Genomic DNA, 461,373 nt, shown 5'->3' with positions numbered 1-461,373 from the left:
TATTGCCGTAATGCCCGGAATAATTGGATTAAGCACGCGTAGCGTGGGTTGCTTAACCAGGGTTTCGCTCGCACTAATTCAATTGTAAATACATAAACGATACCTCCAAGTCAATTGTATTTGTCGTCGTCCATTACATAAAATTTTCGCCAGAGGGCCCGTCAGCACGGGCTATAAACCAACTAAGTTTTTCTTGAATGACAGACATCTAGGATCTAAGGTGCATAATCGACATAATTTATAGAGAATTAAAAAAGTGGTTTTCAGACAAAATCAGTTCATTTTAAACGCCGACTAAATGTACACGGCAACTACATGTTGGCGTAGGCCGTTCAGCAATGCAAGCAGCCACGACTAGACTTATTTTTCGGAACGAATCTTTCCCGACCCGCCTCACTTCCATATCCGAATTTCCCCTGTTAATCCGGCTAAATACGGATGGATGTTTTGCCTTCGAACTTCCACCGACACCTTCCGCTCGTTGCAAGCCTATCCATTATCTCCAGATTTTGAATTTACTCAATCTTCGTCATGCAACGATAACTAGCTGGTCAAAAAAATCTTTACTTTGAACATATAAAAATAATCATTCTTCGCTAAACATTTGTTCAATTACATCTTCGACAAATAAAAATACTGCTCATTTCTAATTTTGCTTCGTCCTTTTTCAGCAACTTGAAGATAAAAATTTTTTACTGCAATAAAAATTACACGCGGTCGCCTATTGACAGCAGATATGGCCTGTCGTAGCTATCAGCAGCCAGCCAATTATGCGTAAATTTTATTCAGTAGCTCATGGTTTAACGAAAACTTTCAACTACTGATTTACAGTGTAACGTGAAAGACTGCATACTTTGCCCAGAGAGCTTACCAAAGGAGAAGAGAAGTGAGTCGTAAAAAGGAAAAGCACAAGAAGAACAAAACCCTTTCAGCAAAACCTTCCTTGACTGTCGTGCCTTCGCGAGATGGTGTAGACTTGAGAGCCACTCAACATTCTCCGGTCGCTCCCAAAGGAAGCAATGCCACATCCTATGCTGGCGTAGGCCGCACAGGAATGCAAGCTGCCACTAACCTCAGGCCGATCGCCGAGGTTGCCGATAAACCTGAACCCTCGGGCTTCCCGAAACTCATCCAGGCGCTGGAGTTATTCCGAGACCAGCAAAATCAACCCTGCGCGGTTCTGAAAAACGATCCAAAGCTCGATGTGTTTTACATCGGAACAAAGCCATTTAAGCAACTTCTCGAAGGCCTGTTCTATGACGAATACGGAAAGCTTCCCACAAAAGCGGTGCTGTCCGATGGGGTTCGGTTATGTGAGCTTCTGTCTTCAAGGGAAATGACTAAGCGAACCGTCTGGAAGCGGTTTGCTCATTACAATGGCGAAATTTGCATTGACACATGCGATGGGCATGGCTCAGTTATTGTAGTGACCGGAGATGGATACTCGATCAGGCAGGCCTGTGAGATGGGTGTGTACTTCTCTCGGAACGAGAATAGCTGCCCATTGCCAACGCCTATCACCGGCGGCGACTACCTCTCCATGTTTGATGCGATGAATCTTAAGCACAAGCATGATCTCATCTTGGTAGCCACATGGCCCATTGTCGCGGCTATTCAAGGGATTCCTAAGCCTCCCTTGATGCTTTATGGTCCAGCTGGCAGCACCAAATCAACCATGGCGTTGATGCTGAAGAACCTCATTGCTCCCGATGCTCAGGAAGGACTGAAGATCAAAAACAATGACGCTGAAATGGCACAGATCATTGATAAGCACGACATGCCGTTTTTTGACAACGTTACTTCGGTGCCACAAACGATCGCTGATTTATTTTGCATGGCAGTCACTGGGGGAAATTTTATAAAGCGAAAGCTTTTTACTGACAGCGACGAGGTTATATTCAACCTCCAGAAGCCTATGATAACGACTTCACTCGACATCTGGACAAATGCCGCCGATCTTCTTGATCGTTGTCTTTTTGTGGAACTTGCCCCAGTAGGTAAGGCGTCGCGGAGAGACAGAACATCGATCCTTACTGAATACAACGATAAACAAGGTCTTTATCTCGATGGCTATCTCAAGGTTTTGGCAAAGACGCTCCAGTGCTATAGAACCATGCCTCTAGACAATCTGCCTCGTATGGCTGATTATTATAAATGGGCATATGCTGCGACCCTTGCCCTTGGCTTTGATGAAAACGATTTTGTCGAAGCTTATCGTCAAAGTCGACTCAAAGGGCAGTTGCATTCCTTAGATCAGGATGGTTTTGGTCGAATATTCGTGAGGTTCTTAGATTCCATCGGTCCTCAAGAGATGTCATCCACTTTGTTCCACACCAAATTTCTTGAGTTTGCCAAGAAGCAGGGCGTCTCTATGGATCATCTTCCTAAGGCAGCCAATGCCTTTTCTAAGAAGATTCGCCATATGTCGTTTGCATTGCAACCTTTCGGATGGTCTGTGGCCGTGAGAAAAGGTCGCGATGCCAACATGGTTTGTGTTAACAAGATATAAGTGTAGCAAGAGAGGGGCAGGCACGACATTATATTTTTCCTAGATAAGAATTCAAGGCTAAGTCCATAAAATGACCACGGCTACATTTGGGGGAGTGTACTTTAGTCTTGTCTTCCTCTGGCATTGAAGCCTTATGGAAACCGTCTTTCTCGATAATCCAAACCATCTGCACCCAGAGCAGCAAATCATATCTTGGTGCATAGTTCTCTTAAAAGCGAGTCAACTCTTATCTCTTTGTCGTTGTTCTCCAATTTCTTAAAGCCCTTTTCCCCCTTCGCCATTTTGTGATTCCTTGCAACCATACATATTTCTTTCTGCAGTGTTCCTTTCGGTAGCTTTTTAAACTGTTTGCAACCTTCGATTACAAATGCAGTCATTTCTATATGATTTTTATGACTTCCTGCAATCCATAACTTGTCTGCGACATCGCATGCTTCTTTATATAAAGGAATTTTTTTTGCATGATCTTTTGTCTTACTCCATGATTGAGCAAGTCTATTATATTTATCAAGATATCCCTTGTGAAAAATATCATTTCTTCCTTGGAGAAACTCTAGGCCACGACCACAGACCAAACCCATACAAAATATATTTAAATAAGGCATGCCATTTAAGTCTGCCGAGTCAAATTCGTCAGTAATTTCACATATGGCCAGATGTGCGAAAAAACTATTAATATAAATTTCATTTATTAACTTTTCTCTCTCATTCGTGGATTTGCTTGCTTCGTCAAGGAGGCGCTTTGCAGCAAATTCTCTAAAATAGCTGCACCCCTCTTTGCTTATTTTCTTTTTCATAAAATGAATAATCATGGTTATGACTCCATCTGGCTCTTCATCCTCGAAGAACTGATCAACCACCTTATTAATCATGTCTTGATCATCAGAAAAATGCTCTTTTGCTATGTCAAGAACTTTATTAAGAACACTACCGGCATACCTAAGTTCATCAGCAAGCGCATTTGCACTAAAATCTTTCGCCCAAGAAAGATCTTCCGCTATCTCTTCTGGATTACGATCAAAAAAAAGGAATGGCAACCGCCTCTCATATTTCTTGTTCATAATACCTCATTGAAATACTTGAAAATAAACCTAGGGGGCGCAGTTTGTGCAGTCCAGCCCCCCCTCTTTTAGCCTAACCACCCCACTAGTTAGCTTAAGACCCACACACCTACATTACATCGGAATTCCCAATAATTCTGGGCTGTTTTATATCATTCCCACCAAGAAAATTGTCCAGGAGGACAGAACATGCACAAGAACAAACATTCGGCCCAAGTCCCCGTTTTCACCAATGCGGACTCCATTCTCCCCGGGAAGCTCGATCAACCAGGCCACACCCAGACTGAAATCGACGAAACCGGCGGCGAGCACTCGCAAACTTCTGCTGTTGAGAATCAGGAGTCGGACACCAACAGCGGTACCAAAACCACGGGGACTGCCCCCCAAGAAGGGAGCATAATTAACGACGATACCAACTCCTCAACCGAGCCGCAAGATGCTGTTGCGACCGAAAGCACCGACGGAACTCCGACCACTGGCGTCAAAAAGGATGGAAAGGAACGTGCAGCCCGTACGGTTTCTAAAGAGCGCCGGGAGGAACTGATCCTTCTGATCCTCGCAATCGCCGCAGAGCTTCCCGAACGCGGAAGCTTTGACGCACAGAGCTTCGCCAAGACCCACAACTTGGTCTTGTCCCTTGTCAAAGATATCTTCGTGGACGCCCAAGAGGACTTCGACAAGCTCGTGAAGTACAAGGACAAGCCGGAGCCGAAGGGACTCGTCATCAGCAAAAAATCAAACCTGATGCTCAAGATCGAGGACATTGAGGAGCTGAACAAGACTCGCAAAGAGTCGGAGCGCTTCAAGATCGGTGATGGGTTTCAAATCGCTGCCCAGGGTGAACAGATTATCCTGACCCGCATCACCCGCGCTGCTTAATCGAGCCCCGACACATCCAAAGGGCATGACCTCATTCGGGGTTGTGCCCGTTTTCCTGTCAGCTTGACCACCTACACCGCCCTAGAGCGCGTCCAAGAATTTGTCCATCCATCTTCCATCCAATACGCCGGTTTGCTTCTCTGGGGAAAATATTCTGCCGCCGTGACCACCGGCCCCGGCCCGGATATCCTAGGGGCCATTCCACCCTGGCCCTGATGAAGGAGCGAGCCCATGGACACGGAAAAGTTCGACGCCCTCGCATTTCAGGACGAGATTTATCAAGAGCTAAGGCCATTAGAGGGGCTCTTTCAGGCAATGGATGCCGTCTCAACGGAAACGCACGGGGAGCTACCACGGCTCTTTGCTGAGATAGGCCTAGCCCTTACGAGAAATCTTCGCGCCAAGGTCCTGTCCATTGCCACCACAAACACAGGGAAATCTCATGAGTAAAGAGGATTTTGAACCTCACCTGATTTTCAGCTACACGCGGGAAATGGCCCTCGAAGACGGCGTGTTAATTGACGTGACCGAGGATGCCAAACAAGTCGGCTTCTCGTTGCATACCGTCGTTACCAGCAACCTCTTTAACGGATATGTGGCCCCACCCGCCGGATTGGACGCGAGCTTTGGCCAGTCTACGACTGGGCGGCTTCATGATTTGCTCGTGCTGGCTCGGATTGCTGCCGGAGGAGAACCAGATGGCGACCGAGTATCATTCAAGGTTGGTTTCCTCATGCGCCCTGGACAGCTAGAAACGGTCAAAGTGATCTTGCATATCGGTCCCGGCGACCAGGGTGAAGCCGTGCTCACGCTGATGCTGCCCGAAGATTACTGATGTCTTCGGAGCCAATCATTTACCGAGATCAGCGTCCCGGGTCCGTATTTGCCGCCGGGAAAGCTCCCAGGCCATCGTACTCGACACCATAGGAGGAATCTCGACTTTTCGGTTAACAGGATCAACCTCTTGACCATGAAACCTCTATAATATTTGAAAGATAAGTATGAATGGTTCGATGCGAATCGCACGAATTCTATACGAATTTACGATGAAATAGCTGCGATTCATCCCAAGCCATAAGTGGATAGTATTCGATTGTTTTGAATGAAATCGAAGAGCAAAGTGGTAATTCTAAAAGTCAAAACTCGGGTTTTTGAGCACCATGCCTCAGAATCCAGACGCAAAGTGGGAACAGCTAGCTTGACGTGCATGGGCCGAGATTGGGATTTGTCTCCAAAATCAAAAATAATGTGAACATATCAGCATATTACATAGAAAGTGGCCTAGATTGCACGGCTTGGGGGGTATAAACCCGCCCCCTGTCGTTTCCATGCATCAGCACGCGTCCAAATTGCCCTTTTTTCGCACCAGCCGCCTCGGATTGGCCACGGTCAGCACCGGCTGGGACCAGGATTGCAAACGAGACTCCGAGGTCGGCAACGGTCGGCATTGGTCATCACGTCGGGTCACAGACCGAGTAACTGAGTGAAAAAACCGGCCTAGCTGCCATCCCAGGCAAACGGACCAAATTTAAGTGTAAAAAATATGCCGATTTCATTTTCGCCCGGCTCGTATGGATATAATCTTGTCAGAAGGAGGACTGTCGGGCCAGAGATTTAAACCAACTTCGAATCCAAAGGAGGTTCTTCAAAAATAATATTTTTCTAAATAGTTGGATGCAAGAGATGAAAGTCAAGTTTTGAAAAAATTTAAAAGCAGGTAATGATATGAGCATTGATTCTAACTCGGGTGATGAAAATCAAAGTCAAACACAGAATATATTCGATATTTTGAATAGAAACATTCAAAATGGACCGTCAGAACAATCCAAAGAGATGGTCAGCCAAGAAAAACCGGCAATCTCTACGTATCCCATGGCAGAGTTCATTGATAGCATGCTGGAGTCGAATAAAAACAACAGCAAGACAAAGAAGTCAGAGCCTTTTGAGCAAATCAATCAAATAATGAACCAATATGAACTTTTTCGTGACTATTATAGTTCGCCTTGTGCAACACGTATTGTAAATAATGTAAAGAAAACATATTATATTGAAGATTCGTTTGAGAACGTGCTTCATGCAGATTTTATCTACAACTTCAATGAACCAGCGGCTGATTCGATGATTAAAAAAGCAATAAAGCTGATGAAGTATTATGCAAACGAGAATCCTGATCCAAGAAAGACATATAAGCGTTTCGCCTATCACGAAGGTTCCATTTATTTAGATCTTAACGACGGTAAAGGGAGTGTTGTCAAGGCAGATAAGAATGGTTGGGAAGTTTTAGTAAACCCTCCTATTGAATTTATCCGTACAGGGAACATGCAATCATTGCCGATCCCTATTCAAAATGGAAGCTATGATGATTTCTTCAAGCTTTTAAATTTCAAGCGTGAATCTGATTTGATTTTGACTAAGGCATATATTCCGTGCATTCCTAATACTGAAATTCCTCGCCCAGCTTTGTTTCTTGTCGGGATGAAGGGAAGTTCGAAGTCAACAACGGCAAGACTCATTCGCCGTTTAATTGATCCTGTCATTAATGAAGTTCTGTTTCCCAAGAATAATGAACGCGATATGAACTTGATCTTTCAGCAGCATCCGCTCCCGGTCTTTGACAATGTTCAGAGTTATGATGAACGTCAGTGTAACTTTCTTTGCATGGCTATTACAGGTGGAGGAATGGAAGAACGCAAGCTTCACACAAACGGGGAAACATTCTATACGCATTACAAGAAGCCGTTTATATCGACCAGTATCAATGTTCCAATCGTTGCAAAAGATTTGGTAGATAGATCAATCATCGTCGAACTTGAGAAGATTAATCCAGAAGATAGAAAAGATGAAGAAGAAATATTCGCTGAGTTTGCAAATAACCATGCAAGTTATCTCGGAGGTCTTCTTGGAGTTATTGTTCAGGCCCTGAAGATCAAGCCGAGCATCGCACTTGAAGCAAAACCTCGAATGGCTGACTTTGCTAGAATGGCATGCGCAGCTGGAGAATCGATGGGAGTGTCCAGTAGCGACATTCTTCATTGCTATAATAGAAATAAGTTCGTTTTTTATTCCTCAGAGTATGAAGATGATCGCCTTTTGCTGTTGCTTATCAAGTTCTTGGAAAGTGTCGGTGGATTCGAAGGCACTGTGACTGAACTTCTTGGCAAACTGAATCAATTCGTTGAATTAAATCATAAAGATGATGTCGACATTATACCAAAAAGAGCTAATGCGTTGTCTCGCAAGCTTAAAGAATATGACGAGCAATTAACTCTTGTTAGCTGGAATATGCAATTCTCTGAAAGTGCAAGAACAGCGCGGTTAATTACATTCAAGAAGATTGAAATGAACTAATATATTCAAAGTATAGGAAGGTTCGTATGCTGTTTTTATTATCTCCACTAGCAAATATTCCAAAAGGGAGGCGGTGGAGATAGGGGAGATGTGGTGGAGATATCTTCGGGGGTATCTCCACCGCTAACCCTTTAAAAAATTTGAAGAAAATAATTTGGTGGAGATAGGGGAGATATTTTCTGCTTTGTCCCTTTTCTTTAATTAATTTTTAGAAAAAATTATAATAGAAATGTGAAACTTCTTAAGGGTATGAACTCAAGAAAAGTGAACTTCAAGTTGAAGGAAGCAAGATGAATTAAATTCAACTATCAATAGAATGATAGAATTAAATATTATTTAGAACAATTCAATTGAAATAATATTGTTAAAAATAGTTAATATAAATAAAATCTAAATCATAGTTGCTTTATATTCTTCTTAGTTGGGTCTACTGCTACTTTTTAATCCATCTGGACCATAGCTATTGTCTAGAAATATTTTTTAAAAACTCCTAAAATAGGAAGATTACAAAAATATCTCCCCTATCTCCACCTCTTAAGAATTTCAAATAATTTTGGGCATTTAGAGGTGGAGATATCGCTTTTGAGATCGCCACCATATCTCCCCTATCTCCACCAAAACATGTGAAGGACGAGTCATTCTTGAGCAATAATATCTTTAACAGAATGTTTTTGGATTCAAGATCATGGTAAAGATATATTAATCTGGACAAACAGAAAACAACTTTCATTGAAAATTTGATAGAAGTTTTAGATATAGATTACAATCGAATTATTTGTAGAATAAAATGTCATGGGTGCCTTGCATTAAATCCAGTCCAGTGTCCTTGTCGTAGGACTGACGCTTAATCCCAAATTGGCGTCAAAGTCAAAAAATAAACCATACTTAGGAAGTTCGTATCCATCGACTCCATCGAATTGATATGCCTAAGATGTTCTAACTCGATATTGAGCAATCAAGTCGAGAGAAGGGATGAGACCTTTGAACTGGCCCATTGTCAAGGTGGCGCACATGCTGAGCGATGTTCGTGGCAAACAGAAGCTTATTTTAAAGTGATACTTGGGTATAATTGCTTTAGCTCATGTGTAAGCGATTAGAAATGGGACAGCTCATGATAGCTGGTTTTGAAACCAAGGGAAGTCCATGAAGTTTGCTGAAAGGTAAAAGCTTTTGGAGGAGCTATTGACTTCATGGATGGCTGCGTATCTGTAAGAGATACACCAGGAGAAGCAAGGTAATCTATATCATTTAAAATTTCAAAAATAATTTTCATCAACGAAAGTTGCTAAATCTGAAATGTCCACATACATATTTAACAAACACTTCATCTCCTGGTATCGCTGTGTGCCGGAAATCGGCCTGCACAGTGAGGAACGAGGGCTTAGGCTGGAAACATCCTATTCTACTCGGAAGGATGCCGATTATATCATGAGTAATCATGGTGACAATTGGCTTACAACATCTACAAATAATTCGATCCATGAAAAAGTCTTCAATTTGGGAGACTTTTTCTTCTAACGGCAAACTTTCCCGGTTTCCACAAGCTTTCCCCTTGTCCGATTCCCCATACTTCCCCGGGCCGGCTCTCTAGGCTCCCGTTCTAGGGCCGTTTGGGGCTTGGGGTAGGGTTTGGGCCCCGTCCAGGGCAAAAGCCCCGGAAACGGGCTCCTAGGCCCAAAGACTGTTTTCCGCCCGTTCAGATCACCACTTTTCTCAGTAAAAACAGAAAATTACTGTCATTTTCATGCATTATTACGCGCTTCATATAGATATTCTTTACAAATACCATTTTTTAGGAAAGGAGCTGTTATGGGGACTAAGAAGGAAAACAATCCGGAAGAGAAGAACCCTGAAGCAAAGCGGAAGATGGAATCCAAGTACGATCCTCGCGTTCTGCGACAATTGGTTAAGGATGGTCTTGATGCCTCCCAAATCATGGACAGGATGGGCATTAAGCATCGACAAACGTTGAAGCAGTACATCCTCAAACTCATTTCGACGGACCGTGTTCTCTACGAAGTTAAGGATCTGTATTTGAAGGATTCAAAGAGACCGAAGGTGAATCAGCAGGGCATCCTGAAGATAAACCTGAAGGTCCATGACCTCGGCGATGTTCAGGTCAATGAAGGCGATGAGTTTTCGGTGGAAATCATCGAAGGCAAGATCGTTTTGACAAAGATCACCCCATAACACTCTAACCGGAGTGCCATGTGAAGCAATTTGCATGGCATTTCTTATTGTAGCTATCTTTCAGTCATTTTCATTAACTTCGTACAGAAATATACAAGATATCCAAAGTACGTTTTTACATAATAACGTACATTCAAAGCAACATTAAGGGTAAACCGTTGGTTTTCAAGGCCAAACATTGCTGTTGCTTGGCCTTGAGCTTTGGCAGACCATTTTAAAAGTCACAAAACAATATCTTGGGATTAAAAACAGGCATTGGAGGGAATTATGAAGGTCGAGCCAATCAGAGAGCTTAAGGATGTTAAAAGTATCAAACGGATACTTTCAAACAACCCTCGTAACTTGTTACTCTTTGTGGTTGGCGTGAACTCTGGCCTTAGAACACAAGATCTGCTGTCTTTGAAAATTAAAGACGTAAAGGACTTGAAAATAGGGCAAAGTGTTACCGTCACAGAAAAGAAAACCGGGAAGACAAATATCTTGCTGTTAAACAAGGAGATCAAGGAAGCATTGGATGCGTACCTAAAAAGCGAAAACCACATGGATAATCATTACCTTTTCAAAAGCAGAAAAGGTTCGAATTATCCTCTGACAACATTTGCCGTCACAAAATATGTCAAACAATGGGCAGAGTCAATTAATCTCAAAGGTTCGTATGGTGCTCACACCTTGCGGAAAACCTGGTGCTACCATCAACGGAAGACATTTGGAGTTTCTTGGGAACTTATCGCGTTACGGTGTAACCATTCGTCTCCCTCTATAACTAGGGCATACTTAGGAATCATGCCTGAAGAAATAAATGATATCCTTAATCACAACATTTAACATAAACAGGGCCGCACGCCGGCCCTTTTCTTAATTCTGGTCATAAATCTGTGTTGCTGCCTGAGAATATTTGCCCCGTAATCTCTGATAGTCATATTTGCTCAATCAATTTTATTTTAAACAAATATTTATGGATATAGTGTTGACGAACAAAACGGCCGACTGTGGTCACGACTGAAAACGACTAAAGAGGTTTAGAGTAAAGTGAAATAAGCATAGAATCTAGTGACATTGGAAAACAACAAATCAAACAGAGCAAAGCATATGAATATTTCAATCAAAGAAAATCTAGGTAAACCACTTACGCCTGCAGAGTTAGGAAAGTTACTCGGCATCTCTGCAAGTACGGTTCGCCGACACTATCGGCGGTTCGGTGGGGTAGAAGTAGCGTCAGGGACTTATCGTTTCTTTGAAAACATCGTCATGGAGAAGATTGATGCCAACCTTAGACAAGCGTTCGAAGAATCCACGATGGAAGGGAGTAGTAACCGTTCACAGGAATCGGAAAGAACGTCGATTTCCGGACGACAGCCAGAAAAGTTACCGCGCCGCCGTTCAATGGGAGGAAGAAAAACGGAAGGAAATGATGGAGAAGCAGACCAAGGTCGACACGGTCTGTAGTGTTGCAACATGGCTCAACAACTATCTCGATTATTCAAAAGAATCACAATCTTCGAAAACATATGACGAAAAACTAGCAACATGTAAACGTTTTGCAAAGTTTATTGGCAAAGAAACCTTGGCAAGTGACATCGATACTTCCAAGGGAATGGAATTCCTTCGGGGTCAATTCAAGAAACGGACTGGATACGCTACCAACCGGGATCGAAAGAACTTATCTGCTGCATGGGGTTGGGGTCGTAAATATGTTCCAGGTTTTCCAAGAAACGAAAACCCATTCCAAGACATTGACCGTTTCCCAGAAGTTCGTTCTCCACGTTACGTACCCCCTGAGGAGGACTTCTGGAAAGTTTTCAATTTGGCCGAGGGTCAGGATAAGGTAATGCTTCTTACTTTTCTCCATCTTGGAGCTAGAAAGGGAGAAGTGTTTCGCATGAAAGTCGACGATCTCGACTTAGTAACTGGTTCTGTGAATATTTGGACTAATAAAAGAGAAAATGGGAATAAAGAATGTGATGTTTTGCCGTTAACAAATGAATTGAGGCTGGCCATAAAAGCATGGCTGGAGTCTCGACGAGCAAAGTCACCTTTTGTTTTTGTAAATACTTCTGATGCTGAGTTTGCTCTTAAATACTGGGGTGAACCTTTTAAGTATCGACAACATTTCATGGAAAAATTATGCAAGCGGGCGAAAGTTAAACCTTTCGGATTCCATGCGATACGTCACTTGACAGCAACAATCCTTTTTCGCGCTGGACAACCTTTGTCAGTTATCCAGGCAATTTTGAGACATAAGTCTCCAACAACAACGGCGAGGTACTTACATGGGTTAGGATTAGGTCAAACAAGAGAAGCATTGTCTAATGTTATGGAAGGTAGAAATTTTCAGTTAACTATTTAAAAAAAGGAAGCATGTCATGAATCAAGACTTCAGTTTTTTTGTCTATAGCGCATTACATGACTACATTTCAAACATCGCCAAGTCACTTGGCGCGTGGCCAAAGTTTAATATTTTTCGCAAGAATAATCATATAGCAATTGGATTGTCGTTTCCTGTAAATATGACTCGTTATGAAGTTAACGAGAATATGGCTTCGAAAATTATTAAAGAAGACATTCCAATGGATGTAGTGTTGAAAGTTTTTAAAGAAGCAAACTCACCTGACATCAAGAGCCTCCCTTTAGACAGCCGCACGTATTATTTCGTACGCTATCTTGATGATATTTTTCATGCTGAAGTTTGTAAATTGATTTCTCGTAGATGGTAATTAAGTCAGCAGCAATGACTATTTTATCTAATTAGACTGTTTAAGTATAAAAACTTAGGAGAAAATGTATGGGATGCTGTTATTACTTTGAAGTCGCCTCTTGTGGAAAGTTCTTTACGTGTAAAGTTACTAATCCAGCGACTGGTGCGTTTAAAGTTATTCAAACAATATCGAGTAGCGAAAGTCAAGATATTCATTCGGAAGAAAGTATTAATATAGTCCTTTCTAAACGCACAAAGGGGAAGCATCAAACTCATATAGAAGAATGTAGAAAAACTTTTCTTAAGAATTATAACTTCAGCAATTTGAAGCGTTCTCTTGTAAGAAAAATGTTTTCTGCTCTGATTACTCTGTATGAACATGGACACCATGACCCTTATCCGGTTCATTCTCTTGAATGTTTTAATAATACAATTTATCCAACTGTCTTTAAAAAACAACGTTAGAAAATCACATAAGTTCTAGAGGAAGGGTGAGGTTGCCACTTGGCAGCTTCACCCTTTTTAAATTTACTTTTACTGACCAAAACGATGCTTCTTTGTAACAAAAACATATCAATAGCAATTACTGTCTTGTTTCATTACACCTTCGCAATCAAAACCAATGGAGCACTACTGAAGTAGCTATTATATTTTTCTGTACCTTTGGAGTTAAATCTGTGTTAAATTCGAAATTACTCATAAAAATTTTTTCAAATTTAATTGACAGGCCCAAAAACCGTGTTTATGGCTTCCGTAGAGAGTGAGTGGCGCGGCGCAATTGCGAGTATAATAAACGCTAATTGGAAACACAATAGGTTTTGTCTTTCGTTAAAAGCTTGGTTGTAGTCAACAAACAACTGAATTAAGAAAGCCTTGATGGATACAAAAGGTTGTTACAAGTTTTAAAAATTACAACACTAAACAAAGCGAGAAAAAAAATGCTTACAAACACAAAAATTAATTGGACTGAAAAGACATGGAATCCCGTAACAGGGTGTACCAAGATCAGTCCTGGTTGCTTAAATTGCTATGCGGAGCGCATGGCTCATCGTTGCCACTGTATGGGACTCGCAAAATATAAAGATGGGTTTAAGTTGGCAATCCACCCGGACAAGCTCGATGAACCACTGAAGACCAAGAAGCCAACGATGATCTTTGTCAATTCCATGTCGGACTTGTTCCACAAGGATGTTCCGCTCGAGTTCATCAAGGATGTCTTCGCCGTCATGGGCCAAGCTGGACAGCATACCTTCCAGGTTTTGACAAAGCGTGCTGAACGGTTGGCTGAACTTGCTCCAACACTGACTTGGTGGCCGAATATCTGGATGGGGGTCACGGTAGAGCGCCAGGAATACCTTTACCGCCTGGATTGTCTTCGCACTGTCCCTGCGGCTGTACGGTTCACCAGCTTTGAACCGCTCCTTGGGCCACTGCACGAGATCAACCTGGACGGGATCGGATGGGTGATTGTCGGCGGCGAATCCGGCCCCGGCGCCCGGCCAATGGAACCAGCTTGGGCAACTGATATCCGTAATCAATGCTTATCCAAGAAGGTTCCTTTCTTGTTCAAGCAGTGGGGTGGCGTACGGAAGCAGAAGAACGGCAACCTTCTCGATGGTCGAGAGTGGATGGAATATCCGTTAGGTAAGTAGCAGGTAAATTCTATTCGTCATAGGAGAAAAGGGCATTCTGAAAAGGATGCCCTCAACTACAAAAACGAAACAAATCCAACAATGCAATCTAAACAATGAGTTGTTTATTTTAGTCGAAAAATACAAAAAAATACAAATAACACCCTAAGAAACAAAAAGGGATTAGCATGAAAAATTACTACGCCATATCTGAAAGCGGAGCTATCCGCAAACGTTTCACTGTCACCAATAAAAGCTCTGGAAAATTCAAGCTTATCGCCGAAGAACCGATTCTCGATACTTTCTCCGGCGAAGGATTGCCTATCAATATGTTGACGATTGTTTGCATTGATGACGCCAGCGGCAGTCCTGTTGTCAAGAAGATCGGCACGGTGAAAACAATCAAATTCACGATCGAGGATTGTGATGTCGAATGCGTTGAAAAAATGATATCGAAATTCATTCGAACATACGAGAGCAACAAGTCGTTTCAACAGGAAGCTTTTGAAATACCACAACTGTTGGAGTTGGCTTACTCGCCTCGGAAGTTCAAGAATAGAACTAGACCTTTGTCTTTTGAAGAGATGATTGTCTTGCCCGTTGATCCTCGCGACGGGAAAGAAGCGAAGTCTTAGTTAAGTATATGTACTGGTGGGGTCATCATTTGGCCTCACCAGTTTTTTTGCTAATTGTCGCCCTGGTCCCGGTCCTTGGACTTTCCCCTGCCAAACCACTTGCCCAAGATGAAGGAGCCGTATCCCGCGACTCCTGAGGCTCCTAGGGCCATTCAGGGGGTACAGGAGCCCGTTCCTACCCCGAACACGAACAGGTAGGCCAGGACAGCTCCGCCGACTAGCCAGGCAAAGAGCGCGGTGAGTTTGCTTTTCATAATGGCCTTATTCTCAATAAGCAGTACGGATTCGATTTAGTTCAACTAAAAAAAATTGGATCATTGTTACGTTGAAGCGATGAGGTCTTTAAGTTCCTGTATGGCAAGCCAAGGAAGTTGGGAGTGAATCATTCTGTGGCAATTTGAACAAACTATAGCAAGGTCTTCTATTTTTGTACTAGCTTCAGCATCTAAATATGACAAAGGCTTGATGTGATGAACCTCAGCGAAGTTTTTCCCTCTTTCTCCGTAGAATTTATGAAAGCTAAAACCACAAACTTCACACTCAAGTACTCCACAAGTATTCATGACGTATTTTTTCTTACTTTCTATCAAAGACTTACTTCGTTCTCTCTGGACATGGATCTTTGTCAAAACTTTCCCCTCTCTTGCCTCTGCAATATACTTTTGAAGGTTCTTCTGACCTATACTTCTGTCTACTCCAATGTTTTTTATAATTACATTTGCAGCTTCTCGCAACTCCATAACATTGCCATTATATTCATCCCAAACTTTTTTATCGCCAGAACCAATGCCGGTGAGTCCCTTTTTGCCAGTAGATGTGTACAAAGGATCAAGACTACGAAAATTCATCATCTTCATGTAGACACCGCTGGTGTTGCGGTAATCTTCATCCCGGCATTCAACATTTCTGCCCATTTCATTGAGTTGATTTGACAACTGTAAGACCGCAGCACTATTTTTACCAGGAGGAGAGCCTCTGTGTTTAATATACAGATCTAAGGCCAGTATCAACTCATCACGTGTCCATGGCGGATTTTGCATAACCATATCCTCTGCAAGGTCTATAAACAAAAACAAGGTGTTAAGCGTTGTCGTTGGGAAAATTCTTTACGTCTACATTCAACACTCTTTTGCCAAGCACCTTGTAAAATAGCTCCAAGTTTTCAACATACCAAAGAAAATAACTTGCCCATCGCTCCCGATCTTGCAAGCCAACATTGTTCAACCGAAAGCTAATGTAGCTTTCTACTTTTTTGGGAGTTCCAAGCCACCACAAGCTGTGACCATATTCCTGCTCAATTTGATCCTTTTGGTCTTCTAGCATGCTATATAATTGCCTAGAAATATCACCAGTAAGGCAAAGTGTAACTCCAATCCACCCTTCTTTGAGACTTACTGCAGCAGTCAGGCGGGCGTAACTTCGGCCTATAGATATGTTCATCCAGTTTTGAGGCAATGGTTTAGTAGGCTTTAAAATTTTGCAGTGATGTTTCATCTGGCTAAATAACCCAGACCAAAATTCTACATAAAAAGATTGGGTCGATGTCAACTCTGACGAAACAACTGTTTTTGCTTTTGTCACTGACTTAAGCCAATCGTTTGGCATTGATATGATATTGAATTTTGGAGCAGGCAAAGAGTCATTGATTTTCCAAAGCTCTATCTCCAGTCCAAAGAATTTGAATTTATCATCTGTTATTTGATTTAACCAATCAAGTGCGGCACGATGCTCATCTGTAAAGCTAGCAGCAACCCAGATAATTGTCGCTGCATCAAGACCAGCCGCATATGTTAGAAGCTGACCGAGATGGGTGTGATCAGTTTTTTCTAGTTGATTTTCAACCAGAACCCATTCATTTGTTGCAATGTCTTTACAAAGGATATCCGCACGGAATGGACCAACATTTTTCTCTTCAGCTTCCAATTCAAGTTGCAAGTTTATAGAGTCGCCCAATAATGATAAATTTTCTTCCTGAGCAAGCCAGGGCGTAAAATCACCAGCTTCATTTAGCCAGCCAGACCGAAGATCAACTTTTTCAAGCTTTCCAAATGTAGACATAACCATCCATATCTTATTTAAAAATTTTGAGTTGATTGAATCTGCAGGAAAATCATGCTTGGCCTTAGAAGTTTATATGCTGCCTAGCTTCTTCAGATGGGCTTTTTTATCGACTATTTTCCTTGCTTTACGAGTGAAGTAATTCCAAAATCGATGACTTTAAGCCGAAACTCAGGGACATCACGTTGCCCCTTGTCGTCTAGTTCACGAAGAACTAGATAAGCAGCCACGTCAGACGGGTGGTGTAGCCCCTTTTCTTTCAATGTTCTACAAATACGCGAGGCACTAGAACAAATGGATTCTGACACATCCTGACACTTGATTTCCAACGCTTTAACATCAGGCAAATCTAAATCTATCACTGCATTTGTCCAAAGAGGCGCTATCTCTCGAAGAGAATGTTCATCTAGAGAGCAATTTACCTTTGAAATACTACGGAAAGTCGTATTCCAAAGCGAAAGTTGCCGTGAACCAGACTTCTTCCTTTTGATCCCACGAGGAGGTTTTGCCGTTTCGTTAGTAAAACACTTTAGCATAATCCATTCCCCTGTGTGCAAAAATAAAATCTATTCAAATATTCCAACAGCATCTACAACAATTGAGGATATGCCATCTGTGACATTCAATAAACAACAAGGCCTACGGCTAAAAAAATACTGTGACCATCTAAGTTTGACATTAAACTTCCATAAAATACCCAAATTACTCTTGCAATTTCAAAAAGGTCTTCATTTTCATGTCTTGATACAATACATGATTAATTAGCCATTTTTTTAAAAAAGCAATCACCGATTCCTCAGAAATGAATCCTTCTCTATACAGAGATTGCTGAAATGCCTTAACGTCTTGTTTTAGCTTGGCATGTTCTTGGGCATGGGCATTTGCCTCAGGAAAAGAAATCTTTTTCTGATAACTTTCTTCATTGTCAAAATGATAAACAGTATAAGCACGAAGTTCCTTAAATGATTCAGTAATCATGCTGGCGTCTTTGTCGCCCTTAACATTTGAGATAAGTTTATTGCAGAGTGAAATTAACTTTTGATGCTCTTGGTCTATTATTTCTACGCCAACACTCAATGCCGGCGTCCATTCGATCTTACCCATATAGTTGCCTCGAAAAGATTAGCTAGCCACCCAGAGGCTATAGAATGATTCTTGAAATTTCATTCTAAATAATCTTCTTATCCATAGCCAATTAGCAGGTTTTATTTTAACAAAGAACACATCCTATGCATCCAAAGATGCTATAGAATGATATCTAAAAAATTCAACGTCCTCACTGTGTATGTGCCTAAGGAGATATTCGTAGCAATAAGAAAGCTGCTCAATGGCTGTGTCGCCTTTTCCATTGCCAATCTCTTGAGAGGAGCGGCTTATTATCCATAAAATATTATTATGCTGCTCGATATGGTCCTTCGCCATAAAGTAATTTGACTCTCGCATCATCTTCTCTTCTGTCTGAAAATGATGACGCGCATAGCTATAAACTCTTTCATAAAGCTGGAGAATATCTTCATTACCTGCGCTGTTCTTTGCCACCAAGACTAGATTGTCCAGAAGCGAAATCAAATTGACGTGCTGGGAATCTATTACAGAGTGGCTCAACAGCCCCTCTAATTTAATTTCGACAAAGGACATTAAAAGACAACCTCAACTTTAGAAAAGTTCAGGCCCATAACTCAAGGCTACCTGCAAGTGCCGGAAATGACGGTCTTTAATATTTACTGAAGATCGTCCAAGATAATACACACTTATAGAGCCTGTCCCGTGAATGGCTAGCCGCAAGCAAAATATCTATCAACTGAAGAAACTACGTCGATATCCGGGCCTCTGAGCCACTTTTGACCGCGACCATGGGATGGATGGTGGAAATTTTTTTCTCAAAAAAATGTTCACGGGACAGGCTCTTATAATAACCAAAAATAACTTTCAAATTAAATTTCTTGTTAACATACTGCGCCAGTATAGTACACTCCCATAAGGAGCAGCTCACCCATTACTGCTAAATAAAAAAGAAAAGGGGCATCCGGAAGGATAACCCCTTGGCATTTAAGAGTTGAGGTCTTTCACTCGACCTCGAACCCTTCATCTTCGTCATCTTCCTTGGACGCGGCTTCAACGTCTTCAAGGATCGCTTCGATCGCAGCGGCCGCTTCGTCAAGTCGTGTTCCGAAGTTGTCAAGATCTTCACTGCCTTCGTTTTCAAGGTCATCATACACTTCCCGCAGGAAGTTTGCGGCCTTCTCCAGTTTCTTCAGGTGGGCTTTTTTCATCTCGACCACTCCCACGGTGCTATAACTATCTGACCCAAATATGGTTAAAATTATGACCACAGTCAATGCCGTGGAGGAGGGCGGTTCACGGGTCGGTCAATCAAGCACACCTGACCCACCGCATCCTGTGCTCAGGCAGACTCAACTATCCAAAATCAAGAATGATTTCTCACGAGACAGCGGCCCGCGACGGAAAATTGAACGCGGACTCACGCTGCCGTTATTAATAGCGCATCCAGCCCTCTGGATTCACACGAAGATTATGAAGGACACCGGCGGGATTTTGAAAATTGTGTCCAGTCGTGAGTCCAAAAAGAAAAAAGGGTTATCCTTTCGGATAACCCTTTGATTTCTTTGGCGTCCCCAAGGGGATTTGAACCCCTGTTAGCGGCGTGAGAGGACCTTCGTTGTGCGTACTTCACCCATATTTTCAGTAGGTTAAGTCCAGTTAGATCCGGGTGAATTCGACCGATTCCGACTAGGTTTACCTACTCGCTGTGTCCGCTATTCGCCCTTCGGTGGAGTCCTACTGAGATTTCGTTACTGGCCCTTGACGTCCGGACCTTCCCAACGCCGGTCGATGAACAGGTGGTGCTTGGTTCGTCCAAAAGACCTTAGATAGTCCGTAATTCACGTAGGAGATCGTCAACTTCTCTACGTAAAACGGCCAGTGCCTCTGCGGCACCTTGAATAGAACCACTCCGGCCAATAGCATCGAGTTTCATTGCAGCCTGAAACGCTTGGCCAGTGTCGAAATTCCCAATTTCACTCTTTAATCCGTGTGCATTTTCGTGAATAGCTTGCGGGCAATTCGCAAGTAACGCATCTTGTAAATCCAAAAATCGCACCTCTGCAATTCTTGCAAAACTCTCTACTAACTCTGTCAAGAATTCACGGTCATTGTCAAAGCGAGCCAGTACACTTGCTGGATTGATAGTTAACTTAAAATCTGAAGACGTTTTAGCCGCTTCTTCTTGATTTTTTCGGGTGGGCGAAGCCCATTTTGCAAGTTTCTCTGCAAGCATGCCGGGGTCAAGCGGCTTAGATAGATAATCATTCATACCAGCATCAAGGCATCGTTCCCGATCCGACTGCATGGCATGGGCTGTTAGCGCAATTATTGGTACGGGGTTCTCGCGATGAGTATCAAGTGCTCGAATGCGACGGGTAGCCTCAATGCCATCCATGATGGGCATTTGAACGTCCATGAGAATAGCATTAAAGTTACGTTTCTCCCAAAGTGTAACTGCCTCTTGACCATTTTCGACTATGGTAAACGAGTGCCCCATTTTGTGGAGTACATGGCTGATGACCCTCTGGTTTACGGGCGAATCTTCTGCCACCATGATATCAAGGCCCTCGCCAAGCGGCACTGTTTCTATATTAGACTCCACTTGAAATTGTGTCATCTTAACAGCATGCCCGAGAGAGATTAGCACGCAATCTAGGACGTGAGATGGATCGAACGGCTTAAGCAGGAAATCCTTCACAATCGAGGGAGCGATTCCACCTTCGAGTTCGATTTGGCTGGACGATATAAGGATAAAAGCGGGGGGATGACTGCCGCAAAGTTTCTCGACTCGTTGAGCCAAGGCCAATCCGTCTATTCCCGGCATTTGCAGATCACTTAGCAAAAGACGGATAGGGTTTCCTTGGGCTTCGTGTTCTTTGAGTATGGTTAAGGCCTCAAATCCATCCTTAGCCTCTTCAACTAAAGCTTTCCATCCTGCGAGCAGCTCGCGAAGAATCGCACGATTTGTTGCGTGATCGTCTACTACCAGCACGTTTAAACCGTCGAGTACACTGCTGTCAGGAACCCAGTAGGCTCTTGGAGCTTGCTCAGCCACGGCCAAACCAATCTCGAAAAAAAACTCACTGCCCTTGCCCAGATTGCTCTCCACGGACAGCTGTCCGCCCATGAGTTCAATCAAATGTGACGAGATCGCTAGGCCAAGGCCAGTCCCGCCAAATCGACGAGTAAGTGAACTATCAACTTGTTCAAATGGTTTGAAAATAATTTCCTGTTGCTGCGGAGACATGCCGATACCTGTGTCTTTGACGCTAAAACGTATATATGCCACGCCATCGCTTTCCGATAAAAAATCAACACAAACCGCAACTTCACCACGTTCTGTAAACTTGATGGCGTTGCCAACCAAGTTGTTAATGACCTGTTGTAAGCGCGCAGGGTCTCCTCGTAAGAACACTGGCATGTGAGGCGAAACAACCAGAATTAACTCAACGCCCTTCTGCTGGCAGGCAATTGTCAAAGGCCTTAATGTCATGTTTAGAACTCGGCGCAAATCAAACTCAATAATTTCTAAAGAGAACTTTCCAGCATCAATCTTAGAAAAGTCAAGAATATCGTTAATAACGGCCATGAGAGTGTTTGCCGAGTAATGGACCGTCCTAACGAACTCAAGCTGTTTGTCACTCAGTCGTGTGCCGAGCAAAAGATTACACATTCCTATAATTCCATTCATTGGAGTGCGAATCTCGTGGCTGGTATTGGCTAGGAAGGCACTTTTCGCGCGACTGCCAGATTCAGCGGCTTCCTTTGCCTTCTGCAAGACGTCATTCATTCGCGACTGTTCATCGAGCCTGCCAGCCAGTTTCATGCGATCCGAGTTGGCCCGCACCAATTGCCATAGCCCAGCAAGCAGGGCCAACGAAAAGCCTCCCGCCACAAAGGTCATCATCCACGGCGAGACGCTTCCCAGCACATCAGAGGTTCTGGCCACGCTCACAAGGCCCAGCGGAAAATCACCCACGGTGGCCCACATTGCTAGGCAAGACTTCGCTTTCAACTTCTTCGCAATATCGTTGTTGAGCGTGACTTGTTTAAAGCTGGGCTGGGCTAGAATTGCTAGAACGGCGGCTAGTTGTCCGGGGGCAAAATCTCCTCCGAGGGATGCAACTGAAGCCCCCTTCCACACCACCCCTAAAGTGATGCGGCCAGGTCGCGCAAAAGGCTTGAACAAATGTGATAGAAGATTTTTTAAAGGGATGCGGGCCAAAATATGACCGTGTGGCTGATCCTTAACCACTACATTTTGTAATAAAATTACACTTCCCGGGTAAGCCGACGTATCCACTATCAGTTTGGTATCTGCATCAATGGAGACAAATTTCTTCCAGTAATCTTGGTTAGGTTGTGTTGCCCCCTCGGCAAGATGCTGGGCGCTCGCTATCTGTTCGCCTTCGTTGTCGACAAGTGCCACGGCATCATAAATCTGTTCTCCTCCAAGGGAGCGATCGTTAATAATCTTTTCGAAGAGTTCTGAAATTGCTAGACGGCTGGCAAGCAACCCGTACTCTACCGACATCCCCAGTGCCTTGTTCTCGAAATATGTGAGCACTTGCCTACTGTCGGCTATGTCAAGAATATCATTGTTACGTTCATAAAAAAAATAATCCAGCGTAGACGACATGTTGAGTGTAGCGTTTTCAAAGTCATCAAGAGCAGATTTCTCCCTTTTTGAGAGAGATGAATAATTAAATGCTATTAACGCGCCGAATACGAGTACAAGTAGAAGTGCTCCACCCCAAACAAGACTACTACTTTGCCCCCCTCCAGAGGGAACTTCTCTGGAGGAGGGTAGAGCAATGCTGTCGTGGAATTGAGAGTTTTTCTGATCTGTCATGGTCATTCCAAAAGTTGCTACTTTTTGAAGAACTCCGGGAAGTAAGTAAAGACGAGAGGATAATACTTGTACACAAGAGCTTCATATTTTCCTGAAGCTTTGAACTGCGCATAGAACTTATTAAATTCATCGCGGAGAAGTGGTTGATCCTTGCGGAAACCTACGGCCATTTCCTGCTTTCCCGTCAATGGGCCAATAATCTTGATTTTCCCGGGGTACTTTTGAAGGGCAATTATGGCGTCAGGGACGTCGAGCAGTGTGGCTGGGGCGTCTCCCACGATCACAGCCGGAGCGAGGTCGTTGAGGGAACCAGCAAAATCCTTAGCCGTAACGCCTGTGGGAGTTAAGTTAAAAAGCGATGGATCTAGACATGTTCCACTCTTGCAAAGAATGGTCAAGTCCTTCAGTTTGGCCCTGGTGAGTTCGATATCCTTGTTAATGTCACCAGTAGGTGTGATCGGTGTGAGGGGAGAGTCGGTACGCACCACCAACCATACCTGGGTGGGAAACGTTGGACTTGAGTAGTTGAGAATCTTCTCCCGCCACGAAAGAACTGTAAGACCATTGGCCAACAGATCACCCTTGACGGGCGCGTCTGCGATGAAGTTGACATCACCGTCCTGCAACTTAAATTTTTTGCCGATAAGACTTGGCAGGGCGGTGGGCCAGTCCTCCTGGACAAACTCGTATTTAACCCCAAGATGCTCACAGAAGGCTTTGATAATCTCGACGTCAAAACCGTCGCCTTGACCAGTGATGAAGTTTGCGTACGGGATTCCCAGGTGGCGCAGAACTCCGCTGGCTTTTATCTCTGGGAGGTCATTCGCCCAGGAGTAGGTCGAAGGAGCAACAAAACCGATCGCAACGGCTAGGATTAACGCACTAAAGAAAGTTGCCCTCATGAGTTTTTCCTTCTAGGGTTTGGGTTGGGTGCTTCACTATTGGTTTTCTGCTTGAATACGAAAGATATCAGGCAGAAGTGAAAAAAATAAATCCAAGATATTTGGGTCGAAATGTCGCTCCCGGCCCTCCAGCATAATGTCTAAGACTTGTTCGCGAGACAAGGCTGGGCGATAGATACGGTCGTTGGCCAGGGCATCGAAAACGTCCACGATGCTTACAATCCGCGCGCTTACAGGAATGGCCGTTCCAATCAATCCGCCAGGATAGCCACTACCATCCCACTTCTCATGATGTCGCAAGGCGATATCATGGGCCATACTGATAACCTCAAACTGCGAGCCAGCAAGGATACTTGCTCCTATAACAGTATGTTCCTTAATGATCTCGTATTCTTCAGACGTGAGTCGGCCGGGTTTTTTGAGAATATCGTCTGGGATTCCTACCTTGCCGATGTCATGCATTGATGCTGCGACTCGAAGATCATCAAGGCTGGTGGAGTCCCATCCTAAATGATTTCCTAACAGGGCACTCGTCAACCCAATGCGACGTACATGAGAGCCAGTTTCCTGGTCGCGAAATTCCAGGGCAGAAAGTAGACGTTCAATAAGTTCGTCTTTGGTCTTCCTTAGGAGTTGCGTTTGGCGCTGAACAACACCCTCTAGGGACCTGCTATATTCCTGATGCTCTCGTTCGAATCGGACAATTCGTTCACCAACATTTATTCTTACTTGAAGTTCTTCAAAAGAAAAAGGCTTGACAATGTAGTCGTCCACGCCTCCGTCAGTAAAGCCGTCTACTAGATCCTCAGTCTCTGATTTGCTTGTCAACAATATTATGTATGTATAATTATTGTTTTTGGCTTGACGAACCCTCTTTGCTAGCTCAATGCCATCAAGATTTGGCATCATCCAGTCAGTAATCAGCAATTCTGGAGGGTCTTCGTATGAGAAGAATTTATCAATTGCAGAAAGTCCATCGCAACACGTTTCAACTGTATGCCCATTCTTTTGTAAATACCTGCATAACCTTGCTCGCATTATGGGGTCATCATCGGCGGTTAGTATGCGCATGAATTTTCCTGTGTATTGCTTTTAAACAACTTGACTTTTTGCTTGTAACCACATTGACAAGAAAACAACGTTCCTGAAATTATTTAGGGATCAACGCTGATAGTTCGTCTCTCCTAGGGTTTTTCTTAGCCAGAGCAGTTCCGTCTTAAAAGTACAAATTCAAATAGGATTGACTTTCATGTTTTCAACTCGCACTGTTTTCTGAGAATCATCGAAATTTTGCCAAATGATTGCTTGTTTTTGTATGCATTTTTTGCTAAATCGAAACAAATCTAACTAAATACGTTTGATGTTTTGTGTGTAAACCGAAAATTAGCCAGAGTAACCGTCGATGAGCCAAAGACTTTGTTAACGGATATTGTTGATGTGCAGGAGCATTTTAAAATATTTTTGCGATTATTTGGTTGATAGTATGTAAATCGACAAAAAAATACGCTAGAGAAATATTTGGAATAAAGCTATAATCAGTAGCTTGCCGAGCAAAATAACTTGCTAGCAAAAATCGTAGTTCAGCACATACTACTTATGAACTGCGTCTTTTCAAGGAATTCAACGGCCATCTGTCTGGATAATCTGTCTCCTGTTTTGCATTGATTGACGTTACAGTTTGATTCCTTCCATGCCTTTTCGCTTTATATAAAAAGTTATCTGCTGATTTTAATAGGCTGTCGATTGTTTTTATATGTTTTGAGCAAGCTGCAACGCCACTGCTAATTGTAATATTGATTGGAATTTCGTCGTATTCAAAGATAGTTGATTCAACAATTGTTCTAAATCTTTCCACTGCTGCTGCTGCATTTTCAAGAGATGTTTCAGGCATTGATATGGCGAACTCTTCGCCGCCTAAGCGTCCAATTATATCTGAAGATCGGAATTCTGTTGTTGCTAATGTGCAAATTTTTTTCAAAACCATATCCCCTGCAGAATGTCCCCATGTATCATTTACAGTCTTAAAATTATCAATGTCAAAAATTGCCACAGAAAATTCAGTATTGTAGCGAGTTGCTGAAGATAATAACGCTCCAGAAATCTCCATAAAATGGTGCCGATTGCTAACTCCCGTCAAGCCATCCTTTGTTGCAAGCATTAAAAGATTAAATTCTAAGTTTTTTTGTTCAGATATATCAGTAATCATAATGAATGCACCCCCAGAAGAATTATCTAATCGAGATATTGGAGAGCTTGAAAACAAAACCCACAAACATTCGCCATCTTTATTTCTAATCCTACACTCTAGCCTGGGTATGGACCGTTCAGTTGCATTGATAATTGTTCTTGAAAAAAATTCTTCGCCACAAGGCAAAAAAATGCTATCAATATGCAACTCGCGAAGCTCATTTTCGCTATAGCCTGCTAACTCCTGAATTATTTTATTCGAATAAGTAATATCAAAATGCTGATTAATAGCAATGATGCCCTGGTTTGATGTTTCGACTATGAGTCGAAACTTTTCTTCACTTTCCTTTAGTTCATTTTCTGCACGCTTTCTGTCAGTAATATCTGAAACGAAACCTTCGTAGCTGTTGATATTTCCGAATTGATCTCTCACTGAGCGCATAAACAAAGATATCCATGAAATAGTTCCGTCTTTCCTTTTTCTTCGTTGCTCTAGCCCATACAGGCAACAGTTTTTAAGTTGATCTGTCGTTTGCGTTCTTTCAGATTCATTAACATAAATATCAGATTCAATAGAGCTAACGCTGTTTATTAAGTCCTCTGCGGAATCATATCCGTATATTCTTGCCAAGCTCGGGTTTGCAGCGAGATACTTTCCATTTGGTGTTGACTCAAAAATGCCTATGGGAGAATTTTCGATCAAATTTTTGTATTTATTTTTAAGCTTCTGGAGACTTGTTTCGATTTGTTTTCTTTCTGTAATGTCAACCATTACTGACAAGTAGAACTTCTGGCCTTGTGACTCTATTATTTCTCCGTAGAAAATTCCTTCATGAACATTGCCGTCCTTGTCATATATTTGTGCTTCGCTGTTTTTGATTTGTCCATCTCTTGAAAGTATTTTTAATAAATCGCAATACTTGTCATGACTTGTGAATAAATTTAATTCGTCAGAGGTCTTTCCAATAACTTCGTCTCTTTGGTATCTAGTTATCTCGACGAATGAATTGTTTATATCTATCAGTCTCATGTCTGGCATAGTTGATAAAGCCATGGGAGCCGGATTGCAATTGAATAATCGTTCGAATTTTTGCAAAGCTTCTTGTTCAACCGTTAAGTCTCGTGATATTCCAAAAACACAATCTTGTCCTTTCCATCTTCCTTTCCATATTCTTGTTTCTGCGGGTAATGAAGAACCATTCTTTTTTAACAAAGGGAGAGGGCATGTTGCTCTTTTTCCCTTAAGCATATCTCCAAAAATAGTCACTGCTTCATGTCTGACGTTTTCTGGGTGAATATCGATAACGTTCTTATTTAATATATCTTGCGGTGTAAATCCTAAAATTTCTTGCACAGAGTTGTTTACCTGGACTATTTTGCCGTCACTACTAACGACCCAGGCTATGTCGTTGATTGATTCAAAAAAACTTCTAAAACTGTCTTCGCTCTCTCCAAGAGCAATTTCTGTATTTTTTTGGTTCGTTATATCAAACACAACCCAAACAACCCCTCGTTCTATATCCATAGCATCAATGGCACTGCCCGAAATTATAACCCAAACATCTTTGCCGCATTTTCTTTTTAGCCGCCACTCTGTTGAAACAATACGTTTTTTTGCAGTAGCACTCCAGTAGCGCTCTCCAAACTTCAGAAACGACTCCCTATTTATATGTAGCATTTCCACTGAATTTCCAATTAGATCACTTTTGTCATATCCGAGCATTTCGAGTAAACCAGAATTAACATCAGTTATGACACGTTTTTTTGTGACAACAAGAATGCCAAATGCAGGCACATTAAAGATGCCGTCCTTCCAAGAAATGCTGTTAACTAAATGGCGTTGTGCTCCTAAAAAATCAAACTCAACATCGCTTAAAGAAGCAAGCTTGGATTCAAGTTCTGCTACACGTTTTCGAGCGCTATCCAATTCTTTTGCTATTTGAGTATATTCCAAGCTTAAGTCTTGCATGTGTCAGCTCATTTGCATTCACCAGGCATTAAGATAGCGCGAAAGATTGCGACGTCAATAGCGCTCTTGAATTGCCTGATAGAAGCATAAGTTCGAATTAAAGTAGTAGAACTAAACAATAATATTACGCGCCCAAACTCCATGGCGTCAAGCCAATCCACAATAAGAGCATCGGTTTCCAGCCGCTGCAGATGACCTGGGCAAGGGACACCATTGTTCCAGGCTCGGCCCCCATGAGGCTGTCAATCACAGCCAGGGCATCGTCGTAATTGGCTTCAGTCTTAATCAGGCGTTCCATTTTCCTCTTGCGGGAGCAAATGGCATAATACTCCCATTTTCAACACCCCGCTCAAACGCTCCAGAGCTTGTCTAATCGGAGGTTCGAGATGTACGCGTATCGTCAAACCCTTGTCCGGATGCGCCTTTGCGAGTCCGACAAGCAGATCGCAAAGACCGGCCTGAGGGGGCGCATAAAACTAGCCCACGTCCGTGAGACAGTCGAGTCGCACTGATGGCTCAATCCAGTTGCGGCGTCCGTGTCCGCTGACGCGGTCCTTTCTTCGTTTGTTTCTGACAGGGCCTCAACCTCCAGTGTCATCACTTTCCAAGACGATGTTCGGGACTGGGGCAAGCAGGGTGTTGCCGGCTGTACAATCCACCAAGTCCTGATTCGCAAGCATGGCTCTACCGGCGCGTATTCAAGTGTCAGGCGATTCATCGCCAAGATGATCAAAGAGGTCACTCCTGGGGCCACGGTAATGCTGGATTTTGCCCCGGACCCCTGCCACTTGTTCAAGAAACAGGATCCAAAGCTCGCTTAAGTACCTCAAGCAGGTTAGAAATCTCTAACGGCTTTGAAATATAGCCATCCATTCCTGAAGCTAAAAACTTTTCCCTATCACCAGACATAGTATAGGCTGTCATGGCTATAATTGGTATTCTAGTATGTTCTTTGCCTGCTTCTCCGTTGCGAATAGCTGTGGTTGCAGCAACCCCATCCATCACTGGCATCTGTACATCCATAAGAATTGCGTCAAAGCTCCCAACGCGCAAAGCTTCAATTGCTTGTCTTCCATTTTCCACCAAAGTAATTGTACATCCAGCTTTTTCTAGCATCCGTTGCGCGACTAATCTATTCACATTATCATCTTCTGCCAAAAGGATGTTAAAAGTCATTTTTAAATTTTGAGAGCGCGTCAGATCAGGCGAATTATCTATAGGGCAATACTCATTAAAATCAAAATTTGCAGAAAAATTTACCGTTGTGCCTTGCCCCAAGACACTGGATATTGAGATGTTCCCCCCCATTAATGTTACAAGATGCTTACATATCGAAAGCCCAAGTCCTGCACCCTGATGACGCCGAGTATATCCTTCACTGACTTGCGTAAAAGGGGTAAACAGCAAGTCAATCTTGTCATGTGGTATCCCGATGCCTGTGTCCGAAATAGAAAACATTAGACTTATACGTTTAGGATCTGATGACGGCAACAAATGACTACTGACAGCTATCTTTCCTGCGTGAGTAAATTTAAGAGCATTGCCTACTAAATTACAAAGCACTTGCTGCAAGCGAGGAGCGTCGCCAATAAGCCTTTTGGGGATGTCTTGGTCAATATGGAAATCCAATGTGATGCCAGACTCGATTGCTTGGGTTTTAAATAATTCATTAACGACATTAACGGTTTCACTTAGATCAAAAGGGACGGCCTGGATGCCAAGCTTTCCTGCTTCGACCCTTGAAAGGTCTAAAATATCGGACAGCAAGCGAGTCAATCTAATGCATGAATCAACAGCTGCAATCGAGTATTCTTTTTGCTCAACATCAAGAGAAGTGCTTTGCAACAGTTGGAGCATGCCAAGGACACCGTTTAACGGTGTCCTTATTTCATGGCTCATATTGGCCAAAAATTCACTTTTTGTCCTATTCGCCTCTTCGGCATTAAATCTCGCCAGTTCTAAGTCTAATGTTGCTTGACGTCGATCTGTTATGTCATAACAAAAACCGATGTATCCACCAAATTCACCATTAATATTTTTAAATGGGCATCCAAAATCTACAATCCAACGGTATTCACCGTCGTGACGACGCATTCTATATTCCATTTCAAAAAATTGTCTGGCAATAAATGATTTTTTATACGTATCTAAGCAATGCTGAAGATCTTCAGGATGAACACCGTCAGCCCAACCGTCACCCAATTCTTGACTAATATCTCGACCAGTAAATGAAAGCCATGTAGCATTAAACCAATCGCATTTGGCATCAAGCCCCGCACGCCAGATGAGCGCAGGCGCTCTATTTAAAATAGTTAAATAAAATTCAGCAGCTTTTGAAACTTGGGCAGCAGCAATTTTTCTTTCAGTGATATCCACTGAAACACCGTTCCAAAAAACTGTACCATCATGCAGAGTTTTTGGGGTGCAGCGGGTATGAAGCCATTTTTCGTTATCACCTTCAGATTTAACTCGGTGCTCACAGTCAAGAATACTATTACTATTAGTTGCTTCAATCAAGGCTTGGTCAAAATTGACTAAATCTGCCTCGTAAACCATACATGACATCCTACTGGCGGTTATCAATTCCGACGCCAACTCGGATCCAAGCAGGCTTGATGCACCATCACTTATAAAAGTAAACCCCGAAGTTCCAACAGGAGATGAGGCATATTGAAAAACCATCCCCGGAACACTAGAAGCAAGTTCTTTTAACAATTTAGCCTTATTTCTTTCTAATTCAAAAGCTTTTATTTTTGAAATGTCTGTAAATGTCAAAACCACCCCTTTAATCCCGGAGTCGCTTTTAAACGGAAGAACGCGTTGAAGCAGCCACTCTTCGTCATTTGCTTGAATTTCACGCTCAATCATATTGCCAGTTGACAATACGTCTCGAAGATCTTGTAGCATTTCTGCCTGACCGGAAAATTGGTATGCAATGTGGTCGACAGGCCTACCGACGTCATGGGGCAATAATTTAAATGACTTTGTTATTGCTGGATTAAATTTTCTAATGCATAGCTTGTCATCAAGGAAAAGTGTGCCGACCTCAGTACTTCGCAATAAATTGTCATGATCCTCGTTTAGTTCTCTAAGCTCTTTATTCTTTTTTTCAAACTCAGCATTTACTGTGTATAATTCTTCGTTGACGGAATGAAGCTCCTCGTTCGTGCTCTGAAGTTCTTCATTGGCAGCTAGCATTTCTTCGTTTGTAGCTTGAAGCTCTTCATTTGTTGTTTGAAGCTCTTCAATGGTTGCCTGAAGATTTTCTCTAGTGGTCTGAAGATCTCCTTCTAGTTCAGCAATACGTCTCCAAACTTCATCGGTTGGAAGGAAGGCTGTTTCAGTGCCACATTTTTCATTTTCAATCGCTGACACTGTGATAGAACTGGGAGGCAAAAAAGTTACATGGTAATGTCTCTGAGTCAATTTATCATCAGTCAAGCACTCTACAGCTAGGTCAACAAGCTCATGCCCACCCTGCATCGCAATCTTGACATGTTTGAATACGATGCGCGTATTTTCTGATGCAGCTCGGTGTAAAGCTGCACCAAGAGCTAGTTTCAAATCGCCCTCAACCATGTCAATAACGTCTCGTTCAGCCCGCCCAGCAATATTTGTCAAATACCGAGAGACATCACCAAAAAAATGTAGAACCTCGCGGCGCTCGCCAACGATCAATCCCGTTGGCATATATTTTTTGAGTAACAGGTCATAGTCACGGAGTAAGTTTCGATCCATACCAGCTGTTGACGTTACAGGGACATTCCCTCTTTTAAATTTTTCTCCTGGTGAAGAAAGCCGCAAATCTAGATTGAGCTTAACATCTCTCATCTTTTTAAAAATTTTATTTTTGGAGTCGATAACATCAAATTCTGGTGCAAGCGCACCAGGACTTTCGCTTGATCCCATGAATAAAATGCCACCCACCTTAAGAGCAAAATGAAACAAGGAAATTGCTTTTTCTTGTGCAACTGGGAGAAGGTAAATCAGCATATTTCGACAAGATACTAAATCCATTTTCGTGAAAGGCGGATCGCTTATTACGTTGTGAGGAGCAAACACAACCATTGATCGTAATTCAGGACAGACACGATAGCGCAAACCGTTTTCTTCTCGAAAAAAACGAGACTTACGTTCTGGCGACATTCCACTAAACCTATTTAGATCGTACAAACCTTGTGAGGCAAATTCTAAAGATTCACGGTGAACGTCCGTTGCAAAAATGGTGATTTTCTTTTTAAACTGCCGACGACGGGCTTCTTCATAAAGCAGGATTCCCAATGAATAGACTTCTTCACCTGTTGCGCAGCCTGCGATCCATGCTCTAATCTCTTCATTCTCACTAGCTGATTCGAATATGGAAGGAATTATTTCTCGTTCCATTTTGCTGAAAGCTTCTGGATCTCTAAAGAAACTGGTCACTCCAATAAGAAGGTCTTTATATAAATCATTCAGTTCTTCCACGTTAGTGCTTAAAAAGTCTAAGTAATCGGACAGCCTGGACATTTGACGCATAGTCATCCGACGGGAGAGGCGGCGGCCCACTGTGGTTGGCTTGTAATACGCAAAATCTATCCCATAATGCCTTTTCAACAGAGCTAACGCCATAGAACTTTCATCATCAATTGCTTGGCCATCAAGTAAAGTCTGCTGCTCAGACCGCCTAAATGCTTGTGGATCATTTAAATACTGTAAAATTACTTCAGGCATTTCTTTAGGCGACAAAATAAAATTAACCATTCCTGTGTCTATTGCACTTCGTGGCATTCCATCGAATTGAGCAGTATCAGGAGACTGAACCAAAACAAGACCTCCAGCTTCGTGAATAGCTCCTATGCCACGAGAACCATCAGATCCTGTGCCTGATAAAATTACTCCAATTGCTCTCTCTCCAGATTCTTTCGCCATAGAGCGAAAAAAAATATCGATAGGCATTTCTAAAGGGCGTGAAGGCTCCTTGTCGAAGAGAAAGAGTTTACCTTTTCTGACTGTCATTTCTTTTTTAGGCGGAATTAAGTATATACTGTCAGGAAGAAGTTCCATTCCATCTTCGACACGATGTATCGCCATCGACGTCTGCCTCGATAATATTTCATCCATTAGACTTTTAAAATCAGGAGAAAGATGCTGAATAACAACGAATGCAAGACCATTCTTAGGCGGCATTTGATTGAAAAAAAACTCAAGTGCTTCTAGCCCACCTGCAGAAGCTCCAACTCCAACAATATGTAAATTGTCAGTTATTTCATTTTTTTGCTTACGCTCAGGGGGTCCGCCAGGATGATTTATCGTGTTAGTTGCATTGTTATCGTTTAGTGTGGAATCTTTTGAAGGAGTTGGCATAAATTGATCCTGTTGGCGTTAAATCTAAACTAGCATTCTTACTATTGGTGCAACTGATCAAGGCTCAAGTCAAGGACAAACTCTTCGCCGCAGGCATCCACAAAGACGAACAAATCCAAGCCATGGTCATTTGATTAAGTCGGACTATTTATATCTATATTTTCTTATTTGTGTGGTTTGGTGTTCCTAAATCCGGCGTATAAGTAGTAAGCAATTCATATTTTCGCCAGATAAGTTCCCCCATTAAGCGGGCAATAGCCAGTTTTTTGGATTTGGACTAGTTTTTTCTTGGACACCAACTTGGCGGTATGAATCTGCCGCTCGGGAGGTGTCGTATGCAGAGAGAGGAAGGAGCGCCCAAGTGATTTTGGGCGCGTCACAAGACTCAGGCCGTACTCCGGCTGCTTCGAGGCGAGGACATTGACTTGGTGAGCCGGGAGTTGGGGGTGACGGCCGCGACGCTGTCCCAGTGGCGCGAAACCTTTCTGGAGGCCGGGGAATCGGGTTTCAAGCCACAACCGGCAAGGGAATCCGTTGAAGTCGGCCGGCTCCGTGAGAAAATCGGCGAGCAGGCCATGGAAAACGAGTTGCTTCGCGAGAGGATAGCCCGGCTGGAGCAAAACCGCCCTTTGGCCCGGAGGAGGTCGAGGAAATGAGCCAAGCCGCCTCGGCCTCCTAGGGGAAGAACTACGGGCTAGCGCTGGTCTGCCGTGTCTGGGCGCTCCCTCGTTCCACGGTATACTGGCGACGTTGGCGCGCGCTCGAGGCTGTTCCTGCCAAACGACGTGGCCCTCAAGGCGGGCATAGCGATGCGGTCCTGGTTGAGCACATCAAGGACGAGATTCGGGAAAGTCCTTTTCACGGCGAGGGGTCTCGGAAGGTCTGGGCTGGTGTCGTGAGAAAGGAATCAGGACTTCCCCGGCGCGGACGTTGCGCCTCATGCGCGAAAACGCGCTCTTGGCCTACAAGCGACCTGGCCGACCCCATGGCCCCAAGGCCCATGACGGGACGATCAAGACCCAGCGTGTGGACGAGATGTGGGGCACAGACATGGCCTCAAAGCTGACCTTCGAGGAAGGTAACGCCGCCATTTTCTCCGCTATCGATCATTGCTCACTGGAAGTGGTCGGCATCCATGCCGCCAAGCGCGGTACACGGTTTGAGGCCTTGGAGCCGATCCGGCAGGGTGTGCGCCACAGTTTCGGCGCTTTTGGTCAGGATGTGGCCCGAGTGGCTGACATTGCGGCACGACCACGGCAGCCACTTTATCGCCGAGGACTTCCAGCAGGAGATCGCCTTTCTCGGCATCAAGGACTCGGCGTCCTACGTGCGCGAGCCTCAGGGCAACTGCATTGCCGAACGCTTTGTCCGCATCCTCAAGGAAAATCTTCTTTGGGTACGCAGTTTCCGAAACGTTGAGGAACTCCGATTGGCGCTTTTGGTCTTCAAGGAAACCTACAACCGCAAGTGGCGGATCGGTCGGCACGGCTACAGATAGCCGGCTCAGGTCAGGGAAAAGCAGAAAGCCGAGGTCGCCAGGGGGCATAACTTCAGGGTGAAACTGTCCAAGAAACCCTCCCGTTCTCTACCGAGTTCCCTCTAGGAGGTTGTATCTGGCGGAGGTGATGTCACCATAAATATTTTGCAAAAAGCTCTTCGACTGTTGCTCTCTCTGGATATAACGTGGTAAAGTTCTCATAAATAGAGGAGTCAGCCATGAACATCCGCCTAGCTAGCTTAGTACTAGTGCTAATTTCTGCATCAACAACTGCGGCCTCCTTTCTTTTGTCTTATTTTGATATCAACTTATTTGTTGTTGACGCGATAGCAGCGATTGCCACTGTGTTAACAGCTTGCATTTACATTGTGTTTACTCATGCTAAAATTTACAAAATACAAAATCAAATCATTGGTAATAATTTAGCGAAAACAAATCAGGTCAATGACATGCAGCTCGAAGATCTAGACTTGATTCAAGGAACAATATTACGATTTTACGCTGAAAAAGCAGCTTTGCTGAAAAATATCGATGCGTTAAAATCAGAAATAAATACAATTGAATCTTCATGCAATGAATCTATAGGCCAAGCTCAAGAAGCTTCCCGCCTAGCAGAAGAATCTAGGATTAAAAATTTGCTATCTGCTTCATCCAAGCTCGAAACAGTTGTGCAAGACATTTTAAGTTCAGCCGGGCAAATTTCAAACCAAATGGAATCCATTTCATCTGGAGCGGAAACTCAAAAAAATCGAATGTCAGAAACTATGACTGCAATGGATGAAATGAATGTGGCTATTCGCGACATTTCGCACAGCACGTCAGATGCCTCTGTCAGCATTGACCGTACCAAGGAAAATGCTATAGAGAGCGCTCAAATTTCTTCAGGTGCTGTCATCGCTATAGCAAAAGTCAATGAGTCGACCACTACTTTAAAGGAGAACATGGGCGACTTAAGCACCCAAGCGCAGAATATTGACAACATAATGAATGTCATTAGTGACATAGCGGACCAGACAAATCTCTTGGCACTAAATGCCGCTATCGAAGCTGCCCGCGCCGGTGATGCAGGAAGAGGGTTTGCAGTCGTAGCTGACGAGGTGCGAAAACTTGCAGAGAAGACGATGCAAGCAACCAAGGAAGTTGGCGCAACCATATCTTCGATTCAAAATTCTGTTCAAATGAATATTGATCAAATGGTCAATGCTGTTAAATGTGCCGAAGAAGCCACTCAGATGGCTCAAAAGGCAGGAAACTCTGCAGAAGCAATCAAACACTACGCCGAAGAAAACACAATGAAAATCCATTCTATCGCCACTGCCTCAGAAGAACAATCTGCGACCTCTTCCCATATCAACGACGCCATTTCAGAAGTTGGTCAGGTTGCTGTACTAATATCAGACGGGATAAACGAATCTACTCAAGCAGTTTTAGTCCTTTCAGATTTAGCCAAAGAACTTTCTGTTCTTATTGCCGACTTAAAAAGTGGCATGGAAATGAACATCCTAATGCCCTGGACAAGCCAGTTGGCAACAGGGGTCAAATTTGTCGATGAGCAGCATCGTAAACTCGTTGATATGATCAACAATCTTTATAAAGCAATGCAAACAGGCCAAGGGAAAGCAGTCGTCGAGAAACTTCTAGACGATCTTGCCAACTACACGGTCTACCATTTCGATGCAGAGGAAAAAATATTCCACAAACTTCACTATTCAGAGACAGCAGGTCACATCAAAATTCACGAAGAACTCAAGTCAAAAGTCATGTCGTTCATCAATGAATACAAATCTGGATCTAAAAACATTTCAATGGATTTAATGAACTTTTTAAAGAACTGGCTTGAAAATCATATTTGCAAAACGGACAAACGCTATGTAAAAACATTCTTGGGTGCTGGGATTGAACCAACCTCCATGTAAGACTTCTCCATCATATTGAGCGAAATTGTTTTTAAATTTTCAGGAAAAACCTGTGGAGAAAAATCAAACCATTCTTCTTGTCGAAGACGACGTGATTAACAGGGTTGCACTTTGTCGCTTCCTCAGCAAGCAAGGGTATGCGGTTCATCCCGCAAAGGACGGCGACGAAGCCCTGGAGAATTATAATAAAAAAGTATTCGACTTGATAATAATGGATCTTGTTATGCCAGGGATAGATGGCGCTGAAACTGCAAAGAGAATGCGGTTTATCTTCAACAGTACGAGCAGCGATTACCCGCCAATTATTATAATCACTGCCGTTGACCATCGCGCACAAAATTTAGAAAAGATATTTAGGGCGGGCGTTGACAGAGTAGTGCAGAAACCAATTGACCATGCTCAACTCCTGAAATGCATTGATGAACTTTTGTCACAAAGTAAACATCACCAATAAACGACAAGCTCTGTCTGGCTGAGAGTTGTGAGAAGGGGCTTCCGTCCTGTGATTATCCGTTTGTGATTATACGCTCAATAAGGCGAGTCATGTCAGGACGAGTATTAAGCGGCAGAGGCTCAGGCAGGGATAGTCATTCCCTGAGTATAAATGTGCGACGGCGGGATGGGCTTGCGTTGGGCATCGGCGGTTGTCGTTAGCCATTGCTCGGAAAAGTGGAGCAGATAGCGACATTGCTCCAGGCCGTTGGCCTTGGCGGTCTCAAAAAGGGAGTGAATGGGGGCAGTCACTGCCTCAGCTCAACCAGAGTTTGTGCGGATGACCGAACGATCCCTATACTGAAATGAACTACATTGAGTATAAATACGTAAGATTATTCAAGCGACACAGAAATTTATGAAATTCTACCCTTTGAACCTTGCTAATTACAACAAGGACTAAGGACATGGCTACGGACAATCTAAAAACAAAGAGTGCCGCCCCAGAACGTCTAAGCCTCAATGAAGTTCAAGACGAAAGAGAAAAGCTTTCTGGGCACATTTGCTCTAGCTATTTTGACTTCTTTCCTCTTCCGCTCATCGTTCTAAACAGTTACCGACAAATAGTTTTCAGCAATAAATCTTTTCTAGACATCCTTGGAATCAACGACCTTGATAACTTTCTCGGGCTTCGCCCCGGTGAAGCAATGGGATGCACCTACGCCCACGTTGAAGAAGCAGGATGTGGCACCTCTACATTTTGCCGTGAATGTGGCGCTCTCCGCGCAGTATTAGAATGTATGATTAACGATTCAAAAGCTCAGCACGACTGCCAGCTTCTAGTAAGACACAATGATGAAAGCTCAGCGAAAGACCTAAGAGTTTTTGTTTCTCCGTGGAGTGTAGAAAACGAAAAATACTACGTCGTTTCAATCGTGGACATAGAGGACGAAAAGCGCAGGAAAATATTAGAACGAATTTTTTTTCACGACATTCTTAATGCGGCAGGAGGGGCAAAAGCCTTACTTGACACTTTGTTTGACGAAGTTCCTGAAGAAAGTAAGGAACTGATGAGTCTTGTTCAAGCGTCACTGTTTGGTCTAGTAGAAGAAATTAAGAAACAAAAACAGTTGCTTGCCTTGGAAAACAAAGAATATAAGCTTTCCATGATCACACTTCAGGGCATCGAGTTGGTCAATCTCGTGGCAAAAGAATATCGGACACATCCAAAGGCTTACGGTAAACAAATAGCCATTTCGCAAAATAGTAAAAACGTCCAAATCTTATCTGACTATACACTACTCATGCGTGTTATCATAAACATGGTCATTAATGCTTTAGAAGCTACTTCCGAAAATGGAAGTATCACTATCGGACTAGACGATGACGGAGATTGTGCAAAATTTTGGGTTGCTAACAGTAGGATTATGCCTGAATCAGTAAAAATGCAGATTTTTAAACGGTCATTCTCGACAAAGGGAGTGGATCGTGGGCTTGGAACCTATTCCATAAAACTGCTGACAGAAAACTATCTTAAAGGAGAAGTTGGCTTCACCTCGGAAGAACCTGACGGGACCAAGTTTTGGGTTAAGATTAACAAAGCGGTTTAGTCATTGCTATTTTGCGTCACACCTATGTATATTGTATTTATTTGTAAAATAAATCTAGTATCACATAGTTAAGTTGAACTTTTTGGAATCGCAGTGGAATTGGATTGTTTATCAGTGCGTTCAGGCATGCCGCCCATGGCCCTGGTAATTGTTAACTTGTCGGAGAAGTTGATAAGTTTATTTGAAATGGTTTTGCCTACGTGCTCATTCCCTCACTAGCCCCAGTTCTCCCATTAAGCGGGCAACAGCCAGTTCTTTGGCCTTGGCTTCGACGTCCACGGTCATCTCACGTTCCAGCCAGCACGTTGGAAAATCCTTGGGATCGACGAAATCGGCATGCGGCTTGGGATTCCCTTTGCTCCAACCATTTTTGGGCGAGGAAATATGACAGTACTGTTCGCGTTTTAAAGCTGCCCAGGTGCCAGCAGCCAGATCCGTGGCCTCAAGCTCAGTGAGGCCATCCGGATTGCACCTATGGTGATGGACGTCATAAACCAATGGAATGGAGAGCGCGTGGCACACAGGGAGCAAATCGCGCACAGTGTAGCTGATGTCGTCGTTTTCCAACGTGAGTCGGCTGCTTACTTTCTCGGGTAGATCCTTGAACACTCCGCTCAAACGTTCCAGCGCTTGCGTCTTGTTGCCGTAAACACCACCGGCATGGATGTTGATCACATCTGCTCTAACTGCCTCTGCCCAGTCGGCCTGGCAGCATAGTTCACGAATGGAATTTTCCGTCACTTCCTCTCTTGGCGAGGACAGCATGATAAACTGGTCCGGATGGAAGCTGAGTCGGATACCATTATTCTTCGAAAAGTTCTTTGTCGCTGCCAGCAGGTCATTGATTTCCTCAACCTCAGGCAATTCTTCAAGCCGGTAGCCCGTAACAGGGTGTGTCATCCGGGGAAAGAACTGGGACGAGATTCTGAAAGCGCCAATGCCCAGACGATGAACCGTCTTGACAGATTCCAGCAGACTTTTTGCGTTGTGAAGGCAAATCCCGGATACTTTTTCCAAGCGCTTTTTGACCGTCAAGTTCAACAAGGCTTTAGCTGTGGTCGTTCTAAACGATATTTTTTCTTCAACAAATAAGCAGCAAAGCCCAAATCGCATAGCTTCTCCTTTTCTCCTGAAATTGTTTCAGCATCTGGCCAGATCTAATTTTAAAATTTTGACTTACAATTGAAAAATAGAGTTGACATATTATTTATCGATGTTAGACCGTTCACATCTGACACGTATACAAACAAGGAGTTCACTATGGTCGATAAAGAGATGTGGTCGGAAGCTGTCAATCTCGCCAAGGACCAGCTTCGCCACGGCAAAATCCATTTTAGCGACCTCGAAACCGTTGCCAAGAGCATCTACGAAAAACTTGATTCGCTCCGCAGTGGCCCCGTTATCGATATAACCGCCGAGCCGATGAAACAGATTGAGGCTCCTCGCCATGAGAAGACTCGCAAGTGCGTTAAGTGCGCTCTCTGCGGTGCCGAATTCAAAACTTTGACGAAAAAGCACCTTGCCACTCACGGACTTACCCGCGAAGAGTATATGAAGAAGTTTGATGTGTCCAAAAAGGACATGTCGGTCAAGGTTGCTCGCAAGACCACCTCTGGCGAAGACAACCCCCTCAAGCAGATGCAGATGATTATGAAGGATTTCGGCATTGCCCGGGGCGAAGTGAAGAAGTTCGTCATGGACAAAGGCTTTGACGGTCTCAAGGGATTGGCTGCTGCCGCCAAAGAGAAGGGAGTCGGCATCATCGAGATGCTCGGCGGTGCCCCTGCTGCTCCCGCTAAGGAAGAGAAGAAGAAATAGTTTTCAAAGACCAATGAAGTAAGCCCCCCATTGGCCACTTGGCCAATGGGGGGCTTTTACTTTCAATTATAACAGCTTGGTCGCTGCGGGATTTTTTACATGCTCCATTGAGGAAATAAGGCTCTCACTTCTCCGCTTCCCACCAGCTTTGCAAACAGCCTGTAGTTCCGCGTCTCGTGCCGCACCCTCCCAGCCACAATGGCGGGGTGAATGCCGAGCTTCTCGGCCATGCCGTCAACGAACTCCTGGGTCGTGTTGACCGAAGGCGGGATCGCTTTCCACCCTTCGGACGGGATGAGCGACTCCATGGCCAGTGCGTCGGCATCGCGTTCCCGTGCGTCCTGGCTCCGAGCTTCCAGGTCGTCAACCACAAAGCTCCCCGGCTCAATATGCCCTAGGGTGAGGTGAGCCACCTCATGAAGCAGTGTGAACCAGAAATTGTCGATTCGGTCGTGGCGCAGGGACATGCCAATCACGGCCGTGCCGTCCGGCTCAAGCAGCGCGGCCCCATCCATGTACGTCTTGGGAAAGTGGCGCTCAACGACAAAATGGATGCCGGCCATTGCCAAATATTCCCGGGCTAGGACCGGGCCACGTGGGTCACGGCTCAGGACAACTAGGCCGCGAAGAAAATCGGAGCACAGGGCCGCCCGATCAAACTTGACCGGTAACGTCTCCTTGGCCGCGATGGATTTCAAACCACACACCCATGCCAGCATGGCGCTTTCGTCGCCTCTGGCTCCCAGGCGCATGGAACTGCGGGCGGCGTAGGCAAGCGGAGCGTCGCCAATGCCGCATTCATTGAGCCATTGACGCACCGCCGCTTCAACCTCGGCCTTGCTCGCAGGGTTAATCCAGCCCCGGGCCTTCATCTCTTTAATCGGGAATGCGGAGACGTCCAACGGCTGGGCTTGCAAAGGCATTTCCTGGGCCAGGGTGTCAAGGGGGATGCCCAGACCTGCATGAAGGGCATGGATCATGTCCAGAGACAGCCGACGTTTGCCGGCCAACACCTCGGACACGACCCCCTTGCTCCCCATGAACGGCTCAAGGTCGCGCCGGGTCAAGCCCTGCTGGTCCATGGCAAATTTGATGGCCTCAAGCGGAGTCGGCTTGGGAATGGGGTAGTGCTCTTCTTCGTAAACCTCGACAAGCTTGGCCCAATACTCAAGACGCTCGTCGTCTTCGGTTCCAGGCTCGGCCCCCATGAGGCTGTCAATCACAGCCAGAGCATCGTTGTAATCGGCTTCAGTCTTAATCAGGCGTTCCATGTTCCTCACCTCTGGTTTGAGGTGTTCCCCAGCTAAACACTGGAAACATTGTCAATGCCGTCGTACTCTTTATGGGTTCCAATAAACCGCACAAAGGCCAACTGGCTTCTAAAGTCTATTTTTACAATGAGACGGAATTTGTTCCCCGCGATATTAAACACAAATCTGTCGCCGCCAACATAATCAACTGTTCGGGAAAGTTGCCTTAATTCAGCGAGATTTTTCCATTCTCGGGAGCTAATTGCGTCATGCCAAGCGGCCAGAGGGCCAGCCGCCTGAGGATGTGTAGTCCAGAAGGTTGCTAAGGTCCGCTTCGAAACAACTCGCATTTTCTTTCCAGCCCCATCCATGACTTGATATTACCACTAGGCCAAGCCGAGTCAAGATGATTGTTCTCTTTTTGAGAACTATTTTCTGTCTCCGGTTTCAAGTCAAGCGTCGAGAAACTAACCAACTGGAAATACAGCTGAATTCTGGAGCTTATCCGGGGCATAAATCCACCCGGTCTCCCAGATGGATTGCGAACCAGCGTCATGCCCTCTCTAGTTCTTGGCAGAACATCCCGATATTATTGATAATTATGCTTTCGGCTTTGGCGGTCTCAAGGGGATTGACTGCCGCCGCCCAAGAGAAGGGCGTCGGCACCATCGAGATGCTCGGTGGCAGTGCCCCTGTTGCTCGCGCTAAGGAAGGAAGAGAGAAATAGCTTTCAAAGGCCATTGAAGAAAGCCCCTCATTGGCCATTTTTTCAATGAGGAGTTTAATTTTTATTAAGAGACAGATTCCATCTGGCAAAAACGTTTGTCTCTGTACATTGAACTGTCAGCGATGTTCATTAATGCATCCAGGGAATTAGCATTGTCCGGGTAAACAGAGACACCTACGCTGGCGCTTATATTGATGCTATGGCCATCAACCAAAAGTGTTCTCGAAAGTGATGATGAAATTTTAGCTGCAGCTGTAGCTGCATCATTTTTGTCATTTATATTTTTTACAATAGCTAAAAACTCATCTCCTCCAAGTCTTGCAACGACATCACTTTTCCGGAGAGCTTCTTTCATAATATTAGCAGCATTTATTAAAACTTTATCTCCAATCTCATGTCCGTATGTATCGTTGACCATTTTAAAGTCGTTCATATCAATAAAAGCAATGGCAAATTTTGAGCCATTGCGCTGACAGTCTTTAACAAGCATGTCGAAAATTTCTACAAGAAGCCGTCTGTTTGGCAGCCCAGTCAAGTCGTCTTTGCCGACAAGTTCTGATAATATTTTTTGATTTTCTTGAAGCTGCTCTACCAACTTGGTTTTTTCATGTTTTACAAAAAGCATTTCATAGATACTTTTCTTTGTGTGAACGCTAGTAAAAAGTATAAAAATATAGAACACACAGACACTTGTTATTGCAGGCACTGGAATAGGAGTAATTTTTAAACTGAGATAAACTATAATAAGCAAGCAAGGGCTTGTCGCTATCCACAGCATACATGTTTTTTGGCCAAGGTAGGCATTGACTGAGCCAGATATAATGCCACTTACAATAAGTATTACAGTGAATAATTCCATAGGAGAATTAAAATTTACAAATACAATTGGAACGCTCCACAGAATTCCAGTGGATGCCGCGCTTATTAAAATAAATTTTTGCCTGGTCCCAATGCTGGCGGCTCTGCATTTCTTTAGGCGATGGCATTGTGACAAAACCAGCTTAAATATACTGACAAGAAGGACAATAGATACCCAGCTTGCGACCAATGTGCTGTTGGCGTCATTGACGACATTATAATAAATCAATAATGCCAAAAGGCCTGTCGAAAAGGCCCCAAGGCTTGCCTGTGTTCTGTGGACTCAACTATTGCTGCTTGAATACTTTCAATTGTTGTTTGTGTATTTGGAGAATTGTTTTCAGGCACGGCGAAGTCCTTTGTCTATAGTGTGTATAATGATTAACACCACAAACAAACTGCTCTCGTGCATGATCAAAGAAGTGAAGGACATGCATTTTGAGTAATCAGCAAAGGCAGGTCTTTGACGTCCAGGGGTTTAGAGCAAAGATATCCCTGTCCTAGCTCGCAGCCGAGACTGCGAAGAATCTGGAGTTGCTCAGAAGTTTCTATCCCCTCTGCGACAGTTTGTAGGTGAAGACTGTTTGACAACGTGATTATTGCTCGGACAATTTCACAATCCTCCGAGCTTTCGGTCAATCTGTTTACGAAGCTCATGTCGATCTTAAGCTTGTCGAGTTTCAATTTTTGCAAAACGCTCATTGATGAATAGCCTGTTCCAAAATCGTCAACCGCAATTCCAATCCCTTTTGATTTAATTGCATCGATGATCTTCGCCGATTTGTCTGGATATTCCATGATAGAAGACTCCGTAATCTCAAGAATTAACAAGCCAGGAGGGAGTCCGCTTTTGCCAATGGCGTATTCAATGATATCAATTAAATTATCTTTTGCGAGTTGCTTGGTAGAAATATTTACCGATAAAGTTATTTCATTGTCTTTTGGGGAAGTCTTTAATAATTTGGCGAAATCGTTGCAAGCCTTTGTCAATGCAAAATTACCCAATTCGTATATAAATCCAGATTCTTCTGCTGCAGGTATAAATTCTCCAGGACTTACAATTCCACGTTGTGGATGGCTCCAGCGGAGTAGCGCTTCAAATCCATACAATTCTCCTGTGCTCAAAAAAAATATTGGTTGGTAAACAATGAAAAATTCATGAGCTTCAAGGCCACGTCGCATATCGTTTTGCAGACTAAGGTTGCGCATTGCCAGTTCATGCATTCCATTTTCAAAAACTATTATTTTTTCGCTCGGTGAATTCTTTGCATTATGTAGTGCGATGTTTGCGTTGCGGAGCAGATCTTCTGGGCTTTGCTTTTCGTTTTCACCGTATGCAATGCCATAGCTTGCTGAAATTTGTAAGATATGCGTGTTGACAACAAAATAAGTTTTTAGAACACATTGAATCCTATGTATTGCTTCAATTGTGTCGGGCTTATTTATTTCCGTTAAAAGAATTATAAATTCATCTCCGCCATATCTACACACTGTATCGGTTTTTCGAGCACAACCATGAATCCTGTTGGCGACTTCGCATAAAACTTGATCACCAGCCTCATGACCAAAGCTGTCGTTAATAGATTTGAAGTTGTTAAGATCAATAAATACTACAGCAAACTCATGGTTTGGGTTGCGACTAAGACGCTCACTCGCTTGCGAAATACGGTCCATACAAAGGACACGATTTGCTAGTCCTGTCAAAGGATCGTGTAGCGCACGGAATAAAAGCTGCTGCTCTAGTTTCTTTTGTTCTGTTATATCGATCCCTGTTCCAACAAAGTACAATTTACCCTCAATCTCTAAACTCACTGCTGTAAAATAAAATGGTATTCTTGCTCCTGTCTTTGTCTGGAGGTCTGCCTCCTCGGTGGCGCTTCCATCTTTTACTACGCGATTAATGGCGCTGGTAATCTTTTTCTGGGTTAGCTCATCTCCCTTGTACCAATCAAGCAGATGCATTTGAGCTAGTTCTTGGCCTGAGTATCCGGTAATTGTTTCATGTTGCTTATTCCAACGGATCAGCAAGCCCTCATCGTTGTATAAATATAGTAACCCTGGGACGCTTTCTAATACAGCATTTGTAAATTTTCGTTCCTCTATTAAGATGTGCTCTGCTCGCTTATGTTCGCTTATATCTTGCAAATTCACTATGACTTGCACGTCTCCATTAATAGTGGCCACGCTGGTGCAAACTTGTCCCCAGAAAACTTGTCCGTCTTTAGTTTTGCACTGCCACTCAAATGAAAGCATGTCCCCGTTGAGCGTTTGGTGGATTTTATTTACAGCTTCTTCTTGGGTATAAGGATAGATCCCAGAGCTAATTTTGCCAACGTCAAGCGCAAGTATTTCTTCACGAGCATATCTGAATACTTTGCAAGTTCTACTGTTTACATCAACAATCTTGCCGGTTTTTGCGTCATGAATAAAAATACAGTCACTTGCTGAATCAAATATAGTTCGAAAGCGTTTTTCGCTTTCGAAAAGAATTTTCTGCTGTTCTATATTTTCACGTTCGTATTTTTTTAAAAATGCATAAAGAATTATTGATACAATGCCAATGTAGAGCCATCCTTTGAAAGTACTTAATAGTGTTATTGTTGAGATGGAATTTGAAAACAATATTCCGACAGCCCTGTCCGAAAATAGAATCCATAGAGCACTGACTACTGCATAGATAGCAACAATCCTCGACGGCTTGAGGCTGAGCATGTCAGACTCCGATAGCCTAGATGGAGGTATTGAAAAACATCCATATCCCCAAGGCTCGTTTTCTGTTGATTTAGCCGTTTAGCTTTATACCAGCTTGAGTTGCTCGGGTTGTCGCGCTTTCTCTTTCTTAGGATTTCCAAAATTCTTTTGTAGCCATTCCATGGCTCCATTTGTTTCGAGCCATGCATCACGCATTGCAAAACGATAAAACCAAGCGGCGTCCGCACCCCTTATTGAGATCAGGCCAGGAGATAACTTTGGCTGTTTTATGTTCTTCGCTGCAAGGTAATGGATGCATTTTGGGCAAACTTCGATGGAGGCTTTGACCGCTTCGCTGGCGTTTTCAATATTTCCCAATCTAAACAACGCCAAAGCTCTTCCAAGTAAAATATTTAAATCAAAATCTTCAGGATAATTTCTTGAAAAAATAAAAGCTTCTTCATTATTGTTTCTAATTAATAATCCATTGATTTTGAACATTCTCATTCCGTGATTGTCATTTGGATTAAGCCTGAGATAAATATCTACAACTTTCTCAAGTCGTTTATCCTTGTCGAGCATAGAGGATACTGTGACCAGCCTCGCGAGTGAACGTAGGGCTGGACGGTTTCCCATGAATCCCCATGGCAGTGTTTCTTTGTCTTCAAGTTTGATATTGTTTACAATTGCGAACGAACGATCTAGGATTGGCAAAATCATTTTCTTTAAAAAAGACTCGTCATTGAAATAGTCGTTTGAAAACAGTGCTGTTGCAATGTCATCCAGTATTGCCAAGCTGTCAAAGGCCGCTGGGTTTTTTCCGAGAAACAGCAGCCATTCTTTTGCTATACTTGGCTCCCAAGGGTCCTCTGACGAGAACGATTTATTGTTTGTTCCAAAAGGCTTGTCGAGTGAAAAAACATTCTCCCATTTCTTTTCTAAGTTTAATATGATCTCAGGAGTTTTGATGGAATATTCGTAGTTGTTTTCAGCATGGTTGTCACCGTCAGATGATTCCACGTCAGGGTTTGATGACGCTTTCAATTCTCCGATAAGCCTCTTAGCTGTTTTTTCAAGTTCGTCTTTGCTAAGGCCCATCATTTGCAATTTGCTTGAAAATTTTTGGATTAAATGCTCTTCGTCGTCATCGTGTATATTTGATGCAATATCTTTGTCTAATTGATATTCCGGCACTGGCCTTCCAGTCACGTCTGCTATCCAGTCATGCAAGACATGAGAAGGATCGTTGCCTGACTCTATAGAAAGAGTTGCAAGGGCTTCTTTTGGGTTCGTTGCGGCATGTTTGATCAAATCGACAAGTTCAGCATAGTCAACCTGTGCTTCCTTGGGCAGATTTTTGAATTTCTTGAGCCAAAAGTTGGCCCTTTCCTGGACCTGACTCCATTTTCCTTCAACGGCAAGGAGTTGTAGCTCTAAGTGGCTCAAATCAACTGAGTCCGGGCTATCCTTCATCGCATTTTTAAATGCTTCCCAAGCCCCTGCAGTGTCTCCTTTGTCGATTCGAATGGCTGCCAGTCGTTGCCAGGCCGAAGATCTAAGTGGAGAGCGTGGTGCTGTTTCTACTATCTTTTTGAGCAAGTTATGTTTTGATCTGTATTTATCTAAATCGTCATACGCGTTGCAAAGCAAATGGAGGGCGTAGTCAAATTCTTCTCCGTGTCCTTTGATTTCGTCTTTAAAAAATGGTTGCAATAAGGAAATGGTCTTTTGTGGGAGACCGTCTTTAACATATCTGTCAGCGACTACGAGAATGGCATTTATGGGTATCGGTGAATTTAGAAGAGCTTCTTTCAGTTCTTTTGAAGGAATAACCGAAACCAGGATCGGCCAAATGATTTGAGGGTCAATCTGGGGTAGTTTGTTTATGCTGTCACCGCAACATTGTTTGTATTTTTTCCCTGACCCGCAAAAGCATTTTTCATTTCTTCCTGGTGTGGGCAAGGGCTGCGGTCGAAATTTGTTCCAGGGGAGAGGGGTGGCGTTCCAAATAATTCGTCCAAGGACTGTTGCAACTTCATTCAGCGATTGTCGCTCGTCATCAGTAAAATCAAAATCCTCTGGGAGGTAATGCTTAATGTTTTCGCTTAGCCATTTTAAATAAGCGTCTTTATCTTTTGTGCGAACAATCGCTTTGACAGCATCAAAAATAATTTTTTCGCTAAAAATGCTTTCCAGTGAATTCATATCATTTGCCACGTCGCAACCACCGTTGATTATTCTTGCAATGAGATCGTATCTGGTCGCCAATGCCACGGGTTGAAAAAGATAAGAACCTACTGAGCTTTTTCATGGCCAAGCTCTGATAGTGCATGCAATGTTTGCACTTTCTTGCCTTTGCGTGTCATTTTGATTTTATATTCTGCCCTTGAAGCTTCTGATCTATTTTCAAAAATTGCACTCAAAACAAGCCGGACAGGCCTGCGATTTCTTGTGTATCTTGCTCCACCTGGCTGCAGCCCATTATGCTCATTAATTCTACGATCCATATCACAAGTTATTCCGCAATATAGAGTGTCGTCCGAACATTCGACTATATAAACAAACCACGACACGGATTGCCTTCTATTTCGCCAGTGCTATTCTTTTGTTCAGATGAGTGTTTCTGAATAGCGTCTTATTGTTCCTGACGGCTATGCCAAGTGCTTTCTTTTGGCCAACGAGGACAACAAGTTTCCTTCCTCGAGTAATTCCAGTATATGTCAAATTTCTTTGTAGCATTATATAGTGTTGCATCATTATCGGGATAACAATTGCTGGATACTCAGATCCCTGCGATTTGTGAATCGACACGCCATAGGCAAGAACTAGTTCGTCAAGGTCTGTGTACTCATATTTCACGTCTCGCCCATCAACGACGACAATTACCTCTTGTTCTTCTGAATCAATTTTTACGATTCGCCCGATGTCACCATTAAATACTTCACGGTCGTAATCATTTTTTATTTGCATGACCTTGTCGCCCACCCGGAACGTCCGTCCTCCACGAGCGATTTCCTCCCCCCGGGGATTAAGGGATTCCTGAAGTGCGCTATTCAGGTTTGACGTCCCGACAAGGCCACGGTTCATGGGAGTTAATACCTGGATGTCGTCGATCGGGTCCAGACCAAACTTTATCGGAATCCGTTCCTTGACCAGCTGGATTATTCGCTGCAGCGCTCGTTCGGGTTCGTCCTCCTCGACAAAGTAAAAATCGTCGCCCTCCATTTTCGGCCGGAGGTCGGGCATGACACCCCTGTTGATCTTGTGGGCATTGACGATAATGGAGGATTTTTGGGCCTGCCGGAAGATCTCGTTCAGTTCCACGACAGGAATGGTTCCAGAGGCGATCACGTCCTTGAGCACGTTGCCGGCTCCAACCGAGGGCAACTGGTCAACGTCACCCACCAAAATCAGTGTGGCCGGCTTCGGTATGGCCTTGAGCAGGTGGTGCATCAGGATGAGATCGATCATGGACGCCTCATCCACAACAATCAGCTCGCAGTCGAGGGGGTGGTCCTCGTTCTTTTGGAACCCGCATTTTTGAATGGAATATTCCATTAACCGGTGCAGGGTCTTGGCTTCATGGCCGGTGGCTTCGGACATGCGCTTCGCCGCACGGCCTGTCGGTGCTGCCAGTAGGATGTGCTTGGTGATCGCGGAGAAGATTTTCAGGATGGCACGGATAATTGTCGTTTTGCCCGTCCCCGGCCCTCCGGTAATGACCAGGACCTTGCTCGTGGCTGCGGCCTTGACCGCTTCGACTTGCTTCTTCGCCAGTGCCATCGACAGCTTTTCCTGAACCCATTCCACGGCCTTTGGGGCATCAATGGTGCGGACACCCTTTGGGGCTACCATGAGGGCCTTCAGGCGAGCGGCGACCTGGTTCTCCGAAAGATGGTATTTAGCGAGATAAACGGCGTCGATGGGACCACTGTCGGCATTCAAGGTCTCGCAGACGACCTTCTTGTCCGAGGCCAACCTGGCAATCGCATCAGCAAGGACGGCCGTCTCAACCTCCAGGATCTCGTTGGCTTTCTCGATTAATGGTTCCCGGGGGTAAAAGACGTGTCCCTCGTCGGACAATTGGTGAAGGACGTAGAGGATGCCGGCCTCGGCCCGGAGCGGCGAGTTTTTATCGAAGCCAAGCTTCTGCGCGATTTTGTCTGCAGTGACGAAGCCTATGCCGAAAATATCGTGGGCCAGCCGGTAAGGATTCTCCTGAACCACGGCAATGGATTCGTTTTTATACTGCTTGTAGATTTTCGTAGCGTATCCGGAGCTGACCCCATGGGTCTGAAGAAACAGCATGACGGAGCGAATTTCTTTCTGCTCTTCCCACGCCTGACCGATCATGCCGACCCGTTTGGAGCCGATGCCCGGCACCTCAACAAGCTTCTGGATATCCGCCTCAATGACGTCCAGCGTGGCCTCCCCGAACAACTTAACGATGCGCCTGGCCATGACTGGGCCGATGCCCTTGATCAGACCCGACCCAAGGTATTTTTCGATTCCGTGGACAGAGGCGGGGGTAGTCGTTTTGTAGTAGGCGAGTTTGAACTGCTCGCCGAACTTTGGGTGGTTCGCCCACTCCCCCTTCATTTTTATGATCTCGCCAGGGGTTGGGCAAAGGATGTTACCACAAACAGTTACAAGGTCACGTCGTCCATAGACCTTCACTTTGGCAATAGTATAACCATTCTCTTCGTTGGTGTACGTTACACGTTCAATCTGGCCCTGGAGATCTACTAGTTCCATAGCAAACTACATACAGATGGACGGGCTACCCCTGTCGTTGTCCTTGTTGAAAAATTCCTGCTACTTCATTCCATTCATTGACATAGCCTGACGCTGTCCAACAGAACACGAAGGCGAATTCTCACAGTTTCATTACACAGTACCCATCAGCCGCAATTCTTGCCACTATTTCTTTGTGTCTCAAAGAAATGATGTCCGTTTCATGTGCCGGATCGCGCGAATTTCTGAGAAATTGTATTTTCCCCAATTGTTCAAGAATACCTTCTGGTACCATTGAAAGATCGTCTCGCTCCCTGGTGAATAAGTATACTTTAGGATTGCCCTTACTTTGGTGAATAGCGAAAATCATAATTACCTACTTGTTGTGCGATGATCGTTAAAGTATGGTCAGGGTTATTTATGCACTTAAAGGTTGAGCGCTAAGCGCAAGCACTCATTTCTGCCCTATATAATAAAAATAACACCCTAGCATGATTGTTCTTCTTCCATTATCGAGATTTGACGATAACATTCATTTGAAAATTTAGGATATTTATCAGCTATTGCTCTATTCGTTGCAGTTTTTAGCAATTTATAGCACAGGTGATGCCCTGAAAAGACTATACCGAATTCCTGAAACGAGCTAGACAGTCCGTTTAAGAAGCCAAGTTTTTCCTCGTAATTTGTCAATCTGTGACGAATATAATTAACAGCCATCCTGTTTGTACACACTGTTTCTTCAAAGAAGTCCTCCCACCTCGAGTCGTGTCTTCTCAAAAAACAATCTATCCTGTCATTAACCCAGTCATTCCAATTCTGAAGAGCAGCAACTTCAATACCTTCAACAGGAACCAAGCGAACATCTATGTCAATTTTTGAATAGTCGCTGACAATAGTCTTGATTTTTGATTCAAGAAATATCTTTTTAGCAGTCAACGTTTTCTCTTCATTAGTTTTTTTAGTTTTTTGAATTTTTTCCCGCCTAGCTACAGATGATTCAAGGGCCTCGCGAAATTCTCTAGACACTTCTATGGAACTAATTCTTTTGCTGTTGTATAAGCACAGCTGGTTTTTGTGTCCGACGTGATGTCTAAACTTGTCAGGATTGCCGGCAAATTTATCAATGAGAGACCTTGTCCAACCTCTCTCGAGTAAATCTTGCTTTAAAATATAATCAAAACTTTCCATAACAATCTCCTTATTTAAATTGAAATTTGTTTTGCAAACAAAAAATTAAAAGTATTATTATTTTAGGAAACGGGATCATCCGCCAAAACGTTTGCATGGCCTCGTTGCTCGCACTGGCAACTCAAGTTAGATGTCTATGATAAGATACAACTCGTACATGCCAAGTATTAAAATACAGTCAATTCCGACAAAGAGAGAAACTGTTAACGCCCGGAAATATCGCGACCTCCCAGGCGTCAACATCTATTATGCCGTTAATGATAAATCAAAGTGCCAACGTCTTGATCTCCGTGGCCGGAATTTCTTTCAAATTCTTTTTCGAACTCGATATCGTCGCAATACATCAATATGTCAGGATGTTTATTTAGTATTGCCTGATTCGACACCTTGTCTAAAATGCATACGCACTTTTGATAATCACTAAATTCGGCTCCTCTTTTCGTCAACTCGATGCGAAGCATGTCGATGTAATTACGACCATACAAATAGTTTGATTCGCGAATCTTAATGTACTCCAAGATGACCTCTAAGATCTCACCTGACGGGATTTCATGGTGCCAGCATCTATCCCCAGAGGGCTTCCGGAGGCCCGTCTTTTGCATCATTACTTTATCGTACAAATCAAGTGCGCGAGAGATTAACGTCGCTGAACCAGACTCATTCACTTTTAATTGAAAATGTTTACAGAAGTTATATGCAAATTTTGCCTGATGGCTTAAGTTGCGCACTATCCTCTGGTTAGATTTTTTTACACGAACATCTCTTGCCAAATTAAATTCTCTCATTTTTTCGATAGAATATATCTTTGTTTTGTCAAAAAATCTCCATTGCTTTTGATGTATCCCTGCGCTTACTGTTATATCAGGTTCGCCATATAACGATTGTGTCAAGCGAAGTGACCATCCTCTTTTTGCCAGATCCTCCATCGAAAAATATGCACGTTTAATATTCATGATGCCTCCTTGATTTTTACTAGGAAGACTATACATAAATTCTTGAATAATGCAATATCTATTTTGGTCAAGTAATATCTTTTCCCTTTTTAAAAAATATCTTGACTAGTACCTGCGTGGTCATTGAATATTAATGCTCCTACTTTCAATAAATTTGTACAACGATTGGCGACTAACCCCAAGAATCTTTGCAATAGATGCTTTTGGAACATTCAATTCAATAAGTTGTTTAATCTCATCGATTCTATTATCCATTTTCGATTTGCCAAGACTTCCTTTCTTACGACCAAGGACCTTGCCCTGCGCCTTGGCTCTCTCCAAACCATTTTTGTTCGTTGGCTCAAGAAGTCCCGTTCCAACTCAGCGAACATCCCTGACAGGTAGATTATGCACTTGGACGCCATGTCGGAATCGCTTCGAGTGTTGATCCCCTGTTTGATGGCAATCAGCGCCACGTCCTTTTCCTTCAGTTGCTCCACGATTCGAACCATCTCCCCGAGCGAGCGCCCTAGCCGCGACAACTCGCTAACGACTATAGTGTCCCCAGGTGCCAAGCGCTCCAACAGGTCGTCGATTCGGCGTTCCTTTGTCGACTTCCGGCTGGAGATCTCAATTTCCAGGAACTCGTCAACACGGAGACCAGCTTGGTTGGCGAACCCAAGGTGAATAATTAGACTTTAGGATTGCCCTTGCTTTGGTGAATGGCGAAGATCACTAGAATCCCCTGGAAACAGTGTTTAAGATATATTCCTAGTTTTTTGGATGACCATATTTGTATTTCGATATGCAGTCAACGCCCAGAGATCTTGCCGCCTCCAGGCGTCGATTGCATTGTTCAGTAGCTGTTCAAGAAATCCATCTAATTGCTATTTGGCAACGACGGTCTTTATTTGCACCACATTGGCTTGAGTTTGTGCTTGATGGCACCCGCAGCAGATAATACTAGTTGAAAATCGATTTAATTCGATAAATGTTTTCACTTGTATATCCATCGATTGTTTCTGATTGTTTTAGTTCCAAAGCCGCACTTTCAAGATCGGGATATTTTTCTTTCACAGTAGTGTAAAACTTATCGTACAACTTATCGACGCAAGACATGTATGTTTCGCTTGGCATCCCCAGTTCAGCAAGGCCATGTTTTATGTTTTTTAAATGTGAAAGAGCAGTGTTGATATTTGAACTATTTTTGAGCATCAGAACGGCAACCCTTTTCAGCGCGTCTTCTGAAATTGAATCAGACCAAGTCTCTCCGTCGGGGTGAAATTCATCACCAGTTTCTAAGAACATTCTGCGATCGTACTCAGTCCTTGCTCTGTCGAGCAATGTATCAAGGTCGGGCATGTCAATTAGCAAATCAAAAGATTCGCAAAAATTATTACTTCTTTTTTCATTATAAAATAATTTTCTTTCCATTGCCATTGAAACTAATTCAGAATATTTGTCAAAAAAATCTCTTGAGTCTTGGCCAATTTCACAAGAGACAACGCTTTCTTCTTCAAAAAGCTCAAGCGGTTGTTGCCCTTCGGATCGCTGCAAAACAATATCAGGTCCGCCAAAATACGCCAACATCAAAAGCCTTGACCATCCCCGTTCTTTCAAATCATCCCATGTTAAATAAACTGTGTCATAGTCCATAAAAGCCTCCTTGAATTTATTCAAGGAGCAATATAAACTATTTTATGAAAACATCAATACGCTTTGTTGAATAATGATTTATAAATTTGCATAAAAAAGTATTTGACTTGTCGAGTTTTTTTTAAAATGCTTTAAAAGCAATTCGCACAGAAAATCGCCAATCACAAGCATAAATATATCAAGACAACAATTGCTGCGAATTACTATGGTTGCGCCAGGTTTGCTGCGCATTTACCATTGTCCAGGGTTTACCATTTTTAGTCACAAAACCATCACCATTTAGATGATCAGCGACCTCTTGCCAGGTAAGACCTGACTCGCGCAGGCTGATCAATTGCTGGACTGTGGCCTTTCCATGATCACTTTCAATAAAAGCCTTCTGCCCCTCGCATTTGCCGGTCTTCGCCTTGGTCCGCTTCCTGGCTGCCCTGAGTTTGAGGACCAGCATCTGCTTTTCGTACTCGGCAATGGCTCCGAGCATTTGCCGCACAAGAACCCGCGTGGGGTCGTCATCCATCAGTCCTTTGCCTTCGACGGCCGAGATCAAGGTCACGCCCTGCTTGTGCAAATCTCGGATGATATTTTCCTGCACGGCCAACTTTCGAGCCAGACGGTCCAGGCGTTCGATCAGGACCGTCTTTACACCGTGTCCATTCTGCTCAAGGCTGACCATCATTTCGGCAAGCGCCGGCCGGTCCTCAAGGGTTCCGCTCACGCCACCGTCCATGTATATCTCAGCCACTTCCAGGCCATGCGTATTAGCATAGTCACGGATGGCCTTCTCCTGCCGTTCGGGTCCGTCTCCGTCGACCTGCGCCGCGCCGCTCACTCGAATATAGCCAAAGCACTTGATTGGAATGGTGTCGGTGTGGTTGACCATCTTTTACCCTCCTTTGTTTTCGTTCTACCCAGGATCGCACCATAGATCAATAAAAAATCCATTGATTATTTACATTCTTTAGAATGCCTAGAAAAAAATATTTCGAGGCATTTGGTACACTTATTGATCGTCGCTGCTGGTTAGCTTGGTCGGCTTGGGCGCTGTCCAGTGAAACTCGAATTCCACAGTTTCGGTTGACGACAGCAGTCAGGAGGGACCCGCCCATTGCCGCTGTCATGCGTGTCGAGGCCGGACGTTCGATTATGGTTGACACTTAGATGGCAACCGTCATGATTTGATCAGAAAAGCGCTCGTCTTTTGCCGCCACCTTTGACGCTGGCCCCAGATGCGTAAGCCGTGATCTCCTGCCAAGCTCCTTCCTCTTCGCCTGCACAAAAATGGTTGAGCAGCCAATTCCACCTTAGGGATCCGATTTGGCTCCAAGGTGAGTCCGCCTGGATACGTGGAAACGATCTAAGTTCCTCGGGTCAGCAGCGAGTGCTTCGGGTGCAAAGCAATTCAAATTTGCTGTTTGGGCAAAAGAGGAGTGCAGTTATGGCAATTTCACAGAGAGCAAGTCAAAAGAAAGTAGAAAATAAAAAGAAAAAAAGAAAAATGAAGATTTCCAAAATAAAAAAATCATATTTCGAAAAAGCTAAAAAAGAAGCATATCCTAAATTTGTATTTCAAGAATATGACAAAAAATCAGTGTCTCCGAAGTTTGTCGAAGCCGTCAAGTATGCTCTTGGTGAATTTGATTGCAGCAAAATGTCATGTGTCGATATCAGATACAGAAGAGTTCTTAAGCGTATAAAAAAATACGGAGTTGAGGCCGTAATGGATATTCCAATTCCGAGTTTAGACGACAATGACCAAGCAGATTTATTTGGAGAAACGCAGAAGCTGCTTGGCAATTGGGTTTTTACTTATTTAAATAGAAAGGGTATTTTGAAAAGCTTTCTTCCAACTAATGATTGTAGCTTTATGCTGAGCAGGGACTGGGTAATATCTTTTAGGGGTTTGCTCTCCAGATCTACTCCGAAAGGTTTGGCGTATTATTCGCCAAAGCAGCAAATTGTACAAATTGGAGACGAAGGCTGCATCGTCGCGTACTCAAATCATGCCTTGCAAAGGATGTCTGAACGATGTGTTGAAAGTCCCCTTTCCTATGACGCAAGCGGGGAATTGTTTTCTTGCCTTTACGACAAAAACAAACTCGAAGTTTGCGAGGTATTCTATAATCAAAAGTACATCCCGGCTATCGCGCTTTATAGGATGTGCACCCCAGGCTATGTGACATATCAATACGTAAACCAGGTTGCAGAGGATTGTGATTTATCTAAAGTTTATTATCGCAAAGTTGGCTATATGCCCATATGGACATACGAAGGACTCGCCCGGGGGATTACTTTTTTAACGCCAGGGATGAAAGGCACCCCTGAAGACCTGTTGATCAAAAGTAAATGTAATTCCAAAGAAGCGAAAGAATTGTATCACGGCGTAAGCAAAACTATATCTTTTGAAAATTTTATTGAATGCATGGACCTGTCAACCATTAAATGGTTTCACGAAAATGGTGTCAAGCAAATAGCGCAAGAGTTTTAGCAAAACAGGCCCTTGTCTCTCTTTGAGTGACAAGGGCCTGTTTTGAGTCGCGTTTAAAAGAATGGTTGGAAAACAGCCTGAGTTGAATATTGTCCAAACAATTTTGCAAAATCATAAGACTGACTATAGCTTGTTTTCAAATTTTTGAAGCATATCCAGAATCAAATCTTTTAACATATTTATTCTTTCCTGAGCTTGGTTGGCATCATGAAAAATAATTGATTTTACTTCGTCAATGTCTATTGCCATTCCACGAAATGCACCTACGTAAATCTTGGAATTGCTTTCAAACAAATTCACCAGCAACGAAAACCATTCGTCCTCGTTGGTGTTACCCTGGGACTGAGTAAGCAAACCTACAGTTGATCTACCAAGGTTCTTGTCATCGTAAGCAATGAACGTTCGACCGATCAATGTGAACATTTCCATCTCCCTTTAGTTAATCATCGCGTGTAGTCTATTCTTATTGCTCTTAAATAAACTCTGCTGAATCGAAGCAATAGCCACGGCTAATGCTTTTAATGTTGTGCTGTAATAATTAAATCGAAGGTCATGACTCAGTTCGACCTGGATAACTTTGAAATTCCGTCCATACCCTTTATAGCTTGGCACTCGAGGATCTCCGTTGATATGCCGGTACAGGCACTTTGTCCCAATAAATCTATTGTCCAACAAAACATTGTAAGTTCCAGAGTCACCCAAGACAACCTTTAAATACTGTGCAGTGTCTTCGTCGCACAACGCTCCCCATCTAGTGCCAAGTTCTATGTCGATCGGCACCAAGTCGGCAGAAAAATAATTCTTCATGCCGTGCAGGGAGATATACAAAAAACAGTTGTTGACTTCTTTTCCACCATTAATGGCATTTTTATGCCTAAGGATGTGGGACAAAGCTTTTCGTTGTTGGGCATGCGCTTGAACCGAGGCAGCATTACTGAAGTCAATATCACGATTGAGGTCAGCTAGGGTCCTGGGGACCAACGATTGAATCACTCCAGCACCAGTGACTTCGGCCAAGTCGTGTGAAAGTTCCAACGTCCTCTCATCGGACTCGTTCGGCTCACCGGCACAGTGAGGTGCATCAATAATCACCTGGATACGCGAATCTCCAGGCCAATACCTGACGTAGTCCATATATTTGTAGTTAACTTTCACGGCAACATTCTCGTTATTTATTGTTATTTCGACCCAACCAATCGCCAGAGTGGACAATGGAACCATGAGGGACCCCGTAAAAAAAATAGATCCAAGCGGACATGTTCATTCCATTATCTAATCGGACAGGCGTCTGTTCCCGATGGTAGCCTTGGCGCTCGCCGTCCCGATGGCCCTCCAAGGCATCCAGCGATTTGATCAACTTATTGTCCCAGACCATGATCACTTCACCTTTGATTAAAGACGTCTCTGGTTGCTTGTGGACGAATGGAATCCCTGACGAAAACATGGTGTACTTGTTTACCGTCGTCGCAGGACCGACAAATTCAAATCCTTCTCTTCCGTTAAGGAGACGTTGGTAGTTAGATTGTCCCTGGCGGAGTGTGCCGTAAACAAAGAGATTCATTGGTATCACGTGTCGCTCTCCATTGTTTTAAAACTATGGATCGTCGAATATACGTACCTAAAAATTTGTCAACTCGAAATTTACTTTCAGAAAAAAATTTTTCAGTAAAACATTTTCAGAGAAAAATGGAGGTATGTTATGATATTTGAATGCGATTTGTGTGGCAAAGATATTATTGAAAGTACTTATTTTTATTCATTAAATCTAAACTACGAGAGATTTCATGACGGTGGAATTGAAGTTGGCACGAGCAATTGCATGCTCACCCTGTGCGACCGGTGCATTGGCAAGCTGCCTGTTGCAAAACTCTTATCGTATGTCGTGCGGATGGGTGGTGAGAGCGGACATGAACGTTATGATCAAATAATTGAAGTAATTAATAGTAACGACAATAAGATAACATCAAACAACAGCTACAAGTAGCACCCATTTTGTCTTACACAAAACAAAAAACCCCCAGATCCACCAAGACCTAGGGGAGTTTTTTGTTTGTTTTGAAATCTATCTAGAGAATCACGAGATAAACCATTATATATTATTGGACGAATTCAAGGAAACAGCCTCGATTCTTCCATTGTCTTTGATGAAATCAAGAACGATACTGTTTTTAGTAGCAAGTGATTTTAAGGCCCTGTGATAAGACACGGGAACTCTTGCGTCATCTTCATGAATATTTCCGATTTTACCATTTAATTTTTTAATGTATTTGAGAATGATTTTGTAGTCTACACCAGAGTCTGAATTAAATTCTTCTTTTAAATAATTTAAAAAATTCAGCACAACACTTTCGACATCCGTCACTTTTATTTCTTCAGTGACCGTTGGTGACTTGGTGTGTGGCAACCAAGCTATCAAACCCCAGGCGTGACCATCGTCATAATCGTATTTGGCAACATTTAGCACTCCTCGTTTTCGTAAAAGGTGAAAAGCTCTACGAACTGAAACAAGATTTGAACGGGTGCGCTGTAAATTTAAATGCTCAATTACTTGGTCTACCCCGATATAATCGTCGTCATGGAATAAATGAATAATTGCTTTTTGTAATTTGCCAAGTTTATTCATTTTCAAAGTCCTTCAGATGCGGATACTCTGGAAACATTATTTTTTTATTTTTGAATGCCAGTCTGAGTTTACGTTTACGCTCTTGCCGAGAAAATCCTTGGTCTATTGGCCGAGGAGTAGGATTAGAGATAACATATTTGTTCTTAATCAAAAACAATCTTAACTTAAAAATCTTGCGAAGATTGATTAAAGCCTTCTGCGGGGTGTCGCCCAATGCATCAGCATCATGTTTTAATGATCCTGCCCTTACAATTAAATTGTACAACTTTTCACTTTTCATCTTTCCCTCAATTCTTGTGTTTTATTTAGGTTTTTTTCAAAACAACAAATTTACTTTAAAAGTTCATTTTAGAAGTTAAGACACTGATAGCCAGCAACTGTCTGGTAGCACTAAAATATTCCTTGCCGGCAGACGCTCCAAATTCGCCGTGTAAGCGCAGTTCTTGCTCCAAGGCAGGGCAAAGGTCGTCTTGGCCAGGAAAACGCAACCAGCGGCGTCCTGGGACGAAATAGCCATCGCTTGCGGATTTCTGGTCAAATCGGTCAGGTACCGGCCGACTAAACCTGTATAATGGTGTCCTCCTCGGCCCAGGATCTGCGCATCGAGGCAGCAACCGAGAATCGGACATTGCCAAAGTCGGACGACAGACTATCCTCAATTATCTCCCTGAGCGCCTCCATGCGTTTGGCGGCACCGTGCTCAGGCACCTGGATATACAGGGCGTCGAAATGATGAAACAATATATCTTCCTCGGGATGATTCAAGAAATCATTGACTTTCAGCAGTAACCTTTTGAAGGCATCAGCCCCTGACCCTTGGACAACAAAATTAACAATGGTTGAATCTTTCACATTGTCATCGACGTAAAGTACTCTTGAAAATTTTGTATACATCTTGCCGTATGTACGAGCCATATGGAGAATTCTATTTTGGAACTGAAATATTACAGGAAACATATTTCTAAAATTGTTGAAAATTTCTGCTGAACATGACCGAGTAATTATAACGTTCGTTTCATAGCATCTAGAGACCAAGGCATGTTCATTTCCGCCATTTATGGCAATATTAAACAGCACCTTTCCAAAGGATCTGTCGTTAAATCGCTCCTCATTTAATGCTCCAGAAATTGACATGGCGACTTCAGTGTAAATATCTTTTCCTGAGTTTATCAGTCCCAATGCGTATGTATCATTTGACAAGCTGGATATAATGGTTGGCTCAAAGTGTTTCATATCAAATGCCAAAATAACATGGCCTTCACTTGGTAAGAATAATAATCTAAATTTTTTATTCAGAGTTGAAAGGATTCTATATCCGCTTCTCCCTGTGGTAGTTTCAATTTGATTTATAATACTGGGGAATTTCTCGTCTTTTTGCACTAACTTTTCGATCGTCTCAAGAGTTCGTTCGTCATTTGAATTGTTGGCAGTGCTCGCAATAGCCTTCATCTGGTCAAGCTTCTCGCCGTTGACGGAAAAACCATTACTTTTAAGATATTTGTTGTTAAGCAATAATATCTCTGATTCCATCTGGTATATGTAACAAATTTTCTTTGTTTTTAATAAGTCCATTTGTTTTTGATATATGTTGTATATTGATTTGCAAGATTTGTATCCTGTACTAAAGTCAGTTTCTACATCGTATTTTGACCCTAAGCCTATTAAATCAAGACTTGTATCTGAATTATTATTGAATATAATTCTGTGTGTTAAAAATATATCGTGAACACTTCCTGCGGTATTTTTATTAAAACAATTAAAGCACTGCTTGTGGTTATTGGTGACTACAAAATCATAGCTATCGTTTGTTTTTATATTATCAATTGTATCGACATGGTATTCATGAAATTTATTCTTAGTAAGTGTGTATGTCTTGTTTTGGCTGAAATATACTAATAATATATTAAAGTCACATTCCAAGTAGTTGTTATTATGTTCTTGTCTGTAGCTCGTCAGCAAGACGTTGTTTATTATATCCAGCTTGGCCAATGCTGCATAAAAATATAAACCATTATTTTCAATTTCAACTCCTTCGATATTGTTATATTTTGAATGCAGAGATTTTATTTTATACTTGGACATGTGCTCAAATTCATTCTTGAGCTGAGTTCTGGTGTCCCGGGCCTGATTTTTATGGACAAGGTGCATGGGGAGATTAACCTCCCATTCTGTTCCATTTAAATATAAGTACAAAGTAAATAATTTTAAAGTAAACGATTTGATTTCATTTTGATCAATTGAATCAATTTGATCATTTTTAAAAGTTATTGATTTCCAATCGAAAGCTCGGTCTATTTCCATTATAGTATCTATAATGGTACTAGACTGAGCTTTTCGTTCAGTATCAATGATTTTTAATTTTTGTAAATGTACATATAAATTTGAAATGACATGATGGATACTAAGTGTGCTTCGAGAACAAGTATGAGTCCCCTCTGTCCCCTCACAATCAGGCCCGGCTTTCAAATACTGAGCTTTGTGTTGCGCAACGAGGTGTCCAATCGTGTCAAATAATAACTTACGGAATTGAGTGGCTTTTGATTCAGAATCGGTGGTTGCTACACCAGCTATATACTCCAATGTTACGTCATAGAATCCGAAGTAATCGATAAATTTTCGTAACCGATCGACAGCCGTTCCTACTGGATCTTCTCTACGCTTGAAGGATATTCTTTGGGATGGCTCAGGAAGTGACCCTGGGTAGCTATTGCCAGCCACAACCAGTTCAATCGGGTGGTCCTTGCGCACGGGGCGTACCCGGTGAATGAGTTGGAGCAGCTCACTTTCCATTGCAATATATGGCCAGCTGTCCCTGAGGCCGTCCTGGTCAACTCCTGGGAATAAAATGTGGGCATCCTGCCAAGCGGTGTTAATATTTGGATAGGGAAGACCAATTACAAAAATAGCATCAAAGTCTTTAAATTGGTTAGTCCCTTTTTGTCCGAAGAAATTGTAGAACTCAAATTGAGTGTCTGGTTTAATTTCGCTGCATATATTCAGCAGTTGTTCGCAATTGCTCTTGAAAGAAACGATAAGCACTTTGTCGCGTGTAAAATGCGACAGGCCTGTTTCAATAATCTCTGACATTTCGTTGTCATGGATGTCTGTGCTTTTCTTGATATTTTTTTCAATAAATGTTGCTCTGCAATTCCAATCGATGTCGATATTTTTTGGCTGAACTGATTTATTGCATATTTTATTGACGATCAAATCGTTGCCCGTAGCATCAAGAAAAATGTATCTGGAATTGAACAGAAGCGACTTGTTGATTTGCTTAGTATAAAATTCAACTATTCCATTGTTCTTGAAATATATGCATGAGAATACATCTTCTTCATAAAAACCAGACAGCCACCGGACGGCATTGTAGTTTACTTGAGAGACGTAAAGTTGGCTGTAATTTTTCTTTAAAATTTCAACTGTATTGTTAATTGTCTCAATAATTGAAACGCTTGTTGTGCTCAATTTTCGGCTTAGAAAATCAAGTACGTTGTCGTGATTTGTTTCATGGTAGTTTTTAACAAGCAGTATCTCGTGATATTTGCTTGTCTTTTTGTTGTATACGTCAGTCACAAGTTTTATTATTTCTCCAATTATGGCAGCGCTATGTCCTTCGACGTGAGCAGAAAGCGCTCGTAAATCTGCCTCTGAAAAGCTTTTGTTCTCACTGAGCGCTAAAGGCAAGATATTTTCATCAATTATTGTTATATCAGCATCAAATATATCTGGATCAAGCTCACGAAGCATATGGTGCGTTGTAAAATAAATGCCGGGGTACATCTGCGTGCGTTCAGTGTGATACCCGCAATTTACTTTTCCAGAACAACGCTTGCAAAGTAATGTTGATGGCGAGTATCCAAGGTTTACCATTGATTTATAATCATCTTGGCAGTTGCATGAAGCTTCTTGGGTGTGCAGTCGGTGTGTTAAGTTGTTGTTGGCTAAGTTTTGCAAGGCAACATTGAAAGCTTCGTCTGCTTGGGCTACGTTGTAAGTGCTATATATAATTTTATTCCCACGAAGAGCTTGCTCGCAAGCGTATTCCAAGGCCAGATGGGTTTTTCCAGAGCCTGGAGTAACTTTTAAAAAGACATCACTATTTGAGTTTAAGCTGTCAGTAATAGCCTGCTGCGCCTCGTCGAGAGTCATCCTTAGGGGTGTGATATTAGGATCAACGAGTGGCTGGCTCTTGTTTTCATTTTGCAGAAATAATCCCGACCATTCATTTAAAGACATTCCTCCATTAGAAATCGACGCAGGACATGTAGACCGAAAACATTTCAATCGAAAGTATGGCGGTGTTACGAATGCATTGCCATTGGAATGGCCACAGGCAGGGCATGTTTTGTCGCTGAATGTGTAAATCTTGCCAATACCTTTATCTATCTCCTTGAATGAATACCCGTGGCTATTTAAAATTTCGAAAGTTTTATCCGAAGATATCGCCTTGAATTTTTTTGATATATCAAAAAATTTTATTTTTCTATCAGCATAGTCCTTGCGTAATTCTTTGTACAATTGGATTTTGCTGCCGAACTCGCCAAGTGAAGATACGTCAGAGATAATAGTGAAAATTAATAATTCCCTGGCTGCTTCAACATAAGAATAAGGATTAAGCTCATTGCTTGTAATTGAGCAATAGTCGTAGTAGCCGAAACCATCCATGATCCCGTTGCTATCAACTAAAGTGGAATGTCTGCCGACTAATTGCTTATGGTTTTGGAAAGGGTTATCCTTGCGTGCAAGTATTTGGTATGGTGCTGTTGTGTTTTCTGATGGTTGATAGTCAATCAGACAACTATTGAGTTCTGTTTTTATAAAGCCAACAAATCCATCGTAGTCATCTTGACTTAAAAGAATGTTGGAGATTGCTCTGAATCCATATCCGCCTGTTGCAATAAATTTAAAACGGTTAAGTACTCCTAATTTTGAGAGCGCCTGTATGAAAATTTTTACTCTGAAGATGGAGTCGTTTATAAGTTCAATTTCGCCATGTGAAACTTTGTCCAAGAAAGGATCGATGTCGACAAAAGGAAAATATAATTTTTGGCCATCGCTTTCAATAAGACGTGACCAATACAAACCTATGTTGCCTTGATAGATATCGCTTAAATTACTCTCTAGAAATTTTATGTAATCTGATTTTGTTGACGTGCTATATGGAGATTTGCCTGCAAGTTCTATTTTAAATGTAATCTTAGAATTATCCATTTTGTCACTTCTATTTTATGCAGTAGATATGATGTTGTCCTTAAACTTTGAATTGTCAGGGGCATACTCAATGAACGCCCCTTTATTTCCGATCCTCGTCTATTTTATATGGTTAGGCGGAAACTGGTGCCAAACTTGGCCATCAAGGATGTTATAACCTTCCTGTTTTCTGAACCCGCCTTTTTGTTTAAAAAAGAATGGTATGTTCATTTCGATGCACTTATCTCGAATTGGACGAACCCAGTCCAAGTCCATCGGACGAGCTTTGGGACCTGATTCGCCACCGACGATAACCCAATTGATGCCTTCGAAGTTCAGGGCTGGAAGTGGACCAAGGAGTGGTTCAATGGAAACAAAACGTACAATTGCTGGAGTTGTTCGCAGGTTATCAATCCGACTTAACGCCTGCTCGTTTTCGACGGTCAAGCCCATCCATATGTTGTCGTGCCAAAACAAATAGGGGGACAATTCTTCCAGTCGATCGCCTCGTTTTGTCAACACTTGGAAAATATGTTGAGGAGCGCGTCGCATATACGTAAAAACTTCATCAATAAATTCAAGCGGAATTTCTTTGTGAAACATGTCCGACATAGAATTTACGAATATCATCTTTGGCTCTCGGTAACTCAACTTTTTATCCAACATGTCGGGATGCAGCGTCAGATCAAAACCGTTTCGATATTTTTTCAGGCCCATCAGCTTGCATCTTTTAGCCATTAATTCCGCATAGCAATTTGCGCATCCAGCACTTATCTTTGTGCATCCAGTTGTCGGGTTCCATGTACAATCAGTCCAATCAATCTTTGTTTTGTTCATTCTCAGCACCTCTCTAAATTTGTAATTATTTGCTTTTAAGGATGACCTCCAAGCTGAAAAAAGACTAGCCAAAAACCATAGGTTTGTCAATAATTAATTAAAGCCTAATCTGCTCTTGCAATTTTCTGGGATATTTAAGTTTGCCTGGAGTTGATTTTTTGAAAATCCATGCAGTCGACTTTGAATGGTCGCATTGTTATCAAATTTAATTCTATCAACTTCATATAAACATTTGGCATATAAATTATGGCTGCATGCCAACAAGGTGAAATAACCAATGCGTCGTTGACCAAACATGCATATCGCTATTTGTCGCAATCTGGCTCTGGCTGCAGGAAGGGAGGGGGGAGACGAGCAGTGGGCGTTGAGGGGGGGGGCGCTAAAATCCATTGTTTCCCACGACGGCCTATTATCTAAAGGCTGGGTGCTGAAAATCACGGGGTTAGACTTTTTGATTTACCACCTATGGTGCGATTCTTGGCTGATTCTTAATTTTTGACTCCACTTTCATCTTCAAGCTGAGTGTTGGGCGAATTCGATTATAACCTCTCGAAGAAACACAAACTTCCGGCCCTGACGGAATCCTGTCCGGCTGGCTCGCGGTGAGCGGACAGGTGAGGGATGTGACGCAGGTCGAACTGGCTATGCGGTAGGGGGAGTGGAAGAGCGTGGTGCGTGTCTGGCATTGAACATGACCGTAGGCCGATCAGCAAAAAAATGGCGGCGAAATTGGGGGGAGGGGTTCGGGTCTAATCAGCTGATGTCCCTGGCTTAAACGACACAGGGCATGCGGAAGTCTAGCCAGTCAGTGTCTTGACTGCGACCACCACTCTTAAAAGTGGGAAAATCGGGAGGCCACGACTATACGCCGTATTCATGGGAGGCAGTTTGACAAAACAAGTGGTCAACCGCCCCGTCTGGATCGTCGAAAATGGTAGCTGCACCCAAGATGAGGAAGCTGGACTAGTAGGGTTGGAAGATCACCCACAGCACAAGCTACTTACGATTAAGATATTCTTTAAAATCCTTGCCAGGTTTAAAAAATGGAAGTTTTTTGGGTTTTATCTCCACTGTAACCCCAGTTTTAGGATTTCTACCTGTATAACCATTATATTTTTTTACCGCAAATGAACCAAATCCACGGATTTCAACACGATCTTCATTATTTAAAGCTTGTCTGATAGAGTCAAAAAATAAGTTTACAAAGTCAACGGCAAATTCATAGTCGAGATTATACTTCTCGCCAACTGCTTTGATCAGCTCGCCCTTGTTCATTATTTTTCCTCCATTTCGGCAGAGTATGAGTTATTTCTCTGAGTTGCAAGCGCGCTGATGCGGCAAGTTGCTTTTTCATGGGCTGTGAATATTTTCCCAAGGAACGGAACCCTGGAACGACATTACGCCAGTTGTTAGACCAGAAAACCACTTCACTGACCCAGCTATCCCATTCAAAAGACCGTTTATTAAATAATTTTTCACTGTTTAACACTTGACAACAAAAGAAGTCACACCATATTTAGGCAGCAATTCATTCTCAACCGAGAATCAATCCATCCAGTGAGGACATAATGGAAGAGTATATTCAGAGCGCCCTTGAAATCGTGAAGGCCCAGGCTAGCGCTCGGCCGATGACGGAAGAAGAAATTATCAGCATGGTCAAGTCCGTCGCCAAAGGGATCGCTGCTGTCAGCACCGGTCAAATCGCTACCATTGATGCCGATGCTGCCGCACCCGCCATGGACCCTAAAAAGGCCATCAAGGAAGCATCCATCACCTGCCTTGAGTGCGGCAAGTCCTTCAAGGTCATCACCAAGAAGCACTTGGCCTCCCATGGCCTCACCTCCGAGGAATATAAGGCAAAATACGGCTATAAGAAGACCCAGGCCTTGGCTTGCAAGTCTTTGGCCCGGGAACGCCGCACCAAGATGAAGGACATGAAACTCTGGGAGCGGCGGACCAAGGCCAAAGCCGAATAGCAATGTCTACCCTTCGATGCCGCCCGGCCTGACGCGGCTTCCCCTCAGCCCCAGTGCGTCTCCCCGTGCTGGGGCTTTTTTTGTCTTGACGCACCCGTGTGTTACCAGACAACCATCCTCGAAAATGGAGGGTCTTGCCTACCGGGACCAAGTTCGAAGCCGAGTCGGGTCCCCGGCCACGGGACCAGCTTGGCCCACAATTCGGGTCCCGGCCACCCAGCCCCCACCATTTTCGAAGTCAGGATCGCCCCTATGGAGCCACGGCGTGCTCACGAATTGGAGCCACCCTGTGATTACCGATGGAGCCAGGGCGGGGACAGGGAGCTGGACCGAAGCTTGGCCACCAACAATTTCAACGGAGGCAGCAATGCCGCTCTATTCCATACACGGCCAGGCTTCTCTTGAGGTTCGCCACCTGGTGCTTGATTACAACGGCACCATGGCTACGGACGGGACGCTTGTGCCCGGAGTCGCCGAACGAGTGAGGGAACTTAACCTTCCACCGCATGAACTTTCGGTCCACGTGATCACCGCCGACACCATGGGCACGGCCCAGCGCCAGCTTGAGGGTTTGCCGTGTGATCTTTCCATTCTTGGCCCGGCGGAGCAGGATAAGGCCAAGCTGGACTTCATTCAGGGCCTTGGGAGTGCGCAGACAGTCGCCATCGGCAACGGGCAAAACGGTCACCTCATGCTGGCCGTAGCCGCCTTGGGCATTGCGGTCATTGGCGAGGAAGGGGCGGCAGCCCAGACCATCCTGGCGTCACGCGTGGTGTGCCGTGACATTCTCTCCGCCTTGGATCTGCTGCTTAAACCCAAGCGCCTCATCGCCACCTTGCGATGCTGATGGCCGACTGGGACATGCCGCCACATCTTGAGAGCTGTTACCCCCAGCCCGGAAACGGCGAAAATGGTAAATGACGCCAATGGACAGTCGGAGTATAATGGAATAGATGCTTTCGAGAAGTAAGTAGTAAGCGCTAAGGATGATACACGACCTCTTGTTCCCGCAATATTTCTAACAGGAGCAGCTTATGCGTCTTTCTAAATATAAAGTAAATAAATTCCGTTCTGTCAAAGAAACTGAATGGATCGAAATTGATCAACTTGCTTGTTTTGTTGGCGTTAACGAATCAGGCAAGACAAACCTGCTTTTGCCGTTATGGAAGTTTAATCCTGCTGACGACGCGACGAAAATTGATCTTTTGCTGGATTATCCTCGAGATGAATATTTTGAGGTTGAAGCTAATGGCGAGATCAGAAAAAAAGAGCCTTTTATTGAGGTGTTATTCAAACTTAATGAGACAGAGTTGAAGTCTTTTTCAAAGAAATATGAAAAGTATCTCGCTCAATCATCGGGAGAGGACGATCAAGCTGAGGCCGGCGCAGAAGTTGCCGGCAGAATAGTTTTTACTGATTATCTTCTTATCAAGAAAAATTATAATGAAGATTTCTATATCTATCTTTCAAACGACAAAGGAGAGTTGTTGTCCGAAGAGCTAGAAGATGTTGTCGGGAAAGACATTTTTAACGTGATATGTGAAGCGATGCCCCGTTTTGTTTATTACTCAGAGTATGGTAATTTAGATTCTGACCTCTACCTTCCCCGCGTAATTGACGATCTTGGTCGTATCGATGCTTTAACTGGCAAAGAACGAATGAAAGCTCGTACCTTAAAGGTTCTCTTTGGACATCTTAAGCTCGATCCAAAAGAGATTCTTGATCTAGGACGAGAAACTGTCCCTAACAATGATCCTCGACAAAAAGCGCAACCTCAAATTGAAAAAGAGTCTAGAAACAAACAAGAGCGCTTTGCCAAGGTCACATCTGCGGCTTCCCGCCTGACGGCACAGTTCAAGGCGTGGTGGACTCAGGGTGATTATATTTTTCATTTTAATGCCGACGGTGAATACTTTCGAATTCTTGTAAGTGATATTGAACGCCCCGCTCCGATTGAACTCGAATCCCGCAGCAAAGGGCTTCAGTGGTTCTTTAGCTTTTTTTTGGTTTTTCTTTCTGAAAGTGAAGAAAATCATAAGGACTGTGTTTTGCTTCTGGATGAACCGGGCCTTAGCCTACACCCAAATGCACAGACAGATTTGATCCGCTTTTTTGAACGCCTCGCAGACAAAAACCAATTGATTTATACGACGCACCTCCCTTTTCTTGTTGACCATAACAACTTAGACAAAGTGAAGGCAGTGTACACTGAGAAAGGCATGACGAAAGCGTCTAATGACATAAGTCGTGCGGATAAAGAAAAAAAAGCAATACAGCCGGTCAATGCTGCTATAGGCATAACTGCTTCACAAAGCTTGCTCGTTGGCTGTGATATTATAATTGTCGAAGGAGTTTCTGATCAATTCTATTTAACGATGATCAAAAATCATCTTGTTGCAAAGGGTAAGCTCCAACCTAAAAAAGAGATGGTATTTATCCCCGTCGGCGGAGCCAAAGCAGTGAGGCCTGTAGTTTCCATAATTCAGGGGGGACGATCCTCTTTGCCTGTTGCTCTTCTGGATTCAGACAAGACAGGGAAACAATTTCAAGAAAGTTTGAAGCAAAGTTTGTACAAAAGTGCGCAGGGGAAGGTGCTCGATTGTGACACTTTTTCCCACAAAATCGGGTCTGAAATAGAGGATTTAATTCCGCTAGGCCTGCTTGTTGACAGCTTTGACAGGATATTCAGAACAGAAGATGGCTTGCAGGAAGATGCTATCGATCCAGGAAAACCAGTTATTCCGCAGTTTGAAGATTTTGCGCGAGATAATCAACTGTCTTTAGATTTAGGGTGGAAGGTTGAATTAAGCAAGCGCATTAAACACAAGTTTGACGGCAATGTTGACGATGCCCTTGAGGAACAATGGATTAATTTATTTAAGGCTTTCGAACAGAGCTAGCTATTATGCATAGATATCATCCTCCGTACTTCCCGCTGCTACTCGACCCTATGTCAATATTTCATGATGATACGTCAAGAGTGCCTTCAGACGAAAATTGTTTTTGTCTCCTTCTATGCGTAGAGCTTTGGATGAATGAATCTTAATCCGTAAACAAAATCAGTTCACCTTGCCTCTAAAATGTAGCTTATGCTTGAAAATATTAAAGTATTCACGCATTAACCTCTCAGAATTTAGCCGTAGAGTGACCCTTGAAAATCCTCCTTTTCTCCATTTTCTTTTCCGTGCTGGTAGCGACGTCAGCCCTCGCGTCCGAAAATTTTTCGGGCAAAGTGGTCACGGTCATCGACGGCGCGACCCTGGACATCGCTAAGTCGGACGGGCAGATTGAGCGAATTCGCCTATTCGCCATCACCGTCCCACAAGCCGATGCGAAACATGCCGAGGCGGCCACGAAAAGGACCGCGTCCTGGTGTCACCAGTGGGACAACGTGGCCGAGGTGATCCCCATGGGCCGGGGCAAGGACGGGGTGGCCGTGGCCCGGATAATTGTCGGCCAAGAGGACATCGCCAACGTTTTGGCCAAAGCCTGTCTGGCTCGCGTGAACATGAAGCTATGCCGCAACCAGTTCACCCCGGAATGTGTCGGCTGGAACGCCTGGGAATTGCAGTGCAGAGACGAGAAGAAGGGGCTGTGGTCCGAGTAGAGCGACAGGAATTAGTTTTTTCAAGAGCTAACCGATGAGAAAAATAGCGATTATTTGTTTTGCCGTTGCCCTCTGGTGCTTGCCGGCCTATGCCTACGACCTGACCCTGCAGCACACTTCTGTGCAGGTTTATTTCTCACCCCGGGGCGGGGCACAGGACGCCCTGGTTGCCACCATCGGCCAAGCCAAGGATTCCATTCTCGTCCAGGCCTACAGCTTCACATCGGCCTCCATTGCCAAAGCCCTGGTGGATGCTACGAAGCGTGGCGTGAAAATCGAAGCGATTCTGGACAAGAGCCAACGATCGGAGCGCTATACGGGAGCTACCTTTCTGAAAAACGAAGGAATCCCTGTGTATATCGACGACAAACATGCCATCGCTCACAACAAGGTGATGATTCTCGATGGCTCCATTGTTGTCACGGGATCTTTCAATTTTACAAAAGCTGCAGAAGAGAAAAACGCTGAAAATTTATTGATTATTCGGGACATGGAGATGGCCAAGATCTATATGGATAACTGGGAGAAGCACAAAGAGCATTCTGAATCGTATTAGCACAACTACTTCCTTAGTAATGTGAATATTATTGAGACTGCACCTTTTGCTCCTTTGGCTATGCAGTATGCCAGGACCACGGGTGCTTATTTCGAGCATCACCTCAAATCAGCCTAAGGAAAAGCTTAATCCGCCCCTCCCAATCTCCTGCGGCACACCGTCTCGCACCCTGGATCCGCCCTCTCGAAAATGGATATTGATAATATCCCATTATTTTAGCTGGTTGAATTTTAATTAACATATTTCTCTGTCGAGGATTTACGCCAGATCGGGCGGGTGGTATTGAGATCTGCAGAGTTCAGACAACCTGAAAAGTATTATTCTCAACATCACCTTCAAGGGACTTCCGTGCCAGAACCCCGATTTAATGGCGAGATCGTTGCAGGCTCTTTAATGGTTAACGAGAGCCGTAAAATCGCCGACCTTCTTTTGCAAGGCCTTGACGAAAAGGCGTTTTACGCGGCGCTTTTAATGGACAATGTTCTCCAGAAGCGCAGCCCCGCCACCACGCGGCGACAATCAAAGCTCATCCGAAATAGATTACTCCCCCTACATGAAGATTTTTGGATTATGATTCGTGATGGCTCTCATGAACAGGCTGTGCAAACCTTGTTGGCGGCAGCTATTATGCATAGTCGTATTCTTGGAGATTTCATAAGAAACGTCGTAAATCTTCAGCTAAAGACATTTCAGAGTCAAGTGACATATCGTGAATGGGATGCATATTTTGAGGAGTGCAAGCAAATAGATCCGACTGTCGTAGAATGGTCAGATTCAACAATAAAAAAGATTCGGCAGGTTGTATTTAGAATACTTGCCGAAGCCAAAATTATTGATTCTACTCGAAACTTAAAGATTATTCATTTCTCGCTACTCCCAGAAGTTAAAAATCTTCTTGATAATGATGCATTGCGATATACACGCGAATGCCTGGAGGCCATCCAATGAGCACAACGTTTGAATCTCGTCTGAACAAAATAATTGACAGGCTTGTTTCTAAAGAACTCCTATCGAATGCCGGCCTTGGAAATGAAATTGGTTTTTATGTCTTCGATTATCCACCTGCCAACGAGTTGCAGGTCCGAGCATTTATAGAAACCATAGAGGATCAGTTGCCAAAGCGCAAATCTGGCATACGATTTCGACATATTAATCTTTTTCAGCTTCTCATAGATTATCTGCAAGAGCGAAGGCTGCTAACGAGGGCATTTCAGCTTCAACGGGAAAAAGGAGATGCTGAACTCCTAAAGGCTCTCAAGGGTCCTCTCCATGAGCAAAAGATCGCTCAGTATTTTGTGCAAGTCACCCAGCCAGAAAAACAGGAATTGGTCCTCATGTCCGGCGTCGGGAGTTCGTGGCCGATGCTGCGGACCCATACGTTGCTGAACAGCCTGCACCCCCTTATGGGGGACACGCCCCTCGTTATTTTTTACCCAGGCGAATTCGATGGTCAAGGCCTCAGGCTATTTGGGACGATGAAAGAAAGTAATTATTACCGCGCGTTCAGGCTGGTTGCCTAAATCTCACTCTCAGGAGATCAAGCTAATGCAGATCAGAAACCTCTTTTGCAAAGATCTTTTTCGTCCCATTAATGGCGTCGTCAAGGCTGATCAGCGCGATGAAGCCATTGTTTGGCAAGAGCTAGACGAATATGTGGTAACAAAGGAATTAGATCAGCATTTTAGAAAATTTTTTGAAACATACATTAATGCTATAGTCAACAAGCATGATCCCAATCTCAATAGTCGAATCGGCGTATGGGTGTCTGGCTTCTTTGGATCCGGAAAATCTCACTTCATCAAGATTCTTTCTTATCTTCTCAATAACCGTGAAGCCCATGAGTCAAAATCAAAACAGATCAAAAAAGCCGTAGAGTTCTTTGATTCAAAAATAAAAGATCCCTTGCTGCTCGCCGACATCAAAAAAATCACTGTTGGCAACACTGATGTGGTTCTCTTTAATATCGATAGCCGTGCCGACTCTAAAGACGGAAGGGGCACGCTGCTTTCGGTTTTTTGGAATGTGTTTAATGAAATTCAAGGTTTTTCAAATGTTTTCCCTCACGTTGCAGAATTAGAGCGCCATCTGACATTCCAAGGAAAATATGATTTATTCTGTAATATTTACAAAGAAGTTTCAGGTGAGAATTGGACTGAACAACGAGATGACTACCGTTTTTATCGAGATCATGTTGTAGCCGCATTCGCTAAGTGCCTGGAGCAAAGCGAAAAAGCCGCTGAAGATTGGTTTGACAAGGCCGAAGATGACCAGGGCATCACGATCCAAAATTTTGCAAAACGTGTGAAGGAATACCTGGACCGGCAAGGGAAGGACCACAGGATAATTTTTCTGGTTGATGAGGTTGGGCAGTTCATTGGAAGTGATGGGCAACTTATGCTCAATCTCCAGACCATCACTGAAGATCTCGGGCGAGTGTGCCAAGGAAGGGCTTGGGTCGTCGTTACCTCCCAGGAAGACATCGATGCCATCCTCGGTGACTTGAAATCGGCAAAGGCTAACGACTTCTCCAAGATTCAGGGACGATTTAATACGCGCCTTTCGCTTTCCAGCTCCAACACGGACGAAGTCATTCAGGCCCGTCTGCTCGAAAAGAAGCCGGAAGTCGCGGAGCAACTCGCCAATCTTTTTGAATCCAAGGGCGACATCCTGAAGAGCCAACTGAGTTTCTCATATGACAGCGCGAGCCTGAAGACCTTCAAAGACAAACAGGACTTCATCGCTAATTATCCATTTGTTCCTTACCATTTCCAACTTGTTCAAAAGATCTTTGAATCCATCAGGAAGGCAGGGGCAACAGGTCTGCATCTGAGCCGTGGTGAACGTTCCATGCTCGACGCCTTCCAGTCCGCAGCCAAAAACATTTCTGAAAAGGAAATTGGGGCACTCGTTCCATTATACCAGTTCTACCCAGCAATAGAGAGCTTTTTGGATACTGCTGTCAAGCGAACCATCGACCAAGCTCATGAGAATGACGGCCTCAAAAAACCTTTCGACATCCAACTTCTTCAAACCCTTTTTCTTATCCGCTATGTAGATATCATCAAGCCCAACGTGGATAACCTCGTTACCTTGTTTATCGATGAGGTTGACGCGGACAGACTGACCCTGAAACGGAATATCGAGGAAGCCCTCCAACGACTGGAAAAGCAGACACTTATTAGCCGCAATGGTGACTTGTATTTCTTCTTGACTAACGAGGAACGCAACGTCACCCGTGAAATCAAAAACGTTGAAATCAGCAGCAGCGAAGAAGTGAAACTCCTGGCTGAAATAATCTACGTTGAAATCCTCAAGGATCAAAAGCAACACCGCTACAAACCCAACAGACGGGATTACCCATTCAACCGCCTTTTGGATGGGCATCCTTATGGGGCAAAACTGGACCAAGAAATTGGTATTGAGGTGGTTACACCTCTTTCAGATGAGTACAGCTCATTCGATGCCCTGCGGTGTATCACGTACTCTTCGGAGCACTATGGTCGCGCTGTTATCAAACTCAAAGACAGTAAAGAGTTGGGGAGAGAAGTCCGGATATGGATTCAAACCGATAAATACATTAAACAAAAGGGGACGTCCGCTAATACTCATAGCTTTGAGAAAATTCTTGAAGATCGTCAACGTGAGAATAGAGACCGAAGAAGTCGAATTATCATGTTAATGGAGAAAATGGTCCTGGACGCAGATTTCTATGCCATGGGTCAGACCCTTAGCTTTAAGGCGGCAACACCTCGCATTGCCGCCGAAGAGACCCTCGATTACATCGTCCAAAATCTTTACAATAAATTTTGCTACGTTAAGACCCTGAGCGATGATCCAAGCAAGGAAATTCGTGCGGTTCTCCTGTCCAACGATGTGAGCCAGCTTGAGCTTGAGAAGGGCCTTACGGAAGTCAATACTGACGCGATTAGAGAAGTACGGGAGTTCATCAGCCTTTTGATTCTCAAGAACCACCCGGTGCTTCTGAGTGAGCTTGTAGAGCATTTCGGATGTAAACCCTACGGTTGGCCCGAATTTGAAATCGTGCTCCTCGTTGCTCGCCTGTTCATGGCCGGTGAAATCAACCTTCTCTCCGATGGCTCAAATCTGGAGCCAAAGGATGCTGTTGAGTCCATGCTCAAGGTGGGCAAGTGGAAGTCCGTCAAGATTATGAAGCGCAAGGTGCCTTCCAAAGAGCAAATCGAGAAAGCTCGCAAGCTCTGTCAGGATTTGTTCGGCAAGATAGGTCCGGAGACACTGGACGACCTGGAACGGACCATTCGCGGTGAGTTGGGACGCTGGCAAAAGGAATTAAACAAATACCAACAATTAGCCCTAACTGGAAGTTACCCAGGAGGAAAAGAGATCACACGAGGCTTGGCCGTAATTCAGAAGGTACTTGGCATACGAGATACCTTTGAGTTCATAAGCCGGTTTAATGAGAAGCGTAACGAGTTGCTTGACACCTGTGAAGACATTCATGAACTGCTAGACTTCTACACCAATCAGCGTCCCACTTGGGAGAAGCTGATTAAGTCTTTGGGTGAATTTGGCAAAAACCAGGCAGCATTGTACAAGGATATTAATGCAGGACCAGCTTTGAAGCAGCTGCATACCATCGCTGAAGTACCAGCGCCTTATGGGATGCTCAAGGATGTTGACGGTCTCGTCTCAACTATTTCCGCCATTAATGAAAAACTTGTGGAAGAGCGGCGAGCAAAAGCGCTCCTCGAACTTGATGCTAAAATCGTCAACGTGACCAAGGGATTGGACGCCATGAGGGCTGATGTAGACTTCCGGAACCATGTACTCCTCCCCCTGCAGAAGGTAAAATTACATGTTGCCGAGGAAACCAGCATCCCGGACATCTCCTACCAGCTTGAAGAGTTTGATCAAGCAGTGGAAGACGCTCTAGACCAGATTGAACGGATGAAATCGTCCCCCGACCCAGAAAATCCAAAAAAGCCCTCCAAGACGACAAAAGTCATCAAGCCAAGTGCCATCGCGGCGAATAGTTACCTTGAATCGCCCGAGGACGTTAATGCCTTCGTAGAGGCCCTTAGAAAGACCCTGCTTGCGGAATTGACCGGGGACGTCCGGATCAAGCTCCAGTAACGTGCCTAACGACAGCTCGAATAAAAGAGGGACTCTCATGCCCATAAATCGCAATATCTTAAAGACCTATGCTCCTCAGGCTCGTCGCGAATTTATTCAGGCCGTGACGGACAGGGCCAGTGTCCTTGGCCTCTCCGAAAAGAAAATCGAGCCAGCGGAAGTCGCGGGTGATGTTGCAATCATTGCCGGGCGTCCTTTCCCGAAGGAAGTGGCTGCAAGCCGAAAAAAATTGGAAGACAGGATTACGCTCAATGGCTTCACCCAGGTCATGGAGGAAGTCGCTTATACTTGGTTCAACCGCTTTACCGCCCTGCGGTACATGGAACTGCACGATTACCTTGGGCATGGGTATCGCGTGCTAAGTAACCCCAGTGGTTCTGACATCCCGGAAATTCTGGAGAAGGCTACCAGCGTTGACCTCCCGGGACTGGACAAGGACAAGGTGACGGAATTGCGTCTGACTGGCGATAAAGACGCTGAATTATACCAGATGCTTTTGATAAAGCAGTGCAATGCGCTCCATCGCGTCATGCCAGCGCTGTTCGAGGCGGTCAATGACGCCACGGAACTCCTGCTCCCCCAAAATCTGCTCCAGTCAAATTCGCCCATCCGCAAACTGGTCAACGATATCCCGGAGGAGAACTGGTCCGAGATTGAGATCGTGGGCTGGCTGTACCAATTTTATATCTCGGAAAAGAAAGACCAGGTCATCGGCAAGGTGGTCAAGAGCGAGGATATTCCTGCGGCCACGCAGCTTTTCACCCCCAACTGGATCGTTAAGTACATGGTCCAGAACACCTTGGGTCGTAAATGGCTCACGACTTACCCCGGCTCCTCCATTAAGGGGAAAATGGAATTTTACATCGAGCCTGCCGAACAGGAGCCAGAAGTCCAGGCCAAGCTGGATGCCATTACCCCCAAAGAGCTTAACCCAGAAGAACTGACGTTCATGGATCCAGCTTGCGGGTCTGGTCACATCCTTGCCGAAGCCTATGACTTGTTCAAGGACATTTACCAGGAGCGCGGCTACCGCACCAGGGACATCCCTCGGCTTATCCTGGAGAAGAACCTCTACGGGTTGGATATCGACGATCGCGCGGCTCAACTTGCTCGATTCACCGTCCTCATGAAAGCACGGGCTGATGACCGCCGTATTCTCGATCCCGAGAACCCCGCCAAGCTGAACATCCTGGCCATCCAAGAAAGCAAGGGGCTGGATGTTGATACTGTGGCCAGCGTGCTACTTCGCGACCGGGTCAGGGAGATCGGCAGCAAAGGGGCACAGCAGTTGACCCTGGTTCAGCCCAAGATGACCCAAGGGACCCTGAGTGAAACCGAGAAACCGGAAGTCACGAAGGACGAGTTATTCTCACTGCTGAACCTCTTTGAAAATGGCAAGACCTTTGGTTCGCTGCTGTCGGTTCATGACCGGCTTAAGCAGGCACTACCCAGGCTGGAGAAGCTGGTCGCTAAGTCATTGCAGGCTTATGATATGGAATCTCGGCGATATGCCAAAATGTTGTTGCCGCTAGTCCAACAATCAAAAGTGTTAGCCAAGCAATATAGCAATGTTATTACAAACCCCCCGTATATGGGGTCAGGCTATTTCAACGAAAAGCTTAAAAATTTTGTAAACGAAGAATACAATGGTTATTCACAAGATATTTATGGATGTTTTATTTTTAGATGCTTGTCTATGGGAGAAGAAAAAGCATACGCTGGGATGATAACAACACCAAACTGGATGTCGATGCCGACATTCTTTTATTTGCGGGAGTATATTCTTAAAAAAAATACTTTACTGTTATTGACAGACAATGGAAGAGGAGTTTGGGGGCCAGACTTTGGAAGCTGTGCCTTTATAATACAAAACACCAACACTCCAGGATATGCAGCCAGATTTAAAAAGCTATATGACAAACAGGGAGAAGTCAATTCAAACAATGTTCTTATTAATAACTTTTTTTCTAACGCATGGCAAAATACAAATTTGTCGAGTTTTTATAATATTCCTGGACTTATTCTCTCTTCTTACAAACTAAGCAAAAAATTAAGAGATAACTTTAAAAATTTTAAAACAATTAATGATATTGCGAAAGCAAAGCAAGGAATAAAGACTGGTCATAACGACACTTTTCTCCGCTATTGGCATGAAGTCTCATGCTTAATGACTAGTTGCATTGGAAAATCCGAAAACAGAACCCATAAATGGTTCCCGTGCACAAAAGGTGGCGATTATCGAAAGTGGTATGGGAATCATGAATATTTGCTTAACTGGGAGAATGACGGGAAAGAAATTAAAAACTTTTACTCACCGACGGGAAAATTACGATCCCGTCCGCAAAATATACAATACTTTTTTAAAAGCGGAATAACGTGGTCAAAAATATCTATCTCAGATATTTCCTCAAGGATTTTCCCAGAGGGATTCACGTTCGAAAGTAATGGGTCGGTCATATTTCCTGATGATGAAAGTGATATTATATCATTGCTAGGAATACTTAATTCGAATGTTGCTAAATATATTCTGTCTGCATTTGCCCCAACAGTCGATTTCGGAGAAGGATCGATTCTGAAGCTGCCTGTTTGTCTATGCGACAACTTGACAAGAACATCTATCGAGCTTGCAATAACAATTTCAAGAGACGACTGGGACTCGCGCGAAACGTCATGGGACTTTCGGGCATCCCCTCTTGTGAGGGAAAATGCTAAGCCAACCATCAGCCAATCATACTTAACAATGACATGCTCTTGTCAAAATCAAACAAACAAGTTGCTTGAAATTGAAAATAATATAGATTGTTATTTTATCAAAGGCTATGGTTTAGAAAATGAACTGGGGCATGCAAAGGCTGATCTCAATAAAATCACTCTATTTGCCAACCCGCTCCATCGATACGGCCCTGGAAAGTCAGAGATTGAATACAAGGAATTGCTAAAAGCAGACACTGTTCGTGAACTCATTTCGTACATGATCGGCTGCGCGATGGGCCGTTACTCCCTTGATGAACCGGGATTAATCTATGCTCACAGTGGCAACCAAGGCTTTGATCCCTCTCGCTACACCAGCTTCCCGGCTGACGAGGACGGCATAGTGCCCATAATGGATGACGACTGGTTCGAGGATGACGCCACAAAGCGATTCGTGGAGTTCATCAGGGTCGCCTGGCAATCCGAAACTTTAGAGGATAACCTAAAGTTCGTCGCCGACAGCCTTGACCCTAAGCATGGCGAAAAGCCTATTGACACCATCCGCCGCTTCATTAGCCAGAAATTCTTCAGGGAGCATCACCTCAAGGTTTACAAGAAGCGCCCCATATACTGGCTCTTCTCCAGTGGTAAACATAAGGCCTTCGAGTGCCTCGTCTACCTGCACCGCTATAACGAAAATACCCTGGCCCGTATGCGCTCCATGTACGTCACCCCCCTGCAGGGCAAATATAATGCCCGCATAGAGTTCCTGGATAAGGAAAAAGACAATGCCAGTTCTGCAAGTGCCGCCAAGAAGCTGCAAAAAGAGCTGGATACAATGCGCAAAAAGCAGCAGGAGCTAAGAGAATTCGACGAACTTCTCCGCTACTACGCCGATCAGCGCATCACTCTCGACCTCAACGATGGCGTGAAGGTCAATTACGGAAAGTTTGGATCTCTTTTAGCTGAAGTCAAAGCAATAACGGGCGACAGCGGCGATTAGGAGGAAAACTTTGACCATGTACACCCACCTCCATCATGATTTTGCCGCAAAGACCAGGGCCAACCTGGAATTTATTGAAAAGGCATGCATGGAAGGCATCCCAGGCACCTACAACGCAACTCAATTGATAAATTCACTGCTTGGAATGGTTGTCTTTCTAAACGAAGGAAAGCTTGTCCCTGCCATCCCTTTCAGCCAACTTTGTTCATGTGAAGAAATCCAGGTTCATCTTGATGACAATCAAGATTGTTCTAAAGCAGATAAATTCATTCAGCAATTTCGCAATGCAATTGCCCATTGTCGATTCCAAGCCTTTGGCTCCAAGGACAATATTCAAAGCTTTACTATGTATGATCAACGACCCAAAGAACCTATAGATTGGAAAATCGACATCACAACCCAAGGGATTCGCGACATTGCCTTTAGATTGGTTGCGTACGTAATTAAAAATTCTCAAAGTTGTGAAGCAGCATAAGGGGTTGTGATGGACTCAGCAAAAATTCAGGAAGCCCTTTCCAAAATTTACGATATCGAAGAGTATCGCATCGTTTTCTGGTATGATCCAGAACAGGAGTTTCTTGAGACGCTTTCGATGCTCTCCATTGAAGGCGTCACCGTGGTCAATCTCCTGGACGAGAGTTTGTTAGAACTCAAAATCCGACTGGAGACGCAAGACCGAACGGGCAAGTATCTGCTCTATTCCCCTTCCCCCGAGCCTAATCCGGAAAACGACTGGCTGCTGGACATCAGGCTTTACAGCCGACCATTCCATGCCGATAGGGCTTCCATTCTGCTCAATGAATTAGGGCTTACCAGCCAGTCCCTGCGTGCGCATCTGAACGAGCGCAAAAAATTTTTCAAAAGCCAGGACCGGCTAAATAGGCTTCGAAAACTCGTGGTGGCCGAGGATAAAGAGAGCGATCTCGACCAGAAGATGCTTGCCGTGCTGACTCGTTCTGACCAGGCCAGCACGTTCGACGTTCTCATGAACCTGTTCTCCGAAATGTGCACAGGCGTCAGTTGCGACTTCAAGTCTCCCACGTCTTCATGGGGAGACATTGAAAAATTCGGGGTGGCTCCCTTTTTTTGGGAAAAGATGGCCATGACCTTCGGCTACGTTGCCGACAGCCCAAGCCTATCTGACCTCTTGATCCGCCTTTTGGTCAGCGACTTTTCCAACACCCTGAAGGGGACTATTCCCGGCTCCTTGGCGCATTTTCAGTTTACGGACAAGTCGCTGGCCATCAATAGTTCCGTCTTTATAGCGCAATGGCGCAGCCATTTAAGCCATTTTCGGGAGTATGCCGCGATTTCACAAGAAATTGCCACGGAACTCCGCCTGGAGGAACAACTCGGGGGGTATAATGAGGAATCCTTACTGGACGTCATGACCTTCGAGGTGGTCGAGCGGCAGGTGCTTCGCGCTCTACGCAAGAAGATCAAACAGGACCAGTGGGACAAACCCGAAAGTCTTAAGCCTGTTATCCAACGCAGGCGGGATGGGTATTGGGCCACAATACAGCTCGATCAGTATACTGAAAGTGGAAATATTTATAAAACTACCTACGACGCGCTTGAAGCAGCCCTTGATCTCTTAACCCTGCGCAAAATACATGATGCAGGGTTCAGCTTTGCAAAAGCGGGAACGATGTATCAAGCATACACCTCAGAGTTATTCCGATTCGACCAGCTATACCGACTATTTCACGAATACGCCGACAGACTTGAGTTAGCTGGATGGGATGTGCTTAAGGATGTCCAGAAGATCGTAGAAGCATGTTACAGTGGATGGTTTTTGGATCAGCTTTCTATCTCCTGGGGTAGTTTTCTCGATGGGCGAGACGGACTTTTGAAAGAATGGTCCATTGAAAATATTCCCAACCAGCAAGATTTTTTTTCACTCACTGCCCAGCCAGTTCTTCAATCTCACGCCAGAAGCAAGGTTTTCGTGATTGTCAGCGATGCACTTCGGTATGAAGTAGCCGAGGAACTGACCAGAGAACTCAATTCCAAGTTCCGTTTCAAGGCTACTATCTCAACTCAGCTTGGTATCTTGCCGAGCTATACGGCACTTGGGATGGCCTCATTGCTGCCACACCGAGGATATGGATATAAAGAGCAATCCGACCAAATACTTATTGCAGGACAGCCTTGTGCTACGTTAGAACAGCGCAGTTCAATTCTTTCTAATGTGAATGGAATAGCGGTCAAGGCAGATGAATTGCTTGCCATGACCAAGGACGATGGCCGTGAATTGGTGCGTCCTTGGCGTGTGGTGTATATCTACCACAACCAAATTGATGCAACCGGTGATTCCGCTCAGACTGAGGGCAAGGCTTTCACAGCTGTTCGCAAGGCGATAGAAGAACTGTCCTCCCTGGTGCGTTTCATCGTGAACTCGCTTAATGGTGCCAATGTTTTTGTCACAGCCGACCACGGATTTATTTACCAAGACACTCCTCCATCACCCTTGGAGAAAAGCGACTTGGCTTTCAAGCCAGACGGCGTGATCAAGGCCAAGAAGCGTTATATCCTCGGGCGGGACCTTGGCGAATCCGAAAAGGCATGGCACGGTTCGACGCGGGTGACTGCGGGGACCTCCGACGACATGGAGTTCTGGATTCCAAAGGGTGTCAACCGCTTCCATTTTTCGGGTGGAGCGCGTTTTATCCATGGCGGCGCTATGCCTCAAGAAATCGTGGTCCCCGTCGTCCAGGTTAGGGAATTAGAGGGCAAAACCGCAGCAAACGAAGCTGTTAAGCAGGTCAACGTATCTCTTCTTGGTTCAAACCGAAAGATTGTCAATTCTCTCCAAAAATTCGAACTTATCCAGACCGAAAAAGTTTCCGACAGGATGACGCCAAGGACGCTTGTTGTATCATTGCGTGACGGGGAACTACTTATCAGCACTGAAGAAATGGTTACTTTTAACAGTTCCTCTGATTCAATGGAGGAGCGCAAGCGGTCTCTGACGCTCAGACTTAAAAAGGGTAGCTACGACAACAAGAGGGAATACTTTTTGGTGTTCCGGGATCCAGGAACACAGATAGAATACGAGCGCATCCCCATGACCATTGACTTGGCCTTCATGAATGATTTTTGAGGATAAAAGAAATGGATAACGAAGCTCCCAGCCTTGACTCCCTGCTCAACGAACATTTTCAAGGCAAGGTCGTTCGAAAGGACCTCACCAAGCTCCTCAAAGAAGGAGCGAATGTTCCTGTTTATGTGCTGGAGTATCTCCTTGGCATGTACTGCGCCTCGGACGACGAGGATATTATTCAGGAAGGCATCAAGAGCGTCAAAGATATCCTTGCACAAAACTATGTACGGCCTGACGAGGCTGAGAAAGTTAAATCCATTATCCGCGAGCGTGGCAGCTTCAAGGTTATTGATAAAGTTACAGTTAAGCTCAACGAAAAAAGGGATTGCTACGAGGCACTTCTTTCCAACTTGGGAACAAAGGGTGTTGAAATTTCCAGCAATACCGTCAAGGAATTCGAGAAGCTTCTCGTCGGCGGCATCTGGTGCATCATTTCGCTCAACTATTTTTATGAGGAAGGCCAAAAAGGCTCCCCATTTTCCATATCCGACCTTAAGCCCATTCAAATGCCGAATATGGATATGGAAACCATTTACGAAGGGCGAAAGCACTTCACAGAAGATCAGTGGCTAGACGTACTGCTTAGATCTACGGGCATTGAGCCGACCACGTTTGAAGAACGAGCCAAGTGGCACCTGCTTTCACGTTTGATTCCTCTTGTAGAGAACAACTACAATATATGTGAGCTTGGCCCCCGTGGCACAGGCAAAAGCCATGTTTACAAAGAGATCAGCCCGAACAGCATTCTGGTTTCTGGTGGCCAGACGACCGTGGCGAATCTCTTTTATAACATGGGGAACCACAAAGTTGGCCTAGTTGGTGTTTGGGATGTTGTGGCGTTCGATGAGGTGGCCGGTATAACCTTCAAGGACAAAGATGGCGTTCAGATCATGAAGGACTACATGGCGTCTGGGTCCTTCTCCCGAGGGCGAGACGCTATCAGCGCAAACGCTTCAATGGTTTTTGTTGGAAATATAAACCAGAGCGTCGATACCCTAGTAAAGACCAGCCACCTGTTTGCACCTTTCCCTGAAACAATGATCGACACGGCATTTTTTGATAGAATGCATTGCTATACGCCGGGCTGGGAAATTCCCAAGATGCGGCCCGAATTTTTTACGAATCAGTATGGCCTTATCGTGGACTATTTGGCGGAATATTTCCGTGAGATGCGCAAAACAACTTTTGCCGACGCCATCGACAAGTATTTTCACCTGGGCAACAACCTGAACCAGCGGGACACCATTGCGGTTCGAAAAACGGTCTCGGGCCTTCTCAAGCTTCTTTATCCGCACGGTGATTATACCAAAGAAGCCGTTGAAAAATGCCTTCGGTATGCATTGGAATGTCGCCGCCGTGTCAAGGAACAATTGAAAAAACTTGGCGGCATGGAATTTTACGATGTCCATTTTAGCTATATCGACAATGAAACTCGGGATGAAAAATTTGTCGGCATCCCTGAACAGGGTGGAAGTTCGCTGATCCCAGAAGGGCCGCCAAATCCAGGGACCTTGCATACGGTTGGCTGCGGGTCGGGACATCTTGGACTGTACCGAATTGAGCTTCAGGTGACTGCCGGCAATGGCAAGCTGTCCATCTCTGGGGTTGGATCGAGCAACCAAGCCAAGGAACCAATAAAGGTCGCCTTTGACTACTTCAAGGCGAACGCCAGCCGGGTCAGTGGGTCTTCAAAGCCGGGGGATCGCGATTACCACCTGCACATTGTTGAGCTGCACAACACAGGCCCTAACGACGCCATGACCCTGCCCAGTTTCATCGCCCTGTGCTCAGGGTTATTGGGCAAGCCGGTGCAAGGAAGCTTGGTGGTGCTTGGTGACATGAGCCTTGGCGGCAGCATCATCCGGGCCGGCGACTTGGCCGCAAGTCTCCAGGTCGCGTTCGATGCTGGAGCAAAGCGAATCTTAATACCCATGAGCAGCGTGGGCGACATCCAAACCGTTCCGGGCGAACTTTTTGCCAAGTTCCAGACAAGCTTTTATTCAGATCCTGTTGATGCAGTCTTTAAAGCCCTTGGGGTGGAATGAGACCAATGCCCAACTGATAGCAGTTTGTAGGTAAACATAACAGAAAGAAAATGCTAAGATTTTTTGTCTTGACTTTGTTTTATGCTACGCGACGAGATGAGAGTTAGATGATAGCCATCATGGTATCTACATGACTTTCGAAACTACTTCGAGCCTTGTAGAATTGAAAGTGGTACTGTATTATCCATGTATTGTCGCAAAACCAACTATAATTCCGAAAAATTTTCAATACCTTCCTGCGCTAATTCGCTTATATCTTTGATCAAATGCTTCCCTCCCCCCTTCCATTACTCGGCATATCTCTTCCCGTATGGAAGGTTCTTGAAGTCCACCCTGTGCCACGATTTGAGTTTGCCCAGACTTCACATCAAGAGCAATAACATTTTCTGCATCACCATTTACAACAATATTAGCGTTGTGAGTAGCGACTAAAACTTGCCGTCCTTGCTTTATCTCTCGTAGTTGCGTTACGATAAGGTCATAGATCAAATGATTGTCAAGATCGTCTTCCGGCTGATCAAGTACAAGTGGCTCACTGCCATATGAAAGGATAAAAGCCAGTAGGGCAGCAGTCTTTTGCCCAGGAGAACCTTGTTCTACCGGTTTGAAATCCCCACCGTCCTTAAGGCTGTACCTAACGTCCAGTGAGTCTTCGGGAAACCAGCATTGGATTCGGTCCATCTGCTCTGGGGACAATCCTTGGATATGTGCGACAAAACGTCGATCTTTGGCTGTCGGCACTATTGTTGAATCGTTCTCATGGTATGCAAACAATGAAGATTTCAGCGCCGTAATCTTTTCTTCCATGGATTTGTCAGGGTTCTGAGTAAGAGTAGCCAGTAGTCCCTCATCACCATCTACTATCCCAATATCGCGATCAAAGCCTCCATTGCTTCTGTCAATTAACTTCCGAAATTCCTCTTCGATTGTGAACTTACCTCCAAAAGGAATAACATTGATCTGCACATATGGATTTCCAGCTAGCGTGACCTTAAGAAACTTGTCGCGTAGTTTGGTTATTTTTTCACGATGCTCCTGAATTTTGACAAAGCACGCATCTGCACTTTTCTGGTGTTGAGTAATAATATCTCGCTTTTTATTGAATCCTTTCAACTTTTCTTCGATATCTTGGCGTTGTTTAACCAAAATTCCATAAGCTGAGGGATCGCCCGCACCGACGGCTGTAAGCTGGCTGAGTAGATTGGTATACTCCTGCTTGGCCGAAATAATTTTTTTCGATATTGCCAAACCGGGTCGTGTCAACACCCATGAGTCTTTTGCAGTATCAATTTGCTGTGCGATTTCGTTTATATCATTCTGAAATTTATCAAACTTGGCACGGACATTGGCAACGATGGAGAGCAATTCTTTATCGTCTGCATTTTCTAAATCAAAGTACTGTGAATCAAGTTCAGATGGCGACAGGCCTTTGGAAATATTCTTCATTTGATCGCCAAAGTCTTCCCACGAATTTTGCCAAGAATCGATCGCCTTATTTTGGTTCAGCCTGAGCTGGTAAGTCCTTAGAACACTTGCATGGCCAGCCTTTTCAAAAACATCAAGTTTGCGTTTAACGTCTTCCAGTTGGCCCTTAACGACAGATTCTTCCTGAAGTCCTGCTTGGACTTCTCGTGCCTGGGCACGAATTGAAAGATATTTGGAAACTAGCTCATCCCACTCAAGCTTCCAGTCGCGATAATTAACCTCCGGAGCGTCATCAACTACTTGCAATAACGCTTGGGGATGCTTAGCCAATTCAAAAATCTGTTTTTGGCTATAAATTCTGACAGGAAAACGCTGTGCAATGTCTCCCTCTGAAGCATTCCATCTGCCAGAAAGATCCTCTTTCTCTATTTCATACTTTCCTGTGTCGTTCGACCATACGATTCGAAAGCGACCTCCATCTTTCCAAAAACTAACTGTAATGACAGTAGAATCTGTCAAGAGGCCTTCGTCTTGGCGATTTTTCGATGTCTGGTTGTATTTGGAAAATTCATTTTCAAGGGTTTTGGGAATCTCTCCCTTCCGCTTCAGAGCTATCCGCAGGAATTCCAAAGAGGTCGATTTTCCTGTGCCGCGTCCACCGATAATCGTATTTAGCCATGGATTAAATTTACACGAATAGGATCGGCCCCTACCTACATACTTTGCGTTGTCAACAACAATACTTTCGATAGCGAGCTGCCCATGGGTATTGGGATCTCCATCGAATTGATCTGAACGCTTCAATGAAAGAGGACCGTCAATAAGTGCCAACCGCAATCCATCGTAGGATGGCTTTGACATCTTTACCCAAGTAAAATGACTTCCCGGGTAACGTTGACCTGTGAAGCCTGAATAGTGATGGGAGTCAGTTCCAAGAAGCTCAGCCCAATTTAGTTTTTTGTCGATGTAGAGCTGGGGTTTCTCAATCGTACAATCTGTAACTTCCATAGCAAATACATTCTTATTTTCAAGAATCTGCCCTAAAGTGTTGCCAGGGCATGACGTAAACAAGCCATTTGATTGATCAACATGCGCAGGTATCGCTAGGCCACCAGACTTTGCTATTTCATCGACAACTTCGACGATAGAGCATTCTGAGCAGCTATCACTTCTTCCTTTGGTGGAGCGATATTTAACAGCACCAAGCAAAGAATCTATGTCTGATGTTGTTGTGCCATTAAAAAAAATTGCCAAAACGTGGATGTTGCCATGAACGCTAATTTCAACACCAGGAAAAATGTAGAGAGGCCGATAATCTGGATGGTGCTCAGATGCCAACTCGTCAAGAGCACGTTTGAGTGGATCAATCCAGGCTCCGGAATTGTGATCCGTCACCGCAACGCAATCGATGCCACGCCGCATGTAGTTGAGCAGCCAATCTTTCTGTGAAATTAACCTATATTCAGCTTGGTTAGGGCCTTTCCCATAGTCGTTTGAAGCAGGAGTGTGATTGTGAAAGTCGAATTTCCACCATTTCGCGCTGACCCAGTCCCAAGCGGCAGACATAGTCTTTCCTCTCCCATTCATACACAGGGGTAGCCTTCATTTGTTACTATATGTAACGCCAAGTGTCGGTCATGCTATTAGTGAGCATGGCCGACACTTGGGTGTCCGCGTCATCCAGTGTTTAACCGGACCAGCGGCCTACGTTTTGATTCCATTTTTGAAATTTACGCGGAAACCTTTCCCCGGGCAAGAGAGGGGAGCCACTTCACTTAATTTTACACGTCAATTCAGGTAATTCTAGACTTAGTTTGTCTGTTAAGCAGCTTCGGCCATGCTCTCATTCAGGCGCATGTACCCGTTCTGGTAGTCATCGGGGTCAAGGACACAGCCCCACCAATTGCGCCCCATCGCCTTGGCCTGGACCACAGAGGAGCCGGATCCGGCGAAACAGTCGACGACGCAATCCCCGGGAACAGTCATGGCCCCAATCAACTCACGAAGGAGACCCGCCGGCTTCTCGGTCTGATGGAATTCATTCTTAGTGTTGGGGTACTCGAAGTGGTCGCAAATGGCATCGTACAGCACAGGTTTACCCTTGGTGGCATAAATAATTTTTTCAGTAATGGGGCGAAGACCACTGATAAGAGACCCCTGCGTGTGGTGAGACTTCTTCCACACAGCGACCCCCTGGTAGCAATAACCAGCACTCTTGATAATGTTAATGAAGTCCGCCAGCATCTTGTCGCCACTGAACACAACGATATACGAATCATCCTTCATCTTGGGATAAAGCTGCTCAAGGCTTTCTTTAAGGATACGCGTGGCATCCTCAGGATTGTCGTTGGCAATGGTCCGATTAGTCCTGTCAGAAATGGAACGAAACGTACAACCATAGGGAGGATCAGTCAGCAGGAGGGCAACAGAACCATCAGGAATTTCATGGATATGCTCAAGGCAATCACCCTCAATCCAAGAGGCCATTTCCTTGTTGTTGCCATTCATAACGGATTTGCAGTGTTTGACAATATTACGGAAATCAAGGCGTTCACGGCCGAACTGGTCAGTTTCAACGCCATGCTCAGAAAGCCAACTATGAAGTTCATTTATATTGCCAGCTTCAGGATTGTTTTCATAGAACTGCTTTAGACGATTCAGCTCCTTAAAAACAGGGTCAATGAGATGGAAACTCGTAGCCTTCGCCATAGACAACGCAATAATCTTCTCATAAGGCAAGAAGGCGTCGATCCACTCTTCGCTATTTTCCATTTCCATAACCTTCTTCACGAGACGAATACCTTTCTTGAGATCGGGGGTACCATACTTGCGGTTGACAACGATCTTGGACAAACCCAACCAAGACCGATCATTGAGATTCTTGAAATCGCACAAAACAGTAGCCTTGCTGCGAAGTTTCATCTTTTCATCGTAGACAAGTTCAGGCTCGATGTGCTTGTAGACTTTGGCCCCATCCCGGTACAGCCGGACATTCTGGGGGTGCTTACGGATCTTTTCGGCATACAGGGTGAGGTCGCTCTTGTTGCCCCGGCCACCGACACGGGACTCAAACCCAAGGGCATGGAGACCGATATCCAGGGCGGTCATCTCCTGGCACTTGTTCTCGTTGATCAGGGCCATATAAGCTTCATCGTCATCCATTTCCACCACAATACAAGGAAGTTCTTCGAGATTCTCCTGCCTAGCAGCTTCAAAACGAATGTGACCATCGATAATTTCAAAGATGTCATTGGGAATCTGGCGAACCTTGAGGGCATTTTCGGGTTTAAGGCCGTTGTTTTGCCGAATGCTATTGCGGATAAATTCAATCAAGTCCTGGTCCATGACAGCACGAGAGTAACCAGAATTAGGAACGATGTTCGCCATAGCAATGAAAGTGATGGTGTTCATGTCGTGGCTCCTTTGCTTTTGCGTTCAAGCTGGAGCCAATGCTAGGCGGGATCGAACACCCGAGGGGGATCAACGAAGGAATGGCGGCGGATCCCTTTCTCAAAGTCCACGTAAAATCAGGTTGATAGGGCCTCTGCGGTGACCTCCGTCAAACCATTCTCCATTTTCAACCCACCCGGCCCGTGATATCCCCACATGATTACACCCGTCGCCTGGAGGAATGCGCTTATGCCTGCAAATGCACAGCCCTCATCGGAAATGAACCTGGGTTTCGCGCGCTTTTCGTTTGCCAAAGACCGGTCGATGACGTCCGCCATCCTCTTTGGCCCGGACAGGGTCCCCGCACACGACGTGACCGAAGCTGAGGTAGAGGGAATTTCCCACGCCTCGACAATGGAATTACTGGCAAAATTTCCATTTGAAATTTGCTCCAAGCTCGTCACCATAATGGGAAAGGATATTGAAGCAGAGGCAATTTTAAATGGCAAAGATAACGATATTGATGGATTTTATGAGTATTGTACTCTTCAACTTCAGAAAGTTTTGTTTTTGCTCAATCCATCTGCATTTCCCGTAAGAAGTGCCGATCCCGCTGAACTTCTTTTGCTATTAAGTGAGTACATAATATTACTAAACCATCTCGCAGCCACTTTCGAGGTAAACACTGATGGTTACTTTGAAATCCCATCGCAAGAAACAATTATCGAAGAAATTAAACATATTAAAACGCCATCATTTGACATGGTTTTCTCATACGAATTTATGCGATTTGTCTGTTTCTATTATTCAATATTTATTGGAATCGAAGAAGGCGATGTTGATGGTGCGAATACTTCAAAGGCCAAAGATAAAGATGTGTTAGCTGATTTTCTCGGTCATATTTTTATTGGCAAGGATAAAAATTCATACAATATTGTGCCCGTGAGTAATCCAGATGCGCCCTATACAACCATGATAAATTTTAACAATACTGGATCAATCAATATTTTGGCGAAGTTCTCTTGCAAATCTCAGGAGGCTATAAAACATACAATTGTCCAGTCACTTATAAGCCTTGAGGAAAAAATAAAGGCAAAGTGCGCGAGGATATTATATTACTGGCACAGGTTCATTATTGAGCCACGAGAACTTCAGCCAACAGGCGTCTTGCGCCTCACTGCGTGGTGGGAATCCATTTTGTCAGACACTATTTTTTCCGAGCAACTTTGCAAATTTAACGCACTTGTAGGGCGGCTAAGCGTAATCGGTATAGAAACGCATTCGGATAGATTTCAGGAGCTTGGCCAGGAAACCATTGATATTTATAAAGAATATAATTCCATTATTGAAGGGAAACTGCCTTCCCGAATGGATAGCACAGTTCTTCCAAAAGCCGAGGAAGAGGCCGCGTTGCTTTATAACGCTATGATTGGAAAAATTCGTCCTGAATACGACTCTAGGCGTTATTCGGCTAAGAAGTTATCATCATGCAGCAAAGACAGAAGAAAGAGGATGCGTGATTTTTATCATGCCAACTCCGAGCATTTTGTAAAGATATCCCTCCAGCACATCGAAAGACTTACGCTGGAATACCTTAAGCTTGACAGGGAGTTGTATAAAGATCTCTTGTCTCAAGTGGCAAACGAATATGGGTATAGTCGGATCTCCAAGAAAACCATTGGGCGATGGATTGCTACTTACAAGAAGAAAAAGCGGGCCGCCAATTAACCATTTTCGAAGGCGCTCCTGGCCCACGAAAGGGACCCGCTGAAGCTTGCAATCGGGGCCAACGGGCCGTCGTCTCCTGGTCTAAAGTGGGGTCATTGACAACAGTGATCCCACTACAAAAACAAGGAGAGCGACATGAATGGCGCGCATAGCGATTATACTTTCGATATTGTTGATGGCTGTATCTCCCATGTTCACGGTGATAGCGACAACAGTATCAATCTTTGTAACTTTGCGTGTAAAATAATCGAAGAGCGTACCGTCTCCAATGGCATCATCTCTAAGATTGAATTCCTTATCGAAGGGTACTTTAGCGACGGCACGCTTCTCCCCACTGTCTCCGTTCCTGCCGAAAAGTTCAATTCGCTCGGGTGGGTGAGTCAGTACGGTTCCCGCGCCATTATCTATCCCGTCAAGCAGGTTAAGGACCTCCTGCCCATGGCGATTCGGATGATTAGCGGGGTCGTGCCGAAGAAAACGGTCGTGAGCCATACCGGCTGGGTTGAGTCCCCCCATGGGCACGTTTACATGACCAATGGTTCGGTGATTGGCACCGACGGGGACGAAGCTCATTTCGAAGTTGCCATCGAGGATCCCCATCTGCGTAAATTTTCCATTAATCCCGGCGAGGAAGACCACGAGCTTGAACAGTCGCTCCGGGCCTGCCTGGCGCTTGCGCAGATGAACCCGAGCCAAGCGATCCTTCCCCTTATTGGGGCGACTTTCCTGGCTCCCCTCCAGTGCTTCATTCCCCTGGACTTTTCCGTCTTCCTCCACGGCGTGACCGGTTCCTTCAAATCCCAGCTGACCATGCTCTGCCAGAGCCACTATGGCCGGCAATTTCACAACAGCTTGCCCGGCAACTGGGCCTCTACCGAAAACGCCCTGGAAATTATGACGTTTCTTGCGAAGGACGCGGTTTTTGTCATCGACGATTTCACCTACCTGCGCAACGAGCGGTCTTCCTTGGGGTACAAGGAACTCGAAAAAAAGGCGGAGCGAATTTTCCGTGGGCAGGGGAACTCCACCGGGCGGCAGCGGATGGGACGCAATGATTTGGCCCGCAGCTACCATTCCCGCGCCATGATCATGACCAGCGGCGAAACGCTGCCGAGGGGGGACAGCCTTCTCGCTCGCCTTTTTGTCGTCCAACTCAGCAAGGGGGACATTGATTCCAGCGAGCTTTCCCAGATGCAGCAGTACGCGGCGGCTGGTCTCTTTGAAAATGCCATGGCTGGTTATATTAAATGGATTTCTGTCAATTACGACCGGCTAAAAGATCATATCCCTGCTGAGCTTGAGCGGCTTCGTGACCATTTTTCTGATCTTCGTTCCGTGCATTGTCGTACGCCTGAGAATACCGCCAAGCTCTTCCTCGGTTTCGGAATGTTTGCTGATTATATTAAAGCTCAGAATATTATTTCTGAATCTGAGGCTGCCGCCATGCTGTCTCATGCTAAGGATGTCTTTCTTGAAGTTGGCCGCAACCAAAACAAGGTTTTCTTCTATGACGACACTGCGGATCTCTTCTTCGATCAACTGGCTGACGCCATGACTCAGGGTGATGGCTATTTTGACTTCATCAACCCTAATGAATTCCATTCTTTTGAATCGAAGGATTCTATCGGGTGGACCAATATCAACGGAGAGTGGCATAAGAATGGGCTTCGCTTCGGCTGGGTTGCCGGCGAAAACTTGTATCTGCTCCCGGCTATCAGCTACGACGCTGCCCACAAGCAGACCAAATCCAAGGGCTTTACCCTTGAAACCCGGGGTCGCCTTTGGAAGCGTCTTCATGAGCAGGGCCTCATTCTGAGCAGTGACCCCGACCGCATTGGCACCCGCAAGTACGTCAATGGGGTCCACCACCGGGTTGTCCATCTGGATTTCGCCGAGTGTTTCAAGGACACCTTCCGCCGCCGTGGCGAGGGCGACGACAATAGGGTGGGCAACCCTGGAAATCCGGAACGGGCGGGCCAGGAACACGGGAACAGCGTTTGTCCTTCTATTGGCGCGACCGGGACGGACGATCTTTACGCCGACCTTTAGTTTCAGATCCTCCCAACAACGACAGCCTCTGGCCGCTCATGGCGGTCCAGGGGCTGTTTTGTTTTCAGGCTCCTCCTGATCATTGGGGCTACGTGCGATGTCCCGCCACCCGGGCCATTTTCTGCGTGTACGCCACGCTCAGCGGCGTTCCCATGGCTGGGGGCATTGGCACGCTTTGCGAATAAAAACTCCCTGAGAGCCTCCCTAGGCCGAATATGGGCCATCTCGGAGCTGGGGCGCGGCTGGCCAAATCGTGCCGCCTTACCCGAATAGTGCTGTTCGCCTTTCCCTTGTTGCCCCCGACCGTGGCGGGGTGGGGCACCCCCTTTCGAGAAAGCGGGCAAATGGTCACCTCGGGGTCCCATCTTGTCCGGCGACGGGGTAGCCCACAACTGCGGACCCATTTCACGCGCTGAACGGGGCCGCCTTGGGCCGGATTTTTCGACTAGGATGTCCTCTATTGGGGGAACATCTCCCGGCAAATGGAGGAGTTATGGATGGTCTCGAGGAGAAACTTGGTCGGAAAATAAGCTACGTGGAGTTGGCAACATTTTTAGGCGTTGATCGAAAGTGGGTTTTGGAGCATGCTCATGAACTGGGTGGAGTACGCATCGGTAAACGCCTGCTGTTCTTTGAAAATATAGTTACAGAGAGCATCCGGAGGAAAGCTGATGCCGTACAAAAGAACACAGAAAGGACTGACGAAGTGGGTCGCGCAGGTGCAAGTCAACGGCGAGCGGAAGTGCTCGATCTTCACGAACAAGGCGGAAGCCATCGCCTGGGAAGTGAAGATGCGCAGCGGGAACGGACTTCCGCCCAAGAAGCAATCGCACGAGACCGGTACGGACTCTTTGCCAACCTTGGTGACGTGGGCTGAAGAATACCTGGATTTCTGCCAGAAGTTCAGCTCGAAGGTTGTTGAAGAAAAGATTGCCGTCTTCCGCCGGTTTTTCCAGTACGTTGACCCCACGATGCCTGTGGTCGAACTGAAGCCCAAAATGGTGCTCGACTACTTGCGCATCCAGGGGACTCAACGGACTGGAAACGCTGCCAACAAGGAGCGTAAAAATCTCGTCGCGGCGTGGAACTGGGGCATCAAGTACCTTGATTTCCTCGAGAAGAATCCTTGCCGCGTCGACAGGCTCCCGGCGCAGAAAAAACCGCGCTACATCCCTTCCGAGGAGGACTTCTGGAAGGTGTATGCGGTTGCGGAAGGGCAGGACAAGGTTATGCTCCTCGCCTTTTTACACTTGGCGGGGCGCAAGAACGAAATCCTGCGGCTGCGGTGGACCGACGTGGACTTCAGGAACCGCCGTGTCTGCCTGTGGACTTCCAAGCGAGCCGGGGGCGACAAGGAATACGATTGGCTTCCTATGACGGACGAGCTGTTTGAAACCCTCTTCAAGCACCGCCAGGAGGTGGCGGGAGAGTGGGTTTTTCCGAATCCCGTGACGGGCGTGCCTTTCGTTTCCCGGCAGCACTGGATGAAAGAACTGTGCGGCCTGGCTGGGGTCAAGAAGTTTGACCGGCATTCCATCCGCCATTTGTCTGCATCCATTTTGGACGCGGCAGGGGTGGAGTTGACCCTCATCCAGGCCATCCTGCGGCACAAGTCCGCGACGACCACCGCCCGCTACCTGCACCAGCTTCGTGGGGTTCGGATCGTCCTCAATGACGTCTTCTCGAAAAAGGAAAAGCCGACCAGAGCTGGAATCTCTGGTCGGCCATCCGTAAGGCTTGTACAGAACGGGTAAGCAGCTACCTACTCTGGAACCTACTTACCTACTCTCCAAGAAGGCTACAGCAGTCGTAACCCTTTGAATTCTTTGGCGTCCCCAAGGGGATTTGAACCCCTGTTAGCGGCGTGAGAGGCCGCCGTCCTAGGCCACTAGACGATGGGGACCTAATACGAGGCTGGTGGGCCGTGCTGGGCTCGAACCAGCGACTCTCTGCTTAAAAGGCAGATACTCTACCGACTGAGTTAACGGCCCACACGGGAAGAATGTCTCTATGCCCAAGGGCCGGTTCTGTCAAGCGACATCTTTCCGATTTGGGAAAAATTCGCCTTGCCGACAAAAAAGCCATGTTGCGTCAGCCCGCTTCCCAAACCGCCCCGGCCGGACTATACCTCACGTCCCATGGATATCGCCCACATCTGGCAGGCCCTTGGCTGGCCGCTCCTGCGTTTGCTCGGTTCCCTGGCCCTGGGGCTTTTTGTCGCCAACCTCATCGAGGCCCTCAACTGGACCCGGTTCCTGGCACGGCTGGCCGCGCCCATCATTCGCGTCGGCCATCTCAAGGACGTCATCGGCGCAAGCTTCTCCATGGCTTTTTTCTCTGGCGTGGCCGCCAACTCGCTTCTGGCCGAAGCGTATGGCCAGGGCAAGCTCACCGACCGCGAACTGGTCCTGGCCAACCTCTTCAACAGCCTGCCCACCTATTTCCTGCATTTGCCGCAAATGTTTTTTATTACCGTGCCCTTTATCGGCCCGCGCGCCGCCGCGACCTACGTCGGCCTGACCTTGGCCGCCGCCGTGGCCCGTTCGGCCGCCATTCTTGTCTACGGCCGGCTCGTCCTGCCGCCGCTGCCCGACGGCTGCGTGGTCTGCCATCTGACCGACGACGCCTTTTCTTGGAAAAAAGCCCTGTCCAAGGCCTGGAAACGCTTCAAGCGCCGGCTGCGCTCCATGGTGCTTTTTACCGTGCCGGTTTACGTGCTGTTTCACTATCTGGCCGTGTGGGGGGCTTTTACGGCCATGGAGCGTTTCCTGGCCGCCCATCTGGGCTTTTTGTCCTGGATGACGCCCCAAGCGGTCAGTATCGTGGTGTTTCAGATCGCGGCCGAGACCTCGGCCGGACTGGCCGCCGCCGGGGCCATGCTCGGGGCCGGCGACCTCGACCACCGGCAAGTGGTGCTGGCCCTTTTGGTCGGCAATATCCTGTCCACGCCCATGCGGGCCTTTCGCCACCAGTTTCCCTACTATGCCGGCATCTTCAAACCCAAGGTCGCGGCCCGGCTCATCGTCCACAACCAGGCCCTGCGGGCGGCAAGCCTCGTGGCCGTGCTCATCGGCTACGCCGCCCTGGGCTAGGTCCTGCCATGTCCGACATGTCCGACGCTGCCGCCGTTCGCGCCGCCGGGTTGCTTGAACGTCTTCCGGGCCTTGGCAGTCCGGTCAGCCGGTCCGGAAGGCGGCGAGTTGGGCGTTGCGCCAGATCGGCAAGCGCGACGAAGCCTTGCGCCGGGCGGCGCTTGTGACGGCGGCGAGACTTCTGGAAGAACGTTCGCAGGCCGCCTGGGCCGCCCGCGACGCCATCGCCGAACTGCAGCGGCTCTAGGCCCGCTGGCCTCCTTGCCCCCCTTCTTCAGATGGGGGGTCTGGGGGCCTCAGGCCCCCAGCCGCCGGAGGCCTCTCCTTCTCCTCTTTCTACTTCTGCTTGCGCTTATATTCCACGTAGCCGGCCCGGGGGTTGTCGCCGCCGGAGGAGAGGTAGTAAAAGACCATGGCGTCGGGGCCTTCGAGCTTGCCCAGGCGCAGGGCGTCCTTGTGGCCGACGAAGTAGAATTCCTCACCGTTCTTGTCGATGACGCCGGAGATGGTGTCCTTGCCCGTGACCTTGCCGGTCCAGCTGACCTCGCCGGAAAACACCCGGCCGTGTTGTTCCTTGATGACCAGGGTGGCGGACTGTTTGTCGCCGGTGACGAAGCCGTTTTTCGTGTCGTGCATGGCGAAGCCGGCGGTTTCCCAGGTCCCGACGAGTTGCGGGATGCCCTGGCTCTGGGCCTGGGCGGAAACGGCCGGGGCGGCCAGCAGCAAGGCAAAAAGGACGAGCAAGGCGCGGCGCATACGCATGGCGGACTCCTTTGGGGTTGGTGGAGTGGGCGCGGCCAGGGGCCACGGAACCATACTACCCAAGCGGAGCCGGAATGCAACGGGAGGGAGCGGGTTTTCGCGCCAGAAACGTCATGCCCATGGTGGCCGGCGAACTGGCGTAGCCCGAGGGGCCGAGGCAGACCACGTCGGTAAAGCCGCTTTGCCGAAGAAGAAGCGCAAACGCCGTTTGCGACACAGCCCCTCCCTTTCAGGTGAACCAGGAGGCGACCATGGCCGCATGGTCTTGGGGCGGCGGCCCCAGGCGGATCTGGTCGGACACGGCCAGCCGCCCGCCCGGGCGCAAGACCCGGAAAGCTTCAGCCAGGGCCGCTGCCTTGTCCACCACCAGATTGAACACGCCATTGGAGAGGGCCAGATCGAAAGCGGCGTCGCCGTAGGGGAGGGCTTCGGCCGATCCCAGGCAAAAGGCGACGTTGCCCAGGCCGGCGCGGGATCGGTTGGCCTCGGCCCGTCGGGCCAGGGCCGGGGAATATTCCAAGCCGGCGACGAAACCGGCTGATCCGACGAGCAGGGCGGCCAGCAGGGCATCGACTCCCGTGCCGCAGCCGAGTTCGAGGACATGTTCCCCGGGGCTGGGCGCGCCCGGGGCGAGGGGATTGCCCACACCGACGAAGCCGTCCAGGACATCGGCCGGCAGCCGGTCCGTCAAGGCCAGATCGTAGCCCAGGCCGGCCAGACCTTGGCGGCCCACGGGGTAGCGGAACTGGCCCTGGGGCGAGCGGGCCACCTGCTCGTATTTGACGAGGACGGCCTGTCGGATGCGGACGCGATCCTCGGGCGAGACGTCGGGGCAAAGGGACGGCATCATCTTTGTCTCTTTATCCTTCCGCGGCTGATCGAGGGTTCCGATACGGGGACGCGGCGTCCGGTAAACCCGCCGCCTACGGTCGTCTATTCGAGCAAAATCGGCAAGATGGGCGCGATGGATGCGGCTTGTAGGGCCGCCGGAATGAAGATTCTGGGGAGGCTGCCGTCGGACGGACAGGTGGTGGTAATGGACGGACTGCCGGCCAGAAGGCGCGTCAAGATGGCGTTGACGGAGTCGTTTGGCCGGTTCTGGCGCAGCAGCGCCCAGGCTCCGGCCACGTGGGGCGTGGCCATGGACGTGCCGTTCCAGGACTCGTAGCTCGTGTCCGAATCGCCTGTGGAGGAATAAATGCTTGAGCCGGGGGCGAAGATGGTCTGGAGCGTGGGATGCCAGTTGCTGAAAGCGCTGCGAGCATCGGTCGAGGTGGAAGCGCCCACGGCGATGGCCGAGGAGATGCAAGCCGGCGCGCCGATGGAGCTACAATAATAGTCGTTGCCTGTGGCGATGGTGGTGGGGATGTTGACGGCCCGCAATTGGTCGATGGCGGTCTTGCGTGATTCGCCCGTGTCGCAGGCGCTGGAATAGGAGCCGCCGCCGAGGCTCATGCTGGCGGCGGCGATGCTGTAGGTGTTGCGCAAGGAATAGACGTAGTTGAGGCCGTCAAGCTGGTCGCTGGGATAGGAGCCGACCCAGGGCGAGGTTGATGGATCGATGATCGAAAAGACCTGCACGGCTATGAGGTTGGCGTCCTTGGCCACGCCGGCCACGGAGCCGTCGGCTTTCTTGCCGGCGGCGATGCCGGCGCAGTGGGTGCCGTGGTCCCAACCCTGGAGGCTGCTGGAATAATGGGCGGCGCTGCCGGTCCCGTAGGCCGAGGTCGTGCCGCCGGGACAGTTGGCGGCGGCACTGAAGCAGGCCTCGACAATGGTCTTGCCGGCAAAAAATTCATGGGTGCGGCGAATGCCGGTGTCGAGGATGGCCACATGCCAGCCCTGGCCGGTGTAGCCCCGGGCCCAGGCCGTATCGGCCCCGATCTTGGGCGGCCCCCAGTTGAGGTTGGCGCTCGGCAGATCCACGGAGTCGCTTGCCGCGTCGTCGCCCTTGGCCTGGCTTTCCGGCACGGGCAGCGGCAGGGGCACGGGCGCGTCCACCTCGATGGAAGTGACCTTGGGATTATCCCGCAAGGCGGCCAGACCCTCGGGGGTCACGGACAGGGCGGCGTAGGGCAGGGCGGAATAGGTCCGATGGACGGTATAGGCCTTGGCCGGCAGGTCGGCTATGACGGCGTCGGCCCCGCGCCGCACGGCCCTGGCCAGGGCGGCGTCGGCAGCCAGGGCGGCGTTGCGGGACAGGCCGGCTTCTTCGGGCGTCACCACCTTGTGGCTGCGGGAGGCGGTGGCCAGTTCGTCATAATCGGTCACGGCGAAGCCGACGATGACCCTGGCTTGGCCATTTTCCGTCAGGCTCGCAGTGGGCAGGGCGTTCCAGGAGAGGTCCTTGCCGCCGGCCAGAGCCGAGGAGCAGACGCCAAACAGCCAAAAGACGAAGAAGGCGGCCAGAACGGCCCTGGAGTTGCGGCGCAGGGGGGGCATGGACGTATCCTCACTGGCGGGGCGGAGGTTATGCTTGGCTCGCGGTTGTTGGCGAAGGGAAGGAGCGCATCCGCGCCGTTGCCGCAAGACGTTCTTGGACCTTTGTTAAGCCAAATACTGGCCGACGAAAAGCGAAAACATATGCTGCGTTTGAGCGGGCAATGGAAAGTGAATATACCAGTTTTTTTCTGACTGTGGCCATTAAAAAGGCTTCGCTCTCAATGCGTTTTTTCTGGGTGAATGAATGTCGGTGGACAGTAGTGTGGAAAGTAAACAGACGCAACGTCCGCTGCAGGTTGGCTCAACGCCAAGAAAAAGGGGGGCTCCAGCCCCCCCCCTTGCCTTTGCTTCGATGCCGACGTCGTCGGCCTAGACGTCAAAAAGCGATTCCAGGTCGGTGCGCGTGAGGGACTTGAAGGCGTCCTGGCCGGGGATGACGGCCTCGGCCACGTCCTTTTTCTGTTCCTGGAGCTTGAGGATCTTTTCTTCCACCGTGTTCTGGCAGATGAGCTTGTAGGAGAAGACCTGGCGCAACTGGCCGATGCGGTGGGTGCGGTCCGTGGCCTGGTTTTCCACGGCCGGGTTCCACCACGGGTCGTAGTGGATGACGTAGTCGGCGCTGGTGAGGTTAAGCCCCGTGCCGCCGGCCTTGAGGGAGATGAGGAACACCTTGATGTCCTCGGTCTGGTTGAACTTGTCCACCTGATCGAAGCGGTCCTTGCTGGAACCGTCGAGGTAGCAAAACGGCATCTGGCTGATGCTCATCCAGGACCGGATGATATGGAGCATCTGCACGAACTGGGAAAAGACCAGCACCTTGTGGCCTTCCTCGATGCAGTCCGTGATGAGGTCCTTGAAGGCATCGAACTTGCCCGAGGGCAGGTTGGTGTTGACGCCGGGCAGGTCGAGCTTGAGCAGGCGCGGGTGGCAGCAGATCTGGCGCAGCTTTAACAGCGCGTCGAGAATCGACATCTGCGACTTGGCCATGCCCTTTTCATCGACGGTGGCCAACACCTGTTCCTTGAGCTTTTTGGCCAGGGCGGCGTAAAGCTCCAACTGCTCGTCAAGAAGATTGCAGTAGTAGGTGTTTTCCACCTTGGGCGGCAGATCCTTGGCCACCTCGTTTTTGGTGCGCCGCAGGATGAAGGGTTTGACCCGGCCGCGCAGGTAATCAAGGGTTTCGGCGTCGCCGTCCTTGATGGGCTTGACGATGCCGCGCTGGAAGGCGTTCTGGCCGCCGAGGAAGCCCGGCATGAGAAACTCGAACAGCGACCACAGCTCGAAGAGGTTGTTCTCGATGGGCGTGCCGGACAGGCAAAGCCGGGTCTTGCCGGCCAGACGCCGCACGGCCCGGGCGGTGATCGTATTGGGGTTCTTGATGTTCTGGGCTTCGTCGAGGATGATGGAGGCGAATTCGTATTTGAGCAGCTCGTCGAGGTCCCGGCGCAGGAGCGCGTAGGTGGTGATGACGAGGTCGGATTCGGCGATGCGCCTGAACATGTTTTCGCGCCGTGCCCCGTAGATGATGAGCTGCTTGAGGTCGGGCACGAATTTCTGGGCCTCGCGCTCCCAGTTGGGCAAAACCGAGGTCGGCACGACGATGAGGTTGGGGCCAATGGCCCCGCGCTCGACGTTGTGCTGAATGAACGACAGGGTCTGGACGGTCTTGCCCAGGCCCATTTCGTCGGCCAGGATGCCGCCGAAACCGTATTCGCGCAGGAAATTGAGGTAGGAAAGCCCCTGGACCTGATAGGGCCGCAGGGTGGCGTTTAAGCCCTTGGGTGGCCGCACCTGGACGATCTCGCGGAAGCTGTGGATCTTCTGGCGCAGGTTGTTCCAAAACGAGTCGGTGCGGGCCTCGGGCATGTCCTCCAGGAGCTTGTCCAGGACCGGGGCCTCGAACTGCTTGAACTTGGTCTGGGGCGGCTTGTCCGTGTCGTAGCCCAGGGCCCGCAGCTTGTGGGCGAGCTTTTCCAACCACGATTCGGGCAGGCTGGTGTAGGAGCCGTCCTTGAGCTGGACATACCGCTTGCCTTGGGTCCAGGCCTTCCAGATCTTCTCGATGGGCACACGCTGGTCGTCGTATTGCACCTGCAAGTCGAGGTTGAACCACTTTTCCTCTTCCTTGGACTCCACTTCGGCCACGATGACCGGGGTGGACAGGCGTACCTTGTAGCGGGTCAGGTTCTTTTCGCCAAAGACCCGATACTTCTCGATGAGTTTGGGGTAGGCGTCGAGCAAAAAGACAATGGCTTCCTCGGTTTCCAGGAACCAGTTGGCGTTGTTTCTGGCCTGGAAGCGCATTTCCGCCAGCATGGAAATAAGCGCCTGCTCCTGGTCGCAGTCCCGGGCGATGAGATACGATTTGCCGTCGTGGAGATACGAGGCGGTCATGAGATCGGGGTTGGGGCCGGGGACCGTGATCTCGCCGTGCTCGGTCTGGTAGACGTTCTGGATTTGCAGAGTAAGGAGGCTTCCTTCCTCGTCGAGGAAGATCTTCGGATCGAAGTTGGCCGGCACGAAAAACGGCTGCATTTTGACCAGGAACTCTTCCTGGCCGTACAGGTCGGTCATGGGCAGATGGGTCCACACCCGGTCGAGGAATTCCGACACGTCGGCGGTGGGGATAAAGGGCGGATTTTGCGTCATGTCCGACACGAGCTGGGGCGGCAGGCCGGTCTGGACCGGATAGAAGGCGTTTTTCCAGCACACCCAGATGGGCATCTGGCCGTAGAAATAGACCTCCTGGCCGAGGATGGAAAAGGGCGACTTGCCCGGGCTGCCAAGCAGGATGTCAAAGGACAGGCCGTCTTCCTGGAGCCTGGGGGCCAGCTGCAGGCGCATGGTCTTGGACTCGATGCGCACGGGCTGTTCGGTGTCGCGCCAGTAGAGGTAGTATTCCTTGCCGATGGCCCAGAAAAACCAGGCCAGCAGTCCGGGCGGAATTTCCACCCGGTGGCCGGCGTAGTCGAGGTGGTGCTCAAGCATCTCGGCCACGACAGGCAGGGTGGGGGACAGCTCGGACCAGTCCGGGTTCTTGATGATCTGCTCCAGGGTGATCTCGGAGTGGACCTGGGAGATGCCGGACTTGTTCTGCCTGGCCCGGAAAAAGGCCACCTGGAGCCGGCCGGGCTCGGGGTGGAAGCGGAAGATGAGGTAGTGGCGGCCGGGTTCGGGCTCGGGCTCGGTGGAAAAATAGGTGCGGAAGGTCTGCCGCCATTCTCCGCGTGCGGCGTGGGCTGCGCTGTCGGACGTCTCTCCGTCGCCGGAGGCCTCGTCCAGGGTGCGCAGGCATTTGAGCGCCGTGGCCCCGACATGGCGACACACGCCGGAGAAGGAATCCGGACAGTTGCAGAAAAAGTTGATGTTGCCTTCACGCAGGTTGACCGAAAGTTCCGAGGCGTAGACCTGGAAATCGTCACCCTGGACCTGACCTTCCACATCCCAGAAGTTGTCGTGCCGGTTGACCGTGAGCTTCTGGATGCCGCCGCCGGCCACAATGGCGTGGGCGCCGTCCAGGATGTACTCGGGGACGGTTTCGCGAACGAATTCCCCGAGCAACGCTTTGATTTTGGTTTCGTCGTTTCCGTTGGCCATGGGCCTTGGACTCCTTGGTGCGACTTGCCGCGCCGCATCTCGCGACGGCTGCTGCGCAGGCCGGCACGGGGCGGACGGGTTCGGGCCGATTACCCGATTTCAGACCGTTTTGGAACGGAAATATTGCCGACGCCCCAAGGGCCGGTCCGGGTCGTGGGGGCGCGGGAAAAAGCGCTTTTGTTTTTGGGTGGCTCCGTATATGCAGTAGGGGCACGAGGCCTTGCGCATCCGCACCAATACGGTGTTTTGGGCGGTCGTAGCAAGCAAAAAGGAGAACTATGCGTCCGGCGCACGCGGCATTTCTCGTCCTGGTCCTGGGATCGCTTCTGCTTGGCGGCTGCGACGGCCCGTCCAAGCCGGAGGAAAAAGCGGCCAAGTCGGCCGCGGCCTCGGCGACGGCACAGACGGCCGCCCCTCAGCCGCCGGCCGCGCCGGCCGGCCAGCCCGAGACCGGCGGCCGCATCGTCATGGCCACCATCGGCGAGCCGTCCAACCTCATCCCCTACCTGGCCTCGGATTCGGCCTCCCACGAGGTGGCCGATCTGCTCTACGTGTCGCCCTTGCGCTACGACAAGGACATCAAGCTCGAGTGCTTCGCCGCCGAGCGCTACGAAGTGGCCGAGGACGGCAAGCTCCTCAAGTTCTGGCTGCGCCCCGGCATCCGTTGGACCGACGGCGTGGAACTGACCGCGCAGGATGTGGAATTCACCTACAAGCTCATGATCGACCCGAAAACGCCCACGGCCTACGCCGAGGATTACAAGGTCATCTCCAGCTTCACGGTCACCGGCAAGTATTCCTTTGAGGTGCGCTACGCCGAGCCTTTTGCCCGGGCGCTGGTCACCTGGGCCGGTTCCATCCTGCCCAAGCATCTGCTGGCCGGCCAGGACATGATGACCACCAAGTACGCCCGGGAGCCCATCGGCTGCGGCCCCTATATCCTGGACAAATGGGAGCCGGGCAAGAGCCTGACCCTGCGCTACAATCCCGACTACTTCGAAGGCCGGCCCAACATTGATCAGGTGGTCTACCGCATCATCCCGGACACCTCGACCATGTTTCTGGAGCTTAAGGCCGGCAACCTGGACATGATGGGCCTGACCCCCCAGCAGTACCTCTACCAGACCACGGGGCAGGCCTGGGACGCCGACTGGCGCAAGTACAAGTACCTGTCCTTTGGCTACACCTATCTGGCCTACAACCTTAAAAGCCCGTATTTCACCGACGCCCGGGTGCGCCGTGCCCTGGCCCAGGCCGTCAACAAGGAAAGCATCATCAAGGGCGCGCTGCTGGGCCTTGGCGTGCCCACCATCGGCCCCTACAAGCCCGGGTCCTGGGTCTACGACACCACCATCACCGACTACGCCTACGACCCGGCCAAGGCCAAGGCGCTTCTGGCCGAGGCCGGCTGGACCGACCGCAACGGTGACGGCGTGCTGGAAGACGCCTCGGGGCGGCCCTTTTCCTTCACCATCCTCACCAACCAGGGCAACGAACAGCGCATCAAGGCCGCCACCATCCTGCAAAGCGAACTGGGGGCCATCGGCATAAAGGTCGGCATCCGCACCGTGGAGTGGGCCTCGTTTCTCAAGGAATTCGTGGATAAGGGGAACTTCGACGCCGTCGTGCTGGCCTGGTCCATCGCCCAGGACCCGGACAATTACAGCGTCTGGCATTCCAGCAGCGCCGTGCCCGGGGGACTCAACTTCATCGGCTACAAGAATCCCGAGGTGGACGCGCTCCTGGAGCGCGGCCGGCGCACCCTGGATCAGGCCGAGCGCAAGAAGGCCTACGACGCCTTCCAAAAGATCCTCCACGAAGACCAGCCCTACATGTTTCTCTACACGCCCTACAGCCTGCCCATCCTCACCGCCCGCATCCAGGGCGTGGTTCCGGCCCCGGCCGGCATCAGCTACAACTTCACCAAGTGGTGGATTCCCCGCGACAAGCAGACCTTTCGTCTGGAATAGTCACCTTTTCGGGCGCGGCGGCGATTTCGCCGCGCCCTCCCTCACCCGTCTGGACCGCCGCCTGTGCGCGAGGCCATAAGCACCATGATCCGCATCAACGAAATACTCGACAAGACCAGCGCCTACCTCAATGAACAAGAGCAGGCGATCATCACCAAGGCCTACGTCTTTTCCGCCGCCGCCCACGCCGGACAGGTGCGCCTTTCCGGCGAACCCTACCTGTCCCATCCCCTGGAAGCCGCCGGCATCCTGGCCGACATGCGCCTGGACGCCGCCTCCATCGCCTCGGGCCTGCTCCACGACACCGTGGAAGACACCAAGGCCACCGTGGACGAGATCGAGGAGCTTTTCGGCGAGGAAGTGGCCGACATCGTGGACGGCGTCACCAAGATCAGCCTCATCCCCTTCGAGACCAAGGAAGAGGCCCAGGCCGAAAACATCCGCAAGATGATCCTGGCCATGGCCGAGGACATCCGGGTGGTGTTGGTCAAGCTGGCCGACCGCCTGCACAACATGCGCACCCTGGAGTTCCAAAAGCCCCACAAGCAGGCGCTTATTGCCCAGGAGACCATGGACATCTACGCGCCCCTGGCCAACCGCCTGGGGTTGCACCGCATCAAGACCGAGCTGGAGGACTGGAGTTTTCGCTACCTCAAGCCCGACATCTACGCCCAGCTCGTGGAAGGCGTGGCCACCCACCACACCGTGGACGAGACCTTCATCGAACGGGTCATCGGCCACTTAAACGAGCTGCTTGGCCCCAACAACATCAAGGCCCGCATCGTGGGCCGGCGCAAGCACCTGTGGAGCGTGCACAACAAGATGCGCGTCCAGGGGCTGACCATCGACCAGGTCCACGATCTTGTCGCTTTCCGGGTCATCGTGGAGACCATCCGCGAGTGCTACCACGTGCTGGGGCTGGTCCACTCCTTGTGGAAGCCCGTGCCGGGGCGCTTCAAGGACTACATCTCCATGCCCAAGGCCAACATGTACCAGAGCCTGCACACCACGGTGGTGGGGCCTGGGGGCGAGCGCATCGAGATCCAGATCCGTACCGAGGAGATGCACCGGCTGGCCGAGGAGGGCGTGGCCGCCCACTGGAAGTACAAGGAGCGTGAGCGGGGGAAGTTCAACCCCAAGGACGTGGAGCGCTTCCAGTGGCTGCGCCAGATCATGGACTGGCAGCGCGAACTCAAGGACTCCCGGGAGTTCGTCACCAACCTGCGTTTCGACCTGTTTCAGGACGAGGTCTACGTCTTCACGCCCAAGGGCGACGTCAAGGAACTGCCCGAAGGGGCCACGGCCGTGGATCTGGCCTTCCTCATCCACACGGCCGTGGGCGAACACTGCGCCGGGGCCAAGGTCAACGGCAAGCTCGTGCCCCTGGAGACGCCGCTCAAAAACGGCGACACCGTCGAGATCATCACCGACAAGAACCGCCGGCCCAACCGTGACTGGCTCAAGTTCGTCAAGACGGCCAAGGCCCGCACCCGGGTCAAGCATTTCATCCGCACCGAGGAGCGCGAACGCTCCATCGTCCTTGGCCGGGAGATGCTCGAAAAGCAGGGCCGAAAAGATGGCGTCAACATCAACAAGGCCATAAAAGACGGCTCGTTGCTGGCCCTGGCTCACGACATGTCCCTGGTCGGCGTGGACGACATTCTTTCGGCCGTGGGCTATTCGCGCATCACACCCAAAAAGATCATCGGCCGGCTCATGCCCAAGCGCGAAGGCGAGGAGGCCGAAGCCGCCCTGGCCAAGGCCGAGGCCCACGCCGCGCCGGAAACCGGGGCCGGCCCCAAGGGCAAGCCCGGCGAGGGCGTGCGCATCCAGGGCGTGGACAACGTGCTGGTGCGTCTGGCCCAGTGCTGCAACCCGGTGCCCGGCGACGCCATCGTGGGCTACATTTCGCGCGGACGCGGCGTGGTGGTGCACACCCACGATTGCCCCAACGTGCGCAACCTGGAGTCCGAACGCCTCATGCAGGTGAACTGGGAGGGCGAAAAAGAGCAGCCCTATCCGGCCGGCCTGTCCATCCTGGCCAAGAACCAGAAGGGCGTTTTGGGCAAAATCTCCAACATTCTGGCCGACGAGGGCGTCAACATCGACTCCGGGGCCATCCATTCCAATGTGGACGGCACCACGGCCCTGGTTTTCCGCATCGAGGTGCGCGACGCCAGCCACCTCTACCGCACCATCGAACGGCTGCGAAAGCTCGATTCGGTCATCGACGTCAAGCGCCAGGCCGTCAACGACGACCTGGGCGCCTCCCTGGGCACGCCAGGACCGGGGACGGGCGAGGCGTGATCCGCCGGCTGACGCTTGTGGATTTCATGGCCCACGGCCGCACGGTCATCGACCTGCCGCCTGGGCTGACGGCGCTCACCGGCCCCAACAACTCCGGCAAGTCGGCGGTGGTGGAGGCCCTGCGCTGCCTGACCGAGAATCCGCCGCCCAGGCACTGCATCCGCCACGGCGCGGCCGAGGCCCGGGTCGAGGCGGAACTTGCCGATGGCACGGTCATCGCCTGGGTGCGCCGGCCCAAGTACGCCCTGTACGAAGTGCGCCGACCCGGAGCCGAGGAACCGGAAACCTACGCCAAGATGGGGCGTGGCGTCGTGCCCGAGGACGTGCGCAAGCTCCTTCGCCTGGGGCCGGTGGCCGTGGACGGCGGCGAGACCGTGGACGTGCATCTGGGCAACCAGCGCGAGCCGGTGTTTCTGCTCTCGGACAAATCCGGACCCAAGCTGGCCGCCTTTTTCGCTGCCGCCTCGGAAGCCGCCCACTTGATCGCCATGCAGGCCGCCCTGTCCAAACGCACCACCCAGAAGAAAGCCGAGAAAAAGCGCCTGGACAAGGCGCTTGGTGGCCACACTCAGGCTCTCGACAAACTTTCCCCTCTGCCGGCCATCGAACTGGCCCTGGACCGGGCCGCCGAGCTGGAAGCGGCCCTGGCCCAGGGGCAGGCCGAGGCCGACCGGCTGGCCGGTCTTCTGGCCGAGCGGAAGCGTCTGGCCGGGCGGGCGGCCGTCCTTGGGCAGCGCGCCCGGCGGCTGTCCCGGCTTTCGCCGCCGCCGGCCCTGGCCGCGACCATTCCTCTGGCCGAGACGGTTGCCCGGCAGCAGACCCTTGGCCGGGCCGTGGCCCGGTTCGCCGCCCGGGTGGCCGCGCTTTCGCCGCTTGGCGCGCCGCTGCCCCTGGCCCCCACGGCGGAACTGGCCGGGCTGGCCCGGGCCGTGGCCGAGGGGCGTTTGGCCCTTGGCCGGCAGACCCGCCGGGCCGCCGCCCTGGCCGGGCTGGCCGCGCCGCCCCAGACGGCCGACACGGCCGCCCTGGCCGAGTTGGCCGGTAGTCTGGCCGACAGCCTGCCGGCTTTGGCCCGGTTGATCAGCCGGCGGCGGGCGCTAAGTGCCTTGGCCGAACCGCCGTCGCCGGCGGCCACGGATGAGCTGGCCCGGCTGGCCGCTGCCGTGGCCGCGCTGCGCGGCCGGGCCGCCGCCCTGGCCCGCCGGGGCGAGACTCTGGCCCGCGTCCTGCCGCCGCCGGAAACCGCCGACGCGGCCGCGCTGTCCGGGCTGGGGCGGACCGCCGATAGCCTGCTGGCCGCACGCCAAACCCTGGCCGCCAAACAGGCCGAGCTGGCCGACCGGCAGCGGATGCTCGACACCTTTTCCGCCCGGGCCGCCGACCGGCTGGCCGCGCTTGGGGCCTGTCCCCTGTGCGGGGCGTCGCTGACGGCCGAGGCCTTTTTCGCCGGCGGCCACGTCCATGACGCGGCCGGGGACGACGGAGGCGCGTCGTGAGCCTGCCCGTGCGCCGCTGCCGGGGGCTTTTTTGCATCCCCGATCCCCATGTGGCCGCCACGCCCCCCATGCAGCGGCTGGATTCCTACATGGACGACGTTTTGGCCAAGCTCGCCGCTTGCCTGGAGCAGGCCGCCGCCAGCGAGCTTGTCCCGGTGATTCTTGGCGACCTCTTCCACTGGCCGCGCGAGAATCCCAACGTCGTCATGGTGGCGCTTATTGACCTCTTTCGCAGCCACCATCCCTACGTGCTGGTCGGCAACCACGACAAATACCAGGCCCGGTTCACGGCCGACACCTCCCTGGCCGTGCTGCGGGCGGCCGGCGTGTGCGACGTGCTGGACGAACCCGGGCTTTTCCTGCGTCTGGAGACGCCCACGGGCACGGCCGTGGTCGGGGCCTCGCCCGACGGCTCGCCCTTGCCGACGTCTGTTGCCAAGGAGCCGGACGAAACCAGCGTGTGGCTCACCCACCACAACGTCGGGTTCCCGGATTTCGAGGAAAAGCAGATCAAGATTCGGGAGATACCCGGCCTGGATTGGCTCATTAACGGCCACATCCACCGGCCCCAGCCGACGGTGGCCGCCGGGGGCACGCGCTGGGCCAATCCCGGCAACGTCACGCGGCTCAAATTTTCCCGCCGCTCCATGGCGCGCATTCCCGAGGCCGCCATCTGGCGGCCGGGCATCGACGACCTGGAAAAATGGCCCATCCCGCACCGGCCCTTTGCCGAAGTCTTCCCGGACCAGGAGCTGCCGCCCGAGGAGGCGGCCGGCCCGGCCGAGGTCCGTTCCAACTTCCTGGAGGGCCTGGCCAGGCTGGCCTGGAAGCGCACCCGGGAAGGAGCCGGACTCAAGGACTTTTTATCCGCCAACCTCAACCCCGAGCATCCCGAGACGGCCCTTGTCTGGGATCTGTACCGCGAGGTCACCGACCATGGCGACGCCTCTTGACCGCCGGGGGAGCGCCCCTGCCCCCACCCATGACGCCGACGCCCGGCTGCAAAACGAACTGGCCGGGCTCAAGGGCGAATACGAGCGCCTGCGCGACGCCAAGGTGCGCGCCGAACAGGACCTCAGTCACCTGCAAAACCAGTTGGCCGAGCTGGAAGCCAAGGCCGTGGCCGAGTACGGCACGGCCGATCCGGGGGAGCTCACGCGGCTTCTGGAAGAGAAGCGGGCGGCCAACGCCCGGCTTGTGGCCGAGTACCGCGAGCATGTGGCCGGAGTGCGGCGCGAGCTTGAGGCCGTGGAGCGGGATTTTGGCGGCAATGGCTGAGACCGGCCCGGCCGCCGAAGTGGCCGTCCTGGCCGCCGAGCGCTGGGAGCTGACGCGCCGGCTGGATCGGTTGTCCGGCCAGGCGGCGGCTATCGTCGCGGCCCATGGGCAGGCGCGGCGGGAGCTTCTTGACGTCGAAGCCTTCCTTGACCTCGCCCCAAAAGCGGCGGCGCGGCTGGAGGAACTGACGCAGGAACTTTTCGGTCAGGTGCTTGATGAGATCGAAACCGAACTCACCCATGCCGTGCGCGAGATTCTCGGCCAGAACCGCACGGTCAAGGCCCGGCGGTCGCTCAACAAGGGCAAGCTTTCCATTGAGTTCGAGATGGAGCAGGACGGCCAGGCCGAGGACATCCTGACCGGGCAGGGCGGGTCGGTTTGCAACATCCTGTCCGTGGGGCTGCGGCTGATTGCGTTGTCCCAGCTTGACCCGGACGAGCATCGGCCGTTTCTGGTGCTGGACGAACAGGATTGCTGGCTGCGGCCGGACCTTGTGCCGGGCTTTGTGCGGCTGGTGGCGGCCATTGCCGACCGCCTGGGCATTCAGGTGCTCTACATCAGCCACCATCCGGTCGATCTGTTCGCCCTGGAGGCGCGGCGGGTTTACACGTTGCGGCCCGGCCGGGAGAACGGCCCGAGCCTGGAAATCCTGACCGACCGTCCCGTCGAGGCGTCCGCCTCGGCCGATATTCCCGCCTTCGAAGCCGCCGCCACTTCCCCCGGCGGCGAATAGTCTCCCTCTCCCCATTGGGGGGGGCCTGGGGGCCTCAGGCCCCCAGCCGCCGGAGGCATCTTTTTCTTTATATCTTCGCTTATTATCCACACCGCACGCAACTGCAACTCGGGCAGGCCGGGCAGCCGCAGCCGATGCAGCTTTGGGGATTGACGGCGAGTTCCTGGCTGTAGGCGGTGAAGGCTTCGGCGGGCATGGCCCGTGAGAGAACGAACAGCGACGCGGTGAGCATCAGGGCCAGGGCGGCGCAGCAGGCGGCAAGGCGCATTGTGTACTCCATACGAAGGGACGGTGTGCGAAGACGCATCCCCTTTACGATTTTCTTCAATCGGGGGGTCCGGGGGCCTCAGGCCCCCGGCCGCCGGAGCAACGGTGTTCTGAGTCAACCGATAATCAGGGATCTACGCCGCGTGTGCGTACTGTCCCCACGGTTGCCCGGATCGCACCATTGCATTCAAAATCGTTATCAACTTTCGCATCGAAGCAACTGCGGCGACTTTATGTGGTTTGCCGGCTTCCTTGAGGCGATTGTAAAAATCACGTATGACGGGATTGTATTTTTTAGCTGACAAGACAGCCATATATAATACAGATCGAACATCACTTCGACCTCCCCATACACGACGTTTTCCTCGACGCTTTCCGCTGTCACAATTCAAAGGGGCAACCCCAACAAGAGCAGCGATCTCCCGACGATTCAACGTTCCAAGCTCAGGCAGATTGGAAAGGAGCGACCTTGATAGGACATCTCCGACTCCAGGGACGCTCCGGAGCAAATTGTCTCGCTCACGCCAAATCGGACTCGCTCGTACTACTGTGCCAAGATGCGTGTCGATCTCAGACAATCGTTCCTCAAGCCAGTCAATATTCTTCTCTATATCTGCTCTTACCGAGCCATAAGCACGAGTAAAACGATTTTTTTCCATGACAAGCATTCGAATGAGTTGGTTGCGCCTGGACATTAGCGAACTCATTTCTTGCGCTTGCTCGTCCTTCAGAGGGCGTACTTCAGGCTCCATCTGCTTGCCAAAAAGAGCAAGAATCTCAGCGTCAATCTTGTCTGTTTTAGCCAGCCGTCCTTTAGCTCGCGCAAAATCCCGAGCCTGGCGGGGATTGATGACTACAACGGGGAATTTCTTGAGACTCAATGCCGTGGCAACAGGAATTTGAAGGCCGCCAGTCGCCTCGATGATAATAAGCTTTGGACGAAATTTTGAAAATTTCCTGCAGATAGCTTTTATACCATCGGGGTCGTTAACAAATTGAAAGTCATTTCCGTCAGGAAGCGTGTGGACAGCAAGAGTTTCCTTAGAGACATCAATTCCGATGAAACAGTCAGCAGCCATGTACATTCCTCCAGTACCCAGCCTTGTGATACGGGCTCTTAGCCCAAGCAACGGTTCGGGCTTCATGGAAGAAGGGGACGACGATCATGGCTCCGGCTCGAGCTTAAAACTCAAGGCAATTTCGACCTATCGTCCCCTTGACCCCATCAAGCTAACCTCGATGGGGAAACATACAAGGCATCTTCTCTTCTATTTCAACCGTGCTTGCGGCCGAGTAGTTCGAAGCCGGTTTCGGGGTCTTTGGCGCGGGCGAGGTCGGTGCCGGTGATTTCGATGACCACGACTTCGAAGATTTTCCAGACATCGAGGCCGGGGCGTACGCAGCCGGTTTTGGTTTCGCCCTTGCGGCCCAGGGCGGCGTGCATGTGCAGACGCGGGGTGCCGTCCGGGCCGGGGAAGAGGGTGCCGACGGCGGCGGCTTCGTGGACGGCGTCGATGGCGGTGAGCATGGCGGTTGGCGGCATGGTGCGGCCGTCTTCGGGGCCGGTGACGAGGCGGCCGTTTTCCAGGCCGCCCAGGGCGGCGACGAGGGCGGCTTCGACGCCCCGGGTGCGGGCGAAATCCTCGATGGCGTCGGGCAGTCGGTCGCCGTCGCCCAGTCGCAGCACGAACACGCGGCCGAGGCGGCCTTCGGAAACGATCATGGCGGCTCCTTTAGCGGATGCGGATGGTCGCCGGGGTGGCGACGGGCTTTTGTAGCGCCGGGGCCGGCGGCGGGCAAGGGCGGGGGCGACCAATAAAAAGGGGCCGCCCCAAAAGGACGGCCCCTGCCATTTCTCTTGACGTAAACGCGGTCGTTATTCGCCGACGCGCTCGTTGATCAGCTTGCCGATGGTGCGGCCCATCTCCACGCAGACGGCGAGCTGCTCGTGGGTGGGCACGAAGAGCAGCCGCACGGGATCGACGGGCATTTCCATGCCCATCTCGCTAAGCCAGCCGGCGATGTCCTTGACCGCTTCGCCGCTCCAGCCGTAGGAGCCAAACGCTCCGCCGAGCTTGCCCTTGGGCTTGAGGCCCTTCATGTAGGTCAGCATGTCCGCCACCTTGGGCAACATGCCGTTGTTGTGGGTGGCGGAACCCACAAACACCGCCGCCGCGTCCCAGACCTCTTCCATGACGTCGGAATGGTCAAAGGCGTGGAGGTTCATGAGCTTGAACGACACGCCGTGTTCGGCCAGCCCGGTGGCGATGGCGTGGGCCATGCGCTCGGTGGAGTGCCACATGGTGTCGAAGACCAGCACGGCCTTTTTCTTCTGCTTCTGGGCGGCCAGTTCCTTGTAGCGGGAAATGACCCAGGCGACGTCTTCCGGGGTGCGGAACATCAGTCCATGGTCCGGACAGACGGCGTTGATTTTCAGGCCCATGGACTCGATGGTCTCGATGGTCTTCTGGGCGATGGGGCAAAAGGGCAGGACGATGTTGGCGAAGTAGCGGTCGAGCTGCTTTTGGAGCAGATGCTTGTCCACTTCGTCGGCGAAGCGCTCGGAGGTGGCCCAGTTCTGGCCGAAGGCGTCGGAGGAGATGAGCACGCCGTCTTCGGGGATGAACGTGGCCATGTTGTCGGGCCAGTGGAGCATCCGGGTTTCCAGGAACTGCAGGGTACGCTTGCCGAGCGAGATGGTGGAGCCGGTCTTCACCACTTCGATGGGCCAGTCGGCGCAGTCGAAGTGGGCCTTGAGCGCCCGTTCGCCCATGGGCGAGGTGAAGATCTTTTCCGGCTTGGTGCGGGCCACGAGTTCGGGCAGCTCGCCCGAGTGGTCCATTTCCACGTGGTTGACGATGAGGTAATCGACGTCCTCGGGTTTGACCAGATGGGCCAGGCGGCAGAGCATTTCGTTGCCGTGGCCGGCCTTGACCGAATCGAACAGGGCGATTTTCTCGTCCTTGACCAAAAAGGCGTTGTAGGTCGTCCCGGTGGGGGCCGTCATGTAGCCGTGGAAGTCACGGCATTCCCAATCGACGGCTCCGACCCAGTAGACGCCCTCGCAAATGGCGACAGGTCGCATGTACATCCTCGAATCGCCGCACTAAAAAAGCGGCGCAGGCGCGTTAGGCTTTGTTGAATTCGCTTTTGGGCGCGCCGCAGACCGGGCAGACCCAGTCCTCGGAGACGTCTTCGAACTTGGTGCCGGGGGCCACGCCATTGTCGGGGTCGCCGGCGGCGGGATCATACACGTAACCGCAGATGCTGCACTCGTATTTATCCATGATGTTCGTTCTCCGTCATTGAGGTTGGCCGGCTTGGCGATCCTTATTTGCCCTCAGCGCCGGGTCCGCCGTGAAGGCGCCCTTGCCTGAGCGGCAACAAGGTCATGTTTCCGGCGGCGCGACTGAAGCCTTGGGGCCAAACGCCACGGAATCGCGTCACGGATCGGCCTTGCCGACAGGACGCGTGACCGAAAATAGCGGTCACGCACGGACAAGTCTATCCTTTAGTTTACCCCAAATTGTCAAGGCCGGCCGGCCCGGAGGACAGCCTTTTGACGGCATCGTTTTTGTTTTGTGGCCGCCCCTGTCCTTGTGCCGCGTCCTGGCAAGGCGCGGAGCCGTTTGAGGGACAACCGATGAAAGGCTCTGTGTTTCCTGAAAATACGATCCTCTTGGTGGACGCGGCGCGGCCTAGCCCTCCCGGAACTGTTCCACGAGTTTGGCCAGGTGGTTGGCCATGGAGCGGACTTCGCGGATGCGCTCGCCGGCTTCGGCGATGCGGCTGGTGAGGTCCTGGGAGAGTTCGTTGATGTGGGCCACGCTGGACGAGACTTCCTCGCTGGTGGCCGACTGCTGTTCCGAGGCGGTGGCGATGTTGCGCACCATGTCGGCGATGCGCCCGGCCTGATCCACAATGCGCCCGAGCACCGCGCCGGAACCTTCGGCCATGTCGGCGGTGCGCTCCACCCGGGCCTTGGTTTCGTCCATGCCCGAGACGGCCTGCCGGGTGCTGGTCTGGATCTCGCCCACGGCGGCGGCCACTTCGGTGGTGGCGTGCATGGTCTTTTCGGCGAGCTTTCTGACCTCGTCGGCCACCACGGCAAAGCCGCGTCCGGCGTCGCCGGCCCGGGCCGCCTCGATGGCGGCATTCAAGGCCAGCAGATTGGTCTGGTCGGCGATGTCGCCAATGACCGAGAGCACCTGGCCGATGTTTTCCGCCCGGGTTTCCAGCTGGCCCAGGGAGGCGGCCAGATCGGCGGTGCGCCGGGAGACCTTGCGGGTTTCCTCCACGGTCTGCTCCACCTCGCGCCCGCCGGCCGAGGCCTCGCGGCTGGCCTCGTCCGAGGCCCGGGCCGTGTCGCCAGCGTTTTTCGCCACTTCCATGACCGTGGCGTTCATTTCCTCCATGGCCGTGGCCACGCGTTCGGTTTCCCGGGCGGTGTTGGCCACGCCGGTGGTCAGCTCCTCCATGCGGGCGCTTAAGACGTCCGAGGCGTCGGACAGCTCCCGGGCCACCGAGGTGACCTCGTCGGCTACGGTCAGGAGCTTTTCGCGCTGGGCCTTGATGTGGTCCTTGTCGCGTTCTTCCTGGGTGAGGTCGATGAGTACGCCGATGACGCCGACCACCGCGCCCGAGGCGTTTTTGAGCGGCGAAATCTCGTAGTGCAGCGGAAAAACCTGGCCGTCGGAACGGGTGAACCGGGTGAACCCGCTGGCGCACTGGCCGGTTTCGAGCACGGCGGCGCAGCCCGAGCGGCCGTCCTCGCGCATGAAGCTGTCGGTGACGGGCTTGCCGAGCATGGCCGAGGCGTCCTTGCCGAGGATGCCGGTGAGCGGCGTGTTGACGAATTCGAAACGGCGCTCCCGGTCGGCCACGAAGATGGGGATGATGACGCCGTTTAAGATGCCTCGGTTGTATTCGAGCTGGTCCTTCATGGCCCCGACCATGGCCGAGAGATTGGCGGCCAGGGCGGCGATTTCGTCCTTGCCCGGATCGGCGAAGGTGAGGTCCAGGGAGCCGGCGGCGATTTGCGAGGACAGGCCGGCGATGTGCTTGACCCGGGTGACCACGGCGAACTTCATGAAAAGGAGCAGGGCGGCCAGCAGGGAGACCAGCCCGGCCACTGAGACGCCGGCCGCCTTCCACTGGTCGCCGGCCAGCCGGGCCATTTCCGGGCTGACGTCCTGGACCACCACCATGGCCCCGAGGATGGGCTTGGACGCGCCGTGGCAGTGGTGGCAGGCCGGTTCGTTGGTGACGGAACTCACGGCCACGAAGGAAGGCTTGCCGGCCCAGGGAAGGATCTCGCCGCCGTGGTAGTCGCCGGCCAGGGCCTTTTTGACCATGGCCGCGACAGCGGCGTCCGGGGCGAGGCGGTCCATGTCCTGGCGCGCGGCGGCCGGGTCGGTGGCGTAGGTCACGTTGCCCCTAAAATCGGTGAGAAAGGCCCGGATGTCGGCGTGGGCGCTGGCGGTCTTGGCGAACTGGGCGGCGGTTTCGGCGTTCTTGCCCAGACGCATGGGTTCCTCGATGGCCATGCGCAGCATGTCGCTGGTCTTGCGGGCCGAGCGGTCGACCATGTCCACGGTCCCCTGGCGCTGCCAGTGGGCGTTGGCCAGAAACAGGCCGGCAAAGGCGGCGATGGTCAGACCCGAGACCAGGAGCAACACCTTAAGACCCAGGGAGCGCGAAACCACGTCGATCATTGCCGGACTCCTTGTGTGGCGGTCCCGGCCGGCGGCGGCCGGCGACGGGACGGGAAGGGGACGGTTGCGACGGCCCTGGCGGGCCTGCCCGGCCGGATCAGTGCGCCCCGGCAAACAGCATGGGCTTGAAATTAAACGAGCGCACCCGCTCGGCGTTGTGGCAACGCTCGCACTCGCTCATGGCCAGCTTGGACCGGATCAGCCCCGGATCGCCGCCGGAATCGGCATGGGCCGAACCCGGGCCGTGGCAGACCTCGCAGCCGGCGTCGGCCAGTTCCGGGGTTTTCTCGAAGCTCACGAAGCCGCCGGGCTGGCCGTAGCCTGTGGCGTGGCAGGCGAAGCAGCCGTTTAATTCCTCGGGCGTGAGCTTGGGGGCCATGATCTTGACCGACTGGGAGGAATGGGCTTTTTTGGAATACTTGGAATAGGATTCGTATTCCTTGGGATGGCAGGCCATGCAGGCTTTGGAACCGACATAAGTCGCCTGGGCCTGGGCGGCGGCGAGAGGGACAAACGTTGCAGTTCCGATTGGGCAGGCGCATAGACCCGCCGTGAGCAATGCCAGAGTCCAGGCACGCCAACGGACCATTGCGGTCTCCTCGTGTTGAGGTGGGAAGATTACCGCTTAAGATAACAGAGGAACAGCAAAGAGGCAATACGGTTTTCAGAATGGCGGGGAAGTCATTGGCCGGCGGCAAATCGTGTTTAAGGGCCAAACGGCCGCAGCCGGCCCTTTGGCCAGGCTCGGCCGACCCGCCGGGCGGCGGTCGGCGCGACCCAAGGGGAGGGCAGCCCGTCCTTGGCGGACCACGAAAAAACGCCGGGAGAGCGGCTCTCCCGGCGTTTGGCGTGTCAGGGGGCTAGTGTCGCGTCCGCGAAAAGCGCATGTAGCAGTTTACTGTTAAATGACTAAAACCATTTATTTTTCTTAAAAAATACTGTCGTATTTTTTAAGGGACGCGACACGAGGGGACCGGCTACCAGTCCAGGGTGGCCTTGAAGGCCCTGGCCAGCTCCTCGGCCGGTTCGGCGCAAAGGACTGCCTTGCCCCGGCGAAGGGTCAGCTCCGGGGCCTGGGTAACGCTCCCGAGCAGGCCGCAAGGCTGGCCGGCAAAGAGCGTCTCGAAGGCGGCCTGGTTTTCCGACGCGACGGTGACCACCAGACGGCTGGCGGATTCGCTGTAGAGCAGTTCCAGGTCGGTCAGGCCGCGCGCGCCCGGGGCGGCGTCGCAATCTAGATCGGCCCCGAGCCGGCCGCCGATGGCCATTTCGGCCAGGGCCACGGCCAGACCGCCGTCGGAGCAGTCGTGACAGGCCGAGACCAGACCCGTCATCATGGCGTCGTGCAGCGTCTTGTAGCGCCGCCGGGCCGAGACGGCCTCGACCTGCGGCACGTCGGGGGAGGTGAACCCCAGCTCGCCGGCCAGTTCCGAAGCGCCGAGTTCGGCATGGGTCGCGCCCAGCACATAGACGAGATCACCGGCGTTCTTGAAGTCGGAGGTGACCACCCGGCTGACGTCGGGCACGAAGCCCATGACGGAGAACAGCACCGTGGGCGGAATGGAGATCTTGGCCCCGCCGCCGGAGTAGTCGTTTTTCATGGAGTCCTTGCCCGACACGCAAGGCGTCATAAACGCCCGGCAGAAGTGGGCCAGGGCCTTGTTGGCCCGCACCAGCTGGGCCAGCTTGTAGCGGCCGTCCGGGGTCTTTTCGGACTCGACGGGGTCGCACCAGCAGAAGTTGTCCACGCCGGCCAGCCGGTCGGGGTCGGCCCCGACGGCCACGGCCCCGCGCACGGCCTCGTCGATGGCCGCGGCCATCATCCAGTAGGCGTCGATGTCCGAATAGCGCGGGCAGATGCCATGGGACAGGGCTACGCCCTCGGGACGCGACAGCACCGGCCGCAAGACGCCCGCATCGGACGGGCCGTCGCGGCGCACGCCCACCATGGGCTTGACGGCCGAGCCGCCCTTGACTTCGTGGTCGTACTGGCGAACCACGTATTCCTTGCTGCAGATGTTGAGCCGTCCCAGCATCCGTTTCAGCAGCGCGCCGTGGCCCTCGGCCGGCAGCTTCGGCTCGGTGCGGGCGATGACCGGACGGGTCCATTCGGCTCTAAGCGCCATGCGCGGGGTGCCGCCGTGGAGGAAGTCCATGTCGATGTAGGCGACAGTGCGCTGGCCGTAGTAGACGCGCAGATAGCCGGAATTGGTGAAGTTGCCCAGTTCCGTGGCCTCGACGCCCATTTCCTTGGCCAGCCGCATGAAGTCGGCGAACTTGTCGGGCGGCACGGCCAGGGTCATGCGCTCCTGGGCCTCGGAGGTAAAGATCTCCCAGGGGACGAGCCCGTCGTACTTGAGCGGGGCGCGGTCGAGGTAGAGCTCGCAGCCGCCGGCGTCCTGGGCCATTTCGCCCACGGAACTCGACAAACCGCCGGCCCCGTTGTCGGTGATGGCGTTGTACAGCCCCATGTCCCGGGCGCGCATGAGGCAGTCGTACATGCGGCGCTGGGTGATGGGGTCGCCGATCTGCACGGCCGTGGCCGGGGAGCCTTCGTGGAGCTCCTCGGAGGAAAACGTCGCGCCGTGGATGCCGTCCTTGCCGATGCGGCCGCCGACCATGACGATGTAGTCGCCGGGCAGGGCCTTCTTGACGTGGCTGGGCTTGCCGTTGATGGTCGCCGGCAACATGCCCACGGTACCGCAGAACACCAGCGGCTTGCCGAGGAAGCGCTCGTCGAAAACGATGGAGCCGTTGACCGTGGGCACGCCGGACTTGTTGCCGCCGTGTTCCACGCCCTCGCGCACGCCTTCAAGCACCCGGCGGGGATGGAGCAGGCGCGGGGGCAATGTACCTTCGTGGAAGGGCGAGGCGAAGCAGAAGACGTCGGTGTTGCACAGCAGATTGGCCCCGATGCCCGTGCCCATGGGGTCGCGGTTGACGCCGACGATGCCGGTGAGCGCGCCGCCGTAGGGGTCCAGGGCCGAGGGGCTGTTGTGGGTCTCCACCTTGATGCACAAATTGAGGTTTTCGGTGAATTTGACCACGCCGGCGTTGTCGGAGAACACGGACAGGCAAAAGTCGTTTTCGCCCAGGGCCGCCCGGATGTCGGCGGTGGAGCGCTGGATGTAGCTCTTGTACAGGCTGGAAATGACTTCGGTCCGGCCGGTCTCGTTGTCGACGTAGGTGATGTCGGCGCTAAATATCTTGTGCTTGCAGTGCTCGGACCAGGTCTGGGCCAGGCATTCGAGTTCCACATCGGTGGGGTTGTGGATGAGTCCCCAGGACACGCGGCGAACCTTGAAGCCGGGCAGGCCGAAATAAGCGCGGATGGCCCACCACTCGTCCAGGGACAGGGCGAGCGTGCGCTCACGGCCCAGGGTGAGCATCTGCTCCTCGGTCATGTTGAACAGGTCAGGCACTTCCACAGTGGAATCGGCCTTGCCCGTGACCTTGGCCGTGCGGGCCGGGAACCCCGGCTCGGCGGTCCACTGCGCGGCGGATTTCACGTCATGGCGCTGGAGCAGGTCGTTGGCCAACAGGTCCAGGGCCACGTGTTCGGCGGCGGCCTGGTCGGCCAGGCCGGCGATGTGGTATTGGACGCCGGTGTAGACGGCAAGTCCCTTGCGGCCGGCCTCGTCCAGGCCCAGGGCCAGGGCGATGGCTTCCTTGGCCGTGCGGGCCTCGTTGTCGGTGACGCCGGGGCGAAAGCTCACCTCGATGACCCAGTCGGCCGGGACGGCGGGGGTGATGGGCGCGGCCGAGGCGGTTTGGACCACGGGATCGTGGAGCACGCCGGCCGCGATGACGGCCTCGACGGCGCTGGGGTCCAGGCCGTCGATGGTGAAAATCTTGACGATGGAGACGGCGCTGACCGGCAGGTGGAGTTCGCTTTGGATCTTGCCGGCCACGCGCTGGCCGACCACGTCCCGGACGCTTGGGCGCAGGCCCACGGCGACGCGACTGAGCATGGCGTTCCTTCCGTTATGAGGTCAAAGGTGAGCGGACAGGCCGGCGGACGCGGTCCTATTTGTCCCGGGCGAGCATGGGAGCCAGGACGTCGCCGATCAGTTCGGCTTCGGGGGAAGGCGGGAACTTGGCCAGGGCGGCCTGGGCCTTGGCCAGGGATTCGCCGGCCATTTCCCGGGTCTTCTCGGCATGTCCGCCGGCAACGACGTTGCCGCGCAAATATTCGATGTCCTCGGCCGACAGCTGATCCTGGCGGAAGTCCTCGGCCAGCCGGCGGCGCTCCTCAAAGGGTAGGCCTTGCAGGTAGAGCAGCAGCGGCAGGGTGACCTTGCCTTCCTTGAGGTCGCCGCCCGTGGGCTTGCCCGAGACCGTGGCCGGGGAGGTATAGTCCAGGGCGTCGTCCACGAGCTGGAAGGCCACGCCGATGTGGTGGCCGAGGTCAGCGGCAGCCTGGATCAGCCGCGGCGAAGCGCCGGCCAGCACCGCGCCGCACTGGCACGAGGCCTGGATCAGGTAGGCGGTCTTGCCGGTGATGATGGAAAAATAGGTATCGAGCGGCAGATCGACGTCGCGCAGGTGGGCGATTTCGAGGATCTCGCCGGTGGCGGTCTGGAGCAGGGCTTCGGAAAGGAGTTTCGTCAGCTCGGGATTGTCGTATTCGGCGACCAGGCGGTTGGCCAGGGCCAGCAGCACGTCGCCGGCCAGGATGGTGTGGGTGGAGCCGAACCGGACATGGGCCGATTCGCGGCCCCGGCGCAGTTTCGCGCCGTCCAGGATGTCGTCGTGGAGAAGCGTGGCCGAGTGGAGAAACTCCAGCGAACAGGCCAACGGATAAACGTCGTCGGCCCGATAGCCCATGGCCCGGGCGGTAAGGATGGTGAGCAGCGGACGCAGGCGCTTGCCTCCGGCCAGCAACACATGGCGCACGACCGGCTGGACCATGGGATTGAGCGTCTCGGTGGCGCTTTCCAGGTACCGGTTGATGGCCGGGACTTCCCGACTGACAATGTCCGCGATATCGCTCATCCGCCGGGCTTTATCAGCAATCCTCCGGGGCTGGCAAGGGGGTCACGGCCGGGAAATGGCGTCGCGACGCCCTATTTGCCCGCTTCGGCCAGCCCGGCCAATCGGGCCAGGGCGGCCCGGCCAAGCTCGCCCATGTCCAGGCTGAGTTCGCCCACATAGGCCTTGATATGGGCGTCGATGACCTGCTGGTCGATTTCCCGGGCGAAAAGTCGCACCAAGGGCGCGACCAGGCCCGGTTCCTCCCGGGCCGTGATCAGGCTTTGGCGAAGAAGCGCGCCCAGGGCCGCGATGCGCTCGTGTCCCAAGGATTTTCTGGCCAGGATGACGCCCAAGGGCACCGGCACGTCGGGCATTTGCCCCTGCCACCAAACGCCGAGGTCCAGGGTGACGGCAAGGCCGTGGCCGGCGGCGGCCAGGGCGGTTTCGTGGATAAGCAGTCCGGCCTCGGCCCGGCCCGAGGCCACGGCCTCGACAATGCCGTCGTAGCGCACCGGCAGGAAAGCGGCGTCGGGCACGGGCAGCCCGGGCCGGTCCTCGGCCAGGGCTGCCCGCAAAAGCGTGGCGGCGGTGGTGCGCAGTCCGGGCACGGCCACGGTCCTGGGCCGGCCGGCAAAGCCCTTGGCCGTGACGAGCTTGGGGCCGGCCCCGAAGCCGAAGGCCCCGCCCGAGGACAGCACGGCGTAGTCCCCGGCCAGGGGCGCGGCCATGGCCGCCGAGACCTTGACCACGTCGTAGGTTCCGGCCAGGGCGGCCTCGTTTAAAGTCTCCACGTCCTCGAAGGCAAAGGTCGCCCGGCGGTCGGGCAGCCCGGCCCGGCCGAGGATGACGGCCCCGAATATGACCACGTCGTTGGGGCAGGGGGAAATGGCGAAACTGACGGCGTCCATGGCGGCCTCGCGGTGCGTCCCGTAAAAAATACGACAGTATCTTTTATGAAAAATTACTGGTTTTCGTCTGTTGCCCGAGAAAGGCCGCAAGCGCTTTTCATGGACGCGACACTAGCCAAGGAGGATGGCAACGGCCCGGCCCAGGGCGGCGAAGGCTCCGGGCAGGTCCCAGCTGTCTGGCGGGCGCGCGCCCACGCGGTTGGACACGCTTCGCAGCTCCAGAAAGGGCAGGCCGGCGCAAACGGCTGCCAGGGCCGCGCCAAAGCCTTCCATGGCCTCGGTAAGCGGGGCGTAGGCGGCGCGCAGGGCCGCCTCTCGGGCCGCCGAGGCCGTGACCCCGGCCACGGTGAGGCAGGCCCCGGCCACGGCGCCGGCCGGCAGGGTCAGGCCCATGGCCGTGGCAGCCCCGGCCGGGTCGAGGTCCAGGCGGTCGTACACGTCGCAGCCGTCGATGACGGCCTGGGGAAAGGCGATGCCCCGGGCCTCGACCCCGTTGTCGCCGCGCAGGCCGTATTCGGGAAAGATGGCGGCGTTTGTCGCCGTCACGGCCCCCAGGGGGGCGGCGGCCAGGTCAAAGCTGCCGCAGATGCCGAGGTTGGCCACCCCGGCCAGCTCGCCCCGGGCTTCGCCAATGGCCCGGCCCACGGCCATGGCCGCGGCCACCGGCCCCACGCCCGTGACCAGCACGAGAAAATCCCTGCCGCCGCGACGCCAGGGGGCGGCGCGGCCGGGCGACGGCGGGGCGGGCGCGCCCAGGGGCGACAGCGCGGCGCGGTATTCCTTGGCCGTGGCCAGGGCCAGGAGCACCGGGGCGGCCCGGAAACGGGAGACGCCCCCCGGACCGCCTTGGCGGTCCCGGCCAGGGGCCGGGGCGCAGGGCTGACCGAGGGGCGAAACGGATTGGGGCATGGGGCCTACAGCCGCCAGTAGCGGAAGCCGGCCGCCTCGGACGCGGCGCGTTCGTGGATGCCCTTGACGTCGATGAGGATGGGCGTGGCCGTGGGCCGAAACCAAGTGGCCAGCTCTTCCAGGGACAACGCCTTGAAGGCGTCGTGGTTGACGGCGATAATCAGCGCGTCAAGGTCGCGCAGCTCTTCCTGGCCGACCAGGGGCAGGCCGTATTCCTCCAGGGCTTCCTCGGAGGAGGCCATGGGGTCGTGGACCAGGACGTGCATGCGGAAATCGCCCAGCTCGCGGATGATGTCCACGACCTTGGTGTTGCGCAGATCCGGCACGTTTTCCTTGAAGGTGAGTCCCAGCACGCCGATGCGGGCGCAGCTGGCCCGGCACTCGGAGCGGATGAGCATCTTGATGGCGACTTCGGCGATATGTTTGCCCATGGAGTCGTTGATGCGCCGGCCGGCCGGGATCACCTGGGGATGCAGATTGAGGCTCTGGGCCTTGTAGAGCAGATAGTAGGGGTCGACGCCGATGCAGTGGCCGCCCACAAGCCCCGGGCGAAACGGCAGGAAGTTCCATTTCGTTTCAGCGGCGCGAAGCACGTCGACGGTGTCGATGTCCAGGCGCTCGCAAATAAGCGACAGCTCGTTCATCAGCGCGATGTTGATGTCGCGCTGAGTATTCTCGATGACCTTGGCCGCCTCGGCCACCTTGATGGACGGGGCCTTGTGGATGCCGGCCGTGACCACCGAGCCGTACAGGTCGGCCAGCAGATCGGTCACTTCCGGGGTCTGGCCGGCCACGACCTTGACCACGGTGGAAAGCGTATGGACCTTATCGCCGGGATTGATGCGCTCAGGCGAATAGCCCACGAAAAAGTCCTTGCCGCAGGACAGGCCCGAACCTTTTTCCAAAAGCGGCACGCAGACTTCCTCGGTCAGTCCCGGGTAGACCGTGGACTCGTAGACCACCACCGATCCTTCGCCGATGTGCTGGCCCAAAAGCCGCGACGCGCCGACCAGCGGGCCGAGGTCGGGCACGCGGTTGGCGTTAATGGGCGTGGGCACGGCCACGATGAAGACCTTGCAGGCGGTCAGATCGGCCGGATCGCAGGTATAGCGCAGGCTGACCTCGGCCATCTCCTCGGGCGAGACTTCCAGCGTGCTGTCCCGGCCGGCCTGCAGTTCGGCCACCCGGGCGGCCTTGACGTCGAAACCGACCACGTCGAAATGGCGGGCCAGGGCCACGGCCAGGGGCAGGCCGACATACCCGAGGCCGATAACGGCCACCGGGGCCTTTTTGGCGCGAATATCCTCAAAACTGATCAATGGGGTTGCTCCTTTTTAGGGAAGGCCCAACGGGCCAGATGCCGCGATAGCGCAAAGCGCCGGAGCCGGCAAGACGCACGGCTTTACATGTCGCGGCCGAAAACGTAGCTTTGGCGGATGGAATTCGACTGGAAACTCTTCCTCACCGGCCTAGGCCTCGCCTTCATCCTGGAAGGGCTGCCGTATTTCCTGGCCGCCGAAAAAATGCCCACCGTGCTGCGCGCCCTGTCCGAACGCAAACCATCCGAACTGCGGGGACTGGGCTTCACCGCCATCCTGTCCGGCCTGGCGCTGTTGTTTTTTTTGCGTGGAACGGGTGGATAGAAAAGAGAGAAGAGGGAAGATGCCTCCGGCGGCCGGGGGCCTGAGGCCCCCGGACCCCCCATCGCTTTTGCGGCGCGCGCTGTTTCTGCCCTGGCCGCCGGAGGCATTCTTATTTTTTCACTCCCGCATGTAAAAACACGATACCGCCGGCCATGGCGCGGTAGTCCACGGAGGCGAAGCCGGCCTGGCGCATTTCTTCGGCCAGCACGGATTCCTCGGGAAATTCGCTGATGGTGGCGGCCAGGTAGCGGTAGGCTTCGTCGTCGCCGGAGATGAGTTTGCCGATGCGCGGCAGGATGTTGCGCAGGTAGAAGTTGTAGAGTCCCCCCCACATGCGGCGTTTGCCGGTGCCGAATTCGAGGATGGCCAGCCGGCCGCCGGGTCGGATGACCCGGGCCAGTTCGGCCAGAGCCTCGGGGCGCGGGCGGATGTTGCGGATGCCAAAGGCGATGGTGGCCCCGGCCACCGAGGCGTCGGGCAGCGGCAGCACGCGGCCGTCGGCCACGGTGGGGTGGATGCGGCGGCCAAGGGCTGTGTCGAGCTTGCCCAGGCCCGCCCGCAGCATGGGTTCGCAGACGTCGGCGGCCAGGATGGGCCGGTCGCTGCGGCGGGCGATGGCGATGGAGACGTCCAGCGTCCCGGCGGCCAGATCAAGGATGGGGCCGGGCGGCAGTCCCGGGGCCAGAAGCGCCCGCACCATGGCCCGACGCCAGGCGATGTCCAACCCCGCCGAGAGCAGGTGGTTGAGCAGGTCGTAGCGGCCGGCCACCCGGCCGAACATGCCGGCCACCCGGCGGTTGTCCCCGGGAACGGGCAACTCAGCCATTGTCCTGTCCGCCTTTGGCGATGACCCGCACTTTTTCGCGCGTCTCCCCGGCCGTTTCGTTGCGGCTGATGACCCGCAGCACCTCTTCGTAGATGGGGCCGAAGTGTTCGGTGAAGTTGCCGGGCGAGATGCGGCCGGTCTCGACGAACTTGACCACGATTTCCTTGGTCACTTGCAGGGCCATGTTCTCGCGTTTTTCCATGGGTGTCGCGTCCTTTGGGGCGGGCACGCGGCCTGCCGCCTATGGTGACGGGAAGGCTCCCGTTTGCTGGCGCAAAAACCCGCCCGGTTAAAGGGGAAATGGCCTTGGACCGTCCAAGGGCAAAGGGCCGGGCGGGAAAAGGGAAAAACCAGGGTAGGCACTCCCCTTTTTTGCGCTGGCCCTAGCACGGCGCGGCCGGCGCGTCGAGGGGCGGGGCAGGGGGCTGGGCCGTCGGCCGGGGCTGGCTGGAACGGGTGAAACGTCCGGGGCCGCTGTCGCGGCCAATGCCCATGTCGCTGGCCGGCCGCGTGAGGCGGCCGGGTCTCCACCTTGGCGCGGAGTCCGTTTGCGAGCCTTTTTCGTTGTGATGGCTCCCATATTTTCGTATAGAAAGGGGGAAATCCGCAGAATAGGCCGCCGCAAGGCCTGCGAAAGCTTCCGTGCCCTCGCGGCCGGGAAGGGAGAGACGTTTCCTATGTCCCCAGTCATGACCCTGGCCCCGGGCGAGGCCATCCCTGGCCCGTGGGGCCTTGTCGAGGCGTTGCTCGTGCTCACCTTCGCCGCGCATATCCTGGTGATCAACGTGGCCCTGGGCGGCACGCTGTTGACGCTTTTCGCCCCCGGGGCCGGCCGCGAGACGGCCGTGGGGCTGGCCAAACGCCTGCCGTCGGCGGTGGCCATCGGCGTCAATCTGGCCGTGCCGCCCTTGCTTTTTGCCTCGGTGCTCTACGGCCAATACCTCTATACCGCCGCCATTGTCTCGGCCGTGCCCTGGCTGTCGCTTTTTATGGTCGTCATGATCGCCTACGCCCTGCTTTACGTGTACCAGCCCCGGGCCGGCGCGCCGGGGGCGGGGCTGTTGTCGGCCGCCTCGGCCGTGTTGCTGCTGGGGGCCAGCCTCATTTTGGTCAACGTCTCGACCCTGGCCGTGCGGCCGGACTTGTGGACGGGCTATTTCTCTGCCCCGGCCGGCCTGGTGACGGCGCTGTCCGACCCCACCTTCCTGCCGCGCTGGCTGCATTTCCTGGCCGCCTCCCTGGCCGTGGGCGGGCTTTATGTGGCGCTTTTTTCGCGCAAGGCGGCCGACGCCGGGGCCGGCGGGCGCAGCCGCACGGGCCTTGCCTGGTTTATCGGCGCGACCCTGGCCCAGATTCCCCTCGGGCTGTGGTATCTGCTTTCCCTGCCGCGTCCGGTGATAGAACGGTTTTTCGGCCTGCATACCGGCGGTTCCCTGGCCTTCGTGGCCGGGCTGGGGCTGGCGGCGGCGGCGCTTTGGGCCGCCTTTCGGGGCCGGCCCGGCCGGGCGGCCTTTTTCACGGCCCTGGCCGTGGTATGCATGGCGACTGTGCGGTCGGTGGCGCGGTTGGGCTATCTGGCGCCGCAGTTCGATCCGGCCACCTTGCCCAAGGATTTCCAGATTGGACCGTTCGTCTTTTTCGTCGCAAGCACGGTTGTCGTGGCCGCGGCCTCGGTCTGGGCCGTGGCCGCTTATCGCCGCACGGCCAAAAGGGGTTAGGACATGGATTTTCCCGTCTGGCAACTCGGAGCCTTCGGCGGCGGCTTCTGGATCATTCTTATCGCCGTGTTGCATGTGTACGTGGCCCATTTCGCCGTGGGCGGCGGGCTGTTTCTGGTCCTCACCGAGGCCATGGCCCGGCGGACCGGCTCGCGGCCGCTTCTCACCTACCTGCATCGCCACACCCGCTTTTTTCTGCTCCTCACCATGGTCTTCGGCGGCCTGTCCGGGGTCGGCATTTGGCTGACGATCTCGCTGCTCTCCCCCCAGGCCACGCTTATCTTGGTGCGTTCCTTCGCCTGGGGCTGGGCGGCCGAATGGGCCTTTTTCGCCGGCGAGATCGGGGCGCTGCTGATTTACTACTACGGCTACGACCGGCTGGACCCCAAGCGCCACATGCTGGTCGGCTGGCTCTATTTCGCCTTTGCCTTCCTGTCGCTGTTCACCATTAACGGCATTATCGGCTTCATGCTCACCCCGGGCGACTGGCCAGCCACCCGCGACTTCTGGGACGGCTTTTTCAATCCGACCTTCTGGCCGTCTTTGGTGTTGCGTTTCGCTTTGGGGTTGATGCTGGCCGGACTGTTCGGCTTTGCCACGGCCCTGGGCATCGGCGACGAGGAGGCCCGGGAGACCATGCTGCGGGCCTCAAGCCGCTGGGCCGTGGCCGCCGCGCCGGTGCTGCTGGTGTCCGGCTGGTGGTACGTGGACGTGCTGCCCGAGTCCGTGCGCGACTTCTTCCTGCGCCGGGCCAGCGAGATGGCCGCCTACCGGGCCGCCTGGCCGGCCATGCTCCTGGCCGTGGCCGTGGGTTCGTTGGCCCTGGTTTCCCGGCTGCCGCTGCCGCTTCGTCGGGCGCTGGCCGTGTGCCTGTTGCTGGTGGGCCTGGGGCTGGTCGGGGCCTTCGAGACCATGCGCGAGGCCGCCCGCAAGCCCTGGCTCATCGAAGGGATGCTGTGGGCCACGGATATCCGTCCGAGCCAGGCCGCGCCCTACGAAGCGCCCATCCTGCCCCGGGCCAAGTGGGCCAGGACTCATGACGTAACCCCGGACAACGCGCTGGCCGCCGGAGCGGACCTCTATACGCTTGAGTGCCTGAGCTGCCACAGCATCGACGGTCCGGTGCGCGACATCCGCAAGTTCACCCGCCACGTGGGGGCCGTGGGCCTGGAAGCCTACCTCACCGGCCAGGGCAAGCTTTTCACCCACATGCCGCCCTTTCTCGGCAGCCCGGCCGAGCGGGCCGCCCTGGCCGCCTACATCGCCCAGGATGTGAACAAGATGCCCCCGGCCAAGGAAACGCCGGTCGAGGTGACCCCGGCCGAGGTGGCCATCCCGGCCTTTGACCCGGAAAAGGCCAGCCACCTGGTGCTGGCCGTTGGCGAACTCGGCGTGGTGGCACTGGCCGGCTGCGACGGCTCGTTTTCCCTGGCCGTGCCGGGCAATGGCTTGCGAGCCGTGGTGGTCAAGCGCGACGTGCTGCCGGAAGCGGCCACCGAAGGCCTGACCGTGCGCTACGCCGCCCCGGACGGGGCCAAGGACCCGGCCGCCCGGCTGGAGTTCTGGAAATACGCCAAGGCGCTTGTGGGCAAGGAACTCGCGCCCAATGTCTCGGTCACGGGCCTGTCCCCGGACGGGACCATGGCCGTTTCCGGCAAGCTTTTCACCGCCGCCGGCATCCCGGTCTCGCCCTATGAGGCCTCGGGCAAGGTGAACCCCTATCCGGTCTTCACGGTGACGGCCGCCGACGCCTCGGGCGCGACCGTGGCCGAAACCAAGGTCCCCCTGGGCGTGTCCACGGAAATGGGCTGCAAGACCTGCCATGGCGGGGACTGGCGCGAGGAAGGCGACTCCGGCGTCGCCAAACCCACGGCCCAGGCGATCCTGGCCGTCCACGACAAGCGAAACGGCACCACCCTGGCCGCCCAGGCCGCCTCAGGCGCTCCCGTGGCCTGCTTTGGCTGCCATCCCGACGCCGGGCCCAATGCCGCCGGGTTGGCCGGACGCAAGGAACTGCTGTCGCTGTCCGCCGCCGTCCATGGCTTCCACGCCTCCTACATGGCCGGTCTTGGCGAGGAGGCCTGCAACCGCTGCCATCCGACCGCGCCGACCGGCGTCACCCAGGCCCAGCGCGACAACCACGCCGCCGCCGGCATCGGCTGCCCGCGCTGCCATGGCTACATGGAAGATCACGCCATCTCGCTTTTAAATTTCGAAAAGGCCGCCGGCAAGGCCGCCGCCGCGCGGCTGCTGGCCCCCCTGGCCCCCCGGCTGGTGGCCACCTCGGCCGCTGTCCAGCCCCGGGCCGCCTGGACCCAGCTGCCCGATTGCCTGACCTGCCACAAGGATTTCACCCGTCCGGCCAAGGACGCCTCGGCGTTCAACGCCTGGACCAAGGACGCAGCCGGGCTTTTCCGCAACCGCACCGAGGACACCGGCAACATCCCCTGCGCCGCCTGCCACGGACCGCCCCATGCGACCTATGTCGCGGTCAACGACTACGGGCTTGACCTCAACAACGTAGCGCCTATGCAATATATGGGCGCGCCCGGGGTGGTGGCCTCGGGCAAACGCTGCGACGTCTGCCACACCATCGAGATGGACGGCGACGTCCACCATCCCAACATGAGCAAGTAGCGGCCGCGCCCCGCCGTCCGACTTCGTGCGGCGGGGCGCTCCCGGCCCTGGGGCCGGCGGTGTCGGCCGTGGCCGCCGCGGGCAACGCGAAAGGAGGATGCGGGCATGAAGACGCGCGCCATGATGCTGGCGGCGGCCTTGGCCCTGTTGACGGCGTCCCAGGCCGAACCTGTCCGGGCGGCCGGCGGGGTGGCCGTGACCCCGGAAATGCGCCGGGCCATGCAGGGCAGCATCGAACAGGACTGTCTCAAAAAAGAGGCGGAGTTCACCCGACAGGGCTATACCAAGGCCCAGGTGGCGGCCATCTGCCGCTGCGCCGCCCAGCAGACGTCCGCCTTGCTCAATTCCCAGACCGTCAGCCACATCCTGACCCATGGGGCCATGCCCGAGGACATGCAGCGCAAGGTGGCCTCGGCCACGGGCGGCTGCATTAAATCCAGCCGGCAACTCAAGAAATAAGGAGCGATGGTTGGCGACATTGTCGCGCGGGAAAAATCCCATTGCTCCATGAGATCAGTTTGTGTATATCTCCTTTCGCGAGGAAGGAACATGACGGCCAACGAGCTTCAGGAGGCAATCTGGAGGGTGGACGGGATTCGCGTTGTGATTTTCACGGACGCGGTCACGCCATTGCCTTTCGGCCAGGCCTGGAGCGACGCGTTTCCCGGCGACAGGACCGTGGCCGAATACCGGCAGGTCCGATTGCAAAAGCTCACCGACGCCGGCATCGGCTACGCCATCCTTGATGGGGCGCTCGAAGCGCCGAGCAATAAAATAGTCCTGCAAGACCTTCGGGCTTCTTATAAACGAAAGGGAGCCTTCGGCTGAGACCGTAGGCTCCGTTTGTTATGCAGTCTGCTTGCCAGAGCGTCAGGGCACGCTCTTTTTCTTGAAGTATCCCGCCGCATCCTGCAGACGCCGCGAGGTGAGTGTCGCGTCCACGAAAGCGCAGAGGGCATTTCGTGGGCAACATACTAGAACCATGAGTTTTTCTTGAAAAAACTGTCGTATTTTCAAGGTGCGCCATACTAGACGCGCACCAGTTCGTATTCCGGCCGGCCCAGGCCCACGGCCGCGCCGTGCACGAAGGTCATGTCGCCGCGCGTCCACTGCCACAGGGCCGTGAACTTGTCCTCGCCCGAGTGGATGCCGTGTTCGAGCTTGCACTCGGGACAGGCCGCCTGCTCGTTGACGAGGTCCAGGCAGGCCTTGTCCAGGGCCACCGGATCGGTGGAGGCCAGAAAGCCGATGTCCGGCACGATGGGCGCGTCGGACCAGGGCACGCAGTCGCAATCCGGGGTGACGTTGACCAGGAAGTTGACATAGCCCACCCGGCCGGTTTTGCCGGTCACCGCGCCCAGGGCGTATTCCACCATGCGCTCCATGAAGGGCACGATCTCGGTGCGCCAATCGATGCTCATGGCCTTTTTGGGGCACACGGTCAGGCATTCGCCGCAGCCGATGCAGGTCGCCTTGTCGATGACCGCCTTTTTCCCCTGCATTGTGGCCGCGCCCACCGGACAGACGGCCACGCACTCGGCGCAGCCGATACACTTCTTGGGTTCCACCACAAACCGCACGCAGTGCTGGTCCTGCTTGCCGGCCCGGGGGGCGCAGCCCATGGCCAGGTTTTTGACCGCGCCGCCAAAGCCGGCCAGCTCGTGGCCCTTGAAGTGAGACAACACCAGCAGGGAGTCGGCCCGCACGATGTCGCCGGCGATCTTGACCTTCTCGAAATGCTTGCCGCGTATCGGCACTTCCAGGACGTTGGTGCTGTCCAGGCCGTCGGCGATGATGACCGGCGCGCCGAGCACGGCGTAGTCGAAGCCGTGCTCCACGGCCGTGAGCAGATGGTCCACGGCGTTGTGGCGGCTGCCGGAATACAGGGTGTTGGTGTCGGTGACAAAGGGCCGGCCGCCCTGGGCCTTGACCAGTTCCACCACGGCCCGGGCGTAGGTGGGGCTTATGTGGGTGTCGCAGCCGCGCTCGCCGAAGTGAAGCTTAATGGCCGTGAGGTCGTCCTTTTTGACCACGTCGCCAAAGCCGGCGGCCTCGAAGAGTTTCTGGATCTTGGCGGTGCGGTTGCGGCCGGCGGCCCGGGCGCGCAGGTCGGCGAAATAGACCTTGGCCGGCTGGGGGGCTTCGTCCTTTGTCATGGCATGGTTCCTTTGTCGGGTTCGTCGCCTAGCCTGGCCGGGCGGCCGGCCAGGCGTTGTTCCAGGGCGTCCAGGCGGCTGCTTACGGCGGCCAGCAGTCGGGCGGTCTCGGCAAAGTGGGGCGCGGCGAGATGTTCCAGAGCCGGGGCCGTGCGCAGGTGCAGGTCGGTCTGGGGAAAGGCGATCTCAATGCCGGCTTCCCGGAACAGCCGGTCGATGGCCGTGCGGATCATGGACAGGGAGCTGACGGCATTGTTGACGTCGGCCAGCCAGACCCGCAGCTTGAAGTCCAGGGTGCTTGGGCCGAAGTCCCAGTGGAGCACGGCGGGAGCGGGATTTTCCAGCACGGCCGGGCACTGTCCGGCGGCGGCCAGGAGCAGCTCGCGCACCTTGTCCGTGTCCGAGCCGTAGGCCACGCCGATATTGATGTCGCGGCGAACGCTGGGGTCCTTGTGGCTCCAGTTGACGATGCGCCCGGAGACCAGTTCGGAATTGGGCACGAACACCGTGGCGTTTTCGCGCGTGAGCACCTCGGTGTTGCGGATGTTGACCTCCTTGACCACGCCCTCGCCCTCGCCGATCTGGATGGTGTCCCCGGCCTGGATGGAACGGCCAAAGAGCAGGATCAGGCCGCTGACGAAGTTGTTGACCGTTGTCTGCAGGCCAAAGCCGATGCCCACCGACAACCCGCCGGCCACCACGGCGATGCTGGTCAGCGACAGCCCCAGCACCGACAGGGAAAAGACCGCGTAGAGGCCCCACCAAAAGTAGGTGCTGACTCGAAGCAGGGTGGACTTGGCCCCGCGCTCCACGGCTCGCCTGCGGCCGGCGATGTCGGCGATAAAGGCGGCCGAAAGCGCGATGACCGCCCGGGTCACGTAAAAGCCCAGCAGGAGCAGCACGAGCTTTTGCAGGCTGATGCCCACCGAATCAATGCGTGTTTCGGTGTTGAGCACTTCCAGGAACACGTTCTCGCCGCCGTACTGGTTGGAGAGCAGCCACAGGAAGAGAAACAGGAAGGCCATGAAGAAAAAGGGGAAACCCGCGCCGGTGAGGATGCCGATGTACAGCGGCGGCCGGCCATGGGCGCGCTCCACTTCAAGGCTGGCCAAAAAACGGACGGTCAGCGCGGCAAACCGCAGGGCCAGGGTCACATAGAACAGCCCTGAGGCGCACAGGATGGCGGTTTGGGGCAGGCCCAGCAGGGAGCACACGGCCAGGGGCGGCAGGGCGTAGGCCAGGATGGCGGTGATGGCCCGTTCCAGGGGCAGGTCCTTGGGCGTGGCCCGGTGGCGTCGCAAGAACCCCCGGGCGGCGAAAAGCAGCACCACGGCCATGGCCGGGCCGGTGACGCTCTCGGGGTAGCGGCCGGCCTCCAGCAGCAGGCCCAGGGCGAAAAGCCGCCAGGTGGGCCACAACACGGCCGGCCGGCGCAGGTCGCGGTCGCGCAGGGCCAGCCGCGACAGGTGGACCAAGGCGGCGGCGTAGAGGGTTTCGCTGACGGAAATAAGCAGGGTGAAGAGGAAAAACGGCGCGTATTGGGCCAGCACCATGAAGCCCACGCCGCCGGCGGCGCAGGCGCCAGCCCGGACAAAACTGGCCTGGGCGCGGGCCGACAGGCCGTGGCGCGCCCCCAGCCGCCGCACGGCCAGGGCCAGGCCCATGACCACAAGCGCGGCCACAACGCCCACGCCCGCGCCCTGGGCGGCCATGTCCAGCATGGCCGGGGTGCGCAAAAGCTCCAGGCACAAGTTGCTCCAAAGCAGCCAGTCCTCGATGTCCTCGCCCAGGAACCGCAGATAGGAGCCGGAGAACAACGACGGGTTGGCGTCGGTGTAATAGGCTTTCCAGGCCGGGGCCAGGGAAGATTGGAGATTGCTTTCGGCTTCCTTGAGCTGTTCGCCGAGCTCGCGCAGGGGCGTTGTTTCGTCGGCCAAGCTGTCGCGCAGGGTGGCTATTTCCGTGCCGAGGTCGGCGAGCTGTTTGCGGGTGGGGGCCAGGTTGTCGCGGAAACGCTCGGGCACCTCGCGGCGGGTGATGTCGTCGAGCTTGTCGCGGAAGGACTCGATGAGGGCGACGTTTTGTTCCAGGGCAGTCCAGGCCTGCTGGGGCCGTTGGGAGAGATGGTCCACGTCGCGGCGCAGCCGGGCCAGGCCGGCCATGACGGTGCGGATTTCCCATGGGTCCGAGGCTGTGGCTTGCCACAGGGCCAGCCTGGCTCGGTCGCGCAGCAGATGTTCCAGTTCGGCGCGGGAGGCGGCGATTTCGAGGTCGCGGCGAGCCTTGAAGGCTTCCAGTCGGCCGCGCATGATCTGGCCCTGCTTGTCCAGGGCGTCGAGGACCAGGGTCCAGGACTGGTCGCTGTCGCCGATGCCCGCCGCCGGGGCAGCGGCCCAAGACCCGGCCGCAAGGGCCAGGATCAACCAAACGGCGATGAGTGCGCTTTTTAAGGGCATATCGGCCCTGATACGGATTTGTCCGGCCCCTGTCCATGGGGCCGGCGTCAGTCGGCCCGGGGCTTGTCCCGGCCCGTCCCCAGGGCCCATTTGATCTGGCGGCACACGCCCATGAGCAGGTTGAATTCGTGGCGCTTAAGGCCCACCCGGTCGATGAAACGGCGCACGGGCAGCATCCAGTAGTCCGGGTTGTCGGCCTTTAAAAAGTCGATGGCCAGCAGGGATTCGCGAAGCGCCGCGAAAAGCGACTCGCGTTCGGCATGGGTGGCCGCCCGGGACGGCGAAGGCTGATCGACCTCTTCTTCCAATCCCTTGGACGCCTTGAAGATTTCGTAGCACACCACGAGCACGGCCTGGGCCAGGTTCAGGGACGTGGCCTCGTCGGCGGTGGGGATGTTGACCAGCCGGGAGCACAGCTGGGTTTCCTGGTTGGACAGGCCGGCGTCCTCGGGGCCAAAGACCACGGCCACGCCGCCGCCGCCTTGCAGCGTCTTGACCGCGCCGCCGGCGGCCTGGCCCGGCGTCAGCACGCTCTTGCGCCAACCGCCGAGCCTGGCCGTGGTGCCGTAGACGGTTTCCGCTCCGGCCACGGCCTCGGCCAAGGTGCCGCATATTTCCAACCGGTCCAGTACCAGCCCGCCCTTGCTGGTGGCCATGGGCCGGGCGCGTTCCATATCGAAGGCCGGGGGATCGACCAGCACGAGCCGGCCCACGCCCATGTTGGCGCAGGCCCGGGCGGCGGCCCCGACGTTTTCGGAAAACTTCGGCCGAAACAGGACGATAGTGAGATTATTGAGCATACGCCGTTTGTGGGGAGGAAACCCCCTTTTTGCAAAAAGGGGGTTTCCTCCCCACGCCCCTCCTTCCCCCAAAAACTCTTATCGGATTGGGCCGATTACCCCGGCATCCTTCCCTAACCCTTGACTTGGGAGCGGCGTTTGGCCGGCGGCAGGGTCTTCCCTGCCGCCGGCCAAACGCCGCTCCCCCAATCAGGGGGTCCGGGGGGGTACCCCCCCGGCCGCCGGAGGCATCTTAATTAAAAATTACACCCCTTCGCGCAGCCATTCGCCGAAGTCGGAGAGTTCGCCGGGCCAGCCGGGGCTGAGGCGGATGGCCAGGAACTGGGCATAGAGCGCGTCGAAGAAGCTGGTGCATTTTTCGATGAGGAACATTTTCTCCAGCACCTTGGCGTCGGGATCCTCGCCTTCCTCGCTGCGGGTGTCGATCTTGGGCGGCCGCAGGGCGTTTAAGGTGAAGTCGTCGGCCTTGACGGTGACGGTCCAGGTTTCGCCGTCCTGTTCGAAGCGAATCAGCGCGCGGTCCACGCGTTTGCCGCTTTTGACGCCCAGGCGGGCTTCGGCGAACTGGGCGTGGGGGCCGGAGACGGTGGCGGTTTCGGCTTCCTCGCCCACGCCGCCGCGCACGGAAATTTTCTGCTCCAGGTAGACGTTGACTTCGGAGTCGTCGGGCAGCTTGAAGAGCCAGCCGCTTTTTTCGCTTTTAAACCACAGCCAGGTCAGGAAGTCCTGTCCGAGCACCGGGTTTTTGGCTTCGGCCATCATCGAGTCCATATTTACTCCATAACCGCGTTGGTCCGTCGTTGCGCCAAGGGGCGCGGCCCCGGGGTGGGGGTCCGGGGGGATGATCCCCCCGGCGGGGTCCAGGGGGGTAGTCCCCCTGGCGGAGAGGCCAGGAGAGGCGGCGCCTCTCCTTAACCGCCGAACTGGCTGGGTTCGAGGTGTTCGATGGCCAGGCCTTTTTCCACGCCGACGATGCGTTCGGCCAGGTAGGCCGGGGTCTGGGGTTCCAGGTGCATTTCAAAGGTGGAGGTAAACAGGTCCTCGAAGAGTTCCTGGATCTTGCCGTTGGTGGTGCACAGCCAGATGACCTGGTCGATGGTGTTCCAGATGATTTCAAAGACGGCGGGGATGGGCAGGGCGCGGGACATGAGGGACAGTTTGACGCGCTCGGCGATTTCCTTTTTGCGGTCCTTGGAGACGAAGACCTTGCCTTCGTCCTTCATCTGTTCCTTTTCGTGGTCGATGGCCAGGCGCAGGTGTTTTTTGAACACGGCCGGGGAGATGCGCCGGGTGTCCAGGCGCAGGGCAAAAGCCAGGTAGTGGCCTTTTTCCGGCGGCGAGCCGCGCCATTCGGTGTCGAGGTAGTCCTCGAAGGAGGTCCAGCCGAAGGAGCGTTCGTCGGCGGTGTTGTCGATGTCCACGAAGGCGTATTTTTTGAGCCGGTCCGGCGCTTCGCGCAGGGCCTGCTTGTTCACTTCGCCCACGATGCGGTAGCGGGTGAATCCGCCGCTGGCGGCTAAAAGTCCCAAGGCGTCCTCCTTTTCGCGCCGCTTGGCCGGCGCGTCCTGGCGATGGGGTCCGGCACGCTCATAGATCAATTCGCGGCGTCGCGCCAGGGGCGGGGCAGGGGCGGGGCAGGCCGACGCGCCGGCCGGGTCGGGGTGCAGGCGGGGGCGAGGAGGCGGGCGGCGCGGGGGAGCGGGAGGGGAAGAAAAACAGTTGGCATCATCACGACTTGGCCGATTTTGCCCTGGCCCGTCCTATGCAAGGTGAAAGGGAAACGGAGGTGTCGACCATGGCCGTGTGGAACGTCAACCATAGCGACGGCAAGATGCGGTTCGGCTCGTACACCCGCAAGGCCACGACGCCCTCCGGGTGCAACGAGCCCTTCAAGAACGCTTACTGGTGTCCCAAACGCAAGTGGTTTTCCAAGGAACCGTGCCCCTTTAGCAATCGTTTCGAGTGTATGAGCTTTGCCCGGCTGTGCGGCGGGGTGTAGCGAAAAAAAGACCGCCGCGCCGAGCATGGGCGCGGCCAACCAGCCGACACGCGGCCGGAATTGCCCGAGACAGCGGGTATCCCGGCCGCTTTTTCATGGCGTTGGCCGACTGAAGCGGGGGATTTTGGCGCGGGGGACGTATAAAAGTGTCGGGACCGGCGCAAAATTGTCGCTCCGGCGAACATTTTCGCTGGGGGTAACGGCCGGCCATGGCCTGCAAGCGCCTTTGCCCTCGGGCCGCTTTCGGGCGGAGCGTCTTGGGAGAGACGGCGGCCCATGGGACTCGTCGCCCGGCGGCGCAACCGTTTGGGCTGCTCGTCCGACCAGGGCCCCAGCGAAAGCGGTTTGGGGCCTGGCCGTGGCCGGAGGGGCGAAGCTGCCGGCGATTCCTGACAAAATGGAAGGTTGGCCTTCTGCGGTCCGCCCGATATACTTTCCAGATGTAACTTTTTGCACGTCGGCTGCGACGTGCCGGTGCGACGCCGGCAACGGCCGGCGACGCTCCAAGGCCATCCCAGCACAAACGAGGATTACCTGCGATGACGATACGACACGAGGAACCACGGCCGCGCCGGCCCCTGCGCTGGCTGTTCATGGGGTTGGCGGCGATAGCCGTGGTCGGGTTTTTTTGGCGGCAATACGGCGGCGACGGGCTGGCCCAGCCGGGCGGGCCGCCGCCGGGCGGACCTGGCGGCATGGGGCCGCAGGTCGTCTCGGTGACCACCGCGCCGGCCCGGGTCGGCACGGCAGCGGTGACGCTTTCCGGCATCGGCACGGTGACGCCCTTGCGTACGGTGACGGTCAAAAGCCGGGTGGACGGCGAGCTCATGGAAGTACTCTTCGAGGAAGGCCAGCTGGTCAAGGAAGGCCAGCTCCTGGCTCGCATCGATCCGCGTTCCTACGCCGCCCAGCTCGACCAGTACCAGGGGCAACTGGCCAAGGACACGGCACTGCTGGAAAACGCCAAGGCCGACCTCACGCGCTACGACAACCTGTCCAAAAAAGACATGGTAGCCGGCCAGACCCGAGACACCCAGGCCTCGCTGGTGCGCCAATACGAGGCGGCCATCCGCACGGACAAGGGGCTGATCGACAACGCCAAACTGCAGATCGAATACAGCCGCATCACCGCGCCGGTGACCGGCCGGGTGGGGCTGCGCAAGGTCGATGCCGGCAACATGATCAAGGCGGCCGATTCCACCGGCCTGTGTGTCATCACCCAGGTGTCGCCCATCAGCGTGCTCTTTACCCTGCCCGAGGACCAGCTGCCCCAGGTGGCCACGCGGCTTCGGGCCGGCGAGAAGCTGCCGGTCACGGCCTATGACCGCACCATGACCAAGGCTCTGGCCAAGGGAACCCTCGCCACCCTCGACAACCAGATCGACACGGCCACCGGCACGGTCAAGCTGCGGGCGATCTTCGACAACGCCGACGAGGCGCTATTTCCCAACCAGTTCGTCAACGCCGAGCTGTTGCTGGAAGAGCGCGAGGGCGTGCTTCTCGTGCCGGCGGCGGCGGTGCAGCGCGGCCCCAAGGGGGCCAGGGCCTATGTGGTCGACGCGTCCGGCCTGGCCGCCTCGCGCCCGGTGACGGTGGGCTTGGCCGTGGGCCAGGACGTGGTCATCGAGTCGGGGCTTAAGGCCGGCGAGGTTGTGGTGGTGGAGGGGGCCGACCGGCTGCGCGACGGAGCCAAGGTGGAGGCGCGCAACGCCGGCGGAGCGGTGGCCGCCAAGCCATGAACCTGTCGCGCCCGTTTATCCTGCGGCCCGTGGCCACCACGCTCATCATGGTCGCGGTGGTGCTGGCCGGCCTGACGGCCTATTTCCAGCTCCCGGTCTCGGCCCTGCCCCAAGTGGACTATCCCACCATCCAGGTGCGGACATTTTATCCCGGGGCCAGCCCCGACGTCATGGCCTCGGCCGTGACCGCGCCGTTGGAGCGCCAGTTCGGCCAGATGCCGGGCCTGACCGAGATGACCTCCGTCAGTTCGCCCGGGGCTTCGGTCATCACCCTGCAATTCGCCCTGAGCTTAAGCCTCGACGTGGCCGAGCAGGAGGTCCAGGCAGCCATCAACACGGCCACCAGCCTGCTGCCCGACGACCTGCCCACGCCGCCGGTCTACAGCAAGGTCAATCCGGCCGACGCGCCCATTATGTCCCTGGCGCTGACCTCCGAGGCCATGGAGCTGACGGCGGTGCAGGACCTGGCCGACACGCGTCTGGCCCAGAAGATCTCCCAGCTTTCCGGCGTGGGCCTGGTCAGTGTGGCCGGCGGCCAGCGCCCGGCCGTGCGCGTGGAGGTCAACCCCACGGCGCTTGCCGCCTACGGCATTGCCGTGGAAGACGTGCGGACGGCCATCGCCGCGGCCAACGTCAACAAGGCCAAGGGCGGCTTTGACGGGCCGCGCCAGTCGTCGATTCTGGAAACCAACGACCAGCTTTTGACCGCCGACGAATACAGGCCGCTTATAATCAGCTACCGCGACGGCCGGCCGGTGCGCCTGTCCGACGTGGCCAGCATCCGCACCGGCCCCGAAGACGTGCGCCAGGCCGCCTGGGTGAACGGCAAGCCGGCCATCGTGCTCAACATCCAGCGCCAGCCCGGGGCCAACGTCATCGCCGTGGTGGACCGGGTCAAGGCCATCCTGCCCCAGCTGCGCGCGGCCCTGCCGGCCGCCGTGGACCTGTCCGTCCTGACCGACCGCACCGTCACCATCCGGGCTTCCATCGACGACGTGCAGATCGAGCTGCTTCTCGCCGTAGTCCTGGTCGTTGGCGTCATTTATCTGTTTCTCCACGACGTGCCGGCCACCCTCATTCCGGGCACGGCCGTGCCGCTGTCGCTTATCGGCACCTTTGGCGTCATGTATCTCTTGGGCTATGGCCTCAACAACCTGACGCTTATGGCGCTGACCATCGCCACCGGCTTCGTGGTGGACGACGCCATCGTCATGATCGAAAACGTGGCCCGCCATGTGGAAGAGGGCACCCCACCCCTGCAGGCGGCGCTTAACGGCGCCGGCCAGATCGGTTTCACCATCCTGTCGCTGACCGTTTCGCTGGTGGCGGTGCTCATTCCGCTGCTGTTTATGGGCGACGTGGTGGGCCGGCTTTTCCGCGAATTCGCCGTGACCCTGGGCGTGGCTATCCTGTTCTCGGCCGTGGTGTCGCTGACGCTGACCCCCATGCTCTGCGCCCGGCTCCTGGGCCGAGCGGGGCACAAGGGGCAGTCCGGCGGGGGCCTTGTCGCCCGGAACTTTGGCGCGGCCTTCGGGGCCATGACCGCCTTCTACGACCGTACCCTGGTGGTGGTCCTGCGCCATCAGGGCGCGACGCTCCTTGTGGCCGTGGGCACGGTGGTGGCCACGGTCTGGATGTACGCCGCCGTGCCCAAGGGCTTTTTTCCGGTCCAGGACACGGGCGGGCTGTCCGGGGTGTTCGAGGCCCCGGCCGCCGCCTCGTTTGCCGCCATGGGCGAGTCCCAGGCCGGGCTGTCGGAAATATTGGCGGCCGATCCGGCCGTGGCCTCCACCGCGATCTTTGTCGGCGTGGACGGCGTCAACCCCAGCCCCAACGTGGGCCGCATCGCCGTGGAACTCGTGCCCAAGGCCTCGCGCAGGGCCGACGCCGCCGGCGTGGCCCGGCGGCTGGAAGAAAAGACCCGCAGCCTGCCGGGGATGAGCGTGGCGCTTTCGCCCGTCCAGGACCTGACCGTGGACGCCCGGGCCGGCCGGGCCCAGTACCAGTACGTGCTGGAAACCCCCAGCTCCCGCGACCTGGCCCTGTGGACGCCGCGCTTTGTCGAGGCGCTTAGCGCCCGGCCGGAAGTGCGCAACGTCTCCCACAACCTGGCCCTGGGCGGCAAACGCCTCAATGTCGTCATCGACCGGGTGGCCGCCGCCCGCTACGGGCTGACCCCCGAGGACATCGACAACGCGCTCTACAGCGCCTTTGGCCAGCGCCAGATCTCGACCATGTTTACGGAACTGAGCCAATACCGGGTGGTGCTGGCCATGGACCCGTCCATGGCCACCGGTCCCGAGGCCCTGTCCCTGGTGCGGCTGCCGACTTCCGGCGGCGGCCAGGCCCCGCTGTCGGCCGTGGCCACGGTGACCGAAGGCGAAGCGCCGCTCGTGCGCAACCGCCAGTCCCAGTTCCCGGCCGCCACGGTTTCCTTCGACGCCGCCCCCGGGCATTCGCTCGGCGACGCCGTGGCCGCCGTGGGCGCGGTGTCGGGCCAGCTCGGGATGCCTGCCAGCATTGCCGGGGCGTTTACCGGCGCGGCCAAGGCCTTTGGGGAGTCGCTGAAAAACGAGCCGCTGCTCATCCTGGCCGCCCTTATCACCGTCTACATCGTCCTTGGCGTCATGTACGAGAGCTTCATCCACCCGGTGACCATCCTGTCCACCCTGCCCTCGGCCGGGGTGGGCGCGGTGGGGGCCTTGTGGCTGTGCGGCGAGGATCTCGGCATCATGGCCGTCATCGGCATTATCCTGCTTATCGGCATCGTGAAGAAAAACGGCATCATGATGGTGGACTTCGCCCTGTCCGCCGAGCGCGAGCGGGGGCTGTCCCCGGGCGAGGCCATCTACGAAGCCTGTCTGCTGCGTTTTCGGCCCATCATGATGACCACCATGGCGGCGCTTTTGGGCGCGTTGCCCCTGGCTCTGGGTTCGGGCGTGGGCAGCGAGCTGCGCCGGCCGCTGGGCATCGCCATCGTGGGCGGCCTTATCGTCAGCCAGGCGCTGACCCTTTACACCACGCCCGTCATCTACCTCTTCTTCGAGCGTCTGGCCGGCCGCCGCGAGACGACCCCGCCCGTGGCCGCCGGGAATAAAGAAGCCGGAACCGTATGAATCTGCCGGAAATCTGCATCCGTCGCCCGGTCGGCACGGCCCTTCTCACCCTGGCCCTGATGCTGGCCGGGGCCATCGCCTTTCGGCTCCTGCCGGCCGCCGCCTTGCCCCAGGTGGATTTTCCCACCATCTCGGTCCAGGCCCAGTTGCCCGGGGCCGAGCCCGAAACCATGGCCACGTCCGTGGCCGCGCCCCTGGAACGCCAGTTCGGCCGCATCGCCGGGGTGACGGAAATGACCTCCACCAGCGGCCGGGGGTCGGTGCAGATCAACCTGCAATTCGATCTGTCGCGCGACATCAACGGCGCTTCCCGGGACGTCCAGGCCGCCATCGCCGCCGCCCGGGGGGAGCTGCCCTCGACCCTGCGCCAGAATCCGACCTACCGCAAAATGAACCCGGCCGATGCGCCCGTCATGGTGCTGGCGCTGACTTCGCCCATGGTGTCGCGGTCCGCCATGTACGACGTGGCCTCCACCGTGCTCCAGCAAAAGTTGGCCCAGGTCGAGGGCGTGGGCCAGGTGTTCGTGGGCGGCGGGGCGCTGCCGGCCGTGCGGGTGAGCGTCGATCCGGCCAAGCTGGCCCAGCAGGGCCTGAGCCTGGAAAGCGTGCGCGGGCTTATCGCCAAGACCACGGTCAATAAGCCCAAGGGCCGGATCGAATCCGGCGACACGGCTTACGAGATCGACGTCAACGACCAGCTCCACAAGGCGGCCGAGTATGAGCCGCTTATCCTGTCGTACAAAAACGGCGCGGCCGTGCGCCTGTCCGACGTGGCCACCGTAACCGATTCGGTGGAGGACGTGCGCACCGCCGGGCTGGTCGGCGGCACGCCGGCCGTCATGATCATCGTGTTCCGCCAGCCCGGGGCCAACATCATCGAGACCGTGGACAACGTCCGGGCGCTTTTGCCCGAGCTTGTCGCCTCGCTGCCCGGCGACGTGAACGTCTCCGTGGAGATGGACCGCAGCCCGCCCATCCGGGCCTCCCTGGCCGAGGTGGAGTTCACGCTGGCCCTGTCCTGCCTGCTGGTCATCGCCGTGGTCTGGGTATTTCTGGGCAGCTTTCGGGCCACGCTTATCCCGGCCGTGGCCACGGTGGCCTCCCTGGTCGGCACCTTCGCCGTCATGTATTTGTTCGACTATTCCCTGGACAACCTGTCGCTCATGGCCCTGACCATCGCCACCGGCTTTGTCGTGGATGACGCCATCGTGGTGGTGGAAAACGTGGCCCGCTACCGGGAAGCCGGCATGGACCCCAGGCAGGCGGCCGTGGTCGGCTCCCGGGAGGTGGCCTTCACCGTGGTGTCCATGAGCCTGTCCCTGGTGGCGGTCTTCATTCCGATTTTCTTCATGGGCGGCATGGTGGGGCGGCTTTTCCGGGAATTCGCCGCCGTGCTGTCCATCGCCATCCTGCTGTCGCTGGTGCTGTCGCTCACAGCCACGCCCATGCTGTGTGCCGTGGTCTTTGGCCGGGGGGCCGGTTCCCTCGGTCATGGACAGGCCCGTCCCGGACTTTTCGCCCGGGCCTTCGCCGCCCTGGCCCGGGGCTACGCCCGGGCCCTGGAAGCGGCCCTTGGGCATCCCAAAACCATGCTGGCCGCCACGGCCGCCGCCCTGTGCGGCGCGGTCTGGCTCTACATCATCATTCCCAAGGGCTTTTTCCCGGAACAGGACACCGGCCGGCTCATGGGATTTATCCAGGCCTCCCAGGACAGCTCGTTTCAGTACATGGAAGGGCGGCTGGCCGAGATCGTGGCCGTGATCAAAAACGACCCGGACGTGGAAAGCGTCACCGGCTTTACCGGCGGCGGCGGCGGACCGGGCGGCGGCTCGGTCAACTCGGCCCAGATGTTCGTGACCCTCAAAGCCCAGGACAAACGGCCGCCCATCCAGGTGACGCTCATGCGGCTGCGCAAGTCCCTGGCCAAGCTGCCCGGAGCCCAAGCCTTTCTCATGCCGGCCCAGGAACTGCGCCTGGGCGGCCGGCCAGGCAAGGCGCTCTACCAGTTTTCGCTTCTGGGAAACGATTTCGCCGAGCTGACCCAATGGACGCCCAGGGTCGAGGAGCAGCTGCGCAAGCTGCCCCAAGTCACCGACGTCATCGCCGACCAACAGGCCCGGGGGCTTATGACCTCGGTGACGGTGGACCGCGACGCGGCCTCGCGCCTGGGCGTGTCCATGGCCGACATCGACGCCGTGCTCTATGACGCCTTCGGCCAGAGCCTGGCCGGGGTGTCCTATGCCGAGGTCAACCAGTACCGGGTGGTCCTGGACGCCGACCCGCGCATCTGGGCCTCGCCCGAGGGCCTGCGCCACGTCTACGTGCCCGGCAAGGACGGCAAGCAGATTCCCTTGACCACCATCGCCAAGGTGGAGGACAAGCTGACGCCCTTGTCCGTTTATCATCAGGGCCAGTTTCCCTCGGCCACCATCTCGTTTAACCTCGCCCCAGGCGTGTCGCTCTCCCAGGCCTCGGACGCCATCGGCCAGGCGGCGGCGGGCCTGGGGCTGCCGGCGACCATCCGCACCACCTTCGCCGGCACGGCCCAGGCCCTGGGCGATTCGCTCAAAAACCAGCCCCTGCTCATCCTGGCCGCCCTTGTCGCCGTCTATATCGTCCTTGGCGTCCTCTACGAGAGCGCCATCCACCCCATCACCATTCTGTCCACCCTGCCGTCGGCCGGCCTTGGCGGCGTGGCCGCGCTCATGGCCTTCAAGCTCGATCTGTCCATCATCGCCGTCATCGGCATTGTGCTGCTCATTGGCATCGTGAAAAAAAACGGCATCATGATGGTGGATTTCGCTTTGGAGGCCGAACGCGTCCGAAACCTCGGCCCGCGTGAGGCCATCACCGAGGCCTGCCGGATGCGCTTTCGGCCCATCATGATGACCACCCTGGCCGCGCTTCTGGGCGCGCTGCCGTTGGCCTTCGGCCACGGCGCGGGCTTCGAGCTGCGCCGGCCGCTGGGCATCGTCATCGCGGGAGGACTGGTGGTCAGCCAGATCATGACGCTTTTCACCACGCCCGTGATCTATCTCTACCTGGATCGGCTGCGGTGGCGCTTTGGCGGCCAGCGCGGAAACGCCCATAGAGGTCCAGGAGCGGCGTCCGAAGAAAATGCACGATAGGATTTCTGGTATTTTGATTGTCAGTCCAACGGAGTAAAGCTTTGGCTTGCCTTGCGTCGCCTTGTCGGCATACAGTTTCCGTCTTGCAGCATTTTTCATGAACGGTGCTGTTACGCCGCAACAATAAAGGACGACCCATGTCGGGCCGTGAAGCCATTTTCGATACGACCAGCCGTGCCGGCAAAAGCCCGGACGCGGCTTGCTGCTCGCCCTGTGCGGCAGACGTTGCGTCTGTCGCCGTCAATGCCGCAGCACCGGACGACGTCATCGCCTTGCGCCGCCGCCTGTCGCTGCTGGAACGCCACGACGGCACGGCATTTCTGGTCTTCGACCGGGAGGGGCGCATACGCGAAGCCAACCCTCGGGCCCAGCGCGCCTTGGGGCTGGATCCGGCTCCTGCGGTCGCGGCTCATTTACGGGACATCGCCGCGCCCGGACAGCCGGGACAAGCCCTTGTCCCCGAGTGCCCGGACGGCGACTGCGGCCTGGTCGTGCCCTGGCGGCTGCGCCATGCCGACGGCGACTGGATCGCCACTGACGTGCTGCTGGGCCGTCTGGCCGGCGGCGAAGCCGGGCTTACCCTGGCCGTGTTCGAGGACCAGACCGAGGCCCGGGACCTCATCGCCGCGCTGGTGGCGGCCAAGGAGGCGGCCGAGGCGGCAAGCCAGGCCCGGGACGCGTTTCTGGCCAACATGAGCCATGAGATCCGCACGCCCTTAAACGGCCTGCTGGGCATGCTCCAGTTGCTGGAAGGCACGCGCCTTGACGACGAGCAGGGCGAATTCGTGACCACGGCCCTGGATGCCGGGCGCGGGCTTTTGGGCGTGATTAACGCCATCTTGGATTTTTCCAACGCCGAGGGTGGGGCGCTGTCCTTTTGCCGCGAATCCTATTCGCCGCTGTCGGTGCTGCGCGAGGTCGTGGGCACCTTTGAGGCCCAGGCCCGGGCGGCGGGGTTGGCGCTGACCTTTTCCGGCGACGCCGCCCTGGCGCAGCCGGTCTGCGGCGACGCTGCCCGGCTGCGCCAGTTGGCCGCCAACCTTGTCTCCAACGCCGTGAAATTCACGCCCAAGGGGTCGGTGGCCGTGCGAGCCGAGCGTGTGGACGCCCCGGAGACCGGCCCGATGCTGCGGCTTACGGTGGCCGACACCGGCATTGGTATTCCGCCCCACGCCCTGGAACGCGTGTTCGAACCCTTCACCCAGATCGACGACACCCTGACCCGGCGCTATCAGGGCACGGGGCTGGGGCTGGCCATGGTGCGGCGGTTGGCGGCGCTCATGGGCGGCACGGTGCGCCTGGACAGCGTTCCCGGAGTCGGCACCACGGCCGTTGTCGAGGCCCCCCTGGCGCCGCCCGCCAAGGCTGTGGAAGCGCCGGAACCGGCGGCCGGACGACGGCTTCGGGTGTTGGTGGCCGACGACGAGCCGGTCTGTTGTTTTACGGCCAAACGGTTGGTGGAATATCTCGGCCACGAGGCGGATTGCGTGTCCTGCGGCGCGCAGGCCCTGGACCGGCTTGCCGAGGCGCGCTTTGACGTGGTGCTCATGGACGTGTGCATGGCCCGCATGGACGGCCTGGACGCGGCCCGGCGCATCCGCGCCCTGGGCGGCCCGGCCGGGGCCGTGCCCATCGTGGCCCTGACCGCCCGGGTGCTGCCCGCCGACCGCCAGGCCATCGCCGCCGCCGGCATGGACTATTTTCTGGCCAAACCCGTGGACGCGGACGAGCTGGCCCGGGTGCTGGCCGCCGTGGCCGCCGTCCCGGCCTAGCCCAAAAGCGCCCGCACTTCCCCGGCCGTGTCGCAGGCCAGGGCCTTTTGGGCCAGGGCGCGGCAGGCGGCCAGATTCGCGCCGCGCACCGCCTCCTTGACCTCGGGCACAAGCCCGGCGCTCATGCTCAGTTCGACCAGCCCCAATCCCAACAGCAGCGGCGCGGCCTTGGCCTCGCCGGCCAGCTCGCCGCACATGCCGACCTCGATGCCGGCGGCCGCGCCGGCTTGGCACGTGCGTGCGATAAGGCGCAGCACGGCCGGATGCAGGCTGTCGCACAGTCCGGCCACGGCCGGATTGCCCCGGTCGGCGGCCATGACGTACTGGGTCAGGTCGTTGGTGCCGATGCTCAAGAAATCGCACAGCCCGGCCAGCTTGTCGGCCATGGCCGCGGCCGCCGGCACCTCGATCATGATGCCGGTCTTGACCTTGGCCGGCACGTCGATCCCCTCGCCGGCAAGCTCCCGCCGGGCGGCCTCCTGGGCGGCCAGTACGGCCCGCAGCTCGGCCACGTCGCTGATCATGGGGTACATGATCCAGATGTCGCGCCCGGCCGCCGCCCGCCAAAGCGCCCGCAACTGGGTGCGCAAAAGCGCCGGCCGGGCCAGGCAGAACCGCGCCCCGCGCTGGCCGAGAAACGGGTTGTCCTCGCGCGGCGTGTCCAGATAGGCCACGGGCTTGTCGCCGCCGATGTCCAGGGTGCGGATGATGACCGGACGCCCCGCCATGGCCTCGGCCGCCGCGACGTAGGCGGCGTATTGTTCGTCTTCGCTGGGCGCTGACTCGCGCTCCAAAAAGAGAAATTCCGTGCGGAAAAGCCCCACCCCGTCGGCTCCGGCGGTGAGTGCCCGGGCCGCGTCGGCCGGGCCGCCGATGTTGGCCATGACCGGGATCACTGTCCCGTCGCGGGTGGCGGCCGGGGCGGTTCCCTTGGCCCGGGCCGCTTCCCGGGCCGCCGTCCAGGCCCGGCGTTTATCCTGGGCCGCCCGGCAGGCGGCATCGTCCGGGGCGGTCAGCACCGTGCCGGCCTGGCCGTCCAGGACGAGCATCTGGCCCTGGACCACCGTCCGCAACCCTTGCCCCAGGCCCACCACGGCCGGGATGCCCAGGGACCGGGCCAGGATGGCGGCATGGGCGGTGGCCCCGCCGGCTTCGGCGGCGATGCCGAGAACCAGGGCCGGATCAAGTCCGGCCGCCTCGGACGGCGACAGCTCGCCCACCACGAGGATGGACGGCCGGGCCAGACGGATGGGCGCGGCCGTTTCGCCGGTCAGCAGACGCAGCACCCGCGTCCCGCTGTCGAGGACGTCGGCAGCCCGGGCCTGCATGTAGCCGTCGGAAAGTTTGCGGTAAGCGGCGGCGGTTTCCTCCATCACGGCGTTCCAGGCGTAGGCGGCCTCGACCTTTTCGGCCTCGATGCGGGCAACGGCCGCCCGGCGCAGGTCGTCATCGCCCAGGAGCAGGGCGTGGACCTCGAAAATGCCGGCCGCCGCCTTGTCCGAGGCGCGTGCGGCCCGGTGCGAAAGCGCTTCCAGTTCGGCCCGGGCCTGGGCCAGGGCCGCGTCCAGGCGGGCGATTTCCCGGGCCGGGTCGTCGGTTTCCCGGCGCGTGATCTCGGGCAGCCCCGCCCGGTGGACGTGGGCCGGCCCCACGGCCGGGCCGGCGCTGGCCGGCGCGCCGGCAAGGACGCCGTCGCCGGCCGGCTGGGGTGCGGTTGGGGGCGCGGCCGGGGCCTCGGCAACGTCCTCGTCGCGTTCGCCGAAATGGTCGGCGTGCAGGGCGGCGATGGCGGCCAGGGCCGCTTCGGCGTCTGGACCGGCGGCGGCGATGATGATGTCGTCGCCGCGTTTGATGCCCAGAAGCGCCACCTGGTTGATGCTCTTGGCCGAGGCGGCGGCCTCGCCTTTTCGCACGACGATGTCGGCGGCGAAGCGTCCGGCCGTGGCCACCAGGGCGGCGGCCGGGCGGGCGTGGAGGCCGTTTTTGTTGGCGATGCGTAGGGCCAGCGTCCGTTCCTGGCCGGCGGCCGGGGCGACAGGAGCGGGCGCGCCGGCCGGGGATGGGGTCTCGGGAGCCTCGCCGGTCAGCGGCGCGAGCTGGGCGATCTTGACGCCAAGGGCGGCGCGCGCCTCGGCGCTGGCCTGGGCCAGGGACGCGCCGACGGTGGCCTGGACGGCGGCGGCCACGGTTCCTTCGACCACCGGGGCCGAACACAGGAGCACCTTGGCCCGCACGGTCTCGTCCAGGAAATCCAGGGCGGTTTCGGCGCTTAAGAGCGCGCTGCCGAGGTCCATGAGGACCAGCACCCCGTCATCGGCCGTTGCGGCCACGGCTTCGATGGCGGCCAGCACCTGCATGGGATCGGTGCCGATGGGGTTGTCGGGGTCGTCGATGCCGCCCACGGCCTGCATGGGCACGGCTCCCCGGGTCATCTGGGAGGCCAGTTCGAGGACGCCCTGGGCCAGCTTCTCGCTATGGGAAACCACCACAATCCCGATCATCTGTTTCTCCTTGGCCCCCCTTCACCCAATCGGGGGGTCCGGGGGCCTCAGGCCCCCGGCGGAGAGGTCCAGGAGAGGCAGAGCCTCTCCTGGCCGCCGGAGGCATCTTCCTCTTCTCGTCTCTTCCTATCCCAACGCCTCTCGCAACGTCTGCAACATAAACAGCGACGAAGTCGCGCCGGGGTCGGGGTGGCCGATGGAGCGTTCGCCGAGGTAGCTGGCCCGGCCTTTGCGGGCCTGGAGCGGGATGGTGGCGGCCAGGGCGGCCTCGGCCACGGGCAGGGCGGCGGCCACGACCTCGGCCAGGGGTGTGGCGTCCTCGGCGGCCTTGACGGCGGCCAGCACCGGCCCCCAGAGGTCGTACATGGTCTTGTCGCCAAGCTCCGGCCGGCCGCGTTGGACGATGCCGCCGACGGCGGCTTCGAGGAAGGCCTTGAAGTCGGCGGTGGTCATTTCGGTCTTGCCGTCCAGGGCCATGGCCCCCTTCATCCAGAACGTGCCGTAGAGCGGGCCGCTGGCGCCGCCGACGCTGGACATGAGGGTCATGCCCACGGTCTTGAGGATGGTAGGCAGATCCTTGTCGGCCACGGTCGGGAGCTTTTCCATAACCTTGGCGAAGCCCCGGTTCATGTTGATGCCGTGGTCGGCGTCGCCGATGGCGGCGTCGAGGTCGGTGAGGTATTCCTTTTTGTCGCAAAAAACGGCGTTCTGTTTGTCGATCCAGGCTAGCAATTGGGTTTTGGTCATGGGCATGGCAGGGCTCCTGGGGCTGATTGGCCGGCGGGCCGGCGGGCTGCAACAAAAGCGCGGGCGTGAAGAGGATGCTTCACGCCCGCGCCGGGTCATGCGTATTTCCCGCAAAAGCGCGAACGCCTCATATGGGCAGCGCTCTCGTGTTGCGTCCACGAAAAACGCATAGGGCATTTCGTTGATAATACATTGACACAACAAGTTTTTCTTAAAAAAATACTCTCGTATTTTTTAAGGGATGCTCCACTAGCGGACAAAGCCCGGGGTCTTGGCCGGCGCGTCCCAGAATTTGAGGATCTCGTCGTCGGCCTTGAGCAGGGTGATGGAAAAGCCCTGCATCTCCAGGGAGGTGATGAACGGGCCGACGAGGTTTCGCACGATGGTCAGGCCCTTGGCCTTGCAGACTTCGTCGAGCTTTCGGTAGACGGCGTAGAGTTCCGAGACCGGGGTGCCGCCCATGCTGTTGACGAAGGCGATGACCTGATCGCCCTTGGCAAAGGGGGCGTCGGTGAGGGTTTTTTCCGCCCAATCCTGGCCGTCCCATTCGCGCACGACGCGGGTGTAGGCCGGGTCGTCGATGATCTGGGCGGCGGCGTAGGCGGTCATTTCGTCCACGGATTTGATGGGCATGCGGTGGGTGCCGGGTTCGCCGTGGATGCCGATGCCCATTTCGACTTCGTCCTCGCCCAGGACGAAGGTGGGTTTGCCGGCGGCGGGCACGGTGCAGGAGGTGAGCGCCACGCCGAAGGAGCGGCCGTACTGGTTGACCTTGCGGCACAGGTCGGCGCACTGGTCGAGATCGTAGCCGGCCTCGGCGGCGGCTCCGACGATCTTCTCGGCCAGCACGGTGGTCCCCACGCCGCGCCTGCCGGCGGTCCACAGGCTGTCCTTGACCGCCACGTCGTCGTCGATGAGGATATTTTGGACCTTGATGCCCTCGGCGGCCACGAGTTCGGCGGCGGTCTCGAAATTCATCACGTCGCCGGTGTAGTTTTTGACGATGAACAGCACGCCCGCGCCGCCGTCCACGGCCTTGGCGCATTCGTACATCTGGTCCGGAGTGGGCGAGGTGAAGACGGCTCCCGGGCAGGCGCCGTCAAGCATCCCCTTGCCGACGAAGCCGCCGTGCATGGGTTCGTGGCCGGAGCCGCCGCCGGAGACCAGGGCGACCTTGCCTTTTACAGGGGCGTCGGCGCGAACGACGTAGCAGGGATCGAATTTCACGGTCAATTCGGGATGGGCCAGGGCCATGCCTTGGAGCTGTTCCTGGACGACGTCTTCCACGTTGTTGATCAGTTTCTTCACAGCAACGATTCCTCCGGTTCAGGGTATCCCAGCAGTGCGGACAGATTACTCCAGCGCAAAACCATTGTCGATGGTAAAGTTCTGTATTGCGGGGACTTGTCCGAACATTTGATCGTTTTATGTTCAAATGTTCGTCTTTGCGGCGGGCGTTGCAGGGGAAGGCGGCTGGCGCGAAGGGCTGTTACGGAGAGGCGAGTGCTGGCGCGCCTGGGTGCAAGACGCACGGGCAGGGAAAGGGAACGCGTCCGGCCGCCGGCGCAACGGTGGTACCCGTCACGCGCCGTCCACAGTCATTTGCCCCTTCCAGGCGACAGAGAGCCAAGCCCCGCCGCCCCCCCTTGAAACTATTCTCCAAGTGGGGGGTCTGGGGGCCTCAGGCCCCCAGCCGCCGGAGCATCTTCTCTTTATTCTTCTTAACCGATTTCTTCATCGTCCAACCGCACGAAGGTCAGTTCGTGCTTGTTGGCGCTGAGGTGCAGCAGCCGGCTGCCGGGCACTTCAAGGAAGCGGTCGAGAAGCGCGGGGTCGGTTTCGCCTTGGAGTTTGACCGTCAGCACGAAGCGGCGGCACTGGCCCAGGGTCAGCCAGCGCGAAAGCCAGTCGTAGAGCCGGTCGGGGTAGCAGATGACGTCGGAGAACAGCCAGTCCACGGCTCCGGCGTGGCGCGGGTCCAGGCCAAAGGCGCTGCCCGGGCACCAGGAGACCAGCGGGTGTTTGTCCACGTTGTCGGCCAGGGGGGCCTTGTCGATGCAAAAGACCCGCGCCCCAAGGGAAGCCAGCACAAAGGACCAGCCGCCGGGGCTGCCGCCCATGTCCAGGCAGAGTTCCCCGGGCCGGGGGGCCGTGCCCAGGCGCGTGAAGAGTTCCCACAGCTTGAGGTAGGCCCGGCTGGGCGGGCCGATCTTGTCTTCCTCGAAACGGTAGACGCCGTCGGGCACGGGTTCACTGGTGGTCGGCGAGGCGAGCAGCAGGTTTTCGTCCCACAGGGTGAAGGCTCCCAGTGGCGCGGTGGGCAACGGCCGGCCAAAGGCCAGGGGCTTGGCCGACACCCGGGGGAGCTTTTGGGCGACAAGCGCCGCCCGGCGGAAAAGGCCGCTAGGGACCAGGCTCCAGTTGCGCTGGACGGAGGCCAGCTTGCGGGCGGCGTCGCCCACGGATTCCACGGGAATAAAGGCCGGGTCGGTCCAGACGTTGGCGGCAAAGGCGCAGGGGCGCGGCGGGCCGTCGGCGACGACCAGGGGATCGCGCACGGCGGTGACGGCGTCGCCGAGCTCGCGCACGAGTTCGGTCAAAAGCCCCGGCGGGGCGTGGTAGACGGCAAAGGGCATGGGTGGGTGTGCGGGGTTGGGGTTGCAGAACAGACGGCGCAACGGCCGGAGGCGGGTCTTTACGCTTTCGGCCGGATGAATTCCACTCCCAAAAGGCTCAGGTCGTCGCGGGGCGGGGCGGCCTGGCGGAAGTCGTCGGCGGCCCGGCGCAGGGCGGTCACCAGGACGTCCACCGGCTCCTGGGCCTGGGCGGCGGCGATGGCGGCTATGCGTTCCTCGCCAAAGGATTCGCCTTTGGCGTCACGGCTGTCGGCCAGGCCGTCGCTTATGGCCAGGAGCTTGTCGCCCGGGGCCAGGAGCAGCTCGCCGGGGGGGATGGGGGGCAAGCCGGCCAAGCCGATGATGGGGCCGCGTTCGGGCAGCTCGGCCATGGGGCCATCGGCCGGGATATGCCAGGGCGCGGGATGGCCGGCGTTGCCGTAGATGGCGCGCCCGGTGCGCAAATCGATGGTCATGTAGAAGATGGTGAAAAATTTCTGGAACTTGGTGAAGGGGAATTCGTCGTTGAGCCGAGAGAGCACGGTCTCGGGGGGCACCACGTCGATGGCCCCGCCGGAGCGGTCGACCAGGGTCGAGCGCTGGTAGTGCATGAAGTTGTAGACCGAATGGGCGACCAGGGACGAGGCCACGCCGTGGCCCGAGACGTCGAGCATGTAGAGGCCCACATGGTGGGGGCCCAGGGGAAAGACGTTGAAGATGTCGCCGCCGATGTTGTGGCAGGGCACGAACTCCCAGGCGAAGCGCAGGGCGTCGGACATGGTGAAGCGCCGGGGCAGCAGGCTTTGCTGGATCTCGGCGGCGGCGTCGAGGTCTTTTTGGTGGCGGTTGTGCTTCTTGACCAGATCCTCTTTTTGCTTCTCGAAAAGGGTCATGTCCTGGATGTTGAGGATCAGGTCGCCGGAGGGCATGGTGGAGAAATGGATCTGGCAGGCCCGGCGCTGGCCGTTTTTGTCGGCAAAGGGGTAGAGCCGTCGCCAGACATGGCCCGGGGCCGGGCGCTGGTGGAAGATGTCGGCCAGATCGTCCCGGGCGGCCAGGTCCGGGAAGACGATGTCCAGCCAGCGGTCGGCGGTGGTGTAGGTGTCGGCCGGCAGACCGAAGATGCGCTCCATGCCGGGGGAAACGAACGTGAAGCGGCCGTCCGGGCCGGCCACGGCGATGCCGTCGTGGGAATATTCCAGGATGGCGGCGATGTATTCCTTTTCCGCCTTGATTTCGCGCTCACGGGCCTTGCGGGCGTCGATGGCGGCCTTGAGACGCAGGGCCGAGTCCACCCGGGCCAGCAGCTCGGGCTTTCGTGGCGGTTTCTGGATGTAGTCCATGGCCCCGGCGGCAAAGGCTTCGGACAGACTGGCGTCGTCGTCGGACACCGTGACCATGATGACCGGCACGTCGGCCGTGGCCGGATCGGCCTTGATGCGGCGGGTGGCTTCCAGGCCGTCCATGACCGGCATGATGAGGTCCATGAGCACGAGGTCCACGGGCGGCTGGGCCGGATCGGCCAGGGCGACCAGACAGTCGCCGGCCGTGTCGAAGGCGGACAATTCGCCCCGGCCGGCCAGCAGGCCTTGGAGGTAGGCCCGGAAGGTCTCGGAGTCGTCGACGACGGCGATGCGCATGGCGGACATCAGGCCCCGGCCGGGCCGGTTGGCGGGGCGTCGAAATAGTCGGTCAGGCGCAACATGGCCAGGAGCTTCTTGATCGGCGGCGTGGGATTGGCCAGGGACAGGGTCTTGCCGTGGTCCTGGCACAGCCGGCGCAGGCCGATAAGGAATCCCACCCCGGAACTGTCCATGAAGGCCACGGCCGAGAGATCCACCACCACGGCCGGGGCGGCGGCGGCCAGGGCCAGATGTTCCACCTCGGCGCGGCATTCGGTCACCGCGTCCATGATGATCTCGCCGGAAACGCGCACCACAAGGGCCGCATCCGTCTCCTCGCACGTCAGCTGCATGACAAGGCTCCTCCGGGCCGCGCGGGCCGCAGACTTCTACGGGAAAGCTAGCAGCCTTGGCGGAAAAAACCAACGTCTTCGGGGCGACAATCCCGCCTGCCCGGCGTCGGGCGCGAATCAGCAGGCCGGCTCGGGCCGGTCCCCGCCCTCGGCCAGTTCCCGGGCCAGCCGGCCCACGTCGGCCAGGGCCTGTTCGATGCGCGGCGTCCAGGCATTGCCGTAGCTTAAGCGCACGAAATGCTTGAACTGGTCGCAGCTCGAAAAGATGTTGCCCGGAGCCAGGCCGATGCCGAGTTCCCGGGCGGCGTAGAACAGCGCGATGGAATCCACGCTGTCGGGCATCTGGACCCAGACCACGCTGCCGCCCGAGGGATGGGTCACCCGCGTGCCGTCGGGGAAATGGCGCAGCACCCGTTCCTCGATCATCCGGGCCTGGCGCTCCAGCACTCCCCGGGTCTTGCGCAGGTGGCGCTCGAACCCGCCCTGGGCCAGATACAGCGCGGCGGCGACCTGGGTCGGCGTGGCGCAGCAGACGTTGGTGGTGGCCTTGAGCTCGAAGGCCTTGGCCGCGTGCCTGCCGGGCAGCAGATAGCCCAGGCGGTAGCCCGGGGCCAGGGTCTTGGAAAACGACGAACAGTGCAGGACGTTGCCCGTGGCGTCGTAGGACCGCAGGCAGCGCGGCCGGCGCTCGGCGAAGTGCAGGTCGCCGTAGACGTCGTCCTCGATGACCGGCACGCCGCGCTCGGCCAGAAGCGCGGCCATCTCGGCCTTGGCCTCGTCCGGGATCATGGCCCCGTCGGGATTGTTGAAATTGGGCGTGAGGATGACGGCTTTGAGATCGAAGCGGTCCAGGGCCGAGCGCAGATCGGCCGGGCGCACGCCCCCGTCGGGATAGGACGGCAGCTCCACGGCCCGCAGCCCGAAGTTTTCCAGCAGTTGCAGGAAACAGTAATAGGTCGGGGCCGGGATGGCCACGTTGTCGCCCGGGCGCGTCACCGAGCGCAGGGCCAGATACAGCGCCTCCATGGCCCCGGAGGTGATCATCACCTCGTCCGGTCCGGCCTCGATGCCGGCCTCGGCCAGCCGCCAGGCGATCTGACGGCGCAGTTCCAGATTGCCCTGCACGCCCTCGTAGCTCGTCACCCGTTCGTCTCCGGCCGCCACCTTGGACAGCAGCCGGGCGATCTGTTTGGCCGGCAACAGCGACGGATCGGTCAGGGCCACGCCCAGGGGCACGATGTCGCGCCGGCCCATGCCGTCGAGGACTTCGCGGATAAGCGCCCCGCGCGCCACCGTGGCCGGTCCGCGCGGCGGCGCTTCGCCCCGGCTGGGGGCGGGCCGCTTGATGGGCGTACGGCGCACGAAAAACCCGGATTTGGGCCGCGCTTCGATGATCCCCTGCTTTTCCAGCTCCAGATAGGCCTGGTTGATGGTGGACACGCTGACGCCAAGGCGGCCGCCCAGCCCCCGCAGGCTTGGCACGCGGTCGCCCACGCGCAGCTCGCCGGACTCCAGAAGCCGCAAAATATGTTTCTCCACGGCCATATAGCGGAAAATGCCGGAATCGGTTTCAGGCAAGGTCATGGCGGCCTCCGGGCGTGGGCGCGGCCCACATCTGTTATGGAGGTTTTTTTTGAAAACTGTGTCTGTGATGGTAACAGACAATATGGTCCAAGGGAAGCGCGCCCGGGGCCGTCCCCGGGCAACGCCCCGGCCCGCGAGGCGGCCGGGGATCACGAGCCAACCAACGCTTCAGGCGTGCCGGGCGCGACGGATGCGGTCGCGGACACGCCCCAAGGAGGCTGCCATGTTTGTGGATCGCTTACGGGAAGACCGGCTGCTGGCGACGACGCGCACGGGAATCATCGACGAATGGCTGTCGCGCTGGCGCGACAGCCGGGTGCTGCGGGCCATGGCCGAGGCCGGGGCCAGGATCTTCACCCCGGGCCGCAGCCTGTCGGTGCGCCTGGGCCAGGGCAAGCATCTGGCGCTGACTGGCGTGCGCTACTGCCGGGTGACCTGCGCCAAGGGCGTGGTTTGGGTGACGGCGGCCGGCGACGGGCGCGACATCGTGTTGACGCCGGGGCAGAGCGTGACCCTTGGCCGTTCGGGCAAGGTGGTGGTCACCGGCCGGGGGGAAGGCTCGGAAGTGAAGGTGCGCTGGGATTAGGCCGCCGGTCTCGCGCCGCTTACGGTCTTCGCGGCTGGTCCCGGCGCGAAGGCCGGCCGGCGTTGGTCGGAAAGCAGGGCTGCCGTGCGGCGCGACAACGGCGACGGACGCAAGGGCGGCGCGGCGATTTCGCCCCCTCGTCGCCGGATCGTGTTGCCGGCTGGGGGGCAAGCTGGTAGTTTGGTGGTAAGGAGCGTGCCATGGAAGACTCTTGCCCCATTGCCCCGGCCGATACCGCCATCGCCTCGCTTGGGCCGGCCAAGATCCCGTCCCCCTTGCCGTATTGCCGTTTCGTGGACGACAATTTTCGGGTCTCCATGGAGCTCGACGCAGCCGATTTCGGCGGCGTGCCCGGCCCGTGCCGGGCCGAGTTCGAAGTGGCCGGGCCGCGCGGCAACATCTACTACGACTCCTCCAAGGTCAAAGTCGCCATCGTCACCTGCGGCGGCCTGTGCCCGGGCTTAAACGACGTCATCCGGGCCATCGTCATGGAGTGCTGCCACAACTACCACGTGGCCGGCGTGCTCGGCATCCGCTTCGGGCTGCAAGGCTTCATCGAAGCCTACGGCTACGAGCCGGTGCCTCTGACGCCAAACGCCGTGTCCGACATCCACCAGTTCGGCGGCACGGTGCTGGGGTCCAGCCGGGGGCCGCAAAAGCCCGAAGAGATCGTGGACGCCCTGGAGCGCTTAAACGTCGGCATGTTGTTCGTCATCGGCGGCGACGGGTCCATGAAGGCGGCCCGGCGCATCCAGGAGGAAATCGCCCGGCGGCGCTCGAAAATCAGCGTCATCGGCGTGCCCAAGACCATCGACAACGACGTCAACCTCGTCACCAAGTCGTTTGGCTTCGACACGGCCGTGGAAAAAGCCACCGAGGCCATCCGCTGCGCCCATACCGAAGCCATCGCCGCCCTAAACGGCATCGGCGTGGTCAAGGTCATGGGCCGGGAATCCGGGTTCATCGCCGCCCAGGCCACCCTGGCGCTTAAGGAAGTCAACTACGTGCTGGTGCCGGAATGCGATTTCGACCTGACCGGGCCGCGCGGGCTGCTGCCGTCCCTGGAAGAACGCCTTAGCGCCCGGCGACACGCCGTCATCGTGGTGGCCGAAGGGGCCGGGCAGAAGCTTCTGCCCGACACCGGCGCGCGCGACGCCTCGGGCAATCCGGTTCTGGGCGACATCGCCCAGTATCTGTGCGGGGAGATCGAAGGCTATTTCCGCAGCCGCGACATGCCCATCACGCTCAAATTCATCGACCCCAGCTACATCATCCGGTCCGTGCCGGCCAACGCCAACGACCGGGTGTACTGCGGGTTTCTGGGGCAAAACGCCGTGCACGCGGCCATGGCCGGCAAGACGGGCATGGTGGTGGCGCGGCTGTTCGACCGCTACGTCCATCTGCCCCTGGACCTCGTGACGCTGCGGCGCAAAATGCTCAACATCGCCTCGGACTACTGGCGCTCGGTGCTCGAATCCACCGGCCAGCACGCCGTCACCCCCTACACCGGCGACCCGTCAGTGTTCTGCCCGGTGTAAGAGGGAAGAGTGCCTCCGGCGGCCAGGAGAGGCTCTGCCTCTCCTGGACCTCTCCGCTGGGGGCCTGAGGCCCCCAGACCCCCCACATGGGAAAGGGGGCGGCTGGCATTGGCCCAGCCGTCTCCGCCGACCCAATGCCCGCCCCGCGCCCCAACCCCCTTTAAACATTTCTTCATTTGGGGGGTCCGGGGGCCTCAGGCCCCCGGCCGCCGGAGGCATCTTCCTCTTCTCTTCTCTTCTCTTCTCTAATAATCCCACTTCCAGTTGACGCCCACGCCTTGTTTGTTGTCGACGCCCACGCGGCTGTCCACGGTGATGTTGGGCGTGACCTGCACTTCCACGGACACCGCGCCGCTTTGCGCGCCCATGCCTTGTTCGACGCCCACGGTCACGCCCTTGAAGATCTCCTTGCCGGCCTTGAGCACGCTGCCGGCCATGCCGGACTTGCCGGTGACGATGGAGAGTTGGTCCAGGCCCAGGATGCGCCGGGTGCGGGCCAGGATGCTGGTGGGCGTGCCGCCGGCGTAGATGGAGGCAGCGGCCTGGGCCAGCTGGGCGGCCTGGATGGGCGAGAGCGAGCCGGCGTTTTGGCCGAAGAGCAGTCGCGAGAGGATTTCGTCGCGGGGCAGTTGCGGCGTGGAGGTCAGGGTGATGACCGGGGCGTCGGCGTCGCCGGTGATGGCGATGCCGGCGGTGACGTTGTCCTTGGTGGTTTCGGCCCGCACGTCGAAGGTCGGGGCCGTGGGCGCGCCGCCGCTGAACGTCAGTTCGCCCTTGGTGATCTCCAGCGTCGAGCCGAGGAGGTCGAGGGTGCCCTTGTCCACGGCGTAGCGGCCGATGACGATGGGCGCGGCGGCCGTGCCGGTAACGGCAAGCGCGCCGGTCCAGCGCGACTCCAGGCCGAGGCCGCGCACGTAGACGGCCTGGCCCAGGGAAATCTTGAGGTCGAGGTCCACGTGGCGGGCCACGGCCGGCGGCGCGGCCTTGGCGGCCGGTTTTTTGGGCGCGGCCGGATCGTTGATGTAGGTGACCGGGATGACGGCCACGTCGGGCGGCAGGGAGGTGGGCAGGTTCACGTCGGCCGGGCCGATGACGATGTTGCCGCTGGCGCGCAGGCGCGAGAGTGTGCCGGTGACGGCTATGGTGCCGTCGGCGGCGGCGGTGGCGATGTCCAGGCCAACGACGCGAAGATGCGCCAGGGCGAGTTTCAGGTCCACGGGGCCGTTGACCGGATCGGCGATGCCGACCGTGCCGGAGAGCGTGAAGCGGCCGCCCCGGCCGTCCTCGCCCGAGGCCGAGGCGATGGTGAGCCGGCCGCCCGAGGCGTCGGCCTTGAGCACGACGTTGGTGAGGACCAGTCCGGCGTCGGCGTTTTCCAGCCGGCTGGCGGCCAGGGCCAGGGCGCCGGTGGCGGCCGGGGCGCTGAGCGTCCCGCCAAGGGCCAGATCGGCGGTGAGGCGGCCGACGATGCGGGTGTTGACCCGGGCTAAAAGGCCGGCGAAATCGGCCAGATCGGCGTCGGCGGCGATCTGGCCGGACAGCGCGCCGCCGGGCGGCAGGTCGCAGGCAAAGGGGGCCAGGGACAGGCGCATGGGCAGGCCGGCCGTGACGGTGACGACGTCGGCGGCCTTGCCGGCCTTGGGGTCCTTGGCGTTTTTGCCGGCCAGCCCGGCCGTGACGTCCAGGCGTGCGCCGTTGCAGGCGGCCTTGGCCCACAGGCTGACGGGCGGCAGGCTCTTGCCCTGTTCGGCGGCCAGCCGCAGCCCGGACACGCGGGTTTCGGCCGCGATTTGCGGCCGGGCCGGCGTGCCGGAAAGGGTGGCGCTGGCGGTTGCCGTGCCGTCGATGCCGGCCAGGCCGAAAAGCCCGAGCAGCGGCAGGGGAAAGTTGTCCACCGTGGCCTTGCCGCTGGCTTCGTTTGGCCCAAGGGTCCCGGAGGCGGTGATCTTGGCCTTGTCCAAGGCGAGGTTCACGCCCTCGACGCGCAGGGCGTCGTTGCCCAGGGTGACGGCGGCCGGTCCGGCCAGGGAAAATTTGCGGCCCTCCAGGCTGCCGGCCAGGGACTGCACGGCAATGCGGCGCTTGCCGGCCTCGGCCGGGGGCAGGCTCAGGCGCAGGCTGGCCTCGACAGCGGTCTGGCCGGCGAGCTTGCCCTTGGCCTCGGCCGAGACGGCCATGGCCCGGCCGTCGCCGCTGGCGGTGGCCGAAAGGGCGGCAAGGGACAGGCCTGAGGCTTCCAGTCCGCGTCCGGTGAGGTTGGCCTTGCCGCGCGGCGCGCCGGACAGGTCGTCCAGGGCGGCGTTGACGGTCAAACTGCCGGCGGCCAGCCCGGGCAGGCGCAGGTTGGCGGCGCTGAGATCGACGGTGAGGGATTGGGCAGCCCCTTTGCCCGGGCCGGCGGCGGCCGAGGCCGTGAGCTTGAGCGAGCCGGCCAGCGGCAGGCCGACGAAGCGGCCCAGGCCGGCCAGATTGCCGGCCTGTCCGGCGAGCTTGCCAGAGACGCGGCCGGTTGCCGTATCGATGTCGGCTTCGCCGGCAAAGGCGGCGTCCGGGGCGGCCAGCTTGAGGCCGGTGAGACTCAGGCGCGAGCCGGTCAGGGCGTAGGCGGCCTCGGCCCGGGCCGTTTCGCCCTCGCGCACGGCGGCGATGGTCGCCTTGCCCGAGGGACGGCGGGCGCTGTCGGCCAGACTGGCCTCCAGGGACGCTTCGGTGAGAACCAGTTCGCCCAGGCTCAGGCGCTTGGCTCCGACCGCGACGTCCAGGCGCGGCGAAACGGCCGGGCCGGAGATGGTCAGCTTGGCCTCGGCCGCGCCGGCGCAGGGCTGGCCCAGGGCGGCGGTCAACAGGGTCAGGTCCGGCGCGTCCAGGCGCACCTTGGCGTCCAGGCTGTCCGAGGCGGCGGTGTAGCCGCCCGTGCCGGTGAGCGTGAGGCCCTTGCCGGCCAGGGACAGCTCGGTCAGGCGCGCGCCCTGGGCCGAGAAGGCGGCCGTGAGATCGAGCTTGGGCGAGGGGCCAAGCAGGGCGGCCACCGAGGCGTCCAGGGAGCTTGCCGTGGCCGGGGCGGCCAGCTTGGTGAAGGAGGCGGCAAGGCTCGTCGTGCCGTGGCCGTCCGGGGCGGTGGTCACGTCCCCGGCCACGGCCGCGCCGCCGGTCAGGCGAAGGCCGACAAGCGAGGCCGCGCCGGCCAGATCGGCCAGGGAAACGGCCAGCCGGCCGCGCACGTTGCCGCCGTCGATATGCACCTGTCCCAGGGTCACGGTTCCGCCCTGGCCGGTCAGGGCGGCCTGGTCCACGTCCACGATCCAATCGGACGTCAGCATGCCTTTGGCGTCGAAATCCAGATTCTGGCCGGCCAGGGTGGTGCCGTCGGGGCCGGCCAGGCCGGCGAGCTTGCCCTGGGCGGCCAGGGTCGCGCCCGGGAAGCTGTTCGTGATGGGGGTGACGACCTGGGCCGAGGCCTTGATGTCGCCGTCGGCCAGATGCACGGGGCCGGCCCGGAAGCCCCGGGCCGTGGCGTCGGCGCTAAGAGACGGCCGGGACAGCGGGCCAGCGATGGTGAACGTAGCGCCGAGCCGGCCGCCCAGGGCCGAGGTCGCCAGGCGCGAGGCGTCGCTGATGTCGATGACGCCCTTGGCCGACAGGGCGTCGGCGTCCGGGTCCATGGTCCCGGACAGGGATACGCTGCCAAACGCCCCCGAGACTTCGAGGGTAGAAAGCTCCAGGGCGGAATCGGCCAGCCCGGCCCGGCCGGCCAGGACCAGCCGGCAGCGCGACCCCAGGAAATCGTCGAAAAAGGCAGGCAGCAGGCCGGGCGTGGGCCGCAGGCCGAGATCCAGGGAAAAGGCGGCCCGGGCGTCCTTGGCCAGGGGGATGCCCAGACCGAGGTCGGCCACGAGGAGATCGGCCGCGCCAAGGCGGGCGGACAGGCGGCCTTTCCAAGTGTCAAGCGGGCCGTCGCCCAGGGCTTCCAGGGCAAAGGGCGTGCGGTCGTCGCCGGCCAGGGCCGAGGCGATGAGTCCCCCGGGCGCGTCGGCGAGGCTCGCTTTCACGGCCAGCCGCCAGTCGGCATAATTGAGCGCCGCGCCGACAGACAGCGTCAGCGGCGCTTCCCCGTCCAGACGCTTGGCGGCCAGCATCAGGGCGGCCGCGCCCTGGCCCGACTCGGCCAGCCGGCCGGACAGGCTGATGATCGCGGCCTGGCCGGCCAGTTCCTTGTCGAGGATGACGCGGTTTACGGCCAGTCGGTCCAGCAGGAGGGGCGGCAGCCGGGGAAAGCGCGGCGGCCATTCGAAGGTGACCGGGACGCGGTGGGTTTCGGGGATGTCCGGGGCGCGGCGCAGGCGCACCACATCGGCGGCGATTTCGTGGATGACCACCCGGCCGGTCAGCAGGGCGGCCGGGGACCAGGAAAAGGCGGCGTCGCTGATAACGAGCCACGGCCCCTTGGCGTCGGCCAGGGCGAAGCGGCCGACCTTGAGGGAAAAGGGCAGCGTGCCCGAGACGTTGTCGATGCGGGCGGCAAAGCCGCTGCCGGCGGTGATGGCGCGCTCGGCCACCCAGGCCGCGCCGTCAAGCCCCCAAGGCGTCAGCAGCGCCAGCCACAAGGCGACAACCAGACCGGCCAGCCCGCCCAAACCCAGGCCCAGCCGACGCGGCCAACGCCGTCCCGCCCCCGGGGCCTTCCCCCCATCCTGATCTACATCGTTCCCCATACCCTGGCTCCCCCCGTCACCCCTTTGGGGGGTCCGGGGGCCTCAGGCCCCCGGCCGCCGGAGGCATCTTCTTCTTTCTCGTTACTAAAAAGATTGCCCGATGCTGCAATAGAACTGGGCGATGTCGTCGATGTCCTGGCGGCGGGCCAGGGGCGTGGCCACGTCCACGCGCACCGGGCCGACCGGGGTGTAGACCCGAAGGCCCAGGCCCGCGCCGAGCATGATGGGTTGGTCATAGGGGGGCAGGGCCTTGCCGAAGGCCGTGCCGCCGTCGAGGAAAGGCACGATGCCGACGAGGTCTGTGACACGCCAGCGCAGTTCGGTGGAGAAGGTGAAAAGCGACGCGCCGCCCACCGGCGTCTTGCCGCGCATGGGCCCCACGCTCTGGTAGGAGTAGCCCCGGATGGAACCGCTGCCGCCGGCGTACCAGCGCAGGTCCGGGGTGACGTTTTCGCTGTCCGTGCCGATATTGGCGCCGCCCACGGCCCGGGTGGCCAGGACGAGGCCGGGCTTTTCCAGGATTTTCAGATAGTGGGCCAGGGTGAATTCCGGGCGCAGGAAGTTGTCCGCGCCGCTTAAGGTCCCCCAGTAGGGGGCCAGGGAGGCGGTGGCGAGCAGGCCCTTTTGCGGATCGAGCACGTCGTCGCGGCCGTCATAGCCGAGTTCCACGGGCAGGAAGACGAAGCCGTAGCGGGCGTCGGACTCCCAGGGGCGGGACTCGTCTTCCTCGATGCGCGAGGCCCGGTAGCCCAGGCCCACGCCGCCCGAGACCGCGTCGGTGAACTGGCGGCGAAGCGAGGCCGTGGCCGTGGCGTTTTGGCCCTTGTAGGCTTTCTTGTCTTCGTTGGCGACCCGGGCCTTGGCCTTGAACAGGTCCTTGGGCGTCAGCGCATCGGGTTTTTCGAAAGCGGCCTCGGCGAACTGCTCGATGCCCGAGGCGCTGCCGGCCACGGCGAGCTTTTCTCCGCCGCCGAAAAGATTGCGGTGTTCCCAGCCGAGGTTAGCTCCGGGGCCTTCGTCGGTCTTGTAGTCCACGCCGCCCTTGACGGTGCGGTGCTTGCGTTCGGTCAGGGAGACCTTGATGGGGGCCTGACCGGTTGCCGGGTCCACGGCTGCGGTCTCCACCTGCACGGCGGCGAACAGCCCGGTGGCGTTTACGGCGCGGCGGTAGGTTTCCACGTCCTTGGCGTCGTAGGGCTGACCCTGTTTCCAGGGAATCATGCCGGCGAGATAGCTTTCCTTGACCGTGGTCAGCCCGGCGAAGCTGGTCGGGCCGAAGGTGGCCTTGGGGCCTGGGGAGACGGTCCAGACCACGGACACGGCGTGGTCGGCGAAGTTGGCCGTCACCTGTCGGTTGTCCACCTTGACGTCGGGCCGGGCCTCGTCGCGCAGGAGTTCGGTAATTTTCGTTTCGGCGTCGAGGATGGCCTTGGCGGTAAAGGGCGAAGGCACGGTCAGCCCCAGGCGCTCGGGCGTGGGCAGGGCCGAGGCGTCGCCGCCGTCCGGGGTTTTGAGGACCACCGAGCGCAGATCGAACTGGGGCCCGGGATCAATGGCGTAGGTGAGGACGGCCGGCGTGGCGGCGCTGTCCAGGGAGACGGCGACGGTGGCGGCGAAGCGGCCGCGCGACTGGAACACCTTGGCGAAGGCGGCCTTGTCTTCCTCGGCCCGGCGTTCCAGGAGCAGGGCCGAGTCCGGCGGCGCGTCGCGCAGGGCCTCGGCCTTGGAGACCTGATGCAGCAGGTCGAGAAGCTCGGGATCGAGCTGGCCTTCATAGCGCACGACATAGGCCAGTCCGGGCGGAACCTTGGCCTGCTCCACGCGGGTGCCCGCCCCGGCCGGGACAGCCAGACCGGCGACAAGGGCCAGGAGCAGCACAAGTCCGGCCAGACCCTTTGAAAAACGCTTCGTACGCATCATGGAAAACGCAGTCGCTGCCACGGTTCGATCCGTAACACGCCCCCCCGGCTCAAGCAACCGGGGCGGCCGGCAGCCGCCCGGCTTCCAGGCGTTTTTGGAGCTCCACCAGGACAAAACCGGCCGCGGCGGCGGCCAGGATGCGCAGCCAACTGGCCGCGCCAATGGGCGCTGCGCCAAAAAGGCGTTGCATGAAGGGCACGTAGGTAAAAAAGGCCTGGAGCACCACGGCCAGGGCCACGCCGGCCAGCACCCAGCGGTTGCCGGAAAGCGGCATGGCCAGGGCGGAGCGGGTAAGCGACCGGCAGTTGAAGAGATACAGCGCCTCCATGGCCACGAACACGTTGACGGCCACGGTGCGGGCCGCTTCCCGGCTGGCCCCGGCGGCCAGCTCCCATTCGTAGAGTCCGAAGGCGGCCACGAGCAGGGCCGCGCCCACGAGGAGCACGCGGCGGATGAGCAGCCCGTCGAGGATGGGCCGGCGCGGATCGCGCGGGGCGCGCTCCATGATGCCCGGCTCCCGGGGTTCGAAGGCCAGCATGAGGCCGAGGCTGCCGGCCGTGGTCATGTTGATCCACAGGATCTGCACCGGCGAAATGGGCAGGTCCACGCCGAGCAGCACGGCGGCCAGGATGACCAGCCCCTCGCCCAAGTTGGTGGGCAGGGTCCAGACGATGAATTTCGAGAGATTGTCAAAAACGCCGCGCCCTTCCTCCACGGCGGCCTCGATGGTGGCGAAGTTGTCGTCGGCCAGCACCATGTCGGCGGCCTCCTTGGCCGCTTCGGTGCCACCCAGGCCCATGGCCACGCCGATGTCGGCCTGCTTGAGGGCCGGGGCGTCGTTGACGCCGTCGCCGGTCATGGCGCACACGTGGCCGAGGCTTTGCAAGGCCTTGACAAGACGCAGCTTTTGTTCGGGAGAAACCCGGGCGAAGACGTGGGTCGCCTCGGCCAGGGCCGGAAGGTCGGCGTCGTCGGCAGCCTCGATGTCGCGGCCGGTCATGGCCCGGATGGGGGCGTCGCCGGAAAGGCCGAGCTGGCCGCCTATGGCGGCGGCGGTGGCGGCATGGTCGCCGGTGATCATCTTGACCATGATTCCGGCCTTGCGGCAGGCGGCCACGGCGGCCTTGGCCTCGGGGCGCGGCGGATCGATCATGCCGACCAGCCCCAGGAAGGTCAGGCCTTCGTCGCGGCTGCCGGGTTCGATGACGGCCGTGCCGGGCGGCAGCTCACGCCGGGCCAGGGCCAGCACCCGCAGCCCGCGCCGGCCCATGGCCTCGATGTCGCGGCGCACGGCCTCGGGGTCAAGCAGGCCGCCGGCGGCGTCGCGGCAACGCGGCAGGGCGGTCTCGGCCGAGCCTTTGAAATACAGCGTCGGCGGCACGCCCTCGCCCTCGTGGTGTAGCGTGGTCATGAACATGCGTTCGGACTCGAAGGGTTCGTCATAAAGGCGCGGCCGGGCGACGGCCAGGGCGTCCAGGGACAGCCCGGCCCGGCGGGCGGCCAGGAGCAGGGCGGCCTCGGTGGGGTCGCCGGTGAAAGTCTCGCCGTCCTCGGCCAGGGTCGCGTCGTTGCACAGGGCGGCGGCGGCCAGGGCCTCGGCCAGGGCGTCGCCGCTGTCCGACGGGCCGGCAAAGGTTTCGCCGGAAAGCGTCCAGAGGCCGGAAGGCAGGACGATTTCCACCACGGTCATGCGGTTTTGGGTCAGGGTGCCGGTCTTGTCGGTGCACACGACGGTGGTGGACCCCAGGGTCTCCACGGCCGGCAGCCGGCGCACCACGGCGCGGCGGGCGGCCATGCGCGAGACGCCGATGGCCAGGATGACGGTGACGGCGGCGGGCAGGCCCTCGGGGATGGCTCCCACGGCCAGGGCCACCGAGGCCATGAACATGTCGGTGGGGCTTTGGCCTCGGGCCACGCCCACGGCAAAGGTCAGGCCGGCCAGGGCCAGGATGCCGTAGAGGACGATGTGGGAGAATTTGGCGATGGCGCGGGTCAGCGGCGTGGCCAGTTCGTCGGCGGCGGCGGTCAGCGCGGCGATGCGGCCGATGGCGGCGGCGTCGCCGGTGGCCGTGACCACCCCCGTGCCCTGGCCGTAGGTGACGACCGAGGCGGCGAAGGCCAGGTTGGCCCGGTCGGCCAGCAGCGTGTCCTCGGGCAGGGCGGCGGCGGATTTGTCCACGGGCACGGATTCGCCGGTGAGCGCCGATTCGTCGATGCGCAGGCTTTGGACGGTGAGCAGGCGCAAATCGGCCGGGACCTTGTCGCCCGAGCGCAGGCGCACCACGTCGCCGGGCACGAGGTTTTCGGCGGCCATGACCTGCCAGCCGCCGTCGCGAAGCACTGCGGCCTCGGTGACCATGGACCGGGCCAGGGCGGACAGGGCGGCCACGGCCTTGGCTTCCTGGAAATAGCCGATGACGGCGTTGACCAGGACCACGCCCAGGATGACCGAGGCGTCCACGGGCTCGCCGAGCAGGGCCGTGACGGCTCCGGCGGCCAGCAGGATGTAGATCAGCGGCTGGTGGAACTGGAGGGCGAAGCGCTTTATCGCGCTCATTTCGCCCTTGGCGGTGAGCGCGTTTTTGCCGTAGCGGGCCAGGCGGCTGGCGGCTTCGTCGGCGGCAAGCCCCGTATCCTTCGACGCCAGGGCGTCCAGGGCGTCATTAACCGGCAGGGCGTGCCAGGGGCGGGTCGGCGGGGATTCAGGCATGGGTGCATCCTTGTGGGGCTGTCCCGAAAAGGGGGACGATGCTCCCTATGTGCCAGGATTCGCGGGGCGCTTCAAGCCCGAGGCGGGAAACAGCCCGTCATTGACGGCATTGCCGTCTTGACCCTGGCCGAACCCATGGCCTACTATGCAAGGCGATATCCTGTTGTCGCACATTGGTGAAAGGCTGGTGATCGTGGATACGCCCAAGCGCATTTTGGCTATTGACGACGAGCGCATCAACCTCCGGGTCATCGGGGGGTTACTGCGCAACCTCGGCCATGAGCCGATTTTGACCGAGTCTTTTGCCGAGGCCCAGCCCCTGCTCGATGCGAGCATCGATCTGGTGTTGCTCGACGTCATGATGCCCGAGACCGACGGGTTCACCGTGGCCCGGCACATCCGCGAGATGCCCGGGGTTTCCGACGTGCCCATCATCATGGTCACGGCCCTGACCAGCAAGCAGGACCGCCTCAAGGCTGTGGAAGCCGGGGCCAACGACTTCATTTCCAAGCCCATCGACCTCACCGAACTGCGGGTGCGCATGGGGTCGTTGCTGAAGATGAAGGAATCCCAGGACGAGGTGAAGCGCTACCAGGCCGAGCTGGAAGAGATGGTGGCCGTACGCACCTCGGCGCTCAAGATGGCCCTGGACAACGTCCAGGAATCCCAGCGCACCATTCTGGCCGCCCACCTCGAAACCATCCACCGCCTGGCATCGGCAGCGGAATTCAAGGACGAGGAGACGGCCGACCACATCCAGCGTATGAGCCGCTACTGCGCTCTGCTGGCCGCCCGGCTCGGGCTGCCCGACGCCGAGGTCGATCTCGTGCTTCAGGCCAGCCCCATGCACGACATCGGCAAGATCGGCATCCCGGACAGCATTCTGTTAAAGCCGGCCAAGCTCACCCCCGACGAGTGGGAGATCATGAAGCGCCACACCATCTACGGCGCGCGCATCCTGGGTGAATCGAATTTCGAGCTGCTGCGGGTGGGCGAGATCATCGCCATGTCCCACCACGAAAAATGGGACGGCTCGGGCTATCCCAAGGGCCTTGTCGGCGAGGACATCCCGCTCTACGGCCGCATCTGCGCCGTGGCCGACGTGTTCGACGCCTTGACCAGCCGCCGGCCCTACAAGGAAGCCTTTTCCAACGAAAAATCCCTAGACATCATGCGGGCCGGACGGGGCAGCCACTTCGATCCGCGCATTCTGGACGTCTTTTTTCATGATTTCGACAGAGTCGAGGAAATTCAGCGGGAATTCGTCGATTCCTAGCCCAAGGCCACGCCCTCCGTATCCATGAGCGCGCAAGCCAACAAGCCTTCGGTTCTCATCGTTGACGACGTGCCGGCCAACATCCGCTTGCTGGCCGACTGCCTGCGGGAGGATTACGCCATCCTCGTGGCCACGGGCGGGGCCGAGGCCCTGGCCCTGGCCAGGCGCGGGCGGCCCGACATCATCCTGCTCGACGTGGTCATGCCCGACCTTGACGGCTACGAGGTCTGCCGCCGGCTTAAGGCCGACCCGATAACCGCCGACATCCCCGTCATTTTCGTCACCGCCAACCAGGCTCCGGAAGACGAGGCCCATGGCCTGTCGCTGGGGGCCGTGGACTACGTCGTCAAGCCGGTCAGCCCGGCCGTGGCCCGGGCCCGGGTGAAAAACCATCTGGAGTTGCGCGCCGCCCGGGAGGCTCTGGCCCGGCAAAATGAGGCGCTCAAGGAGGCGGCCCGGCTGCGGGAAGACGTGGACGGCATCATGCGCCACGACCTCAAGGCTCCGCTGACCGGCATCATCGGCCTGCCCCAGATCATTCTCGACGAGGGCGGCCTGAGTGAGTCCCAGGCCATGTTTTTGCGGCTGATTGAAGAAAACGGCTACAAGATGCTTTCGATGATCAACCTGTCGCTGGATCTGTTCAAGATCGAGCGTGGAACCTACCGGCTTTCGCCCGAGCCGGTGGAGCTGTTGGCTCTGGTCCGGCGGCTTTTTGTGGAGTTCGCGGCCTTGGCCGGGCCGCGCAAGCTGGCGTGCGCGCTGACCGTGGACGGTCGGGAGGCCCGGCCCGAGGACACGGCCTATCTGTGCGGCGAGCGGCTGCTGCTCTATTCCATGTTGGCCAACTGCGTGAAAAACGCTTTGGAGGCCTCGCCGCCCGGCGGGCGGGTGACGGTGGACGTGGCGCCCGGCGAGCCGACGGTGTTGCGGGTGGTCAACCGCGGCGTTGTGCCCCCCTGTTTGCGGGGACGCTTTTTCAGGAAATACGCCACGGAGGGCAAGCCTGGGGGCACGGGCCTTGGGGCCTATTCGGCCCGGCTCATCGCCGAGACCCATGGCGGGAGCGCGCGCATGGAGACGTCCGACGAGGCCGACTGCACGGTGGTGACCCTGACGCTGCCGCGCGGCAATCTGACGGTGGTGGGGGAGACGCCGGCCGGCGTGCCGGTGATGGTCTGCCCGGCCTTGTAGCGCATCGCGCGGCGGGCCTGAACGGTTTGGCCATGACGGCCGCTCACAGTTTTTTTTGCCGTCCAACAGGCCGACAACGGCGATTCCCAGCCTGAGGCGGGCTGCAACCGCCTGCACTGCCAACCCACGCCAAAGCCCCCCCAACCCCTTTCCCCTTATCGGGGGGTCTGGGGGCCTCAGGCCCCCAGCCGCCGGAGGCATCTTCCCGTCTTTTCTTCGCTTTTCTTTCGCTATGCGGTGAGATTCAGCACAGAGCCCTTGGGCTGGTTGGTCTGGCCAAGGGGCAGGCTGCCGAGGTCGGCCGCGCCGTAGTTGGCGGAGAGGTAATCGTTGGCGGCCACGATGGCTTGGCTCAGGCCCTGGCGGGTGGAGCCCTGGTCGGTAAAGTTTGTGGCCAGGATGTCGGCCACGGTTTGGGCCGCGTCCGTGCCGAATGCCTTGGCCACGTGGGCCAGGGTGGAGGAGACGACGCCTTGGGCCTGCTTGACGGCTCCGGTTGCGCCGTTGGCGGCGTAGAATTCTTCCAGGTGGCCGTTTTGATAGTAGTCGTTGACTGCTTCGTTGAGCGCGCCGTTGAACTTGGCCATGGCCGCGTCGCCGGCGGCGATGCCGAAATTGCCGTCGATGAATTTGAGCGCCGAGACCAGGGCGTCGCCGAGCCTGTCCTCGCCGCCCGAGCCGTCGCCCACTTCCTTGAACATGATGCCCATGACGGCGGTGGCGGCCGCGTCGCCATGCTGTTTGCGCACGTATTCCACGGCGTCGGCCAGGGCGGCCTGCAAATCCCCCGAGGCGGCGGCGTTGACCCCGGCTCCGGCGTTGCTGCCCAGGGACGCGTTGCTGGCGATGGCGGCGTTGCTGGCCACCGTCGCGCCTTCGGCCAGGTTGATGCGGCGCATGATTTCGGCGGCGAACACGTCGGAGGTGGTGGACGGGGCCTTGGTTCCCGCGGTTTCCTTGGCCTTGTCCCCGGAGCCGAAGGTCAGCGAAAGATGGCCCGAGGCGGCTTGGCCGGACTTGGCCGCAGCCGACCCGTCCATGGGGGACAGGCTGGTGGAAATGCCGTGGGTATTGAAGGCGATCTGCATGGCCGACCTCGCTGACGTGGGCTTGCACGAAACTTATCGGCCCTTCCCGCCAAGGCTTTAGGGCGCATTGCCCATTGCCTCGAACCGGCCCGGCTGCTACCTCCCGGACGGAAACGTTTTACGATGCCGCTTATGGAACATCCCACCGCCCATATCCTTTTTTGCGACCTGTCCGCCGGGGCCTGTCGCCGCGAGCCGCTGGACCCGGAACTGGCCCGGCAGGCGCCGGGCGGCCGGGCCTTGGCTGTAGCTCTTTTGGCCGCCCGGCCCCGGGCCGTCTGGGACGCGCCGGACGCCGCCGTGGTCCTGGCTCCCGGAGCCTTGGCCGGGTTCGATCTGCCCGGGGTCTCCTTTGCCGCCCTGGCCGGGACCAATCCGCATACCGGCGGCGTTTTGACCGTCGCCGTGCCCGGCGGGCTGGGCCGCGCCCTGGCCCGGCTGCACCTCGCCGCCGTGGTCGTGTCCGGCCGGGCGGCCGCGCCCACGGCCTTGTTCCTGGACGTCGACGGGGCGCGCCTGCTCCCCCTTGGCGCGGCGGCGGGGCAGGGGACATCGGCGGTTATGGCCTCTATGCCGGCCCATGACGGCGCGCTGGTGGCCGGTCCGGCCGCCCTGGCCGGTTCGACCCTGGCCGGGCTGTGGGCCGACGGCCTGCATCCTGTGGGGCCGGGCGGCGCGGCTTTGCTGCTGACCGCCAAGAACTGTTTCGCCGTGGCTGTCCTGGCGCAAGGGGAGGGGCCGGTTCCGGCCGATCCCGTCGCCCTGGCCGGGGCCAGGGCGGCCATGGAACGCCTTGTCGCCGCCGCGCCGGCCCTGGCCGGGCCGTGCGGTTTCGGGCGCTACGGCACGGCGGCCCTTTTGGACCTCACGGCCGGCCGACGGATGCTGCCCACGCGCCATTTCCGGGAAACCGTTTTCGAGGCGGCCGGGCGGCTGTCCGCTCCGGGCCTGTTTGCCCGGCTTTCGCCGCGCGCCGCCGGCTGTCCGGGCTGTCCCACGCCCTGCCGCCACGTCACGGCCAACGGGACGGTGCTCCCGGACGGCGACGCCTGGTCGCATCTGACCGCGCTTTTGGGCCTGGCCGATCCCGATCTGACCGTGGCCGCTTACGCCGCCTGCCGCCAAGCCGGGCTTTTCGCCCCGGGCGCGGCCGCTCTCCTGGCCGGCCGGGCCGAGGCGGCCGGGCGCGATCTGGCCCCGGACGCCTTGCTGCCTGCCCTGGCCGCTCTCGTGGCCGAAGGGCCGAGCGTTTCGCCCTCGGCCATGGCCGTCAAGGGCGTGGCCCTGCCGGCCTTTGATCCGCGCGGGGCCTACGGCCTGGCCTTGTCCCTGGCCGTGGGCACATCCGGCCCGGACGCCTGGGGCGGGCTGTGCCTGGGCCATGAGCTGCTGCGAAAACCCGTGGCCACGGACCGCTTCAGCTTCGCCGGCAAGGCCCGGGCCGTGTTTCTGGGCGAGAACGCGGCCGCCGTGGCCGCTTCCCTGGGCGGCTGTCCGCTTTATGGGCTGGCCGTTGGGCTGGAGGAATGGGCGCTGGCCCTGTCCGCCGCCCGGGGCGAGGCGGTGGGCGCCGCCGAGCTGGCCGGCCTTGGGAAGCGCACGGTGTTGGTCGAGCGGACGATAAATGCACGGGCTGGCCTTGGCGTCGCCGATGACGACCTGCCAGCGCGTTTTTTTGCCGAACCCGGCTCGTCCGGGGAAGGGATTGTGGTCGCGCCCTTGCCGCGAGAGGAATTTCTGGCCGCCCAGGCCGCCTACTACCGGCTGCGCGGCCTGGACGCCGACGGCCGCCCCGCCGCCGAGGCCGCCGCCCTGGAGTCGCCATGGCCGATCTGACCGCCGCCCTGGCCCGGCGCTTTGCCGAAAAGCTCGCCGCTGCCGGCCTGACCGATCCCGGCGCGGCCGTGGCCGCCTGTCTGGACGACCGCCTGGCCTTTTCCCGGCCTTCGCCCCACGAGGAACTCCTGGCCGGGCTGGTGGATCGCCTGGGGGTGGGCTGCGTACTCCTGGCTCCGCCGGCGCAGCCCCACAGGACCATCCTGGAATTCCTGGCCGGGCGCGAAGCCCCGGCCATCCGGCCCCGGGACTGCGAGACGCGCACCTTTTTCCACGACATCCCGGTCATCGCCGAACCGACGGTGGAAGCCGCCGCCGCCGCCCTGTCCCGGCGCAAGGGGGCTTACCTGCCCGGGGTCGGCATCCTGGCCCATGGCGCGCTTTCCCCGGAGCAGGCCTTTGTCACGGTATCGTCCGTGGCCTTTGCCGGGTTCGTCAAATTTTTCGCTGATTTCCTGGCCGCCAGCCGGGCCGGGACCGTGGACGCGGCCTATGGGGCCGCTTTTGCCGCCGCCTGTCGGAACCTGCCGCCCCCGCCGACCGTTGTGCCGCACCTGGCCCGAGGGCCTTTCACCGACCGTGATACCATGCTCGCGGCCATGGCCCAGGCCGGCCGGGCCACGGTGGAACTGGGGCTGGTCGATTCGGTCTTTGGCAATATTTCCTATAATCTTGACGGCGTGCTGGCCATCAGCCAGACCGGCGCGGCCTTGGACGACCTGCCCGGAGCCATGGACCTCGTGCCCCTGGACGGTTCGTCCTGCGCGGGGCTGACCGCCTCCAGCGAACTGGCCGCCCATGCCGCCCTGGCTGCCCTGGATGGCCGCCAGGCGATTCTCCACGGCCATCCCCGGTTTGCCGTCATCATGTCCATGGATTGCGAGGACCTGGCCACCTGCCCCCGGCGGGAGCGCTGCCATGTGGACTGCGCCCGGGAGCGCTACGCCGGGGCCACGCCCATCGTGCCGGGCGAGGTGGGTTGCGGCCCGCGCGGGCTGGTCCACACCATGCCGCCGGCCCTGGCGGCCGACGGCGGCCGGTCCGGAGTCATTGTCTGCGGCCACGGCGTCTTCACCATGGGCGCCCACGATTTCGGCGACGCCCTGGCCGCCCTGTGCGCCATTGAAACTTCCTGCCGCGCCCGCTACTTTGCGGCCCTCGGCATTCCCACGGAGACCCCATGAACGAATCCCACGCCGCCTGTCCCATGACCGTCAGCGTCGTCATCCCGGTTTACAACGAGGCCGGCACGTTGCCGACGCTGCTGGCCAAGGTGCTATCCCGGCCCGAGACCACCGAGGTCATTCTCGTGGACGACGCCTCCACCGACGGCAGCGGCGACTATCTGCGCACCCTTGATGGCGAGCCGCGCATCCGCATCCTGTTTCACGCCAAAAACCAGGGCAAGGGCGCGGCCCTGCGCACCGGGTTCGCCGCCGCCGTCTGCGACATCGTCCTTATCCAGGACGCCGATCTCGAATACGATCCCGACGACTACCCGGCGCTGTTGACCCCGATCTTCGAGGGTAAGGCCGACGTGGTCTACGGCTCGCGCTTCCTGGGCGGCCCCCACCGGGTGCTCTATTTTTGGCACTCCGTGGCCAACCGGATGCTGACGCTGTTGTCCAACATGTTAAACGACATCAATCTCTCGGACATGGAGGTCTGCTACAAGGCCTTTCGCCGCGAGGTGCTGCAAAAAATCCGCATCCAGTGCGACCGCTTCGGCGTGGAGCCGGAGCTGACAGCCAAGGTGGCCAAGATGCGCCTTCGCATCTATGAAGTGCCGGTCTCCTACTACGGCCGCACCTACGACGAAGGCAAAAAAATCGGCTGGCGCGACGGTTTGGCCGCCTTGTGGTGGATCATCCGCTTCGGCCTTTACCCGCGCTGACATGGTGCTTTTGTATAATTTCTTCGCCCGCAAGCGGGCCGCCGCTACGGCCGAGGGGCAGCCGGGCCAGGCCGGTCCCGAAGCCGCCGCGATCGGCGACGGGAGTAGCCACGTTTTCGTCTACGGCACGTTGCGCCGGGGATTTTCCAACCACCGCTACCTGGCCGGAGCACGGTTCGTCGGCCCCGGGCGCACCGTGGACGCCCACGGCCTCTACCTCGAAGCCGGCATTCCGTATCTGGCCGCCGGGGAAGGGCGCTATCCGGTGGTCGGCGAGGTCTACGCCGCAGACGCCGCCACCCTGGCCGGCCTGGACGAGCTGGAGGAACATCCCCGGGTCTACACGCGCCGGCCGGCCCCCATCGTCCTTGGCGACGGCCGGCGGCTGACCGCCTGGGTCTATTTCGCCAACGAACCCCAAGGCGCGCCCCTGGCCTCGGGCGACTTCGCCGACGCCGGCTGCGCGTCCTCGAAATCCGCGCCAGCCAATTCCGAGGACAACGCGCCGGATTGATGCTTTGGGCGGGGGGAGGGGCTAATAGGCTTTGAACAGCCAGGCGTAGACGACGTAGAACCAGCCGAGCAGGCCGTGGATGATGGCCCAGCCGATGGATTTGTTGAGGGCAAAGGACACGGACATGGCCAGGGCCGAGCCAAAGCCCACGCCGTACTTGATGATGGTCTGATTGGCATAGACAGCCATACGTTCCTCCTGGGAGTTTCCCCTTCCTACCACGAAGCGTCGTCGGGCGCACCCCTTGGCCCGGGCCGGCGCGCAATTGACATTTGGCCGGCCGCCGCGCACATTGCCGGTATGGCCGGCATGACGCGAACCGCCCGATTTTTTGGACATGTGGCCGCCTGGCTCGGTCCGGCGGGGCTGGTCGCGTGCCTTGTTTTCGCCGCCCCGGCCCTGGCCGGAGGGACGGAAGCGGGGCCGGACGTGGTCCAGGCCGTAAACCGCCTGACCTACGGGCCGACCCCGGGCCTGCTCGACAAGGCTGCGACCATGGGCGCGGCGGCGTTTATCGACGCACAGCTCGCCCCCGAGCCTCAGCCCGAACCGCCTGAACTTGAGCGCGCCCTGGCCGGCCTGCCCACCTTGCAAAAAGACACCGTGCGGCTTTTCCGCGAATACGGCCCTCCGGCCGAGGAAGGCCGGGCCGAGGGTCCCGAGGCCATGCGCCGCACCTTCGACCGGGCCGACGCCGTGGCCCTGGAAGCCGCCAAGGCCCGGCTGCTGCGGGCCGTGGCCTCGCCCAACCAGCTCACGGAACTCATGGTCGCTTTCTGGTGCGACCATTTGGGCCTTGGCCCCAAAAAGGGCCTCAGCCACCTCTGGATCGGCTCCTACGAACGCGAAGCCATCCGCCCCCACGCCCTGGGCAATTTTTTCGACCTGCTCGCCGCCACGGCCATGCACCCGGCCATGCTCATGGCCCAGGACAACTGGAAAAACGTGGTCGTGCGCGAGGCCGGCAAACCGGCCAGGGACAGCATCGACGCCACCTACGCCACCGTGCTCTTAAACCGCCAGACCCTTGGCCCCGGCGGTCCCCAGAAGCCCGCCGACGTCCAGGCCCTGGCCCGCATCCTCACCGGCTGGCGTGTGGGCGCGGCCCGGGCCGATTCCGACACCGGCGGCTTCTATTTCGACGCCGAACGCCACGATCCCTCGGACAAGGTTCTTCTCGGGCAACGCATCAAGGGCACGGGTTTTGGCGAAGGAGCCGCCGCCCTGCGCCTTCTGGTCGAACATCCGGCCACGGCCAAGAATGTAAGCCGCAAGCTGGCCGTCTTTTTCCTGGCCGACGATCCGCTCCCGGCCCTGGTCGCCCGACTGGCCGACACCTTCCAGAAAACCGGCGGCGACATCCGCCAGACCCTGCGCGCGCTTTTTACCAGCCCCGAGTTCCAGGACGACAAGTACCGGGGCGGCCGGGTGAAATCGCCCCTGCGCCAGGTGGCCTCGGCCCTACGCGCCCTGGGCGCGTTTCCCGCCGACGCCGCCGGGCTGGTCGGCGTCCTGGCCGCCCTGGGCCAGCCCCTGCCCGGCGACGCCGCTGAGGGTGCCCTGGCCCCGGCCGCCCAATGGGCCAAGGCCGAAGCCCTGCCGCGCCGGGTGAGCTTGGCCGGCGATCTGGCCGCCGGCCGCATCGCCGGCTGCACCCCGCCAACCATCGATCCGGCGGCCCTGGCCCAAACCCTCGGCCCGACCCTCTCCCCAGCCGCCCGCCAGGCCGCCGAACGCGGCGGCGTGGCCGTTATTTTGGCTTCGCCGGATTTTGTGAAGTATTGAAAAGAGAAGGCAAGATGCCTCCGGCGGCCGGGGGCCTGAGGCCCCCGGACCCCCCATATTGGGAAAAAAGGGGGGGCGCGTCGGGCCGTGGAGAATTTTTTGGGTGAAGTTTAGGCGGGGATCGTCCCGTGGAGATGACGGAGGAAATCTGGTGCGACGACGCGACGCGCTGCGTGTGCTGGCCGGCCTTGGCGCGCTGAGCCTGGTTCCGGGAGCGGCCCTGGCCAAAAAGGCCGACCGCAAAGGCGAAGCCAAGTCTGACGGCAAAAGCGAAGGCAAATCCGGCGGCCGGGAACCGGCCAAACTCTCCTGGCGCGAGGGCAAGCAACTCGTGGTGGTGCTGCTGCAAGGCGGCCCGGACGGGCTGTCCATGGCCGCGCCCACGGCCGACCCGCTGTACGCCGTGCTGCGCCCCACCACGGCGCTTACCGCCGAGGCCGGAACCGACCTCGGCAACGGTTTTCGGCTCCATCCCGCCTTGACCCTTCTGGCTCCGCTTTACGCCCGCAAACAACTCGCCGTCATCCCGGCCTGCGCCATGCCCGGCCAGGGAGCGACCCACGCCGCCGCCCTGGCCGATTTCGCCGCCGGCGCGCCGGCCGCCCAACGCAAGGGCAAAACCGGCGCGGCTGGCTGGCTGGGCCGGCTGGCCCTGGCCCTCGGCGGCGAACGCTCGCAGATGGTGGTGGCCAGCCAGTCGGAGGCTTACGACGGCGCGCCGCACTACGCCATGCTGGCCCCCGGTCGCGGCGAGTCCCTGCCGGGCCTGCCGGTGGAAGACCAGACCCTTTTCGACGCCGCCGTCAAGCTCTACGGCCAGACCGGCGGTTCTCTCGGCAAGGCCTTCGCCGCCGGCCGGGAAGCCCGTCAGGAACAGCTGGCCAAACTCCTGGAAGAATCCCGCCGGGCGGCGGCCGGAGCCGTGCCCGCGCCGCATTTTGCCGAATTCGGCCCGCGCTTGGGCAAGGAGCTGGCCAAGCGCCGCGACGCCGCCTTGGGTTTTGTGGCCGTGGGCGGCTTCGACACCCACAGCGGCCAGGGTGCGGCCAAGGGCTATCTGGCCGACCGCTTTCGCGACCTCGGCCAAGGGCTGGCCGGGATGCTGGCCGGTCTGGGGCCGGCGGCGGCGGACACGGTGGTCGTGGCTCTGGGCGAATTCGGCCGCACGGCCCGGGAAAACGCCTTTGGCGGCACGGACAACGGCCTGGGCGGGGTGATGCTCGTCCTGGGCGGGCCGGTGGCCGGCGGGCGAGTGGTAGGCCCGTGGCCCGGGCTGGCCGGCCACCGGCTGGCCGGCGGGCGCGACATCGCGGCGGCCACGGACTGGCGCGAGGCCGTGGCCGCCATTGCCGTTACCCATCTGGGGCTGCCGGAAAAACGGATTCCCGACATCTTTCCGGGGTTGGCTCCGGGACAGATGCTTGGCGGCCTCATGGGGTAGTCAAGGATCGCCATGGTAGTGTTTTGGGGGCCGTTGCTGCGGCATTCACGGCGCTTGCGGCAGTGCCTGGGCTGGGATATCAGGTGGTGGCCGTCATGGCGGTCCCTCTATGAGAATGCCAGCCCACCCCGTTGCAGTGTTTCGAGGCGCGTGCTTGCTGTGCGCTTGGCTGTTCCTGACGATGCACCCCGGCCTTGTTTGGGGGAAAGATCGGAAAAACGTTCTCGTTTTACATAATTTCAATCAGGATTATCCCGCCGTTGCCGCATTCGATCTGGGGCTGCGCGAAACCTTTGCCGCAGACGCCCGCTTTGACGTGCGGTTTTTCGCCGAATACCTCAATATTCAGGCATACGAAGATCTGCCGGCCTATCAGCCGGAAGCCGCCCGGTATCTGCGCCTCAAATACGGCCACGTCCGACCTGACGCGGTTTTTGCCGACAATGCCGTGACGCCCATGATCGCCCGCCATCTGGACGGGCTGTTCGCTGGCGTGCCCTTGCTCGTGCAGGCGGAGAAGGATGCTCCGGGCGGCGTGGTCGTGCCCGGGATGACGCCCATGCCCTGGGCCGTGTCCGAAGAGGCCATTGACCGCAATTTCCAGCTGATCGAGCGACTGCTGCCCCAGGTCAGGCGGGTGGTGGTGGTGCTTGGCGCGTCGTCGGCGGAGGCCCGCATGGGCGCGGCCGTTCGGGCGGCCGCGGCGCGCCATGCCGGGCGGCTGTTTGTGGAAACCACCCAGTCCCTTGGACTCGACGCCATGCTTGACAAGGTCGGTTCCCTGGAGCGGGACACGGCGGTGCTGGCTGTCCGGTTTGGACGCGACGCCGCCGGGAACAGCCATATTCCGGCGCGGGTCCTGCGCCAGGTCGCCGAGCGCGCCAGCGTGCCGGTCTTTGGCGTGGACCGGCATGTGCTCGGCAACGGCATGGTCGGCGGCTACAGCCACGCGCCCCGGCTGGCCGGCCGGCTCGTGGCCGCCTGGATGATCAGCCATTTTGACGGCCGTGGCGACGCTAAAGTTCCGGAGTTAAATGATTTCTTGATCTATGCCTTCGACGCCCGGGCCCTGGAGCGCTGGAACATCCCGGAATCGGCCCTGCCGCCGGGCAGCGAGCTGCTCTATCGCCGGGAAAGCCTGTGGGAGGGGTATAAACCCTATATTTTGGGCGGCGGCCTGGTGTTCATGGCCCAAAGCGCCCTGGTTGTGGGGCTGGTGGTGAATCGCCGGCGTCGCCGCCGGGCCGAGGCTGCCCTGGCGGCGCTCAACGCCTCCTTGGAAGCGCGAGTGATGGCCCGCACCCGGGAGTTGCACGAGGCCAACGAGGCGCTCCATGACGCTAAGGAAGAGCTTGAAAACCTCAATGCCAGTCTGGAGCGCCTGTCGCGCACCGACAGCCTGACCGGACTGCCCAACCGCCGCCGGGCCGAGGAGGCGCTGCACGAGGCCCTGGTCCGGTTCCGGCGATATGGCCATGGTTTTGTGGTGGCCATGGCCGACATCGATCATTTCAAGCAGATAAACGATGCCATCGGCCATGACGCCGGCGACGCGGCCTTGCGCCACGCCGCCCGGGCCATGGCCGGCAGCCTGCGCGAGACCGATCTCGTCGCGCGCTGGGGCGGCGAGGAGTTTTTGCTGTTTATGCCGGATACCGCAGAGGCGGGGGCGAGGCGTCTTCTGGCCCGGATTTGCGACTGTCTCGCCTCGGATGGCCTGAGTTGCGCCGCGCTGTCGGCTCCGCTCACGGCGACGTTCGGCGCAGCCGCCATACGCCCCGGCGAAAGCCTCGACGAACTGCTCCGCCGGGCCGATCAGGCCTTGTACCGGGGCAAGGCCATGGGAAGAAACAGGGTCATCTGGGACGGGGAGGACGGGACTGAAGCCGCCGTTTGCTGAGCAAGGCGTTTTTGGGCCTGTTGACCCTGAAGCGCCTGCCGGCGGGAAGCGAGGCCGGGAGCGTTGCGGAATGGACGGCAGATAGGGCGTCGCCGGCCAGGGGGGCGGCGCAAGCAGTTCGTGACAGCGGAGTGCAGCCAACGGCATGGAGTGCGGCGGCCGGAAGCGTGATCGACGGGACGCCGGTTGCGACGCCGGGACGGGACAGGGCGAAACCGCGACGCCAAAGTCCTTGAGGTTTGGGGTCCGTTTCAGGAGGCCGGCGGGTTCGCGTCCGCCTTTGTGGCCTATGCTTCGCGCCACGTCCGTGCGCGCGTGGTTGGCGGTACGCGCGTGCGGCCGTTTCGCCCTGTCTCGTCCGGGCATCTCCGGCAGGGAGATGGCAGGCATGGCGGCCTCTGGGGCCGACTCGCCGCTTCCCGTCGCGGCGAAAACATGCTAGATAAATCAGTTGCGCCGTGACTTGCGATTTTTTTCACATATGCGGCAAAAATGCAACTCATGCGGCCCGTGCAACCTGTTGGAATTGCACGGGCCGTTTTTTTATTTTCGCTTCGCCCTGTTTTTAGGAGGGGGGGCCGGGGGCCTCAGGCCCCCGGCCGCCGGAGCATCTCCCTCTCTCCGCCTTAGGGCGGCGGGGCGATGGTCACCAGCACACGCATGTCGGTGATGGAGCGGATGCCGTGGGGTGTGGCGATGGGGCACACCAGCACGTCGCCGGTCTTGGCCGGGATGGTGGCGTCGTCCGCGCCAAGGAACTCGCCTTCGCCGGAAAGCACCACGATGGACAGTTCGCCGTCCACGTCGTGGGAGTGCACGGCCAGCTGCTGGCCGGCCTTGAAGTTGAAGTTGACGATGCGGAAATTGGCCGAATCGTGGACCCACAGCGTGCCGTGGCCGGTGTCCTTGAACGGGCCTTCCTCGATGATGTTGATCTTCTTCATGACCGGCTCCTTGCGTTTGCGGTCAAAGGGGGGCGGCGCGGACGCTCCGCGCCGCCGGGCAATGCAGGGGAGTGAGTGAGGGAGGCAGGGAGGCCTCCGGCGGCCAGGGCTTTGCCCTGGACCCACCGGGGGGATGATCCCCCCGGACCCCTGCAATGGGAAAAGGGGTTAAAGGGCTTGGGCTTTTCCGTTTGCGTGTCCCGCGTTTGGCGGCGTCTTAACCGCCGAAGGGGGAATTGCCGATCTTGACCGGCTGCATCCCGAGCACTTCGCCGCGACGGGAAATGACCACCTGGGTCACGGGCACGTTTTTGCCCGAGGCGGCCACGGCCAGGGCGGCGATGCGCGACATGCCCGAGCAACACGGCACTTCCATTTGCAGCACCGTGATGTCCTGGGGCGCGCTTTCCCGAATGATATCGGCCAGCTTGTCGACGTAGCTCTGGGCGTCGTCGAACTTGGGGCAGCCCAGAAGCGCCACGCGGCCCGGCAGGAAGGCGCTGCCGTAGGCCGGGAAGGCCGGGGGCACGCAGTCGGAAGTTAAAAGCAGGCGCGCGCCGCGCAAAAACGGCGCCGTGGGCGGCACCAGGCGCAGCTTGATGGGCCAGGTGGACAGGGCCGAGCCGCCGGCCGCAACCTGGGCCGTGGGCGCATTGGCCGCCTGGCAGGGCGATATGGACATGGGCGCGCTGGACGGGCAGCCGCAGGGGGAAGGCTGCTTTTTCAGCTCGGCCAAACGCTCTTCCACGGCCTGCTCGTCAAATTCCGGGGCTTCGCGTTCGATGATTTGCAGCGCGCCGGTGGGGCAGTGGCCGATGCAGGCCCCCAGTCCGTCGCAGAAATGGTCGGCCACGATCTTGGCCTTGCCGTCGATGATTTCGAGCGCGCCTTCGGCGCAGCCGGTGACGCACTGGCCGCAGCCGTTGCACAGTGCTTCGTCGATTTCGATGATCTTGCGTTTCATAACTTTTTCCTGGGCGGGCGGCCCATTGCAGGCCGCCCGCAGTGCGTGGCGAAGGCTAACTAGCCCAGGATCGCCTTAAGGTCTTCGTCCGGGGTGCTGATGGGCTTGATGTCGTAGTTGGCGACCAGGAAGTTCAGCACGTTGGGGGTGAGGAACGCCGGCAGGCTGGGTCCGAGGCGGATGTTTTTCACGCCCAGGTGCAGCAAGGTGAGCAGGATCGCCACGGCCTTTTGCTCGTACCAGGACAGGACCATGGACAGCGGCAGGTCGTTGACGCCGCAGTTAAACGCGCCGGCCAGGGCGACCGCAACCTGGATGGCCGAGTAGGCGTCGTTGCACTGGCCCATGTCGAGCAGGCGCGGGATGCCGCCGATGTCGCCGAGCTGCTTGTCAAAGAAGCGGAACTTGCCGCAGGCCAGCGTCAGCACGATGGTGTCGGCCGGGGCCTTCTCCACGAACTCGGTGTAGTAGTTGCGCCCGGGCTTGGCCCCGTCGCAGCCGGCCACCAGGAAGAAGTGGCGGATCTTGCCGGCCTTGACCGCGTCGATGACCGTGCCGGCCACGCTCATGACGGCGTTGCGGGCGAAACCGGTCATGACGGTGCCCTTGTCCTCGTCGGCGGCGAAGCCGGGCATGGCCAGGGCCTTTTCGATGACCGGGCCGAACTCGCCGTTTTTGACGTGGACGGCTCCGGGCCAGCCGACCAGACCGGTGGTGAAGATGCTGCCCAGGTAGCTCTCGGCGGGCTTCTGGATACAGTTGGTGGTCATGAGGATCGCGCCGGGGAAGGCGGCGAATTCCTTGTGCTGGTTCTGCCAGGCGGTGCCGTAGTGGCCGTGGAAGTGGGGGTACTTCTTCAGTTCGGGATAGCCGTGGGCGGGCAGCATTTCTCCGTGGGTGTAGATGTTGATGCCCTTGCCGGCGGTCTGTTCCAGGAGCTGCTTGAGGTCCTTGAGGTCATGGCCGGACACCAGGATGGCCTTGCCGGCCTTGTGGCCCAGGGGCACGACGGTGGGCACGGGGTGGCCGTAAGCGCCGGTGTTGGCGGCGTCGAGAAGCTCCATGGCCCGCAGGTTCACTTCGCCGCACTTGAGCACCAAAGCGACCCAGGCTCCCAGGTCCTTGTCGGTGGTGAAGGTGGCGGCCATGCCTTCGTAGAGGAATTCGTACACGGCCGGGTCTTCCTGGCCGAGGATGGCGGCATGGTCGGCGTAGGCGGCGATGCCCTTGATGCCGAAAATGAGCGTATGCTTGAGCGAGCGGATGTCGTCGTTGGTCTCGGGGATATCCTTGAGGCCATGGATGTGGCCCTGGGCGATGAGGCCGGCGAGATCAAGGGCCGGGACGTAGCTGGCCGGGCCTTCGGGCAGCTGGGCCTTAATCAGCGCGGCCAGGGCCTTGCGCTTGGCCACGGCTTCGTTGATCAGGGGCACGAAGTCGGCGGCGTCGAAATTGACGTTGGTGAGCGTGGAGAACATGGCCTTGGCGAAGTAGCGGCCGGTTTCCAGCGGCACGGCCACGCCCTCGGCCTTGGCGGCCACGGCGGCTTGGGCCAGGCCGGTCAGGGCGTAGACGAGGAGATCCTGCAGATCGGAGACGTCGGGCTGCTTGCCGCAAACGCCGATTTTGTCGCAACCAAGGCCTTTGGCGGTCTGTTCGCACTGGTAGCAAAACATATGTCGTCCTCCGTTTGGGTTGGGGTCGGTTTCCCGTTTCGTTGGTTTCGGGTTTACGCGGGCCGGGCCGAAAGCGGTTTGACCTAAGTCAAAAGGGCGATTTTTTTTCGACAGGTCCGCTTTTTTTTCGGCGACGCGAGACGCGGGGCCACGAAGCGGGAAGCCGCGACGGTGTGCCGGAAACGGCGGCGGAGCTTTGAAAAGACGCCGCCGTCCCCGGGCAGGAGACCTGTGAGGGATGGTTTCAGTATAAACCGCGAGAAAGGAAAAAGGTCAAGCTGCGTATGCCCCGAGGCCTGGCTTGGGCCGCGTTGGGATAGGCCGGGGGGAGTGAAGAGGAGGGGAGACGACGCTAAACTCTTGGCTTGGTCGGAGCAGGTATGCCGCTTGGTTGTCTTGTAATTGCGATGTTCCCAGGATACTGTGGTTGGTAAAGGCTGGCGTTTTTTTGCCTGTGACGCACCATTATTCATGCTGTTTACCGGAGGCGCGCATGTTTCAGGATTGGCAGTTGCGTAACAAGATTCTCTTCCCTATCGCATTGGTATGTATTGCGGTGTTTGCCGCCATTTTGTTTGTTGTCCGCACGGGGATCGAGAATAACGCCGCCGTCGAAACGCGGCGTCTGGCCGAAGAGGTGAGCGCCCGTTACGCGGCTGTGGTGCAGGGAGAATTAAACGCGGCCATGGATGCGGCCAAGGTGTTGGCCGCCGGGGTGGCCAGCGAACGCGCCGACGACGCACCCAGAAGGGCGGCTGTAGCGAAGTTGCTGCATAAAACCCTGGCCGCGCTGCCCGAGGTGTTTGGCGTGTGGACGGCCTGGGAGCCGGACGCCTTTGACGGTCGGGATCGCGAATTCGTCAAGGCCGACGCCCTGCACGAGGAAACGGGCCGGTTTTTGCCCTACGTCATCCGGGGCGCGTCCGGCGTGGAGGAGACCCACACCACGGCCTCCTTGTCCACCAGCAGCAGCGCCGAGGATAAATGGTACTCGCAGCCGCTGAAAACCAACAAGTCGCTCCTCGTCGAGCCCACGGAATACGAAGTTGCCGGCAAGAAGCGGATGATGGTGAGCGCCTGCGTGCCCATGACGGACAAGGGCAAGGGCGTGGCCGGTCTGGACATCAGTCTGGAGGGGCTCCAAAAGCTCGTTTCGGGCATCACGGTCTTCGGCACGGGCTATGGCGTGCTGCTGTCCGATTCCGGCATGATCGTGGCCCACAAGGAAAAGGACATCATCGGCAAGCAGGCGGCGGACCTGCTTGACGAAGCCAACCGCAAGCCTTTGGCCGAGGCGGTGAAGGGCGGGAAGAACCTCATTTTTTCCCAGAAGTCGCCGGCAAGCGGCGAGGAGATGCTCTACAGCCTCACCCCGGTACGGTTGGAAGGCGTGGACGGGGCCTGGAGCTTCATTGTCGGCCTGCCCAAGGACGCCATGATGGAAAACGCCCGCCATATGCAAATGGTGCTGTTGTGGCTGTGCCTGGGCGGGTTGGCGGTGTTGATCGCGGCGGTGTTTCTCATCGCCCGGGCCATCGTGGGGCCGGTGACGGGGCTGGCCCGGGCCGCCCAGGCCGTGGCCGGGGGCGATCTGGAGCATCCCATCGCCTTGCGTCAGCGCGACGAGATCGGCCGGTTGGCGCAGGCCCTGCGGGGCATGGTGGCGAGTCTTCGCGGCATGATTGCTGAGGCCGACGAAAAGACCCGGCTGGCCGGCGAGGAATCGGCCCGGGCGGCCCAGGCCGGCCAGGCGGCCGAGGCGGCGCGCCAGGAGGCCGAGCAGGCCAAGACCGACGGGATGCTCCATGCCGCCGCCCGGCTCGAAGACGTGGTGGACATCCTGTCCTCGGCTTCCGACGAGCTGGCCGCCCAGGTCGAGCAGTCGAGCCGTGGCTCGGAGGAGCAAAACGCCCGGGTGGCCGAGACGGCCACGGCCATGGAAGAAATGAACGCCACGGTGCTGGAGGTGGCGCGAAACGCCGGCCAAGCGGCCACCGCCGCCGAAAACGCCCGGACCCGGGCCGAGGACGGGGCCGGCATCGTGGCCAACGTCATCGCTGGCATCGGCAAGGTCCAGACCCAGGCCACGGGGCTTAAGGCCGACATGACGACCCTTGGGCAGCAGGCCGAGGGCATCGGCAACGTGCTCAACGTCATTTCCGACATCGCCGACCAGACCAACCTGTTGGCGCTCAATGCCGCCATCGAGGCGGCCCGGGCCGGCGAGGCCGGGCGCGGCTTCGCCGTGGTCGCCGACGAGGTCCGCAAGCTCGCCGAAAAGACCATGGTCGCCACCAAGGAGGTCGGCGACGCCATCCGTTCCATCCAGGAGGGAGCGCGCAAGAACATTGGCAACGTGGAGCAGGCGACGGTCGCCATCGACGGGGCCACGGACCTGGCCCGGCAGGCCGGCGAGTCGCTGCAGGGCATCGTGGCCCTGGTGGAGACTACATCCGAGCAGGTGCGTTCCATCGCCACGGCGGCCGAGCAGCAATCGGCCACCTCCGAGGAGATCAACCGCTCCATCGAGGCGGTCAGCCGCATTTCCTCGGAAACGGCCGACGCCATGAGCCAGTCGTCTCGGGCCGTGACCGAGCTGGCCGAGCAGGCCCAGGCGCTCAAGGGGCTTATTGCCGATATGAAGGGCGAAAGCGGCGGCGCGGCCCTGCCGGCGGGCGCGGGCCGACGGCAGGCGCTGCCGGGCGGAAGGTAGGGCGTGGCAGACTGCGCGAGCGCGGTCTGCCGCCCGGCAGAGGCTCGCGGCCCCGCAACACGTCCGGCCTCTGAGCGCTGAGATGTGATTCCCCAACGCCGCCCATAAACAAGCCCGCGCTTCCTCGAAAGGAAGCGCGGGCTTTTGCTGGCCTGGACGCTTGGGAATGCCCTCGTGCCGTGCCCGCGCCAAACCTCTCCATCGTTTCGGTGGAGACACGCGAACATCCGGGAATTTTTGAAAATACTCGCGTATTTTAGCGGTGCGACCCTAGGACCGTTTCTGGTCGTTTTGAGGATCGACCGGTGTAATGTCCTTTTCGCCCATGGAGTCCTTGAAGCCCCGGATGGCCTTGCCCAGGTCGTGGCCCAGGCTCGGCAGCCGGCTCGGTCCGAAGATGATGATGACGACTCCCAAGACCACCAGCCAGTGCCAAATCGAAAACGCGCCCATGGGCTCTGCTCCTGTTCAAGTTGTATCCTGGGGCTCCTATAGTGCCGATCAGGCGACAAAGGAAGGGGCAAACACCGCAGCCACGGTTTCAATGCGGCAAGGCTTTGGCCTGCCTCAAATTCGCGCCACGCCCAAAAACACCGCGTGCAGGGCCACCACCAGGGCGAAAAAGGCCTGGCGCGCCGCCTCGGGCGACAGCCCCGGAAACCGCAACCCGATGCGCCCGCCCGGACAGGCGGACAGGCAGTCGCCGCACAGCGTGCAGGACAGGCCCGGCCGGCCCTTGTCCAGATCGGCCGGAGTCAGCGCCAGATAGCGGCAGACCCGCGAACACCGGCCGCAGCCGTCGCAGCCCTGGCCGATGCGCACCCGCCAGGGGCTGATCTTCCCGAGAATATTCCCCAAAAGCCCGATGGGGCAATACATGGCGCAATGGACCATGACGCCGGCCTTGCGGGAAAAGGTCGCCATGATCCCCAGGCCCACCAGCCCGAAGACGGCCGCCGCCGTGACGGCGACGCCAAGGGGAACCTCCAGCCAGCGCAGGACAAGCGCGCCGCCGACGGTAAGCGCCAAGGTCGCCGCCCGCCACCATGTCCGTCCGGCCGGCAGCCGCCTGGGCACGGGCCGGCCAAGCCGGGCGCAGGCGTCGTCGGCCGCGCCGATGTAACACAGGTGCGAACACCAGCCCGGGCCGACCAGCAGCACCGTGGACAGATAGAGGATGGGCATGAAATAGCCGCCCCCCCGGTAGGCCGGTCCGGCGGCAATAAGCGCCGGCACGGGCAGATGCAGCGCCCCGGTCATGAGAAAGACCGTGGCCCCGGCCAGCCCCAGGGCCAGCTGGCCGAAAAACACCAACGAAAAGGCACCCCAGTAGCGCGACCGCAAGGGGCCGGTTCGCGGCGCGGCCAGCATCAAGCCGGTCAGCCAGGCGGCGTAGAGGCCCAGGGCCGTGATTTCCAGCCACCCCCAGCCAGGCGCAAACCGGTCCAGGAGCAGGATCGGAAAGTCGACCTTGGCCCGGGCCACGGCCAACAGCGTGACCGCGATCCAGAAAGCCGCCGCCCGGGGCGCGACGTTTCCCGGGCCGCGCCGGCCAAAGGCTTCCCCCCGGCGCGTGAAGGCAAAAAGTCCGCCAGCCAGGCACACGGCCACCACCCCGGCCATGATGCCGGCCAACCGCAACCAGGGCAGCCCGGCCGCCAGCCGAAAAGCGACCATGTCGCGCCCGGCCTCGGCAAAGATCAACCCGGCGGCCAGCAGGGCCGGACCGACCAGCCACCGGGCCAGGTCGCGCCGGGCCGCCAACAAGCCGGCCAGGACCAGGACGGAGGCGCACAGGCCCAGATCGCCGCCGCGCAGGCTGTGGGCGGCGAAGACGAGCAAGCCCAGAAACTGGAGCGCGACGCCAAGGGCCGTCATGCCAGCGCCCAGGCCGGCAGGCCCGGCAGGCCGCCCGGAAAGACGAGATCGGCAAATCGCAGCCCCGGGCGCATGTCCCGGGTAAAGACGGCCAGGGTCCGACGGGCCAGTTCCACGGCCTCGCGGGGAGCGAGGCGGCGGCTAAGCTCCGTGCCCAGGCGCGGCCGGCGGCCGAGACGGCCGCCCAGGAAGACGCGGTAGGCCACCGGGCCGCTGGCGATGGCCCGGCTTGGGCAGACCCGGGCGCAAGCGCCGCAGCCCAGGCATGTGCCCTGGTTGATGACCGCCTTGCCGGCGGTGATCTGTATGGCCGCGTCCGGGCAGGCCTCGGCGCAGGCCCCGCAGCCGTGGCAGGCCTCGGGATCGACGGACGCCTCGCGTACGGCGATAAGCCCCAGATCGGCCACCTGGGGGCGCACGCAGGCGTTGGGACAGGCCGAGACGGCCAGCCTAAACTGTTCGTGGCGGCGAAGCGGCCGGGCCAGCTCGGCCAGGGCCACGGGCACGGCGGCGCAGGCGGCCAGCTCCACCAGCTCGGCCAGGGTGTTGGCGGACAGGGGCGCGGCGTGGGGACAGACTCCCGACGTGACGCCCCGGCAGGTTTCGAGTATGACGACTTCCGCAGTCATGGCGCATCCTTTGGCGGTTTTTTACCGTTTAAGGGAAGAGGGTTCGGCCAGGGTGACAGGGGTCGCCCGGCCGCGCCTTGACTTACGTCAAGCGGCGTCAACAGGGAGGAACAGTCGTGGACACCATCCAGGCCGTGGCCGACATCAGTCTGTTTTCCGGGCTTGGTCCCAAGGAGCTGGCCGCCCTGGCCGCCGTGGCCGAGGTGCGGCGCTACGGGCGGGGGCAGGACATTTTTTTCTCCGGCGATCCGGCCGAGGGGTTTTTCTCCGTGGCCTCGGGCAAGGTGCGTATCTACCAGACCTCGCTGGCCGGCAAGGAGCACATCATCCACGTGTTCGGCCCGGGCGAGGTGTTCGCCGAGGTGGCGGTCTTTGCCGGCGGCGTCTATCCGGCCAACGCCCAGGCCATGGAAGAGGGCGATTATCTCTTTTTCCCGCGCGAACGCTTCCGCAAACTGTTGGCCGACGACCCGGACCTGGCGCTGACCATGCTGGGCCTGCTCTCCATCCGCCTGCGCCAGCTGGTGCGAAAGCTCGAAGACTTGAGCCTTCGCGAAGTGCCGGCGCGCCTGGCCTCCCATTTGCTGCTCCTTGGCGCGCAAAGCAAAAAACGCGTGCTGCCCCTCGACCTGCCCAAGGGCCAGCTGGCCGCCTACCTCGGCACCATCCCTGAAACGCTTTCCCGGGTGCTGCGCCGCTTCGTGGACGAGGGACTCATCAGCCTGACCGGCAGCGCGGTGGAGATTCTCGATGCCGCCCGCCTGGAAGCCCTGGCCGGCGCGCCTACGGCGTCGGCGGGGGCGGCGTTTGGGGAGAAGATGCCTCCGGCGGCCGGGAGGGGGTAACCCCCTCCCGGACCCTCCCTGAAAGGGGGGTATGCCTATGATAAAATATAACGACAGTTATGTTTTATCAATATCCAATCATATCAACGCTTCATTTGTCCTGTGGTTTCGCTTTAGCAAGAGAATTGGCATTAGCTGGTCGGCAGGGGTTCAGGCAGGGGGCATTGGGTGTCGTTTTCCGAGGCGCAGCCGGCCACGGCCACGCGGTTTCGGCCGGCATTCTTGGCCGTGTACAGGGCCGCGTCCACCCGGGCCATGAGTTCTTCCACCGATTCCCCGGGCTTGAGCTCGGCCACGCCCAGGCTGATGCTGCCGGCGATGCCGTGGGGAAAAGGCTTGCCGGCCACGATGAGCCGCAGCTTTTCGGCCAAAAGCGCGGCGTTGCCCAGGGCCGTGTGGGGCGCGGCCACCACGAATTCCTCGCCGCCGTAGCGAAACAGCCAGTCCACGCCGCGCGTGGCCTCGATCACCCGCCGGGCCAGCTCCCGCAACATGTCGTCGCCGGCCCCGTGGCCGTAGGTGTCGTTGACCACCTTGAAATGGTCGATGTCGAACATGACCACGGACAGGGCCTCGCCGTAGCGGGCGGACCGGGCCACCTGGGTGTGCATCACCTCATTGAATTTGAGCCGGTTGTAGGCTCCGGTCAGCTGGTCGGTGACGGCCAGTTCGGCCAGGGCGTCATTGGCTCCCTGCAGACGTTCCCGGTCGGCGCAGATGCGGCGCACCATGGGCCGGAAAATAAACAGTCCCGACGCGGCCAAAACGGCCATCATGCCCAGGGCGGCCCCGCTTTCCAGCCGGCGCAGCACCGTCAGCCGCGACATGGCCAACTGCTGGTAACGCTGGATGACAAAGCCGAGGTCGCGCAGCAATTCGTTTTCGCCGTAAGCCAGCAGATTGAGGAACGCCTCGTCGGACAGGGACGGCCGGGCCGCTTCGGAGGTGGCGAAGGCCCGGGCGTTTTTGAGGAAAAGGCGCATCCCCTTGTCCAGGTCATAGGGCGGCTTGAAGTAGATGTCACGCAGGTCCGGGGCGGCGGCGGCCAGGGAGGCGGGATCGTCGAGGTCGGCCAGCAGGCGCTGGTGGTTGACCTGCAGGGCGGAAAGGGCTTGCCCCAGCCGGGCCTTGATGTCGCGCCGGGTTTCGTCGTCGTCGGCGGCGGCCAGGAGCAGACACTGGGCCAGTACGCGTTGGGTAAGCAGGCGCTGGGAGCCGGACACGGCGGTGACGGCGGCGGCGCGGTCCACGGCGGCCATGATGTGGCGAAAAAGCAGATAGGAGCAAAGGGCCAGGACGGCGGCCAGGGCCAGGGCGATGAGGTAGCGCAGGGTCAGACTGCGTTTGTAGCGCCGGTTGGCGGCGGCGATGGCGTCCTTGGCAGGAATATCCATGCTTTGGCTGTAGGCCAGGGCCGGGAAATAGGCAAGGCCGGGAGCATGGCGCGTTTTGGCGCTGTGGGCTGGTTGCGGGGCGTCCCCGTGTCGCGTCCCTTAACAAATACGAGAGTTTTTTAAGAAAAATTAATGATTTTAGTCTTTTTTCTGCGAAATGCGCGATGTGCTTATCGTGGACGCGACACTAGCCGTAGGAGAGCACGGCCCACAGCGGGGCCAGCCGCAGGATCTCCAGACGCGGGTTGTCCGACGGCGGGGCGGCGTCAGTCCCGCCAGTAGCACGCCAAGGCCCACATTGGGGCCAGAGGCTCTATTTGCAGCAGGCTGGTTCCCGGCGGCGGCGTGTCCATGTCCTGCGGCGGGGCGTACACGAAGCTGCTGCGCGACGATGTCTCAATCTCTATGACAAATTCCACACGATAGCCGGATGCGCTTCTTGAACACAAGACAGGATAGTCCATGGGCACAATGTGGCCAAGCGCTGGCGGCAGCGTGACGGCTTCTGGCGTCTTGTCGGAACAGGACAGGACGCCATTTTGCAAGAGATCGACGATATGCATTCTCTCGGCGTAGAACTGCTTGAAATAGGATGTGTAGTTGAGCTTCCAGAGTACCCCCGACAACAAGAAGGCTAGCGAGGAAATATACACGACAATGGGCAGCAGGGACAGGAGCGGGGCGCGGCGAAAGTGTTTGATGCCGGTTCCGACGTTCCTGAAGAAGAGCCAGAAGAAGTACCACGTCGCGCCTTCGGCGATGAGGCGCTGCGTCTGTTGCGGCATGCGGCAGGTCAGCACCAGCCCGCTGGCGAAAAAGGGGGCGGCAAGCGTGACAAAGGCCAGCGTTGCCCGCAACGCCCGCAGGCAGCGCCGGCGGGCCAGGAATGCGGCGTGCTTCCGGGAGGTTGTTTTCGCGTTCGTTGTCAATGGCACCCCGGGCGTCAGTTCTGTATTTTAAGGATAGGAACTTTGGACACAAGCGGACGCTTGTGCATGACGCGATGGTAAAAGGGTATGGCGTGACCAGGGACGTTGTGAAGAATATACTCAAATCGCTGGATTGAGGAATGTTTCCTAATATTCGAGAAGCGCCCATCCTGGCCCCATGCTGATGGACTTGTGCGTTCCGTCGTCATAAGTGATGTTCTCTGGGGTGAACTTCTCATTGTAGACAAACCGTGCCTTGGATGGCGGTTGGCCATCGGCAAAGAAATAGAGCGTGAGGCCGTCCTCGTCGTTGGTGTAGCCGATGTTTCCGGACGGATAGGAGGTGTGGGCAAGCGCTGGCGGGAGCTTCTCGATGCCGACGTCGAGGGTGTAGTCGGGCAGTTCACCCGATTGGACGCGTTTTATGACGTCCAGTCTATCCGCGTAAAACTGTCGAAAATAGTAATCAAGATTATACCGCCAGGGATCGGCATGGCGTGTCGCGATTGCCAGCGTCAGGTAAATGAGCATTGGCAGCATGGCGAGCAGCGGCGCATGTCGCATTTCCCTGATGCAGACAACCAGGGAACGCAGGAACGCCAGAACCAGAAAGGCCGTGGCGTTGGCCCAGGCGAAGTTGCCGAGGTCAAAAGGCGCATGGCAGGATAGTACAAGCCCGCAATAGGCGAACGGCTCATAGAGCAGCAGCGAGGCCAGCGTCGTTCGCAATGCCCGCAGGCAACGCCGCCGGGCCAGGAACTGCCGCTTGGCGCGGCGGGCGGCGGGTATATCGGCTGTCGCGTTGGCCATGGTCAGGACGCGTATCATGTCGCCGATGGACGCGCCAGGGGCGGCGGCGTCAGTCTCTCATGACCTACAATATGCCAAGTGTGCAATCTGTGGAGTCAGTATTCAATATAGTACCACTGCGGCGTCATGAACTCCATGTATTTGTAGGCTTCCTGGGGAGGAGAATGGTCTTTGCTATATTCTTTATTAAAGGCAAATCCTTGGTATGCTTCCAGAACGTTCCAGGAAGTATAAAAAAATATGGTGTAGCCATTGTCTCCCCGGGTGTAGGAGACACGCCCAAATGGAAGTGATGTATGCGCATAAGCTTCTGGCAAGGCAACGTTGCCTTCCCGGGGCGTAAATCCCGGAAAATCGCCGTTCTCAATGTGTTTGATCACGGCCAGGCGGTCAGGCAGGAACTGGTTGAAGTAGGTGTCGCGACGGATTTTCCAGGCCTGGCCTGGGGGGTAGGCAACGATAAAGACCAGGTTGACGAGCAGGGGCAGGACGGCCAGGAGCGGTGTGAACCAGATGTTTCGCAACAGCGTAAAAGCGTTGCGGAAAAACATCCACCATTCGTAAAGAAGGATCAGGTCGGGCAGGCCGCGCTGCCATTCCGGCGGCATGTGGCAGCAGAGCAGGAAGCCGAAATAGCAAAAAGGCGTGACCACGACGATGAACGCCAAGGTGCGGCGCAGCGCCCGCAGGCAGCGCCGCCGGGCCAGGAACCGACGCTTGGCGCGGCGGGCGGCGGGGGTATCGGCTGTCGCGTCGGCCATGGCCAGAACGCGTATCATGTCGCCGATGGACGCGCCAGGGGAAGACCGCGCCGGGGGAGGGTTCCCCCGGCGCGGCGGCGTTTGGAGGGCCGGCTAATAGTCGCCCGTGGCCTGGCGGAAAGCCACGATGTCGGCGACGCTGACCAGCGGGAAATCATGGGTCGCGGCAAAGGCCGCGATCTCGTCGCCCTTGGCCATGGTGCCGTCAGGGTTGGTCAGCTCGCACAGCACTCCGCACGGGCCGTGGCCGGCCAGCCGGCACATGTCCACCGTGGCCTCGGTGTGGCCGCGACGGGTGAGCACCCCGCCCGGGCGGGCAACAAGCGGAAACACGTGGCCGGGCCGGGCCAGATCGCAGGGCTTGGCGTCTGCGGCGGCGGCGGTCTTGACCGTCGTCACCCGGTCGGCGGCGGAAACGCCGGTGGTCACGCCCTTGGCCGCCTCGATGGTGACGGTAAAGGCCGTGCCGTTTTTGCAGGTGTTGACCGCGACCATGGGCGGCAAATCGAGCTGACGCGCCTTTTCCTCGGTCAGGCACAGGCAGACGATGCCGCTGCATTCGCGGATGAGCATGGCCATCTGCGGTACGGTGAGGGTGTCGGCGGCGAAAATGAGGTCACCCTCGTTTTCGCGGTCCAGATCGTCCACCACCAGGATGCCCCGGCCCTGGCGCATGGCTTCGATGGCGGCCCGGGTGCGGGCGATGGCGGCATCGACATTGGAAAACGGCTGATTCATGGCTTTCTCCGAAAACAAAGTTTGGGCCAGAATCAGGGCGGACAAAGAGACGACCAGACCGGATGCGCGCATCCGGCCGGCCACGCGCCGGACGCTCCGGCGGCGGGGAATGCCGTCTTTCCTCTTCCTTCCGGACTGTGACCGTCGGCCCTGGCTTCGCACCAGGTCTGCTGACCCCGCGACACGGATGCGTCGCGGGCGCTCGCGGGCTCCCCGGCCAAGCCGGGATACCGCCGGTGGGGACTTCCACCCCGCCCTGAGGACAACGGCCGCCTTGTAGCGCCGGCGGCAGGCGATGGCAAGACCGCCTAAACCGCCGGCTCCTGCGGCGTCATCCAAAAGAGCCTGTGGTGGTATTGGACAATAGCCTAAAACCATTGGCTATTCTTGAAAAATACTGTCGTGTTGTTTAAGGGGCGCGGCGCTAATCCCCAGGCCAGACCCGCTCTTTCCCCGGCGTGCGGTCGGAAAACCAGACCCGGAAGTCGTTGCCCGGCCCGCCGGAAAGGGACAGTTCGCTGCGGCCCGGCGGCACGGCCACGGACGGCAGGTTTCTGGCGTCCAGGACGGCCTCGATGGTCATGCGATCGATGGGGCGTGTGGGCGACCAGAACTCGGCCGAGGGTTCGGCCACCAGCGTAAAGCGGACGGTGACCTGGTTGGCCGGCTTGGGCAGGCGCACCCGGGCGAAGCGGCGGTCGAACATCCGGTTCCATTGCTCGTCGTGTTCGGCCTCGGCTGAAAGGATGGTCGTCAGCGGGCCGCCGTCGGCCGCGTAACTGACCGTGCATTGCCGTTTGGTCCCGGCGTCGCCGTACAGGCGCGGATACGCCATGACGCGCAGTTCGGTGACGGGAAAGGCCGACACGAACACGTATTCGAACCAGCAGTCCGTGCCAGCCCGGCAGCGCACGCCGCCGGCATAGCCCGGGTAGGAATCCGACGCTTCCATGTTCAGGGAATGAGCGGTGGGGCGGTCGGTGAAATCCGGCGGATCGAAATCCGGGCTGAAGGACAAAAGCCCCTGGCCGCCGGGGGTCAGGCGCGCCACGGTCCCGTCCGGGGCGGCGATGGGCACGGGAACACGCGCGTCGCCAACGGTCAGGACCGGGGCGTTGATGCGGCCGTCCAGGGTCAGGGTCTTGACCGTCAGGGGCGCGTCGCCGGCAAGCTCCAGCCCGGTTGCCGGCGACGCGTCGGACAGGGGCGCGCCGCCGCGGCCCGGCCCCAGGGCCGGGTCGGCCACCACCACGGCCGGTTTCCCGGCGGCGTCGGGCAGGACGTAGGCCGGGGGCGTGTCCGGGTTGGCGGCGCTAAAGGCGGCCAGGGCCTCGGGCGCATTGACCACCGCGCCGCCGGGCAAGGTTTCGGCCAGCCCGGCCTGGTCCGGGGCGGCGAAGACCATGGCCCGGGGGCCAAGGAAGGTCACGTTGGGGGCATAGGCCGGCGAGGCGCAGTTGCGGGCCAGATTGGCGGCGTAGAAGGCCAGGCCGCCGTCCGGGACCGGGGCCAGCCCCGTGCCCGTGACCGTGACGCCGGCCAGGGCGAGCAGGCCCTCGCTGGTTCCCGGGAGATAGCGCACCCGCAGCCGGACCGAGCCGGTCGCGAGGTAGGGCGTCAGATCGACCTCGGTCCGGGCCGTGCGCACAACACCTTGATAGAAGGGCACTTCCTCGTAAAATCGCCGTTTCTCCAGGCGCGGCGTGCCGTCGGGCAGCAGGAAATCGTCGTGGCCAAGGGTTGCCAGCGGCGTAAATGTCGCGCCGTCGGCGCTGGCCTCGATAACCAGTCGCGAGTCGGCCGGCAGGCTCGGGTGGCGTTTGTAGAGAGCGGCCTCGACCACGGCCGTGACCTTGGGGGCCGGGGAACCCGGGGGCAGATCGAAGCGCCATGTGGCGGCGGCCGGCTGGCTGGAGCGCACGGGGCGAAGCAGGCTCACCTCGGCGTCGGCGACCATGTTTTGCAGGGAAAACGCGTCGCGGTAGGCCTTGTGGTCGCGGAAATCGTCGGCATAGCCAGCCGCGCCCGAGGTGTCGGGAACAAGCAGCAGCGGGGCGCGGCTGGGAAAACCGGCCAAGGCCAGGCGCGATTGCAGACCGGCGGCGCTCCAGGAGGCCAAAAGCGCCCCTTCGGGCGCGGCCCGCAGGCGTTGGCCGGGGGCGAAAATCTGGTCGGCGACCAGTACGCGGCGGTAACCCGGGCGGTCGAAGTCGCCGGGGCCGGCCATAGCGTCGCCGAGGTGCCAGCGGGCGGCGAAAGCCCGAGCGTTTCGCTGCCAGCCGGTGAAGGTCAGGGCGGCTTCGGGGCCGGGGGCGCGGCTGACGGAGCGGAAAAAGTCCCGGTCGTTGGTCAAGGTGCGGCGGGCGTATTCGCCAAGCTGCGACAGCGGGCCGGCCAGGACCAGGCCGGCCAGCGCCCCGGCCACGACCAGCGCTCCGGCCGGGGCCAGCCGGGAAGGCAGGGGGCGGGCGAAAAGCCCGCCCAGACGCGAGGCCCCGGCCCCGGCCAGAATGGTCACAGCCGGCAGGGCGGCGATAAGATGTCGCCAGTTGATGATGCCGCGCAGGTCGGACCGGCTCGTGAGAAGGGTTGCGGCCGGGACGGCGGCGCAAAGGATAAGCAGCAAAGTCGTGGCGTTGCGGCAGGTGAGAAGGCCCAGGGCGGCCAGGATGAGGACGCCGGCCACGGTGACGGGCGAGGCGGCATAGCTGCTGTGGAAAAAACCTCCAAGGGTGTCGGCGATAAAGCCGAAGGTGAGGCCGGGGGTCAGCGAAGCCCCGGGGTTGGCCAGAAAGCTTTGGAGGATAAAGGGGCCTTGGGCGATGGGCAGCCAGGCGGCCGTGGCTACGGCCATGGCCAGGGCCACGGCCGCCAGCCGGGACAGCCGGTCCGGGTCGTCGAAGGGAGCCTTGCGGCCCACAAAGAGGGCTATGACCCAGAGTCCTTGGGCGGCCAGGATGGGCAGTCCCTGGTAGCCGGTCCAGAGCATGGCCGCCGTCACGGCCGCATAGCCGGCCAGGAGCAGAGGCCGGCGGCGCGGTGCCGAAATCGCCTTGGTCAGCAGCAGCATGGAAAAGACGGAACAACAGAAAAACGTCGCATAGAGCTTGATGGCCCGGGAGATGTCCACATGAAAAAGCGACCCGGTGCACAACAGCGCAACCACAAGGCCGGCCCGGCGGCCGGCGCAGGCCGCGCCCAAAAGGGCCAGCCCCAGGATGGAGGCCAGCCCGGCGGCCAGGGAGGGGAGACGGGCGGCCAGCACGCTGTCCTGGACGGCCAGGGCGGCGCGCAAGAGCAGGTAGTGCAGCGGCGGCTGGAAGTCGTAGATGGTGTCGGCCGGCCCGAGTCTTTGCTGGACGGCGATAATGGCGTCAGCCGGCAGGGCGGCCCGGCTTAAGTTCAGGTAGTCGTCTTCCCATAGTTGGGGCGTGTCGAGCTGCCACAGCCGCAGCCCGGCGGCCAGGGCCAGGATGGCGGCAAGCAGTATCCAGAACATGCGCCTGGACGGTTCGGCGCTGGCAGCGGCAGGGGTGACGGATGGCGCTTGCATGGTCCGGGGCAGGGTAGCAGCCGGGCCGGAACGAGGCAACCAGGGGGCGAGGGGTGTCACGGCGAAAGGAAACAGGGGCTAGCTGACGCCAAACGGCCGCCGCCCCGGGGCAGGGGCGACGGCCGTTTGGGGGAGGAGCGTTGCGTAAAATTATTGCTTGGCGGCTGGGACCGGCGGCGTCGGCGCGGCCGACGCGGGGGCGGTGGCCGGGCCGTGTTCCTTGGCGCCGTGGTCCATGCCGCCCATCATCATGCCCATACCCTGGCCCTTGTCCTTGCCCATCATCTTGCAGTCCATGCCGCCTTCGCCCATGCCGGCCATCATGCCTTCATGGCCGCCGCCGAGGTGCAGGGTCTGGCGGATGGGCGTGCCGGTTTCCTTGGCGTAGCGCAGGCGGAAAAGCACGGTCTGTTCGGCCAGCTGGCCGCGAAGGGCGGCAAGGTCGCCGGCAAGCTTCTTGACGGCCGCTTCGTCGCCGGGCTTGGTGGCGAGCAGAATCTCCAGATCGGCCTCGCGGGCCTTGATCTTGCCGCGCAGTTCAGCGGTCTTGGCCGTGAATTCCTGCTTGAGCAGGTAAGCCTTGTCGGGGTCCACGGCAGGGGCGGGGGCGGCGGGCTTGGCGGGATCGGCGGCGTGGCCCCCGTGCTCCTGTGCGGTCAGGCCGATGGCGGGCAGCGAGAGGAGCATGGCGGCGGCCAGGGCGGCCGGAGCGAAAACATTGATGCGCATGGGGGAACCTCCTTGATGCGATGTTCTCCCTTGAGCATAGGCCGTGCCAGCGGCGAGCGATTTCAAATAGATCTGGAAATCAGGCCGCTTGGATTTCTGTGGCTGATTTCAGACCGCTTTAGGCGACAATAAAATATACAGATGCAGTATGAAAAGCGGTCAATAATCATACGGCTGTCGCCAAAATGCCCAGGGCGGCCGGCAGGGAAGGATGGATCAGCGTTCGGCCGCCGCGGCCGCCGCCGGGGCGTCGGCCGGCTCCACGCCGAAACGGGCCTCGAACTCCTTGCCGAAACGGCACAAGGCCTCCAAGATGGGAATGATGCCCCGGCCCAGATCGGTGAGCGCATACTCCACCCGGGGCGGCACCTCGGCAAAGACCGTGCGGGTGAGTAAGCCGTCGGATTCCAGTTCGCGCAACTGCTGGGTCAGCATCTTCTGGGTGATGGCCGGCATGGTGCGCCGCAAGGCCGAAAACCGCAGGGTGGGCGTTTCGCGCAGATGCCATAAAATAAGCGGCTTCCACTTGCCGCCAATCACGGCCAGGGACAGCTCCATGCTGCACGAATATTCCTTGCCCAGGCAACGCTTGCGGCCGCAAATGGTTCCGGGTTCGCCCATGACGCCTCTCCTTTTCATGGTATCCAAAAGGATACTACTGAACTTAAATGTGCCTACTTGCTTTTTTGGGCATACTGGCAGAATTTCCCCCTAGCGTAAAGCGGAAACTGACAAGGAGGCCCCATGGACCTGTTCGAAGCGCTCTACACCCGGCGCAGCATTCGGTCGTTCACCGACGCGGCCGTGGCCGAAGCCGATCTGGAAACCCTGCTGCGCGCGGCCATGGCCGCTCCCAGCGCCGGCAACGCCCAACCCTGGCATTTCGTGGCGGTGACCGAGCGCGCCGTCCTCGACGCCATCCCCGGTATCCATCCCTACGCCGCCATGTGCAAGACGGCCCAGGCGGCCGTGGTGGTGTGCGCCGAACTGGCCCTGGAAAAATACCCCGGCAACTGGGTCCTCGACTGCGCCGCGGCCACCCAAAACCTCATGTTGGCCGCTCGGGGGCTGGGCATCGGCTCGGTGTGGTGCGGGCTGTATCCCCAGCAGGAGCGCATGACGGCCATGGCCGGTCTGCTGCGGCTCCCCGAGGGCGTCGCGCCCCATGCGCTGGTGGTCCTTGGCCATCCGGCCCAGGAATTCAAGAAGATCGATCGGTTCAAGCCCGAACGCATCCACCGCAACGGCTGGTAGGCCGGCCAAAGGAGTTTTGCATGAAAGTTTCCATCGGTTCCAAGACCATGGCCCTGCCCACCCCGGCCTGGCTGGTCGGCACCTATGACGCCGAGGGCAAGCCTAATCTCATGACCGCCGCCTGGGGCGGCATCTGCTGCTCCAAGCCGGTGTGCGTCACCGTCTCGCTGCAAAAGCCCCGCCACAGCTACGCTGCCATCATGGAGCGCAAGGCCTATACCATAAACGTCGCCTCGGCCAAGGACGTGGCCAAGGTGGACTACTGCGGCATCGTCTCGGGCAAAAACGCCGACAAGTTCGCGGCCTGCGGCTTCACGGCCGTTGCCAGCGAATTGGTGGACGCGCCCTACGTGGCCGAATGTCCGCTGGTGCTGGAGTGCAAGGTCATCCGCGTCGAGGACCTCGGGATGCACACCATGTTCGTGGGCGAGGTCATGGACGTGAAGGTGGACGAGGCGGCCATGAAGGACGGCAAGCCCGATCCGCTTTTAATCGACCCCATCGTCTACGCCCCGGAAGACCGGCACTACTATGGCCTGGGGGCCAACCTGGGCCTGGGCTTCTCCATCGGCAAGGAGCTGAAGTAGTATGGAAAAAGTGCGCCTTGACCCCAACCAGCTGCCGCCCATGCCCGTGGCCCTGGTCGGGACGCTGGCGGAAGGCCTGGCCAATTTCATGGCCGCCGCCTGGATCACCCGCGTCACCATCAAGCCGCCCCGCATTGGCGTGGGCATCAACCACCGCCAGTGGACCCACGGCCGCATCCAGGAAACCGGGGCCTTTTCCCTGTGCTTTCCCGGGCCGGATCTGGTGGAAAAAACCGACTACTGCGGCCTGGCCTCGGGGCGAAACGCCGACAAGTCGGCGGTCTTCGACGTCTATTACGGCGACACGCCCGGCGCGCCCCTGATCCGGGAATGCCCGTTGTGTTTCGAGGTGGTTCTTGATCAGGCCGTGGACTTGGCCACCCACACCTTTTTCATCGGCGAGATCAAGACGGTCTGGGCCGACGACGCCATTGTCGCCGACGGCAAGATCGCCGTGGAAAAATGGAATCCCCTGCTGCTGACCATGCCCGATAACCGCTATTGGACCCTGGGCAACCACGTGGCCGACGCCTGGAGCGTGGGCAAGGCCCTGAAGAAAGGAGAGGCAAAATGAAAGTCCTGGCCATAAACGGCAGCCCGCGCAAGGGCGGCAACACGTTTCTCATGCTGCAAAAGGCCCTGGAGCCCATCGCCGCCGCCGGCATCGAGACCGAACTGGTGGAGCTGCACGGCGTCAATTATCTCGGCTGCATCGCCTGCATGAAGTGCTGGGAGAGGCAAGACGGCCACTGCGCCATCAAGAAAGACGGTCTCAACGACCTCATCGACAAGATGCGGGCCGCTGACGGCCTCATCCTCGGTTCGCCGACCTATTTCGCCAACGTCTCCACCAACATCAAATCCATCATCGACCGGGCCGGCATGGTGGCCCTGGCCAACGGGGGCTTTTTCGCCCGCAAGGTCGGCGGCTCGGCCGTGGCCGTGCGCCGGGGCGGCGGCATCGCCGTGTTCGACGCCATCAACCACTTCTACCTCATCAACCAGGTGGTGGTGGCCGGATCGAGCTACTGGAACCTCGGGCGCGGCCTGGCCCCCGGCGACGTGTCTTCGGACGAGGAGGGCATGACCACCATGGAAAACCTGGGCAAGAACATGGCCTGGGTGCTGGGCAAGCTCCACGCTTAAAAAGCGGGCGCGCCCGGGAGGGGGGAGCCTTTCAGGCGCGCCGCGTCTTGCCTTTTGCCGCCGCCTCGTTGACAGTGGCGAGGCTGGCCGGTTTCGTTTTGCCGGCCGATTCAGGAGGTTCCCATGCTGCGTATGGCTGTTGGACACGCCAATTGTCTGGACGCCGCCTGCGCCGTGCGTGGCGCGGTGGAGGCCTGCCGGCGCGGCCTTGGCGGGGCCGAGCCCGTGGGTCTGCTCCTTTTCGCCGGGGTGGGCTACGACCACGGCGAGTTGCTGCGCGGCGTGGAAGCCGCCTTTCCGGGCGTCCCCCTGGCCGGGGGAACCTCCTGCGGCGAGCTGTCCTTGGCCGGCGGCGTCACCGACGATGCCGTGCTGCTGATTGCCTTTGGCGGCGAGAACGTCCGGGCCTCGGCCGGCGTGGTCCGGGATTTCGCCGTTCCCGGCGCGGATCTCGGCGCGGCGGTCGCCCGGGCGGCGGGCGAAGCCCTGGCCGCTCTTGGCGGGGCCGCTCCCGTGCTGTGCCTGGTCTTTCCCGATGGTGGCCGGGGCGGGGTGGAGGATCTAAGCCGCGCCCTGGGCCAGGCCCTTGGCTCGGACTGTCTGGTGGTCGGCGGCGTGGCCGGCCGGCAGCTGGCCGACCGGCGGCCGGTGCGCCAGTTCGCCGGCCGTGAAATCCTGCTCCACGACGCGCCCTTCCTGCTCCTGGCCGGCGACATCCCCCTGGCCCTGCGCCTTTCCAAGGGCTGGCGGCCCATCGGCGACCGGGCGCGGGTCACCGGCGTGTCCGGCAATGTGGTCAGCCGCATCGGCGAGCGCACGGCCCTGGATTTCTACCGCCGCTACCTCGGCCCCCATGCCGAGCCGGCGGTGGAGCTGCCCCTGGCCGTCACCTGCGAAAAATCCGACACGTTTATTTTGCGCGCCCCGGCCTTTTACAGCGAGGGCGACGGCAGCATCCAATTCCCGGCCGGCGTGGCCGAGGGGGCCATGGTGCAGCTGGCCGAAGCCACGCGCGGCGACATGTTGGCCGACATCAAGGCCATGGCCAAGGGGTTGGCCGCCGACGGCCGGGCCATGCGGCCCGGGCCGGCCGGCGTGCTGCTGTTTTCCTGCTCCACCCGCAAGGACATCCTGGGCACCAAGTCGTCGGAAGAAATCGACCGCCTGGCCGCCGCCCTGCCGCCGGGAACGCCCGTGGCCGGCTTCTCCTGCCACGGCGAGATCGCGCCCTCGGCTCCGGGCCTGCCGCTGCATCTGCAAAACGGCTCGTTGGTCGCCGTGCTGCTGGGCGGCGACCGCCCCGAAGCGGCCGCTGGCGCACCTTTGGAAGAACTGCCCTGTCCGGCCGGCGAGGCCGAGGCCCTGGCCCGGGAAGTCCGTTCGCTGACGCGCGCCCTGGACCGGGCCACCCAGGCCCGCTCGCGCCTGGAGGCCCAAAAGGAGCGTTCCCAGGCGCTCATGCGCTCCATCAATCAGGAGATTAACGAAGCCAAGCTGGAGATTCAGCGCAAAAACGAGCTGTTGCGCCAGGCCCTGGCCCTGGCCGAGGAAGTGCAGCGCAACCTGCTGCCCCAGGCCGCTCCGGGCCTGCCCGGCTTCGACATCGCCGGCACGAGCCTTTACAGCGACGAAACCGGCGGCGATTACTACGACTTCATCCACGCGCCCAATGAGCAGGAAGGCCGTTTCGGGGTTATCATCGGCGACGTCACCGGCCATGGCATCGCCGCCGCGCTGCTCATGACCACGGCCCGGGCGTTTTTGCGGATGCGCTCCTTCCAGCCCGGGTCGCTCGCCGCCGTCATCGACGACGTCAACCGCCTCATGTGCGCCGACCTGGCCGATTCCGGCCGGTTCATGACCCTTTTTTATCTGGCCATCGACATCGAGAAAAAACGGCTGCACTGGGTGCGGGCCGGCCATGACCCCATCATGCTCTACGACGCGGCCACAGGCCTGACCGGCGACATCCCGGACAAGGGCGGCCCGCCGCTCGGCATCGTCACCGAGGCCCGCTACGCCGAAAACAGCGCCGCCGGGCTGGTCCCCGGGCAGGTGGCCCTGCTGGCCACGGACGGGCTTTGGGAAGCGCGAAACGACAAGGGCGAGATGTTCGGCAAGGACCGGGTGCGGGAGCTTTTGGCCCGCCACAGCGGCAAGCCCGCCGCCGACATCGTGACCGCCGTCCTTGCCGGGCTGCGGGAGTTTCTTGGCGAGGTCGAGCCCGAGGACGACGTGACGCTGGTCGCCATCAAGGTCCTGCCCGATCCGCCGGCCGCGTAACCTTTCCCGTCTCCCGGTCCCCCGTAAGGCCATACGGGGGACCGGGACGACCGTCCCTCCATAGGCCGCCAGAGTAACGGCGTTTCCCGTCAAGCGTCACCAACGGGCTTTTGAGCTTTCCGGCCGACAAAGCGCTAATCCTCGTCGAACCCCCTTTAAACCTTCCCCCATTTGGGGGGTCCGGGGGCCTCAGGCCCCCGGCCGCCGAGGCATTCTTCCTCTCATCCTCTTTCTCCTCCTTCTCCCCCTCACGCTGTCGCAAGAACGCCCCGGGCGTCGCGCCGAACATGTCGCGGAAGGCGGCCACGAAGGCCGACACCGAGGCGTAGCCGCTCTCCAGGGCGGCGGTGGTGACGTTGTCCCCGGCTTCCAGCCGGCCCAGGGCGGCGAGCAAGCGTTGGCGGCGTCGCCAGGCTCCGAAGCGCAGGCCGGTTTGGGCCTCGAACCGACGGGCCAGGGTGCGGCCGCTCATGCCGGCCTGTCTGGCCAGGGCGTCCATGTCCCGGCCGTCGTCCGGGGCGTCGCGCAATTCGCGGCACAGGGCGGCCAGGGCGGGATCGGCCGGCCAGGGGAGGCTTAAGTCCGCTTCGGGCAGACCGGCCAACTGGTCGAGGAGCACCCGGGCCAGCCGGCCGGCCGAGCCGTCCTCGTCGTAGGCTGGCGGCAGGGCGGCGGCGGCCAGGATGAGTTCCCGGGCAAGCCTCGTCACCCGCAGCACTAGGCAGCGTGGCGGGCAAAAGATGGTCTGGTCGGCCCGGATGTAGAGGCTGCGCATGGCGGCCGGCCGGGTGGTGGTCACTTCGTGGAGCAGCCCCGGCGGCACCCACACGGCTCGGCGGGGCGGGGCCACATGGCTGCTGACGGGGGTGGTCACTTCGATGACCCCTTCGCCGGCGTAGGAGAGCTGGCCAAAGGGATGGCTGTGGGCCCGGGCCAGGGAGGCGGCCGGCAGGGCTTCGCTGCGTCCGAAAACGAGCCGGGGCAGTTGGGTGAGCTGCGGGGGGGTGCGTTCGCGCGGCATGTCCGTTTCTCGCTATGAGTTGTCATTTTGGCGCAAGACGGACCCGGCGTCCAGGGCTACAAGACCGTCACCCAAAGCAAGGAGCGGGAACGATGGTCGGCAAACTGTTGCGCAAGATGGCTTCGGATTGGTTTTTGGCGGGGATGCTCACGGCGGTGCTTCTGGCGGCCGCTTTTCCGAAATTCGGGGCCGCCGGCGGAGCCATGCATGCCGACGTGGCCAGCGACGTCGGCATTTTCGCGGTCTTTTTCCTGCATGGCCTGGCCCTTTCCACCCGGTCGCTTCTGGCCGGGCTGGCCAACGTCCGGCTGCATCTGCTGGTGCAGGCCCTGACCTTTGTTGTTTTCCCGCTGCTCTACATCCCGTTTAAATTCGCCTTTGGCGGGCTGATTCCCGAGGGGCTGATGCTCGGGTTTCTCTATTTGTGCGCCTTGCCGTCCACCATTTCCTCGTCGGTGGCCATGACGGCCATCGCCAAGGGCAACGTGCCGGCGGCGATTTTTAACGCCACGCTGTCGAGCTTGCTCGGCATCGTGCTCACCCCGGCCATCATCGGCCTGGCCATGGAAGGCGGGGCCACGGGCGGGCTGTCGCTGGGGCAGGCCATGCTCAACATCGCCACGCTGCTGCTGTTGCCCTTCGTGCTCGGGCAGGTGGCCCGGCCGATGATCGGCGCCCTGGCCGCGCGCCACAAGAAGTTCATCAATACTTTCGATAAGCTCGTGATTCTGATGCTCGTCTACAGCTCGTTTTGCGACTCCACGGCCTCGGGGCTGTGGCGCGACAACGGCCTGGGCGTCATCGTCCTGACCCTGGCCGGCGCGGCGGTGTTTTTGGCGGCGGCGCTCATGATCTCGTCACGGGTTTCGAAGTGGTGCGGATTTTCGGAAGAGGACCGGATCACGGCGATTTTTTGCGGCTCCAAAAAGACCCTGGCTTCCGGCGTGCCCATGGCCCGGCTGCTGTTCGGCGCGCATCCGGCCTTGGGGCTTATCGTGCTGCCCATCATGTTTTACCACCAGCTCCAGCTCTTCGTGTGCTCCATCATGGCCGGCCGGTTCGCCGACCGCTTCAATACTGTTCCCCACCCGGCTCCCGACGCGGGCGGTCTGCCCGAGCCCCTCCCGGCCCGCGCCGGGAGCTGAAGGCGGCCGGCCCCGAAGCGCGAGCTTCGGGGCCGGTTTGCTTTTGGGGCCTATTTTCCCAGGCCGTTGCGGAAGATCCAGTCGTTGATGAGATACAGCCCGTCCTTGCCCACCGGCGTAAAGCGCACCGAGCGCTCGTTGCGCACCTCGCCGGCCTCCACAAATTGAAAGCCCACGTATTTCTTGCGCAGCGGCGGAAAGTCCCGGATGCGCTTGGCCTCGGCCCGGATGCCCAGCCACAGGGGGGCGGCGTTGGGCTTGCCGGCCAGTTTGACCTGGACGAGCAAGGGGTGGTCGCGGCTGTCCTCGGTGAAATAGGGGCAGGCCGGCGCGTCATGGTGGATTTCCAGCAGCATTCCTCCGGCCGAGAGGTCCTTGATGCGGCAGTGCCCCAGGCTGTCGGGGATGATGCAAAACGGGCGCGGCCATTTCTCCAGGGAATTAAACAGATTCCAGTCGGCGGCCGGAGCCGGGGCGGCCATTTCGAACAGGGCCACGGCGTCGGGGTCAACGGGCAGGCGCTTGTGGTTGCGGCGGGTGAGTTCGAAAGTGGCCGGGATGGAGAGCTCCACCAGGCAGTGGCTCTCGTCCGGGCAGGCAACCGACACCACCGTGGTGCGGAAATCGCAGTAGGTGCTTTTCTTGTTGGCTCCGACCACGGCGAAGTAGCCGCTGACTTCCTGGCCCGGGGCGGCGTCGTTTAAGCGGTTGCCGCGCGGGGAGACCACGGTCATGGAGTCGTCGTCCACGCCGCGGATATGGCAGGGGTTGATGGCCGTGTCGGCGGGATCGGCGAACAGGTTGAAATAGAGGATGCTTTTCTGGTCGGCGGCAGCCAGGAGCACGGTGCGCTCGGCCACCTTGAGGCCACGGGAGGGCACGGTTTTTTTTTGCTGCTCCTCCTTGACTCGGGCCGGGGTGCGGCGCAGCCAGATCATGGCCGCCACCCGGTTGGCCACGCCCTGGGGCGGCTCGGCTCCCAGGCGCAGGCGTGATTCCGGGCAGTTACGGCTGGTTTGGCGGTCAAAGGCGGCCAGAAGCCGGCGCAGCAGTTCCAGGGAGCTGGCCTCGCCCGTCACACCCAGGGGCTTGGCATGGTCGGCCAGGGTGAAGACCTTGGGAATCTCGCCCATGACCAGGGCGGCCTGACGCTCCGGGCTGCCCGGGGTCCGGGCGGCGGCGGCGAAAAGCGCCTTGAAGGTGTCGAGGATAAACGTGGTCTTGTATTTCGCTTCGAGCAGCCGGGCGGTGTAGTCGAAGACCGGCCTCGCCGCCAGATCGACCAGACAGACCGTGCCGATGGAGCGCAGCCGCCAGTGGACGGCGTCGTCGGTTTTGCCCGGGGGCGCGATGATGTTGTCCCCGAGTTTGATGACGTGGTCGAAGGTGTTGAGTTCCAGGCAGTAGCCGTTTTCCCGCAGTTCGTTGGCGCAGCGGATGGGAAAATGGCGTTTGTCGTCCTCCCGCGTCCACAGCCAGCGGTGGTAGAGCAGTTCGTTGCTGAGAAAATCCAAAAACCGCCGACGATTGAACGGATTGGCCAGAAGTGCGCGCACCGAGGGTTCAAGCTGCTGGCGGTCGTTGTCGCAGGTCACCAATCCCCGGTTGACGAGCCAGGCCGGCAAGGCCTTGTCCTTGGCGAACACGTGGCGCTGGACCAGGGTGTCCACCGGGCAGTCGGCGGGCACGGCCAGGATGTTCTCGGCAATGCGCCGCATGAGCGTGGCGGCGGCCTGGATGAGCTGCGGGCGGCTGTCCGGGCCGGAAACAAGCGGAGTCAGCCGGCCGAAATGCAGGTCCAGACTGGCTTGGATGACGGGCGCCAGGGAATCGTTCATGCGAAACAACCTGCATCGTTGATTGTGGCGGCGATGTGGACAATCGATACCAGACTGACGTCAATTGGCAAGGGCGTGCCGCCGGCCGCGAAACCTACGGCAGGATGGTGACAATTGTATCGCGGCGGACCCAGCCCACCACGTCGTCGTCGGTTTCCAGACGCACGAAGCCGTTGCGGGCCGGGCCAAGGGCGACGCGGCGGCCGGGCGGCAGCACGAACAGGATTTCGGCTCCGGCCTCGGGGGCGCAGGCCAGGGGGGTGGCGGCGGCGACGGCAACCCTTGGGGCAAGGTTCGGCAACAGACGCCGCCAACCAGCCGGCTCGTCGGCCACGTCCCCGGCCTCGGCCCGCCGGCCCGGGCTGGCCGGAGCGTCGTCGGCCTGGGGGGAACCGGGCGCGGGCGCGACGATCAGCACCAGTTCCGGCCCGGCGGCCACGCTCCAGGTCCCAGCGGCCGGATCGAAGACCGCCACTGCAAGGCTCGGCAGGGTGTAGCGGTCCGGGGCGGCGGCCATGAGGCCATAGTGGAAGACGCGGCGTCCGGCCGCGCCGTCCGGGCCGGGCGTCAGGGCGTCCTCGTTCCCCAGGGCGCGCAGGAGCAGCCCCGGGGGGACGGCCAGCGGGGGCAGGGCCGCTCCGGCCAGATTGCCCCGGCCCGTCAGCGTGACGGTCAGGCGCGTCTCCTCACCCACGGCCAGGGCGGCCGGGGCCAGGGCGGCCGTGAGTTCCAGGCGTCCGACCAGCCCCGAATCGGGAAACCCGTCCGGCGGCGGCGGAAGCGGGCGGACCTCGGCGGCCAGGGCCGGTCCGGCGACCGTGAGGGGGGCCGAGGTTCCGGGCAGGCCGACGAGCCTGGCCTGGGGCGGCCCCAGGGGGAGGCGGCCGGCGCGTTTGGGGGTCAGGGCGTAGGCCACGCGGCTGACGACATACCGCTTCCCGCCGGCGGTGAGCTGGCCGTCGTCCTGGCCGGGCAGGGGGGCGGCGTCAAAGCCCTCGAAGGGTGGCGGGGTCACGGACAGGCCCGAGGCGGCCACGGAGCGGTACAGGGTCAGGGCATAGACGGCGGTCTGGCCGAGCCAGGGGTTGGGCGGAGTCAGGGTGGCGTCGAGAAAAACCGTCTTGCCGGCCAGCCCCGGCGGCGCTACGGCCGGCGCGGCAGGCCCGGGCGGAACCTGGGCCATGGCTGACCCGAAAAGGGCCAGGACCACGGCCAGGACCAGCGCCGCCGGCAGCCGGACGGCAAGGCCGAAAGCGCGCCTCACCAGTCCTTCTCCACCGTGGGCCGGGCATAGACCGGGGCCACGGGCTGCCCGACCAGATCCGGGATGCGCCCGAGCACGGGATCGTCGGCCGCGCCCGGGGCGTTCGCCCGACGCTGACGGGTTTCCTCGCCGTCCCGGCCGGCCACGGGCAGCCGGGCCTCGGCCGCCTTGTCGCCGGCCCGGCCGGGCGTCGGCGAGGCCGTCTCGCCGGAAGGCTTTGTTTCGCCCTGTCCGTCGTCGCCCGGCATCGGGGCCGGAGCCTGGCCGTTGCCCTGGTCCGTGGCTGGGCCCTGGCCGTCCGGTGAGGCCCCGGCCCGGTCGGGATCAGGCGCGCCGTCCTGGTCCGGGGCCGGCGACGGGTTGGTGCGCAGCCAGTCCAGGTTGGCCCGGGCGTCGGCGTCGGCCGGATCGAGGATCAAGGCGGCCTCGTAGGCGGCCATGGCCCGGCCCCGGTCGTGCAGTCGCCAGGCGGCGTTGCCCTGGTTGTAGCGGGCCTTGGCGGCCAGCGCCTTGTCCGGCCCGGCGGCGGCCCGGTCAAAGGCGGCCAGGGACTCGGCGAAACGGCCCAGGCGGTAATAGGCCACGCCAATGTTGAAGAGAATTGTCGCATCGTCGGGATCGCGAGCCCGGGCGGCCAGAAAGGCGGCCAGGGCGTCTTGCCCGTCGCCCCGGGCGGCGGCGGCCAGCCCACGCGCGTTTTGCTCGCCGGCCGTGGTGGCGGCCTCGGCCGGGCCGGCCAGGGTCAGGCTGGCCAAGAGCAGCAGCCCGGCCAGCCGCCGCCCCGGCGGCAGGGCTAGATCGGCCAGGAGCAGGGCCACGGCCAGGGCCAGAAACAGCGCGCCGTCGTCGGTTGTAGTCGTGTCCGGCGTGTTATCGGCCGGGACCGATTTGTCGGCCAGGGCGGCGGCAATGGCGGCGGCCGGCCAGGGCGCGTCCGGGGCCAGGCGGTAGGCCGCGCCGCCGGTGGCTTCGGCCAGGGCGGCCAGGGCCGGATAGTCCACTCCGGCGGCCACCGACGCGCCGGCTGCGTCGCGAAGCGCCTCGCCGCCCGGTCCGGGTACGGTCACCGGCTGGCCGGAACCCACGGCCACGGCATAGACCGGCACGCCCGGCGGCAGGACCGTCCGCGTCTGGCCGGCCGGCTTGACGGTCGCCTCGCCGTCCGTGACCAGGAGCACCGCCGCCGGCCGGACTCCGGCCAGGGCCAGCCCGGCCGCTTCCAGGCCCTTGGCCGGATCGGTGCCGCCCAGGGGCGCGGCCTCGGGAGTCAGGCCGTCCAGAAAAAGCGCCAGCCCGGCCCGGTCCGGGGTGGGCGGGCAAGCCAGCCAGGCCCGGCCGGCGAAACCTACCAGCCCGACATCCAGGCCGGGCAGCCGGGCAAGCACATCGAGCACGAGCCGCTTGGCCGCGCCCAGCCGGTCCGGCGGCACATCCCGGGCGAGCATGCTGCGCGAACAGTCGAGGACCACCATGAGCCGCAGCCGGGGCGGGGCCTTGGAGGCCGCGTCCGGCTTGCCGATCCCCAGGCGCGGCCCGACCCCGGCCAGGGCCAGGGCGGCCACGGCGCAGATAAAACATGTGCTTTTCAGGGCGCGTCGGCCCGGCCTCGCGGCCAGGGCCGGCCAGCCGGCGGCCAGGGCACGGCGACGCCGGCCGGCCGCCCAGGCGAAACCCAGGCACAAGGCGGCCGGGACAAGCAGCCACAGCCAGTCGGGACGGGCGAAGGTCATGGCAGGGTCAGCCCCCGTGTGGCGGCCAGGGCGGCCCAGGCCGTGAGCAGACACACGGCCAGCCTGGCCAGAAGCGGCGTCAGGGACTGGCCCCGGTCCGGTTCGGCCCGGATGTCGCTTGGCGTCAACGTATTGATGGCCGCCGTGGCCCGGACCAGGGCGGCCGCATCGCCGGCTCGCCAGAACGCGCCGCCGCCGGCTTGGGCCATGGCGGAAAGCGCCGCTTCGTCCACCGGCGCGGCTTCGGTGATGATCTGCTTGCCCAGGATCGGATGGGCCACGAGAAACGGGGCCGGCCCGTCGCCGCCCACGCCCACGGCAAAGACCGCCACACCATGCCGGACGGCGGCCTGGGCGGCGGGCACGGGGTCGGTCTCGCCGGCGTTGGACCGGCCGTCGCCGAAAACGACGACCGCCTTGGCCTGTCCCGGGCTCTCGTCCAGCCGCTTGGCGGCCAGCCCCACGGCGTCGCCCATGGCCGTCTTGCGCCCGGCCGCGCCGGTGTCGAGGCTGGCCAGCGCCTGGACCAGGGCGGCCCGGTCCGTGGTTGGCGGCACCACGAGATAGGCCCTGGCCCCGAAAGCCACCAGCCCGATGCGGTCGCCGGGCCGGGACAGGGCCAGCGTTTTCGCCGCCTCGGCCACGGCGGCCAGCCTGGTGATGGTGCGCCCTTCGGCCGGTATGTCCATGGCCGCCATGGACGGCGAGAGGTCCACGGCGAACATCATATCCACGCCCCGGCCGGCATAGGTCGGCGCGTCCGGCGGCAGGCTCGGCCCGGCCAGGGCCAGGACGGCGGCCACCAGCCCCAGGGGCCGCAAGAGGCCGCCCAGGTGCAACGTGAAGGACGGCCCGACGCCCCGGACCTCGCCGGCTCCGGGCAGGGCGGCGGCTGCCCGGCCTTCGGCCCGGCGGCGCAGCCACAAGGCCGCCGGCAAAAGCAGCACCAGCGCCAGCGCCGCCGGATGGGCCAGGGCGATCACGGCCGCCCCCCGACGAGCGCCCGCGCGGCGGCCAGATCGGCCGCACGCTCCCCCGGTCCATACGCCGCCCCGGCATAGCCGGCCGCCTCGGCGCGTTCCAAAAGCGTCGCCAAGGCCCGCCCCAGTTCCGGCTCAAAAGTCGAGGTCGCCAGCCCGGCCGTGATTTCCTCGGCGGTCCTGGCCGTGGCGGCCACACCCCGGACTTCCAGTCCGGCCCGGACCACGGCGGCCAGGCGGAAAGCGAACTCGCGGTCGTCCAGGCTGGCCGCCTCGGCCTCCAGGGCTTTCCAGGCGGCCCGGGCATCGGTCAGAGCCATGGGCCGCCCTGCGGTCTGCCCGCCCTGGCGAAGCCGCCCGTGCCGCCACAAGGCCAGACCGCACACGGCCAGCAGCGCGCCGCCGGCCAGCCAGGGCAGCGGCGACGGTGCGCCCTCAAGCGGCAGCGGTCCCTTGATGTCGCGGATGTCGGTCACGGGCGCGGCCCCAGGCCCCGCCCCCGGGAGGCGCGGCGGCGCAGATAGCCGGCAAGCGCCTCGGCCGGATGCTCGTCCGCCGGCAGGGCCAGCGTGTGGACTCCGGCCCGGGCCAGGGCCGCGCGACCGGCCTCGCGCCGGGCTTGCCGGGCGGCGACAAAACGCGCCCGGGCGGCCGGCGCGGCGCAATCAATGACGACCGGCCGGCCGTCCTCGGGATCAGCCACGGCAGCCAGGCCCACCGGCGGCAGGCAGGCGCCATCGTCCGGGACGATAAACCCGGCGGCCACGTCATGCCGGGCAGCCAGTCGGCCAAGGGGGAGTGCGAAATCGCCGGAAAGGAAATCGGAAAAAAGCAGCACCGCGCTGCGATGCACCAAGGCGGTCTCGGCCAGGGTCAAGGCCGGCCCGGGAGCGGTTCCCCGGCCCTGGGGACGGGTTTCGGCCAGGAGCCGGGCCACGGCCACGGGCACGGCCGGGCCGGCGCGCGGCGGCAAAAAAGCCTCGATGCGGTCGGTGAAAAGGACCAGCCCGACCCGGTCGCGGCTGACGGCGGCGCTGACGGCCAAGGTCACAGCAGCCACGGCGGCGGTCAGATACAGCGGCTCGCGCGGACAGAGGCAGGTCATGGAGGGGCTGACGTCCACGGCCAGCATCAAAGTCAGGCTGCGCTCTTCCCGGAAACGCTTCACAAACGGCCGGCCCAGACGGGCCGTGGCCTTCCAGTCCATGGCCGCCACGTCGTCGCCGGGCGCATACTCTCGGGACTCCTCATACTCCATGCCCGCGCCCGGATACGCGCCGCGATATTCGCCAACAAGCGGCGCGGCGGCGGCCAACCGCGGCGACAGGCGCAACCGACGTGCCCGGGCAAGAAGCTGCGAAGCCTGCATGTTCCCCATGCCGCTCGGTATCAAGCCCCCGCCCCCCCGGCAAGGCCGGGGGGAAAGAGAGAAGAGGGAAGAGTGCCTCCGGCGGCCGGGGGCCTGAGGCCCCCGGCCCCCCCAATTAGTCTGCGGTGCGCGCTGTTACTTTCTTGGATGCTCACTGTTTGGGGGGCGCTTTTTCCTTCAGGCAAGGCCTGAAGGAAAAAGCGCCCCCCAGTCAGGGAGGGTCCGGGAGGGGGTCACCCCCTCCCGGCCGCCGGAGGCTCTGCTTTTCTCTTATTCCATGGCCCGGATGCGGGCGACGGTTTCGCGGGCGTCGGCGGCGCAGGCGAGCATGCCGTGCATGAAGCTGAAAAAGTGCATGACTTCGCTTAAGTCGTAGGCGGCCGGGGCGCGGTCGCGGCGCATGTCGGCGAGTTTCTCCCGGGCCTTGGCCACGGCGGCGTCCAGGGCGTCCACGTCGGGCAGGGGGGCGTTGCCGCGCAGGTGGGCGGCGAGCTTGGTGAGCACATCGGCCCCGGCGTGTTCCAGATCGGCCATTTCCTCGGGCAGGTGGCGGTGCAGCCCCTTGCCGCGCCATTCGGCGGCCACGTGGTCCATGCCCAGCACGTGTTCGAAGAGCCGTTCGCCGCGAAAAAGCAGCATGGCGCGCAGGGCGCTTTCGCCCCGATCGCGGCTTTCGGCGTCGGCTTCCAGGCGCAGTTCCCGGCAGCGGGCCAGGGTGCGCAGAATGCGGTCCTTTAAGGCGAACACGTGGCGCTCGGGGTAGTCCTCGCGGATGCGGCCTTCCACCACCACGGCGAAAAGCGAGGCCACGTCCTCGAAGAGCTTGGCCAGGCCATGGGACAGCGCCCGGCTGGCCCGGGAGGGGAACACAACCACCGAGGTCACAAGCGCCGTGACGATGCCCACGGCGATTTCCAGGAACCGGTCGAAGCCGAGTTCCAGGGCCGGCATGTCGGGGTGGCCGGCCAGGATGACGATGACGGCGGTGATGCCGGCCACGCGTGAGCTTTCCCGCAGTTTGGGGATGGCGGCGCACACGGCCAGGGTGGCGAAGACGGAAAGTCCGGCGGCGGCCACGGTCTGGCCGCCGAAGTGGGAAGCCGCCGCGCCAAAGGCCGCGCCCACGGCCGTGCCGGCTAGCCGGGTCCAGGCGGCGCGGATGGAGCCGCCGAGATTGGCCTGCATGACGATGACGGCCGTGACCACGGCCCAGTAGCCCTGGGGCAGGTTGAGAAAGGTGACGAGCAGTTGGGTGGCCACCACGGCCACAGCCGTGCGCAGGGCGTGGCGCAGGCCGAAACGTCTGGCGAAACGGCCGAGGCGGCCGGCAGTGTCGGAAAGGCTGGTCATGGGGACGGGATGCTCCTTGGCGCGAAGACGGGCTTCCTAACGCCGACGCGCCCGAATGGGAAGCCCCCGGGTGGGATCATTCCCGGGGCAACGGTTGTGTCCACAATCACCCTATGGTATTTCTCACCCCGTTGGCCAAGGGTTTGGATGTCCTCGAACCCTGATGGAGCGAGAGCCGTGCCAGAAGTTGCCGTGCTATTCGTTTTGCCGTTGCGCGGCTGTCCGCCCGGGCGGACGCGCCCATGAGCGGCGCGAGGCTGCTCGTGGCCGGCGGGCCGGACCGGGACGCCGTTGCCCTGGCCGCCGCCCTCGACCGGCCCGGCCGGGTCTGTCGCGCGGCCCTGCCCACTTCCCTGCCTGACATTCTGTCCGCCGCCCCGGCGGATGTGCTCATCATCCCGCTTTTTGGCCTGGGCGGCCCCGAGCCGTTGCCGGAACTGCTGACGCTGCTGGACGGCGTGGCAGCTGCGGTCGTGTTTGTGGCCGATGCCGGGTTCGCGGCTCCGTCCGAGGGCCTGCGCCTGCTGCCGGGGCTGGCCGCCGCCGGCGTCGACACGGTCCTTGCCCTGCTGGCCGAGCGTGACGAAGCCTCTTGTCGTTCCCTGGAAAATCTGGCCTGGAAACGCACGTTTTTAAGCGGCTTCTCCGGTCTGGTCGTGGTTTGCGACAGCCATCGGCGGGTGGTGCGCGGCAATGCCCCCCTGACCCATCGGGCCGGGGCCGATCCGGCCGGCATGACCTGCCATGCCGCCCTGCACGGCCGGGGCGAACCCTGCCCCTGGTGCCCGGCCGACGAGGTACTGGCCGGCCGTGTGGTGGCCATGGAGATCCAAAGCCCCCTGGACGGCCGGTATTTCGCCATGACCTGCGCGCCCCTGGTCCTGCCCGGCCAGGAGACGCTCATTCTCACGCTTTTAACCGACGTCACCGAACGCAACATGGCCGTCGCCCGGCTCAAATCCCTCAACCGCGATCTGGAGAGGCGGGTGTCCGAACGCACCGACGTATTGGCCCGCCAGACCGAGGAACTGGCCGAAGCCAACAACCGCCTCGTCGAACTCGATGCCCTCAAATCCGGTTTCCTGGCCACGGTCACCCACGACCTGCGCACGCCCCTGACTTCGGTGCTGGGCTTCGCCAAGCTCGTGCGCCGGGAGTTTCTCAAGGAATTCATGCCGTTTTCCGATGTCAGCGACAAGCTTCGCCGCAAAGGGACGCGCATTGCCGACAATCTGCGCATCATCGAAAACGAAGGCGAACGGCTCACCCGGCTGGTCAACGATTTCCTTGATCTTTCGCGCATCGAATCCGGCCGGCTGCCCTGGAACGACCGCGACGTGGACCCCGGCGAGGTGCTGCGGCTGGCCGCCGAGGCCGTGGGCGGCGAGTTCGAGCAAAACGAACGTCTGGCCCTGGTGGTGGACGTGGCCGGCCCCTTGCCGGCTTTGCGTCTGGACCCGGACCGGCTGGTGCAGGTGCTGGTCAACCTGCTCACCAACGCCGTGCGCCACACCCGGGAAGGGGTGGTGACGCTGGGCGCGCGCCGGTTGCCTTCGGGCCGGTTGGAACTGCGGGTGGACGACACCGGCCCGGGTATCGACGAAAAGGACCGGGAACGCATTTTCGATAAATTCTATCAGGCCCGCCGGGGCGACACCCGGCCGGAAAAAGTCCGGGGCTCGGGCCTGGGGCTGGCCATCTGCAAACACATCGTGGAACGCTACGACGGCTCCATCCGGGCCGAAGGACGCACTCCCCACGGCACAAGCTTCGTGGTGGAGCTGCCGCCGGCCGCCGCGTCGCCCGCGGCCCCGACCTCGCCCACAACCCGCCCCAACGCCGAGCCGTTGCCGTCATAGCGGGGGGAAAGGGAGAGGAAGATGCCTCCGGCGGCCGGGAGGGGGGTACCCCCTCCCGGCCCCCCAAACAGGCAGGCCCCCGGGGAAAAGGAGCGGAGGTCGCAGACCAATTGGGGGGTCCGGGGGCCTCAGGCCCCCGGCCGCCGGAGGCCTCTTCTGCCTCAAATATCGTTTAAGTCGATGGTCTTGGGCGCGGGTTTGGCGGGCTTGGCCGGGTCTTTGGCTCCGGCCGGCGCGCTGGGCTGGCCGGGCGCGGACAGGTTTGAGCCGCTGTAGGACGGGCTGGACGCGGCGGCGGGAGCGGAGGACGCGGCCGGGGCGGCGCGTTTGGCGCCGCACACCAGCCGCACGCCTTCCAGGCGCGAGCGAGCCTGGGCATTGCCGGCCTCGCGGCGCAGCGCTTCCTGGTAGGCGGCCTGGGCCTTGTCGCATTGGCCTGTCAGCAGTGAGGCGTCGCCCAGGGCCACGGCGGCCCGGGGATCCTTGCCGCCGGCTTTGGCGGCGGCTTCGAGCATGTCGCGGGCGCGGGCGGCGTCGCCGCCGGCCAAAAGCGTCAGGCCAAGTCCTTCCATGGCCGGCGCGGAAGTAGGGCTGGCGGCCAGGGCGGCGCGGAAGGCCACCTCGGCCTTGTCCTGGCCGTCCTTGGCGCAAGCCGTGCCGCCCCGGGCCAGGGTGTCGGCCCCGGCCGAGGGGCCGGCCTTGGACAGTTCGCGGCAGGCGGCGGCGTAATCTTTTTTCTCAAACGCGGCGTTGCCGGCGGTGGCGGGGTCGGCGGCCGGTTCGGACGAGGAAAATTTCATGGAGCCGCAGCCGGGCAGCACGGCGAGCAGGGCGGCCAGGGCCACGGGCGCGGCAAAGCTGCGTATCGACATGAGGGAACCTCCGAAAAAAGCGGTCTTGGATGTCCTGGCTATCCCAAAGCCCGGCCGGATTGTCAAATTGCCGGCCGCCTGGTAGGCGGATAGCATCCCTCCCCTTAAACCGGAGGCCTGCCATGCCCTGGCGTATCCTCTTGGCGTTTTGCCTTCTGGTTCAGGCTTTGCCGGCCCTGGCCGGCGAAACCGTCCATCAGGCCCGGCCCGGCGACCACCCCGTAGCCCTGGCCAAACGCTATCATGTCACCCTGGCCGCCATTTTGGCCCGCAATCCCGGCCTTGATCCCTGTCGCATCATGGTCGGCGACGCCATCGTCATTCCCGATGCGCTGACCGTTCCCGCGCCGTCCCCGACCGGTCCCGCGCCGTCGGCCAAGGCGGCTCCCGGGTCTGGCCCGGCTGTGTCCGCCAAGACCGAAGCTCCAATCGGCGCTATGGCCGGCCCGGCCCTGTTGCCCGACGAAGAGGCGGCCGGGCGCAAGTACGTGGTCGCGCCGGGCGATTGCCCGGCGGTCATTGCCGAGCGGTTCGGCATTCCGCTGGAGGTGTTGGAGAAGGCCAATCCCGGTCTGGACGCCAAGCGGCTGCCGGTGGGTTGCGTTTTGGCCGTGCCGGACGCGGCGGCCTGCGCGCCGCCGCCCGTGGTCGTGGCCCGGCCCGGGGAACCGGTCTCCACCGCGCCGCTGGTCATGGATTTGAAATAACCCCCCTTGCCGGGCGCGCCCGGGGCGGGCATACCGCTTGGCGGAGGGGTTGCCATGCTGACTGCCGAGGAAACGGCCGGGGCGGCGCGCGTCGCCCAGGCCCTGCGCGCGGAGATGGGAAAGGTGCTGGTTGGCCGCGAGGCGCTTGTCGAGCGGCTCCTGGTCGGGCTTTTGTGTCGGGGCCACGTGCTTCTCGAAGGCGTGCCGGGGCTGGCCAAGACCCTGGCCGTGACGACCCTGTCCCGGGTGGTTACGGCCGCGTACAGCCGGGTGCAGTTCACGCCCGATCTGTTGCCCGCCGACATCCGGGGAGCTGAGGTCTACCAGCCGGCCACGGGCACGTTTACCGTGCGCAAGGGGCCGATCTTCGCCAACATCGTGCTGGCCGACGAGATCAACCGCGCGCCGGCCAAGGTGCAGTCGGCGCTCTTGGACGCCATGGCCGAGGGCAAGGTGACCATTGGCGGCGAAACCTTCGATCTGCCGCGCCCGTTTCTGGTCTTGGCCACCCAAAATCCCATCGAGCAGGAAGGGACGTATCCCTTGCCCGAGGCCATGGCCGACCGGTTCTTGCTGCATTTGACCCTGGGCTATCCCGGGGCCGGGGAGGAGGCGGAGATCGTGCGCCGGGCCTGTCTGGAAGAGGAGCCCGAGCCGCGTGCGGTGCTGGACGGGGCCGGGGTACTGGCCTTGTCGCGGCTGTGCGGCCGGGTGCGGCTGGATGCTCGGCTGAGGGAGTACATCGTGGCCGTGGTCGCGGCCACCCGCGATCCGGCCGGGGCCGGGCTGCCCGAATTCGCCGACAAGGTGGCCTACGGCGCCTCTCCCCGGGCGTCCATTGCCCTGGCCCTCACGGCCCGGGCGCTGGCCCTGTTGTCCGGCCGGGATTTCGCCGGTCCGGCCGACGTCAAGGCCATGGCGGCCGACGTCATGCGCCACCGCATCCTGCTCACCTACGAGGGCCTGGCCGAAGGCCTCACGCCCGACGCGGTCATCGCCGCCGTCCTAAACGCCGTCCCCGTCCCCTAACCCCCGTCCAACAATTGGGGGGGCCGGGGGCCTCAGGCTCCCGGCCGCCGGAGGCATCTTTCTCTCTTAAAACAACGCCTTCGGATCAGCCGGCGTCAACTGCGGCGGTGGCGCGCCGGCCTGGGCCGTGGCCGTGGGGTAGCCCGGACCGCGAGCGCTTGGCGGCAGGAATTTGATGGCCGCCAGCACCTGCTTTTCCGCTTCGGGATCAAAGGGAGCCGGCTTGTAGGCGGTAAGCCGCGCGGCCACGCGTTCGAGCTGGTCCGGGGTGAGGCGTTTTTCGAGCACGGCCTTGGCCCGGGCCGCCCGCTGGAGCAGGGCGTCGCCGCCCGGAGCGCGGCTGGCCAGCGTCAGCCAGAAAAGCGCGCTTTCGAAATCGCGCGGCACTACCCGGCCTTCGTAATAAAACCCGGCCAGCATGGCCTGGGCCTGGGCGTAGCCCTGGCCGGCGGCCAGACGGTACCAGCGGAAGGCTTCCTGGGGATCGGACGGCGTGCCCCGGCCGGTCAGGGTCATGGTGGCCACGTTGCTGCGGGCGTGGGCATCGCCGCCCTTGGCCGCTTCGAGCATCCAGCGCAGGGCCTCGGCGTCGTTGACCGGTCCCCCCTTGCCCGTCAGGTACATGAGCCCCAGGTTGAACTGGGCCCGAGCGTCGCCGTGGGCGGCGGCCTGCTCGTACCATTTGCGCGCCTCGGCGAAATCCGGCTCCCCGGCCAGGCCTTTGGACAGCAGCGACCCCAGGGCGAAGCCGGCTTCCAGGTCGCCGGCATTGGCCGCTTCGCGGTAGTAGGTCACGGCCTTGGCCAGATTGGCGGCGCTGGGAAATTCCTCTTCGGACAGGGCGGCGAGCAGGCCCTTGGCTTCGGGCACGCCGGCCTCGGCCGCCTTGGCGCACCAGCGGAAGGCTTCGGCCGGATTGCCGGATACGCCCTGGCCGGACAGGTGGAGCAGGGCCATGGCGTACATGGCCTGGGGCTGTCCGGCCCAGGCGGCCTGGGATAAAAGCGCCGCTCCGGCGGTCGGATCGCCCGGCAGCCGGCCGCGCACCATGCCAAGGCCGAGCAGGGTGGCCGAAGCGTCGTCGCCGGCGGAGGCCGCCTTGGCGCAGAAACGGGCCGCCCGGGCCGCGTCGCGGCGCTCCTGCGGGCCGGCGGCAAAGACGCGGCAAGCCACGCCCGCCGCCCGGTCGTCGGCCTCGGCGGCAGCGTCGTAGAGGGCCACGGCCCGGGTTTTGTCGCGAAAGACGCCTTCTCCGGCAAAATACATGTCGCCGAGTTGGAGCATGGCCGGCACGTGGCCGGCCTGGGCCGCGCGCTCGAAAAGCCGCGCCGCCTCCAGGGGATAGGCCGTCACGCCCTGGCCGGACAGATACATGAGCCCCAGATCGTAGGCGGCCGGGGCGTGGCCGGCCTCGGCGGCCTTGCGCCGCAGGGCCGCCGCCTTGGCCGGATCGGCCGGCACGCCCCGGCCGTCGGCGCACAGCTCGGCCAGCCGGGTGAGCGCCTCGGCCTCGCCGGCGGCCGCCGCTTTCTCGAACCAGGCCGCCGCCTCGGCCGGCGTGCCGCCGCGCCGGTCGCCGGCCTCGGACAGGGCCAGCAGGGTCTGGCCCAGGGCCGTGGCGGCCTGGGGATCGCCGGCTGCGGCCGCCTGGCCAAGCAAAGATAGAGCCGCGTCGATGTCCATGGGGCCGCCGGCCCCGGAAGCCCGCATGACGCCCAGGCGAGCCATGGCCTTGACGTCGCCCCGGGCCACGGCTTTTGCGTAGAGGCCGGCGGCGGACGCGTCGTCGTGGCTGAGGCTTCGGGTCAGGTCGCCGGCCGCGACCATGGCGGCCACGTCGCCCTTGCCGGCGGCGTAGGTGAAAAGGGTGAGCGCGCGGGCCTCGTCGCGGGGCGTTTGCCGGCCGGCGGCCAAAAGCGTGCCCAGCCGGCGCGAGGCGGCCACCGACCCGCGCCCGGCGGCGGCTTCCAGCAGCGGCAGCGCCTCGGCTTCGCGCCCCTGGTCGAACAGCCGGGAGCCACGCTCGGGCGTGAGGCAGCTGGCGGCCACGAGCCACATGGCCCCGGCCAAAAGCAGCGCATAGGCCGTCCCGGCCAGGACGGCGCGGCGGCTTATGCGGCTTGCGGAATGGGGCGGGCGGGACATGGCGGCTGGCCTCCGGCGTGGGGTGGGGTCTGGGACCATCCTTAGGCCAAACCCGGACGGCTCACAATCCCCGGCCTAGAATTGGGGGAAGGCGATGGAAAGATAGGGCTGGCCGTTTAAGGGCAGGGCCATGGCGGCCAGGGCTCCGGCGGCGATGGCCGGGCCGTAGCACAGCCGCTTGCCGGGCTGGATGCGGCCGTGGGACAGGCGCATGGCCGCCAGCCATAAGGCAATCTGCACGCCGCCGGCCAGACTGGTGAAAAGCGCCAGACTGACCAGAGCCGAGGGGCCAAGGCCGGCCCCGACCACGGCCAGAAGCTTCACGTCGCCCGCGCCCAGCACCCGAAAGGCGTACGGGATAAGAAAAATGAGCAATGCCCCGGCCAGGCCGAGCAGGCTGTCGCCAAGACCCGAAAGGCCGTAAAACCAGGCCTGAATGCCCAGGATGAGCACGGCGGCCGGAAAGGTGATCCGGTTGGGGATGCGGCGGGTGGCCACGTCCACGGCCGCGCCGGCCACGACGGCGGCGGCGACCACGGCAAAGAGGGCGAGGGTCGGCGTGGGCAGATCCATGAAGCCTCCGATTTTTCCGGGTGTAGCGGCAAACGGGCGTGATGTCCAACGCCTGCCCCGGCCTTGACGTATACACGCAAACCGGCGAGAAACAGCGAATATAGAGAAACGAGCCGGCCTGTTCCGGCCGCCCGTTTCCGTCGTCGGAGCAGACATGGAGCAGTCGCGCGCAAAGGCCTCCGAGGCCCCTGTGGCAGATGTCGTCGCCGAACGGGACCGCTTGCGCCTGACCCTGGCCGAAGCCGGGGGCATCATCGAGCGCCTGCGGGCCGAGGCCCAGGCCGGCAGCCAGGCCAAGGCCGATTTCATGGCCCGCATGACCCATGAAATGCGCACCCCTCTTTCGGCCATCATCGGCCTGTCCAATCTGGCCAAGCCCTTGGCCGCCGACGCCAAGTTGGCCGACTATCTGGTGAAGATCGCCCAGGCCGCCCGGGGCCTTCTGGAGGTGGTGGACGACATCACCGATTTTTCGCGTTTGGAAAAAGGCCAGGCCGATCTTACCATCGCGCCCTTCAAGCCGGCCGAGGCCCTGGAACGGGTGGCTGGGCGCATCGCCGAGGCGGCCCGCGAAAAAGGGCTGACCCTGGCCGTGCGTCTGGATCCGGCCGTGCCGGCCGTCCTGGTCGGCGACAGCGCCCGTCTGGAAGCCGTGCTCGGGCATCTGGCCGGCAACGCCGTCAAATTCACCGAACGCGGTGGCCTGCGCCTGGAGGCCGATCTGGCCGGCGGCGACGCCCAGACGGCGCAAGTCGCCTTTGCCGTCACCGACACCGGCATCGGCATGGACAAGGCCGCCATCCCGGAAATGTTCGACTCCTTCACCCAGGCCGACGGTTCCTTGTCGCGGCCCTACGGCGGCACCGGACTGGGGCTGGCTCTGGCCAGCCGGGGCGTGGCCCTGCTTGGCGGGGTGCTCGAAGTGGAGAGTCTGGCCGGGCAGGGGACTCGGTTTCGTTTTGTCGTGCCCTTCGCCCGGGCAAGCGAGGCCGGCCGCGAGCGAACGGTCCAGGCTCCCGCCCCGGCTGCGCCAAAGCCGGCCCCGCGCCCCCGGGAGGCCGTCTCGTCGGCCATGCGTCCCCTGTCCGGCACGTTGGTGCTTTTGGTCGAGGACAACGCCATCAACCAACAGGTGGCCCGGGAAACCCTGGAAAGCCTGGGCGCGGCTGTGGACGTGGCCATAAACGGCCGGGAAGCCGTGGAAATGGTCCGCTCATCGCTCTACGACGTCGTGCTCATGGACGTGCAAATGCCGGTCATGGACGGCCTGGCCGCCACCCGGGCCATCCGCCAGCTTCCCGGCACGGCCGAGCTGCCCATCGTGGCCCTGACCGCCCATGCCCTGGCCGAGGACCGCGAACGCTGCCTGGAAGCCGGCATGAACGACTATCTGACCAAGCCCCTGGAGGTGGACCGGCTGCTGGCATCCCTGGGCCAGTGGATCGCCCCGGCCGCCGCCGCCGCGCGCGGCCGCGACGCCGCTCCCGCCGGCGTGGTGGTGTCCGCTCCGGCCCACGGCACGGCCGCAGCTGTCGCGGCCGAGGGCATGGACCTCGCCGCCGCCCGTCGTCGGCTCGGGGGCAACGAACGCCTGCTGGCCAGCGTGGCCGCCGAGTTTGTCCGGGACTATGCCGCCGCCGCCGCCGCCCTGGAGGCGCATATCGCCGACGGCGAGCTGGAGGCGGCCCGGCGGCTGGCCCATACCGTCAAAGGCGTGGCCGGCACCCTGGCCGCCTTGCCCTTGGCCGAAGCCGCCCGGGAGCTGGAAACCGTGCTGGCCGTGGGCGGCCGGCCCGGCCCGGGCGTCCTGCGCGCCTTTGCCCGAAGCCTGGACGCGGCCGTGGCCAGCGCCGCCTCCCTGGCCCCGCCCAAGGAGCCCGAGCCGGCTTGCTCCCTTGGCCCCTGCTGGCGGGTGCTGCTGGTGGACGACGCCAAGCTCAACCGGGCGATTTTTTCCCAGATCCTGCGCAGCGGCGGCCATGAGGTGGTCACGGCCGAAAACGGCAAGGACGCCTGTCGCCGGCTTTTTGGCCAAAAGCCCGACGGTCGGCCTTTCGACCTCATCCTCATGGACATCGAGATGCCCGAGATGGACGGCCCCACCGCCGCCCGCACCATCCGCCGGCTGCTGGCCGCCAGCGTCGCCCCGCCGTGCGCCCCGGGCGTGCCCATCGTGGCCCTGACTTCCCACGACTGCAAGGACGAGGCGGCGCGCTGCCTGGAGGCCGGCATGGACGCCTGCCTGCACAAGGTGTTCGAGCAGGGCGAGCTTTTGGCCATTCTCCAAGGCCTCATGGACGGCCGGGAACCCGCCGGCCAGGAGGTCAGGACGCCCCATCCGGCCGGGGCAAACACGGCTGGGCTGGCTCCGGCGCTGCGGCGTCTGGCCGGACATCTGGCCGAAGGCAACATCCGGGCCGACGAGGACATGGCCGTGGTGCGCGAGGCGTTTATTGGCCGGGTCGCGCCGCCGCAACTGGCCGAATTGGGCGAGGCCGTGGACCGCTACGATTTCACCGCCGCCGCCGTGATTCTCGACCGGCTGGTCGAGGCTTTGGGGTTGCGTCTGAAAGAATAGGCGGGAGGCGGGGAATGCCTCCGGCGGCCGGGAGGGGGCAACCCCCTCCCGGACCCTCCCTGAAAGGGGGGAGGCGGATTGGTGGGTTAAAGGAATTTTCGTGGGATGTCGGGCGTTAGCGTTTGCGGCGCAGCTTGCCGCCGATGTAGACGCCGATGACCAGGGACAGGGCGATGACAATGGCGATGATGGCGTAATTGGCTTCCATGGCTGCCTCCCGGGGTCCGCCTGCTGGCGGGAAGCCTCTGTATAGCCGGGAAGGCCGCCGGGCGCAAAAGCGAAAGCGCCGCAACCCGCGCCGGGCATGATCCCCGGTTGCTGCCGGAGAACACCCATGGGCACGGTCCTTGCCGGGTTGAAAAACCTGGCCGCCAGCTTCACCCGGCGCAAAACGCCGGTCGACCGCGACCAGTCGGCGGCGGTGTTCCGGGAAAAATACAACCGGTTCCAGTCGCTGCTCGAATCCAATACCGAACTGTTGAAAATCTGCTCGGAAATCGAGGAGATGCTGCGCGGGCGCACGGTGTTCGGCATGGCGTTCATCCGGTCGCGCACCAGCCGGGCCATCTTCCACGCCATCCGCATGATCAAGAGCTACGAGGGCCTCTCGGGCCGGCCCCAGCCCGTGCTGCTGGCTCTGGTGGAGCGGCTTTCGGCCGAGATCAAGGCGCTCATCGAGACCCGGGTCAACCCGGCCGGGGGCCGCCTTGTCCTCGACCTGGGCGAGATCACCGCCGAGATGGTGGACCAGGCCGGGGGCAAGTGCGCCAACCTGGGCGAAATCGCCGGCCGGGTCGGGCTGCCCGTGCCGCCGGGCTTTGCCGTCACCACCGCCGCCTTTCAGGCCTTTTTCGAGGAGGCCGGCCTCTACGAAACCATCGCCAGCATCCGCCTGGGCATCGCCCCGGACGATCCGGCCTCCATGGCCGCCGCCGCCGAGGACATCCAGGCCGCCATTCTTCGCGCCCCCCTACCCCAGGCCGTGGCCCGGGAAATCGACGCTGCCGCCGCCCGGCTGGAAGAAACCCTCGGCCCGGGAATGCGGTTGGCCGTGCGCTCCAGCGCCATCGGCGAGGACGGCGAACTCTCCTTCGCCGGCCAGTACCTCACCATGTTAAACGTCTCCCGGGACCGTCTGGCCGCGTCCTATAAATTCGTCCTGGCCAGCCTTTTTACTCCCCGGGCCATGTCCTACCGGCTGCTCAAGGGCATCCCCGACGACGACGTGGCCATGGCCGCCGCCTGTCTGGCCCTTATTCCCTCCAAGGCCGCCGGCGTGCTCTACACCCGGCTGCCCGAGGCTCCGGACCGCGACGAACTGCTCATTAACGCCGTCTGGGGCCTTGGACCCTACGCCGTGGACGGGGTCATCACCCCCGACGCCTATCGCCTGGACCGCCACAGCCTGGAGCCGACGGCCACCGATATCGCCGACAAGCCCCGAATGCTGGTGGCCTCGCCGACCGGCGGCCTGACCGACGTGCCCGTGGCCGAGGAACTGCGCCGTCTGCCCTGTCTGACCCCGGAGCAGGCCCATACCCTGGCCGGCTGGGGCATGGCCCTGGAGCGGCATTTCGGCCTTCCCCAGGACATGGAGTGGGCCCTGGCCGAGGACGGGGCGCTTTGCGTGCTGCAATCGCGGCAACTAACCGCCCTCACCGAGGCCGGGGCCGAGGCCGCGCCGCCGGTTCCGGGCTACGAAGTGGCGCTTTCCGGCGGCCAGACGGCCTGCGTCGGCGCTGCCTGCGGGCCGGTGCGGCTGGTGGCCCGCGACGAGGATCTGGACGACTTCCCGGACGGCGGGGTGTTGGTGGCTCCCCACAGCTCGCCGGGCTTCATGGTGGCCATGAAACGGGCGGCGGCCATCGTGGCCGACCACGGCAGCGTCACCGGCCATATGGCCTCGCTGTCCCGGGAGTTCGGCGTGCCCACGCTCCTGGGGCTGGGCCAGGCCACCACGGTGCTGAGGGACGGCGAGATCGTCACCGTGGACGCCTCGGGCTGCCGCATCTACCGGGGGCGGGTGGAGAGCCTGCTCGATACGGCCGCCGAGGCCCCGGCCTTCATGGCCGGCACGCAGGTCCACGCCATTTTGGCCGAGGCGGCCAAGCGCGTCGTGCCGCTCACGCTGCTCAATCCCAAGGCTCCGGAATTTCGCCCGGAGTCCTGCACGAGCCTGCATGACGTCACCAGACTCCTGCACGAATGGTCTTACGGCTGCATGTTCACCGTCAGCGACCTCGTGGCCGGCCAGGGCGGGGGCACCTACATCCTGGACGCCACCACCGGCCTTGATCTCCACATCATCGACCTGGGCGGCGGCATCCAGCCCGAAGCGGCGGAAAAAACACGGGTGCGCCCGCAGGACATCGCTTCCAAGCCCTTTGCCGCGCTTTTAACGGGACTGGTGCTCAGCGAAGAGGCCAAGGCGCTGCGTCCCGTCAATCTGGGCGGGTTTCTCTCGGTCATGTCCGTGCAGCTCATTGCCCAGCCCAAGGCCGGGGCCGACCGGTTCGGCGAGAAATCCTACGCGATTATTTCCGACAAATACCTCAATTTCAGTTCGCGGGTAGGCTACCACTACGGCGTGCTCGACTGCTACTGCGGGCATACGGTCAACAAGAACTACATCACGTTTTCGTTTTCCGGCGGCGCGGCCGACGACGTCAAGCGCGCCCGGCGGGCCACGGCCATCGGCCGCATCCTGACGGCGCTGGGGTTTACCGTGGAAGCCGTGTCCGACCGGGTGTCGGGGCGTTTCCAGAAGTTTTCCCGGGAGGTCATCGCCGAGCAGCTCGGGCATATGGGGCGACTGTTGCAGTTCACCCGCCAGACGGACATGCTCATGGTCAGCGACGCCAGCATGGACGCCATGGTGGCCTGCTTCCTGTCCGGCGCGCCGTGCTTCGATCCGGCCACCTTCGGCAGCCCGCCCGCCCAGGAAACGCCCTGACCTGTCGCGTGCCCGTCGCCGTCCCGCAACCCCATGTCGGGGGTCCGGGGGGCTGAGCCCCCCGGCGGAGAGGTCCAGGAGAGGCAGAGCCTCTCCTGGCCGCCGGAGGCAAAATCCCGTCGCACAACACCGCAAGGAGCCGCCATGCCGCGTTTTGCCGCCAATCTGACGATGCTTTTCACCGAACTGCCGTTTTTGGACCGCTTCGCCGCCGCGGCCAAGGCCGGGTTCAAGCAGGTCGAGTACCTGTTTCCTTATGACTACGAGGCCAAGGATCTGCGCTGGCATCTGGACGTCAACAACCTGACCCAGGTGCTGTTCAACCTGCCAAGCGGCGACTGGGCCGCCGGGGATCGGGGCATCGCCGCCGATCCTGCGCGGGTGGAGGAGTTTCGCGACGGCGTGCATAGGGCCGTGGACTATGCCCGCAGGCTGGGCGTGACCCGGCTCAACTGCCTGGCCGGCAAGCTGGTCCCGGGCCAGACCGAGGCCGACGCCTTCGACATGCTGGCCGCCAACGTGGTCTACGCCGCCGACGTGCTGCGGCGCGACGACATCGAGCTGGTGGTCGAGGCCATCAACCGCTACGACATCCCGGATTTCGTGGTCTGCCGCACGAGCCAGGTTATGGCGCTTTTGGACGCCATCGGCCGCAGCAACGTGTCCATGCAGTACGACGTCTACCATGCCCAGCGCCAGGAAGGGGAAATCGCCGCGACCCTTGCCGCCAACATCAAGCGCATCGGTCACGTGCAGATCGCCGACAACCCCGGCCGGCATCAGCCGGGCACGGGGGAGATCAATTTCCCCTTTATCTTTTCCGAGCTCGACCGCCTGGGCTACGACGGGTACGTGGGCCTGGAGTACGTGCCCACGCCGGACACGCTAGCCTCCCTGGGCTGGATCAAGGACATGGGCTATTCGTTGTAACGCCTGTTGCGCGTCGCCTGGACGCTGCGACGGGAAATCACCCGGAGGCGGCGTCGGCCGTGGGGCTTGAAGAGCAGGCCCATGGCCGTCCCGGCTTCCCGACGGCCGTTTTGGAGGAAATAAATGCAAAAGATAGGATTCATCGGCCTTGGCATCATGGGCAAGCCCATGTGCCGCAATCTGCTGCAGGCCGGCTACGAGGTCACGGTTTTTAGCCGCACCGCCGCCAATGTCGAGGCGGTCACGAGCCATGGCGCGGTCTTCGCCCCGTCGCCGGCAGCCGTGGCCGCAGCCAGCGAGCTGGTCATCACCATGGTGCCGGATTCCCCGCAGGTGCGCGAGGTGATCCTGGGCGAGGCCGGCGTCATCCACGGGGCCAAGCCCGGAACGTACGTCGTGGACATGAGTTCCATCGCGCCGCTGACCAGCCGGGAAGTGGCGGCCGAGCTGGCCGCAAAGGGCGTGCGGTTTCTGGACGCGCCGGTCAGCGGCGGCGAACCCAAGGCCATCGACGGCACGCTGTCGGTGATGGTCGGCGGCGAGGCGGCCGATTTCGAGGCGGTGAGGCCGGTGCTGTCGGCCATGGCCGGGTCCGTGGTGCGGGTGGGCGAGGTCGGGGCCGGCAACGTGGCCAAGCTGGCCAACCAGATCGTGGTGGCGCTCAACATCGCGGCCATGTCCGAGGCGCTGGTCCTGGCGGCCAAGGCCGGGGTGGAGCCGGATCTCGTCTATCAGGCCATACGCGGGGGACTGGCCGGCAGCACGGTGCTGGACGCCAAGGCCCCGCTGGTCATGGACCGCAAGTTCGATCCCGGCTTTCGCATCAAGCTGCACGCCAAGGATTTGAACAACGTCATGAACACGGCCCATGAGCTGCATGTGCCGCTGCCCTTTACCGCCGCCGTCATGGAAGTGATGCAGGCCATGATGGCCGACGGTTGCGGCGAGGACGACCACGGCAGCATCATCCGCCACTTCGAAAAACTCGCTGGCGTCACCGTCCAGCGCTGACACGCCGACCCATACAGGATGGGGGATCCGGGGGGCCTAAGGCCCCCCGGCGGGGATCGGGGCAGCGCCCCGATCTTCTCTTCCTCCTCAGAACATATACCGCAAATAATAGCCGCAGGTCGGATAGGTCCAAATGCCTTGGCGCAGGGCCGAGGCCGGCAGTCCCTGGCGCATGGCCAGGGCCACGACGTTTATCACTTCCTCGGCGGCGTGGCCCAGGATATGCGCGCCGAGGATGCGGTCGTTGTCCGGCGACACCAGCGTCTTGGACCAGCCCACGGTTTCGCCCAGGCGCTGCCAGGGGAAGCTGTCGGCCAGGTCGTATTCCTTTTTCACGTAGGCCAGGCCGCGCGCCTGGCAGTCAGCTTCGGTCAGCCCGCACATGGCGAGCGGCGGCTGGGTGAAAAGGGCGCTTGGCGTACCCGTGCGGTCGATGGCCGTGGGCGTTCCCAGGAGATTGGCGGCCACGACCCGGCTTTCCAGATCGGCCGTGGGGGTCAGCGCGTAGGGCGAATTCAGGCAGTCCCCGGCGGCGTAAACGTCGGGATTGGTGACGCTTTGCAGCTGGTCGTTGACCGTGACGCCGGAGCGGGTCGCGGCCACGCCGGCCGCGTCCAGGCCAAGCCCGGCCAGTTGGGGCGGCCGGCCGGCGGCGTTGACGGCCATGTCGGCGGCCAGGGAGAAACCCGGGCCGCTCACGCAAAGTCCCTGGGACTCCTTGTCGATGCGCGCCACCGGGGAGTTGAAGCGCACGGCGATGCCCATGGATTCGGTGGCGGCCACCAGCCGGGCCACGAGGTCGGCGTCGAAGCGGCGCAGGGCGGCGTCGCCATGGGTGAGGATGGTCGCCCGCGCGCCGCAGGCGGTGGCCAGATGGGCCAGTTCGAAGGCGACAAAGCCGCCGCCGACAAAGACGATGCGGGCCGGAAGCCTAGTCAGGGCCAGGAAGTCGTCGCTGGTGGCCAGGTGCTCCACGCCCGGGAAGTCGAAGCGCTGGTGGGTGGCTCCCACGGCGATAAGGATTTTTTTTGCCTCGATGGTTTTTTCGCCGGCCCGCAAGGTGCGCGGCCCGGTGAAGGCGGCCCGGGTGTGCAGGACGTCTATGCCGCGCTTGGCGTAGTCGTTCGCCAGCCAGGGGGCCACGGGTTCGGTGAAGGTGCGGGTGAAGGCGGCCATGGCCGGCCAGTCGGGCCGGGGTTCGCCGGCCAGCCCCTTGCCGGCCAGGTGGCGGGCCATGGCTACGGCCTCGGCCGGCCCCATGAGGATTTTTTTCGGGTTGCAGCCGGTGTGGGGGCACACGCCGCCGAGCAGACCTGATTCGATGACGCACACGGACCAGCCGGCCTCGCGGCAGGCCCTGGCCGCCGGGCCGCAGGCCGGGCCGCCGCCGATGACGGCCAGATCGTAGGCAAGGGTCGTCATGGGTACACCTCGTGGGCCGGCCGTCACGGGCCGGCGGTTGGACTTGGGGAGCTTTGGCGTACCATGGATTTGGCGTTTGCCATAGGGGCGGCGGGAAAGGGGCGCGTAGGCCTTGTTGTGCAACCTGTCCTGCCCTGTTGCCGGGCGGTTTGCCTTTCGACCATGGCTATGGCAGGTTTTTTATGCCAATGGTGCTGTAGCCGCCTGCCCTAAGGCGACGTCATGATTGCCGTCGAGGCAAGGGGAGTCCATGTCGCTCAAAAAGATGCTCAAGGAAGTGCCTCTTTGGAGGCCTTTTGGTTATCCGGTGTGGTCTCGCCGCGTCGTGGCCGTGTGTTTTCACAAGGATCTTTCCCAGGCGGCGGCCATGCTTGGGGACTGGTTCTACACCTCGTGCAGCGATTTTATTGTCGTTGATCACAACCACAAGACGCCAAGGGAGATAGCGGGCAATCTTGGTTCCGGGGCAAAGAGCCTGCCGGTGCGCAGTCTTTTCAAGGACAAGTTTCCCCTTGACGCCGATATCGTGATGATTTTTCCCCAGTACGAATGGAGCAAGCTGTCTGCCGGCGTTTGCGCTTTGAAAACATTGGGATTCAATGCCTTTTATGTCTATATGCCCATGCCGCATGACGACAGCACGGCCACGTGTCTGCCAAGGTACTATGAGGAATACAAAAAGGAACTGGAAAGCGTTTTCGAGCTGTTTGACGACAGGGAAAGCCAGGAAGTCTTTGCCTCCCGGGTTCGCGCTTTGACGACAGGCAATATCGGCTGGTTTCGCGTCTCGAATTACAATGAATATTACCATCCCAAAGTTCGTCCCCACAAGGGCGATGTGATCATCGACGGCGGGATATCCCGCTGCATCAATTCGCAGTTGGCCTTTTGCGCCAGTATTGGCGAGAAGGGCTGCCTCTACGGATTCGAGCCCGATCCCATGGGTTTCGTGGACGCCTACAATCAAATCCAAGACCGGGAAGACTGTCGGCATTTTCGGCTGATCCCACTGGGGTTGTGGAGCGAGAAGACATCCGTCAGTTTTGCGTCGAGCGGTTCAGGCTCTCGCGTCAAGGACGACCAGACGGGGAACGTCACCTGCGAGATGACGACCGTTGATGATTTTGTGCGGGAAAATGCCCTGGACAAGGTCGATTTTCTCAAACTCGACGTGGAAGGGGCCGAGCAGCAGGTCTTGCGAGCGGCCGTGAAAACCCTGGCCCGCCACAAGCCCAGACTGGCCATCTCCCTCTACCACTTGCCGGACGACCTGTTCGCCATCCCGCTTTTCATCAAGAGCATCCTTCCGGACAGCCGCTTTTATCTGGGCCACCACACGGCCTGCGTCTTCGAAACAGTGCTCTACGTCCAGCCGCAGTAATGCCTCATATCAAACATAACGACAGTTATGTTTGATAAATATACAATCATATCAACACGCATTTGCCATGTAGTTTCGCTTTGGCAATAGAATTGGAATGACGCACCGCCGGGGGACGCGGCCGACGGGACACGCTCCAAGGAGGCGGACATGGGACACCGGGGACATTACGATCTGGCCGTCATCGGCGGCGGCGCGGCCGGGCTGACCGTGGCCGCCGGGGCCGGGCGGCTGGGCGTGAAAACGCTGCTCATCGAGGCCGAGCCGGCCCTGGGCGGCGACTGTCTGCACTATGGCTGCGTGCCGAGCAAGACGCTGCTTGAGACCGCCCGAGCGCGTCACATGGCCGCCCGGGCCGAGGCTTTCGGCCTGCCGGCCATGGCCCTCCCTCCGGTGGATTTCGCCGCCGTGCGCCGACGCATCGAGGCGGTGATCGCCGGCATCCAGGAGCATGACTCCGTGGCCCGGTTCACGGGCCTGGGCGTCACGGTCCGCTTCGGCCAGGCCCGGTTTCGCGACGCCAACAGCCTGGAGGTGTACGGCGAGACGCTAACGGCCGACCGCATCGTCATCGCCGCCGGATCGCGGGCCGCCGTGCCGGACATCCCGGGGCTGGCCGAGGCGGGGTATGTCACCAATCGCGAACTGTTTTCGCTGCCAGGGCTCCCGGAGTCCCTGGTGATCCTTGGCGGCGGGGCCATCGCGGCCGAGATGGGGCAGGCTTTCGCCCGCCTGGGCAGCCGGGTGACCATCATCCAGCGAAGCGGCCGGCTGCTGTCCAAGGAAGACCCGGACCTGGCTCAGGTGGTCGAGGCAGGGCTGGCCGCCGACGGCGTGCGGCTCCTGTTGGGAGCCAAGGTCGCCAGCGTGGTCGGGCCGGACCCGGCCGGGCTGCGCACGGTCACGGTGGAGCAGGGGGGGGCGCGGGAAACCGTCGCCGCCGAGGTTATTCTCGTGGCCCAGGGACGAACGCCCAATACCGACGCCCTGGGCCTTGACGCCGTGGGCATTGCCCATACAAAAAAGGGCCTTGTGCTGGACGGGCGGCTGCGCACCAACCTGCCCCACGTGTTCGGGGCCGGGGACGTGACGGGCGAGCACCAGTTCACCCATGCCGCCGGCTACGAAGGCGGCGTGGTCCTGGCCGGGGCGGTGTTCCGACTGCCCAGGCAGGCCGCCTACGGCTTCATGCCGCGCGGCGTGTACAGCGACCCGGGCCTGGCCGCCGCCGGGCTGACGCAGGCCCAGGCCGTGGCCGCCGGCATCGCCCATACGGTGGTGGCCGAGCCCTACGCCGGCAATGACCGGGCCAGGGCGGCCGGGACGCCCGAAGGGCTGGTCAAGCTGGTGCTCGGCAAGGGGGGGCGGCTGCTTGGCGTGGGTATCGCCGGGGCCGGAGCCGGGGAACAGCTGGCCCTGTGGCTGGCGGCCAAGGCCGGCAAGGTCGGGCTGTCCACCCTGGCCGGCACGGTGCTGCCCTATCCGACCCTGGCCGAGACCGGCAAACGGGCCGCTGGCCGGCCCCTTGAGGCAAAACTTTTTTCCGGATTGACCCGGCGCGTGCTGCGCCTGCTGTTCGGCTATCGGGGATAAGGAACGACGATGACGGCAAAGCCGGTGCTGGTGATGGTGCTCAAGGGGTATCCCCGGATCTCCGAGACGTTTATTTCCAACGAGATCGAGCTGCTGGAGCGCCAGGGCTTTAGCGTGCGCATCGTGTCCATGCGACAGCCGCGCGAGAACTTCAGCCACGCCTCGGTGGGGCGCATCCAGGCCGAGGTGGTCTATCTGCCCGAGGCCATGCTGCCGGCCCTGGGGCGGCTTGTGGCCGCCAACCTCCGCACGGCTGTGTCCCGGCCGGCCGGCTATCTCAAAGCCGCCGGCCTCATGCTGCGCCACTTTTTCGAAGCGCCCAAATCGGCCACGGTCAAGCATTTGCTCCAGGCCGGGTTGCTGTGCGACGAGGCCTTGCGCCCGGGCGAAGCGCCCCATCTCCATGCCCATTTCGCCCATTCGCCCACGTCGGTAGCCATGTACGCCGGGCTTATGGCCGATGCGCCCGTGAGCTTCACCGGCCACGCCAAGGACGTCTGGACCCAGCGCCCCGAGCGGCTGGCCGAAAAGATCGGCCGGGCCGCCTTTGTCGTCACCTGCACCCAGGCCAACGCCGCGTACCTGAAAAAACTCTCGCCAAACGGCACGCCCATTTTTCCGGTCTACCACGGCATCGACCTGACGCTTTTTGACGGCGCGGCCGCCCGGCCGGCCGCCGGCCCGCCCTGGCGGCTTTTGACCGTGGCCCGGCTCACTGCCAAGAAGGGCCTGGACACCGTGCTGGACGCCCTGGGCCTTCTGGCCCGGGAGGGGGTCGATTTCACCTACGACCTCGTGGGCGCGGGCGAAGACGCCACGGCGTTGGCCGAACAGGCGGCGCGCCTGGGACTGGCCGACCGGGTGCGCTTCCACGGCGCAATGCCCCACGAACAGGTTGTCGCGCTGTACCGGGCCGCCCACGCCTTTGTCATCGGCTGCCGGGTGCTGCAAAACGGCGACCGCGACGGCGTGCCCAACGTCCTGGTCGAGGCCATGGCCATGGGGCTGCCCGTGGCCGCCACCAACGTCTCGGCCCTGCCGGAGCTGGCGATACATGGTGAAACGGCGCTGACGTGCGATCCCGACGACCCGGCCGCCCTGGCCGCCAACCTGCGCCGGCTGCTGGCCGACCCGGCCCTGGCCGGCAGGCTGGCCGCCGCCGCCCGGGAGCTGGTCGGCCGGGAATTCGACAACGTTGCCAACATCCGGCGGCTGGCCGCCGTGTTCGCCGCCCATGCCGGCGATCCGCCGGGGCGTTTCGCCCGGGACGCCGCCTTGTGAACGTCGCCTTTTACGCGCCGTTTAAGCCCTTGGACCATCCCGATCCGTCCGGGGACCGCACCATCGGCCGGGAGCTGGCCGCCGCGCTCACGGACCAGGGCATAAAGCTCACCGTGGCCAGCCGCTTTCGGGCGCGCTGGCTGTCGTGCCGCCCCAGGCTCTGGATCGAGGCCCTTTTCGCCCGCCGGGCCGCCCTGGAGGCGGCCTCCCGGGCCAAGGCCAGGCTTTTTCTCACCTACCACGCCTATTACAAGTCCCCCGATGTCATCGGCCCCTACGTGGCCCGGGAGCTCGGCATCCCCTACGTGGTCTTCCAGGGCGTGTTCTCAACCAAGCAACGCCGCAGGCTCAAAACGCGCCTGGGCTACGAACTCAACCGCCGCGCGCTTCTGGCCGCCGATCTGGTCGTGTCCAACCGTCGGCTGGACGTGGAGAATTTGCAGCGCCTGCTGCCCCGGGAGCGCCTGGGCTACGTGCGGCCGGGCATCGACCCCGAGGCCTTCGCCTTTGACCCCGAGGCCCGGCGGGAGCTGCGCCGGCAGTGGGGCGTGGGGATCCGGCCGGTTGTCGTCACGGCGGCCATGTTCCGCGACGACGTCAAGACCGAGAGTCTGACTTTTCTTTTTGAGCGCCTGGGCGAACTGCACCGGGCCGGACGCGACTTCGCCTTGGTCGCGGCCGGCGACGGCCCGACCCGGGAGCGTCTGACCGCCCTGGCGACGAAAGAACTGCCCGGTCGGGCCATTTTTCTGGGCCAGGTGCCCCGGGAGCGGCTCGGCGCGGTCTACAGCGCCGGGGACGTGTTCGCCTTTCCGGGCCTGCGGGAGTCGCTGGGCATGGTCTACCTGGAAGCCCAGGCGGCCGGGCTGCCGGTGGTGGCCCTGGCCGATGGCGGCGTTGCCGAGGTGGTGGCCGACGGCGAGACGGGCATCCTTACGCCTCCGGCCGATCCGGCCGCCTATACCCGGGCCGTGGACGCCCTGCTGGGCGACCGACAGCGGCGGTTGGCCATGGGCGAGGCGGCCCGGGCCTACGTGCGCGCCTCGCATGACCGGGCCAGGAATTACGGCGTGTTGGCCGGCGTGTTGCGCCGGCTGGCCGGGGAGGGCTGAAAAAGGCGCTGGCCCAACAGGGAGGTTTTGTGGTAAAAAACAGCACTTTTTTGCAGTGATCCGAAGGCGCGAGCCCGGTTTTGGGGCTCTGGGCGGCATTGGTCGCCAAAGACTGTCGAGGTTGCCGTGAACGGCCGATAGCCCAGGGGCAAGCCCTGTGGCTGTGGGTGGCGTTTGGTGCGGGCTTGGCAGGAGGATAACGTCAGTCAGCCTTCCGCTCGCGCGGCGTGGCGGCGAGCGGGCGATGGAGCCGTGATGGCCAAATTGCACGAGACGCCGCTGCGCGATCTGCCGCCCGCCGCGCCCATTACCTTGGGGCTGTGGACCACCGCCGCCCAGGCCGCCCGCACCCTGCTCGGGGCCGGGGCCGGCGAGGCGCTGGTCCTTGACGGCGGCCGCCCCCTTGGCGTCGTCACCACCAGCGGCCTGTCCAAGGTGCTGACCCACAACATCGTCCAGGCCGCCCATCTGGCCGTGCGCGACGTCATGGACCCGGTGGCCGTGTCGCCGGAAAGCGACTATCTGCCCGGGGCCTTGCGCCATCTGCTGGCCGCGCCGTCGCGCCGGCTGGCCGTGGTGGACGCCGCCGGCCGGGCCGTGGGCATGCTCGCGCCCTTTCATGTGGCCCGCCTGGGCGTGGCCCTGGACGAGCTGGCCGAGCGCACCGTGGCCAGCGCCATGACCCGCACCGTGGTCACGGCCCGGGCTGGCGAAGCCCTGCCCATGGTGTTGGCCCGTATGACGCGCCTTGGCGTCGGCGGGGTGGTGGTGGCCAGGGACGACGTGCCTTGCGGCGTTTTCACCGCCCGCGACGCCGTGCGCCTTTTGGCCGGCGGCGCGGACATTCGCGACATGGCGGTGGACGCGGCCATGAGCGCGCCGGTGGCCACGGTGGCCCCGCAACTGCCCCTGGCCGAAGGGCTGGCCGGCATGGACGGGGCCGGGGCCGGGCGGCTGGTGGTCGCCGATCCGGACGGTTTTCTTATCGGCCTTTTGACCTGGACCGACGTGGCCGCCGTGTTGTCGGGCATCGTGTCCGACGCCGAAACGGCCCGGTTGCGCGACCAGGCCGACCGCTACCGCGACCTCTACGACAACGCCGCGACGGGCCTTTTCCGCCTCGACCACCAAGGGCGGCCCGTGGCCGTCAACGCCGCCTTGTCCCGGATGCTCGGCTACCGCGACGTGGCCGACTGCCTGCGCCAGTCGCGCCAGCCTGCCCATCCCCTGCGCCTGGACGGACCAAGCCGGCGCGAGCTTATGCCCCGCGCCCTGTCCCAGGCCGACCCCGTGACTTTCGAGGCGAGAGGACCGCGGCGTGAGGGCGGCTATCGCCGGCTGGCCTGTTCCGTGCGGGCCGTGCGCGACGCCTACGATCAGCCCACGGGCTTTGAGGGCGCCTGTGCCGACGTCCCCCAGGCCGCTGTGCCCGGCGGGCCGTCCGATGACGCCGGCTACCGGTCCCTGATCGAACACCAGACCGAACTCATCTGCCGCTTCGATCCCGCCGGCCGGCTCATTTTCGTCAACGCCGCCTATGCCCGCTACTGGGGCAAGACCCCCGAAGTCTGCCTGGCCGAGAATTTCCAGCCCGCCTTGCATCCCGACGACGCGGCCATGGTGGCCCGGCGCGTGGCTTCGCTGTGTCCCCACCGGCCCACCACCGGCTATGAGGTGCGGGTGCTGCGGCCCGATGGCCGCGCCCGCTATCAGCGCTGGACTCGCCGGGCCATCTTCGACGCCGCCGGCGAACTGGTCGAATACCAAGCCGTGGGCCGCGACATCACCCCGCGCAAACTGGCCGAACAGTCCCTCAAGCGCCGGGCCGAGGAGTTGCACGTCCTGGCCGAAGAGAAAAACGCCGAAGCCGCCGCCTTGGCCGACCGTCTCGGCGCGGCCCTGGCCGATGGCCGGCGGCTGGCCGATGCCCTGCGCGAAAAGACGTTTTTCCTCGACGCCGTGCTTGCCGGCGTCCAGGACGGCGTGTGCCTGCTGTCGCCGGAAATGGAAGTCCTGGCCGTCAACCGGTCGCTACGCGGCATGTACGCCTCGCGCGGCGAGATCGTCGGCCAGCGCTGCCACGAGGTCTATCACGGCCTGTCCGCCCCCTGCCAGGATTGCCCGTCCCTGCGGGCCATGGCCACCCGCAAGCTGGCCATCAGCGTGGTGCCCAAGGACGATCCGGGCGATTCCGCCGGTTGGGTGGAGCTTTTCTGCTATCCCATGCTCGACGCCGCCGGCTCGGTGGCCGCCGTGGTGGAAATCGTGCGCGACGTTACGGCCGGCAAGAAGCTCGAAGCCGAACTGGCCGCCGCCCTGGAGCGGGCCGAGGCGGCCAGCCAGGCCAAGGGCGCGTTCCTGGCCAACATGAGCCACGAAATCCGCACGCCACTTAATGCCGTCCTGGGCTACGTCCAGCTCATGCTGCGCGACCGCCTGGAGCCGGCCCAGCGCCAGCGCCTGGCCGTGGTGGAAGAGTCCGCCGCCACGCTGTTGTCCATTATCAACGACATCCTTGACTATTCCAAGATCGAGGCCGGCCGGCTGGAGATCAAGGCCGAGTCCTTTGATCTGGCCCAATGCCTGGCCGCCGTGGTCAAGGAGCAGGAGGTGCTGGCCCGGGAAAAGGGGCTGACCCTGGACCTGCAACTCGACCCGGGGTTGCCCGGGAGCGTGCGCGGCGACGGCTTGCGCCTGCGCCAGATCCTGCGCAACCTCGTCAACAACGCCGTCAAATACACCGAGCACGGCAGCGTGACCCTGCGCGCCTCGTTGCTTGACCGTTCGCCGTGCCCCACCGGGAGCGGCGAACGCGTCACCTTGCGCTTTGCCGTCATCGACACCGGTGTGGGCATCCCGGCCGACCAGCTGCCCGCCATCTTCGACAGCTTCACCCAGGTGGACGGCGGCCTGACCAAACGCCAGGCCGGCACGGGCTTGGGCCTGGCCATCTGCCGCCGGCTGGCCGGACTCATGAGCGGCGAGGTGTTCGTGGACAGCGTAGCCGGCAAGGGCAGCGTGTTCTGGCTCGAATGCCCCTTCGAGGCCGCCGCCGGCCTGGGCGGGCTGACTCGGCGGGACTTTAGCCCGTCGTCGCGCCGGGAGCCGCCGCCAAGCCTGCGGGTGCTGCTGGTGGAAGACAACCGGGTCAACCGTGTCTTTGCCACCGATCTCCTGGAGAGCCGAGGCCATGAGGTCATCCTGGCGGAGAACGGCCGGGTGGCCCTGGAATATCTCGTGTCCCACGCCGTGGACGTGGTGCTCATGGACATCCAGATGCCGGTCATGGACGGTCTGGCCGCCACCCGGGCCATCCGGGCCGGCCATCTGGACATCGACCCGGGCCTGCCCGTGGTCGGGCTATCGGCCTACGCCATGGATCAGGAGCGCGAGCGTTTTCTGGCCGCCGGTTTCGACGACTACATCACCAAGCCCATTGACGTGGAAACGTTTTTCGCCGTGGTGGCCCGGGTGTTGGCCCGTCGCGGCCGTACGCCGGCGGGGGCGCGGGAGGCGGGCAGGCAGACGCTCCCGTCGCCCATCGACGTCCAGGCTCTGGCCGCCCAGTACCGGGGCAAGGCCGGGCTGCTCACCCGGGTGGGGCGCGAGTTCGTGTCCTCGGTGCCGGATCAGCTGACGTGTCTGCGCGAGGCCATGGACCAGGGCGATCTGGCCGTGTGCGAGCGGGTGGCCCATACCCTTAAAGGCAACGCGGCCATGTTCGGGGCGGCGGCCATGCGCGGCCTGGCCGCCGAGGCCGAGCAGGCGGCGGCGGCCGGCGACGTGGCCCGGCTGGCCGAGCTGTCCCCGACCCTGGATCAGGCCTGCCGGGAGGCGGTCTGCGGCCTGGACGACTATTTGTGCCGCATCGGAAACTGACGGCTCGCCGCAACGGGCCGAGCAAAGGACAAACGCCATGTCGCGCTGCGTGTTTTATCTCCTGCGCCATGCCCCGACCCTGTGGAACCTGGACAAGCGCATCCAGGGCCAGTGGGACAGCGAACTGGCTCCGGTCGCCACGGCCCAGTGCGAGGCCCTGGCCCCACAGCTGGCCGGGCTGGCCCTGGCCCGCATCCTGTGCAGCGACCTCGGCCGGGCCAAATCCACCGCCGGCATCTTAAACCGCAGCCTGCGTCTGCCCGTGACCCTGGAAAAACGCCTGCGCGAGCAGCACTACGGCGACTGGACCGGCAAGCATTGGCGCGACATCCCGCCCGAAGCCATCGCCGCCGCCGAGGCCGCCGGCTGGAGTTTTCACCCCACCGGCGGCGAATCGCGCGCCGACGTGCGCCAGCGGGCCGAACACGCGCTCATTGACGCGGCCAAAGCCAACGGCGGCCGCAACGTGCTGGTGGTCACCCACCAGGGCGTGATCAAAGCCGTGCTTTACCATCTCCTAGGCCGGGCCTACCTGCCCAGCGAACCACCGGCCTTTGACCCGAACCGGGTCCAGGAGGTGGTCTGCCAGGGCGGGCAGCTCACCCTGGGCCGCTTGGACCTGGAGCTGCCCCAGCCGTGAAAATCGCCGTCTACTGCCAGCATGTGCTGGGCATGGGGCATCTGTTTCGCACGCTGGAAATCGTCGCCGCCCTGGACGGCCACGAGCGCCTGCTCGTTGTCGGCGGCCCGGACGTGCCGGCGGCCGTGCCGGAAGGCGTGCGCCTGCTTCGTCTGCCGCCCCTGGCCATGGACGCCGATTTCCGCGCCCTGACCCTGGAAGGCCCGGCCCTGGAGGCGGCCAAGGCCGCCCGCAAGGCCCTGCTGCTCGACGCCCTGGCCGATTTCGCGCCCGACGTCTTTTTCGTCGAGCTCTATCCCTTCGGCCGCAAGGCCTTCGAGTTCGAGCTGCTGCCGGCCATCCGCGCCGTGCGGGAGCGGGGCGGCAAGGTCGTTTGCGGCGTGCGCGATATCCTGGTCGAAAAAAAGGACCAGGCCGCCTACGAGACCCGGGTGCTGGACCGGCTCAATCGCCACTTCGACGCCGTGTGCGTCCACGGCGATCCGGCGCTTTTCCCCCTGTCCGCCACCTTTGCCCGGGCCGGCGACATCACCCTGCCCGTGGCCCATACCGGTTACGTGGCCCCGGCCCGGGCCACGCCCCAGGCCGCCGCCGCCGCCCGGGCCGCCTTGGGCGTGGCCGAAGGCAAGCCCCTCGTGGTCGTCTCGGCCGGCGGCGGCAAGGTCGGTTCCGAGCTGCCCGCCGCCGTGCTGGACGCCTGCCGGGACCACGGCCAACTGGCCGATGCGGCCCTTCGCGTGTTTTCCGGCCCCTTTTGCGACGAAGACGCCTTGGCCGCCCTGGTCCGGGCCGCGGCCGACCTGCCCGACGCCCGGGTGGCCCGCTTCACCCCGGATTTCCCGGCCGTGCTGGCCGGGTGCGACCTGTCCGTGAGCCTGGCCGGCTACAACACCGTCATGGCACTGCTCGCCGCCCGCTGCCGAGCGTTGGTCATGCCCTTTGACCAGAACCGCGAACAGCGCCTGCGCGCCGAGCGCCTAGCCGCCCTGGGGCTGCTCGGCCTCCTCGAACCGTCGCAGCTCTCTGCGTCCCTGCTCGCCCCCCGCCTGGCCGCCGCCCTTGCCGCCCCGTCGCCCCAGCCCGGGCGCATTGACCTCGACGGCGCGGCCAAGGCGGCGCGGTTTATAGTGGAAATACGGTAAGAGAGAAGAGGGAAGAGGCCTCCGGCGGCTGGGGGCCTGAGGCCCCCAGACCCCCCGAATGGGGAAAGGGTAAAGGGGGTTCAGCGGGGAGCGGCGTCAGGGGCGCAGATAAACGGCGTCGCCCGAGGCGATGCGGCCGGCCGGGTCGCGGTGGAAATCGTAGACCCCGTCGAGCATCAGTCCGAAACCCTGCAAATAGGCCGTCAGCTCGTCCAGAAGCGCCTGCCCGTCGTAGAGCGGATAGAGCGCCGCCTCGGCCACCACCGCCGAGACTCCGCCCAAAAGCCCGGCCGCCCCCCGCAAGGCCGGCAATTCGTAGCCCTGCAAATCCAGCTTGATGACGTCGGCCCGCCCAAGCACCGCGTCCAGCCGGACCACCGGCACGTCCACCACCGCCGTCTCCGTCAATTCCTGGTCCGCGTACTTTTCGTGAATGCCCGTGGGCGCAAACAGCGAGGAGAGCGTGGGGCGCGACATCACCGTCAAGGGCAAGACCGCCGCTGTCTCGCCCAGGGCCACGGCATGGACCGTCAGACGCGGCTCGTCGGCGAACCGCTTGGCCAGCTTGCGGGCAAGTATTGGCTGAGGCTCGAAGGCCGCCACCCGGCAGCCGGGCAGGGCGGCCAGAAAACGCGCCGCCACCCGCCCCTTGTTGGCCCCGCCGTCCACCACCACCGGCGCGTCCGGCAGGGCCAGCCCGGCCAGTCGGCCGAAAAAAGCTTCGACGCTCATGCCCGGCCCGGTCTCGCCGGCGCGTGGAGCCCGGGCGCGTCGTCATCGTCGTCGGCCGTGCCCATGGCGGTCTCCAGGGCGTCGGGGTCTGGCCCGTCCGGGTCCTCGGCCAGGGGATCGATGGGCAACTGCAACGTGAAGCCGGCCTCGGTCGCGTGTTGGGCAAAGGTCAGGGAGCCGCCCATGTTTTTGACGATTCTGTAGGCCAGCGGCAACCCCAGGCGTTCGTCGCCTTCCTCGAAGGGCAGAAACAGCACCTCGGGATCGACCACCGGGCGCGAGGGGCGGAAGGTCACGTCCAGGTGGGCGTAGCGGGCGTGGCGCGAGGTGGCCAGTTGGACGGTCTGGCCGGCCGGGCTGCGGCTGACGGCGAAGCGGGTCAGGCTCGTCACCACCTGGGTGAGCAGGTCCGGGTCCAGGCGCAGGTCGGGCAGGCCCCCGGCCAGGTCCGCCGCCGCCACGATCCCCCGGGCGGCGAATTCCGGGGCCAGGAAATCCAGGGCGGCCATGGCGATGGCCCTAAGCGAACACAGGCGCGGCCGCAGGTCCACGGGATGCAGGTAATTGCGGATCTTGTCGAGAATGTCCTCCAGCCGCCGGGCCTCGGACAGGATGATGCCGGCCTCCCGGGAGTCCGGCAGCCGGGCTTGCAGGCGATGGGCAAAACCGGCGATGGAAAACAGGGGATTGCGGATCTCGTGGGCGACTTCAGCGGATATGGCTCCGAGAGTCTTGAGTTTTTCTTCCTGGACCACGAACCGCTCCAGTTCCACCCGGTCGGTGATGTCGACCACGATGCCCTCGATCTGGCGATCATCGCCGCCGTTTTTATCCCGGGCCGAGGGGATGGCCCGCAGCAGGGCGTGGATGGTCGCGCCGTTTTTGTGCAGGAACCGGCATTCCTCGGTGTGGGACGCCTTGCCCGGCCCCAGGCTCTCGCCCAGCCAGGCCGTGACCCGGTCCCGGTCCTCGGGATGGAGCCGGGCCGGAAAAAAGCCCGGCGCGGCCAGGGCTTCGGCCCGGGAAAATCCGAGCAGCGGCCGGCAGAACTTATTGATGAACGTCAATTCCAGGTGCTTGTCCAAAATGAAGACCAACAGCGGCAGGCTCTGGACCAGGGTGAAATAGCGGTTTTCGGCCTGTTTGACGGCCCGGGCCAGTTCCCGGCGCTCCAGGGCCGCCTCCAGGGCGTGGGCCAGCAGATCGAAGCTGACGATGGGTTTTTGCAGGTAATCGGTGGCGCCCAGGCGAAAGGCGCGGATGACGCCGTCGATGCCGTCCTGGCCGGAGATGACGATAACCGGCGGCGCGTCGTGTTCCCGGGACAGGGCTTCCAGCACGCCGAAGCCGTCGCGCCGGGGTAGGCGCAGATCCAGCAGCACGGCGTCGGGCCCGATGTCCGCGATGCGGCGCAAGGCTTCGTCCCCGTCACCGGCCTCGGTGACGGCGTAGCCGGAGATTTCGAGCCAGGCGCACACCGGGCGGCGCACGTTCTCGTCGTCTTCCACCACCAGGATTTTGGCGATTTTGTCGGACATGGCAGGCCTCCCCGGAATTTCGGGCTGGCCCAAGCCTAGCGCTTTTCCAGGAAAGACGCCAGTCGGCAGGCTTTTGTTACGGGTTTGCAACGGGGTCGATTTTGGTGTTGCAAAAATGTCAACGCTGGGCTAGTCAGGAGTTGTCGATGCGGCGGAAAGCGGCCGGCTTGGCCTTGGAGAGGGCCGCGCGGGGCCGTTTGAGGCAACGGACGCGACGACGACGGCAAGGGAATCTTCGACAAAAACGTCATCAGAGGGGGAACCATGAACGCGGCAGATACCGCTTTCGTGCTCATTTCGGCGGCCCTGGTCATGCTTATGACTCCGGGTCTGGCGCTTTTTTACGGCGGCATGGTCCGTACCAAGAACATCCTTGGCACGCTCATGCATTCCAACATCCTGCTTGGCACCGTTTCCGTGCTGTGGGCCATCGTGGGCTACAGCTTGGCCTTTGGCGGCGACATCGGCGGCGTCATCGGCAATCTCGACTTCATGTTCCTTAACGGCGTCGGCACGGCGGCCAAGGAAGGCGTGGACAACATCCCGCACCTGGCCTTCATGATCTTCCAGTGCATGTTCGCCGTCATCACCCCGGCGCTGATCACCGGCGCGTTTGCCGAGCGCATCAAATTCTCCGGCTTCCTGCTCTTCACCACCCTGTGGCTGCTGGTCGTCTACTGTCCCATGGCCCACTGGGTCTGGGGCGGCGGCTGGATGGCCAAGATGGGCGCTCTCGACTTCGCCGGCGGCGCGGTCGTCCACATGAGCTCCGGCGCGTCCGCCCTGGCCGCCGTCCTCTACCTGGGACGCCGCCACGGCTACGGCAAGCAGTCGTTTATTCCGCATAACCTGCCCCTGACCATCCTTGGCGCGGGCATCCTCTGGTTCGGCTGGTTCGGCTTCAACGCCGGCAGCGCTCTGGCCGCCAACGGCCTGGCCGCCTCGGCCTTCGTCACCACCCACCTGGCCGCCGCCGCCGCCGCCTTTAGCTGGATCATCGTGGAGTGGTGGCATCGCGGCAAGCCCACCACCCTGGGCATGGCCTCCGGCGCGGTGGCCGGTCTGGTCGCCATCACCCCGGCCGCCGGCTACGTCGAACCCATGCCGGCCATCCTCATGGGGCTTATTGCCGGCGGGCTGTGCTACGGCGGCGTGCTCATCAAGAGCGTGTTCAAGTACGACGACTCCCTGGACGTGGTGGGCATCCACGGCCTGGGCGGCACTTTCGGCGCCCTGGCCACCGGCCTGTTCGCCACCAAGGCCGTCAACGAGCTTGGCAACGACGGCCTGTTCTACGGCAACCCCGAACAGCTCTGGATCCAGTTCGTGTCCGTGGTCGCCACCTGGGTGTTCTGCTTCGTCATGACGCTGATCCTCTTTAAAATCGTGGACGTGATGGTTGGTATTCGGGTAAGCCAGGACGACGAGATCAAGGGTCTCGACGTCAGCCAGCACAGCGAAGTCGGCTACCAGCTCTAGTCAAGGATAAGGAGCGCGCCATCATGAAAAAGATCGAAGTCATCACTCGTCCCTACAAGCTCGACGAAATCAAGGAAAAGCTGACCGGACTTGGCATCAAGGGCATGACCGTGTCGGAAGTGAAGGGCTTCGGCCGCCAGCGCGGCCACACCGAAGTCTACCGCGGTGCCGAGTACCAGGTTGATTTCGTGCCCAAGGTCAAAATGGAGCTGGTGGTCGAGGACGGCCTGGCCGTCGAGGTCATCAAGGCCATCCAGGCCGCGGCCCAGACCGGCGAAGTCGGCGACGGCAAGATCTTCGTCTCCACCATCGACGAGGTCATCCGTATCCGCACCGGCGAGACCGGCAACGCCGCCATCTAGGCAGTTTGCTGGCAACCCTTCGGGGAAAATGACAAAATAGCCGACCGGGAAGGGGGAACGCCTCCTTCCCGGTCGTTTTATTGATGGGGAGCCTGCCATGCCGTCCGCACCCGACGCGCCGGTCAGCGCCGTCATGCTCGACGAGGGCAAGACCCTGCTGGCCGACGCCCTGGCCGCCGGCCAGTTGGACGTGGCCTACGTCGCCGCCCTGTCCGACGTCTACGACCGCTATTTTCGCCAGCGCCTGCAAGAGTGGGCCGAGGTCAACGCTTCGCAAGCCGACGGCTTCGCTCTGGCCGCTGTGGGCGGCTATGGCCGGCGCGAACTGTGTCCGGCCTCGGACATCGACGTGTTGTTGCTCTTCCCGTCCGAGCCGCCGGACTGGGCCTCGGAACTGGCCCGGTTTCTCTTTTTCCCGCTCTGGGATCGGGGTGTGGAGCTCGGCCACGGGGTGCGCGCCGTTTCCGGCTGTCTGGAGCTGGCCGGCTGCGACCCCAAGGTGCTGGCGTCGCTTGTTGACCTGCGCTTTCTGGCCGGGGAGGCCGCCATCGTCGTGGACCTGACGGCCCGCCTGGAGGCCGGCAGCTTTCCGGCCCATGCCGCTGGCTTCGCCGAGTGGCTGGAGAAGGGCAACAAGGAGCGCGGCCGGACCTATGGCGATGCCGGCGGGATGCTCGAACCTGATCTCAAAAACGGTCTGGGCGGTTTGCGCGACTGGCAGCAAGTCCGCTGGCTCATGCGCCTGGACCCGGGCCGCGAGGCCGACGCTCGCCTGCTGGCCGACGACCTGGCCGCCCTGGAAGACGACGCCCGGTTCGTCCTGACCGCCCGGATGCACCTGCACCGCCTGTGCGGCCGCAAGAACGACAAGCTCTATTTCGAATTCCAGGAACGCCTGGCCGAGGCCATGGGCTTTGGCCGCCGGGGCGACCGCCGGGCCGTGGAGCGCTTCCTGTCGCTGCTGCTGCGCCGCATGGCCGACATCAAGGCCCTGCGCCAGTCGGTCTGGCCGCTTTTGGCCGGACATTTGGGGGCCTTGGATCTGGCCGCCCCGGCCACGTCCGTGGGCGACGGCTTGCAAGACGCCCCCGAGGGCCTGCGTTTCGCCCCGGGGCTGACCGATTTCCAGGCCATGGAGCGGGCCATGCCGCTTTTTGCCGTGTGCGCCGCCCTGGGCAAGGCCCCGTCCCACGAAACCATGGGCCGGCTGCGCGGCCTGGCCGCCGAACTTGGCCGGCTGGCCGAGGTTTCGCCGCGCACCGGCCGGATGCTCTATGACAGCTTAAGCGACATCATGCCGGCCGACGTCTCCGGCGCGGCCCTGGACGCGCTGAGCGCCAGCGGCGTGCTGGAGGCCATCCTGCCCCAGTTCGCCCGGGTCAAGGACAACGTCTCCTACGACGTCTACCATGTCCATCCTGTGGGCCGGCACAGCCTGGAGGCCGTGCGCCTTTTGGCCGAGCTGCGCGTCGGGCCGGCCTGCCGGGCCAGGGAGTTGCTGGACGGCCTGCCCCGGCCGGAGCTGGCTTACTGGGGCCTGCTCCTGCACGACATGGGCAAGGGCCTGGGCGGGGCCCACGCCGAAAAGGGGGCCCAGCTGGCCGAGGACATGCTCTCGCGCCTGTCCGCCCCACCCGAGGCCCGCCACATGATCGCCGCCCTCGTGCGCGAACATCTGCTGCTGCCCGAAACCGCCACCGGCCGCGACCTGTCTGACCGCGACGTGGTGGCCCGGGCGGCCGGCCGGGTGGCCACGGTGGAAGCCCTGGACATGCTCGTGCTCATTGCCCGCTGCGACGGGCTGGCCACCGGCCCCCAGGCCTGGACCGGCTGGAAAGAGTCCCTGGTGTTTGACCTCTACGGCAAGCTGCGCGCCGCCATTGAGCAGGGCCGGCTTTTTGGGGCCGACGACGCCCGGATCATGCTGGCCGCCCGGGACAGCTTGCGCGAGGCCGCCCGGGACCGCTTCAGCCCCGAAGCCCTGGAAGCCCTGCTGTTGGCCATGCCGCCGCGCTATCTCGTCAGCCAGCCCGTGGAGACGATCCTTGGTCATCTGGACCTGCTGGCCGAACTCGACGCCGCCGAGGCCGAGGACCGGCGCATGAAGCCCGGCGACCGGGCCGGCCGCGACGTGGCCGCTCTGACCTACACGGCCCTGCCCGGCGGCGACGGTTTCACGGTCACCGTGGCCGCCCGCCAGGTGCGTGGGCTTTTTCCCACCGTCACGGGCGTGCTGGCCCTGCACGATCTGTCCATCCACGAGGCCGACGTGTTTCGCTGGGAAGACGGCGTGGTCATCCTGTCGCTGCGCACCGGCAATCCGCCCGACGTCATCTACAGCGACGAAGTTTTCGCCCGGGTGTCACGGGCCGTGCGCTACGCCCTGTGCGGCAAGCTGTTCCTGGCCTACCGTCTGGCCCAGAAGCGAGGCGGGTTTGCCCTGTCCCTGGCCGTGGCCGGCCCCAAGTCGCCGCCCGAGGTGGCCATCGACAACAAGGCTTCCGATCTCTTTACGGTCATCGACGTGTCCTGCGACGACCGGGTGGGACTTCTCTACGACATCGCCCGCACCCTGGCCGAGATGGGGCTGGAAACCCATCTGGCCAAGGTCATGACCCCAGCTGGGCGTGTGCGCGACGTCTTTTACGTGCGCGGCCCGGCAGGACGGCGGGTGGAGGACCCGGAGCAGCTGGCCGAGATCAAGGCGGCCTTGTTGCACCGTCTGGCCGACGACCCTTGCACCCTGCGCTAACGGCCGCTTGGAGCCGATATAGGGCCGCATTCGTGGGGGTTGGCCCGGCGTCCGGCCTTGACGCGGCGCGTTGAAGCGGCGATAGAGGGGTTGTGAGAGCCTGCCTGCGGCATGTTGCCGCGGGTCGAAAGGAGCCTGCATGACCGATCACGCTTCCGTATGCGTTCCGCGCATCGGCGAAACGGCCCCGGACTTCGAGGCCGAAACCACCCACGGCATCCTGCGCCTGGAAGATTTTCGGGGAAGCTGGCTGGTGTTCTTTTCGCATCCGGCGGATTTCACGCCCGTGTGCGCCTCGGAACTCATGGCCTTTGCCGGCGTGCGCGCCACCTTGCGCGACATGGGCTGCGAACTGCTCGGTCTGTCGGTGGATTCCATTTTCTCCCACATCGCCTGGGTGCGATCCCTTGAGGAGAAGTTCGGCGCGGCCATCGATTTCCCCTTGGTCGCCGACACCACCGGCGAAGTGGCCCGGCGTTACGGCATGACCATGCCGGCCGAGTCGCCCACCGAACCGGCCCGTGTGGTCTATGTCATCGACGACCGGCAATGTGTCCGGGCGTACATGGCCTACCCCATGACCACCGGACGCAACGTCGCCGAGATCGTTCGCCTTGTGGCGGCCCTGCAGGCCACCGACGCCCACGGCGTGGCCACGCCCGCCGGCTGGAAACCCGGGGACGGGGTGCTGGCTCCCCCGCCGCGAACCCAGGCCATGGCCCAGGAGAGGGCCAAAGCCGCCGGTCCGAACTGCCCGGATTGGTATTTTTGCAAGAGAGAGTTGTCATGATTTCCGACATGTACGACGCTGCTGAAGACACGCCCCAGGTCAAGCCCGACGGAACGCTCACCCAGTCCGCCAAGGACATTCTGCGGGTGTGCGAGCCGCCGGCCACGATGGAGGACATCAGCCGGGCCCTGGTGCGCCATTTTTCCCAGGTTTTGCCCATGGTGCGCGACCTCGTGAACCTGGGGCTCCTGGAAGACCAAAACGGCCGGCTGGCCGTCACGGACTACGGCCGCGAAAAGCTCGGCCGCTGATCCGGCTCCCGGTCCGCGCGCCCGGCGTCGGCAACTGCCGGACGCCGGGCGTCACAGCGGACCTGTGGCCCGGGCCGGGGGGCGGCGACGGGTTGTTCCGGTCTCGGCTTGGGTTCAAGGCCGAAAGACCGTCCGTCATTCCCGACAGGTTATGGTCCGCTTGGGGGCGGACAAGGGGCAAGCAGTACGGCATCGGTTCCAAGCGCCGGGCTTGGCTCTTTACGCTCGCCCCGGGCGGCATTATGGTCTTTCCGGGAGCCGGACGGCCGGGGACGTTGTCCCGGTCTGGCGGCGGCCCGGGAGGTCGCCGTGTCTGCTGATTCCGCCCTGCTCCCCGACGCTTCGACGTCGGACGCGCCTGTCTGCGCCCGGTGCGCCGCCGCCGGCCCGACCTGCTGTTCGCTGACCCCGGGCTTGGAGGAAGTGTGTTTCCCCGTGTCCGAGATGGAGCGAGCCCGCATTGTCGAGGCTGACGGCTTGGCCGTGGGCGGCTTTGTCCACCAGGCCAACACCGAAGCCTTTCTGGCCCAGATGGGGCGGCTTTTTCCCCGCGACCGCAAGATTCTTCCCCGCCTCTTCCCCCCCGGCGGCGACCATCTGCGCCTGGCCGTTGACCCGAAGGGCAATTGCGTGTTCTTGCGGGCCGATGGATGTCGCTTGCCAAGGGATGCGCGTCCGTATTATTGCCGCTTGTTTCCGTTTTGGCTAAACGGCGGGGCCGTCACGGCCTTTGCCGCGCCGGGCTGTCTGGTCCACCGCCAAGGGCGGACCGTGTCCCGGATGCTGGCCCTGCTCGAATATGGCGAGGCCGGCGTGCGCGAACTGCACGGCCGCCTGCGTCTGGCCTGGGGGCTGCCGCCCAAGGAAGGCATGCCCTTCGTCACTCCCTCCCCTGCGAGATACCGTCCGTGAAAAAGTTGCTCATCCTTCTGGCGATCCTGGTGTTCGTGGGCCTCGTTTTCGGCATTGCCGGCGGCGTGGGCCTCTACTACTGGGCGTCCAACGACCTGCCGAGCTTTCGCAAGATCACCGACTACCGCCCGCCGCTGGTCACCACCATCTACACCCGCGACAACAAGGTGCTCGGCTATCTCTATTCCGAGAAGCGCTTCCTGGTGACGCTTTCCGAAATGCCGGACTTTTTGCCCAAGGCCTTCCTGGCCGCCGAGGACGCCACCTTCTACCAGCACGAAGGCGTCGATCCCACGGCCATCCTGCGGGCCATGGTCAAAAACCTCCAGCAGGGCGGCCGCAAGCAGGGCGGCTCCACCATCACCCAGCAGATCATCAAGCGTCTGCTTTTGTCCTCGGAAAAAAGCTACCAGCGCAAGGTCAAGGAAGCCATCCTGGCCTACCGCTTGGAAAAATACCTGACCAAGGACGAAATCCTCACCATCTATTTAAACCAGATCTACCTGGGCTCCCGGGCGTATGGCGTGGAAGCGGCGGCAAGGACCTATTTCGGCGTCCACGTGGCCGATCTGACCATCGCCCAGGCCGCGCTCCTGGCCGGCCTGCCCCAGGCCCCCAGCCGCTATTCTCCGTTTCGTGACTTCGAATCGGCCAAGGCCCGCCAGAAATACGTCCTTGGCCGGATGCTTGCCCAGAACTGGATCAGCCAGGCCCAGCACGACGCCGCCGTGGCCGAGCCGCTGGTCTTTAAAAGCATGCCCGACCCGTCCTGGGAGGTGGCCCCGTTCTACCTCGAAGAGGTGCGCCGGGAACTCATCGATCGCTTCGGCGAAGACCAAGTCTATAACGGCGGCTTGCACGTCCATACCGCCGTGGACCTCAAACACCAGGAAGCGGCCGAGCGGGCCCTGCGCGAAGGCCTTGTCGCTTCGGAAAAACGGCGCGGCTTCAAGCCCAGCCTGGAAAAGCTCGACAAGGACAAATACGAGGAATTCTACGAGCGCTCGGGCGTGCCCGAAGCCCTGCTGCAACCGGGGCGCTGGCTCAAGGCCCTGGTGCAGGAAGTGGTGCCGGCTGGTGCTGTGGTGCGCTTTGGCGACAAGTACGGCCTCATCCCCGCCGAGGACATGAGCTGGGCCAAGGGCAAGGTGGAGCCGGGCGATCTGGTCTGGGCCTCGGTCACGGCCCTGCCCGACAAGGCCGGCCCGGACAAGGCCGCCCCGGCCGCCAAGCCGGCCCCGGCCAAGCCCGGCGAGGCCAAACCGGCCGAGGCCGCCGCCAAAAAGCCCAAGCCCGGCGAAAACCCGCCCCCGGCCGCGCCGGCCAAGGCCGCACGCCCCATGTGGAAGCTGGCCATGCAACTGGAGCCGCGCATCGAAGGGGCCATCGTGTCCATGGAGCCACGCACCGGCGATGTCGTGGCTTGCGTGGGCGGCTTTTCCTTCGAAAAAAGCCAGTTCAACCGGGCCACCCAGTCCTTCCGCCAGCCCGGTTCGTCGTTTAAGCCCATCGTCTACTCCGTGGCCATGGACAACGGCATGACCCCGGCCACCGTGGTCATGGACGGCCCCTTCACCTACGTCGATCCCTGGAGCAAGCAGACCTGGAGCCCGGGAAACTACGAAGGCGACTACGGCGGCCCCATGACCATCCGTTCGGCCCTGGCCAAGTCCAAAAACCTCGTCACCGTACGGGTGGCCCAGCAGGTAGGCATGAAAAAGATCGTGGAGCGCGCCCAGGAACTGGGGCTTCGCGGCGATTTCGGCCCGTTTTTGCCGGTCAGCCTCGGGGCCGTGGCCGTCAATCTCCTGGACATGGTCAAGGCCTACTCGGCTTTTGCCCGGGACGGCTCCACCATCACCCCGCGCTTCATCCTCGACGTCAAAAGCCCCTGGGGCGAGGAAGTCTGGGTCAACAAGCCCGAGGTCAAACAGGTCATGTCGCCCCAGACCGCCTACGTCATGGACTGCCTGCTCAAGGAAGTCGTGCGGGCCGGCACGGCCACGGCGGCCAAGGTCCTGGGCCGTCCCCTGGCCGGAAAGACCGGCACCACCAACGATTTCCAGGACGCCTGGTTCATGGGCTTTTCGCCCTATCTGCTCACCGGCTGCTACATCGGCTTCGACCAGCCCAAATCCATGGGCAAGGGCGAAACCGGCGGCCGGGCCTCGCTGCCCATCTGGCTCTCCTACCGCAAGGCCGTGGAAGACGACTACCCGCCCGAAGACTTCTCGCGTCCGCCCGGCGTCATCATGGGCACCGTGGACGGCGTGCCCATGGCCTTCAAGGAAGGCACCGAAAAGGGCGTGGCCAGCATCATGGACGAAGAACAGGAAAAAGCCTTCTTCACCGACCCCAACGCGCCGCTCGGCAAGGGCGAGGATTTGTTGAAGCAGATGTTTTAGGGGAGACAGGAAGAGGCCTCCGGCGGCTGGGGGCCTGAGGCCCCCAGACCCCCCGACTGCAGAAAAGTGTAAAGGGGAGGGCGGCGGGGGCCGGGCCTTGGTTGGGAGGCGAAGAAATCGTTGGTTGTTTGGTGGGATACACGAGGCTTTGAAAGCCGGGCAGAGGATCCCGCCACACCCTGCGCATGGGGAGAGGGGGCCGGGCTGTCTTGTGGGGATGCGCGCGAAATAGCCGGTCAATCTGGAAATTCGGGCGGTTAGAGCGGGTTGGTTTGGGTGAGTAACGTGCTTAAATTATTGTTCATTAAAGCGCGAAAAAGCGAGGCTGCCTTGACGCGGCCCAGGCTTTGGACTAGCTGTCAGGTTCGGGCAGTCGTCGGGCCTCCCTAGCCGGAGGCCGCCGCGTCGCCAGCCATCGTCCGGACGCCGCGCGTCCGGTAAACCGCGCCCGCGCTGTCGGGCCCCAGGCCGGCCGCCGATGCCGGCAAGCCAGTATGCCGCAAAGTCTTTTCTCCGAACTTTCGCTCATCTACGTCTCGTTCTCCGTGCTCGCCCTCTATGCCCCGGCCGTGCTCGGCGCGTTGGCCCTGGCCTTTTTCCTCTACCGCCGCCACAGCCGGCTGGAGCGTCGTCAGCAAAAACACGCCCGCCTCCGGCGCGACATCGCCCAGCGCGGCCAGGCCCGGCGCAAGCGCCTGCTCCTGGCCAGCCAGCGCGGCAACATCCGCGAACTCGCCCGCCTCGTCCACGGACAGCTCAAAACCCGTGAGCGCGAACTCACCCCCTACCAGGCCCAGCGCACCTCGGCCTTTATCGAGCGGGCCGTGGTCACCGTGGACTTCGACCGCCTCTACGCCCTGCACGTCATTTTCGACAGCAACGACGCCAAACAGGTTTCCCCGGCTGTGGAAACCTTTTTCGAGCATACGAGGTAACCATGCCCCTGCCGGAAAACATCGCCCGGTTCGTCGCCCGGCTGATCAACACCATGAAGACCGAGTCCGCCGACTGGCAGATGGCCCATCAGGCCGATCTGGACAAGCTGCGCGAGGAAAAGCTCGTGGCCGAGCAGGAGCTGAAGCAACGCCTGGAGCTTATGGAGATACGCTTCAAGGAGGAGTGCAAACGGGCCAGGCTCGAAGAGGAGCGGCAAACCGAGAACTTCACGGAATTTTTGGCCAGCATCGACGATATGAAGGCCAACATGCTCGAATACTACGGCGCCATGCCCAAGCCCATGGCGCTGATGATCCACCACCACGCCGCCGAGCTTCTCAAAGACGCCTGGCACAATCCCGACGCCCGGGAACGCCTGCGCAACCAGTCGCGTTTCACGAACCTCATGCTGGCCGTCACCGAAGATCTGACCGACCTTTCCCGCGACGGCGCCCAGCCCAAGGCCCTGCCCGAAAAGACCATCGCCTTCATGCAAAACAAGATCGAATAGCCGGCGGCGTGGCGGCCGTTACTTGGGCCGTTCCCCCTGTCTGGCCTCGGTGACGCAGTAAAGGCCCTGGCCCGAGCGGGCCGGGGCGAAGCAGAGATTGTCGCCCACGCAGGACGCCGGAGCAGTGTCGCCGGCCTGCCAGCGGGCGATAAGCCCGGGTTCGCGGATAAACGGCCGGGACATGGCCACCAGCTCGGCGTCGCCCGAGGCGATGATGTCCTCGCACGTGCCCAGGCTGCGAAGCCCCCCGACCAGGATCACCGGCATGGTCACCCCGGCCGCTTTGACGGTCCGGGCCGTGTCGCGGTACCAGGCTTCGCCGTCCGGGATGGCGATGCGGCCCGGGCGCGAGAAATTGAGCCGCCCGGATTCGAACACCCCGCCCGAGAGTTCCACCGCGTCGAGCCCCGCCGCTTCCAGCCAGCTCACGACCTGGACGCACTCGGCCGAAGTGAAGCCCCCGGCGATGAAATCGTCGCTGTTGATCTTGGCCAGCACCGGATACTCCCGGCCGATGCGGCCCCGGATGGCGCCGAGCACTTCCAGCAGCAGTCTGGCCCGATTTTGCAACGAGCCGCCATACGCGCCAGTGCGGCGGTTGGTGCGCGGCGAGAGGAATTGGCTCAGGCCATAGCCGTGGGCGGCATGAATCTGCACGCCGTCGGCCCCGGCATCGCGGCAAAGGGCCGCCGCCGTGCCAAAGGCGGCTTCCAGCCGGGCCAGATCCTCGGCTTCCATGGCTTGGCCTGCCGTATCATCCTCGGGAACCGACGGCCCAAGCGGCGCTTGACCGGTCACCTCCGGGTCGGCCCGCAGCCCGGCGTGGGCCAGCTGCACCACAAACCGGCCGCCGTAGGCATGGACGATGCGGGCCAGCCGGGCGATGCCGGCCTCCATGTCCGGGCTGTGCGCGCCAAGTTGGGAAGCCCGGGCCTGGCCGCGTTTTTCCACATAGGCGTGGCTGGAGACGACCAGCCCCACCTCGCCCTTGGCCAGGGTCTTGAGCAGCGCTTCCAGCCGGTCCGAGGCCGAGCCGTCGGGGTTGGCCATCCCTTCCCCTGTGGCCGAACGCACGAAGCGGTTTTTAAGCCGCATCCCGTTGATGGCGATGGGCGAAAAGACCTTCATGGAGCCTAGGCCGCCTCGAAGCGGTCAATGAACCGCTCCAGGTCATTGGGATCGCCGTCCCGATAGTCTTCGGGGTAGAGCAGGGCGCTCATGAAAAACGGGCTTTCCAACTGCAGGGCCAAGGCCGCCCGGCGGGCGAAATCCTCAAGCCCCGAGAGCAGCGCGCCCGATCCGTCAACGGCGTTGCCTTTCAGGACCTCGTCGGCTTCGTCAGGCAGCCCTTCGAGCACCAGACATTTTTCCGTCATCAGGCGAAGGTACCCGGCCTTGTCCCCGGCCTCGTGGAGCAGTCGGCCGGCCTCGGCCTCGATCTCGCGGATGCGTCCCGCCGCTTCCCGAACCACGCCCAGGGCGGCGGCCGGCGCTTTACGCTTGGTCATTGTTCCTCGTTCCTCCAAAGCCTTGGACGGGCAAACCACTTCCCGTCGTGAACATAGTATGTACAATCCGGCCGGCCAAGGCAATCGCTTCCCTTGTAAGACGCACTGCTTTTCCGGCCGGCCCCTTGACGCGGACAGGGGGAAACGGTAGTCATATTGTGAAAAATAAGACAAGTTTATGACGAATACCATGCCCCCGGATCAGGGGATTCCGCCGCTGCCCGAAGCAAACGCCAGCGCCCACGCCCTGGACGGCGTGCCGCGCTCGGCGCTCTCGCGCCTGTGTTTCGACGCCGGCGATTACGAACTGCTGCGCATCGTCAACGACGTGCTGGCCCGGCGCGGCTCATCAAGCATGAAACGCCTGCTTGCGCCGTATCTGCATCCCCACGGCATCAAGGAAATGGCCGCGCCCAAGGGGCTGCGCATCGCCTACGCCGTCATCCACCTGCTCGGGTCCCTGGAAGCCGGCATGGCCGGCGACCGGCTGACCGCCTTGCGGTCGCTGCGTGACGAGGTCATGGCCGCGGCCGAATCAGGGCTGGAGAAAAACACTGCCCGGGTGCTGCTGCAGATCATGAAGGAGCTGGTGCGCTCCCGGGACACCCCGCGCCGCCAGCTGGAGCTGGCCCACGATTTCCGCAGTGCCGTGTCCGGCCGGCCACGTGTGGTGCGAAAGCTCCTGGCCGAGTACCATCTCCTGGAAATGCCCGAGGAGTGGAACCAGATCGCCTTTGACGACCACGTCCACGACGCCAACACCAAGGGCCGCAAATCACCCACCCATCTCATCATGGACGCCTGGATCAAGGGCATCCGGCGGCTCACCGTCATCCACTACCATTTCGTGCGCCCGGAGACCGCCGCCGAGCTGCTGGAAGCCGCCGCCATCATGGATATGCGCGTGGACATCGGCATCGAATGCTTGGCCCGCCATCGCGGCGGCCACGTCAAGCTCGTCTGGTCCCCGCGCGGTTTTACTCGGCCCGAGGATTTCGCCGCGTTTCTCAAAAAGCCCGGGGTGCGCGAATTCATGCGTGAGGGCTTCGAACTGTCGCTTCGGGAGCAGCGCCATGTCCTGGCCGTGCTGGCCGCCTTCAACGCCCGCCACCGCCAAACCATCCGCGACCGCTACGGCCTCGACCTGCCGCCCCTTGATCACGAAGAGTTCCTGGCCTTCGTGGGCTCGGGCCAGGCCAGCCTGCTCCATCTGGCCCGGTTCATCCGCGACGCCCTGGCCCCGCTGCTTGACGCTCGGGCCGGCGATACCCTGGACGCGGCGGCCGCTGGCAACGCCTGTCCGCTTTTGGCCGAACGCGACAGCCTGGACGTGGAGTCGCTCTTGGACGACTACCTGTCCCCGGCCGCCAACCCGGACATCGTCCCGCCCGAGGCCCCCCAAGACGGCGAGGCCTTGCCCGAACGCCTGACCGTGGACGTGGCCGAGCTGGCCCGCCGCATACACACCCTGCATGTCGGCAACAGCCTGGCCCTGTGCACGGCCGAAATGCCCTTTGCCGACGTGCTGCTGGCCCTTTTCGCCTGTCGCGGCGACATCACCGGCTGCGACGCCTTCAATCTGCGCGTCTTCGAAACCGGCGGCGGCGACGGCGGCGACGCCCTGGCCCTTATTTCCATTGTCAACGCCGGCAACGTGGTGGCCTTAAAGCGCCTCATAAACCGCACCGCCGATACGGCCGAAGCCGACGGCGACGCCGAAACCGCCGCCAGCCTGCGCGATTTGCGCCGCGACGTGGCCGCCATCGCCGCCGCCTACCGTGCCCGGCCGCTTTCGGCCCGCATTGGCACCGACTCCACCGGCCAGTCCACCCGCTGCCACGGCATGGGGCTGGTGGTGGCCGACACCCTGCCGGCCCGGACCCGCAAGCGGCTGGCCCGCCGCGAAAAACGCCCCGGGACGAGTCTGCGCCGGGCCATCCCCGTGGGTGTGGCTGTCTCGCCCCGGGTGAGCACGCTGCCCGACGAATTCTCAAGCGACCTCTCGGCCCGGTTCTTCCGGTTCCTGCGAGGTCTGCCCGGTCTGCGGCTGGCCGGCTACCGCTACGTGCTGGAGTGGGTGGGCAAGCGCTATTTCAAGGCCACGCCGCAAACCGCCAACATCCACACCCTGGGTGGCATCCAGCAAAAAGCCAGCCAGCGCTGGCTGGCCCGGGCCGAGGCCTTGCGCCGGCCCTTGGGGCTGTCCTGGCGGTATCTGAGCAACACCATCAAGAACGTGCTGAAAATCGGCCTGGGCTTTGCCGTGGCCGCCGCTTCGTTTGCCAGCATCAACTCCTGGTGGGTCCTGGCCTGGATGGGGCCTTTCATCTGGTTTGGCATCACGGGCGTGCGCAACGTCATCCAGGCGGTGCTCGGCTGCGGCGGCCTGCGCCGCTCGCCGCTTTTAACCTGGAAAGACTACGTGAGCTTCGACCGCTTGGCCGATTCGCTCATGTTCACGGGCTTTTCCGTGCCGCTTTTGGATATCGTGGTGCGCACGCTGCTCCTGGGGCAGGGCTTTGGCGTCACCACCTCCAGCGCGCCGCTTGTGCTTTTTGCTTGCATGGCCGTGGCCAACGGCCTGTATCTGGCCAGCCACAACCTGCTGCGCGGGCTGCCCAAGTCGGCGGCCGTGGGCAACCTCTTCCGGTCCGTGCTGTCCATCCCTCTGGCCTATGGCCTCAACCAAGGCCTGGCCTGGCTGCTCATCCAGGGCGGCCTGCCCGATCCCGAGCCGGCGCTTGAGCCCTTTGCCGCCATCGTCTCCAAATTCGCCTCGGACTGCGTGGCCGCCGGCATCGAAGGCCTGGCCGACCGCTCGAAATACGTGCGCATGCGCCTTCGCGACTACCGCGAAAAATTCAAGCAGCTCTACGACACCTATTCGTTGCTGGAGCTGCTCTATCCCAGCGACGACGTGGCCAAACTCCTGGAGACGCCCAAGGAGTTCATCAATTCCATCGGCTCCCAGAAGGGTGATCTGGACAAGATCGTCATCGTCAACGCCTTGGATTTTCTCTATTTCTGGATGTATCAGCCCCGCGCCCGCACAGTGCTCTCCCGGGCCATGCGCTCCATGTCGGCCGAAGAGCGGCGCATGTTTCTGCTGTCCCAGTACGTGCTGCTGCGCGAACGCGAGATCAGCCGGCTTTTCATCGAAGGGCTGGTCGGGCGCAAGTTCGCCCCGGCCCTGTCGTTTTATTTGAGCCACGCCCGGCGCTACCTCGACGATCTCCAGGAACTCGCCCACCGCCACCCGCCTGCCGAGGCGCTGACCCTGGAGAACGCGCTGCTGGGACGAGACGTCCGGCTGGGGGGGCTGTAGGGGTGGTGGAGAGAAAAGGGGGGGATGCCTCCGGCGGCTGGGGGCCTGAGGCCCCCAGCCCCCCCGACTGAAGAAAGGGGGTAAAGGGATTTCGGCGGGCCTTGGTCGCTTGGGCCCAAACAACGAAGCGCCCCGCCTTCCGGTCAAGCCGGGAGGCGGGGCGCTTTCTCTTGAACGGTCGTCGGGCCTGGGCGTCGCAGCCTCGAAGCGGTCATGTCGCGTGTTCGCGGCAACCTCAAAAAATTGCGTCTGCTTCCGTGGTGATACCTAGCGCCGTCGCGGGAGCGACGCTAGGCCTCGGTGGACCCGACGCCGGACAGGGCGCTGGACACGATGCTGTCCATGGTGGCCATGGGATTGTCGCCGCTTTGCTTGGCGTATTGTTGGGCCGCCTGGCCCTGGGCGCCATTGCCGCCGGACGGGGGCGAGGGCGGGGTCAGGGAATCCATGGACCCCGACGAGGACGCCGAGGCGAATTGCTCCGCCATGGAGGACAGCATCTTGGCCGTGTTGGAATCGGACGCACTGTCCGCCGCTTCGGAGAGCTTGTCGGAAATCTGCTGGGTCACTTCCTTGAACTTGTCCGGGTCGGAGCTGGCCAAGTCCTTGAGCTGCTGCATGGCCTTGGCCCCCTTGGAAAAGTCGCCGCCGTCGCCCTTGATGGACAGCCCCGAGGCCAGGCTGTCCGTGGCCGAGGATTCGGTGGAGTTGGTGCTCGACGAGCTGATCAGGCTGCTCAGGGACGTGGTCGTGCTGCTGTACGAATTGCTGATGAGATCCGTGCTCATGGTGATTCTCCTCTTGCAAGGCAAGGTTGACGTCTGCCTGCCTTATCGGCCCACGAGCGGGGAAGTTTATATAGAAATTATTTTTATTCGTGTGTAACCTGGGGGTATGTGTGACGTCCGTGGCATTTTTGGTGTCGTGCTGTAAATTTAAGTGTGCACATCTGTAGGTATGATTATTGTTGCGTGACTGATGCAGTATTTTTATCCGTTTATTAATTCGTTCGAAATTTGATTGTTACGGATGAGTTGCTTTCGGTGGTAATGCTTTGTGGAGATAGTGCTGTGCTGTTCAGGGTGGCTTTGGGCATGGCGAGGTGGTGTTCTTATCGCGTTTCTCCAAAATCCTGATGGCCTCCGGGAGGGTTTCCGGGGAGGCGCAGCGGCTGGACAGGGGAAGGGGGCGGCGGGAAGGGCGCGGGGATGTCGGGCTGGGAACAGGCGGGAGGGCAAGGGACGCCGTTGCGCCGCGTTGCGTGATCAGCGGGGCAAGAGGCGCACGTTGCGGTGGGCGGCGTCCCCGGCCGTGCACGGTCCGGCGACAGGGTCGCTCCCTTGCCCCCTTTGCAAGGGGTCGGTCATCCCCCGGCGGAGAAGGCAAGGTCGTATCAATCCTGCGCTCCCCTTATAAACCTTTTTCCAAGTGGGGGGTCTGGGGGCCTCAGGCCCCCAGCCGCCGGAGGCATCTTCCTCTTCCTCTCCTTCGTTCCTGTCCCTGTTTCCCTAAAACTTGCGCAATTCGAACAGCTTCTTGCTTTGGGTCGAGACGATGTGGAAGTACTTGTCCTGGGGGATAAAAATATAGGGCACGTCTTCGGCGCGGCGGAACAGGAAGTCCGAGAGGATCATGCGGTTGACGGCCTGATGGCCGATAATCATGATGTATTCGGAGTTGCCGCTCAGGTAGATGGCTTTCTTGATGCCGCGATACACCCGGCCGGCCATGGTGGCGTAGCCTTCGCCGCCGGGGTAGACGAAGTTGTATTTGTTGCGCGCCCGGGCGGCAAAGAGTTCCGGTCGTGCACGCTCCATCTCTGTATAGCTTAGCCCATCGCATTCGCCAACGTCGATCTCGTCGAACTCCTTGAAGGCATGGTGGATGGTCGTGCCCTTGCGGGTTTCCAGCAGGGGTTCGGCCATCTCCCGGGTGCGCGTGAGCGTGCTCGTAAAGACGTAGGGCAGCGGCGTGCCGATGAAGTGGCGAGACAGAGCCCAGGCCATGCGCCGGCCTTTTTCGGTCAGCCCGGAATCGCCGCCGACGCGGTTTTCCAGGTTATACTCGCTTTCGGCGTGGCGCACGAGAAAGAGGTTTTTGATCCAGTCCGACATGAGCAGGTCACGGATGCGGCCGTAGTGGGGCACGTCGGAATGGACGCGTTCGGCGATGATGCGGTTGTTGAGGGTGTCCAGGCGCACGAGGTTGTCGGCCTCGTCGGCCGGGGCGTAGATGTGGCGGTAGTAGCCGATGCGCGAGAAAAAGCTTTTGGCCGCTTCATCCTGGGGCAGGTGGGCGAATTCCGGCAGCCGGGTCTTGCGGGCCACGGACAGGGCCAGCAGTTCAGGATCGTCGTTGATGCACTCAATAAACAGGATGGGATGGGGAGCCAGGTGCTGCCGCAACGTCTCCCGCCGTTTGCGGGAGACGTTGGTGGCGTCGAGGATGGCGATCTGGCCTTCGGCCGTCAGGTAGGCCTTGGCCTCGGCGATGCTGACGGCGGCGATGCGTTCGCGAAGCGCCGCCGCGTCGGTATTGTCCGGGTTGTAGAAGCCGGCATGGGAGGTGTTGCCGGCGACCATGCGCCGGCGCACGTCGCCGTTGTTGAAGATGCCGACCTTGATGTCGTCTTTTTCGAGGTTTTCCTTGATCTTGGCCGCGACAGTGGACTTGCCCATGGCCGGCAGCCCCACCATGGCGATGCAGAGCTTGGCCGGCCGCGCCATTACAACAACCCGATTTCCCAGTTGAAGTGGCTGGTGCGGTCGCGCCGGTTCACTTCCTTGGGCAGAGGCTCGCGCAGGTCCACGAACACGCAGTAGCCGGCCTGCACCAGGGCCTCGCGGTGGCGGTAGAGGTCCACTTCCCAGTTGGCATACAGCCAATAGGTGCGGTCGTACTTGACGGCCCAAAGGCCCTCTTCCTTGGGGCTGATGACGGGCAGGCAGGTTTTGACCTCGCCCGAGAGCACCCGCGACAGCCCAAGGGGCCAGGCGCCCTTGGCCACGATGCCCAGGGGGATCGGCGAGGTTTTGGGCAGGCCGAGCAGGTCTTCGCCCGACAGCTCCGGCGAGACGAACGCGCCGTAAAAGCCGTTGCGGGCCAGTTCGCCCAGGGCCAGGGGGTTGGCCACGTTGCAAAACGGGCCGGCCCAGAAGTCCAGGCCCTTGGCCCCGGCCGGGAACAGGCCGGTCTGCCAGGGGGCGTTTAAGACAAAGCGCTTGCCGCCCCGGCTGACGATGGCGGCGATGAGGCTTTTAAATTCGCTTTCCTCGTCGGGCCAGATGACCGGCGGCAGCCACCACCAGACCATGGCCGCCCGGCCAAGGGGCAGGTTCTGGGCCCGATGGGTGGAGATCCACACGCCAAAGGGGCTCTTTTCCTTGCGCATGTCGGGATGCCGCCACACGCTAAGCGACAGCGGCTCGCTGCGAAACGGCTTGGCCGGCTTGGGCATTTTGGCCACGAATTCCGACGGCTTGGCCTCGCGCGGGGTGATCTTGTCCAGGGCGGCTTCCAGGGGCGCGATCTTGGCGGCCAGGGCCGGGTCGCGGCGGTCGATCAGAAAGACCGGGATGCCGGACTCGGGCTTGTTGTCCGGGCCGTCAAAGGTGAGCGTGAGCCGGCCGCCCTTGGGCACGGTGCGGGTCACCTTGACCACGCGGTGGCCGGGTTCGTCCTCGAAGCCCACCCGCAGCAGGTCGCCGGGCATGAGGCCCACCCGGGTGGACAGGTTCCACTGGCCGCTCTTGATGCCCCGGGTGAGCTTGCCGGCGGGCATGCCCGAGCCGGTGCGCTCCTTGGTGTCGATGGGGTTTTTCGGCCGCTGGGGCAGGAAGTTGTAGTTGGTGCCGGGCCGGCCGAGGGCCTGTTCCAGGAAGCTGGCGGCCATCTTCTTGGCCGAGGTGTCGTCGGCGGCGTCGCGCAAAAGTTTGTAGGCGGCCACGGTATGGTAGACGTAGTGCGGGCCTTTCTTGCGGCCCTCGATCTTCCAGGCCGTGATCTCGGGGATGGTGAGCAGGGCCTTGGTGAGCACATCGAGGCTCAAATCCTGGCAGGAGAAATAGCGGCCCTTTTGGCCCCGGTGGTCGTAGATGCGTCGGCAGGGCTGGACGCAGCGGCCGCGCAGGCCCGACTTGCCGCCGAGGTAGCTGCTCCAGTAGCAGCGCCCCGAAACATTGTAGCACAGTGCGCCGTGGACAAAGGCTTCCAGGGAAAGGCCCTGGGGCGCGGCCTCGGCCATCTCGCGCATCTCGTCAACGGTCAGTTCGCGCGGCAGCACCACCCGGGAAAAGGAGTAGGCGGGCAGGGTGGCCAGGCCCGACGGGCTGCTGACGTTGGCCAGGGTGGACAGGTGCAGTTCGCCCTTGTAGCCGGCCTGCCGGGCCACGGCGGCCACGCCCAGGTCCTGGACGATGAGCGCGTCGGGTCCGACGTCGGCGGCCAGGCGCGAGATCAGGCGTCCGGCCTTGTCGGCCTCGTCGGGCTTGAGCAGGGTGTTGATGGCGACGTAGGTGCGCACGTTGCGGCCCCGGGCCATTTCGGCCAGGGCGGCCAGCTCGGAGGTGGAGAAGTTGCGGGCCAGCATGCGGGCGGAGAAATGTTTGAGGCCGCAGTAGACGGCGTCGGCTCCGGCGGCGACGGCCGCCAGAAACGAATAGGGATCGCCCGCTGGGGCAAGGATTTCAGGCTTTTTCGCCTCGGTCATGGGAGTCTCGCGAAGATAGGGATTAGCGGCAGGGAACGCCGTGAGGCGAGAACTGTAAACCAAACGTTCCCGGGAGGGAATTATTTTTTTCTAGTCTCCCGCGAAACGCCGCCGATCTCGTTACCATATTGCGTCACTTCAGTTTTTGCGCCATGCTCGCCGGACACTTTTTTTGGAGGGTCGGCCGTGAAACTGGTCACCGAGCAAATGGAACAATTCCTGTCCGGCGGAGCCTGGATACGCAAGATTTTCGAACACGGGCTGGAGCTCAAGAAACAATACGGCGAAGACGCCGTGTGCGACTTTTCGCTGGGCAACCCCGACCTGCCGCCGCCGGCCGTGGTCGGCGAGTGCCTGGCCGAGCTGGCCGAACAGGCGGACAAGCCCTTTGCCTTCGGCTACATGCCCAATCCCGGCTATCCGGCCGTGCGGGCCGCCCTGGCCGAACACCTCTCCAAGGAGCAGGGCATCGCCATTGCCGCCGAGGATCTGCTCCTCACCTGCGGCGCGGCCGGCGGCATCAACTGCTTTTTCCGGGCCGTCCTCACCCCGGGCGACGAGGTCATCTGCCCGAACCCCTATTTCGTGGAGTACGGCTTCTATGCCGGCAACTCCGGCGGGATTCTCAAACCCGTGCCCACCAAACCCGATTTCGACCTGGACATCGCGGCCATGGAGGCGGCCATCACCCCGCGCACCCGGGTTGTGCTGATCAATTCGCCCAACAATCCCACCGGCATGGTCTACAGCAAGGAGACGCTCACCGAACTGGCCGCCATGCTGACCCGGGCCTCGGCCGGCCGCGAGCGCCCCATTTATCTGTTGGCCGACGAACCCTACCGGTTCTTGGCCTACGACGGCGCGGAGGTCCCCTCGGTGCTGCCGTTGTATCCCTATTCCCTGGTCATCGGATCGTTTTCTAAAAACCTGTCCCTGCCCGGCGAGCGGGTGGGCTATGTCGTCGTGTCGCCGCTCATGGAAGGCCGGGCGCAGCTCGTGGCCGGGCTGGTCTTCGCCAACCGCATTCTGGGGTTCGTCAACGCTCCGGCAGTGGGCCAGGCCTTGCTCTTGCGGGCGTTGGGCCAGGAAGTGGACCGGGGCATCTACGAGCGCCGCCGGGCGGCCATGGCCGGGGTGCTGACCCGGGCCGGCTACGAGTTCATCATGCCGCGCGGTGCGTTTTACTTCTTCCCCAAGTCGCCCGACGCCGACGAACTGGTTTTTCTGGATCGTCTGGCCAAGGAACGCGTCCTGGCCGTGCCGGGACGTGGTTTTGGGATGCCGGGCTATTTCCGGCTGGCCTTTTGCGTGGACGAAGCGGTCATCAACCGTTCAGAAGCGGGGTTTGCCCGGGCCATTCGGGGCTGACCGGCGCAAGCTGATTGACAAAGGGGCGAAAGCCCCTTTTTTGTGTCCATCGCCTGTCGTCAGCCGCATATCGAGAAATTTTTCAGTCTTCTTTGTAGGGACAGACGCAAGGAAAGCGCCGACACACCGTGTCGCCGCCGCGGTGAACTGCGGGCTTGTCGGCTGCCGGCAGATGCGCACCGATTTTTTACGTGCGCGTGAAACAGGTTTTCATAGGCTTGTCGGTATGGGGCCTGGTTTTGCGGGGTGCAGCGCTGTGTATTTGTCGCCAGCTTACGATTCCGTCCCGGTGTAGCAGACTGTTCGTAAAGTGTACTTTTCTCATGCCGCCGATACGTTGTCGTTTTGTTGCAGTGTAACACTCCTTTTCATGTGAAGTGTTGTCGAACTGCGGCATTGACTTTGTTGTGTGGTGACGTAGGGTGGTTGCACTATGCCTGTGCTGTCGTTTCGGCGGGTGCGTGAAGCCGCTCCGCGCCTGCCCTGGCTTACGGCGCTGATCGAGGCCTGCTCCATTCTCGACCGGGGAGTTGCCCGGGGAGTTGCGGCCTCTGGGCGCACGCCGAGTTGCCATGCCGGATGCCATGCCTGCTGCAGCCAGCTCATTCCGATCTCCACCATTGAAATCCTGGGGCTGCGGTGGTTTGCCCTGAGCCATCTGCGCGGCGACATGGCGTTGGCGGTGGGGCGGGCGCTTTTAGCGCAACGCCAGGAGCCTTGTCCGTTTCTTGTGGATGGCGTCTGCGCGGTGTATCCGCTGCGGCCTCTGGCTTGCCGGGAATACATTGTTTTTGGCTCGCCCTGTCTGGCGGGGGAGCGTCCCGATGTGACGCGGCCTCAGGACGTTTTGCCGCTGCCGCGCATCGCCCAATTGCAGGCTTTTACTGTGCTGTTGCCCTTTTACGGGGTCACGGACAGCGACGCCAGGGAGGCGGCGCTGCAAAACCGATTGGTGCTGCGCGACACCCGGTTGTTGCAGCAGCTCGACTGGCAGGGGCTTGGCGCGGCGCTTTGCGGAAATAATCATTGACAGCGGTGCGCCCCATGCGTAGGTGTCGCCATCTTACATTGTTGGCTAAGTCTTTTTCCCAGTCTCCGAGGACCTGCGTGTTTGCAAGCTCCCGACGACCTTTGAAGAGTTAGCCCGAAATCTCTGGAGCGCAACGCGATGTCCAAGAAACTCTATGTCGGCAATCTGCCCTTTTCCACCAACGAAGACGAAATCCGCGACCTGTTCGCCGCCTACGGCGATGTGTCCTCGGTCAAGCTGATCGTGGACCGTGAAACCGGCCGTCTGCGCGGCTTCGGTTTTGTGGAAATGGGTGACGACGGCGCCGACGCCGCCATGCAGGGCCTCAACGGCAAGGCTTTTGGCGGCCGCGACCTGCGGGTCAACGAGGCCGAAGAGCGCCAGCCCCGCGCCGGCGGCTACAACGACCGTCCTCGTCGCAACAGCTGGTAGTCCTCGGACGCCCGGCATCGACTAAAAGACGCCATGGCCCCGTCCGCTCGCCGGACGGGGCTTTTTTTTCCAGCCGCCGGGCCGGTCCCGGCGGCCTCTTGACGTCTGGACCGCTTGCCGTTATCAAGTCAAACTTTGCCCTTTACCGAGGTGCGCCAGGACCATGTTCGACAGCCTTACAGACAGACTCGAAGACGTTTTCCGCAAGATCAGGGGCCAGGCCCGGCTGACCGAGGAGAACGTCCAGACCGCGTTGCGCGAAGTGCGTTTGGCTTTGCTCGAGGCCGACGTCAATTTCAAGGTCGTCAAGGACTTCGTTGAACGCGTCCGGGAGCGGGCCGTCGGCCAGGACGTGCTCAAGAGCCTCAATCCCGGCCAGCAGGTCGTGAAAATCGTCCACGAGGAACTCATCGAGATTCTCGGCGGACAGGCCACCGACCTCGACCTGTCCGGTTCGCCGGCCGTCATCATGGTCGTGGGCCTGCAAGGCTCGGGCAAGACCACCACCTGCGCCAAGCTGGCCCTGAAACTGCGCCGCGAATTCAAGCGCAAGCCCTATCTGGTCCCGGCCGACGTCTACCGTCCGGCGGCCATCGACCAGCTCCATAAGCTCGCTTCCCAGCTCGACATCGAGGCCTATCCGTCCACCCCGGACCAGAACCCGGTGGACATCTGCGCCGCCGCCCTGGCCGAGGCCAAGCGCACCGGCCACGACGTGGTGCTGCTGGACACCGCCGGCCGCCTGCACATCGACGAAGCCCTCATGGACGAGCTGGCCGCCATCAAGGCCGGCTGCGCCCCCGGGGAAATCCTGTTCGTGGCCGACGCCATGACCGGCCAGGACGCCGTCACCGTGGCCGCCGCCTTCAACGAGCGCCTGGACATCACCGGCGTGGTCCTGACCAAGATGGACGGCGACGCCCGGGGCGGCGCGGCCCTGTCCGTGCGCCAGGTCACGGGCAAGCCCATCAAGCTCGTGGGCACGGGCGAGAAAGTCTCCGACCTGGAGCTGTTCTATCCCGACCGGGCCGCCTCGCGCATCCTGGGCATGGGCGACATCCTCACGCTCATCGAGAAGGCCCAGACCGACGTCGACGCCGAGGAAGCGGCCGAGATGGAGCGCAAGCTGCGCAAGGCCCAGTTCACCCTGGAAGACTTCCGCACCCAGATGCGCCGCATCAAAAAGCTTGGATCCCTGGAAGGGCTATTAAAGCTCATCCCCGGCATGTCCCAGGTCCGCAAGCAGCTTGGCGACGTGCAGATGCCGGAAAAGGAGATGGCCCGGGTCGAGGCCATCATCAACTCCATGACCAAGGCCGAACGCGACAATCCCAAGCTGATCAACACCAGCCGCCGGGAACGCATTGCCAAGGGTTCGGGCGTGACGGTCCTGGAAGTCAGCCAGTTGCTGAAAAATTTCACCCAGATGCAGAAGATGATGCAGCGCATGATGGGCGGCAAGGGGATGCCCTCCATGCCCAAGATGCCGCCTGGGATGAAGATGCCCGGAATGCCCCCGGGCGGGATGCCGGGAATGCCCGGCATGGGCGGCATGGGTTCAATGCCCGGAATGCCGCCGGGCATGGGCGGCGCGCCCGCGCCGAGCCGAGCCGCCATCGAAAGCGCCCGGGCCGCCGCCAAGAAGAAGAAAGAACAACGGAAAAAACGGAAAAAACGCTGACCGCAAGGTTCGCGGGCTTCCACAACAGCAAATCGTCCACCACATAAAGGGGAGACACGTTATGGCCATGAAACTGCGCCTGACCCGCATGGGTTGCAAGAAGCGCCCGTTCTACCGCATTGTCGCCATGAATTCCGAAACCCGCCGCGACGGCCGCGCCCTGGAATACCTGGGCTATTACAACCCCATGGTTGACCCGGCCGAGATAAAAGTGGATGGTGATAAAGTACGGGCCTGGCTGGCGCGCGGCGCCGAGCCCACGGATACCGTGCGCGCCCTGCTCCAGAAGGCGGGCGTCTAGGCGCAAGCCGGCGGGTGACCGCCGGGCCGGTCCGGCCGGCAAGCCGCGACGCCGCCGCTCCCCTCCCGATAGCCGGGAGATGTGCGGACTCGGAAGCGGAAGTCCTTCGCTTGCTCTGACGGTTACCCTCAGGAGGTGCGTATGTTGAAGGACTTGATCGAATACGTGGCGAAATCGTTGGTGGATAATCCGGACCAGGTGCACGTGTCGGAGATTGAAGGCGAGCAGACCTCGGTCATCGAACTCAAGGTGGCCAAGGAAGATCTCGGCAAGGTCATCGGCAAGCAGGGCCGCACGGCCCGGGCCATGCGCACCATCCTCGGCGCGGCCTCCACCAAGGCCCGCAAGCGCTCCGTCCTGGAAATCCTCGAATAACCCGGCCGGCGCGCACGGCCCGCGCCGCAACCAAGGCAGACGGTCCATGGCCGCAAGCAAATACATCATCGTGGGGGTGGTCGCCCGCCCCCACGGCGTCCGGGGAGAACTCGTCGTGGACAGCCACGCCGATTCCCCAACCTACTTCGCCCGAGGTTCGACCCTGCGCTTGTCGCCGCCGTCGGACCCCGGGCGCGGCAGGGACTATGTGGTGCGCGCCGCCCGGCCCCACCAGGACCGCATCCTCATCACCCTGGACAACGTCCCGGACCGCACCGCCGCCGATGCCCTGCGTGGGCTGGCCATCTGCGTGCCGGCCGACAGGCTCGTCGCGGCCGCCGAGGACGAGGTGTTTCTTCACGACCTGCCCGGCCTGCGGGTGCGCTTGGCCGACGCCGCGCCAACCGATCCCGACCTCGGCGTCATCGAGGACGTCCGCGATTACGGCGGACCGGAAATCTGGGTCATCCGCGACGCCAAGGGCCGCGAGATCCTCTTTCCCGCCACCGACGACTTCGTGCCGGACGTCGACCTCGACGCTGGCGTCGTCACCATCGACCCGCCCCCGGGGCTGCTCGACATCTACCTCGTGGACGAGTAGCCGGGGCGCTGCCCCGGACCCCGCTGGGGCGCCGCCCCAGACCCGGCCAGGGCGCTGCCCTGGACCCGCCGGGGGGATGATCCCCCCGGACCCCCCGATTGGGGGCGGTAGAATGGGCGCGGTCTGGGCAACGCGCTCGGATGAGAGAAAATGCAGTTTAACGTGTTGACGATCTTCCCGGAATTTTTCGATTCCTTCCTCTCCTGCGGGCTCATGGCCAAGGCGGTGGAGGCGGGCGTCGTTGCCGTGGCGCGCGTCAACCCCCGCGACTATGCCGTCGACCGCCACCACACCGTGGACGACCGGCCCTACGGCGGCGGCCCGGGCATGGTCATGGGCCTGCCGACCATGGTCGCGGCCCTGCGCGCCCTGCCCGCGCCGGGGAAAATCCTCATGCTCTCGCCGGCCGGCCAGCCGCTCACCCAGGCCATGGCCGCCGATCTGGCCCAGGAGCCAAGCCTGACGCTGCTGTGCGGCCGCTACGAAGGCATCGACGCCCGCATTTTCGATCTTTTCGACGTGACCCCCGTGTCCGTGGGCGATTTCGTGCTCTCGGGCGGCGAATCCGCCGCCGCCTGCCTCATGGAGGCCGTGTCGCGGCTGGTGCCGGGCTTCATGGGCAAGGACGCCTCGGCCGACGAGGAGAGCTTTTCCACCGGCCTGCTGGAATATCCGCACTACACCCGGCCCGAGGTCTTCGAAGGGCTGCCCGTGCCTCCGGAACTGCTCACCGGCAACCATGCCGCCATCGCGGCCTGGCGTCGGCAGCGCTCGTTGGAAACCACCCTGGCCCACCGGCCGGATCTTTTTGACGTCACGCCGCTGTCCCCCGAAGACGCCGATTTTTTAAAGGGCAGGCCGCGCCGCCGGTCCGGCCGCAACTGCCATATCGGCCTCGTCCACGGCCCGGTGCTCCTCAAGGACGGCTCCGTCGGCACAGTGTCTTTGACAAATCTCGACGTCCACGATATAGCGCGCGTTTCCCGTACCTACGGTCTGGGCGGGTTCGAGGTGGTGACCCCGCTTCGCGACCAGCTCGCCCTGGCCGGGCGCATCGTGGAGCATTGGCGGGCCGGCCCTGGCGCGCGCTCCAATCCGGACCGGGCCGAGGCCCTGTCCCTGGTGCGGCTGCACGAGACCCTGGACGCGGCCCTGGCGGCGGTGTCGGCCGAGCATGGCCGGCCGGCGGCCCTGGTCGCCACCAGCGCCCGGGGGCCGGCCACACTGTCCTTTGCGGCGGCGCGGGAGTTGATGGCGGCGCGTCCCATGCTGGTTGTCCTGGGCACGGGCCATGGCCTGGCCGAGGACGTGCTGGACCGAGCCGACGGGGTGTTGCCGGCGATCCGGCCGTTTTCGGACTACAACCACCTGTCGGTGCGGGCCGCGGCCGGCATCTTGATTGATAGGCTGATCGGCGATGCCCTGTAGTGGGGCGTTCCCTTAATCATACGCCAGTATTGTTAAGGAAAAATTTTGGGAGTAAGCGTCGAAGTCCGGAGGCCGGGCTTCGAGGGCGCGGCGCCAAGGGCGTCGCGGCGGCGAGACAACGACATTCCAAGGCCGGACGGCGCGGGGCGCTTGCGGCTTTATCCGAGGAGAAAGCGTTATGAACGTGATTGACCAGCTTGAACGCGAACAAATGCGTATGGACATCCCGGCCTTCCGTCCCGGCGACACCATCAAGGTGCACCTGCGCATCATCGAGGGTGAAAAAGAGCGCATCCAGGTCTTCCAGGGCGCGGTGCTGCGCCTGCGCAAGGGCGGGGTGGACTCCACCTTCACCGTGCGCAAGGTTTCCGACGGCGTGGGCGTGGAGCGCGTGTTCCCCATGCACTCGCCGTTTATCGAGCGCATCGAAGTGGTTGCCCAGGGCAAGGTCCGCCGCAGCCGCCTGTACTACCTGCGCGCCCTGCGCGGCAAGGCTGCCCGCATCAAGACCCGCACCGCTTGGGATTAAGCTTGCGGCGATCCGCCGTGGTCCCCTTGGGGTTCCATCTCTCGGCCGCGGCCTGCCCGGCGTCCTTGGGGACGCGGGCAGGCGCGGCTTTTGGCGCTTGCGGCCATGACTGAAACCGCGCAAGGCCGGCTCGTGGCCGGCGTGGACGAGGCCGGGCGCGGTTGTCTGGCCGGACCGGTGGCCGCCGGCGCGGTCATCCTGCCCGAGATCTACGAGCTGCCGGGCCTGACCGATTCCAAGAAGCTCACCCCTGCCAAACGCGAGGCCCTGGCCCCGGCCATCAAGGCCCAAGCCCTGGCCTGGGCTGTGGCCTTTGTCTGGCCGGGCGAAATCGACCGCATCAACATCCTGCAAGCCACCTTCGCGGCCATGGCCAAGGCCCTGGCCCATTTGCGCCTGTTTCCCGGGCTGGCCTGCATCGACGGCAACAAGATTATTCCCGAGGCGTACCTGGGCCTTCTGGCCGGCCGCCTGCGCCAGGAATGCGTCATCGGCGGGGATGCCAGCGTCCCGGCCATATCCGCCGCCTCCATCCTGGCCAAGACCGCCCGCGACCGGCTTCTTGACCTCTACGACCGCCGCCATCCCGGTTACGGTTTCGCCGCCCACAAGGGCTACGGCGTGGCCGTCCATCTGGACGCCCTGCGCCGCCTGGGGCCTTGCTCCATCCACCGCCTGACCTTCCGGGGCGTGCTGCCGGACAAGACGCCGCGCCAGCTCGGCCTGCCGGGGCTGTAGGCCGCCATGGCCGCCCGCCCGCGTTTTTTCTCACGGGATGGGTTTGGCGCTGCTTTCTTACCCGACTACGGCGGGGCGGTCAGGGCACGGACCCTCCCGGAGCGCCATCCATGACCGCCAAGCATCTCGAATTCGGCCGCGAAGGCGAAGCCGCCGCCGAGGCGCATCTCATCGCCAAGGGCTTTGCCGTTGTGACACGCAATTACCGGGCGCGCGGGGGCGAAGTGGATCTGGTGTGCCGCGACGGCGACACCGTGGTCTTCGTGGAGGTCAAGGCGCGCGGGGAGGGGATGCGCGGTCGGCCCGAGGAGGCCGTCACCCCGGCCAAGCGGCGGCGCATTGTGCGGGCGGCGGCGCAGTTTTTGTCCGAGCGCGACTGGTGGGACCGGCCGTGCCGGTTTGACGTGGTGGCCGTGGAGAGCCGAAGCGGCCACCTGACGGCCAGTCATGTGGCCGACGCCTTCAGTCTTGAGGACGCCGGCCCGGCCGGCGGCTTGTTTCAGCCCTGGTGACAGGGGCCGCGTCCCTTGCGCAAGCGCTTGCGCATGTTCGGGACGCGGTCCCCGGTGATCCGTATTGTGCGGCCGGCGTCGGCCAAAGGCGGGAGACGGCGCTAGTCTTCCTCGTCGACCTCGCCGCAGGGGCTGTCCTCGGGCAGGGAGAAGGCGTTGGCGGCTTCGATGATGCGGGCTTCGATGTAGGCCACGTCGTCGGCTTCGCCGGAGTCGAGGTCGAAGCAGTAGCCGTCCTGGGAGAGCAGGCCCCCGGGGATGAGGTCGCCGCGCTCCTCGGGGTCGGTGATGGTGTCGGCGTAGAAGCACACCGACAGGAACCGTTCGCCGTCAAGGGTGGCCACGTCGACCATGGTGATGACCGGGCGGCCGCGATGGGGTTCGGCGCGCAGGCTGTAGCTCGCGGGCGGGCGGGGGACGAAGTTGACGGTGGCGCCCTGGAGGCTTTCGAGCACGGTCTTGAGGCGCACAAAAGCCTTTTTGACGCCGTTTGGATCGTCGGTCCACGAGTCGATGAAGGCGGCAAGTTCGGACATGTCGTTTCTCCTAGAGGTAGAACAGCACGAGCAGGTAGGTAGATAGCCCGATCAGTGAGAAAATAAAATCATTGGTTTTCATGGGAACCTCAAAAAAGTTGTTGCCAAGCCCGGCGGGTTTGGCTAGATATCCCTTCTCGCCGCTGCCGAGGTAGCTCAGTCGGTAGAGCAGGGGACTGAAAATCCCCGTGTCGGGAGTTCAATTCTCTCCCTCGGCACCATAAGAAATCAAGGGGTTAGCTGAAAAAGCTGGCCCCTTTTTCTTTTGTGTGCGTCATGGTTGTCCATCTCCTGTCCATCCTTTTATTATGCAAGGGAATGAAGTGAGGTGAAAATAGCCCAGGCCCACGGGGATGGGAAGCGCCCCATCGCGGGTTGACCGACAATTCACTCCTCCCCTCGCCCAGCCGTGCTTACCCACGGCCCACTCGGCATAAAATTGTGCTCAGTCCCGACCACGACCGCCAGCCCTCCCCCAGCCACGAGGTGGTCTCTTTGTTCCTTGGACTGGTTTAGGCCGGCGTTTCTGGTGGCTCACCGGGCGACTTTATTCCTGCAAGTGGGCCAATGGTCACATTTGCCACAAAAAGCCAGCCAGCAGGAACTAGAGGCCACAAGAGATGTTTGACGATATATCGTCAATTGTGGAGAGCACAGGTATGTGTGTTTTCGTTCTGCCGGGTCAGCCTCCGCAAGATTGCGGGCACCGAAATGCAGTCCCGGGCTGCATTATCCTGGCAGTCGCAAAAAAGGTGGGAAATCCCACTTTTTATCTTGGTGGCGGCAAACCCTCCGAAATCGGAGGTTTTGGTGTACCCCGGCATAAGGGCATGATCCTGCTCATTCTCAATCTTACGAAAACGCAACATTGAACCATCCCGGTCAAATGTGGCCCCGCCACCCTCATTTCTTATAGTTGACGTTTCTCCGTTTTCGCCGCGCCTTTTTTGCAAAGGGAGGCGCTACGGCCCTCGGCTTTCCAGGGCCAATAAGCCGTTGCCATGCCGCCCTGGGCTGGGCATAAACGGCCACATAGTCTTTGCACTCAAGCGATGGGTAGGCGAGATGGGTATGCGATTCTGTGACGGTGGGGTTCTTGTTGCCCTGGCGGTCTTCGTGGTCCTGTTCTCCCCTGGGAGAGCCACTGCCACCGACTCCTGGCAGGGTAAGGTGGTGCAAGTGGTGGATGGCGCAACCCTCGACATTGCCAGGCCTGACGGCCAGGTCGAGCGCGTGAAGCTCTACGCCATCCGCGTGCCCGCCCCTGGTCAACCCGGAGGGGACGATGCCATGAAGCGGACGACCTCATGGTGTCATCAGTGGGGAGACGTGGCCGAGGTGCTCCCCATGGGGCTCGGTAAGGATGGGGAACCGGTCGCCCGGGTAATTGTCGGTCAGGAGGACATCGCCGACGTGCTCACGCGGGCCTGCCTCGCCACGGTGAAAATGCGCCTTTGTCGGGATCGTTGGACGCCTGAATGCGTCGGCTGGCAGGCCTGGGAACTTCAATGTCGAGATGAAAAGAAGGGATTGTGGGCACCATAGGGCCAATAACCATCGGCGCGCAGATATGAAGAGAATGCTTCTGATCCTCGCCTTGGTAATCATCCCCGCCTTCTCCTTTGCCGCGACTGACGCCGAGGTCCGCGACCTCATCATCAAGGAGTCGATCCAGTCTTACCCCGGCAACTGCCCGTGCCCGTACAACACCATGAAGAATGGCCGAAGCTGCGGTGGCCGAAGTGCCTACGGTCGGCCCGGTGGTCGCTCCCCGCTTTGCTTCCCCAAGGACGTAACCGACCAGATGGTCAAGACCTATCGGGCGCAGCACAATTTGAAGTAGAGGGAATGACATGAACCCCAACCAGGAGGCATCCATGAAACGGATTTCCTTGCTCGCTCTCGTACTGCTGGCACTTTGTCTGTTCGCGCAACCTGTTGTTGCTGGGCAAAAGACGACCACTGCCACGTCGGCCCCGGCAAAGGTCGAAACTCCTGCCGCCAAGGCCGCGCTGATTGACCTTAACTCGGCAACCGAAGAGGAATTGAAAACCCTGCCCGGAATTGGCGACGCCTACTCCAAGAAGATCATCGAAGGCCGCCCCTACGCCAAGAAAGATCAGCTTGTGTCCAAGAAGATCATCCCTGGCGCGACCTACGACAAGATTAAGGATATGATCATCGCCAAGCAGAAGTAGCACTTCATGGCCAGGGGTTGGCGCGTGCTAACCCCTAAGTGATCCCGACGGAGGTTTTTGTGAAGAACGCCATGCTATTAGCCGTAGGTCTTTTGCTGCTTTCAGGTGTTTCTTTTGCCGGGGACGCACCAGATTCCAAGGCCCCCAAGGAAAGCACGCAGCCTTCAAACAAGTCGGGGTATAAATCATCCCCACGACTTAGCTACGGCAGCAACAAACCCGATAAAGACGACAGCGGACTTAGCAATCTCAAGCCTATGCTGGACCAAACCCTTGGCAACAACAAGGATGGTGTCGGCGGGGGCCTGATGCCGAACGCTGGCACATATAAATTTTAGGCGGGTACTGTGAAAAGGCTTTTAATCACGTTCTGTCTGCTTCTTGCCTGTTCAGAGGCTTATGCCTACGACCTGTCACTGAAGGACACGCCCGTCAGCGTCTACTTCTCCCCCAAGGGCGGCGGTCAACAGGCTATCGTTGACGCCCTCGGACAGGCCAAGGAGAGCGTCTACGTCCAGGCCTACAGCTTCACGAGCGCCCCGATTGCCAAAGCCCTGGTGGACGCGGCCAAGCGCGGGGTGAAGGTTGAAGCGATCCTGGACAAGAGCCAGCGAAAGGCTACGTACACGGGGGCCACGTTCCTGAGAAACGAGGGCATCCCGGTCTATATCGACGCAACCCATGCGATCGCCCACAACAAGGTGATGGTGATTGACGGCCAGACGGTGGTGACGGGGAGTTTCAACTTTACGAAGGCCGCCGAGGAGAAGAACGCGGAAAATCTTCTCGTCATCAAGGATAAGGGACTGGCGCGGCTCTATATGGAGAATTGGGAGCGCCACCAAGGCCATTCGGAGGGGTATTGAAAACGTCGCCAGCCACGGACCTCAGCTCAATTTTTTGTTCAACGACCGCAGTCGCCTTGGCTCTTCTCGCCCGCCGGCTTTGGATAGACACTTTCAATGCTTGATGACGCAAACAAGTTCTTCAGGAGACTCAAAAAGAGGCGTGTTGAAGGATATTCCCATGGTATCTCCTTCAATCCATCGAACATTCGCTTTTCGAAATTCACCAAGTGGCCCTGAAGGCTGTAGCTTTGCATTGAACAAAACTAGTTCATAAGGCAGCACAGGAAGGCTTCCGCCTTCTACTATCTCCAGTTTAGCGCCTTCATTGTGTATATTGATGATTTCAACTGGACATGATGCGTTGCGAGTTTGTATTTTTCCGAGGGGTCTTGCGTGTCTCTCGCCTAAAGATATGCGCTTACCTTCTCGCCTATTTCCGCAAGCCCGACAAATCCAACATGTGTCACCTAAGTCATGAAAGCAGGCTTGTTCATGCCAAGCTGGTTTGTTACAATGTGAACATGTCTCGTGTTTAATTACTGGCATAGAGCACTCGGATTGACGTAAGATTTTCTCAGCTTAATACATTGCAGCGTTCTGCCAATCCAGTTACGAAAAATTCATTTCGCCATCTGCCCGGAAGGCTTCTCCAGGATGAGGACGCACGTACGCTGAACCAAGGTGGCACGGCCCATGGACGCGATCCGCAGGCCCATGCTATCCTGGTCACGTCGTTGTTGTAAGAAGTGCCCCCGGCCGGCGTGGCTGCCCTCCGCGTCGGTCGGGGTTTTTATTCCCCAACGGTGGCGATGACAGCGCGGCCCTGCTACCGTGGAGCATGACCAAACCAGTTCTGGCGATCCGCCTTCATGCTGACCAACGCGAACGGCGTTTTCTCCTTGCGGCTGCTGCCGTCCTTCGCCGGGCTGGGCAAAACGCCCAGGCGCGGGAACTGCTGCGCCGTGGCCATGGCGTGACGTGCTGGCGGTCCTTGCTCCTGCTGGTGGCCGAGTACGTTGACCTGGACATCGTCATTCGAGGATAGCTGCATGGACCTCTTCAGCATGGGCGTCATCATCGCCGGAATCGTCCTCGGCGCGGCTGTGACCGTCACGATCCTTCGAGCCAAGCGCAGGAGGTCGCCACCGGTGGCCGGGCGTTTCGACTTTGACGGCTACAAGGAAGGGGAGTTGGACAAGCGCGGCTTGATCGACCGGACCAAGTGGCATTGATAGGGCCGAGGTCCAGGCAAAATCCAAACTCATCCTTGCGACTCCTCGACAATATGATACCGTCGCAAGCATGGAAAAAACCGTTGTGCGCGTCGCTGACGGATCAAATGTGAACCAGCTGGCGTCCGATGCCCTGGACGCATTACTTGCCTCTGGCGATTATTCGAACGCTATGGAGTTAAATTCGAGGTTGATGTCCGCCACAACAGACGAGGACTCTGTGCGGCACATCATGACTTTTGTGGAAGTGCTCATAGGGTAGCGTCACCATCTCAACCAGCAAGGGGGTTCGCTCATGCCGCGCAGCGTCTTCATGATGATCCTGGCGTCGGTTGCAATCGTGTGCTCCTCAGCAAGCTTGGGGCTTGCACAACCTTTTCCTGGTCCTGGCTATGGTCCTGGGCCGGGTGGTCCACCGCCTTGCCCGATGGGCTACCACTGGGAGGGCCCACGTGGGTGCTGGCCGAATGACCCTCGTGTGCCGCCGCTTTGCCCGCCGTACATGGCTTGGCGCTTTGGGGAGTGCGTGCCCATGGGGCCGCCGCCACCGCCGCGCCCGCCGGTTTATTGATCTGTGGGGCGAAGGCTGAGAGTCCGCGCCAACCCCATGGACGCGATCCGCAAGCTCGTGCTATTTCGCCCCTCGTCGTTGTCGTAAGAAGTGCCCCCGGCCGGCGTGGCTGCCCTCCGCGTCGGTCGGGGTTTTCATACCCTGGCAGGATGACAAGCCCGGTCCCTGCCTGCTACCAGCCACCTCCATGGAATGGATCATCACCGCCGCCCTGGCCGTGGCCGTCATGGCCCTGGTGCCGATCTTCGTCTTGAAGGCCAAGCACCAGCCAGGTAGCGTCCACGGCGACTTCCGCTTTGACCGGCACAAGGCAGGTGAGCTCAGTCGGCGTGGCCTGCTCGACCGGACACAATGGCATTGATGCGCCGGGCATTTGCCTGCCTCTGCCAGGGCATCGTCATGCTGATCGGCTTGGCCGTCATGGCCCGCAAGCGGTGGTCCCGACCATGACCAAGCCCACCTTCCCCATGCGCCCCGGCCAGTTCGCCAGCATGTACGACCTGCACCTTGCCGCCGTCGTCGCCCTGCGGAAAGCCGGCCTTGAGGACCACGCCCGGGAACTGCGGCAGCGCGGCATGGACGCGCCGTCCTGGCACGACATGCTGGCGCTGGTCGGCGAATATCTGGACGTGGCCCAGGAGCCTTGTCGTTGGTTGTGAAGCCCTTGGTTTTTAACAGCAGTTCTGAGTGAATCGACTAGATTACTTAACTGTTTACTTGGACTCGGTTGAAGCCTTAAGATCCATGAAGTAAGATAAATAGAGTCGGCCAAGCAGGGGGGGCTATGACATACTGGTGGGTTAACCAAAATCAAACTGCCGAGCATGAGATATTAGGTGGATATCTTTGGTCTCCAAAGTATAAAAAGGACGGTAGAAATAATTACTTCTACAATACCATGCGGCAAATCCAGGTTGGCGACATCGTCTTTTCCTACTATAGCACACGTATTCAACATCTAGGTATCGCCACCGCAGTTGCTGCGTCTTGCCCAAAGCCAGATGAGTTTGGTTCTACTGGAGAGTCCTGGAATATAGACGGGTGGATCGTCCCTGTTAAATGGACAAAGATACCAAATCCTTTTCGGCCAAAGGAACTCATCAACGAACTTCGTCCACACTTACCAGGTCGGTACTCACCCATCCAAAAAGATACGGGAGATGGCCTGCAGGGGGTCTACCTTACCCTTGTGCCAGATAGCATGGCCGATGTTCTCATGCGGCAAATAGGCGACTTAGCTCCGCAGGTTAAAGAAGCTGCAGCAGGGCAAGTTGAAGATGATGGCCCTATTCAACGTGTAGATGATGCAATTGAGAAGATTATCCGTATCAGCACTTCAATCGACAGTACCGAGAAGGAGGCCCTGGTAAAGGCTCGCAAGGGGCAAGGAAGATTCAGGAAAAACTTGGAGTCTATCGAGCCTGGGTGTAGGATAACTGGTGTCACAGATAGTAAACTGCTTAAAGCGAGCCACATTAAACCATGGCGTTCCTGTGCATCTAATGAGGAGCGTCTAGATGGCTACAACGGGTTACTTTTGACCCCTACCATTGACCACCTCTTTGACAGAGGACTGATCGGATTCAATGACAACGGCGACCTACTGGTCTCTGCTCGCATCGCAGCAGATCAACTAATGAGGCTTGGCATTGACTCTGGGCAACTTCTCAATGTCGGGCGGTTCTCCAAGAAACAGGCAGACTACCTTGCTTACCATCGTGCCAACGTCTTCCTATAGCGATTTCCAGGAAGTTAACACCTTAGGGATGATCGATGTAGTAGCCGGAATAGATTTCCCCGTTTTCAGAAGTTACCCACTGTCTGGACGTGGCCCAGTAGCCTTGCCGGCTGTGGCGCGGATTACGGTCCTGTTTCAGACCTTTTTGAGTTCACGTTTCTGAACCCATAACTGGCCCGGTCGCGCTGACCTGCGTCTGCGAAAGGGCCGGCGCTGGCGTCGGCATCTCCGACACCAGCCAGGGGTCTGGCCAATGCCCGGCCCCTTGGCCAAGCCCAGCCGGGCCGCACAAGCGCCCGGCAAGGTCGAGCTTAGGGTGTGAGGGCGCCCATGTCCATGGACACCCTCCAATGTTCAGAATCTTGAACTTTGCCCAGCAACGATTCCGGGCTGTAGGATTACCGTCGGCATCGCCGACGCTATTTCGTGCCCGGTTCCGGAGCATGAAAAGGGTTTTGAGACGCCACAAGTGCCACGAATGGTCGATATGGCGTCAAAATGGCCCGAGGTTGCGTTTTCGCCGTCGAGGCGATGCAAACTATGGGGCGCGGGCGAAAAACCCAGCCTGGGGCAATCTGGAGCGTGCGGCTGGGGCGCGACGTTGGCCAAACCTCCGGAATCGGAGGTTTTGGAAAAGAAGGGGTCGGGCGGGTAGAGGATCAGGCCACCGGGGGCCGGGTAAAACAGGTCGCGAAGGGGGTAGGTAGCGCCGACACCCCTGGCGGGCTGTTGTCTGGACCGGGGGAGCACGGAGCGCGTCCTTGACGGTCGCCCCGGGCTTGGTATCAAGAAGGCGACCGTGTTCACCCTGGCGCTGCCAACCCCATTTGCCATGGAGGCCCGTAATGTCTTGGCCACTCCCCCGCTATCAGTGCGACGGCTGCGACTACAGAGGAATAACGCTGCCCATGCCGTTCTCGCTGGTTTATCAACTGGGAGACGGCGCGACGATCGAATCGTACCCAGCCCTTGGCTGGTGCTTTGATTGCAATAGTCTCACTAAAATCGAAGACTTTGGCGATGATGCGTTTGGCAATGAATTTAAAGAGAAGAGAAAGTCTAAACCAAGTTGCTTGAAATGCTCGGGAACAAATATAGCTCTTGTAACATTCTCCGACGACGACCGATCAGATTTTGTACACGCTTGCGGAGGGACCATTTACCGTTCGTACAGCGACAATTCTCCGAGATATTGTTTTAAGACGGTGAGGTACAATCTGGATATAGAAGGGAATTTATTGAGCATATCAACTGGCAAGACAACGAAGTAGCAGCAATAATCAGTCCGTGAATAGTTAAAGAAAGGGGCGTCCATTTTCGTGGGCACCCCTTTCTTTTGCTCGCTGTGTGCCTGTGCGGGTCATCTCCGATCTCTGCTTTGGCCGACGCCCGGCCAGTGCGGCGCGGACGGGGCCTCGGCGCGGGCGGGCGCAGTTTCAATCCGCAAAAAGCTGGTCCAGGACTTCGGGGCGCACGTCGTTGCACTTGATGAGCGCGGCGATGAAGCCTTCCGGGCTGATCGGTCCGTTGAGCATGAGCAGCACGTCTGCCCTCACGGCGGCAAGGGCGGCTTCCCTTGAATCATGCAACGCCCCGGCGGCGTACCAACGGCCGTCCTTCGTACCAAAGAGACAGTCTACGCCCCAGCGGTCGGTGCGGGGCTTGGAGGCGGCCTCAATTGCGGTCAATCGTTGTTCCAGACGTGTAGCCATGGTTACCTCCAAGGCGGTTTTCTCCCAGCTTGGGCAGCGGGCGGTTAATGTGGGGCTGCGCCCTCGGCTTCCCCGAAAAGCTCTGCCTGGACTTCCGGGCTCACGCCCGAATCGGCGTTGAACAGCGCAGACAAGACCCCGGTGCGCGAGAGAGGCGGCGTGACGATGATGACGACCGAAGAGTCGGCCGCGCGGCAGGCCGCTTCCTCGCTGTCGTGGAAGCCCTGGCCGCCGAACCAGCGCCCGTCCTGCATATCGACCACAAGGCCGTTGCCCAGGCGCTCGGCCTTGGGGTTGGCGGCGGCCTCAACGGCGGCAAGTCGGCGCATGATGGTGGCGCTCATTTCTTCCCTCCCAACAGGCGTTCCTCGATAGCCGCAAGACGCTGCTCGACATCGCCAAGCTCGGACGCCCGGCGGTGGGCCTCGACCAAGTTGGCGATGGCCGTGGCCTCGCTCGGCGTCACGGTGCCAGTGCCGACGCCGGCCAACAGCGCCGCCGTGATCTTGGGCAGGTCCGCCACGCTCTCCACCGTGGGCAGGTCTACCCGGATCGGCGCGTCCTTGCGCTCGGGGACCAGTCGGGCCAGCAGACAGCGCATAAGGCTCGTGTCGCCGCTCAGGGCGAGGTTTAAGGCCGTTTCGACCAACTCCTTGCCGCGCCCGTCGATCATCTCCTGGGCCAGGATGGTGGCCTTGTTGCGGCTGCCCAGCGGGCGGCCTTTGGGGTTGCCGCTCTGGCCGGGCTCCCATGCGTTAGCGGGCGGCTTGCGCTTGTTTGTGGTCGGTGTTTTGTCAGGCATTTTAGATACCTCCTTAAAAGCAGCCGCAGTCCGGGCAGTCGGGCAGCGCGTCGTAAAGTTTGCGGTAGGCCGTGTCCCAGGCCTTGGACGACCGCAAAGCCGGGTTCTTACGGGGACAGGACCAGCCAACCAGTTGTGTCAAGCGGGGCTTGAACACGTCGTACCAGATACGATTCGCGCAAAAAGACGCTGGGCGCTTCGGGCTGCGGAGCAGCCGGATCGCGTCCCACATGGCTTTCAGCTGCGGCTCCATGGTCACGAGTTCGTCCCAGGCAACCGCGCCGCCGTTCCAGGGCGGCAGGCCGTCGCCCTTGGGCTTGTTGGCGAAGAGGTCAGCCATCGAGAAAACGCGGAAGCCGGTAGGGGCATGGTCGCGCTCAATGCGGTTGGCTTCGGCTATCGTGCTGCACATTTAGATTTTTTCTCCTATCTGGCCGCGCCAATTGAGGCGGCGGCATGGCGTTGGAAGCATATGGTGGGGCCAAGGGGTTTCAGGGATTTCAGGGGTTAGTTTCCTCCCTCTTTTCATAAACCATATTTTGTTTTTACTTTTTCTCGTAGGGACCAAACCCCTTAAACCCCTTAAACCCCTCTCGCGATCACGCGGCGCGTCTGACCGCCCAGACCTGCGAACCGTCCAAAACCCCGCTAGACTCAAAGCGTAGGCCCTCGACGATGCGCCCCCTGCTCCGTCCCAGCCATTTCCCCAGACGCTTCGTGTTGATCCCACCCTTTATGTCCGCAGCGATTTCGGGAAGGACTGCATGAAGCGCCTTTTTTGCTTCTACGGCTTCCTCGTCTGCAGTTGTCTCTCCGGTCTCCGCCGCTTCGTCGCTATCGAACGAGCCCGTGGGACTAATGATGTCGCTCGCCTTGAACGAGGCGTCGCCAAAGAGGACGCGGCAGGCCTTCAAAACAGTCCCGAGCCGCCGGGTTCCCGCATCGGCCGCCCAATTTGCTTCGATGCACTTGGCCGGGTCGTCGAGGCCCCATTCACAAAGCCCATCGTTATTGATCCAGCAGACGCATTGCCTGATCATGTTGTCCCATTCTTCGTAAGAGCCGACTGCCTTGCCCTCCTGTCGCGGGGCTCCGGCTGCGTAAAAGCCCCGCATGACCGTCAACGCGGCAACACGCAGCGCAAGCCACCTTTCACGCACTCGCGCCACAGGATCGAACGGAAAAGGTCGCTCATGCGGGTTCTCGCAGCCGGGCTCAATCCTGATACGCAGTAGCCTGCGGTTCACGTCGTCCAAGACTTCCGGATTATTCGCGCTGAAGATGAGGACGGTGTTCGTCGGTACGGTCACCCTGTCCGACGCGCCGAGCAGCCGGTCCTCGAAAGTGCTGCCGGTCAAGACGGCGGCGAGAGCCGCCCCTCCGAGGGGCCGGTCTATGTTGTCAAAGAGCAGCGTATGGGGGGCCCCGCGCAGCGCCGCGACGAGGTTTTTTCGCTGCTCTTCGGCATTGTCAGCCCACGGGGACGCCGGGACTGCCGCGCCTCCAAGCCAGCCAACGGCTTGGGCCAGCTTGGTTTTGCCGGTCCCTGGGGTGGAAGCCTCGACGATAAAGCCCGGCGCGGTCGGCAGGATCGGGCGTTGCACGGCGGTCAACAGCAGGCACAGGCACGCCGCCGCGTCCAACGGGCTGGCGAATTTGTAAAGCCCAAAAGGCTCGAGCAGTTCCGCCAGTGCAGTCCGCACTTGGTCCCGCGTCGGCTTCGCCGGAATGGTCGGCCACTCCTGGTCATCCCCGGTGATCAACAATCCAGTCGCTTCATCATGCCCGGCGCTCGCCAAGGCCGTGCCGTCCGGCCGCAGGATAGGTCCGCGCACGACGCCATGAAGCTCCTGGACGTATCGCCATGTGCCATGCCCTTCTATTAACCGGCGGGAAACCTCGTCGGGGCAGTCCTTGGCCACGTACCTCTTGTGTGTGCCGCTCCATTTTTCGAACCGGAGCAGCTTCTCGAGGCTGTTCCGGAGAACAGAGGGTTTGAGCTGAACCGCCATGCCGCCGACAACGCGCACCAACAATCCGGCACGCTGGAAGGTTTCGCCATCCCTGGCGAGCACCCGTTCAGCTTGCTCGACGACAGCCGGCAGTCCCCCGTCCTGAAGCCGGGCAATCTCTTGGTACGGGAAGAGCCGGAAAACGCACCCGCCATGGGCGAAGCTGTGTATGGTCGGCGGACGCCCAGGGCGCAGGTCCGCCCAGGCGATGCGGTCGTCATTGCCGTAAGTCGGCTCGGTCGGATGGCAGAAGCGGGCACCATCCCACTTCTCCCGGTCCCGAAGAACCTCCCCCACGGTTATGGTGTCGCCGCCCTGGCAGTGGAGGAGGAAGTCCGAGAACAGCTCGTTATCTTCGACCGCCCGGCGGAATTGCCGTTCGAGCACCGCGTCGGGCACGTCCTCTTCTGACGCCGCTCCTGGACGCGCCCGGTACTCGGCGATCCGGGACGCGACATACAGCCTTCTGACCTCGGCCGCCTCCGCCTCGACCTCCTTGCGGGCCTCGGCCTTGAGTCGGGCCACCTCGGTCTTCTCCTCAGCGCTCAATTCGGGCAGCCGGGCTTTCGTGTCCAGCGGCGTGGCGTCGGGGTTGATGACCGCCGGCTGGGGGCGGCGCTGCTCAAGCCCGCCCCCGCAAGACGCACCGGCGCTGAAGCACAGCCGCGACGGCTGCCATACCGACGTGTCGATCAAGCAGCGGTCGAGGATTTTGCCGTCCTTGCCGACGATGCAGTAGCCAAGGCCAGCGAGCCAGATGCGATCCGCCAAGACTTTCCCTGCGCGGGGGATGTCCCTGGCGTCCTTCACGAACACGTAGGCGTGGTGGCCGCCTTCGCCCTTTAAGCAGCGATCCGTGTCGGTGTCGTAGATGAAGCTCGACGCGCTATGCGCAAAGACCGCAGGCGCTTCGCCAAGCCCCGGGCAGGCTCGCAGCAAGGCGGCGCGGAAGCCGTCCATGTCGAACTGGAGCGCCCCGGGGCGCGGGTCGATGTCGTTGTCCAGAAGCATGACGCCCGGGCCTTCGGGCCAGTCGAAGCGGTCCTTAGTCCGCGTCAGGGCATCGGCGTCAGGCGCGGCGTCCCGGCTGTAGATGGGCCGCTTGCCGCCGCCGGCTGTCCCGAAGCACATGGCATCGCTTCCTTGCAGCTTGCCGAGCAAGTCTACCATGGCAGCAGGCCCCTCGACGGCGATGGGTTGGTAGGTTCCCTGGACCAGTTGCCCACCGGGCTGTTTCTCAAGCCCCCCGTCCGGTGATTTGTCGAACCGTTTGGACAGGCGGCCGGGAACGGTGGAGCGGAAGACCGCAGTGTGGGTTTTAACGATCATGCCGCACCTCCAAGGCCATCCGTAGCCGCCACGAGGACATAGCGGCCTAGCCTGTGAATCTTTCCGTCATGGTGCGGCACCATGACCATCTCGGTCTTGATGCGCTCCAAGAAGCCGTGTTTGTGGCGCAGGTCATGGACACGGGCTTGCGGGGCGGCGATTCCGAACTTTTGCAGTTCCGCTGTGGTCAAGGCCCCGAAGGTTTCGAGTAAAAACAGCGTTTCTAGCGTTTGCTCGGCTCCCGGCGCGATGGGGTTGGCGAGGTAGACTTCTTGGCTCATCGCGCACCTCCAGCCGGCTCCACCGTGACGCGGCCGGCCTTGGCCTCGACCACGATCAGGCCGTCAGCAGCCAAGCGCTCGATGATGTCTTCCACTTGGCGGGAGGTAGCGCCGGCGTCGAAGCGCAGGCGGCCCATGCCGTAGCCGTCGAGGGTCAGCCCGCCGGCGGCGATGATCAGGTCCAGGACTGCGGCGGCCCGTGCGTTTGCGAGGTGGTTCATCGCGCCACCTCCTGGGCCACCAGGGCCACGGTCAGAATCGCCCAGGGAGTGACGTTGACGATGGGCAGGCAGATAGCTATGCTCATTTCGACATAGCTGACGAAGTTGCCGATGCTGTTCTTGAGCGCCGCCGTGACCTTACCCGGGCCAGCGGCGCTCTGCTTTTGCAATTTCACGCAGCCGCCCCCACGCGTTTCTTGGACGGGCGGGTGACCGGCAGCGCGTTCAGAAACTCCACCAGCGATTCGCGATGGTAGGCGACCTTGCCGGCGACCACGACAGCTTCGGGGCCGCGGCCTTCGCTGTCGAGGTTCTGAAGAGTCCCCCGCGAAAAGGGCAGGCCGTACCGGGTGGCATACTCGGGCCAGCGATGCCGAAAGAAGAGGCCGGTTTCTCGGGGGAGGATTTCACCCCAGTTGATTGAGAGGACGGTGTTTTCCATGGGCATCAGACTCCTTCAAAAAGGTTGATGCCCTTACCGGTGAAAATTCAGCGGGAATCGCGGAAAACAGAAAATATGGCGAAGCAAGAACCCGCCAATGCTGGAGAAAACTGTTTTTGAAGAAACCGAACTTTCGGCCGAAAATTCGGCGGCCTACTCGGGGGCAATGCGGCTGCTTGCGGCGAAAGCGGCGATGTACGCTCGGCGTCCTTGGTTGTACTCAATAGGATCGCCCGGGAGGTGGGGAAAAATAGACTTTATCGCCTTACGGAGGACTGAAACATTCTTGCTGATGTCCTTGACCGGAAGAAGTTCGCCGCGTTTGTTGGCAAATTGTTTGAGCAAGAGCCATGACATATTCGGCTCATCTTTCCGCCTTCCGTCGGAGAACCCGATTTCATCAAAAGTCTTGTTTGTTATTTTCCCTCCGCAGTGAATTTCAATAGCAAGGTCATTGACGAAAATGATGCTGATTTCTTCCCATGCTGCGGCCTTAGCCGCAATAACACTATTGCCAGTTGAACTGTCAGGCACGCTTGCGGAGGCGTTCTGGCTACCTGTATTTTGCTCAGGACAAGCCACAACCTCGCCACGGCGTGTTAATATATCCTCTAGCTGACCTTTCCATATCTCGATTTCGTCAGCTCGGCGCTCAAGGGCTTGCAGATCATTCTTCGGTTCATATGCTTCGAGAACAGCCAATTTCTTTTTAATGGAAGGCAGGACAGCCTCATCCCACGCGGTCGAAAAATGTGTACCCTCCTCTGGAGACAATCGCGAAACAGGTTCAAAGCCGCGATTCTGCTCTACCCAAACCCGGATTAATATAATCAAATGGCGAAGGCGGCTCTTCGTTTCGTCGTCTACACCAGCGTCGGTAGTAAGGGCTTTAGCGCGATCAACAAAGAGATTTTCCATTCGGCTGAAAAGTTGCAGCCTCTCTTGGTCGTAGACCCCATCATAGCCGAGTTGTTTTGTCTCCTCAAAGAACCTTTCCAGGTCAGTATAATCGGCCTTGGCCAAGCGCGATTCCAGTTCTTCAATGTTCATATCTTTCCTCCCTGGTGCCTCCCTGGAAGATCCCGGCCAGGGGCGGCGGGAGGACTGCCGCCCGCTTCCCTCGCGTGATCAGCGCGGGGGCTGGCCGGGGAAGATGCGAAAGCCTACGCCCTGGCGGGCTTCACGGGCACTGGCGGAACCGTCAGGCCCCAAACACGTTGGAAGCTGTTTGCCGCCGCGCTGGCAAGGCCGCGCACGACGCTGCCAAGCTCTTCGTAGTCCGCGCCGTTGGTGCGGACTCGCTCGGCGGAAAGCAGGAAGCCGCCGAGATTGTGCAAGGCGTCAATGTCCCGCTCCAACTGGTTGAGGGCGGCGAGAAGGGTTCGGTTGTCGTCGGCAGGATTAAACGGTAAACGCGGGTCAGCCATGATCGCATCTCAATAGTGCGGTTGATGGTCAGGCCCTGGCAAGGTGTGCGCTGCTCCAAGCCAGGGCCGCTTTATTTCCTGGCCGCCGCCATTCGACGGCCTTTTCTTCAAAATCAACGCTCCATGCTGCCCACTGGAGGGCTTTTGGGCCTCGGTCCATAGTTCGGGGCACCCTGTGGACAAAAACGCGCCAGCCGCCGCCCTGCGGGCAATACGGCCATGCTGCTCTTTCTGTCTGCCCAGCATGGCGAAATTGCTTATTTATCTCGCTTATCTTCGCCCTTGAACAGCCGCCAATCGAACTTCCGATGATTCAGCCCCGGCCACCATCGCATGGCGACGATGACCGCCAGGAGCAGCACCAGATAGATGACTTGCAGGAGGTCGGATTGGTCCATGGTTTTGGTCCTGCCGGGCTATGCCGTCTCGACGATTCCCGCCCGACGCAAGACCGCGCCTGTGGCGTCAAGTATCGCTTCGCCCTTCATGGCCGAGGTCACAAGCTTCTTCACCCACTTCTTGTGCAGGCCACCCGCGATGCGCTGCACGTCTTCGACCATGGCAGGATCGGCCAGGATGGCCTTGGCGATGGCTTCCACTTGTCGGTAGTCCTTGACGCGTTTGTCTTCCTTCCGGCGTTCCGAGGCCACCAGCAGCTTGTGGAGAAAGAAAGCGGCCATGGACGGCACCACCACCCGGCCGAGGTCGCGGGCCTTGATCTCCATGGGGTTGGTCAGCAGGACACGCATGTAGGGCACGGCAACCGGGGCAATGCCAATGTCGGCTTCGTACACGCCGCCGCGTGCCCGTCCGTCGCCTACCCGGTCCTTGAGGAACTCCACGGACAGTTCGCCGCTACGGTAAAAAACCGTCCCATCCGCATGGTTTATGACCTCCTCGAAGCCAAGACTCTTGAGCATGTCGCCCAGGTTGACCTTCTTACCTCGGTAGGGGAGGCGCATAGCAAAATCCACGTCAAGGGTTCGCTCCGGGAAGAACTCCACGCCGCAGTAGTTCTGATAGACCTTGAAGCACCAGGAGCCGACCAGCGTCATGCCTTCGTCCCACAAGCCGGCGTCGGCCATGGTTTGGAATAGCTCCTGGACGACGGGGAAATAATCTTCGGTCTTGATTTCTTGGCTGGACATCCCAAGTTCCTTCATGCCGGCCTTGGCCTCACGGAGAGCACTTACGGCCTTGCTGTGCATGGCAACGCCATGGGTCGTGACGGCGGCATGGGGTGAATCTTCCCGCCCGATGTAGATATGCCGCGTGGCTCCATTCTCTAGACGCCGAAGATAGACAAAGGTGCTTTCCCCTTCCTTCTTGCGGTATAGAGAGCCTCTTGGATTTATGAGGAGGCGTCCGACGTTTTGCCGCTTGAGGTTGCGGTAATACTCCCGGCTCTCCCCGAGTATGCCCTTGATGACTAGCGCCATAGTGCTGTTCTCCCCAGGAGAGGTTTACCGCCCGTAAATGCGAAAAGTCAATTTCTGGCGGTAGGCGGCAGCGTCACCGATCACCCAAGCTTATCACCTTCTTGCCGGGCTGGGCCTTGGCCGTGTCGGCTTCCATGGCCCGAAAGGCGTTGGCTATGGAGGCGTCGGCAACGTGGCTGTAGCGCTGCGTGACCACGGGCGTGGAGTGCCCTAGGGTCTTTTGCACCACATAGAGGTCGGTCCCGGCCTCGATGAGCCAGCTTGCACAGGTATGGCGCAGGCAATGGAAGCTGAAAATCTGCTTGGGATCGTCCACGTCTTTGTTCAGGCCAAGCTTTTCCACGGCAAGGTCGAAGGACTTGGAGATTTTGCCTATCTGCCCGCCCACGCGACTCTTGAAAATCAGTTCGTTGGACGCGCCCGGCGTCATGGACTCGAAAAGCTCCTTGACCCTGGCGGTCATGGGGATGGCGCGGTCCTTTTCGCCCTTGGCGTTGAGGATGTCGATTCGTCCCTTGTCCAGGTCCACGCACCCCCAGGTCAGGCCCGTGACCTCAGAGAAGCGCATACCAGTGTCCAGGGACAGCAAGGCGAGGTCATGTGTCTGCGGGCTGCGGGTAGCGAGTTCGGCCAGCAGGGCGTCTGCCTCGGGCCGGCTCAGATACCGCTTGCGCTCATTGTTCACCTTGGGCAGGGCCACGCCTTTGGTCGGGCTTTGAACCTGGACGAAGCCGTTGTTGCGGGCGTGGTTCCAGATGGCCCGGAACGTGGCGAAAACGTATTGGATGGAGCGGGGTGACCGGCCGGCGTTTGCCATCGCCAAAAGCACCTTCTGCATGTGCATCTGGCGGATGTTTTTGAGCGGCAGGCGACCGACTACGGGGCCGAGCCAGTTCTTGACGTGCTCTTCGGTCTTGCGGATGGACTCGGGCTTTTTCGTGACGCGGGCCAGAGGGAGGTAGTCGTTGGCACAGTAGTCCGCGAAGGTGATGTTTTCCCGGGCGCGGGCTTCTTCCTGCTGGCGCTCTTCCTCGCGCTTGGCTTCAGCCAACTTGCGCTTTTCGGCAAGGCTGGTAGCCCCCTCGCCGGTCCTGGCGGCTTCCTTGAGTTTGGCTAACACCTGGGACGCCTTGGCGGCGCTCATGCCCTGGCTTGCCCATCCCAGCGATTCTTCCCGGCGCTTTCCGTCCACCTTATAATAGATGGCAAAATACTTATCTTTCTGGACACCATGCTTGCGGGTCGGATGTTCGCGGAACCGGACACCAGGGAAATTTGTTCCAAGCCATTTCGTCGCCATGTCCATCCCCCGAAAAGTTGTCCATCCCCTATCCATCCTTTTGCAGTGAAACGAGGGATGGACAAGTGAATGCCAGTGAAGAGAGGATGGGACTTAAGCCGTCGTAAGTCAAGGGTTTCATGACTTCTTGTGAACTGGAGTGAAGCTATATATCGGGGACTGAAAATCCCCGTGTCGGGAGTTCAATTCTCTCCCTCGGCACCATAAGAAATCAAGGGGTTAGCTGAAAAGCTGGCCCCTTTTTCTTTTGTCTGCGCCATGTTGCCCCCCGTATGACCCCGGTTTGAAACGAAACGGGGTGAGTCGAAATAGCCCAGGCCCGCAGGGATGGGAAGCGGCCGAGGGGGATCGGCTTCATTTTGGTGCAGCCATGGCTGCACCCCGCCTCGTGATACCCCCTGTTCAGTCTCGACAGCATAGCGTAAACAAGGACATGCTTCGGATCGCCTGCACTATCCTCGGGTCAACGGCCGTGATCGTGAGATTCTGCGTCCTCGGTGGACTGGGACTCGGGGCAACGATTGCCATGCTCTATGCAATCTATTGGGCGGCACGGCATGGCGGCTTGCCCGAGGCCAGTCTGGCCAGCCTTTATGTGCGTGTGTACGAGTATCTCTTGCCGGATCGGTATGTTGTTCTCAATACCGTTTTCATCCATTGCGTCAAGATGCCGCTTGTTGTGCTGCTCTGGGTGCTGTTTATCCTTGCCTTGTTGCTCGACAAGTTGGTGAGCGCGCTGTTTTGGCGGATGGGAATGGTTTTTCGGTCTGACGAAATAGCCTGAACGACAACATGTCGAAACGATGGGGTTGCACGAGGCGGCCTCGCTCTTTCCTGGCGCGGCGCAAGCCCTGCCCATGGCGGCCAAGGCCTGGGCAGCAAAGGCAACGGCAACGTCCCTAGGCCGTCGGCGAGGACACGGGCCCGGCAGGGGCCTTACCCTGGGGCTGGGAACTGGGCGGGGCGCACCGTCTGCGTTCGGCCTGGGCGCGCAGGTGGCGCACGAAGGAATAGAGGTTTTCCCCCATGCCGCAAAGGACGATATAGCGCCGCAACCGGCTGGGATTGCACCAGGCGACGAGGGCCAGCTGGCGCCAGAACTGCCAGCGCGCCTCCCCGACCAGGCCCTGCCGCCAGATCAGGCGCATAAGCGGCATGACGTCCGGGCTGGGGTTTTTCTGGGGCACGGCCAGGTCGGGGTCGGCTTTCTTCTTGGGCGCGGCCCCTGGTCTGGAAGAACGGGTCGGCCGCATGGCCAGCGTGGCCCGAAACGCCCGTCCCAGGTAGGCCCCTGGGGCGTACAGGGCGCTTAGGGCCGCGAGCTGTTCGGCGAAGATCGCCTCGATGGGGCGCTGGGGCGTGAAATTGGTCAGGGCGTCCCAACCGCTTTCCTCGATGCCGTCATGGAGTCGGCCTTCGGCCTTGAGCCGGTCCCACAGGGCGGTGAGCGGCAGGGCGCGCAGCACGTTGACCATGACCCAGGGCAAATCCGCCGCCTCGGCAAAGGCCCGCATCCGCTGGCCGGCCCCGGCCTTTTCGCCGTCCATGCCCAGGATGAAACTGCCGATGACGCTCAGGCCATTGGCGTTGATGGCCCGCAGGGAGTCCAATAGCGGGTTGCGCACGTTTTGGTGCTTGCGCGCGGCGGTCAAAACATCGTTGTCCGGGGATTCGATACCCACGAAAACATAGGAGAAATTGGCGGCGGTCAGCAAGTCGATCAGCGGGGCGTCCTGGCCCAGGTTGATGGAGGCCTGGGTGATGAAATCAAAGGGTTCGCCGTGCCGTGCCTGCCATTCGATGATGCTCTCGAGCACGGCCACGGCCCGGGGACGGTTGCCGATGAAGTTGTCGTCGGCCACGAACACCGTGCCCCGGAAGCCGAGCTGGCGGATGGCCTCCAGCTCGGCGATGACCTGAGTCGGCGTCTTGTGGCGTGGGACCCGGCCGAACAGGCTGACGATGTCGCAGAATTCGCAGGCAAAAGGACAGCCCCGGGAGGTTTGCAGGGACAGGGATTCATAATCGCCCGGGGCGATGAGGTCGTAGCGGGGCGGGGGCGAGTCGGCCAGGGCGGGCTTGTCCGTGCAGACGAACCGGCCGCTTGTCTGGCCGGCCGTGATTGCGGCCACCAACTCCGGGATGGTGGTTTCCCCCTCGCCCTGGATGAGAAAATCGCAACCGGCCCCCAGCACTTCCTCGGGCGCGGTGGTGGGGTAGGCCCCGCCGGCCGCCGTGAGGATGCCCCGGGCCTTGGCCTCCCGCAACAGCCGCAACAGGCTCTCGCGCTGCACCAACATGCCAGAAACGAACAGCAAATCTATGTCGTCCCAGTCTGCCTCGGTCAGCGGCCGGACATTGAGATCGACCAGTCGGATGTTCCAATCCCTGGGCAAAAGGGCAGCCACGGTCAGCAGGCCCAGGGGCGGCAGCAGGGCCTTTTTTCCGGTCATGGCCAGGGTCTCGCGAAAGCTCCAAAACGACAACGGCAACGGCGGGTGCAGCATGAGGACATTTTGCATGGTGCACCCCGACTACCACATCCGCAGCGCGCCCTCCATGCATCATTTCCGTTTTTTTCTTTTTCCGGCCTCTGCGTTCTTACGGGGAGGGGGAGGGAGACGGCCGCCCCTTTTGACAAGCCGACGCGGCATTGCTAGGCCGACGGCATCAGTCGGCAAAAGGGGCGGAGCATGAAGATCAGGGCAATGGCGGCGTGGTTGCTGCTGGCGGTCATGGGCGGGTTGGCCGTTCCGGGAGGGGCCTTGGCCCAGAAAGCCGATGGCCGGGTCGCGCCGCCGCCCGGGGCGCGGTACACGGCGGCGGCCCGCAGCCAATTGGTCGATGAACTGTGCCAGTGCGCCGTGGCGGCCCGCATTACCGGGGCCATGGCCCTTGGCTCCAACGACCAGGAGACCCAGCGCAAGGCCGTGGCCAGAAGCCGGGAGTTCCTGACGGCGGCCAAGACCTACATGTCGCCGCAGTATGTCGACGCCCGGTACAAATCCATGGCGCTGCCGCTTTTGACGCCCGAGCGGTTAAACGACGCCTCGGCCAACGCCTACATCCTGGAGCGCGCCCACATGTGCGCCTACATCCTGCAAAACACCCAGGAGCGCCTGCGCTACCTCAACGATCTCGCCAAGGGGCGATGACTACGGCCAAAGCACGGCACCCCGGCCAGCCAAACCCCAACGTCGTTGCGAGGGTTTCATGGTTCAAGGCTTCCGTTTCCTGGTCGTCGCCTGTCTGTTGGTGTTGGCCGTCCTGGCCCTGCCCCAAGCTGTACGGGCTTGCACCCTGTGGGCGGTAAACGGTTCTGACGTGGCCGGCGGCGGTTCCCTGCTGGTCAAAAACCGCGACTATCCGCCGGGCCATCCGACCTCGTTTGCCCTGGTGACGCCCAAGTACGGCCACAAGGTCATGGCCATGCTGTCCACGGGCACGGGCCAGCCGACCATGGTCGGCGGCGTCAACGAAAAGGGGCTGGCCGTGATCACGGCGGCGGTGGGTTCCATCCCGCGCGCCGAGCGCAAAAGGCGCACCCAAGCCGGCGGCCTGGTCTATCCGGTGCGGCCCATGCTGGAGCGGTTCGCCACGGTGCGCGAGGTGGTGGCCGCCAAGGACCTGCTGGCCGGCGTGCGCCCCATTTTCGCCATCGTGGCCGACGCCCATGAGGTGGCCGTGCTGGAATCCTCGGGCCAGGCCTGGAAGATCGAGGTCATGGCGCGCGAGGCGTTCACGGCCCACACCAACCATCCGCTTTTGGTCGATACCCCGGACATGCGCCAGGAGCCGGACGCGCCCGGGAGTGTTGTGCGGTTAAACCGCATCCGGGAACTGTGGGCGGCGCTCAAAAAACCGGCCGATCTGGCCGCCGTGGCCGCCCTGGCCCAGGATCAGGCCGACGGGCCGGACCGGTCGATCCTGCGCACCGGCTCGGCCCCGGGCAAGGCCCGCACCGTGGGCTTGCTGGCCGCCTGGCTGCCGCCGGCCGGCGGCGCGCCAAAGGTCATCATCCGGGTCATCGACCCGTTGGGCGCGGGCCAAGCCGAGGCAAGCCTGACCCTGGACGCCGCCTTCTGGAATGCGGCCCCGCCTCCGGGGCAGTCGCGCATCCTTTTGCAGTAGTGTCGCGTCCCTTCAAAAATACTATCGTTTTTTTTGAAGGGACGCTCAGTCCATGTCGGGCAAAAGCACCGCGCCGTCGAACTTGCCGTCCGGGCCGATGTGCAGGCGCAGCATCCGGCCGCCGCTGTTTAATATCCCGATCTCGATGGAAAAGGTCTGGCCGTCCACGGAGTGCCAGCCGCCGACGTCGTGCTTGACGTGTTTACCAGACTTGTTGGCCTCGATGGCCTGCCAGATCTCGCAGACATCCTTGGCGTTGACCTCGGCGAGGCTTTGCATGAGCTTGTGCAGATCCTGCATGTGCATCGGCGGACTCCTGTTGGATGGGGGTTGGGGCGCGGGTCAGAAGAGCCAGATGTGTTCGAGGTCGGCCCCGTCGCGGCCTTCGGTGCGCCGCTCCCGGATGACCTTGGCCGGCCGTCCGGCCGCCACCATGCCGTCGGGCACGTCGTGGACGACCAGGGAGCCGGCGGCCACGATGGCCTGCCGGCCCACGGTCACGCCCGGCAGCAGGATCGCTCCGGCGTAGACCTTGGCGTAGTCGCCAACGGCCACCGGCCGGTAAATGCGCTCGATGTGCGAGGCTTCGCCGTGGCTGTGGGTGAAAACCCGCACGTCCTCGGCCAGGGCCACGCCGTCGCCCAGGGTCACGCCGCCCTTGGCGTCGAGATAGACGTTGCGGTTTAAAAACACGCCTTCGCCCACCCGCAGCAGCCGGGCGAAGTTGAAGCGCACGTTTTCCTCGGCGGTAAAGGCCGCCCCGCAGGCCCCGAACAGCCGCCGGGCCAGCAGCCGCCGAAAGGGGATGGCAAAGGGTACGATAAGCGACAGGGGCAGCTTGTCGAAGGCGTCCCACAGGAAATGCATGTGGCGCTCGCCTGGGGTGAAGGGATGCTCCTCGGCCTTGGGCAGGGTTTCGGCGTAGAGGGAGATGCGGCTGACGGTGTCATATTCCAGGGGCGGCGCTTCGATGATGGCCAGAAGCTCCAGCACGGCCTCGGGTTCGTGGACGCGGGAAAGGAGCTCTTCCGCCTGGCGCAGGCGGCAGGAAAACCAGTGGGGCACGGCGGTTCCTCCCGGTGTGGCGGCAAAGCCGGGGCAGGGGCGTTTTCTGACAAATCCGACGCTTGGCCGGGGGACGACAGCCTCATGGAGCGTCCCGAAAAAAATACGAGGGTATTTTTTAAGAAAAACGTATGGTTTTTAGATGTTGCCTACGAAATGCCCTATACGCTTTTCGTGGACGCGGCACGAGTCGGGCGCTGCCCCGCGTCGTCGCCAGCCCGGTGTCGCGGGCGTAGGGCGAGACTGGCCCAGGATAGGCGAGAGGGCCGCGCCAGGGCAAGGGCCGCGAGGATTGCCGGCCGGGCGGGACCACAAAAAAAAGACCGGCCGTCCCTGGGGGACGGCCGGTCCTTGTGCCGGCGAGAGGGCCGCGCCCGGGCAGGGGCGGGCTATTCCGGCTTCTGGCGGCGTTCCCAGAGCTTCATGTCCTTCATCTTGGCCCGGCGTTCCCGGGCCAGGGACTTGCAGGCCAGGGCCTGGGTCTTTTTAAAGCCGTACTTGGCCCGGTACTCCTCGGGAGTCAGGCCGTGGGAGGCCAGGTGCTTGCGGGTGATGACCTTGAAGGATTTGCCGCACTCCAAACAGGCAATGGAGGCTTCCTTAATGGACTTCTTGGGGTCCATGCCGGGAGCGGCCGCTTCTTCCTGTCCGAGGACAGGCTGGCCCGTGGTCAAGGCGGCAATGCCGCTGGCCACGGATTTGACCATGCTCAAAATTTCTTCCTCGGTCATGGGACGCGAGCCGGCCTGGGCTTTGACGATCTCCAGGGCGCTTTGCAGATACTCTTCCATGGATTTCCTCTCAATGAATTCAAATTGGAGTCGGCGGTATACAGAGTGTTCTGGTAGGAATCAAGTCCCATTGTACACGCTTTTGGGATTCCGTAAAGTGGATATTGGGTTCGCGGGATTTGGCCGTTTACTGCATTGTCCGTCCCGCCCGGGAGGGCGCGAACGTCTGGACCACCGCAGTGCTGGCGCAGGGACTTTGCCCGGGTATTTCGCCGAGGACGGCAGGCTGGCGTTGCGGGGCGTTGTTGCGCTCGCTTGGGGAGTGTTGCCCGGAGCGGAGGGTGTTGCCCACATGTCCTCGTGGTGCTAATAATGGCTGTAAGAACCATGACGGAAGATGGTTGCTCCGTCACCGGTTCGGAGCCTTTGGGGCGTGCGTGAGCGGGCAGAGGGGATTTCCATGGTCGTTGCCTTGTCGGTCGATGGGGAGGAAGGACGCGGCACGGGTTTCCCCGTAGCCGGGGTCGTGGTCGGGGATGGCGGGCGCCTCGGGTTTTTTTTGGCTGCCCTGCCCGCTGACTGCCCCGCAGCCGTGGTGGTGCTGGCGACCGGGCCGGGGCCTTGGGACCTGACCGCCCTGGCTGGGCCGGGCCGGCCGTCCGTGGTTGCGGCAGAAAGCGGAGCGAGGCTTTCGCCGGGAGTGGTGTACCTGGGCTTGGCCGGCGACGGCTGGACCGTGGCCGGCGACCAGTTGCGGCAACATTCGCCGGGGCTGGCCGATGACCCCGCTGATCTGTTTTTCGCCTCCCTGGCCCGGGAGTGCGGGCCGTGCGCGGCTGCGGTCCTGCTGGACGGCGGCGCGACGGCCGGCGTGCGGGCCGTGCGGGCCGCCGGGGGACTGGTGTTGGCCGCCGGTGACGCGCAGGAGCTTCCGGGCGCGTTTGCCGGGCCGTGGAGCGGCGCGGTGCCTGACGCGGTCCTGCCGCCGGCCGCCATGGGGGCGGCCCTGGCCGCTTATTGGTCCGACCTGGGTTGTGGCGTTCCAGGCGGCCGGCCGGCCGTCCAGACGGACCCGCGCCAGACGGAGTCGGACCATGCGGCACTGGGGCGGGTGCGGGAACTGCTGGCCGCCTTGGCCAACCACGACGCCCAGGACTACAAGAGCGGCACGCTCATGCGCCGCTGCAAGAAACGCATGATGTTGGCGGCAAGCCCGAGCCTGGCCGACTACGCCGACCGCCTGGCCGACGATCCCGAGGAACTGGCCCGGCTTTTTGACGACATGCTCATCGGCGTCACCGCGTTTTTCCGCGATCCCGAAGCCTTTGCCCTGATCGAGAACATGGCCCTGCCCGACATTCTGGGCCGGCTGGAACCCGGGGAAGTCATGCGGGTCTGGGCGGCGGCCTGTTCCACCGGCGAGGAAGCCTACAGCCTGGCCATGCTTCTGGCCGAGCGTCCCGAGGTCCGGGAGGGCCAGCGGGCGATCAAGCTTTTCGCCACCGACATCGACGCCAAGGCCCTGGAAACGGCCCGGCGGGGCGTCTACCACGCCCGCCATGCCGCCGCCCTGTCCCCGGGCCGGCGCGAGGCCTTTTGCCGCCCAAGCGGCAACGCCTGCCAGATGGCCCGGCAGCTGCGCGAATCCATGGTCTTTGCCGTGCACAACTTGTTGCGCGACCCGCCCTTTCTGGGCATGGATCTGATCGTCTGCCGCAATTTTCTGATTTACTTGAATCCCGAAGCCCAGGCCAAGGTGCTGTCGCTTTTTGCCCATGCCCTGCGTCCCGGCGGCTATCTGCTCCTGGGGCCGGCCGAGGCCATCGGTTCGGCCCAGGCTTTTTTCGCCACCGTGGACAAGTCCTGGCGACTGTTTCGGCGCATGCCGGCCACGGCCGCCGTGCCGTCGCCCACGCGGTTCGTGCCCCCGCCGGCGTTGGCCCAGCCCGACAACGCGCCGCTTCGGACCGTCGCTCCCAACCATGAAGGGCTGGCCGAGGCCTCGCTTCTGGCCCGCTATGCTCCGCCGGCCGTGCTGGTGACACCCCAGGAACAGATCGTGCGCTTTGTGGGCGATCTCAATGCGTTTTTGGAGCTGGCTCCGGGCGAGCCGAGCCTGTCCCTGGGCAAACTCGTGAAAAAAACCCTGCGTCCGGCCGTGCGCGAGGTGCTGGCCGCCGTGGCCCGGGACGGCGGCGAGCAAGCGGCTGGGCCGGCCGCCCTGCCTGGCGTTGCCGGCGGCGTGCTGGTGCGCGGCCTGCCCGTGACCGACGCCTGGGGCGGGCAGGCCTATACGTTGCTCGTCTTCGAACCCCAGCCCGCGGGGCCGGCCGCCGCGCCGACCGCTTCGCCGCCGCCCGAGCAGGTCGAGCTGGTCGTGCGCTACGAGACGGCTTTGGAGCGTCTGGGCGACGACCTGGGCCGGGCCGTGTCGCGCTACGAAACCCTGACCGAGGAGCTGCGCGCCGCCAACGAGGAGCTGGTCGGGGCCAACGAGGAGCTGCAATCCTCTAACGAAGAGATGGACGCCTCGCGCGAGGAACTCCAGTCGCTCAACGAGGAACTCAATTTCGTCAACGCCGAGCTCCAGCACAAAGTCGATGAACTGGCCAAGGCCCGGGGCTTTGTGGAAAACCTCCTGGCCGCCACCAACGTCCCGACCCTGGTCCTGGACGCCTCGCTGGCCGTGGCGCGCTTCACTCCGGCGACGACCTGCCTGTTTCATTTCGCGCCAACCGACCTCGGCCGGCCCATAGTCAATATCAAGACCACGTTCGAGGCCTCGCGCCTGCTCGATGACTGCCGGCAGGTCCTGGCCGGAGCCGGGATCATCGAACGCGAGGTGCGCTGCGAGGACGGCCGCTGGTTTGTCCTGCGGGTCTATCCCTTCCGGTCGCCCGAGGGTGCGGTGGACGGCGTGGTGCTGACCTTTGGCGAGGTGACGGCGCTCAAGGAGGCCGAGGCGGTGCTGCGCCGGGGCCAGGCCGAACTGGAAGCGCTGGTGGCCCGGCGCACCGAGGAACTGCGCGAAAAGGCCCGGCTCCTGGATCTCGCCCCGGTCATGGTGCGTGACCTCGACGGCCGGATCACCTATTGGAACACCGGCGCCCAGGAGCTTTTCGGCTACGCCCCGCAAGAAGCCCTGGGTCAGGTCTCCTGGGAGCTGCTGTCCACCGAGTTTCCCCAGCCGGTCCCGGTCATCATGGAGGAGTTGCTGCAAAAAGGCCGCTGGACCGGGGAACTGCGCAAGCGGGCCAAGGACGGCCGGCCCATTGATCTGGCCGTGACCTGGGTGCTCAACCGCGACGCGGCCAGCCGGCCGGTCTCCCTCCTGGAGGTGGCCAGCGACGTCACCGAGCGCAACCGCCTGGAAGAACAGGCCCGGCGCTGGGACCGGGTGTTTCAAAGCGCCGAGTTCGGCCTGGCCCATGTCAACGCCAAGGACAACACCTTCATCGAGGTCAATCCGGCCTTTGCCCGACAGCGGGGCTATGAACCGGACGAACTCCTGGGCAAGCCGCTCTTCCAGCTCATCCCCGAGGAGGACCGGCTCCGGGTCGGCCAGGCCATCGCCGGCTTTGACGCTGCGGGCCACGGCGTGGTGGAGACCGAGCATATCCGCAAGGACGGCAGCCGGTTCCCGGTCCTGGTGGAAGTGACCACCCTGCGCGACGCCGCCGGCACCACGATTTCGCGCGTGGCCTACGCCCTGGACATCTCCGAGCGCAAGCAGGCCGAGGAGGCGCTTCGCGACATGGCCCGGTTCCCGGGGGAAAACCCCAATCCGGTGCTGCGCGTTCTGCCCGACTTCACGGTTGTCTACGCCAACCCAGCCAGCCTGGAGCTTTTGGAATCCTTGGGCGGCGCACCGGGCCAGCCCCTGCCCCAGGCCCTGCTTCCCCTGGCGGCGGCGGCCTTTGGCCAGGGCGTGCGGGCCAGCGGCGAAATCGGCGTGGGCTCCCGCCTGTTCGCCTTTTTCGTCCAGCCCGTGCCCGGCCGCGGCTACGCCAACGCCTACGGCCTGGACATCACCGAGCGCAAACGGGCCGAGGAGGCCCTGGCCGCCAGCGAAGCCCGTTACCACGGCCTGTTTGAAGCCATGGCCGAGGGCATGTGCCTGCTGGCCATGGTGCGCGACGAGGCCGGGGAGGTGGTCGATTACCGCATCCTGGACGTCAACCCCGGCTACGCGGCCATCCTTGGCATCTCCCGGGAGCAAGCCACGGGCGGCAGCGTGCGGGAGATCTACGGGGTGGACGCGCCGCCCAATCTCGACGTTTACCAGCGTATCGTGGAAACCGGCCGGCCCGAATCCTTCGAGACCTATTTCCCACCGCTGCGAAAACACCTGGGTGTCTCGGCCATGCGCACCGGGCCGGACCAGTTCGCCGTGATTTTCGAGGACGCCACGGCCCGGGTCGAGGCAACAAACGCCCTGGCCCGCAGCGAGGAACGGCTGCGCCAGCTCGTGGAGTCCGCCCCGGACGCCATCATCGTCCAGTGCGAGGGCAAATTCGCTTCGGTCAATGCGGCGGCGGCCCGCCTGTTTGGCGCCGCCAGGCCCGAAGCGTTGATCGGCCAAGACATCCTGCCCATGATCCACCCCGATTCTCGTGAAACCGTTCGGCATCGCATCCGCAGCGTCAACGAGGGCCGAAGCAGTCAGCCTCTGGTGGAACTACGCTACCAACGCCTGGATGGAAGTTCGGTCCCCGTGGAAGCCGTGGCCGTGCCTTTCGAGCACCAGGGCAAGCCGGCGAGCCTCGTCTTTACCCGCGACATCACCGAACGGCTCCGGGCGGCCGAGGAAAAACGCCGTCAAGACGCCCTGGCCGCGGCCGTGGCCCGCATCCAGGGGGCCTACGTCTCGGGCCAGTCCGCCGAAGCGATTTTTGCCGCGGCCCTGGCCGAGGTGGTGGCCGCCACGAAGAGCTGCTTCGGCTTCGTGGCCGAACTCGTTGAGGATGCCTCGGGACGCCCCGTCCAGCGGCTTCTGGCCGTGTCCGACCGCTGCAAGGATGGGGTTTCCGGGCCGATGTTGTCTTCCGAGACCGCCCGCAAACTGGTCTTTGCCGCCACGGACGAGCTTTTGGCCGCCGCCTGCCAGGCTGGCGAACCGGTCATCGCCAACGAACCAACCGGCGACCCCGGAGGCTGCGGCCGGTTGCCCGAGGGCCATCCGCCCCTTGAGGCTTTTCTGGGACTTCCGTTGCTGCATGGGCAGGAATGCGTGGGGGCCATCGGCCTGGCCAACCGGGCGGGCGGTTACGACGCGGCCCTGGCCGAGCAGATCCGCCCCCTGGCCGAGGCCTGCGCCCGGATCATCGAACGCCTGCGCCTAGACCGCCGGCTCATTGCCGCCAAAAAGGCGGCCGAGGCGGCCAGCCGCTCCAAGTCCGAATTCCTGGCCAACATGAGCCACGAGATCCGAACGCCCTTAAACGGCGTGCTCGGGATGCTCCAGTTGCTCGACGGCACGGACCTCGACGCGGAACAGGGCGAATACGTGGACAACGCGGTCAAGGCCTCCAAGCGGCTCACGCGCCTGCTCTCGGACATCCTTGATCTGTCCCTGGTGGAGTCGGGCCGGTTGGTCATCCGCCAGGAAGCCGTGGACCCGGCCGACCTGCGCGGCGCGGTCATGGACCTGTTTTCCCTGCCGGCCCGGGAGAAAGGCCTGGCCCTGTCCGTGGCCCTCGATCCGTCCCTGCCCGGGCGTTTGTGGGCTGACGAGGCCAGACTGCGGCAGATTCTCTTCAACCTCGTGGGCAACGCCGTCAAATTCACCGACGCCGGGGGCGTGTCCGTGCATATCGCTCCGGCCTCCCGGCAGTTCGACGCGGCCTTCCATCTGCTGGTCATCGTGACCGACACCGGCATCGGCATCCCCGACGACGAACTGGGCGTCATTTTCGAGCCGTTTGGCCAAGTGGAGGGCGTCTATGTGCGCCGGTTCGGCGGCGCCGGGCTGGGGCTGTCCATCGTGCGCCGGCTGGTGCGGCTCATGGGCGGCGAGATCGCCGTGGAAAGCGAGCTCGGGCGAGGCACGTCCTTCCACGTGTCCCTGCCCTTGGCCCGCCATGTGTCGGGCGGGCCGGTTTCGGCCCAGCCGCCGGTCAGGCCGTCCCAGGACGGCCCCAGGCCCTTGCGGCTGCTTCTGGCCGAGGACGATGCCGTCAGCCTCATGAGCTTTGCCCGGATGCTCGAAAAAGCCGGCCATGCCGTGGACGTGGCCGAAAACGGGGCCGAGGCGGCGGCCAAGGCTGCCCGCGCGACCTATGACTGCATCCTCATGGACGTGCAGATGCCGGTGATGGACGGCGTGGCCGCCACCCGGGCCATCCGCGAAAACGCCGCCCTGGGGGACCGGGCCAAAACGCCCATCGTGGCCATGACCGCCTACGCCATGGCCGGGGACCGGGAAAAATTCCTGGCCGCCGGCATGGACGACTACGTGAGTAAGCCCGTGGACGCCAAGGAACTGGAGCGGGTGTTGGCCCGGGTGACCGGGCGCGGGCAGGATTGATGCGGCCGGCCGGGAGAGAGGTAACGGGCTGGATTTAGCCGATCAGCCGGGGAAAGAGCACTCGGGCTGAGGCCGGCTTCTCCCGTGTCGCGTCCGCGAAAAGCGCCTATGGTGTTTTGTAGTCAAAAAGCTAAAACCATTTGTTTTTCTTAAAAAATACTATCGTATTTTTTAAGGGACGCGACATTAGGCAGGGCGCGAACCGGCATCCCGCCGCATGCCGGCGCGAAAGGCCTTTGAGCCTCTCGCGCCGGCGTTGTCGTTTACTGGGCCATCATAGGCTTGTAGTGCATGGGGATCTTGATCTTGGGGTCAAGCTGCTTGGCCTTGGCGAAGTCGGCCTTGGCCTCGTCGAGCTTGGACATGGCCCCGTAGCTCAAGGCCCGGTTCTTGTAGTAGACGGCCTGGGGCTTGCCGGCCTTGCTGTGTTCAATGGCCTTGGTCAGATCGGCCACGGCTTCGGCGTGCTTGTTCTGCATGGCCAGGATACGGGCCCGATCATAATAGGCGGCGGTATAGTCGGGGTTGAGGTTGATGGCCTTGTCGAGATCGGCCAGGGCCTCGGCGGTCATCTTCTTGTTGGCGTAGGCCGTGCCCCGGTTGGTCAGGGCCAGGGGCACAAGCTCCTTGGGCGTGGCCGGATTGTCGATGACCTTGGTCAGAAGGGCGATGCCGTCGTTCCAATGGCGGTCGTTCACGGCGGCCACGCCCTTGGCGTAATCGGCGTTTATGGGATTGACGGCGGCGTGCTTCTTGGCCAGGGCCGGGGATGCGGCAAAGAGCAAGGCGGCAAAGGCAAGAATGAGGATGTCGCGAAGCTTCATCGTAAGCCTCCGTGGTGTTGAAGGTTGAGAGCCTTCTTGTATCGTATGGGGCCAAGTGAGGTTTTTGGCAAGAGGAGAGGCTTGATTATTGGTCTATGTCGGTAGAATTGTAATGTATGGCGTCGTTTCATTCTTGCATTGTTGTATAATGAAAACAGTTTAGACAGAAAGAGACATGTTGAATATAGTTGTTGTATAGTCACAATGTCGAGTAAATAACCGTCAGGATTCTGGATGTACTTTTCCGTTCAGCTGCTTGTTGTCATGGGGTGGCCCGGATGTCGCCAGCCGTGATCAGGCCCGGCCCGATCCGATCCGGTCCGCTGGGTCGCAAAAAAGCCCGCGACAGCGAACCGTCGCGGGCTTTGTCGTTGCGCCGGCCCGGCAGGGCGTCGGCTAGAAGTCGTAGTTGTAGGAAGCCACGTAGTCCTTGATGCGCTTGTGGGCGGCGTCGATGCGGGTACGCAGGTCCTTTTTGTACTGTTCCAGGTCCAAGGTCTTGGTGGCAACGCCCGTGTCCATGGCCGCCTTGGCCACGGCCGGGGCTTCCCATTCCAGCATACGGAAGTCCAGGGCCTTGGGGATGACGTAGTCGATGCCGAACTTCACGTCCTTTTCGCCGTACATGTCCATGACCTCGACGGGCACGGGCTCCTTGGCCAGGGCGGCCAGGGACTTGGCGGCGGCCATCTTCATTTCCTCGTTGATCTTCTTGGAGCCGGCGTCAAGCGCCCCGCGGAAGATGAACGGGAACCCCGAGACGTTGTTGACCTGGTTGGGGAAGTCCGAGCGGCCGGTGCCCATGATGGCGTCGGGGCGGGCTTCCTTGGCGTCGTTGTAGGGGATCTCCGGGTCCGGGTTGGCCATGGCGAAGATGATGGGATTCTTGGCCATGCTCTTGACCATGTCCTTGCTGACCAGTCCCTTGGTGGACAGGCCCAGGAACACGTCGGCGTCCTTGAAGGCTTCGGCCATATTGGCAAAGGCCTTTTTCTGGGCGAACTGGGCCTTGGTCGGGTGCAGATCGGTGCGGCCGGCGTGGATGTGGCCCTTGGAGTCGAACATGGCGATGTTGGCCTGATCGACGCCCAGCGCCACATAGAACTTGGAGCAGGCGATGGCCGCCGCGCCCGCGCCGGAGACCACGATTTTGAGGTCCTCGATCTTCTTGCCGGCGATCTCCAGGGCGTTGATGATGCCCGCGCCGGAGATGATGGCCGTGCCGTGCTGGTCGTCGTGGAACACCGGAATGTCCATGATCTCGATCAGGCGCTGCTCGATCTCGAAGCACTCCGGGGCCTTGATGTCTTCGAGGTTGATGGCCCCGAAGGTCGGCTCGAGGAGTTTGACCGTTTCGATGATCTTCTCGGGGTCCTTGGTGTTGAGGTTGATGTCGTAGACGTCGATGTCGGCGAAGGTCTTAAACAGCACGCCCTTGCCTTCCATGACCGGCTTGCCGGCCAGCGCGCCGATGTTGCCCAGGCCCAGGACGGCCGTGCCGTTGGAGACCACGGCCACGAGGTTGCCGCGGTTGGTGTACTTCCAGCCAAGCTCAGGATCGGCGGCGATGGCCAGGCAGGCCTGGGCCACGCCCGGCGAATAGGCCAGGGAGAGGTCTTTCTGGTTCCGGCAGGGCTTTATGGGCACGACTTCCAGTTTGCCCGTGCGCCAGACCGAATGGTAGTTCAGGGCTTCTTCCTTGGTGAAAAGCGCCATTGTGATACCTCGCTTGGTTGGTTTCCCGCGTTGTTACGCGTCGGCGGAATCTTCCGCCGCGTTGTCCGGTGGCATGTCGGTCGCCGCGCCGCCGAGCAGGCGGTCGGCGATGGCCTTGGCCGCCCGGCGTCCGGCGCCCATGGCCGAGATGACGGTGGCCGCGCCGGTGACGATGTCGCCGCCGGCAAAGACATTGGGAATGGACGTCTCGCCCGTGGCCGGATCGGCCACGATGTAGCCCCGGCGATAGGTCTCCAGGCCCGGGGTGGTCTGGCTGATGAGCGGGTTGGCGCCGGTGCCCACGGCCACGATGGCCATGTCGGCTTCCAGGGTACAGGTGTCGCCCTGGCAGGCCACCGGCGAGCAGCGGCCCGATTCGTCGGGTTCGCCAAGCTCCATGCGCTGGAGCACGATTTGTTTGAGCCGCCCGGTTTCGTCGCCGATAAATTCCACCGGGGCGTTCAGGCACAGGATGTCGAGGCCTTCTTCCTTGGCGTGGTGAAGTTCCTCGCGGCGACACGGCATTTCGTGTTCGGTGCGGCGGTAGGCCAGGGAGACCTTGTCCGCGCCAAGGCGCATGGCCGTGCGGGCGGCGTCCATGGCCACGTTGCCGCCGCCGAAGACGACGACATGCTTGGCCGGGAAGGTCGGGGTGTCGGTGGCCGGGAACTTGTAGGCCCGCCCGAGGTTCACCCGGGTCAGGTACTCGTTGGCCGAGAACACGCCGATGAGGTTTTCGCCGGGCACGCCCAGAAAGCGCGGCAGGCCGGCTCCGACGCCGATGAAGACGGCGCTGTAGCCCGACTCCAGCAGCTCGGGCACGGTGATGGTCTTGCCGCCGACCCAGTTCGTTTTAAATTCCACGCCCAGGGCCTTCATGGCCTCGACTTCCTGGCGCACCACGGCCTTGGGCAGGCGGAATTCGGGAATGCCGTAGACGAGCACGCCGCCGACCTCGTGCAGGGCCTCGAAAACCGTGACCGGGATGCCCCGGGCGGCCAGATAGCCGGCGCAGGTGAGGCTGGCCGGCCCCGAGCCGATGCAGGCGACTTTCAGGTCGTCGCGCGGCATGGAACAAGCCGGGCCGCCGGTGACGGTCTCGCAGGCGGTCTTGGCCAGGTGGGTGTCGGCGACAAAGCGTTCCAGCCGGCCGATGGCCACGGGTTCGCCTTTCTTGCCGACGATGCACGACCCTTCACACTGGGTCTCCTGGGGGCAGACCCGGCCGCACACGGCCGGCAGGGAATTGGTCTGGCGCAGCACGGCGTAGGCTTCGTCAAGGTCGCCGGCCGTGATCTGTTTGATGAACCCGGGGATGTCGATCTCCACGGGACAGCCCTTGCGGCAGGCGGGTTTTTTGCATTGCAGACAGCGGCCGGCCTCGGCCAGGGCCATCTCGGCCGTGTAGCCCAGGGCCACTTCCTCGAAGTTGCGGGCCCGGACCTTGGGATCCTGCTCGGGCATGGCCGTGCGGGGGGCTTTCGCTTTCTTACTTGGAGCAGTTGCAGCCATGGCTCTTGAACTCCTCGTAGGAAAGACGTTCCTGATCCTTGAAAGCCGTCAGCCGGGCTCCAAGCTCGCCGAAATCCACGGCATGGCCGTCGAATTCCGGACCGTCCACACAGGCGAAACGAGTCTCGCCGCCAACGCTCACCCGGCAGGCGCCGCACATGCCGATGCCGTCAACCATGATGGAGTTGAGGCTCACCGTGGTCTTGACGCCAAACGGCCGGGTGGCCTCGGCCACGGCCCGCATCATGGGCACCGGGCCGACGGCCACCACTTCGGCCACGGTCTTGTCGTTTTCGAGCATTTCGACGAGCAGGTCCGTGACCAGCCCTTGCCGGCCGCAGCTGCCGTCGTTGGTGGCAATGAGCACCTCGGGGCAAAAGGAGCACAGTTCGTCTCGAAACAGCAGCAGATCCTCGCAGCGCGCGCCGATGATGGTCACCACCAGGTTGCCGGCCATGTGGTGGCCTTTGGCGATGTGGTGCATGGCCGCGATCCCGGTGCCGCCGCCGACGCAGATGACCGGGCCGTCCACTTTGTGGATCTCGGTCGCGCGTCCCAGCGGTCCGCACAGGTCCAGGATGTCGTCGCCGGCATCCAGGGTCTCGAGATGGGCGGTGGTCTTGCCCATGACGAGATAGACCAGGGTGATGGTGCCTGTCTCTTTGTCGGCGTCGGCGATGGTCAGGGGAATGCGTTCCCCGTCCTCCCACACCCGAAGGATCACGAAGTTGCCGGGCAAGGCCTTGGCCGCGATATGCGGGGCCTCGATGACCAGCTCGCTGGTCATGCCCGGAATCAGTTTGCGCTTGCGCAGGATCCGGCTTGGCATTGGGGCTCCGATGCGCGCCGCGCGGCGCGTCTAGCCGAGGTTCGGTTTCACGTACAGCTCCCCGCCATGACAATCGTTTATGACCAGAAGCGGGAAGTCCTTCACCGTCAACTCCCGTATAGCCTCAGGGCCAAGGTCTTCGTAAGCGATGACCTTGGCGTCGGTGATGCGCTGCGACAGCAGCGCGCCGGCTCCGCCGGTGGCGCCCAGGTAGACCGCCTTGTGTTCGGCCAGGGCGGCCTTGACCTCGTCGCTGCGCTTGCCCTTGCCGATGGTGCCCTTAAGCCCCAGCGAATGCAGACGCGGGGCATAGGTGTCCATGCGGTAGCTCGTGGTCGGACCGGCCGAACCGATGGGGCGTCCCGGAGGCGCGGGAGAAGGCCCGACATAGTAGATGAGCGCGCCTTTGAGGTCAAAGGGCAGGGGATTTCCCGCGTCCAGGGTCTCGACGAGCCGTTTGTGGGCGGCGTCGCGGGCGGTGTAGATGTGGCCGGTGATGAACACCACGTCGCCGGTCTTGAGCTTTTCGACGTCAGCGTCGGTGATGGGCGTGGTCAGATGATGTTCGGCCATTAGAAGATGACCTCCTTGTGGCGGGCGCTGTGGCACTGGATGTTGACGGCCAGGGGCAGGCTGGCCAGGTGGCACGGCGCGACCAGGATCTTGACGCCAAGGCTCGTGGTCTTGCCGCCAAGGCCCATGGGGCCGATGCCCAGGGCGTTAATGGCGGCCAGCAGTTCGTCCTCGAGCTTGGCGATCTCGGGGTCGGGATGGGTGTCGTCCAGTTCGCGCATGAGCGCCTTTTTGGAATTGACCGCGGCCAGTTCGAAGTTGCCGCCGATGCCGACGCCGACGATGGTGGGCGGGCAGGGGTTGGGGCCGGCCTCGGCCACGCGGTTGACCACGAAGTCCTTGATGCCCTTCCAGCCCTGGGCCGGGGAGAGCATGGTGACGCGCGACATGTTTTCCGAGCCGCCGCCCTTGGCCATCATGGTGATTTTGAGCGTGTCGCCGGGCACGATGTCGAAGTGGATGATGGAGGGCGAGTTGTCGCCGGTGTTTTTGCGGGTAAAGGGATCGCAGGAGGATTTTCGCAGAAACCCGTCCTTGTAACCGGTAATCATGCCGTCGTTTATGGCCTCGCGCAGGGTCGAGCCTTCCACTCGCACGTCTTCGCCGGCCTCGACGAAAAAGACGGCCAGGCCGCAGTCCTGGCACAGGGGCAGTCCGGTGTCCCGGGCCAGGTCGGCGTTTTCCAGGAGCTGGCGGAAGATTTCCTTGGCGGCCGGGGCTTCCTCGGCGGCGTGGGCGGCCTCGAAGGCGGCGCGCACGTCGGCGGGCAGCTCGCGGTTGGCCGCGATGCACATGGCGGCCACGGCTTCGCGGATGTCCTTGGCTTGTACGATCTTCATGCTAGAAGTCCTTTTTAAGGAACTTGGGCAGGATGTTTTTGACGGCGGCCAAAGCCATCTTGCGGCGCAGCTTGCCGAGCTGTTCTTGGAGCGGAATCTGCTTGGGGCAGACGTCTTCGCAGGCGAGTAAGCCCATGCAGCCGAAGATGCCTTCGTCGGTGCCGACGATGTCGAAGTAATCTTTCTCGGTGCGCTGGTCGCGGGGATCAAGAATGAACCGGGCGAGCCTGTTTAGGGCCACCGCGCCGAGGAAGTCCTCGCGCATGAGCGCCGTGCCGCAGGCGCCCACGCAGCAGCCGCATTCGATGCAGCGGTCCAGCTCGTAAATCTGCTCGGCCAGGGCGTTGTCCATGCGCTCTTCCTGAGCCTTGGGGTCGAATTTCTTGTCGGTGTGCACCCAGGATTCGACCTTCTGGTACATGCCGCGAAACCAGGTGCCGGTATCCACGGACAAGTCGCCCACCAGCTTGAAGACCGGCAGGGGCATGAGCGTGATCTCGGCGGGCATTTCCTTGGTCTTGGTGTGGCAGGCCAGTCCCGGCCGGCCGTTAATGACCATGGCGCAAGCGCCGCAGATGCCGGCCCGGCAGCAGAAGTCGAACATCAGGGTCGGGTCGATTTCCTCGCGGATGCGGTTGAGCGCAATAAAAAGGGTCATGCGCTCGGTTTCGTCCAGGGTGAATTTGTCCATATGCGGCGAGGAAGCCGGATCGGACGGGTTGTACCGGAATATATTGAAAGTCAGCGTTCTGCCCATTGTCTTCTCCTTTTCGCTCACAAACAGCGACACCCTCGCGCCGCCGCGTCATCCCCCATGTCGGGGGTCCGGGGGGCTGAGCCCCCCGGCCGCCGGAGGCCTCTTCCCAGCACTCCCCGCATTACCCATTCATGGGAATGATCTTGCCGCCGCCGTAGCCGCGGTCGCCGGGGGGCATTTCGAAGACGTGGGTGGCCGGTTCGTAGTTGAGCGTCGGCAGATCGGCCCCGTCGGCCCAGGTGGCCAGGGTGCGGGTCAGCCAGTCGCGGTCGTTGCGTTCGGGGAAGTCCTCGCGGGTGTGCGCGCCGCGCGATTCGGTGCGCTTGAGTGCTCCGTAGGCCACGCACAGGGCGAGCTTGACCATGCCTTCGATTTTGAGCGCCATGGTCAGCTCGGGATTGGCTCCCTTGCCGTTTGAGCGCAGGCCGACGCGGCGGGCGCGGCCCAGGATCTCCTGGAGTTCGGCCACGCAGGTTTCGAGATCCTTGCCGTTACGGAAGATGCCGGCTCCCTTCATGATGGAGTCGAACATGGCGTTGCGCACGGTGTAGGGGTTCTCGCTGCCGTTCTTGCAGGCGACGAGATCGGCGATGCGGGCGTTTTGCTTGTCCATGGCATCGCGCACCGAGGCGGTCTTGATGACGGTCTCGGAACCTTTGAGGAATTCGACGATCTTGCCGCCGATGATCATGCCGGCGACCACGGTTTCGGCCAGGGAGTTGCCGCCCAGGCGGTTAAACCCGTGCATGTCCCAGCAGGCCGATTCGCCGGCCGAGAACAGGCCTTTTAAGCCGTAGGCCGCGCCGTCCTTGTTGGTGCGCACGCCGCCCATGGAATAGTGCTGGGTGGGGCGCACGGGGATGAGCTGGTAGACCGGATCGACGCCAAGGAACGACTGGCAGATCTCGTCGACCTCGCGCAGCTTGGTGCGGATGTGGGCTTCGCCCAGGTGGCGGATGTCGAGCCAGAGGTGGTCGCCGTAGGGGGAAGGCACGCCCAGGCCCTTGCGCATGTGTTCGGTCATGCGGCGGGACACGACATCGCGGGAGGCCAGTTCGGCCTTGTCCGGCTCGTAATCCGGCATGAAGCGGTATTCGTTCTTATCGAGCAGCGTGCCGCCGTCGCCGCGGCAGCCTTCGGTGACGAGGATGTCGGTGGGCACGATGCCGGTGGGGTGGAACTGCACGGCTTCCATGTTGCCCAGGGGCACCACGCCGGTGTCCAGGGCGGTAATGAGGCCGCCGCCGTCGCAGATGACGGCGTTGGTGGACTCGCGGTAGATGCGGCCGAAACCGCCGGTGGCAATGAGCGTGGCCTTGGCCAGGTAGGCGGTCAGCTCGCCGGTCTTGAGACAGCGGGCGATGACGCCCATGCAGGTGTCGCCATCGTGGATGAGCGCGATGGCCTCGACCTTGTCGATGACGCTGACCCCCATCTGGGCGGCCCGGTTGTCCAGGGTGTACAGGACGCAGTGCCCGGTGCCGTCGGAGGTGTAGCAGGTGCGCCACTTGGCCGTGCCGCCGAAGTTGCGCGAGTGGATGAGTCCCTCGTTTTCGGGCTTTTCGAAGGCCGTGAAGGGCTTGCCGCCTTTGTAGTAGGTCTGTTCGCCGGGCACGACGCGGTTCCAGGGCACGCCCCAGAAGGCCATCTGGCGCATGGCGATGGGGGCGGCGTCGACAAAGAGCCGAGCCACTTCCTGGTCGCAGCCCCAGTCGGAGCCCTTGACGGTGTCGGCGAAGTGGACGTCCGGGGAGTCGCCCTCGCCCATGGCCGAGTTGCCAAGCGCCGCCTGCATACCGCCCTGGGCGGCCGAGGAGTGGGAGCGCCTGGCCGGCACGATGGACAGGCAGATGACGGAAAAACCGTTGTCGGCGGCCTCGATGGCCACGCGCTCGCCGGCCAGTCCCGCGCCGACGCACAAAAGATCGGTCTGTATGATTTTCATGGCAACACCCTTATTTGAGCGGCAGGAAGTAGTAACGCAGGAGGGCAAGGACGCCGATGCCGATGAAAATGGCGGTCAGCAGATTTTCCTTTTTCTTGAGCGTCCAGCGGCCCGGCCGATCGACGAAGCCCCATTTGACCAGGATGCGGTAGAAGCCGATGCCGACGTGGAGTTCGACCATGGGCAACAGGAACAGATAGAAGACGAACCAGAACCCGGACTGGATGCGGGCGGCGGACTTTTCGGCGGTAATGGGCAGGTTGGTCAGGATCACCCAGAGGTGGATGGCGCCCATGATGAGGATGCCCATGGCCGTGACGGCCTGGACGACCCACAGCCAGGTGTCGGGATGGCGCAGGCGCTGGGCGTTGGAGAGCATGACCCGCTGCTGCTTGGTGTTAAAGGGGATCTTGCGGGCGGCCAGGACAAAGTGGACTAAAAAGGTGAGGAAAATAAGCGGCCCGCCGACTTGCGCCATGTAGGTGGCTTCGAAAAACCAGGCCAGGGCGTTCATGACCTTGGGACCGAGCAGGATGCTCGAAACCAGGATCAGGTGGGACCACATGAAAAGGATCAGGGCTGCGCCGGTGAGCATCTGCACCCAGTCGAGATAGGCTGAGAGCTTGCCAACGGGCAGTCCCTCGTGGGTGGCGGTGGTTGGAACGGACATGGGCAATCCTCCGTCGAGTGCTGGCTATTTGGAGTTGGAAGAGGGGAGGGATTCGGCCGATTCCTCGAGGATGAGCATGTCCTCGGGGTCGTCGGCGTATTCGTCGTCGTTGCCGGACAGCACGGCCTGGAGCTTGGTTTCGTTGAGCGCGCCTTCCCACTTGGCCACGACCAGGGTGGCGATGCCGTTGCCGATCAAATTGGTGATGGCCCGGGCTTCGGACATGAAGCGGTCAACGCCCAGGAGCAGGGTCAGCGAGGCCACGGGGATGGTGCCCACGGTCTGCAGGGTGGCGGCCAGGGTGATGAAGCCGCCGCCGGTGACGGCCGCCGCGCCCTTGGAAGTCAGCAGCAGGACGAAGAGCAGGTAGAGCTGGTGGCTGAGGTCCAGGGGCGTGTTGGTGGCCTGGGCCAGGAACACGGCGGCCATGGTCAGGTAGATGCAAGTGCCGTCAAGGTTGAACGAGTAGCCCATGGGCAGGCACAGGCCGACCACGGACTTGTCGGCGCCGGCGTTTTCGAGCTTGGCCATCATGCGGGGCAGGGCCGCCTCGGAGGATGAGGTGCCGAGCACGAGGAGGATTTCTTCCTTGATGTAGCACAGGTAGCGCCACAGCGAGAAGCCGGCCAGCTTGCAAACCAGGGCCAGGACCACAAAGATGAAGATGATGCAGGTCGTGTAGACGCCGAGCATGAGGTAAAGCAGCTTGAGCAGTGCCTCGTGGCCCTGGGAGGAGACCACGTAGGCCATGGCCCCGAACGCACCAAGTGGCGCGAAATACATGATGTAGTGAACGACCTTGAACAGGCCCCTCCCGAATTCGTCAATGATCTTGACGATGTTCTTGGCCTTGTCGCCGATGTTGGCCAGGCCGACGCCAAACAGGATGGAGAAGAACAGCACCTGCAGGATCTCGCCCTTGGCAAAGGCGTCGACCACGGAGGTGGGCACGATGTTCATGAGGAAGTCCACGGTGGACATCTTTTTGGCCTTGCCGGCGAAGTCCTCGACCTTGGCGATTTCCTTCTGGTTGGCCTGCATCTTGGCGGCATAGTCGTCCATGCCGGCCCCGGGCTTGTAGAGGTTGACCACGACCAGGCCGATGGCCAGGGCGAAAAGGGTCATGCTCCAGAAGTAGAGCATGCATTTGATGCCCACGCGGCCGACTTTCCCCATGTCGCCCATCTTGGCGATGCCGGTGACGACGGTGCAGAAGATGATGGGCGCGATGATCATCTTGACCATGCGGATAAAGGCCGTGCCAAAAGGCTGCATGGACTCGGCGAATCCCTTGGTGGCCGGAACGAGGCCCAGGACGATGCCGACGACGATGCCCATGATGACCCAGAAATACAGAGACTTGTAAATCGCTTTGTGGCCGCTCATGCCCACGCTCCTTGCGGGAAGCTCGTCCGCAGATCAGTGCGTCCCGCGTTTGGCCGGTTAGGCCGTGAAGTGCGCCAAGGACGGAGTAAGGCGTTTCCGTCCTGCCCTGGCCGACAGACCCTGTCAGGCGCTTTCGCGCCAAAGACGTTTGCGCCATTATAGGCAAAGAGTGTGCCAATAGTTCGGAAACGAACAATATGCTTTATATGCTTGTTTTGTTTGGTTTTTGTATGGAAAAGGGTGGGGAGGGATGCAGCGATGTGTGGCGTGCATGTGTGGCGTTTGCGCCACACATGTGGCGCAATGTGTGGCGTGTGCCACACATTGCCGGCCCCGGTTCAGCCGACGCCCAGCCGGGCCATGTTCCGATAGAGCGTGCGCCGGTCCACGCCGAGCAGTCGCGCCGCCTGGGCGCGATTGCCCGCCGCCTGGCGCAGGGCCCCGTCGATGGCCTGGCGGGTGAGGCCCCCGCGCCAGGGCCGGCCAACGGTCGCCGCAACAGCCGGCGGCGCGGGCGAGAGCAGCTCGCGCGGCAGATGGACGGCCATGATCTCGCCCTCCGGGCAGACCACGCAGGCGTGCTCCATGGCGTACTTGAGTTCGCGCACGTTGCCCGGCCAGGCATAGTCCATGAGGATGCCCATGACCTCCTCGGAAAGCCGGGTGATGGTCTTGCCGAAGTTGGCCGCGAAGTGGCGCAGGAAATGTTCGGACAAAAGCGGAATGTCCTCGGCCCGGTCTCGCAAGGGCGGCAGATGCACCTGCACCACCTTGAGGCGGTAATACAGATCGGCCCGAAACAGCCCGGCCCGGATGCGCTCGGGCAGGTCCACGTTGGTGGCGGCGATGACCCGCACGTCGGCCTTGCGCGTCTTGGCCTCGCCCACCCGCTCGAATTCCTTGGTCTCCAGCACCCGTAACAGCCCCAGCTGCAGGCGCGGCGACACGTCGCCGATTTCGTCGAGCAGGATGGTGCCGCCCTGGGCCGCCTCGAACCGGCCGACCTTGTCCCGGATGGCCCCGGTAAAGGCCCCGCGCACGTGGCCGAACAGTTCGCTGCCTAAAAGCTCGTCGGACAGGGCCGAGCAGTTGACCCGGATGAAGGGCTTTTTGGCCCTGGGGCCGCCGTAGTGGACGGCCTCGGCCACCAGTTCCTTGCCGGTGCCGGATTCGCCGGTGACCAGCACCGTGGTGTCCACCTCGCCGAGCTGGTCGAGCATGGGGTAGATGTCGCGCATGGGTTTGGATTTGCCGATGATGCCCCGGTGGCTGTGCAGGTCGGTCAGCCGGCGTTCCAGGTCGGCCAGGCGGGTGATGTCGCGGATGATGAGCACCGCGCCGACAAAGGCCCCGGCCTCGCCGGTCAGGGGCATGGAATTGATGACCACCACCCGGCCCGGATTTTGGCCCAGGCATTCCACCCGGTATTCCACCACCGGCTTTTGGGTAGCCAGGGTCTCGCGCAGGGCGGCGAAACAGCCGCGCCGGCAGGCCCCGGCCACCACCTGCTGCCCGCCCGGGCCGGTCTTGATGTCGCCGACGAAACAGACGTCGGTGAGCGCCCGGTTGGTTTTAATGACCCGCATCCGGGTGTCCACCACCACGATGGCGTCGGGGATGGCCCGGAAGATGGCTTCGAGGTTGAGGCGAAGGCTTTCCTTTTCGGCCAAAAGCTCGCGCATTTCCCCCTCGGCCCGCACCCGCTCGGTGACGTCCTGGACCATGGGCATGAGGTAGAGCGGCCGGCCGGCCACGTCGCGAATCAGCCGCACCGACAGATGGACCCAGACGATCTCGCCGTCCAGGCGCACGTAGCGCTTGTCGATCTCGTAGCGGTCGAACTCCCCGGCCATGAGGCGCTCGGCGTAGCGCACGGTCTCGGCCACGTCGTCGGGGTGGGTGACGGCCAGCATGGATTTGCCTTGCAGTTCCGAGGCGGCGTAGCCGGTGATGCGGCACAGGGCGTCGTTGACGCGAAGGAACCGGTAGTCCAGCGACAGGATGGAGGCGCCGATGGGCGACTGGTCAAAGGTGCGGCGAAATTTCTCCTCGCTTTCGCGCAGCACGCCCTCGGCCTGCTTGCGGTCGGCCACGTCGCGCACGATCCAGACGCTGTGGTGGGGGCCGTCCTTGTGGGGAAAGCCGCTGGCCGAGACTTCCAGGGGCACGGTCCGGCCGTCCGGGCCAATCCCGGTCAGTTCGCCGCGAAACCGGCCGCCCTCGGCCAGGGCGGCCAGGGCGGCCTCGCGACGGCCGTCGTCGTCGGCGATGAGGCCGGCGATGCCGGCTCCGGCCAGATCGGCCTGCTTGCGGCCAAAAATGCGTTCGGATTCCGGGTTGGCCGTGACGATGGCCCCGGATGCGTCGCACAGGATGACGCCGTCGATGCTGCCGGTGACGATGGAGCGGTAGCGCTCCAGGATGTCGTTGTAGGCTTCCTCGGCCCGTTTGCGGGCCGTGATGTCGATGTTGAGGCCCTCGATGTAGCGGGGCTCCCCGGCTTCGTCGCGCACGAGCCGGGCCGCCTGGGAGATCCATTTGACGGTGCGGTCCTTGCGGTAAAAGCGCGTCTCCAGGCCCGTGACCTTGCCGTCGATGGACAGGCGCTCCAGGAGCCGGTCGCGGTCGGCCGGGTCGACGTAGAGTTCGGCCCGCAGGTCGGACAGGGCGGTGATCATGTCGGCCGGGCCGTCGTAGCCGAGGATGGCGGCCAGGGCCGGATTGACGTCGAGGAAGCGGCCGCCGGGGGTGGACTGGAAGATGCCTTCCACGGCGTTGGTGAAAAATCCCCGGTACTTGTCGAGGTCGGCCACCAGCGGCGTCACGTCGGCCAGGGAGAAGACGTAGACCGGTTCTCCGGCCAGACGCAGCGGCCGGCGCGACAGCACGAACCAGCGCAGGCCCTCGTCCGGGGCGTTGCGGGAAACCAGCGTTCCCCGGCCGGCCGGCGGCTCGTGGACCGACTCCGACAGGCCGAGCTGGGTCCAACGCGGGGCCACCGCGCCCGAGAGGTCGAGGCCAAGCAACCGTCTGGCCTCGGCGTCGGCCTCGGCCACGGTTCCGTCGTCGCCGACCAGGACCACGCCCACGGCCAGGGGATCGTAAGGCGGCATGGACGAGGCGCGGCTAGCGGGGAACGACGGTGGAAATGGAATTTTTCGGCGATCCCGAGACGATGCGGCGGCTCACGGCCAGATAGACCAGGGCCTTGCGCTTGTCGTCATAAAGGCGCGTCACTTCGGTGTCCTTGAACAGCACCGAGGTTCCTTCGGAGAACACCTTCTTTTTCTTGGGGAACTTCTCGGGCAGCGTCACCGGGCAGGTCTGCTGGCAGTCCAGGGAGAATTCCGAGGGGTCCTCGGCCAGTCCCACGGCCCCGGACACGCCGCCGGTGCGGGCCTGGCTCATGTAGCAGGTGACACAGGGCACGTCGGGGTCGTTAAAGGCGCTGACGCAGACCTTGTGGTTGGCCCCAAGGAGCTTCCATTCGGTGGTGACGCAGTCGATGTCCTCGGCCCAGGCCGGCAAGGCGGCGGCCAGGACGAGGAGGGCCAGGCATAGCGGGCGGATGGTGCGCAACATACGGGCCTCCGGAGATTTGCCCGGCAGCATACGCCAAAAAGGATCGGGCCGCCACCGGGCGGATCAGACTACGGCCAGGACGGAACCGGGCGCGGGTGAGGCCGTTTCCGGCCAGGAGATCACGGGCGTGAGGCCAAAGGGGCGGATGGAGCCGGTGTCGGCGTAGAGATAGTGCAGGGCGGCCACGTCCAGGACCGAGAAGTTGGCCTTGTAGGTGTCGGTTTCAGTGTAGGACATGACCGTGAAGTCGGTGTTGTCGAGAAGCGCCGGCAGGCTGCGTGTGTAGGCCGTGTCGTCCAGGCCCAGGGTATGGCCGATCTCGTGAAGGATGGTCTCGTAGCCGAGGCTGCCGGGCACGGGATCGGCCAGGGTCGCCCTCCATTCGGCATTGTCCAGATAGACGTAATCCTTGAGGTCGAAGATGGGTGAGCCGTCATCGGTGGTTCCGGTCACGGCGTCGAAGTAGGTTATGGCCATGGTCGAGGGGCCGGCGATGTCCATGGTCCCGAAGGCGATGTCGGCGCTGGCCGCGTCGGCCGTCTCCACGAAGGTCAGTCCCGTCAGCGACTGGGACGTGGCGTAGATGAGGCGCACGGCGGCTTGTTGGGTGACGTTCAAGGGCGCGAAGTCGAGGGCCGTGAAATCCGCGTCGTTGGGGCCAAGGGGCGTGGTCATGAAGCCGTAGGTGACCGTGAGGCCGGAAGATGGCGATTGGCTCGTCCAAAGCGGAAGATCAACGTAAACGATTGCATCAATGAGCACGTTGCCGCTCGCCTGGGCGACGGCGATGGAAGGGGAATTGCCGGCCACGGCTGGCCTCCGTGTTGGTGGTTCCTTGACGTGGCAATCCTCTCCGAAAAATGCGTTTCCGGCAAGGCGGACGGTTGCGAACATCTGGACGAAACACCCCTGTTGCCTGTAAGCATGGAGTATCTCTCCCTCTCCCGAAGGTTCGTGTTCCCCGTTCTTGCGCGCAGCGTCCTGTCCCTCCATGGTGTTTGCTGGTTGCGCGTCTGCCCATCTCCGCGCTCTGCCCGGGAAATTGCAGGGCCGGTCGCGCTCTCGGGCCAACCGCCAACAGGAGCGAAGAGTTGGGCCAATCCCGATAGAGGCAGGTTCTTCTTGACCGGGAAGGGAGTTTGTGGAAAATGATTTTCCATAAGGCTGGTCGCTCAATGGGACCGGCCAACACGTAAACGTTCCCCCGCCGTCGCCAGCCAAAAGGAGGCCATTCCCATGACCAAGAAACTGACCACCAACGCCGGAGCCCCTGTCGTCGACAACCAAAACGTCCTGACCGCCGGACCACGCGGGCCGCAGTTGCTCCAAGACGTCTGGTTCCTGGAAAAGCTCGCCCATTTCGACCGCGAGGTGATCCCCGAGCGGCGGATGCACGCCAAAGGCTCGGGGGCGTTTGGGCATTTCACCGTCACCCACGACATCACCCGTTACACCAAGGCCAAGATCTTTTCGGCAATCGGCAAGAAGACCGACCTGTTCGTGCGCTTCTCCACGGTGGCCGGCGAGCGCGGCGCGGCTGACGCTGAACGCGACATTCGGGGATTTGCCATCAAGTTCTACACCGAGCAGGGCAACTGGGACCTCGTCGGCAACAACACGCCGGTCTTTTTCCTGCGCGATCCGCTGAAGTTTCCCGACCTCAACCACGCCGTCAAACGCGACCCGCGCACCAACATGCGCAGCGCCAAAAACAACTGGGACTTCTGGTCCTCCCTGCCCGAAGCCCTGCATCAGGTGACGGTGGTCATGAGCGACCGGGGCATCCCGGCCAGCTACCGCCACATGCACGGCTTCGGCAGCCACACCTTCAGCTTCTTAAGCCCCCAAAACGAGCGCTTCTGGGTGAAGTTCCACTTCAAGACCCAGCAGGGCATCAAAAACCTCACCGACGCCGAGGCCGAAGCCCTGGTCGGCAAATGCCGCGAAAGCCACCAGCGCGACCTCTACGACAGCATCGAGGCCGGGAACTTCCCGCGCTGGACCATGTTCATTCAGGTGATGCCCGAAAAAGACGCCGAAACCTGCCCCTACCATCCCTTCGACCTGACCAAGGTCTGGTACCACGGCGACTATCCGCTGATCGAAGTGGGCGTGCTGGAACTCAACCGCAATCCGGAAAACTACTTCGCCGACGTGGAACAGGCGGCGTTCAATCCGGCCAACGTCGTGCCCGGCATCGGGTTCTCGCCCGACAAAATGCTCCAAGGGCGGCTTTTCTCCTACGGCGACGCCCAGCGTTACCGCCTGGGCGTCAACCACCACCTCATCCCGGTCAACGCCGCCCGCTGCCCGGTTTCGAGCTACCACCGCGACGGGGCCATGCGCGTGGACGGCAACCACGGCAGCACCCTGGCCTACGAGCCCAACAGCTACGGCCAGTGGCAGGAACAGCCCGACTTCCGCGAGCCGCCCCTGGCCATAAACGGCGCGGCCGACCACTGGAACTTCCGCGAGGACGACGACGATTACTACACCCAGCCCGGCAAGCTGTTCCGGCTCATGAACCCGGAACAGCAGCAGGCGCTATTTGGCAACACCGCCCGGGCCATGGGCGACGCCCCCAAGGACATCAAGCTGCGCCACATCCGAAACTGCGCCAAGGCCGACCCGGCCTACGGCCAGGGCGTGGCCGAGGCTTTGGGACTGACGGTGGCAGAGGCGATGGGGTAGTTTGGAGAGTATGTTGCTGATATAGGAGGAGAAGATGCCTCCGGCGGCCGGGGGGCTTAGCCCCCCGGACCCCCAACATGGGAGACGGTCGGCCGGATGGCGGGCGTCGGCCCCCGACTCGCCATACGAAACAGGCGGCTTTTGGCGCGAGCAAAGCCTCGCGTCAAAAGCCGCCTGTTTCGTATGGTGGGAGAAAGAACGACAGGGTGGGCGATGTTACCAGTATGTCGTCTCGTCCCGGCATAGTCTCCGGTCGCGGGGGATGGGGCGCAGGGCGTTTCGGGCGGCCAGTCGGGCGGCCCACCAGCCCTCGTAGTCGGCGATGTTTTGGACCTCGGTCCCTTCGTGGTCAAAAGCGCTGCCCACTTCCAGATAGACGTCGAGGTTGGCCAGATCCGGGCGGGGCAGACGACTGGCTTCATGGTCGCGCCACATGGCTTCGTAAAGGTCTTCCAGACCGCGCACCAGGCCCGGCATGTCGAAAAGCACGCAGGAATCCTTGCCGGCGGCCAGCCGCTCCCGCAACGGGGCAAGGCTTGCCCGGTCGTTGCCGTAGGCCACGGCCCGTTCGACATAGTCCTGGGTGGTTTCGCACACCAGTTCCGGCAACCCCGCCGCGCGCACCAGACTGCCGCACACCCGCGAGGCAAAGGATCGGCCGCTGACGGTCAGGACCGGCACGCCGGACCACAGGGCGTCGGAGGCGGTGGTGTGCGCGCCGTAAGGCGTGGTGTCCAGAAACAGGTCGGCCAGGGGATAGCGGGCCAGGTGGGCGGCGTTGGCGGTCTTTTTGGCGAACACCAGCCGCTCCCGGGCGACGCCCTTGGCTGCGGCGTAGTCGGAAAGACGCTTGCTCACCCCTTCGTCGCCGCCAAGGAGCCACAAGACGCTCCCTGGAGCGCGGGCCAGAATCTCCAGCCAACGGTCGAAGGTGGCCCGGTGGATCTTGTGCGCGCCGTTGAAGCAGCAAAAGACCATGGCCCCCTCGGGCAGACCGGCCTCGGCCCGGCTGGGCTTGTGGTCGGCCACGGTCCGAAAGCGGTTGCTTGGCTGGTAGCAGGGCAGACGCACCACCTTTTCCGAGAAATAGGCCTCGTTATGCGGCGGCACGATCCAGTCGTCGGCGATGAGGTAGTGGTGGTAGGGGCTGGCCATGGTCCCGGGATAGCCCAGCCAGTTGACGATGATCGGGGCCGGGCGCAGGGCCACGAGCTTGAGGCGCGCGTCGCGGGTGTAGCCGTTTAAATCGACAAGGATCTGGATGCCGTCGTCGGCCATGAGTTTGGCCGCCGCCGCGTCGTCCAAGTGGCTGATGACCCGGAAATGGTCGCTTGCGGCCTGGAAATGGGCGTGCATGGCGTCGGGCGAGTCCACGCCGCAGTAGTAGCTGAAGACTTCCACCCGGGAGCGGTCATGGAGCCCCGGCACCTCGGTCATGAGGTAGCCCACGGCGTGCTCGCGCAGGTCCGAGGACAGATAGCCCACCCGCAGCGGGGCGTCGCCCTCCCGGACCGCCCCGGGCCAAGCCGTCATGGTCGCGGCCGGCGAACCCACGTCGGTCCGGTTGTAGTGGGCGGCCAGGGCCAGCTGCCACAGCGGATCGTCGGTGAAGGCTCCAGCCGACAGCGGCGACATGCCGCGCACCAGCACTCCGGCGTCGAAGCGCTCGCCCGGTTCAAGGATGGGCCATTTGCACTGGCGCTGGCGCAGGGCCACCAGATGCTGCACCACTTCGGACTGGTCGCGGTCGAGCTCCAGGCTTTCGCGCAGCATGGTTTCGGCCGGATCGTCCTGGCTGACGGCTTCCAGGGCCCGGGCGCTCTGGTTGAGGGTCGTGACCTTGTGAGACACGGCCGAGGGGTTGACGGCGGCCATGCGGGCCAGGGCCGCCGACCATTGAATGATGGCCAGCCCGATTTTGCCCTGGCGTTCCAGCACCCGGCCCAGGTTGATGTAGGCCGGCATGAAGTCGGGACTCAGGGCAATGGCCTGTTCCAGGGCCTGCTGGGCTTCCACGATCTTGCCGCTGTCGGTCAGCGCCACGGAATAGTTGAATAACACGGCGTAAAGCAACGGGTCCTGGGGATGGCTGGCGACCCAGGCGGCATAGGCCGCCTCCACCGAGGCGAGCTGGCCGCTTTGCTTGAAGGTTTCCGTGGTGCGGATGAGGTCCGGGACGGAAAGTCCCGCCACCATGGACTGGATCAGGGCCGGAGACAGCACGTCTTTGAGCATGGCGGGTGGTCAATCCTTGCATGTTTGCGGCATGGACGCACTTTCGCGCCCAGGGTTACGGAGAACATCCGTTTTCCGGAGTGAAATTGCGTCCATTGCCTGTCACGGCCGCCGCCTGGAAAAAATGCCTCGGCGTCAAAACCTGCCCTGCTGCCTTAGGCCAGGGCGTTTTGTATGGCGGCCAGCTGCTCGGATGTCATACCGGCCAGCTGGGTCGTTGTAAACGCATCGATTTGGGTGGCGTTCAAGGCTTCCAGTTCGGTGGTCGTCAACTGGGCGATGGTGGTGGCTGACAGCCTGGATACCGTGGTGGTGGTCAGTCCCGCCAGCTGGTTGGCCGAAAGCGAACCGATCTGGGTGGCGTCCATGGTTCCGAGCTGGGTGGCGGTGAGCGCCCCAACCTGGGTCGAGGAGAGTGACGCCAGCTGGGCGGCGGTCAGGCTGGTCAGCTGCGTGCCGGCCAGGTTGCCCATCTGGGTGGTGCTCAGCGACGCCAACTGGCTGGTGGACAGGGCCTTCACCTGCTCGCTGCCAAGAGCTCGCAACTGCATCCGCTCCAGCCCGTCGATCTGGGTCACGGTCAGATCGGCGATCTGGTCCGCGGACAGCGAGGCGATGGCCGTGGGCGTCAGCGCCCCGATCTGGCTGGAGGTCAGGCCGGCGAACTGGGTTTCGGTCATGCCGTCGAGCTGGGTCGGGGTGAGGCCGGCCACGCCAAGGGTGGACAGGGCGCTGATTTGGTGCGCGCTTAAGCTGGCGAACTGGGTCGTGGTCAGGGCGGCGGTCTGGGCGGCGGTCAGGCCGCTTAAGGTCGTGGTCGAGAGCAGCTTCACCTGATCGGTGGTGAGGCCCGCGATCTGGGCGGCGGTCAGGCCGGCCACGCCGGTGGCCGAGAGGCTGCCGAACTGGGTGGTGGTCAGGGCGGCCAGTTCGGTGGTGGTCAGCCCGGCCACGGCCGTGGGCGTCAGCGCCGCGATCTGGGTGGCGGTCATGGCCGCCAGTTGGGTCAGGGTCAGGCCGGCGACCTGGCTCGCGGTCAGGCCGGACACGGCCGAGGTGGACAGCTGGGCCACCTGGGTGGCGGTCAGCCCGGCGATCTGGGTGGCGGTCAGGGCGGCGGCCTGGCGCGAGGTCATGCCGCCGAGTTCGGTCTTGGACAGGGCCGCGATCTGGCTTGTGCCGAGGCTGGCGATCTGCGTCGTGGTCAGGGCGGCCATGCCCGTGGCCGAAAGGCTGGCGATCTGGGCGGTGGTCAGGGCGGCCAGGGTCGTGGTGGACAGGCCGGCCAGGGCGGTGGTGGACAGGGCGTCCATCTGGCCGGCGGACAGCGCCGCCAGCTGTTCGCCGGAGAGGCTTTCGATCTGGGCGGCGGTCAGGCCGGCCACGCCGGAGTCGGCCAGGGCGGCGATCTGGGTGTTGCGAAGCGCCCCGATCTGGGTGGTGGACAGCGCGCCCACGGCCGTGGCGGTCAGGCCGGCCACCTGGGTGGCGGTCAGGTTGCGCAACTGGCTGGTGGTGAGTCCGGCCATTTGCGTGGTGGTCAGGGCGGCCAGCTGGGTGGCGGCCAGGGCGGCCAGCTGCTTGGTGGACAGGGCGGCCAGGGCGGTGGCGGTCAGGCCCGGGACGGCCGTGGTCGAAAGCTTGGTGATCTGGGTGGTGGTCAGGGCGGCCAGCTGGGTTTCACCCATGGCGGCCAGTTGGGTGGAGGTCAGTCCGGTCACCTGGGTCGTGGTCAGGGCGGCGGTCTGAGCGGCGGACAGGGCGGCCAGCTGGGTGGCGGCCAGGCTGCCGATCTGGCTGGCGGTCAGGGCGGCCAGCTGGGTGGCGTTAATCGCCTGGATGCGGCTGGTGGGCAGGGCGGCCAGCTGGGTGGCGGTCAGCCCGGCCATTTGCGTGGCGGTCAGGGCGGCGAACTGGCTGGGGGACAGGGCCGCGAACTGGGTCTGCGTCAGCCCGGCCACGGCCGTGGCGGAAAGGGCCTTGGCCTGGGTGGTGGTCAGGGCGGCCATTTGGGTGGCGGACAGGGCCGCGACCTGGCTGGAGGTCAGGCCGCCGATTTCCGTGGCGGTCAGGGCGCCGAGCTGGGTGGCGTCGAGGCTACTGATCTGGCTGGTGGTCAGCCCGGCCATCTGGGTGGGGGTCAGGGCGGCCAGTTGCCGGGTGCTCAGGGCGTCGAGCTGGGTCTCGCTTAAGCTCGCCAGGGCGGTGGTCCCAAGCCCGGCCATCTGGGTCACGGTCAGGCTGCCAAGCTGGGTGGCGCTAAGAGCGGCCATGAAGGTGGCGGTGAGCTTGCCAAGCTGGGTGGCGCTAAGGGCCGTCAGCTGGGTATCGGCCAGGGCGGCGATCTGGGTCGCGGTCATGGCTTCGAAGGCGTTGGCCGAAATGCCCCGGATCTGGGTCTGGGTCAGGGCGGCGATCTGGCTGGTGGCCAGTCCGCTCATCTGGGTTTCGGACAGCGCGCCGATCTGGACGGCGGTGAGCTGGCGCAGCTGGGTGGTGGTCAGGGCGGCCAGTTGGCCGGCGGTCAGCCCGGACACGGCGTCGGTGGACAGCGCGGCGGTCTGGGTGGCCGACAGGGCGGCAATCTGGCTGGTGGACAGGGCCGCGACCTGGGTTTCGGTCAATCCGGCGATTTCCGTGACCGTCAAAAGACCCATCTGGGTCGTGGTCAGGGAGGAAAGCTGGGTGGCGGTCAGGGCCGCGAACTGGGTGGCGGTGAGCGCGGTCATCTGCCGGGTGGTCAGGGCGGCCAGCTGGGACTCGGTCAGGCCGGCCACGGCGCTGGTGGACAGGCTGGCCATCTGGGCCGTGCCCAGGGCGGCCAGCTGGGTGGTGGAAAGCTGGGCGATCTCGGTGGAGGAGAGCGCCTGGATCTGGCTGGTGGCCAGGCTGGAAATCTGGGTGGCGGTAAGCGAGCCGAGCTGGGTGGCGGTCAGGGCGGCCATGCCCGTGGCGCTGATGGCCCGCAGCTGGGTGGTGGTCAGCGCCGCCAACTGGGCGGTGGTCAGGGCGGCGACCTGCCCGGCGTCAAGGCCGGCGATCTGGTCGGCGGTCAGGGCGGCCAGCTGGGTGGCGGACAGGGCGGCGATCTTGGTCGGAGTGAAGCCGTCGATGCCGGCCACGGTCAGGGCGGCCAACTGGCTGGCGGACATGGCGGCCAGTTGGGTGAAGCTGAGCGAGGCGACCTGGGTGTCGCTCATGCCGCTGAGCTGGGTGGCGGTCAGGGCGGCCAACTGGGTGGTGGACAGAGCCGCGGTTTGGGTTTCGGTCAGCGCGCCGATCTGGGTGGCGGTCAGGGCGGCGGACTGGGTGGCGGCCAGGGCCGCCAGTTCCGTGGTGGTCAGGGCGGCCACGGCGGTGGTGGACAGGGCCGCGATCTGGGTCGTCTTGAGGGCGGCCAGCTGGGTGAGGCCAAGGGCCGCGACCTGGCTGCCGGTCAGGGCGGCCATGTCGGCGGTGTCCAGGGCCGCGATCTGATCGGTGCTCAGGCTGGCCAGGCTGGTGGTGGACAGCGCCGCCACGGCCGTGCCGGTCATGGCCGCGACCTGGGTCGGGGTCAGGCCGGCCAGCTGTCCGGGAGTCAGGGCGGCGGCCTGGGTTTCGGTGATGCCGCGCAGTTGCGTGGCGGTCAGCCGGCCCCATTGGGTGGTGGTCAGCGCCGCGACCTGGGTGGTGGTCAGCGCGCCGATCTGGGTGGCGGTCATGGCCGCGATCTGGGTGGTGGACAGGGCGGCCAGGGCGGCGGTGGACAGCCCGGCCAGGGCCGTGGCGGACAACGCCGCGATCTGGGTGGCGGTCATGGCCGCGATCTGGCTTTCCGGCATGGCGGCCAGCTGGGTGGAGGTCAGGTAGCCGACACTGGCGGCGGTCAGGGCGGCCAACTGGGTGGCGGACAGGGCGGCCAGCTGGTCGGCGCTGAAGTCGCTGATCTGGGTGGCCGACAAGCCCCGCAGCTGGGTGGTGGTGAGGCTGCCCATCTGGGTGGTGGTCATGGCCGCGATCTGGCTGTCGCTTAAGGCCGAAAGTTCCGTGGCGGTCATGGCCGCGATCTGGCTCGGGGCCAGGGCGGCCACTTGGCTGGTGGTCAGTCCGGCCACGGCCGTGGCGGACAGGGCGGCGATCTGGCTGGTGGACAGTCCGGCCAGCTGGGTGGTGGTCATGGACCCGATCTGCACGCCGTCGAGGCCGGCCAGGGCGGCGGGGGTCAGCCCGGCCAGCTGGGTGGTGGTCAGGGCGGCGGCTTGCCGGGTGGTCAGTCCGGCGATCTGGGTGGCGGTCATGGCCGCCAACTGGGTGGTGGTCAGGACGGCGAACTGGCTGGTGGTCAGTCCGGCCACGGCCGTGGCGGTCATGGCCGCGATCTGGCTGGCGGACAAGGCGGAAAGCTGGGTGGCGCTCAGTTGGCCAAGGCCGGTGGCGGTCAGGCCGGCCAGGGCCGTGGTGGTCATGGCGGCCAGTTGGGTGGTGGTGAGGGCGGCCAGTTGTGACTGGTTCATGGCCCCGACCACGGTTGCGGACAGCCCCTTGACCTGGGTGGTGGTGAGCACGCCAATCTGCTCGGCGGTCATGCCGGCCAGGGCCGTGGCGGTCAGGGCCGCGAACTGGGCGGCGGTCAGGGCGGCCAGCTGGGTCGCGCCCAGTTCGGCCATGTCGTCGCTGCCCAGGCCGGCGATCTGGGCGGCCGTCAGGCTCGCCAGCTGGGTCCGGGACAGGGCGGCCATCTGGGCGGCGGACAGGGCGCTCACGTCGGCGGCCGGCAGGGCGCGCAACTGGGTGGTGGTCAGGGCGGCCACCTGGGTGGCGGTCAGGGCGGCGGCCGAGGTGGAGGTCATGGCCGCCAACTGGGTGGTGGTGAGGCCCTTGATCTGGGTCGCGGACAGGGCGGCCAATTGGGTGGCGTCCAGGGCGGCCAGGGCCGTGGTGGACAGGGCCGCGACCTGAGCGGTGGACAGGGCGGCCAGCTGGGTCACACTCAGGGCCCGCACGGCGGTTTCCGTGAGTCCGGCCACGGCCGAGACGGACAGGCCGGCGATCTGGGCCGGGGTCATGACGGCGGTCTGGGTGCCGTCGAGGCCCGAGCCGGACGTCTTGGTCAGGCTCTTGAGCTGGGCGGCGGACAGGGCGGTCAACTGTTCGGCGGTCAGGCTGCCGATGGCATCGTGACTCAGGGCGGCCAGTTGCGAGGTGGTCATGGCGGCCAGGTCGCTGGCGGTCAATTCGGCCATGTCGGTGGTGGTCAGACCGGCGATCTGGGTGGCGGCCAGGCTGGCCAGCTGGGTGTCGGACAGGGCGGCCATCTGTTCGGCGGAAAGAGCGGACAGGGCGGTTGAGGACAACCGGCGCAGCTGGGCGGTGCTCAGGGCGGCGAGCTGGGTCGGAGTCAGGCCGGCGGCCGTGGCGGGGTCGAGGCCGGCCAGTTGGGCGGCGGTCAGGCCGGAAAGCTGGGTTGTGGTGAGGCCGGCGATCTGGGTCGAGGACAGCCCGGCCAGGGCGGTGGTGGTGAGGGACGCGATTTGGGTCGGGGTCAGGGCGGCCAGCTGGGTTTCGGACAGCGCGGCCAGGCTCGTGGCGGTCAGGGCGGCCAGGGCGGCGGCGCTTAGGGCGGCGACCTGGGCGGCGGGCATGGCGGCAAGCTGCGTGGTGGACAGGGCGGCGGCCTGGGTGGCGGTCAGTCCCTTGGCCTGGCTGGCGGACAGTCCGGCCAGCTGGGTTTCGCTCAGGCCGCCAAGGGCGGTGGCGGTCAGGCCGGAGAGCTGCGTGGCGGTCAGGCCGGCGATCTGGGTGGCGGTCAGCTCGGCGACGTCGGTCTCGCTCAGGCCGGCCAGTTGGCCCGAGGACAGGGCGGCCAGCTGGGTGGCGGAGAACGCGGCCATTTGCTCGGCACTCAGCGCCGAGAGGGCTGTTGAGGACAGGCCGCGCATCTGGGTGGCGGTAAGGCCGGCCAGCTGTTGGCTGGTCAGGCCGGCGGCGGCGTCGGCGGTGATGACCACCATCTGCAGGGCCGAGAAACGGGCCATCTGGGTGGTGGTGAGGCTGCCGAGCTGGTCGGCGGACAGGGCCTTGACCTGCAGCAGGGTCAGGGCGGAAATCTGGGCGGTCCCCAAACCGGAAAGCTGGGTGGTGGTCAGGTTGGCGATCTGGGTGGTGGTCAGTCCGGCCACGGCGGTGGTGGACAGGGAGCCGATGAAGGTCGCGTCCAGGGCGGCGAGCTGGGTTTCGTCCAGGGCGGCCACGGCGGCGCTGCTTAAGGACCGGATCTGCGTGGCGGTAAGGCTTTGGAGCTGGCTGGCGTCCAGGCCCCTGGCGGCGGTGGTGGTGAGCGCGCCGACCTGGGTGGCGGACAGGGCGGCCAGGGTGGCGGCGGACAGTTCGGCGGCGTCGGCGCTCGTCAGGCCCTTGAGCTGCGTGGCGGTCAGTACGGCGACCTGGGTGGCGCTCAGGGCGTCCATCTGGGTGGCGCTCAAGCGGCTTAAGGCCGTGGCCGTGAGCGCCTTGACCTGGGTGGTGGTCAGGGCGGCGATCTGGGTGGTGGCCAGGGCATCGACGGCGGCCATGGACAGCCCGGCGATTTGCGTGACGGTGAGGCTGGCCAGCTGGGCGGTGGTCATGGCCGCAAGCTGGCTTTCGGTGACGGCGCCGGCCTGGGCCGCGGTCAGGGCCGCGATTTGGGTGGCGGCCAGGGCGGCAAACTGGGTCTCGGTGAGGCCGGCGATGGCCGTGGTGGAAAGCCCCTTGATTTGGGTGGTGGTGAGCGCCGCTACCTGGGTGGCGGCCAGGGCGGCGAACTGGGTCTCGGTGAGGCCGGCCAGGGCGGCGGCGGTCAGTCCCTTGACCTGGGTGGTGGTCAGGGCGGCCAGCTGCGTTTCGGACAGCCCGGCCAAGGCGGCGGCGGTCAGCGACGCCAACTGGGTGCTGGAGAGGCTGGCCAGCTCGGTGGTGGTCAGTTCGGCCATGTCCGTGGCCGTGAGCGCCTTGATCTGGGTGGCGGTCAGGGAGGCCAGCTGAACGGCTGACAAGGCGGCCATCTGTTCGCCGGAGAGCTGGCTCACGGCGGCGGCGGACAGGGCCTTCACCTGGGTCGTGGACAGGACGGCCAATTCGTCGGCGGTCAGTCCGGCCACGGCCGTGGCCGTGAGACCGGCCATCTGGGTGGCGGTCAGGGCCTTCACCTGGCTTGTGGACAACGAGCCGACCTGGTCGGCCGAGAGGTTTTTGACCTGGGTGGCGGTGAGGGCGGAAATCCGGGTGGCGTCGAGGGCGGTCAGTTGGGTGACGGCCAGGCTGGCGATGACCGTCGTAGTGAGCTTGGCCACGGCGGTGGCGGACAGGGCGGCGAATTGTTCGGATGACAGCGCGGCCACTTGGCCGGCGGACAGGGCGGCCGCGCCGGTGGCGCTGAGGGCGGCCAGTTGGGTGGTGTTGAGGCTGGCCAGCTGTACCTCGGTGAGTCCCTTGATTTGGGTGGCGGTCATGGCGGCCATCTGGGTGGTGGTCATGGCGGCCAGGCTGGTGGTGGTGAGTTCGGCCATGTCCGTGGCCGAGAGTCCCTTGATCTGGGTGGCGGTCATGGCGGCGAGCTGGGTTTCGGACAAGCTGGCGGCCTGGGTGTCGGACAGGGCGCTGAGCCAGGTGGCGCGAAGGGCCGTGATCTGGGTGGTGGTGAGGCAGGCCAGCTGGTCCTGGTTCAGGGCGGCGATGGCCGTGGTGTTCAGCGAGGAAATCTGGGTTCCGGTCATGGCCCCGATCTGGGTGGCAGTCAGGGCGGCGGCCATGTCGCCGTCAATGGCGGCGATCTGGGCGGTGGTCAGCACGGCGACCTGGGTGGCGCTCAGGCAGGCCAGCTGATCGGGGCTCATGGCCGCGACCGTGGCGGTCGAGAGGGCCTTGACCTGGGTAGAATTGAAGGCGGCCAGCTGGTCCGCGGAGAACGAAGCCGCCTGGGTGGCGGTGAAAGCGGCCACACAGACGTTGGACAGGGCGGCGATCTGGACGGTTTCAAGGCCGGCGACCTGTTCCTGGGTCAGACTCTTGATCTGGGTGGCGGTCATTCCCTTGACCTGGGTGGTGGTCAGGGCGTCGAGGTGGGTTTCATCCAGGCTGCCCACGGCCGTGGCGGAAATGGCCTTGACCTGGGTGGCGGTCAGGGCGCCCAGCTGATCGACGCTCAGGGCGTTGATCTGGGTGGCGGAAAGCGCGGCCACCTGGGTGGCGGTCATGGCGGACAGCTGGGTGGTGGACAGGGCGGCCAGCTGGGTGGTGGTCAACGAGGCGATCTGGGTGGTGGTGAGCTCGCGAATGTCGGAGGCGGTGAGTCCGGCCAGCTGGGTGGTGGACAGGGCGGCAATTTCGTCCTCCGCGAACACGGCGATCTGGGTCTTGGTCAGGGCGGAGAACTGGGCCGCGCTGAAGTAGACGAGCTGGTCGATGGTCAGCGCCTGGGCTTGCCCCGTGGTCAGGGAGGCCATCTGGACGGTGCTGAGCGCCTCGACCTGGGTTTCCAGGAGATCGGCGAAATCCGTGGCGGCAAGGGAGCGAAGCGCCGTCGTCGTCAGGGCGGCGATGGCTTCGGCCGAATAGGAGGATATGGGGGCTACGCTCACGGCTTGGGACTCCTTGCGAGGGATGAAACGGCTTTCCCGGCCAACGCCGGCCAGGGGGGAATTTTTTTCCCGCTCTGCCGGCCCTGCCGGCGTTCTCGCAAGAAAAGCGCCAAGACGGCGGCTGTTGCGCCGCTTATGGGAAACAAATGAACGATTGACGGAAAAATGGTTTTTCGCCCGGCCCTCGCTCAGGATTGGCCGGGTTCGGGCGCGTGTCGCAACGGACAGGAGAGACTTGGCGGTTGACGCATTGTCTGATCATGGCAAAGAGGGTCGATGGTTTATAAAGCTATTTGTTTCATATATAATCAAATATTTACAATGCACGGAAATGACGAAAAATTTTAGCAGCGAAGGGAGTTCATGCAAGACGAAGAATCGACAAAATGAAACCTTTCGCTTGATTTTTGTTGTCCTGGTGCTACGTTGATCCAACAGTTCTGTTTTTGCAGTCGTCTGTCAAACTACGAGGAGGAGCGTATGAAAAAGAGAATTGCTGCCCTGGTGTTTGCTGTCGCGTGCCTGTTCACCCTGTCCGCCGCTCCGGCCATGGCCGGCACCGCCGCCAATGTGGCCACGAGCTGGCAGACTTCCGCCACTGCGGTGGAAAACTTCAACTTCGGCAATGCGTTCGGCACCAGCGCCACCAAGCTGCCCGAACAGACCCAGTTGGCCCTGACGGTTGGCTACTGGGAGACCTTCCTGCTGACGTTCCTGGTTTTCGGCAACTAGCCGTTTTCGGGACGGGGCCTTATGAGGACGAAGGCCCCGTCCCGTTTTGTCCGGCCTAGCCCCTCTCTCGTGGTGTCCCGTCCCGCTTGACGTCACCTGCGGGCCGCGCTAAGCAGTGTTCAACAACTCGGAGGATTCCCTGCCATGACCGCCAACCGCTTCCCGCTAGCTTTTCCGCATATGTCGGCTTGCGCGGTCGTAGTAGGCGTCGTTGTTACGGCGCCTTAAGCGGGGACACTCACTTTTTTTCGTGAAAACCAAGCCCCCGCCGGCGCGCCGGCGGGGGCTTTCTATTGGGAGCTTTCCGTCGTGCGTCTCGGGGCTTAACGGAGCCAGACATGACACGGATGACGGGAGCGCGCCTCATCGCCGACAGCCTTGTGCGCCATGGCATCAAAGCCGTGGCCGGCATTCCCGGCGGGGCCAACCTGCCCCTTTTCGACGCCATCGGCCAAACCCCGACCCGCATCGTCCTGGCCCGCCACGAGCAGGGGGCCGGATTTATTGCCCAGGGCCTGGCCCGGGTCACGGGACAGGCGCAGGTCTGCCTGGCCACCTCCGGCCCCGGCGTCATGAACCTGCTTACCGCCATCGCCGACGCCAAGGCCGATTCCGTGCCCCTGGTGTGCCTCGCCGGCCAGGTGCCCCGGGCGCTCATGGGCACCGACGCCTTTCAGGAAGTTGATGTCTACGGCCTGACCATCCCCATCGCCAAGCACAACGTGCTGGTGCGCCGGGCGGCCGACCTGCCCCGGATCATGGAGGAGGCCTTTGCCATCGCCGTTTCCGGCCGGCCCGGGCCGGTGGTGGTGGACGTGCCCCGGGACGTCCAGACCGAGGAATTCGATTTCACCGGCTGGCCGGCCCCGCGAGCCGGCTCCGGCCGGACCGAGGCCCCGGGTTTGCCTGGGCCGGCCGATCTGGCCTTCGCCGCCTCCCTTCTGGCTCGTTGCGAGCGTCCGGTCCTCTACTGCGGCGGCGGGGCCCGGGGGGCCGGCGCGGAAATCACCGTCCTGGCCGAGTTGCTCGACGCCCCGGTGGTCACCACGCTCATGGGCCTGGGCCTGCTCCCCCCGGGCCACCCGCGTCTGGCCGGCATGATCGGGATGCACGGCGCGCCGGCGGCCAACCACTTGCTCACCCGCTGCGACATGCTCGTGGCCATCGGCGCGCGCTTCGACGACCGGGCCACCGGCGACGCCAAGCGCTTTTGCCCCGGGGCCTCGGTCGTCCACATCGACATTGATCCGTCCGAGCACGACAAGAACCGCGCGGCCCACGTTCCCCTGGCCGGCGACGCGGCCCGTACCCTGGGCGCGCTCATTCCCCTGGTTCCGGCCCGCTCCCGCCCGGCCTGGGCGGCCATACGGGCGAGCCTGGGGCTGGCCCATCCCTTTGCCCTGCCGGGGCTGGACGATCCCAAAAGCCCCTACGGCGTCCTGGCTGCCGCCGCCGCGATCCTTGGCCCCGAGGCCGTGGTGGCCACCGATGTCGGCCAGAACCAGATGCGGGCCGCCCAGGCCTGGCCCTGCCACGCCCCGGGCAAGTTCCTCACCTCCGGGGGGCTTGGGACCATGGGCTTCGGCCTGCCGGCGGCCATCGGCGCGGCTTTGGCCGACCCGTCGCGGCCGGTGGCCTGCGTCACCGGCGACGGGGGGCTGCTCATGAACGTCCAGGAGCTGGCCACCCTGGCCGAGCTTGGGCTGCCGGTCAAAATCCTGCTCATGGACAACGGGGTGCTCGGGCTTGTGCGCCAGCAGCAGGCGCTTTTCGTGGGCGGCCGTTACACTGCCTCAACCTTTGCCGCCCGGCCCGATTTCGTGGCCCTGGCTGCTTCCTTCGGCATTGCCGCCATCGACCTCGAACCCTGCCGCGACGCCCGGGCCGCCCTGGCCGCCGTCTTGGCCGCTCCGGGACCGGCCCTGGCCCGCATCACGGTCGATCCCGACGCCCATGTCTTTCCCATGGTGCCGCCCGGCGCCGCCAACCATGAAATGATCCTGGAGAAACGCCATGACCACGCCCATTCGTGAAAATACCGCTTCCGAGTCTCCCCGGGCCGAACTGGAACTGGCCACCCGGGACGCCCTTGGTGCGCTGCGCCATGTGGCCGCCTGTCTGGCCCGGCGTTCCCACGAACTGCTGGGGCTTTCCTGCCTGCCCGGACCGGCCGGCCAGGGGCTGCTGCTGGTGGCCGTGGCCGACGACGGCCGGCTGGAGCGGCTGTTGGCCGAACTGCGCGCCCTGCCCGAGGTCTGCGGGGCGCGTCTGACGCGCGCTGCGGGGGCGTCCCTGGCCGAGCCGGTCGCGGCCTGAGGCGCGCCTGGCCGGTGGAGGGGCCTTTTACCGCCTCTGGACGGCCCCGGCCGCCTGCGTTATGCACGGTATCGCGGCTGTCGCCGTTCGGAGGTTGTTGTATGAGCGCGCGGCTTCTTCCGCTATTTTCCGACGAGCGGTCGTCCGAGCAGGCCGTGGACCGGCAGGCGCGGCTTTTCGCCGAAAGCCCGGCCCCGGGCATTCTCGACCATCTTCCCCAGGGCGTGGCGGTCTTTAACGCTCACCGTCAGATCGTCTACGCCAACAAGGCCTTTGGCGGCCTGTCGGCCGAGGGCGGCGACGCTTCCAGGGTCGTGGGGCTGCGTCTGGGCGAGGCCTTGTCCTGCTTTGGCACCAAGATCGACAGCGGCGTGTGCGGCGCGACGGAGCTGTGCCGTTCCTGCGGCGCGGCCCGGTCCCTGGCCGCCTCCCTGGCCGGCAAAAACGCCGTCAGCGGCGATTGCTCCATCAGCCGCCAGGGCGTGGAGCATCTGGAAACCCTGGACTTCCGCATCTGGATCTGGTCCATGCGCCACGGCCAGGAGACCTTCCATGTGGCCCTTCTGGCTGACATCCGGGCGGAAAAGCGCCTCGACCTCATGGAGCGCATCTTCTACCACGACATTTTGAATCTCGTGTCCGGCATGCAGGGCGTGTGCGAACTCATGCGCGAAGAGGAAGAGGGCACGCGAAACGCCGAGCTCGATCTGCTGCTTTTTGCCGTGGAGCGGGTAAACGACCTCATCCAGGCCCAGCGCGACCTGACCTTTGCCGAGCGCGGCGACTACGAAGTGGCCGTCAACAAGATGGGGTCGCTGTCGCTTCTTGCCGACATCACGGCGCTCATGCGCCGGGACAGCTCCTGCAAGGGCAAGAATCTGGCCGTCGCGCCCGAGAGCGAGGACGTCTTTTTCGCTTCCGACCGCAAACTGCTCACCCGCATTCTGGTCAATTTCCAGAAAAACGCCCTGGAAGCCACGCCGGCCGGCGGGGTGGTGACCGCAGGCTGCGACCGGCAGGACGGCCAGGTGCGGTTTTGGGTGCGCAATTCGGCTCTCGTGCCCGAGGAAGCCCGGCCTCAGATCTTTCGCCGGGCCTTTTCCACCAAGGGGCGTGGCCGGGGTCTGGGCACCTACGGGGCCAAGCTCTTTGCCGAAAGTTACCTCGGCGGCACGGTGGGCTTTCGCAGTCAGGAAGGCGAGGGCACGACCTTTTTCGTGAGCCTGCCCTGTCAGGAGTAGGCCTGCCGCGAGGCGAGCCGACCGTTCCCAAGATGTCGGCCGGGACCGGGCGTCGGCGCGGCCGGGCGTTTTTCGCGAGGGACGCGGCCTTGCGGCCTCCCCCAACAAACGGCGTATCGCGGCAGGGTCGCGGCCCTAGGCCGCCTCGCCGCCGGCCAGCCGCACCAGGGCCATGGCCCGGCCCATCTCGGCGGTCAGTCCCGGATCGGCCAGGACGTCGGCCAGCACGGCGTCGCGGATGAGAAACCGGTAGGAATGCCGCAGCGGCACGATGGTCGCCGTTTCGTCCTCCTCCAGAGCCAGGGCCAATCCTTCGGCCAGGGCCACGGCCACGGCCAACCGGGCTTCGGCCAGCCCGGCCCCCCCGTCTTCCAGTTCGACCCAGCCCGGCCCGTGGTGCAGGCGCACGGCCTGACCCACGGCCGCCGGCAGCTCGAAGCGTTGGCACACGGCCCAGCCGGCCGCGCCGTGGTGGTCGCCCCAACACGCGACCTCTTCCTGGGGCGGCCGGCTGCGCGTCTCGGCCGCACCGGCCGGCAGGGCCAGCTTGCCCACGTCGTGGAGCAGCCCGGCAGTGTAGGCCATGGCCGGATCAAGGCCGGGCAGGGCCGGGGCGATGCGCCGGGCCAGCACGGCCGTGCGGGCCATGTGGGTCACAAGCCTCTGCCTTGCTGCCCGGGACAGCCCGGCTTGGCTGCCGCCCTGTTCCAGAAGCTCGGAAAACACCAGCGCCTTCAAGTTGGCCAGACCGATGACGGCCACGGCTTTTTCCACGTCGGCCAGTTGGCCGCGCAGGCCAAAAAGCGGGCTGTTGGCGATGGTGAGCACCTGACCGGCCAGGATCGGATCGGCCGAGACCAGGGAGGCCACCACGCCAAGAGGCGTGGCCGGGGCGCCCAGGCGGGCCAGCAGGCCGCTGCCGGCGGCCAGCCTGCCCAGGCGCTTGGCGGCGGCGGCGACGGCCGGAGGGCTGGGGCGCGGCTTGATGAAGATGTCGGCGCACTCTGGCGGCAGGGGCATAGGCTCGGCGAAGAGGCGCTCCAATCCGAAAGCCAGGCGCTCCAGCATGTGCTCGGTCGTGGCCTCGGACCGGGCGGTCGGACCTGTCGGGTCCGCCCGCCCGGCGTTGGCGGCCAAGGAGGGCGCGTCAGCCCGGCGCGAGGCGGTCTCGGTCCTGGGACAAGACGCGCTGCCGCGCCGCAGGCGCGGCAGCAGCAAAGCCGCCCCTGCCGCCAAGCAAGCGGCGGCCAGGAGCGCATATTCCCATTGCATAGATGTTTCATGCGGCATGGCCGCAGGCTGGCGAACGGGGCGACCGGAATGGTCACGTCTCCAACAAACCGACCGTGGTTGCAAAGACGCGCCATCTGTCGGCGGCAGTCCTCGTGCAGCGTCCCTTTAAAATACGAGAGGATTTTATAGGAAAACTGCTGGTTTTGTTCCCTGTGCGCGTTTCGTGGACGCGACACGAGGGGCTTGGCCCGGGGGAGGACGACCGTGCCCACCGGATACCAGCCCGGGGGGGCTTGGGCAAGGGCTAAGGCCTCAATGCGCGGTCCGAGACGCCGGCCTCGCCTGGACGGCGGCCGGACCTCACGGACGCGTGGACACAGGGGGCAGGGCGGGCTCGGTTCAGGTCAATTGCCGGACCCCGCCAAAGCATGGAGAGGACGTTGGCGGGAGATGCCGCGGACGCATGCCGCCCCGCGCCCACGACCGCGTGGACAGGACTCGAAGGGCGCTTGGACAGGACCCAAGGCGCGCCGCCGTGGCAAGCCGACGGCAAGCAGGCGGCGACGCGCCCTGGCGAAGGGTCAGGAAGCGGCGGCCGGGGCCGTCTTTGCCGGGCGGCGACCGCCCATACGCCGTTTGAGCCACTCCTGGAAGGCGTCGAGATAGATGTAATAGACCGGCGTGAAATAGAGCGTGAGCAGCTGCGACACCATCAACCCGCCGACCACGCACAGGCCCAGGGGACGGCGGGCCTCGGCCCCGGCTCCGATGCCCAGGGCAATGGGCAAGGTGCCCATGAGCGCCGCCATGGTGGTCATCATGATGGGCCGAAACCGCACCAGAGCCCCTTCGTAGATGGCCTCCCGGGCGGCCATGCCCTGGCCGCGCTGGGCCTCCAGGGCAAAGTCGATCATCATGATGGCGTTTTTCTTGACGATGCCAATGAGCATGATGATGCCGACAAAGCCGTAGATGTTGAGGTCCAGGCCAAAGAGCATGAGCGTGGCCAAGGCTCCGACGCCGGCCGAGGGCAGGCCCGAGAGGATGGTCAGGGGATGGATGAAGCTTTCATAAAGGATGCCCAGCACGATGTAGATGACCAGCACGGCCATGCCCAGCAGCACGGACAGCCCGGTCAGCGAACTCTGGAAGGCCTGGGCCTCGCCCTGGAAGCTTGTGAAGATCGACCCCGGCAGCTCGCGCCGGGCCAGGTCCTCGATGGCGTCCACCACCGAACCCAGGGACGTGCCCGGGCGCAGGTTAAACGAGATGGTCACGGCCGGGGACTGGCCCTGGTGGTTGATGGACAAGGGGCCAACAGCCACGGCCCGGGTGATAAGCGTGTCCAGGGGCACGAGCTGGCCGTCGCTTGAGCGCACGTAGAGCATGGACAGGGCTTCGGGGTTGGCCTGATAGTTCGGGGCCAGTTCCATGACGACCTGATAGGTGTCGTTTGGCGCGTAGATGGTCGAGATCTGCTTGTTGCCGTAGGACGTGGCCAGGGCGGTTTCGATCTGGTAGGCCGAGATGCCCAGGGCCGAAGCCTTGTCGCGGTCGATGTCGATGCGCAGCTCGGGATTTTTGATCTGCAGGTCGCTGGTGACGTCCTGGATGCCGGACAGGTGGCGCAGTTTATCCTCGAAAGCCGTGGCTGCGGCAAAAAGTTCATCCGTGCTCGTGGCTTGCAGAGTGAACTGGTACTGGCCCTTGGAGGCCCGGCCGCCGATGCGGATGGCCGGCGGATTTTGCAGGTAGGAACGCAACCCCGGGACCTTGGCGAACTCGGCGCGCAGGCGCTGGAGCACTTCGTCGGCGCTGTGCTGGCGTTCCTCCAGGGGTTTAAGCGACAGCATGAGCCGGCCGTTGTTGGAGGTGTTGTTGGGGCCGCCGCCGCCCACCACGGACATGAAGTTGGCCACGTCCGGGTCGTTTTTGGCGATGTCGTTCAAGCGCTTTTGGCGTTCCACCATGACGGCGAAGGACACGCCTTCCTCGGCCTCGGTGGTCACCGACAGCTGGCCGGTGTCCTCGCTGGGCAAAAAGCCCTTGGGGATGGCCCCGAACAGCCAGACCGTGACGCCCAAAAGCGCCAGGGAGAAGATCATGGTGGCGGCGTGGTGTTTGAGCACGAAGCGCAGGGAGGCGTCGTAGCCGTCGCGCAGGCCGTCGAAGGCGCGCTCGATGGCGTTGTAGACCCGGCCGTGGCGCTGGGCCACATGGGGCTTCAGCACGAGGTTGCACAGCATGGGGGTCAGCGAAATGGACACGAAGCCGGAGATGAGGATGGCGGTCATGATGGTGACGGCGAATTCGTGAAACAGCCGCCCGACCACGCCGCCCATGAAAAAGACCGGCAGAAACACGGCGGCCAGGGAAATGGTCATGGAGACGATGGTGAAGCTGATCTCCTTGGACCCTTCCATGGCGGCGGCAAAGGGCGATTTGCCCATTTCCATGTGGCGCACGATGTTTTCGAGCATGACGATGGCGTCGTCGACGACAAAGCCCACCGAAAGCGTGAGCGCCATAAGCGAAATGTTGTCCAGGCTAAAGCCCAGCTGGTACATGACGGCAAAGGCCCCGACCACGGACATGGGCAGGGCCAGGCTCGGGATGATGGTGGCCGGGATGTTTCGCAAAAACAGAAAGATCACCATGATGACCAGGGCCACGGTGAGGACCAGGGTGAACTTCACGTCGGCCACGGATTCGCGGATGGAGACGGAACGGTCGTAGAGGATCTTGAGGCCCACCGAAGCCGGCAGTTGGGACTGGAAGTGGGGCAACAGCTTTTTGACGGCGTCCACCACTTCCACGGAGTTGGCCCCGGGCTGGCGCTGCACGGCCAGGACCATGCCCGGCGTGCCGGAGAACCAGTTGAGCCGCCGGGTCTCTTCCACGGAGTCGGAGACCGTGGCGATTTCCGACAGGCGCACCGGCGAGCCGTTTCTCCAGGCCACGATCAGCGGCCGGTAGGCGGCAGCATCCATGAGCTTGCCGCTGGAGCGCACGGTGTATTCCCGGGACGGTCCCGAAACCGTGCCCACGGGCAGATTGACGTTGCCGCGCTTGACCGCTTCCGACGCCTCGTCCACGCCGATGCCCTTGGAGGCCATGGCCTCGGGATCGAGCTGGATGCGCACGGCGTATTTTTTTGAGCCGTACACCGACACCTGGGCCACGCCGGGCACCATGGAGATGCGCTGGGCCATCATGTTCTCGGCGTACTCGTTGACGTCGGAGGGACGCATGACGTCGGAGGAGATGGCCAGATACAGGACGGGCATGTCGGCCGGGTTGACCTTGCGAAACGACGGCGGCGAGGGCAGGTCGTCGGGCAGGTCCTTGCCAGCGGTGGTCATGGCCGACTGCACGTCCAGGGCGGCGGCGTCGATGCTGCGGTTGAGGGCAAACTGCAAGGTGACGCGGGTGGAGCCCACGGTGTTGACCGAGGTCATGGAATCCAGGCCCGCGATGGTGGAGAACTGCTTTTCCAGGGGGTTGGCCACGGCGGCGGCCATGGTCTCGGGGCTGGCCCCGGGCAGCGACACCCGCACCTCGATGGTGGGGAAATCGACGTTTGGCAGGTCTGACACGGGCAGGCGCGTATAGGCCATGACGCCGAAGATGAGGATGGCGATCATGACCAGGGTGGTCATGACCGGTCGGGTGATGAAAATGGCGGCCGGATTCACGACTTGGCTCCGTCGCCGGCCGGCTTGGCGCCGGTGGGCTTGGCCTCGGCCGGTTTGGGGCCGTCGGGCTGGCCGTCGACCGGCTTGGCCTCGGCCGGTTTGGCCTCGCCCTTGCCCCCGGGCGCGGCCGGCGTCTTGATTTCCGCCCGGGCTCCGGGGGCAAGGCGCACTTGGCCGTCGGTGACCACCATTTCGCCCGGGGCCAGCCCCTTGTCGATGACGGTCTCGTCGTCCACGATGGGGCCGGGAACGATCTTTCGGGCCTCGGCCTTGCCGTCGGCCACCACGTAGACATACGGCCCGGACACGCCGTCCATGACCGCCCGGGTGGGGATGACCACGGCGTTTTGGCGGGTTTCGATGGTCAGCCCCACGCGCAGGAACTGGCCGGGCCACAGGCTGTGGTCGGCGTTGGGCGCTTCGGCCTTGAGGCGTATGGTGCCGGTCTTGACGTCCACGGCGTTGTCCACGGACACAATGGGGGCCGTGACGGCCCCGGCATCGGACACGCCGGGCGGGGCGGCGGCGATTTCCAGGCCGCCCTGCTTCATCCTGGCCATGATGGCGGGCAGATAGCGTTCGGGCACGGAGAAGGCGATGTAGATGGGGCTTATCTGATTGATGACGCAGGCCGTGGCCTCGTTGGCCTTGACCACGTTGCCGGTGGTGAGAAGCACCGAGCCGACCCGGCCGGCGATGGGGGCGCGCACCTCGGCGTATTCGAGGTCGAGCTTGGCCCGGTCCAGGGTGGCCTGGTTGAGTTTTATCGTGCCTTCCAGGGTCTTGGCCTGAGCAAAGGTCTCGTCGTACTGGCCCTGGGCCACCACGTCCTTGGTCTTGAGCGTGGTGTAGCGCTTGAGGTCTTCCTCGGCCTTGAAAAGCAGCGCCTTGTCGCGTTCGAGCTTGGCCTGGGATTCCCGGATGGACAGCTCAAAAGGGCGGGGATCGATGCGAAAGAGCACGTCGCCCTTGCGCACCCTGGCTCCGTCCTGGACCAGCTGGGCCACGATGGCCCCGGCCACCTGCGGTTTGACGGCCACGGTGGCCATGGGTTCGACGTTGCCCACGGCCTTGACCGTGACCGGCACGTCGGCGGCCTTGGCCGCCACGGCCTCGACCGGGGCGGGCCGGGCTTCGCGGCTGGCTTTTTGTTCCGAGCCGCTGCACGACCAGACGCAAAGCAAAAGCGCCGCGTAGGCGGCGCAGCGAAAAAGCGGGAGGTTCAAAGCACGTCTCCTGAGTGGGGTTCCAGTTGCGGCGGGGCAAAGTCGCTGGTTTGGTAGCCGCGCAGGGCGGCCAGGGAAAAACGGGCCACATGGGCGGCCAGGGCGTCGAGTCCGCCCAGTCCGGTTTCGGTTTCGGGGTAGAGTCTGGCGATCACCGGCCGGTCGATGACGAAGTGGCGGCACTGGCCGACCACGCTCTGGGCGCAGCGGGCCACATCCACAGCCTCGGCCCCGGGGCCGAGGAGGTCGGCCACGATGGCGCGCAGCACGGCGTTGGCCGGGGCCAGGCAGCGTTCCACCACCCCGGCGAGCTGGGGCGTGGGGTCGGCCATCTCCCGGGCCATGAGGCGAGACAGCCAGGCGTGGCGGTTTTTTTCGGTGAGCCGCAAAAGCAGGGCGCGCACATAGGCGAAAAGACGCGTCTCGGGCGAGGCGTCGGGCGGCAACCCCAGCTCCGGCGGATAAAGGCGCATGGCTTCGGCGTGGGCATGTTCCAGCACGGCCAGATACAGGCGGTCCTTGCTGCCGAAATGGTAGTGGATGGCGGCGACGTTGGCGCGCGCCGTCTTGGTGATCTCGCGCACGGTTGCGGCGTGAAATCCCTTGCAGGAAAATATCTCTCCGGCCGCGTCCAAAAGCCGCGCCCGGGTTTCGTCCTCACGACCGCTGCTGGTCATCTGGCCGCCTTACGTCAAGCATGTGTTCACCTTGGAGATACGGGCCTTCCGGGCAAGGGTCAATACTTTCGCGCGGCGCCGGGGGAGGCTTTCGGTTTTGACACGGCAAGGCTCGTTGCAGCGGTTGACCCCGCCCTCCAAAGCGCCTAGCCCGGAAGCATCGTCATCCAAGAAGGAGCATCCCATGGCCGAACCCGTCGTTCACGTCGTCGCCCGCTTCAAGGCCAAACCCGGCAAGGAGGCCGCCCTCAAAGCCGGCCTGACCGCCCTGGTCGCGCCCACCCAAAAAGATCCCGGCTATATCGCCTACGACCTTTTCGAGTCCGTGGAAAGCCCCGGCAGCTTCGTGCTGGTCGAGGCCTGGGAAAGCCGGGAACTCCTGGCCGCCCACCTGGACACGCCGCACTTAAACGGCTTCAAGGCCACCGCCCCGGAGCTGCTGGCCGAACCCATGTCCGTCAAGCTCTACGCCGAGGCCCCGGGGCTGTAAGCCCGTCCGCGCCGGCCCGGGCGATGGCCCGGGCCGGCGCGGACCTTAAAATATACGATAGTATTTTTTAAAAAATCAATGGTTTTAGTTTGTTGCCTGCGAAACGCCGTTGGCGCTTTTCGTGGGCGCGACACGGGCCTGTCGCCAGACCGCCACGCTGGAGGCGGCGGGCTTTGGCCACGGCGTCGGCCGCCGCAAACGCCGTAACAAACGCCGCAACAAACAAGGCGCGACCGGAAGCCCCGGCCGCGCCTTTCATTGGCGTCGGACGGAAACGCTACTGCACGGCTTCGGGCAGGGTCACCAGCCACAATTCGGTCTTTTCGCCCGAGGGCACAATGGCAAAGGTCGTGTCTGCCGGTTTGCCCTCGTAGCTGGCCTTGCCGTCCGGGCCGATCTCGTAGTCGGTGGGATCGGCGGCGGGCTTGCCGTCCTTGTCGGCGGCCGGCTTCTCGACCTTGCCGGCCAGGCCGAAATCGTTGTCCGAGGCCACGACCAGGGTCTTGCCGTCCGGGAGCAGGGCGAGGCCTTCGGCCTTTTCCGCTTTCCAGCCCAGTTCGCGCAGATCGAAAAGCCGCTTCTTGGCCGCCGGCACGACGCCAAGCCCCTCCAGGGCGGCCAGATCGGCCACGGTTTCCAGGGCCGAGCCGTCCGGGGCGGTCTTGCCGGCCAGGTCCGTGGCCTTAGAGAGATCCACGACATACACGGTGTTGCGCATGACCTTGTCCGCGCCCTTGGCCTGCTCCACGGTGACGAGAAGGCCGGGGCCGGCGGCGGTCAGGTCGCCGAGCTTGGCGTCGGCGCTTTTCTTATAGACGGCCAGGTCGTGGGGATAAGCAAACATGCGGGTGGTCCCGGTTGTCGGATCAAGCTCCACCAGCCGGATGAACGGGGCCTTGGAGGCCTTGACCTTGCCGTCGACGTCGAGGATCGACTGCACGGCGGCGATGACCTTGCCGTCGGGCATAACGGCCAGTCCCTCGAAGCCCCGGTTGGGCTGGCGCTTGGCCAGAATTTCGGGCAACCCCTGGCCCGGGGCGAACTTCTTGAGGACCTTGCCCGTGGCCGCTTCCACCTTGAGCAAAAACGGGCCGTACTCGTCGCACAGCCACAGGTTGCCGTCGGTGGGGTCCACGGCGATGCCCTCGGGATCGACGCCGTCGACATCCATGGAGATGACGGCCAGATCGGGGCCAAGGCCGGTCTCGCCGGTGGAGCCGGTGGTCCCGGCCGGGATGGGCCGGCCGGACAAGAGCTTGCCCTCGGCCGTGCGCAAGGGCTTGACTTCGAGCACTTCCACGGCGTCTCCCTTCAGACGCAGCTTGGCGATGGACGGCGCGTAGTCCGGGGCCGGGAAGAACTTGGCCGGCCCGGCCTTGGCGTCCGGGGCGGCGCGGTAGTTCGGGGCGTCGGCGTTGGGTCCACGGTCGCCAACGGCCCACAGCAGCACGGCTCCGTCGGCGTCGCGACCGGCATAGGCCACGCCCGAACCCAGGCCCAGGGGAAAGCCGGCCGGAAAGGCGGCAGCCAGGGCGGTCGGCGCGGGCACGTTGGCGGAAGCGGGCGCTTCGACCAGATATTTTTGGACGGTGGGGGCCTCGGCGGCCAGGACCGGCCCGGCCCCGAGCAGCACGGCCAGGGCGGCCGGCAGGAAACGGCTTGTCATGGAGCACTCCTTGGAAGTTTGCCAAGGATTGCACCCTGCCGTGCCGTGTTGGCGACAGCCCGGTTACGACATGGCCGGCAGGGCGGCGGCGGCCGGCGCGGCCGGGAGCAGCATGGCCAGATTCGGGGCAATCAGGCTGGCGGCCACGGCGCACAGCCCGATCAGGGCCAGGACCGCGCCGAAAAAGCCGGCCACCAGCAGCAGCTTGTGGCGCAGGGCGTTTTCCTGGGGCATGACGAAGCCGAAGCAGACCAGGGCCAGCAGCGTTCCGGTGCCGAAAAGCCCCAGGGACGAGGCCAGGGTCGTGGTCAGCTCGCCGGCCAGGGGCATAAGCCCCAGGCCCAGCCAGCTCACGCCGGCCAGGGAGAGCAGCAGGCCGCCAAAGGCGAAGCGCGCGGTCAGGCGCATGGTGAAATTGTAGTAGTCGCGGCCGAAATCGTCCCGGTCGCGCCGCCAGACCAGCCAGGCCGCGGTGTAGGCTCCGGCCAGCCCCACCGACAGGGGCAGCCCCGTGGCCAGGAAACGCCAGAACAGCGAATTGCCCGGCGGCAGCAGGAAGGCGGCGTCGGTGGCCGGGGCCAGCCCCAGGGCCAGGGGCCGCGAGGCGGCCAGACCAACGTAGAAGGCGGTCCACAACAGCAGGGTGGCTGACAGGCCGATGAGTCCGTGCAGGGGCTTTTGGGTCTTGAAGCGCTGCCACGAGCCGCGATAGGTCAAAAAGGCGGCCGCGCCGCCAAGCACCGTGGCGGCCACCGCGCCAAGGGGCAGGGGCAGGCCGAGGTAGTAGGGCGCTTTGGCCGGGGCCAGGAACCAGACCGCCGCCAGCACGGCGGCCAGGACGCAAAACAGCCACAACCCGCCAAGCAGGGCAAAGGTGGCGGCCTGCTGGCCGAATTTGTCGGTGAAGATCTTGAGGCGCTTGACCTTGCTTAAGCCCACCACCGACGTGATGGAAGGAATGGCGGCGGCGGCCAGGGCCAGGCCGAGATGCACGGCGAAAAGGACCATGACCGCCCAGAAAACGGTGATGCGGACAGTCTCGGGCATGGGGCGTCTTCTCCTTGCGGCCTGGGGTTCGTTACCTGCCGACGCGGCGCGCGCGGCGCGGCGCGCCAGCGGCTTTGCAGACGGCTTGTGCCCTAATTCCGCTAAAGATGCAACAAAACCGGCCGACTCCGGAGCCGGGTTCCAGAATCGGCTTGCGAAAATTGCGCCCGTCACGTAGTTGGTGTTTAAATCTGAAAGGTATTGCAGCGTTAGGACAACATCCACGATGAAACGGCGTTCCCTGTCCCTGGCGGCGTCGGCCATGGTCCTGGCCGGCGGCCTGCTTGCCGGCTGCGGTCCGGGCAACACCCTGGCCGTGGGCAAGGGCAGCGACGACTTTCGCCTGCGCGCCGTGGAATCCTCCCTGCAAAAAGCCCAGGAAGAACTAAAGGCCATCGCCAGCCGCCAGCAGCAAAACGACGGCCGTCTGGCGGAAATCCAGAAACAGATCGCCGCCCTGCGCACCAGCCTCGAAGGTCAGGGCCTCAAGATCCCGGCCGGGGCTTCGCGCGGCAGCGCGCTCGGCCAGGGTTTTGCCCATCCCGAAGGGACCCTTGGCGGCCCCGGCCAGGAACGCCCGGCCGAGGGCACGGCCTTCGGCGCGCCCGAACGGGGAGCCGAGACGGCGCCCCCGTCCCAGGTCGCCGCCTCCCTGCCCGCTTTCCCGGCCGCTGGTCCCGGCCCGGAATCGGCCGGACCGCCGGCCGGTCTGCCGCCAAGCGCCGTCCGTCCGTCCGCGCCGCCCCAGTCCGCTGCCGCCGCCGCTTCCGCCGAGGCCTACGGCAAGCGCGGCCTGGGCCGGGTCGGGCCGGCCGCCGCGCCGACCACCCCGGAAGCGGCCATCGCCGCCGACCGTCTGGACGTCGGGCCGGGGTCCAAGGCCGGATCGCCGACCACGCCTGGGCCGGTCGCGCCGTCTCCGGCCGCTGCCCCGGAACCCCAGCCGGCCAAGGCCGAACCGCCGGCCAAAGTCGAAGCTCCAGCCAAGGCTGAAGCTCCCGCCAAGGCCGAAAAAAACGCCAAGGCCGAGCCGCCGGCTCCTGCCCCGGCCGATCCCACCGCGCCGCCGGCTGCGGTCGCGCCGCCGCCGTCCGGCCCCCGGGAACCCGCGCCCAAGGGCAGCGGCCCGGCCCCGAGTTATGCCGAAACAGCCAGTCCGGCCCAAAAAGCCGAATACAACCGGGCCTTGCAACTGGCGATAAACGGCCGCACCGCCGAGGCCAAGACCGCCTTTGACCAGTTTTTGGCCAACCACCCCAGCAGTCCGCTGACGCCAAACGCCCTCTACTGGGTGGGCGAAGGAGCCTTTGCCCAGGGCGACTACATGACCGCCATCGCCGATTTCGACAAAGTGGCCAAGGGTTGGCCCGGGCACCACAAGGCGGCGGATTCGCTCTACAAGATGGCCATGGCCCAGGAAAAGGCCGGCAACATGGCCGCCGCCCGGGCTTCCCTGGAGCGCTATCTCAAGGACTATCCCAACGCGGAACTGGCCGCCGTGGCCCGCCAGAAGCTTCAGGCCCTGCCCAAATGACCGACTCCGCCGCTGCGCCGCCCCAGGCCGCGACCTGGGCCGACGACGACGCCTTTGTGGCCGAGTGTCTGGCCTGCCTGCGCCTGCGCCTGCAGCCCGGCATCGGGCCGCGCACCGTACGCCGCATTTTCGACCGCTATGATTCAGCCGTGGCCGCCCTGGCCGATGCCCGATCCTTTGGGCCCCAGGGCCTTTGCCCCGACGACGCGGCCGCCGCCCTGGCCCGGGGGCTGACCAGCCGGGCGGCCGAGACCGAGCTGGCCGCCGCCGCCGCCAAGGGCCTGACCCCGCTGCCGTATTTCCATCCCGCCTATCCCGCCCGTCTGCGCGAGCTGCCCGACCCGCCGGCCATGCTCTACGTCGTGGGCGACGTGACCTTGCTCTCCGGCCCGTGCGTGGCCATGGTCGGGGCCAGACAGTGCTCGCGCTACGGCTTCGGCGCGGCCTTCGACATCGCCGCCGGCCTGGCCGGGGCCGGGGTCACGGTAGTTTCCGGGCTGGCCTACGGCATCGACCGGCAAGCCCATCTGGGCGGACTGGCCGGCCCGGGCCGGTCCGTGGCTATCCTGGGCACCGGTCTTGATCTGGTCTATCCCGACGCCAACCTCGACGTGTGGCGGGAGCTGGCCGCCGGCGGGGCCGTGGTCAGCGAATTCGCCCCTGGCACGCCGCCCCGGGCGGCCAATTTTCCGGTGCGAAACCGCATCATCGCCGGCATGTCCCTGGGCGTCATGGTGGTGGAGGCGGCCGAGCGCTCGGGCAGCCTCATTACCGCCCGGCTGGCCCTGGAGCAGGGGCGCGAGGTGTTCGCCCTGCCCGGGCCGGTCAATCTGCCGACCTTTGCCGGCTGCCATGCGCTGCTCTCCCAGGGGGCCAGGCTGGTGCAGACGGCCGACGACATCGTTTCCGCCCTGGCCCGGGAGCTGGCCCCCTTTGTCGGCGCGCCGCGCCCCGCGCCGCCGGCCCGCGCGCCCCGTCGGGTTACGCCGCCGGTGGCGGCGTCCCAGGCGGCCCCGCCAGATCGGCCGGGCCGGCCGGTTCGGGCCGGGCGGCCGGCCAAGGTCGCCAAGCCGGCCGCGCCGCTGCTGGCTGCCGCCCAGCCCAAGCGCGCCGCCAACACGTCGTCGCCCGAGCCGTCCGCCGCCGCGTCGTCCAGGCCGTCCGCCGCAGCCCAAGCTCTCGCCCCCCTGGAGGCCGCCGCCCTGGCCGCCCTGGCCGATGGCCACAAGCGCCACATCGACGCCCTGGCCGCCGAACTGGCCGTGGCGGCCAAGGACCTCAGCAGCACGCTGGTGCTTCTGGAGATCAAGGGTCTTGTGCGGAAATGGCCTGGCATGTACTACAGCGGGGAAGCGCAAGGATAGTTTGACCCATGCAGAAAATCCCCCTGTCCCTGGCCAAGCCGGGCATGATCCTGGCAAAGCCCGTGGCCCGGCCCGACGGCATCGCCGTGGCCGCCGCCGGTTCGGAGCTGTCCCAGGGCATCCTCGACCGGTTCGATTCCATGGGCGTCAGCCACTTGGTGGTCGAGGGCGAGCCGGTCCAGCTTGACGGCGCACCGGGCGGCACCTCCTATGACAAGCGTCTGGAGCGGCTGGACTATCTGTTTCGCAAATTTCCCGACGACAAGTGGATGGGCCAGATCAAGCGGCTTTTCGACCACTATTTCCGCATGAAGGCCGCCGCCGTCGTGGCCATGGCCGAAGCGGCCAAGGCCGCCCGGGCCGCCGCCGTGGCCGAGCCTGCGCCCGAGGGCGAGGCCGCGACAGAAGCCAAGCCCAAGGATGCCCGCCATGGCTGAGGATCTGCGTACCGAACGCAAGGGCCGCATCCTGGCCGTGCGCGATCTGCCCACCTTGCCCAAAGTCCTCGAAGAGGTCTCCAAGCTCGTCGAGCGGCCGGACTCCACCACCGAACAGGTGGCCAAGCTCATCAGCATGGACCAGGTGCTCTCGGCCAAGGTCCTTAAAATGGTCAACTCGCCGGTCTACGGCTTTCCCGGCCGCATCAGCTCCATCGGCCACGCCCTGGTGCTGCTGGGCTTCAACGTCCTGCGCTCGATTATCGTCTCCACCTCGGTCTTCGAGGTCATGAGCGAAAACATGGTCGGGCTGTGGGAGCACAGCCTGGGCGCGGCCATGGCCAGCGGGGCCGTGGCCCGGATGGTCAAGCTCAAGGACGCCGAGGAATACGCCGTGGCCGGGCTGCTCCACGATCTGGGCAAGGTGGTGGCCACGGTGCAGCTGCCCGACCTCAAGCCAGAGATCGAACGGGTGGTGGCCGAGCGCGACTGTTTCTACCTCGAAGCCGAACGCGAGGTGCTCGGTTTTGGCCACGACCGCATCAATGCCTGGCTGGCCGACCACTGGAAACTGCCGGCCAACATCAAGGAAGGCCTGTCGTATCACCATAAGCCCCATCTGGCCCAGCTTTACCCGGAGATGGCCTGCGTGGTGCATCTGGGCGATTTTCTGGTGCGTTCCTTCGAGTACGGCTTTTCCGGCGACGTGGGCGTCACCTATCTCCAGCCCGAGGCGCTGAAAATCCTCAAGATCCGGCCGGCCGACTTCGAAAACCTTCTCGATGAACTCAGCGGACAGCTCGTGGAACTGGCCGACCTGCGTTTCACTTGATCCACCTCCCGAGCCCCCATGGTTTCCGACGCGCTGTGCGCCTTCACCCGCACCCAGAAGATTCTGGTCCTGAGTCCCGACCCGACCCTGGCCCGGTTGTTTGACGCCGCCTTCACCCCGGCCGAGGCCGAGGTGACCATCCAGTGCCAGGGGCGCTACGCGGTGGAAACCCTTTTCACCGATCCGCCGGACATGCTCGTGGTGGACGCCGCCCTGGCCGACATGCCGGGGCCGACCTTGGTGACCATGGTCAAAAGCGAAAACGTCTACCGCCAGTTGCCTGTGGCCCTGATTATGGACGAGGCCGCCTTGGGGCCGGACATCGACTGGTGCGCCGTGGAGGTGGACGAACTGCTCACCCGCCCGCTCACCTCGGCCATGCTGCGCGCCCGGGTCACCCTGGCTCTGGCCCGGGCTACCCGGTCCCTGGACGCCAATCCGCTGACCAAGCTGCCCGGCAACACCTCGATTATCGGCCGCATCCAGGACCTCATCGACCGCCGGCAGGACTTTGCCCTGGCCTACGCCGACCTCGACTATTTCAAGTCATTCAACGACAAGTACGGCTTTTCCCGGGGCGATGAGGTGCTCATGATGACGGCGCGCATCATCGTCAACACGGTGCGCGCCGTTGGCGGCCCCACGGCCTTTGTCGGGCATGTGGGCGGCGACGACTTCGTCTTTATCCTGGACATCGACCGGGTGGAGGAGGCCTGCCGGACCGTGGTGGCCAGTTTCGACGGCATCGTGCCGCATTTTTACGACGCCGACGACCGCGACCGGGGATTTATCCAGTCCGTGGACCGCGAAGGCAACCGCCGCAGCTTTCCGCTCATGGCCATCTCCATCGCCGTGGTATTTAACCGCGACGGTCGGCTCAAACACTTCGGCGAGGCCTCCCAGACGGCCATGACGCTCAAGAAGAAAGCCAAGGAAAATCCCAAGAGTTGCTATGTCCTCGACAAACGGCAAGGCTGAGACGAAAATCTCACCGGCCCCTGCCCCGTCGCCTCCGACGCCAAAGGGCGTGGACGAGTTCCTGACCGCCCTGGCCGCCGTCAAGGGCTACTCTCCGGCCACCGTGGCGGCCTACGAAGACGACCTGGCCCAGTTCGAGGCTTTTCTCAGGGGCCGGGGGCTCGGCCTTGACGCGCCCGAGGCCATCACCCGCGACCACGTGCGCGGCTTTCTGGCCGAGCTGCACCGCCGCCGCGCGGCCAAGTCCTCCATGGGCCGCAAACTCTCCACCCTGCGCGGCTTTTTTAAATATCAGCTGCAAAAAAAGCGCCTCGCCGCCGACCCCACGGCCGGGCTCAAAAATCCCAAGGCCGAACGGCGCGGGCCAAGGGCGCTCAACGCCGACGAGGCCGTGGCCCTGGTGACGCCGCCGCCCGCCGCTCCGGCCGCCGACGGCTCGGCCGCCGCCTGCCGCGACCTCGCCTTGGCCGAGCTGCTCTACGGCTCGGGGCTGCGCATAAGCGAAGCCCTGGGCCTGGACCTCGACGACCTGGATCTGTCCCAGGGCATCGCCCGGGTCATGGGCAAGGGCAGCAAGGAACGCCTGGCTCCCCTAAGCGATGCCTCCCGGGAGCGGCTGCGGGAGTACCTGCGCCGCCGGGGCGAACTTGGTCCCGGACCCATGGAGCTGGCTCTTTTCCTCGGGAATCGGGGCGGGCGTCTCGACCGGCGGCAGGCGGCGCGCATCGTGGACGCCCTGGCCAAGGGCGCGGGACTGGCCCGCCACGCCCATCCCCACATGCTGCGCCACAGCTTCGCCACCCACCTGCTCGAATCCGGGGCCGACCTGCGCAGCGTCCAGGAACTCCTGGGCCATGCCCGCCTGACCACCACCACCCGCTACACCAACCTCGACCTGGCCCGCATCGTTGGCATCTACGACAAGGCCCATCCCCGCAGCGACCACAAGGGCGAGGGCGACGACAACAAAAAATGACCTGCCGCCACGGCGGCCCCGGCCTTTGCGACCGCGAGAAGCGTCGCTTGGCCGGACTCTCCTTGCCTTGCACCGGTTTTTGCTCTAGTGCAAAACCAAATACTCCCTGGACTGCATCCTGAAATTTTCAACGCAAGGAAGGCTTGTATGATGCTGCGTGGCCTTTTGTTCTGCATTGTCGTGTTGACGCTGTTCGTTTCCGCCGCATCTGCCGGCTCATTCGATTGCGTCAAGCCGCCATACGGCAAGCCATTCGCGCCGATAAACGAAGACGGCGCTTTTCAAAAGGTCAAGGAAGAGGGTGGCGTCGCCTATTACAATTATACAGGCCCTTGCAAGATCGGCGTATATGAACGTCTCACTCCGGTCATCGCCTACGGTGTGGTGGGCGACAAGCTCTACAGCCGGGTCATGCAAACCGAAAACGACGATATCGACATCATCCGGCAGGTGACCACCAAGCTGGCCGGTACGCCCAAAACCACGGAAGAAGGCGACTGGACCGTCATGCGCTGGAATTTCCCGGAAAAGCAGATCAAGATGAAGCTCAAATACAACAACAAAACCAAAGCCACCAAGTCGGCGCTCTACTACGAACCCCTGCGCCCCGGCCAGAACAAAGCCAACCCCGAAGACCTGGACGATTAACGCCGGGACATGCCTCCGGCGGCCAGGGCGCTGCCCTGGACCCGCTGGGGGCCTGAGGCCCCCAGCCCCTCCACCTGTTCGACGTTCTCCCGTGTCTTCCTCGTATCCTTGTTGGGGTCGGTTTTTCGGTTTTCAAGCTCCGCTTGAAAACCGAAAAACCGACCCCAATCAGGGAGGGTCCGGGAGGGGGTTACCCCCTCCCGGCCGCCGGAGGCACGGTGGTTTCCGTCAAGCGCCATCGACGGTCCTTGGGCTCTCCGCCCGACAAAGCGCCAATCTTCGACGAAACCCCTTTATATTTTTCTCCAGATGGGGGGTCTGGGGGCCTCAGGCCCCCAGCCGCCGGAGGCATTCTTTTCTTCCCTTCCCTCCCCTTCCTCCCATTTTCACAGCGCTCTACAGGCCTGTCGAAACTCGCAGTAGGGGCAGCGGTTGTTGTCTGGGCGGGGGCGGAAGCTTGGGATATTGGCGAGGTGGCGCAGGACCGCGCCCAGGAGCTGGGGGACGTTGCGGGTGATGGCCTGGGCGCGGGTTTCGGGGTCTTGGCGCGGGCCGAACAGCGGACGTTCCTGCCCTTTGTCGCGCAATTCCACCACGGCGGCGTCGGCTGGCGTTTCGCCGCGCGCGGCGTGGTACAGCCAGCAGTAGAGCGGCAGTTGGACGCTGCCGGCCCGGCTGGCGATGTCCTCAAAAAGCGCGTCGTCGGCGGCCAGGGGATCGGCGGCCAGCCGGTCCCAGAGGTGGTCGTCGGTCCAGAAGCGGCCTTGGCCCTTGGGCGGCCGGCCGGTCTTGTAGTCGAGGATGACCACGCCGTCTTCGCGCTGATCGATGCGGTCGGCCCGGCCGGTCAGGGGATAGGTCCGGCCGCCGGTTTCCAGGCTGGCGGTCAGATCGGTTTCCAGGGCCAGGATGGTGGTGCGGGGCGTGGCGGCCACGGCTTCGGCCAGCTTGGCCCGGCCGGTGCGGGTGAGCAGCAATTGGCCGTCGGGCGGCAGGGCGGCGAAGGCGGCGTGGCCGGCCAGCCGGGTTTCGAACAGGTCGGCCAGGGCCGCGGCGTCAAGGTCGGCGGCGTCGATGTCGCGGTTGAGGTAGGGCGTGAAGAAGTCGCGCAAGACTTCGTGGACCACCTCGCCCACGGCTGCCCGGTCGCCTTCCTCGGCCACCTCGGCCAGGGGGGAGAGCGGTGAGAGGTAGCGGTAGAAAAAGCGCAAGGGGCAGGCGAGGTAGGCGTCGAAAAAGCTGGCCGAGAGCTTCTGGGTTTCGAGATAGGCGGCCAGCCGGTCGGCCACTTCCCCGGTGACCGGCACGGCCGGGTCGCTTGCCGGGATGGGGCAGGGCGGCAGGCGCAGGATGGAGACCGGCGGCTCGCCGGGCTTAAGCACCCGGCCCAGGCGTTTTTCCTCTTCCCATAAAAGCTGTTCCACGAACCGGCTGCGGCCGGGCTTGTCCTCGAACAGCCCGGAGCCGGGCGAGCCGGTGCGGTAGAAGACGGTGATCTCCTCGGCCCCGAAAAAGAGCCGGTAGAGGTTGTAGGCGGCGACCAGATCGCGCTCCCGGGAGTCGGGCAGGCCCATGAGGCGGCGCAGGGTGTCGGGCAGCAGCGGATCGTAGCGCGGCGCGCCGGGCAGCTTGGCTTCCACGGCGTCGAGGAGGAACAGGCGCTTGAAGGAGAGCAGGCGCGTTTCCAGGACGCCGAGCACTTGCAGGCCGGTCAGCGGCTCGGCCTCGAAGGGGGCGCGCTCGTCGGCCAGCAGCCGGCGCAGCAGGGCGAAAAGGGTCGGGGCCGGCAGGGCGGCGTCGGCCAGGCGGCCGGAAGTGAGCGCCGGCACGATGCCGGCGGCCAACCGGAACAGGCACTCGGCGTCGATGAGAAACCGCTCCCAGGCGTCGCCGCAATGCTCGGGGTCCAGCAGCAGATCGCACAGCCCGGCCAGGGCGTTGCCCAGGGCGCGCGGCGTGTCCACGGCGTCGAAGGCGGCCAGGCAGACGCCCAGCACGCGTCCGGCCAGGGCCAGGGCTTCGGGGCTTGGCGGCTCGTCGTCCTCGCCGCCGGCCAGGGGCAGGGCCAGAGGATCGACGTAGGCCCCCCCCTGGCGGATGGCCGCCTCCAGGCCGTGGAACACGGCCCGAAGCGGTTCGGCCGCGCCCAGGCGCAGCATCTTGAGATAGGGATGGCGCAACAGGGCAATGAGTTCGCGCCAGTGGTAGCGGCCGCGCTCCAGCCGGGTTTCCTGCAGGGCCAGGATGGTTTCCAGCAGCCGGGCCAGGGACGAGCGGGCGAGCGGATAGCCCATGGAGATGTTGACGTCGCGCCGGGGCAGGATGTGGAGCACCGGGCTTAAAAGCCCGGTGTCGGGCAGGACGATGGCCGTGGATTCCAGGTCCGGGGCCTCGCTTAGCGCCTCTTCCAGCCCCTTGAGCTCGGCGTGGAGGTCGTGGGCTTCTATAAAGCGCAGCTTTTTCGAGGACAGGTTGGCGGCGTCGGCGTCCAGCACCAGCGTCCCACGGCTGGGATCGGCCTTGGCCCTCAGCTTTCGCGCCTTGCCGTCGCCCAGGACCACGGCCTTGGCTTTCCAGTCGGCAAGCAGCCGCTTGTGCTCGCGGCAGGCGAAATGGATCGGCCGGCCGCCGTCGGCCAGGGCCGGGTCGGCGTGCCAGACCAGCTCCAGCAGGCCTTTTTTCCACAGCGTCTGCAGGAGCGTTTTTTCCGCTCCGGTCAGCACGGCAAAACCGCAGGCGAAAAGGCGCTTGCCGGCGAAGCGCTCGGCCACGGCCGGGGCGTTTTCGGCAGCCAGGGCGGCCAAAAGTCCGGGCGTGCCCAGGCCTTCATCCAGCAGGCGCTGCCGGTAGCGTTGGTGGATGGCCCCCAGCCGTCCCAGCAGCGCCGCGGCCGGGGCCAGTACCTGGCCTTCCAGATGGGCCAGGTCCTGGCCGGGGATGCCCTGGCGGAACAGCTCTTCCATGATTTCGGCCAATTCCAGGCCCCAGGGGAAAAAGTCGGTGATGTCGGCCGGGAAGGCTTCGTCTTCGGAGGCCGTGGCGGCGATGTCGCGCACGATGTCGTGGAGGATGGCCACCCGGTCCAGGGCGTCGAGCATGACCGGCGGGACCGGGGCGCAGTCGGCCCCCAGGGCGGCGGTCCATTCGCCGATGGCGGCGATTTCGGGCAACAGCAGGGGCTTTGGCAGTCCGGGCAGCTCGGCCAGCCGGTCGCAGAGATGGCGGGCGGCCCGGCGCAGGGGGAAAAGCACCACCACGTCGGTGAAATCGCCCCCGGTGGCGGCGACGAGCCGCCGGGCCAGGGCGGCGAAGAATTCCTCGGTCCAGGGGATGACGCTGACAGGGGCTTTCACGAGCGGATCTCCACGGGGCGGCATTCCCGGCGGTCGAGGTAGAGCAGGAAGCCGGCGGCCGGCGCGTCGGCCAGACCCGGCAGGCGGCGGATAAGGCCGACGTAGCGGCTCACCTGGGCCTCGTGGTCGGTGGCCGGCCGGCCGGTCTTGAAATCGGCCACCAGGATGGCCTCTGGCGAGGCGGCAAAGAGGTCCGGCCGGTGGCGCGAACCGTCGGCGTCCAAAAGCTCGCGCTCGGGCAGCCCCGCGACAAAGGCCGGGCGCAGGGCGTCAAGGCCGGCCAGCCAGACGAGCATGTCGGCCAGCTCCTGGGCCAGGGCGGCCCGAAGGCCCGGGTCCAGCCGGGCCGGCCCCAGGGCCGTGGCCACGGCCCGGGCGGCGGCCGGGGCGGGATCGGCCGGATCGAAACCGGCCCGCGCGAAAGCTTCGGCGGCGGCGTGGGCCAGCTCGCCGCGCTGTTTTTCGGAAAAACGCATGGACTGGCGGATGTCGCGGGCCACGTTGCGAAACACCTTGACCCGGGGCAGCCAGTCCATGGGCGGCCCGGGTTCCACCAGGGCCGGCTCGGGCGGCGGGGTCGGGCAGGCGGCCGGAGCGGCGGCCGGGGTCTCGGGCGGCGCGCCGATGCGGATGGGATCGCCGTCGGCCGGGTCGTGGCCCAGGCCGGCGAACAGCCCGGCCATGGCCCGGGGCAGGGGGTAGCTGGCCTTGTCGCGCAGCGGCCCATGGCCCGGAACAAAGGCGTGCAGCTCGATCTCGGGCCGCGTCCAGGCCACATAGAGCAGATGGAGCTGCTCGGCCAGTTCCCTGGCCCGGCGTCTGGCGTAGTCCAGGCCAAGGCCGGGCTGGTCCGGCACCAGCAGCCGGCCTTCGGGGAAATCGGCCGTGACCAGGGCCGGGTTTTTGTTGTCGGTGTGGAAGTGGTGGTAGGGCACGACCACGGCCGGGAATTGCAGCCCTTTGGCCTTGTGGATGGTCATGACCCGCACGGCCCCGGCGTTTTCCGGCTGGGGCACGGTCTCGCCTTCGCCCTTGTCGTTCCAGAATTCCAGGAAGGCGGAGATCGACGCCCGGCCGTCGTTTTCGGCCAGATGGGCGATTTCGAGAAAGCGCCGGATAAAGGCCTCGTCGGCCGGCCGGCGTTCGATGAGCCGGTAGCCCGACACCACCGAGCGCAGGATGTCGTAGGGCGAGGCCACGCCGGACTGGCGCAGGTAGGGCCGGATGAGCCGCTGCCAGACTTCGGGCCAGCGGGCCTTGAAGGCCAGGGACAGCGAGGCCCGGCGGGGCAGCCCGGCCAGCCAGCCGGCCAGTTCCCGGCGGTCGATGCCCGACAGGTCGCCAAAAAGCTCCTGGCCCGAGACAAAGGCCCAAAACGCCAGGCTGTCCGGCGGATAGTCGAGAAACGCCAGCATGGCGGCCAGCTGGCCAATCAGCGGATGGTCGGCCAGGCGCAGACTGTTCTCGGTCACCACCTCGATGCCGGCCGCCACCAGCCAGGCGGCGCAACGTGCGGCCTGCGGGTTGGTGCGGGTGAGCACGGCCACCCCGCCCGGGCCGTGGCGCGGGATGAGTTCGGCCTTGAGCAGGGTCAGCAGCGCCCCCCGGGCCGCATCGTGGTAGGTGTCCGGGTCTTCGGCGTTAAGGGCCGTGACGCGCACATGTCCCTGGGGGCCGTGGTAGTCCGGCCGCACTTCCTGGGTCGCGCCGGCAAAGGCCCGGCCGATGGCGGCGGCCAGCTCCGGCGCGGCAGCGGCCAGCCCTTCGCCAAGGAGGGCCTCGGTGGTTTGTTGGGCTGCGGCCGGGTCGCTTAAGCGCCCGAAAAAGCGGTTGTTGGCCCCGACAATGGCCGGGGCGCTGCGCCAGTTGTGGGGCAGGGCGTCGAAGATCGGCTCGGCCACCTGGGTCAGCTCGGGATCGGCCGGGGCCTCGTCGAAAAGGGCGGCGTCGCCGCCGCGCCAGCCGTAGATGGCCTGCTTGACGTCGCCGACAAGGTAGAGGCTGCCGCCGCGCGACAGGCTTTCCAGAGCCAGAAGGCGCAGCACCTCCCATTGGCTTCTCGCCGTGTCCTGGAATTCGTCCACCAGGATATGGGCCAGCCCAGAACCCATGCGGCACCAGGCGTCGGGCACGCCGTCCTCCCCGGCCAGGCGCGCCGCCACGAGCCGCCCCCACTGGGATTGGGGCAGCATCCGCATCCGGGCCAGATAGGCCGGGAAATCGGCGGCCAGCCGCCGGGCCAGGGCCAGAAACGGGGCCAGCCGGCTGGCGGCCAGCAGCACCGGCCCCTGGCGGCGGCAGACGTCGTGGCTGGCGGTCATGGCGGCGTGGAGCCGGTCCAGGGCCGGAGTGACCTTGTCGCGGGAGGCTTTGTTCAGGCACTCGGCCAGGGACGCCTTGGCGGCAAAGGCTGAGGAGGGCAGGGCGGCGGCGTTGTCGCAGTCCCGGCATTTGCGCAGAAACGTGAGGAAGTGGGCGTTGCCGGACAGTTTTTCGGCCTCGATGGCCCGCAGCAGGGCGTCGGCGGCGTTCTGGAGTTCCCCCAGCCGCCGGGCCAGGCCCAGGCGCAGGGCTTCGGGGGCGGCGTCGCCGCAGTCCGGGTCGGCCAGGAGCCGGGCGGTCACGGTCAGGAGCTGGTCGCGAAAGCTGACGGTGGGCAGGAAATTTTTGGTGTGGTCAATAAGCGCCCCGGCCGCCTCGGAAAACTGGCGGGCCAGGGTCGGATCGGCCGGCAGGCCGGCGCACAGGCGCTCGTAGAGGTCGTCCAGGATGGCCCGGTCGTCAAAGGACGGCTCGAAATCCGGGCGCAGCCCCAGCTCCAGGGCAAAGACCCGGGCCAGCAGATACAGCAGGCTGTCGATGGTGCGGATGCCCAGGCGCTGGGCATGGACGAGCAGCGACTCCAGCTCGCGCCGGGCCGTGGCCCGCTTGCCGGGCTGGGCCGGGTTGGGATCAAGGGCCAGACGCTTGAGCGCCTCGATGACCCGGTCGCGCATCTCGGCGGCGGCCTTGTTGGTAAAGGTCACGGCCAGGATGTCGGGCACGGCGTAGGCCCCGTCGCTGGCGTCGCCGCAGGCGCGCGGCAGGTCGCGGCTGGCGCCGAGAACGAGATCGATGAAACGCCCGGTCAGGGCGTGGGTCTTGCCCGAACCGGCCGAGGCCTTGACCTGGATGAGCATGATGATCGGCTCCTTGGGGATGCTGCCTGAAAGGTAGCCGCAACCCGGCCGGGGCGCAACGCCGCGGGAGTCGTCCTTGCCGGCCGGCCCGGCCACGGGCATGGTGGGGCCATGACAAACGATACGACGACAACGTGGACGATTCCGCCCCAGGCCGACGGCTGGCGGCTGGACAAGGCGCTGGAGCTCATGCTGCCCGAGGTGGGGCTTCGGGGGCGGCGGCGGCTGATCGAATCCGGCGGCCTGACGGTCAATGGCCGACTGCTGCCCGCCGGCTACCGGGTCCGGGCCGGTCAGACCGTGGCCATGGTCCCGCAAGACCGGGAGCGCCGGTTCGGGCCGGCCGATGTGCCGGTGGTGCTGACGGCCGGGGACTACGTCCTTTTGAACAAACCCTCCGGCCTGCACAGCGCCGCCCTGGCCCAGGGCGGCGGCGAGAGCGTGGAGGCCCTTTTGCCGGATATTTTTCCGGGCCGGCCCTCGTTTCTGCTTTCGCGCCTGGACAGTCTGACCACGGGACTCTTACCGGCGGCGTTTTCACCCGAGGCGGCAGCGACCTACCGGGACATGGAGGAGTCTGGCGAAGTGGACAAGACCTACCTGGCCGTGGGCCACGGGGAACCGGACGTGACCTATTTTCGGTGCGACGGCGAACTGGACGCGGCGGACCGCAAAAAAACAAGGGTGCTGGACAGGGCGACCATCGATTCCCTGCGCATGACCGAGGTCGAGGCGTTGGAGACGCGAGGGGGGGTGACGCTTTTTCGCTGCACCATCAAGAAAGGCGCGCGCCATCAGATACGCACCCATCTGGCCTGGGCCGGCCATCCGCTGGTGGGCGATCCGCTGTACGGCCAGGGGGAAGGGGAACGGCTATTTTTGCACTGCGCCGGCATCGACTGTCCGGCTTTTGCGGCGCTTTGCGACGCGCCGTGGAATCTGGCGGAGGCGGTGGAGATCGTTTCGCGGGGAGCTGTTGCGTAAAGAAACCGTGTTTGCGATAGCGCTTTGGCCAAAACCGGCGTTGCCGGCTTGGAAAGGGGCCAGATCAGTCGGTTTCGGTGGCCAGGGCGTCGAGGAGCCCTTCGATGATTTCGTAGCGCTGGATCAGGTACGTGCCGGAGGCCACACGCCGCTTGAGATCGGCGATACGGCGGGCGCGTTCGGCCGGATCTTCCTGATGGCCGCTGGCCACGCCGCGGGCGCGGTGGTGCTTTGCTGCTGCGTTCATGGCGGACTTCCTTGTCGCTGGTTTCTCCCGGTCCCGTTGGGAGACATCCGTCGTCGCCGCTCTTATCGGCGGCCTTGACGGCAGTCTTTAGCAGGACAGAAAAAAAAGCGGTCCAAGGCTGTAACCGGAAAAAAAGCTTGCGGGCCGGACACGGGGTGTTTATAAAACGCAACATGACGCAACGAGACGAGGAGACAAAAGCCTTGGGCGGCTTTGAAGGGTTTTTCGAGCGGGCGGCCAAGGCGGCGGGATTGGCCTCCCAGGCCGAGCTGGCGGCGCTTTTGGGCGTGCACCGTTCGGCCGTGACCCAGGCCAAGCGCAAGGAGGCCGTGCCCAAGGCCTGGGTGCTCACCGTGTCGCGCCGCACCGGGGCCGACCCGGACTGGCTGGAGTATGGCCGGCGGCGGAGCGGGGCGGGGCGCGGAGACGGCCGGGGCAGCGCGGCCGACGACGGGGCGGCGGTTGCGGCGGAGATTTTCGCCGCCGTGCCCAAGGTGCGGGCCCGGCTGTCGGCCGGCGGTGGGTCGTTTGAGACCGGCGGCGAGGTGGAGCGGGTCTATCCGTTTCGCCAGGACTGGCTGCGGGCCAAGGGGCAGCCGTCGCGCATGGTGCTCATGGACGTGGTGGGCAACAGCATGGAGCCCGAGATTCGCCACGGCGACATGGTGCTGATTGACCAGGGCCAGACGGCGGTGGTGGCCCATGGGGTCTATGCCGTGGGGCTGGAGGACACGGTGTTGGTCAAGCGGGTGGAGAAGCGGCCCGGGCAGCTGGTGCTTTTAAGCGACAACCGGGACTACGCGCCCATCGTGCTGGCCGGGGACGAGCTCGACGCCTTGCGGTTCATTGGCCGGGTGTTGTGGGTGGGTCGGGAACTGTAATTTTTTTTCATCAGACTGTTTATATTTATCTACTTCGTTGCGCAGGCCGCGCAACAAGGAGGCGGATCATGCAACGTCGTTACTGCCGCTGCGGCAAGTCCATCCTGGTGGAATACCGGCCTTGCGGCCCGACCTGGCGGGCGGTGTTTTTCCGGCCGCGCCTGCTGTTCCGTTCGCGGGTGCAACGCTGCCCCTGCTGCGGCGCGGCGCTGGACATCGACAGCCTGTCCTGACGCCGCGCCCGCGCTGGCGGCGATACGACGCCCTGTGGCGGTTTGGTCATTTCCCTGCGTCGTCGCCTAAGGGCACACAGGCCGGTGTGGCGGCCGGCTGCAAACGCGGCCACGAACATTTCCGGAGCCGGGTGGCCCGATCCCCAATCCGCCGCCCGCTCCGGCTGGCCCGGGACGCCGGTCGCGAAGCGCCCCCGCATCGGCCTCCCCCAAGCCTGGCCGTGGGGTCCGTTCCCCCAGGCGGCCGGTCGACCCGGGCCATCCGTGGACGCCGTATGGCCATGCCTGCGGCGTCCACGATTTCTAACCGCCGCATATCGTTGAAGCCGGGCTTTCCTCCGCAACCAATCGGGAGTATGTGAACCAGACGCGACGTGACCGGAGGGAACGGGATGGGGAAGTGGACGTTGGCCGCGCTTTTTGCCGCAACTGTGTGCGGCATTTCCTCCATTTATCTGCCCCAGCCCTTGTTGCCCCTTCTGGCCGAGGCTTTCGGCGCGTCCCAGGCCACAGCCTCCCTGGCCGTCACCGCCACCATGCTGCCCCTGGGACTCGCGCCGCTGGTTTACGGTTTTTTTCTCGACGCCGTGCCGGCCCGGCCGCTTATCGCCCTGTCCCTGGGACTTCTCGGCGCGACCACGGCGGCCTTGCCTTTTTGCGTCGATTTCGAGGTTTTCCTGGCCTTGCGGGTGGTGCAGGGCTTGGTGGTTCCCTGCCTGCTCACGGCGCTGATGACGTACCTCGCCACCTCCGTGCCTACGGCCGAGGTGCGCCGGGTCATGGCCGCCTACATCGCCGTCACGGTGCTCGGCGGTTTTTCCGGGCGCTTTTTTTCGGGCCTGACCGCCCATCTGTTCGGCTGGCGATTTCCCTTCTACTGCCTGGGGGGGACCCTTGTGGCCTGCTGCCTGGCCTGTCTGGCCTTGCCCCCGGACGGCCGCTCGGCCTTTTTGCCCATTCGCCTGCGCGACGCGCCCCATGTGTTGGCCAAGCCGGGTTTTTGGGTCACTTATCTGATCGTGGCCCTGCTGTTTTTCGTGTTTTCCGGGATGCTCAACCTGCTGCCTTTTCGCCTGGGCGAGCTGGACGGAGGCTACTCCCCCCTGCGGGCCGGGGCCATGTACTGCGGCTATCTCATGGGCATCGTCACCTGCCTGACCTCCCACCGGGTTTCCGGCCGCCTGGGCGGGCCGGCCGGGGCCATGGCCATGGGCGCGGCCGTGGTCATCGGCGCGGCCGGGCTTTTTGCCGTGCCGGCGGCCTGGGCGGTCTTCCTCAGCGTTTTCGTCCTGTGCACGGGAATGTTCATGGCCCATTCCGTGGCTCCGGGCGTGCTCAACAGCGCCGAGGCCGAACACAAGGGGCTTGTCAACGGCCTCTATATTTCCTTTTATTATTCCGGCGGCGCGCTTGGAACCTATCTGCCCGGACTGGTCCTGGGACGGCTGGGATTCGGGGCGGCGGCATCGGTCCTGGTCGCAGCGGCGGCGGCGGCCACGGCTCTGGCCGTGGGACTGCGGCGGTCCGGTCCGCTGCCCGGGAGCCTGGGCGGACGGGGAGGGGGACAATGAGACGGGCGGTTGTATCGCTTCTGGCGGTTGTCTGGCTGACAGGCTGGGGTCTGGTCGGCCAAGCCCTGGGCCAGGGCGAACCCGTGGTCCGGGGCGGGACGGTGACTTACCCGAGTTTTGACGTCAATATCGATGATAACGGCGGGCTGGGCCGGCTGCGCCTGGGCTTTGAGGTGCTTTTCACCGACGAGCTCGGAGCCAAGGCCGCCGCCACGCTACAGGTGCGTGAATCCATCCTGCTTTTTTTGCGAGGAAAATCCGCAGCCGAATTGCTGGCCCCCAAGGGCCGGGATATGTTGCGGGCGCAATTGCTGGCCCACATCAACGCGGCCATCGGCAGCCCCAAGGCCGTCAAATTGTTTTATCTCGACTACGTCGTCATCAAGGGGACGCCATGACCGTCATCCGCTGCATCCGGCACGGCCAAAGCGCCTCCAACGCCGGCGAAGTGACCGAATACCCCGACACCATCCCGCTGACCGGCCTGGGCCATGCCCAGGCTGCCCTGGTCGCCTCCTGCTTCAACAAGCCGCCCCGGCGCATCGTGTTTTCCTCCTTCGACCGGGCGGTGCAGACGGCCATGCCCCTTTGCGAGCGCTTTCCCGACGTGCCCGTGGCCGTGTGGCCGGTACAGGAGTTCACCTATCTCGCCCCCTTCCGCTACGCCGGCACCCGGCGGGGGGACCGCCACGAGGCCGTGGAACACTACTGGGAGCGCCTGGACCCCATGTATCGGGACGGCGAGGGAGCCGAATCGTTTCTCGGTTTTTGGGACCGGGTGGAGTCCTTTCTCGACCGCATGGCCGAAGCCAGCGGTCATGTGGCGGTTTTCACCCACGGCCAGTTCCTGCGTGGGGTGATGCTGCGCGTCCTGTGCGGCCGGCTTGGCGTGGAAGAAGCCATGTTCCGTTTCCGGGCCTTCCGCCAGGCCGTGGCCATACCCAACGCGGCCATGGTGGTCATCGGCCTGTCCCGGCGAGCTCCGGTGCTGGGGCCGGTGGTCACCAACCATTTGCCGCCGGAGCTGCTTTCAACCTGATGGACATGGTTTTTTTTGCCAACCCGTTGAAACGGCGCACCTGTTGCTCTATAAGCAACAGCATGAGACCGTGGGCGAGCGGAACCGGGGGGCTTTGATGGGGCGTGGGCGTTTTTGCGGGCGGACTGCGACTTGTGCGCTGCTGTTGTTGCTGCTGGCCGTGGCGGCCTTTGGCGATGCGCCGGCCTGCGCCGCCGAGGCCCAACGCCGGGCCGGATCCTACTGGTCGGGGCTGTCCCGGGAACAAAAGACCGATCTGGTGCTGGGCATCTTCGACGGCTTCAACCTCAACGAGAACATCCTCGGCATCACGCTCAAAAACGAATACACCATCTGCTCCGAGATCATGGACAGCATCATGCGCCAGTCCGACGCCTATTTCGCGGACATGCCGGCCGGGCGCATCGTCAGCGGACTCGACGGCTTTTACACGGATCGCAAGAATCGTAACATCCCCATATCCTGGGGTGTTTGGGTCGTTGTGCGCAAGAACCGGCGCGACGCCACCTTGCCCCAGTTTCTCGAAGAGCTGCGCAATCTCTACCCCTGACCATTCCATGCCTTGCTTTTTTGGGCGACGCGATTAAAAGGGCTTCGCCGCTGCATGGGCGGCAAAGGAGGCGGCATGTTGGCGCCTGTTCAGGCCTACTTCGAAAAACGCCTGGCCGACACGGCCAAGGCTCTTTCGGACAATCATTTTCTCGTCCATGTCGTGGCTGACGCCGAGGAAGCGGCCCAGGTCGTCATCGGCGAGGTGCTGCCGGCCACGGCGCCCAAGGTCGTGTCCTACGGCGGTTCCATGACCCTGGCTGCCACCGGCCTGCCGGTGCTTTTGGCCGCCCGGCCGGAGCTGTCCATCATCAATACCATGGACCATGCCATCCCGGCCGAGGAAATGTACGAACGCCGCCGTCAGGCCCTTTTGGCCGACCTCTTCGTCACCGGCTCCAACGCCGTCACGCAGGACGGCAAGCTCGTCAATCTCGACATGATCGGCAACCGGGCCTGCGCCATCAATTTCGGCCCCCGACATGTGGTGGTGCTCCTGGGGCGCAACAAGATCGTGCCCGACGTGGCTACGGGCATGGCCCGCGTCAAAAATTACGCCGCCCCGGTCAACGCCATGCGCTTGTCCAAGAACACGCCCTGCGTGGCCACCTCCCATTGCCAGGATTGCGGCAGCCCGCAGCGCATTTGCAACGTGTGGACCATTACCGAGAAGTGCTTCCCCCGGGGACGCGTCACGGTGGTCCTGATCAATCAGGATCTGGGATTCTAACAGGGCCGCCGCGCGCGGCCGGATGAGGAAGCGGCTTTGGTTTGGAAGAAAATACCCCCGGAAGCGGACTATTTCCACTGCGAGCCCGGAACGGACTATTTCATCTGCGAGGAAGGCTTCGTGGTCGAAGGCCGGTTCCTGCAGGACGGTCAGGCCAACCTGGACAAGGCCATCTGGCCCACGGTGCAGGGCAACCGGGCTTATATCCGGGTGCGCCGCAAGGGCGTGGACAAGAAGTTCCAACTGGTGCGGATTTTCGCCGAGCTGTTCCCGGAGTTGCTCGCCGTCGAACTGACGCTGCGTACCCGCAAGGGGCCCTACAGCCTGCGCATCGAAGCCGACGCCGGCGACGAACCGGCCGTCGAACGCCCGGCCGCGGCCAAGGCGCGCAAGGAAAAGCCCGTACGCAAGGAGCGTGAGCGCGAACGCGAGCGGGAACTCCCCGAGGAGGGCGACGAGGAGATCGTCGATGCTCCCGAGGAAGCCTTCGCCGAGGACGAGGACGAGGACGAACCGACCGTGGCCGTGGCCGACCACCGTCTGTGTCGGGTCTGCAACCTGCGCAAGCGCTCCTCGGAATTCAGCCCCCGCGAGGACATGTGCCTGGACTGCTACATGGGCCGCGACGAACTCCTCAAGGAGATCATCGCCCGCCGCCGGCGCAAGTCCAAGCCCGCCGCCCCCCGGGCCGCGGAAGAAAACGTCGAGCGCACCGGCATGGAAGACAACATCGACTCCTTTGGCAGCATGGATTTCGGCATCTCCCTGCCGGAGTAAACAGCGGGCGCGTTCCACCAACCGTGGAGCGCGCCTGCCCGTCACGATTTTTCGGATAACGCCTCGGCTTGCCCGTTGCCGGGCATCCGGCCGATTGCGGCGGCGCCGCCCGTGTCCTGCCTGTGCTTGCGCATCCGGCACGATTCCTGCCAGGAGGAAACCATGCCGCCATCGCCCGATTCCGAACCCGACCAGCGTCCGTCGATCGGCGTCGGCCTCAACGAGGCCGACGTGGTCATGCCCTTGGCTGCGGCCATCTGCATCACCATCGGCTGGGCTGTGGTCATGGACTATGAAAGCGTGATCCAGCCGCTGGCGGCCAGCCTGCCGGCGATAGAATCGCGTATCCGGCTCATGCGTCTGGTCATGGGCCTTTTGACCGTCGGCGGCCTGGGGCTGGCTTTCTTGGCCGCCAGGGACGGCCGCCGCCGTCGTCAGGCCGAGGCCGCCCTGCTTTTGGCCCATGACGCCCTTTCCCAGCGCATGGCCCGACGCACGGATTTGCTGCGCACCCGCACTCGGGCCCTGCGCGAATCCAGGCTTCGGGAACGCCTGGCCGAAACCGAGGCCGAGGCCGCCTACGCCGCCGGCCAGGTGGAAGCCGCCGGAGCCTACTTGCACGGCGTGGGCAACGCCATTTCAGCCATGGACCTGGAACTCCTGCGCCTTTCCCGGGCCCTGGCCGCCGCGCCGCGTCTGGAGGCCGCCTTTGCCGCCGTGGCCGAAGGCCTGCGCGGCGGCCAGCCCGACCGGGCTGCGGCCGATCTCGAATCCCTGCGCCAGACCCTGCTTGAACGGGCCATGCCCAGGCTCGCCGCCGGAGTCACCGCCGTGGCCGAACTCAAGGACCGCATGGCCGCCGATCTGGAGCGCCACCGCGGCGAATTCGAGCGGCGCGACAAGCGGGAGCCCTATCTTCAGGACGTGCGCCTGGACGAGGAACTGGCCGCCATCCTCGACCGTATGCCCCGGGCCGCCGGCAGCGATCCCGTGGTTCGAGAGATCGTCCCCGGCCTGCGCCTGCGTACCCGCAAACAGCCCTTCCTGGCCGCCTTGGCCGCCCTGGTCAGACAGTCCCTGGACGCCGCCGTGGGGGCTGTGACCGTGCGCCTGTACGCCGCCTCGGGCGGCCGGGCCGTCCTGGTCATCGAGGGCGCGACGTTGCCAGGCGGCGAAGTGGGGCCGGTGGCCGCCGGCATCAACTTCCTCAACGAAAATGGCGGAGCCGTCCGCCAGGAGCCGGCCAGCGCCAGCCAGCCGCCGCGTCTGGTTATCGAGATGGCCGGGCAGCCGCCCCAGGCGGCTGATTCCTCCGCCGGCCTTTCTTGACAGCCTGTCGCAAACCCGTATGATTGCATGATCACTGGCGGAAAAAGCCTGAGACGGCGGGGTGCTGGCGCATGGCCGGCCCTGGCCGGGCAAGGCCGCCGGACAGGCGACGGCGGGAGGCCATGGTCAGACGCGCGGTTACCGAACTTTCTCCAGGCATGGTCCTGGCCGAGGATGTCCTCACCCCGGGCGGACGGTTTCTCATGCCCCGGGGCACGGTTCTCGACGCCGGCCATCTCAAATCCCTGCTGGCCTGGAATCTGGCCGAAGTCCAAGTGGCCGGGGAGGCCTCGACGTGTCCGGATACGCCGGCCGCCGCTGCGCCCGATGCGGCGCAGGGCCGGCCCGACGTGCTGGAGGCGGCCGAGGCTGCCGTGCGCGAACGCTTTGCCTGCTGTACCCTGGCGGCGTCTCCCTGCGACGTGCTCTTTCGCCTGGCCCTGGACCGCGAGGTCCGGCGGCGGCTGGCCGAGGGCGTCCCGGCCGGAGAGGGCGGAGAGGACCGTTCCTGGCGCACGGTCGAATCCGAGCCCGGACACCTCGCCATGGACGCGCTCTTGCGCGACGAACCCCAACTCGTCTCGCCCCCGGAAGTCTACCTGCGCATCAGCGAAGTGCTGGGCAATCCAGCCAGCACCGTCGAGGACGCGGCCGAAAGCATCAAACACGATCCGTCCCTGGCCGCCAAACTCCTGCGCCTGGTCAACAGCTCCTATTACGCCCGCACCATGCGGGCCATGCGCGGCCGGTTCCCGGCCAAGATCGACAGCCTGTCCCGGGCCGTTACCGTGGTCGGGGCGCGCCAGCTGGCCACGTTGGCCCTGGGCGTGTCCGTGCTGCCGCTTTTTCAGGACATCCCCCAAAATTGGGTCAACATGCGGCTTTTCTGGGAGCACAGCGTGGGCTGCGCCGCCGCCGCCCAGGCCCTGGCTGAGGCCACGGGACTGGTCAATCCCGAGACCGCCTTCGTGGCCGGGCTGCTCCACGACATCGGCCGCATCATCGCCTTCAAGCAGGCCCCGGCCCACATGGCCGCCGCCATGCGTCGGGCCGAAGCCGAGGGCTGTCCGCTGCATCTGGCCGAACGCGAAGTGCTGGGCTTCGACCACGCCGCCCTGGGCGGCCATCTCCTGCAGAAATGGCAGTTTCCGGCCAACCTCGAAAAGATGGTGCGCTACCATCATGACCTCGACGAGCCGTTTATCATCGACGAGCCGGCTGTCGTCCATCTGGCCGATGTGGTGGCCACGGCCATGGGCTGGGGCGGCAGCGGCAACCGGCGCATTCCGGCCGTGGAGCCGGCTGCCTGGGCCGCCTTGGGCCTGACCGGCGAGTCCCTGGCCGGACTCGTGCCGGATATGGAAGAGCGCCTGGCCGATACCATGCGGAGTTTTTTCCCGGACCACCAGGGGCCGCCGTGAGGCTGCCCCAAAGCCCGCCGGAGCGCTGATGCCCGCCCGAATCCTGGTTATCGACGACGACGCCGCCTTCAGGGAAATGCTGTGCGAGGCCCTTGCCGCCAAGGATTTCGATCCCGTGGGCGTAGGCACGGCCGAGGAGGGCGTGGCCCGGGCCAAGGCCGAGACCTTCGATCTGGTCCTCACCGACGTCATGCTGCCCGGCATGGACGGCATCGAGGGGCTCTCCAAGCTCAAGGAGGCCGCCCCGGACAGCGAAGTCATCGTCATGTCCGGCTATTCGGCCCGGGAAAAGGCCTTGGACGCCGTGCGCCTGGGAGCCTACGACTTTTTCGCCAAACCCTTTTCCCTGGCCGAAATGGAAGTGGTCATTCGGCGCGCCCTGGAGCGGCGAGCCTTGCTCATGGAGCTGCGCCAGCTGAAGTCCGCCGTGGCCGCCGGGCGCGGGCCGACCATCGTCGGCCAGTCCCCGGCCATGCGCGCCGTGGTGGACATGGTGCGCCGGGTGGCGCCGCTGGATTCCACGGTGCTCGTCACCGGCGAATCGGGCTGCGGCAAGGAAGTCGTGGCCGACGCCATCCAGGCCTTAAGCAAACGGGCCGACGCGCCCTTCGTGAAGGTCAACTGCGCCGCCATCCCGGAAAACCTCCTCGAATCCGAGCTGTTCGGCCACGAGAAGGGTGCCTTCACCGGAGCGGTGGGCCTTAAAAAAGGCAAATTCGAGCTGGCTGACCACGGCACCATCATGCTCGACGAAATCGGCGACATGCCGCTTTTCCTCCAGCCCAAGCTCCTGCGCGCCGTGGAGCAGAAACAGATCGAACGGGTGGGCGGCGGCAAGCCCATCGACATCGACATCCGCATCATCGCCGCCACCAACCAGGAGCTGCAAAGCCTGGTCGAGCAAAAGCTCTTTCGGGCCGATCTGTACTACCGCCTTAGCGTCGCCGCCATTCCCCTGCCGCCCCTGCGAGACCGCAAGGAAGACCTGCCCCTTCTCGTCGGACACTTCCTGGAGCGCATCGGCCCCCGGGTCGGCATCAATTTGCGCGGCGTCTCCCGCGAAGGGATGCAGCTGCTGTTCGACTACGACTGGCCGGGCAACGTGCGCCAGTTGGCCAACCTGCTGGAGCGGGCGGCCATCATGAGTTCCGGCGAGGTGCTCACCGCCGTGGAGATCAGCCGCGCCCTGGACGGAGCCTCGCGTCGCCCCGCCCCCGAAGCCTCGCCCGAAGGCCCGTGCCCCATGGCCGGCAACCTGCGCGACACCCTCCAGGACATGGAGCGCAACATGATCCTCACCGCCCTGCGCAAGGCCGGCGGCGTGCAAAAAGACGCCGCCCGCAGCCTTGGCGTCAGCCCCAAAAACCTCTGGAACAAGCTGCAAAAACATCGCATCGACCCGTCCGAATACGCTGGTTGACGACAGGGAAAGACGGCGAGACGGCGGGACGGAAGAATGCCTCCGGCAGCCGGGGGCCTGAGGCCCCCGGACCCCCCTCCTGGAGAAAGGGTATAAGGGGGGCGGCGGCCGGGTGATCCTCCGGCCGTCCATGCCTGAAGAGGGCTTTTTCAGGGCGTTGCGCCGCTGTCCCTGATGCGATCCTGCCTGCCCGGATGGGCGTTGCCGGTCAATCCTGACGCTCCCCCATACGCCATCGCCTCTTGCCGAAACGGCCGCCGGAAGTCCTTCGGCGGCCGTTTCGTTTGCTTGGCAGGCTTCTTGCTCAGTTCCAAGCGCCGCAACAGGCGTCTGGTCGGCCCAAGGCCGCAAGACGGGGCCGGACGGGCCTTGCCGCAGGAAAAATGCCTGCCCCGAAGACGCCATGGTGTTTGAGAAGAAGGACCAATCCCGGCGGACCAGGCACATCGTTTGAAAAAGTTATACGCCGCACCCAAGGCAGACCCCTTCCGGCCGCATTGCCGGAGGCCCGGGGCAAGCAGGCGGAGGCCCGCATGAAAACCAAGGCCGTACCCCACATCATTCTGGCCGTCATCCTGGCGTTGACGGCCGGCGTCCTGACCATCCGCTGGCTGGGTTCCGTGCGTGCGCCCAAGGTCGAGCAGGCCAAGCCGGCCGCACCCAAGGTCGAGGTGGTGGTGGCCGCCCGGGCCATCCCCAAGGGCGGCCGGCTGGACGCCTCCATGGTCAAGTCCAAGGGCTTCGAGGCCGAGGCCGCGCCCCAGGGGGCCTTGCGAGACGTTCAGGAAGCCTACGGCCGCATCAGCGCCCGCGACATTTCTCCCGACGATCCCATCACCCCGGACAAACTCATGCCCAAGGGCGCGACCAGCGGCGGCCTGGACGCCTCGGTGGCCCCAGGCAAGCGGGCCTTTACCATCAAGGGCAGCAAGATCATGGGTTCCGGCGGCCTCATCACCCCGGGCTGCCGGGTGGACGTGCTGGTGACCTATCCCGTGCCCAACGGCAAAAACGACGAAAAGATCAACAAGATCATTCTGGAAAACGTCCCCATCCTCACCACCGGCACCGAGCGCGAGACCAAGATCGGCAAGGACGGCCGGGAGGAACTGGCCAACACCGACTTCTACACGCTCATGGTCGCGCCCGAGGAGGCCGAACGCCTGGCCCTGGCCAGCGACACGGGCAGCCTGCATCTGGCCCTTCGCACTCCCGGCGACGCCGACATCGTGACCACTTCCGGGGCCGATGTGGCCAAAAGCCTCGAAGCTTTCGCCGCCGCGCCGGCCGGGCCGCCCATCGCCGACGCCGGAGCCCTGGCCGAGGAAGACGCCGGCTACAGCGTGGAAACCATACGGGGCACCGAACGCGAACGCGTGCGCCTCGACACCCTCACCGGTATACAAACGGAGGACAAGGGCCATGCCAAGCCGTAACTGCCTGCCGCGCCTGTGGGCGCGCGCCCTGGCCATCGCGCTTTCCCTGGTTTTGGCTGCGCCGGCCCAGATTGTTTGGGGCGGCGTCGCGCCGGTGGCCGTGCGCGCCGCGCCGCGTCTGGCCCTGACCATCGGCAAGTCGGTGATTTTGCAAAGCGACGCCGACATCGCCCGGGTATCGGTGGCCCAGCCCGACGTGGCCGACTTCGTGCTGCTCTCGCCGCGCCAGATCTATGTCACCGGCCGCGCGCCCGGCATCACCAATCTCACGCTGTGGGACAAGGGCGACAAGATCCGCGCCGTCTACGACCTCGACGTGGCCCCGGACGCCTCGCGCCTCAAGAAAATGCTCCACGACGTGATGCCCGGCGAGACCGGCATCGAAGTCCTGGCCAGCCAGGATTCCATTGCCCTGTCCGGCACGGTGCGCGACGCCGAGAGCCTCAAAAAGGCCCTATCCCTGGCCGAGGTCTACGCCCCCAAAAAGGTCCTCAACCTGCTGTCGGTCAGCGGCGTGCAGCAGGTCATGCTCGAAGTACGGGTGGCCGAGATGTCCAAGTCCGTGGTCAACCGCATGGGCATCAACTTAAATGCCGTGGGCGACGGCAATTTCGGCTATACTCTCCTTGGCGGGCTTTCCACCCTGGCCGATACGGTCTTTAACATCGACAACGTCCAAAACGCCTACAAGTACAGCACCATCAAGTTCAACGGCAGCGACGGCAGCAGCAGTACGGAAAGCGCCACCATCCAGACGCGTTTCCGGGAGTTCAACCAGCCCGAGCAAAGCAAGACCGTGGGCCTAAGCCAAGGCACCGCCGCCATGCGCTTCAGCACCAACTGGGGCGGAGCCGGCAACACCACCATGACCGCCGTGCTCGACCTGCTCAAGCAAAACGGGTTGGTGAAGATCCTGGCCGAACCCAATCTCGTGTGCTTAAACGGCCAGTCGGCCAAGTTCCTGGCCGGCGGCGAGATCCCCGTGCCCGTGCCCTCGGGTCTTGGCACCACCAGCATCGAATGGAAGGAATTCGGCGTGGGCCTCAAGTTCACCCCCACCGTGGCCGGCGAGGTCATCAGCCTCCAGGTCAATCCCGAGGTGTCCGACCTCGACTATACCCGGGCCATCAAGCTCGACAGCTTCGAGATTCCGGCCGTGTTGACCCGGCGCGCTTCCACCTCGGTGGAACTCAAAAACGGCCAGACCTTCGCCATCGCCGGCCTGCTCAAGGAAGAAGGCCGCGAATCCGTGGACAAGTACCCCTGGATCGGCGACATCCCGGTGCTCGGCAATCTGTTTAAGAGCTCGAGCTACCAGAAGGACCAGTCGGAACTGGTGATTCTGATTACCGCCCATCTGGTCAAGCCCCTCAACAAGAAAGACATGATCCTGCCCACCGACGGGGTCCATGAGCCCGACGACCTGGAGTTTTTCCTCGGCATCAAGCGGCCCCAGGCCGCCGCCGGCGCACCGGGCGGGGCCATCACCCGCACCGGGGCGGAAATCGACGGCGACTTCGGCCATGCCGTGCCCCTGGCCGCGGCCCGGCCGACCGAACCCAAGGGCTATTAGACGCCCGGCAGGGCAATATCGGCAGGCGCGACATCCGCCCAACCCGCGTGCTCACGGCGGCGGGGCAACCACAACGGCCTTTACCCGAGGACGCGATGCGAGCCGCAACACCCGGGCCAACTCCCGAAAGCGGGATGGAGCAAGCCATGCGAAACATGTTATGGATCGTGGCGGCGGCCCTGGCCGGCCTTTTGGCCGGCTCCCTGACCGGCTGCCAGGCCGAGAAGGAAAACATCGGCTGGGACTACGGCAAGTCCTACCATACGGTTTTCGAGGCCCAGAAAATCGCCCCGGCCGTGGTGGACGACAAACCCGTGGACGCCATGGGCGGCACACGGGCAGTCCTGGCTTATGACCGTCTGGAAAAGCAGGCCCCGGAAGAGAAAAAGCAAGGCTCGGGCGGGTTCGAGGCCTTCTTGCAGCAGAAGTGAGGCCGCGGCCTCGAGGGGACGATCCATGCGCGACAAGCTCACCGTGATTCTCGACATGCCCCCTTCGGCTGCCCGGGGGGCCTTCGAGGAATGCCTGTCCGAGGACGGCGATTTCGAGGTGCTCGGAGCCGGCGAGGAGTATGCCGACCTGCTCGTGCGCGAGCTGGCCGAAGGCGGCGAGGCCGAACTGGAGGCCGTGGCCGAGATGGTGGCCCGGCGCGGCGACCGGGAGGTGTTTCTCACCGCCCAGGTCTATGACGCCGAGGTGCTCATGCGGCTCATGCGCCAGGGCGTGCGCGAATTTTTTCCCCAGCCCGTGGATCATGAAGAGGTGCGCATGGCCCTTTGGCGCTTCAAGGAGCGCCGGGAGTCGGTGCGGGGGCCAAGGCGCAGCAAGCAGGGGCGCATCATCAACATCTTCGGAGCCAAGGGCGGGGTGGGCACCACCTCGCTGGCCGTCAACCTGGCCGCCGCCTGCCAGACCCTCAAGGACGGGGCCTCGGTGGCCCTGATGGACATGAACCTGCCTTTCGGCGAGGCCCAGCTGTTCCTCGACCTCGCCCCCAAATACCATTGGGGCGAGGTGCTCGGCAACATCAGCCGCCTGGACGCCACCTATCTCATGAGCGTCATGTCGCGCCATCCCTCCGGACTGTACCTGCTGGCTCCGCCAAGCCGCCTGGACGACCTCCAGATGGCCACCCCGGAGAACATCTCCAAGCTCCTGGAACTCATGCGCCAGGTCTTCGACACCGTGGTCATCGACCTGGGCATGTATCTCGACGAGATCACCCTCAAGGTCATGGACATCTCCGACGCCATCGTCCTGGTCTCGGTGCAAAACCTGCCCTGCCTGGCCAACGTGCGCCGCTTCCTCGACAACGTGCGCCACGCCGAGGCCGGCCTTGAGGACAAGCTCAAGATCGTGGTCAACCGCCATCTGGAAGAAAGCGATCTGGTGGTGGAGGACATGGAAAAGGCCCTGGGGCTGCCGGTTTTCTGGCGCGTGCCCAACGACTACAAGACCACCCTGTCGGCCATAAACCAGGGCAAGACCTTGCTGGAGACCGCGCCAAAGGCCCCGGTCACCCGGGCCCTTTGCGATCTGGCCGCGGCCTTGGCCCCGGCAAGCCCGGCCCAGGAAACCAAGAAATCCCTGTTCGGACTCAAGTTCCTGCGCGGACGGTCATGACCGCCGCCCCAGGCGGCAGTGAAGGAGATAGTGCATGGAACGCGGCCGCCCGCCCCTTTTGCGCCACCAGATGCCCCGCGCCCAGGCCCCGGCCCCGGAGCGGCGGGAAGCCTTGGGCCCGATCTCACAGGAATACTACGAGATCAAAACCCGCATCCACGACCGCTTGATCGATCTGATCGATCTCACCCTCCTTGACACCCTGGAGGAGTCGGCCCTAGGCGGCGAGATCAGCAAGATCGTCGAGCGGCTGTTGCGCGACGAATTCTACCAGACGCCGCTCAATCAGGCCGAGCGCGACCGGCTCATCACCGAGGTCAAGGACGAGATGCTGGGCCTTGGGCCCCTGGAACCCTTTCTCAAGGACCAAAGCGTCAACGACATCCTGGTCAACTCCTATCGCCAGATCTACGTGGAGCGGGGCGGCAAGCTGGTCCTGACCGAATCGCGCTTCAAGGACAACGACCACTTAAAAAAGATCATTGACCGCATCGTTTCCCGGGTCGGCCGCCGGGTGGACGAGTCTTCGCCCATGGTGGACGCCCGGCTCCCCGACGGTTCGCGCGTCAACGCCATCATTCCTCCCCTGGCCATCGACGGGCCGGCCCTGTCCATCCGCAAATTCGCCAAGGAAAAGCTGACCATCGAGGATCTCATCCGCTTCAAGGCCATGACCCGGGATTTTGCCGACGTGCTTAAGGGCATAGTCCTGGCCCGGCTCAACATCCTCATTTCCGGCGGCACCGGCACCGGCAAGACCACCATGCTCAACTGCCTGTCGGGCTTTATCCCCCACGACGAGCGCATCGTCACCGTGGAAGACGCCGCCGAGCTGCAGCTCAAGCAGGACCATGTGGTGCGCCTGGAATCGCGCCCGCCCAATATCGAGGGCCGCGGCGAAGTGACCCAGCGCGATCTGGTGCGCAACTGCCTGCGCATGCGTCCCGACCGCATCATCGTCGGCGAAGTGCGCGGCGCCGAGGCCCTGGACATGCTGCAAGCCATGAACACCGGCCACGACGGCTCCCTGGCCACCCTGCACGCCAACACCCCCCGCGACGCGCTCATGCGTCTGGAAACCCTGGTCGCCATGGCCGGACTCAATATTTCGGCCCTGTCGCTGAAGCGCTACATCGCCTCGGCCGTGGACGTCATCGTCCAGATTTCGCGCTTCTCCGACGGCAGCCGCAAGCTCGTCAGCTTCCAGGAACTCACCGGCATGGAAGGCGACGTCATCACCATGCAGGAGATATTTGCATTCGAGCAACGCGGGGTCACGGCCGACGGCAAGGTCAAGGGCGTGTTCATGGCCCGGGGCATCCGGCCCAAGTTCGCCAGCCGCTTCGAGGCCAAGGGGATTCGCATGCCCGAAGGGATTTTCGATCCACGAAACGTGGTGGAGGTCTAGGCGTCATGGAACGCGGCCCAACCCAAGCGTCCGCCGGCCCGGGCCGGCTTCCGGGGCGGCCATGACTCCCGGGCTGCCGAACATCCTGTCCCTGGCCCTGTTGCTGTCCCTGGTCTATTTGGCCGTGGCCGTGGTGGTGCTCATCGGCCGGCTTACGGACACCTCCGGCAAGGAGATCGCCCGGCGCGTGGAGCAGGTGACCCGGGGCGAGGGCTTGGGGCTGGATACGGCCGACCTCGTCAAGAAGCATGAATTAAGCGGCCTTCGCTGGCTCGACGTGCTGCTGTCGCGCCAGGCCTGGAGCCGACGCATGGACAAGATGCTCGACCAGGCCGACATCAAGGCCCCGCTTGGCATCTTCGTCATGCTTTCCCTTATTTTCGCCGTCACCGGCTACCTGGCCGCCTCGCTGTACCTGAGCAATCCGCTGCTGAGCCTGGCCGTGGCCGGGGTATGCGGTTGGCTGCCGTTTAAGTGGGTGGTCATGCGCAAGGACAAGCGCATGGCCGATTTCGAGCGCCAATTGCCCGAGGCCCTGGAACTCGTGGGCCGGGCCCTGCGGGCCGGCCACACCTTCACCAGCGGCATGGGCATGGTGGTGAGCGAGTTCGCCGATCCCATTCGGGTCGAATTCCAGACCACCCTTGAGGAAATCAATTTCGGCATGGGCGTCACCACGGCCCTGGACAACCTCATGGACCGGGTGGATTGCCCGGACCTCAACTTCTTCGTGGTTTCGGTCAAGATCCAAAACGAATCCGGCGGCAACCTGGCCGAGATCATCGGCAACATTTCGGGGCTTATCCGCGAGCGGTTCAAGCTCAAGGGGCGCATCCAGGTGCTTTCGGCCGAGGGGCGCATGGCCGCCTGGGTGCTGTGCCTGCTGCCCTTTGGCGTGGCCGCCGTCATCCAGTTCGTCAACCCCGGCTACCTGGGGCTGCTTTTCACCGATCCCATGGGCCGGATCATGAGCTACGGCGTGGCCGGACTCATCACCATGGGCATACTGGTCATCCGCAAGATGGTGCGGATCGAAGTCTAGGAGGGGCCGGCCGTGGACAGCCTCGTCATCGCAGTGCTCGTGTCCCTGAGCGTGGGACTTTTCACCTATGCCGTGGCTTCCCTGCGCGAGGAGGGGAGGCGGCGTCGGCGCATGGCCGAGCGCGCCGTGGCCCTGGTCACCGACAGCCGGCTTAAGGACGGCGGCCGGCCGGGCATCTTCGGCTGGATCGAGGGGAGCATCCGGCGCGCGGCGGCCTGGTTCGGCGAACTGGTCAAACCCCGCGAGGCCCAGGAACTCACCAAAGCCAGAAGCTCCCTGGTGCAGGCCGGCTACCGCCAGCCCAGCGCCCTGGAAATCTATTGGGGCATCAAGGCCGGCGCCGCCCTGGTTGGGCTGGTGCTGGGCGCGTTGGCGGCCATGTCCGGCAAGGTGCCGGGCCAGTACAAGCTGTTCGTCGTGGTGGGGCTGACGGCTGCGGGTTTCTATATTCCCGGAATGATACTGGACTCCCGCGTCAAGGCCCGTCAGACAGCCATTCAGAAAAGCCTGCCCGACGCCCTGGACCTGCTGGTGGTCTGCGTGGAGGCCGGCATGGGCCTGGACGCGGCCATCTACCGCGTCTGCCAGGAAATGTCCCTCAAGGACCCGATCTTAAGCGCCGAACTGCGCCTGCTCACCCTGGAACTGCGGGCCGGCAAGGCCCGGCGCGAGGCACTCAAAAACCTCTCGGCCCGTATCGGCCTGGAAGACGTGGGCAGCCTCGTGGCCATGCTTATCCAGACTGACATGTTCGGCACTTCCATCGCTCAGACCTTGCGGGTCTACGCCGACTCCATGCGCACCAAACGTTTCCAGCTGGCCGAGGAGCTGGCCGCCAAACTCCCGGTCAAGCTGCTTATGCCGCTTATTTTCTTCATCTTCCCGACACTGCTCATCGTCATCCTCGGCCCGGCCGGCATCCGTATCTTCCAGATGTTCGGCGGCATGGGCAAGTAACGGCGCACAGGACGTCTGTGCGGGTCGAGCAACGGCGAAAGCCATCGGTGTAATTTGTATCAGGCCGGTTTCCCGTCAGAAGTGAAATCGGAATACGGCGCGGGGGAAAGGGACACGCCATGGCCAACGCCAACGACATCGTGCGCGGCGCAAAAGAGTTGCAGCAGGGACGCCAGGACGTGCTCGACGCCGTGTCCGACCTGGGTTCCGGAGCAAAGGGGCTGTCCTCGGGGCTGTCCGATTTTTTGGCCAGGCCCGAGAACCTTGTGGCCCTGGCCATTTGCGCCGTCGCCCTCGTCGGCATCTACCGGCTGCTGCGCAGCGAGCACATCATCCCGGCCCCGTCGGGTCCGGGCCTGGGGTCGTTGCTGTCCGGCCCCCTGGGACGCAGCCTGCTTTTTCGCGTCCTTGCGGCCCTGGTCCTGGGGGCCTTGGGGCTGGCCTTGTTTACCGGCCGCCTGGCTTTCCTTTTTTGATTCCGCCCGCCAAAGACAACGGGCGCGGCCGGGGAGTTTCCCCGGACCGCGCCCGCGCACAAGACGCCTTCCCCAATATGTGTTATTCCCGGTAGGGTCTGTACTGCTGCAGGATCATGTCGGCCACGGACTGCTTCAGCGCGGCCACCTGGCTGTCGGCGGCGTAGGCCTCGGCGGCGGACAGGGCGTCGGCGCTGCTCTCGAAGCCGGCCGACTTGGCCACTTCGTCGAACTTGGCGTCGTAAGCGTCTGGCGTGTCACGCGAGAGCGCGACGAAGTTGCTGGCGCTGACCAGTTCCAGATACCCCTGGTAGAACTTGACCACGTCGTCCTTGGAGGCGCCGTGCGCCGGCAGGGCGGCGGCCAGGGCCAGGACGGTCAGGATGACGGCGGCGCGAACGGCTTTCATGGCAGGCTCCTTACTGGCCCCAGTCTTCGGACATCTTCTTGGCCGAGGCGGATAGCTTGATATTGTCGAAGAACGGCTTCATGGGGGGCGTTATGGCGTAGTAGGTGTACTCCAGACTCACTTCGAAAGGCGTGCAGGGCGTTTCGCTGCAGGCCGTCGTCGTGGAAGGCGACATGGTCAGCTGCGGCCCTTCGTTGCTGTCGGCTTGCTGGACCAGGGGCACGAGGCCTTCGCTGTCCATGTAGTTCTTGGCCGAGGTCGTGGTTGTTTCCTGGGTGGCGGCATAACGGGCGATCTTGCCCACGGCGCTTTGCAGGGTCGCCTGGATGCGCAGGATGTTGCCGAGTTCCAAGATGCCTAGGAGCAGCGTCAGCAGGATCGGCAGCACCAGGGCCATCTCCACGGTCAGGCTGCCGGTCTGGCCGGGCCGGGCCGGCGCCTGGGGCGTTGTGGTCTTAGGGGTGTTCATGACAGGCCTCTTCAGTGTTCGTTTCCTGTACGCCAGCGGCATCGCGGCCGGTTACGGCGTGCCCGTGGTGGCTTCCTTGCGGGTCATCAGGCGCTGACCCAGCTGCTGGCCGATCTTTTTGAACATTTCCTTGATGCCGGCCTCGTCGGGAGCGTCGAAGTAGTGGTCTTCGGTGCCGGGCTTGGACGAGGCGATCTGCTTCATGAGGTTTTTGTCCGTGGAGTCGGAGTCGCCAAACCGGATGGAGAAGATCTCAATAGGATAGTTGGCGTCGGTCTTGGCCAAGGTTGCCTCGTTGACGACGTAGGTGTTGAGCAGCCCGCCGTCCTTGCAGTCCGGGATCTGGGCCAGGGTCAGGGCGGCCGTGGACAGGGTGGAGTAGGGCGAGGCGCTGGAGTCGGGCTTGAGGCCCTGGCCGAAGTAGGCGTTGGTCCAGTAGGTGTTGATGGTCTTGGAAGCCGAGGCGTAGGAGCCGCCGCAACGGCCGTCCTCGGTGTCGCCGTCGGTAAGCACGATCATGATCTTGCGTACCTTCGTGTCGGTGCTGCCCTCGACGTAGGGCGCGGTCGGCGTGAGCACGTGGCGTCCCCACTTGATGCCTTCGCTGATGATCGTGCCCGAGGTCACCTGGCCGGCGTTTAAGGCCGTGATGTTGGAGAGGATGGCGCTTTTGTCCGAGGACAGGGCCCGGATGGGCGACATGCCGGAGCAGGTCTTGTCCGAGGTCGTGCTGACGCCGCTTAAGGTGTAGCCGTAGAAGATGTTGGTCTTGGTCGTGGTCTTGGAATACTCGGTGCGCAGCTTGCCGTTGTTGAGGGTGCCGTCGGCGTTGCGGCAGCCCGGACCCACGCCGTCGGGGTTGGCCTCGGCCGTCACTGGATCGTTGCCGTCGATGCGCACCTTGCCTTGGAACGGCACCAGCCCGATCTTGGAGCGGGTGGAGGTCGAAGACGAGGACGGCATGATGAGGTTGACCAGATTGGTGGCCGCTTCCTTGACGTTGGCGATGGGCGTGCCCTTCATGGAGCCGGTGGCGTCGAGGACCATGACCAGCTCAATGTCGTTGTAGCCGGCGCAGGCCTCGGCCGTGACCGTCTGGTCGCCGATGCCGATGACCTGGGACAGGGTCATTTCCACCTTGGCTTCGGCCGAAACGCACACGCTGCGGGTGGCGCCGCCGGACTCCACCAGGATGCCGGTGGCGTCGGCGTCGTTGGCCAGCAGGTTTTGCGTGGCCGCGGCCGTCACCGCCCCGGTGGACACGTCCGGGTCGTCGGGCAGTTGCAGGCTGCCGGCCAGGGCGGCGGAGTCCACGGCGTTTTGCAGCCGGCTTTGCTCCACGGAAACCCGCCCGAGGTCCACGGCCACGCCGGCCGCGGCCATGACCGCGACCAGCGACGCCGCCACGAGCAGGCTGGAAGCGCCCCGGACGTCGCTGCGGTCAATTTGCGGCCGGCAAAGCCGTGACGACCTTGGCCGAAAGCGTGAGGTTGTTGAGGCCAGAAAGGCTGAAAGCGTCCGAGCCGCCTTGGCTGCCCGACTGGGCGATGAGTGGCGTGAATGCATGGTCCACCTGCACTGTTGCGTTGTTGTTGGCGTCACGGGGGCTGATGGAGACGGTCGGCGGAGCGCCGTCGATGGTCTGGGACGAATTGCTCCCTTGAAACAGGCTGCTGATGTAGCTCTCAACTCCGGTCGTGTCGCCGTTTTGCCGGTTGAGCATCCGCGCCCCTTCCATGGCCGCGTTTTGCAGTTGCTTGTATTCGAGCAGCGCTCGCGCTCCTTCCACCAGCACGAGGAGCAGGGGGACAAGGACGAGCATCGCCAGGGCCGTCTCCACGGCGGCAACGCCTCGTTGGTCGTTGTGTAGTCTCTTCATGGCCGTGATCCCGGGTTGGTGTCGTTTTCGAGCAGTCGGTTTTTCCTGACAAAATGGAAGAATCATGCCACGGCGGCCAAATATTGGGTGGAAAGTTGAAAGTCATTTGTTGTCAGCTGGTTGAGGTGGATATTGAAACCAGGATGGAGCGCTGTTGGAACCAATGGTTCCAGCAATCGTGGACTGATCTCGCCAAAACCGCTTAACCGCGTCGTCCGCGCGCCGAGACGATTCCAGCCTGGGTGGAACGAGAGCCGGGCTGCCGTGTTTACCCGGGATGGCCGCTCTGTTATGACCGCGCCATGGACAACGGACATTGCAGGCGAATCGGCTGGAGGTCGGTGGCGGGCGTCGTGCTGGTGGCGGGACTGCTGCTTTTCGGGCTGGCCGGATGCGGCTCCGGGGCCAAGGGGCGGACTTCGGGCAAGGAGCCGGTTGTCTCCGGTTCCGGGGCGTCGGCCATCGCCGCCGGAGACGCCGCCTTGGCCCATGGCGACAGGGCCGAGGCCGGCCGGCTCTATCTGGCCGCCCAGAAGTCCGGGGCCGACGCGGCCACGGTGCTGACCCGCCTGGGGGATCTGGCCCTGGGCGCCGGAGACTATGGCGAAGCGGCCCAGGCCTACAAAAAGGCCTTCGCCGCCAACCCCAAGTATGCCCCGGCCTTGCAAGGGCTGGGCTTTGCCTATTATCTCGGCGGCAACAAGGCCCAGGCCGGACCGTATCTGCAAAAGGCCCTGGCCCTGGACCCCGCCCTGTCCCGGGCGGCCGCCCTGCTGGGGGCCATCGAAAACCGCGAAGGCCGGCCCGACGCCGCCCTGGCCGTGTCCGACGCCTCCCTGGGCGCCGCCTTCGACCCGGACGTGGAGAACAATCGCGGCATATCGCTGATGCTGCTTGGGCGCGGCGAAGAAGCGGCCGCAGCCTTCCGCAAGGCTTCGTCCGCCAAGAAATCCCCCAAGTTCGCCAATAATCTGGGGCTGGCCCTGTGCAAGCTTGGGCGCTACGACGAGGCCTACGCGGCCTTTGTGTCGGTGGGCACGGAATCGGCGGCCCTCAACAATCTGGGCGTGTGCTACATGGAGGCCGGTGATCGGACTAAGGCCCATGAATATTTCGAGAAGGCCATTGCCGCCAATCCCCGGTTCTATCCTCCGGCCCACGACAATTTGAGCCGGCTGTCGGCCGTGGAAGAGGTGACCCTGCCGACGGTCGCGGCGGCCTCGCCGGTCGCCGGTCCGGCTTCGGCTCCTGCCGCGGCGCCTGCTCCCGCGCCGGCTCCTGTCGCGACGCCGGCTCCGGCCGTGCCGGCGGCCACTCCCCCGGCGGCGGCCGCCAAGAGCGCGGCCAAAACTCCGGCCAAGCCCGCCGCGCCTGTCCCGGCTGTATCTCCCGCCACGCCGGTCGTGCCGCTGCCGGTGGCTTCCGAGGCTGCGGCCCCGGGGGGCGCGCCAGCCGTTGCCCCGGGCCCGACCACGCCCGCGCCGATTCCGGCAGCGCCTGCCCCGGCCGCCACGGCCCAGCCCGCCGCGCCTGCCCCGGCCACCGCCGCCAGCCCGGCCAAATCCGCCGCCGCGCCCCTGGTCCAGGAACCCAAACCCTTCAACCCGGTCCAGGCCGCCCCGGCCGCCGCCGCGCCGCCGGCCGCGCTCAAGCCCAAGCCGACCCCCAAACCGGCTCCTACGCCGGCGGCCGCCGAACAGAGCGACCGTTCGGAAATGCCCTGATCCGCACGCCCTCGACGGGAAGGAGTTACCATGGGAGCCGGGGAGACGCGCCAGGAATTGATGCGGGTGCTTATCGCCGACGATGAGCCGCGCATTCTCGATCTTTTCACCGAAATCCTGGCTCCCACCGACGATATCCTCGGCGGCCTCGACAGCCTCGGCGGCGACGCCTCGATTGGCGACCAAACTTTCGAGCTGACGCTTTGCCGCCAGGGCGAGGAGGCGGTGGAAGCCTTCCGCGTGGCTGCTCGGGAGAACCGGCCCTACGCCGTGGCCTTCATCGACGTGCGGATGCCGCCCGGACGCGGCGGCCTGGCCGCCGCCGAAGAGATCCGCGCCATTGATCCGGGCGTGCAGATCGTGGTGGTCACGGCCTTCACCGACGTCGATCCCCTGACCATCGCCCGGCGCGTGCCGCCCATCGACAAGCTCCTCTACATCCAAAAGCCCTTCCATCCCCAGGAAATCCTGCAATTCGCCACTTCGCTGTGCGCCAAATGGCGGGCCGAGCGGGATTTCAAGGCCCTCAAGGGCCGCCTGGAAACCCTGGTCTACGAGCGCACCGCCGCCCTGGCCGCCGCCAATCGCAAGCTGACCCGGGAGATCGACGAACGCGAACGCGTCACCCAGCTCATCGAATCGGCCAAGCGGGAATGGGAAGGCATCTTTGATTCGGTCCAGGATCTGGTGGTGGTCATCGACCGCGACCACTCCGTGCGCCGCCTCAACCTGGCCATGGCCCACCGCCTGGGCCTGGCCCCCCGGGAGGTGGTGGGCCGGCCCTGCACCTTTGTCTTCGATGACGAAACCCGGCCCGGGGAAATCAGCGCCGCCGTCCTGGCCATGACCGACGGCCGCTACCACTCCAAGGAACTGAGCGTGCCGCGCCTTCGCGGCGAATTCCTCATCACCGCCTCGCCGCTCACTCACGCCGACGACGCGCCCCTGGCCACGGTCTTCGTGGCCCACGACGTCACCGAACGCAAAAATCTCGAACGCCGCCTGCTCCAGAGCCAGAAGATGGAAGCCATCGGCACCCTGGCCGGCGGCATCGCCCACGATTTCAACAACATCCTCGGCATCATCATGGGTTTTGCCGAGATGATCGAAGGCGAGGCCGCGCCGGACACGCCCTTGTCGCGCCGGGTGGGGCATATCCTGTCCGCTAGCCGCCGCGCCCGGGATCTTGTGCTGCAAATCCTGTCCTTTAGCCGGCAAACCGACGAACAGGCCAACCGCCTGCACGTCGGGCCCCTGGTCAAGGAAACCCTCAAGCTCATCCGGGCCACCGTGCCCATCGCCGTGGAGATCCGCGAGGTCATCCGGCCCGGCCGCGACGCCGTCCTGGCCGAACCGTCCCAGATCCAGCAGATCATTATGAACCTGTGCGGCAACGCCGCCCACGCCATGCGCGAAACCGGCGGCTTGCTGGAAGTCGGGCTGGAGGAACTGCCCGCCGCCGCCTGTCCCCTGCCGGCGGAGTCCGGGCCGAGTCAGTGCCTGCACCTGTGGGTGCGCGACACCGGGCCGGGCATTGCGGCCGACATCATCGAACGGGTGTTCGATCCCTTCTTCACCACCAAAAAGCCTGGCGAGGGCACCGGCATGGGCCTGTCCGTGGCCCATGGCGTGGTGCGCAAGTACAAGGGCGAGATCAAGGTCAAAAACGTGGCCGGCGGCGGGGCGCTTTTCGACGTCTATCTGCCCCTGGCCCCGGACGCGTCCGGCGGCGGCGACGCGCCGGCCGCCGCCCTGGCCGATCCGGCCCGAGGCCGCGCCCGAGTGCTTTTGGTCGATGACGAGCAGGCCCTGGCCGAGATCGGCCGCGAACTCCTGGAATCCCTGGGCTACACGGCCACGGCTTTGACCGACTCCCGGCAAGCCCTGACGCTCTTGCGCGAGCGGCCGGGCGAGTTCGACCTGCTTATCACCGACCAGAACATGCCCGGCCTGGCCGGGGCGGAACTGGCCAAGGCCGCCCTGGCCGCACGTCCTGACCTGCCGGTACTCATGCTCACCGGCTTTAGCGAAACCATGAGTCCGGAAGCGGCCCGGGCCATCGGCATCCGCGAACTGCTCCTCAAACCCGTGCTGCGCCGTGATCTGGCTGCCGCCATCGAGGCGGCCTTGGCGGAGAAGAAATAGGATGCCTCCGGCGGCCGGGAGGGGGTAACCCCCTCCCGGACCCTCCCGCAATGGGGGCAAGGGAGAACAGGTATGGAACGACGGGCCATCGGTTATGTGGCGGCCGTGGAAGGGGCGCAGGCCACGGTGGTGCTTGCCCCCGAAGCCTATGGCGACGTGGCCGTGGGGGCCATGGTCGTGATCCCTTCGCCGCGCTCCATGGTCTTCGGGCTGGTGCAATCCCTGTCCACCCCGGCTCCGGGAGAGGCGGCCTCGGCCCATGACCGCCATCTGGCCCAACTGGCGCTTCTCGGCGAAAGCCCCGGGCAGGAGACCGAGGCGTTTGCCTTCCAACGCGGCGTATCCCACAGCCCTCGCCTGGGCGCCACGGTGCGTCTGGCCGAGAGCGCCGATCTGGTCCGCATCTACGCCAAGCCGACCAAGTCGAGCGTGGCCGTGGGCGCGCTGCACCAGGACCCGGACGTGCCGGCCTATGTGGTGGTGGACGATTTTCTCGGCAAGCATTTCGCCGTCCTGGGCACCACCGGCTCGGGCAAGTCCTGCACCGTGGCCGTGCTGCTGCGCTCGGTGCTGACCGCCCACCGCGACGGCCACATCGTGCTCCTGGACCCCCACGACGAATACGCCGCCGCCTTTGGCGACATGGCCGAGCTGGTCACCCCGGACACCCTGTCGCTGCCCTATTGGCTGCTGGACTTCGAGGAGCTGACCCAGGTCTTTTGCAGCGCCGGCCAGCCCTACCGGGAGGTCGAGGCCAACATCCTCAAGGACTGCGTAATGACGGCCAAGGCCGAATATCTGCGCGGCGGGGCAGGGGGCGGCACAGGAAATAGCGCGGACGAGGCCGGGCTGACCATCGACACGCCTGTTCCCTACCGCCTGGCCCGGGTGGCCGAACTGCTCAAGGTCGGCATGGGCAAGCTCGACAAACCCGAAAGCTCCATTCCCTATCTGCGCCTGACCACCCGCATCGACGCCCTGCGCCGCGACCGGCGGTTTGCCTTCATGTTCGGCCAGCTGACCATCGAGGACGTCATGGGCGAGCTGCTGTCGCGCTATCTGCGCCTGCCGGGCGGCGGCCGGCCCATGACCATCTTCAACCTGGCCGGCGTGCCGGCCGAAATCGTGGACGTGGTCGTCTCGGTGCTGTGCCGGCTCATCTTCGACTTCGCCCTGTGGACCCGGCGCGGCCAGGGCGTGCCGGTGCTGCTGGTGTGCGAGGAGGCGCATCGCTACGTGCCCCGCGACGGCGCGGACGCCTTTGCCCCCACCCGCCGGGCGCTGTCGCGCATCGCCAAGGAGGGCCGCAAGTACGGCGTGTCCCTGGGGCTGGTCACCCAGCGGCCGTCGGAGATTTCCGAAACCGTGCTGTCCCAGGTCAATACGCTTTTCGCCCTGCGCATGAGCAACGAACAGGACCAGCTCTTTGTGCGCCGGGCCATGCCGGAAAACGCCGCCGGCCTGCTGGCGGCCCTGCCGGCCCTGCGCACCCAGGAAGCCGTGGCCGTGGGCGAGGGCGTGCCTGTGCCCATGCGCATCCGGCTGCGCGATCTGGCGGCCGAGGAACGGCCGCAAAGCGACACGGCCCGTTTTTCCGAGGTCTGGAGCGCGCCGTGTAACGACAAGGGGTTTATCGCCGACACCCTGGACCGGTGGCGGCGGCAGGTTCGCTGATCGCCTTCCTTGTAAAACCCCGGCTTCCGGGGTAGGGAGCAGAGGATGCGTCCAGCGAGACCTTTTTTCTTTGGGGCTGCTCTGGCCCTGGCGCTTGGAGCCCTTTGGGGCGGCATGGCCTTGGCCGCCGCCGCGCCTCGGATCGTCACCGCGCCCATGGCCGCGTCTACCGAGATCCACGGCATCGGCCTGCCCGATCCCGTGGCCGCCGGCCGGCGCGACGCCGCCTTGCGTCAGGCCGGGCACAAATTTTCCGACAAGAAAACCGTTGGCTGCAAATACCCGGAAGTCATCGCCGACGCCAAGCTGCTCGGTTGGGTCAACAGCTACAGCAAAAAGCACGGCCTGGACCCCCGGCTGGTCTATGCGCTCATCGAGCAGGAGTCGCGGTTCAACGCGTGCGCCGTTTCGCCCAAGGGGGCGCAGGGGCTCATGCAGATCATGCCCGACACCCAGAAGCTGCTCGGGCTTACCGAACCATTTAATCCCGAGCGCAACATCGCCGCCGGAACGCAATATCTTCGTGCCATGCTCGACAAGTTTCAGACCGAAGTCATGGCCTTGGCCGCCTACAACGCCGGCCCCGGCGCGGTGGCCAAGCACGGCGGCGTGCCGCCTTACGACGAAACCAAGGACTATGTCCTGAAGGTCGTGGACCGCTATTTCATGCTGCGCCTGCGTTACCCCGACGAGGGGATCGGCGTGATTCACCAGAAACTGGTCGCCGGCGACGCCGGGCCGGCCAAGACGGAGAAGCCATGAGCGACGCCCCCTGGCCCGCCGAGGGCAGCCCGGCCCCGGACTTTTCCCTGCCCGACGCCGAAGGCCGCGTCCATTCCCTGGCCGACTATACCGGCCGGTGGCTGGTGCTCTATTTTTATCCCAAGGACTCCACCAGCGGCTGCACCACCGAGGCCGTGGAATTTTCCGGGCTTTTGCCGCGGTTTCTGGCCCTTGGCGCGGACGTGGTCGGCGTGAGCCGCGACAAGCCGGCCAGCCACCGCAAGTTCATCGACAAGCACGAGCTGACCGTGACCTTGCTTTCCGACCCGGAGACGACGACGCTGGCCGCCTACGGGGCCTGGCGTGAGAAGAAAGTCTGCGGCAAGGCCTGCATCGGCACGGTGCGCTCCACCTTCCTTATTGACCCCAAGGGCGTGGTCCGCAAATCCTGGGGCCAGGTGGCCAAGGCCGCCGGCCATGCCGAAACGGTGCTGGCCGCCCTGGCCGAACTGGCCGGGAGCTAGGCCCTTTCCATGACGCTTCACGTCGACCGCCTGCGCTCGGGGGGGCTTATCGCCACCTACCAGTGCCAAAGCGCCTGCCCGCACTGCCTGTATCGCGGCGGACCGGGCCGGTCGCCGGATTACGTGAGCCAGGAGATGGCGGCGGCCTGCTTCGCCAAGGCGCTGTCCCTGGGCTGCGCGTCCATGCATGTGGGCGGCGGCGAACCCCTGGCCGATCCCCTGGGGCTGGCCGGGGTGCTGGCGGCGGCGGCCGAGACCGGAATGCATCTGGAATATGTGGAAACCAGCGCCTCGTGGTACGACGACGCCGATGAAGCCGTGGAGCTGTTAACCGAGTTGCGCGCCATGGGCCTGTCTTCGCTTTTGGTGTCGCTAAGCCCCATGCACAACGGTTTTGTGCCGTTGCGAAAGACCCTGGGCGTCCTTGAGGCGGCCCGGACGGCCGGGGTGGCTGTGTTTCCCTGGCAGGAGCATTTTCTGGCCGACGTGCAGGCCTTCGACCCCGAGGCGACCCATCCGTTTGCCGCCTATCTCGAGCGCTTCGGGCCGAACTATCCGGCCGAGATCCTGCGTCGCACCTGGATTCATCTGGGCGGCCGGGCATTTGATCTCTTCGCGCCGGTCCTTGGGCGCAAACCCGTGGAGGCCATCCTGGCCGAGGCCTCGGCCGACTGCCGGCGGGAGCTGGCCGACGCCAGCCATTTCCACATGGACCTTTACGGCGACTACGTGCCCGGGCTGTGTTCGGGCTTGGCCTGCCGGGTGGACGATCTGGGCGCGCCCCTGGACCCCGAGCGCTATCCCATCCTCACCACCCTGGCCGAGTCCGGCATCAGCGGCTTTTACGAATACGCCGCCGCCCTGGAGGAGTATCAGCCTCTCCCCGGCGGCTACGTCAACAAGTGCGAGCTGTGCCAGGACATCCGCCGCCATCTGACCCAGCGCGGCTGGTTCGAGTCCACCGAACTCGCCCCTGTCGAATTTTACGCCGCTTTGTAGCATCCCCCTTTCTTCCATTCGGGGGGTCTGGGGGCCTCAGGCCCCCAGCCGCCGGAGGCCTCTTTTCGTCTTTTCTCTTATTTCTCTCCCTCATTTCCAGCACAACAATTCAACCATGTTGCCTTCGGGGTCGCGCATGTACCGAAATTCCAGGCGTCCCACGCCCGGCACGTCGCGGCTGGCCAGTTCGCCCACGGCCGAGCCGCCGGCGGCCAGCACTTCCTCGGCCATGGCCGCCACGTCGTCTACGAGAAAGGCAATGTGGGCAAAGCCGGGGGTGTTGGCGGCGACGTCGGGGCGGTCGGTGACGGCGTCGTAGGCAAATATCTCCAGGGTGGGGCCGGTATCGCCGTGTCCGGGCAGGCGAAGGTGGACGCCGGTGATGTGGGAGTCCTTGACGCCGGTCGCGGCATCGAGCCAGTCGCCGGAGAGGTCGCGTTCGGGGGGCACGGGTTTGCAGTCGAAAAGGCGCACGTAGAAGGCGGCCAGGGCGCGCCAGTCGCGGGCGATGCAATTGGTGTGGACGTAACGAATGGCCATCAGTCGCTCCTTGGGTCTTGGCCGGCCGGTCGCAGGCGCGGGACAAGGGCTGGGGGCAGCGGGTCGCCGGGCGCGGCGGATTGGCAAAACGCCAGGGCCACGGCGACCTCGCCCAGAAGCCCGGCGATGTCGAGGTCCGCTCCGGCCGGGGAGTAGGGTGTCAGGAGTTGCGTAGCCCGGAGAAGCAGCTTGCGGCAACCCCGCAAGTTGCCGTTTTTTTGGTGGTGCAGGCCGGCGGCGACCTGAATGAGGCCTTTGAGGAGATCGCGCTCGGGGGAGACGTCGGGCAGCCAGAGGGCTTCGAGGATTTCGTGGCACGCGAAATAGCGGCCGTTGTTGAAAGCGGCGACGCCGGCGGCCAGGATGGCTTTTTCCTCGGGAGTTCTTGACATCAGGGGCGTGCCTCCGTCACGTGGGCCGGCCCGCAACCACTCCGGCGCTTGTTGCACCCCCCCTACCCATTTGGGGGGTCCGGGGGCCTCAGGCCCCCGGCCGCCGGAGGCATCTTATCCTCAAAAGGAGCAACCATGCAGGTCGATGTCGCCATCCTGGGGGCCGGAGCGTCGGGGCTGTGCTGCGCCATCGGCTGCGGCCGGCGCGGACGCTCCGTGGTCCTTATCGATCACGGCAACAAGATCGCCCGCAAAGTGCTGGCGGCCGGCGGCGGCCGGGCCAATTGCACCAACATCGACATCCGGCCCTCGGACTATGTTTGCGGCAATCCGCATTTCGTCAAGTCCGCCCTGGCCCGGCTCTCGCCCTGGGAATTCCTCGACTGGATTCACGGCGGCGGCGTGGCTACCCGGGAAGAGGACAACGGCAAGCATTTCTGCGTTGATGGCGCGATCCGGCTGGTGCGGTTCCTCGAAGCCGAAGCCAGGCAGGTCGGGGCGCGTTTCATGACCGGCGCGACCATCCGCGAAGCCCGCAAAGACGGCGACGTGTTCGTGGTCGAAACCAGCGCCGGCCCGGTGCGTGCCGCCTCGCTGGTGCTGGCCCTTGGCGGCAAATCCTGGCCGGGCATCGGGGCCACGGACTTTGGCTACGTCCTGGCCCGGCGCTTTGGCCTTGCCGTCACGCCGCTTTTGCCGGGCCTCACACCGCTTCTAGCCGGCCCGGATCTGGCCGCGCTGTGCCGCGACCTGTCCGGCGTGTCCCTGCCCGTGGCCATACGCGGCGCGGGCGAGGCGGCCGGGAGCCTGCTTTTCACCCACAAGGGCGTGTCGGGCCCGGCTGTCCTTGACGCCTCCATGTTCTGGCGCGAAGGCGCGCTTGCCATCAATTTCCTGCCCGGCTGCGACGTCGAGGCCGCCCTGGCCGAAAACCCGCGCCTGGAAGTGAAAAACGCCCTCGCCCGGCTGCTGCCCAAGCGTCTGGCCTTGGCCCTGGCCGACATACTTTCGCTCACCGGCCCCGTGGCCGGGCTTTCGCCCAAGGCCCGCCGCGCCCTGGCCGACAAGCTCGCCGCCTTCCCCTTCACCCCGGCCCGGGCCGAAGGCTACGCCAAGGCCGAAGTCACCATCGGCGGCGTCGATACCGCCGCCATCTCCTCCAAAACCCTCGAAGCCGCGTCCGTGCCCGGCCTGTACGTCATCGGCGAACTCCTTGATGTCACCGGCCGCCTGGGCGGCTACAACCTCCACTGGGCCTATGCCTCGGGCTTCGCCGCCGGGGAGAAGGCGTAGGGGGAGGTGAGGGGAGTGGAGAGGGGGTAGGGAGAGGGGATGGAGTGGGAGTGAGGAGGGGGATGCCTCCGGCGGCCGGGGGGCTAAGCCCCCCGGACCCCTTGTATGGGGGGCGGGCGGTCGGGTGGTGCGGCGTCGGCGGGCGACAGGCCCGAGAGAATATGGGGGCTGGAATTTTCGGGTATCCCCAGGCGGAAGCCGCCCGGGGATACCCGAAAATTCCAGCCCCCAACTCGCCAGCGAAACGGGCGGATTTTGGCGCGATCAAAGCCTCGCGCCAAAATCCGCCCGTTTCGCATGTCTGGAGTGGGAACAGAACATGTGGGGGTCCAGGGGCCCTCGGCCCCTGGCGGGCGCGGGCAGAGCCCGCTCTTCGGTCTTTATTTGCTTTGTCCCACCTCAAACCCGATGTCGGCCAGACCCGCTTTGTCGTTGTCCAGGGACGCGCCGGCGGTGGTCAGGTAGTCGCCGACCATGAGGCCGTCCGCGCCGCAGCGAAGGGGCGCGAGGTTGTCCCGGGTCGGCCCGAAGACCGTGGGCCGGCCGCCGCAGATGCGGATGTGCCGGTCGGGCAGCAGGCAGCGCAGCAGGATGACGATGCGCCGGGCTTCGTCGCGGGAGAGCACGGGTTGCGCCTCCAGGGGCGTGCCGGGGATGGGCGAGAGGAAATTGACGGGGATGGAAAACGCGCCGGCTTCGAGCAGGGTCAGCGCCAGATCGGCCCGGTCTTCCCAGGTTTCGCCCAGGCCGAAAAGCCCGCCGGAACAGATGGGGAGGCCCAGGCGGCGGCAGTCGGCCAGCACGGCCAGATTGTCGTCGAAGGTGCGGGTGGTGCAGATGTTCGGGTAGTGGCGGCGCGAGGTTTCGAGGTTGTGGTGGTAGGCGGCAAGGCCAGCGGCCTGCAAGCGCTCCAGGGCGTCGGCAGGCAGCACGCCGAAGGAGGCGTCGGCGGCCATGCCGGTGGCGGCGATGGCGGCGACGGCCTGGGCGGCGGCCTCGATTTCGGCTTCGGGCAGGGCCTTGCCCGAGGCGACGATGCCGAAGCGGGTAACGCCCGCGGCCTGCATGGTGGCGGCGGCGGCGGCGATGTCGGCCGGCGGCAGGAAAGGATGGACGGCGCTTTGGGAGGCGTGGTGCCCGGACTGGGCGCAAAAGGCGCAGTTCTCGCCGCAGCGCCCGGATTTGGCGCTTATTATGGCGCACAGCGAGGCCCGGTTGCCGACGCGGGCGCGGCGCACACTGTTGGCGGCCCGGGCCAGGGCGTCCAGGGCGGCTCCCTGAGCAGCGGGCAGTTCGATAAGCAGGCGCTCCCGCAGGGCGTCGGCGAGAAATCCCCCGGCAAGCAAAGGGGCGGCGATGTCATCGGCAAAGGCGGAAAATTGGGGCATAGTCTACCTCGGGAGACGGAAATAGCGCCGAGCGACGGTTTGGGCAAGGGGCGGGGAGAGGGGAACTTTTGGGGCGGCCGGCCTTGCTTTTTTTTGGTAATTCCAACAGAAACTTGTTTCAGGCTCCGGAATTGGCCCATGGCCGGCGCACGCATGGGGCGTCGTCAGTCCGGAAGTGGAAAGGAGGCTTTCGATGCATCGAAAATCGTTGTTGCGTTTGCTTGGCGGCCTGGTCTTGACCCTGCTTTTGGCCGTGCCGGCCCTGGCGGTGGAGTATGAGGTGCCGGTGGTGACCGGCGAGCATTGGATGAAGTCCACGCCCCAGGAGCGCAAGGCGTTTCTGGTGGGCGCGGCCACCATCATCGAGCTTGAGCAGGAAGTGCAAGGCGACACTCCGCCGAAAAAAACCACCATCGACGTCTGGTGCAAGGGCTTGGCTCCCTACTCCTTCGACCAGATGGTCACGGCCATCGATCAGTGGTACGCCGCCAATCCGGACAAGGTTACCCGGCCGGTGGTGGAAGTGATGTGGTATGAGCTGGCCAAGGGCAAGGCCGGAAAATCCTAACCCGCAGGGGGCATGAAATGAAGCGTGTCTATGCCGCGTGCGCGGTGTTGGCCCTTGTCGGCAGCCTTGGCTGCACCAATATGACGAAAACCCAGCAGGGAGCGCTTTCCGGCGCGGCCCTCGGAGCCGGCGCGGGCGCGGCCATAAGCGCCATTGCCGGCGGCAATGCCGGCATCGGCGCGGGCATCGGCGGCGCGCTCGGCGGCATTGCCGGCGGGCTTATCGGCCACCAGCAGGAACAGCGCGGCTATTAGGCCGCGTTGCGGCCTTCCGTGGTTAATGACCGGCGGTCCCCTGGACCGCCGGTTTTGTTTTGCGCAGCCTTTGCGCAGTTGTTGCGCACATGTCTAAGCAAGTGTGCAATTATTTTCCCATTGGCTGTTCCGAAAAACAATCCGCCAGCTGGCGACAGAAAATATTCCCTAAAAATCAGTGGTATGCTAATGTGGTTGGAACCCGTCTTTTTGGCACGTTCCCTGCTGTTCGTCACGAAACCAGGATGCGCCGTCGTTCGCGGACGGCCTGTCCGCCCGGCCCAGCGTCACCCGGCCGGGAAGGAGGAGGAACATGCGACTGTGCAAGCGACCACTGTGTTGTTGGGGGGGATTGGCCCTGGCGGCCGTTTTTCTGCTGGCCGCCGGACCGGGGCTTTTGGGCGCGGCCCAAAATGACAAAAGCGCCGACGCCGCGCCGGGTCGACAACTGGCCCGCAGCGCGGTGAGCGCCCCGGGGGCGCGCTGGACCACGGCGGACCATTCCAAGTACGAGGCGCTGCAAAAGGATTTCGCCAAGCCCGAGGAGGTCACGGCAGCCTGCCTGTCCTGCCACCAGATGGCCGGCGACCAGATCCAGCACACCGCGCACTGGACCTGGATCTGCCCGGACTGCGGCGACGGCAAGTCCATGGGCAAGTACGGCAAGACCATCAACAACTTCTGCATCGCCGTGCCGTCCAACGAGCCGCGCTGCACCTCCTGCCACATCGGCTACGGCTGGAAGGACAAGAAATTCGATTTTTCCGACAAAAACCGCATCGACTGTCTGGTGTGCCATGACACCACCCACACCTACGAGAAGTTCCCGACCAAGGCCGGCTATCCCGTGACCGAGCCGACGTTGTTCCCCGAGGACGGCAAGACCTACCTGCCGCCCGACTACAAGAAGATCACGGCCAAGGTCGGCCGGCCCGACCGGCTCAATTGCGGCGCTTGCCACTTCTACGGCGGCGGCGGCGACGGCGTGAAGCACGGCGACCTCGACAGCTCCATGGGAATGCCCAAGAAGTCCCTGGACGTGCACATGGACGCCGAGGGCCTCAACTTCACCTGCCAGCGCTGCCACACCACCAAGGAACACCAGATCGCCGGGCGGCTCTACACCTCGCCGGCCGCGCCCGAGCGCATCAGCCTCACCGAGGCCGATCTGGCCTCCAAGATCGCCTGCGAATCCTGCCACGGCCAAAAGCCCCACAAGAACGACGCCAAGGCCAACGACCACGTGGACAAGGTGGCCTGCCAGTCCTGCCACATCCCGGAGTTCGCCCGGGTGTTGCCGACCAAGATGTCCTGGGACTGGTCCACGGCCGGCCAGATGAACGCCGAGGGCAAGCCGTTCAAGAAGCCCGGCCCCTACGGCAAGCCGTCCTACGACACCAAGAAGGGCGACTTCGTTTGGGAAAAGAACGTGGAGCCGGTCTATTACTGGTTCAACGGGGCCATGAGCCACATGCTGGTCACGGACAAGGTCGATCCGTCCAAGATGCTCAGCCTCAACCAGCCGGCCGGTTCGGCCACCGACGGCAAGTCGCGCATCATGCCCTTTAAGCGCCACACCGGGAAGCAGCCCTTTGATCCGGTCAACGCCACCCTGGTCATTCCGCATCTGTTTGGCCCCAAGGATTCCGACGCCTACTGGGCCAACTACGATTGGAAGCGGGCCATCGCCTCGGGCATGAAGTACGTGGATTTGCCGTTCTCGGGCGACGTCGGCTTTGTCGAGACGGAATACTTCTTCCCCATCACCCACATGGTCGCGCCCAAGGAGCGGGTGGTGGCCTGCGGCGAATGCCATAACGCCGAAGGACGCCTCAAGGGCCTGCCGGGCGTGTACGTGCCGGGCCGCGACGTTCATGCCGGCGTCACCATGGTCGGCTGGGGCGCGGTGGCGGCGGCTGTCCTGGCCGTGGTCGCCCATGGCGTGGGCCGCATGGTTTCAAGCTCCAGGAGGAAGGGACAATGAGCGCGCAAGGCAACGGTAAGTTCTATCTCTACACCCGCTACGAGCGGTTCTGGCACTGGCTGCAAGCGGCGCTCATCATCGCCCTGGCCGCCACCGGCTTCGAGGTCCACGGCAGCTTCACGCTGCTTGGCTACAAGCGGGCCGTGACCGTCCACTCGGCCCTGGGCATTACCTGGCTTGTCGCCTTTGCCTTCTTCGTCTTCTGGGTGGCCACCACGGGCGAGTGGAAGCAGTACGTGCCGACCACCAAGAAGATGTTCGAGGTCATGCGCTACTACGGCTACGGCATCTTCCAGGGCCAGCCCCATCCCTGCCCCAAGACGCCCGACGCCAAGCACAATCCACTTCAGCGCCTGACCTATCTGGCGCTGGCCGCGGCCTTGCTGCCGTTTATGATGCTCACGGGCCTGCTCTACTGGCTCTATAACGACTGGGCCGCCCTGGGCCTGGGGGGATTGAGCCTGTCGGCCGTGGCCGTGGCCCATCTGCTGGGGGCGTTCGCCATTTTGGCCTTCCTGGTGGTGCATGTGTACATGACGACCACCGGGCACACGCCTCTGGCCCATGTGAAGGCCATGTGCACGGGCTGGGAAGACGCCGAGGACGGCAAGCCCGAGGATTGGGAGAAGCGGACGGCCTAGCGCCGCGGCCCTTCAAAAATACGACAGTATTTTTGGAGAAAATACCGGTGTCCGTGTGTTGCCGGTGAAACGCGCCGCGCGCATTTCGAAGCCGTGACGCGAGAATTGTTCCTCCATGTCTGCCGCGCCGCCGCCCGGAAAAGGGGACTCCGGGCGGCGGCGCTTTTGCGCGCGGTCTGGACATCGGCCGGGGCAGGAGCCAAAACAGGGCCGGCTTGCTTGTCCCACCCGATCCGTTCCATGAAGGAGGCCCGCCCATGACCAAGCTCTTCCTCGTCAAAGCCCTTTACAACCGCTGGGCCAATGCCCGGCTGGCCGCCGACATGGCCAAGCTTTCGCCCGAGCAGCTGACGGCGACTTGCGCCGTCAATTTCGGCTCCATTCTGGCCATCGCCAACCATTTGCTTTTGGGCGACCGGCTGTGGCTCCATCGTTTTACCGGCCAGGGCGAGCCGGTGGCCTCCGTCGATGCCGTGCCCTATGCGACGCTTCCTGCGCTGACCGCCGCGCGCCACGTGGAAGAGGACCGGGCCATCGCCTTTACCCAGAAGCTTGATCCCCAGCGCCTGGGATCGGTGCTGGCCTACCGCACCACCGACGGCACGCCCATGGCCTTGCCGCTGGCGCTGTGCATCGACCACTTCTTCAACCACCAGACCCACCACCGGGGCCAGATCCACGGCCTGCTCGGCAGCCACGGCATAAAAGCGGCCGACATCGACCTGCTGGGCTTCGAGCGCGAGACCAGCGCCTACGCCAATTTGCTCTAGCGCCTTCCCCGTTACCCAGGCGGGGTGTGCAAAGGGGCGCAGCCCCTTTGCCCGCCGGAGCGGGCGGTGGTCCCCGTCAAACGCTTTCAAAGATCATTGTGACTTACCGGCCGACAAAGCGCTAATCCTCTCCGAAACCCCTTTAACCCTTTCTCCAGTTGGGGGGTCTGGGGGCCTCAGGCCCCCAGCCGCCGGAGGCCTCTTCCGTTTTCTCCCCCCTGACGCGCAATCGACGCGTTGCCGCCGCCTGGCCCACGTTTGGGCGGGGTATTGGGACGGCCATGTGGGCATTGTTTTTCCAGGGCGCGACCATTGGCGCGATCATCGCCATGCCGTTTGGGCCGGTGGGCATGTTGTGTTTGGGGCGGGCCATGTCGCGGGGGGTGCGGGCCGGGCTGGCTTCGGGGGCGGGGGCGGCGGCGGCGGACGCCCTGTATGGGGCGGTGGCCGCCTATGGGCTGACGGCGGTGTCGGATTTTCTGTCCGCCCATGCCGTGTGGTGCCAGGGGGTGGGCGGACTATTTCTGGTCGCCATGGGGTGGCGGCTTTTGCGCTCGGCTCCGGCGGCGCGCCCCGAGGACCGGGCCGGGGGCGGCCATGTCCGGGCGTTTGTCTCGATGTTTGCGCTCACCCTGGCCAATCCCATGACCTTGGCCGGCTTTGCCGCCATTTTCGCCGGTTTCGGGCTGGGCCGGGCCGAGGCCGGGGCCGGCGACGCGGCGGCGGTGACGGCCGGGGTGTTTTGCGGCTCCATGGCCTGGTGGGTGGTCATAGCCCTTGGCGGCAAGATGCTGCGCCGCCGGCTGCTGGATCGTCTGGGGGCCATCCGCAAGGTGTTTGGCGGGCTGGTGACGGCTTTTGGACTGTGGGCGCTGTGGTACGCGGCCACGCATCCGGTCGGCGGCGCTCCGGGCGCGCTGCCCTGAGAGTGGGCGGGCGACACTAGGGGCGCAGGGCCAGCCAGGTCTCCAGGGTGCTCACCAGGCGCGACTTGGGGATGGGCTTGACCTGGAAATCGTCGCAACCGGCCTGGAGGCTGCGCAGGCGGTGTTCCTCGAAGGCGTGGGCGGTCAGGGCCACCACCGGGGTGCGCGGCCGGCCGAGTTCCTTTTCCTGGCGGCGCAGGGCCTCGGTGGTCTGGTAGCCGTCCATGCCGGGCATTTCGATGTCCATGAGGATGACGTCGAAGGGCGTGTCGGCCAGGGCGGCCAGGGCGGCCTGGCCGCTGGGCGCCCAGGTGAGGCGGAAGGGCGTGTCTTCGAGCATGAGCCGCATGACTTCGGCGTTGGTGGGGCTGTCCTCGACGAGGAGCACCGAGCCGCCGCCGGAGCGGTTCACCGGGATGGCGGTCTGGAGGCCGGCGGGGCGCGGCAGGGGCGCGGGACGCAGGGGCAGGCTGAGGGTGAAGGTGGAGCCCTGGCCGGGAGCGCTTTCCACCGCTATGCGTCCGCCCATGAGCTCCGCGAGTTTTTTGCAGATGGCCAGCCCCAGGCCCACGCCGCCGAACTGGCGGTTGGCCGAGGCGTTTATTTGGGTGAAACGGTCGAAAATGACGGCCTGCTTGTCGGCGGGGATGCCGATGCCGGTGTCGCGCACGGCCAGGCGCAGGCGCGGGCCGTCCGTGAGGGAAGGGGTGCTGGCGACTTCCAGGACGACGTGGCCCTGCTGGGTGAACTTGATGGCGTTGCCCAGGAGGTTGACGAGGATTTGCCGGATGCGGTCCGGGCAGCAGAACAGTCGCGGCGGCAGATCGCCTCGGATTTCCAGGCGTAGCTCCAGGCCCTTGCGGTCGGCGTCGGGGCGCATCATGTCGGCGAGCTGGGTGGTCAGCTCGACGATGTCGCAGGATTTTTCCTCGATGACCATGCCGCCGGCCTCGATCTGGGACAGGTCGAGGATGTCGTTGAGCAGGCCGAGCAGGCCGGCTCCGGCCAGTTCGATGGACTTGACGGCATGGGTCTGGTCGCTGGTCAGCGAGGTGCCGGCAAGTACGTCGACCATGCCGAGAATGGTGTTCATGGGCGTGCGGATTTCGTGGCTCATGGTGGAGAGGAATTCGCTTTTGGCCCTGTTGGCGGACTCGGCGGCCTCCTTGGAGCGGCGCAGGGCCTGTTCCATGGCCTTGCGTTCGGTGATGTCCACGAGCACGGACAGGATGCAGGGCTCGCCGTAGGCGTGGTTGGCCACGGCGGAATACAGCACGGTGACGGTGGAGCCGTTTTTATGGCGCAGGTCGAGTTCCTTGCCGAAGATGGAGCCGGCCCGGGCCATTTCGGCCAGCAGCGCCTCGCGTTCCTCGGTGCGCCGCCACAGGCCGACTTCGTGGGCAGTGCGGCCGATGACTTCGGATTTGACGTGGCCGAACATGCGGGCCCCGGTCTCGTTGACGTCCACGATGCGGCCGTCACGCCGGGTGGTGATGGCAATGCCCACGGGGGTGAAGCGGAAGATTTTGGCGAGCTGGTCCTGGCTTTCACGCAGGGCTTCCTCGTCGCGCTTGCGGCGAGTGACGTCGGTGTGGGTGCCGGCCATGCGGATGACCACGCCGCGTTCGTCCTTGAGGCTGGCTCCCCGGCCGAGAATCCAGCGGTAGGCGCCATCTTTGTGGCGCATCCGGTATTCCACGGCGAAGTTGTCCACTTCGCCGTCGGCGCAGCGTTTGTTGGCGCGGATGACGTTTTCGGCGTCGTCGGGATGGATGCGCTTGGTCCATTCGTCGAGGAGGCTTTGCACCTCATCGGGGGTGTAGCCGAGAATTTCGAGATACCGTGGAGAATAGTAGACGATGTTGGTGCGCAGGTCCCAGTCCCAGATGCCGTCGTTGGCTCCCCTGGCGACCAGAGTGTAGCGGGCCTCGCTGGCGCGCAGGGCTTCCTCGATGCGCTTGCGCTCGGTGATGTCGTTACCGATGCACAGGATTTCGCTCACCCCTCCCGTGGCGGCGCGAAGGCCCCGCAACGACCAGGCGATCCAGGCGAGTTCGCCGTTTTTGCGTCTGTGCTGGCGGGTCAGGGCGGCGGCGCTTTCCGGGGCTTGGGCGATGGCGGTCAGGGCCTGCGGCCAGGAGGCGGCGTCGGCGCTGTCCTCGGTCCCCGGGACGTCGGGCAGGTCAATGAGGAGTCCGATGTCCCGACCGATCATTTCCTCCAGGGTAAAACCGAAGAACTCCAGGCCGAAGGCGTTGCAGAAGACCACCCGGCCCTGGTGGTCCAGGCGCAGGATGACGCTGGCGGCGCTTTGGACGAGTTCGCGGTGGCGTTCCTCGCTTTGGCCCACGGCCACCAGAAGCTGGTCGAGGCGCGAGGACTGGCGGCGCACGGTGCGGCGCAGCACGGCGTTGACGGCCGCGAGCACGGCCACGGCCGCCGCCACCACGGCCAGGGCCCACAGGGCGTAACGCATGGTGGCGGAAGGAAAAAGCGCCGACCCCCGCCATTTGCGGTCGATTTCCTCGTACTGTTCCGGGGTGATGCGGGCAAAGCCGTCTTCCACGAGCTGGAGCAGGGCTTCGTCGCCCTTGCGCACGGCCCGGTGGAACTCGCCCTGGTAGAGGGTAAAGGCCAAGCGGAAGTCGTTTTCCAGGCCATACTTGTAGAGGTAGTAAAGGGCTGGAGGCTTGTCGACGCAAAAGACCTTGACCCGGGCGTCGCGGGCGGCCTGGACCACGCCTTCGTAGCCGTCGAAGGCGGCCAGGGGCAGGATGCCCCGGCTGGACAGGTAGTCCACGCTGGCGTCGCCGCGTTTGACGCCCACGGTAAATCCCCGCAACGTGTCGAGGTCCTTGATGCCGCTTAAATCCTTATGAACGAAGATCGGTACTTCGAGGGTGACGTAGGGTTTGGAAAAACTGTAGATTTTGTCCCGTTCGGGATTGCGGAACAGCGTGTCGATGACGTCGGCCCGGCCTTGGAGCATTTCATTCTGGGCGGTGTTCCAGTCCAGGGGACGCAAGGTGACGGGCACGCCCGTCACTTTTTCCCAAAGCTTCCAGTAGTCAATGAGGATGCCCGTGGTTTCGCCCTCGGGCGTGGTGATGGTGTAGGGCGGATAATCCTGATCCAGGACTACGGTGATGGCTTTGGCCGGAGGTTGGGTGTCGGACTGGGCAGCCTGGGATTTCCGGCCGGCAGGCGACAGCAGCAGGGCGCACAGCAACACGAGAAGCGCTGGCAGGCCGAGGCGGGGCTTGGCTGTGTCGCGCCCGGAGGGCTGAGAAGTTGTCACGAGCGAACCGCCAGGAGCTGTTTGCCTGCTGTTGGGGCGGACCAATGGTCCAAAGCGGCTCGCCGGGGCGAGAACATCCGTGCGGTTTCGTCTTGCATTGCTGATGGTGTCGTTTTCGACAACTCCACATCCAGCATAGAACAAACCGTGCGAGGCAGCAATGGGGGCAAGGGTTGTCCTGGCAAGATTTCCTGGGGGCAGGCTGCGACTGGACCGCTTGGGACGGTGGGTTCGACGTTTTCTGGATTGGCAGTTGCCCGTCGTTTTTTCAGTTCAATTGCCTGAATCCCGCTCTGGCGGTCCCAGGGGGCGGCCATCGTGCAGGCGCAGCAGAAAACGCGTGCCGAAGCCTTGCCGGTTGTCGGTCAGGCGCACGGACTGGGGGATGAAGACGTGGGGCCGCACGCGGGCCATCTTGGCGGCGCTCTCGCCAGGGGCTTCCAGCAGGGCCTTGGCAAAGGGGAATTTGGCGCAGTAGACGGCCGCGGCCTGGGCCATGGCGATGAGGCCTTCGACGGGTTCGACCCGGCCTTCCAGTTGCAGACCGTGGATGTCGCGCCAGGAGGCGACCACCGGATGGATGGTCGCGGCGCAGGCCGGGTTGGCCTCCAGGTTGCGGCAATGGCGGCTGGCCGGCGACGAGAAAAAGACGAGCTTCCAGCCGTCGGGGGCGAAATAGACGTCGCTGGCCCAGGGCCGACCCTGCGCGCAAGTGGCCAGGGTCATGGCCGCCACTTCGGCAAAAAGCGTCCGGACGGCGGCCTCGAAGGCTTCCGGTGTCACCGCCCGCCCCAGCGCCGGAAGAGTTCGTGGGGTACGGCGAACTGGTCGAGGATTTTGCCCACGGTCTGGTCCACCACGTCCAGGATGGTTCGCGGGCCGTGGTAGAACGACGGCATGGGCGGCAAAATGACCGCCCCCATCTCGGCCAGGGCGACCATGTGGCGCAGATGCCCCAGGTGCAGGGGCGTCTCGCGGGGCACGATGACGAGCTTGCGGCGTTCCTTGAGCGTCACGTCGGCGGCCCGCGTCAGCAGGTTGTCATTGAGGGACAAGGCGATCTGGGCCAGGCTTTTCATGGAGCACGGGGCCACGACCATGCCGTGGGCGGCAAACGAGCCGCTGGACACGGCGGCGGCCAGATCGGCCGGATCGTGGTTCACGCCCGCCAGAGCGGCCAGATCGGCCGGGGTCTTGTCCGTCTCCAGAGCCAGGGTGACGGCCGCGCCGGACGAGAGGATGAGATGGGTCTCCACGTCCGCGACGCCGCCCAGGACTTCGAGCAGGCGGACGCCGTAGATCACGCCGCTGGCCCCGGAAATGCCGATGATGATGCGTTTCATGGTTTTTTCTTTACGGGGCGTGGGCCGGCTGCACAAGACTGAGGATCTGGTGCGCCTTGGGCCGCTGAGCGTTATTTCGCGGCGGCGGGCCGCTCTTCCGCCGCGACAGGCGGCCAGGAGAGCGGCCCGGCTTGACGTTGCGACCACGTTTGCGCCCGGCCGGGCAGGAGCTATTTCCCGTCCTTGCCCTTTTCGTAGACGAAACAGGCGTTGGCAAAGGTGTAGGGATAGTCCGGCCGGCGGTCGGCCACCCGGCCGAGTTTGGGGCGCAGGTTGCCGAAGGCCCGGTAAATGAGCGGATAGGGCTGGCCGTGGAAGTGTTTGAGGATGTCGCGCCACATGCGCGGCGCTTCCTTGATATAGGCGGCCATGGCCTCGGTGAGCGCCTCCTCGGTCAGGGGCGCGACCGGGCCGGGGTCGCCCAGGGGGTCGGATACGGCGCATTTTTCGAAGCTGAAGCGGTCGATGTCGCCGACGATGGGGATGGTGCAGTCAAAGCCCGCCTTGGGCGTGTGCACGGGCGGATGGTTGGTCTGGGCGAGGGGGTCCAGGGGCAGGATGTTGAGGTCCGGGATGACGACCGTGTCCACCTGCGGGTTGTAGCGCCAGGCCTGGGCCCATTTGACCTGGTCGTCGTCGAAAATGTCGATGTCCTCGTCAAAGACGTAGGCCAGCTTGGGAAACCACTGGCGCGAGCAGGTGAGCATGAGGCCCAGGGTCTGTTTGGCGTCGCCGCCGCCGCGCACCTTGATGCGGGCGTAGACGATGTTGTGGCTGCCGCCGTAGGGCGCGTGGACGTCGAGGACCTGGATGCCGGCGTTGACCAGGGCCGTATAAATGTCGGCCTCGATGGTCGGGTCGAAGATCATGAGGTCGGTGCGGCCGGGATGCAGGCCGCCGATGGTGGCGTACTGGTAGATGCCGCCCTTGCGGAAGGTGATGCAGTCCACCACGAAGCGGCAGTTGGCCGGCAGGCCCGAGCCGTAGGTGCCGGTGTATTCGCCGTAGGGGCCTTCGTCGTAGATCCAGCCTTCCGAGGTCATCATGCGGCCTTCGATGACGATCTCGGCATTGGCCGGCACGGTGAGGTCGCTCGTCTCGCAGCGCACCACCTTGGCCGGCTCCCCGTAAAAGCCGCCGAGAATATCCCAGTCATCCACGCTGGGGAAGGAGTACATGGAGGCGATCTTATCCAGGGTCGGCCCGCCGATGACCACGGCCACAGGCATGTCCTGGCCGCGCGCCTGGTACTTCTTGGCCAGGATGCGGCCGTTGTGGGAATCGTTGCGCATGTCTACGTTGGTTTCGTTTTTGGACCGGTACATGAACCGGTAGATGCCCCAGTTGATAAGCCCCGTGTCCGGGTCGCGCGACACCACGTTGGTGTCCTGAATAAAGGCGTGGCCGTCGTAGGGGTGGTAGAGAAAAAGGGGAAACCGGGTGATGTCCACGTCGTCGCCTTTGAGGATCACTTCCTTGCAGGGCGCGGTATCGACGATGACCGGCTTTTCCCGGCGGATGGTCAGGCCGGCGATGGTCTGGCCGAGCTTTCGCGGGTCGCACTTCATGGCGTGGGCGTACTGCTCCCGGGTGCAGTAGGCGCCGGCCAGGAACTGGAACTCGCAGTCCTTGACCTTTTCCACCAGCACGGCCTTGTCCGGGTGGGCTTCCATGACGGCGGGCAGCTCGTCCACCCGCTTTTCCTCGGCGATGCGCACAAGCTGGCCGATGGACTCCAGTTCGGCGACAAATGACGCAAGATCCTGCTGGGGCATGACAACCTCGATGGCTGGGCCGCGCCGCCGGGACGAAGCGGCGCGGGAAAAGGTGGCGACGTCGGGGCCTCAGTGATTGCTGCCGGACCATCGGCGAAAGAGATCGTGGGGGATGGCGAACTGGTCGAGGATCTTGCCGACCGTCTGGTCCACCACGTCCATGATGGTCTGCGGGCCGTGGTAGAAGGACGGCATGGGCGGCAGCAGGACGGCCCCCATCTCGGCCAGGGCGGCCATGTGGCGCAGGTGCCCCAGATGCAGCGGCGTTTCGCGGGGCACGATGACGAGCTTGCGGCGTTCCTTGAGCGTCACGTCGGCGGCGCGCGTCAGCAGGTTGTCGTTTAAGGACAGGGCGATCTGGGCCAGGCTTTTCATGGAGCAGGGGGCCACGACCATGCCGTCGGCGGCAAAGGAGCCGCTGGAAATGGCGGCGGCCAGGTTGTCATGGGCGTGGCTGACCCCGGCCAGGGCGGCCACGGACTCGGGGGTGTGCTTGGTTTCCAGGGCCAGGGTCACGGCCGCGCCCTTGCTCAGGATAAGATGGGTCTCGACGTCCGGGCTGTGGCGCAGGACTTCCAGGAGCCGGATGCCGTAAACGACGCCGCTGGCTCCGGAAATGCCGACGATAAGGCGTTTCATGGCTGTACCCTTTTTCCGCGTGCTTCGGTTTCCGGTCGGCGGGCCGGCCGGGTGTGCGAGGGAGAGCGTCACCTGCCGGTCGCTTCCGGCCCGGGAGGGCTTCGGGCCGGAAGACGCCGGCATCGGCGGGAGCGTCGCGGCTCGTGTCGCGTTCGGGAAATGTCATGTCCCTGCTGGGTGTGACAATAACCCGTAATCATTGTTTTTATTCACAAAAAAACATAAATGTTTCTTGCAAGCGACTCGCTGGCTGCCACGGCGCTCCCGCCAAGCATCATTCGTCGGTGTTGAACTTGTCGCGAAGGGGGAAGCCTTCGGGATATTCGACCTGGCCTGTCTGCTCGTTGTAGCGCACCACGCCCTTGCGCGGCACGCCGGCGGTGGGGCCGCCCACGGCGTCGGTGTCCACCAGCACGGCGGTGCGGATGCCGTTTAAGAGCCAATCGCCGGCCACGGCCCGGTCAGCGCACTTGGTCCATTCCTCGCACCAGTCGCCAAGGCTATAGCCGTACCACTTCCAGCGCGGGGCGATTTTCGGCAGCCCGGCCTTTTCCCAAAGTTCCCGGGCCTCTTCCATGATGTCCTTGGTGGGCAGGGCCACCGGCGGCATGGGATAGTGCATGGTGGCGTCGATCATAATCTTGGCCTCCCATTCCCGGTCGCGCAGCTTGGGAGCGTGGCCGTTGGCCTGGTAGTCCTCGATTTTCACCGACTTCATGAGATCGGTGCGGTAGGCGATGGCCCACAGCACTTCCTCGACGTTGTTGGGGTTGATGTCCTCATCGACCGCCACGGTGATCTTGCCAACCGAGCGCATGAAGGCGCTGGCGCCGGTGAGCGCCCGCCAGACCTCGGTGCGCGGGGTGTTTTTCTCCAGCACGATGACCGTCAGGCGGGAAACGCCGATCATGGGGCCGTGCAGGGCCACGTCTTTCACCTGGCGCACGTACAGCGTGTTTTTCAGGTGATTGAGCATCACCGCGCTGTAGTTGAGCTGCTTGATGACGCCGGATTCCGACGGGGCCATCTGGGAGATCATGGAGGTGATGGTGGCTTTCTTGCGCCGGGTGATGGCCGTGACCTCGACGGAGTGGTTGTATTCCTCCACGCTCATGTTGCCGTAGGATTCGCCGAAGGGCGCTTCCATTTCGAGCTTGGTCGGGTCGATCCAGCCTTCGATGATGATCTGGGCGTCGGCCGGGGCCATGAGCGGCACGGTCTTGCAGGCCACCTTGCGGTAGGGCACGCCGGCCAGACCGCCGGCCACGTCGAGGTCGTTTAAATGCTCGGGGGTCTTCTGGGGTCCGATGACCTGCAACATGGGCGGCGCGCCGACGATGAGCGCCACGGGCATCTTCTCGCCGCGCTCCTTGTATTTCACCCAGTTGTTGTGGGCGCCGCCGTTGGTCTGGATGAGCCACATGGCGGTCATGCGGTCGGAGGCCTTGAGGCTGCACCGGTTCTGGCTGATGTTTTCCACCCCGGTGTCCAGGTCCTTGGTGATCCACAGCCCGGCCGAGAAATACGGGGCGGTGTCCCAGCCCGGGGTGTTGTTGGGCACGGGCAGGCCGGCCAGGCCCTTGCCCTCGCCGCCCTTGAGGGCGTCGCCCGTGAGGACCACTTCATGGACCGGGGCTGCCTCGGAGGGAATTTCCACGGCCGGCACCGGCTTTTCAAAGGCCTGGACCCATTTGGCGAAGATTTTCTGGGACAGGGCGGTGAGATCGTCGCCGGCGTCGTCGATGCCCAGCGAAGCTGCGTAGATGGCCGGCGAACCGGCCGTGCCGCCCACCATCACGTCGCAGTCGCCCTGGTAGCTGTGGCCCTTGCTGTCGGTGACGTTAGTGAAAAGGAAGGCGCGTTTGGGATTGTTGGCCACCACCGTGCCCACGTCGCCGACATAGCCCCAGCGCACGAAGGGATGCAGATGGCGGTCCTTGTTGATGGGATCGCTGATGGTCCACAGGAGTCCGGCCTTGTCGAGCTTTTCGAGATGCGCATTGAGGTCGTCGTACTGGCGCGGGAAACCCTTCTGCATGGATCGCTCCGTGATCGCCCCGGCAAACGAAACCGGGGGTTGGATTTTTCACTAACTGGTTGGTTGAAATATCAACCGGATGCCGCCTGGGGCGGGCGGCATCCGGGGCCGGGCTATTTTTCGGACAGGACGATGCCCCGGGCCGGGTCCTGGGGTTCGGCCGTGGCGCTGCGGTTGGCCGCCGAGCGGCGGCCGTTGGCCAGCCAATCGCCGTCGGTGGCGCGCTTGGCGCAGGCGTCCCATTCGGCGCACCAGTCGCCCAGGCTGTAGCCGCTCCAGGGCGTCTCCGGGGTCAGTTCCGGGAGCCCCAACTCCTCCCAGATGGTCCTGGCCCGCTCCATGAATTCGACCTTGGGCAGGGCCACCGGCGGAAACACGCCCTTGGCCGTGGCGTCGACGAGCATGGTGGAATCGACCTGATGGCCGGGCAGCTCCGGGCCGTGGCCCTTGCCGCGATGGGGGATGATGACGACGTCGGCCACGGGATTGGAGCGGTAGGCCATGGCCCACAGCACCTGATCGGTGTTGGCTGGGTCGATGTCCTCGTCGATGGCCACGCAGAACTTGCCGATGGCCGGGGTGAAGGAGGCCGCGCCGTTCAGCGCCCGCCAGACCTCGGTGTTGGGGGTGCCGTTGGCGATGGTGATGAAGAGAAAGCGCCGCAGGTTGGTCAGCGGCTCGTGCATGGTCACCCGGGTGACGCCCTTGATGTTGAGGGTATCGCGCAGGTGGTTCAAGTAGAGCGGCTCGTAGGCGACCTTTTTGATGACGCTTGATTCGCAGGGCGTCACCTGGGAGATGATGGAGGCCACGGTGTAGTGCTTGCGCCGGGTGATGGCCGTGACCGTCATGGAGAAGTTGTATTCCTCCAGGGCCATGTAGCCGTGGGATTCGCCAAAGGGGCCTTCGGGCTCCAGGGCGTCGGTGTCGATGAATCCTTCGATGATGACCTGGGCGGCCGCCGGCACGAGGAGATCGACGGTCTTGCCGCGCACGACCTCGATGGGGCAGCCGGCCAGCCCGCCGGCTATGGTGAGCTCGTCGCAGTCCAGCGGCAGCTTCTGCGGCCCGGTGTAGGCGACTACCGGCGGCGCGCCGATGACCACGGCCACGGGCATCTTTTGGCCCTTGGCCTTGTATTTGCGCCAGTGGACGCCGCCGCCGGCCAGGGTCGAACGCTCCATCATGACGACCAACCGGTTGGAGGCCTTGAGGTTGCCCCGGTAGAGGCCGAGATTTTGGATGCCCGATTCCGGGTCGCGAGTGGCCCACAGGGCGGCGGTGAGATAGGGCGCGGTGTCGTAGCCCGGGGTGGAAATGGGGATGGGCAGGGCGTCCAGGCCCTGGCCTTCGCCCAGCAACTCGTCGCCGGTGATGACCACTTCCTGGCAGGGAGCGTCGGCGACTTCCTTGGGCGCGACGGGATGGGCCATGGCGTCCAGCCAGGCCTGGCCGATGTCCTCGGCCTTGCGGCCAAGTCCCAGGGCGTAGACCTCGGGCGTGGCGGCGAAAACGCCGATGGCCACCCGGGCGTCGGGATAGCGGCGGCCCTTGGCGTCGGTGGGGTTGGTGAAGAGAAAGGCCTTGCGCCGGTGTTCGGGGATGCCGCCCCGGTACTGCCAGCGCACCAGCGGGTGCATTTCCCGGTCCTTGTCGATGGGGCGGTCGATGGTGTGGAGCAGGCCGGCGGCGGCCAATTTGTCGAGTTGGGCGTCGAGATCGTCGTAACCGGCGGGTTGTTGCGTCATGGGCGGCACTCCAAAGGCTTGCGGCGCGGGCCGGGTTGTCCCGCCGGAAGGCGGGCACTTGTGTATGGAATAATATTAGCACTAACCGGTTGGTTAGTGTCAAGGAAGAAAGGCTCGCGCCATGCAAAAATCACCAACCGCAATGTGCGGGGCGCAACAGTGAAGGAGGTGTTTGCTCGGGCAGACGGAAGAACGGCACGCGGCGCGGCGCGGCGAGGACGGCGAGGGAAGGCTTGAACTACGCCCGGGCAGGGCGGTCGCGGCAGGCGGCAGCCTCAGGGCTTGGGCGGCAGGGCCAGGAAGTCCCGGACAAGTTGCTCCAAAAGCGGGGCCAACTCTTCCAGGGAAGGTTCGGACCGCTGGGCAAGCGCGGCGTCGTCCGCCTGGAGCGGCGAAGGGCGGCGTTTGATGGCGCTGACGAAAAGCGGTCCGGCGATGAGGAGATGGGCCAGGGACGGATTGATGTCCCGCAGGCGGCCGGCGGCCGCTCCGGCGGTCATGGCGTGGACCGTGGCCGCGTAGACGCGGGCGTACTGGGCGACGATGTCCGGCGTCATGCGCGGCGAGCCGCCGGCCAGTTCATGGGCGACGGTGCGGGAGGCCCGGTTGTCGGCGATGGCGGCCTCGGTGTGATGGCGCACGATCTCCAGCAGCGCTTCGACAGGATCGTCGAGGCCTTCGAGCCGTTTCTCCAAGACGTCGGCGAAGCCCTTGATGTGCCGGTAGAGCACGACCTCGTAGATCTTCTCCTTGCCGCCGATGTGATAATAGAGCGTGGCCTTGTTGACCCCGGCCTTGGCCGCGATGTCGTCCATCCGGGTGCCGGCGAAGCAGTCGGCGGCGAACAGGGATTCGGCGGCGTCGAGGATGCGGCGCACGGTGTCGGATTCGTAGTCGATGACGGTGCGGCGGCCGTGGTCGAGAAGTTTTTTTTTGCTGGGGCGCGGCATGGGCTGTCCAAGGAAGGCAAGGCTTGGCCCCCGGGACCGGCGGTCCCAGGGACGCAAGTCCCCTTCCCCTGAAAACCGGCGTCGGTCAAGAGCCAAGGGGGGCGGGGGCAAAAAAACGCAGCCGCAGGGCGTTGGTGACCACCGTAAAGGAACTGAGCGCCATGGCCGTGCCGGCGATCATGGGATTTAACGTCGGGCCGCCGAAAATATGCAGTATACCGGCCGCCACCGGGATGCCGATCACGTTGAAGGCAAAGGCCCAGAAGAGGTTTTGCTTGATGTTGGCGATAACGGCCCGGGACAGCTCCAGGGCGGCCGGCACGCCGGAGAGGTCGTTTCGCATGAGCACCACGTCGCAGGATTCCACGGCCACGTCGATGCCCGAACCCATGGCCACGCCGAGATCGGCCCGGGCCAGGGCCGGGGCGTCGTTGATGCCGTCGCCGACCATGGCCACCTTGCGCCCGGCCGCCTGCAAGGCCGCGACCTCGGCCTCCTTGCGCTCGGGAAGCACCCGGGCGACCACGTGCTCAATGCCCAGGCTCGCGGCCACGGCCCGGGCCGTGGCCTCATGGTCGCCGGTGAGCATGACCACGCCAAGGCCGCGCTTTTTGAGCGCCGCCGCCACGGCGGCCGCTTCCGGACGCGGGGCGTCGGCCACGGCCAAGACCGCCGCCGCCACCCCGTCCACGGCCAGCCGCACCGGGGTCTTGCCGGCTCCGGCCAGGCCCGCGTCGGCCGCTTCCAGGGCCGGATCGGTCGCAATCCCGCGTTCGGCCAAAAAGGCGGCCGTGCCGACGAGCACCTCCCGGCCGCCAATGCGGGCGGCCACGCCCCGGCCGGGCACGGCCTCGAAAGCCTCGGGGTCGGGCAGGGCGGGTCCGCGCTCCCGGGCGGCGTCGGCCACGGCCTTGGCCAGGGGATGTTCCGAGCGGGCCTCGGCCGCCCCGGCCAGGGCCAGCAAGGCGGCCGGGGCCTGGCCGGCGGCCGGGACCAGATCGGTCAGGCGCGGCGCGCCCACGGTCAGCGTGCCGGTCTTGTCGAACACCACTGTGTCCACGGTTCCCGCCGCCTGCAAGGCCGCCCCGGACTTGACCAGGATTCCCAGGCGCGCCCCGCGTCCCGTACCCACCATGATGGAGGTGGGCACGGCCAGCCCCATGGCGCAGGGACAGGCGATGACCATGACCGCGACGAAAATCCGCAGCGAAAAGGACAGATCGGCCCCGCCGATGAAAAACCAGGCCAGCCCGGAAACCAGGGCCACGGCCATGACCGTGGGCACGAAATAAAAACTCACCGTGTCGGCCAGGTTGGCGATGGGAGCCTTGGAGCCCTGGGCGCGGCGCACCAGTTCCACGATGCGCGACAGCGTGGTGTCCTGGCCCACGCGGGTGGCCCGGACGAGCACCGCGCCGGCGGTGTTCTGGGTGCCGGCCGAGACGGCGTCGCCCAGACTCTTGGCCACGGGCATGGGTTCGCCGGTCAGCATGGACTCGTCCACCCGGGTGGCCCCGTCGGTGACCAGGCCGTCCACCGGAAGGCGTTCGCCGGGCCGGACCAGAACCACGTCGCCGGGTTCGACCTCGGCCAGGGGCACGACTTCTTCCCGGCCGTCGCGCATCACGGTGGCCGTATCCGGGGCCAGGCGCAAAAGCGCCGCGATGGCCCCGGAGGTTTTGAACTTGGCCGAGGCTTCCAGGTATTTGCCCAGGCTGATCATGGCCAAAAGCACCCCGGCCGATTCGTAATAGAGGTCCATGGCCCGGGCGGCCGGGTCCGAGCCGACAAGGATCAGGGCCGTGCCGGCCAGGCTGTAGGCCAGGGCCGCGCCGGTGCCGATGGCCACCAGACTGTCCATGTTGGGGCCGCCGCGCACAAGCGCCGGCAGGCCGTCGATGTAAAAGCGCCGGCCGATCCAGACGATGGGGGCGCAAAGGGCCAGCTGGGCCAGGGCAAAGGCGGCCGGCGAGGCGTCGGGATGCAGGAAATGGGGCAGGGGCAGTCCCAGCATGTGGCCCATGGAGATGACCAGCAGCGCCCCGGCCAGACCAAGGGCCGGGACGAGTTCGCGGCGCTTGGCGGCCAGCTCCTCCTGGGCCTTGGCCTGGCGCTGGGCCAGACGGTCCGGGCCGGCGGGCAGGGGGGCGGCGGCGAAGCCGAGGTCGGCGATGGCCTGGCGGATCTGGCGGCGGCTGAGCGTGGCCGGATCAAAGGCGAAACGGCCCGTGCCCTCGGCCAGATTGACCGAGGCCTCGACGATTCCCGGCAGCTTGCCCACCACCCGCTCGATGCGCGAGGAGCAGGCGGCGCAGTGCATGCCGGTGATGGCCGTGTCGTAGATGGCGTGCTCCGGCGGCGGCGGCCCCAGGGAAAAGCCCAGGTCGGCCACCCGGGCGGCGATGGCGTCCAGGTTGACGACTCGGGGATCATAGGTCAGGCGCAAGGACGCGTCGGCCAGATTGACTGAGGCTTCTTCAATGCCGGACTCGCCGCCTAAAACGCGTTCGATGCGCGACGAACAGGCGGCGCAGTGCATGCCGCCGACCGGGAGCGTCACTGTTTTGCGGGGTGGTTGCGTCATGCCCCATAGTAAAGCCGGAGCCGGAAAGTGCAAGTGTGAACGGCTTGAAAGCTGGTTCCCAACACTGGCAATTGCCGCCGGGCCGGGCTATAGGAAGGGATCACACGCCAAAGGAGTCCAGGACATGCAGGGAGATCCCCTGGCCCCCGGCTGGGACGGCCAGCATCGCGAACCCGACCGGTGGGACCGGTTGCGCGATATTTATGAAAAACTGCGGCTCGTCCTGGACATGCCGGGTCTGGCCCCGACCGGGGTGGACGACCTCATTGAGCAGTTGGAGCAACGGCTGGACGAAGCCGGGGTGCTGTTTCCCGAACCGGACTGGCTGGGCGACGGCCAGGCCGACGGCGTGGAAGCGGCGGAGCGGACCTGCGCCAACCATATGGGGGCGCTGCTGGAGATTCTGTCTCGGGCCGTGGCCGCCCTGGCCGAACAGCGGGCCCGGGAACTGGCTTCGGGCCAATGCGGCCGGCGGGAAGAGGCGTGAAGGGGCGCGCGCGTCGTCGGGGTGGCGGAATGTCACAAGAAAAAGGGGTTACGGCAACTTTGCCGCAACCCCTTGGACTGTCTGGTCGGGATGAGAGGATTCGAACCTCCGGCTTCTGCGTCCCGAACGCAGCGCTCTAGCCAGACTGAGCCACATCCCGTCGTGAGAAGAAGGCTTTTAGAGTATCCCGCAGGGTTTGGCAAGCACAAAGTTTGTTGTCATATCGCGAAGAGTCATCTAATCATGTTCAAGGGGACGCGCCGTCCGGTTTTCGGGCCGGCCGGCCCCGGGCGAAAGCCCCGATATGCCGCCGTCAGGAGAGATGCGTGATCAAGGTAGTGGTCATCGACGATTCGGCTTTCATGCGCAAGGCGCTGGCCGCCATGCTGTCCAAGGACCCCGAGATCGAGGTCGTGGGCGCGGCCCGCGACGGCGAGGAAGGCCTGGAAATGATCCGTCGGCATCAGCCCGACGTGGTCACCCTGGATATTGAAATGCCCCGCATGGACGGACTGACCGCCCTGCGCCATATTATGATGGAAATGCCCCGGCCCGTGCTCATGGTGAGTTCCCTGACCACCGAGGGCGCCGAGGCCACGCTCAAGGCCATGGAGCTTGGGGCCGTGGATTTCATTCCCAAGCAGCTGTCCAAGGTGTCGCTGGACATCGTCAAGATCGAGGACGATTTGCGGGCCAAGGTCAAGCTCATCGCCAAGCGGCGCATGAGCCATTTGTCCCGTTCGTCCCTGACCGCCCGGGTGCGGGCCGCCGGCGCGGCGGGCGCGGCTCAGGCGGGAGCGGCCCCGGCGGCCCCGGTCGAACGGCCGTCCCGGGCGACCCGGCCCGGCGGCGCCCAGACCCGCGATCTGGTGGCCATCGGCGTGTCCACGGGCGGGCCGCCGGCGGTGCAGAAGGTGCTGTCGGTGTTGCCCAAGGATTTTCCGGCCGGCATTTTGATCGCCCAGCACATGCCGGCCGCCTTTACCGGCCCCTTTGCCAAGCGTCTGGACAGCGTGTGCCAGATCACGGTCAAGGAAGCCGAGGACGGCGAACGCCTCCAGCACGGCGTGGCCTACGTGGCCCCGGGCGGCAAGCACCTGCGCCTGGACCAGAAGGTGAGCCGCATCGACGTGCGGGTGGTGGAAGAGCCGCGCGAGGCCCTGTACAAACCTTCGGCCACGGTGCTCTTTGAGTCCGTGGCGGCCGGGGTCGGCCGACGCGGGCTGGGAGTGGTCCTGACCGGCATGGGGTCCGACGGCCTGGACGGCATGAAGGTGCTCAAGGCCAAGGGCGGCCGCGCCCTGGCCCAGTCCGACTCCACCTGCGTGGTCTACGGGATGCCCAAGGCCATTGTCGACGCGGGGTTGGCCGACGAGATCGTGGACATCGACGACATGGGCGAAGCGATCCTGCAAAACCTTTACAAATGACCGTCCCGGCGCGGGACGGCCAAGGAACCGGCATGGTGGACTGCAACGAGCTTTGCCAGCGGCTTGGCGGCGACGATCCCGACGTGCTTCGGGACGCCGCCTATGATGCCGGCGAGAGCGGGTGCCTTGCGGCTGTTCCGCTTCTGGCCCATTTGCTGTGCTCGCATAACCTCGGCGTGCAGGAAGCGGCCGACCGGGCGCTGCGGCGCCTGGGCGGCAAGGACGTGGTGGCCGCGGTCAAGCCGCTGCTGCGTTCCGACGACGCGCCGGCCAGAAACGCCGCCATGGACATCCTGCGCGACGTGGGCGGCCAGGATTTTCCGACCCTGCTCGAACTGCTCCATGACGGCGACCCCGACATCCGCATTTTCGCCTCGGACATCCTCGGCTCCACCGACAGCCGGCTGGCCGTGGGGCCGCTGTGCGAGGCCCTGCTCAAGGACCCTGAGGTCAACGTGCGCTACCAGGCCGCGGTGAGCCTGGGCGAATTGGCCTTTGCCGAGGCCGCGCCGAGCCTGGGCAAGGCCCTGGGCGACGACGAATGGGTGCAGTTCGCGGTCATCGAGGCCCTGTCCAAGATCCGCGACGCCTCTTCGGTCGGCGCCCTGGTCAAGGCCCTGGACAAGAGCACCGATCTGGTGGCCTCCATGATCGTCGACGCCCTGGGCGAGATCGGCAACATCAAGGCCGTGACCATGCTGCTCAAACGCATGGACGCCTCGCCCGAGGTGCTGCGCAACAAGATCGTCAAGGCGGTGGTGCGCATCCTTGGCGGCAAGGCCCTGACGCTTTTGTCCCCGGCCGAGCGTGACCGTTTTCGCGGCTATCTGCTTGGGGCGCTGTCCGACGACGAGGACGACGTCCAGGACGCGGCTGTGTCGGGTCTGGGGTCCGTCGGCGGCGAGGAAGCGGCCCAGGCCGTGCTGGCCCATGCCGCCCGCCTGGACCGCGACCATCTGCCCGAACGCTACGAGCACGCCATCACGGCGCTTCGCGACATGGGGCTGACCGAAGCCCTGGGCGAGGCCCTGCGCCAAGGCGAAGCGGCCCAGCGGGCCGTGGCCCTGGATGTGCTGGCCGCCTTGCCCTGTCCCCAGTGCCCGGCCTTGCTCATGGACGCCTTCGCCGAGCTGCCGGCCTCATTCCAGCCGGCCGCGGCCAAGGCCCTGGCCGCCATCGGCGGCGAGACGGCGGTGGAATTTTTCCTGGGTCAGCTTGGAGCCGACAACGAGGCCGTGCTGCTGGAGGCCGTGGCCTTCCTGGGCGGCGGGATGCGGGTGGCTTCGGCCGGTCCGGCCCTTTTCGCCTTGCTCGGCCATCCTTCCGACGCCGTCAAGGAAGCCGCCTTGGACGCCTGCGTGGCCATCGGCGGGGCCGAACTCGACGCCCGCTTCCGGGAGCTTGCCCGCAGCGACGAACCCATGGACCGGCTCATGGCCGTCTATGCCCTGGGCCGCATGGGCGTGGGCGAGCACATGGACATCATCCGCGAAGCCCTGGCCGACGAGATTCCCGACATCCGCAAGATCGCCCTGGAGGCCCTGGCCGATTCCTGCGGCCACGAAGAGGGCAGCCTGTCCCTTATCGTCAGCCGCCTGACCGACGAAAGCCGGGATGTGCGGCTGGCCGTGGTGGAAGTACTCGGCGGCTGCGACAGCGACAAGGTCTACACGTATCTGGAACAGGCCTTGGACGATGCGGACGACTGGGTGCGCATCCGGGCCGTGGAGGCCCTGGGAGCGCGGGGTGAGCGCGAGGCCGTGCCGCGCCTGCTCGAACTGGCCGGAGAGCCAAGCAAGCTTGTAGCCATGAAAGCCGTGGAAATCCTCGGCGAGATCGGCGGCCCCGAGGCCTTTCAGGCCTTGCTCGGCCTTGTCGGCGACGACGACCCGGAACTGGCCGGGGCGGCGGAAGCGGCCATAGCCCGCCTCCAGGACGAGCAAGGGGAGCGCTAGTCCATGACCTCGTTTTTTTCCAAGACGATTTCCCTGCGCAAGGAACTCAAGATCTCCGACGCGGAGTTCGCGCAATTGCGGGATTTCATCTACGCCCAGTCCGGCATCTACGTGGCCGACAACCGCAAGTACCTGGTGGAAAACCGCCTGGCCACCCGGATCAAGGAGCTCAACCTCAAGAGCTTCGCCGAGTACCATGCCTTTCTCCAGTACGATGCGGGGCGGCGCCAGGAGCTCAATCGGCTTTTTGAGGTGATCACCACCAACGAGACGAGCTTCTACCGCAACCCGCCCCAGCTCAAGGTCTTCCAGGACATGGTGCTCAAAGACGTGCTGGACAAGCTCAAAGCCCAGCGCCAAAAGCGTCTGCGCATCTGGTCGGCCGGCTGTTCCACCGGCGAGGAACCCTACACCATCGCCATTATCCTCCACGAGGTGCTGCGCGCCGAGCTGCCTGCCTGGGACATCCGCATCACGGCCAACGACCTCTCGGAAGCCGTGCTGGCCCAGGCCCGGGAGGCGGTCTACAGCGATTACAGCCTGCGCACCACGCCCAAAGAGATCGTGGCCCGCTATTTCACCCCGGACGGCGCGAACTTCAAGCTCAAACCCGAGGTCAAGCGGCTGGTGAGCTTCGGGCAGATCAACTTGAGCGACCGGATGCAGCTCAAACGCGTGGAACGTTCCCACATCGTGTTTTGCCGCAACGTCATCATTTATTTCGATGACGAGATGAAAAAAAACGTCATTACCGCCTTTTACGACAATCTGCTGCCCGGCGGCCAGCTGCTGATCGGCCATTCCGAGTCGCTGCACAACATTTCCCGGGCTTTTCGTCCCAAGCACTACCCCGGGGCGATCATCTACAGCAAAGAGGAGTAGTGGGCACATGACGTTATGGGCGGCCGCGCGGTCGCGGGAGTCGCGGTGGCCCGAATACTGGCGATAGCCAACCAGAAGGGCGGGGTCGGCAAGACCACCACGGCCTTGTCCCTGGCCGGGGCTCTGGCCTTGGCCGGCCGGCGGGTGCTGGTCATGGATCTTGACCCGCATGGCTGCGCCTCGGCCCATCTGGGCGTGTTTCCCGAGGGCCTGGCCGCTTCGGCGGCGGACCTGTTCCTGGCCCAGGAGGCCGGGCAGGCCCCCTGGGACAAGGTGATCCGGCAACCGGGCAGCGGCCTGTTCGATCTGGCCCCGAGCTGCCCCCGGCTGGCGGACCTGGATCTGGACCTCAAGGACCGCAAGGGCAAGGGCATCGTGCTGCGACAAGCGCTGGAATCGGGACCTGGCTACGACCACGTGCTGCTGGACTGTCCGCCGCACACCGGCGTGGTGCTGGTCAACGCCCTGGTGGCGGCCGATTTGCTCATCATCCCGATCCAGACGGATTTTTTGGCCCTGCACGGCGTGCGCCACCTGTTTGACACCATGCGGGCGCTCAATCGGGTGCTGCCGCGGCCCATCGCCTACCGGGCCCTGGCCACCATGTTCGACCGGCGGGCCAAGGCCTGCCTGCGGGTGCTGGCGCTACTGCGCGACAAATTCGGAGAACGCATGTTTCAAACGGTCATCGGCCTCGACACCAAGTTCCGGGAGGCCAGCGCCGCCGGCAAGGTGGTCCAGGAACTGGCCCCGGATTGCCGGGGCGCTGGCGAATACGCCCGTCTTGCCGAGGAGGTCGCGGCCCTGTGAGTCCGAGCCTGGAGCAGTATTTCGAGCAGTCCGTGCTGTTGCCCGAACAGGGCGGGGGCACGTTTTCCGAGGCCGAGCGGGCCTTTCTCTCCCGCTACATGGGAGACGATTTCGAGGCCGCCCTGGCCCGGTCCGGGTTGTCCCGGCCGGCGGCGGTGGTGACGGTCAGCGGGGAACCCGCGCCTGACCCCGTATCGGACCCCACGCCGGCCGACGGCAGACCGTCAGCCGACGTCGAGGACGCCGCCGCCCTGGAAGCCGCCCTGGCCGAGGCTCGGGAACTCAAGCTGGTGGGCTTCACCGTGGCCGGCCAGGAACTGGCCGTGCCCATCGCCCAGGTCCAAGAGGTGCTGCGGGCCATGCCGCTGACCCGCCTGCCGGCCGCGCCGGCCCATATCGTGGGCGTGACCAACCTGCGAGGCCGCGTGGCTCCCATGGTCGATCTGGCGCGCATTATGGATCTGTGCGGCAATTGCGCCGAGCAGCGGTTCGTCATTGTCTGCCGCTGCCGGGGAATGCTTGTGGGGCTGTTGGTGGAAGCCATCAGCACCATGCATCAGGCCTCGGGGGATGATGTGGAGTGGGGTATCGAGGCCCGTGTGGGCGTGGCCTCGGACATGGTGCTCGGCTTGCTGAAGGTCGGCGAGCGCCTGGTGAAAATCCTCTCCGTTGACAGCCTGTTCCAAAAGGTTTTGAAGAGTTGAGGAGGGCAGAAATGCCGAAGCATATCCTGATCGTGGACGATTCCAAGACCGTGCGCAACCTGGTGGCGTTTATCATGCGCAAGGAAGGCTTCAAGGTCACGGCGGCCGAGGACGGCCTCGACGGCCTGGAGAAGCTCTACACCGACCAGCAGGTCGATCTCATCATTACCGACATCAATATGCCGCGCATGGATGGCATCACCTTTATCAAGACCGTCCGTGAGCAGGACATCTACCGCGACATTCCCATCGTGGTGTTGTCCACCGAAGGCGAGGAGCGCGACATCCATGCCGGGCTGTCCATCGGGGCCAACCTCTATATGGTCAAGCCCGCCCAGCCCGAGATCATGGTGCGTAACGTCAAGATGCTTTTGGGTTAAGACGGCGACACGACCAAATAACGTCGCGAGGTGCCTTGATGAGCCAGGATTTCATGGATCCGGAACTGTTTGCCGACTTCATCGTCGAAGCCCGGGAGCACCTCGAAACCATCGAGCCCAATCTCCTTGAGCTGGAACGAAATCCCGGCAACTTAAGCCTGTTAAACGACATCTTCCGGCCCATGCACTCCCTCAAGGGGGCCTCGGGCTTTTTGGGCCTCAACGCCATCAACGGTCTGGCCCACAAAGCCGAGAACATTCTCGACGAACTGCGCAAGGGCAACATCCCGGTCACTCCCGAGATCATGGATGTTATCCTTTCGGCCACGGACATCCTGCGCACCATGATCGAGAACCTCGAACAGACCGGGGCCGAAGGCGACGTGGAAACCGCGCCCACCATCGCCCGCATCGCCGCCCTTCTCGAAGGTGGCCCCCTGCCGACGCCCGAGACGCCGTCCGTCCCTGCCGGCGACTTTCCGGCCGAGGACGCGCCCGCGCCTGGCGGGGGCGCCACGAGCCCCGCGCTGGAACCCGAGCCTGAGCCGGCTCTTGAGCCCGCGCCCGAGCCCGAAACCGCGCCCGCGCCGACCGCCGCCATGCCGGCCAAGACCGTCATCCGCATCGAAGATCTGCCCCCCTTCGTGCCCGACGCCTATCAGCTTACCTCCATCGGCGAAGGCCATATGGCCGATTTCATGGAGGAAGCCCGGGAAATCATCGAGCGTTTAAACGCCGCCCTGCTCGAACTCGAAGCCACCGGTGACGGCCCCAATGAAAGCATCAATGACATTTTTCGCTATTTCCACAACCTCAAGGGCAACAGCGGCATCATTGGGCACAAGGAATTAAACGGCCTGACCCACGAAGCCGAAACCCTGCTCAATCGCGTGCGCAAGGGCGAAATGATCGCCACCCCGGCCATGGTCGATCTCCTCCTGGCCGTGGTCGATCAGGTCGAGGCCTTGATCTCCGCCATCGATGTGGGCACCTCCGTGGCCACGCCGCTGGACATCCGCCCCCTGGTCGCCCGCCTCAAACAGGCCAGCGAGGACGGTTATGTGGCCGATCCAGACGCACCGGCCCAGCCCGAGGAGCCGCAACCTGAGCCTGAGCCTGAGCCCGAGCCCGAGCCCGAACCCGCGCCCGAACCGGCCCCGGTTCCCCAGCCCGCGCCGGCCAAGGACGCGCCGGCCGCCAGCCCCGCCTATGACCCCGAGGACGTGGCTGTTTTCGAATCCACCATCGAGCAGCAGATCACCTACATGACCCAGGCCCTGGCCGGCCTGGCCGATAATCCTGATTCCAAGGACATGATCGACGGCTTGTACCGGGCCTTGGTCACCATTCAGAATTCTTCCGGCTACATGGGCCTGTCCGACCTCAAGGTCGTGGCCGAACGCACTGCCGGGCTGGTGGATCAGGGCCGCAAGCAGGGCCTGCCCTTTGAGCTGCTCCTGGATATGCTGCGCCAGGAATGTTCCATCCTGGCCGACATGATCGCCGCTGCCCTGCCGAAACTGCGGGCCGCTCCCGTCGCCCCGACTCCCGAGGCTGTGGCCCCGGTCGCCGAACCGGCCGCCGAGGCGCAGCCGGCAGCGGCCACCGAGCCCGCGCCCCAGCCCGAGCCGGAACCCGTGCCCGAACCTGAGGCTGCGCCCAAGCCGGAACCGGCCCCTGCGCCGAAGCCCGAACCGGCCCCCGCGCCGAAGCCCGAACCGGCTCCCGCGCCGAAACCGGAACCCGAGCCAGCGCCGAAGGCCGCCCCGACGCCCGCGCCCAAGCTCGCGCCCAAGCCGGCCCCGGCCCCCAAACCCGCGCCCGCGCCCAAGCCCGAAGCCCAGGCCGCCGCCCAGGGCGAGGCCGGCAAGCCCAAGGTGTCCTCCACCATCCGCGTGGACCACGAAAAGCTTGATCATCTCATGAATCTCATCGGCGAGCTCATCATCAACCGCAACCGCTTCGCCATGCTCGCCCGCGCCCTCGAAGAAGGCAAGACCGAAGGGGCCCACATCGGCCAGCAGCTCACCGAAACCACCTACGCCATGGCCCGCATTTCCGACGATTTGCAGGACACCATCATGAAGGTGCGCATGGTGCCGGTGTCCACGGTGTTCTCCCGCTTCCCGCGCTTGGTGCGCGACCTGTCGCGCAAGTCCGGCAAGGAAGTGAACCTCGTCACCGAAGGCGAGGAAACCGAACTCGACAAGTCCGTGGTCGAGGTCATCGGCGATCCGCTGGTCCACCTCATCCGAAATTCCGTGGACCACGGCATCGAGACCGAGGCCGAACGCATCGCCGCCGGCAAGCCGCCGGTCGGGCGGGTGTGGCTGCGCGCCTACCACCGCGGCAACTCCGTGGCCATCGAGATCGAGGACGACGGCAAGGGCATCGACCCGGCCAAGATGCGCGAAGTGGCCGTGCGCAAGAATCTCATGAGCCCCGAGGAAGCCAAGGCCCTCGACGACCGCGACGCCATCGACATCATCTTCATGCCCGGCTTCTCCTCGGCCGAGACCATCACCGACATCTCCGGCCGGGGCGTCGGCATGGACGTGGTGCGCACCAACATCAAAAACTTGAAAGGCACCGTCAACGTCACCAGCGAAGTGGGCAAGGGCACCAAGTTCACCCTGGCCCTGCCGCTCACCCTGGCCATCATCGACGCCCTCATGGTGGTCGTCGCCGGACAGACCTACGCCTTGCCCCTGGACTCCGTCTCCGAGACCACCAAGATCGAGGTCAAGCGCATGACCGAGGTCAACAAGCGCAAGGCCGTGACCCTGCGCGGCGAGGTGCTCGGCATCGTCGAGCTGGCCGAGATCCTGGAGCTGCCGCCTGCCGAGGAAAAGCACGACATCGTGCCCATCGTCATTCTCCAGGACAACGAACGTCGTCTCGGGCTTATTGTCGATCGGCTCCTGGAACGCCAGGAGATCGTCATCAAGCCCCTTGGCACGTATCTCTCGGAGTTCGACATGCGCGGCATCTCCGGAGCCACCATCATGGGCGACGGCTCGGTGGTGCTCATCCTCGATCCCCACGAGATCTATATGATGTCCACCCCCGGCAGCCGCTCCAAAGGCTAGCCCGGCAGGGCGCTGCCCTGCACCCGCCGGGGGGAAAATCCCCCCGGACCCCCTGGCCGTCTGTGGCGGGCGGGGGAGCCACAAGCGGGTGGGACAGGTGCGGGGGCATTGCGAGGGAACGGGGGTATGCCGCCGGCCTTTCAGGCGGTAGCGGGGTGCGGGGAGGCTGGAGAGTAAGGACGAACCAGGAAAGTCCCGACCCACCTTGCCATCAAACCGTCATCGTCCTATCGTAGAGTTGCCGCAAAACGTCGGCCGCTCGGAGGACACGATGCACGGATCGCGCAAACGCCGAATCGAAAAGACCCTACCTCGGGACGACGTCCCGCGCGCCCTGGCCGAAGTCGTGGCCCGGGCCGGCGAAGGCTTGCTCGTCATCGACGGGGAAGCCGTCGAACTGGCCGACTGCGCCAGTTTCAAGATTTCCATCCGCCACAGCGGGGCGAGTTCCCAACTCAAGGTGACCCTGCGCTATCCCGAGGCTCCGGGCGTCCTGGGCGGCGACTCGCCCGTCAAAGATAGTCCGGAAGAAGCCGCCTCAGGCGGCCTGCCACGCTACAAGGGCCTCAAGAAACGCATGAAATCCACCTTCCGGGCCATCCGCGACGCCTTGCTGGCCGGCGCGGCCCCGGACGCGGGCGTGGCCGCGTCCTTTGTCGCCGACTCGCGCCTCATGACCCGCTACCCCGGCAAGGGCGATGCCTACTATGCCATCTACGACGCCGAGGTGGACCGCTTCGAGCAGGCCCTGGCCGCCGGCGACGTCGCCGCCCTGACCGCCTCGGCCGCCGCCCTTGATCGCCTGAAAAAGGAGTGTCACAGCCGCCATGCCTGATTCCCCGATCCAGCCCGAAGCCCGCTGCCTGGAGATCGACCCCGCCGCCCTGGACCCTGCCGTGGGCGAGGAGGACGAAAACGATTTCCTGCGCATAAACGACGTGAGCCTCACCCCCGAGCAGATCGAGCGCATCGTCTCGCCGGTCCGCGCCTATCCTCGCCAGGAATACGTCCTGGCCGTCCACTGGCACCCCGAACACGTGCCCATGGAACTGCTCAAAAAACGTATCGACACGCTCTATCCCAACCGCGTGGACGAACTCATCGTGCCCACCCAGCACAACGTGCTCATGGACTACGACGGCTTCCAGGGCGTGGAGGTGGACTGCTATTCCAGCGGATTTAATCGCAAGGTCCAGCTGTTGCTGCATTTTCGCGGCCTCGACATGGAGCGGGCCGACGTGCTCAAGTCCATGCTGCGCCACACCCACCGCTACCGGGCCTCCCAGCTCTTCGAATACCTCGACGCCCTGGTCGAACCGGCCTTCGAGGATCGCCGCCAGCGCGCCGCCGGCCGCACCAACGCCGAAGAGGAACTCGTCGCCTTCGTGCGCGTCCAGGCCGCCAAGATCAAAAGCCTGATCCTGGCCCACGAGGCCGAGCTGCCCGACGACGTCTACAAGAACAAGCTCGTGCGCAACTTCCTCGACGCCAAGCGCGCCCGCTACGGCGACCGGCTGATAAACCGCGCCCAGGTCTACGCCAAGGCGGTCAAGGATCTGGTCAAGGAAGAATTCTCCCTGTCCTATTTCTACCGCGCAACCGAGGTCATCGAAGAGGCGCGCTCGCTCGGGGCCGGCATCGTCATCCCCCACCCCGAGCAGTTCTGGCCCATTCTCCTGGCCGACTACGACGTGGACGGCATCGAGGTCTGGAACCCCCAGTCCCAGCAGTACACCGAGTTTCTGATAAATGTGGTCAATCGCCGCAACAACATGGGCTGGCACGGCAAGCGCCCCATTCTCGTGTTCATGGGCGACGACTGCCACATGAGCGAAAAGACCCGGCCCCTGGCCGAGCAAGACCCGGAAAAAGCCGCCCGGGAAATCGGCCTCCAGCCGGCCTGGCACGACTTCAGCATCCGCAAGAGCCTCATCATCAATGGCATGAGCCGGCGCAAGGTCATCGCCGAATACCGTGACCGGCTCTCCGGCTAGCCCGGCGCAGCCGCGATGCCCTTTCTTTTGATGGAAAAAGCCATAAACGCTGACGGCCAGTAGGCGCGCCAGACCGCCTGCCGGCTTGTTCCGGATGCGGTCCCGGCCGGCGCGCCGCGCCAAAGGATCACGACGTGGATAAGGAAACGCATTTCAAATACGAATCCACCCAGGACGCCGACACCCTGCGGCGCTATCTCGAAGCCATCACCGCCGGATTCGCCGCCGGCGAATTGCGCCTGGGCAGTCGCGAAGGCGAGGTGGTGCTGCATCCCTCGGGCATGCTCGGCTTTCTGGTCGAGGCCAAGTCCACGGGCGGACGCATGAAGCTGCACCTCAAGTTCTCCTGGCGCGAAACCTCGGCCGAGGACGCCGAGGACGACGCCCTGACCATTGCCCCGGGCGGCCAGTCCTGACGCGGCGTTGACTGCGTAGCGTCAGGCGTCATGGAGAGCTTTATCCGTATGCTCTGTTTCGGGCCGGTTTCGCGAAGACTCGGGACGCGGGCCTTGGAACAATCCCCTGGGAGCGGTCATGCGCATTTTGGAAGGCATTGAAGAGAATTTCCGCTTCATGGTCCTGGAGGTCTCCAAGCAGGTGGCCAGCACGCTGAACGTGGTGGAACGGCCGGACCAGGAGTGCATCAAGCGTATCGAAAGTCGTGACGACTATATCGACAATCTCAAGAGCGTCATCGAAAACGCCTGCTGGGGTCGCATCCACGGTTCCACCGACCGCAACAAGCGCACGCTCGATCTCGTTCGCGCCGCCAACATCATCAATATCAATCTGGAGCGCATCGCGGACTATGCCGTCAACATCGTCTCGCAGATGCAATACTTGACCGAGCCGGCCTTTATCAAACGCTACGACTACCGCGCCCCCTTCGTGGACGTGGACAAGGCCCTGGGGCTGGTCTTTCAGGCGCTCACCCGCCAGGACGTGAAGCTGGCGCTGCGCATCTGCCGGGCCGAGTTCGCCCTGGACGACCATTTCAAGAAAGCCTTCGACGCCATTTTAGGAGATCTGCGCCAGGGCGAGTCGCCGGAAAACGCCATCTCCTGCTTCAATATTTTCCGCTATCTCGAACGCATGGGCGACGCCCTGCTCAACATTGGCGAGGCCGTCATTTTCGCGGCCTTGGGCGAGAAGCTCAAGATCCACCAGTACCAGGCCTTGCAGGACACCCTGGAGCTGGGCGAGGAAACGCCCATCACCCCCGGGGACTTCCATTCCATCTGGGGCACACGGTCGGGCTGCCGCATCGGCCGGGTCCAGGAGGGCCACGGGGCGCGCTCCAAGGGCGTGCTTTTCAAGGAAGGCAATGCCGACAAGCTGGCCAAGGAAAAAGAGAACATCGAGCGTTGGCAACGCCTGTCGCCTGGCCTTGCCCCGAGCATCCAGGCCTTTCAGACCGACGGCGAGTCGGCCTCCATGCTCCTGGAGTACCTGGGCGGCTGCAATGTCCAGGAAGTGGTGCTGACGGCCGACCGGGAGATCGTGGAAAACGCCTGCTTTCTGATCACCCAGACGGTGGGGGGGCTGTGGGAGCAAACCCTTGTCCGCCGGGCGGTTGCGGCCGACGCCATGGCCCAACTGCGCGCCCGCCTGGACGACGTGTTCGGGCTGCATCCCCACCTGGCCTTTGGCCCCATGGACATCGGCGGCCAGACTGTCGCCGGCCTGGACGCCCTGCTCGGGGCGGCCGAGACGGCCGAGAAGACCCTGGCCGCGCCGTTCGCCGTGCTGCTCCACGGCGATTTCAACCTCAACAACATCGTCTACGACCACACCGCCCAGCGCATCCACTATATTGATCTGCACCGCTCCCGTGAGGGCGACTACGCCCAGGACACGGCGGTGTTTCTGGCCTCCAATTTCCGGCTGCCCTTTTTCGACCGCAAATCACGCGGCCAGTTGGAGCTGGCCATGCGGCGTTTCCTGGAATTCGCCCGTGGATTTGCCGCCGAGCAGGGGGACGGGACCTTCGAGGCCCGCCTGACCTTTGCCGTGGCCCGAGCCCTGGCCACCTCGGCCCGGTTCGAGATGAAGGCCTCCTTTGCCCGGGAACTGTTCCAGCGCGGCGTCTATCTCCTGGAGCGCGCGGCCGGCCATGCCGGCCGTCCCTGGGAGGCGCTTGCCTTCCCGGACGCGGTGCTGGCCTACTGAGTCGGCCGGTCCCAAAAGTTCAGGCCCCTCTCCCGGCAGGGAGAGGGGCCTGAACTTTTGGGACCGGCGACCAGCGCGCTCCCGGTGGGAAATCGTCCCTATTTGCCGCTGGCCAGGAGGGCGATGAGCCGTTTGACCACGTCGGCCGGGTAGCGCTTGGCGTCTTCGTAGAGCTTTTTGGCGGCGGCCAGCTGCTCCATGGCTGGGGCGTAGGGCCGCTTGGTGATCATGGCGCAAAACGAGTCCACCACTCCGGTCAAAAGTCCCAGTTCCGAAATCGTTCCCACCCCGATCTTTTGCGGATAGCCCGAGCAGTCCAGCCGCTCGTGGTGTTCTGACACGCACCGCTCCATTTCCGAAAACTTGATGTCGATGCGGGTGAGCATCTCGTAGCCGGCCATGGTGTGGCCTTTAATTTTTTGCATTTCGTCGGGCAAAAGCGGCTTGGTCTTGTCGCGGATCATGGCCGGCACCCGAGTCATGCCCAGGTCGTGGAGAAAGATGCCGAGCAGGGAGCGGTCGAGGATGTGACGGGCGTTTTTCTGGTCCCGAAAGCCGTCCGACTGGCCGGCCAGGAAGAGATGCAGGCCCAGCAGCCCGCAGTTGACGGCGTGGTTGGCCAGGGAGTGGGTCGTGTGCAGCCGCTTGGCCAGGGCGCGGGTGCGGTGGAAGTCCTCCCAGACGTACTCGGTGAGCACCAGCACGTCCTCGCGGACCTTGTCGTAGACCAGCCGCACCGGCTGGTCAAAAAAGGCTTCCATGCGCCGGGTCAGGGCGATCTGGAAGATGTCGGCGATCTCCGATTCGGTGAGATGCTTGTCCAGCAGCACCAGATCAAGCTGGTAGCTGATGTGCTTGACGTAAACCGCGTGGTCGGCCCGGGACACGAAGATGACGCCCTCGGCCACCAGATCGGCCAACTCCTGGGCCTGTTCCTTGGAAAGACGGTCCCCGACCTTGTAATAGGGCGTGATGCGGGACACGTTTTCCAGGAAACGGTAAATGTTCAGCGGCGGCCGCAGCTTGTTGAAGCTCTGCAGGATGTCGGGATTGATTTGATAATACTCTTCCTCAAGCCCCGCCGGAATTTCCAAGGTCGCCCTGTCGCGCATGATGCCCTTCCATGGGTCAAAAAACGTCGCTGGTGCCCCCGATGCGGCAAGGGGGAAGAATATGCCGTGACTTGCGACCCTTAACGGGTTCCGGCGCATTCTGGCAAGGCTTGCTTCGCGAAAGCGCGTGACGTCGTGTCGCCCCGTCCCCTGCCCCTGGATCGGCTTTTGCCGAAAAAACCATATATCCCACATTGTTTTCGCAATCCGGCCGATATCACAAAACATTTCCCACCAAAGGCCGAAAAATGGCCTGGCGTCCGGGCTTGTGTCGGTCAAAGGGTGGTTTGTCCTTGACACAGGGGGGTGATTGGTGGATGGAATGTGGGAAATGGTGGTAAGAAGTGGTGAGCCACCCCAGTGAGGGGCCGTGTTCCGGGGACATTCCAATCGCAGCCTCGACCCGAAGGGTCGCCTGATGCTCCCGCCCGAATTTCGGGAGGAGATTTTTCGTCTTGTCCCCGACGGCCGCGTGATGCTCACCAACAACTTCGACGGGGCCATCTCCGGCTACCCCATGCCCGAGTGGGAGGCCGTGGAAGCAAGCTTTCGGGCCGGCAACACGCTGATGCCCGGCTTTCGGGACATTGAACGGTTTTTCATCGCCGGGGCCACGGAAGTGACCGTGGACAAGCAGGGGCGCATCCTCATTCCGCCCTATCTGCGGACCTACGCGGGGCTGGACAAGGAAATGGTGCTGGCCGGGGTGGGGACGAAGTTCGAAATCTGGGACCAGGGCCGCTTCGAGGAGCGCCTGCGCCAGACCGCCGCCAACTTCAACGCGCATATGGAAGCCATGGCCGCTTCCGGCGTTTCGTTGCGGTTCTAGGAGGCGGCAATGGAAGGACAGCCGATCCACAAACCGGTCCTTTTGCGGGAAGTCATCGAACTCCTCGGCATTCGGCCGGGGATGAAAATTCTGGACGCCACGGTCGGGCTTGGTGGGCATTCTAGGGGGATGCTCGAAGCCGCCGGGGGAGAGGGGCAGGTGCTTGGCCTCGACAGGGACAGGGAGGCCCTGTCGGAAGCCGGGCGATGGCTTGCCCCCTACGGCGACCGGGTGCGCCTTGTGCGCACCCGGTCCAGCCGGTTCCCGGCCGTCCTGGCCGAGGCGGGGTGGGAGAAGGTCGACGCTGCGCTGTTGGACGCGGGGATGTCCTCCTTGCAGCTCGACGACCCGGAGCGCGGCTTCGGGTTTTTGCACGACGGCCCCCTGGACATGCGCATGGGGGCCGAGGACGGCGGCGAGACCGCCGAAGGGCTGGTCAATCTGGCCTCGTACGCCCGGCTTTGCGAGATCATCCGCGAATACGGCGAGGATCCGCAGGCCGGGCGTATAGCCCGAGCCATCGTCAGCGTCCGGGAAAAGGAAGCCATCACCACCACGGCCCGTCTGGCCGAGGTGGTCTGGCAGGCCTATCCGGCCAAGTGGCGGGCCACGGCCCGCCAGCACCCGGCCACGCGGACCTTTCAGGCCCTGCGCATGGCCGTCAACGAGGAATTGGCGGAACTGGAGGCTTTTCTCAAAGCCATTCCGGACCACTTGGCCCCTGGGGGCCGGGTGGCCGTCATTTCATTCCATTCCCTGGAGGACCGGCTGGTCAAGCGCGCCTTTCGCGCCGAGGCCACGGATTGCATCTGTCCCAGGGAGCAGGTGGTGTGCGTGTGCGGGCACCGGGCCAGGTTGCGCATCCTGACCAAAAAGCCCGTCATGGCCGGGGAAGAGGAAGTGCGGGACAACTCCAGGGCGCGCAGCGCCAAACTGCGGGTTGCCGAGCGGCTGCCGGATGCAGGAGCGGACGTCGCCGGGTAAAGGAGAGGGGGCTTTCATGGGTACGCTTTCCAAGGAATGGGCCATTTCCATGGCCTTCAGCCTCGCCTTGCTGCTGGCCTTTGGCCTGGGGCTGGTGTGGGTCAATATTGAGCGCGTGGACCTGGCCTACGAGCTCAACAAGATCCAGCGCCAGATCGACGAGATGGAAACCCTCTCGGCCAAGCTCGAAGTGGAGCGCAACACCCTGGTCACTCCGGCCCGGCTGCGGGAACTGGCCAAGGAGCATGGCCTCGGGCCGGCTCGTCCCGGCCAGATCCGCCGCGTGGCCGCAAACGGCGAAATCGAAGCCTCGCCCCTGGTCGCCACGGCCGTGGAGCCGGCCAAGGCCTCGGCCAAGACCCAGGCCAAGCCTGTTGCCGTGGACGCCGCCAAGGCCGCCAAAACCGCCGCTGTTGACGCCGCCAAGGCGTCGCCCAAACCCGTTGCCGCCGAGGCCGTAAGCGCCGCGTCCAAGCCCAAACCCTTCAAACCCGCTCCGGCGGGAGAACAGTAGCCGGCCCGGGCCGGGCTGCGGAAGGGCAGGGCCGCGTCATGCGCAGGACTCCCAAGGATCAACGCCAGCACGCCACCGTGCGCGACTGGAGCCGGGTCAAGCTCACCTGCGTGGGCGTCTTTTTCGCGTTGGCCTGGCTGGCTCTGTGGAGCCGGGCCGGCTATCTGCAGATCGTTGCCGGGCCGGAACTGGCCCAGCAGGCCGTGCGCCAGCATGTCGCCTCGGAAGTGGACAAGGGCGCGCGCGGCGAAATTTATGACCGTACCGGCCGGCTTTTGGCCAAGAGCGTGGAGATCGAGGCGCTTTTCGTGCGTCCCAAGGAGATCGTCGACATCGACAAGACAGCGGCCTTCCTGGCCAAGGTGCTCCACATGAAGGAGCAGCGGGTCAAGAAAAAGCTCCAAAGCCCGTCCAGCATGGCCTATTTGTCCTGGCGCGTGGGCGACCGCACCGCCGCCAAGATCCGCGAAGCGGCCCTGCCCGGCGTGTATTTCACCAAGGAGTTCGGCCGGTTTTATCCCAACGGCCATCTCGCCAGCCAGGTCATGGGATTTGTGGGCGTGGGCGACGTGGGCCTGGAAGGCATGGAGAAATCCTTCGACACCCGCCTGACCGGCCGCCAGGCCAAGTACGTGGTCCAGCGCGACGCCTCGGGCCGGCGCTTTTTCTTCGACTCCCAGGGCCGGGAGTTGGCCGACATCAACGGCCATGACGTGCGGCTCACCATTGATTCCCAGATCCAGTTCTTCGCCGAGGAAGAGCTGGAAAAAGCCGTGGTCAACAACAACGCCAAGTCCGGCACCTGCCTTGTGGTCCATGTACCGACAGGCGACATCCTGGCCATGGCCAACTATCCGTTTTTCAATCCCAACGTCGGGCGCGGCATAAGTCCCCGGGTGGCCCGCAACCACGCCGCCCTGGACGTCTGGGAGCCCGGCTCCACCATGAAGCCCTTGCTGGTGGCCGCCGCCCTGCAGGAACGCACGGTCAAGCCGACCTCAACGTTTAACTGCGAAAACGGCAAGTTCGGCCTGGCCGGCAAGGTCATCAAGGACACCCACTCCTACGGCGTGTTGCCCGTCAACATGATCCTGCGGGTGTCGAGCAACATCGGCGCGGCCAAGATCGGCTTGCAGCTGGGATCCCCTCGGCTCCACGCCTATTTCGAGAAGCTCGGCTTCGGCCGGCCCACAGGCTTGCCCATTTCCGGCGAGGGCAAGGGGCTTTTGCGGCCGCTCAAGAACTGGTCGGTTCTTGATCTGGCCACCTGCTCTTTCGGCCAGGGCGTGGCCGTCACTCCGGTGCAGATGGCCCAGGCCTTCCTGATCCTGGCCAACGACGGCGTGTACAAACCCCTGCGTCTGGTGGCCGATCCTGACGAGGCCAATCCCCAACGCCAGCCTTATCGCGTTTTCGACGCCGATGTGGCCCGCACGGTGCAGCGGATGATGCGCGAGGTCGTCCACGAGGAACACGGCACCGGCCGCAACGCGCTTATCCCGGGCCTGGAGATCGGCGGCAAGACCGGCACCGCCCAGAAAGCCGCCGCCCACGGCGGCTACGGCAACAAGTATCTGGGCTCGTTTGTTTCCTTTGTTCCGGCTGTTGGTCCTGAATATATCGTCATGGTGCTGGTTGACGAACCCGAGCCAAGCCACTACGGCGGCGTGGTCGCCGCGCCTGCCGTCAAGGACGTGACCCTGCGCATGTTGTCCTACCTCGGCCGGATGCCCGAGACGGTGCAACTGGCCAAGGCGCCGGCCGCCGCTTCCGCCGAGACGCCGGCCGCGCCGGCCGCAGCGGCTGCGTCGGGCGGGCCGTCCAGGGCGGACCAGGAGATTCTGGCTATCGCCCAGTCCAAGCCGGCTACGGCCAAAGCCGTGGAAGTCCATGCCGTGCCGGACTTCTCGGGGATGCCGCTGCGGCGGGCCGTGGAAATTTTGGCCCAGAAGGGCATCGTGCCCAAGCTCGAAGGCCAGGGACTGGTGGTCAACAAGCAAAGTCCGGCTCCGGGCGCGCCTTGGCCCGGGGATAAACCGTCGGAATTCGTGCTCTGGCTGTCCAGGCCGTCGTGACGGGGAATATATGAAGATGACGCTGCACGACAACGCTGCATTCCAGGGCCTCCTTGACGCCGTGCGCCAGGGAGGCGTCGACGTTGCCGCCGACTCCCGCAGGGCGACCTCTGGCGGAGTCTTCGTGGCCATGGCCGGGTCCCGGGACGACGGCGCGCGCTACGTGGCCGATGCACTGGAAAAAGGCGTCGCCTTCGTCGTGGCCGCACCGGGCCATGACCTGCCGGCCGGGACCACGGCCCGGCTCGTGGCCGTGGACGATCCCCAGGCCGCCCTGGGCGCGTTGGCCGCCGCTCGCTTCGGCACGGAAACCATGGCCATGCCTGTGGTCGCCGTCACCGGCACCAACGGCAAGACCACGGTGAGCTATTTGATCGAACGTCTGGCCCAGGCCGCCGGGCATACGGTCGGGGTCCTTGGCACCGTGGCCTACCGCTGGCCCGGCGTGGTCCACGACGCCACGCTCACCACCCCGGACTGCCTGGCCATCCACGAAAATCTCGCCGCCATGGCCCGCTCCGGCTGCACCCTGGCCGTCATGGAGGCTTCTTCCCACGCTCTGGATCAGGACCGGCTGGCCGGCCTGTCCTTTGCCGCTGCCGCCTTCACCAATCTCACCCAGGACCACCTGGACTACCACAAGGACATGGCCGTTTATTTCGAGGCCAAGGCCAAGCTCTTCAGGCGCTATCTGGCCCGAGCCGAGACGGCGGTATTCAATTTCGACGACGCCTGGGGCCTGAAACTCCTGCATGAGTTCCCCCAGGCCATCGGCTACGGCCTCACCGTGCCGCCCACGGGCTTTGGCCGGCTGCTGTCCGGCCATGTCCAGCACCATGGCCGCGAGGGCCAGGACATCCTGGCCGCCTACGGCGACGACAGCTACGCCGTGGCCACGCCCTTGCCCGGCCGCCACAACGCCCAAAACGTCCTGGCCGCCTGCGGCGTGGCCCTGGCTCTGGGCTGGCCGGCCGAGACCTTCGCCGCCCTGGCCGACTGCCATGGCGCGCCGGGACGGCTGGAGCGCATCCCCAATCCTTCCGGCCGCGCGGTTTTCGTGGACTACGCCCACACCCCCGACGCCCTGGAAAACGTGCTGTCCGCCGCCCGGGAGTTCACCGCCGGCCGGCTGTTCGTGGTCTTTGGCTGCGGCGGCAACCGCGACCGGGCCAAGCGTCCGCTCATGGGCGCGGCCGTGGCCCGGCTGGCCGACGTGGCCGTGCTCACCTCCGACAATCCGCGCCACGAAGATCCCCTGGCCATCATCGAGGACGTCAAGCCGGGCCTTAAAAAAGCTCGCCGGGCCATCCTCGAACCCGACCGTCGCCGGGCTATCGAGCTGGCCCTTTCGGAAATGCGGCCCGAGGACGTGCTGGTCATCGCCGGCAAGGGACACGAAACCTATCAGCAGATTGGCGACGTTAAATATCCGTTTTCCGATGCCGTCGTCGTGAGGGAGCTGACCGGATGCGCCTGACCCTCTCCGAAATCCTGGCCGCCACCGGGGCCGTGGGCGACGTGGGCGAGCGGGGTAACCCCGACATCGAGGCCGTACGCATCGACAGCCGGGCCGTTTCCCCGGGGAGCCTTTTCGTGTGCATCCCGGGCGAGCGCCTGGACGGCCACAATTTCGCTGTCGAGGCCGTGTCCAAGGGCGCGGCCGCCGTGCTGGCCGACCGGCCCCTGGCCGGGCTGCCCGAAGGCACGCCGGTGCTGCTCGTGCGCGACACCGTGGCCGCCCTGGGCAAGCTGGCCAAGGCCTGGCGCGAGCGCGCCCAGGCCAGGCTCGTGGCCGTGTCCGGCTCGGCCGGCAAGACCACGGTCAAGGAACTGACCGCCGCCATCCTGGCCAAGGTTGGGCCGACGGCGAAAAACTTCAAGAATTTCAACAATAAGATCGGCCTGCCCCTGTCCATGCTGGAAGCCGGCGAAACCGACCGGTTGTGGGTCATGGAGCTTGGCATCTCGGCTCCGGGTGAAATGGCCCCCCTGGCCGCCATCGCCGAACCCGACGTGGCCGTGATCCACAACGTCGGCCCGGCTCATCTGGAAGCGCTTATCGACGTGGCCGGCGTAGCCGCCGAGAAGTCCCGGCTTTTCGCCGCCCTGCGCCCCGGCGGCGTGGCCCTGGCCTCCATGGACTATCCCGAGCTGTGGGCGGCGGCCAAGGCCGTGCGGCCCGACGTGCGCGGCATGTCGGTCAAGGGCGGATCGGCCCCGTACCGGGCCAAGTACCTGGGCGCGCTGTCCGAGGGCCGGGGCCGGTTTTTCCTGCGCCTGGACGGCCTGGAACTCGAAGTCGTGACCCCGCTGACCGGCGGGCACTTCGCCGAGAACATCCTGGCCGCCGCCGCCTCGGCCCGTCTGCTCGGAGCCACCGAAGAGCAGATCGCCACGGGTCTGGAGTCGGCCGTCATGCCCGAGCAGCGCTTTTTTTGCCGCCGCCACGGCTGCTACACGCTCATCGACGACACCTACAACGCCAATCCGCTGTCCATGCGCCGGGCCATCGCCACCGCCGCCGAGGCCGCCCAGGGCAAGCCCCTTGTGCTGGTGCTGGGTGAAATGCGCGAGATGGGCGCCCAGGCCGAGGACGAACATCATAAGCTTGGCGAAGAAGCCGCCGCCAGCGGAGCCAAGGCTGTGTTTTATCATGGCGGCCATGCCCAGGCCGTGGGCGAGGGACTGGCCCGCAAAGGCTACGCCGGCCTGTTCGCCGTGGTCGATACCCCGGAAATGTTCACCCAAACCGTCGCCTCGGCTGGACTGAGAGGCGGCGTCTACCTCTTTAAAGGCTCCCGCTCCATGCGTATGGAAGAGTATCTGGCGGCCTTGACCCACAGCATCCAAAAGGACGCCACGGCATGATCTATTATTTGCTGGTGCCGCTTGTGGCGCATTTTAGCGCCTTAAACGTCTTCCGCTATATCACCTTCCGGTCGATCGCGGCACTGCTGACGGCGCTTGTGTTGTCCATTGTCTTTGGCCCCAAGTTCATCGATTGGCTGCGCCGGCTGAAGTTTGGCCAGTACATCCACGAGGACGTGGCCGCCCACAAGCAAAAGGCCGGCACTCCTACCATGGGCGGCCTGCTCATCGCCTTTTGCATCGTGGTCAGCGTGCTGCTCTGGGGCGATCTGGCCAACGAATACGTCTGGATGACCCTGTTCGTCTTCCTGGGGTTCGGGGCGCTGGGCTATGTGGACGACCACGCCAAGGTGGTGCGCAAGCAAAATAAAGGCCTGACGCCCAAGCAAAAGCTCCTGGGCCAGATCGTCGTCTCGGGCGTGGCCGCGGCGCTGCTGGTCCTGGACCCCGAGTATTCGACACGTCTGGCCGTGCCGTTTTTCAAGCACTTAACGCCCGATCTCGGCCTGTGGTACCTGCCCTTTGCCATGCTGGTCATGATCGGCGCGTCCAACGCCGTCAACCTCACCGACGGCCTGGACGGCCTGGCCATCGGCCCCATGATCGTCAACGCCGCCATGTTCGGGCTTTTTATCTACGTGGCCGGCCATGCCCAGATGGCCCGGTACCTCCAGGTCATGCCGGTTTCCGGTGTGGGCGAGGTGACGGTGTTCTGCGGCGCGTTGGTGGGCGCGGGCCTGGGCTTTTTGTGGTTCAACGCCTATCCGGCCCAGATTTTCATGGGCGACGTGGGGTCGCTGTCCCTGGGCGGAGCCTTGGGCTTCCTGGCCGTGCTGTGCAAGCAGGAGTTGCTGCTCATCGTGGTCGGCGGCCTCTACGTGGCCGAGACCGTCTCGGTCATCCTCCAGGTCGGCTACTTCAAGATGACCGGCGGCAAACGGATCTTCCGCATGGCCCCGCTGCACCACCATTTCGAGCTCATGGGCGTGCCGGAATCCAAGATCATCATCCGGTTCTGGATTCTCTCGATTCTTCTTGCCCTGGTGGGACTGTCCACCCTCAAACTGCGGTAGGCCGGCCATGCGCGAAATGCTCCATACCGATCAACTGCGCGGCCATCAGGCCGTTGTGGCCGGAGCCGGGGCGTCGGGCCGGTCGGCGGCGAAACTGCTGTCGCGCCTGGGCGCTGCCGTGCGTTTTCTGGAGAAAAATCCGGCCGCCGTTTCCGATGAATTCCGGGCCGAGGCCGTTTCGCTGGGCTATGACCTGCGCACCGGCGAGCACGGACCGGCCGATTTCGCCGGGGCCGATCTGGTCGTGCTCTCGCCCGGCATCCGGGCCGCCAACCTGGCCCCGGCCCTGGCCGCCTGCCCGGGGGCCCAGGTCGTCTCCGAACTGGAACTGGCCAGCTGGTTCACCCCCGAACCCATCGTGGCCGTCACCGGCTCCAACGGCAAGACCACCACGGTCATGCTCATAAGCGCGCTCCTCGAAGCCGCCGGCCGCCGGGTGTTCACCGGCGGCAACATCGGCACGCCCCTGTCCGACCATGTGCTGTCCGAGGAGCCGGCCGACGTGGTGGTGCTCGAAGTGTCGAGCTTCCAGCTCCAGCTGACCAAGACGTTTCGGCCCAAGGTGGCGGTGCTTTTAAATTTCGCCGCCAACCACCTGGACTGGCACGCCGACCTCGACGAATACCTCGACGCCAAGCTCAGGATTTTCGCGACCCAGCGCCCGGATGACACGGCCATTGTGTCCGAGGAATTGCGCGATCTTTTAAGCGGTCGCCCCTTCACCCGGGCCGGGGTCACCTGGTACGCCGCCGCCTCGGGCTTTTTGTGCCCGCGACTGGCCGGGGTCCACAACCAGGCCAACATGGAAGCCGCTTACCTGGCCTGCCGCGCCTTTGGCGTGGACATCAAGCTGGCCCGGCAGGTCTTTGCCGATTTCGTGCCCGCGCCCCATCGCATCCAGATCATCGGCGAGAAGGGCGGGGTGCTGTTTGTCGATGACTCCAAGGCCACCACCGTGACGGCCATGGAAGCGGCCATCCGCAGCTTTGACCGGCCGGTGAGGCTTCTGTGCGGCGGCGTCTGGAAGGGCGGCGACCTGGAAGCCATGCTGCCGCTGGTCAAGGAGAAAGTCGTGGCCGTGGGGCTTTTCGGCGGCAGCCGGGAGGTCTTCGAGACGGCCTTTGCCGGGGTGGTTCCGGTCCGCTACGCCCCGACTCTGGCCGAGGCCGTGGCCCGTATCTACGCCGACGCCGCGCCGGGCGACGCGGTGCTGCTTTCCCCCGGCACGTCGAGCTTTGACCAGTATCCCAACTACAAGGCCCGGGGACGCGATTTTCAGCAGGCGTTCGCGGCGTTGCCGGCCACACCGGCCGGCGGGGCAGGGCAGGGCGCATGAGCAGGATCACCGTGCAGTCGGGCGAGACCAAGGCCAACGGCTCCATCGACTATTGGCTGCTGGGTGCGGCCCTGGTGCTAGCCGGCCTGGGCTTGGTCATGGTCTTTTCCTCCAGCGGCGTCATGGCCGAGCGGGTCAACGGCAACCGCTATTTCTTCATCCAGCGCCAGGGGCTTTTCGCCATGATCAGCCTCACGCTCATGATCATCTGCGCCTGGATGCCGCGAAAAATCCTGCACGGTCCGGTCTATCTGTGGCTGTTTCTTATCATTGGCCTATTGGTGCTGACCCTTGTGCCGCCGTTTTCCGTCAAGGCCGGCGGGGCCCGGCGCTGGATGCGCCTGGGCTTTATGTCCTTGCAGCCCATGGAGCTGGCCAAGGTGGTGCTCGTCATGTACCTGGCCTATTTCTTCAGCCAGAAGCAGCAACTCGTGCGCTCCTTTTCGGTGGGCTTTATCCCGCCGGTTGTGGTCACCGGTTTTTTGGGGCTTATCTTGCTGCTCCAGCCCGACTTCGGCGGCGCGGTGTTTCTGGGGATGCTCTTTTTCCTTATGAGTCTGGTCGGCGGCACCCGGCTGACCTACCTTGGCGTGTCCATGTTCTTCGGCATCGGGGCCATGGGCCTTTTAATCGCCTCTTCGCCCTACCGCTTCAAACGCTGGTTCGCCTTTCTCGATCCCTTCAAGGATCCGCAAAACGTCGGTTACCAGCTTGTGCAGTCCTTTTACGCTTTCGGGTCCGGCGGCGTGGCCGGGGCCGGGTTCGGCGCGGGCAAACAAAAGCTCTTCTACCTGCCCGAAGCCCACAATGACTTTATCATGGCCGTCATCGGCGAAGAGCTGGGCTTTATCGGCGTGTCCATCGTCTTTTTGTGCATCGGCATTCTGCTTTACCGCGCTTTCAAGGTCGCATTGGCCCAGGACGATCTGCGTGACCGCTTCACGGCCTACGGCATGGGGCTTGTGCTGGGTCTGGGGTTTCTGCTTAACCTGGCCGTGGTCCTTGGCTGCGTGCCGCCCAAGGGCGTGGCCATGCCGTTTCTGAGTTACGGCGGCTCCAACCTGCTGGCCTGTTTCCTGTGCGTCGGTATCCTGCTCAATCTTTCCCGGAGCGCCAGGACATGACCCGGCTCATCGTCACCACCGGCGGCACGGGAGGCCACATCTTCCCGGCCCTGGCCGTGGCCGAAGCGGCCATGCGCCTTTCACCCGGTCTGGACGTCCTTTTCATCGGCGGCGCCGGCCCCGAAGGGGAGCTGGCGGCCAAGGCCGGGCTGCCCTTTGTGGCCCTGCCGGCCAAGGGCGTTTTCGGACGGGGCATAAAAGCCCTGGCCGCGCCGTTTTGGATGCTGCGGGCCTTTGGCCTGGCCGGGGCGCGCATCCGCGAATTCTCCCCGGACGTGGTCTGCGGCTTTGGCGGCTACGCCGGGTTCATTCCCGTGGCCGCCGCCCGGCTCATGGGCGTGCCAACGGCCATCCACGAGCAAAACAGCGTCCCCGGCGTCACCAACAAGGTGCTTGGGCGGTTCGTGGACCGCGTCTTTACGACCTATCCCGACGAGGGCGGCGTCTTCCCGGCTACGCGGACAAAGCGCCTGGGCAACCCCATCCGGGCCGACATCGCACGCGCGGCCTCGGCCGCGCCCCATCCCGGAACCAAGCGGCTTCTCGTCCTTGGCGGCAGCCAGGGGGCCAAGGCCATCAATGACGCGGTCATGGCCATCCTGCCGACCTTGCTCGACGCCGGGGTCAAGGTGCGTCTGCAAGCCGGCCGGGCCGATTTCGAGCGCGTCACCACCCAGGCCCATGCCGTGCTGGCCGGCCGCGAGGCCAAAGGCGACGAGCCTGAGGTGGTCATCGAGAATTTCATCGACGACATGGCCGCGGCCTATGCCTGGGCCGATCTGGTCCTGGCCCGGGCCGGAGCCACCACCCTGGCCGAGGTCACGGCCGCCGGCAAACCGTCGCTGCTCATTCCGTTTCCGTTCGCCACCCACGACCACCAGACCGTCAACGCCGCTTTTCTGGCTCGGGCCGGCGCGGCGCAAAGCGTGGCGCAAAACCATCTGCCCGGCCTTGACCTGGCCGGGACCGTCATCGGGCTTCTGGGCGATCCGGCACGCCTTGAGGCCATGGGCCAGGCCGCCCTGGGCCAGGCCCTGCCCCACGCCGCCGACGACATTGCCCGGGCCCTGCTCGCCATGGCCGCGCACAAGGGAGAACGCTAGATGACGGCTCAGAAAAATCACGGCGCGCCCTCGGGGATGCGCAACAAGGTCCGCAAGATTCACATGATCGGCATTGGCGGCTCGGGCATGAGCGGCATCGCCGAGGTGCTGCTGAACCTGGGCTACGAGGTGTCCGGTTCGGACCTGTCCATGAGCCAGACCGTGCGCCGCCTGGGGAGCCTTGGCGCGTCCATTGCCATCGGCCATGGCCGGGAAAACCTGGGCGACGCCGACGTGGTGGTCAAATCCACGGCCGTGACCAGCGACAACCCGGAAGTGGTGGTGGCTCGCGAGCGCGGCATCCCGGTCATCCCCCGGGCCGAGATGCTGGCCGAACTCATGCGCCTGCGCACCGGCATCGCCGTGGCCGGCACCCACGGCAAAACCACCACCACCTCGCTTCTGGCCACCATTTTCACCGAGGCCGGCTATGACCCCACCGTCATCATCGGCGGCCGCTTGAATGCTTACGGGGCCGGGGCGCGCCTGGGACAGGGCGAATACTTGATCGCCGAGGCCGACGAATCCGACGGCTCGTTTCTGTGCCTGTCGCCCATCGCCTCGGTGGTCACCAACGTGGACGCCGACCACCTCGACCACTACGACGGCATCGAAGCCATCGACGACGCCTTCGTGGATTTCTTGAACAACATCCCCTTTTACGGGGTCAACGTGGTCTGTTTGGACGATCCCGGCGTGGCCCGCATCCTGCCGCGCGTCAACCGACCGATCCTGACCTACGGCTTTTCCGACAAGGCCCGTCTTCGCGGCCGCATCATCGACTCCGGGGCCATGAGCTGCTTCGAGGTCTCCCTCGACGGCAAGCGCCTGGGCGAGATGCGCCTCAATCACCCTGGCCGCCACAATGTCTTAAACGCCCTGGGGGCCATTGGCGTTTCCCTGGAGGTCGGCATTCCCTTGGGGACCATTGCCGAGGCTCTGGCCAAGTTCGCGGGCGTGGGCCGGCGCTTCGAGCGCAAGGGCGAGAAGGACGGCGTGGTCGTCGTCGACGACTACGGCCACCATCCGGCCGAGATCAAGGCCACCCTGGCCACGGCCCGGGCCGTGTATCCTGAACGCCGGCTGGTGGTGGCTTTCCAGCCCCACCGGTTTTCCCGCACCAAGGCCCTTTTCGGCGATTTCTGCACCTGTTTCGAGGCTGCCGACGAGCTGCTGCTGACCGAAATCTATCCGGCCTCGGAAGCGCCCATTCCCGGGGTCAGCGGCGAAAGCCTGGGGCAAGGCATCCGCCAGGTGACCAAGACCAAAGTCGCCTACTACCCGGATTTCGCCGCCATGGAGGCGGCCCTGCCGGGCATCCTGCGGCCGGGCGACCTGTTCGTGACCCTTGGGGCCGGCAGCATCTGGCAGGTGGGCGCGCATTATCTGGAGTCGGAGCGTGGCGCTTAGGGTCGAACCGGGGCCGCTGTTGTCGGCCCGCACCACGCTGCAGCTCGGCGGGCGCGCCCTGGCCGAGGTGGTCTTTGATCAGGCCGAGGATGCTCACGGCCTCGGCGAAACGCTCAAGCGGCTTGGCGGAACGCCTCTCGCTCTGGGCGGCGGGAGCAATCTCCTGGCCCGGGACGGCGAGCTGCCGTTGGTGCTGGTACGGCCCATACTGCGCGACGAGCCGCGCGTGTTGCCGGATCGGCCCCAGGGCAGGGTCCGGGTGCGCTGCGGGGCCGGGGTCAAGCTCCAGCGGTTGGTGGCCTGGCTGGCCACCCAGGGCTTGTCCGGGCTTGGGGGCCTCATTGGCGTGCCTGGCAGCGTGGGCGGGGCCGTGGCCGGCAATGCCGGCTCCTATGGCGACGAGGTGGGCGCGATTCTGGCCCGGGTCCGGCTGTGGACGCCCGAGCGGGGACTTTTTTGGGCTGGTCGGGAGGAACTCGACATCGGTTACCGCCGTTTTGTCGTGCCGGGGCTGGCCGGGTTTTTTCTGGTCCTGGAAGCGGAATTCGACTGCGAGGTGCGCGAACCCATCGAGATTCGCCAGGAGATGATCGCCAACCTCAAGAAAAAGCGGGCCAGCCAGCCGATCACGGCGGCTACGGCCGGCTGCGTGTTTAAAAATCCGCCCGGGGAAGCGGCCTGGCGGCTGCTGGCGGAATCGGGATTCGCCGGAAGGGCGGTTGGAAAAATGGCGTTTTCTTCGTTGCACGCCAATTTTCTGGTCAACCTGGGCGGCGGGACGAGCGGGGAGGCGCTTAAGCTTCTGGCTTTGGCGCGGGAGGCGGTGCGGGAGCGATTCGGTCGCCAACTCGAACTGGAAGTGAGGGTGGTTCCATGAACGTCAGGGCGGGAACATTGTCGGGATTCGGGGGAATCTCGGCCAAAAAAAAACGCAACGGGTACAGCGGACCGCGCATCACGGTCAAAAGCCGCACCGTTTCGTCGCGGGGCAACAAGAACCGCAATGCCCGCTCCGGTGGCGGCGCAGGCGGCGTCAAACTACCGTCGGTGAGCTTTGGCGGCCTGGGCAAGGTGTTCACCCGGGCCGTGTCCATGGCCTTCATGGGTGCCATCGTGCTGGCCGTGAGCGTGGCGCTTTTGGCCGGCTACCGCTGGCTGACCACGGTCAACTACTTTGCCCTGCAGCAGGCCGACATCGCGGGCTGTTCCCGGTTGTCCGAGGAGCATATCCGCCAGGTGGCCGGGCTGACCCCCGGGGTCAACGTGCTTTCGCTGTCCATGGACCGGATGCGGGCAGAGCTTTCCCGGGAGCCGTGGGTCGATTCGGTGACGGTCAAGCGGGTGCTGCCCGGGACAATTCAGATCGAAGTGCGGGAAAAAGCCCCTTCCTATCTTGTGCAGTATCAGGGAACCCTCTATTACGCCGACGAGGTCGGGCGCATCATCGACAAGGTCGAGCCCGGGCAGTTCGTGTCCCTGCCCCAGATCGAGGTCGAGGCCGGGATGGAAAAGCATCTGCCCATTCTGGCCGATCTGCGCCGGGCCGTGGCCGAACATCAGGTTCCCTTCGATTTCGGACAGATCGCCTGGTTGCGCTTAAGCTGGGGCCGTGGGCTGGAAATCCGGCTCATGGAACCGGGAATCGTCTTGTGCCTGGGGTCCCAGAACTGGCGGCGCAACCTGTCGCGGATGAACATGGTCTGGATGGACTTGCGCCGGCGCGGCGAGCTTGACAAAGTGGGGCTCATCACCGCCGAGGGCGACAAGGTTTGGGTCGAGAAGCGGGGCGCGGGGGACGCGCCGCAAAGCTCATAGATAGGTTGTATTTAACAAGGAATCAAAGGGGTTAATACCCTTTTGCAGGAAAATGGGAAGCGCCGGGCCGCGCCGCGTGCTTCCGGGGTTGGCGAAGCGCCTGTGGGAGGCGTGACAAAAAACCCGGGACGCGCCATTTTACCAATGAAATTCGCGCGGGTTTGACGTACAACCCGCCTGTGGGCGCGGCCAACCCCACGACGCCGAAACGTTCAGGGAGCGGATTCGTATGGCCAGGTCGGAACTTATCGTCGGTCTCGATATCGGCACCACCAAGATTTGCGTGGTCGTCGGCGAACTTTCGCCCGAGGGCGTGGACGTGGTGGGCATTGGCACCAGCCCATCCACGGGCCTGCGCAAGGGCGTGGTCGTCAATATCGAACAGACCGTGCAATCGATCAAAAAAGCGCTGGAAGAAGCCGAACTCATGGCCGGGTGCGAAATCCGCTCGGTCTATGCCGGCATTGCCGGCAGCCACATCAAGGGCTTCAACAGCCACGGGGTCATCGCCGTCAAGGGCGGCGAGGTCGGCCCCCGGGACATCGAGCGGGTCATTGACGCGGCCAAAGCCGTGGCCATTCCGCTGGACCGGGAGGTCATCCACATCCTGCCCCAGGAATTTATCGTCGATGACCAGCGCGGCATCGCCGACCCCCTCGGCATGGCCGGGGTGCGTCTGGAAGTGCGCGTGCACATCGTCACCGGAGCCGTCACCAGCGCCCAGAACATCATCCGCTCCTGTCACCGGGCCGGGCTCGACGTTTCCGACATTGTTCTGGAATCCTTGGCTTCGTCCAAGGCCGTGCTGACCGGGGAAGAACGCGAAATCGGCGTGGCCCTGGTGGACCTCGGGGGAGGGACCACCGACCTTGCCATCTTCGCCAACGACTCCATCAAGCACACCGCCGTGCTCGCCCTTGGCGGCACCAACCTCACCAACGACATCGCCTTCGGGTTGCGCACCCCCATGGCCTCGGCCGAAAAGATCAAGATCAAGTACGGCTGCGCCCTGGCGGAAATGGTCCCGAAAGATGAAGTCATCGAGGTGATGAGCGTGGGCGGGCGCGAGCCGCGCCGCCTGTCGCGACAGGTGCTGGCCGAAATCTGCGAGCCGCGTGTGGAGGAAATGCTGGCCCTGGTGGATCAGGAACTCATCCGCTCCGGCATGAAAAACCAGATCGGAGCGGGCGTGGTGCTCACCGGCGGTACCGCGCTTATCGAGGGCATCCAGGAACTGGGCGAGCAGATTTTCAACCTGCCCACGCGCATCGGCTATCCCGACAAGGTCGGGGGCTTAAAGGACGTGGTCAACAGCCCCATGTACGCCACCGCCGTGGGGCTGCTCATGTACGGCGCGGAAAAAGAAGGCGTGGAACAGCGCTTCCGCATCCGGGATGAGAACGTGTTCAACCGCATTCTGGGGAGGATGCGGAAATGGTTCGTGGACGTGAAATAACGTCCGCGTAAGTTGTTGTTTGTTGGGGGAAAACAGGGAGTTCGCTAGGGGGAACAGATGGAATACTTGGAACTCGATCAAGGCTCGAACGCCCGCATCAAGGTAGTCGGATGCGGCGGCGGCGGCGGCAACGCCGTGGAAAACATGATCACCTCGTCCATGTCCGGGGTGACGTTTATCACCGCCAACACCGATATTCAGGCCTTGCAGCGCTCCCAGGCCGAATACCGCATCCAGCTTGGCGACAAGCTCACCAAGGGCCTCGGGGCCGGGGCCAATCCCGACGTCGGCCGTGACGCCGCCCTGGAGAGCATCGACGCCATCCGCGCCGCCATCGGCGACTGCGACATGGTTTTCGTCACCGCCGGCATGGGCGGCGGCACCGGTACCGGCGCCGCTCCCGTGGTCGCCCAGGTGGCCAAGGAAGCCGGCGCGCTCACCGTGGCCGTGGTCACCAAACCCTTTTATTTCGAAGGCAAAAAACGCCTGCTCTCGGCCGAGAAGGGCGTGCAGGCCCTGCGGGACGTGGTGGACTCCATCATCACCATCCCCAACGACCGCCTGCTGTCTCTGGCCTCCAAAAAGGCCACCTTCATCGAGATGCTCAAGAAGGCCGACGAGGTCCTCTATTATGCCGTCAAAGGCATTTCCGACCTCATCATGGTGCCGGGCCTGATCAACCTCGACTTTGCCGACGTCAAGGCCGTCATGAGCGAGATGGGACTGGCCATGATGGGCTTTGGCACGGCGCGCGGCGAATCCCGCGCCCGTGAGGCCGCGCTCAAGGCCATCACCAGCCCGCTTCTGGAAGACGTCACCATCGACGGCGCCAAGGGCGTGCTCATGAACATCACCTGCGGCCCGGACCTCACCATCGAGGAAGTGGACGAAGCCGCCTCCACCATCACCGAGGCCGTCCACGAGGACGCCAAGGTGTTCTTCGGCACGGTCTTCGACCCCGACGCCACCGACGAGATGCGCATCACCGTCATCGCCACCGGCATTGAGTCCGCCTCCCAGCGCGGCATGCCGGTGCAGCAAAAGACCGTGGTCGAGCAAAAGCCCATGGAGGTCATCACCTCCCTGGCCCGCCAGAAGGCCATGGCTCCGGCCGCCGCGCCGGCCGCCGCCCATCACCACCACGGCGGCTCCTCCGGCGGCGTGCAAAGCCCGCGCAGCATGCGGGTGCTCAACAGCCAGGGCAACGACTACAATATCCCCGCCTACCTGCGCAAAGGCACCAAGAAAGGCGGCCCCGAAGCGGCCCTGTCCCAGCCGCCCATCAAGACCCAGCCCGTGGGCGAGGAAGAATTCATCTTCGATGAGGAGGAGTTCGAAATTCCCTCCTTCATTCGGATGCAGGCGGACTAGCCTCCCTGCTTCTCCCCCGATCTCCCTGCCGGGGGGAGTCCATGCTCCCCCCGGCCCCCTCTGAAGGAGGCCGGGACACATCTTGAACGATTCCACCAAGGTCTATTTCGGCCTGGACAGGCCTGCCGCGCCCGAATGGGGCGGACGGCTGCCCGTGGCCCTGGCTGTTCCCGGTGACGCCGCCATGGCCCTTTCGGCCCTGGGCTGGCAGGCCGCCTGGCGGCTTTTGGCCGACGATCCCGCCCTGGCCGTGGAGCGCGTCTTCACCCGCGCCGCCACCCCGCCCCAGGCCGAGGACTCCGGCCGCGCCCTGGCCGATTTTCCGGTCATCGCCTTTTCCCTGTGCTACGAAGAGGAATACCTCGACGCGGCCAAGGCCCTTGTCGCCGCCGAAATTTCCCTGCGCCGCGAAGAGCGCCCCGACTTCCCCATCGTCATGGCCGGCGGCCCATTGGCCTTTCTCAATCCCGCGCCGTTTTTGCCGGCCCTGGATCTGCTCTTTGTGGGCGAGGCCGAGGCCGGGCTGGCCGAGGTCTGCGCCGCCCTGGCCCGCGTGGCCCTTGCCGGAGGCGACAAGGCCGCCTGCCTCGACGCCGTGGCGCATCTCCCAGGCGTCTACCTGCCCGGCCGCACGGCCGGCCCCGTCGCCCGGGCCACGGCCCTGGCTGGCGACGCGCCCACGCTCCTTGCCGCCCCGGCCCATTCCTGTTTCGTGTCGGGCCATGCCGAATTCCGTGATATGTTCCTGGTCGAGATCAATCGCGGCTGTCCCTACGGCTGCCGCTTCTGCGCCGCCGGCTACGTCTACCGTCCGCCGCGCCAGTCGCGCCTGGCCGACCTCCAGTCGCTTATCGAGACCGTGTCGCCGCGAAAGATCGGCCTGGTCGGCACGGCGCTCACCGACTGGCCCGAACTCATCCCGTTTCTGACCTGGCTTCGGGAGCGGGGCACGAAGTTTTCCCTGTCCTCGGTGCGGGCCGATGGCTTGACCCCCGAGCTGCTCACCATCCTGCGCGCCGCCGGGCTGCGCACCCTGACGCTGGCCCTGGAAGCCCCAAGCCCGCGCCTTCGCGCCGCCGCCAACAAGCAGCTCTCCGAGGAAGCGCTGCTTGATGCCGTGGCCCTGGCCGGCAAGCACGGCGTCAACCACCTCAAATTCTATTGCATCATCGGCTGGCCCGGCGAGACCGAGGCCGACTACGACGCCCTGCGCCCGCTGCTCGACAAAGTGGCCGCCGCCGCCTCCATTGGCGTCGGCAAGCGCGGCGTGGCCCATGCCACCTTGTCGGTGAACCCGCTGGTGCCCAAGCCCTTCACCCCCATGCAGTGGGCCCCCATGGCTTCCGAGGCGGCCATCGAGGCCGGCTATGCCCGGGTGCGAGCCGCCGTCAAAGGACTCAAAGGCTTTCGGGTGGAAACCGAGACCCCGTCCCAGGCCCGGCTCCAGGGGCTTTTGGCCCGGGGCGATGAAACGCTTTTTCCCCTCATCGTCGCCGCCGTCGAAGCCGGCAGCTTCCGCCGGGCGCTCAAGCGCTGGGACGGCGACCCGGCCGTCTTTCTCGACCGGGAGCGCCCGGAAGGCGAAGTCTTTCCCTGGGATTTTATTGATAACGGCGTCTCCCGCGACTACCTCTGGCGCGAATGGCAGCGCTACCAGCAAGCCGCGCCCACGGCCAAATGTCCGCCGGCCGGATGCGGCGGCTGCAAACGTTGCGGTGTTTACGACACCCTGGGAGAAGCGTAAAAAGGCGGCAAAAGGAGTCCGCCATGACCTGGCCGCTATACCTCGCCTTCGTCGCCGCCGCCTCGGTGCTGCTCGTCATCCCCGGCCCCACCGTGCTCATGGTCGTGGGCTACGGCCTGGCCGAAGGCCGCCGCAAGAATTGGCCGCTGGTCGCCGGCGTGGTGCTGGGCGACGCCGTGGCGCTCACCTGCTCCGTGGCCGGACTCGGCGCAGTGCTGGCCGCCTCGGCCGAAGCGTTTACCATCCTCAAATACTGCGGCGCGCTCTATCTCATCTATCTCGGCGTCGGCCTGATCCGCTCCGGGGCCACGGCCACGCCCAAGCTTAACATCGTGAGCAGCCGCAAGAAATTCCTCCACGCCCTGGCCGTCACCTCGGTCAATCCCAAGCCCATCCTCTTTTTCGTCGCCTTTCTGCCCCAGTTCATCAGCCACGACGCCCCGGCCGGGCCGCAACTGCTGCTCCTGGGCGCGACGTTTTGCCTGCTCTCGGCCGTAAACGTCAGCCTTTTCAGCTACCTCGCCGGCACGGCCGGCAGTCGCATCCAGAACCCGCGCTTCATGCGTCGCCTCAAGGTCACCGGCGGCGGCGTCATGGTCGGCGCGGGCCTGCTGACGGCGGCGGCGCGGCAGTAGAGAGAGAATGGAAGACGCCGGATTTCTTTAAGTTGTTAAATATTCTTGTTCCATTTAAGGACATCATAGTGTCTGAGTAGTGTTATTAGGTTGACCATTAGGCATAGTGTTAATAGTCCAATGTATAAATAGAATGCTAGGGTTTGTGTGGATTCTGGTTTGAAGAAAAGGTTTGAAAATAAGCACCATGAATTTGTTGTAAAGCAGAGCCATAAGGTGATACTTTCGTATTTAATCATATGAGGGTCAGTTAGTGGTGTGTGTGAGTTGAGGTCGTATTCTTTGTAAAGCCAGCGAATTGGGGTTCTAACGATGTAGGCTGCGCCAGCTGCCCATATACTGAAGGTTGTTATTAAGATTATAACAGTGGTTTGTATGATGTTTGTGTTTGAATTTTCTAGTAAGGCCTTGTAGAATGAAGTCTCAGGGAAGTCTCTTGGTGTTATAAAAAAATTACAGAAGTCCAAATAATAAGAAGTATGGCTTTTATATAGCGCATAAGTAGTCTTCTTAGTATTATATTGCTTCTAATAATTGAAAGCTCTTGAAGCGCTACCTCGTCTATTAAATCCCTGTTGTACGCGCCGGATAGGCCAAACGCCAATAGCATTCGATGGTATTCTTTTCCAAGGTTGGGTTTCTCTTCTTGGCTTTTGTCGATGTATTGTGCGTCATTTAGCGCAATTTTGCGAAGAGTCTCGTCTTTGAGGATTTTATCATAGGCTGGCCTCGACTTGTCAAAAGGAGGGAAAATAAAATATTTATATTTTACATTAAATTGGCGTTTTCTTATTTCTGTTTTTATGTTGTTGAGAACCATTTCCGAGAAGGGGATTGCCGTTAAGGAAAAACGAGGATGGAAAGATTCTGAAGGGTCGTCTGGTAATGTTGGGTTAAAATAAAATCTAGTTAAGTCATGTAATACTTTTATGATTGAATATATTGGAATGAATACAATGACAATGAAGGGAATGGCAAGCGTCGTAGCGGCGGCGTAATTTTCTGCAATAATCAAGGAGTATATTTTCGCAGAAATAGATGTCATGGAGTCTTTCATTATTACGGGGAGAAGAATGAGGAGGCCTGCTCCTCCGATAAATGAGCTTCCAATTCTGTGCATAGTTGAAAGACGAACTTCTGAACGCTGCAAATAAGAGCGTAATGCGTTGTTCTCTTGCTCTTGGACATCTGTGTCGTTATTAGGGTTCATCGCATATCCTTTTGTTTTTTTCATAAAAAAATATTTAAAATTATTTGTCAATATCGAAATTCGTCCGCAGCAATGCCCAGGCGCTTGAGGATCTTCTGCAGCGACACCCGCTCCAGCCCCGACACCCGGGCCGCTTCCGAGACGTTGCCGCGCGTCTGTTTGAGCAGCCGCTCGACGTAACGCCGCGTAAACGCGTCCACCACTTGCGCCTTGGCTTCCAGATAAGGCCCGGCCGAGGCGCTCTCGGCGAGACCCTCGGCCTGGGGCTGCTCGCCCATGCCCGGGTCGGCCTCGGTGACGGCTCCGGCGCTGATGACGTCGCCGGGCGAGAACACCGTCAGCCGCCGCACGAAATTGAACAGCTCCCGCACGTTGCCCGGCCAGTCGCGCCCGGCCAGGGCGGCCAGGGCCTCGGGGGAGAACTCCTTGTCGCCGATGCCCATTTCGCGGCAGGCGCGTTCCAGAAACGCCGTGGCCAGAAGGGCGATGTCGTCACGCCTCTCGCGCAAGGGCGGCAGGCGCACGGTCAGGACGTTTAAGCGGTAGTACAGGTCTTCGCGAAAGGTCTTGTCAACGATCTTGGCTTCCAGGTCCTGATTGGTGGAGGCCAGGATGCGCACGTCCACGGGGATGGACTTGCTGGACCCCACAGGCCGCACCTCGCGCTCCTGGAGCACGCGCAAAAGCTTGGTCTGCACGCTCATGGGGATGTCGCCGATTTCATCCAGCACCAGCACGCCGCCGCTGGCGGCCACGAAAAGGCCGCGCCGGTCGCGCTCGGCCCCGGTGAACGCCCCGCGCACATGGCCGAACAGTTCGCTTTCCAGGATCTGGTCCGGGATGGCCGGACAGTTGACCGACAAAAACGCCCCGCCGGCCCGGCGCGACAGGCCGTGGACGGCCCGGGCGGCCAGTTCCTTGCCTGTGCCGGACTCGCCCCGAATGAGCACGGTGTAGTCCGAGGCGGCAACCGCCGCGATGGTCTGCTTCACCTGGCGCATGGCCGCCGATTCCCCAAGCATCCCGGCCTGCGCGCCGCAGGCGGCCACGGCGGCCCGCAGCCGGCGGTTTTCGCGCAAAAGTTCCGCCCGCTCCAACCCCTTGGCGATGACCCGGGCCAGATGGTCGGAATCCACCGGCTTGGTGAGGAAGTCGTAGGCCCCGGCCTTGAGCGCCAGCACAGCCGAATCGATGTCCCCGTGGGCGGTCAACAGCACCACGCCAAGGGAAGGTTGCAGGGCCAGGGCCCGGGGCAGCAGCTCCAGGCCGGAAAGCCCGGGCATCCGCAGGTCCGTGACCATGACGTCGCAGGGCGCGCCGGCCAGATCGTCCAGGGCGGCCTCGGCCGAGAGTACGCAGGACAGGGCGGCCTTGGGGAGCTTGGGCGTAAGCAGCCGCACCAGTCCCTTGGCGAAGTCGGGCTGGTCATCAACGATGAGCACGCGGGGGCGGTCGTTCACGAGGCGTCCTCCTGGCAAGGGCCGTGGCAGGCGGGCAGGGTCAGGGTGAAGACCGCGCCGCCGTCGTTTTGGGCTTCAATGGTACCGCCCATGTCGCGCATGAGCCCGAACGCCACGGCCAGCCCCAGGCCCGTGCCGCGCCCGGCTTCCTTGGTGGTGAAAAACGGATCGAAGATGTGGGGCAGGTCAACGGCCGGGATGCCGGGGCCGTTGTCGGCCACGGTGAGGTTGACTTGCCCGCCGTCCTCGGAGGCGGCGGCGGCCAGGGTGATGCGCCCCTGGCCCGGCTCGACGGCGTCCAGGGCGTTTAGCAGCAGGTTGGAGAGCACCTGCTCCAAAGCGCCGGCGTCGGCCTTGGCCAGGGGGATGCCCTCGGGCACGTCCAGGCGCAGGCTGGAACGACGCGACTGAGCCTGGACCTCGAAGATGCGGGCCAAACCCGAGAGCAGCGCCTTGATGTCGCAGGGACCGGGCTTGGCCGGCCTGGGCCGGGCGAAGTCGAGAAGGTCGCGCAGCACCTTCTTGGCCATGACGGCGTGGCGTTCGATGACGGCCAGATCGTCCAGGGCCTGGGGATCGACCAGGGATTGGCGCAGCAGTTCGGCGTAGCAGGCGATGACCCCTAGCGGATTGTTGATCTCATGGGCCAGCCCGGCGGCCAGTTTGCCCACGGCCACGAGCTTTTCGGTCTGGCGCAGCTGCTCAAGCATTCGCCGTTCGGCGGTGTTTTCCCGGGCATAGACCACGAAGCGTCGGGAATGCCCCGACGGCGAGGCCAGGGGATAGCGGGCCACGGCAAAGGACCGGCCGCCGTCCAGGGCCACGGTGGTGGCCACGGGCGCGTCCGGGCCGGCGTCGCCGGTGTGTATGGGATCGCCCACCAGCCGGGCCGGCAGGCGCGGCGTTTCGCCGGGACGGGCGGGGCGGTCTTCCAGGGCCCGGGCCAGCTCCCGGGCCGGTTCGTTGGCCAGAATGATGCCCGAGGCGCTGTCGATAAGCGCCAGCGGATCGGAGATGCCGTCGAAGATGGAGGCGAGCAGGGTGTTTTGGGCCAAAAGCGAATTGATGGCGTCGAGGTTTTCCAGCGCAATGCCGAGCTGGTGGCCGATGGCCCGGTAGAGGTCCTCGGCCTGGGGATCGGGGCCGGGGCCGTCCTCGGGGAAATAGAGGCGGAGTAAGCCCCGGCTGACGTCGGTGGTGCGCACGGGAATAAGGGCCGTATGGTCGGCCAGGACCAGCTCTCCCACGGCGAGCAGGGCGCGCCAGTCGGCCGGCGGCGGCGGGATGGCCGCGCCCGGGGGCCAGGTGACCGAGCCGCCGCCGGAAAATTCGCACTCATAAGCCGCCCCGGAAGCGCCAAACCGGCCGGCCACCCGGGCCAGGGCGGCGCTTAAGAGTTCGGAGCGGGTCTGGGAGAAGTTGAGGATGCTTAAAAGCTCCACAAACAGGGACACGTCCGAGCGGCGCTCGTCGGCTTCCCGGGCCAGCTCCAGGGTGCGGTCAGCCACCTTGCGCTCAAGATTTTGGGCGTGGTCCTCAATGTTCTCCCGGGCTTCCTTGAGGCGCGAAGCCATGGCGTCGATACCGGCGTAGATTTCCTCGATCTCGTCTTCCACGGCGGCCGGGGCGGCGGCCTTGGGGGCCTCGCCGGCTTCCTTGGGAAAATACCGGCGCAGCACGTCCGTTGCCCGGCGCAGGTTGACCACCACCAGCCGGTCGAAAAAGACCTGCAACGTCAGATAGAAGGCGGCCAGCCCCAGGGCGAAAAGCGACAGGAAGCTGATGGTCGTGCCCTTGATCTGGCCCAGCGCCCCGGCCACGGGCACGGTGACCATGTCCAGACCGAAGAGTTCGCCGGAGTGCCGCCAGAACCCGCGCGTGTCGCCGTAGCGCTCAAGAAGGGCCTTGGGCGCGTCGGCCGGGTCGCCGTGGCAGCGCAGGCACGACGGTTCGAAGCGCACCGGCCGGGCGGCCACGAACACTTCCTCGCCGTTTCGCTCGGTGATTTCCTCAATGCGCGTCACTTCCGGATCGGCGGCAAAGCGGGCCATGACGCCGCGCTCAAAGGCGTCGGCCTCGTAATCGGGGTTGCGCGCCCCCACGGCCACCCGGCGGTAGCGGAACTGGTCGCCCAGGGCGTTGTGGTCGCTCATGACCTTGCGGGTGACGAACGAGGTGGACATGGCTTCCAGGATAAAGGCGTCGGGCGGCAGCAGGTCGTACATGGAGGGGCGCAAGACTTCGCGCACGTAGGCCTGCACGGCCTCGACCTGGGACAGCACCAGGGAAGCCTTGTGCTCGGTGTCGCTGACGAGCTGGTCGCGCAGGTTCATGGACAAAAGCACGGCGAAAAAGATGCCCAGGGCGGCCATGCTGACCGACAGGCCGACGAGGAAACGATGCTTGAGGCTTTTCATGTCCGCTCCTTGGCGGAATGTGGGGCCGGTTCGGGAAAAAGGCAATGCGGCCCGGCGGCGTCAGGGTGCTAACTGGAGTTTGCGGTGTTGCCCGATCCTTTCAGAAAAGTCATGGAAAACCGTGTGGTTCCACCTTTGAAGGTTTTGGCCCCGCCTTTGCAAATGGCCGTAGCACCTACACAAAGGAGGGGAAACATGAAGATTCTCGTAGCCCATGACGGGTCTCCCAAAGCGGACAAGGCGCTGGATACGGCCGCCGAGATCGCCGGCAAGTTCGGCGGCTCGCTCGTTGTCGTCAGCGTCGTGCCGGACCTGTGCCTGTCGAGCGAGGAGATCGGCGCGGAAGGCTGCGAACTGGTCTCCCGGTCCCTTACCGAGGAAGCCGGCGGGGCCATGCGTAAGGTCCAGGCCAGACTGACGGAAAAGGGCATCACGGCCGAACTCGTGGTCAAGGAAGGCCGGCCGGCCGACGGCATCCTGGACGCGGCCGACGAGGCTGACGCCGATCTGATCATTGTCGGTTCCACCGGCAAGCACGGGGCGCTGCGCATGCTTATGGGCAGCGTGTCGTCCCGGGTGGCGGAATACTCCACGCGCAGCGTGCTCATCGTGAAATAAGCAGAGGGGTTTATCATGGAAGACAAGGGAATTTTCGGGAAAATCGCCGCCATCCTTCCGGGCCTGGCCCTGATGGTCGGCACGCTGTGGGTGCTGCGCACCTGGGTCGAGCCGTGGATGGCCAATACCGTGCTGTTTGGCCAGAAAGGCTGGCTGGTCAAGGTGCTGAGCCTCAACTACATCCTTTTGGCCATCATCGTCGGCATGCTCTACCGCAACCTGCTTTTTGGCGGCAAGATTCCGGCCTGGGCTGAAGAGGGCTTTCGCACCACGCGCCTGTTCATCAAGTCCGGCGTCATCATGCTGGGCTCGCTCTACACCATCCAGAGCCTGGCCAAGGTCGGCGGCATCGCCATCCTGCTCATCATGACCTTTGTTTTCGGCACCATCTTCTTCGTGATGTTCCTGGGCCGGCTCATGGGCATGGACCGCTCGCTGATCGGCGTCATGGCCGCAGCCTGCGGCGTGTGCGGCGTTTCGGCCGCCGTGGCCACCTCGCCGGCGGTCAAGGCCAAGCCGTCCGACGTGGCCCTGGTCATCGCCACCATCCTTGGTTTCGGCATTATGACCATGTTCGTGTCGCCCTTTGTCGGCAAGGCGCTGCAAATGTCCGACTACCAGTTCGGGGCCTGGGTCGGCACGGGCATTCTCAACTCCGGCCAAGTGCTGGCCACCTGCCTGGCCTTCAACCCGACCATCGCCCCGGGCACGGCCGTGGCTTATGGCGAGATCTGGAACGTGGTGCGCGTCATCTCCATCCCGTTCGTGGTCTTTTTCATCACCATGTGGTTCTGGCGCGCCGAGGCCCAGGCCGAGCATCTGTCCCTGGTCGGCATCCTCAAGGACAAGTTCCCCATTTTCGTCATCGGCTTTTTCGGCATGACCTTCCTGTCGTCGGTTGGGGCGCTTGGGGCCGAGGGTTCCAACACCCTGCACATGATGCGCGACGTCATGTCCTGGATCTTCGGCATCGGCCTGGTCGGCCAGGGCGCCTACATCGACATCCGCGAGATCAAGACCGCCGGCGGCAAGCCGCTCAAGGTCGGTCTGGCCGCCGGCTGTCTCAAGTATGTCGTGGCCCTGCTTGTCATCATGTTTTTCGTCAGCAAGGAATCATCCTTCTAAGGAGTTTATGATATGGCCGGAGAAGTGAAAAAAAGCGGCAAGATGACGGTGTTCCGGTCCGACCGCCACGAGGATGTGGCGGCCATCGTGCTGGTCGGCTGTCTGGTGGTGTTCGTGCTGTGCTACATGGCCTTTATCGTGCCCACGGTCACTGTCGGCGCGCCCATGGACGGCAAGATCGTGGCCATTGCCGCCGTCGAGTCGGGCATGGTGAAAAAGGGCGAGCCGCTGTATTCCTTTGAAGTGAAGGAAAAGAAGTGGACCCAGGGCAAGGTCGAGGAAAAGCTGGTGGTGCGCGAGATCAAGTCCGCCGCCGGCGGCAAGGTGATCAAGGTCGTGGCCAAACCCGGCGACGAACTCAAGAAGGGCAAGCCCATCGTGGTCCTGGAGCATGAGAAGGGGACCTTGCCGTGACCGGGGTGCTGGTCGTCCTCGACGAGTCCGGCAAGGCCATCGGCCAAGGCCTGGCCCTGGCCCGGCAGCTTGGCCAGACCGCCGTGGGGCTTTTCGTCTACGAGCGCGGCTGGAACGTCTACATCGGCCATGACTGGCTGCTCGGCTCCAACGCCCGGGCCACGTTCCTCGGCTACATCGAGGAGCACGAAAAGGCGGCCGAGGCCGAACTCAAGGCCCGATTCCTGGCCGAGGCCCTGGCGGCCGGCGTGGACGCCCGGTTCGAGGCCATTTGCTGCGACGATCTGGAGCATCTGACCGACGCGGTCATCCGCGAGGCCCGGGAAGGCGGTTACGGCCATATCGTGTGCGCCGATCCGCTCACGCGCGGCCTGTCTCCGCGTCGCGGCGGCACGGCCGCTCTGCTTCGCGGCGCACCCTGCCCGGTGGTCCTGGCTGGACAGACCGTCGCGGCGGCCTGAGGCGGCCGGCAACCCTGCTCATTATCGACGGGCGGTCCTTCGGGGCCGCCCGTTTTTTGCGTTCGTCGCGACAGCAACGGCCGCAAACCGAAACCGCCATTGTCTTGTCGCGCCGCCTGGCATACCATGCGCAAGCTTCCGCCACCTTGCCTCGGCGGGCGCGTCCAGCCAGTCCCCAAGGAGCGAGCATGACGGCGACAGTGCGGCAACGCGCGGTCTTTTTGGCCCTGGCCCTGGTCATGACCCTGGCCTGGGGCGTCGGCCCGGCCCGGGCCGGCATTAATCCGGCCATGCCCAAGGCGGCCAAGGCCCCGCCGGCCGCCAATGTCCAGGAACCCACCGATCCGGCCCAGGTCGATGCCTTCATGGCCACCCTGACCGACGCCCAGGCTCGCCAACTGCTTCACGCAAAACTGGCGGCCAAGGCCAAGGCCAACGAAGGCGAAGGCTCCGGCCAGTCCAGCGGCCTGATCCAGGATGTTTTTGAAGGGCTGGAATCCAACATCCGCACCATCCAGGCCCGAAACGCCGCCTTTTTCCACGAAGCCGGCCAGGAGTTGGGCCGGCACAAGATTCTGGCCAACTTGAGCGACGGCGGCGGCGCGCCCGTCTTGTTGCGTTATCTGCTCGTGTTGGCCGCCATCATGGCCGGGGGGGTGGCGGCTTTCCTGTGGACCGGCCGGCTGCGCCAGGGCTTCAAGCGGCGTCTGGACGCGGCCGGCCCCGGGCCGCGCCCTGGCCGGTGGCTGGCGATCCTGGCCAACCTCGGGCTGCAACTGCTGGAGGTGGCGGCCTTTTTCGTGGTCGCTTCCCTGCTCTACCTGGTTCTGGTCCCGGCCTCGGGCGCGCTGCGCGAACTGGGCTTGCTGTGCGTCGTCGGCCTGACCAATTATCTGTGCATCCAGGCCGCCGCCCGGGTGCTGCTCGCGCCGGATTTCGAGGCCGCCCGGCCCATTCCCCTGGCCGACGCCGACGCGGCCACCCTGTATCGCGGCATGGTGGCCATTGCCCTGGTTTGCCTGGTGGTGGGCGTGGTCAGCATCGCCCTGGAAAAGGTGGGCCAGGCCGAGGCCTTTGGCGACATCCTCTACGCCCAGGCCGGCCCGCTGGTCGGCATCATGCTGGCGGCCATGCTCTACGCCAACCGGGAGCGGGTGGCCGCCGCCATTGCCGGCGACGGCGAACCGGCCGGGAAGCGCGCCTTTGCCGCCCGCTATGGCCATGTCGTGGCCATGGTCTATGTCCTGGCCATTGGCCTGTATTGGAGCAGCCAGTCCCTGGTCGGCGACGCCACCATCCTGCATCTGGTCATGGGCCTTTTCGCCATACCGGCCTGCATCGGCGTGGACCTGTGGGTGCGAAAGCTGTTGCTCGTCGCCTCCGGGGAGGACCGGGAGATCATTCCCCTGGACGCGGGGAGCGCCGCCGCCGTCGCCGCCGAGCAGGCCGAGGCCAAGGCCGAGCCGGACAAACGCACCCTGCGCTATTACATTCCGCTGATCCGCAAAGCCCTGCGTCTGGTGCTGGCCGCCTTCGCCGCCTTTGCCATGCTCAAGATGTGGGGCGTGGAGATTCCCCTTGGCTGGCTGTTTGCCCGCAACGTGCTGAGCGTCCTTTTGGTGGTCGTGGGCGGTCTGCTCGCCTGGGAAGTGGTGCGCATCCGCATTGACCGGCGGCTGAGCGAAGAAACCTCTTTGCCGGGCGAGGAGATGGAGGAGGGCGGCGGCGCGGGCGGTTCGCGCAGCGCCACGCTGCTCATGCTGCTGCGCAAGTTCATCTTAAGCGTCATCGTGGTGATGGGGGCGCTCATCGCCCTGTCGGCGCTTGGGGTGGACATCGCGCCCCTGATCGCCGGCGCGGGCGTCATCGGCTTGGCCATCGGCTTCGGCGCCCAGACGCTGGTCAAGGACATCATCTCCGGCGTCTTTTTCCTCATCGACGACGCCTTTCGCGTGGGCGACTACGTGGAGGCCGGCACGGCCAAGGGCACGGTGGAGCAGATTTCCCTGCGCTCCATGAAACTGCGCCACCCGCGCGGCATGGTCTTCACCATCCCCTACGGGGGGCTTAAAATCCTGCAAAACTTCAGCCGCGACTACATCATTTCCAAGCTCGATTTCCGGGTGCGCTACGACGCCGACATCGACAAGATCCGCAAGATCATCAAGCGCATCAACAAGGAGTTCCTGGCCGACGAGGAACTGAGCCAAGGCATGCTCAGCGACATCAAGTCCATGGGCGTGCGCAAGATGGAAGATTCGGCCATGATCCTGCGCATCAAGTTCAAGACCGTGCCCGGCCGCCAGTTCGTGGTGCAAAAGGAGCTTTACCGCCGGGTGCAGGAAGCGTTTCGCAAAAACGGCATCGAGTTCGCCCACCGCAATGTCACCGTGTACTTCCCGCCCGAGATGCGCGGACTGGCCGGCGGCGAACAGTCGGCCGAGCAGCCGGCCGGCCTGCCGCCCCTGGCCGCCGCCGCGGCCGCCGCTGCCGCCGCCGCCATCGGCCAGGATGCCGAACGGCCGCCGGCCAAGGTCGAAAAGGCTGACGAGGAGGGCTGAGGCCGCCCGGCCCCGCGTCCCTTAAAAATACGCGAGTATTTGTTAAGGAAGATTTATGGTCTTCGTCTGTTGCCTGCCAAACGTCAGAGGCGTTTGTCGTGGGAGCGACGCGAACCCCGTTACGGCCGGGGCCGGGCGCGGCGGCCGGCCTTGCCTTTCCCCGGCATCGGCATTATCTGACTCCCTCCTTTCCTCAACCCTCGCCGGAAGCGCCTTATCATGTCGGAGCGAACACCCCATATTTCCCTGCCTCTTGAGCGTCTCGTGCCCCGGGTCCTGGACATCACCGCCGATGAGCTGGATTCCTGGCCCGAGGACGCCAAAAACCTCGCCGTGGCCGTGGCCGCCGAGCTGTTTTTGGTGCGCTCCAATCCGTTTATCAATCCCGGCGACGTCAAGGCGTCGGTGGAAAAGCGCCTGGCCGAGGCCAACCCCAAGGCCTGGGGCGATTATCCGCGCACCATCAAGAAAGCCTACAAGGCCTTCTGGGACGTCTATGAGGCGGACAGCC

370 protein-coding genes, 5 tRNA genes, 2 pseudogenes and 1 riboswitch (1 of these 378 cut by a window edge) are annotated in these 461,373 nt (G+C 62.0%); of the genes and pseudogenes, 204 read left to right on the top strand and 173 right to left on the bottom strand.

Translation table 11 applies throughout. The annotated features are described in order from the left end of the window. Positions 1-886 precede the first annotated feature (886 nt). Positions 887-2,509: a hypothetical protein gene (locus tag DMR_RS17325; RefSeq protein WP_148208475.1), complete on the top strand. Its 1,623-nt coding sequence runs from the start codon at positions 887-889 to the stop codon at positions 2,507-2,509. Between the two features lie 185 nt (positions 2,510-2,694). On the opposite strand, the gene DMR_RS24725 is transcribed toward DMR_RS17325, so the two are convergent. Further along, positions 2,695-3,570, bottom strand: coding sequence for a hypothetical protein (locus DMR_RS24725; protein ID WP_015862324.1), 876 nt, complete (start codon positions 3,568-3,570; stop codon positions 2,695-2,697). Between the two features lie 189 nt (positions 3,571-3,759). Here DMR_RS24725 and DMR_RS17315 point away from each other — a divergent pair, with 189 nt between their 5' ends. The 12 genes from DMR_RS17315 to DMR_RS17285 all read left to right on the top strand — a co-directional run bounded on the left by DMR_RS17315 (position 3,760) and on the right by DMR_RS17285 (position 14,948). Then, positions 3,760-4,449, top strand: coding sequence for a hypothetical protein (locus tag DMR_RS17315; protein WP_015862323.1), 690 nt, complete (start codon positions 3,760-3,762; stop codon positions 4,447-4,449). Positions 4,450-4,680: 231 nt separating this feature from the next. Further along, positions 4,681-4,899 (top strand): hypothetical protein, encoded by a 219-nt coding sequence (locus tag DMR_RS17310; protein ID WP_015862321.1) that lies wholly within the window; start codon positions 4,681-4,683, stop codon positions 4,897-4,899. Next, positions 4,892-5,284, top strand: a complete 393-nt coding sequence (locus tag DMR_RS17305) for a DUF6573 family protein (protein WP_015862320.1) — start codon at positions 4,892-4,894, stop codon at positions 5,282-5,284. Before DMR_RS17310 ends, DMR_RS17305 begins: the two co-directional genes overlap by 8 nt. An 890-nt stretch (positions 5,285-6,174) precedes the next feature. Then, positions 6,175-7,797 (top strand): hypothetical protein, encoded by a 1,623-nt coding sequence (locus DMR_RS24720; RefSeq protein WP_015862318.1) that lies wholly within the window; start codon positions 6,175-6,177, stop codon positions 7,795-7,797. 1,809 nt (positions 7,798-9,606) lie between these two features. Further along, entirely contained in the window at positions 9,607-9,987 is a 381-nt protein-coding gene (locus tag DMR_RS17295; RefSeq protein ID WP_015862314.1) for a hypothetical protein, read from the top strand. A 267-nt stretch (positions 9,988-10,254) separates the two neighbouring features. Continuing rightward, positions 10,255-10,812 carry a tyrosine-type recombinase/integrase gene (locus DMR_RS23820; protein ID WP_015862313.1) on the top strand — a complete coding sequence of 186 codons (558 nt, stop codon included), beginning with the start codon at positions 10,255-10,257 and terminating at the stop codon, positions 10,810-10,812. A gap of 264 nt (positions 10,813-11,076) precedes the next feature. Beyond that, a complete protein-coding gene (locus DMR_RS25440; RefSeq protein ID WP_232502824.1) occupies positions 11,077-11,433 on the top strand; it encodes a hypothetical protein in 357 nt (118 codons plus the stop codon). After that, positions 11,396-12,334: a tyrosine-type recombinase/integrase gene (locus tag DMR_RS23815; protein ID WP_232502823.1), complete on the top strand. Its 939-nt coding sequence runs from the start codon at positions 11,396-11,398 to the stop codon at positions 12,332-12,334. Before DMR_RS25440 ends, DMR_RS23815 begins: the two co-directional genes overlap by 38 nt. A 16-nt stretch (positions 12,335-12,350) precedes the next feature. Then, positions 12,351-12,701: a hypothetical protein gene (locus tag DMR_RS24715; protein ID WP_015862311.1), complete on the top strand. Its 351-nt coding sequence runs from the start codon at positions 12,351-12,353 to the stop codon at positions 12,699-12,701. Positions 12,702-12,769: 68 nt separating this feature from the next. Continuing rightward, positions 12,770-13,147 carry a hypothetical protein gene (locus tag DMR_RS24710; protein ID WP_148208474.1) on the top strand — a complete coding sequence of 126 codons (378 nt, stop codon included), beginning with the start codon at positions 12,770-12,772 and terminating at the stop codon, positions 13,145-13,147. A 473-nt stretch (positions 13,148-13,620) separates the two neighbouring features. After that, entirely contained in the window at positions 13,621-14,334 is a 714-nt protein-coding gene (locus DMR_RS17290) for a DUF5131 family protein (RefSeq protein WP_015862309.1), read from the top strand. A gap of 167 nt (positions 14,335-14,501) precedes the next feature. After that, the gene (locus tag DMR_RS17285; protein ID WP_015862308.1) at positions 14,502-14,948 is read left to right on the top strand and encodes a hypothetical protein; all 447 of its coding nucleotides are present in this window, start codon (positions 14,502-14,504) and stop codon (positions 14,946-14,948) included. Between the two features lie 320 nt (positions 14,949-15,268). Here the strand turns inward: DMR_RS17285 and DMR_RS23810 are convergent, their stop codons facing one another. The 12 genes from DMR_RS23810 to DMR_RS17245 form a co-directional block, all read right to left on the bottom strand. Further along, positions 15,269-15,988, bottom strand: a complete 720-nt coding sequence (locus DMR_RS23810) for an HNH endonuclease (protein ID WP_158304258.1) — start codon at positions 15,986-15,988, stop codon at positions 15,269-15,271. Positions 15,989-16,028: 40 nt separating this feature from the next. Then, complete coding sequence (locus DMR_RS23805; protein WP_148208472.1) at positions 16,029-17,006, bottom strand: DUF4268 domain-containing protein; 978 nt, start codon at positions 17,004-17,006, stop codon at positions 16,029-16,031. A gap of 113 nt (positions 17,007-17,119) precedes the next feature. Next, positions 17,120-17,542 (bottom strand): hypothetical protein, encoded by a 423-nt coding sequence (locus DMR_RS24705; RefSeq protein WP_148208471.1) that lies wholly within the window; start codon positions 17,540-17,542, stop codon positions 17,120-17,122. 166 nt (positions 17,543-17,708) lie between these two features. Further along, positions 17,709-18,110: a bacteriohemerythrin gene (locus DMR_RS22535; protein ID WP_015862304.1), complete on the bottom strand. Its 402-nt coding sequence runs from the start codon at positions 18,108-18,110 to the stop codon at positions 17,709-17,711. Between the two features lie 123 nt (positions 18,111-18,233). Next, positions 18,234-18,644, bottom strand: a complete 411-nt coding sequence (locus DMR_RS22530) for a hemerythrin family protein (RefSeq protein ID WP_015862303.1) — start codon at positions 18,642-18,644, stop codon at positions 18,234-18,236. Positions 18,645-19,072: 428 nt separating this feature from the next. Beyond that, positions 19,073-19,279, bottom strand: a complete 207-nt coding sequence (locus tag DMR_RS17265) for a hypothetical protein (RefSeq protein ID WP_015862301.1) — start codon at positions 19,277-19,279, stop codon at positions 19,073-19,075. A gap of 614 nt (positions 19,280-19,893) precedes the next feature. After that, positions 19,894-22,923, bottom strand: a complete 3,030-nt coding sequence (locus DMR_RS17260; protein WP_232502822.1) for a response regulator — start codon at positions 22,921-22,923, stop codon at positions 19,894-19,896. 17 nt (positions 22,924-22,940) lie between these two features. Continuing rightward, a complete protein-coding gene (locus DMR_RS17255) occupies positions 22,941-23,825 on the bottom strand; it encodes a transporter substrate-binding domain-containing protein (RefSeq protein WP_015862298.1) in 885 nt (294 codons plus the stop codon). 36 nt (positions 23,826-23,861) lie between these two features. Beyond that, a complete protein-coding gene (locus DMR_RS17250) occupies positions 23,862-24,896 on the bottom strand; it encodes an HD domain-containing phosphohydrolase (RefSeq protein WP_015862297.1) in 1,035 nt (344 codons plus the stop codon). Between the two features lie 523 nt (positions 24,897-25,419). Then, complete coding sequence (locus DMR_RS23800) at positions 25,420-27,981, bottom strand: PAS domain S-box protein (RefSeq protein ID WP_015862296.1); 2,562 nt, start codon at positions 27,979-27,981, stop codon at positions 25,420-25,422. Between the two features lie 124 nt (positions 27,982-28,105). Next, positions 28,106-28,279 carry a hypothetical protein gene (locus DMR_RS24935; RefSeq protein WP_015862295.1) on the bottom strand — a complete coding sequence of 58 codons (174 nt, stop codon included), beginning with the start codon at positions 28,277-28,279 and terminating at the stop codon, positions 28,106-28,108. Between the two features lie 494 nt (positions 28,280-28,773). Then, positions 28,774-33,324, bottom strand: coding sequence for a chemotaxis protein CheB (locus tag DMR_RS17245; RefSeq protein ID WP_015862293.1), 4,551 nt, complete (start codon positions 33,322-33,324; stop codon positions 28,774-28,776). 389 nt (positions 33,325-33,713) lie between these two features. Between DMR_RS17245 and DMR_RS25805 the strand changes: the two are divergent. From DMR_RS25805 to DMR_RS17220, 5 genes and pseudogenes are all read left to right on the top strand, one after another. Then, positions 33,714-33,980, top strand: a pseudogene (locus DMR_RS25805) (helix-turn-helix domain-containing protein); the annotation flags it as partial. Between the two features lie 530 nt (positions 33,981-34,510). Continuing rightward, positions 34,511-34,822 carry an integrase core domain-containing protein gene (locus tag DMR_RS23795; RefSeq protein ID WP_158304257.1) on the top strand — a complete coding sequence of 104 codons (312 nt, stop codon included), beginning with the start codon at positions 34,511-34,513 and terminating at the stop codon, positions 34,820-34,822. Between the two features lie 218 nt (positions 34,823-35,040). Beyond that, a complete protein-coding gene (locus DMR_RS17230; protein ID WP_015862289.1) occupies positions 35,041-36,738 on the top strand; it encodes a bacteriohemerythrin in 1,698 nt (565 codons plus the stop codon). Between the two features lie 52 nt (positions 36,739-36,790). After that, positions 36,791-37,192, top strand: a complete 402-nt coding sequence (locus DMR_RS17225; RefSeq protein WP_015862288.1) for a response regulator — start codon at positions 36,791-36,793, stop codon at positions 37,190-37,192. Positions 37,193-37,637: 445 nt separating this feature from the next. Continuing rightward, the gene (locus DMR_RS17220; RefSeq protein ID WP_043600989.1) at positions 37,638-38,780 is read left to right on the top strand and encodes a sensor histidine kinase; all 1,143 of its coding nucleotides are present in this window, start codon (positions 37,638-37,640) and stop codon (positions 38,778-38,780) included. Positions 38,781-38,984: 204 nt separating this feature from the next. Here DMR_RS17220 and uvsE read toward each other — a convergent pair whose 3' ends face one another. Continuing rightward, entirely contained in the window at positions 38,985-39,893 is a 909-nt protein-coding gene (gene uvsE, locus DMR_RS17215) for a UV DNA damage repair endonuclease UvsE (protein WP_015862285.1), read from the bottom strand. Between the two features lie 147 nt (positions 39,894-40,040). Here uvsE and DMR_RS17210 point away from each other — a divergent pair, with 147 nt between their 5' ends. After that, the gene (locus DMR_RS17210) at positions 40,041-40,598 is read left to right on the top strand and encodes a MucR family transcriptional regulator (protein WP_015862284.1); all 558 of its coding nucleotides are present in this window, start codon (positions 40,041-40,043) and stop codon (positions 40,596-40,598) included. A gap of 95 nt (positions 40,599-40,693) precedes the next feature. Here the strand turns inward: DMR_RS17210 and DMR_RS17205 are convergent, their stop codons facing one another. The 14 genes from DMR_RS17205 to DMR_RS17175 form a co-directional block, all read right to left on the bottom strand. Beyond that, the gene (locus DMR_RS17205) at positions 40,694-41,869 is read right to left on the bottom strand and encodes an ImmA/IrrE family metallo-endopeptidase (protein WP_015862283.1); all 1,176 of its coding nucleotides are present in this window, start codon (positions 41,867-41,869) and stop codon (positions 40,694-40,696) included. 32 nt (positions 41,870-41,901) lie between these two features. Further along, positions 41,902-42,198 carry a type II toxin-antitoxin system HigB family toxin gene (locus DMR_RS23790; RefSeq protein ID WP_015862282.1) on the bottom strand — a complete coding sequence of 99 codons (297 nt, stop codon included), beginning with the start codon at positions 42,196-42,198 and terminating at the stop codon, positions 41,902-41,904. A 441-nt stretch (positions 42,199-42,639) separates the two neighbouring features. Beyond that, positions 42,640-43,671 (bottom strand): GGDEF domain-containing protein, encoded by a 1,032-nt coding sequence (locus DMR_RS23785; protein WP_015862280.1) that lies wholly within the window; start codon positions 43,669-43,671, stop codon positions 42,640-42,642. A 176-nt stretch (positions 43,672-43,847) separates the two neighbouring features. Beyond that, complete coding sequence (locus tag DMR_RS23780; protein WP_015862279.1) at positions 43,848-46,145, bottom strand: sensor domain-containing protein; 2,298 nt, start codon at positions 46,143-46,145, stop codon at positions 43,848-43,850. A gap of 84 nt (positions 46,146-46,229) precedes the next feature. After that, positions 46,230-48,341, bottom strand: a complete 2,112-nt coding sequence (locus DMR_RS23775; RefSeq protein ID WP_015862278.1) for an SEC-C domain-containing protein — start codon at positions 48,339-48,341, stop codon at positions 46,230-46,232. A gap of 77 nt (positions 48,342-48,418) precedes the next feature. Beyond that, a complete protein-coding gene (locus tag DMR_RS23770) occupies positions 48,419-48,697 on the bottom strand; it encodes a GIY-YIG nuclease family protein (protein WP_015862277.1) in 279 nt (92 codons plus the stop codon). A 10-nt stretch (positions 48,698-48,707) separates the two neighbouring features. Then, positions 48,708-50,879, bottom strand: coding sequence for an SF1B family DNA helicase RecD2 (locus DMR_RS17190; RefSeq protein WP_015862276.1), 2,172 nt, complete (start codon positions 50,877-50,879; stop codon positions 48,708-48,710). Between the two features lie 121 nt (positions 50,880-51,000). Beyond that, a complete protein-coding gene (locus DMR_RS23765) occupies positions 51,001-51,228 on the bottom strand; it encodes a YcgL domain-containing protein (protein ID WP_015862275.1) in 228 nt (75 codons plus the stop codon). A gap of 116 nt (positions 51,229-51,344) precedes the next feature. Further along, positions 51,345-52,046 carry a hypothetical protein gene (locus DMR_RS24690; RefSeq protein ID WP_015862274.1) on the bottom strand — a complete coding sequence of 234 codons (702 nt, stop codon included), beginning with the start codon at positions 52,044-52,046 and terminating at the stop codon, positions 51,345-51,347. A gap of 254 nt (positions 52,047-52,300) precedes the next feature. Further along, positions 52,301-52,999 carry a hypothetical protein gene (locus DMR_RS24685; RefSeq protein ID WP_015862273.1) on the bottom strand — a complete coding sequence of 233 codons (699 nt, stop codon included), beginning with the start codon at positions 52,997-52,999 and terminating at the stop codon, positions 52,301-52,303. Positions 53,000-53,119: 120 nt separating this feature from the next. Continuing rightward, complete coding sequence (locus tag DMR_RS25800) at positions 53,120-53,254, bottom strand: helix-turn-helix domain-containing protein (RefSeq protein ID WP_081429638.1); 135 nt, start codon at positions 53,252-53,254, stop codon at positions 53,120-53,122. Continuing rightward, a complete protein-coding gene (locus DMR_RS25795) occupies positions 53,212-53,667 on the bottom strand; it encodes a recombinase family protein (RefSeq protein WP_407636345.1) in 456 nt (151 codons plus the stop codon). Before DMR_RS25795 ends, DMR_RS25800 begins: the two co-directional genes overlap by 43 nt. Positions 53,668-53,941: 274 nt before the next feature. After that, the gene (locus DMR_RS24680) at positions 53,942-54,634 is read right to left on the bottom strand and encodes a hypothetical protein (RefSeq protein WP_015862271.1); all 693 of its coding nucleotides are present in this window, start codon (positions 54,632-54,634) and stop codon (positions 53,942-53,944) included. A gap of 178 nt (positions 54,635-54,812) precedes the next feature. After that, positions 54,813-55,514, bottom strand: a complete 702-nt coding sequence (locus tag DMR_RS17175; protein WP_015862270.1) for a recombinase family protein — start codon at positions 55,512-55,514, stop codon at positions 54,813-54,815. Positions 55,515-56,069: 555 nt separating this feature from the next. Here DMR_RS17175 and DMR_RS24675 point away from each other — a divergent pair. Continuing rightward, positions 56,070-57,119 (top strand): hypothetical protein, encoded by a 1,050-nt coding sequence (locus DMR_RS24675; RefSeq protein ID WP_015862268.1) that lies wholly within the window; start codon positions 56,070-56,072, stop codon positions 57,117-57,119. Positions 57,120-57,242: 123 nt separating this feature from the next. Here DMR_RS24675 and DMR_RS17170 read toward each other — a convergent pair whose 3' ends face one another. From DMR_RS17170 to DMR_RS23755, 3 genes are read right to left on the bottom strand one after another with little or no spacing between them, the layout of a single operon-like run. After that, positions 57,243-57,542, bottom strand: coding sequence for a hypothetical protein (locus tag DMR_RS17170; RefSeq protein ID WP_043600978.1), 300 nt, complete (start codon positions 57,540-57,542; stop codon positions 57,243-57,245). A gap of 12 nt (positions 57,543-57,554) precedes the next feature. Continuing rightward, the gene (locus tag DMR_RS24670) at positions 57,555-58,340 is read right to left on the bottom strand and encodes a hypothetical protein (protein WP_043600977.1); all 786 of its coding nucleotides are present in this window, start codon (positions 58,338-58,340) and stop codon (positions 57,555-57,557) included. Beyond that, positions 58,288-58,680, bottom strand: a complete 393-nt coding sequence (locus tag DMR_RS23755) for a gamma-glutamylcyclotransferase family protein (RefSeq protein WP_015862265.1) — start codon at positions 58,678-58,680, stop codon at positions 58,288-58,290. Before DMR_RS23755 ends, DMR_RS24670 begins: the two co-directional genes overlap by 53 nt. A 138-nt stretch (positions 58,681-58,818) precedes the next feature. On the opposite strand from DMR_RS23755, the gene DMR_RS24665 reads away from it, so the two are divergent. After that, entirely contained in the window at positions 58,819-59,103 is a 285-nt protein-coding gene (locus DMR_RS24665; RefSeq protein ID WP_015862264.1) for a hypothetical protein, read from the top strand. A gap of 105 nt (positions 59,104-59,208) precedes the next feature. Here DMR_RS24665 and DMR_RS24660 read toward each other — a convergent pair whose 3' ends face one another. The 5 genes from DMR_RS24660 to DMR_RS23745 all read right to left on the bottom strand — a co-directional run bounded on the left by DMR_RS24660 (position 59,209) and on the right by DMR_RS23745 (position 67,044). After that, the gene (locus tag DMR_RS24660; protein WP_015862263.1) at positions 59,209-59,742 is read right to left on the bottom strand and encodes a hypothetical protein; all 534 of its coding nucleotides are present in this window, start codon (positions 59,740-59,742) and stop codon (positions 59,209-59,211) included. Beyond that, a complete protein-coding gene (locus DMR_RS24655) occupies positions 59,735-60,022 on the bottom strand; it encodes a hypothetical protein (RefSeq protein WP_015862262.1) in 288 nt (95 codons plus the stop codon). Before DMR_RS24655 ends, DMR_RS24660 begins: the two co-directional genes overlap by 8 nt. 278 nt (positions 60,023-60,300) lie before the next feature. After that, positions 60,301-64,953, bottom strand: a complete 4,653-nt coding sequence (locus DMR_RS23750; protein ID WP_081429636.1) for a DNA polymerase — start codon at positions 64,951-64,953, stop codon at positions 60,301-60,303. Between the two features lie 99 nt (positions 64,954-65,052). Further along, positions 65,053-65,769, bottom strand: coding sequence for a DUF5131 family protein (locus tag DMR_RS17155; RefSeq protein ID WP_015862260.1), 717 nt, complete (start codon positions 65,767-65,769; stop codon positions 65,053-65,055). 996 nt (positions 65,770-66,765) lie between these two features. Further along, a complete protein-coding gene (locus tag DMR_RS23745) occupies positions 66,766-67,044 on the bottom strand; it encodes an HU family DNA-binding protein (RefSeq protein ID WP_015862257.1) in 279 nt (92 codons plus the stop codon). 293 nt (positions 67,045-67,337) lie between these two features. Here DMR_RS23745 and DMR_RS17145 point away from each other — a divergent pair, with 293 nt between their 5' ends. The 12 genes from DMR_RS17145 (at position 67,338) to brxL (ending at position 85,862) form a co-directional block, all read left to right on the top strand. Continuing rightward, the gene (locus DMR_RS17145; RefSeq protein WP_015862255.1) at positions 67,338-67,745 is read left to right on the top strand and encodes a MucR family transcriptional regulator; all 408 of its coding nucleotides are present in this window, start codon (positions 67,338-67,340) and stop codon (positions 67,743-67,745) included. Positions 67,746-68,112: 367 nt separating this feature from the next. Further along, positions 68,113-68,592 (top strand): HAD family hydrolase, encoded by a 480-nt coding sequence (locus DMR_RS17140; RefSeq protein WP_015862254.1) that lies wholly within the window; start codon positions 68,113-68,115, stop codon positions 68,590-68,592. Between the two features lie 187 nt (positions 68,593-68,779). After that, the gene (locus DMR_RS17135; protein ID WP_015862253.1) at positions 68,780-70,645 is read left to right on the top strand and encodes an AAA family ATPase; all 1,866 of its coding nucleotides are present in this window, start codon (positions 68,780-68,782) and stop codon (positions 70,643-70,645) included. A 251-nt stretch (positions 70,646-70,896) separates the two neighbouring features. Further along, positions 70,897-71,352, top strand: a complete 456-nt coding sequence (locus DMR_RS17130) for a thermonuclease family protein (RefSeq protein ID WP_015862252.1) — start codon at positions 70,897-70,899, stop codon at positions 71,350-71,352. A gap of 34 nt (positions 71,353-71,386) precedes the next feature. Continuing rightward, positions 71,387-71,908, top strand: coding sequence for a phospholipase D family protein (locus tag DMR_RS17125; protein ID WP_015862251.1), 522 nt, complete (start codon positions 71,387-71,389; stop codon positions 71,906-71,908). Between the two features lie 348 nt (positions 71,909-72,256). Further along, on the top strand, positions 72,257-72,856 hold the full coding sequence (locus DMR_RS17120) for a DUF1819 family protein (RefSeq protein WP_043600971.1): 600 nt from the start codon (positions 72,257-72,259) through the stop codon (positions 72,854-72,856). Continuing rightward, on the top strand, positions 72,853-73,428 hold the full coding sequence (locus tag DMR_RS17115) for a DUF1788 domain-containing protein (RefSeq protein ID WP_015862249.1): 576 nt from the start codon (positions 72,853-72,855) through the stop codon (positions 73,426-73,428). The genes DMR_RS17120 and DMR_RS17115 overlap by 4 nt, the downstream gene beginning before the upstream one ends. Before the next feature lie 25 nt (positions 73,429-73,453). After that, complete coding sequence (brxC, locus tag DMR_RS17110; RefSeq protein WP_015862248.1) at positions 73,454-77,020, top strand: BREX system P-loop protein BrxC; 3,567 nt, start codon at positions 73,454-73,456, stop codon at positions 77,018-77,020. Between the two features lie 37 nt (positions 77,021-77,057). Beyond that, complete coding sequence (gene pglX / locus DMR_RS17105) at positions 77,058-80,714, top strand: BREX-1 system adenine-specific DNA-methyltransferase PglX (protein WP_015862247.1); 3,657 nt, start codon at positions 77,058-77,060, stop codon at positions 80,712-80,714. Positions 80,715-80,730: 16 nt separating this feature from the next. After that, positions 80,731-81,189, top strand: coding sequence for a HEPN family nuclease (locus DMR_RS24650; protein ID WP_015862246.1), 459 nt, complete (start codon positions 80,731-80,733; stop codon positions 81,187-81,189). Positions 81,190-81,198: 9 nt separating this feature from the next. Beyond that, positions 81,199-83,817 carry a BREX-1 system phosphatase PglZ type A gene (pglZ, locus tag DMR_RS17100; protein WP_015862245.1) on the top strand — a complete coding sequence of 873 codons (2,619 nt, stop codon included), beginning with the start codon at positions 81,199-81,201 and terminating at the stop codon, positions 83,815-83,817. 11 nt (positions 83,818-83,828) lie between these two features. Further along, positions 83,829-85,862 carry a protease Lon-related BREX system protein BrxL gene (gene brxL / locus DMR_RS17095; RefSeq protein ID WP_015862244.1) on the top strand — a complete coding sequence of 678 codons (2,034 nt, stop codon included), beginning with the start codon at positions 83,829-83,831 and terminating at the stop codon, positions 85,860-85,862. A gap of 225 nt (positions 85,863-86,087) precedes the next feature. Here the strand turns inward: brxL and DMR_RS23740 are convergent, their stop codons facing one another. After that, positions 86,088-88,853 (bottom strand): TrlF family AAA-like ATPase, encoded by a 2,766-nt coding sequence (locus DMR_RS23740; protein WP_015862243.1) that lies wholly within the window; start codon positions 88,851-88,853, stop codon positions 86,088-86,090. 255 nt (positions 88,854-89,108) lie between these two features. After that, positions 89,109-90,698: a DNA methyltransferase gene (locus tag DMR_RS22520; protein ID WP_052279008.1), complete on the bottom strand. Its 1,590-nt coding sequence runs from the start codon at positions 90,696-90,698 to the stop codon at positions 89,109-89,111. A 228-nt stretch (positions 90,699-90,926) separates the two neighbouring features. Here DMR_RS22520 and DMR_RS17085 point away from each other — a divergent pair, with 228 nt between their 5' ends. From DMR_RS17085 to DMR_RS17075, 3 genes are all read left to right on the top strand, one after another. Then, positions 90,927-92,405: a hypothetical protein gene (locus DMR_RS17085; protein ID WP_015862241.1), complete on the top strand. Its 1,479-nt coding sequence runs from the start codon at positions 90,927-90,929 to the stop codon at positions 92,403-92,405. A gap of 135 nt (positions 92,406-92,540) precedes the next feature. After that, on the top strand, positions 92,541-94,454 hold the full coding sequence (locus tag DMR_RS17080; protein ID WP_015862240.1) for a DUF927 domain-containing protein: 1,914 nt from the start codon (positions 92,541-92,543) through the stop codon (positions 94,452-94,454). A gap of 671 nt (positions 94,455-95,125) precedes the next feature. Next, positions 95,126-96,208, top strand: a complete 1,083-nt coding sequence (locus DMR_RS17075; protein WP_015862238.1) for a tyrosine-type recombinase/integrase — start codon at positions 95,126-95,128, stop codon at positions 96,206-96,208. A gap of 73 nt (positions 96,209-96,281) precedes the next feature. Here the strand turns inward: DMR_RS17075 and DMR_RS17070 are convergent. Further along, positions 96,282-96,357, bottom strand: a tRNA-Glu gene (locus DMR_RS17070). Positions 96,358-96,369: 12 nt separating this feature from the next. Continuing rightward, positions 96,370-96,445: transfer RNA gene (locus DMR_RS17065), tRNA-Lys, on the bottom strand. Positions 96,446-96,592: 147 nt separating this feature from the next. On the opposite strand from DMR_RS17065, the gene DMR_RS17060 reads away from it, so the two are divergent. Both DMR_RS17060 and DMR_RS23735 read left to right on the top strand, forming a co-directional pair. After that, on the top strand, positions 96,593-97,546 hold the full coding sequence (locus DMR_RS17060; protein ID WP_043600969.1) for a membrane protein: 954 nt from the start codon (positions 96,593-96,595) through the stop codon (positions 97,544-97,546). Between the two features lie 103 nt (positions 97,547-97,649). Continuing rightward, positions 97,650-97,793 (top strand): annotated as a pseudogene (locus DMR_RS23735) (DNA alkylation repair protein); the annotation flags it as partial. Between the two features lie 89 nt (positions 97,794-97,882). On the opposite strand, the gene DMR_RS17055 reads toward DMR_RS23735, so the two are convergent. The 4 genes from DMR_RS17055 to DMR_RS17040 form a co-directional block, all read right to left on the bottom strand. Beyond that, positions 97,883-98,308 (bottom strand): hypothetical protein, encoded by a 426-nt coding sequence (locus DMR_RS17055; RefSeq protein ID WP_015862235.1) that lies wholly within the window; start codon positions 98,306-98,308, stop codon positions 97,883-97,885. A 55-nt stretch (positions 98,309-98,363) separates the two neighbouring features. Further along, positions 98,364-99,158: a methyltransferase domain-containing protein gene (locus DMR_RS17050; protein WP_272483550.1), complete on the bottom strand. Its 795-nt coding sequence runs from the start codon at positions 99,156-99,158 to the stop codon at positions 98,364-98,366. A gap of 83 nt (positions 99,159-99,241) precedes the next feature. After that, positions 99,242-100,750: a S8 family serine peptidase gene (locus DMR_RS17045; RefSeq protein WP_015862232.1), complete on the bottom strand. Its 1,509-nt coding sequence runs from the start codon at positions 100,748-100,750 to the stop codon at positions 99,242-99,244. 369 nt (positions 100,751-101,119) lie between these two features. Next, on the bottom strand, positions 101,120-104,347 hold the full coding sequence (locus DMR_RS17040) for a DEAD/DEAH box helicase (protein ID WP_015862231.1): 3,228 nt from the start codon (positions 104,345-104,347) through the stop codon (positions 101,120-101,122). Positions 104,348-104,625: 278 nt separating this feature from the next. On the opposite strand from DMR_RS17040, the gene DMR_RS17035 reads away from it, so the two are divergent. The 6 genes from DMR_RS17035 to DMR_RS17010 all read left to right on the top strand — a co-directional run bounded on the left by DMR_RS17035 (position 104,626) and on the right by DMR_RS17010 (position 112,131). Continuing rightward, the gene (locus DMR_RS17035; protein ID WP_015862229.1) at positions 104,626-106,317 is read left to right on the top strand and encodes a peptide-binding protein; all 1,692 of its coding nucleotides are present in this window, start codon (positions 104,626-104,628) and stop codon (positions 106,315-106,317) included. A gap of 84 nt (positions 106,318-106,401) precedes the next feature. Further along, positions 106,402-108,624, top strand: a complete 2,223-nt coding sequence (locus DMR_RS17030) for a RelA/SpoT family protein (protein WP_015862228.1) — start codon at positions 106,402-106,404, stop codon at positions 108,622-108,624. Then, positions 108,621-110,120, top strand: coding sequence for an AAA family ATPase (locus DMR_RS17025; RefSeq protein ID WP_015862227.1), 1,500 nt, complete (start codon positions 108,621-108,623; stop codon positions 110,118-110,120). The genes DMR_RS17030 and DMR_RS17025 overlap by 4 nt, the downstream gene beginning before the upstream one ends. After that, positions 110,117-111,073 carry a metallophosphoesterase gene (locus DMR_RS17020; protein ID WP_015862226.1) on the top strand — a complete coding sequence of 319 codons (957 nt, stop codon included), beginning with the start codon at positions 110,117-110,119 and terminating at the stop codon, positions 111,071-111,073. The genes DMR_RS17025 and DMR_RS17020 overlap by 4 nt, the downstream gene beginning before the upstream one ends. Continuing rightward, positions 111,057-111,398, top strand: a complete 342-nt coding sequence (locus DMR_RS17015) for a hypothetical protein (RefSeq protein ID WP_015862225.1) — start codon at positions 111,057-111,059, stop codon at positions 111,396-111,398. Before DMR_RS17020 ends, DMR_RS17015 begins: the two co-directional genes overlap by 17 nt. Beyond that, entirely contained in the window at positions 111,391-112,131 is a 741-nt protein-coding gene (locus tag DMR_RS17010) for a hypothetical protein (protein ID WP_015862224.1), read from the top strand. Before DMR_RS17015 ends, DMR_RS17010 begins: the two co-directional genes overlap by 8 nt. Positions 112,132-112,213: 82 nt before the next feature. Here the strand turns inward: DMR_RS17010 and DMR_RS17005 are convergent, their stop codons facing one another. From DMR_RS17005 to DMR_RS16950, 12 genes are all read right to left on the bottom strand, one after another. Next, the gene (locus DMR_RS17005; protein ID WP_015862223.1) at positions 112,214-112,399 is read right to left on the bottom strand and encodes a hypothetical protein; all 186 of its coding nucleotides are present in this window, start codon (positions 112,397-112,399) and stop codon (positions 112,214-112,216) included. A 133-nt stretch (positions 112,400-112,532) separates the two neighbouring features. Next, positions 112,533-113,477 (bottom strand): IS110 family transposase, encoded by a 945-nt coding sequence (locus tag DMR_RS23730; protein WP_148208341.1) that lies wholly within the window; start codon positions 113,475-113,477, stop codon positions 112,533-112,535. 194 nt (positions 113,478-113,671) lie between these two features. After that, positions 113,672-114,121, bottom strand: a complete 450-nt coding sequence (locus DMR_RS16995; RefSeq protein WP_015862222.1) for a PPC domain-containing DNA-binding protein — start codon at positions 114,119-114,121, stop codon at positions 113,672-113,674. A 153-nt stretch (positions 114,122-114,274) separates the two neighbouring features. Next, entirely contained in the window at positions 114,275-115,483 is a 1,209-nt protein-coding gene (locus tag DMR_RS16990; protein ID WP_043601845.1) for an FprA family A-type flavoprotein, read from the bottom strand. Between the two features lie 43 nt (positions 115,484-115,526). Continuing rightward, positions 115,527-115,685, bottom strand: coding sequence for a rubredoxin (gene rd / locus DMR_RS16985; protein ID WP_006922553.1), 159 nt, complete (start codon positions 115,683-115,685; stop codon positions 115,527-115,529). A 411-nt stretch (positions 115,686-116,096) separates the two neighbouring features. Beyond that, positions 116,097-118,112, bottom strand: coding sequence for a methyl-accepting chemotaxis protein (locus tag DMR_RS16980; RefSeq protein WP_015862220.1), 2,016 nt, complete (start codon positions 118,110-118,112; stop codon positions 116,097-116,099). 97 nt (positions 118,113-118,209) lie between these two features. Further along, a complete protein-coding gene (locus tag DMR_RS16975; protein ID WP_015862219.1) occupies positions 118,210-118,701 on the bottom strand; it encodes a cytochrome c family protein in 492 nt (163 codons plus the stop codon). A gap of 388 nt (positions 118,702-119,089) precedes the next feature. After that, positions 119,090-122,083, bottom strand: a complete 2,994-nt coding sequence (locus DMR_RS16970) for an AIR synthase-related protein (RefSeq protein ID WP_015862218.1) — start codon at positions 122,081-122,083, stop codon at positions 119,090-119,092. A 55-nt stretch (positions 122,084-122,138) separates the two neighbouring features. Beyond that, on the bottom strand, positions 122,139-123,107 hold the full coding sequence (locus DMR_RS16965; RefSeq protein ID WP_015862217.1) for a polyprenyl synthetase family protein: 969 nt from the start codon (positions 123,105-123,107) through the stop codon (positions 122,139-122,141). Between the two features lie 71 nt (positions 123,108-123,178). Further along, entirely contained in the window at positions 123,179-123,994 is an 816-nt protein-coding gene (locus DMR_RS16960; protein ID WP_052279007.1) for an MqnA/MqnD/SBP family protein, read from the bottom strand. Between the two features lie 111 nt (positions 123,995-124,105). Continuing rightward, entirely contained in the window at positions 124,106-124,903 is a 798-nt protein-coding gene (mqnB, locus tag DMR_RS16955) for a futalosine hydrolase (protein WP_015862215.1), read from the bottom strand. 5 nt (positions 124,904-124,908) lie between these two features. Continuing rightward, positions 124,909-126,222 carry a nucleotide sugar dehydrogenase gene (locus tag DMR_RS16950; RefSeq protein ID WP_015862214.1) on the bottom strand — a complete coding sequence of 438 codons (1,314 nt, stop codon included), beginning with the start codon at positions 126,220-126,222 and terminating at the stop codon, positions 124,909-124,911. Positions 126,223-126,339: 117 nt separating this feature from the next. Between DMR_RS16950 and DMR_RS16945 the strand changes: the two genes are divergently transcribed. Continuing rightward, on the top strand, positions 126,340-126,546 hold the full coding sequence (locus DMR_RS16945; protein WP_006920120.1) for a DUF2065 domain-containing protein: 207 nt from the start codon (positions 126,340-126,342) through the stop codon (positions 126,544-126,546). 109 nt (positions 126,547-126,655) lie between these two features. Here the strand turns inward: DMR_RS16945 and DMR_RS16940 are convergent, their stop codons facing one another. Then, entirely contained in the window at positions 126,656-127,372 is a 717-nt protein-coding gene (locus DMR_RS16940; protein ID WP_015862213.1) for a ubiquinone/menaquinone biosynthesis methyltransferase, read from the bottom strand. Beyond that, a complete protein-coding gene (locus DMR_RS16935; protein WP_015862212.1) occupies positions 127,365-127,574 on the bottom strand; it encodes a hypothetical protein in 210 nt (69 codons plus the stop codon). The genes DMR_RS16940 and DMR_RS16935 overlap by 8 nt, the downstream gene beginning before the upstream one ends. 475 nt (positions 127,575-128,049) lie before the next feature. Here DMR_RS16935 and DMR_RS16930 point away from each other — a divergent pair, with 475 nt between their 5' ends. From DMR_RS16930 to DMR_RS16915, 4 genes are all read left to right on the top strand, one after another. Beyond that, complete coding sequence (locus DMR_RS16930) at positions 128,050-129,090, top strand: hypothetical protein (RefSeq protein ID WP_015862211.1); 1,041 nt, start codon at positions 128,050-128,052, stop codon at positions 129,088-129,090. Between the two features lie 3 nt (positions 129,091-129,093). Beyond that, positions 129,094-131,727 (top strand): cytochrome ubiquinol oxidase subunit I, encoded by a 2,634-nt coding sequence (locus tag DMR_RS16925; RefSeq protein ID WP_015862210.1) that lies wholly within the window; start codon positions 129,094-129,096, stop codon positions 131,725-131,727. Between the two features lie 105 nt (positions 131,728-131,832). Beyond that, positions 131,833-132,186, top strand: a complete 354-nt coding sequence (locus DMR_RS16920) for a hypothetical protein (RefSeq protein WP_015862209.1) — start codon at positions 131,833-131,835, stop codon at positions 132,184-132,186. 90 nt (positions 132,187-132,276) lie between these two features. After that, the gene (locus DMR_RS16915) at positions 132,277-132,555 is read left to right on the top strand and encodes a hypothetical protein (RefSeq protein WP_148208466.1); all 279 of its coding nucleotides are present in this window, start codon (positions 132,277-132,279) and stop codon (positions 132,553-132,555) included. 200 nt (positions 132,556-132,755) lie between these two features. Here DMR_RS16915 and DMR_RS16910 read toward each other — a convergent pair whose 3' ends face one another. From DMR_RS16910 to DMR_RS16890, 5 genes are all read right to left on the bottom strand, one after another. Beyond that, positions 132,756-133,883, bottom strand: coding sequence for a DUF362 domain-containing protein (locus tag DMR_RS16910; RefSeq protein ID WP_015862207.1), 1,128 nt, complete (start codon positions 133,881-133,883; stop codon positions 132,756-132,758). Next, entirely contained in the window at positions 133,880-136,339 is a 2,460-nt protein-coding gene (locus tag DMR_RS16905) for a mechanosensitive ion channel family protein (RefSeq protein WP_015862206.1), read from the bottom strand. Before DMR_RS16905 ends, DMR_RS16910 begins: the two co-directional genes overlap by 4 nt. Positions 136,340-136,386: 47 nt before the next feature. Further along, positions 136,387-137,139 carry an RNA methyltransferase gene (locus tag DMR_RS16900; protein WP_015862205.1) on the bottom strand — a complete coding sequence of 251 codons (753 nt, stop codon included), beginning with the start codon at positions 137,137-137,139 and terminating at the stop codon, positions 136,387-136,389. Between the two features lie 243 nt (positions 137,140-137,382). Beyond that, entirely contained in the window at positions 137,383-137,910 is a 528-nt protein-coding gene (locus DMR_RS16895) for a hypothetical protein (RefSeq protein ID WP_015862204.1), read from the bottom strand. A 140-nt stretch (positions 137,911-138,050) separates the two neighbouring features. Next, positions 138,051-138,668: a recombination-associated protein RdgC gene (locus DMR_RS16890; RefSeq protein WP_015862203.1), complete on the bottom strand. Its 618-nt coding sequence runs from the start codon at positions 138,666-138,668 to the stop codon at positions 138,051-138,053. A gap of 266 nt (positions 138,669-138,934) precedes the next feature. Here DMR_RS16890 and DMR_RS16885 point away from each other — a divergent pair, with 266 nt between their 5' ends. The 5 genes from DMR_RS16885 to DMR_RS16865 all read left to right on the top strand — a co-directional run bounded on the left by DMR_RS16885 (position 138,935) and on the right by DMR_RS16865 (position 148,893). Next, positions 138,935-139,138, top strand: a complete 204-nt coding sequence (locus DMR_RS16885) for a hypothetical protein (protein ID WP_043600966.1) — start codon at positions 138,935-138,937, stop codon at positions 139,136-139,138. 539 nt (positions 139,139-139,677) lie between these two features. Further along, positions 139,678-140,877 carry an MdtA/MuxA family multidrug efflux RND transporter periplasmic adaptor subunit gene (locus DMR_RS16880; RefSeq protein WP_015862201.1) on the top strand — a complete coding sequence of 400 codons (1,200 nt, stop codon included), beginning with the start codon at positions 139,678-139,680 and terminating at the stop codon, positions 140,875-140,877. Beyond that, complete coding sequence (locus tag DMR_RS16875; RefSeq protein WP_015862200.1) at positions 140,874-143,993, top strand: multidrug efflux RND transporter permease subunit; 3,120 nt, start codon at positions 140,874-140,876, stop codon at positions 143,991-143,993. Before DMR_RS16880 ends, DMR_RS16875 begins: the two co-directional genes overlap by 4 nt. Then, positions 143,990-147,121 (top strand): efflux RND transporter permease subunit, encoded by a 3,132-nt coding sequence (locus DMR_RS16870; protein WP_015862199.1) that lies wholly within the window; start codon positions 143,990-143,992, stop codon positions 147,119-147,121. The genes DMR_RS16875 and DMR_RS16870 overlap by 4 nt, the downstream gene beginning before the upstream one ends. Positions 147,122-147,258: 137 nt before the next feature. After that, positions 147,259-148,893 carry an ATP-binding protein gene (locus tag DMR_RS16865; RefSeq protein WP_015862198.1) on the top strand — a complete coding sequence of 545 codons (1,635 nt, stop codon included), beginning with the start codon at positions 147,259-147,261 and terminating at the stop codon, positions 148,891-148,893. Here the strand turns inward: DMR_RS16865 and ptsP are convergent. The 7 genes from ptsP to DMR_RS16830 all read right to left on the bottom strand — a co-directional run bounded on the left by ptsP (position 148,890) and on the right by DMR_RS16830 (position 158,315). Further along, a complete protein-coding gene (gene ptsP / locus DMR_RS16860) occupies positions 148,890-151,394 on the bottom strand; it encodes a phosphoenolpyruvate--protein phosphotransferase (RefSeq protein WP_015862197.1) in 2,505 nt (834 codons plus the stop codon). The two genes, DMR_RS16865 and ptsP, sit on opposite strands and share 4 nt — an antisense overlap. A gap of 126 nt (positions 151,395-151,520) precedes the next feature. After that, the gene (gene dhaL, locus DMR_RS16855) at positions 151,521-152,147 is read right to left on the bottom strand and encodes a dihydroxyacetone kinase subunit DhaL (protein ID WP_015862196.1); all 627 of its coding nucleotides are present in this window, start codon (positions 152,145-152,147) and stop codon (positions 151,521-151,523) included. Positions 152,148-152,390: 243 nt separating this feature from the next. After that, positions 152,391-153,449 carry a dihydroxyacetone kinase subunit DhaK gene (dhaK, locus tag DMR_RS16850; protein WP_015862195.1) on the bottom strand — a complete coding sequence of 353 codons (1,059 nt, stop codon included), beginning with the start codon at positions 153,447-153,449 and terminating at the stop codon, positions 152,391-152,393. 413 nt (positions 153,450-153,862) lie between these two features. After that, positions 153,863-154,777: an SAM-dependent methyltransferase gene (locus tag DMR_RS16845; RefSeq protein ID WP_015862194.1), complete on the bottom strand. Its 915-nt coding sequence runs from the start codon at positions 154,775-154,777 to the stop codon at positions 153,863-153,865. A gap of 59 nt (positions 154,778-154,836) precedes the next feature. Next, on the bottom strand, positions 154,837-156,396 hold the full coding sequence (locus tag DMR_RS16840; protein WP_043601841.1) for a SpoIIE family protein phosphatase: 1,560 nt from the start codon (positions 156,394-156,396) through the stop codon (positions 154,837-154,839). A gap of 8 nt (positions 156,397-156,404) precedes the next feature. Further along, a complete protein-coding gene (locus tag DMR_RS16835) occupies positions 156,405-156,731 on the bottom strand; it encodes an STAS domain-containing protein (RefSeq protein WP_015862192.1) in 327 nt (108 codons plus the stop codon). A gap of 117 nt (positions 156,732-156,848) precedes the next feature. Continuing rightward, positions 156,849-158,315 (bottom strand): PLP-dependent aminotransferase family protein, encoded by a 1,467-nt coding sequence (locus tag DMR_RS16830; RefSeq protein ID WP_015862191.1) that lies wholly within the window; start codon positions 158,313-158,315, stop codon positions 156,849-156,851. Between the two features lie 223 nt (positions 158,316-158,538). Between DMR_RS16830 and DMR_RS16825 the strand changes: the two genes are divergently transcribed. Together DMR_RS16825 and DMR_RS16820 are read left to right on the top strand one after the other, a co-directional pair. Further along, positions 158,539-158,901, top strand: a complete 363-nt coding sequence (locus DMR_RS16825; protein ID WP_043600963.1) for a DUF2917 domain-containing protein — start codon at positions 158,539-158,541, stop codon at positions 158,899-158,901. Positions 158,902-159,101: 200 nt separating this feature from the next. Then, entirely contained in the window at positions 159,102-160,439 is a 1,338-nt protein-coding gene (locus tag DMR_RS16820; protein ID WP_015862189.1) for an ATP-dependent 6-phosphofructokinase, read from the top strand. Positions 160,440-160,684: 245 nt separating this feature from the next. Here the strand turns inward: DMR_RS16820 and DMR_RS16815 are convergent, their stop codons facing one another. From DMR_RS16815 to DMR_RS16805, 3 genes are all read right to left on the bottom strand, one after another. Continuing rightward, the gene (locus tag DMR_RS16815; RefSeq protein ID WP_015862188.1) at positions 160,685-165,151 is read right to left on the bottom strand and encodes a translocation/assembly module TamB domain-containing protein; all 4,467 of its coding nucleotides are present in this window, start codon (positions 165,149-165,151) and stop codon (positions 160,685-160,687) included. An 84-nt stretch (positions 165,152-165,235) separates the two neighbouring features. Continuing rightward, positions 165,236-167,071 (bottom strand): autotransporter assembly complex protein TamA, encoded by a 1,836-nt coding sequence (locus DMR_RS16810; protein WP_043600960.1) that lies wholly within the window; start codon positions 167,069-167,071, stop codon positions 165,236-165,238. 49 nt (positions 167,072-167,120) lie between these two features. Next, positions 167,121-169,781, bottom strand: coding sequence for an HAD-IC family P-type ATPase (locus tag DMR_RS16805; RefSeq protein ID WP_015862186.1), 2,661 nt, complete (start codon positions 169,779-169,781; stop codon positions 167,121-167,123). Between the two features lie 145 nt (positions 169,782-169,926). On the opposite strand from DMR_RS16805, the gene DMR_RS16800 reads away from it, so the two are divergent. Beyond that, on the top strand, positions 169,927-171,057 hold the full coding sequence (locus tag DMR_RS16800; RefSeq protein WP_015862185.1) for an HD domain-containing phosphohydrolase: 1,131 nt from the start codon (positions 169,927-169,929) through the stop codon (positions 171,055-171,057). A 24-nt stretch (positions 171,058-171,081) separates the two neighbouring features. After that, on the top strand, positions 171,082-172,251 hold the full coding sequence (locus tag DMR_RS16795) for a hybrid sensor histidine kinase/response regulator (RefSeq protein WP_015862184.1): 1,170 nt from the start codon (positions 171,082-171,084) through the stop codon (positions 172,249-172,251). A 230-nt stretch (positions 172,252-172,481) separates the two neighbouring features. Here the strand turns inward: DMR_RS16795 and DMR_RS16790 are convergent, their stop codons facing one another. Next, positions 172,482-173,339 carry a hypothetical protein gene (locus DMR_RS16790; protein WP_015862183.1) on the bottom strand — a complete coding sequence of 286 codons (858 nt, stop codon included), beginning with the start codon at positions 173,337-173,339 and terminating at the stop codon, positions 172,482-172,484. Positions 173,340-173,471: 132 nt separating this feature from the next. Here DMR_RS16790 and DMR_RS16785 point away from each other — a divergent pair, with 132 nt between their 5' ends. From DMR_RS16785 to DMR_RS16770, 4 genes are read left to right on the top strand one after another with little or no spacing between them, the layout of a single operon-like run. Continuing rightward, the gene (locus DMR_RS16785) at positions 173,472-175,175 is read left to right on the top strand and encodes an aldehyde ferredoxin oxidoreductase C-terminal domain-containing protein (RefSeq protein WP_232502820.1); all 1,704 of its coding nucleotides are present in this window, start codon (positions 173,472-173,474) and stop codon (positions 175,173-175,175) included. Continuing rightward, positions 175,163-176,359, top strand: coding sequence for a class II aldolase/adducin family protein (locus DMR_RS16780; RefSeq protein WP_015862181.1), 1,197 nt, complete (start codon positions 175,163-175,165; stop codon positions 176,357-176,359). Before DMR_RS16785 ends, DMR_RS16780 begins: the two co-directional genes overlap by 13 nt. Further along, positions 176,356-177,069 (top strand): glycosyltransferase family 2 protein, encoded by a 714-nt coding sequence (locus DMR_RS16775; RefSeq protein WP_015862180.1) that lies wholly within the window; start codon positions 176,356-176,358, stop codon positions 177,067-177,069. Before DMR_RS16780 ends, DMR_RS16775 begins: the two co-directional genes overlap by 4 nt. A gap of 1 nt (position 177,070) precedes the next feature. Continuing rightward, a complete protein-coding gene (locus tag DMR_RS16770; RefSeq protein WP_015862179.1) occupies positions 177,071-177,583 on the top strand; it encodes a gamma-glutamylcyclotransferase family protein in 513 nt (170 codons plus the stop codon). A gap of 21 nt (positions 177,584-177,604) precedes the next feature. On the opposite strand, the gene DMR_RS25095 is transcribed toward DMR_RS16770, so the two are convergent. Continuing rightward, positions 177,605-177,772: a hypothetical protein gene (locus tag DMR_RS25095; RefSeq protein ID WP_006919750.1), complete on the bottom strand. Its 168-nt coding sequence runs from the start codon at positions 177,770-177,772 to the stop codon at positions 177,605-177,607. A gap of 120 nt (positions 177,773-177,892) precedes the next feature. Here DMR_RS25095 and DMR_RS16765 point away from each other — a divergent pair, with 120 nt between their 5' ends. From DMR_RS16765 to DMR_RS16755, 3 genes are all read left to right on the top strand, one after another. Continuing rightward, positions 177,893-179,368, top strand: coding sequence for a DUF1800 domain-containing protein (locus tag DMR_RS16765; RefSeq protein WP_232502819.1), 1,476 nt, complete (start codon positions 177,893-177,895; stop codon positions 179,366-179,368). A 151-nt stretch (positions 179,369-179,519) separates the two neighbouring features. Then, on the top strand, positions 179,520-180,809 hold the full coding sequence (locus DMR_RS16760; RefSeq protein WP_043600957.1) for a DUF1501 domain-containing protein: 1,290 nt from the start codon (positions 179,520-179,522) through the stop codon (positions 180,807-180,809). A 154-nt stretch (positions 180,810-180,963) separates the two neighbouring features. Continuing rightward, complete coding sequence (locus DMR_RS16755; protein WP_232502818.1) at positions 180,964-182,709, top strand: diguanylate cyclase; 1,746 nt, start codon at positions 180,964-180,966, stop codon at positions 182,707-182,709. 626 nt (positions 182,710-183,335) lie between these two features. On the opposite strand, the gene DMR_RS16750 is transcribed toward DMR_RS16755, so the two are convergent. The 3 genes from DMR_RS16750 to hcp form a co-directional block, all read right to left on the bottom strand. Next, positions 183,336-183,653 (bottom strand): cupin domain-containing protein, encoded by a 318-nt coding sequence (locus DMR_RS16750; protein ID WP_015862175.1) that lies wholly within the window; start codon positions 183,651-183,653, stop codon positions 183,336-183,338. Positions 183,654-183,870: 217 nt separating this feature from the next. Then, positions 183,871-184,617 (bottom strand): ATP-binding protein, encoded by a 747-nt coding sequence (locus DMR_RS16745; protein ID WP_015862174.1) that lies wholly within the window; start codon positions 184,615-184,617, stop codon positions 183,871-183,873. A 59-nt stretch (positions 184,618-184,676) separates the two neighbouring features. Then, positions 184,677-186,293, bottom strand: coding sequence for a hydroxylamine reductase (hcp, locus tag DMR_RS16740; protein ID WP_015862173.1), 1,617 nt, complete (start codon positions 186,291-186,293; stop codon positions 184,677-184,679). Between the two features lie 493 nt (positions 186,294-186,786). Between hcp and DMR_RS16735 the strand changes: the two genes are divergently transcribed. Beyond that, a complete protein-coding gene (locus DMR_RS16735) occupies positions 186,787-189,006 on the top strand; it encodes a methyl-accepting chemotaxis protein (RefSeq protein ID WP_148208465.1) in 2,220 nt (739 codons plus the stop codon). 270 nt (positions 189,007-189,276) lie between these two features. Here the strand turns inward: DMR_RS16735 and DMR_RS16730 are convergent, their stop codons facing one another. The 3 genes from DMR_RS16730 to DMR_RS16720 form a co-directional block, all read right to left on the bottom strand. Then, positions 189,277-189,459 (bottom strand): Sec-independent protein translocase subunit TatA, encoded by a 183-nt coding sequence (locus tag DMR_RS16730; protein WP_015862171.1) that lies wholly within the window; start codon positions 189,457-189,459, stop codon positions 189,277-189,279. A gap of 114 nt (positions 189,460-189,573) precedes the next feature. Then, a complete protein-coding gene (locus DMR_RS16725; protein ID WP_015862170.1) occupies positions 189,574-190,884 on the bottom strand; it encodes a 4Fe-4S binding protein in 1,311 nt (436 codons plus the stop codon). Further along, the gene (locus DMR_RS16720; RefSeq protein WP_015862169.1) at positions 190,881-191,513 is read right to left on the bottom strand and encodes a 4Fe-4S dicluster domain-containing protein; all 633 of its coding nucleotides are present in this window, start codon (positions 191,511-191,513) and stop codon (positions 190,881-190,883) included. The genes DMR_RS16725 and DMR_RS16720 overlap by 4 nt, the downstream gene beginning before the upstream one ends. Positions 191,514-191,629: 116 nt before the next feature. On the opposite strand from DMR_RS16720, the gene DMR_RS16715 reads away from it, so the two are divergent. Continuing rightward, positions 191,630-192,358 (top strand): Crp/Fnr family transcriptional regulator, encoded by a 729-nt coding sequence (locus tag DMR_RS16715; RefSeq protein WP_015862168.1) that lies wholly within the window; start codon positions 191,630-191,632, stop codon positions 192,356-192,358. Positions 192,359-192,489: 131 nt separating this feature from the next. Here DMR_RS16715 and DMR_RS16710 read toward each other — a convergent pair whose 3' ends face one another. From DMR_RS16710 to DMR_RS16675, 8 genes are all read right to left on the bottom strand, one after another. Then, entirely contained in the window at positions 192,490-193,752 is a 1,263-nt protein-coding gene (locus DMR_RS16710) for a GGDEF domain-containing protein (RefSeq protein ID WP_015862167.1), read from the bottom strand. Positions 193,753-194,018: 266 nt separating this feature from the next. Further along, positions 194,019-194,681: a hypothetical protein gene (locus tag DMR_RS16705; RefSeq protein WP_043600953.1), complete on the bottom strand. Its 663-nt coding sequence runs from the start codon at positions 194,679-194,681 to the stop codon at positions 194,019-194,021. 147 nt (positions 194,682-194,828) lie between these two features. Further along, positions 194,829-195,491: a hypothetical protein gene (locus DMR_RS16700; RefSeq protein ID WP_148208464.1), complete on the bottom strand. Its 663-nt coding sequence runs from the start codon at positions 195,489-195,491 to the stop codon at positions 194,829-194,831. 95 nt (positions 195,492-195,586) lie between these two features. Next, entirely contained in the window at positions 195,587-196,252 is a 666-nt protein-coding gene (locus tag DMR_RS16695) for a hypothetical protein (protein ID WP_148208463.1), read from the bottom strand. Positions 196,253-196,345: 93 nt separating this feature from the next. After that, positions 196,346-196,990 (bottom strand): 3,4-dihydroxy-2-butanone-4-phosphate synthase, encoded by a 645-nt coding sequence (gene ribB / locus DMR_RS16690; RefSeq protein WP_015862163.1) that lies wholly within the window; start codon positions 196,988-196,990, stop codon positions 196,346-196,348. Positions 196,991-197,104: 114 nt separating this feature from the next. Continuing rightward, positions 197,105-197,258, bottom strand: a riboswitch (FMN riboswitch). A gap of 156 nt (positions 197,259-197,414) precedes the next feature. After that, positions 197,415-200,543 carry a glycosyltransferase family 39 protein gene (locus DMR_RS16685; RefSeq protein ID WP_043600951.1) on the bottom strand — a complete coding sequence of 1,043 codons (3,129 nt, stop codon included), beginning with the start codon at positions 200,541-200,543 and terminating at the stop codon, positions 197,415-197,417. Between the two features lie 150 nt (positions 200,544-200,693). Next, a complete protein-coding gene (locus tag DMR_RS16680) occupies positions 200,694-201,272 on the bottom strand; it encodes a hypothetical protein (RefSeq protein WP_015862161.1) in 579 nt (192 codons plus the stop codon). A gap of 216 nt (positions 201,273-201,488) precedes the next feature. Then, the gene (locus DMR_RS16675) at positions 201,489-201,893 is read right to left on the bottom strand and encodes a winged helix-turn-helix transcriptional regulator (RefSeq protein WP_015862160.1); all 405 of its coding nucleotides are present in this window, start codon (positions 201,891-201,893) and stop codon (positions 201,489-201,491) included. 123 nt (positions 201,894-202,016) lie between these two features. Here DMR_RS16675 and DMR_RS16670 point away from each other — a divergent pair, with 123 nt between their 5' ends. The 5 genes from DMR_RS16670 (at position 202,017) to DMR_RS16650 (ending at position 206,542) form a co-directional block, all read left to right on the top strand. Then, positions 202,017-202,526, top strand: a complete 510-nt coding sequence (locus tag DMR_RS16670) for a nitroreductase family protein (protein ID WP_015862159.1) — start codon at positions 202,017-202,019, stop codon at positions 202,524-202,526. A gap of 20 nt (positions 202,527-202,546) precedes the next feature. After that, positions 202,547-203,113, top strand: a complete 567-nt coding sequence (locus tag DMR_RS16665; RefSeq protein WP_015862158.1) for a flavin reductase family protein — start codon at positions 202,547-202,549, stop codon at positions 203,111-203,113. A 1-nt stretch (position 203,114) separates the two neighbouring features. After that, entirely contained in the window at positions 203,115-203,687 is a 573-nt protein-coding gene (locus DMR_RS16660) for a flavin reductase family protein (protein WP_015862157.1), read from the top strand. Continuing rightward, complete coding sequence (locus DMR_RS16655) at positions 203,684-204,259, top strand: flavodoxin family protein (protein WP_015862156.1); 576 nt, start codon at positions 203,684-203,686, stop codon at positions 204,257-204,259. Before DMR_RS16660 ends, DMR_RS16655 begins: the two co-directional genes overlap by 4 nt. A gap of 123 nt (positions 204,260-204,382) precedes the next feature. Further along, entirely contained in the window at positions 204,383-206,542 is a 2,160-nt protein-coding gene (locus DMR_RS16650) for a SpoIIE family protein phosphatase (RefSeq protein ID WP_015862155.1), read from the top strand. Here the strand turns inward: DMR_RS16650 and DMR_RS16645 are convergent. Beyond that, complete coding sequence (locus tag DMR_RS16645) at positions 206,511-207,563, bottom strand: AraC family transcriptional regulator (RefSeq protein WP_015862154.1); 1,053 nt, start codon at positions 207,561-207,563, stop codon at positions 206,511-206,513. The genes DMR_RS16650 and DMR_RS16645 overlap by 32 nt on opposite strands. Positions 207,564-207,655: 92 nt before the next feature. Here DMR_RS16645 and DMR_RS16640 point away from each other — a divergent pair, with 92 nt between their 5' ends. Continuing rightward, complete coding sequence (locus DMR_RS16640; RefSeq protein WP_015862153.1) at positions 207,656-208,708, top strand: bile acid:sodium symporter family protein; 1,053 nt, start codon at positions 207,656-207,658, stop codon at positions 208,706-208,708. Between the two features lie 50 nt (positions 208,709-208,758). Here the strand turns inward: DMR_RS16640 and DMR_RS16635 are convergent, their stop codons facing one another. The 7 genes from DMR_RS16635 to DMR_RS16605 all read right to left on the bottom strand — a co-directional run bounded on the left by DMR_RS16635 (position 208,759) and on the right by DMR_RS16605 (position 217,239). Then, positions 208,759-210,546, bottom strand: coding sequence for a hypothetical protein (locus DMR_RS16635; RefSeq protein ID WP_015862152.1), 1,788 nt, complete (start codon positions 210,544-210,546; stop codon positions 208,759-208,761). Positions 210,547-210,640: 94 nt separating this feature from the next. Then, complete coding sequence (locus DMR_RS16630) at positions 210,641-211,810, bottom strand: BatD family protein (RefSeq protein ID WP_015862151.1); 1,170 nt, start codon at positions 211,808-211,810, stop codon at positions 210,641-210,643. Then, positions 211,807-213,540 carry a vWA domain-containing protein gene (locus tag DMR_RS16625; protein ID WP_043600949.1) on the bottom strand — a complete coding sequence of 578 codons (1,734 nt, stop codon included), beginning with the start codon at positions 213,538-213,540 and terminating at the stop codon, positions 211,807-211,809. The genes DMR_RS16630 and DMR_RS16625 overlap by 4 nt, the downstream gene beginning before the upstream one ends. Further along, entirely contained in the window at positions 213,537-214,523 is a 987-nt protein-coding gene (locus DMR_RS16620) for a VWA domain-containing protein (RefSeq protein WP_015862149.1), read from the bottom strand. Before DMR_RS16620 ends, DMR_RS16625 begins: the two co-directional genes overlap by 4 nt. Continuing rightward, positions 214,520-214,996 (bottom strand): hypothetical protein, encoded by a 477-nt coding sequence (locus DMR_RS16615; RefSeq protein ID WP_015862148.1) that lies wholly within the window; start codon positions 214,994-214,996, stop codon positions 214,520-214,522. The genes DMR_RS16620 and DMR_RS16615 overlap by 4 nt, the downstream gene beginning before the upstream one ends. Further along, positions 214,993-215,889, bottom strand: a complete 897-nt coding sequence (locus DMR_RS16610; RefSeq protein WP_043601835.1) for a DUF58 domain-containing protein — start codon at positions 215,887-215,889, stop codon at positions 214,993-214,995. The genes DMR_RS16615 and DMR_RS16610 overlap by 4 nt, the downstream gene beginning before the upstream one ends. Positions 215,890-216,159: 270 nt before the next feature. Beyond that, complete coding sequence (locus DMR_RS16605; RefSeq protein ID WP_015862146.1) at positions 216,160-217,239, bottom strand: FUSC family protein; 1,080 nt, start codon at positions 217,237-217,239, stop codon at positions 216,160-216,162. A 242-nt stretch (positions 217,240-217,481) separates the two neighbouring features. Between DMR_RS16605 and DMR_RS16600 the strand changes: the two genes are divergently transcribed. After that, the gene (locus DMR_RS16600) at positions 217,482-219,098 is read left to right on the top strand and encodes a sensor histidine kinase (protein WP_015862145.1); all 1,617 of its coding nucleotides are present in this window, start codon (positions 217,482-217,484) and stop codon (positions 219,096-219,098) included. 161 nt (positions 219,099-219,259) lie between these two features. On the opposite strand, the gene DMR_RS16595 is transcribed toward DMR_RS16600, so the two are convergent. Beyond that, the gene (locus DMR_RS16595) at positions 219,260-219,970 is read right to left on the bottom strand and encodes a tetratricopeptide repeat protein (protein WP_043601834.1); all 711 of its coding nucleotides are present in this window, start codon (positions 219,968-219,970) and stop codon (positions 219,260-219,262) included. A 122-nt stretch (positions 219,971-220,092) separates the two neighbouring features. Here DMR_RS16595 and DMR_RS16590 point away from each other — a divergent pair, with 122 nt between their 5' ends. Together DMR_RS16590 and DMR_RS16585 are read left to right on the top strand one after the other, a co-directional pair. Further along, entirely contained in the window at positions 220,093-220,677 is a 585-nt protein-coding gene (locus DMR_RS16590) for a LysM peptidoglycan-binding domain-containing protein (RefSeq protein ID WP_015862143.1), read from the top strand. A 54-nt stretch (positions 220,678-220,731) separates the two neighbouring features. Then, complete coding sequence (locus DMR_RS16585; protein ID WP_015862142.1) at positions 220,732-221,706, top strand: AAA family ATPase; 975 nt, start codon at positions 220,732-220,734, stop codon at positions 221,704-221,706. A 66-nt stretch (positions 221,707-221,772) separates the two neighbouring features. On the opposite strand, the gene DMR_RS16580 is transcribed toward DMR_RS16585, so the two are convergent. Together DMR_RS16580 and DMR_RS16575 are read right to left on the bottom strand one after the other, a co-directional pair. Next, on the bottom strand, positions 221,773-223,851 hold the full coding sequence (locus DMR_RS16580) for an SEL1-like repeat protein (protein ID WP_043600947.1): 2,079 nt from the start codon (positions 223,849-223,851) through the stop codon (positions 221,773-221,775). 75 nt (positions 223,852-223,926) lie between these two features. Beyond that, on the bottom strand, positions 223,927-224,424 hold the full coding sequence (locus DMR_RS16575; protein WP_015862140.1) for an A24 family peptidase: 498 nt from the start codon (positions 224,422-224,424) through the stop codon (positions 223,927-223,929). 190 nt (positions 224,425-224,614) lie between these two features. Here DMR_RS16575 and DMR_RS16570 point away from each other — a divergent pair, with 190 nt between their 5' ends. The 4 genes from DMR_RS16570 to garR all read left to right on the top strand — a co-directional run bounded on the left by DMR_RS16570 (position 224,615) and on the right by garR (position 231,896). Then, on the top strand, positions 224,615-227,002 hold the full coding sequence (locus DMR_RS16570) for a response regulator (RefSeq protein WP_232502817.1): 2,388 nt from the start codon (positions 224,615-224,617) through the stop codon (positions 227,000-227,002). Between the two features lie 334 nt (positions 227,003-227,336). Continuing rightward, positions 227,337-229,955: a PEP/pyruvate-binding domain-containing protein gene (locus DMR_RS16565; protein ID WP_015862138.1), complete on the top strand. Its 2,619-nt coding sequence runs from the start codon at positions 227,337-227,339 to the stop codon at positions 229,953-229,955. 144 nt (positions 229,956-230,099) lie between these two features. Next, positions 230,100-230,885, top strand: a complete 786-nt coding sequence (hyi, locus tag DMR_RS16560) for a hydroxypyruvate isomerase (protein WP_015862137.1) — start codon at positions 230,100-230,102, stop codon at positions 230,883-230,885. 123 nt (positions 230,886-231,008) lie between these two features. Then, complete coding sequence (gene garR / locus DMR_RS16555; protein WP_015862136.1) at positions 231,009-231,896, top strand: 2-hydroxy-3-oxopropionate reductase; 888 nt, start codon at positions 231,009-231,011, stop codon at positions 231,894-231,896. Between the two features lie 87 nt (positions 231,897-231,983). On the opposite strand, the gene DMR_RS16550 is transcribed toward garR, so the two are convergent. Continuing rightward, the gene (locus DMR_RS16550; RefSeq protein WP_015862135.1) at positions 231,984-233,318 is read right to left on the bottom strand and encodes a dihydrolipoyl dehydrogenase family protein; all 1,335 of its coding nucleotides are present in this window, start codon (positions 233,316-233,318) and stop codon (positions 231,984-231,986) included. 250 nt (positions 233,319-233,568) lie between these two features. On the opposite strand from DMR_RS16550, the gene DMR_RS16545 reads away from it, so the two are divergent. From DMR_RS16545 to DMR_RS16515, 7 genes are all read left to right on the top strand, one after another. After that, positions 233,569-234,699 (top strand): FkbM family methyltransferase, encoded by a 1,131-nt coding sequence (locus tag DMR_RS16545; RefSeq protein WP_015862134.1) that lies wholly within the window; start codon positions 233,569-233,571, stop codon positions 234,697-234,699. A gap of 150 nt (positions 234,700-234,849) precedes the next feature. Beyond that, positions 234,850-236,292, top strand: coding sequence for a dihydrolipoyl dehydrogenase family protein (locus DMR_RS16540; RefSeq protein ID WP_015862133.1), 1,443 nt, complete (start codon positions 234,850-234,852; stop codon positions 236,290-236,292). 9 nt (positions 236,293-236,301) lie between these two features. Further along, entirely contained in the window at positions 236,302-237,573 is a 1,272-nt protein-coding gene (locus tag DMR_RS16535) for a glycosyltransferase family 4 protein (RefSeq protein WP_015862132.1), read from the top strand. Next, a complete protein-coding gene (locus DMR_RS16530) occupies positions 237,570-238,685 on the top strand; it encodes a glycosyltransferase family 4 protein (protein WP_015862131.1) in 1,116 nt (371 codons plus the stop codon). The genes DMR_RS16535 and DMR_RS16530 overlap by 4 nt, the downstream gene beginning before the upstream one ends. A 255-nt stretch (positions 238,686-238,940) precedes the next feature. After that, complete coding sequence (locus tag DMR_RS16525) at positions 238,941-242,564, top strand: PAS domain-containing protein (protein WP_043600944.1); 3,624 nt, start codon at positions 238,941-238,943, stop codon at positions 242,562-242,564. Positions 242,565-242,601: 37 nt separating this feature from the next. Continuing rightward, a complete protein-coding gene (locus tag DMR_RS16520) occupies positions 242,602-243,204 on the top strand; it encodes a histidine phosphatase family protein (protein WP_015862129.1) in 603 nt (200 codons plus the stop codon). Next, a complete protein-coding gene (locus tag DMR_RS16515) occupies positions 243,201-244,346 on the top strand; it encodes a glycosyltransferase family protein (RefSeq protein ID WP_015862128.1) in 1,146 nt (381 codons plus the stop codon). Before DMR_RS16520 ends, DMR_RS16515 begins: the two co-directional genes overlap by 4 nt. A 96-nt stretch (positions 244,347-244,442) precedes the next feature. Here DMR_RS16515 and DMR_RS16510 read toward each other — a convergent pair whose 3' ends face one another. Both DMR_RS16510 and DMR_RS25635 read right to left on the bottom strand, forming a co-directional pair. Continuing rightward, positions 244,443-245,078 (bottom strand): FkbM family methyltransferase, encoded by a 636-nt coding sequence (locus tag DMR_RS16510; RefSeq protein ID WP_015862127.1) that lies wholly within the window; start codon positions 245,076-245,078, stop codon positions 244,443-244,445. Next, positions 245,075-246,616, bottom strand: coding sequence for an ATP-binding response regulator (locus DMR_RS25635; protein ID WP_015862126.1), 1,542 nt, complete (start codon positions 246,614-246,616; stop codon positions 245,075-245,077). Before DMR_RS25635 ends, DMR_RS16510 begins: the two co-directional genes overlap by 4 nt. 264 nt (positions 246,617-246,880) lie before the next feature. Here DMR_RS25635 and DMR_RS16500 point away from each other — a divergent pair, with 264 nt between their 5' ends. From DMR_RS16500 to DMR_RS16460, 9 genes are all read left to right on the top strand, one after another. Beyond that, the gene (locus DMR_RS16500) at positions 246,881-248,095 is read left to right on the top strand and encodes an ammonium transporter (protein WP_015862125.1); all 1,215 of its coding nucleotides are present in this window, start codon (positions 246,881-246,883) and stop codon (positions 248,093-248,095) included. A gap of 23 nt (positions 248,096-248,118) precedes the next feature. Further along, positions 248,119-248,457 carry a P-II family nitrogen regulator gene (locus DMR_RS16495; RefSeq protein WP_015862124.1) on the top strand — a complete coding sequence of 113 codons (339 nt, stop codon included), beginning with the start codon at positions 248,119-248,121 and terminating at the stop codon, positions 248,455-248,457. A gap of 97 nt (positions 248,458-248,554) precedes the next feature. After that, on the top strand, positions 248,555-251,209 hold the full coding sequence (locus tag DMR_RS16490; protein ID WP_015862123.1) for an HD domain-containing protein: 2,655 nt from the start codon (positions 248,555-248,557) through the stop codon (positions 251,207-251,209). Between the two features lie 139 nt (positions 251,210-251,348). Further along, the gene (locus DMR_RS16485; RefSeq protein ID WP_015862122.1) at positions 251,349-251,999 is read left to right on the top strand and encodes a peroxiredoxin; all 651 of its coding nucleotides are present in this window, start codon (positions 251,349-251,351) and stop codon (positions 251,997-251,999) included. Continuing rightward, the gene (locus DMR_RS16480) at positions 251,996-252,250 is read left to right on the top strand and encodes a hypothetical protein (RefSeq protein ID WP_006921326.1); all 255 of its coding nucleotides are present in this window, start codon (positions 251,996-251,998) and stop codon (positions 252,248-252,250) included. Before DMR_RS16485 ends, DMR_RS16480 begins: the two co-directional genes overlap by 4 nt. Before the next feature lie 309 nt (positions 252,251-252,559). Next, on the top strand, positions 252,560-253,162 hold the full coding sequence (locus DMR_RS16475) for a hypothetical protein (protein WP_015862121.1): 603 nt from the start codon (positions 252,560-252,562) through the stop codon (positions 253,160-253,162). Next, the gene (locus tag DMR_RS16470; RefSeq protein ID WP_015862120.1) at positions 253,159-255,567 is read left to right on the top strand and encodes a penicillin-binding protein 1A; all 2,409 of its coding nucleotides are present in this window, start codon (positions 253,159-253,161) and stop codon (positions 255,565-255,567) included. The genes DMR_RS16475 and DMR_RS16470 overlap by 4 nt, the downstream gene beginning before the upstream one ends. 494 nt (positions 255,568-256,061) lie before the next feature. After that, positions 256,062-256,502, top strand: a complete 441-nt coding sequence (locus tag DMR_RS16465) for a hypothetical protein (protein WP_015862119.1) — start codon at positions 256,062-256,064, stop codon at positions 256,500-256,502. A 2-nt stretch (positions 256,503-256,504) separates the two neighbouring features. After that, a complete protein-coding gene (locus tag DMR_RS16460; protein WP_015862118.1) occupies positions 256,505-257,014 on the top strand; it encodes a hypothetical protein in 510 nt (169 codons plus the stop codon). A gap of 18 nt (positions 257,015-257,032) precedes the next feature. On the opposite strand, the gene DMR_RS16455 is transcribed toward DMR_RS16460, so the two are convergent. Together DMR_RS16455 and DMR_RS16450 are read right to left on the bottom strand one after the other, a co-directional pair. Continuing rightward, complete coding sequence (locus DMR_RS16455; RefSeq protein WP_015862117.1) at positions 257,033-258,142, bottom strand: NADH:flavin oxidoreductase; 1,110 nt, start codon at positions 258,140-258,142, stop codon at positions 257,033-257,035. A gap of 5 nt (positions 258,143-258,147) precedes the next feature. Next, entirely contained in the window at positions 258,148-258,522 is a 375-nt protein-coding gene (locus tag DMR_RS16450) for a hypothetical protein (RefSeq protein ID WP_043600942.1), read from the bottom strand. A gap of 178 nt (positions 258,523-258,700) precedes the next feature. On the opposite strand from DMR_RS16450, the gene DMR_RS16445 reads away from it, so the two are divergent. Then, a complete protein-coding gene (locus DMR_RS16445) occupies positions 258,701-261,847 on the top strand; it encodes a hypothetical protein (protein WP_015862115.1) in 3,147 nt (1,048 codons plus the stop codon). 290 nt (positions 261,848-262,137) lie between these two features. On the opposite strand, the gene DMR_RS16440 is transcribed toward DMR_RS16445, so the two are convergent. The 3 genes from DMR_RS16440 to DMR_RS16430 all read right to left on the bottom strand — a co-directional run bounded on the left by DMR_RS16440 (position 262,138) and on the right by DMR_RS16430 (position 266,555). After that, positions 262,138-262,635: a hypothetical protein gene (locus DMR_RS16440; RefSeq protein WP_015862114.1), complete on the bottom strand. Its 498-nt coding sequence runs from the start codon at positions 262,633-262,635 to the stop codon at positions 262,138-262,140. A gap of 720 nt (positions 262,636-263,355) precedes the next feature. Continuing rightward, on the bottom strand, positions 263,356-264,573 hold the full coding sequence (locus DMR_RS16435; protein ID WP_015862113.1) for a bifunctional nucleoside/nucleotide kinase/histidine phosphatase family protein: 1,218 nt from the start codon (positions 264,571-264,573) through the stop codon (positions 263,356-263,358). Beyond that, positions 264,573-266,555 (bottom strand): peptidase U32 family protein, encoded by a 1,983-nt coding sequence (locus DMR_RS16430; protein ID WP_015862112.1) that lies wholly within the window; start codon positions 266,553-266,555, stop codon positions 264,573-264,575. The genes DMR_RS16435 and DMR_RS16430 overlap by 1 nt, the downstream gene beginning before the upstream one ends. A gap of 186 nt (positions 266,556-266,741) precedes the next feature. On the opposite strand from DMR_RS16430, the gene DMR_RS16425 reads away from it, so the two are divergent. The 11 genes from DMR_RS16425 to DMR_RS16375 all read left to right on the top strand — a co-directional run bounded on the left by DMR_RS16425 (position 266,742) and on the right by DMR_RS16375 (position 275,550). After that, positions 266,742-267,923 (top strand): pyridoxal phosphate-dependent aminotransferase, encoded by a 1,182-nt coding sequence (locus DMR_RS16425; RefSeq protein ID WP_015862111.1) that lies wholly within the window; start codon positions 266,742-266,744, stop codon positions 267,921-267,923. 433 nt (positions 267,924-268,356) lie between these two features. After that, positions 268,357-268,953: a YkgJ family cysteine cluster protein gene (locus DMR_RS16420; protein ID WP_015862110.1), complete on the top strand. Its 597-nt coding sequence runs from the start codon at positions 268,357-268,359 to the stop codon at positions 268,951-268,953. A 138-nt stretch (positions 268,954-269,091) separates the two neighbouring features. Further along, positions 269,092-269,385, top strand: a complete 294-nt coding sequence (locus DMR_RS16415) for an RNA recognition motif domain-containing protein (RefSeq protein ID WP_015862109.1) — start codon at positions 269,092-269,094, stop codon at positions 269,383-269,385. 163 nt (positions 269,386-269,548) lie between these two features. After that, the gene (ffh, locus tag DMR_RS16410; protein WP_015862108.1) at positions 269,549-271,066 is read left to right on the top strand and encodes a signal recognition particle protein; all 1,518 of its coding nucleotides are present in this window, start codon (positions 269,549-269,551) and stop codon (positions 271,064-271,066) included. Between the two features lie 61 nt (positions 271,067-271,127). Beyond that, on the top strand, positions 271,128-271,367 hold the full coding sequence (gene rpsP / locus DMR_RS16405; RefSeq protein WP_006922265.1) for a 30S ribosomal protein S16: 240 nt from the start codon (positions 271,128-271,130) through the stop codon (positions 271,365-271,367). A gap of 141 nt (positions 271,368-271,508) precedes the next feature. Beyond that, positions 271,509-271,742: a KH domain-containing protein gene (locus tag DMR_RS16400; RefSeq protein WP_006922264.1), complete on the top strand. Its 234-nt coding sequence runs from the start codon at positions 271,509-271,511 to the stop codon at positions 271,740-271,742. Between the two features lie 46 nt (positions 271,743-271,788). After that, on the top strand, positions 271,789-272,343 hold the full coding sequence (gene rimM / locus DMR_RS16395; protein WP_015862107.1) for a ribosome maturation factor RimM: 555 nt from the start codon (positions 271,789-271,791) through the stop codon (positions 272,341-272,343). Between the two features lie 150 nt (positions 272,344-272,493). Beyond that, positions 272,494-273,771: a tRNA (guanosine(37)-N1)-methyltransferase TrmD gene (gene trmD / locus DMR_RS16390; RefSeq protein WP_015862106.1), complete on the top strand. Its 1,278-nt coding sequence runs from the start codon at positions 272,494-272,496 to the stop codon at positions 273,769-273,771. 178 nt (positions 273,772-273,949) lie between these two features. After that, on the top strand, positions 273,950-274,300 hold the full coding sequence (gene rplS, locus DMR_RS16385; protein WP_015862105.1) for a 50S ribosomal protein L19: 351 nt from the start codon (positions 273,950-273,952) through the stop codon (positions 274,298-274,300). 105 nt (positions 274,301-274,405) lie between these two features. After that, entirely contained in the window at positions 274,406-275,038 is a 633-nt protein-coding gene (locus tag DMR_RS16380) for a ribonuclease HII (RefSeq protein WP_015862104.1), read from the top strand. 110 nt (positions 275,039-275,148) lie between these two features. Beyond that, positions 275,149-275,550 carry a YraN family protein gene (locus DMR_RS16375; RefSeq protein ID WP_015862103.1) on the top strand — a complete coding sequence of 134 codons (402 nt, stop codon included), beginning with the start codon at positions 275,149-275,151 and terminating at the stop codon, positions 275,548-275,550. A gap of 101 nt (positions 275,551-275,651) precedes the next feature. Here DMR_RS16375 and DMR_RS16370 read toward each other — a convergent pair whose 3' ends face one another. Further along, positions 275,652-276,086, bottom strand: coding sequence for a hypothetical protein (locus tag DMR_RS16370; RefSeq protein WP_015862102.1), 435 nt, complete (start codon positions 276,084-276,086; stop codon positions 275,652-275,654). Between the two features lie 145 nt (positions 276,087-276,231). Between DMR_RS16370 and DMR_RS16365 the strand changes: the two genes are divergently transcribed. The 6 genes from DMR_RS16365 (at position 276,232) to DMR_RS16345 (ending at position 279,150) form a co-directional block, all read left to right on the top strand. Beyond that, a tRNA-Phe gene (locus tag DMR_RS16365) sits at positions 276,232-276,307 on the top strand. Between the two features lie 850 nt (positions 276,308-277,157). Next, complete coding sequence (locus tag DMR_RS16360) at positions 277,158-277,631, top strand: thermonuclease family protein (RefSeq protein ID WP_043600939.1); 474 nt, start codon at positions 277,158-277,160, stop codon at positions 277,629-277,631. 25 nt (positions 277,632-277,656) lie between these two features. Next, the gene (locus DMR_RS16355; RefSeq protein ID WP_015862101.1) at positions 277,657-277,929 is read left to right on the top strand and encodes a hypothetical protein; all 273 of its coding nucleotides are present in this window, start codon (positions 277,657-277,659) and stop codon (positions 277,927-277,929) included. 34 nt (positions 277,930-277,963) lie between these two features. Continuing rightward, a complete protein-coding gene (locus tag DMR_RS16350) occupies positions 277,964-278,284 on the top strand; it encodes a ComEA family DNA-binding protein (protein WP_043600937.1) in 321 nt (106 codons plus the stop codon). Between the two features lie 59 nt (positions 278,285-278,343). Then, positions 278,344-278,622, top strand: a complete 279-nt coding sequence (locus DMR_RS24645) for a hypothetical protein (RefSeq protein WP_148208462.1) — start codon at positions 278,344-278,346, stop codon at positions 278,620-278,622. Positions 278,623-278,631: 9 nt separating this feature from the next. Beyond that, positions 278,632-279,150: a phospholipase D family protein gene (locus DMR_RS16345; RefSeq protein ID WP_015862099.1), complete on the top strand. Its 519-nt coding sequence runs from the start codon at positions 278,632-278,634 to the stop codon at positions 279,148-279,150. Between the two features lie 808 nt (positions 279,151-279,958). Here DMR_RS16345 and DMR_RS25430 read toward each other — a convergent pair. Further along, on the bottom strand, positions 279,959-280,183 hold the full coding sequence (locus DMR_RS25430; RefSeq protein ID WP_043600935.1) for a hypothetical protein: 225 nt from the start codon (positions 280,181-280,183) through the stop codon (positions 279,959-279,961). On the opposite strand from DMR_RS25430, the gene DMR_RS16335 reads away from it, so the two are divergent. The 4 genes from DMR_RS16335 (at position 280,182) to DMR_RS16325 (ending at position 282,673) form a co-directional block, all read left to right on the top strand. Continuing rightward, positions 280,182-280,364: a hypothetical protein gene (locus DMR_RS16335; protein ID WP_015862098.1), complete on the top strand. Its 183-nt coding sequence runs from the start codon at positions 280,182-280,184 to the stop codon at positions 280,362-280,364. The two genes, DMR_RS25430 and DMR_RS16335, sit on opposite strands and share 2 nt — an antisense overlap. Positions 280,365-281,122: 758 nt before the next feature. Beyond that, positions 281,123-281,296 carry a hypothetical protein gene (locus tag DMR_RS25090; protein ID WP_015862097.1) on the top strand — a complete coding sequence of 58 codons (174 nt, stop codon included), beginning with the start codon at positions 281,123-281,125 and terminating at the stop codon, positions 281,294-281,296. 85 nt (positions 281,297-281,381) lie between these two features. Beyond that, a complete protein-coding gene (locus tag DMR_RS23725) occupies positions 281,382-281,594 on the top strand; it encodes a hypothetical protein (protein ID WP_043600932.1) in 213 nt (70 codons plus the stop codon). Between the two features lie 125 nt (positions 281,595-281,719). Beyond that, entirely contained in the window at positions 281,720-282,673 is a 954-nt protein-coding gene (locus DMR_RS16325; protein ID WP_015862095.1) for an HNH endonuclease, read from the top strand. 1,436 nt (positions 282,674-284,109) lie between these two features. Here the strand turns inward: DMR_RS16325 and DMR_RS16320 are convergent. The 14 genes from DMR_RS16320 to DMR_RS16250 form a co-directional block, all read right to left on the bottom strand. Next, positions 284,110-284,385, bottom strand: a complete 276-nt coding sequence (locus tag DMR_RS16320; RefSeq protein WP_015862094.1) for a hypothetical protein — start codon at positions 284,383-284,385, stop codon at positions 284,110-284,112. A 44-nt stretch (positions 284,386-284,429) separates the two neighbouring features. Further along, entirely contained in the window at positions 284,430-284,729 is a 300-nt protein-coding gene (locus DMR_RS16315; protein ID WP_043600930.1) for a hypothetical protein, read from the bottom strand. Further along, on the bottom strand, positions 284,726-285,187 hold the full coding sequence (locus tag DMR_RS16310) for a DUF5681 domain-containing protein (RefSeq protein ID WP_015862093.1): 462 nt from the start codon (positions 285,185-285,187) through the stop codon (positions 284,726-284,728). The genes DMR_RS16315 and DMR_RS16310 overlap by 4 nt, the downstream gene beginning before the upstream one ends. A 13-nt stretch (positions 285,188-285,200) precedes the next feature. After that, entirely contained in the window at positions 285,201-285,599 is a 399-nt protein-coding gene (locus DMR_RS16305; protein WP_043600929.1) for a hypothetical protein, read from the bottom strand. 187 nt (positions 285,600-285,786) lie between these two features. Next, positions 285,787-288,528: an AAA family ATPase gene (locus tag DMR_RS22515; RefSeq protein ID WP_015862091.1), complete on the bottom strand. Its 2,742-nt coding sequence runs from the start codon at positions 288,526-288,528 to the stop codon at positions 285,787-285,789. Continuing rightward, positions 288,525-288,809: a helix-turn-helix domain-containing protein gene (locus tag DMR_RS16285; RefSeq protein WP_015862090.1), complete on the bottom strand. Its 285-nt coding sequence runs from the start codon at positions 288,807-288,809 to the stop codon at positions 288,525-288,527. Before DMR_RS16285 ends, DMR_RS22515 begins: the two co-directional genes overlap by 4 nt. After that, on the bottom strand, positions 288,806-289,030 hold the full coding sequence (locus tag DMR_RS16280) for a hypothetical protein (RefSeq protein ID WP_015862089.1): 225 nt from the start codon (positions 289,028-289,030) through the stop codon (positions 288,806-288,808). The genes DMR_RS16285 and DMR_RS16280 overlap by 4 nt, the downstream gene beginning before the upstream one ends. After that, on the bottom strand, positions 289,027-289,206 hold the full coding sequence (locus DMR_RS16275; RefSeq protein ID WP_015862088.1) for a hypothetical protein: 180 nt from the start codon (positions 289,204-289,206) through the stop codon (positions 289,027-289,029). The genes DMR_RS16280 and DMR_RS16275 overlap by 4 nt, the downstream gene beginning before the upstream one ends. Continuing rightward, entirely contained in the window at positions 289,203-289,472 is a 270-nt protein-coding gene (locus DMR_RS16270) for a hypothetical protein (RefSeq protein ID WP_148208460.1), read from the bottom strand. The genes DMR_RS16275 and DMR_RS16270 overlap by 4 nt, the downstream gene beginning before the upstream one ends. A gap of 153 nt (positions 289,473-289,625) precedes the next feature. After that, a complete protein-coding gene (locus tag DMR_RS16265) occupies positions 289,626-290,522 on the bottom strand; it encodes a hypothetical protein (protein WP_043600923.1) in 897 nt (298 codons plus the stop codon). Positions 290,523-290,635: 113 nt separating this feature from the next. After that, entirely contained in the window at positions 290,636-290,899 is a 264-nt protein-coding gene (locus tag DMR_RS16260; RefSeq protein WP_015862086.1) for a hypothetical protein, read from the bottom strand. Between the two features lie 257 nt (positions 290,900-291,156). Continuing rightward, positions 291,157-291,297: a hypothetical protein gene (locus tag DMR_RS25085; protein ID WP_015862085.1), complete on the bottom strand. Its 141-nt coding sequence runs from the start codon at positions 291,295-291,297 to the stop codon at positions 291,157-291,159. A gap of 18 nt (positions 291,298-291,315) precedes the next feature. Next, positions 291,316-292,047, bottom strand: a complete 732-nt coding sequence (locus DMR_RS16255) for a GSU2403 family nucleotidyltransferase fold protein (protein ID WP_232502816.1) — start codon at positions 292,045-292,047, stop codon at positions 291,316-291,318. Between the two features lie 364 nt (positions 292,048-292,411). After that, positions 292,412-293,482, bottom strand: a complete 1,071-nt coding sequence (locus tag DMR_RS16250) for a tyrosine-type recombinase/integrase (protein WP_158304256.1) — start codon at positions 293,480-293,482, stop codon at positions 292,412-292,414. A 253-nt stretch (positions 293,483-293,735) separates the two neighbouring features. Between DMR_RS16250 and DMR_RS24635 the strand changes: the two genes are divergently transcribed. Beyond that, positions 293,736-293,842 (top strand) — tRNA-Phe (locus DMR_RS24635). 229 nt (positions 293,843-294,071) lie between these two features. After that, positions 294,072-294,422, top strand: coding sequence for a hypothetical protein (locus DMR_RS16245; protein WP_043600921.1), 351 nt, complete (start codon positions 294,072-294,074; stop codon positions 294,420-294,422). Between the two features lie 115 nt (positions 294,423-294,537). Here DMR_RS16245 and DMR_RS16240 read toward each other — a convergent pair whose 3' ends face one another. Beyond that, positions 294,538-296,160 carry a B12-binding domain-containing radical SAM protein gene (locus DMR_RS16240; RefSeq protein ID WP_015862081.1) on the bottom strand — a complete coding sequence of 541 codons (1,623 nt, stop codon included), beginning with the start codon at positions 296,158-296,160 and terminating at the stop codon, positions 294,538-294,540. A 171-nt stretch (positions 296,161-296,331) separates the two neighbouring features. Here DMR_RS16240 and DMR_RS16235 point away from each other — a divergent pair, with 171 nt between their 5' ends. Together DMR_RS16235 and DMR_RS16230 are read left to right on the top strand one after the other, a co-directional pair. After that, on the top strand, positions 296,332-296,793 hold the full coding sequence (locus DMR_RS16235) for a hypothetical protein (RefSeq protein WP_015862080.1): 462 nt from the start codon (positions 296,332-296,334) through the stop codon (positions 296,791-296,793). A 58-nt stretch (positions 296,794-296,851) separates the two neighbouring features. Next, positions 296,852-297,769, top strand: coding sequence for a carcinine hydrolase/isopenicillin-N N-acyltransferase family protein (locus DMR_RS16230; protein WP_015862079.1), 918 nt, complete (start codon positions 296,852-296,854; stop codon positions 297,767-297,769). 45 nt (positions 297,770-297,814) lie between these two features. Here DMR_RS16230 and DMR_RS16225 read toward each other — a convergent pair whose 3' ends face one another. From DMR_RS16225 to DMR_RS16215, 3 genes are all read right to left on the bottom strand, one after another. Beyond that, the gene (locus DMR_RS16225; RefSeq protein ID WP_015862078.1) at positions 297,815-298,075 is read right to left on the bottom strand and encodes a hypothetical protein; all 261 of its coding nucleotides are present in this window, start codon (positions 298,073-298,075) and stop codon (positions 297,815-297,817) included. A 36-nt stretch (positions 298,076-298,111) separates the two neighbouring features. Continuing rightward, positions 298,112-298,834, bottom strand: a complete 723-nt coding sequence (locus tag DMR_RS16220) for an acyltransferase (RefSeq protein ID WP_015862077.1) — start codon at positions 298,832-298,834, stop codon at positions 298,112-298,114. A gap of 389 nt (positions 298,835-299,223) precedes the next feature. Then, positions 299,224-299,625, bottom strand: coding sequence for a MucR family transcriptional regulator (locus DMR_RS16215; RefSeq protein WP_015862076.1), 402 nt, complete (start codon positions 299,623-299,625; stop codon positions 299,224-299,226). 400 nt (positions 299,626-300,025) lie between these two features. On the opposite strand from DMR_RS16215, the gene DMR_RS16210 reads away from it, so the two are divergent. Further along, the gene (locus DMR_RS16210) at positions 300,026-306,091 is read left to right on the top strand and encodes a PAS domain S-box protein (RefSeq protein ID WP_043600919.1); all 6,066 of its coding nucleotides are present in this window, start codon (positions 300,026-300,028) and stop codon (positions 306,089-306,091) included. Positions 306,092-306,354: 263 nt separating this feature from the next. Here the strand turns inward: DMR_RS16210 and DMR_RS16205 are convergent, their stop codons facing one another. From DMR_RS16205 to DMR_RS16145, 13 genes are all read right to left on the bottom strand, one after another. Then, positions 306,355-306,915 (bottom strand): tetratricopeptide repeat protein, encoded by a 561-nt coding sequence (locus DMR_RS16205; protein ID WP_015862074.1) that lies wholly within the window; start codon positions 306,913-306,915, stop codon positions 306,355-306,357. 396 nt (positions 306,916-307,311) lie between these two features. After that, complete coding sequence (locus tag DMR_RS16200) at positions 307,312-308,631, bottom strand: malic enzyme-like NAD(P)-binding protein (RefSeq protein WP_015862073.1); 1,320 nt, start codon at positions 308,629-308,631, stop codon at positions 307,312-307,314. Positions 308,632-308,664: 33 nt separating this feature from the next. Continuing rightward, the gene (gltA, locus tag DMR_RS16195) at positions 308,665-310,143 is read right to left on the bottom strand and encodes an NADPH-dependent glutamate synthase (protein ID WP_015862072.1); all 1,479 of its coding nucleotides are present in this window, start codon (positions 310,141-310,143) and stop codon (positions 308,665-308,667) included. Continuing rightward, positions 310,121-310,972, bottom strand: a complete 852-nt coding sequence (locus DMR_RS16190; RefSeq protein WP_015862071.1) for a sulfide/dihydroorotate dehydrogenase-like FAD/NAD-binding protein — start codon at positions 310,970-310,972, stop codon at positions 310,121-310,123. The genes gltA and DMR_RS16190 overlap by 23 nt, the downstream gene beginning before the upstream one ends. 30 nt (positions 310,973-311,002) lie before the next feature. Then, the gene (locus DMR_RS16185; RefSeq protein WP_015862070.1) at positions 311,003-311,545 is read right to left on the bottom strand and encodes a Fe-S-containing hydro-lyase; all 543 of its coding nucleotides are present in this window, start codon (positions 311,543-311,545) and stop codon (positions 311,003-311,005) included. Beyond that, positions 311,545-312,384 (bottom strand): fumarate hydratase, encoded by an 840-nt coding sequence (locus DMR_RS16180; protein ID WP_015862069.1) that lies wholly within the window; start codon positions 312,382-312,384, stop codon positions 311,545-311,547. The genes DMR_RS16185 and DMR_RS16180 overlap by 1 nt, the downstream gene beginning before the upstream one ends. Before the next feature lies 1 nt (position 312,385). After that, positions 312,386-313,141, bottom strand: a complete 756-nt coding sequence (locus DMR_RS16175; protein ID WP_015862068.1) for a fumarate reductase iron-sulfur subunit — start codon at positions 313,139-313,141, stop codon at positions 312,386-312,388. 121 nt (positions 313,142-313,262) lie between these two features. Further along, a complete protein-coding gene (locus DMR_RS16170; RefSeq protein WP_015862067.1) occupies positions 313,263-315,086 on the bottom strand; it encodes a fumarate reductase flavoprotein subunit in 1,824 nt (607 codons plus the stop codon). A gap of 10 nt (positions 315,087-315,096) precedes the next feature. After that, positions 315,097-315,756 carry a hypothetical protein gene (locus tag DMR_RS16165; RefSeq protein ID WP_015862066.1) on the bottom strand — a complete coding sequence of 220 codons (660 nt, stop codon included), beginning with the start codon at positions 315,754-315,756 and terminating at the stop codon, positions 315,097-315,099. Positions 315,757-315,780: 24 nt separating this feature from the next. Then, positions 315,781-317,142 (bottom strand): C4-dicarboxylate transporter DctA, encoded by a 1,362-nt coding sequence (gene dctA / locus DMR_RS16160; protein ID WP_015862065.1) that lies wholly within the window; start codon positions 317,140-317,142, stop codon positions 315,781-315,783. A 338-nt stretch (positions 317,143-317,480) separates the two neighbouring features. Further along, complete coding sequence (locus DMR_RS16155; RefSeq protein ID WP_015862064.1) at positions 317,481-320,255, bottom strand: PAS domain S-box protein; 2,775 nt, start codon at positions 320,253-320,255, stop codon at positions 317,481-317,483. 13 nt (positions 320,256-320,268) lie between these two features. Further along, a complete protein-coding gene (locus DMR_RS16150; protein ID WP_015862063.1) occupies positions 320,269-320,724 on the bottom strand; it encodes a CreA family protein in 456 nt (151 codons plus the stop codon). Positions 320,725-320,787: 63 nt separating this feature from the next. Further along, positions 320,788-321,534, bottom strand: a complete 747-nt coding sequence (locus DMR_RS16145; RefSeq protein WP_015862062.1) for a hypothetical protein — start codon at positions 321,532-321,534, stop codon at positions 320,788-320,790. Positions 321,535-321,960: 426 nt separating this feature from the next. Here DMR_RS16145 and DMR_RS16140 point away from each other — a divergent pair, with 426 nt between their 5' ends. Then, positions 321,961-323,415, top strand: a complete 1,455-nt coding sequence (locus tag DMR_RS16140; RefSeq protein WP_015862061.1) for a catalase — start codon at positions 321,961-321,963, stop codon at positions 323,413-323,415. A gap of 216 nt (positions 323,416-323,631) precedes the next feature. Here DMR_RS16140 and DMR_RS16135 read toward each other — a convergent pair whose 3' ends face one another. Together DMR_RS16135 and DMR_RS25630 are read right to left on the bottom strand one after the other, a co-directional pair. Continuing rightward, entirely contained in the window at positions 323,632-325,650 is a 2,019-nt protein-coding gene (locus DMR_RS16135) for a glycosyl transferase (RefSeq protein ID WP_015862060.1), read from the bottom strand. A 155-nt stretch (positions 325,651-325,805) separates the two neighbouring features. Then, positions 325,806-334,250 carry a hypothetical protein gene (locus tag DMR_RS25630; protein ID WP_015862059.1) on the bottom strand — a complete coding sequence of 2,815 codons (8,445 nt, stop codon included), beginning with the start codon at positions 334,248-334,250 and terminating at the stop codon, positions 325,806-325,808. 480 nt (positions 334,251-334,730) lie between these two features. On the opposite strand from DMR_RS25630, the gene DMR_RS16125 reads away from it, so the two are divergent. From DMR_RS16125 to DMR_RS16110, 4 genes are all read left to right on the top strand, one after another. Then, positions 334,731-334,982 carry a hypothetical protein gene (locus tag DMR_RS16125; protein WP_052279006.1) on the top strand — a complete coding sequence of 84 codons (252 nt, stop codon included), beginning with the start codon at positions 334,731-334,733 and terminating at the stop codon, positions 334,980-334,982. A 338-nt stretch (positions 334,983-335,320) separates the two neighbouring features. Then, entirely contained in the window at positions 335,321-337,015 is a 1,695-nt protein-coding gene (gene ilvB, locus DMR_RS16120; protein WP_015862057.1) for a biosynthetic-type acetolactate synthase large subunit, read from the top strand. Further along, positions 336,996-337,298 carry a hypothetical protein gene (locus DMR_RS16115; protein ID WP_015862056.1) on the top strand — a complete coding sequence of 101 codons (303 nt, stop codon included), beginning with the start codon at positions 336,996-336,998 and terminating at the stop codon, positions 337,296-337,298. The genes ilvB and DMR_RS16115 overlap by 20 nt, the downstream gene beginning before the upstream one ends. 101 nt (positions 337,299-337,399) lie before the next feature. After that, positions 337,400-338,539: a PAS domain-containing sensor histidine kinase gene (locus tag DMR_RS16110; RefSeq protein WP_015862055.1), complete on the top strand. Its 1,140-nt coding sequence runs from the start codon at positions 337,400-337,402 to the stop codon at positions 338,537-338,539. Positions 338,540-338,674: 135 nt separating this feature from the next. Here the strand turns inward: DMR_RS16110 and DMR_RS16105 are convergent, their stop codons facing one another. The 4 genes from DMR_RS16105 to DMR_RS16090 form a co-directional block, all read right to left on the bottom strand. Continuing rightward, entirely contained in the window at positions 338,675-339,811 is a 1,137-nt protein-coding gene (locus tag DMR_RS16105) for an HDOD domain-containing protein (RefSeq protein ID WP_148208459.1), read from the bottom strand. A gap of 542 nt (positions 339,812-340,353) precedes the next feature. Next, a complete protein-coding gene (locus DMR_RS16100) occupies positions 340,354-343,467 on the bottom strand; it encodes an efflux RND transporter permease subunit (RefSeq protein WP_015862053.1) in 3,114 nt (1,037 codons plus the stop codon). Further along, positions 343,464-344,693 carry an efflux RND transporter periplasmic adaptor subunit gene (locus DMR_RS16095; RefSeq protein WP_015862052.1) on the bottom strand — a complete coding sequence of 410 codons (1,230 nt, stop codon included), beginning with the start codon at positions 344,691-344,693 and terminating at the stop codon, positions 343,464-343,466. The genes DMR_RS16100 and DMR_RS16095 overlap by 4 nt, the downstream gene beginning before the upstream one ends. Further along, the gene (locus tag DMR_RS16090; RefSeq protein ID WP_015862051.1) at positions 344,690-345,370 is read right to left on the bottom strand and encodes a CerR family C-terminal domain-containing protein; all 681 of its coding nucleotides are present in this window, start codon (positions 345,368-345,370) and stop codon (positions 344,690-344,692) included. The genes DMR_RS16095 and DMR_RS16090 overlap by 4 nt, the downstream gene beginning before the upstream one ends. A 184-nt stretch (positions 345,371-345,554) precedes the next feature. On the opposite strand from DMR_RS16090, the gene DMR_RS16085 reads away from it, so the two are divergent. Continuing rightward, entirely contained in the window at positions 345,555-345,860 is a 306-nt protein-coding gene (locus DMR_RS16085; protein ID WP_043600916.1) for a putative quinol monooxygenase, read from the top strand. A gap of 277 nt (positions 345,861-346,137) precedes the next feature. Here DMR_RS16085 and DMR_RS16080 read toward each other — a convergent pair whose 3' ends face one another. Further along, positions 346,138-347,526 (bottom strand): esterase-like activity of phytase family protein, encoded by a 1,389-nt coding sequence (locus tag DMR_RS16080; protein ID WP_015862049.1) that lies wholly within the window; start codon positions 347,524-347,526, stop codon positions 346,138-346,140. A 63-nt stretch (positions 347,527-347,589) separates the two neighbouring features. Further along, positions 347,590-348,573: a hypothetical protein gene (locus tag DMR_RS16075; RefSeq protein ID WP_015862048.1), complete on the bottom strand. Its 984-nt coding sequence runs from the start codon at positions 348,571-348,573 to the stop codon at positions 347,590-347,592. A 226-nt stretch (positions 348,574-348,799) separates the two neighbouring features. On the opposite strand from DMR_RS16075, the gene ybgF reads away from it, so the two are divergent. The 7 genes from ybgF (at position 348,800) to DMR_RS16040 (ending at position 355,342) form a co-directional block, all read left to right on the top strand. Then, on the top strand, positions 348,800-350,107 hold the full coding sequence (gene ybgF / locus DMR_RS16070; protein ID WP_015862047.1) for a tol-pal system protein YbgF: 1,308 nt from the start codon (positions 348,800-348,802) through the stop codon (positions 350,105-350,107). Continuing rightward, positions 350,104-351,471 (top strand): DNA-processing protein DprA, encoded by a 1,368-nt coding sequence (gene dprA, locus DMR_RS16065; protein ID WP_015862046.1) that lies wholly within the window; start codon positions 350,104-350,106, stop codon positions 351,469-351,471. Before ybgF ends, dprA begins: the two co-directional genes overlap by 4 nt. An 8-nt stretch (positions 351,472-351,479) precedes the next feature. Continuing rightward, positions 351,480-351,908: a hypothetical protein gene (locus DMR_RS16060; RefSeq protein ID WP_015862045.1), complete on the top strand. Its 429-nt coding sequence runs from the start codon at positions 351,480-351,482 to the stop codon at positions 351,906-351,908. Beyond that, positions 351,901-352,740: an HDOD domain-containing protein gene (locus DMR_RS16055; RefSeq protein WP_043600914.1), complete on the top strand. Its 840-nt coding sequence runs from the start codon at positions 351,901-351,903 to the stop codon at positions 352,738-352,740. The genes DMR_RS16060 and DMR_RS16055 overlap by 8 nt, the downstream gene beginning before the upstream one ends. A gap of 18 nt (positions 352,741-352,758) precedes the next feature. After that, the gene (locus DMR_RS16050) at positions 352,759-353,718 is read left to right on the top strand and encodes a GGDEF domain-containing protein (RefSeq protein WP_015862043.1); all 960 of its coding nucleotides are present in this window, start codon (positions 352,759-352,761) and stop codon (positions 353,716-353,718) included. Continuing rightward, on the top strand, positions 353,693-354,694 hold the full coding sequence (locus DMR_RS16045; protein ID WP_043600911.1) for a tyrosine-type recombinase/integrase: 1,002 nt from the start codon (positions 353,693-353,695) through the stop codon (positions 354,692-354,694). Before DMR_RS16050 ends, DMR_RS16045 begins: the two co-directional genes overlap by 26 nt. A gap of 147 nt (positions 354,695-354,841) precedes the next feature. Beyond that, positions 354,842-355,342 (top strand): hypothetical protein, encoded by a 501-nt coding sequence (locus DMR_RS16040; protein ID WP_015862041.1) that lies wholly within the window; start codon positions 354,842-354,844, stop codon positions 355,340-355,342. Between the two features lie 386 nt (positions 355,343-355,728). On the opposite strand, the gene DMR_RS16030 is transcribed toward DMR_RS16040, so the two are convergent. Continuing rightward, complete coding sequence (locus tag DMR_RS16030) at positions 355,729-358,719, bottom strand: PD-(D/E)XK nuclease family protein (RefSeq protein WP_015862040.1); 2,991 nt, start codon at positions 358,717-358,719, stop codon at positions 355,729-355,731. After that, on the bottom strand, positions 358,692-361,976 hold the full coding sequence (locus DMR_RS16025; RefSeq protein ID WP_232502814.1) for a UvrD-helicase domain-containing protein: 3,285 nt from the start codon (positions 361,974-361,976) through the stop codon (positions 358,692-358,694). Before DMR_RS16025 ends, DMR_RS16030 begins: the two co-directional genes overlap by 28 nt. Before the next feature lie 9 nt (positions 361,977-361,985). On the opposite strand from DMR_RS16025, the gene DMR_RS16020 reads away from it, so the two are divergent. Further along, positions 361,986-362,858, top strand: coding sequence for a pseudouridine synthase (locus tag DMR_RS16020; protein ID WP_015862038.1), 873 nt, complete (start codon positions 361,986-361,988; stop codon positions 362,856-362,858). 64 nt (positions 362,859-362,922) lie between these two features. On the opposite strand, the gene DMR_RS16015 is transcribed toward DMR_RS16020, so the two are convergent. Beyond that, complete coding sequence (locus DMR_RS16015; protein WP_015862037.1) at positions 362,923-363,105, bottom strand: flagellar biosynthesis anti-sigma factor FlgM; 183 nt, start codon at positions 363,103-363,105, stop codon at positions 362,923-362,925. A gap of 173 nt (positions 363,106-363,278) precedes the next feature. Between DMR_RS16015 and DMR_RS16010 the strand changes: the two genes are divergently transcribed. The 19 genes from DMR_RS16010 to DMR_RS15925 all read left to right on the top strand — a co-directional run bounded on the left by DMR_RS16010 (position 363,279) and on the right by DMR_RS15925 (position 381,570). After that, entirely contained in the window at positions 363,279-363,986 is a 708-nt protein-coding gene (locus DMR_RS16010; RefSeq protein ID WP_015862036.1) for a LexA family transcriptional regulator, read from the top strand. A gap of 68 nt (positions 363,987-364,054) precedes the next feature. Continuing rightward, the gene (locus DMR_RS25080) at positions 364,055-364,219 is read left to right on the top strand and encodes a hypothetical protein (RefSeq protein ID WP_006921313.1); all 165 of its coding nucleotides are present in this window, start codon (positions 364,055-364,057) and stop codon (positions 364,217-364,219) included. 392 nt (positions 364,220-364,611) lie between these two features. After that, positions 364,612-365,790, top strand: coding sequence for an MFS transporter (locus tag DMR_RS16005; protein WP_015862035.1), 1,179 nt, complete (start codon positions 364,612-364,614; stop codon positions 365,788-365,790). Beyond that, positions 365,787-366,188, top strand: coding sequence for a flagellar basal body-associated FliL family protein (fliL, locus tag DMR_RS16000; RefSeq protein WP_015862034.1), 402 nt, complete (start codon positions 365,787-365,789; stop codon positions 366,186-366,188). The genes DMR_RS16005 and fliL overlap by 4 nt, the downstream gene beginning before the upstream one ends. After that, positions 366,185-366,829, top strand: a complete 645-nt coding sequence (locus tag DMR_RS15995; protein WP_015862033.1) for a histidine phosphatase family protein — start codon at positions 366,185-366,187, stop codon at positions 366,827-366,829. The genes fliL and DMR_RS15995 overlap by 4 nt, the downstream gene beginning before the upstream one ends. A 97-nt stretch (positions 366,830-366,926) precedes the next feature. Beyond that, entirely contained in the window at positions 366,927-367,379 is a 453-nt protein-coding gene (locus tag DMR_RS15990) for a hypothetical protein (protein ID WP_043600905.1), read from the top strand. A 75-nt stretch (positions 367,380-367,454) separates the two neighbouring features. Next, positions 367,455-368,108, top strand: a complete 654-nt coding sequence (locus DMR_RS15985) for a lactate utilization protein (protein ID WP_015862031.1) — start codon at positions 367,455-367,457, stop codon at positions 368,106-368,108. 36 nt (positions 368,109-368,144) lie between these two features. After that, the gene (locus DMR_RS15980) at positions 368,145-368,885 is read left to right on the top strand and encodes a hypothetical protein (RefSeq protein WP_015862030.1); all 741 of its coding nucleotides are present in this window, start codon (positions 368,145-368,147) and stop codon (positions 368,883-368,885) included. Positions 368,886-369,047: 162 nt separating this feature from the next. Then, positions 369,048-370,214 (top strand): hypothetical protein, encoded by a 1,167-nt coding sequence (locus tag DMR_RS15975; protein ID WP_043600901.1) that lies wholly within the window; start codon positions 369,048-369,050, stop codon positions 370,212-370,214. Between the two features lie 122 nt (positions 370,215-370,336). Beyond that, the gene (locus tag DMR_RS15970) at positions 370,337-371,635 is read left to right on the top strand and encodes an HDOD domain-containing protein (RefSeq protein WP_052279005.1); all 1,299 of its coding nucleotides are present in this window, start codon (positions 370,337-370,339) and stop codon (positions 371,633-371,635) included. Positions 371,636-371,663: 28 nt separating this feature from the next. After that, a complete protein-coding gene (locus DMR_RS15965) occupies positions 371,664-373,055 on the top strand; it encodes a sigma-54-dependent transcriptional regulator (protein WP_015862027.1) in 1,392 nt (463 codons plus the stop codon). 533 nt (positions 373,056-373,588) lie between these two features. Then, positions 373,589-374,491, top strand: a complete 903-nt coding sequence (gene cpaB, locus DMR_RS15960) for a Flp pilus assembly protein CpaB (RefSeq protein ID WP_015862026.1) — start codon at positions 373,589-373,591, stop codon at positions 374,489-374,491. Next, positions 374,478-376,064, top strand: coding sequence for a type II and III secretion system protein family protein (locus DMR_RS15955; RefSeq protein ID WP_015862025.1), 1,587 nt, complete (start codon positions 374,478-374,480; stop codon positions 376,062-376,064). Before cpaB ends, DMR_RS15955 begins: the two co-directional genes overlap by 14 nt. 146 nt (positions 376,065-376,210) lie before the next feature. Further along, entirely contained in the window at positions 376,211-376,495 is a 285-nt protein-coding gene (locus DMR_RS15950) for a hypothetical protein (protein ID WP_043600898.1), read from the top strand. 25 nt (positions 376,496-376,520) lie between these two features. Further along, positions 376,521-377,687 (top strand): AAA family ATPase, encoded by a 1,167-nt coding sequence (locus DMR_RS15945; protein ID WP_015862023.1) that lies wholly within the window; start codon positions 376,521-376,523, stop codon positions 377,685-377,687. Between the two features lie 34 nt (positions 377,688-377,721). Beyond that, the gene (locus DMR_RS15940; RefSeq protein WP_015862022.1) at positions 377,722-379,095 is read left to right on the top strand and encodes a CpaF family protein; all 1,374 of its coding nucleotides are present in this window, start codon (positions 377,722-377,724) and stop codon (positions 379,093-379,095) included. A 61-nt stretch (positions 379,096-379,156) separates the two neighbouring features. After that, positions 379,157-380,137: a type II secretion system F family protein gene (locus DMR_RS15935; RefSeq protein ID WP_015862021.1), complete on the top strand. Its 981-nt coding sequence runs from the start codon at positions 379,157-379,159 to the stop codon at positions 380,135-380,137. A 12-nt stretch (positions 380,138-380,149) separates the two neighbouring features. Further along, entirely contained in the window at positions 380,150-381,094 is a 945-nt protein-coding gene (locus DMR_RS15930) for a type II secretion system F family protein (RefSeq protein ID WP_043600895.1), read from the top strand. 119 nt (positions 381,095-381,213) lie between these two features. After that, positions 381,214-381,570: a hypothetical protein gene (locus DMR_RS15925; RefSeq protein WP_015862019.1), complete on the top strand. Its 357-nt coding sequence runs from the start codon at positions 381,214-381,216 to the stop codon at positions 381,568-381,570. A gap of 82 nt (positions 381,571-381,652) precedes the next feature. Here the strand turns inward: DMR_RS15925 and DMR_RS15920 are convergent, their stop codons facing one another. The 4 genes from DMR_RS15920 to DMR_RS15905 are packed head-to-tail and all read right to left on the bottom strand — an operon-like array spanning position 381,653 to position 384,327. Continuing rightward, positions 381,653-381,979 (bottom strand): hypothetical protein, encoded by a 327-nt coding sequence (locus DMR_RS15920; RefSeq protein ID WP_015862018.1) that lies wholly within the window; start codon positions 381,977-381,979, stop codon positions 381,653-381,655. 10 nt (positions 381,980-381,989) lie between these two features. Beyond that, the gene (locus DMR_RS15915) at positions 381,990-382,448 is read right to left on the bottom strand and encodes a TadE/TadG family type IV pilus assembly protein (protein WP_043600892.1); all 459 of its coding nucleotides are present in this window, start codon (positions 382,446-382,448) and stop codon (positions 381,990-381,992) included. Between the two features lie 51 nt (positions 382,449-382,499). After that, the gene (locus tag DMR_RS15910; RefSeq protein ID WP_268741134.1) at positions 382,500-383,894 is read right to left on the bottom strand and encodes a VWA domain-containing protein; all 1,395 of its coding nucleotides are present in this window, start codon (positions 383,892-383,894) and stop codon (positions 382,500-382,502) included. After that, positions 383,890-384,327: a TadE/TadG family type IV pilus assembly protein gene (locus DMR_RS15905; RefSeq protein ID WP_043600889.1), complete on the bottom strand. Its 438-nt coding sequence runs from the start codon at positions 384,325-384,327 to the stop codon at positions 383,890-383,892. The genes DMR_RS15910 and DMR_RS15905 overlap by 5 nt, the downstream gene beginning before the upstream one ends. 341 nt (positions 384,328-384,668) lie before the next feature. Between DMR_RS15905 and DMR_RS15900 the strand changes: the two genes are divergently transcribed. The 6 genes from DMR_RS15900 (at position 384,669) to DMR_RS15875 (ending at position 392,116) form a co-directional block, all read left to right on the top strand. After that, positions 384,669-386,051, top strand: coding sequence for a tetratricopeptide repeat protein (locus DMR_RS15900; RefSeq protein WP_070098052.1), 1,383 nt, complete (start codon positions 384,669-384,671; stop codon positions 386,049-386,051). A 30-nt stretch (positions 386,052-386,081) separates the two neighbouring features. After that, positions 386,082-388,196 (top strand): ATP-binding response regulator, encoded by a 2,115-nt coding sequence (locus DMR_RS15895; protein ID WP_015862013.1) that lies wholly within the window; start codon positions 386,082-386,084, stop codon positions 388,194-388,196. Between the two features lie 72 nt (positions 388,197-388,268). Beyond that, positions 388,269-389,870 carry an ATP-binding protein gene (locus tag DMR_RS15890; protein ID WP_015862012.1) on the top strand — a complete coding sequence of 534 codons (1,602 nt, stop codon included), beginning with the start codon at positions 388,269-388,271 and terminating at the stop codon, positions 389,868-389,870. 45 nt (positions 389,871-389,915) lie between these two features. Continuing rightward, complete coding sequence (locus tag DMR_RS15885) at positions 389,916-390,632, top strand: lytic transglycosylase domain-containing protein (protein ID WP_015862011.1); 717 nt, start codon at positions 389,916-389,918, stop codon at positions 390,630-390,632. Further along, the gene (locus DMR_RS15880; protein WP_015862010.1) at positions 390,629-391,117 is read left to right on the top strand and encodes a peroxiredoxin; all 489 of its coding nucleotides are present in this window, start codon (positions 390,629-390,631) and stop codon (positions 391,115-391,117) included. Before DMR_RS15885 ends, DMR_RS15880 begins: the two co-directional genes overlap by 4 nt. Before the next feature lie 9 nt (positions 391,118-391,126). Beyond that, a complete protein-coding gene (locus DMR_RS15875) occupies positions 391,127-392,116 on the top strand; it encodes a hypothetical protein (protein WP_015862009.1) in 990 nt (329 codons plus the stop codon). A gap of 90 nt (positions 392,117-392,206) precedes the next feature. On the opposite strand, the gene DMR_RS15870 is transcribed toward DMR_RS15875, so the two are convergent. Together DMR_RS15870 and DMR_RS15865 are read right to left on the bottom strand one after the other, a co-directional pair. Beyond that, on the bottom strand, positions 392,207-392,656 hold the full coding sequence (locus DMR_RS15870) for a VOC family protein (protein ID WP_015862008.1): 450 nt from the start codon (positions 392,654-392,656) through the stop codon (positions 392,207-392,209). After that, positions 392,656-393,048: a DUF309 domain-containing protein gene (locus tag DMR_RS15865; RefSeq protein ID WP_043600886.1), complete on the bottom strand. Its 393-nt coding sequence runs from the start codon at positions 393,046-393,048 to the stop codon at positions 392,656-392,658. The genes DMR_RS15870 and DMR_RS15865 overlap by 1 nt, the downstream gene beginning before the upstream one ends. A gap of 135 nt (positions 393,049-393,183) precedes the next feature. On the opposite strand from DMR_RS15865, the gene DMR_RS15860 reads away from it, so the two are divergent. Next, complete coding sequence (locus DMR_RS15860) at positions 393,184-394,341, top strand: NAD(P)/FAD-dependent oxidoreductase (protein ID WP_015862006.1); 1,158 nt, start codon at positions 393,184-393,186, stop codon at positions 394,339-394,341. Between the two features lie 380 nt (positions 394,342-394,721). On the opposite strand, the gene bioB is transcribed toward DMR_RS15860, so the two are convergent. After that, positions 394,722-395,729 (bottom strand): biotin synthase BioB, encoded by a 1,008-nt coding sequence (bioB, locus tag DMR_RS15855; RefSeq protein ID WP_015862005.1) that lies wholly within the window; start codon positions 395,727-395,729, stop codon positions 394,722-394,724. Between the two features lie 193 nt (positions 395,730-395,922). On the opposite strand from bioB, the gene DMR_RS15850 reads away from it, so the two are divergent. The 6 genes from DMR_RS15850 to DMR_RS15825 all read left to right on the top strand — a co-directional run bounded on the left by DMR_RS15850 (position 395,923) and on the right by DMR_RS15825 (position 400,872). After that, positions 395,923-396,297: a hypothetical protein gene (locus DMR_RS15850; RefSeq protein ID WP_015862004.1), complete on the top strand. Its 375-nt coding sequence runs from the start codon at positions 395,923-395,925 to the stop codon at positions 396,295-396,297. A 17-nt stretch (positions 396,298-396,314) separates the two neighbouring features. Beyond that, positions 396,315-396,551: a glycine zipper domain-containing protein gene (locus DMR_RS15845; protein WP_015862003.1), complete on the top strand. Its 237-nt coding sequence runs from the start codon at positions 396,315-396,317 to the stop codon at positions 396,549-396,551. 313 nt (positions 396,552-396,864) lie between these two features. Further along, the gene (locus DMR_RS15840; protein ID WP_015862002.1) at positions 396,865-398,535 is read left to right on the top strand and encodes a tetrathionate reductase family octaheme c-type cytochrome; all 1,671 of its coding nucleotides are present in this window, start codon (positions 396,865-396,867) and stop codon (positions 398,533-398,535) included. After that, positions 398,532-399,176, top strand: coding sequence for a cytochrome b/b6 domain-containing protein (locus DMR_RS15835; RefSeq protein ID WP_015862001.1), 645 nt, complete (start codon positions 398,532-398,534; stop codon positions 399,174-399,176). The genes DMR_RS15840 and DMR_RS15835 overlap by 4 nt, the downstream gene beginning before the upstream one ends. A gap of 257 nt (positions 399,177-399,433) precedes the next feature. Continuing rightward, on the top strand, positions 399,434-399,946 hold the full coding sequence (locus DMR_RS15830) for a DinB family protein (RefSeq protein WP_015862000.1): 513 nt from the start codon (positions 399,434-399,436) through the stop codon (positions 399,944-399,946). A gap of 281 nt (positions 399,947-400,227) precedes the next feature. Further along, complete coding sequence (locus tag DMR_RS15825) at positions 400,228-400,872, top strand: LysE family translocator (RefSeq protein ID WP_015861999.1); 645 nt, start codon at positions 400,228-400,230, stop codon at positions 400,870-400,872. 16 nt (positions 400,873-400,888) lie between these two features. On the opposite strand, the gene DMR_RS15820 is transcribed toward DMR_RS15825, so the two are convergent. The 9 genes from DMR_RS15820 to DMR_RS15780 form a co-directional block, all read right to left on the bottom strand. Beyond that, positions 400,889-404,170: a PAS domain S-box protein gene (locus DMR_RS15820; protein WP_015861998.1), complete on the bottom strand. Its 3,282-nt coding sequence runs from the start codon at positions 404,168-404,170 to the stop codon at positions 400,889-400,891. A gap of 273 nt (positions 404,171-404,443) precedes the next feature. After that, positions 404,444-404,953, bottom strand: a complete 510-nt coding sequence (locus DMR_RS15815) for a pyridoxamine 5'-phosphate oxidase family protein (RefSeq protein ID WP_015861997.1) — start codon at positions 404,951-404,953, stop codon at positions 404,444-404,446. Then, entirely contained in the window at positions 404,950-405,513 is a 564-nt protein-coding gene (locus DMR_RS15810) for a UbiX family flavin prenyltransferase (protein ID WP_015861996.1), read from the bottom strand. Before DMR_RS15810 ends, DMR_RS15815 begins: the two co-directional genes overlap by 4 nt. A 170-nt stretch (positions 405,514-405,683) precedes the next feature. Continuing rightward, positions 405,684-407,288 (bottom strand): UbiD family decarboxylase, encoded by a 1,605-nt coding sequence (locus tag DMR_RS15805; protein ID WP_015861995.1) that lies wholly within the window; start codon positions 407,286-407,288, stop codon positions 405,684-405,686. 69 nt (positions 407,289-407,357) lie between these two features. Next, positions 407,358-407,927, bottom strand: coding sequence for a UbiX family flavin prenyltransferase (locus tag DMR_RS15800; protein ID WP_015861994.1), 570 nt, complete (start codon positions 407,925-407,927; stop codon positions 407,358-407,360). 274 nt (positions 407,928-408,201) lie between these two features. Then, positions 408,202-409,965: a UbiD family decarboxylase gene (locus tag DMR_RS15795; protein WP_015861993.1), complete on the bottom strand. Its 1,764-nt coding sequence runs from the start codon at positions 409,963-409,965 to the stop codon at positions 408,202-408,204. A 113-nt stretch (positions 409,966-410,078) separates the two neighbouring features. Next, positions 410,079-411,713 (bottom strand): UbiD family decarboxylase, encoded by a 1,635-nt coding sequence (locus tag DMR_RS15790; protein WP_015861992.1) that lies wholly within the window; start codon positions 411,711-411,713, stop codon positions 410,079-410,081. 275 nt (positions 411,714-411,988) lie between these two features. Then, entirely contained in the window at positions 411,989-412,663 is a 675-nt protein-coding gene (locus tag DMR_RS15785) for a TetR/AcrR family transcriptional regulator (protein WP_015861991.1), read from the bottom strand. Between the two features lie 85 nt (positions 412,664-412,748). After that, positions 412,749-415,247: a heavy metal translocating P-type ATPase gene (locus tag DMR_RS15780; RefSeq protein WP_015861990.1), complete on the bottom strand. Its 2,499-nt coding sequence runs from the start codon at positions 415,245-415,247 to the stop codon at positions 412,749-412,751. A 124-nt stretch (positions 415,248-415,371) separates the two neighbouring features. Between DMR_RS15780 and DMR_RS15775 the strand changes: the two genes are divergently transcribed. Next, a complete protein-coding gene (locus DMR_RS15775; RefSeq protein ID WP_015861989.1) occupies positions 415,372-415,734 on the top strand; it encodes a hypothetical protein in 363 nt (120 codons plus the stop codon). A gap of 82 nt (positions 415,735-415,816) precedes the next feature. On the opposite strand, the gene DMR_RS15770 is transcribed toward DMR_RS15775, so the two are convergent. Further along, positions 415,817-415,894: transfer RNA gene (locus DMR_RS15770), tRNA-Pro, on the bottom strand. 166 nt (positions 415,895-416,060) lie between these two features. Here DMR_RS15770 and DMR_RS15765 point away from each other — a divergent pair. The 11 genes from DMR_RS15765 to DMR_RS15715 all read left to right on the top strand — a co-directional run bounded on the left by DMR_RS15765 (position 416,061) and on the right by DMR_RS15715 (position 429,147). After that, positions 416,061-417,164 (top strand): protein-glutamate methylesterase/protein-glutamine glutaminase, encoded by a 1,104-nt coding sequence (locus DMR_RS15765; protein WP_015861988.1) that lies wholly within the window; start codon positions 416,061-416,063, stop codon positions 417,162-417,164. Positions 417,165-417,196: 32 nt separating this feature from the next. Beyond that, positions 417,197-419,119, top strand: a complete 1,923-nt coding sequence (locus DMR_RS15760) for a HEAT repeat domain-containing protein (protein ID WP_043600882.1) — start codon at positions 417,197-417,199, stop codon at positions 419,117-419,119. 3 nt (positions 419,120-419,122) lie between these two features. Then, positions 419,123-420,001 (top strand): CheR family methyltransferase, encoded by an 879-nt coding sequence (locus tag DMR_RS15755; protein WP_015861986.1) that lies wholly within the window; start codon positions 419,123-419,125, stop codon positions 419,999-420,001. A 45-nt stretch (positions 420,002-420,046) separates the two neighbouring features. Then, positions 420,047-420,811 (top strand): ParA family protein, encoded by a 765-nt coding sequence (locus tag DMR_RS15750; RefSeq protein ID WP_081429674.1) that lies wholly within the window; start codon positions 420,047-420,049, stop codon positions 420,809-420,811. After that, positions 420,808-421,515 (top strand): chemotaxis protein CheW, encoded by a 708-nt coding sequence (locus tag DMR_RS15745; protein ID WP_043600879.1) that lies wholly within the window; start codon positions 420,808-420,810, stop codon positions 421,513-421,515. The genes DMR_RS15750 and DMR_RS15745 overlap by 4 nt, the downstream gene beginning before the upstream one ends. An 11-nt stretch (positions 421,516-421,526) precedes the next feature. Then, entirely contained in the window at positions 421,527-421,895 is a 369-nt protein-coding gene (locus DMR_RS15740; RefSeq protein WP_015861983.1) for a response regulator, read from the top strand. 38 nt (positions 421,896-421,933) lie between these two features. Next, a complete protein-coding gene (locus DMR_RS15735; protein ID WP_043600876.1) occupies positions 421,934-424,984 on the top strand; it encodes a chemotaxis protein CheA in 3,051 nt (1,016 codons plus the stop codon). Between the two features lie 271 nt (positions 424,985-425,255). Beyond that, the gene (locus tag DMR_RS15730; protein ID WP_043600873.1) at positions 425,256-425,819 is read left to right on the top strand and encodes a GAK system XXXCH domain-containing protein; all 564 of its coding nucleotides are present in this window, start codon (positions 425,256-425,258) and stop codon (positions 425,817-425,819) included. After that, complete coding sequence (locus DMR_RS15725) at positions 425,812-426,978, top strand: hypothetical protein (RefSeq protein ID WP_015861980.1); 1,167 nt, start codon at positions 425,812-425,814, stop codon at positions 426,976-426,978. Before DMR_RS15730 ends, DMR_RS15725 begins: the two co-directional genes overlap by 8 nt. A gap of 134 nt (positions 426,979-427,112) precedes the next feature. Next, positions 427,113-427,394, top strand: coding sequence for an amphi-Trp domain-containing protein (locus tag DMR_RS15720; RefSeq protein WP_006921996.1), 282 nt, complete (start codon positions 427,113-427,115; stop codon positions 427,392-427,394). Positions 427,395-427,512: 118 nt separating this feature from the next. Next, positions 427,513-429,147 (top strand): phosphate signaling complex PhoU family protein, encoded by a 1,635-nt coding sequence (locus DMR_RS15715; RefSeq protein WP_015861979.1) that lies wholly within the window; start codon positions 427,513-427,515, stop codon positions 429,145-429,147. 98 nt (positions 429,148-429,245) lie between these two features. On the opposite strand, the gene DMR_RS15710 is transcribed toward DMR_RS15715, so the two are convergent. Beyond that, positions 429,246-430,259: an HD-GYP domain-containing protein gene (locus DMR_RS15710; RefSeq protein ID WP_015861978.1), complete on the bottom strand. Its 1,014-nt coding sequence runs from the start codon at positions 430,257-430,259 to the stop codon at positions 429,246-429,248. Between the two features lie 370 nt (positions 430,260-430,629). On the opposite strand from DMR_RS15710, the gene mraZ reads away from it, so the two are divergent. The 17 genes from mraZ to DMR_RS15625 all read left to right on the top strand — a co-directional run bounded on the left by mraZ (position 430,630) and on the right by DMR_RS15625 (position 450,596). Next, positions 430,630-431,088: a division/cell wall cluster transcriptional repressor MraZ gene (gene mraZ, locus DMR_RS15705; protein WP_015861977.1), complete on the top strand. Its 459-nt coding sequence runs from the start codon at positions 430,630-430,632 to the stop codon at positions 431,086-431,088. A gap of 9 nt (positions 431,089-431,097) precedes the next feature. Further along, complete coding sequence (gene rsmH / locus DMR_RS15700) at positions 431,098-432,072, top strand: 16S rRNA (cytosine(1402)-N(4))-methyltransferase RsmH (protein ID WP_015861976.1); 975 nt, start codon at positions 431,098-431,100, stop codon at positions 432,070-432,072. Between the two features lie 16 nt (positions 432,073-432,088). After that, entirely contained in the window at positions 432,089-432,586 is a 498-nt protein-coding gene (locus DMR_RS15695; RefSeq protein ID WP_043600870.1) for a hypothetical protein, read from the top strand. Between the two features lie 38 nt (positions 432,587-432,624). Continuing rightward, entirely contained in the window at positions 432,625-434,661 is a 2,037-nt protein-coding gene (locus DMR_RS15690; protein ID WP_015861974.1) for a penicillin-binding protein, read from the top strand. Between the two features lie 10 nt (positions 434,662-434,671). Beyond that, complete coding sequence (locus DMR_RS15685) at positions 434,672-436,138, top strand: UDP-N-acetylmuramoyl-L-alanyl-D-glutamate--2,6-diaminopimelate ligase (protein WP_015861973.1); 1,467 nt, start codon at positions 434,672-434,674, stop codon at positions 436,136-436,138. Continuing rightward, positions 436,129-437,529: a UDP-N-acetylmuramoyl-tripeptide--D-alanyl-D-alanine ligase gene (gene murF, locus DMR_RS15680; protein WP_015861972.1), complete on the top strand. Its 1,401-nt coding sequence runs from the start codon at positions 436,129-436,131 to the stop codon at positions 437,527-437,529. The genes DMR_RS15685 and murF overlap by 10 nt, the downstream gene beginning before the upstream one ends. Then, positions 437,526-438,602: a phospho-N-acetylmuramoyl-pentapeptide-transferase gene (mraY, locus tag DMR_RS15675; RefSeq protein WP_015861971.1), complete on the top strand. Its 1,077-nt coding sequence runs from the start codon at positions 437,526-437,528 to the stop codon at positions 438,600-438,602. Before murF ends, mraY begins: the two co-directional genes overlap by 4 nt. A 7-nt stretch (positions 438,603-438,609) precedes the next feature. After that, positions 438,610-439,938, top strand: coding sequence for a UDP-N-acetylmuramoyl-L-alanine--D-glutamate ligase (gene murD / locus DMR_RS15670; RefSeq protein WP_015861970.1), 1,329 nt, complete (start codon positions 438,610-438,612; stop codon positions 439,936-439,938). Then, on the top strand, positions 439,935-441,062 hold the full coding sequence (gene ftsW, locus DMR_RS15665) for a putative lipid II flippase FtsW (RefSeq protein WP_015861969.1): 1,128 nt from the start codon (positions 439,935-439,937) through the stop codon (positions 441,060-441,062). Before murD ends, ftsW begins: the two co-directional genes overlap by 4 nt. Further along, positions 441,059-442,165, top strand: coding sequence for an undecaprenyldiphospho-muramoylpentapeptide beta-N-acetylglucosaminyltransferase (gene murG, locus DMR_RS15660; RefSeq protein WP_015861968.1), 1,107 nt, complete (start codon positions 441,059-441,061; stop codon positions 442,163-442,165). Before ftsW ends, murG begins: the two co-directional genes overlap by 4 nt. A gap of 36 nt (positions 442,166-442,201) precedes the next feature. Further along, positions 442,202-443,575: a UDP-N-acetylmuramate--L-alanine ligase gene (gene murC / locus DMR_RS15655; protein WP_015861967.1), complete on the top strand. Its 1,374-nt coding sequence runs from the start codon at positions 442,202-442,204 to the stop codon at positions 443,573-443,575. Next, positions 443,565-444,452, top strand: coding sequence for a UDP-N-acetylmuramate dehydrogenase (gene murB / locus DMR_RS15650; RefSeq protein WP_015861966.1), 888 nt, complete (start codon positions 443,565-443,567; stop codon positions 444,450-444,452). Before murC ends, murB begins: the two co-directional genes overlap by 11 nt. Continuing rightward, positions 444,449-445,390 (top strand): cell division protein FtsQ/DivIB, encoded by a 942-nt coding sequence (locus DMR_RS15645; RefSeq protein ID WP_015861965.1) that lies wholly within the window; start codon positions 444,449-444,451, stop codon positions 445,388-445,390. The genes murB and DMR_RS15645 overlap by 4 nt, the downstream gene beginning before the upstream one ends. Before the next feature lie 229 nt (positions 445,391-445,619). Further along, positions 445,620-446,846: a cell division protein FtsA gene (ftsA, locus tag DMR_RS15640; protein ID WP_006921978.1), complete on the top strand. Its 1,227-nt coding sequence runs from the start codon at positions 445,620-445,622 to the stop codon at positions 446,844-446,846. Positions 446,847-446,903: 57 nt separating this feature from the next. Next, positions 446,904-448,217, top strand: coding sequence for a cell division protein FtsZ (ftsZ, locus tag DMR_RS15635; RefSeq protein WP_015861964.1), 1,314 nt, complete (start codon positions 446,904-446,906; stop codon positions 448,215-448,217). Between the two features lie 82 nt (positions 448,218-448,299). Further along, positions 448,300-449,961 carry a radical SAM protein gene (locus DMR_RS15630; RefSeq protein ID WP_015861963.1) on the top strand — a complete coding sequence of 554 codons (1,662 nt, stop codon included), beginning with the start codon at positions 448,300-448,302 and terminating at the stop codon, positions 449,959-449,961. A 23-nt stretch (positions 449,962-449,984) separates the two neighbouring features. Beyond that, on the top strand, positions 449,985-450,596 hold the full coding sequence (locus DMR_RS15625) for a LysE family translocator (protein ID WP_015861962.1): 612 nt from the start codon (positions 449,985-449,987) through the stop codon (positions 450,594-450,596). Between the two features lie 442 nt (positions 450,597-451,038). Here the strand turns inward: DMR_RS15625 and DMR_RS24610 are convergent, their stop codons facing one another. Genes DMR_RS24610 through DMR_RS15615 form a run of 3 tightly spaced genes read right to left on the bottom strand, consistent with a single transcriptional unit; the run spans position 451,039 to position 455,683 of the window. Beyond that, entirely contained in the window at positions 451,039-451,806 is a 768-nt protein-coding gene (locus DMR_RS24610) for a hypothetical protein (RefSeq protein ID WP_148208458.1), read from the bottom strand. Positions 451,807-451,853: 47 nt separating this feature from the next. Then, a complete protein-coding gene (locus DMR_RS15620) occupies positions 451,854-453,266 on the bottom strand; it encodes a sigma-54-dependent transcriptional regulator (RefSeq protein WP_015861960.1) in 1,413 nt (470 codons plus the stop codon). Next, positions 453,263-455,683, bottom strand: a complete 2,421-nt coding sequence (locus tag DMR_RS15615; RefSeq protein ID WP_043600867.1) for a c-type heme family protein — start codon at positions 455,681-455,683, stop codon at positions 453,263-453,265. The genes DMR_RS15620 and DMR_RS15615 overlap by 4 nt, the downstream gene beginning before the upstream one ends. 195 nt (positions 455,684-455,878) lie before the next feature. Between DMR_RS15615 and DMR_RS15610 the strand changes: the two genes are divergently transcribed. From DMR_RS15610 to DMR_RS15585, 6 genes are all read left to right on the top strand, one after another. Further along, positions 455,879-456,301: a universal stress protein gene (locus DMR_RS15610; RefSeq protein ID WP_015861958.1), complete on the top strand. Its 423-nt coding sequence runs from the start codon at positions 455,879-455,881 to the stop codon at positions 456,299-456,301. A 15-nt stretch (positions 456,302-456,316) separates the two neighbouring features. Further along, positions 456,317-457,426, top strand: a complete 1,110-nt coding sequence (locus DMR_RS15605; protein ID WP_015861957.1) for a YeiH family protein — start codon at positions 456,317-456,319, stop codon at positions 457,424-457,426. A gap of 12 nt (positions 457,427-457,438) precedes the next feature. Next, complete coding sequence (locus DMR_RS15600; protein ID WP_015861956.1) at positions 457,439-457,840, top strand: biotin/lipoyl-binding protein; 402 nt, start codon at positions 457,439-457,441, stop codon at positions 457,838-457,840. Further along, complete coding sequence (locus DMR_RS15595; RefSeq protein WP_015861955.1) at positions 457,837-458,301, top strand: universal stress protein; 465 nt, start codon at positions 457,837-457,839, stop codon at positions 458,299-458,301. Before DMR_RS15600 ends, DMR_RS15595 begins: the two co-directional genes overlap by 4 nt. A 188-nt stretch (positions 458,302-458,489) precedes the next feature. After that, complete coding sequence (locus DMR_RS15590; RefSeq protein WP_015861954.1) at positions 458,490-460,862, top strand: mechanosensitive ion channel family protein; 2,373 nt, start codon at positions 458,490-458,492, stop codon at positions 460,860-460,862. A gap of 219 nt (positions 460,863-461,081) precedes the next feature. Further along, a protein-coding gene (locus tag DMR_RS15585; RefSeq protein ID WP_015861953.1) for an FAD-binding and (Fe-S)-binding domain-containing protein crosses the window boundary here: on the top strand, positions 461,082-461,373 show its 5' end (the start). It continues 3,233 nt past the right edge of the window; the window shows 292 of its 3,525 coding nt (coding positions 1-292); the start codon lies at positions 461,082-461,084; the stop codon falls past the right edge of the window.

Origin of the sequence: Solidesulfovibrio magneticus RS-1, assembly GCF_000010665.1 — a bacterium.
In the GTDB taxonomy this organism is placed as follows: Bacteria; Desulfobacterota; Desulfovibrionia; order Desulfovibrionales; family Desulfovibrionaceae; genus Solidesulfovibrio; species Solidesulfovibrio magneticus.
This window is presented reverse-complemented; position numbering and strand designations above follow the sequence as displayed.

Coding starts and splice junctions, on each gene's coding strand:
- DMR_RS16650 (WP_015862155.1), top strand. CDS start 204,383: ATGCTGCGTATGGCTGTTGGACACGCCAATTGTCTGGACGCCGCCTGC.
- DMR_RS16460 (WP_015862118.1), top strand. CDS start 256,505: ATGCCCCTGCCGGAAAACATCGCCCGGTTCGTCGCCCGGCTGATCAAC.
- DMR_RS16770 (WP_015862179.1), top strand. CDS start 177,071: ATGGTGCTTTTGTATAATTTCTTCGCCCGCAAGCGGGCCGCCGCTACG.
- DMR_RS16325 (WP_015862095.1), top strand. CDS start 281,720: ATGACATACTGGTGGGTTAACCAAAATCAAACTGCCGAGCATGAGATA.
- murF (WP_015861972.1), top strand. CDS start 436,129: ATGCGCCTGACCCTCTCCGAAATCCTGGCCGCCACCGGGGCCGTGGGC.
- ftsA (WP_006921978.1), top strand. CDS start 445,620: ATGGCCAGGTCGGAACTTATCGTCGGTCTCGATATCGGCACCACCAAG.
- DMR_RS16525 (WP_043600944.1), top strand. CDS start 238,941: ATGGCCAAATTGCACGAGACGCCGCTGCGCGATCTGCCGCCCGCCGCG.
- DMR_RS16510 (WP_015862127.1), bottom strand. CDS start 245,078: ATGAGCGTCGAAGCTTTTTTCGGCCGACTGGCCGGGCTGGCCCTGCCG.
- DMR_RS16820 (WP_015862189.1), top strand. CDS start 159,102: ATGGAAGACTCTTGCCCCATTGCCCCGGCCGATACCGCCATCGCCTCG.
- bioB (WP_015862005.1), bottom strand. CDS start 395,729: ATGCCCCAATTTTCCGCCTTTGCCGATGACATCGCCGCCCCTTTGCTT.
- rpsP (WP_006922265.1), top strand. CDS start 271,128: ATGGCCATGAAACTGCGCCTGACCCGCATGGGTTGCAAGAAGCGCCCG.
- uvsE (WP_015862285.1), bottom strand. CDS start 39,893: ATGCGATTTGGGCTTTGCTGCTTATTTGTTGAAGAAAAAATATCGTTT.
- ilvB (WP_015862057.1), top strand. CDS start 335,321: ATGACACGGATGACGGGAGCGCGCCTCATCGCCGACAGCCTTGTGCGC.
- DMR_RS15850 (WP_015862004.1), top strand. CDS start 395,923: ATGCATCGAAAATCGTTGTTGCGTTTGCTTGGCGGCCTGGTCTTGACC.
- DMR_RS16785 (WP_232502820.1), top strand. CDS start 173,472: ATGGAACATCCCACCGCCCATATCCTTTTTTGCGACCTGTCCGCCGGG.
- DMR_RS22535 (WP_015862304.1), bottom strand. CDS start 18,110: ATGGGTAAGATCGAATGGACGCCGGCATTGAGTGTTGGCGTAGAAATA.
- DMR_RS16125 (WP_052279006.1), top strand. CDS start 334,731: ATGAAAAAGAGAATTGCTGCCCTGGTGTTTGCTGTCGCGTGCCTGTTC.
- DMR_RS16240 (WP_015862081.1), bottom strand. CDS start 296,160: ATGCAAAATGTCCTCATGCTGCACCCGCCGTTGCCGTTGTCGTTTTGG.
- DMR_RS15805 (WP_015861995.1), bottom strand. CDS start 407,288: ATGCCCCAGCAGGATCTTGCGTCATTTGTCGCCGAACTGGAGTCCATC.
- DMR_RS16085 (WP_043600916.1), top strand. CDS start 345,555: ATGGCCGAACCCGTCGTTCACGTCGTCGCCCGCTTCAAGGCCAAACCC.
- DMR_RS16875 (WP_015862200.1), top strand. CDS start 140,874: ATGAACCTGTCGCGCCCGTTTATCCTGCGGCCCGTGGCCACCACGCTC.
- DMR_RS22520 (WP_052279008.1), bottom strand. CDS start 90,698: ATGAACACCATCACTTTCATTGCTATGGCGAACATCGTTCCTAATTCT.
- DMR_RS16910 (WP_015862207.1), bottom strand. CDS start 133,883: ATGACAAAGGACGAAGCCCCCCAGCCGGCCAAGGTCTATTTCGCCGAC.
- DMR_RS23730 (WP_148208341.1), bottom strand. CDS start 113,477: ATGGCTGCTGACTGTTTCATCGGAATTGATGTCTCTAAGGAAACTCTT.
- DMR_RS15920 (WP_015862018.1), bottom strand. CDS start 381,979: ATGAAAGCCGTTCGCGCCGCCGTCATCCTGACCGTCCTGGCCCTGGCC.
- DMR_RS24660 (WP_015862263.1), bottom strand. CDS start 59,742: ATGAATAAACTTGGCAAATTACAAAAAGCAATTATTCATTTATTCCAT.
- DMR_RS17045 (WP_015862232.1), bottom strand. CDS start 100,750: ATGCCCCCCCTGCGCCGCAACTCCAGGGCCGTTCTGGCCGCCTTCTTC.
- DMR_RS16640 (WP_015862153.1), top strand. CDS start 207,656: ATGGTCGGCAAACTGTTGCGCAAGATGGCTTCGGATTGGTTTTTGGCG.
- DMR_RS15590 (WP_015861954.1), top strand. CDS start 458,490: ATGACGGCGACAGTGCGGCAACGCGCGGTCTTTTTGGCCCTGGCCCTG.
- DMR_RS16255 (WP_232502816.1), bottom strand. CDS start 292,047: ATGTCCAGCCAAGAAATCAAGACCGAAGATTATTTCCCCGTCGTCCAG.
- dhaL (WP_015862196.1), bottom strand. CDS start 152,147: ATGCCCATGACCAAAACCCAATTGCTAGCCTGGATCGACAAACAGAAC.
- DMR_RS16990 (WP_043601845.1), bottom strand. CDS start 115,483: ATGCGACCTGTCGCCATTTGCGAGGGCGTCTACTGGGTCGGAGCCGTC.
- DMR_RS17135 (WP_015862253.1), top strand. CDS start 68,780: ATGCGTCTTTCTAAATATAAAGTAAATAAATTCCGTTCTGTCAAAGAA.
- DMR_RS16535 (WP_015862132.1), top strand. CDS start 236,302: ATGACGGCAAAGCCGGTGCTGGTGATGGTGCTCAAGGGGTATCCCCGG.
- DMR_RS16175 (WP_015862068.1), bottom strand. CDS start 313,141: ATGGGCAGAACGCTGACTTTCAATATATTCCGGTACAACCCGTCCGAT.
- DMR_RS23800 (WP_015862296.1), bottom strand. CDS start 27,981: ATGCAAGACTTAAGCTTGGAATATACTCAAATAGCAAAAGAATTGGAT.
- DMR_RS16655 (WP_015862156.1), top strand. CDS start 203,684: ATGAAAGTCCTGGCCATAAACGGCAGCCCGCGCAAGGGCGGCAACACG.
- DMR_RS16670 (WP_015862159.1), top strand. CDS start 202,017: ATGGACCTGTTCGAAGCGCTCTACACCCGGCGCAGCATTCGGTCGTTC.
- DMR_RS15925 (WP_015862019.1), top strand. CDS start 381,214: ATGGCCAACGCCAACGACATCGTGCGCGGCGCAAAAGAGTTGCAGCAG.
- DMR_RS16975 (WP_015862219.1), bottom strand. CDS start 118,701: ATGGTCCGTTGGCGTGCCTGGACTCTGGCATTGCTCACGGCGGGTCTA.
- DMR_RS17205 (WP_015862283.1), bottom strand. CDS start 41,869: ATGGAACGCCTGATTAAGACTGAAGCCGATTACAACGATGCTCTGGCT.
- garR (WP_015862136.1), top strand. CDS start 231,009: ATGCAAAAGATAGGATTCATCGGCCTTGGCATCATGGGCAAGCCCATG.
- DMR_RS16610 (WP_043601835.1), bottom strand. CDS start 215,889: ATGCAGGCTTCGCAGCTTCTTGCCCGGGCACGTCGGTTGCGCCTGTCG.
- DMR_RS15940 (WP_015862022.1), top strand. CDS start 377,722: ATGGAACGCGGCCGCCCGCCCCTTTTGCGCCACCAGATGCCCCGCGCC.
- DMR_RS16080 (WP_015862049.1), bottom strand. CDS start 347,526: ATGACAAGCCGTTTCCTGCCGGCCGCCCTGGCCGTGCTGCTCGGGGCC.
- DMR_RS15945 (WP_015862023.1), top strand. CDS start 376,521: ATGCGCGACAAGCTCACCGTGATTCTCGACATGCCCCCTTCGGCTGCC.
- DMR_RS16965 (WP_015862217.1), bottom strand. CDS start 123,107: ATGAGCGATATCGCGGACATTGTCAGTCGGGAAGTCCCGGCCATCAAC.
- murG (WP_015861968.1), top strand. CDS start 441,059: ATGACCCGGCTCATCGTCACCACCGGCGGCACGGGAGGCCACATCTTC.
- DMR_RS15880 (WP_015862010.1), top strand. CDS start 390,629: ATGAGCGACGCCCCCTGGCCCGCCGAGGGCAGCCCGGCCCCGGACTTT.
- pglX (WP_015862247.1), top strand. CDS start 77,058: ATGCCCATAAATCGCAATATCTTAAAGACCTATGCTCCTCAGGCTCGT.
- DMR_RS16165 (WP_015862066.1), bottom strand. CDS start 315,756: ATGTCCGTTCCAACCACCGCCACCCACGAGGGACTGCCCGTTGGCAAG.
- DMR_RS17010 (WP_015862224.1), top strand. CDS start 111,391: ATGGCTGAGACCGGCCCGGCCGCCGAAGTGGCCGTCCTGGCCGCCGAG.
- DMR_RS16580 (WP_043600947.1), bottom strand. CDS start 223,851: ATGTCCCGCCCGCCCCATTCCGCAAGCCGCATAAGCCGCCGCGCCGTC.
- ftsW (WP_015861969.1), top strand. CDS start 439,935: ATGAGCAGGATCACCGTGCAGTCGGGCGAGACCAAGGCCAACGGCTCC.
- DMR_RS23765 (WP_015862275.1), bottom strand. CDS start 51,228: ATGATTTTCGCTATTCACCAAAGTAAGGGCAATCCTAAAGTATACTTA.
- DMR_RS16565 (WP_015862138.1), top strand. CDS start 227,337: ATGGGCACGGTCCTTGCCGGGTTGAAAAACCTGGCCGCCAGCTTCACC.
- DMR_RS15695 (WP_043600870.1), top strand. CDS start 432,089: ATGGGTACGCTTTCCAAGGAATGGGCCATTTCCATGGCCTTCAGCCTC.
- DMR_RS16450 (WP_043600942.1), bottom strand. CDS start 258,522: ATGACCAAGCGTAAAGCGCCGGCCGCCGCCCTGGGCGTGGTTCGGGAA.
- DMR_RS17305 (WP_015862320.1), top strand. CDS start 4,892: ATGAGTAAAGAGGATTTTGAACCTCACCTGATTTTCAGCTACACGCGG.
- DMR_RS17035 (WP_015862229.1), top strand. CDS start 104,626: ATGCGTCCGGCGCACGCGGCATTTCTCGTCCTGGTCCTGGGATCGCTT.
- DMR_RS16980 (WP_015862220.1), bottom strand. CDS start 118,112: ATGATCGACGTGGTTTCGCGCTCCCTGGGTCTTAAGGTGTTGCTCCTG.
- DMR_RS15605 (WP_015861957.1), top strand. CDS start 456,317: ATGGAAGACAAGGGAATTTTCGGGAAAATCGCCGCCATCCTTCCGGGC.
- DMR_RS17170 (WP_043600978.1), bottom strand. CDS start 57,542: ATGTTCACATTGATCGGTCGAACGTTCATTGCTTACGATGACAAGAAC.
- rd (WP_006922553.1), bottom strand. CDS start 115,685: ATGGATAAATACGAGTGCAGCATCTGCGGTTACGTGTATGATCCCGCC.
- DMR_RS16500 (WP_015862125.1), top strand. CDS start 246,881: ATGAACGCGGCAGATACCGCTTTCGTGCTCATTTCGGCGGCCCTGGTC.
- DMR_RS16445 (WP_015862115.1), top strand. CDS start 258,701: ATGACGAATACCATGCCCCCGGATCAGGGGATTCCGCCGCTGCCCGAA.
- ybgF (WP_015862047.1), top strand. CDS start 348,800: ATGAAACGGCGTTCCCTGTCCCTGGCGGCGTCGGCCATGGTCCTGGCC.
- DMR_RS16665 (WP_015862158.1), top strand. CDS start 202,547: ATGAAAGTTTCCATCGGTTCCAAGACCATGGCCCTGCCCACCCCGGCC.
- DMR_RS24680 (WP_015862271.1), bottom strand. CDS start 54,634: ATGGACTATGACACAGTTTATTTAACATGGGATGATTTGAAAGAACGG.
- DMR_RS16695 (WP_148208463.1), bottom strand. CDS start 196,252: ATGGCCGACGCGACAGCCGATACCCCCGCCGCCCGCCGCGCCAAGCGT.
- DMR_RS17115 (WP_015862249.1), top strand. CDS start 72,853: ATGAGCACAACGTTTGAATCTCGTCTGAACAAAATAATTGACAGGCTT.
- DMR_RS16415 (WP_015862109.1), top strand. CDS start 269,092: ATGTCCAAGAAACTCTATGTCGGCAATCTGCCCTTTTCCACCAACGAA.
- DMR_RS16935 (WP_015862212.1), bottom strand. CDS start 127,574: ATGGAAAAACGCGAGAACATGGCCCTGCAAGTGACCAAGGAAATCGTG.
- DMR_RS16360 (WP_043600939.1), top strand. CDS start 277,158: ATGCGATTCTGTGACGGTGGGGTTCTTGTTGCCCTGGCGGTCTTCGTG.
- DMR_RS16015 (WP_015862037.1), bottom strand. CDS start 363,105: ATGAACGCAGCAGCAAAGCACCACCGCGCCCGCGGCGTGGCCAGCGGC.
- DMR_RS16795 (WP_015862184.1), top strand. CDS start 171,082: ATGAGCGCGCAAGCCAACAAGCCTTCGGTTCTCATCGTTGACGACGTG.
- DMR_RS16835 (WP_015862192.1), bottom strand. CDS start 156,731: ATGCAGCTGACGTGCGAGGAGACGGATGCGGCCCTTGTGGTGCGCGTT.
- DMR_RS17015 (WP_015862225.1), top strand. CDS start 111,057: ATGGCGACGCCTCTTGACCGCCGGGGGAGCGCCCCTGCCCCCACCCAT.
- DMR_RS16185 (WP_015862070.1), bottom strand. CDS start 311,545: ATGGCCGAACATCATCTGACCACGCCCATCACCGACGCTGACGTCGAA.
- DMR_RS16335 (WP_015862098.1), top strand. CDS start 280,182: ATGGACCTCTTCAGCATGGGCGTCATCATCGCCGGAATCGTCCTCGGC.
- DMR_RS16905 (WP_015862206.1), bottom strand. CDS start 136,339: ATGCCCTTAAAAAGCGCACTCATCGCCGTTTGGTTGATCCTGGCCCTT.
- DMR_RS15905 (WP_043600889.1), bottom strand. CDS start 384,327: ATGAAGAGACTACACAACGACCAACGAGGCGTTGCCGCCGTGGAGACG.
- DMR_RS16730 (WP_015862171.1), bottom strand. CDS start 189,459: ATGGGCGCGTTTTCGATTTGGCACTGGCTGGTGGTCTTGGGAGTCGTC.
- DMR_RS24670 (WP_043600977.1), bottom strand. CDS start 58,340: ATGGTTCCATTGTCCACTCTGGCGATTGGTTGGGTCGAAATAACAATA.
- DMR_RS16005 (WP_015862035.1), top strand. CDS start 364,612: ATGGGGAAGTGGACGTTGGCCGCGCTTTTTGCCGCAACTGTGTGCGGC.
- DMR_RS16140 (WP_015862061.1), top strand. CDS start 321,961: ATGACCAAGAAACTGACCACCAACGCCGGAGCCCCTGTCGTCGACAAC.
- DMR_RS23740 (WP_015862243.1), bottom strand. CDS start 88,853: ATGTCTGCCGCTTGGGACTGGGTCAGCGCGAAATGGTGGAAATTCGAC.
- DMR_RS15690 (WP_015861974.1), top strand. CDS start 432,625: ATGCGCAGGACTCCCAAGGATCAACGCCAGCACGCCACCGTGCGCGAC.
- DMR_RS22530 (WP_015862303.1), bottom strand. CDS start 18,644: ATGTCCTTTGTCGAAATTAAATTAGAGGGGCTGTTGAGCCACTCTGTA.
- DMR_RS17040 (WP_015862231.1), bottom strand. CDS start 104,347: ATGGCCAACGGAAACGACGAAACCAAAATCAAAGCGTTGCTCGGGGAA.
- ffh (WP_015862108.1), top strand. CDS start 269,549: ATGTTCGACAGCCTTACAGACAGACTCGAAGACGTTTTCCGCAAGATC.
- DMR_RS16635 (WP_015862152.1), bottom strand. CDS start 210,546: ATGAACGATTCCCTGGCGCCCGTCATCCAAGCCAGTCTGGACCTGCAT.
- DMR_RS15955 (WP_015862025.1), top strand. CDS start 374,478: ATGCCAAGCCGTAACTGCCTGCCGCGCCTGTGGGCGCGCGCCCTGGCC.
- DMR_RS23750 (WP_081429636.1), bottom strand. CDS start 64,953: ATGGATAATTCTAAGATTACATTTAAAATAGAACTTGCAGGCAAATCT.
- DMR_RS16030 (WP_015862040.1), bottom strand. CDS start 358,719: ATGCCGCCCCGTGGAGATCCGCTCGTGAAAGCCCCTGTCAGCGTCATC.
- DMR_RS16380 (WP_015862104.1), top strand. CDS start 274,406: ATGACTGAAACCGCGCAAGGCCGGCTCGTGGCCGGCGTGGACGAGGCC.
- DMR_RS17140 (WP_015862254.1), top strand. CDS start 68,113: ATGCCGCTCTATTCCATACACGGCCAGGCTTCTCTTGAGGTTCGCCAC.
- DMR_RS16605 (WP_015862146.1), bottom strand. CDS start 217,239: ATGACCAGCCTTTCCGACACTGCCGGCCGCCTCGGCCGTTTCGCCAGA.
- brxC (WP_015862248.1), top strand. CDS start 73,454: ATGCAGATCAGAAACCTCTTTTGCAAAGATCTTTTTCGTCCCATTAAT.
- DMR_RS15830 (WP_015862000.1), top strand. CDS start 399,434: ATGACCAAGCTCTTCCTCGTCAAAGCCCTTTACAACCGCTGGGCCAAT.
- DMR_RS16245 (WP_043600921.1), top strand. CDS start 294,072: ATGCTTCGGATCGCCTGCACTATCCTCGGGTCAACGGCCGTGATCGTG.
- DMR_RS16315 (WP_043600930.1), bottom strand. CDS start 284,729: ATGAGCGCCACCATCATGCGCCGACTTGCCGCCGTTGAGGCCGCCGCC.
- DMR_RS15740 (WP_015861983.1), top strand. CDS start 421,527: ATGCCGAAGCATATCCTGATCGTGGACGATTCCAAGACCGTGCGCAAC.
- DMR_RS16225 (WP_015862078.1), bottom strand. CDS start 298,075: ATGCACATGCAGGATCTGCACAAGCTCATGCAAAGCCTCGCCGAGGTC.
- DMR_RS16675 (WP_015862160.1), bottom strand. CDS start 201,893: ATGGGCGAACCCGGAACCATTTGCGGCCGCAAGCGTTGCCTGGGCAAG.
- DMR_RS17210 (WP_015862284.1), top strand. CDS start 40,041: ATGGTCGATAAAGAGATGTGGTCGGAAGCTGTCAATCTCGCCAAGGAC.
- DMR_RS16960 (WP_052279007.1), bottom strand. CDS start 123,994: ATGGACGCCGTCAGTTTCGCCATTTCCCCCTGCCCCAACGACGTGGTC.
- DMR_RS17230 (WP_015862289.1), top strand. CDS start 35,041: ATGAACATCCGCCTAGCTAGCTTAGTACTAGTGCTAATTTCTGCATCA.
- DMR_RS16660 (WP_015862157.1), top strand. CDS start 203,115: ATGGAAAAAGTGCGCCTTGACCCCAACCAGCTGCCGCCCATGCCCGTG.
- DMR_RS15870 (WP_015862008.1), bottom strand. CDS start 392,656: ATGGCCATTCGTTACGTCCACACCAATTGCATCGCCCGCGACTGGCGC.
- DMR_RS15950 (WP_043600898.1), top strand. CDS start 376,211: ATGCGAAACATGTTATGGATCGTGGCGGCGGCCCTGGCCGGCCTTTTG.
- DMR_RS24655 (WP_015862262.1), bottom strand. CDS start 60,022: ATGAAAAGTGAAAAGTTGTACAATTTAATTGTAAGGGCAGGATCATTA.
- DMR_RS16150 (WP_015862063.1), bottom strand. CDS start 320,724: ATGTTGCGCACCATCCGCCCGCTATGCCTGGCCCTCCTCGTCCTGGCC.
- DMR_RS15845 (WP_015862003.1), top strand. CDS start 396,315: ATGAAGCGTGTCTATGCCGCGTGCGCGGTGTTGGCCCTTGTCGGCAGC.
- rsmH (WP_015861976.1), top strand. CDS start 431,098: ATGGAAGGACAGCCGATCCACAAACCGGTCCTTTTGCGGGAAGTCATC.
- DMR_RS16970 (WP_015862218.1), bottom strand. CDS start 122,083: ATGCTCAGTCGCGTCGCCGTGGGCCTGCGCCCAAGCGTCCGGGACGTG.
- DMR_RS24705 (WP_148208471.1), bottom strand. CDS start 17,542: ATGCTAAAGTGTTTTACTAACGAAACGGCAAAACCTCCTCGTGGGATC.
- DMR_RS15710 (WP_015861978.1), bottom strand. CDS start 430,259: ATGCGCGACAGGGCGACCTTGGAAATTCCGGCGGGGCTTGAGGAAGAG.
- DMR_RS16480 (WP_006921326.1), top strand. CDS start 251,996: ATGATTTCCGACATGTACGACGCTGCTGAAGACACGCCCCAGGTCAAG.
- DMR_RS16920 (WP_015862209.1), top strand. CDS start 131,833: ATGAAGACGCGCGCCATGATGCTGGCGGCGGCCTTGGCCCTGTTGACG.
- DMR_RS16250 (WP_158304256.1), bottom strand. CDS start 293,482: ATGAGCGCCGCCAAGGCGTCCCAGGTGTTAGCCAAACTCAAGGAAGCC.
- DMR_RS16590 (WP_015862143.1), top strand. CDS start 220,093: ATGCCCTGGCGTATCCTCTTGGCGTTTTGCCTTCTGGTTCAGGCTTTG.
- DMR_RS23820 (WP_015862313.1), top strand. CDS start 10,255: ATGAAGGTCGAGCCAATCAGAGAGCTTAAGGATGTTAAAAGTATCAAA.
- ribB (WP_015862163.1), bottom strand. CDS start 196,990: ATGAATCAGCCGTTTTCCAATGTCGATGCCGCCATCGCCCGCACCCGG.
- DMR_RS24715 (WP_015862311.1), top strand. CDS start 12,351: ATGAATCAAGACTTCAGTTTTTTTGTCTATAGCGCATTACATGACTAC.
- DMR_RS15835 (WP_015862001.1), top strand. CDS start 398,532: ATGAGCGCGCAAGGCAACGGTAAGTTCTATCTCTACACCCGCTACGAG.
- DMR_RS24690 (WP_015862274.1), bottom strand. CDS start 52,046: ATGGAAAGTTTTGATTATATTTTAAAGCAAGATTTACTCGAGAGAGGT.
- DMR_RS16915 (WP_148208466.1), top strand. CDS start 132,277: ATGACGGCCAACGAGCTTCAGGAGGCAATCTGGAGGGTGGACGGGATT.
- DMR_RS16940 (WP_015862213.1), bottom strand. CDS start 127,372: ATGGCTGAGTTGCCCGTTCCCGGGGACAACCGCCGGGTGGCCGGCATG.
- DMR_RS23805 (WP_148208472.1), bottom strand. CDS start 17,006: ATGTCTACATTTGGAAAGCTTGAAAAAGTTGATCTTCGGTCTGGCTGG.
- DMR_RS15890 (WP_015862012.1), top strand. CDS start 388,269: ATGGAACGACGGGCCATCGGTTATGTGGCGGCCGTGGAAGGGGCGCAG.
- DMR_RS16375 (WP_015862103.1), top strand. CDS start 275,149: ATGACCGCCAAGCATCTCGAATTCGGCCGCGAAGGCGAAGCCGCCGCC.
- DMR_RS16645 (WP_015862154.1), bottom strand. CDS start 207,563: ATGCCGCGCGAACGCACCCCCCCGCAGCTCACCCAACTGCCCCGGCTC.
- DMR_RS17055 (WP_015862235.1), bottom strand. CDS start 98,308: ATGCGTATGCGCCGCGCCTTGCTCGTCCTTTTTGCCTTGCTGCTGGCC.
- DMR_RS16865 (WP_015862198.1), top strand. CDS start 147,259: ATGTCGGGCCGTGAAGCCATTTTCGATACGACCAGCCGTGCCGGCAAA.
- DMR_RS16280 (WP_015862089.1), bottom strand. CDS start 289,030: ATGAACCACCTCGCAAACGCACGGGCCGCCGCAGTCCTGGACCTGATC.
- DMR_RS16155 (WP_015862064.1), bottom strand. CDS start 320,255: ATGCCGCCTTACGATCCCCTGGCCGTGGGCGTGGTCCTGGTCGGCGAC.
- DMR_RS25430 (WP_043600935.1), bottom strand. CDS start 280,183: ATGCAGCTATCCTCGAATGACGATGTCCAGGTCAACGTACTCGGCCAC.
- DMR_RS16900 (WP_015862205.1), bottom strand. CDS start 137,139: ATGCTCAATAATCTCACTATCGTCCTGTTTCGGCCGAAGTTTTCCGAA.
- DMR_RS16995 (WP_015862222.1), bottom strand. CDS start 114,121: ATGATCGTTTCCGAAGGCCGCCTCGGCCGCGTGTTCGTGCTGCGACTG.
- mqnB (WP_015862215.1), bottom strand. CDS start 124,903: ATGCCCCAATCCGTTTCGCCCCTCGGTCAGCCCTGCGCCCCGGCCCCT.
- DMR_RS16180 (WP_015862069.1), bottom strand. CDS start 312,384: ATGAAGATCGTACAAGCCAAGGACATCCGCGAAGCCGTGGCCGCCATG.
- DMR_RS15715 (WP_015861979.1), top strand. CDS start 427,513: ATGCGCATTTTGGAAGGCATTGAAGAGAATTTCCGCTTCATGGTCCTG.
- DMR_RS15685 (WP_015861973.1), top strand. CDS start 434,672: ATGAAGATGACGCTGCACGACAACGCTGCATTCCAGGGCCTCCTTGAC.
- DMR_RS15825 (WP_015861999.1), top strand. CDS start 400,228: ATGTGGGCATTGTTTTTCCAGGGCGCGACCATTGGCGCGATCATCGCC.
- DMR_RS16585 (WP_015862142.1), top strand. CDS start 220,732: ATGCTGACTGCCGAGGAAACGGCCGGGGCGGCGCGCGTCGCCCAGGCC.
- DMR_RS25095 (WP_006919750.1), bottom strand. CDS start 177,772: ATGGCTGTCTATGCCAATCAGACCATCATCAAGTACGGCGTGGGCTTT.
- DMR_RS17220 (WP_043600989.1), top strand. CDS start 37,638: ATGGCTACGGACAATCTAAAAACAAAGAGTGCCGCCCCAGAACGTCTA.
- DMR_RS25080 (WP_006921313.1), top strand. CDS start 364,055: ATGCAACGTCGTTACTGCCGCTGCGGCAAGTCCATCCTGGTGGAATAC.
- DMR_RS15800 (WP_015861994.1), bottom strand. CDS start 407,927: ATGAAACGCCTTATCGTCGGCATTTCCGGAGCCAGCGGCGTCGTTTAC.
- DMR_RS16440 (WP_015862114.1), bottom strand. CDS start 262,635: ATGAGCACGGATCTCATCAGCAATTCGTACAGCAGCACGACCACGTCC.
- DMR_RS16090 (WP_015862051.1), bottom strand. CDS start 345,370: ATGACCAGCAGCGGTCGTGAGGACGAAACCCGGGCGCGGCTTTTGGAC.
- ftsZ (WP_015861964.1), top strand. CDS start 446,904: ATGGAATACTTGGAACTCGATCAAGGCTCGAACGCCCGCATCAAGGTA.
- DMR_RS15600 (WP_015861956.1), top strand. CDS start 457,439: ATGGCCGGAGAAGTGAAAAAAAGCGGCAAGATGACGGTGTTCCGGTCC.
- DMR_RS16680 (WP_015862161.1), bottom strand. CDS start 201,272: ATGCGCATCAATGTTTTCGCTCCGGCCGCCCTGGCCGCCGCCATGCTC.
- DMR_RS16135 (WP_015862060.1), bottom strand. CDS start 325,650: ATGCTCAAAGACGTGCTGTCTCCGGCCCTGATCCAGTCCATGGTGGCG.
- DMR_RS17085 (WP_015862241.1), top strand. CDS start 90,927: ATGCCTGCAAATGCACAGCCCTCATCGGAAATGAACCTGGGTTTCGCG.
- DMR_RS17190 (WP_015862276.1), bottom strand. CDS start 50,879: ATGGAACTAGTAGATCTCCAGGGCCAGATTGAACGTGTAACGTACACC.
- DMR_RS16685 (WP_043600951.1), bottom strand. CDS start 200,543: ATGCAAGCGCCATCCGTCACCCCTGCCGCTGCCAGCGCCGAACCGTCC.
- brxL (WP_015862244.1), top strand. CDS start 83,829: ATGGATAACGAAGCTCCCAGCCTTGACTCCCTGCTCAACGAACATTTT.
- DMR_RS15735 (WP_043600876.1), top strand. CDS start 421,934: ATGAGCCAGGATTTCATGGATCCGGAACTGTTTGCCGACTTCATCGTC.
- hcp (WP_015862173.1), bottom strand. CDS start 186,293: ATGTTTTGCTACCAGTGCGAACAGACCGCCAAAGGCCTTGGTTGCGAC.
- DMR_RS16025 (WP_232502814.1), bottom strand. CDS start 361,976: ATGCCCGTGGCCGGGCCGGCCGGCAAGGACGACTCCCGCGGCGTTGCG.
- DMR_RS16485 (WP_015862122.1), top strand. CDS start 251,349: ATGACCGATCACGCTTCCGTATGCGTTCCGCGCATCGGCGAAACGGCC.
- DMR_RS15615 (WP_043600867.1), bottom strand. CDS start 455,683: ATGAAAAGCCTCAAGCATCGTTTCCTCGTCGGCCTGTCGGTCAGCATG.
- DMR_RS16465 (WP_015862119.1), top strand. CDS start 256,062: ATGCCGCAAAGTCTTTTCTCCGAACTTTCGCTCATCTACGTCTCGTTC.
- DMR_RS15875 (WP_015862009.1), top strand. CDS start 391,127: ATGACGCTTCACGTCGACCGCCTGCGCTCGGGGGGGCTTATCGCCACC.
- DMR_RS16455 (WP_015862117.1), bottom strand. CDS start 258,142: ATGAAGGTCTTTTCGCCCATCGCCATCAACGGGATGCGGCTTAAAAAC.
- DMR_RS17265 (WP_015862301.1), bottom strand. CDS start 19,279: ATGAAAAAAGCCCACCTGAAGAAACTGGAGAAGGCCGCAAACTTCCTG.
- DMR_RS16235 (WP_015862080.1), top strand. CDS start 296,332: ATGAAGATCAGGGCAATGGCGGCGTGGTTGCTGCTGGCGGTCATGGGC.
- DMR_RS16370 (WP_015862102.1), bottom strand. CDS start 276,086: ATGTCCGAACTTGCCGCCTTCATCGACTCGTGGACCGACGATCCAAAC.
- DMR_RS16310 (WP_015862093.1), bottom strand. CDS start 285,187: ATGCCTGACAAAACACCGACCACAAACAAGCGCAAGCCGCCCGCTAAC.
- DMR_RS15935 (WP_015862021.1), top strand. CDS start 379,157: ATGACTCCCGGGCTGCCGAACATCCTGTCCCTGGCCCTGTTGCTGTCC.
- DMR_RS24610 (WP_148208458.1), bottom strand. CDS start 451,806: ATGAACCCTAATAACGACACAGATGTCCAAGAGCAAGAGAACAACGCA.
- DMR_RS17080 (WP_015862240.1), top strand. CDS start 92,541: ATGAATGGCGCGCATAGCGATTATACTTTCGATATTGTTGATGGCTGT.
- DMR_RS16810 (WP_043600960.1), bottom strand. CDS start 167,071: ATGATGCGTACGAAGCGTTTTTCAAAGGGTCTGGCCGGACTTGTGCTG.
- DMR_RS16075 (WP_015862048.1), bottom strand. CDS start 348,573: ATGCCCGAGACTGTCCGCATCACCGTTTTCTGGGCGGTCATGGTCCTT.
- DMR_RS16205 (WP_015862074.1), bottom strand. CDS start 306,915: ATGAAGCTTCGCGACATCCTCATTCTTGCCTTTGCCGCCTTGCTCTTT.
- DMR_RS16750 (WP_015862175.1), bottom strand. CDS start 183,653: ATGAAGAAGATCAACATCATCGAGGAAGGCCCGTTCAAGGACACCGGC.
- DMR_RS16840 (WP_043601841.1), bottom strand. CDS start 156,396: ATGCGCATCGCCGTCGTCGACGACTCCGAGACCTTCCGGGCCTACCTC.
- DMR_RS17125 (WP_015862251.1), top strand. CDS start 71,387: ATGAGAAAAATAGCGATTATTTGTTTTGCCGTTGCCCTCTGGTGCTTG.
- DMR_RS16600 (WP_015862145.1), top strand. CDS start 217,482: ATGAGCGGCGCGAGGCTGCTCGTGGCCGGCGGGCCGGACCGGGACGCC.
- DMR_RS15895 (WP_015862013.1), top strand. CDS start 386,082: ATGGGAGCCGGGGAGACGCGCCAGGAATTGATGCGGGTGCTTATCGCC.
- DMR_RS16110 (WP_015862055.1), top strand. CDS start 337,400: ATGAGCGCGCGGCTTCTTCCGCTATTTTCCGACGAGCGGTCGTCCGAG.
- DMR_RS16045 (WP_043600911.1), top strand. CDS start 353,693: ATGTCCTCGACAAACGGCAAGGCTGAGACGAAAATCTCACCGGCCCCT.
- DMR_RS24675 (WP_015862268.1), top strand. CDS start 56,070: ATGGCAATTTCACAGAGAGCAAGTCAAAAGAAAGTAGAAAATAAAAAG.
- DMR_RS16400 (WP_006922264.1), top strand. CDS start 271,509: ATGTTGAAGGACTTGATCGAATACGTGGCGAAATCGTTGGTGGATAAT.
- DMR_RS17310 (WP_015862321.1), top strand. CDS start 4,681: ATGGACACGGAAAAGTTCGACGCCCTCGCATTTCAGGACGAGATTTAT.
- DMR_RS15645 (WP_015861965.1), top strand. CDS start 444,449: ATGAACGTCAGGGCGGGAACATTGTCGGGATTCGGGGGAATCTCGGCC.
- DMR_RS17145 (WP_015862255.1), top strand. CDS start 67,338: ATGGAAGAGTATATTCAGAGCGCCCTTGAAATCGTGAAGGCCCAGGCT.
- mraY (WP_015861971.1), top strand. CDS start 437,526: ATGATCTATTATTTGCTGGTGCCGCTTGTGGCGCATTTTAGCGCCTTA.
- DMR_RS17155 (WP_015862260.1), bottom strand. CDS start 65,769: ATGAACAAAACAAAGATTGATTGGACTGATTGTACATGGAACCCGACA.
- DMR_RS23780 (WP_015862279.1), bottom strand. CDS start 46,145: ATGCTCAGCCTCAAGCCGTCGAGGATTGTTGCTATCTATGCAGTAGTC.
- DMR_RS16190 (WP_015862071.1), bottom strand. CDS start 310,972: ATGCCAAGCCGGATCCTGCGCAAGCGCAAACTGATTCCGGGCATGACC.
- DMR_RS15965 (WP_015862027.1), top strand. CDS start 371,664: ATGCCCGCCCGAATCCTGGTTATCGACGACGACGCCGCCTTCAGGGAA.
- DMR_RS15785 (WP_015861991.1), bottom strand. CDS start 412,663: ATGCCGCGCCCCAGCAAAAAAAAACTTCTCGACCACGGCCGCCGCACC.
- DMR_RS17060 (WP_043600969.1), top strand. CDS start 96,593: ATGGATATCGCCCACATCTGGCAGGCCCTTGGCTGGCCGCTCCTGCGT.
- DMR_RS15760 (WP_043600882.1), top strand. CDS start 417,197: ATGGTGGACTGCAACGAGCTTTGCCAGCGGCTTGGCGGCGACGATCCC.
- DMR_RS16060 (WP_015862045.1), top strand. CDS start 351,480: ATGCAGAAAATCCCCCTGTCCCTGGCCAAGCCGGGCATGATCCTGGCA.
- DMR_RS16790 (WP_015862183.1), bottom strand. CDS start 173,339: ATGCAGATCGCCTTCAATACCCACGGCATTTCCACCAGCCTGTCCCCC.
- DMR_RS15915 (WP_043600892.1), bottom strand. CDS start 382,448: ATGAACACCCCTAAGACCACAACGCCCCAGGCGCCGGCCCGGCCCGGC.
- DMR_RS23725 (WP_043600932.1), top strand. CDS start 281,382: ATGACCAAGCCCACCTTCCCCATGCGCCCCGGCCAGTTCGCCAGCATG.
- DMR_RS17285 (WP_015862308.1), top strand. CDS start 14,502: ATGAAAAATTACTACGCCATATCTGAAAGCGGAGCTATCCGCAAACGT.
- DMR_RS16545 (WP_015862134.1), top strand. CDS start 233,569: ATGTCGCTCAAAAAGATGCTCAAGGAAGTGCCTCTTTGGAGGCCTTTT.
- DMR_RS16845 (WP_015862194.1), bottom strand. CDS start 154,777: ATGCCCTTTGCCGTCTACCACGCCCCGCCGGGGCTTTTGACCGAACTC.
- DMR_RS16735 (WP_148208465.1), top strand. CDS start 186,787: ATGTTTCAGGATTGGCAGTTGCGTAACAAGATTCTCTTCCCTATCGCA.
- DMR_RS15775 (WP_015861989.1), top strand. CDS start 415,372: ATGCAGGGAGATCCCCTGGCCCCCGGCTGGGACGGCCAGCATCGCGAA.
- DMR_RS16055 (WP_043600914.1), top strand. CDS start 351,901: ATGGCTGAGGATCTGCGTACCGAACGCAAGGGCCGCATCCTGGCCGTG.
- DMR_RS17290 (WP_015862309.1), top strand. CDS start 13,621: ATGCTTACAAACACAAAAATTAATTGGACTGAAAAGACATGGAATCCC.
- DMR_RS23745 (WP_015862257.1), bottom strand. CDS start 67,044: ATGAACAAGGGCGAGCTGATCAAAGCAGTTGGCGAGAAGTATAATCTC.
- DMR_RS16550 (WP_015862135.1), bottom strand. CDS start 233,318: ATGACGACCCTTGCCTACGATCTGGCCGTCATCGGCGGCGGCCCGGCC.
- DMR_RS16725 (WP_015862170.1), bottom strand. CDS start 190,884: ATGACGGCCCTTGGCGTCGCGCTCCAGTTTCTGGGCTTGCTCGTCTTC.
- DMR_RS24650 (WP_015862246.1), top strand. CDS start 80,731: ATGTACACCCACCTCCATCATGATTTTGCCGCAAAGACCAGGGCCAAC.
- DMR_RS16595 (WP_043601834.1), bottom strand. CDS start 219,970: ATGTCGATACGCAGCTTTGCCGCGCCCGTGGCCCTGGCCGCCCTGCTC.
- DMR_RS15840 (WP_015862002.1), top strand. CDS start 396,865: ATGCGACTGTGCAAGCGACCACTGTGTTGTTGGGGGGGATTGGCCCTG.
- DMR_RS24665 (WP_015862264.1), top strand. CDS start 58,819: ATGATATTTGAATGCGATTTGTGTGGCAAAGATATTATTGAAAGTACT.
- DMR_RS24710 (WP_148208474.1), top strand. CDS start 12,770: ATGGGATGCTGTTATTACTTTGAAGTCGCCTCTTGTGGAAAGTTCTTT.
- cpaB (WP_015862026.1), top strand. CDS start 373,589: ATGAAAACCAAGGCCGTACCCCACATCATTCTGGCCGTCATCCTGGCG.
- DMR_RS16115 (WP_015862056.1), top strand. CDS start 336,996: ATGACCACGCCCATTCGTGAAAATACCGCTTCCGAGTCTCCCCGGGCC.
- dprA (WP_015862046.1), top strand. CDS start 350,104: ATGACCGACTCCGCCGCTGCGCCGCCCCAGGCCGCGACCTGGGCCGAC.
- dctA (WP_015862065.1), bottom strand. CDS start 317,142: ATGAGCGGCCACAAAGCGATTTACAAGTCTCTGTATTTCTGGGTCATC.
- DMR_RS16700 (WP_148208464.1), bottom strand. CDS start 195,491: ATGGCCAACGCGACAGCCGATATACCCGCCGCCCGCCGCGCCAAGCGG.
- DMR_RS23810 (WP_158304258.1), bottom strand. CDS start 15,988: ATGCAAAATCCGCCATGGACACGTGATGAGTTGATACTGGCCTTAGAT.
- DMR_RS16350 (WP_043600937.1), top strand. CDS start 277,964: ATGAAACGGATTTCCTTGCTCGCTCTCGTACTGCTGGCACTTTGTCTG.
- DMR_RS15610 (WP_015861958.1), top strand. CDS start 455,879: ATGAAGATTCTCGTAGCCCATGACGGGTCTCCCAAAGCGGACAAGGCG.
- DMR_RS25635 (WP_015862126.1), bottom strand. CDS start 246,616: ATGTCCGACAAAATCGCCAAAATCCTGGTGGTGGAAGACGACGAGAAC.
- DMR_RS16945 (WP_006920120.1), top strand. CDS start 126,340: ATGGAATTCGACTGGAAACTCTTCCTCACCGGCCTAGGCCTCGCCTTC.
- DMR_RS15730 (WP_043600873.1), top strand. CDS start 425,256: ATGCACGGATCGCGCAAACGCCGAATCGAAAAGACCCTACCTCGGGAC.
- gltA (WP_015862072.1), bottom strand. CDS start 310,143: ATGGCTGCAACTGCTCCAAGTAAGAAAGCGAAAGCCCCCCGCACGGCC.
- DMR_RS24725 (WP_015862324.1), bottom strand. CDS start 3,570: ATGAACAAGAAATATGAGAGGCGGTTGCCATTCCTTTTTTTTGATCGT.
- DMR_RS17245 (WP_015862293.1), bottom strand. CDS start 33,324: ATGCCAACTCCTTCAAAAGATTCCACACTAAACGATAACAATGCAACT.
- DMR_RS25800 (WP_081429638.1), bottom strand. CDS start 53,254: ATGGATAATAGAATCGATGAGATTAAACAACTTATTGAATTGAATGTT.
- DMR_RS17005 (WP_015862223.1), bottom strand. CDS start 112,399: ATGCGCCTTGCCGCCTGCTGCGCCGCCCTGGCCCTGATGCTCACCGCG.
- DMR_RS16010 (WP_015862036.1), top strand. CDS start 363,279: ATGACGCAACGAGACGAGGAGACAAAAGCCTTGGGCGGCTTTGAAGGG.
- DMR_RS15810 (WP_015861996.1), bottom strand. CDS start 405,513: ATGAAACGCATCATCATCGGCATTTCCGGGGCCAGCGGCGTGATCTAC.
- murD (WP_015861970.1), top strand. CDS start 438,610: ATGCGCGAAATGCTCCATACCGATCAACTGCGCGGCCATCAGGCCGTT.
- DMR_RS16420 (WP_015862110.1), top strand. CDS start 268,357: ATGCCTGTGCTGTCGTTTCGGCGGGTGCGTGAAGCCGCTCCGCGCCTG.
- DMR_RS15755 (WP_015861986.1), top strand. CDS start 419,123: ATGACCTCGTTTTTTTCCAAGACGATTTCCCTGCGCAAGGAACTCAAG.
- DMR_RS16825 (WP_043600963.1), top strand. CDS start 158,539: ATGTTTGTGGATCGCTTACGGGAAGACCGGCTGCTGGCGACGACGCGC.
- DMR_RS16495 (WP_015862124.1), top strand. CDS start 248,119: ATGAAAAAGATCGAAGTCATCACTCGTCCCTACAAGCTCGACGAAATC.
- DMR_RS15885 (WP_015862011.1), top strand. CDS start 389,916: ATGCGTCCAGCGAGACCTTTTTTCTTTGGGGCTGCTCTGGCCCTGGCG.
- DMR_RS25440 (WP_232502824.1), top strand. CDS start 11,077: ATGAATATTTCAATCAAAGAAAATCTAGGTAAACCACTTACGCCTGCA.
- DMR_RS16435 (WP_015862113.1), bottom strand. CDS start 264,573: ATGGCGCGGCCGGCCAAGCTCTGCATCGCCATGGTGGGGCTGCCGGCC.
- DMR_RS17255 (WP_015862298.1), bottom strand. CDS start 23,825: ATGAGGGCAACTTTCTTTAGTGCGTTAATCCTAGCCGTTGCGATCGGT.
- DMR_RS16885 (WP_043600966.1), top strand. CDS start 138,935: ATGGCCGTGTGGAACGTCAACCATAGCGACGGCAAGATGCGGTTCGGC.
- DMR_RS16765 (WP_232502819.1), top strand. CDS start 177,893: ATGACGCGAACCGCCCGATTTTTTGGACATGTGGCCGCCTGGCTCGGT.
- DMR_RS16215 (WP_015862076.1), bottom strand. CDS start 299,625: ATGGAAGAGTATCTGCAAAGCGCCCTGGAGATCGTCAAAGCCCAGGCC.
- rplS (WP_015862105.1), top strand. CDS start 273,950: ATGAACGTGATTGACCAGCTTGAACGCGAACAAATGCGTATGGACATC.
- DMR_RS15865 (WP_043600886.1), bottom strand. CDS start 393,048: ATGTCAAGAACTCCCGAGGAAAAAGCCATCCTGGCCGCCGGCGTCGCC.
- DMR_RS17315 (WP_015862323.1), top strand. CDS start 3,760: ATGCACAAGAACAAACATTCGGCCCAAGTCCCCGTTTTCACCAATGCG.
- DMR_RS17175 (WP_015862270.1), bottom strand. CDS start 55,514: ATGGTCAACCACACCGACACCATTCCAATCAAGTGCTTTGGCTATATT.
- DMR_RS15860 (WP_015862006.1), top strand. CDS start 393,184: ATGCAGGTCGATGTCGCCATCCTGGGGGCCGGAGCGTCGGGGCTGTGC.
- DMR_RS16815 (WP_015862188.1), bottom strand. CDS start 165,151: ATGGGGAACGATGTAGATCAGGATGGGGGGAAGGCCCCGGGGGCGGGA.
- trmD (WP_015862106.1), top strand. CDS start 272,494: ATGCAGTTTAACGTGTTGACGATCTTCCCGGAATTTTTCGATTCCTTC.
- hyi (WP_015862137.1), top strand. CDS start 230,100: ATGCCGCGTTTTGCCGCCAATCTGACGATGCTTTTCACCGAACTGCCG.
- DMR_RS16050 (WP_015862043.1), top strand. CDS start 352,759: ATGGTTTCCGACGCGCTGTGCGCCTTCACCCGCACCCAGAAGATTCTG.
- DMR_RS16880 (WP_015862201.1), top strand. CDS start 139,678: ATGACGATACGACACGAGGAACCACGGCCGCGCCGGCCCCTGCGCTGG.
- DMR_RS15780 (WP_015861990.1), bottom strand. CDS start 415,247: ATGACGCAACCACCCCGCAAAACAGTGACGCTCCCGGTCGGCGGCATG.
- DMR_RS24685 (WP_015862273.1), bottom strand. CDS start 52,999: ATGAATATTAAACGTGCATATTTTTCGATGGAGGATCTGGCAAAAAGA.
- DMR_RS16710 (WP_015862167.1), bottom strand. CDS start 193,752: ATGGATATTCCTGCCAAGGACGCCATCGCCGCCGCCAACCGGCGCTAC.
- DMR_RS24935 (WP_015862295.1), bottom strand. CDS start 28,279: ATGGAACGCCTGATTAAGACTGAAGCCAATTACGACGATGCCCTGGCT.
- DMR_RS16520 (WP_015862129.1), top strand. CDS start 242,602: ATGTCGCGCTGCGTGTTTTATCTCCTGCGCCATGCCCCGACCCTGTGG.
- DMR_RS16105 (WP_148208459.1), bottom strand. CDS start 339,811: ATGCAATGGGAATATGCGCTCCTGGCCGCCGCTTGCTTGGCGGCAGGG.
- DMR_RS23815 (WP_232502823.1), top strand. CDS start 11,396: ATGATGGAGAAGCAGACCAAGGTCGACACGGTCTGTAGTGTTGCAACA.
- DMR_RS16925 (WP_015862210.1), top strand. CDS start 129,094: ATGGATTTTCCCGTCTGGCAACTCGGAGCCTTCGGCGGCGGCTTCTGG.
- DMR_RS16540 (WP_015862133.1), top strand. CDS start 234,850: ATGGGACACCGGGGACATTACGATCTGGCCGTCATCGGCGGCGGCGCG.
- DMR_RS16040 (WP_015862041.1), top strand. CDS start 354,842: ATGATGCTGCGTGGCCTTTTGTTCTGCATTGTCGTGTTGACGCTGTTC.
- DMR_RS25085 (WP_015862085.1), bottom strand. CDS start 291,297: ATGGACCAATCCGACCTCCTGCAAGTCATCTATCTGGTGCTGCTCCTG.
- DMR_RS15990 (WP_043600905.1), top strand. CDS start 366,927: ATGGGGCGTGGGCGTTTTTGCGGGCGGACTGCGACTTGTGCGCTGCTG.
- DMR_RS15985 (WP_015862031.1), top strand. CDS start 367,455: ATGTTGGCGCCTGTTCAGGCCTACTTCGAAAAACGCCTGGCCGACACG.
- DMR_RS16020 (WP_015862038.1), top strand. CDS start 361,986: ATGACAAACGATACGACGACAACGTGGACGATTCCGCCCCAGGCCGAC.
- DMR_RS16895 (WP_015862204.1), bottom strand. CDS start 137,910: ATGGACTCGATGATGGCCGAAGCCAAAAACCCGGTGCTCGGACAGGAC.
- DMR_RS16780 (WP_015862181.1), top strand. CDS start 175,163: ATGGCCGATCTGACCGCCGCCCTGGCCCGGCGCTTTGCCGAAAAGCTC.
- DMR_RS24720 (WP_015862318.1), top strand. CDS start 6,175: ATGAGCATTGATTCTAACTCGGGTGATGAAAATCAAAGTCAAACACAG.
- rimM (WP_015862107.1), top strand. CDS start 271,789: ATGGCCGCAAGCAAATACATCATCGTGGGGGTGGTCGCCCGCCCCCAC.
- DMR_RS17295 (WP_015862314.1), top strand. CDS start 9,607: ATGGGGACTAAGAAGGAAAACAATCCGGAAGAGAAGAACCCTGAAGCA.
- DMR_RS15970 (WP_052279005.1), top strand. CDS start 370,337: ATGGTCAGACGCGCGGTTACCGAACTTTCTCCAGGCATGGTCCTGGCC.
- DMR_RS16320 (WP_015862094.1), bottom strand. CDS start 284,385: ATGGCTACACGTCTGGAACAACGATTGACCGCAATTGAGGCCGCCTCC.
- fliL (WP_015862034.1), top strand. CDS start 365,787: ATGAGACGGGCGGTTGTATCGCTTCTGGCGGTTGTCTGGCTGACAGGC.
- DMR_RS15795 (WP_015861993.1), bottom strand. CDS start 409,965: ATGCAGAAGGGTTTCCCGCGCCAGTACGACGACCTCAATGCGCATCTC.
- DMR_RS15625 (WP_015861962.1), top strand. CDS start 449,985: ATGACCTGGCCGCTATACCTCGCCTTCGTCGCCGCCGCCTCGGTGCTG.
- DMR_RS16265 (WP_043600923.1), bottom strand. CDS start 290,522: ATGAACATTGAAGAACTGGAATCGCGCTTGGCCAAGGCCGATTATACT.
- DMR_RS23755 (WP_015862265.1), bottom strand. CDS start 58,680: ATGAATCTCTTTGTTTACGGCACACTCCGCCAGGGACAATCTAACTAC.
- DMR_RS16800 (WP_015862185.1), top strand. CDS start 169,927: ATGCAAGGCGATATCCTGTTGTCGCACATTGGTGAAAGGCTGGTGATC.
- ptsP (WP_015862197.1), bottom strand. CDS start 151,394: ATGATCGGGATTGTGGTGGTTTCCCATAGCGAGAAGCTGGCCCAGGGC.
- DMR_RS22515 (WP_015862091.1), bottom strand. CDS start 288,528: ATGATCGTTAAAACCCACACTGCGGTCTTCCGCTCCACCGTTCCCGGC.
- DMR_RS16230 (WP_015862079.1), top strand. CDS start 296,852: ATGGTTCAAGGCTTCCGTTTCCTGGTCGTCGCCTGTCTGTTGGTGTTG.
- DMR_RS16355 (WP_015862101.1), top strand. CDS start 277,657: ATGAAGAGAATGCTTCTGATCCTCGCCTTGGTAATCATCCCCGCCTTC.
- DMR_RS15975 (WP_043600901.1), top strand. CDS start 369,048: ATGCCGCCATCGCCCGATTCCGAACCCGACCAGCGTCCGTCGATCGGC.
- DMR_RS16775 (WP_015862180.1), top strand. CDS start 176,356: ATGAACGAATCCCACGCCGCCTGTCCCATGACCGTCAGCGTCGTCATC.
- DMR_RS17250 (WP_015862297.1), bottom strand. CDS start 24,896: ATGCGCATACTAACCGCCGATGATGACCCCATAATGCGAGCAAGGTTA.
- DMR_RS16305 (WP_043600929.1), bottom strand. CDS start 285,599: ATGTGCAGCACGATAGCCGAAGCCAACCGCATTGAGCGCGACCATGCC.
- DMR_RS16430 (WP_015862112.1), bottom strand. CDS start 266,555: ATGACCGAGGCGAAAAAGCCTGAAATCCTTGCCCCAGCGGGCGATCCC.
- DMR_RS17030 (WP_015862228.1), top strand. CDS start 106,402: ATGATCCGCATCAACGAAATACTCGACAAGACCAGCGCCTACCTCAAT.
- DMR_RS17075 (WP_015862238.1), top strand. CDS start 95,126: ATGCCGTACAAAAGAACACAGAAAGGACTGACGAAGTGGGTCGCGCAG.
- DMR_RS16830 (WP_015862191.1), bottom strand. CDS start 158,315: ATGACCTTGCCTGAAACCGATTCCGGCATTTTCCGCTATATGGCCGTG.
- DMR_RS25090 (WP_015862097.1), top strand. CDS start 281,123: ATGGAATGGATCATCACCGCCGCCCTGGCCGTGGCCGTCATGGCCCTG.
- DMR_RS17260 (WP_232502822.1), bottom strand. CDS start 22,923: ATGACAGATCAGAAAAACTCTCAATTCCACGACAGCATTGCTCTACCC.
- DMR_RS16270 (WP_148208460.1), bottom strand. CDS start 289,472: ATGGAAAACACCGTCCTCTCAATCAACTGGGGTGAAATCCTCCCCCGA.
- DMR_RS16625 (WP_043600949.1), bottom strand. CDS start 213,540: ATGACCTTCGCCCGTCCCGACTGGCTGTGGCTGCTTGTCCCGGCCGCC.
- DMR_RS16745 (WP_015862174.1), bottom strand. CDS start 184,617: ATGAAACGCAAGATCATCGAAATCGACGAAGCACTGTGCAACGGCTGC.
- DMR_RS16575 (WP_015862140.1), bottom strand. CDS start 224,424: ATGGATCTGCCCACGCCGACCCTCGCCCTCTTTGCCGTGGTCGCCGCC.
- pglZ (WP_015862245.1), top strand. CDS start 81,199: ATGGACTCAGCAAAAATTCAGGAAGCCCTTTCCAAAATTTACGATATC.
- DMR_RS16720 (WP_015862169.1), bottom strand. CDS start 191,513: ATGACTGCGGAAGTCGTCATACTCGAAACCTGCCGGGGCGTCACGTCG.
- DMR_RS16285 (WP_015862090.1), bottom strand. CDS start 288,809: ATGAGCCAAGAAGTCTACCTCGCCAACCCCATCGCGCCGGGAGCCGAG.
- DMR_RS16210 (WP_043600919.1), top strand. CDS start 300,026: ATGGTCGTTGCCTTGTCGGTCGATGGGGAGGAAGGACGCGGCACGGGT.
- DMR_RS15995 (WP_015862033.1), top strand. CDS start 366,185: ATGACCGTCATCCGCTGCATCCGGCACGGCCAAAGCGCCTCCAACGCC.
- DMR_RS16870 (WP_015862199.1), top strand. CDS start 143,990: ATGAATCTGCCGGAAATCTGCATCCGTCGCCCGGTCGGCACGGCCCTT.
- DMR_RS16805 (WP_015862186.1), bottom strand. CDS start 169,781: ATGCCTGAATCCCCGCCGACCCGCCCCTGGCACGCCCTGCCGGTTAAT.
- DMR_RS16200 (WP_015862073.1), bottom strand. CDS start 308,631: ATGGCGCTTTTCACCAAGGAAGAAGCCCTGAACTACCATTCGGTCTGG.
- DMR_RS16490 (WP_015862123.1), top strand. CDS start 248,555: ATGCCGTCCGCACCCGACGCGCCGGTCAGCGCCGTCATGCTCGACGAG.
- DMR_RS16170 (WP_015862067.1), bottom strand. CDS start 315,086: ATGAAAATCATACAGACCGATCTTTTGTGCGTCGGCGCGGGACTGGCC.
- DMR_RS15790 (WP_015861992.1), bottom strand. CDS start 411,713: ATGACGCAACAACCCGCCGGTTACGACGATCTCGACGCCCAACTCGAC.
- DMR_RS16260 (WP_015862086.1), bottom strand. CDS start 290,899: ATGGCTGACCCGCGTTTACCGTTTAATCCTGCCGACGACAACCGAACC.
- murC (WP_015861967.1), top strand. CDS start 442,202: ATGCGCAACAAGGTCCGCAAGATTCACATGATCGGCATTGGCGGCTCG.
- DMR_RS15725 (WP_015861980.1), top strand. CDS start 425,812: ATGCCTGATTCCCCGATCCAGCCCGAAGCCCGCTGCCTGGAGATCGAC.
- DMR_RS16930 (WP_015862211.1), top strand. CDS start 128,050: ATGTCCCCAGTCATGACCCTGGCCCCGGGCGAGGCCATCCCTGGCCCG.
- DMR_RS23790 (WP_015862282.1), bottom strand. CDS start 42,198: ATGCGAGTTGTTTCGAAGCGGACCTTAGCAACCTTCTGGACTACACAT.